Here is a 459,732-nt window from a genome sequence, read left to right as displayed (position 1 = left end):
TCGCCCGCGCGGTCACCACGACCGGCAACACCGCGACGCAGGGCCTGTTGATGGGCACAGTCTCGTACCTGGCCCCCGAACTCGTCACCGACGGCCGCGCCGACGCACGCTCCGACGTCTACTCGTCCGGGATCCTCCTGTACGAGTTGCTGACCGGCAGCAAGCCCCACACCGGCGATACGCCCATCCAGGTCGCGTACGCGCACGTCCACGCCGATGTACCGCCGCCATCGCAACTCGTACCGGGCATCCCGCCGTACGTCGATGCGCTGGTGCAGCGGGCCACTGCGCGCGATCGCGATCTCCGGCCGGCCGACGCGCGGGTCTTCAGCCGTCAGGTCCACCGGGTCCGCAGCGCGATCGAGGAAGGGCTGCCGGACGATCCCGAGCTGACCGGCGACCTGACTGTGCCGATTCAGCAGATGCGGCAGGACAACGAGTACGACGATGGGTACTCGCGTGGGAACGCGTACGTCGAGCAGGTGGAGCAGCCGCCGCGGAACGACACCATCGTCGTACCGTACGAGCCTGCTCAGTCCTTGCTGCGACCGGCTGGGGCGACGCGGCAGGCCTCGGGTTCTGGTGGATCCGGTGGGCCTTCCGGCACGGTTGCTCGGCGGCCGGAGCGGCGGGGGCGGGGGTTCATCGCGCTTATCGGCGTACTGGCCCTGGCGATCGGGATCGGGACGGCGGCGTGGTTCTACGGCGTACACCGCTACACCTCGACGCCCGACCTGCTGAGGATCACGGCGGCCGATGCGAAGACGAAGGCGAGCGAGTCCGGGCTGACGACCAAGCTGGCCAACCAGGACTACTCGGAGGACGTGGCGAAGGGCGAGGTCATGGCGACCAACCCCGAGCCCGGCTCGCGCATTCGCAAGGAGGGCGAGATCGAACTCACCGTCTCCAAGGGACCTGAGCGCTACCGCGTACCGCAACTCAAGGGTCTCGACGAGGAGGCGGCCCGACGTGCGCTGGAGTCGATCAAGCTGAACGTCGGCCAGGTCAGCCAGGCCTACAGCGAGACCGTCCCGACCGGCCGGGTGATCATCTTCTCGCCCAGATTCGACTCGGTGATGAAACCCGGCGACTCGGTCAACCTCGCGATCAGCAAGGGCAAGAAGCCGATCGCGGTCCCGAACCTCACCGGCAAACCGGTCCGCGAGGCAACCCGGACCCTCAAGAAGGCCGGCTTCACCGTCACCCGCACCGACCAGTTCGACGAGCAGATCCCTGAGGGTCAGGTCATCTCGCAGACCCCCAACAGCGGCACCCTGTTCGCCAAGGACAAGGTCACCCTGGTCGTCTCGAAGGGCCCGGCGCTGCGAAAGGTCCCCAACGTCCGCAGCAAGAAACTGGCCGACGCCCAACAAATCCTCACCGAAGCCGGCTTCCTCGTAAAGGTCGAAAAAGCCCCCTTCAACCTCGGCCTCAACCTGGTAGCCGGCCAATCCCCCGCCGCCAACCAACTGGCCAAACCCGGCACCACAGTCACCGTCACAGTCTTGTAAGACCCCCACCAGACCAGGCGGCGTACTCAAGAACAGGTAGTAGTCCGCCCAACCCGCCATCGCGAGCACTCCCTGAGCGTCACCTCGCCCGGTCCCAGCGCACTACTGCCTGTTGCTATGCACGGTTCCTACAGGTTGATGACCAGAGGTTTGGAGGAGGGCGCGGAGGAAGCGACGATCGATGAACGTCAGTACTCAAGACCGTTGCGTTATGCAACGAGATAGCCTCGGGATGACTTGGATTGGAGTCCATCTTGAGCCTCGTTCACCGCGAGTTGAGCGTCAACGGTCTGACCATGCACGTCGCCGAGCAGGGTGAAGGGCCCTTGGTTCTGTTGCTGCACGGGTTCCCGGATAGTTGGTACGCCTGGCGGCACGTGATCCAGCCGCTGGCCGATGCCGGGTACCGGGTCGTCGCGCCCGATCAGCGCGGGTACGGCGGTACCGACGCGCCAACTGACGTCACCGACTACTCCATCCTTCACCTGGTCGGTGACGTCGTCGCTCTCGTCCACGCGCTCGGCGAGGAGAGTGCCGCGGTGGTCGGCCATGACTGGGGCGCCCCGGTCGCCTGGCACACCGCGCTGCTGCGACCGGATCTGGTGCGTGGCGTCGCGGGGTTGTCGGTACCTCCCACGCAGCGCGGCCCAGTACCGACTCTCGCCTCCGTGCGTGAACACTTCGGCCCGGATTTCTACCAGCTCTACTTCCAAGAGCCCGGTACCGCCGACGCCGAACTCAACGCCGACCTCCACACCAGCTTCCTCCGGGTGATGGGCGGCCTCGCCTCCCCGATCACCGGCAACGGCTTCCTCGCCAGCACCCGCGAGGTCGACGAACTGCCGTCGTGGCTGACCGAGGACGACATCGACCAGTACGCACAGCAGTACAAGCGGAACGGATTCACGGGACCGCTGAACTGGTACCGGAACATGGACCGCAACTGGGCCCTCACCACACCCTGGCAGGACGCGCAGATCACCCCGCCTGCCCTCTTCATCGCCGGCGGCGACGACGTGGTCCGTACCTTCTACCCGCCGGACTTCATCGAGCAACTCCCCCAGATCGTCCCCGACCTCCGCGGCGTGCTCGACCTACCAGGCTGCGGCCACTGGATCCCCGAGGAACGCCCCTCTGAAGTCACCCAAGCGCTCCTCACCTTCCTGGCCGACCTCTAGTCACCACCGTTCGTCGGGGTCAGCTCTCGGAGGACGCGGCGTTGGGCGTCGAAGTCGGTGAACTCCGCGTTGTGCAGGGATCGCAGTACCTGGTCGAGCTCTAGCCAGTACTGCTCCTTCTCGGGCCAGGTCAGAGGCAGTACGGCGACCCGCGCCCGGGCACAACGCAACTCGAGGCGGAACCGCAGTACCGCGTGCTCTCCGTCGTACGCCGGTACGTCGGACAGACTCGCCGCAGCCGTCAACTCCGCGAGCAGTGCAGCATGCGCCTCGCTCGCCAGTGTCTGGTCGGCGTCCCGATCGCGCGCAGCCGCGACGAGGTCCGCGAATTGCTGTAGAGCCAGCGCCACCAAGGCGATCACGCCGGTCTTGATCGCCTCGTTCATCACCGGATCCCCGACCGCCAACGCACCGAGCGGTGTTGCCGCGATCGCAATCCCGATCAGCAGCGTGAACCGAAGGATCACGCCGATCAGCCGGTCGAGCAGCGAGTGATCCACCCCGATCTGGACCTGCTGCAGTTGATCCCGCAGATCCTCGATCCCCTGCAACACCGCGGCGCGGTCATCGGGCCCGATCCCACCGACCTCGACCAGGCGGGGCAGCAGTTCGTCCACCGCCTCCGCCGAGACCCCGAGGAACTCAGCAACCTCGCCGAGCGGCAACTCGGCCAACTCAGCCGCCGTCACGAGCTGCGGTACGGCCTTCCGGAACTTGCGGCGTGACCGTTTCCCGCCGCTGTCCCGCACATGCTTCGCCGCCTGAAGCAGCATCAGATCAAGATCCGTCACCACATCCCGGAGCGCCGCCGCCGCGGTATTCGGCCGTCCAGCGGCCCTAGCCACCGCCCGCCGCTCCTCGCTACTGAGCAACCGGCTCAATCCAGGCGGCCCAGCCTGGGTAACCGCGCCCTGCCGCCGCTCCTGCACGTCGGAGTCCCCACCAGGCACCCCAGCGGGTGTGTCCACCCCCTCCCCACCCTGAGCCGAAGCAACCTTGAACCACTCCGGACGATTCGACCCAGCCTGAGAAAAGCTCATAACCCAAGCCTAGGCCGCGGCCGGACCTGGGTTGGTGGTGTAGGCGAAGGCCTGCGGCTGGATCGGTGGTTCAGCCGGCGCCGTGGCCCGCGGCCACCTGCTCTCTGCCGCTGGTCGGGCTCGGCGGAGTACCGTCGCCGAACGGCCTTCCGCCCAAGGCCTCCCGCCCATGCGCCGTGAGCCAGCCGGACAGATCCGGCCCCTTGGGAACGATCTGCGTCGGGTTGATCCCGGTATGCACCACGTAGTAGTGCTCCTTGATCTGCACGAAGTCGACCGTGTCCCCGAACCCCGGCGTCTGAAACAGATCCCGCGCGTACGCCCAGAGCACCGGCATCTCAGTCAGCTTGTTCCGATTGCACTTGAAGTGCCCGTGATACACCGCATCGAACCGAACCAACGTAGTGAACAGCCGAACATCAGCCTCAGTGATGGTGTCCCCCACCAGGTACCGCCGATCCCGCAACCTCTCGGCCAGCCAGTCGAGCGCGACAAACAGCCGATCGTACGCAGCCTCGTAAGCCTCCTGCGACCCCGCGAACCCGGCCCGGTACACCCCGTTGTTGACCTCGGTATAGATGCGCTTGGCAACTTCATCGATCTCGCCCCGCAACGCCTCCGGGTAGAGATCCGGAGCCCCCTCCCGCTGGTACGCCGTCCACTCCGTCGACAGATCAAGCGTCATCTGCGCAAAGTCATTGGTCACCACAGCCCCGCTAGGCACATCAACGATCGCCGGCACCGTGATCCCTTTCGGGTACCTCGGATCGCGCTTGAAGTACGCATCCTGCAACCGAGGAATCCCCAGCACCGGATCAACCCCACCCGGATCAAGATCAAACGTCCAACTCCGCTGATCATGCGTCGGCCCACAGAACCCGATCGACAGCACGTCCTCCAACCCCAGCAGCCGCCGCACGATGATCGCCCGATTGGCCCAAGGACAAGCGCGAGCCGCCACCAACCGATACCGCCCCGGCTCTACCGCAAACCCCTCCCGCCCATCCGCCGTAATCCGAGTCCCGATGTATGCACTGTCCCGCTCGAACTCCCCTTTAACCGTCACCCCCCAAGCATCCCCCACCCGCGAGTCCCCCATGCCACCTCGCCGCTCGCTCCTACGTCACTCACCACTCACCGGCTCCCACCCACCCTGGTTTGCGCTCCTCCGTCGCGCGAATCGACAGTAGGCACTCGCCACGCCCAGGTGATCAACTCGCGAGCAACCCTGGCCGCGTACTCCCGGCGGACGAGTCGACGGCCGAGACCTCCCAGTGCCACCAGGCGCGCGATGCCATGGATGCGAAGACGCACAACCTGCCTAGACCGACGCAGCCGACGCCCCTGACCCACGTCCGCCGCACCATCAGATCTGGCCTCCCACTCGGCTGAACGTCCTCAACGTTCTGCTCCTCTGCCGAGTGGGCCTCAGTCCCACCCTGCGTTAGGGCGATCCCGCTACAGGCGGGGGCCTACGCGCTTTGGTCGATGAAGTCGATTTGGCCTACGCAGGTCCACCTCGACTCTGGCTGAGGTCGGTTCCAGGCGAGCCGAGGCGAGCGGGTTCGCGAATGGCGGGTCGGTTACGGGCGGGCGGGTGCCTGCTCTCGCTTTCGCGCGACGCAGGAGCGCAAACCCCGGGTGGGCGGGAGCGCCGAGGCGGGAGAGACGGCGGAGCGAGCGGGCGAGGCAGCGTGGGGGTCTTTTCCGCGGGTGCGCCGTGTCAGCGCCGTGTCAGGGGTGGTGGACAGCATGGTCGTCATGAGCACATCGGCAAGCGCGACGGTAGGAGCAGTGTGATGACGGCACAAGAAGGCCCGGCGATCCAGGTACGGGGGCTGGAGAAGTCGTTCAAGGAGTTGCAGGTGTTGCGGGGTGTGGACTTCGAGGTGGCGCCGGGGAGCATTTTTGCGCTGCTCGGGTCGAACGGGGCCGGCAAGACCACGATCGTACGGATCCTGTCCACGCTGCTGCGGTCGGACGCCGGTACCGCCGTCGTCAACGGGTTCGATGTGGCGGCCGAGCCGCTGCGGGTCCGGGAGTCGATCAGTCTGACCGGGCAGTTCGCCGCGGTCGACGAGATCCTCACCGGGCGGGAGAACCTGGTGATGGTGGCCAAGTTGCGGCACCTGAAGAACCCCGGCCAGGTGGCTGACGAGCTGTTGAGCCGGTTCAACCTCACCGACGCGGGCTCGCGGAAGGTATCGACGTACTCCGGAGGTATGCGCCGGCGACTGGACATCTCGATGAGCCTGATCGGCCGGCCGAAGGTGATCTTCCTCGACGAGCCGACGACCGGGCTCGACCCCGAGGCGCGGATCGACGTGTGGAAGGTGGTGAAGGAGCTGGCCGAAGGCGGTACGACGGTTCTGCTCACCACGCAGTACCTGGACGAGGCCGAGCAGCTCGCGGATCGGATCGCGGTACTTCACCAGGGCCGCATCATCGCCAACGGCACTCTCGCCGAGCTGAAGAAACTCCTTCCGCCGGCAAAGGTCGAGTACGTCGAGAAGCAGCCGACTCTGGAAGACATCTTCCTCGCCCTCGTTGGGAACGACAGTAAAGAGGTCCAGGCATGACCACGCATTTCTTCGGCGACACCGGCGTACTGCTGGGCCGGTCGCTGCGGCACATCTTCCGTAGCGCGGACACGATCATCACCACCGCGATCACGCCGATCGCGATGATGCTGCTCTTCGTGTATGTGCTGGGCGGGGCTATCAAGACCGGTACCGACCACTACGTCAACTATCTGCTGCCGGGCATCATGCTGATCGCGATCGCGTCGGGGATCGCTTACACGGCGGTGCGGTTGTTCACCGACATGAAGAGCGGGATCTTCGAACGGTTCCACTCGATGCCGATCGCGCGCTCGTCCGTCCTGTGGGCGCACGTGGTGACCTCGCTCGTCGCGAACGCGATCTCGGTGGTGATCATCGTGCTGGTCGGGTTGGTGATGGGATTCCGTACCTCCGCAGGGCCGCTGGCTTGGCTCGCGGTGGCCGGCATCCTGCTGCTCTTCACGCTGGCGCTCACCTGGATCGCGATCCTCGCCGGACTGTCGGCCAAGTCGGTCGACGGGGCCGCTGGGTTCTCGTACCCGCTGATCTTCCTGCCCTTCATCAGCTCGGCCTTCGTCCCCACCGACACGATGCCCGGCCCGGTTCGCGCCTTCGCCGAGAACCAGCCGGTCACCTCGATCGTCAACACGATTCAGCGGTTGTTCGCCGAGCAGCCGGTCGGCAATGACATCTGGGCCGCGCTCGCCTGGTGCCTTGGCATCCTCGTCGTCGGCTACCTGTTCGCGATCCGTACGTACCGCCGCCAAATCGCCTAGCTTGGACTCCTGGGAGGATTCTGCCCACGACTGGGGAGGCGATTGCGCCGATCCGGGGGCAGGATCCTCCCCGTTCCTGATCCGGCCAAGAGCCTTAACCGGCGGGGAGGATCCGGAATCGATCGGGGGCAGTCGGGTCGCGGTCGGCGACCTGGATCGGGGGTGCGGGCCATTGCCAGACACTGATGCCCGGTACGCGGCTGAACTGGATCTTTCCGCGAGTGCCGTCGACGGCGACGCTCGACCAAGCCGCTGCCTTGCCGTGGGAGCGCAGTAGGTCGGCGAGGACGGTGATCGTGTCGTACCCCTCGAAGGCGACGAAGGATGGGGCGTCCGGCAGCTGCTCACGGACTCGTTCGCCGAGTGCGGTCAGCCGCTCGGGGAGGTAACGCAGGAAGGGGATTCCGGCGCCGTCATCCCCAAGCAACTCCGCCCATTCGGAGAACTCCGGTTGGCCGGCCGGCGCACCGAGCAAGACGCCGGTTAGGCGCGGGTCCTGGCGGACGGCCTTGACGATCGGTACGGCTGGCATCGGGTGGCCAACCAGGAGAAGGAGAGCCGTTGCGTGGCTGTCGGCGAGTTCGTCGCATAGCGCTTCAGGGGTGAGCGCGCCCGCGTCGAGGTCGGTGACTGCGATGTACTCCCGCAGGATGGTGGTACCGGTTGCCCAGTACACGCTCGGCTGGGAAGCGACCGCGATGTGCGTATGGCCCGCGCCCAGCAGGTAGTCGGCGTAGAGGCGCCAGCCCCGGGACTGCGGTGGGGCCAGGCGGGCGACCCAGTCTGTTGGTTCTTCTGTGAGATCGTCGAGGACAGCCGATGAGCAGAGGAAAGGAACGCCCAGGGCATCGGCTCGAGCGGCGACCGCGCGGGCGACGACGCTGTGGTACTCCCCCGCCAAGGCGACAACACCAAGCGCCGCCAACTCGTCCACGGCTGCAGAAGCTCGAGACGGGTCGGCGGCGGTGTCTCGGATCAGGAGTTCGAGCGGGCGGCCGGTGATCCCACCAGCCTCGTTGACGTCCCGGACCGCGAGTTCCATCCCGGCAAGGAGATTCAGGCCGGCCTCGCTCCAGCCAGGTGGAGTCAGTGGGGCGAGTACGCCGATCTGGATGGCAGGTGCGGGCATGCAGGGCTCCCAAAGCAAGAAGGCCCGGACCCCAGGGCTGCCAGGCATCGAGAAACCTAGCAGCCGTGGGGTCCTGTCCAGCTAGCCGACAACTACCCGGTCGATGTCCGGGGCCCAGCCGGTGGAGTTGGTGAAGGAGATGGTGTTGGTGGTGCCCGCCACCAGCGTGCGGGTTACCGTGACGGAGCCGACGGTGTTCCAGTCGGCGGTGGCTGGGAAGCTGACCGACTGGCCGTTGACCGTCGCGGTCCGGGCGACGGCGGAGGCGTAGTAGATCGTGATCGGCTTCGCGCCGCCGGATCCGCCGTTGACGTTCTGGATCGACAACGTGCCGGAGTTGTTACCGATGTACCCGACCTTCGAACCGCCCGAGCACGCGGAGCACGACGAAACGACCGCCCCACCAGCAAGGCTGCCCGCCTCGGCCTCATAGTTCACAGGCACACTGCCGCCAGTACCAACCGTGACGGACCCGAGTCCGACCCATCCGTCCGCGTTCTGGGTCGCGTTGGCGAAGCGTAGTTTCTTGGCGTTGGCCGAGGTCGCCTCGAGCGGGTTCTTCACCCGGAGTACCCACTGATAGTTGCCCTGGGCCACGTTTGCCAGGTTGACCGGCGTCTGGAAGTACTGCGGATAGCCGAAGTCGCGGTACGTCGGATCCGCACCGACATTCCAGTCCGGGAAGGCACGGATCTTCAGCGGCTGGATCGTGCGCAGATCCCAGGTCGTGTCCCAGCTCTGCACGACCGTGCCGGCGCTGTTCTTCAACCCCACCGTCACCTTCCACGGGTAGTAGAAGGGGGCAACACCGGTGTTGCTGATCTGTACGCCGAGGTTGGTCGTACCGCTCGCCGTGTTCTGGAAGTACGCCTTGTTCACCGTCAGGTTGTAGCCCATCAGCCGAACCGCAGCGCCCACATTGGCGTTGCCCGGCGAGTAGTTGGCCGACTGCTCGTTGATCTTCCAGGTGGTGTGCTCGAGCTCGAGACAGGCCTTCATGTTGTCGACGGCGCCGGAGCCACCCGGCCAGTTGTCGAAGGCAACGGACTGGATCTCCGGCCGCACCTCACCACCCATCGAGTCGTTGATCCACTTGTTCTCCGTACCGGTACCGAGGTTGCGCTGCAGTTGCGAGTACGACGCTCCGCCCAGCGACTGTGGAAGCGTGACACCCGCGAGCGGCGACCCCTCCCGGTAACAGAACGAGTCATCGTGATACCCGACGTCGCGACTGTTCGCCGCCCCGCCGGCCGCATCGGGATAGCGGAGCTCGAGCTTGGTGGTGTTGAACGCGTTGTCGTAGGCGGTGATGATCTGCGCACCGTTCGCGTCGGTCGGCATGTAGTTGGGCAACCCGTCGGCCGTGTCGGTGTCGTACGGCCAGGTGTGCCACTCGCCCCAGAGTCCGATCAGGCCGAGGTGGACGAATCCGAGCCGCGGATCGCCGTCGTACCGGGCCCCGAACGCCGCGATGAAGTTCTTCAGCGCGTTCACCAGGTACGGGCTGTCGTAGTCGGGTTCGGTGACGTTCCAGTACGTGTCGGTGCGGTAGTTGACCTGACCGTTGAAGCAGGACGGGATCGCGTTGGCCGGATGGCTGCCCGTGCCACCGGGATAGACCATGTAGAAGCGGATCGCGGCCTGGTTCCCCTGGGCGGCGGTCTCGGCCAGCATGTTGTCGAGGATGCTCCAGTTGTAGCTGCCGCAGTTCGCGGCGTTCGTCATCACCTCTGACAAGCCGAAGTAGCCCCACGTCAGCGCGTGCGGGTAGCCGGTGTTCTGGTTCGCGCCCGGCGAGTAGAACCGCGCGAACCCCTTGAGTGGATTGTCGAGCGGGCCGTCGGCGGCCTGCAGCGTGTGCGCCTGCAGGGCCGGATCAGGGCTGGCTGGTGGCGCTGGCCGGGACGGTGGTCCGGCGGGCGCCGCGCCGGCCGGGGTCACCGCCGCGACGCTCAGGCTGAGCGCGGCCGTGACGGCGGTGAGCGCGGCCAGCAGGCGGCGGCCGCGGATGCGAAGGGGCATGGCTTCTCCTCGGGGCGAATATGAAGAAGTGTTGACAAACTTCCGAATAACTACATCATTAGTCCAGAGCGAGCCGCCTGACAAGAGTTCGCCGGAGCCGATCGAGGGACAGCAATGGGCCAAGCCAGACAACGGGACGACCGGCGGGTCGCATGGTGGTTCGTCGCGCCGGTCCTGGTGGGATTCGCCGTCTTCTACGCCTATCCGGCGGTTCGCGGCGTCTGGTACTCACTTACCGACTACACGATGCTCGGCACCCCGTCGTTCGTCGGCACGGAGAACTACACCGACCTGCTGACCGATAGGCAGTTCTGGAGCTCGATGCTCGTCACGGCGTACTACGTCGTGCTCAACATCAGCTCGCAGACCGTGCTGGCTCTGGTCGTCGCCGCCCTGATGCACAGGTTGACCCGTTCGGTCGTACTCCGGGCAGCGCTGCTTCTGCCCTGGCTGGTGCCCAACGTGACGATCGGCCTGCTCTGGATGTGGTTGCTGGACACCAACCTCGGACTCGTCAACCATCTCCTGCACGCGGTCGGCCTCGGCCCGGTCGGCTTCTTCACCGACGCACACTGGGCGATGCCGGCGGTCGCCGGGATCAACACCTGGGCCTACACCGGCTACACCGCTCTCCTCCTGTACGCCGGGATGCTGCAGATCCCGCAACACCTATACGAGAGCGCGGCGATCGACGGGGCCGGCGAACTGCGCATCTTCGCCCGGATCACCATGCCGCTGCTGCGACCGGTACTCGCCCTGGTGCTGGTCGTGTCGCTGATCGGCTCGTTCCAGATCTTCGACACCGTCGCGGTCACCACCAAGGGCGGACCGGTGTCCGCGACCCGGGTCATCTACTTCTTCATCTACCAGCAGGCCTTCAGCTACTTCCACATGGGCTACGCGGCCGCGGCGGCGGTCTTCCTCGCGCTGGTGCTCGGAGTGTTCACCTTCGTCCAGCTCCGCCTGCTCCGGGCGTCGAGTTCGGACCTGGCATGAGAGGCCAAGCGATGCGATCTTCCAACCGCCGAACCCCGGGACGCGTCCTGGCCTGGGTCTTCCTGGCCGTCTTCCTGCTCGCGACGACCTTCCCGTTCTACTGGATGATCCGCACCGCGCTCACGCCGGCCGCCGACCTCTACAACGACAGCAGTTCGCTGCTCCCCCACCAACCGACGCTGATCAACTTCGCCCGCGTACTCGGCCTGACCACCGAGGCGGAGGCCAGGGCGGCGGGTGGCTCCGGCGCACACCTGGACTTCGGCCGGTACCTGCTGAACTCGGTGATCTACTGCGGGCTGATCGCGGGCGTGCAGACCCTGCTGTGCTCGATGGCCGGATACGCCTTCGCCCGGCTGCGGTTCCCCGGTCGCGACCTGGCCTTCACGCTGCTGGTCTCCGCCTTGATGGTGCCACCGATCTTCACCCTGCTGCCGAACTTCATCCTGGTCAAACAGCTCGGCTGGATCAACACGATGGCCGGTATGGTCGCGCCGACGATCCTGATGACGCCGTTCGCGGTCTTCTTCCTGCGGCAGTTCTTCCTCTCGCTGCCCCGGGAGGTCGAGGAGGCGGCGACCCTGGACGGCGTCGGGCCGTGGGGAATGTTCTGGCGGGTCGCGATGCCGATGAGCCGTGGGCCGCTGATCACGATCGGCCTCACCACCACCGTCTGGGCGTGGAAGGACTTCCTCTGGCCGTTGCTGGTCGGCCGGGGCGAGGAGCACCGCCTGGTGACCGTCGCCCTGGGCGTGTTCCTGCAGCAATCGCCCAACACCCAACCGGACTGGACCGGCCTGATGGCCGCTTCCACCTTGTCGGTCCTGCCGGTCCTGCTGCTGCTCGTCTTTCTGGGGAAGCGACTGGTGCAGTCACTCAGTTTCACCGGCGGCAAGTAGTTCCTTGCCGTCAGCAACCATTCATCGGAGGACGTCATGAACCGCAAGACCCTGGGCGCAGCGCTGCTCGCCCTGTCGCTGACCGCACTGACCGGCTGCACCTCGAGCGACGATTCCGGAGCCGGCGGCGCGGTGACGCTGGACTACTGGCTGTGGGACGACAACCAGAAGGCGTCGTACCAGGCGTGTGCCGACGCGTTCCACACCGCGAACCCGGACATCACCGTCAAGATCACCCAGACCGCCTGGGCACAGTACTGGCAGAACCTCACCACCCAGCTGGCCGCTGGTGACGCGCCGGACGTGTGGACCGACCAGGCGTCGTACTATCCGCAGTTCGTCACCAGCAACCAGATCCTCGACATCCAGCCGTTCGTCGATCGCGACAAGGTCGATCTGTCGCAGTACCAGGCCGGGCTGGCGGATCTCTACGCCAAGGACGGCAAGCGGTACGGCCTGCCGAAGGACTGGGACACGATGGCGCTGGTCTACAACACCACACAGCTCAAGGCGCAGGGCATCGCGCCGACGGACCTGGAGAACCTCACCTGGAATCCCTCCGACGGAGGCACCTTCGAGCAGCTGATCGCCAAGGCGACCGTCGACGAGAAGGGCCGCAACGGGCTGGATCCCGCGTTCGACAAGTCGAAGATCAAGACCTACGGCTTCCTGCCCGAGTGGGCCGACGGGTCGCAGGGGCAGAACGGCTGGGGGAACCTTGCCGTTAGCAACGGGTTCGAGTTCCTCGACAAGAATCCTTGGGGCACGCAGTACAAGTACGACGACCCGAAGCTCGCCGCGACCATCGACTGGTTCAAGTCGCTCATCGCCAAGGGCTACGCTCCCCCGCTGGACAAGGCGTCCACACTGTCGCGCGATGCCCTGCTCAGCGCCGGGAAGGGCGCCATCACCTTCGCCGGTTCCTGGATGATCAACAGCTACCTGGCCGCCGACGCCAAGGTGAAGTTCGCGTTCGCACCGCTGCCGACCGGACCGCAGGGACGCAAGACGGCGATCAACGGCCTGTCCGATGCCATCAACGCCGGTACTGAGCACCAGGAGCAGGCGTGGAAGTGGGTCAAGTTCCTCGGCTCGGCAGACTGCCAGAACATCGTCGGTGGTAATGGTGTGGTCTTCCCGGCGATCACCGCGGCTGGCGACAAGGCGCTGGCCGCGCACAAGGCCAAGGGCCAGAATGTCCAGGTCTTCGTCGACGAGGCCAAGGCGGCCGGCGGGACCTTCTTCCTGCCGGTCAGCGAGCACGGGAACGAGATCTCCCAGCTGGTGCAGGACGGGATCCAGTCGGCGGTACTCGGCCAGTCCGACTCGGCGACAACTTTGAAGAAGGCCAACGACCAGGTCAACGCCCTGTTCAAGTAGCTATTCCAGTAGCTCTTCAAGTAGAAGGAAGAGAATGACTCTGCTCCTCGAGGTGGCCGGACACACCCTCGCTCTGCGCCACGACGGACCAGGCGTTCCACGCACCGCCGATGGAGGCATCATCCTCCCGGCGGGGCGGGTCGCCCTCCTGCACGACCTCGGAGACGGCCTGTTCTACCGGCACGGACAGAACTCCTGGAGCCCCTGTGGGTGGCGCCGGTTGTCCGACCAGCCGCTGCGGATCGCCAATCCGGTACGCCGGGTGACCGCCGACGACGACGCGTGGGACGACCCCTGCCGCCACCACTCGTCGGCCGTCGCCGCTCTTCAGGGAGAGGACGGAAATGTCTTGCTGCTCGGCGCGCTGGGGCTGGGGGTGCCGCGGTTGACTGCTGATCGGGACACGCTGGCGGGGTGGTACGAGACAGGCGCCGCGCCTTGGTTCGTTGCCTATGGCTCCGAAGAGATCGTGTTCGCGGCCTACGCCCGGCACCTTGCCGAGCAGTTGGGGCAGGGGCGGGGGCGCGCGGGCAACGTGTGGTGTTCCTGGTACGCGTACTACGAGGACATCACCGAGGAGCAGCTCACCAAGGACATCGAGGCGCTGGACGGTCTGCCCTTCGATGTCGTACAGGTCGACGACGGCTGGGAGGAGACGGTCGGCGACTGGTACGCCAATGGCAAGTTCCCCTCCGGCATGAGTGCCTTGGCCTCGCGAATCGAGGATGCCGGAATGGCTCCGGGGTTGTGGGTGGCGCCGTTCATCGCGCTCCCCTCTTCCCGGCTCGCCATCGAGCGTCCTGAGCTGTTGTTGCGCGATGTGAGCGGTGCGCCGGTCGTTGCCGGGTACAACTGGGGTACCGGGTATTACGCCCTCGACGTCACCCTGCCGGCGACGCAGGAGCATCTCGTCGAGCTGACCCAACGACTCGTTCACGAGTGGGGGTTCCGGTATCTCAAGCTTGACTTCATCAACGCCGCGGCGGCGCCCGGAGTACGAGCGGGTGGTGCCGGGCGTGAGGAGGCTTATCGTGAAGCGCTGGCGTTGATCCGCCGGACCGCCGGAGACGATGTGTACCTGCTGGGGAGCGGTGCGCTGTTGTTGCCGTCGCTCGGACTTCTCGACGGGCTTCGCAGCGGGCCGGATGTCGCGCCGATGTGGCAGAACTACGCCAGCGACGATCCGTCGGACGCGATGGCCCGCAACGCTGTCGTCAACACGCTGCACCGCCTCTGGCAGGCGCCGTTGGCCGAGGTCGATCCCGATGTGGTCTATTTCCGCAGCCGGTTGAATCTGCTGACCGAACAGCAGCAGGAGTGGCTGCGCGACCTGGCCGATATCTGCCGCTTCCGGGCGGTGTCCGATCCGCCTTCGTGGCTGCGGCCTGACGAGTTGGAGGCGATGACCGAGTACTTGAGCGGTACGCCGCGGATCGAGCGGGTCGGGCGGTACCGGTACCGGCTCGACGGGCGCGATGTCGACTTCACGCCCGCGGTGGATCCGCAGAGCGGGTCTGCCTATCCGATCAGTTGATAATGTTGCCGAGATGGCAACACGAAGGAGCGACCAGCCGTGACAGATGGCGCCGTCGCCGGCGTGGACCTTCCGCGGCTGCGCGAACTCAACTCGCTGACGATCGTCCGGGCGCTCCGCGACCACCCGCCGTCGACGGTGACCGAGCTATCGCAGCGCACCGGGCTGTCCCGGCCGGCCGTCGACTTGATCGCTCAGAACCTGGTGGCCGATGGCTGGGCGACGGTGATCGAGGCGGGCACCAGCAGCGCGGTGGGGCGGCCGGCTCGGCGATACCAGTTCCGTAGTACCGCCGGTTATGTCCTCGGCGTCGATGTGGGCGTACACAAGGTGCTCACGCTGGTGGCCGATCTGAACGGCGAGGTCCTGCACAGCCACCGCGCTGCCGTCGCCCCCGACGCCGATCCGCAGGCACGGCTCGCGGCGCTCGACGAGGCGATCTTGGAATGCCTCACCGCGACGAAGAAGAAACCGGCCGACGTCTGGGCCGTCACGATCGGCGTCTCCGGCCCAGTCGACTCCTCCGGCCGTACCTCCCTCTTCACTCCCATCCCCGGCTGGGACCAGGTCGACCTTCCCGCACACCTGGCCGGCCGTTTCTCCTGCCCGATCATCGTCGAGAACGACTGCAAACTCGCAGCACTAGCCGAGCGCTGGAAGGGCGCCGCCAGCGATGCGAGCGACGTCATCTACGTCCTGGCCGGCATGCGCATCGGCGCCGGCCTCATCCTCGACGGCGTACTCCGCCGCGGCTACGGCGGAGCCGCCGGCGAGATCGGCGCCCTCAAGCAAGTCCGCTGGCTGGCAGCCCCGTCCCACCTGGAGAACTGCCCCGGCGTACCCGCCAGCGTCAGCCCCGACGACGCGGCCGCGTGGGTCTTCGACGCAGCCCGCAACGGAGACCGCGCCGCCAAAACGGCTGTCTCCCGCTACGTAAAAGACCTCGCCGTCGGAGCCGCCGCCCTCGTCCTGGCCCTCGACCCCCAGGTCGTCATCTACGGCGGCGGCTTCTCCCGCTCAGCAGACCTGGTCCTCGCTCCCCTAACCACAGAACTCCAACGCCTCTGCCTCCGAGTCCCCGAAGTCCGGGCCTCCACACTGGGCGCCGACTCGGTCGCGTTGGGCGCAGTCCGCCTAGCCCTAAACGAACTCGACAACCGCCTCTTCTCAACCACCCTCTCGTCCCCTGCAGCCCCCACCGTCAGATAAAACCCCACGCTGCCTCGCCTGTTCGCTCCTGCGTCGCTCACCACTCGGCGCTCCCACCCGCCCTGGGTGATCGCTCCTGCGTCGCGCGAAGGCGAGAGTAGGCACTCGCCTGGCGGAGGGTGACCATCTGGCGAGTTGCCATGCGCCGGGTGCTCCGTCGTCGCGTGCTCCGTCGTCGGGTGGATTTCCCCACGCTGCCTCGCTGCTCGCTCCTGCGTCGCTCGCTGCTTGGCGCTCCCACCCACCCCGGGTGGATCGCTCCTGCGTCGCGCGAAAGCCAGAGTAGGCACCCGCGTTGCCCGGGGTGACTGTCTGGCGAGCTGACGTGTGTCGGGTGCTCGTCGGGCCGACGTCGAGTGAGATCGCCCCGACCCGTGAACTCGGAGGTCTGCGAAGCTCGAGCTATGTCGGGTGGGGTGTTGCTGGGTGTGTTGCTGATCCTCGCGTCGTTCGGTACCGCGCTGTTGTCGGCCGTCGCGGGTTTCGGTGGTGGAGTGTTGCTTTTGCCGGTGTTCGTCGCAGTCTTTGGGCCCCGGGACGCGGTCGCCGTGCTCACCGTCGCGCAGTTGGCCAGCAACGGGAGTCGGGTCTGGTTCAATCGGCATGAGGTCGATCGGCGTCTGGTGATGATCTTCGCGGTGGGCGCAGTGCCTGCTGCCGTGGTTGGTGCGTTGCTTCTGACCAGCGCGCCGCTGCAGGCATTGACCCGCGTCATCGGGCTGTTCCTGCTTGCGATGGTCGTTTGGCGGCGGGTTCGTCCGGACGCGGCGCGGGCTGGCGATCGTGGGTTCGCAGCGTTGGGAGCCGCGTCCGGATTCGGGTCCGCGCTGGTTGGCAGTGTCGGGCCGATGGTGGCGCCGTTCTTCCTCGCGCGCGGTATGGTCCGCGGCGCCTACATCGGTACGGAGGCCGCCTCGGCGGTCGTCATGCATCTCACCAAGCTGGTCGTGTTCGGCGCGGCCGCTGTCCTCACCTGGCATACCGGGCTCATCGGTCTTGCGCTCGCGCCTGCGGCAGCCGGTGGCGCTTGGGTCGGCAAGAGAGTCCTCGACCGGCTACCCGTCAACGTCTTCGCCATCCTCGTCGAAGCAGGCCTCGTCATCTCCGGGCTCCTACTCCTCCTCGGGGGCGGGGGCGGCTGAGCTGCCCAGTCTGGCCGGGAGTGCTGACCCAGCTGGACAGGAGTGCTCCGGCGGCCCGTGGGGCAAGCCTTGACAAATTTAATGAGTCTGCTCATTATTGAGGCTATTCGATTTTGACCTGACTCAGAAGGAAAGTCGTCATGCGAGCGTTTGTCGTCAGCAAGTACAAGGGACCGCTGCAGGAGGCGGATGTCCCCGAGCCCGTGGTCGGAGAGCGCGACGTGCTCGTCCAGGTCCGGGCCGCCGGACTCAACCTGCTCGACGAGAAGATCCGGTCGGGCGCGTTCAAGTCGTTCCTGCGGTACGAATTGCCGCAGGTCATGGGCAACGATGTCGCCGGGACCGTGGTCGGCATCGGCACCGGCGTGCGTCGGTTCGCGGTCGGCGACCAGGTGTATGCCCGGCCGGACAAAGATCGCATCGGCACCTTCGCGGAGCGCATCGCAATGGCCGAGGCAGACCTGGCGCTCAAGCCGACGACGGTCACCTCCGAGGAGGCGGCCTCGCTGCCGCTGGTCACCCTGACCGCGTGGCAGGCGCTGGTCGAGAAGGGCAATGTCGGGCCGGGCCAGCAGGTCTTGATCCACGCCGGCGCCGGTGGCGTCGGAACCGTCGCGATCCAGCTCGCCAAGTACCTCGGGGCCACCGTCGCCACGACGGTCAGCGCAGGCAACCTGGATTTCGTCCGCGAGCTCGGCGCGGACATCGTCATCGACTACCGCAACCAGGACTTCGAAAAGCTCCTGGACGGGTACGACCTGGTGCTGGACAGCGTTGGCGGGACGAACCTCGAGAAGTCCCTGCGGGTGCTGCGCCCCGGCGGCAAGGCGATCGGCATCTCCGGACCGCCCGATCCCGCGTTCGCCGCTGAGGCAGGAATGAACCCGGTACTGCGCCTCGCGGTCGCAGCGCTCAGCCGCAAGATCCGCAGGCAGGCGAAGAAGCTCGGCGTGACGTACGAGTTCCTCTTCGTGCGCGCCAGCGGCGACCAGCTCCGTCAGATCACCGCCCTCGTCGACAGCGGGCGGCTGCGCCCCGTCGTCGGCCACGTCTTCGACTTCGACCAGACCGCGGAGGCCGTGCAATCGCTCGGCAAGGGCGGTATCCGCGGCAAGGCCGTCATCACCCGGGCCTGACAGCCCTTCTCACAATCCGCAAGACCATCAGAAACAGGAGAGCATCATGAACACCGACGAAACCTCGAACGAACCCGTCATCACCTCGTACGCGCAAGCCCCGGCCCGCACCGTCACCGCCGGCGGCGTCACCTACGCCTACCGGGAACTCGGACCGAAGGGCGGTATCCCCGTGGTCTTCTTCGTGCACCTCGCCGCCACCCTGGACAACTGGGATCCCCGGATCGTCGACCCGATCGCCGCCGAGCGCCATGTCATCACCTTCGACAACCGGGGCGTCGGGGCCTCGACCGGCACTGTTCCGGGCAGCGTCGAGGAAATGGCCGACGACGCCTACACCTTCATCAAGGCCCTCGGGTTCGACCAGATCGACATCTTCTCCTTCTCACTGGGCGGCATGATCGCCCAGGACCTCGTGGTCAAGCACCCCGAGCTCGTTCGCAAGCTCGTCCTGACCGGCACCGGCCCCAGAGGCGGCAAGGACATCGACAAGGTCGTCGGCGTCACCTACTGGGACATCCTGCGCGCGACGTTGACGCGGCAGGACCCGAAGGAGTTCCTGTTCTTCAACCGGAACGCCAGCGGCAAGCCGGCTGCTCGCGCGTTCGTGCAGCGCCTGCAGGAGCGCACTGTCGACCGCGACGCGGACATCAAGCTCCGCGCGTTCCGCACCCAGCTGAAGGCGATCCAGAAGTTCGGGCGTTCGGCCCCGGCCGATCTGTCGAAGCTCACCCAGCCCACGCTGATCGCGAACGGTGACAACGACCGGATGGTGCCCTCCATCCTGTCCGAGGACCTGCGCCGCCGGATCAAGGGCTCGGAGCTGATCATCTACCCGGACTCCGGGCACGGCGGCATCTTCCAGTTCCACCAGAAGTTCGCGCCGATCGCGGTCGAGTTCCTCGCCGCCTGACGGCCCTGAGCGGACCCGTCGAGACGCTCTGCCCAGAGCTCGGCGACACCGGTGCGGTCCCAGCCGCCGTGGAAGAATGACCGCCTGCAGATCCGAGCCCACTCAGCAACGAAGGGCGGCAGCCATGCCCCTCACCTCGAAGTCGCCCGGTCGGCGCGAGCGGAACAAGCAGGACAAGCTCGACCGCATCACGGCAGCCGCCAGCGAGCTCTTCGCCGAGCGTGGCGTCGACGAGGTCACCACCCAGGAAATCGCCGACAAGGCCGACATCGGGGCGGGCACGCTGTTCCTCTATGCCAAGTCCAAGGGCGAACTTCTCCTCCTCGTGCAGAACTCGACCTACGCCGAAGCACTCCAACGGGGTAGGTCAGCGTCCGAGGGCATCACGGACGCGCTCGACGCCGTGATGGCGATCGTCCGCCCGGTTGTGGAGTGCAACCGCAAACAGGTCGACAACGGGCGGACCTACCTGCGGGAGATCGTCTTCGGCGACCCCGCCGAACCGCACCACCGCGCAGCCCTCGACCTGACTGTGCAGACCGAGGAAGCGATCGCCGCCGTCCTGCGGCGAGACGGGCGCACCAGCCCGCAGAGCGCCGCGGCACTCGCGCACATCGTCTCCGCGATCAATTTCGTCAGCATGGCCGCAACCATCAACGCCGCCAAACCGGTCGACGAGGTTGTGCAGGAGATCCGGGACCAGGTACAGGTACTCCTGGCCGTCCAACGCTGAGATCACTCGGTAACCAATCCGAGTGGTGCGACCTGTGGCACGTAACACTTGGCTAGGTCCGAGTAGCGGCGGATGAAGCTTCGGGTGCGCTCGGGCTGTCCATGCAATCGACGACACGGCGACCGGTGTCCCGGCGGGCGATCGCGTTGTGGACCTGCAAGCGCCGGCGTGCGGTCCACCCAACAGACGGTGAGCGACGCAGGAGCGAGCGGCGAGGCAGCGTGGGATGCCACTCGACGACGGAGCACCCGGCTCGCAGCACTCCCACGCCAGACAGTCGCCCTGGGCAACACGGGTGCCTACTCCCGCTTTCGCGCGACGCAGGAGCGCACACCTGGGGTGGGTGGGAGCACCGAGTGGTGAGCGACGGAGCGAGGCAGCGTGGGGAGTGCCTTCGGCCAGGCGATTCCTTGGGATTGTCAGGTGTCTGAGAGGCTTTGCTAGTGAATCGGTCGCGTGTTGCTGTGTTGGCCTTGCTTGCGGTGGCGGCGGCCTGGGGGTCTACGTTCTTTTTGACCAAGGATCTGCTGACGCGGATGGACGTGGCTGATTACTTGGCGTTGCGGTTTGCGATCGCGGCGGTGGCGTTGATTGCGATTCATCCGCCGGCGATTTCGAAGCTCAGCCGGCTGGATCGTGGGCGAGGTGTTGCCCTGGGCATCATGTATGGGGTTGCGCAACTGGTACAGACGGAGGGGTTGCGGCATACGTCGGCCAGTGTGTCCGGGTTTGTGACCGGTATGTATGTGGTGTTCACCCCGTTGCTGGCGGCGGTGATTCTGCGGCACAAGATCGGGAAGTGGGCTTGGGTTGCGGTTGTGCTGGCGACGGTTGGGCTCGGGGTGCTGTCGCTGCGTGGGTTGAGCATGGGGACCGGGGAGCTGCTGACGCTCGCGTCGGCTGGGATTTACGCGCTGCACATCATTGGGCTCGGGGCCTGGTCTACGCCTTCGAATGCGTTCGGGTTGTCGGCGTTGCAGATGGTCACGATCACCGCTGTGTGCGGCGTTGGGGCGATCCCGGGTGGGTTCTCGTTGCCGGGCGGTACCGGCGACTGGATCGCGGTCGTCTACATGGCGCTGATCGCCGGTGCGGTCGCGTTGATCGTGCAGACCTGGGCGCAGGCGCACCTGACGCCGACCCGGGCGGCGATCGCGATGACAATGGAGCCGGTGTTCGCTTCTGCCTTCGCCGTACTCTTCGGAACGGAGAGTGTGACCGGGCGGATGCTCATCGGCGGCGCGCTGGTCATGTCGGCGATGTATCTGGTCGAGCTGGCGCCCCGGCGCAAGTTCGAGGCCGAGGTACAGCACTTGGGACAGTAGGAGGGAGGGCGAGATGCGCGACAACAGTGCGCGGCGGGTGCGTTGGTTCCCGTACGCCGTGATCGCACTCCTCCTCGCCGTCCTCGCAACCGGTACTGCGGTCAACCTCGACCGCAACCCGCAGCCGCAACTGGTTGCCGAGGGCATCACCGGTCGCGCCGGCCCGACAGGCATCGAGGAACCGACAGAACCGGCCGATCTGGCGAGGCCGGAGCTGATCCGCGACGCGCTGATCGACCTCGACGCTCTGACCCTGCCCGACGGCGCGACCCTGGCCGGCTGGAACGGGCCGTGGCGATTCGTCTGGCCGCGCGACGCCTCGTTCGTCGCCGCCGCGCGCTGCTCGATCGGCCAGTACGCCGAAGCCGACAAGATCCTGGGATTCCTCGACAAAATAAGGCCAAAAGCCGGTCGCTGGGCCGCAAGGTACTCCGCTCCGGACGGCACCGAACCCCAGGACGGCCGCGAGCCTCAACTCGACGGCTCGGGCTGGATCCTCTGGGCAACCTGGTTCTGCGGCGAAGCGCAAGCCAAGCCAAGGGCCGGTGGAGCAGAAAGCACCACAACCCTGAGCAAGTACTGGCCGATGGTCAAGGAGTCAGGCGACCAGATCGTCGCGGAAATCCAAAAGACAGGCCTGCCCGACCCGTCCCCCGACTACTGGGAGCGCCCCGAGGACCAGGTCACCCTCGGCACCATCGCCCCGCTCCTCACCGGCCTCCGCTCCGGACTCGCGATCGCCAGAACCCTCAACCACAGCGACGAAGTAGCGCACTGGCAAACCGCACTCGAGCGACTGACCGAAGCAACCGACAAGCACTTCGGCCCGACCTACCCCCGTACTCCCGCCAAGGCCGTCAGCTTCGTCGAGCCAGGCATCGAACCAGTAGCCCTGCAAGGCGGCGCCGACGCGATCGTCACGGTCCTCGGCCTGCCCTTCGCCCCCGCGCGCGACGTGGTGACGAAGGCGATCGAGCACACCCGCGACGTACTCACGCAGCCCAACGGCGGCGCCACCCCGGGCGAGGAGTGGCGCGCCGACGGAGTCTCGTGGACGCCACAGACCGCCCTGTTCGCACTGAGCGCAGCCGCCCGCGGCGACCGGAGTACGGCAGAAGAACTGCTCGCTTGGCTCGACACCCACCGCACCCCGACGGGCTCACTGCCGGAGAAGGTCAACCGCGACCTCAAGCCCGCCGGCGAAGCGCCACTCGCCTGGACCACCGCCCTGGTGGTCCTAACGGCCTCAGCACTAGATCATCCACTACCGACGCCTTAGCAGATCTCCATCACATCGGCAGTTGGAGCAGCGGGCCGCGCCGTAGACGTAGCAGTGGAGTAGAAGAACGCAGTCGACGCGATGTCGTCCTGCAGCGGCAGGTACCGCCCACCCGACCGCCACCCCAGCGCCTGTACGTCGACCCGCAGCCGCGTCCGGAATCGGATCGGGTCAGGCAGATGGAACCGGTACATCCCGAACCGCTGCTGACTCTGGTACTGCCCATCCGGCCGCAGAACCTGAGGCAACCCGAGGTACGGCGTACTGAACTCCGTGTACCCACCCCGGTCCGCTCCAAGATCGAAGTTCCACGCACCACCGAAGTAGTCCTCGGTCCCCGTCCCGCAGATCGTCGGGAACTCGTCGTCATCGTCGACGTAGAACTTGACCTCCCCCTCGCCCCACCATCCACTGCTGTTCACACCCCACGCGAGATACGTCCCCACGTAGTGCCCCGGACCTTCCACCCCATCAAGCAAGGTGTGGACAGCTGCAGAAGCCAATGGATTGCTCCGCCGCCACTGCGTGTGCAGGTACGCCGATCCCTCGGCAACCGCACCCAGCCAGTAATCCACCTGGAAGTAGACGACCACCGCAGTGTCGGCAGTGTTCTCGAGCGTCAACAAAGCCTGCGACCGGAACGGCATCTCCCAGTAGCAGTTGAAGCCGCCATTCGGGTTCACCGCGACCGGCAGCGAGTTGACCTGCGCGAACCGCCCCCACCCCGAACAGAAGAAGTCCCCCACCGGCGCCTCGATCGCCGGCGCCTCGTCGCCGTCCCAGTGCCCGCGCACGACCAGCCGACGCCAGTTGTCGCTGTGCGTCGTGAGCCAGATGTGCGTGATGCACCCCGGCCCGGCGATATCCGCGAGCGTCACCGTCTCCCCAGCCCCGATCTCGATCGACGGCGACACCTTCCAGCCCACCCCGAGCTCGCGGGCCGCGTGAGCCCCGGTTCCCTCGGTACGCCGGCCGCCCTGGCCCGGCTCGCCGGTCGGATTCTCCGCGCTGATGGAGCGGGTCTGGACGTCGACGACCGCGCTGATCCCGGACAGGTTCGGAAGAGTCATGCGCCCGAGCCTAGGGTCCGGGGCAGCCCGTCGACAGGCTTGGAAATCGATTTCTCACACTGTGGTCAAAACAGTGAGACAGCAGATCCGACCCGGGCGCAGTCTTTAGTGGTGCAGGCCGGCACCAGCCGGCCCGGACGAGGAGACGGCGTGACGTTCGACGAATGGGCCCAGGTGGGGCTGCCCAAGTTGCTCAGGTTCGCGACCGTCAGCAGGCGCGGATCTTGGCTTCGAGGCCGTGGTCGAAGGTGAGGCAGGACCAGGGGCGGCCCTGGTCCTGCTTGGCGCGGATGATCAAGGGGTAGGCGTCGGCGCCCCGGACGGTGGGGCTGCGGTCGGTTTTGAGGGTGCCGATCGCGCCGCCTCGGGCTTCGGCTGCGGCCTTCACGTCGGCGATGCTGACTGTGCTGGCGGACTGCTTCTGAGCCGCGGCCTTCGCGTCGTCCGCCACCGAGAGGGCGAACTTGATCTCCGGGGGCTGGGACCAGGTGGTCGAGGACACCGGGAAGATCACGCCGAACATCACCACCCCGACCAGGCCGATGATCAGGCGGCCCTTGCGGGCGTTGTCTGCCACCAGGACTGCCGCGCAGGCGAGCGCGACCAGGAGGGTGATCCCACGGATGATCCAGTGGCGGTCGAGGCGGCTGTCGACCGCGAGGGCGGCGGCCGCTGCTACCACCAGGCAGGCGATCGCGGAGATTCCACCCAGGACCTTCGGCGACACAGATTTCATGGCGCCGACGATAGAGCGGTGCCGTTCGTCGCAGCGAATCGGCCGTTCACCGAGCGGCACGCCGGGCGCCCTCAACCGATCCGGTTCGCGGTGGCAGGTTCGAAACAGTCCCCACCGCCCCGAGGGATTGGACGCCGTCATGAGTTCTGAGGACCCTGGATTCTGGAGTGTTTCGCGACGCCGGGCGCTGCAGCTGACTGGTGGAGCGGCCGTCGCCGGCACCTTGCCGATCGGCTCGGCAGCAGCCGCCGCCGAGCCACGAAGTACCGGTGGATCGGCAAGCCTGAGTCAGGGCACCAACTTCATGGTGTCGGTATCGCCGGACGGGCGATGGCTGGCGTTCGACCTGGTCACCGCGATCTGGGTGACGCCGGCCCAAGGTGGTCAGTCGCGACGGCTCACCGACGACCTGCAGGACGCGACCCGGCCCAGGTGGGCGCCTGATGGACGCAGCATCGTCTTCCAGTCCTATCGGGACGGCAACTTCCACCTGTGGACGATCCGGCCCGACGGGTCCGGACTCCGGCAGCTGACGACCGGACGCTTCGATCATCGGGAGCCGATGGTCGCACCCGACGGGAAGTCCGTACTGTTCTCATCGGACCGCGGCGGCAACGGAAGCTACGGCATCCACCGGCTCACGCTCGCCACCGGAGCGATCGTCGCGCTGACCGACGATCCCAGCGAAGAGGCCGAGCCGGTCTACTCACCCGATGGAACGAAGATCGCCTTCACCGTCGACGCGTCCGCCATCATCGAGCTCGACCTGACCACCGGACAACGCCGTACTGCGGTCGCAGCGCGCACCGGCAGCAGCGTCTACGGACCGTCGTACTCCCCAACCGGCCAACTCGCCTACGTACGGCTGACCGGCCCAGCCAGCGAACTCATGGTCGGCGACCAGCCCGTGACCAGCGGCAGGGATGTCTTCGCCCTACCGCCCTCGTGGGACGCCACCGGCGAACTCTACTACACAGCCGACGGCCTCGTAAGGAAGCTCAAAGCAGACGCCATCGTCGCCTTCACCGCCACCGTGCCGGTGACGTCACGCAGGCCGCGACCGAAGTCGCCTGACCTCGAGTCGACCAAGCGCCACCGCGTGCAGGGAATCGCCTGCCCGACGGTCTCCCCCAACGGCCACTGGCTCGCCTTCCGGGCGCTGAACGCCTTGTGGCTCGCCGAGACCAGCGGCCGCGGCCAACCACGCAAGCTCGTTGCCGACGGCTACTTCAACTCCGACCCGGACTTCTCGCCCGACGGCAAGACGTTGCTCTACGCAAGCGATCGTGACGGTACCGCCGATCTCTGGTCGCACGATCTCGCGAATGGCACCGACACCAAGCTCTCCTCGCTGTCCGGAGCCCAGACCGCGCCGCGCTACTCCCCCGACGGCAAGCAGATCGCCTACCAGGACCAGGACGGCATCGCCTGGGTCCTCGACCTCGACTCAGGTCAGGTCCGTCAGCTCACGCCGACGCTCTTCCAGCCCGGCCGGGTCAGCTGGTCCGCCGACGGCAGCACGATCGTGCTCGGCGCGGTCAAGCCGTTCTCGAAGCGTTTCCGCGAAGGCACCAGCCAGCTCCTGTACGTCGATGTCGCCACCACAGCCCTCGAGTACGTCGAACCGATGCCGTTCCGCTCACTCGCCACCCGGGGCGACGACGGGCCGGCCTTCTCCCCCAACGGCAAGTGGCTCGCCTTCGTCGTCGAGAGCCTCCTGTACGTCGTACCGGTGGATCGTCGCGGCCGCTTCACCGGCCAGCACCGGGCGATCACCTCGGAGGCGACCGATTCGCCTGTCTGGCAAGACGATCAGACGCTCCTTTACCTGCACAACGGACAACTACGCCGTACGGATCTGCGGGGCTCGCGGCCCCAGACGGTCAAGCTCGACCTGCAGTGGCAACGGGCCAAGGTCAACCAGCACGTCACGATCCACGCCGGCGCGCTCTGGGACGGCCGGGCCGAGGAGCTGCGGCAAGACGTCGATGTCGTCGTGGACGGGTCGCGGATCACAGCAGTGCGGCCGCATCATGGCAAGGCGGACATCGATGCGAGCGGGCTGACGGTGATGCCCGGGCTGATCGATGCGCATGTGCATTGGCATCTGCGCGGACGCGCTTGGGGGTCGCGGCAGGGGAACGTCTGGCTGGCCTACGGGGTGACGACGACTCGGTCGCCGGGCGATCCGGCGTACCAGATGCAGGAGACTCGGGAGGCGCTCTCGCACGGGTCGCTGATCGGGCCGCGGTACTTCGCGACGGGTGAGGCGATCGATGGGTCGCGGGTCTACTACAACTTCATGCGTCCGACGTTGTCGCTGCGGCAACTCGGCCTGGAGCTCGATCGGGTCGAAGGGCTCGCGTACGACCTGGTGAAGACGTATGTGCGGTTGCCGGTCGAGTACCAGCGGCGGGTGATCGCCGCCGTGCACCGGCTTGGGCTGCAGTTGTCGTCGCACTATCTGTACCCGGCTGAGCATCTCGGGATGGACGGGATGGAGCACACGGGCGCGACGAATCGGCTCGGCTACTCCCATACCGTCAGCCGGCTCGGCCGGGCGTACGGCGATGTCGTCACGCTCTTCACCAAGGCGGGGTTGTCGGTCACGCCGACGTTGTTCAACTCGACGATGGCGCATGTGGACGATCCGTCGCTGGTGAACGACGTGCGGACGAAGACGCTGTATCCGGCTTGGGAGTACGCCGCGTTGCAGGCGAAGGTGCAGACGGCGGCCGGGCCTGGTGGGGTGACGACCCGGGCGTTGCTCGCGGGCAATGTGGACGTGGTGTTGCGGATTCATCGGGGTGGTGGGCTGGTGATCTCCGGTACGGACTCGCCGCTGGACAATCCGGCGATCTCGCTGCACGCCAATCTGCGGTCGATGGTCGCGGGCGGCTTCACGCCGTACGAGGCACTGACGACCGCGACGCGGAATCCGGCCAAGTGGCTCGCGCTCGAGAACAAGCTCGGCGTCGTGCAGGTGGGGGCGCAGGCCGATCTGTCGTTCGTGCGGGGCAATCCGCTGGCGGACATCACGCATGCGGCCGCTGTCCAGCAGGTGATGGTGGGCGGGAAGCTGCACACAGTGGATCAACTGCTCGCGCCGTTTGCAGCTCAGCAGGCGGCGCCTGCATTGGTTGCTACGGGCAACGCTCCGCAGCCGCTGACGGCGGAGCAGGCGCACGCGCAGGACCCGGAGTACTGGTGGCATGAGCCGGAGTGGCTACATCGTTTGTGTTGTGAGGGGTGATAGCGGCCCGTGCCTGGGCGCCGCAGACGCCAAAGAACTCCGGGCACGGGCCGCTAGGCTCGGCTGTATGAGCGATCTGGGGATCTCGGCGGCGAGTGCGGCGGAGCTTTCGATGATGCGGCAGTGGGCTGCTGATGAGGGCTGGGATCCGGGGCGGTCGGACATGGTGGCGTTCGGGGCCGCGGATCCCGCTGGGTTCCTGGTCGGGCGGGTGGATGGTTCGCCGATCGCTTGCTGCTCTGGGGTTCGGTATGGGCGGGACTATGGGTTCCTCGGGTTCTACATCGCGCGACCGGAGGTGAGGGGGCAGGGGTACGGGATCGCTCTCTGGCAGGCGGTACTGGCCCACCTGACCGAGCGCACGATTGGGCTCGACGGCGTCGTCGACCAGCAAGACAACTATCGCAAGTCCGGCTTCAAACACGCCTTCAACCACATCCGCTACTCCGGCATGCCAACTGTTGGTACTGGTTCGGTGCCCACAGGAATTGAGGTAGTCGACGGGCGCGCGGTGCCGTTTGGGTTGTTGGCGGATTATGACCGGCGGTTCTTTCCGGCGGAGCGGGAGGCGTTTCTGTCGGTTTGGGTGAGTCTGCCTGGGCATCGGTCGGTGGCTGCGGTCAAAGACGGCGAGCTGGTCGGCTTCGGTGTCTTGCGGCCGACCGACTCGGGGACGCGGGTCGGGCCGTTCTACTCGTCGGCCGAGGGCGTGGCGGAGGCTGTGCTGGCCGGGCTGTTGCAGCCGGGTGAGGAGGTCGCGTTCGACGTACCGGATGTCAACGCGGCTGCGATCAAGCTGGCTGAGAGCCTCGGGCTGTCGCCGACCTTCGAGTGTGCGCGGATGTATGCCGGTGGACCGGCGCCGGTCGTCGATCAGGCAGGGATCTTCGCGACGACGACCCTCGAGCTCGGCTAGGCGGTAATCCGACATTTCTGCGCCTTGGTGGAACCGGTTGAACAACGGGGAGAGCGTGACGGCGAGCTGGTCGTTGCGGCTCGGCTCGGGCGGTACATGTCCGGTGATACGGCAACTCATCTCGATCTCGAGGTGAGCGGGGTCAAGCGCCTGACGTTGTCGACCACGGATGGCGGCAACGGCAAGAACAGCGATCACGCCGATTGGGGAACGGCCTCACTGGCCTGTGCTCCTTAGCCTTCCGAGGCTTTCAGGATGCGTTGACCGAGGGTGTGCAGTGCCTCGCGGAGCTCGGGCGGCTGGATCACCGAGAAGGTCGCTTCGAGCGACGCGAGGCGGTAGGCGTACCAGTCCGGCTCGTTGGTACTTCCGATCAGCCGGGTGTGCGTCTCGTCGATCGGTTCCAGCCGGCCGAGCTTGCGGGCCAGGACGATCTCGCCGATTGGCGCGTCGATCACCACCTCGATCGGATAGCGCCAGCCCTGGGCGAAGTGGTCCTCGATATCGGTCACGGGGTTCAGGTTCTCGGGCGGGTCGAAGGTGTCGTCCAGCAGCTCCGTCGTGGTGACGCGGTCGACGCGGAGTACACGCTGGGCGTCCTTGGTGTGTGACCAGCAGAGCAGGTACCAGAGTCCCTGGCGGACGGAGACCGCCCAAGGATCGACGTCCATCGTGATCGGGTCGCGGCCCTCTCCCCTGCTGTAGCCGATGCGCAGTCGGCGGGCCGCAGTACAGGCTTGGACCAGGGCTGCGGTTGTTTCGGGATTCGGGTACGTGCCCTCGGCAGCTTGTCGCGGGGTGATGATCCGGCGCATCGACTCGGCGGGCTCGGCGACCGGCTTCGGTAGTACGCGGATGATCTTGTTGAGAGCGCTGCCCGCCGGGTCCTCCGGGTCGGACGCGCGGTGATGGCCCTCGAGCGCGGCCATCATCAGCCCGAGCGCCTCGGCGGTGGAGAACATCAACGGCGGCAGGCGGAATCCGCGGCCGACGCGATACCCGCCGTACCGGCCTGGGGTGGACTCGATCGGGATGCCGGCCTCGCGCAGGATCCCGACGTACCGGCGGGCGGCGCGATCCGTCACGCCGAGGCGCTGGCCGAGGCGTTCGCCGCTGATTCCCGGGTTGTCCTGGATCAGCTCCAGCGCCATCAGCGCCTTCGCCGTCGGGCTCAGTTCGTCCACGATCACCAGTCAACCTCCCTTCCCGGAAGTAGAACGTCCGCATTGGATATTAACGTCCAGACCTATGACTGACTATGACCTCCCGCACGAGGCGCCGATCGCCGGGACCGAACTCGAGACGATGCTCGGCTCGCTGGAGCGGCAACGCGCGATCTTCGCCTGGAAGTGCGGCGGCCTGGACTCGGCCGGCCTACAGAAGTCGCATCCGCCGTCGACGATGACGCTAGGTGGGCTGCTGAAGCACCTCGCGCTCTGCGAGGACGAGTACTTCACCAACCGACTGCTAGGGGCGGAGCCCGTAGCGCCCTGGGATGCGGTGGATTGGGAGGCCGACCCCGAGTGGGAGTGGCATTCGGCCGCGGACGACACGGCGGAGCAGCTCTACGCGCTCTGGAACGCTGCCGCCGACCGGTCGCGAGTAGCCGTCGCCGGAGTACTGGCTGACGGCGGGCTGGACCACTTGGCGCAGTACAAGAACGGCCGTGGCGAAAGCCCTACGCTGCGGCGTTTACTGATCGACATGATCGAGGAGTACGCCCGCCATGCCGGTCACGCCGACCTGATCCGCGAGACGGTGGACGGGCTGACCGGTGAAGAGCCGCCGCGATGACGCTCGACTCCGTTGAGGGCAAGTTGACCTTCCGGCCCGCGAACGAGGCGTCGTGGGAGGACCTGCAACTCGTCCTGGGCGACAGCGACGCCGGGCAGTGTCACTGCCAGCGGTTCAAGACGCGCGGGTGGATGTGGGCGGTGACCACCGAACCCGAGCGGGCCGGGCTGATGCGGGAGCAGACGAACTGCGACAACCGTCGGGCCAAGCAGACGAGTGGGTTGGTCGCCTACCTGGAGGACGAGCCGGTCGGGTGGTGTGCGGTCGAGCCGCGGACGGCGTACCCGCGGCTGTTCGGGCGTACGCCGGTGCCGTGGAAGGGGCGCAACGAGGACAAGGAGGACGACTCGGTCTGGGTCATCACCTGCTTCGTCACGCGACTCGGGTATCGGCGGCGAGGGGTCAGCTACGGGATGGCTCGCGCGACGATCGACTACGCCCGCGAACGCGGAGCCCGGGCGCTGGAGGGGTATCCAATGATGCCGGCGGCAGGGAAGGACGTGCCGTGGGGTGAGCTACACGTCGGGCACTACAGCGTCTTCGAGGAGGCCGGCTTCAAGGAAGTCAGCCACCCGACGTTGCGGCGCTACGTGATGCGGATCGAGTTTTAGAAAGGCAGCTTGGGTTGCGGCGGGGCGTGAGTGGGGTCGACGCCGTCGAAGAGGCTGCTGACCGATTCGCCGTCGTGGATGCGCTTGATCGCCTCGGCGAACAGGCCGGACACCGAGCTGACCTGCAGCTCGGGGAAGCCGTCCGGGCGCGGCACGGTGTCGGTGCTGATCACTTCGGTAATCGACGGGTGCGAGCGCAACCGCTCGACGGCCTTGCCTGCGAACAGTCCGTGCGTGGTGGCGACGGCGGCCTGCGTACAGCCGAGGTCCTTCAGCCGGTCCAGCAGCTCGATGATCGAGCCGCCGGTGGCGATCTCGTCGTCCAGGATGATCGCTTTCTTGCCGGCCACGTCGCCCACGATCGCGTCGATGACGACCTTGTCGTCCGACAACCGCTGCTTGCTCCCGGCCGCGACCGGCAGGCCGAGCAGCCGGGCGAACTGGGTCGCGGTCTTCGCGTTGCCCAGGTCGGGGCTGACCACGACCGTGTTGGCGAGGTCGGTGCCCCGGAAATGATCTGCCAGTACGCCGATCGCGGTCAGGTGGTCCACCGGGACCGAGAAGAAACCGTGCACCTGAGGCGCGTGCAAGGTCATCGTCAGCACCCGGTCCACGCCGGCCGCGACGAGCAGGTCGGCGACGAGACGGGCGCCGATCGAGATCCGCGAGGCGTCCTTCTTGTCCGAGCGCGCATACGCGTAGTGCGGCATCACGGCGGTGATCTGAGCCGCCGAGGCACCCCTGGCGGCGTCGATCATCAGGAGCAGCTCCATCAGGTGCTCCTGGGTCGGCGGTACCAGCGGTTGAACGATGTAGACATCGCGCTGGCGGCAGTTCACCTGCAACTGGACCTGTAGGCAGTCGTTGCTGAACCGGTGGATCTCCACCGGCGACAGGTCCACACCGAGATCGGTGCAGATCTGCTGAGCAAGGCTGGAATGGGCACTGCCACTGAACACGACGATCTCTCGCACGGCGCTCCCCGGACTGACCGACCAGACAGCATTGAGCCTACCTGCCGACCAGCAACCATCAGCACCCGGTAGGTGGTACCGGAAGCTTGCGAACTCCTATCAGTGCAAGAGACTTGCGACCACCTCGGCTGCCCGGCGGCAGTCCGTGGCCGATGCATCCAGATGCGTGACCAGGCGGAGTTGGGTGGCGCCCACTCCGCCGACCAGGACGCCCTCCGCCTTCGCTCCCACGACGACCTCCGCGACCGTCTTGCTGGTGGCGGCGAGGTCGGCTACGACGATGTTGGTGTCTACCTGGTCGGGCTTGACTGAGCCGGGGGCCGCGTCGGCGAGGGTCTCGGCGATCTGGCGGGCGTTCGCGTGGTCTTCGGCCAGGCGCTCGACGTTGTTGCGGATGGCATAGAGGCCGGCACCGGCCAGTACGCCGGCTTGGCGCCAGCCTGCGCCCAGGCGTTTGCGCCAGACTCGTGCTTCCTCGATGAGCTCGGTCGAGCCGACCAGGACGGAGCCGACGGGGGCGCCGAGACCTTTGGAGAGGCAGACGCTGGCGGTGGCCGCTCGGGAGGCGTAGGACTCCATCGAGATGCCTGAGGCGACCGACGCGTTCCAGAGCCGGGCGCCGTCGAGGTGGAGGGGCATGCCGATCGAGTCGAGCTCGTCGGCCAGGGCGTCGTACGAGCGCTGGATGGCACCGCCGCCGAAGTTGTGGGTGTTCTCGACCGAGACGGCGGCCGTCTGGACGAAGTACGGGCCGAGGTCGGGGGCGATCAGGGCGCGGATCTTCTCCAGGTCGATCTGGCCGGCCGGTGCGCTCCAGGTGCGGGTCGTGACGCCGCTGATCGCCGCGTGGGCGCCCAGTTCGGCGCGGGCGATGTGGGCGCTCGACTCGCAGAGTATTTCGGAGCCGGGTGGGACGAGCGCGCGGACGCCGAGGATGTTGGCCAGCGACCCGGTCACCGTGAACAGCCCGGCCTCATGGCTGAGCAGGTCCGCGACCGTTTCCTCGAGTTCGGTGACCGTGGGGTCCTCGCCGTACACGTCGTCGCCGAGCGGAGCACTCGTCATCGCCGCCAGCATCCCCGCGGACGGCTTGGTGACGGTGTCTGACCGCAGATCGATCATCCGCGTGCGCCTCGCAGGCGCTCGGCGACCAGGAAGGCGAGCTCGAGCGACTGGTGGCGGTTGAGGCGCGGGTCGCAGGCGGTCTCGTAGCGGTTGACGAGGTCCTCCGCGACCAGCTCCTCGCCGCCGCCGAGGCACTCGGTGACGTCGTCGCCGGTGAGCTCGATGTGCATGCCACCCGGCCAGGTGCCGACCTGCTCGTGCGCGTCGAAGAAGCCCTGGACCTCGTCGATCACGTCGTCGAAGTTGCGGGTCTTGTAGCCGTTCGGCGTCTCGTAGGTGTTGCCGTGCATCGGGTCGCAGACCCACGCGATCGGCGAGCCGTGGTCACGGACCGCCTCCAGCAGCGGCGGCAACCCGTCGCGGATCTTGCCCGCGCCCATGCGGGTGATGAAGGTCAGCCGGCCCTCGATGCCCTTCGGGTTCAGCTTGTCGATCAAGGCGCGGATGTACTCCGGGGTGGTGGTCGGCCCGATCTTCACGCCGAGCGGGTTGCTCAGCGTCGACAGGAACTCCACATGCGCGCCGTCCAGCTGCCGGGTCCGCTCCCCCACCCACAGCAGGTGCCCGGACACGTCGTACGGCAGCTCGGTGCGCGAGTCGATCCGGGTCAGGGCGTGTTCGTACTCGAGGATGAGCGCCTCGTGCGACGCGTAGAAGTCGACCGTCTTGAACTCGTCGGCGGTCGCCCCGCAGGCCCGCATGAAGGCGAGCGCCCGCTCGATCTCACCGGCCAGCTGCTCGTAGCGCTGGCCGACCGGCGAGGATTTCACGAAGTCGGTGTTCCAGGCGTGTACCTGGTGCAGGTCGGCGTACCCACCGGTGGTGAACGCGCGGGTCAGGTTCAGCGTCGCGGCGGCCGCGTTGTAGACGCCACGGAGGCGCTCCGGGTCCGGGATCCGCGACTTCTCGGTGAACTCCAGCCCGTTGACCGCGTCACCCCGGTACGACGGCAGCGTCACGCCGTTGCGGGTCTCGTCGCCGGAGCTGCGCGGCTTGGCGTACTGCCCCGCGATCCGCCCGACCTTCACGACCGGCACGCTCGCGGCGTACTGCAGCACGACGGACATCTGCAGCAGCACCCGGAGCTTGGCCCGGATGTTCTCGGCGGTCACCCCGTCGAACGTCTCGGCGCAGTCACCGCCCTGCAGCAGGAACGCCTCACCGCGCGCGACGGCGCCGATCTTCGTGGTCAGGTCATCGCACTCACCGGCAAACACCAGCGGCGGCAACGTCCTGAGCTGCCTGATGACGTCTTCCAGCGCGCTCTGGTTCGGCCACTCGGGCTGCTGCAAGGGCTTCAGCGCCCGCAGCTCCTCGAGAGTCGGAACCCCAGGCACTTCCCCCGCACTCAACGTCGCAAATTGCATGCCCCCAGCCTATTCCAGGCACCCTGGCCGACGCCCGCCCGTCTCACCCCTCCACCCACCGCCCCTCCCCGCCCCTCGCCCCCTCCCCGCCCCTGACGCACTTGGGGAGGCAAATACCCCGCTCCGGGGGCAAGATCCGCCCCGGCATCGGCCGAAACCCTCCCCGTCCACAGGGTGCGAAGAGGGAGGCGGCGGCGGTGGAGGTCGAGGGCATCTTGTCTGTGTGGAGAACGATCAGGAGGGGCAAGCGCCGGCAGCGTTGATGGGTAGGGGTGACGAGTCGGTTCGGTTGTTCGTGGAGTTGCGGCAGCGGCAGAAGGGGGCCTTCAGCCGGGCTCAGGCGTTGGAGTACGGGATCACCGACAAGGTGCTCCAACGGAGGTGCCGGGTGCGGCAACTGCAGCGGGTGCATCATGGCGTGTACGTCGACTTCACCGGTCCGTTGCCGTGGGAAACCAGGATGTGGGCTGCCTGGCTCGCCTGCGGGCCGGATGCTGCCCTGACCGGCAAGACCGCGCTCCGGTACTACGGGTTGGAAGGCGACTGGGATGACGCCGACCCGATTCACCTGGTCGTACCCCACGCGCGTCGCCTCGATCGCCGAGCGGGGATAGTCGTAACCCGCTGGCGTGAGCTCGACTCGCGATTGCATCCAACCCGTAGGCCACCGACCGTACGAGTGGAGGTCGCCCTGCTGACGACCGCGAGCCGGGAACGAGCGGCCGCACGGCAAGCAGCAATGCTCCTGGACGCCTGTCGCCAGCGCCGGACGACCCCACAACGACTGCTGGCCGAGCTGGCGACGCTAGGCCAGCTGCGCGGTCGAGAGGTCATCCAGCAGATCTTGCTCGACGCGGCGGACGGTGTGCAGTCGTTCCTCGAACACTGCTATCTGCTCCGGGTCGAGCGCGCTCACGGCCTGCCGGTTGCCGACCGTCAGGTCCGGGCCGTCGCAACTGCCGGCTCAGCCGCTGCCAACGACTCCACCACGGCCGGACCCAGGACCGCTGCCCGCGACAAGCCGTCGAAGCGAGTTGTCTATCGCGACGTCGAGTATTCGCCGTACGACGTGATCGTCGAACTCGACGGCCGGCTTGGCCACTCCGACGCGCTGTCCCGCTGGCGTGACATGAGCAGGGACAACGCTGCTGCGACGAGCGGGAAGCTCACCTTGCGATTCGGGTACCAATTGGTCAGCCACCCCTGCGAAACCGCGGCTCAAGTGGTGACCGCCCTGCAGCACCGCGGCTGGACCGGCGCGCCTCATCCCTGCTCCCCCACCTGCGCACTTGGGGGGATCCTGTCCGGATCCGGGGAGGCAAATACCCCTATTCGGGGGCAATATCCTCCCCACCCCAGGCGTCAACCCTTCCCGGCTAGCTGAGCGAGCTGAGATCCGGCGGAACATCGACCGCGTGCTCCCGCAGGACGCTCAGCGGGATCGTGTCGAGGGAGCGGGCGTGGGTGGAGGCCAGTACTACGGGAGCCGCCGCGCCGGCGTGGTACGCCTGGAGCCAGCGGGCCGCCACCACGCACCAACGGTCACCGGGGCGCAACCCGGCGAAGTTGAACTCCGGCCGCGGGGTCGACAGGTCGTTGCCGACGCCGGCCTGATGAGTCAGGAACTCGGTCGTCATCACGGCGCAGACGGTGTGGCTGCCGAGGTCCTCGGGGCCGGTGCTGCAGCAGCCATCACGGAAGAACCCGGTGATCGGGTCGGTGCCGCACTCCTCGAGCGCCTCGCCCAGGACGTTGAGTTCGCTCTCCATCGAGGCCGGGTCAGGACGCCTTGGTGTCGCCGAGGCGGGGCTTGATGTGGTCGTCGACCGACTCGCCGGCCTTGATGAGCTCCTTGGCCTTCTCGGCGTACATGTCGACGTACTCCTGGCCGGACAGCTCCATCAGGGCGTACATGATCTCGTCGGTGACCGAGCGCAGCACGAAGCGGTCGCGCTCCATCCCCTCGTACCGGGAGAAGTCGAGCGGTTTGCCGATCGACACACCGGGACGGATCAGCCTGGGCAGCCGGCGGCCGGGCTCGCGGATCAGGAACTTCGGCCAGACCGAACCGGGCGGGTTGAGCTTCTCGGTGTCGATCATCGCCACCGGGATGACCGGTACGCCGGCCACGATCGCCATCCGGGCCACGCCGGTCTTGCCCTTGTACAGCCGGCCGTCGGGCGAGCGGGTGCCCTCCGGGTAGATGCCGAAGAGTTCACCCTTGGCGAGGATCTCCAGCCCGGTGTTGAGCGCCGCCAGCGAGGCGCGCCCGCCGGAGCGGTCGATCGGGATCTGGCCGATCGAGCGGAAGAAGGTCGCCATCAAGCGGCCCTTCAGCCCGGGCGCGGTGAAGTACTCCGACTTGGCCGGGAAGATGATCTGGCGCGGCACCGCGACCGGCAGGAACACCGAATCGGTGAACGCAAGGTGGTTGCTCACCAGCAGGGCCGGCCCGGTCGAGGGAATGTTCTCCAGCCCCTCGACCCTGGGACGGAAGAGGAGCTTCGCAATCGGTCCGACGAAAAACCGCCTGAGGAACAGGTACAGCAACGCCTTCACCTCCGTCACTCGGCCGAGAGCCTACGTTCCACCATCCTCTACAAGCAACGTGGCCGCCAGGAATAGGCGGGTTGCACTCTGTGTTGTCCCGTGGTTGCAGACTGGGTGCGATGTCGATCACGACACTCATGCCGGGGTGGGCGGGTGGCCCTGTGGCTGCGACCATTGGCATCTGTTGGATCCATCCGACCCGTCGAGGAGTACCCGTGGCAGTGCAAGCTCATGCGGAAGAGTTCCGCAGCCCAGGATCCGGTGCGAACGCCGCGACCGGGGTGCTGCTGAGCCACGGCTTCACCGGCTCGCCGCGGTCGCTGCGGCCGTTCGCCGAGCATCTGGCGGCCGAGGGCTACGGCGTTGCCGTACCGCGGCTGCCCGGGCACGGGACGACCTGGCAGGAGATGAACAACACCCGCTGGCAAGACTGGTACGCCGTCCTGGACAACGAGCTGGAGCGGCTGCGCAAGGAGCACGACCAGGTGTTCGTGGCCGGGCTGTCGATGGGCGGCTGCCTGGTACTACGGCTCGCCGAGCAGCACGGGGCGGACATCTCGGGTGTGATCCTCGTCAACCCGTCCGTGCAGACCGACGACAAGCGGCTCGTACTGCTCCCGGTGCTGCAGCGGCTCGTGCCATCGTTCCCCGGCATCTCGAACGACATCAAGAAGCCCGGCGTCGACGAGGGCGCCTACTCCCGGATGCCGCTACGCGCGCTCTACTCGCTGTCACAGCTGTGGACGATCACCCGGGCAGATCTGGCCAAAGTCACCCAGCCGGTGCTGCTTTTCCGCAGTACTGTCGATCATGTCGTGGAACCGAGCTCGGGCCGGGCGATCCTGGCTTCGATCTCGTCCCGCGACGTGACCGAAACCCTGCTCGAGGACAGCTACCACGTGGCCACTCTGGACAACGACGCTCCCCGCATCTTCGCCGACTCCACCACCTTCATCCACCGGGTAACCGCCGATGCGTGACAACGGCCTGACCGCGTCGACCTACACGTCGATGGGCGGCATAGACCCCCAAATAGCCGAACCAGTCCTCACCGCCCTAGCCGAGGCAGGCATCGCCGCATACGCCGGCAAGCCCGGCGAGACCGCAGCCGTCGGCACGACCACCGGCGAGTCCACGGTCGGCACGACCACCGGCGAGTCCACGGTCGGCACAACCGCCGCTGAATCCACCGACGGCGCAGGCGAGACCACGACCGGAACGCCCTCGCACACCGCAAGCGCAGGCGCAGGCGCAGGCGACGCCTCCTCCCCTACCCAGCCGAGCGGCGCCGAAGGCGCCGCGCAGGCGGACCCCGCAGGCGAGGGCTCCCCCGGCGCTTCCTCCTCCACCCAGCCGAGCGGCGCCGACGGCGCTGCGAAGGCGGACCTCGCCGAGGCGGCGGGCGGGCCGGCGACTTCTGCCACCACCGACAGCTCGGCCGAGCCTGCTTCGTCAGCCAAGCCGAGCGGCGCCGACGGCGCCGCGAAGGTGGACGCGGCGGATGTGCCGGTGCGGATTCCCGTCGGGTTCGACGAGATTTTTGTTGATGCGGCGGCTGAGGTCAAGGCTCGGGGGGTTATTGCCCGGAGTACTGAGGATGCTGAGTGGGCGTCTTTGGTGGAGCAGTTCAACTTGCCGTCGGCGGAGGGGCATGATGCGACGCCGGTGCCGCGGTGGCCGGTGAGTGAGGATGTCGAGGAGGGGTCGTACGAGCCGCTCATCGACGTACCGGCCGGGTTGATCGTCGGGGATACCGACGAGGATCCGCCGGAGGAGCCGCCGGCCAGGCGGGCCGAGGATCATCACGATCATTTCGTGCCGCCGGAGCCGCCGAAGGGGCCGAAGCTGGACTGGATCAGCAGGGCCGCCTGGCTCGGGCTGATCGGCGGGCCGGTGCTGTTGATCCTGGCCGCGTTGCTCGACTTCGGCACAGGGCGGATCACCACGCTGGCGGTGGTCGGATTCATCGGCGGATTCCTCACCCTGGTGATCCGGATGAAGGACCGGCTGCCACCAGAGGACACCCCGGACGATGGAGCGGTCGTCTAGCCGTTTAGGCTGCAGATCGTCGGACAATCCGACGAGATGAGCTGGGACCAAAAAGGGGAGGCACCCGTGCAGGTCACCGAGACGGTCGAGATCACCGGCCACCTGATGGATACCGGGCTGCTGTCCCGGGTCCTCGACGACATCCGCGGGTACGGCGGTGAGTACACGCTGGACAAGTTCGACCTCGGCTACGACAAGGACGACCCGTCCACCGTCCGGATGACCGTCGGCGCCGAGGACGAGGAAGCGCTCCAGCGGCTGCTGATGCGGATCCAGACCAAGGGCGCGAACCTGGTCAACCCCGGTACGCCGGAGATCTCCGAAGTACTCCAGGACGGCGTCTTCCCGGACGGCTTCTACTCGACCACCAACCTACCGACCAGCGTGCGCCTCAACGGCCACTGGGTCTCGGTCCGCAACCCGGAGATGGACTGCGGACTGCTGGTCGACGGTGAGGACGTCCGGACCATCCCGATGTCCGAGGTGAAGGCCGGGATGCGGATCATCTCCAGCGCCCAGGGCGTCAAGGTCACTCCGCCGATCGTCGCGCACGCCGAGGAGTCGTTCGGCTTCATGGAGTCGGACGTGTCCAGCGAGAAGCCGCAGGGCGTGCTGGTCAAGCAGGTGGCCGAGGGCATGCGCGAGGCGAAGGCGGCCGGGCTGAAGGTGCTCTGGGTCGGCGGCCCGGGCATCGTCCACACCGGTGCCGCGCCGGCCATGGTCGCGATCGTCGAGGCGGGTTTCGTCGACGTCATGTTCGCCGGCAACGCGCTCGCCACGCACGACATCGAGTCGTCCTTGTACGGTACGTCGCTCGGCGTCGACCTGGCCCGAGGTCGCGGGGTCGAGCACGGGCACGAGCACCACATCCGGGCGATCAACACGATCCGCAAGGCCGGCTCGATCGCCGCGGCCGTCGAGACCGGCGTACTGACCTCGGGCGTGATGCACGCGCTGGTCAAGAAGGGCAACAAGTTCGTCCTGGTCGGCTCGGTCCGCGACGACGGCCCGCTGCCGGACGTCTACACCGACGTACTGGCCGGCCAGCGGGCGATGCGCGCCGAACTCGAGGGCGTCGGCTACTGCCTGATGGCCGCGACCATGCTGCACTCGGTTGCCACCGGCAACATCTTGCCGGCGTCCGTCCCGCTCACCTGCGTGGACATCAACCCGGCCACCGTCACCAAGCTCGCCGACCGCGGCTCGGCGCAGGCCCGTGGCATCGTCACCGACGTCGGCCTGTTCATCGAGCACCTCGCCCGCGAGCTTTCGCCGGCGTACGCCGACGCCAAGTAGTCGTTCTGTCGGTGCTGAGTGCCATGGTGGATCCATGGCACTCAGAACGAAGGCTCACTGGTTCGGTGTAGTACTCAACTCCCCCGATCCCAAGGCGCTGGCCGACTTCTACCAGCGTCTGCTCGGGTGGACCCTGTTTCCCTCGGACGATGACTCCGACTTCGTCAGCCTGGCGCCGTCGGAGGAGGCCGGCTACAACCTGGCCTTCCAGCGCGAGGACCTGTACGAACGCCCGGTCTGGCCGGCTGAGCGGGGCAAGCCCCAGATGCAGCTCCACCTCGACCTCGAGGTGGACTCGCTCGACGAGGCGGTCGCGCATGCCGTCGCGTGTGGTGCGGAGTTGCCGGAGTTCCAGCCGCAGGACAACGTCCGTGTGATGCTCGACCCAGATGGTCACCCGTTCTGCCTCTATCTCGGCTGAGCAGGCAGGATGGGTGCCATGACGGAACTCGTGCACCTGGCGGTCGTCGACGGCGTCGCGACGATCACGCTGGACTCGCCACACAACAAGAACGCACTCTCCCAGCAGTTGACCAGCGAACTCCTGGCTCATCTGGAAGCCGCTGACGGGGACGACGCTGTCCGGGTGATCGTGATCCGGTCGGCGCTGGACGTGTTCTGCTCCGGGGCGGATCTGTCCGAGGCGACGTCGGTCGGGATGAAGGTCGGAGCGCAGCGGATGGTCGACGTCCAGCGCGCGATCGTCGCCAACTCGAAGCCGATCGTCACCCGCGTCGCCGGGCCGGTACGGGCCGGCGGAATCGGCATCGTCGCCGCCTCCGACATCAGCATCGCCGGCCACAGCGCGACCTTCGCTCTCACGGAGGTCCGCCTAGGCCTGGCCGCCGCGACCATCTCCCTGACGGTGATCCCCCGCCTGACGGACCGTGCCGCCTCCCTCACCTTCCTCACCGGCAACAGCTTCGACGGCGTCGAGGCAGCCAACCTCGGCCTGGTCACCCAGTCGGTCCCCGACGCGGAGGTCGACTACACCCTCGCCGAAACCCTCAAGTCCCTCCTGAAGGGCGCCCCCCAAGGCCTGCGCGAGTCCAAGAAGCTCCTCAACCGCGCCCTCCTCGCCGACATCGATGCCCGCGGCACCGACCTCGCCGAGCTCTCGGCTTCCCTCTTCGGCTCCCCCGCAGCCCAGGAAGCCATGCTGGCCTTCCTGAACCGCAAGAAGAGCTAGCCCACCCCGGAGGCAGTCGGCCCCTGGCGGCCGGACCTCCATGCATGCACAACCTCTGCACGTCGGCCCCACAGGCCGGGGTAAGCGTTTGCCTGGTGGGTTGAGTATGCGTGGGCGTCCACACGTTGCCGCCGGCAACGTGTGGCTGGTTGCCAGCCTTTCAGCCCAGCGGAGGTGTCAGTTCGACCAGCATCGGGAGGTGGTCGGAGCCGGCGGCGAGGTCGGCGCGAGTGACGCCTTCGATGCTGTCCAAGGGGATGACCCGGCCGGACAGTCCTGGGGAGAGGTGCGCGCCGTCGATGCGCTTGACCGGGTTGTCCGAGTGGAAGGTGTTGCCGGCGTTGACGCCCAGATCCGTCAGCCCCTCGGCGGCGAGGCGGTCCCAGACCGGGCCACCAGGTTCTTCGTTGAGGTCGCCGACCAGGAGGTACGGGAGGTTGAAGGACTTGCAACCGCGGAGTACCTGCTCCAGTTCGCGCTGGCGACCGCGGATGTGCAGGCCGAGGTGGCAGACCACCAGGGCCAGATCGACCCCGCCGAGCGTGGTCCGGCCGCCGACCGAGCCGCCGGGGAGCTGGGTCGCGATGAAGCGGAAGCGGCGGCGGACGAACGGCCGCCAAACCCTCCAGTGCAAGGGATCCGCGAGGTCGATGCCGTCGGCAACCAAGATCGCATTGCGTGCCGAGGCTGCGATGTAGCGGAGCCCGAAGCTCGCCGCCATCGCCTCGCGCTTGCGGCGGGTGCCCCACCAGGTGGGCGCTTCCTGGACGAGCATGACGTTCGGCGCGCAGGCCTGTACGACGCGCGCCAGTGCTTCCCGATCGTCGCCCCAGCGGTGCACGTTGTACGAGAGCACCCGCATCGACGAGCCGGCCGCGCCCTCATTGCTGGCGGCAACCGGCTCCGGGCTGGCCGCGCGTTCATTGCTCGCGGCAACCGGCTCGGGGCCGTCCGTCATGCCTCGGTGTCGCCGTTCAGCTCGGCGGGCGCCGGTTCTTTGATCGGCTCAGCCGTTCGCATGCCCGTACGCCGGCCAACCGACTTGCGCGCGGCCCGCTCGAGCCGGGTCGACCGGGCACCGCGCGCGGCGGCCGTCTTGGCCGTCACCGCGGTCGTCTTGACCCGCACCCGACGCAGCCAGGTCGCCTCTTCGCGAGCCAGATCGGCCGCACCGACCATGCCGGCCTCAGGGCCAAGCACCGCCCGTACGATCCGCGCCTCGGGCCGGAACCCACGCCCGGTCAGCGTCCGCTTGAACGCCTCACGCGCCGGAGCGAGCAGCAACTCCCCCGCATCCGACACACCACCACCGATCACGAACGTGCCGGGGTCGAGCGCCGCGGCCAGGTTGGCCAGGCCGATGCCGAGCCAGCGGCCGACATCCTCCAGCAACTCGACCGCGACCGGGTCGCCGTCCTTGGCGAGCGCCGTGACCATCGGACCGTTGATCTTGCGCGGGTCGCCGTCGGCCGCCCGCAGCAAGTTGTGTGCCACCGGCGAACCGGACAGCGCCAACTCACGAGCCTCACGGGTCAGCGCGTTGCCCGAGGCGTACTGCTCCCAGCAGCCACGGTTGCCGCACTCGCAGCGATGCCCGCCCGGTACGACCTGCATGTGCCCGAACTCGCCGGCGATACCGAACTTGCCGCGCTGCAGAGCACCGTCGTTGAGGATCGCGCCGCCGATACCGGTACCGAGCGTCACGCAGACCAGATGGCTCTCCCCCTGGCCGCCGCCGAACCGCCACTCCGACCAGGCGGCCGCGTTCGCGTCGTTCTCGACCACCACGGGCAGCCCGAGGCGGCGCTCGACGGCGTCGCGCAGCGGCTCGTGCCGCCAGGCCAGGTGCGGGGCGAACAGTACGGACGAACGCGTCCCGTCGACGAAGCCGGCCGCGCCGATCCCGACCGCGATCACGTCGTGCCGCGACTCCAGGTCGTGCACGATCTCGGCGATCGCGTCCTCGGTCTCGCGCGGGTCCTTGGTGGGCGTGTCCCGGCGCAACCGGTCCAGGATATTGCCTTCAGGATCAACCACTCCGGCGGCCACCTTGGTGCCACCGATGTCGATCCCGATCGTCAACGCCTGCGTCAGAGCCATCGCACAAGCCTCCTTGCGAATCCCCCGGAGTCCCTTGCAAGCCTACCTAGCGGTCTCACTCCGGCCCCGGAGCCGAGCCTGCTCAACGCGGCTTCTCCGGCGTAGGGGCTGGTTTGCGGGCCAGGTCGGCGGCGCCGATCAGGCCGGCGTCGTTGCCCAGTTCGGCGAGGCCGAAGGCGGGGTGGGGGCGGTTCGCCTTGGCCGGGAGGTTCTTCTCGAAGGCCGTCCGGGCCGAGGTGACGATCAGCTCCTTGGCCGCGCTCACGCCGCCGCCGATCACGATCGTGCTCGGGTCGAACAGCGTGGCGATACTCGCCAGCCCCTCGCCCAGCCAGCGCCCGAGATCATCCAGCAGTTCCACGGCACACGGATCGCCGGTAGCCGCCGCCTCGGTGATCATCGGACCGGTCAATGCCGCCGGGTCGGTGATGCCGCACACGCTCAGCATCTGCGCCGCCGTCAGCGAACCGGACTCGGCCTGCGCACGCCCTTCGCGGACCAGCGCCCGCCCCGACGCGTACTGCTCCCAGCATCCACGAGCTCCACACCCACACCGATGCCCGCCCGGTACGACGCGCATGTGCCCGAGCTCGGCCGCGACTCCGTGAGCGCCGCGCAGCAGCTCACCATCGATCACCACGCCGCCACCGATCCCGGTACCGACGGTCACGCAGACCATGTGCTCGACATCCTTCGCCGCACCGAACGCGAACTCGCCCCAGGCGGCCGCGTTGGCGTCGTTCTCGACCACCACCGCAACCTTGAGCGCGTCAGCCACCCGTGCACCGAGCGGTTCGTCCCGCCAGGCGAGGTTCGGCGCGAAGAGCACGGTCGAACGATCCGAGGAGACGAACCCGGCAGCGCCGATCCCGACCGCCTCGACCTGGTGGTCCTTGATCAGCTCGGCGGCCGCGTCGATGATCGCCGCCGCGGTCGCGTCGACCGAGTCGGCCGGGGTGTCGCGATGGGTCCGCGCGACGATCGCGCCGTGCTCGTCGACGACGCCCGCGGCGATCTTGGTGCCGCCGACGTCGATGCCGATGGTCAATCCCATGGTTCGGGGTCCTCACTCACGTCGATCCGGTCCACGCGGGACCGGGCGGGCCGTTCAGGTTCCTGCGCCTTGGCGGTCCGCGACTCTGCGTCCTCCCGGGCCTGCCGCGCGGCGTCCGCGGCAGCTTCCAGCAGCGACCGTACCGATCCGAGCACCCCGGCCGCCGCCGTCGACAGCTGCTCGATCGTCTCCGGGCTGGTGGTCCGCACCTTCGAAATCAGCTGGCAGAGCGGACACCACTGGCACTCCGCTGCCCCACGGGCAGCGCCATGCTCATGGCTCCCCGCCGCCCCGGCCCCCTCCGACGCTGGACGCTCCGAGGCCGGCCCCTCCGACGCCGCGCCGCGACCCGGCGCTACGGGATCCGCGGGCGCGAAGCCCGCTTCCGGCTCGGGGGCTCGGGATGGGCTGTCGTGCCGGGCGGCCTGTTGCAGTACGGCGAACAGCTTGGCTGCCTCTTCGGCGACCGAGCCGACGGGCTCCTTGCTCATCTGGTGCCCTCCGAGATCGCCGTCGGCTCGTTGTCGAACTGCTGGCTCATCTGCTCGCGAATCTCCTTAGCCAGCGCCTCGACGGACTCCAGCGATCCGACGGAGTCCAGCGACCCGTTCGCGGGTGGCCGATCGACAGCCCGCGGCAACGGCTCACGCGGTGCGAAGCGTACCTGCAGCCGCCCATCGTCCAGCCTCGCGCCCGCGACAACTCCACGGGCCAGCGCGGCCGGCAACGGCAGCACACGTCGGTACGAGCCGACAGTGATGATCAGCTCGTCCCCATGCCGCGCCAACTCCAGATCGCTGGCCGAGGCGAGCGGCAGCGGCATGGTCAGCGTGTACGTCCGCCCGTCGGTGTCGATGTGCCGATCCACCCACAGCGAGGTCTCGTCGGTCGCCCGGGTGAACGGGTCGTCCTTCCCGTACATCTCGACCGCGAACGCCGCGAGCTCCTCGACCCCGACCGGCTCGCACGCACGGTACGGCGACTCCCAGATCGGCAGCGGGCGAAACGAGTCGGCGACATCGTCGAGGATCCCGCGCTGAGCAGCGACCCATTGGCGTCGCCAGTTGTCGGCGCCGGCCGCCGGGAAGACCCGGTTCGCGATGACACCGTCGACGCGATAGCCGAACAGGGACAGGGTTGTGAGCGACCGCCGGGCCTCGGCGACGACAACGGCTTCTGGCGTCAGTACCAGCCGCACTGAAGCGTCGGGACCGGTCAGCAAGGTGCGGATGTCGGCCAGATCGCCCTGCAGGCGGCGGAGGGCGTCGAAGACGGTGTCGTCGGGCATCGGCAGCCCGGAAGCCTTGCCGAGCCAGGGCCGGAAGGCGCGGACGACCTTGCGCTCGGCGTTGAAGATGCGGCCCAGGTACCAGGTCAGGGCGTCCGGCAGCGCGAGCAGCCGGAGCGTCTCGGCGGTCGGCGCGCAGTCGACGACGATCACGTCCCAGCGGCCGGACCGGACGTGGTCGCGCACCTCGAGCAGCGCGAGCACCTCCTCGGCGCCCGGCAGCACGGTCAGCTCCTCGGCCTCGATCGGGTCGACCCCGATCACGTTCAGCACCGAGCGCAGGTACGCCTGGATGTCACCCCAGGACCGCTCGAACCGGCGCTGCGCGTCGATCTGCTGGACGAACAGCAGGTTGTCGATCTCGGTCGGCTCCCCGCCCACCTCACTGTCGAACGCATCCGACAACGAGTGCGCGGCGTCCGTCGACAGCACCAGCGTGCGTAACCCGCGCAACGCGGCGAGCGTGGCGGTCCCAGCGGCCGACGTCGTTTTCCCGACGCCGCCTTTACCCGTGTAAAGCAGTACCCGAGTCACTGGATCAGGACTCGACGCGCTTCTTGAGCCCCTTCAGGGCTGTGTCGATGATGACCTTCTCGGCCTTGCGCTTGAGCAGGCCGATCATCGGGATCGCCACGTCGACGGCGAGCCGGTACGTCACCTCGGTGCCCTGGTCGCCCAGGTCGCGCAGGACGTACGAGCCGTCCATGCCCTTCACCATCTTGGCCTGGACCAGCGTCCAGGTGACCTCGTTGCGGGACCAGACGTAGTCCAGCGTGTACTCGTCCGAGATCGCCCCGGCATCCACCTTGAACCGGACCTGTTTGGGCCGGCCGGCCTCGTCCGTGGACAGCACCTGCGTCTCCCGCATCGAGTCGGCCCACTCCGGGTACGCCTCGAAGTCCGCGATCACCGCCATGATCGCCTTCGGGGTCGCGTTCACGACGATGGTCGAGGTGGTCTGCTCTGCCATCGATTCACCTCTTCGCTGCCGGGACGGGTTCTGCCAGGACTGATCGGAGGTCGCTCGCGCGCCCCCGGGGTCCAGCGATGAGACTATCGCGGGTTCGGACTGCGCCCTGCCCTCACCCGCGGCGCGGCCTTGCTCGAGTTCGTCCTTGAGCCGCCAGATGTTCGCCCGGTACTGCGCGACGTACCGCTCCCGCAGCCTGCTCAGCCGGCGGTCGCCGACCGCCATGACCGGGTCGATCCGGAGGTACCAGTGGACGATCACTCCGTCTCGCACCGGCTCCAGCCACCACTCCGCCGTACCGATGCCCTCGCCGGTCACCGCCCAGCGCACACCCTCCAGGCCGCGCCGCTCGGACGGAGTCAGGATCAGGCCCGGCCACCACTGTTTCCACAGGGTGTCCGCGCCGAGCCGCTGGGCAACGTAGGCTGGTTCGGCGACGAGGAGATCGTCGCAACTTATGTCTAGCGCCGGCATGCCTGAATCCTGGTGTCCAGTGAGTCACAGATCTGACTACTTGTGGGTAGGTTGACGGTAGCGTGCGATTGAGTTGTCCATTCGTAACCGTCTGAGGAGACGCGAATGCGTGAGTTCACCACCCCTGCTGTCATCGAGCCGCCGGCCACCGGCAGCTTGAGCGATCCCGTCTGGGCGAACGCGTCGTCCCATCCTGACACCGCGGTGTTCAGTCGACGGGTCGAGGGTGGCGGCTGGCTGGACATCACCGCCGCCGAGTTCGCGCAGCAGGTGGGTGCGGTGGCGAAGGGCCTGATCGCGGCCGGGGTCAAGCACGGCGACCGGGTCGCGCTGCTCAGTGCCACGCGGTACGAGTGGACCCTGATCGACTACGCGATCTGGAGCATCGGCGCGGCGACCGTGCCGATCTACGAGACCTCGTCCGCGTCCCAGATCCAGTGGATCCTGACCGACTCCGAAGCGGTCGTGGCAGTCGTCGAGACCCCGGCGCACGGTGTCGTCGTCGAGTCCGCGCGGGCCGAGGCGCCGGCCTTGCAAGAGGTCTGGCAGATCGAGTCGGGCGCGGTCGACCAGCTCACGGCCCTCGGCCAGCAGGTCAGCGACGCGGAGCTGGACAAGCGGCGTACGGCGGTCGTCCCCGGTGATCTGGCGACGTTGATCTACACCTCCGGCACGACCGGGCGGCCGAAGGGCTGCAAGATCAGCCACGCCAACTTCATGGACGAGCTCGGCACCGCGACGAAGGTGCTGCCCGACCTGTTCAAGCTGGACGGCGCGTCCACCCTGCTGTTCCTGCCGCTGGCGCACGTGTTCGCCCGGATCATCCAGGTCGGCTGCGTGCTGATGCGGGTCAAGGTCGCGCACACCGCCGACGTGAAGAACCTGGTGCCGGACCTCGGCTCGTTCCAGCCGACCTTCATCCTCAGCGTGCCGCGGGTGTTCGAGAAGGTGTTCAACACCGCGTCGCAGACCGCGCACTCGGCCGGCCGGGGCAAGATCTTCGACGCCGCCGCCGAGACCGCGATCGCGTACTCGGAGGCCCAGGACAAGGGTGGCGCGGGCTTCGGGCTGAAGGCCAAGCACACGCTGTACGACAAGCTCGTCTACGGCAAGCTGCGGGCAGTGCTCGGCGGCCAGGTCGAGTACGCCGTGTCGGGTGGGGCGCCGTTGGGCAACCGGCTCGGACATTTCTTCCGTGGCATCGGCGTACCGGTCCTGGAGGGCTACGGGCTGACCGAGACGACCGCCGCGCTGGCCGTGAACCTGCCGGACGACATCCGGATCGGGACGGTCGGCAAGCCGCTGCCGGGCGTGACGGTCGGGGTGGCCGACGACGGTGAGCTGCTCTTCAAGGGCGGGCAGGTGATGCTCGGCTACTGGAAGAACGACGAGGCGACCGCTGCGGCGATCGACGCCGATGGGTGGTTCCACACCGGCGACCTGGGTGAGTTCGACGCCGACGGGTTCATCAAGATCACCGGGCGGAAGAAGGAGATCCTGGTGACGGCGGGCGGCAAGAACGTGGCCCCCGCGGTCCTGGAGGACCGGATCCGCCTGCACCCGCTGGTCAGCCAGTGCATGGTCGTCGGCGACGGCAAGCCGTTCATCGCCGCCCTCGTCACGATCGACCCGGAGACCATCCCGGCCTGGGCCGAGAAGCACGGCAAGCCCAACGACATGTCGGTCCTGGTGGACGACAAGGACCTGATTGCCGAGATCCAGACCGCGATCGACGACGCCAACAACGCCGTCTCCAAGGCCGAGGGCATCAAGAAGTTCAGCATCCTCACCGAGGACTGGACCCAGGAGAACGGCGAGCTCTCCCTGAAGCTCTCGCTCCGCCGCCACATCGTCATGAAAAAGCACGAAGCCGACGTCGAAGCCCTCTACACCAAGTAGGCAGCACCCTCGGTCCGACGCGACCTTGAACACCTAGAGGCGACCTTGAACACGTTATTTCATGTTCAAGGTCGCCATTTCATGTTCAAGGTCGCTGTTTGGGGGCGGCGGGTCGGTCAGTTGTCGGTGGTGAGGTCGTCGTAGGTGTTTTCGGCGGCTTCCTTGAGTTCCTTGACGGCCTCGCCGACGCCGGTGGCGGCGAGGATGCTGCCGAGGATCGTGTTGGCCCACTTGAAGGCGCTGAGGAACCGGCGGGGACCGCGGCCGACGGCGTTGAAGGGCCGGCCCAGCGAGCGGTCCCAGCCGGACAGCTTCACGCGGAGGTTGGCGCCGGTCAGGCCGCAGCGGAACATGCGTTCGTCGTAGGCCGCGTCGCCGACCACCTCGCGCAGCTCGGCGAAGGCGTCGCGATCGGCCAGCTCCTCGTACGCCGCCTGCAGCTCCTGACTCTGCTCGGGCGGCAACAATCCGTCCGGCCCGATCGCCAGCCGCAGGAACTCGTCCAGCTGCCTGACGAACTGCTGCAGTGCTTCCCGATCCTCTGCGGGCATGACTCCTCCTGGGCAAGTACTCGGCGGAGGGCCTACCTGCTACATCGGCAAGCCCAGGCCCGCGTTACCTGCTGAAGGACACTTCGCTGGCGTGTTCGACGGCTTCCAGCTCATCGCCGAGCGCCCAATCGGCCACCCGCGAGACGGTCTCGGCGGAGATCGCCGGCGCGGCGGCCGTGGCTGGGATGCCGGTGGTGCTGTGGGCATCGTGCGGCAGGACGACGCGCAGGCCGCGGGCGAGCGCAGTACGGGCGGTGGCGCTGACGCACATCTCCGACATCAGCCCACAGACCGCCACCGCCTGTACTTCGTGAGCCGCCAGAAGCTCAGCAAGCGGAGTACCGGCAAAGGAGTCGTCCTGCAGCTTGCGGACGACCGGCTCACCGGCCTCGACCCCGAAGTGGAGTTCCCAGCCCGGCGTTCCCGGCGCATCCGCGGTCGCCTGGACCCCGTCGTTCTGCACGTGGACGATCAGCACGCCGGCCGCCCGCGCCTTCGCCAGCAACTCGCCCACCCGCTCGAGCAGTCGGGCTGACTCGGGTACCACTGCGAGGCTGCCTAGCTGGACGTCGATGATGAGCAGCGCCTGGACTGGTTGCATGGCGCGATCCTAGGCACGACTCGTGCCCCGCGGTGGCGCACCCTCCAACGCCACCGCAGGGTTGCGGTGGCCCCCTGATGCCACCGCGAGTCGCGCCTCCCCCCTCCAAGGCACTGCGCCGGTCGCGTTTCTGATCACCGGCTTGATCTACAAGAGGACCCAGATGCGCGCTTGATACGTTCGATTCCCGGATATTTTCGGCGGCTTTGGTATCTCTGGGTCGCCGGCCGCCTCCTCTCCGGCAGAACAGACCGACCGTGGACGGAGTCCGTCCCAACCGCGAGAATGACTGAGCGGTTGGCGGGGCCGCCGACAGAACCGGAGTCAACTCGATGGATCTGCTGCGAGATGTCAGCACTGCCGAGCTCGTCAAGCGAGCACAGGCGACTGACCAAGCGGCCTGGAACGCCCTGACGGCGCGGTACACCAACCTCTTGTGGTCGGTGGCCCGCAGTATGCGCCTCGGCAGCGACGACGCCGCCGACGCCGTCCAGACGACCTGGCTGCGGCTGGTCGAGCGCCTGGACACCGTGCGCGATCCGGAACACCTGGGCAGCTGGCTGGCGACGACCGTACGCCGGGAGTGCCTCGCGATCCTCCGCCGGCGGGTGCCGACGCCGACCGATTCCGACTGGGACAGCCTGCCGGACGACGACGCCGCTCCACTCGACGCCGGTCTGTTGAAGACGGAGCAGGACTCGGCCCTGTGGCGAGCGTTCCGGTTGCTGAAGCCGCGCTGCCAGGCTCTGCTGCGGGTGCTGATGGCGGATCCGCCACCTCCGTACGCCGAGGTCGCCGCCTCCCTCGACATGCCGGTCGGCAGCATTGGGCCGTCCCGCCAGCGCTGCCTGGCCAACCTTCGAAAGCTGGCCATGCCATGAACATGTTCGACGATGACGACGAACTGATGGCCCAGCTCAGCCGGCTGGCCGGCGAGCTGGACGCCGTACCGGAGCATGTCGCGGCCGCTGCCCGGGCGGCGATCAGCACTCGGGATCTGGACAGCGAGCTGGCCGAATTGGTGGCCGACTCCTCGGCGACCGAGCCGGAGCTGGAGTTCGAGCTGGTCCGGCGAGGAGCTGCGGACGCCGGGCAGGATCGGCTGCTCTCCTTCGACAGCGGCGAGCTTCAGGTCGAGCTGGAGGTCGTACAGGATGGCGACGAGCTGACGCTGATCGGTCAGGTGATCGGTACTGCGCCGGTGGACTGCTCACTCGAGTACGGCGACAGCCGCCGGGTCGCGCTGCCTACCGACGAGCTGGGGCGCTTCCTGGTGGATGGGCTGTCCGGCGGGCCGATGCGGGTGCGCTGCCGGTCGGCGACGGGCGCTTCGGTCGCGACCGCCTGGGTGATGGTTTGACGCTGTCAACACCCGAGGGCGACGAACGACAGCGCGGTGGCGAGCATGACCGGGTCGTCGGCGATGCTCGCGCGGACGGCACGCAACGCAGTACCGAAGGAAGCTCCGCCACGCAGGTGCTCGTGGAAGTCGACCATCAGGCCGGCGGTGGCGGCGTCGTTGACCGGTACGACGCTCGCGAGCAGGCTGGCCGTGCCGAGTGGGACCAGTGCGGAGACGACGCCGAGGAGCTCGTCGGAGCCGACGGCTGCCGCGACGCCGGACTCGCAGCTGGACAGGACGAGTCGCTGTGGGGCTCGGCGCAGGCGGCCCAGATCGTAGATGGTCAGTGGGCCGTCGTGCAGGGTGAAGTTGGAGAAGAGCGGGTTGTCGGTGCGGAAGATGCCGTGGGCGGCGATGTGCGCGGTCCAGGCGCCGTCGAGTGCGGTCAGGGCGGCCTCGGCGGTCGCGCTGTCGTCCAGCAGGGTGATCGCGTCCGGGTAGCCCTTGTTGATCAGTTCGAGTTCGCCGGCGCTGCCGTCCAGGCCCGGACCGACGACCAGCGCCACCCGGCGGCGCGACGGAGCCTTCGTCCGGCCGGCTTTCAGCCACAACGCGGCCGACGGCGCCACGGTCGCCGCAACCGCCCCCAACGCCGGCAACATCGCCCAGGGCGCCGACTGCAACCGAGCAGTGGGAACGACGACGACGGGTCCACCGCCCAGGGCGGCTTGGCCCGGGGCGGCTCTGTGCAGGTCGGCGGCGGCTGGGCCGAGGAGTACTTGTTGGAGTCGGCGGCCGGCGGTTTCGAGGGCTTCCAGGGCTCTGGCCGGCGGGCGGCCCCGAGCCAGCCGGCGCAGCATGAACCTGGCCAGCTCGATCTCCCGGACGGCTGCGGCCACCGGCCCGACCCGATGCATCCGGACCCGGCGCCCGACCACGGTGATCGCGAACAGCTCCCCATCGACCTCAGTGAGCTCAACCAGCCGATGCTCCCCCAACCCACCCAACAACTCCTCCAGATCGCCAGCTTTCCCAGATGTGGTCAGGGTGGCGTCGGGGTGGGCGGCGAGGCGTCTGGTGCGGGAGCGGATGGCGGATTCGAGGCGGGTGCGGTCGGTGAGGAGGCGGTCGGTGGCGGGGCCTGGGTCGGCCTCGTTGAGGCGGGAGCTGATGTTGCGGAGGGCAGCGAGTTCTTCGGCGAGTTCGCGATCGTCCGGGCCGTGGACCGGCGGTACGGCGAGGGCGCCTGCTCGCCAGAGTTCGCTCCAACGCAACAACATGCGGGCGTCACCCCGGCGTACGGCATGACGTTGGGCCAGGGCCGCCAGCTCGGTCCCGTACGCCGCCGCATGCGCGCGCAACTCAGGAGCCGCCAGCGACCGCTGGTGATCTCCAGCAGCCTGCAACCCACGCCGACAGGCAATCAGCGTCGCGGCGGTGGCTCCCCGGCCCTCCGCTCGCAAAGCGTCGGCGAGCCAGCCCGCGGCATGACCGTACGCCGGCCCGCGCCGACGGAATCGAGCAGCAGTGGCAAGGTGCCGATCCGCATCGTCACGACGACCGACCTCAGCGGCCAACCGACCAGCCAACAGATGCGCCGACGCCGCCTCAGCAGAGTGCAGCTCATCCAGCCGGTCAGCCACCCGACCCGCCTGAGTGCTCAACCGCGCACCACGCTGCCCAGCGTCGTACCGCGACTGCAGCACGACGAACGACGCCCGAGCCTGCCAACTCTTCCGCCCTTGCCGACGGAAGAGTTCAGCCGCTGCCGCAGCCCGCTCCCCAGCCAGCTCGGGCTGTCCAGCCGCCTGCGCAGCCTGCGCCGCAGCGAAGAGCAGATCGGCCGTCGCAGTCCCGTTGCCAGTCTCATGGGCCAGCGCCTCCTCCGCACTCGCGAGAGCTTCGGACGCCAGCCCGGCGGCGAGCAGTACCGCCGATCGGTCGATGGCCAAGCTCGGCCAGGAGGTCTGCAGGGCCGCATACCTAGCCGCCGCTTCGTCGAGAAATCCGAGCGCCTCCGGCAGGTCACCCCGCTGATAAGCCAGATCCGCCCGGTTATGGACCGCCATCGCCGACTCCAGGTCCTGCCCCTCGGCGGTCAGCAGTTGCTCGGCGATCACCAGGTCGTGGTCGGCCCGCGTCGCCTGCCCGAGAGCGGCGTAGACGAGGAAGCGATGGGTGCGCGAGCGCGCCTCCCACAGCCGGTCGCCCCCTGTGCGCAGTACCTTGATCGCCCGGCGAAGGTCGGCGAGCGCCTCGTCGTACCGGCCGAGTACCCGCAACAGATAGCCCCTGCGCGTGAGGACGCGACCACTGTGAATCCCATTGCTGAGCGCAACGGCATGGTCCAGAGCCGTGAGTCCTTCCGCCGCGCGACCGGCCAGCCCCAGGGTGAGCCCGAGGGTCGCCTCGACATCCGCCATCCGCTCCGAATCGCCGGACCTCCCAGCCAGTCGAACAGCGCGGCGAAGCTCCGCGATCGCCTCGGTCGCCCGCCCCGAGTCGCGCAGCACGATGCCCTTCACCTGGTGCGCGATCGACGCGGTCCGCGGATCCAGTGCCTGCTCGAGCAACTTGTCCGCCGCAGCGAAAGCCTCGGCCGGCCGGGCCACCGCGAGCGGAAGCAGTCCGTCAGGAACCTCCTGACGGCCTGGTCTGGGGTCGCCACTGGCAACTGACACGGGTTGAGTCTAGGTTGCAGCGCACTGAAACTGCAGGGTCGAAATCTGGAGGGGTAATGCAGGAAGACAAGCCGGGAGACGGATCGGCGGCCGCCGATCCGAAGGATGGTCCCGAGACGCCGTGGGCCGAGCAGCGCCGGGCCATTCAGGAAAGCTATGGCGCCGGACCGGGTAAGGCGCGGTGGCGGGTCGGGATCGGAACCGGTGCGAACGACACCGAGTTTCTTTACGAGGAAGGCGTCCTGCTCGTCCGGCAGGAGTACTTCGACGAGGTACGCGACATCCTCGTGCAGCTCGGGCTGTTCCCCTCTGAAGACGACCAGGCGGCCGAGCGACGGGCAGCCGACGCCGAGGGCCGGGCCGAGCGTCAGTGGGTCGAGCCCGTGCTGGCGGGCCTGCGGCTCGTCCGGCTGTCGTCCGAACGCGACTACGACACGATCGACGTACTGGAAGCCGTCACCAAGGGCGGACGGCCGAGCGTCGACGGACGAGCCGCCGTGCAGATCAGCGGCGCCGGCCGGGACAGCGCCGCGCTGAACCACGTCGTACCGCTGTGTGGCAACGGTGCCGGATGTCCGGCGACGGAGCCCGAACCGGTACCTGCCGTCAGCTCGCCGTACCCCGGCTACACCCCGGATCGCGGGGCCGGCGACGGGGTGAAGATCGTCGTGGTCGACACCGGGTTCGACGCAGCTTCGCCGGCGCGCAGCCAGTGGCTGGAGGGAGTGTCGGGCGATCCCGACTATGCCCAGATCGGCGACACCTTGAACAAGTACGCGGGTCATGGGACCTTCATCGCCGGACTCATCCGCTGCGTCGCGCCACGGGCCGAGGTGTACGTCCGGGGCGTACTGAACTTCGGCGGCTCGGCGCTCGAGTCCGACCTCGTCCAGGCGCTCGACGCCGTACTGAACGAGGACTTCCCCGACATCATCAGCATGTCGGCCGGTACTCACGCCTACGACGCGACCGGTCTGCTCAGCTTCCGGGTCTTCGACGAGCTGCGGCTCAGCCACCACAAGGGCGTCGCGCTGATCGTTGCAGCGGGCAACGATGCGAGCCGGAAGCCGTTCTGGCCGGCGGCGTCGCCGTTCAGCGTGTCGGTCGGCGCGCTCGCCACCAGCTGGCAAGGACGGGCGCCGTTCAGCAACTTCGGTGGCTGGGTGGACGTGTACGCGCCGGGGCAGGATCTCGTCAACGCGTTCCCGGTCGGGAGCTACGAGTATCACGAGCCGCCGAACGTGGTCCCGGGGCAGCCGCCGCGGGTGGAGCGGTTCTACGGGATGGCTCGCTGGAGCGGTACGTCGTTCAGTACGCCGATCGTCGCCGGCCTGGTCGCGGCCCGGATGACCCGCACCGGCGAGAACGGACGTGATGCGGCTGCGGCCCTCATCAAGGAGGGGCAGCTCAACGCCCAGCCTGGGGTCGGCGCTGTGGTCCTCCCCGACTAGGCGGGGTTCAGGAAACGGGTGATCGAGCTGATCCGGTCGCCGCTGACGGTCAGGACGACTTGTCCGGTGTCGCGGCGATCGGATCCGTTCACGAAGTAGCACCGGTACGCCGGGAGCCGGTTGGCGTCCGCGGGCTCCAACTCCAGGGTCGCGTTGCGCCCGCCGGCGCTGGCCTCGAGGAATGCGGCGATCGCCGGCGGGCCGTAGTACTGGTGTGGTGCCGGAGGCATGGCCAGCCAGGCGTCGTCGGTGAGCAGGGTCTTGATGGTGGTGATGTCGTCGGCGGCGAACGCTTCGGCGAATCTTCGGGCGACTTTGCGTTCGGTTTCGGTGTCGCGGGGCGGAGGCGGGGTGTGCAGCGAGGCGCGGGCACGTTGCAGAGCGCCCTTGACGGCTGTGGGCGTCGTGTCCAGCAGGTCGGCCGCTTCCTTGCTCGAGAAGTCCAGCACGTCGACCAGGATCAAGGCGGCCGCCTGACGTGGAGGCATCCGCTGGAGCGCGGTGATGAAGGCAAGCTCGATGTTCTCGCGCTTGACGAGCTGATCGTCGAGCAGGGCATCGGGGTACGGCTGGAGCCAGGTGACGTCGCTGTGGCTGGTCGGCTCCGGCGGATCGAACGGCGGCAGCGGTTCCGGCGGCGGGCGGCGCTTGCTGTCGCGGATCGCGTTGAGGCAGCGGTTGGTGGCGATCTTGTACAGCCAGGTGCGCAACGACGAACGTTCGTCGAAATCGGGCAGCCCGCGCCAGGCGGCCAGCAGCGTCTCCTGCAGTAGGTCGTCGGCGTCGGTGAACGAGCCGAGCATCCGGTAGCAATGCAGATGCAGCTCACGCCGGTACGGCGCGGTCAGCTCCTCGAAGCTCTGCATCCCCACATCGTGCCAGCCGGACCGTTCCGATCGCGGTCGCCGTGGTGTCTATCCAGGTATGACAACACCAATGGACATCGTGCTCGCCTACTACAACGCCTGGACCGGACAGGACTTCGACCAGGCGATGACCTACCTCGCCGATGACCTGGTCTGCCACGCGCCGGCCGGGCGGATCGAAGGCGCCGAGGCGTTCCGCGCCTTCATGGAGCCGTTCTCGCAGATCCTGGTGAAGGCGGAGCTGCTCGCGTCGTACGGCGACGAGACGACCGTGCTGCTGATGTACGGCACCAGCACCCGCCCGGTCGCCGATGCTCCCGGCGCCGAGCTCCACACCGTCCGCGACGGCAAGATCACCGAGATCCGCATCATCTTCGACCGGCTCCCGTTCGAACAGGCCCGCGCTGCGCAGGGCAAACCCGCCTGACAACCACTGCAGGCCCGGAACCCGGGGTGGGAGGTCCGGGCCTGCAGTGCGCGCCGGTCCGGACCGGGGGTGGGAGGTCCGGGCCTGCAGTGGCGCCTATGGCGCGGGTGGGCCGTCGAAGGGGGCGCTCCAGGTCTGGTTGGGCTGGTGGGTGCCACAGGAGTAGGTGGCGACCACTGCGTTGGGGTCGGCGAGGTTGCCGCCGGCGATGTCGATGCAGACGCCGGTGGACTGCCGCAGCTGTCCGGAGCGGTTGTAGGTCCACTTCTGCTTGGTGTCACTGCTGTTGCAGGTGGCCAGCCGGAGGCCGGCGGAGTCACCTGAGATGCACAGCGACGTGTTCGCCAGGGAGGAGATGAGCCCGGTGGTCTGGCGCTGCCATTGCTGGTTGCTGTTGCCGGTACAGGCGTACAAGGCGACCTTGTTGCCGACAGCAGCACCGGTGTAGGCGTCCAGGCACAGGGCGGTCGCCTGGAACCCGCTCTGCGGCGCCTGGATCTGGCCGACCGGGGTCGCGGCTCCGCAGCTTCCCGGGTCGATCGTGTAGATCGCGGTGTCATGGCTGGCGATCGTCGTGGTGATAGCTGACTGGACCGACTGGTTGGTGTGGGTCCACAGGTCCCGGGCGGTTCGAGTGCAGCCGGTGTTCCCGAAGCCGACCCGTGCCAGGTCCAGCGTGTAACTGGTCGAGGCCGAGTTCTTGTTCAGTACTGCGACCGCGCGGCGCCCGCCAGCCAGCGGTTTGACGACGACGTCGATCCCGGCGGTGGCGGAGGCGTTGCTGCGGGAGGCTAGGTAGCCACCCACACCGAGCGAGTCCTGGTCGACGGCGATGATGTCGCTGTTCTTGAGGATGTTCAACTGCGGCGCGTACGTCGTGGGGTCGGCGGCCAGCTTGCGGATGTCGGAGCTGATCATCAGCGGGGAGCCCATCGCCGACCAGAGTGCGAACTGGCTGCGCTGTTCGGCCAGGGTGAGCTGCTTGTTGTCACCGATGAGCAGCATGTCCGCGTCGTTGTGGTTGCCCGGGCTGTTGTAGCGGGCGAGCGCGATGTTGTCGGTCAGGTTCTGGTAGACGCCGCCCTCGTAGTAGTCACCGCCGTGTGGCCAGTTCCAGGCGGAGGCGTTGTCGCCGTGCCAGACGGCGATGTCCGGACTGACCCGCCACATCTGGCCGAGCGTGCGGACCCAGTCCATCGTGTTGTACTTCTCGGCGCTGGCCGGGCTGTAGCCGGCGGGTGCGGACTCGTTGAACAGGATCTTCCGGCTGGTGTTGGCCGTTGCCGTCTTCAACGAGTTGGCCATCGTCGTGAAGATCTGCTGGCGGTTGCTGCTGGTGGTACCGCAGTTATCCAGCTTGAGGGAGTCGATCCCCCAGTACGCCAGCGAATTGGCATCAGCTTGCTCGTGTCCCATTACCCCGCCTGGTACGCCCTGGCAGGTGTTGACGCCCGAGGTGCTGTACAGGCCGGTCTCCATGCCCTGGCTGTGCACGTAGTTGGAGTAGTCGGTCAACTCCCAGTCGAAGCCGGGCTGACTGCTACCGCCCCAGGTAGCAGCTCCATGCAGGTAGCCCGCGCTCGTGCGCTGCATCCAGCAGTCGTCGACCGTGAGGTTGGTGTAGCCGGCGGCAACGAGCCCGGTGTCCTTCATGGCCTTCGCCTGGTCCTGCATGAACTGCTGGAACGAGTAGCCGTTCCTGGTGCCGTCGAGCCGGGCCTGGGCGGCACAGGTGAACCGTGCCCAGTTGTTGAACCCCATCATCGGTTTCACGCCGATGGCGGTGCTGGTGTTCGCGGCGATCGGGTCAGCGACGGCTGCGGGTGCAGAGCCGACGACCAGCCCGGTGGTGGCCAGTGCGGCTGCTGATGCGAGGGTGATCAGCTTTCTCATGGGTGGGCTCCGTTCAGGGGATGAGTCACGAGCCGATGGCCGGGTCGCTGGTGGAGGCCGCGCCGGTCTCGATATGGCCGGCGAAACGGCGGAGGTACGCCGTGTCGGTGCTGCTGGTGACGCTGATGTCGTACCAGCGGTTGCCGGCGGCAACACCCCAGTTGGGCACCACGCGGGACGCGCCGGGCTGGACCGTGTACGAGTACGGCTGGGTCGGCGCGTAGCGGTCCACGCCGGTGAAGGTCACGGCTTTGGTCCCGCCGTTGACGAAGGTCAGGTCGACGTAACCGGTCGTCGCGTTGTGCCGGGCGGTGACCTCCGGTCCCAGTTCCGCGATGGTGCCGGCTCGCTCCTGGACGAAGCCGTTGGGACCGTACACACCGAACTGGTAGCGGGAGGACGGCAGCTGCCAGGTATCGCTGATGGATTGGCCGGCGCCGACCGTGTAGGGCCAGGGTCCATCGCTGCGGGTTGCCGAGGTGACGAGGAATCCCGCTCCGGCCGTGCCCCGGTTGGTGAAGGTGAACTGCATCCGGCCGCTCACGACCTTGGTGTCGACTGCCAGGTCGTACGGAATCGCCCGCGCCTTGCGCACACCCGACTCCTGCTTGGGCAGGGCGCCAGTCTTGGGCGGGACCGGGTGGTAGTCGGGTGGCGAGGTGTGGGACGCCGGTGGCTTGTAAGCCGTTGTGCTCGGCAACGAAGGCTTGCCGCTGTTGGCTCCGGTGAAGTCGAAGGCCGAGGTGAGGTCGCCGCAGACGGTCCGGCGCCAGTCGGAGACGTTGGGGCTGTGGACGCCGAAGCGCTTCTCGATGAACTGGATGATCGACGTGTGGTCGAAGGTCTGCGAGCAGGTCCAGCCGCCGGTGCTCCAAGGCGAGATGGCCAGCATCGGCACCCGGGGACCGAGGCCGTACTGCAGGTTGGTTGTGTAGCCCGATCCGCCTCCGCCGGTGTAGATCTCGCCGGTGGTGCTCACGGTCGACAGTCCCTGCGCTGCGGAGGCCGGCGGGTACGGCGGTACGACGTGGTCGAAGAAGCCGTCGTTCTCGTCGTACGTGAGTAGCAGGACGGTCTTGCTCCACACGGCCGGGTCGGCGGTGAGTGCGTCGAGTACGCCAGACACGTACCAAGCGCCGTAGTTTGCGGGCCAGCTCGGGTGCTCGGTGAAGGCTTCGGGGGCGGCGATCCAGGAGACCTTCGGCAGGTTGCCCGCTAGTACGTCGGCCTTGAGCTTGTCGAAGTACCCCTCGCCGTTCTTCGCGTTGGTGCCGGTGCGAGCCTTGTCGTACAAGGGGTTGCCGGGCTGGGCGTTGCGGTACTTGTTGAAGTACAGCAACGAGTTGTCGCCGTAGTTGCCGATGTATGGGTCGCTGTCCCAGCCCCAGCTGCCGGCGGCGTTCAGGCCGGAGCCGATGTCCTGGTAGACCTTCCAGGAGACGCCTGCTTGCTGAAGGACCTCGGGGAAGGTGTTCCAGCCGTAGCCGGCTTCCTCGTTCCCGACCACCGGTCCCCCGTTGGTGCCGTCGTTGCCGACCCAGCCGGTGTACATGTAGTAGCGGTTCGGGTCGGTCGCGCCCATGAAGGAGCAGTGGTACGCGTCGCAGATGGTGAACGCGTCGGCGAGGGCGTAGTGGAACGGGATGTCGTTGCGGGTCAAATGCGCCATCGACGTGGTGCCCTTGGCAGAGATCCACCGGTCCCACCGGCCGCCGTTCCAGGCGTTGTGCGTGTCGTTCCAGCCGTGCGGCAGGTCCTCGATGAAGGTCAGACCGAGGTTGCTCAGCGCCGGGCGGAACGGCAGTGTCACCTTGCCGCTGCCGTCCGCCTGGTTCCAGACGCTCTTCCCGCTGGGCAGCGGGATCGGCCGGGGGTCGCCGAACCCACGGACGCCGCGCAGCGTTCCGAAGTAGTGGTCGAAGGACCGGTTCTCCTGCATCAGGATCACCACGTGCTCGACGTCCGCGATCGTGCCGGAGTTGATCGCCGCCGGGATCGCGGCGGCCTTCTCGATGATCGCCGGCAGCGCGGCGGCCGCTGCGGTGGCACTCGCGAACTGCAGGAACCTACGGCGGTTGAGATCGGTCATGGACAGCTCCTCGTGTGCGGGGCGGACACAGCGATAACTGCTTACATATGCGCATAACTGCGCACTTAATCGGCTTCGAATGCATCATCGAACCGGTTTCAGGCACTGTCAAGCATCAGTAGCAGTCCTCATCAAAGTGATCACAAGATGAACACTTTGACCTGCATGCTGGATGTCAACGAGGTGAACGATCACCTCGAACGACCGAGGGAGTGCCCCGATGTTCCGAGGATTCGCCACGATCAGCTTCTATGCCGACGACCTGGCCGCGGCGCGCGACTGGTACGCCGAACTGCTCGGGCAGGAGGCGTACTTCCAGTTCCCGCCGGCCCCCGCGCCGCCCGCGTACTTCGAGTTCCGCATCGGCGACGACGAAGACGAACTCGGCTTCATCGACCGCAAGTACGCCCCACCCGGCGCCTCCAACACCCCCGGCGGCGCCGTCATGCACTGGCACGTCGACGACTTGGCAGGCACCTTCGAGCGGCTTCTGTCGATGGGCGCCAAGGAGTACACGCCCATCACTTCGCACGGCGACAGCAACTTCACCACCGCCGCGGTCATCGACCCCTTCGGCAACGTCCTGGGCATCATGCACAACCCGCACTACCTGGAAATCCTCCAGGCCCGCGCCCGCTGACTCCCCCACGCGACCCGCTCCAGTCGCTCCCGCTCCTTACGCCGGACGCTCCCACCCACCCTGGGGCGCGGGCTCCTTCGTCGCCCGCTTGATGACAGCGCTCGTCTCGCCCGGTGCCGTCCGGGACGAGGTGCTCTGGTGGGGTGCTCTGGTGGGGTGCTCTGGTCGAGGGTGCTGGTGGGGTGTGCTGGGGTGAGGTGCTCTGCTGGCGTGCCCGCCGACCTGGCTCGTGGCCAGACGAGTCCCCCGAGCAAGCCCACGAGTAGGTCGCCCACACACGCTGCACCCACCCCAACGCGGCCCGCCACCCCTCCGGCGAGTCACGTCAGCGGTCGCACACGGGCGACGCAGGAGCCCGCAGACAGGGCGGGTGGGAGCCGGGCGTGGAGTGAGCGACGCAGGAGCGAGCGGGGCGGGCGGCGTGGGGCGTAGTTGGATTCGGACGGGTGGGAGCCGGGCGTGGAGTGAGCGACGCAGGAGCGAGCGGGGCGGGCGGCGTGGGCGTAGTTGGATTCGGACGGGTGGGCTATCGAATGGGATCGGATTGGTCTTTGTTGGGGGTATGGCGGCGGCCGTAGCCTCAGGGGCATGGGCTTTTGGGGATCTGAGCGGCGGACGGTTGCGGGGCTTGGGTGGGTTGGGGCGCCCGGGGGTGGGCGGGAGTTGCTGGTGGTTGGGGCGAGTTTGGGGACGGGTGTTGAGGCGCTTTGGGGGGATTGCGTCGAGCGGCTTGGGGAGCGGTTCGATGTGCTGGGGTGGGAGGTTCCGGGGCATGGGAGTGGGGAGCCTGCGGCGGCGGCGTTCAGTGTTGAGGAGTTGGCGGGACGGGTTGTTGCCGGGGTTGAGGAGATTTGGGGGGCGGGGGCGTTTCGGTATGCCGGGGATTCGTTGGGTGGGGCTGTTGGGTTGGTGTTGCTCGCTGACCATGCGGATCGGGTGAGTGGAGCGACGTTGGCTTGTACCAGCGCGCGGTTCTCGGCGCCGAGGATGTGGCACGAGCGGGCCGCGCTGGTACGGGCCGAGGGGACGGAAGCGGTGGTGAAGGGGTCGCGGGAGCGGTGGTTCTCGCCTGGGTTCGCCGATCGGGAGCCGGCGGCGGTTGAGGTGTTGATCGCGTCGTTGCGGGCGGTTGACGACGAGAGTTATGCGTTGGCTTGTGAGGCGTTGGCCGAGTTCGACATCAGGGAGCGGCTGGGGCAGATCGTTCGGCCGTTCGCGCTGATCGCCGGGCGGGATGACGTCGCCACGCCGATCGCAGATGCGCAGAGGATCGTCAACGGAGCGCCGGGTGCGCAGTTGACGATCCTCGACGATGTGGCTCACTTGGCCCCGATAGAAGCACCCGACCGAGTTGCGAAGATCCTGAGCAACCCGTAGTTAGGCAGAGATGTCGGAGGGGTGTTTGGTGAGGGGGTGGATCTCCAGGTTCAGGTAGGGGAAGAGCGGTAGGTTCCAGAGGAGTTGGTGGAGTTCTTCGATGGTGTCGACCTCGAAGATGCTGAGGTTGGCGTACTGGCCGGCGATTCGCCAGATGTGCGGCCACTTGCCGGCTCGTTGTAGCTCCTGGCTGTAGGCCTTCTCCCGCGCGAGAGTCGCGTCGCGAACCGTCGGGTCCAGGTCGGGCGGCAGGTTCACTCGCATGGTCACCGCGAACAGCATGGGTCTCCTCACCGACAAGTCATGACGGGGCCAGGACGAAGTCGTACTCGACGTCTACGCCGTCGCCCGAAGGCTTGGGGTCGAGCATTAGTTCGGGCTTGACCGCGGACGCGATGTCGTCCTCGTTGTGCGGGTCACCAGGGAAATAGAGCTGGGTGGTGACCAACTGGTGGCCATCCGCCGAGACCTTGAGGTGCAGGTGAGCCGGACGCCAGGCGTGCCAGTCGGCGGCTCGGATCAGCGCGCCGGTGGCTCCGTCGGTGGGGATTTGGTATGGCGCCGGCTGGATCGTATGGATCCGGAAGCGGCCCTGGTCGTCGGCGGTGATGACGCCCCGAAGATTCCACTCGGGAAGGCCGGGAGCGAACTGGGCGTAGAAGCCGGCGTCGTCGCAGTGCCAGATGTCGACGCGGGCGCCTGCCAGCGGAGTACCGTCGGCGGACCGGACCTGGCCATGGAACACCAACGGCGTCCCCGGTTCGTCGGAGCGCATCGGCAGGGTCGCCTCGGCAGGTAGTTCAGGCGCGCCGGGAGCGTAGAACGGACCCTCGATCGTGCCCTTGCTGCCTTCGCGATCGGCCGAAGCGACTTCCTCGACGACGTTCTCGAGGAAGACGTCCAGGAACAGCGGCCACTCGCCATCCGCCCCGACCTGGATCAGCCAGGCCTTCAGGGCGTCGTACTCCGCATAGCTGACCTGGTTGGCGCGGATCGTCGCGTGGACCGCCGCCAGGACCTCCCGGGCCAGCAGGCTGACCCGTTCGGGCGGTGTGTCGGCGACGGCGGTCTTGTCGGCGCGGAACCGTTCGGTCGCGGATGCGCCGGTGGCGGCAGCGGTGGCCGACTCCTCGGTCGTGGTCATGATGGTTCCCTTCTCGCCCGACGAACCAAGGTCAGGCACGGTCGGTCCGGTAGTGCGCGAGCTTGCTCGCGTCGATGTCGATGCCGAGCCCGGGCGCTTCCCGGACCCGGAGCAGGCCGTCGCGGATCTCCAACGGCTCGGTCAGCAGGTCGTCGGCCATGTCGAGGAAGTTGGACAACTCGCCGGCCTGGCGTGACGTCGCCTCGAAGGCAGCGCCGAAGGCGAGACTGCACAGCGTTCCGATCTGCCCGTCGATCTGGTTGCCCAGGACAACTTCCACGCCGAGCCCCTCGCACTGCGCGAGCACCCGATGCGACCCGGTGAAGCCAGTACGCGCGGTCTTGATGCTGATCCCGGTGGCCGAGCCGCCCAGCAGTTCCCGCGTCACGTCGCCAGGCGTCGGCACACTCTCATCGGCGTACATCGGGATCCCGCTCTGCTTCACCAGCCAACGCCGGCCGAGTACGTCGTCAGCCGGGCACAGTTCCTCGGCAAACAGCAGGTCGAGGTCGGCCATCGCCCGCAGCGCCCGGGCGGCCTCGGCAGCGGTCCAGCCGCGATTCCCGTCGATGTAAAGCTCAGCGTCGGGCATCGCCTCGCGCAACGCCCGGCACGCCGACACGTCGAGGTGCAGAGGCCGTCGCCCCACCTTCACCTTGAAAGTAGAGATCCCGTACTGCTCCCGCACCCGCCCCGCCTCGGCAACCATCTCGGCCGGCTCGGCGAACCCGACCATGTGGGCCACCCGCATCCGATCCCTGAATCCGCCGAGCAACTCGGTGACCGACACCCCGAGCGACTGCCCGACAACGTCCCATAACGCCATGTCGATAGCCGCCTTGGCCGTCGGATTGCCGACCGTACGACCCAGCCGGACCCGCACCTGCTCACGCTCCAACGGCGACAGCCCGACGACCAGCTCGGCGAACACCCCGCAGACGACCGCGATGATCGACGCCTGCGTCTCGCCATAGGTGAACGGCCGCGGTGGCGCCTCGGCAACACCGACCAGCCCGTCATCGGTGTGCACCCGGACCAGCACATGCGCCGCCTCGGTCACCTCCCCCGACGCGAACCGCAGCGGCTTGCGATAAGGGATCGAGAACGGGATCGCTTCGACCTTCGTGATCTTCAAGGCTGCCCTCCCATCGTCATCGCCCGATCAGCGGACTACGGACGACGTTCCGTCCGGAGGCCCGGTCGGCGGAGTCGAAGAAGTCCTCCCGGTAGATGTCGCGCGGGAACAGCCGGGCCTTCATCAACGCCTTCATCGAGTCGGCGACGAATTCGGGGCTGCCGCACAGGTACGCCACATGCCCGGCCGCCCGCGGATAGTCCTCCGCGACGAGGGCCGGCACCCGCCCGCTGCGCCCCTCATACGATGATCGCGACAGCGCCGGACGATAGTCGAACCACTCATGTGCTGAAGCGAACGCTTGCAACCACTCGTGCTCGTACAGGTCATCGACAGTCGGCACACCGTGGTACAGGACTACTTGCCGCGAGCAACCTGTCGTCGCAAGATGCTGCAGGATCGCCTTCATCGGCGCGAGTCCGGTCCCGCCGGCCAACAACAGCACCGGTTCGTCCCGGGCCGGTCGCAGGAAGAACTGCCCGTACGGTCCGGAGACCGACACCGTGTCGCCGACAGCCAGGTCCTTGAAGATCCAGCCGTCCGTCGCCAACCCGTCCGCCGATCGCTTGACATGCAACTCGATCGTATCGCCGGGCAGACCGGCCAGCGAGTACGGCCGCGTCTCACCGTCACGCGTCCGCAGCAGCACGTACTGCCCCGGGTTGAACGGGATCGGTTCCGTCAACGCCACCCGCAGCCGTCGTACGCCGGCGCTCACCTCGGCCAGCTCGACAACCCGGCCGGCGTAGTCGCGTACCGGATGGATCTCGACGCCCTCATCGACATCAACCTCACCCTCGATGGTCACATCGCTACGCGGCTTGGCCACGCAGAGCAGAGCAGCTCCCTCGTCGCGCTCGCTCTCCAGCAGCGCGTACGGCGAAGCGTCGCCGAGATCCAGCTCGCCCTCCAACACCTGCGCCTTACACGTGCCGCAAGTCCCGTGAGTGCAGGCATGCGGCAACCACACGCCTTCGCGCAGACAGGCGTCGAGAACGGTCTGGTCCGCACGACACTTGATCTCAGCGCCGATCGGCTCGATCGTCACGGTGTAGGTCTCGTCGCTCATACCAAGACCTCAGACCGTGAAGTGCAACAGTGCCTTGTGCCCGATCCCGAGATCGGTCAAGGACGCATCCGGTACGGCGCTCAGCGGCTCGTCGAACAACCGCCAATCAAGAGATGCCGTGGCGTCGAAGTCCGGATCCGACCCGGCCCACGGCGCGACCATCCCGGCGACGAACTCGCCGAACGGCATCGCCCGCGGCACCCGGAAGCAGGCGGCCGAACAGAACAGCGGATTGCCGTCCCAGTGGACGTACACGAGCTGATCGTCACCGAACAGTTCCTGCCGATCAGCCGACGGGAAGTCGTAGTCGTACAACGCTTTCACCGGCATCGCTCACGCCTCCTTCGTCGCGCTCGAGTGCCACTCGGCCCACGATCGAGCGTCCGGCGACCCGCGGTACTCACCGGCGTCACCGTCCTGGATCCCGTACCACTCGAGCACCTCGGGGACGCTCGGCCCGCCGCAGTTGCCCTGGTAGATCTGGTGCACCGGCAACCACGCCTGGACGTACTTCTCCGGTTCTCGCTCAAAGATCCACTGACACCCGTCCGAGCAGGTATGGAACGTCTCGTCGCGGAACTCGCTGCGCCGGAACGAGATCGCAGCCGGGTCAGCGGTCTCGGTGAACGCCATCGGGATCTGACAGACCTGGCACAACTGCGGCAGCCCCTGGAAGAACACCCGGCCGCCGGCCGCCTCAATTCGAGCGTGCTTGTCCCAGACCGGCTTGTACTGCTGCGGATACGTCTCCGGGTACTGCTCGGCCAGCCACTTCGAGTGCTCGTCGGTCGGCGTCTGGGTAGTGAAAGACGCGGCGAAGCTGAAGTTGTGCAGGATCTTGTAAACCTGGTGGGACAGGTGATCCTTCTCGGCGATCGCCTGCTCCACATGCCGCGGCGGGCGGATGCCGTAGAACTCCAGATCCGGGAACAGCCCACCGAGCATCTGGTCCTCGAAGTACAGCTCGAACGCTTCCTTCCAGCTCATCACCGGCTTCGGGAGCATGTAATCCATCATCGCGGCGACCAGCGCCGACATCCGGTACGCCCGCCAGAACCACTTGTCGATCCAGTCCTGGATGATCGGCACGTTGTCCTCGTCCTGCTCCAGCAGGAACTTGATCGCCTCCAGCCCGAGCGTCATGTGCCGGCTCTCGTCGGACTGCGCCGAGAACCCGAACGACATCGTCGGCATGTCCCCGTTGAAGCTCGCGCCGCTCATGAACGGCACGAACAGCAGATTCGTCAGCAGGTACTCGAAGCTGAACGAGATCGAGATCAGGAACTCGAACGGCCCGGCCGTCATCGCGTCGTCGAACAGCGACTTCGGCACCGACAGGTACCAGACCCGGTCGTGCATCTTCGACCAGCTGTGGAAGCCGCCGTAGTACTTGTTGTAGTTGCTGATCGTGTGGATCTGCGTCTGGCAGTGCCGCAGCTCGTCGACGCTCTGGCACAACGCGGCGAACCGCGGGGCCGGTCCCTCGAGATAGCGCGCTAGGTAGGCGAAGTGCCGGTGCGCGGCGTACTCCAGTGGCGTGACACCTTGGATGAAGAGCTTGATCGAGTTCAGGTACGACGCGTCCGACAACCCGAGATGCCCCTGGCTCTGCGCGAAGCTGTCGAGTACGGCGTACAGGCGCTTGTCCTTCTCCGCCTGGTACTTGTAGTACGCGTCGACAGTCAGCCGGAACGGGTCCTGCCAGCCGTCCCAGTCGTGGACCTTGATGCCCTCGTACGACGTGTGCGGGAACAGTTGCTCCTTGCTGACGTAGCTCGGCTCCCAGTCGAGGTCACGGGTGAGCAGCGCGTACCGCTCCTTGAGCGGGAGCTTCTTCGGGCGGGTGATGGCTTCGGTCATGGTCAGTGCTCCCAACTCACGATGATCTGGTCGTCGTCCCACTCGGTGAAGTTGCCGGCGTACGAGACGATCGCCAGCTGGAACTCGCCGGTGTCCCACTCGTGGCCGAGCTGGGCCTCGACGGTCTCGCGGTTGATCACGATCCGGCCCGCCGACTGGAGTTTGAGCAGCCCGGGCAGGTGCCGGATGGTCAGCTCGGGGTTGTCCGCCTTGATCGCGTCGACGAGCGGCCGGTTCTCCTCGGCGTCCTGGATGTCGATGCCGACCTGGCGCAGCGTGGTGGTCATGCCTGTACTCCGTCCAGCTTCGTGGCGAGTGCTGCGACGGCTTCCTGCGCTCTTGGTTGCCAGGTGGTCGCGATGCGGGCCAGGTGTTCCGCGTTGGCGGGGCCATGGTCGGGGTCCGCGTGCCAGGCGGTGATGAGGGCGTCGAGCCACTTGCGCTGGTCGGCGTACCAGGTGCTGAGGTGTTGGGCGAAGAGCGAGTAGGCACCGGCGCCGGTGAGCAGGGCCTGCTCGTCGAGACCTGTGTAGAGCAACGGATAGATCAGCTGGTCGATGTGGTCGATCGCGAGCAGACCTTCGGCCCAGTCGTCGACGATCATGGTCTCCTCGACGAGCTTGCGCAGCGGCTGAAGGTGTTCGCCGGTGAGCCAGTCCTGCTTGGCTGTGGTCAGTACTCCCCCAGCGCCGGCGCCTAGGGCGATACCGACGCGGGAGAGCATCTGGGCGTTGCCGATGCGGTCGAACGCGGCGAAGGTGCAGCACTGCTCGAGCGAAGTACCGTAGGCGAAGCGTGCGCCGGCGACCGTCACCAGTTGAGCGCCGGACTCGTAGTGCCTCAGGGGGATCACGACTGTGGCGAGGACGTCTCGCCAGGCCGCTGGCATGCGGCCGAGTAGGTCGCGGCCTTCCAGGTAGTTCAGGGTTTTGCCGAACTCGTCGTGCAGTGCGGCGCGGTTGGTCACGTACGGGGTGTAGTAGAAGTTGCGCGGATCGGCGTAGGAGTAGGGGTCGGTGAGCTGGAGTGCGGTGTAGCGCGGGTCGTACAGCTCGCGGTCCTGGATCCAGGTCGGCCGGTAGTGGAAGTTCTCCCGCGGTTCGACGTCGAGCGTCGCCTCCTGGTACCGGGTGGCCGGCTGGTCGCCGAGCCGGTCGATGACGTTCTGGTAGCTGTTCCGCTTGGGTTCGATGACGTTGTAGCGCAACTCGTACTGCACGATCACTCCTGACGCTCGGCGTGCGGATGCGGCTCGATCAGGTTGAGGACGAGCCCCTGCAGTTCGTCCTCACTGCTCAACCGCCGGGGCTGCTGGTCGGACTCACCCGAGAGATCGAGGCTGACCAGCGCGGAATGCCCGGACATCACCGTCCGAACCCGCGCGGCCCGCTCGTGGTAGGTCATCGTGAAGGTCAGCTCCCCCGGCCCGACCTGATCGACCAGCTCGATCACGTCACCACGCGGGCGCAGGATCGCGTTGGCCTCACTGACCAACTGCTCGGCCAGCGACCGGACGATCACCTGTACGTCGGTCGCCACCGGAATCGGCATCGGCACGCTGTCCTCGACCCCGGCGACCGGCGCGGCCTCCCCATCGAGAAGTGCCTGAACACTGAGCATGAACGGCGTCATGCCAACGAGTCTCAACTCCCCAGCAGGACAAGGGAAATACCTAAAAAGTCGCCACTAAGACGCCAAGACTCTCAATCCCCCGAGGCCAACGCACAACTCTGCGCCTGCCAGGCTGTATGGCCGTGGCAGACGCAGAGTTGGTCGTGCAGGGTTCGGGTCAGCTGATTGACTGGACTATGACGTCTCCCTTTCCGATCAGGACGTTGGAGTCTGTGCGGACCTCGACGCCACCCAGCAGGACTCGTCCCGGTCCGGGTACACCGGTGGGGGTCACCGCGGCCTGGACTGTCCATTGCGCGCCCGTGGCTCGCAATGCGTTGACGTCCGGGATGGCAACGGAGCCGTAGGCGGGGCTGCTGAACACGTCACGGTAGTTGTACGTCGTGGATCCCGCCGGTACCGAGAACGGGTCGACGAGCGCGACCCAGGTTCCTGCCGCCGGGTTGTTCACCGTGATCGTTTCCTCTGCCGTACTGCCCGCACTCTGCGCTGCCAGAACACAGGTTCCGGACGTGCAGTTGTAGACGAACAGGTCGAGGTCCGCGCCGTGGTCGCTCGCATTCCCGATCGTGGCGCGCAGCGAGGTCGTTCCGGCCGGTACCTGCATGAGGAACTGCTGCTGCGGTCCACCCTCCGTGGCCGTCGGTGTGGCGAGCTTCGCGCTACCCAGCGCGGTTCCCACCGCACGCCCGACGAACGGCCCGAACGAGTTCGTCAGCGTGTACGAGCGGTTCATCGGCTGTCCCAGCGTGCCCGAAGCGATCACATCCGGGTTCGGGGACACCGACGCGCCGAGCACCGCCGCCGTCAGGACGAACGGAGTCTGGGTGCGGTCCGACGTACGCCGTGCCTCGACCACGACCTCCCACACACCCGCCAGCGGATTGGCCACCGTGCGGCTGGCCGGATCGCCCTGGCAAGTCCCACCCGGTACCGGCGGGTTGTAGCAATAGAGGCTGTTGACGTCGCCCTCGCTGGGCGTGCCGTACGGGTGGAACCGCAGGAAACGCGCCTGCCCGGTGCCCTGCGAGCCGTTCGGACCCGTCAGGTCGACCTTGAAGGCCGGCGACCCGGCCGGGACCTGGAAGAAGTAGGTCAGGAACTGGTCCCGGTTGACCTTGCCGGTGATCGTCTTGGCGGCCGCCGCCTGCGTCAGGCTGTACGGCACGACGAAGGTGTTCAGGGTCTGGAACTCGATCCCCGGTGAGCTGAGATCGTCGAAGTTCAGGATCGCCGAATGCGCTCCGGCGCTGGTGGGCTTGACGAGGACCGGCAACGTGACGTCCGTGTTGAGCGGCAGCGTGACGTTGTCCGCCGCCTCGAACATGCCGCCCTCGCCCTTCCACGACAGCTTGTAGTTCACCGATCCGGCCGGGCCGGACGTGCGCCGCAAGGTGTACGTCCGGGTGTACTGGACGCCCTGCGTGACGCCTTCGCGGTCGTTGATGCCGGTGCCCACACCAGGCGTGGCGAGGAAACCCGACAGCGCCGTGCTGACCGGAACCGCAGCGGTGATGGTGTCGGTCCGCGGACTCTTCCTCAGGTCGTCCCAGGCAGCGCTGACCCTGGCCAGACCGTTGCCCTGCTCGTAGGCCCCGTACTCCGGCATGAACCGTGCCGTCGACAGCAGCGCCTTGCGCAGCTGGGCCGGCGTGACGGTGATCCCCCTGGCCTTCGCGGCGCTCAGCAGCAACGCACCGGCGCCCGCCATCTGCGGTGAGGCCATCGAGGTCCCGTTGAACATGCCCAGCCCCGGCGGCAGCGCGTACGTTCCGGCCACCGGCTGACCGTTCTGCCAGGTCGGTACGGCCGAGACCGCGGCGCCCGGCGCGACGATCTGGGGCTTGAAGCCGCCGTCCTCCGACGGACCACGCGAGGAGAACGGGTGCAGGTTGTCGTACTGGCCGGCCCGCGAGCCGTAGTTCGACATCCAGGTGTCCTTGTTGATGTACGAACCCACGCTGACGACCTGGGTCGCCACGGACGGGTCGCCGACCGTGTTCATCCCGGGGCCGCTGTTACCGGCCGAGATGAACATCTGGACGCCGTAGTCGTTGATCAGCCGGTTGTACAACACCGCGCGGGCGTTGTTGCCGTCGTTGAGCGCCGGCAGCCCGCCGATCGACATGTTGATCACGTCGACGTGCGCCACGGTGACCGCGTAGATCATCCCTTCGAGCAGCGCGTGGTTGGTGCAGCCGGCAGTGAACAGGCAGACCCGGACGGAGACCAGCTTCGCGCCCGGCGCGGCGCCGTCGGCGGCCCCGCCGAAGATGTTGTTGCCCGCGGCGATGCCGGCCACGTTCGAACCGTGCGCACCGGAGACGATGCCGATGTTCACCGCGTTGTCGGCCGGGTCGGTCTGGACGACGAACGGCACCGACTCCTTGATCGGAGTCGCCGGGTTGTCGGTGCCGAACACGCCCGTGTCGTAGTTGACCTTGTAGTCGGTCATGGCCTGGTTGTCGGCGAAGGTGCCGTTCTGGTTCGTGTCCACCCAGACGGTGCCGGTGTCCTTGTTCCACGCGACCGGGAAGAGCCCGGACGACCCCGCCGGGTTGCCGTCCCGGTTGACGTCGTTCCCCAGCTCGCCGCCGAGCCGCGGGTCGCGCTCGTTGAACGTGGCGGTCCGGACGGTCTGGCCGGGCAGCCCGACGGTCGCCCCGTCGACCGACTGGGTCATCGACAGCCAGGTCGGGTCGTTGTCGGCGTTGACGCCGCCGACGAAGGTCGGGTCGGTGTAGGTGACCCAGTCGACGATCTTGCGCTCGCCGGTCGAGGTCGTGTTCAGCGCCGGGTGACTCAGGTCGACGCCACTGTCGAGAATGCCGATCGTGGTACCGCGGCCGTCCCAGGTCGGGTTGGTGTTGACGAACTGTGCCGCGCCCGTGTCCTGGGTCGGCAGGTACGGGTTGGCCCGCTCGGTCGACGCGTTCGGCGCCTGCTGCGGGATGGGATCCTCAGCGCCAAGCGGTCGCGGATCGTCGAGCGGGATCAGATCGTCGACGTCAGCCGTGGTCACGCCCGCGACGTTCGCGACGTCCTGCGCCTTGTCGATGCTGATCTTGACCCGCAGGTAGCCCACCGAGTCGGTGCGCTCCTCAACGGTGCCGCCGAGCTTTTCGAGGCTCTTGGCAACCTGGTTGCTCTTCCCCCGGTCCGCCGCCACCAGCAGCGTGACCGTTTTCTGGCCTTTCGTCCGTGCCTTCTGCAACAGCACTTTGTCGCCGTAGCCAAGATCCTTCGGCCGCTTCGCCGCGACCGCCGCGGGCGTTGCCCCCAGCATCGAGGCGATCACCACCCCGGCGGCCAGCACGGCGCCGTACTTCCTGGTTCGAGACAGCATTGTCCGATTCCCCTCCCCTAGGCACATTCCGATGCACGATCGCATCGGCAGCCGGGGTTCCGCCAGAGAGGAAGGAATCTTTCCAATGATTGCGTGGGGCGGTTAGTGGGTGGGAGGGAGGCGGCGGCCGCCGCCGATCAGGGCTTCGGCCCGGGAGCGGACTTTGGCGATCAGTGGGGACGGCTCGTCGGCTCGGGTTGCGAGGGCCAGTTCTACCTCGTTGGTGGTGCCGGCCAGGGGTAGGTAGGCGGCGCCGGTGATTTGGAGATGCTGGACTGACGCCGGTACCAGGGCAACTCCCAGGCCGGCGGCGACGAAGGAGACCAGGGTGGAGGTTTCGGCGACCTCGTGCATCGTGGCCGGTACGAACCCCGCGTGCTGGCAGGTGTCCAGGACGGCGTCGTAGACGACCGAGCGATTGTGCGACGGGTAGGTGATGAACGGGTCGTCGGCGAGATCCGACAGGCGGACCTTGTCGCTGGCGGCGAGTGGGTGCTGGGTGGGTAGGACGGCGATCAATGGCTCCCGGCGAAGTACGCGGACCTCGATCTGTGGGCTGCGGACCGGCGGGCGGAGGAAGGCCAGGTCCAGCGTGCCGTCCAGCAAAGCGGCGACCTGTCGTGGCGTGAGCATTTCGCCGTGGATGTCCAGTTCGATCCCCGGCAGATCCGCCCGGACAGCGCGTACGAACGAAGGCAACAAGTCGTAGGTCGCCGACCCGGTGAACCCGATCGCGATCCGTCCCAACGTCCCGCTGGCGACCTCATTGGCCTCGACGACCGCGTTGTCCACAGCCGCCAGGATCTCCCGCGCCCGTTCGAGAAACCGCCGCCCGGCCTCGGTCAACTCGACCTTCCGGGTCGTCCGATGCAGCAGCTGCACCCCGACCTCGGCCTCGAGCAACTTGATCTGCTGCGACAACGGCGGCTGGGCCATGTTCAGCCGCGCCGCCGCCCGCCCGAAATGAGCCTCCTCGGCGACGGCCACGAAGTACTGCACCCGACGCAGTTCCATCTGCGGACAGTACCGCGCTACTTGCCCTCGATGGCGTCCAGATCGCGTACGGCGTACCGGTGGTGTTCCCACTCCTCCTGGAGAATCGTGTGCAGACACGACAACGTGGTCTCCGGATACTCAGGCGCCCACGGATTCGCCCGGACCGTCGCCAACTCCTCGACGGTGACGCCCGCGATGAACGCCCGCACCATCCCCACCCGCTCGGCCCGGACCATCAGCACCTCGTCATACGACGGCGTGCCCGTCGCGAACACCGACATGTCGTTCCCATCGGTCTCGTACTCCGCGTTCGGCTGCCCGATCGGATGAAACGGCTGCTCCACGCCCAGAATCGCCCGCCGCAACCAGACATCGGTCGCCATCACCAAATGCCGCAACGTCTGCGCGAACGACCACTCCCCGTCGACCGAGACATCGACCGTCCCCGCCGGCATCGCCGCAGCCCGCCCAAGCGTCCCCTCCCAGGCCCGCTCGAGCGCCGCCCACGCGGCCCGCAATCCATCCGGATCCGAGGCCCGCCGCTCCGCCCGCCCAGGAAACCGCCGATTCAGCTCAGCATCCACAAACGGAACGACGTCGACCCCGTTGACCAGCAGGCTGTCGTCACCCTCGAGCAACCACGGCGCATCGATATCCGCCCCGCCAACCTGCACCGACCGCATCACCACCCCCGACAAATCAGCCCGGACAAACCGGGCTCCCCGAAGGTCCGCATCAACAAACTCAGTCCCCTGAGAGCCGGCCGGCTGCGTCAAGTCATCCATGGCGTGAGTCTGGCATCGCCCACGGACCATTTCGGCGAACGCTCTCGGCACTCAACGGACTGCCTGCCAGGCGAGCCGCGTACAAAGCCGCTCCCAGCACCGGCGAGGCGATCGGATCCCGCAGCTCCACCGGTGCGTCGGCCAGCTGATTCTTGAAGGCGGCCCTGACCTGCTCGCTCGCGAAGACACCCCCGGACCACGACACCGGCACGACCTCACCGGCGGGGAACTCAAGCTGGGCAGCCGTCGACAACACCAGACCAGCCAAGGCTTGGCCAGCCTCACTGAGGATCGAAGCACAGGCCCCGTCCCCATCGGTCGCCGCGGCGCTCACGACCGGCGCCAAGGACGCGATCCGCGCCCGGTCGCCCTGCCAGCGATTGAGCACGACATCGACGAGATCGAGATCCGCGGCGAGCTGCAGATGCTCTGCCAGGCGCTTGCGCAACGGGCCTTCACTCAGCCGCCCGTCGGACATCTTCGCGAACGTGTTCAGCCCGCGGACCGCGATCCAGTACGCCGACCCTTCGTCGTCGAACAGCTCCCCCCAACCGCCGACCCGCAACCCACGGCCGCCGTACTCCCCGTACGCCATCGACCCGGTGCCACCGATGACGTTGACCCCATCGACCCCACCCAGCGACCCGGCCCATCCCGCGACCATGTCGTTGTCACAGGCGTACCGCTGATGCCCAAGTACCTTCGCCGGGATGCCGTTCAACGTCTCCACGTCCCCGCTGACCTCGCCATAACCAGGCAGCGCGACAAACGCATACGCGATCTGCTCAGGCCGAACACCAGCCGAAGCACACACCGCTCCGACACCTGACCGCAGAACATCCTCAACCAGGTCGATGCTCCCGCCCAGGTAGTAACAGCTGGGCGCCAAGGCCGTCGCCAGCACTTCCCCCGCCGCGCTCACCAACGCGAACGCGGTCTTGGTACCACCGCCGTCGACCCCCAGATAAACAGCTGAAGGAGATTCAGACACGATCGCTCCATCGCCCACAGACGCGACCCCGCCTCGGACCCAAAGCCCTGGCGCCTGACCACCGGACTCAGACCGGCTAGGTGCGTCACAACCATACATCGGCCGGCCTCAGCAACGGCGCTGTCGTTGAGCGCCGTTGCTGAGGGGTGTTTCAGTCGGTTGTGTTGAACCAGGCGCGCAGTCTCGGGGTACGCCGGATCACCAACTGGTCGAGCAGCAGGGCGAGTACCAGCGTGATCCCGAACATCGGCAGGAACAGCGCCAGCGCGACCACGAGGACCGCGAGCACCGGCGTCGCCTTCAACGGCAACCGGCCCCTCGGCGCACCGACGGCGCCGGCCGCCTTCGGGCGACGGCGCCACCACATCAGCGGGCCGGAGACGCACATGAAGATCACGCCCAGACAGAACGCCGTGGTGAGAACCATGTTCGCGGTCCCCAGTCGCCGGCCCTCATGCAGCGCGATCCCTTGGGCGACCGTCCTGGCCAGCAAGGGATAGTCCTGGTAGCCGTACGTCGAAACCACCTGCCCACCGAACTGGTCGACGTGCAGCGTCCGCTCCTTGGCCGGATTCCGGAAGGCATACCCGATCACGGAGTACACGCCCTCCTCGCCGGAAGGCAATGCGATCGTCAGCGGCCGCGCCAGCCCGTTCTGGGCGCCGACAACCACTGCGGTGTCGATGGTGGCCACTGAACGACGGTCCTGGTTCGGATCCGACTTCGGCACCTTCGACTCCCCCAGCGCCCAGGGCACCGCATGACTGTGCGGCAACGACTCGTCCAACGTCGACGTCGGGTTCGACAGCGCACCAGGGTCCTCGCCCCACATCGAACTGCCCTGGCTGGTCGCGAACTGCTGCACCTTCGCGCCCCAGAAACCCGTCCACGGCAGGCCCGACACGATCAGGAACAGCAGGCCGACGCCCAGCACCGACCCCGTCAACGCATGCCGCGACCGGAGTACGGCGCCCGCTGCTTCCGCCGTACGCCGTCGCGCCCGGGCGACCCGCCCTCGGACGAACAGGTAATAGCCGGTGATCGCCATCACCAACGCCCAGCAAGCACCGATCTCGATCACCGCGTCGCCCCAACGACCGGCCATCAATTCGCCGTGCAGCAGGATCGCGCCACCCGACAGCGTCGAGTCCGGATCCAGCGACCCCAGTACCTCCCCCTGGTACGGATCCACGAACACGTCCCGGGTGGCGCCTTCCGCGGTCTCCACCGAGAAGACGGTCGACCGATCGGGGCCGGACGGCTCGGTCATCGACAGCACGCTCGCGTCCGGAAACGCCTTCTTCACCTCAGCGAGCTGAGCGTCGTACTGCTGAGCCCGTAGTCCGGCCGGCTGTTGCACCTTCATCAGATCGGCGTGCAGAGCCGGCTCGATCTGGAACCTGAACAGGTAGATCAAGCCGGTCACGGCCAGCACCAGTACTACCGGAATGACCAGAAAACTCGCATAGAAGTGCCATCGCCAGAAGGCCCGGAACAGCCCGGCTCCCCTGCTGCCTTGTTTTCCCGGTGGCCTTTGCACGCCACCGACCTTTGTTGCCACATCACCACTACGTTCCATCTGCATCTCCAGGAATCCACGATCCGACGGGCGGTCCGGCCGGATCCGATCGCATGACGGCCGCGCCGGGCAGGCATGGCCGAACCCGCCGCGGCCACAGAGGCTCAGCGACGGGTGGGTCGAGCTGTCAACCGACAGCGACCCCAGCGGGAGGACCCCTGGAAACGATGGCGTGGACCAGACGGAGTCGTCGCATGGTCCGGACCCGGAACGCCAGGCTCGGCCTGACACGAGGCAGCCCGAGCGGCGCCGACACCCGGTGCACCAGGGTGAGCGACGCGCGGACCCGCTGCGCGGCGTACCGGACAACACGGAACACCGCGCGTTCGCCGTACGCCAGCCAAAGCCCACTCAGCAGCGCCACTACGAGATGGGCCGCGAACATCCCGAGCATCGACCCGAGAATCATCCCGCCACCGTGCGCCATTCCCTGCGCATGCGCCATCTCGTGAACCATCGCCGGCTGCGCAGGAACAGAACCGGCCGAGCCGATCATCTCCGCGATGGTGAAGCCGACGTGCAGGACAGCTTGCGCGGCAACCGCGATCGCGGTAACCGAAACGACATCCCGCTCGTACGCCGCCAGCCACCACCCGCAAGCCCAGACCCCGACGAACGCCCCGGCAACCGCCCACCACGGCAGCGATGCATCCGACATCAGCACATGACCAAGCGCAGTCAACAACACGCAGACGACAGCAAACAACGCCGCCCGCCCCGCCCGAGACCACCCCTGTTCAACCATGCTCCGGACATCGTGACATCCCGCCACCCCCACCCACCTGTGGCAAGTCCCACAACCAAACCAGGAACTCCCGCCACAACCGCCGGCCCTCGACCATTGACAGCGTTGTCTGGTGCGGCCACGATACCTTTCAGCAGTGTTTTGAAACGTTTCCAGCCCTCGGTCCGCCCGAGCCGCCCCGAAGCAATCGAGGAGATCATCGCCGTGAATCGTGCTGCCCGAACTCTGCAACTACTGCTGGCCGGAGTGGTGCTGGTAGCCGCGGCGCCGGCCGCTAGCGCTGGTCAGGCACCCACCGGTCCAGCACCCACCGGTCCGGCGGCGACCGCCCGGGCCCGGGTCGCCGCCGACGAGCTGATGAGTTCCTACGAATCGGACAAGGCATGGTTCCCGTCGAGCTGGTGGAACTCCGCGGTCGCCTTGCAGACCATCGGCGACTACATGGAGCGCACCGGCGACCGGCGCTACCTGCCCCAGCTGGACAACACCTTCGAGAAGGACAAGGGCGTGTTCCCGGCGGGTTACCTGTCCGGCGATCCACTGCTCGGCAACTTCACCAGTCGCGCCATCGACGACTCCGAGTGGTGGGGGCTGACCTGGATCCAGGCGTACGACCTGACGAAGAACCGCAAGTACCTCGAGATGGCGGTCACGATCGCGGAGTACGTCGAGGGCTACTGGGATCCGAGCACGTGTGGCGGCGGCGTCTGGTGGAACGCGGAACGCACCTACAAGAATGCCGTCACCAACGGGCTGTGGATCCGCCTCACCGCCGAGCTCCACAACCGCCTGCCGCGCGACAAGCATTGGCTCGGTCGCGCGAAGGAGGGCTGGAACTGGTTCACCGGTAGCGGCATGATCAACTCCGCCGGCCTGGTCAACGACGGTTTGACCGACGACTGCCACAGCAACGGAGACACGGTCTGGAGCTACAACCAGGGCCTGGCCATCGGCGCCGGCCTCGAGCTGTGGCGAGCGACCCATGACCCGAAGCTGTCGACCACGGTACGACGGTTGGCCGACGCAGCGATCGCTCCGGGCGGACTGGTGTCCGATGGCGTCCTGACGGAGTACTGCGATGCGCCCGGCCGTACGTGCGACGACAACGGCAAGCAGTTCAAGGGCATCTTCATGCGCTACTGGATGGACCTCGCCGACACCACGCACGATCACCGCTACACCGACTTCGTTGCTCAGCAGGCCGCAACGGTCTGGGGCCACGATCGGGACGCGTCCGACCGGTTGGGTGAGCGATGGTCAGGCGCCGAGCCGAATGTCTTCGACTGGCGTACCCAGGCCAGTGCCCTCAGCGCGCTGATCGCCGCCGTGCCGTCCACACCACCGGTACGGTCGTTGTCGGCCACGATCGCCCCGGCGCTGCCGGTGGTGATGCCGTCGACCGGCGCCGCCACCCACGTGAAGCTGACAGTCGACGTCCAGGCCACGGGACACGAGCCACTTCATGTCGCCGTACGAGCGGCTGCCCCGTCGGGATGGGCGGTCACTCCCCCACGCTCGACCGTGGTACTTCGCCCACACGGCAACGCCGTACCAGTGCACTCGTCGGTCCAGCTCGATGTGACGATCCCAGCCGGTACGCCGGATGGCCGCTACTCGGTGACCGCGACGGCGACGTCCGGACCGCAACTGTCGTTCAGCACCCGAGCCGACATCCTGATCGCGAACACCGCCGACTTCGACACCGGCACGGCGGCCGAGACTCCCTGGCTGTGGGACGCGGACGGCTCACAGAGCAACGGCGTCCAGAACCGGTTCGCCGACGGGCACTCGTACTTCGTCTACCGCTTCCCGTTCCCATCGGACACCACCACCGCCTCCGCGACCCTGACGATCGACAACGAGTTCGTCGTCCAGGTCAGCGGCGACGGGCAGCAGTGGACCACGGTGGCGACCGAGACGCAGCAGTTCCACGACGGTGAGAACAAACTGGCGAGGACGTTCGACCTCACGCCGTACCTCGGACCGGACAAGGCAGCCTACGTCCGGATCGCCGACTCCTTCCCCGACGACGGCTGGGGCGGCCGCGTCTACCACGTGAGCGCCGTCCACGACTGAGCGCTGACTCGGATCCGGCGGTTCCTTCTTTCAGTTCCGCGGCGACCGATCGGCAGAGCTGCTGGTGGGTCGCCGCCCGGGCCAGCAGGAAGGAGAGCAGGTAGCGGATGTCGGCGTCGTCGGTCAGGCGATAGAGGTGCGCAAGCTGCAGCCGGCGGTCGCGTTCGGCGTCGGCATTGGTCTGGAAATCGGCAGCGAGGTTCCCACTGATGTTGCCGGAGGCAACTTGCCATGGGTCATCCGTGGGCCGGGCACCCTGCACTCGCCTGAGTTCCAGCCTGCGGTCGCTGTGTGTGCTCACAGCCGAGAGGGGTACCAGGCCGGTATGGAGCCCCTCTGCGTCGGGCTGGTGGCCGATCCACCCGCGCCGACCCAGATCGCCCGGCGGCTGACCGACCTGAGCCCGCTCGATGGCAGCGGCCACTGGGACATCACCGTCGTGAGTGAGCCGTTCACCACCGGGTCTGAGGACGTCGGGGCCGCGGTGAGCCGGCTGCAGGACCGGGCCCGCGAACACGATTGGGACCTCGTCGTCGGGCTGACCGAACTTCCGCTCCACGATCACGAGGGCCGGCATCTGCTGGTCGAGACCGACGCAGAGCAACGGACCGCAGTACTGTCACTGCCCGCGCTGGGCGGACTCCGGATGCATGCCCGCACCCGTCGGGCGGTGCGCTCCCTGGTCAGCAGCATGTCAGACCCCCAACCGATGGATGTGCACAGCGTGGCCCTCCCACACTTGCGCGGCCCTGGCGCCTGCTCGTGGGCATGGTGCTCGCCAACCGTCCGTGGCTGCTGGTACCGGGCCTGAAGTCCGCACTCGTGGCCGCGCTGGCAACCGGAGCCGTCGCCACGGTCAACTCCACGGTCTGGCTGCTCGCAGGCACGGGAAAGATCACGCCTCTACAACGGCTCGACCCTGCTGACCCTGACCGTCGGCGTCCTCATCTGTTACGCCGCCCTGTACGTCGTGAACCTGGCCTGGGCGTTCTTCGTCCTCGACCCCGACGTGATGGGCGGCTACCTCCAGAACCCGATCAGCCACGCGGACCTGTTCGTCCTGACCTGGTTCGTCGCATCCGCCGCAACCCTCGGCGGCGGCCTCGGCTCCGGCCTGGAATCGGACGAGGCGATCCGCGCCGCCGCCTACTCCAAACGCGAGCAGGACCGACGCGACCGCCTCACCCACAGCCCCAACTCCAAGCCATCCACCTCATGAAGGCCATACCCGCTCGTCGTTTGCCTGGTCCCAGCAGTCAGGCGAGCCGAGCGGTGTGCTGTCCAGAGCCTCCATCAGGTCGCCGGGCGTGTCGTAGATGTCCTTCGCGCCGGCCTCCCGCAGTTCATCGTCACCGAACCCACCTGAGCGGACGACGATCACGGGCATCCCGGCCCGGGTGGCCGCTTTGACGTCCCACACCGAGTCACCGATGACCACGCTCGCGGCGTCGGACGACACGCCGAGCTTCCTCAGCGCCACTTGGAGCAGATCCGGCGCGGGTTTGGACTCCTCGACGTCTGCGCTGGTCGTCCAGCCGTCGACGATGCCGCGGGCATCCAGTTTGTCCAGGAAGACGTCGACATGTCGTTCTTGGGCAGAGCTGGCTAGTACCAGACGGTGACCGCGTTCCTTGATGGCCAGCAGGAGATCGCGGGCCCCAGGCAACAATGCCATCTCGTCAAGCAGCGCGTCGACCTCCTTGCCCTGCTCCTCCCGGACCCGGTCGCCGACCCTGCGTTCCAGGTCTTCGCCTCCGATCGCCGTGACCACTTGATCCCCACCCATACCGATCAGCCGGTGCAGCCGCCACACCGGGTAGGTCTCGCCCACCGAGCGCAGGGCCCGGTACCACGCGAGCGCGTGGTGATAATTCGAATCAACCAGAGTGCCGTCGATGTCGAGAACCGCAATAACAGAATCCGTCACACCCACCGAGTACCCGCCCTTCCCAACACCAACCGCCGTACCAGACGTCACGTCGGCCGGTACTCGCTGGATGGGGTCGAGTCGGCCTTGACCGCGTGCCACAGCATCAGCACCACCACCGCCGCCAGGCTGCCGTACGTCTTGGCGTAGTTGCCGAAGGTGGCGACATAGACCGAGAAGCCGATCGACGCGACCAGCCAGATCGCGGTGGCGACGGCCGCACCGATGGAGACCCAGCGAAGGCGCGGCGCATCGCGGTCCGGCGCCAATCGATAGACGACCGCCAGAGCCACCGTGATCAAGACGATCGCCAGCAACAACCGTACGACCTCCAGCAGGATCCGCAACGGCGTCGCCATGTCCTCCCCGATCGCTGCCCCCGCCGCGAACAGGGCGATCGCTAGCAACACGAAGATGATCGCCCCCACCGTCATCCCCAGCGCCAGCAGCTTCCGGCGGACGAACCCGCGCGACTCATCTTCGTCGTAGGCGAGGTTCACCGCCGTCAGCAGGTTGCCGACACCGCCCGAAGCACTCCACAGTGCGGCGGCCACGGCGATCGCTAGGCCGATCCCCAGTCCCTGCCGCGGCGCCGACGTGAGGGCGTCGAGCTGTTGGAGCACCAGATCACGCCCGGACGCGGGCATCGCCGCGGCCAGATCCTCGGCCTGGTTGCGGATCTGCGCCGGATCCGCAACCAGGCCGTAGGCCAGCACAGCAGCCACGACAGCGGGGAACAGGGAGAGGAAGCCGAAGAACGCGACGCCGGCCGCCAGCAACGGAACCTGGTCGGCCTTGGCCTCGCCCCAGGCCCGCCGGATGACCTGCCACCAACCGGCCGCAGGAGTCTCGGTCGGCCGGACGGCATCCATTCCCGGTACTACCCGCTGCCGCGACTTCATCAGCTCGAGGAGCCGGCCTGGCGGACGTTGCCGGCCGAGTCCTTCGCATCGTCGGCAACCTGCCGCGTGGCCGAACGCCCGTCGTCGGCCACCTCGGTGGCAGCCTGCGATGCCGTCTCCTTCACGCTCTGGACCGCCTCCTGCATCGGCTCTTGCAGATCGTCCTTGATCTCCTGGGCGACCTGGGCGGCTTGCTCCTTGACCGGACCGGCAACGTCGGCTGCCTTGTCCTTCGCTTCCTGGGCGAGTTCACGTTCCTGCGTCGAAGCCGGCAGCGCGGCGGCCACGATCCAGCCCGCCGCGAAGGCGACCAGGCCCGCGGCCAGCGGCGTACCGCGAGTGCGCGAACGAGCCATCTCCGGTGCCGAACCGACCGCTTCGCCGACCTTGCTGCCGGCATCCTGTACCGACGAAGCAGCCGAGCCAGCGGTGTCGCCGACCGAGCCGGTGACCGAATCCACGGTGCCCATCACGTGATCCTTCAGCCGGTGTACTCCGCCGCGGGCCCTCTCGACCCGCCGGCCGACCACTCGGCTCGGACTGACCTTCTCGGTCAGGGCATCGACGTCGCGGCCCACCCGGTGCCGGGTCTGCTCGATGTCGCGTCTCAGCTCTTCCGTGGTTTCAGCCATTGCGCATCCTCCTTGAGTGATTCGACCGTCTGGTCGGGTTTCGGGCTGACCTGCTGCAGTTCCCGGCGCCCGCGCATCGCCAGCACCGCGGCGACGACCGCCCAGAGCGCGGCGACGATGAGCGCGGCCCAGACGAGATCCATCGCCTCGTCCAGGGCCCACATGATGGTGAAGGAGACGAACAGCGCGACCATCCAGCCGGCGAACGCCGCGCCGCCGAGCATGCCCGCGCCCTTGCCTGCCTTCTTCGCCTCCGCTTGCAGCTCGGCCTTGGCCAGGGCCAGCTCCTGACGAGTCAGATCGCCGAGGTCGGAGGTCAGCTGGGAGACCAGCTCGCCAACCGACTCGTCCACCGAGACCGGCCTCGCGCCGCCGTTGGGCGACGATCCGCTGACCGTCATTTCACTGCACCGACCCAGGACCGAACCTCGGCGCACCCGGATCCGGATCCGGCGCAACCGGAGTCGGCATGGGCGGTACGTCCGTCGTCGGCGGCGGTACCGGCGGAGGAGGCGTGGTCCGGCCCACCGGCGGCGCGCTCACGGGCGCCGACGGCGGCGTCGAGTAGCCGTTGCCGGTGTCCGGGTGTCCTTGAGCGCCGGACCCACTCGGTCGTGACGCCTGAGGATCGCCGGCCGACAACGCACGGGTCATCCGACCGGCCACCACTCCTGCCACGGCGGCCATCAGCAGGAAGGTGCCCGGCTTGCGCCGCGCGTACCGGCGTACCTCGTCGAGCAACTCGCCAGGCTCATGCTGCTGCAGAAAATCGGCCGCCTGGTTGGCGAACCCGGCGCCGTGCGTGGCCAGCTGAGCACCCAGCCCGGACTGCCCGTGTTCTGCCATCCCCCGCAGCTCATCACCAACTGCCCGGAGACTGCCGGCCGCACGCTCCTTCTGCTGACCGGCCTGGCTGACCAACTCGTCGCGGGTCTGTCCGGCCAGCCTGCGAGTCTGCTCGCGGGCGTCCGAAGCCACATCGGACGCCTTCTCCTTGACCGACGCCGCCACCTCACGGGCAGCGTCTACCGAGGTCTCCTTCAAGTGTCCGGCTTCGGCGCGGGCCGCGTCGGTGACGCTGTCCGCGGGCGGACTGCCACCCGCCAACTGCTGATTGGTCGTAGGCGTCATGACTGACTCCTCCAGGGATTGATCGGTACTGCGAAAGATTCGGCTGGTCCACCTGACGCAAGAAGGCCGCGGTGAACAAAGGGCCGGGCGGCACACTTCCGTACCACCACCGGATACGAAACGCCGGTGCCCAAGGCAAAACACCGACATCACGAGTGAATCCGACGCGGGCCGGGTACCGCAGGCCCAGGTTCGGCCAAGAGCCTCGAAACGCCACCAGCACGGGGACGAAGATGACTCAACCGATGCCCGGTACGACCCTCGACGGCGGGTATCTCCGCTCGCTGTTCTCGAGCACAGTCGCTGGAACGGTCGGCCTGGAGGAAGAACTCCTACTGGTCAGCCGGGAACACCACCTACCGGTCGCGGCCGCCGACGCCGTCGTGACCGAGGTCGGTGATTCCCGGGTGAAACCGGAGCTGATGGCCTGCCAGCTCGAGATCGCCACCTCAGCCCACAAGGAGCCCGCCGGTGCGATCGACGAGTTGGGCGCCTGCCGGGCACTGATCGCGGCAGCCTGTACCTCCGACCTCGCCCCGATCGCCGCACCCGTTCATCCTCTGGTCGACGGCCCCAGCTCACTCTTGCGGTCGAACCGGGCAAGACAGCTCAGTGGCCGGTACCGCGAAGTCATCAGCCGGCAACTGGTGTCGTCATTACAGGTACACCTGGCCTTCGGCGACCCTGACTGCACATTGGCCGTCTACAACGCCTTGCGAAACCTCCTCCCCGAGTTGGCCGCGCTCGCCGGCGCTTCTCCGTTTGCTGCCGGACTGGACACCGGCCTGTGCTCGGTACGTCCGGTGATCGCCTCCCAACTCCCCCGCCAGGGCGTACCTCCGATCATCACGTCCTGGGAGCAGCACGCCGAGGACCTCATGTGGGCCGCCCGCGGAAGCTCGATGGCCGACCCATCCGAGTGGTGGTGGGAGCTGCGGCCCCACTTGCGCTACGGCACGCTGGAGCTCCGGGTCCTCGACGTACAAGCGACCCTCGCCCATGCCGCTGCGATCGTCAGCTTCGTGCACGCCCTGGGCGCCAGGCTCGCTGAGCTGTACCACCTCGGCGAACTCCAGCCGCCGGCACCGACCTGGCGGATCGAGGAGAACCGCTGGTCCGCCCTCCGCGACGGCGTCCGCGGCGAACTCCTCGACCTGCGCACCGGCGAAGCCCGGCCCACCAGCCGCTGCCTCCACAACCTCATCGACTCCGCCGAACCGCACGCCCCCGGCGGCCTGGCCAACACCCGAGCGCTGCTCCAGAACCCGCCCGTAGAGCACCTCCGCCTACTCGGCCCCAAGCGGCTCGTCCCTTGGCTGACCGAGGTATTCACCGAATGAACCACTCATCTGCCGGACATAGAACGCTAATGGTTGCGGAGGACTCTGATCGAGACCCGCGGCTGCCCGACCATCAACCGGCCGTCGGACCCGCGCGCTAGCCGACCCCCGGGCATGTCCAATCTCAGTGGTACCTCACCGCCCCCGCGCAGCGCCCTGACTCTGCGCCTCGTGCTCGCGGCCTTCGGGCTGATCGTCTGTGCCGGCGCCGCGGTGATCTTCGCCTACGCAGGGCTGCCGCCGGCCCTGATCGTGGTCGCGGTCCTGCTGGCCGTCGTCGCCGCGATCGACCTCATCGTCGTCATCACCCGCAAAGCTCGCGGAGAGCCCGGCTGAAGTCTGGACCGCGTCGGACGATGATCAGACGCTCGTACGGCGGTTGGCCGGCTTGGGGCGGCTTGCCCGGTGCTGCTGCGCATCGGGGCATCCTCCCGAGACGCACTCTCGGGCGTCGGACAGACCGGACCACGACGGATAGGTCCGCCGCCGAGTCTTCGGCTCTGCCACGCTCCGACGACAGGCACCAGCCCAGATCAACGTTTGGGGAGCACCCGGAGGAGTAGGACGGAGAAGCTTGCCAGCGGGATGGAGGTCAGGAGTGCCCACCAGAATTGGGTGACCACGAAGTACAGGCTGACCAGGGTCCACGCGATCGCCATCGTGCGCAGAACAGATCGGTACTGCGTCCGCGCGTCCGAAGGAGGATCAGCGGAGTAGCCGCCCAGCCGGTTGAAGCGGACGACCATCAGCACGCGAGCGATCCAGCCCGCAACGAAGGGCGCGACCAACGCGACCGCCGGCCACGCGCCCGCGACGGCTGCCACGATCAACGCAGTGAGGAAGACACCGAGGGTGATCAGCGCCAGGGTCAGCTGTCCACGGTAGGAACGCCGGGTGGCGTCGCTCCGGGCATGGGCAGGCAATGGGCTCACCTCGGGTTCAACTGCGCTGGGCGGGGGCCGTCCTCAGCGGTCGTGGCTCTGGCGCGGGCCAGATGCCCATGGCTGCCAGGGCTTCGCAGACGTTCGGGTTCGTCGCGGTGACTTCGAGATGACGGCTTGCTGCCCAGCAGCGTCTCTGGGCCATGTCCATCAGAAGCCCGAGGACGGTGGGGTTGAGCGGGTCGAGCTCGGCGTCGATGGTCAAAACTATTCCCTTCGCACGCCGCTCGCAGGCATCCACCAGCATCTCCCGCGCGGTCGAGGCGGTCGCATCGGTCAGCACTCCCCCGACGACGATCCGCACGAAGTCCGCGTCGCACTCCCACCGCACCGAGTTCCCCTGCTCGTCGGCTCTGTCGTACGCATCCATCACCATCATGGCTTCACTCCCAGTCGGAAAAGCACAAACCGACTCGCGCACTGCCTGACGAGTGGCTCACCCGGTACCCACCTGGGACGGTGAGTCAAACCTGCGGGTACGCCCGGCGGTGACAGCGAGGACGGGCAGGGCAACGGCAGCCGCCGTGAGAACGACTGTCAGCCAGCCGGACAGGTAGTCGAGACCGCCCCCACGGCCGGCCACGGCAACCGTGATCGCCACCATGGTCGCCGTACCAAGCTGAGCTGCCGTGTTGAGAAGACCGGCCGCGCTTGCCTGCTGTGCGACTGGGACCGCAGTGCCAAGACCGTAAGCGGCGACCGCTCCCACACCGTTCCCCAGGCCGGCCGCTGCAAGCCCCGCCAGCAGTGCGGTCGTCGTAGACCACAGACCCATCGCAGCCGCGCCGACGCCGATCAGCAGAAGACCCGTCACCAGCATCCTGCGTGGCCCGAGGCGTGGCATCAGCCGGCCGGCCACGCCGGCGCCGAGGACAACGGACACGCTGAACGGCAAGATCATCAACCCCGCGGCCGCCGGACTGAATCCCTTCTCCTCCTGCAGGTACAGCGTGCCGACGACAACGAACGAACTCGTGGTCGCCGTGACACCGAACGATCCGATCAGCCCAGCGACGAACGGCCGCCGCCATAGTTTCACCGGTACCAACGGCGATCCTGTACTACGTTCGCGCGCCACCAACCAGCCCACTGCCAGAGCCCCGGCCAGAGCCAGTACCGCCGTAACAAGCCAGTCGCGGGCAGCCGTGTTCGCAGCGGCGACCACTGCACCGACCGCGATGACCTGGAGCACCACCGACCGCAGATCGAGCGCCACCCGCTGCTGATTCGCCCGATCCCGTTCGACCAGCCGCAGCAATACCGCGATCAGCACCGCGGCGATCACCAGGTTGCCCCAGAAGATCGCCCGCCAACTCACCGCCGACGTCGTCAAACCACCCACCAGCAGACCTGCCGCACCCGCCAGACCACCACAGGCGTTCCATGCGCCGAGGGCCCGATCATGAGCAGCCTCGGTACTGGCTGCGCGCGTCAGCAGAACCAGGGCGTTCGGCACCGTCATGGCCGCGGCTGCTCCCTGGATCGCCCGGCCCGTGATCAACAACGCCATCACGGGAGCAGCGGCAGCGACCATCGAACCGATCGCGAAAAGGACCAACCCGGCGATCAGCACCCGGCGGGGCCCGAAACGATCGCCGAGCCTGGCGGACAAGAGCAGCAGGCTACTGAAGCCCACCGCGTAGACGGGCACCAGCAGACCTGCTCCGCCTGCGGATCCACCGAGATCGCCCAGCATGCGCGGCAGCGCGGAGACGACGACGGTCACGCCCATCACATCGACGACCTGGACCGTACAGAGAGCGACCAGCCGGCCTCGTGAGTTGTCCATCACCCCACGCTAAGGTAATGCTTTTAGATACAAAAAGCGTTAGCGTGTCGCTCATGAAGATCGAGCTGACCTGGGCCTGGCTGGAGGGCCACCCCTCACTCGACTTCGCCAACACGGTGATCAGGCGCGGCTGGACGGAGTACGAACTGATCAACTCGACAGCCGACCTGGACTCATGGCTGGACGCCGCTGCACTGCCCGCGCCTCGCCCGGCGACGGTCACCGAGGGCGATCTCCAGGCCTTCCTGCCGCTCCGCAACGCGTCCCTGCGTCTGTTGCGGGCCGCCGCCGGCCACGGCAGCTGGCGAGCCGCTGACGTCCGGTACCTCAACGAGGCCCTTCTCAGCCACCCCGACGTGACACTCCTCGGCCCCACGATGGGATCAGTGCGCTCCCAGCCCGTGGGCGCCCCCACACCTTTTACCCTGCTACTCGCGAAGCTCGCGGCCGAGGTCCGCGACGTACTCGCCGGGCCGCGCCCCGACCTGGCCCTGTGCGATGCGCCCAGCTGCGGTCAGCTCTTCCTCCAGCGCCGCCCGAACCAAGCCTGGTGCGGACCACCCTGCGGCAACCGCGCTCGCGTCGCCCGCCACCACACCACGAACGACCACCAGCCTCAGGATTGAGACCGGGTACCGGCGCAACATGGCTTCGGTATGGACAGCGACGGCGGAGATTCCCCGGTACGACGTTCTGGCCGGTGACGCGACGGCTGATGTCGTGGTGATCGGCGGCGGCTGGATCGGCCTGACGACAGCGCTGTTGCTGGCACGCGACGGCGCGCAGGTCGTCGTGGTCGAGGCGCAACGGCTCGCCTCACGTACGAGCGGCAACACGACCGGCAAGGTCACCTCGCAGCACGGCGCCTGCTATGCCGGGCTCGTCGATCGCCACGGAGTGGACAAAGCCCGTCAGTACGCCGCGGCGAACCAGCTCGCCGTGGAACAGGTCGCGGCGCTGGTCGATGCCGAGGGCATCGACTGCGAGTTGATCAGGACGCCGGCCTTCGCGTACTCCACGGAGCCGGACTCCACACTGGAGCGCGAGGCAGCGGTCGCCGCGTCTCTGGGCCTGCCCGCCCAGCTCGTCGACGGCAGCGAGGTCGGGCTGCCCGCCGTCGCTGCGGTCCGGTTCGACGACCAGGTACAGCTGCATCCTGTCCGCTACCTCGCTGGTCTCGCGAAGGCGGTCGAGCGGGTCGGCGGGAGAATCTTCGAGCACACCCGCGCCGTCAGGATCGACGAGAAAGACGGCGCCGTACAGGTCCGGACCGAAGTGGGCGGCGTGATCACGGCATACCAGGCGGTGCTGGCCACCCTCCTCCCCAGCGGGACCACCGGCGCGTACTTTGCCCGGACCCGGCCAAGGCAATCCCACGGCATCGCCGTACGGCTACCGGTCGAAGCTCCCGTCGGGATGGCGATCTCCGTCGACTCCCCCACGAGGTCGACCCGCCCCTGGCCAGGCGGTGGACCGGCCGGCCTGATCGTCGTCGGCGGCGACCACGAGGTGGGATCGACAGCGGACACAGCCTCGATCTACCGATCGCTGACCGACTGGGTCGGCGCAACCTGGAACGCCGCGATCGAACCGGAGTACCGATGGTCCGCCCATGACTACCGAACTCCCGACCTGCTGCCGTACGTCGGCAAGTCACCTGGCAGCCACAACATCTTCGTTGCCACCGGCATGAACAAGTGGGGCCTCAGCAACGGAACCGTTGCCGCCGGCATCATCAACGACCTGATCGCCGGCCGGGACCATCCAGCCGCCGGCCTCTACGACGCCCGCCGGATCGGGGACGCCCGCGCCGTCGCCGGACTGCTCGCAGACAATCTCAAGGTCGGCCGGGACTTCACGACCGGACATGCCGCCCGGCTCCTGAAACACGACAGCAAGGCCGACCCTGTCTGCACCCATCTCGGCTGTCCGCTGACCTGGAACACCGCCGACACGACCTGGGACTGCAGCTGCCACGGTTCCCGCTTCGATGCTGATGGCAACATTCTCGACGGCCCCGCGACCAGACCACTGAAACTGACCGACTGAACGAGCCGACGACCGGCTCCTCCCTGGAAGGACAGGCCATGCCCGAGCAGATCCCCCTCGCCGGCGTCGTCCTGGACGCGCCCGACCCACCCGCCCTGGCGAGCTTCTACGAGCGGCTGCTCGGCTGGAAGATCGTCCAGGGCGATCACAACTGGGTCTCGATGGAGGGACCTGACGGCAGCAGCAAACTCTCCATCCAGCGCGAGCCGAACTACCAGCCGCCGTCGTGGCCGAGCAAGACCGATCGGCAGCAAATGCAGATCCACCTCGACTTCAAGGTCACGGATCTGGAGGCGGCCCAGCAGCTGGCCGTCGAGGCCGGCGCGACTGCGATGGACTGGCAGCCCCAGGAGGAAGGCGTCCGGATCTTCGCCGACCCGGTCGGTCACATCTTCTGTCTCTTCCTTCCCGGCTGGTAACCACAGCCCAGGACTCGAAGCTTACAGCCGGAGGAGATTCCGATGACCCAGCATGAAGCGTCCACGACGGTGGACGTCGCGCCGAACATCTTGTTCGACTACCTCTCCGACCTCCAGCAACTCCCCCATTACCTGCCACGGCTGACCGGCGTACACCCGACAGCCCCGACCCCCGCGGACGCTCAGGGTATGGAGGCACGTCAGCCGAACCAGCCCGTGCACCACGAGGTCGAGGTGACCGCCGACGAACCGGCCGGTCACACCGTGCGCAGCGAGGCCTGGATCGACGTCGTCGAGGAGAACCGCACGCTGAACTGGGGAACGCCCGGCGGAGGCCGGTACCACGGTCAGCTCCAGGTCGAATTCGTTGCCGACGGCACCTCGCTGCTGTCCGTCCGGCTGGACACCGAGCACGACGACCCGGCGATCGACGACGAACTCCAGCACGCCCTCGACGCCATCAAAACCTCCCTCGAACACCCGACCATTCCGTGAGGAGACGACGACGATGACCATGAAGCTGAACAAAGCGGCGTTCGATCACGCGAAGGAGCTGATCGGCAAGGCGCAGACGGTCAAGGACGAGCGCGACGACTGGAGCGAGCACGCACCGACCGCCGACGAGGAGAACGACTACCTCGACAAGCACGGCTGGGACGAGTTCGGCCTGTGGTACCTCGGCATCGACACCGAGCAGAACGACGAGACCAAGGGCCGCTACAAGTTCCCCTACGGCGACTTCCGTCGGGTCCACCGCTGCGGCGTGATCAGCGCGGAATCGCGCGCCGCACAGTACGACCACGACGAGATCGCCAAGGCCGTCGCCAAACTCCACGAACTCCTCGACGGCGACCACGCCTGACCCGACCCGCCCGCCTGACCGTCTTGTGAGGAAACGCGATGGCCCGCCAGCCCTACGTCCGTGAAGAAGAAGACGCCGGCGAACGCCTCGACCGGCACTGGAACGAACTCCTGCAGGAACTCCGCCTTGCGCAGACCGGCACGCAGATCCTGTAGGGCATGCGGGACAAGCTGGTCCCGATCAGCCACCACCTGATCGGGGCCGGCCTGCTCTTCCTGCTCACCGCCATCGCCGGGGGTGTGGTGCGAAGTACAACGACGAACCCTGACGCTAGTCACCGGTCTGCGAGTTCGGTGCGTGGACCGGTTTCGACTGCGACGACGAACGCTGGCGCAGGTAGACGGAACCGCCGATGATCGCCGCGACCGCGAGGAACTCGCTCTGCCAATTCTGGAACGACTCGAACCAGAACTGCGAGGTACGGACGTACTGCCACGTCGTGACCGCCTGGCCGCCGTGCAGTTGCTGGTCCTCGCTGTAGGCGCCCGCGCCGGTCACCGCATGCAGCCAGATCGACAACGCGAAACACAGCCCGAACGCGATCGCCAGCGAATTCTCGTACAGCCTGAGCACCAGCTCGGATCCGCGCCGGACCGGCCACGGCGCCTCCGGATCGCTGCGATGATCGCGAGGGTCCTCGTCCTGCGGCGCAGGCTCGCCGATCGGACGCGATTCGGCGGAGCCCTTCTGGACCAGGAAGGTGGTCAGGAGCACGTACATGCCCATCTGGAGGAACTCGGACTCCCAGTTCTCGAAGACGGTCTCGCCGAACGACGACGAGGCGGCATACTCACGCAGCGTCTGCGCAGGCTGACCGTGATCGGTCAGTTCCTCGTTCTCGTGCGCATGCCCGGTCAGCAGCACCCCGATCAGGAACAGCGCGAACAAGCCGAGATTCACCAGCAACAAGGCCCTGAAACGCACCCACCGCCGCACTCCATGCTCCCTCATACCCGTCCAGTACCCACAACCAGGGCCCTTAGCAACCGATCAGGAGGCCCCGTCGGCCGGGTCGTCGCTGGGCCGAGCTGCGAGCGGGCCGGTTCGAACTGGGTACTACGGGTGCATGACTGAGTTCGGCGCAGTACACGAGGCCGCAACGGCGGAAGGGCATGAGCGTCCAGCAGGTGTCGACGATGCGACCGTAGAAGCCGTCGGCAAGCTCACCGAGGCGCTTGAGACGGTGATCCAGGCGCGCGGCCACCTGTACGCCTTTCACCAAACCACCGGCTCGGCAGACCTCCAACTGGACAAGGTGGTCGAACTCCTGCGCACGGCCGGCCACCGCACGCTGGCCGATCGGATCAGCACGGAGCTGATCGGCCGCAACGTGATCTCCGGCCGCTGGACCTTCCAACTCGTCGAGGAGTACGACGACAACTACTACGACCTGTTCACTCAGCTCGAGAAGACGGCCCGAGACCAGCTCACCGGCGGCCGGCGACACCTCGCCGAGGCCGAGATGAAGCAACGCCGGGTCACCCCGGGGCAGCAGGGCCATGAGATCGACCCCGGCGAGATGTAGCGCCAGTCAGCTCGGTGGGTACTGCTCGGCTTTGAGTAGCCGGGCGAGGTGGGCCGTGTTCGCGGCGAGGGCCTTGGTGGCGGAGCCGGTGGTGTCGGGCTTCGGCCCGGCGTCCTTGTAATCGACGCTGCCCATCGCCTCGCCTACCCAGTACGTCGAGCCGTTCGCGGCGACGCTGAACCCGACATCGTTCAGCCCCTGCAGCAGTTCGGCGGTGACGTGGTGAGCGCCGTCCTCGTTGCCGACCACCGCGACCGCGGCGACCTTGCCGAAGACGAGCGGCCGGCCTTGCTCGTCCTTCTCGCTCAGCTCGGCGTCGAGGCGCTCCAGTACCAGCTTCGCGACGCTCGACGGCTGTCCCATCCAGATCGGCGTCGCGATCACCAGAATGTCCGCGGCCAGCACCTTCTCCCGGATCGCCGGCCACTCGTCCCCATCACCCTCGTCGATCGACACACCGAACTTCACCGTGTGATCGACGATCCGGACCACTTCGCCGTCGGTGTCGTGGTCGGCCAGGGCTGTCAGCACCTCCCGGCCGAGCAGCTCCGAGCTGGACGGCGCCGGGGACTTCTTGAGCGAGCAGCCGAGTACGAGCGCTTGCAGAGTGGTCATGTGAAGGTGTCTCCCGTTCAGAGATCGTTGAGGGCTGGGCCGAGTTCCTTGCTGAAGAAGTCCAGGAAGCCGTCGACATCGGGGCCGGCGTTGATGAGCGCGAGTCGGTCGTACCCCGCGTCGGCGAACTTTTTCGCGACCTCCAGATGACGGCTCACATCGGGACCGCAACCGAACTGCCCGGCCATGTGATCGGCCGTCACCAGCTCGGTCGCGGCGTCGAAGTTCACCGGATTCGGCAACTCCGCCTGGACCTTCCAGCCGGTCACCCCGAACCGGAACAACCGGCGCGCCGACTCCGCGGCCTCCTCGATCGACGGTGCCCACGCCAGCGGTACTTCGGCGTACCGCGGCCCATCCCCACCTGCTTGCCGGTACGCCGCGATGAGGTCAGCCCGGGGCTCTGTCGTGAAGAGCGCATCGCCAAGCTCCCCGGCGATGCGGGCCGCGGCCGGTCCGCCGGCCGCGACGGCGATCCGCGGGAGTGGATCCGGCAGGTCGAAGACGCGTGCGTCCTCCAGCTGAAGATGCTTGCCCTCGTACGAGTGATAGCCGCCGCTCCACAGCAGCCGGATGATCTCGATCGACTCCCGCAACATCTCGTGGCGCCGGGCAACGGCCGGCCAGCCCCGCCCGACCACATGCTCGTTGAGCCGCTCCCCCGCCCCGAGCCCGAGCGTGAACCGCCCGTCGGCCAGCAACGCGGTGGTCGCCGCCGCCTGCGCCACGATCGCCGGGTGATAGCGGATGAACGGACACGTCACTCCGGTCGCCAACTCGATCCGCGACGTCCGGGCCGCGATCGCCGCCAGCATCGAGAAGGCGAACCCCGAGTGCTCGTGCTCCGACACCCATGGATGGAAATGATCACTGACCTCGACGAAGTCGAACCCCGCCTCCTCCGCCCGCACCGCCTGCTCCACGATCTCGGTCGGCGAGTAGGCCTCCGCGATCAACTTGAACCCGATCCGCATCCAAACCTCCTGAACCTGTTGAGAATCGATGCCGCCGGCCGCCGATCAGGCGGCGGACGGGAGCGGGGCCAGCCTGTCCCTGAGGCGATCGAGGATCTGGCGGAGCAGCCGGGACACCTGCATCTGGCTGACACCGATCTCGGCGCCGATGTCGGTCTGCGGCAGGCCGTCGACGAATCGCAACTGCAGGATCTCCCGGTCCCGATCGCTCAGGTCCGCCAAGACCGGCCGGAGCACCTCGATCGCCTCCAGCTGATCCAGCGCCCGGTCGTCCTCGTCAGCCACCACGTCGGCCAGGGTGAGACCCGCCTCCGCTTCCGGCCGATCCAGCGACAACACCGTGAAACACCCATGAGCAGCCATCGCGCGCTCGATCTCCTCGACCTCCACGCCCAGCCGCTCGGCGATCTCGGCCGAATTCGGCTCGCGACCCAGCTCCTGCTCCAGATCCGGCAGCTTCGCCGCGATCATCCCCTGCAACTCCTGCAGCCGGCGCGGGATCCGCACCGTCCACGCGCAGTCACGGAAGTACCGCTTCACCTCGCCCCGAATTGTCGGGATCGCATAACCGATGAACGGCGTATCCGCCGCCCGCCGATAACCGTGCGCCGCCTTCACCAACCCCAGATAGGCGACCTGCTCCAGATCCTCCACATCAGGTCCCCTGTTCCGGAACCGCTGCGCAATCCCACGGGCAATCTCGATGTTCAACTCGACGATCGACTCGAGCAGCTCCTGCCGCACGGTTTCGTCGGTACTACGCTCCCGCCGCTCGAACAACTCCTGCGTCGCCGACTCGCGCGCTACGCGATCCCGGGCGGAGTGGCACTGCGTGGGCACTGAACTGACAACAGAAACCATCATCGACCTCGCGACATGTCACGTCACGGCGTGGCCTTCCTCCAGACCACGGTCAGCAGCACACCCTCCGTACCCAATCCGTTACGCCTCATGCACCAACCAGCTGAATGCTTTCTTTTGGCCTGCGACTGGACACTGTGCGTCCCGAGAGGGATCGTGCAATGGGAGACCTAAATGGCTGACTTGGTGGAACGCGTCGGTGTCGGGACGGCTACTACTACGCTCCCGCGCAGGAGAAGCCTGGGCAGTGTGGTCGGCAAGTGGGTTTCCACCACCGATCACAAGCTGATCGGGCATCTGTACCTGATGACCTCGTTCGCGTTCTTCCTGATCGGTGGCGTGATGGCGCTGCTGATCCGGGCCGAATTGGCCAACCCGGGTCTGCAGATCGTCGACGAAGAGGTCTACAACCAGCTCTTCACCATGCACGGCACGATCATGCTGCTGCTGTTCGCCACCCCGCTGTTCGTCGGCTTCGCGAACGAGATCATGCCGGTCCAGATCGGCGCTCCCGACGTCGCGTTCCCGCGACTCAACATGTTCAGCTACTGGTTGTTCCTGTTCGGCGGCCTGATCACCCTGTCCGGGTTCCTGACGCCTGGTGGCGCGGCGGACTTCGGCTGGACCGGCTACGCGCCGCTGTCCGGCGGTGCACGCTCGCCGGGCGTCGGCGCGGACCTGTGGATCATGGGCCTGTGGATGGCCGGACTCGGAACCATCCTCGGTGCGGTCAACTTCGTCACCACGATCATCACCATGCGGGCGCCGGGCATGACGATGTTCCGGCTACCGATCTTCACCTGGAACATCCTGGTGACCTCGATCCTGGTCCTGATCGCCTTCCCGATCCTGGCCGCCACCCTGCTGATGCTGGAGGCGGATCGAGCCCTGGGGGCCCACGTCTTCGACGCAGCCAATGGCGGGCCACTGCTGTGGCAACACCTGTTCTGGTTCTTCGGCCATCCCGAGGTCTACATCATCGCGCTGCCGTTCTTCGGCATCATCACCGAGATCCTGCCCGTCTTCAGCCGCAAACCGATCTTCGGGTACGTCGGCCTGGTGGCCGCCACGCTCTCCATCGGCGCCCTGTCGATCGCCGTCTGGGCCCACCACATGTTCGTCACCGGCGGCGTGAACCTGCCGTTCTTCTCCTTCATGACGTTCCTGATCGCCGTACCGACCGGGGTGAAGTTCTTCAACTGGATCGGCACCATGTGGGGCGGCTCGATCTCGTTCGACACCCCGATGCTGTGGTCGGTCGGCTTCCTGGTGACCTTCTTGTTCGGCGGCCTGACCGGGGTGCTCCTGGCCTCCCCCGGCGTCGACTATCAGTTGTCCGACTCGTACTTCGTGGTCGCACACTTCCACTACGTCGTCTTCGGCACCGTCGTGTTCGCCATGTTCGCCGGCTTCTACTACTGGTGGCCCAAGTTCACCGGCCGGATGCTCGACGAGACACTCGGCAAGCTGCACTTCTGGCTGCTGTTCATCGGCTTCCACACGACCTTCCTCGTCCAGCACTGGCTGGGCGTCGAGGGCATGCCGCGCCGCTACGCGACGTACAAGGCAGACGACGGCTTCACCACCCTGAACCAGGTATCGACGGTCGGCGCGGCGCTGCTGGGCATCTCGATGCTGCCGTTCTTCTACAACATCTACAAGTCGCGCAAGTCGCCGCTCGTAGGCGTCGACGACCCTTGGGGCTGGGGCCGCTCGCTGGAGTGGGCGACCAGTTCCCCGCCGCCGCGACACAACTTCGAGAAGCTACCGCGCATCAGGTCCGAGAGCCCCGCCTTCGACCTGCACCATCCCGCCGTCGCACTGATGGAGTATCCAGACAGCGGCGCCGGACGGGACAACCTGCTGGACGCCGGCGAGGACCAGGGCCGGGTCGAGAACCTCGAAAGCAACACCGGGACCGATCAGGACACCTGAGGGTGGCGGCACCATGGCCTACAGCTTCGTCTGGCGCGCAGTCTGCGTTGCGCTCGGCTGTCTCGGGATCGTGCTGGGCCTGATCGTCTTCCCGCCCGACCTGCTGATCCCGTACACGCTTTTGACGATCGTCATTGGCCTGACAGCGGCTGTCGGTCATACGCCGAGCGGCACCGACGCCCAGGACGAGCGGCGAGCCAGCAAGCAGGCGGGCGTTCGCGCCATGCGGCCCTTCATGGGGCTGTTGGCACTTGCGGGCCTTGGGTTCGCCCTCGGCGTCGTAGTACTGCCGTTGGCTCTGGCCGTGGTCGTCACCTCACCGCCGGTCGTTCGCTGGTACGGCGAATCGGCCAGCCCGCCGCAACCCGGTGAGTCGGCGACCAGCACGGCCCAGCTCTGCCAGCAATGGCATGACAGCTTCGAGGACCTGCAGACGGCGATGACGCCGGCCGCTCGACTTCGCATCGTGACAGCTCGCCAAAGATGTCTCGACGAGCTGGAACGCCGTGACCCCGACGGACTGAACGCCTGGCTCAGCTCCGCTGCCAGCGCCGCCGGCGACCCCAGCCGCTTCGTCCGGCTGGATCAATCAGACGCCCCGCCCGCCGACGGCTGACCACTGCTCAGTGCGCGGGCGACGATGTCGGCCGCGGCGCTGACGTCAGGGAGCGGACCATCACAGCGCAATGCGTTGGCCTCGTGGAGCAGGACAGCCACGTAGGTGTCCGCGGCCTGCCGGCGCATCCTGTGATCAAGCGCGAACGGGCTGGCCGCGTCGAGCACCCGCTCGGTCAGATCCATCAGCCCGGCATGCAGACCGTACAGATGGCCCCGTACTTCGACATGGGTGTTCGCCTCGCGGAACAGGATCGTCCGCAGTACCGGCGACTTCTGCCGACCGTGCTCGAACTCGCCGGCGAGGCGCACGAGCGACCCTGACACATCGCCGGCAACGGCCAGGCCACCGACGGCGCACAACGGGTGCGACGGTAGTCGCTCGGCGAACAGCGCCCGGAGGAGATCCAGCTTCTTCGGGAAGTAGTAGAACAACAGCCCTTTCGCCACCCCGGCCCGATCGGCCAGACGTTTCGTCGGCGTGGCGTCGAAACCGTCCTCGGCGAACAGGTCCTCGGCAGCGTCGAGGATCCTGGTCCGGGCCGCGTCGGCCTCACCGGGTGCACCTGAGTCCACCCGGTGAGACCGACGCCAGGCCGGCCGATCTCCCACCATCGCAGATCCTCTCGGGGCCGGACTGGGAAACGTACCGTCAGGATGTGGTGGCCGGCCCGCGGTGCGATCTCGTGATCTGCAGGTCCGCCACTCCGATCAGGAAGACGACGGCACCGACGATCCAGGCCGTCCAGGCCATCGGGTGGGTACCGCTGAAGCTCATCACCCAGGGCGAGATGAAGAACAGCACCCCGAGCAGGGCGGTCGCGCCCTCAGCCGGCAACAGGTCCGCCCGGACGAGCTCCACGGCCGCGAGCCCCGCGGTCAGGATGCCGAGCACGATCATCGTCGTGGTGGCCTTGCTTGTCGTCGCCGTCCAGATCGGTGACAAGAAGGCGTAGATCCCTGCGAGCAATGCAATGAAGTCCTGCGGGTGGGTCCATCTTTTCATCCGGACCGACCACCTTTCCACCTGTGGGTCCGTCGCTCCGTAGGCGGGCCGATCACCGCCAGTGTGTTCCTGACTGACCGCCCGGTCAAGAGCCCCCAAAGAGGCGGTGGGAGCTTCGCTGTGGAGTGAGCGGGGCGGCTGGCGTGGGGAGTTTTTAGCGGCCTCCGGTGAACGTGATTCCGTTGGTGATTTGTTTTTGGGCGAAGAAGAAGATCGCCAGACACGGCAGGGTGATGAGGACTGAGGTTGCCATCAGCAACGGGGTGTCGGTGCCGTTCTTGGACTGGAAGCCGGCCAGCGCCAGCGGGAGGGTTTTCCACTGGTCGGAGTTGATGTAGATGGCGGGGCCGAGGAAGTTGTTCCAGTAGCCCATGAAGAGCAGGATCGAGACGGCGACGACCGCCGGGCGGGCCAACGGCAGGTACACGAGCAGGAACATTTTGAACCAGCCGCAGCCGTCGACCACAGCCGCGTCGGCCAGCTCGGACGGCATCCGGGAGAAGAACTGGCGGAAGAGGAAGATGTAGAAGGGCGAGCCGAAGAAGGCCGGCAGGATCAGTGGGTAGAGGGTGTCGATCATGCCGAGGTTGTTGAAGAGCATGAACTGCGGCACCATCGTCACCTCCCCCGGCAACAGCATCGTCGCCAGTACGACCCCGAAGATCACCCCGGAGAAGCGCACCCGCAACCGGGCAAACGCAAACCCGGCCAGCGAGCAGGAGAAGACCGTGCCGACGATCGGGATCAGCGTCGTGAGCACCGAGTTGAGCGCATACCGCCAGAACGGGAACGACGTGATGGCTCGCGTGTAGTTGTCCCACAGGAATTCGCGCGGCCAGATGCTCGCACCGGACGAGCCCACCCCAGCCAACGACCTCAGCGACGTAGCGATCATCCACAGGAACGGGTACACGAAAGCAAGCGAGCCGAGCGCGAGGACGGCGTACAGCCCAACAGTCAGAGGTAGGTTGCGGCGCCAGAAGGGACGGTCGGCCCGGCGGACGGAGCGGGAGACGTCGACAGGGGCGCGGGTTGAGACGAGGGTCGCCATGGGTCAGTTCCTCCTGGCGGGACGGCCGGCTCGCAGTCGACGGCGGCCGCCGAGTTCGGTTTCGTAGTACACGGCGAAGGCGCTTCCGCGCAGGGTGACGGCGGTCAGCGCCAGGATGATGACGAAAAGGATCCAGGCCAGCGCGGACGCGTACCCCATCCGGAAGTTCTGGAAGGCGTTGTCGTACAGGTAGTACACGAAGAACAGCAACGAATCCTTCGGCCCGCCGTTCGCGACGAACCCCTGGGTGAAGATCTGCAGCGCCCCGATGATCCCGGTCAGCGCGTTGAAGAGAATGATCGGCGACAACTGCGGCAGCGTCACATGCCAGAACAGCCGCAGCGGCCCGGCCCCGTCCAAAGCCGCCGCCTCATACAGATTCAGCGGTACGTCCTTCAAGCCGGCCAGATAGATCACCATCGCGCCTCCGACGGTCCACAGACTCATCAGGATCACGGTCGGCAGCGCCCAAGACGCATCGAAGAACCATCCCGGCCCCTGCACCCCCAGCTTGCCGAGCAGATCGTTGGCCAGCCCGTACTGCGGATTGAAAACCCAAAGAAACAAGACGATCTGAGCAACCCCGGACACCAGCGACGGCAGATACCAAACCGTCCGGAAGAACCGGATCCCGGGCAGATCCACATTCATCAGCAAGGCGACCAGAAACGCCAGGAACGTCTGCAACGGCACCGAGATCACCGCGTACAGCAGCGTCACCTTGATCGCCTGCCCGACCCGCGGATCCTGGAAAGCCTCCGTGTAGTTGGCCAGACCGACGTACCGCGGCGGCGTGATCAGGTCCCACGACGTCAGGCTGACGTAGACCGAAGAGAGCATCGGCCCGACCGTGAAGACCAGGAAGCCGATCAGCCAGGGCGAGATGAACAGCCAGAACGCGATCGTCTTGTCCGCCCGCGGCCACTTCCGCTTCGCCCCGTACGCCGCCAGCCCGATGACGGCGTACAGGACGATCAGCAGTACCAGGAACGGGACCAGCGGCACGAGCACCGCGGGGACACCCCAGGACTCCGCGAGCGTGCGGATCCAGCCGATGGTCGGGTTCATGGCCGCCTCACTTCTTCAGCGCGGCGGTGCACTTGTCGTTGAGGCCGGGCAGGATCTTCGCGACGTCGTCCTTGCCGCTGCCCAGCGGGGTGTAGCTGGTGATGCCCTTGTCGGCGTCACCCGAGATCTGCGCCTCGCGCGGCACCGACGGGCTCACCAGACCCGTCTTGAGCGCGGTGGTGAAGGCGGCCAGGTTGCGATCGGCCGGCAGGATCTTCTCCAGCGTCCCGACGGACTCCGCGATGATCGGTACGCCGAGCGCCGTGTTGCCCTGGATCAGCTGGTTCTGCGCATCGGAGTTGGTGCTGGCGAACTCGATAAACTTCTTCGCCGTCTCCGCCTTCTTGCCGGCCGCGTTCTTGGCGATCGCCAGCCCGCCGACCTCCATCGGGAATCCCTTGCCGGGAACCGGTACCAGCGTCCAGTTCGGTTTCGAGATCTTGGCGAAGTCGGCGACCGTCCACGGCCCGAAGTCGCTGAAGGTGCCGAGCCGCCCGGCCGCGAACCACTGCGCCTGGTCCTGGCCCTCGATGTCCAGCGAGCTCGGCGCGGACTTGTCCTTCTGCATGTCCACGATGTACTGCGCGGTCTTCAGCCCCTGCGCGTCGCCGAAGGTACAGGCGGTCGCGTCGGCGTTGTAGAACCCACCGCCCGCCGCGGTCAGCCAGCCCTTGAACCACAGGTTGCTGGTCCCGAACACCCGCGCCTTGCCCTCACCATGGGAGAGCTTCGCGGCAACGGTCTTGAACTCTTCCATCGACAGCGGAGTCGTTGCGCTCGGCAACGGCAGCCCGGCCGCCTTGAAGGCGTCGACGTTGATCGCCATCACCTTCGGCTTGGCGGTGAACGGCGTCGCGTAGTACTTGCCGTCGAACTTGAGCGCCTCGCTGATGTTGGGCTGGATGAACTTGCCCGGGTCGACCTGCTGCTCGGCGAAGCTGGGCGCGAACCCGGCCAGGCTGGTGTTGCTGATCTCCATCACGGTCGCCTGGGTGCCGGCCGCGATCGAGGTCTGGATCTTCTGCTCGTAGTCGGCCTGGATCCAGTTCGTGGTGACCTTCGTACCGGGGTTGGCCTTCTCGAACGCCGCCGCGATCGCCTTCAGCGAAGCGGCCTCGGAGTTCGTACCCCAGAACGAGAAGGTGATGTCGCCGTTTTCGTTGGCTCCGCCGGCGTTGTTGGCGGCGGGCGCGCTGCCGGAAGCGCAGCCGGCGGCTAGGAGGAGGGCGGCGAGACCGGCCCCGACCGGGAGCAGGTGGCGGTTGAACAGCTTCATGGGAGGTCCTTCGGATGAGGGGAGGTGACCCGGACCGTCTGGCCGGGCTCGAGGATCCAGGGACCGGCGGAGCCGACCGTCACCGTCAGCGGCCCCGGTCCGCTGTGCACGGTGATCTCGGTCGTGTGCCGTCCTTCTTGGGTGATACGTAGGTCCCAGCCGCCGACCTTCACGTGGTCGGCGGTGAGCCAGCCGACCTCGGCCGGCAGGTGGGAGTCGATGGCCAGGCGTGCCGCAGCAGCGTCCGGGACGAGGCCGAGCAGCCCGGCCACAAGATGCTCGACGACCGTGAAAGAGATCTCCGGATAGTCGTCCCGGCTGTCGATCAGGTGCCGCAACCAGCGCCAGGCCGACTCGTCCCGGCCAGACCGGAAGAACACCTCCGGCAGATAGCTGAACGCCTCGATATTCGGCGGCGGATCGGACTCCAACTGCTGCTCGATGAAGTCCAGAAACCGCTCGGCCCGTACGCCGGACCCGCCCAGCCCCGTCATGGGTACGAACCAACTCGTCTCCAGCCCCCAGCCGAAGTCGAGACTGCCGTCGCCGAGCCGGCCGCGGGCGTAGCTGCCACTGGACTCGTCCCACCAGGTGATGAACTCGTCCTGGACCTTCTCGGCGGCGACGCGATGACCGCCGCCGCCGAAATGCCGGGCCAGCTCGAGCAGAGCGGCGTACTGGAGTGCGAGACCGTCGGCCGCGACCGTCAGGGGCCGCTCGGGGTGCTCGTTGTAGGTGGCGGTGCCTTCGAAGATGTCGCCGGTGCCCGGTGCTTCCGGGAGCCCGTCGCCATCATGGTCGTGCACCCGGACGAAGTCGCTGACCGAGCGTTCGTAGTACGCCGCCAGGTCGGGATCGTCGAGCCAGTCACGGTCGCCGGTCCAGCCGTACTGGCGCAGCGCCCGGTAGGTCAGGTCGAACACCGCGGGGATCTCCCGGACGAAGTGCTCGTCGCCGTGATAGTCGAGCCCGGCGATGCTCCCGTCGAAATGGAAGGCCCAGAGCGGGTACCACTTCCGGCCGGCCGTCGCCGACCGGGCGAAATGCCGGAACATGGCGAAGTTCTCCGCGGCCAGCCCGAGCAGATGCGCGCCGGCCGCCTGATGGCAGACGTCGCGCGAGTAGAACATCGGCCGGGACGGATAACCCGCCCAGTACGACGGCAGGTTGCCCGCCGCGGCGTCCGTCTGGACCCACTCCAGGGCGCGCTTCCGGGCCCAGGTGAACGCGTCCTCGACGTAGCCGAGATCCGACGTCACGGTCAGGTCGGACATCCTTGGCCTACTTCCGGCAACAGGGGATATTAGCGCTAAAACTAGGCAGCCGGATTGCATTCGTCTATACCTTCGGCGGCATCGATTTTACCGCTATAGTCGACGGCATGGCCGCCACCGACTTCGAGGTCCGCTCCCCCGCCGGAGACATCTGCCGGATCGGCACGGTGTCCGCCGGCACCGTCACCGCCCTGCCGTCGGCCGAGCCCGGCGTGCTCGGGTACGAGATCATTGCCACCGATCTGGCGGCTGAGCCGGTCCGGCTCCGGTGGACCTGGCCGGTCGATTCCGCGGCCACCCTGTGGCAGGCGATCCAGGGCACGGCCCGGACGCTGCCGACCGACTGGGGTTCGCATCGCGACATCCGCTCGGTGCGGTCCGCGCCGGTCGCGTCGTTCGTGAACCTGGATGATTCGAGTCCTTGCACGGTCTCGCTGTCGTCCGAGGTGCGCGGTTGCGACTTCGCGGTCGGGGTGAACGAGGAGAGCGCTGAGCAGCTGTTCCAGCTGGCGATCGACGATGTCGAGGCGGTCGACGGCGTGCACCGGTTCAGCTTGCGGATCGATCTGCGCGGCCTTCATTTCGCTGAGGCGTTGCGTGGTGTCACCGATGCGTGGACGGCTGAGCTCGGCGACCGGGTGACGCCGGTGCCGGAGTTGGCCCATGAGGCGATGTACTCGACTTGGTACAGCGATCATCAGCACGTGTCCGCGGCGTCCGTGGAGGACCATGCGCGTGAGGGAGCGCAGTACGGGTGTCGTGCGGTGATCGTCGATGACGGGTGGCAGACCGAGGACACCGCGCGCGGCTACGCGCATTGCGGTGACTGGGAGCCGACGAGCAGCACGTTCCCCGACATGGCTGCACATGTCGCGAAGGTGCACGAGACCGGGCTGGACTACGTGCTGTGGATCGCGCCGCCGCTGATCGGCGAGCACTCCAAGGCTTGGGAACGGTTCAAGGAGTACACCGTCGGATACGTCGACGGACTGAGCGCGTGGATCCTCGATCCGCGGTACCCACAGGTGCGCGAGCACATCGTCGAGGCCTGCATCCGGCCGGTCCGGGACTGGGGTGTGGACGGGCTGAAGCTCGACTTCATCGACTCCTGGGCGTGGGACGACGCTCCCCCGGCGCCTGGCGGCGACTGCGTGACGATCGATGAGGGTGTCGAGTTGGTCTTCGACGCGATCGCGGCCGAGCTGCGCCGGTTGCGGCCGAGCTTGTTGATCGAGTTCCGGCAGAGTTATGTGAGCCCGCGGCTGTGGCAGTTCGGGACCTTCCTGCGGGCAGGAGACTGCGCTTTGGACGCGGTGGAGAACCGGGTTCGTACGATCGACTGCCGACTGTTGGCCGGTGGGCGGGCGGTGCACTCGGACATGCTCATGTGGCATCCCGACGCCTCGGTCGAGGCGGTGGCTCAGCAGTTCATCGGGGTGTTGTTCAGTACGCCGCAGGTCTCGGTTTCGTTGGCTGATTTGTCGCCAGAGCATGAGCGGGTGGTGCGGTACTGGCTCGGGTTCATGAAGGAGCATACGGAGGCGTTGCTGCACGGCGTACTGACTCCGTCTCGGCCGGATGCTCGCTACACGCAGGTGACTGCTTTGGGTGGGTCGGAGACGGTGGTCGCCGTTTTCGCCAACCCTGTGGTGCGTTTGAGCACCGCGCCTGGGGTGACACTGCTGGTGAACGGCAGCAGCGAACCACGCCTGTACGTCGAAGGTGCGGGCGCCGGACCCGTCCAGCTCGTAGTGTCTGACTGCTCGGGCGTCGAGTTGTCGCGGCAGACAGTCACGCCGCCTGCGGGGCTGTGGCCGATCGACGTACCGGCTGGCGGGGTGGCCCGGCTCGAGCTGATCTGATGACTGACGTGGGGGGCTCGATGGCAGGCGAGAAGAAGCGGCCGGCACGCCGGACGACGGTGGCCGACGTGGCCAAGCTGGCCGGCGTCTCGGCGATGACGGTGTCGAACGTGCTCAACGCGCCGCATCGGGTGAGCGAACCGACCGTACGGACCGTGCAGGCCGCGATCGACGAGCTCGGCTACACCCCGAACCACGCGGCGCGCGCGCTGTCGTCGGGTCGCAGCCAGGTGATCGGGTTGCCGCTGTACCTCGAGGACGAGACCTTCAGCGATCAGAACCCTGGTCTTGGCGGGTTCCTGCATGGGCTGCTTGGCGGGCTGGTGAAGTCGGCGGCTGTCGCCGGGTACGGCGTACATGTGACGACGCCGACCGAGGGGGCGACCGAGATAGCACTCTACGAGAGGCTGATCGCGGCCCGGCAGGTCGACGCGATCGTCGTACTGGAGACGATGCCGCATGATCCGCGGCTGGAGTTCCTCAGCTCGCGGGGATTCCCGTTCGTCGCTTTCGGGCGTACCGGGCATGACCAGCGACAGTGCTGGGTGGACGTCGACAACGAGAAGTCGATGGCGGGGATCGCTCGCCATGTCCGCGGTACCGGTCGCACGCGGGCGGCTTACCTGGCGACCGACAGCAGCCTGCCGTGGGTCCACCAACGCCAAGCCGGCTTCCTGCAGGAATTCGCTTCGCCGCATTCTCTGCAGTCGTTCGCGTCTTTGGATGCGGTGGCGAGCTTTGTGGAGAGCGCTCTCGGTCGCCCTGACAGCCCCGACGTCTACGTCGCCGACAACGACGCCTTCGCCGTGGTCGCGATGCGAGCCCTGCAGCAGCGCGGCGTAAAGGTCGGCGAGGACGTAGCCGTCACCGGCTTCAACGACTTCCCCTTCGCCAGCATGCTCGACACTCCCCTGACCACCGCCCGCATCCCTCTCCGCGACATAGCCGCCTGCCTCTTCACCCGAGCCCTCCACGAAATCAACGGCGCCCCAGACCAACCCGGCCGCCTCGTCACCGCACCTTTGATCGTGCGGTCGAGCGCCTAGCTCAGCGCTCTCCTGGCCAGCAGCAAGGTGACGCCGGTGCCGACGAGGCCGGCCAGGCAGATGGTGAGGTTCGGTTTCAGCAGTGTGCCGATCGCGCCGGCCAGGGCGATGCTGACGCCTTGGATCGCCATCAGGCCGCTCGTCTGCACGGTGAACAACCTCCCGCGGTACTCCGCTCCGGTCGCGCGCAGGATGAGCGGATCGATGCCCTGGTTGAAGGCGTAGCCGCTACCCGAGATCGCCAGCAGGACGGCGGCTATGGGCACGGACGGCTCGGCGATGAAGGCGATCGCCGGGGTTTGGCTGAGCAGGATGAGCGGGATCACGAGTCGGCGCCTCGTCTGCGGGCTGAGCCGGGCTGCGGCGAGCTCGCCGAGAATGCCTCCGACGGAGTACCCCGCGAAAAGCGCTCCCGCAGCACTGGCGGCCGCACCAGTCTGCACGGTGTACGCCACGGCCAGCCCATCAGGCATAGACGAAAACGCCGGTACCACCCACGAGAGCAGGATCAACCTTCGCAGCGGGAGGTTGCCCCACAGATATCTCAACCCGGTCAGCGAGTCCTGCACGGTGCTCCCGGTACGCCCGACGGCCGGCGTGTACGGCGTGCCGAACCCGATCAACGCGGCCGATCCCACGAACGTCACCACATCAAGCGCCAGCAACCAAGTCGGCCCCACCGCCGCAACTGCCACCGCCCCGACCGCGAACCCAGCCAGCACCGTCACCTGAGCAATTGCCCGAAGCAACGACCGCCCCACCGGGAACAACTCCGCATCAAGCAACTGCGCCAAGCTCGCCGCCCGAGCCCCCGCAAACACCGGCGCCACGACCCCCGTCAGCAGCAGCAACCCCAGCAACGCCCCCACCGGTAGCCCCGGAACCAACATCGCCGCAATGCAAGCCGCACTCACCAGATCACAACAAACCAGCACCCGCCGCGCCGGAAACCGATCCGAAACCGACGACAGCACCACCCCACCCAACGCATACGGCAGAAACGAGCAAACCAACACCAACGCCGACAACAAACTCGACCCGGTCCGCTCAAACACCAAAATCGACAACGCAACCTGCGCAGCCACCGTCCCCACCATCGACACGGCATGCGCCAAGAACACACTCCGCATCCCGGAAACCCTCAGAACCGCCCGATACCCCACACCCACAGCAGCACCTGTACTCACCCCACCGACCCTGACCCCCACCTCATCTCCAACAAACTCTTTCGGCACCACCCGAAACACCGCTGTGCTCTTGCCTGTTGGCGGAGTATGTTTTCGGGTGTGACCGAAAGATGACGGTGTTGCGGTTTGGTCAGGCCGATACGTTGCGGTGTCGGTTTGGGACTTCGCCGTTGTGGGAGACGACGTCGGCGGTGCGGGTGCTGAATCTGCATCGGTATCGGCCGTTGTACTCGCCTTGGGTGGAGGGGAAGGCGGAGCTGGCGAGTGGGCTCGAGTTGGGGTTGTTGCGGGCGGTGCAGCCTCGGTTCGGGTTTACGCCGGACTTCTTGACGCCGCCGCCGCGCGCCTCGCGGGCCAAGTTCTCGACGGAGATCGCTCGGGTTCGGAGTACTCCGCTGGAGCGGGTGCGGCAGGAGTTGGTCTGGTCTCGGGACGGGCGGAACAATCCGGGAGCCCCAGAGATCGACCGGATGTTGAAGGATCTCGCGGGGACGCGGGAGCGGATGGCGGATCAGATCGAGAACGCCTGGGAGATCCTGGTCAAGCCGGACTGGCCGATGATCAGTCGCGTTCTCGACGACGACATCGCGCATCGTGGGGAGCAACTGACGTCAGGCGGGCTGGCGAAGCTTTTCGATGATCTGCACCCGACGCTCACCTGGCAGGACGGGCAGCTGATCGCCTCCCGGTACAGCTCCCCCGACCACGAATTGACCGGCGAAGGTCTGCTGCTGATCCCCGGCGCCTTCGCCTGGCCGTTCCTCGTCATCGTCGCAACGGAGGGCTACCAACCCACGCTCGTCTATCCGGCCCGCGGCTCAGCCCGGCTCTGGTCCGACGCCCCGGCACCGCCCGACCCGCTCGCAACCTTGCTCGGTCGCACCCGCGCCACCTTGCTGGTCGCCCTCGATCCCCCAGCGACAACCACCGCGCTAGCCCAGCAGTACGGGCTGGCGCTGGCGACCGTCGCCGAGCACCTGTCCGCCCTGCATGGAGCCGGGCTCGCAACACGACGGCGTACCGGACACCAGGTGCACTATCGGCGTACCGAGGTCGGGCAAGCCGTGGTCGATGCGTCGATCGGGTGAGTGAGAATGCTCGGATGAGCAAGGTTCCCAAAGCGCCTGACCCCAGCAACCGGCATACCCGGCGCTGGCCGGCCTCCCTGGCGGTGATCGTGGCGCTGGGTCTGCAGTTGGCTGTACCGCCGCAGATCATGGAGGCGCCGCGCTGGATCATGCCCGCCATCGGGGCCGCACTGCTGATCCCGTTGATCTGGACCAACCCGTTTCACCTGCGCCGGGACGAGCTTTGGCTGCGGTGGATCGAGCTCGTTCTGGTGGCGGTACTGGTGGCGATCAACGCCATCTATCTGATCAGCCTGATCGTGCTGCTTGCCTCCGGAGAGCAGGCCGACGGCAGGGTGCTGGTCAAGGCCGCGCTGCTGATCTGGGTGACGAACGTGGTCGCCTTCGCGCTCTGGTACTGGGAGATCGACCGGGGCGGTCCGTTCGCGCGGATGCCCGAGCATGAGCACGAGGAAGAACGCGCTGATCTGCTCTTTCCGCAGATGACCGTCGATCTCCCCGGCTGGGAACGCTGGCTCCCGGGTTTCACCGACTATCTGTTCGTCGCGTTCACCGCGTCCACCGCGTTCAGCCCGACCGACACGATGCCGCTCACCGCCCGGGTCAAGACCCTGATGGGGATCCAGTCCGGGATGGCGTTGCTCACCATCGCGGTCATCGCCGCCCGCGCTGTCAACGTGCTCTGACGGCAACCCACTCCGGCGTGCTCTGACGGCCCCCGTCCACGCCTCGGCAAAGCTCTCGACGGTCATGTAATGAGTGTGAGAGTGTTACGCCCATGTACAGGATCCCGACCGGGTGAAGGCCGGGGAGAGCTGGTGGGAGGTGGGTCGAGGTGGCACACGACGCGGCGCGGACCAAGTCCGTCGGGCTGGGGTTCGCCCTGTTCTCGGCGATCACTTTCGGCGGATCGGGGCCGTTCGCGAAGGCGCTGATCGAGGCCGGGATGTCGCCTGAACAGGCGGCCTGGATCCGGATCCTCGGCGCGACCGTCATCCTCGTCCCGCTGGTGCTGATCTTCCGCGGCAGCGCCGGCATACTGGCTGCCCGCCGCTCCTGGCCGCAGCTCGTTCTGTACGGCCTGACCGGGATCGCCGGTTGCCAGACCCTGTTCTTCGTCGCCGCCAGCAGGCTTCCGGTCGGGATCGCGCTGTTGCTGGAATTCTCCGGCCCGCTGCTCGTGGTCGGCTGGCTCAAGTTCGGCCGCAAGGTCGCCGTACCGCGGTCAGCCGTACTGGGCGTCGCGATCGCGCTGGTCGGCCTGGCCACCGTCGTCGAGATCTGGTCCGGCCTGAACCTCGACCTGATCGGACTGCTGGCCGGCCTCGGCGCGGCCGCCTGCCAGGCGACGTACTTCATCCTGATCGACAAGCTCACCGGCGTCGCCGACCCGCTCGTGATGACAGCGGCCGGCAGCGTCGTCGGCGCCATCGCGCTGACCGCCGTGGCCGTGCCGTGGACGATGCCGTGGCACACCCTCACCGACACGATCGCGATCGGCCACCGGTCGGCGCCCGGCTGGATCTTCGCCGCCTGGCTGATCGTGGTCAGTACCGTGGTGGCCTACCTGGCCGGCGCGGCCGCGGTCCAGCGGCTGTCGGCGGCGATCGGCGGCGCGGTCGCGTACGTCGAGGTGGTGGCGGCCAGCATCTTCGCCTGGATCCTGCTGAACGAGACGCTCACCACCAACCAGATCATCGGTGGGGTGATCGTGCTGCTCGGCGCCTTCGTCGCGCAGTCGTCCGTGGGCAAGGTCGCACCGCCGGAGGTACCGCCGACGGTGGATGATGAACTCTATGGACTCCATCGCGGTGACATCGTCGGGGCAACTTCGGGGCAAGACCACTGACGGGATCACCGCGTATCTCGGCATCCCGTACGCCGCCGACCCGGCCGGCCCGAAAGCCTTCCAGGCACCCGAGCCACCGCCGAGCTGGGATGGTGTCCGCGATGCGACCGCAATGGGACCGACCTCTCCGCAACCGCCGTACGAACCCCCGTACGACGTACTGCTGACGAACCCGATCAGCCCCGGACCCGGGTTCCTCAACCTCAACGTCTGGACGCCGGGCGGGTCCGGGTTGCCCGTGGTCGTGTGGTTGCACGGTGGAGCGTTCCGGAACGGGTCGAATGCGATTCCGGCGTACGACGGGACCGCGTTCGCGCGCGACGGGGTGATCCTGGTCGGGGTCAACTACCGGCTCGGCGTACAGGGCTTCGGGGTGCTGAAGGATGCGCCGAGCAACCGTGGGCTGCTCGACCAGGTCGCGGCCCTGCGCTGGGTGCAGGAGAACATCGCGGCCTTCGGCGGCGACCCCGGACGCGTGACGATCGCCGGGCAGTCGGCGGGCGGGATGAGCGTCGCGACGCTGATGTCGATGCCGTCGGCGCAGGGGCTGTTCCAGCGGGCGATCGTACAGAGTGGTTCGGCGAGTGCCACGGCTCTCGCTGACGATGGCGCTGTGATCACCGCGGAGGTGGCCAAGCGCCTCGGAGTCGAGTCGACCGCGGCCGGCTTCGCGTCGGTGGCGATCGAGGAGTTGCTCGCCGCGCAGCGGGTGGTGGCGGCGGAGTTGCGGCAGAACCCGGATCCGGCGCGCTGGGGTGCGACCGTGGTCAGCGCGGGTGGCGGGATCATGCCGTTCTTCCCGGTGATCGACGGTGAGTCGGTGCATGCGCAGCCGCTCGGCGCGATTGCGGCCGGATCAGCCGCCGGAGTCGACCTGCTGATCGGTACGACGACCGAGGAGATGCGGCTCTTCTCGATTCCGTCCGGGGTAGCGGCGGCGATCACCGCCGAAGCGCTGCCGGTGCTGCTCGCCCGATCGGGGATCGATCCGGCCATCGCGGCGGCCTACGCGGCGAACCGGCCTGATGAGTCGCCGGGTGAGATCTTCAGCGCCGTCGTCAGCGACGGGGTCTTCAGTCTGCCGACGCTGCAGCTCGCGCTCGCCCAGCGCGCGCACGCGACGACATACCTCTACGAGTTCGACTGGCAGTCGGCGCTCGACGGGCTGCACGCCTGCCACGCGCTCGAGTTGCCGTTCGTGTTCGACACGTTGGCGACGGCGACCTCTCCCCTGTACGGTGCCGAGCCGCCGCAGGAGGTCGCCGACTCGATGCACGCGGCTTGGGTCGCGTTCGCTACCACCGGCCGGCCGGGCTGGTCGGCGTACGAGACGACCACCCGGCCGGTGATGACGTTCGGGCTCCCCACCCGGCTGGTAGAGGACCCGCGAGCTGCTGAGCTGGCCCTTTGGATGTCAGGCAACCAGCTGGAGGACTAGGTCGCGGGGCAATCCGTGGGTCTCGTGGAGGTACTCGAAGTCGGAGTCGTCGAGGGTCTTCTGGAAGCGTTCGTGGCTGAGGATCCGGCGGCCGCGGTCGAGCAGGTTGGTGAACCGGATCTCCTCGTCGATCAGGATCCGCCGGACCAGGGTGAGCACCTCGCCCTGGTGGAAGTGCTCGCTGGTGTGCTCGAACAGCTCCATCGGCAGGTCGGACAGCGTCCGGGTGTCGTCGGAGCGCCAGAGCAGGGTGAGCACGCGGCGGATCAGCCTGCGCAGCACGTAGCCGCGGCCGGTGTTCGACGGGTGCACGCCGTCGCCGACGATCACCATGCTCGAGCGCAGGTGGTCGATGACGATCCGCTCGTCGTGCTCGTCGAGCTTCCACAGCTCCGGGATGATCCGGGTCCACGGCTCGAACAGCGACGTCTCGTAGACCGACCTCTTGCCCTCGAGCAGCATCGTCAGGCGTTCGAGACCCAGGCCGGTGTCGATGTTGCGCTGCTGGAGGGTTTCGAGGGAGTTGTCGTCGAGGCGGCGGTACCGCATCATCACGTGGTTCCACACCTCGACCCAGCGGTCGTCGGTGGTCGGCGTGCCCTCGGGCTCACCGTCGCCGGTCCAGACGAAGATCTCCGAGTCGGGGCCGCAGGGTCCGGTCGGGCCGTTCGACCACCAGTTGTCGTCGGTGGTCAGCTCGATCGGCAGGCCGAGGTCCTCCCAGGTGCTGAGTGACTCCTGGTCGAGCGGGACCTGGTCGTCGCCGCCGAACACGGTCACGTACAGGCGGTCCTTGGGGATGTTGAAGCCCTCGGTCAGCAGCTCGTAGCCCCAGCGCAGGGTCTGCTCGGTGCCGTAGTCGCCGAGCGACCAGGAGCCGAGCATCTCGAACACGGTCAGGTGAGTCGGATCACCCACCTCGTCGAGGTCGGTCGTGCGCAGACATCGCTGCACGCCGACCAGTCGTCGGCCGAGTGGATGCGGATCGCCTTCCAGGTACGGCGTGAGCGGATGCATCCCCGAGGTCGTGAACAGCACGGGGTCGCCGGGGCGCGGAATCAGCGAGGATCCCGTGGTCGGGATGTGGCCGTGCCGGCGGAAGAAGTCGATGAAGGTCTGGTCGATGGTCATCGCGGTTTTGTCCTTGTCTGTTGGGCGCTGACCAGAAAAGGAAGCCGGGACAACAAAAAACCGGCGGACCGTTTCCGGTCGCCGGTTGGGGTGAAGAAGATGTCAGGCAGCGGCAGCCGGAGAGCACGAAGCTCGTACGGCTACTGCGACGAAGGACATCTGATGCATGTCACCAACAGTACATGACAGCACCACTGCTGCCCAGCGACCTCCGCCTCCGGCGGAGGTCGCTGGGTGAGTTGAGGAGGGTCAGCGAAGGTCGAGTAGTTCGCGGAGGAGGCTGCCGGAGCGGGTCCAGCTCCAGTCGGCTCGCACCCAGGCGCGGCCCGCCTCACCCATCGCCCTGGCTCGGGCGGGGTCGGCGAGGAGTTCGGTGATGCGCACTGCCGTGGAGACCGGGTTGTAGGGGTCTACTAGGTAGCCGGTTTCGCCGTGGCGGACCGTGTCGGGGGCGCCGCCGGAGTCGCCTACGATCACTGGTTTGCCGGTGGCGGAGGCTTCCAGGGTGACTATGCCGAGGGCTTCGGGTTCGAGGCCGAAACGCCTTGTTCTGCAGGGCATTGCGAAGATGTCGGCGGCATCGACGTACGGTGGGATGTCCTCCCACGGGACCGCGCCGGTGAAGCGGACAGCGTGGGCGACACCGCTCTGTCGGGCCAGGTCTTCGAGGCGATCTCGGTCCGGGCCGCCACCGACCAACAGCAGGACGGCCTCCGGTACGGCGGTGAGGACCCGCGGCCAGGCCTGGATCAGCGTGTCCTGCCCCTTCCGCGCGACCAAGCGCGAGACGCACGCAACGACCGGCACGTCCTCCAGCCCGAGCCCCTTGCGGACCTGCTCTCCCCCGCAATCCGGGAAGAACCTCGACGTATCGATCCCGGGCGTCAGCCGCCGCATCCGGGCCGCTGCCTCAGAAGACAGCGCCGGCGCGATCTGCTCCTCGCACCAGGCCGACACCGACGTCATCGTGTCGGCAGCGTCCCCGATCCGCCGGAGCGCCTGGCGCGTTCCCGGCGTACCGGCCCACCACGTCTCGTGCCCGTGCGTCAGCGCCACGATCCGCCGCGCCCCCGCCCGTCGCAGACTCGGCCCCATCAACGCGAGCGGCGCCGCGGCCCCGAACACGACCCGATCCGCCCCGTACTCCCGCATCACCCGCACCGCGCTCCGCGTCACCCGCGGCGTCGGCAGCAACATCGACGTCCGATCCCGCACCACCGGAAACGGCAGGCCGGCGTCGTACTCCGCAGCACCCGCCATCCGCGAGGTCAGCACCACCAGATCCGGCAACTCCGAACACAGCGACCGCACGAACGTCTCGATCCCGCCCTGCCGAGGCGGGAAGTCGTTGGTGACAACCAGAACCGTCACTTCTCGACCAGCGGCGGAACCGTCTCGCCGTGCTCGGCAGCCCACGCCCGCCCCATCGCGATCCGCTCCGGCGGCGTCGGGTGATTGGCGAACAGCCAGTACCGCCACCGACTCGGCTCCAGCCCGCTGATGTTCTTCACCGAGAGCTCGTGCTGCATCTCGACGAAGTCGGTCGGATCCTTCGTCAGCTGCAGCGAGTGGTAGTCCGCCCGGGCCTCGATCCGGCGGCTGACCAGATTCTGCACAGGCGACGCGAGCGTCGTACCGGCGACGATCAGCGCGAGCAGCAGCGCAGTACCGCGTGGATCGGAGACGCGGGCCCCGAGCAACAACCTCAGCAACACGATGGCGAAGGCCGATCCCAGCGCGCCGACCAACGTGCCGTGCAGGACATCGTCCTCGGCAGCGTGACCGAGCTCGTGCGCCACCACCAGCCGCACCTGCGCCGACGTCGCGTCCTTCAGCAGCGTGTCGTAGACGACCAGCCGCCGCGTCGAGCCGAAGCCGGACACATACGCGTTCAGCGTGGTCGTCCGCTTGGACGCGTCCGCGACGAGCACATCCTTCACCGGTACACCGTCCTGCTTCGCCAACTGCATGAACTCGTCCCGCTGAGCCCCGGCGGGCATCGAGGTGAAGTCGTTGAACCGCGGCTCGACGATCACCGGATAGGCAAACGACACCCCGAGCACCAGCACCGCGCAAGCGATCGCCGCCGGCGCCCACCACCAGGTCTTCCAGCGCTTGGCCAAGGCAATCAACCCGAGGCTGATGGCAACCAACGCCAGGGACAGCAGCAACCAGTTGACCAGCCGGTCGCGCAGCCACAGATCCCACGCCTCGGTGGACAGCCCGTACTTCCGGGTGACCCGCTCGGCCATCGCGTCCGTCGGCAGCGTGATGACACTGGCGATCAGGCCCAGCGCGAGCACGACGACGGGGACGGCCAGGTACCAGCGGCGGATCCGCGTCACGGCGTACAGGCGGCGGCCGAGCGGGCTGAAGCCGATCGTCAGCGGGACCAGCAGCGAGAGCACCCAGGAGGTCGTTGACCAGGGCAACAACTCGTGCCGGAACTGGTTCTGCTGGTCGATCTCGGCCGTCGTGAAGTCGAGCGCGGCGTCGGGTTTCGGCAGATCGATCAGGTGCCAGGGCGTCGTCGTGATGATCACGACGACGAGGGCGGCGGCGAGCACCAGGGCGGCTCCGGCGGGAGCCAGTTTGGCGGCCCGCTCAGACACCGGCGAGTCTCTTCAGGTACTTCTGCCAGTCAGCCGTGAACTCCGGCTCGGTGGTCCCGAGCACGGTCTTGAAGGCGTCGGCCAGTCCGGTCCGGCTCTTCGACGTGTGCACGGCTCGATAGAACTCCACCAACTTGCCCTGCCCTTCCCGCTCACTGATCAGCCGGCAGGCCAGCCAGGCCGACTCGTAGGCCTGGGGCAGCTCGGCCGACGAGGCGGCGAAGGCTTCCGGGGTGGGCAGCGTCTTCGGCGTCTTGCCGGCCCGGACCGCCTTGAACAGCTCCTTCGCCGCCGATTCGTCCTGGACGGACACGGCGGTGAAGGCGACGTAGTCGGCGAAACCCTCGGCCAGCCACAACGGTACCGGCGAGGCGGTAGCGGTCGAGGCGACGTGGGTGGTCTCGTGGGTGAGCACGATCCGGCGGCCCTGCCGGCCGAGTTCGTCGAAGAGCTTCGGATTGGCGACGATCCGGGTCGGCGCGCCGGTCGCCGGGGTGTCCAGCTCGGCCATCGTGACCGCGGCGATCTGGGTGTAGGTGCCCGGCTGGGCGCCGAGCACGTACTCCATGTCGGACTGTTTGGCGGGCAGGTAGATGACCGCCTTCTGCTTCCAGTTCTTGCCCCAGACCTTCGTCACCGACGTGACCGCACGATCCGTCACGGCCGCGTAGTCGTCCGCGTCGGCCTGCGAGTCCAGGCTGATCACCAGACTGCGATCGCCCTTGGCGACCTCGATCTCGCCGAGCGCCCAGATCGGCCGGCGCTGGCCGGCCACGAAGCGCTCGCTGAAGGACGCCGCGTACGTCGTACCGTCGCGGGTGACGAAGGTGACCGGCAGGGTCTCGCGGGCCGGTTTGGTGTCGAAGCCGCTCAGTTGCCAGGACACCTCGACCTGGGCCAGCCAGGACTCGGTCCCACCGAGCTCCTTCTGCCGGTCCGGGGGCAGCGCGCCGATGTCGTCGCTGACGTAGCGCAGCTGGAACGTGGCCAACGGCAACTTGCCGAGGTTGCTGTAGATCGTCCGGGCCTGCGCGTCGAAGCTCTTGGCCAACGGGTCGATGGTGCCGAGGAAGGCCGACTTGCGCTTCTCGTCGATCGAGTCGGCCATCCTCTGCAGGACGGCCTGGCCCGCGGCGGCCCGGCGTACTCCCTCGGCCGCCTCGTCCGGCGTGGACTTGTCGGCGCCCGGGGTCTGCACGCTGCGGCCGGGCGCGTCCGGGTCGGCGGGCGCGTCGGCGATCTTGCGGAGCCCGGCGAACCCGGCCACCCCGACCAGGCAGACGGCGACACCGAGCGCGACCTTCTTGACGATCGGACCGTGCGCGGACGTCCAGGTGCTCACCGTCTGGATCGCCGTCGGGCGCCCGGGCCCGTCGCCGACCGCATGCTGGGCCGGGATCTGGATGGTGGTCTGCTCGGACGGCGAGACCCGGTGCTCGGCGAAGTCGTCGTGCTCGCCGAAGCCGCCGGTGGGGTCGGCAGGGGGCAACGTGCTGCCGCGCTCGTCGACCACCTCGGCCCCTTGCTGCTCGCCTGCCCCAGTCAGAGGAGTCATTTCAGAGCCCTCCGGGGACAGTCAAGCATGGGCGAGGTGGCGGTGAACAAACGAGGGCGGCTCCGGGGGCTACTGTCCCCGGAGCCGTAGTGCATGTCGTGACTGGGCTCAGCCCGGGCGGACCGCGCCGACGTAGCCGCTCATGTAGTCGAGGTCGTCGGTCTTGACCGGCTTGCCCGGGTTCGGCGCGTGCACCATCCGGCCGTTGCCGATGTACATCCCCACGTGGTGGATCGACGGGCTGCCGTAGAAGACCAGGTCGCCGGGCTTGAGGTCACTGCGGCTGATGTGGCGGCCTTCGCTGTACTGCGCCTTGGACGAGTGCGAGAGCGAGACGCCGGCCTTGCCCCAGGCATACATCGTCAGGCCGGAGCAGTCGAAGGAGCTCGGGCCGTCAGCGCCCCAGACGTAGCTGTCACCCTGCTGGGCCAGCGCCGCCTGGACGGCGACACCCGCGCGGCCGTTGACCGGCACCGGCACGTCGCTGTCGGGGTCGTCGGAGGTCCGGTCGCCGTCGCGGGTCGGGCGCGCGTCGCGGGCCTTCTCGGCTTCCTTGTCGGCTTCCTGCTTAAGGCGGTCGCGCTCGGCGTCGCTGAGCTTGCCCAGCACCTTCTCGGCGGCGTCCAGGTTGGCCTGCACCTGCTTCTTCAGACCGTCCTGCTGCGACTGCACGGCCTGCAGCGCGGCGAGCTCGCTCTGCTCACTGGCCTGCAGGTCGGTGAGCTTGCCCTGGGCAGCCTGGAACCGGCGGAGCGCCGAGTTCTGCTGGCCGGCGAACGCCTGCGCGGTGGAGGCCTGGCTGAGGAACTGGTCGGGGTTCGTCGACAGCAGCAACTGCGCCGTCGTCGTCATCCCGGAGGTCTGGTACCCGGCGACCGCGAGGGAGCCGATCTGCCTCTTGACCGCGTCGACCTGCACCTGCTGCTTGGCGATCCCGGCCTGCAGTGCCTTGACCCGGATCTGCGCGGCGGTGATCTGGCCGCGAAGGTCGTTGGCCGCCTCGCCGATGTCAGCTGCCTTGGTCTGCAGCGCCGCTACCTGGGCCTTCGCCTGCTCCAGGGTCGGTTTCGGATCTGCGTCCGCCCCCGTCTGGATGAAGATCACTCCCGCTACGACGGCGGTGGAGGTGATGGCGGCGAGGGCAATTCCCTTGAAGCGCTTCGTGCGGCCGATGGACACAGCCCGGTCGGTCCCTTCCTCTGCTCGACGCCGTCCCCGTCAACCCGCCAGGTCACAACGACCGGCCGGTCACCCTCGGCTACATCTTCGCTGCCCGTTCGGCCTGGTCGACCGACACTGTGAGGCAACGAGAGGTAACAGTAGTAACCGATTCGTGACCGGTGCAATCCGCCCCTCTGGTTTGATCCAAACTTAACGTCCGGAAAGCCTTTGCTTTGCGATCACTAGACTGTGCCCGACACGGACAGATCAGCGGCGGGGGTGGGATGAGCGAGATCGGCCGGCGGATCAAAGCACTGCGCCAGCGCTCAGGATTGACCCAGGAAGAACTCGCCGACAGGTCATCACTGTCGGAACGGTCCTTACGCGATCTGGAGTTGGGCCGGGTCAAGAAGCCACGGGCCAAGTCGATCCGGCTGATCGCGAGCGCACTCGAGCTGTCCGCCGACGAGACCCGGCAACTACTGGGCCTGATCGTCGACGAAACTCCGGAACCGCCCGCCATGCCCCCTCCGGTCCGCCAGCTCGACCAGCTTCCGTTGGACGACAAGCACTTCACCGGCCGGTTCGCCGAACTCCGCGATCTGGATCTGCTGATCTCCGAGCGACCATCGACCCGGATCGTGACGATCTCGGCCATCGGTGGCAGCGGCAAGACCGCACTCGCCATCCACTGGGCCCATGGGGCTGCCGGTCATTTCCCCGACGGCCGCTTGTACGTCGATCTGCGCGGCTTCACGCCTGACCAGGAGCCGCTCGACCCGGCCGAGGCGCTGGGGCGGATCCTCACCGCATTGGAGATCAAACCGGCCGACCAGCCGCCGACGCTGGAAGAACGCGCAACCTTGTACCGGTCTGTGGTGGCCGGTCGCCGGTTGCTCGTCATTCTCGACAACGCGGCGACGGCTGACCAGGTCCGGCCCCTACTTCCCGGCTCCCCCAGTTGCGCGACGATCGTCACCAGCCGAGAACGCCTTCCCGGTTTGATGGTGCGGGAAGGCGCTCATCCCCTGCTCCTCGATGCGATGACGGAGTCCGAGGCGGGCGAGCTTCTCCGTACGGTCCTCGGCAACACCCGGGTGGACGAGGACCGTACGGCCGCGGCCGAGATCATCTCGCTCTGTGGCCGCCTTCCGTTGGCCCTGCGGGTTGCCGGAGCCAGTATCTCGCTCGGTGACTACCGAACCCTCCGGCAGGCAGCCGACGAACTGGGCTCCGCTGACCGGTTGGAACGCCTCTCGTTGCCCGGTGACCCGACGTCGTCGGTGCTGCCGGCCTTCGAACTCTCCTTCGCCCGGCTGCCCGGTCATCTCAAGGAGTTCTTCGGCCGGTTGGGCCTGCTGCCCGGCAGCGTCTTCCGCACCAATGCCGCGGCGTCGCTGACGGCGATCTCCGCCGAACTCGCCGATCAACGACTCCAGCGCTTGGTCGCGCTCAATCTGGTGCAAAGCCGCGCTGACGGCCGTTTCGCGCTGCACGACCTCGTCAAGCTGTTTGCCCAGCGCTGCGCAGCCGTGGACGAAGCTGTCCTGAGGCGGGTGCTCGACTACTACCTGCAGTCCGCGGACGAGGCCAACCGGCAACTGCGGCCGACCCGGGTCCGGTCCCCCATCGATCCGGCACTCGACGGCGTGATCGTCGAGGAGTTCGCCACTGCGGACGCCGCCCTGCGGTGGAGTACCGATGAGCTGCCCGCCATCGCCGATGCCGTCGAGGTGGCCGCCGCCGCGAACCTTTCGGCGCCCGCGATCCAGCTGCCGACCAGCATGATCGACTTCTTCCATCTCCGGAAACACTGGCCGGTCTGGTTGGCCACTCACGAGACAGCGCTGGAGGTCGCGCGCCGGATCGGTGACCGGGAGCATGAGGGCATCCTGCTGTCCGGGATGGGAATCGCCTATCTCGAACTCGGCCGGATCGACGAGGCAACGAAGTACCAGGAAACCGCTGCCCTCATCGCCCGTGAAGGCGATCACCGCTTTCCGCTTGCCCGGGCGCTGACAGCGCTGGGCATTCTTGCGATGCACCGGGCCGACTATGCAGCGGCCGTAGAGCACTTCGCAGAGTGCGAGCGACTCGCAGCAGAAGACCAGGACCCGTACGGCGCGATGCTCGCCGTCTTCAACACGGCCTATGCCCACCTGTGGGCAGAGAACTTCGACGACGCCCGGGCTCTCTTCGAGAAGGCCCTGCCGATGGGTGAGGCGCTCGGCGCGGCCGACGTCATCGGTGGGTCCATCAATGCACTGGCCCTGATCCTGCAGGCCGACGGACAGCTCGAGCCCGCCCTCGACCGGTTCCGCCAAAGTGCCGCCGTTGCCGAGCAGAACGACAATCTCATCGGACTCGCCGAGGCTCGCGGAAACATCGCGCAGACACTTGTCGCGCTGAACCGGCCGGCCGAAGCGAGAGCGGTCTTCCTGGCTGCTCTCGAAGCTGCCGAGCAACTCGGCGACAAGCGCCTGCAGGCTGACCTGCAAGCAGACCTGGATGCGCTGCTCGCTGCCGGCACCGTCCCCTGACAGCCGATCTCAGCCGATCTCAGCCGATCTCAGCCGATCTCAGCCGATCTCAGCCGAAGCGGCGTACCAGCAGGCAGCCTGCCTGGAAGCGCGACGTGGCACCGAGTGCGGCGATCAACGCGCTGATCTCAGATCGGACGGTGCGCACCGAGACGCCCAGCTGTCGTGCGATGGCGGTGTCCTTGGCACCGGTGGCCATCAGCTCGCCGATTGCGAGCTGGCGGTGACTCAAGGCCGGTGGGCGGTCCAGCACACCGAGCTCATAGACCTGGCACACCCCTGCCGGAATGTGGTCATCTCTCTGCCCAGCCAAGACCAACTGCTCCATCGACATCACTTCTCCCCAGTAGTTGATCTGACGCTATCCAGCGTCACCGACCGATGACAGGCGGTTGACCGGCAGTTTCCAGGCAGTCAGGCGGTATCCGCGGATGCCTGCGGACCCGACTGGCCGTCGACCGGCAACTCGATGCTGCTGACGGCGTGCACCAGTCGTAGGGGTGGGACCAGGCCGGATTGGGCCAGGGCGTCCAGGGCGGCGAGTTCTTCGTCGTCGATGCGTAGTGAGGTCTGCTCGGGTGGCATGCCGAGCACCACGCTGACCACGCAGTCCTGGCAGCCAGGACCTCTCATCGCACACGCGTCGCAGTCGATCAGCACAACGTCCTCCAAGGTGGGGAAGCACCCGGACTTGCATCCGGCTGAGAAGGACGCTAAAGACACCCACCGACAGTTTTCCGCGAAGCACTCAGAGGAAGCGGCCACCGGGCAGGTACGGGACCGGTACGGGCAGGCCTCGTACGGGGGGACTTAGCCGCGGGCGATCCGGTTGATGAGGGTGGTCGCGGACAGTGCCCGGGCGCCCATCGTGACGGTGCTCTCGGCAAGTTCGCGGTCGGTCGAGACGACCACGACCGGCCGGCCCGGCGGTTCGGCGCGGACCAGTTGGCGGATCACCTCGTCGGCGATCACCCCGGCCGGACTGAACCGCACCCGGACGCCGCGCGGTGGATTCAGCTGCACCGGTCCGGACAGCTCGGCGCCGTCGAAGACCACCGTGACCTCGATCCGCCGCTGCGCGACCAGGGCGCCCAGCGCGGTGACGAGACGCTGGCGCTGGGAGTGCAGCGGGGTGCTCGGCCAGGCGGTCTTGGTGACGTTGTAGCCGTCGATGATCAGGTGCACCTGCGGCAGCGCGAGCAGCTCGTCGAAGAGCGCTGGGTCGTCGTCGGGCGCAGTACGGCCGACGGGCGCGGTCGTGGGCTCGATGCCGGCCACGGTGTCAGCCGGGCGGAGGTTTCCCCCGGGCGGCAGGGTCAGTTCGCGACGGAGTCCTCCCGCTGCTTCGACCAAGGTGTCCAGCAGCAGGCGGGTTCTGGTCGAGGCCAGTTCCTTTTCCTGTCCCGCAGTACGGCGGGCCGCGTGCTCGACCGCTTCGAGTTCGGTGACCCGGGCCCGGAGTTTGCGCACCTCTCGCTCCACCTCGGCGCGGGCCGCCTCGACCCGTTGGTCAGCGGTCGTCGCCTCGGTCGTGCGCAGTTCGAGATCGGTTTGCAGGCCGGCGATCCGCTGGCGCGCATCGTTGAGCTTGCGGCGCAGGGTGACGTTCTCGGCCTTCAACTCGGTGACCTGCTCGCGCAGGCGTTCGCGCACCTGGCGGGTCTCGGTCCGGGCCTGGTCGAGCTGGTCGTGCAGGCGCGTGACGGCGTCCTCGTCGACACCGGGCTTCTCCGGCGGCAACTGGGCCGCCTCGGCGACCCGCTGCTCCCAGTCGTCCGGCCTGAGCAGATAGGCGAGCGCCGCGACCTCGGTCGGCTCAGCGGCCGGTACTGCGAGTCCGTCGGCGACCGCATCGCCCAGTTCGGGATGGTTGCGGCGTACCTCGAAAGCGACCAGTTTGCGGAAGTGGTCGTCGGTCTCGAGGATCGGGCCGAGTACGGACGCCGAGAGCTTCGCGCGCTTGCCGGGCGCGAAACTGGCGAACCGCCGCAGCGGAGCCGGGATGTCTGTCGCGGGCATCTGCCCCAACGCCTGGGCGGCCAGGGTCAGAACCCGTTGCCGCACGGGTTCTGACAAGGTGGTGGCAGCGGAGCTCGCGGCGGTGCCTGCCTCAGCCACCGGTCCGCAGTCCGGTCGGAACGGCCCCCTGGCACAGCCAGTGATGCAGACCACAACGACCGGGCACGCGGCCCGGAATCGCGGTGATCGCTTGTGTACGCATGACTAGAGCGTAGTCGGTTCGCCCCCGTCAGCCACGCTGTTTGTCGCTGACGGTGCACCGAAGTGGCGTGTCCCGGGACGGAATGTCGGTGGCGGCTTCTAGCGTCTTCGGCATGAGCAGTCAAAGCTCGCCGATCCGCGGCGTCCAGCCGAGCTTCGACGACCTCGGTACGCCGTTGCGCGACGTCACCTTCTGCGTCGTCGACCTGGAGACGACCGGTGGGGCGCCGGGCGAGTCGGGCATCACCGAGATCGGCGCGGTCAAGGTCCGGGCCGGCGAGCTGGTCGCGGAGTTCCAGACCCTGGTCAATCCGGCCGAGCCGATTCCGCCGTTCATCGCCGTACTGACCGGGATCACCGACCGGATGGTCGCGTCGTCCCCGCGGATCGAGTCGGTACTGCCTGCCTTCCTGGAGTTCGCGCGGGGCTGCGTGCTGGTCGCACACAACGCGCCCTTCGACGTCGGCTTCCTCAAACACGACACCCAGGTGCACGGCTACGACTGGCCCGACTTCGCCGTCGTCGACACCGCGCAACTTGCCCGGCGAGTGCTGACGCCGGACGAGACGCCGAACTGCAAGCTAGGCACGCTCGCGAAGTTGTTCAGGACAACGGTCACCCCGAACCACCGTGCGTTGTCCGATGCGCGCGCGACCGTCGACGTACTGCACGGGTTGTTCGAGCGGGTCGGGTCGCTCGGTGTGCAGACGCTGGAGGATCTGCAGACGTTCTCCTCACGGGTGGCGCCGCAAGTACGGGCGAAGCGGCATCTGGCCGAGTCGTTGCCGCATGCACCTGGCGTGTACCTGTTCACGGACGACCGTGGCGAGGTCCTGTATGTCGGCAAGTCGAAGGATCTGCGCAACCGGGTCCGGTCGTACTTCACGGCGTCGGAGCAACGGACCCGGATCGGCGAGATGATCGGGATCGCTTCCGGCGTACGCGGGATCGAGTGCGGTACTGCGCTCGAGGCCGAGGTGCGCGAGTTGCGGCTGATCGCGGAGCACAAACCGCGGTACAACCGGCGCTCCAAGTTTCCCGAGCGGCAGCACTGGCTGAAGGTGACGGTCGAGCCGTTCCCGCGGCTGTCGCTGGTGAAGCAGGTGCGGGATGACGACGCGGGGTATCTCGGGCCGTTCAGCTCGCGGAAGACGGCCGAGCGGGCGATGGCGGCGCTGCATGAGGCGTTTCCCATTCGCCAGTGCACGGACCGGATGTCGCGGTCGCCCGCCGGTTCGCCTTGTGTGCTGGCCGAAATGGGCCGGTGTGTCGCGCCTTGCGACGGGCGGATCTCGGTCGAGTCGTATGCGCCGTTCGTGACCGGGTTGAGGGCGGCGCTGACGGATGATCCGGCGCCGGTGGTTGCTGCGCTCGATCGGCGGATCGATGTGTTGTCGGCAGATGAACGGTTTGAGGATGCTGCCGTGCAGCGGGATCGGTTGAGTGCTTTCGTCCGGAGCAGCGCGAAGATGCAGCGGATGGCCTCCGTCACCAGCTGTGCGGAGATCTGCGCGGCCCGGCGTACCGAGGACGGCGGCTGGGAGCTGCATGTGATCCGGCGCGGCCGGTTGGCGGCGGCCGGGATCAGCCCGCGGGGCACGGATCCCCGCAAGTACCTCGACATGCTCCGAGCCTCAGCCGAAACCGTCCTGCCGGGCATCGGGCCCGTCGCGTCAGCCTCGCCGGAAGAGATCGAGCTGGTACTGCGCTGGCTCGACTCCCCCGGCATCCGGCTGGTCGAGATGGACGGCACCTGGACCTGCCCGATCAGCGGCGCCGGGCGCCACGTGGCCCGTCTGGACAACTCTCACTCCGAGGCTCATCACCACCCGAGCGAGCGCCGCCGCCGGATGCGCCCGCTCAGCCCCACCGCCCGCTGACCCCACCCCCTGCAGAGCTGTCCACGCATCGATTGGGCGGATGGTCGATCGGTGCGTCATGGCAAAGTTGGGGGGTGACTGATCCGTTCCAGTTCTTCACGCCCTCGCACCGGCACGGTGGTCCCGGCTATCGGGCGCCCGACGACGCGATCGAGAGTTGGCAGAAGCTGGCCGAGGAGGTGCGGCGGGAACTGGAGCGGATGGGGTTCGCGGCTTCCGTAGTACCGGGTGGTGATCCGCAGGGGCTGCCGCCGGGCGCGCACGTCTGGGTGAACACGGTCGAACCGTTCGGGGTGACGATCGACTGGGATCCGCCGGTCACCGGCAGCCCGGAGTACGTCGAGAAAGTGCTGACCCAGGACGTGACGAGCGGGCTGTTCTCGTACGTGGTGAACGCCTCGGAGATCATCGTCCGGGCGCTGTGCGAGGTGCTCCGGGAGGCGGGGTTCCAGGTGCTGATCGACCACGCCGGCGGACGGACGTACAACTACCGGGTGCTGGCGGCTCCGCGGTTCCCCAAGTTCTGAACCGGCCCGGGAGGGCCGGGCACTATGCTTCAGCGCGGTAGGGGGCTGGTTTCGAGGAGAGGACGACATGGTCACCGCGATCGTGTTCATCAAGGCCGACGTCGCACGCATCCCGGAGGTCGCCGAGCAGGTGGCCGCGATCGAGGGCGTCAGCGAGGTGTACTCCGTGACCGGCGGGCTCGACCTGATCGCGATGATCCGGGTCGCCCACCACGACGACCTCGCCTCCGTCATCCCCGACCACGTCAACCGGGTGCCCGGCGTACTGAGCACGGAGACGCACATCGCGTTCCGGGCGTACTCGACCCACGACCTCGAGGCCGCCTTCAGCCTCGGCGAGGAATCCGGTTTCTGAGGTTCCCTGCTTTTTCGAGGGCAGAATTCCACGGTCTGACTGACACGCGCTGAAGTTACGGTGAACGCATGAGCAACCCTCCCGCCGGCTGGTATCCGGACCCCACCGGACAGCCCAACACCATCCGCTGGTGGAACGGGACGCAATGGACCAACCGCACCGACCAAGAAGCCCCCGCCCCCGACGCGGCTTCAACGGACGCCCCGGCCGCATCCACCCCGTCGGCAACCACCAACGCCTCACCTTCACCAGCCACCCCTGACCCCACAACCTCCCCGTCAGGCAGCACCACCTCCACCTCCGGCGGCACCGCTTCCCCGTCAGGCAGCACCCCCTCAACGCCCGGCGCCACCCCCGCCACGTCCAGCAGCATCGCCTCGACGTCGGATGGCACCGCCTCCGCCTCCGGAGCCGCCGCCCCCACATCGGGTGGCACGGCTCCGGCCTCCGGCGGCACCACCTCCGCGTCGAGCAGCACCGCATCGACGTCCGGCGCCGCCGCCTCCACGTCCGGTGGCCCCGCCGCCACGTCGGGTGGTACAGCCCCGGTCTCTGGCGACACGAGTTCCGGATCCGGTGTCGCGCCCTCGACGTCCGGCGCGACCGGCTTCTGGCCTGCCACTACCGAGGCCGCTTCCGGTGGTACAGATGCGGTTGCTTCGGATGCTGCTGTGAGTGGCTCGGCTGCGGCGCTGACTCCGGCGGAGAAGGCGAAGTCGACGTGGATGGCCCCCGTCGAGCTCCCGGACGCCGCGAACCACTGGACCCAGCGCCCGGTACCGGACAACGCGGAACCCATCACCCAGGAACAGTTCGAGGCCGACCCCACCCCCCAAACCGGCTGGACCCTCAAGCTGGCCCCCAACACCTCCACCCCGGAGCCGGCACCAACTCCCGACCCCGAACCCCAGTCCTGGTCCGCCACCAACTGGACCGAGCCCCCCACCGTCGCCCCGACGCCCAAGGACCCGGTACCAACCCCAGACACAGACACCACCCAGGAATTCACCACCAACACCTGGGCCGCGCAGTCCACCGACACCGAAGCAACCCAGGCCAACGCGTGGCCCCAACAAGGCGACGCCCAGACGACCCCGGTCATCCCCTGGAACCAACGGGGCAACTCAGAAACCACGCAGGCCGATCCCGAGGACCGCGGCCCCCAAGGTGAAGGTGCATGGGGCCAGGCACCTCAAAGCACAACCGACGGCTGGTCCCAGGCCGTACAGGCCCCCAACGACCAGACGCCAGCCGACGGCTGGTCGCAGCCTGCTCAGCCGGCCGACGAGCAAACTGCCGCCAACCCATGGGCTGCCGGCGACGACCTGGCCGCCTCCAACCAAACCTCCACCGGCCAACAGCCCGCCAACCACCAAACCACCCCCCAGCAGAACGGCACCGGCGGCTGGAACCAATCCGGCAGCCAGCACTCCAACGCTGCCGACTGGAACCAGGCCAACGGTCAGCAGGCCAACGCTGGCGGCTGGAACCAATCCGATGGTCAGCAGGCCAATGCTGGCGGGTGGAGCCAAGCCGGCAACCAGCAGACCGGTGCTGGTCCTTGGAGCCAGGCTGATGGCCAGCAGGCTGGTGCCGATGGCTGGGGCGCATCCAGCTCACCTCAGGCAGACGCTGAAGGCGCGGCCGACAGCAACACAAGCGACGCAGGCGCATCCGGCACACAACAAGCAGCAGCCGGCGGCTGGAACTCCCCCAGCACCCTGAACTCGGCCACCGAGGGCTGGGGCACTGGCCCACAGCAAACCGGCGCGGGCTCAGGCGTCCAGCAGACTGGTACGGAGGGCTGGGGCTCCGGTGGACAGCAGACCGGTGCAGGCGGCTGGGGTTCCGACGCCCAGCAGGCCGGTGACAACGGGTGGGGTTCCGTTGACCCGCTGGCCGGCGGTACCGAGAGTCCGGCTGCATCAGGCACCCAGCCAGCAAGCACCAACGGCTGGGGTTCCTCCGGAGCGCAAGAGGCTCAGGCTGACGGCTCTGCCTCCTCCAGCGCGCAGCAGGCAGGTACGAACGGCTGGGGTTCCCCCAGCACGCAGATGGCCGGTGCAGACGGCTCGGGTTCTTCGGGAGCGCGGCAGACAGGCGCTGCGGGTTGGGGATCTTCCGCAGCACAGGAGAACGGCGCTGCAGGTTGGGGCGAGTCCGGTACGCAGCAAGGCGACGCCGGCAGTTGGGGCCAGTCCGGTGCACAGCAAGGCGGTTCCGGTGGCTGGGGCGAGGCTGGGGCGCAGCAGGGTGGGTGGGGTGGATCTGTGGCGCCAGCAGGTGATGGTTGGGGAACTGGCGGTGTGCAGGAAGCTGAGGCGGGGCAGTGGGGTAGTTCTGCGGCGCAGCAGGTTAGTACTGACCAGTGGGGTAACTCGGTGGCTACCGAGCAGCAGGGTGGTGGTCCGTGGGGAGCTGCAGGGCAGCAGGGGGAAGCCTCGCCTTGGCAGGGGGATGATGGGCCTCCGGAGGAGGGGAAACGTAAGGGCAAAGGCAGCGGTGGAGGTGGCGGGGGTAGGACGCCGTTGATTGTGGGCGGGGCTATCTCGGTGGTGCTGCTTGTGGTGGCGGCGATCTTCCTGATCACCAACCAGGGCGACAAGAACGGCGCCGACCCGACCCCGCCGCCCACCGGCAGCGCGCCGACGAACGCCGGCGGCACCCCGGGGCAGTCGAAGAACCCCAAGCTTCACGAGGGCAACCGGATCACCTCCGACGCGATCTCGTTCCCGCGCCAGGGCAACGGCTGGTCCGATCGCAAGCGGCTGATCCCGCAGTTGCTGAACTCCAGCGGCCAGTACGTCACGCTGCAGGCGGACTTCGACGGCAGCAACGACTGGTACGCGGACATGTTCGTCGGCAAGCTCGGCAACAAGACGCCGTTCAGCGGCGACCCGAAGGCGACGGCGGCGGTACTGCTCGGACAGGTACATACCTGGAACTACGGCGACATCCCGGTCACGTACAAGGCCGTCGGAAACGGCGCGATCAAGCGTTCGGACAAGGCGGGCTGGTACTACCAGCAGACCGTCACGGCGAAGTCACCCAAGGTCAAGTCGGTACTCCTGCTGACGGTCGCGGTCTTCGACCTCGGCGACGGCACCGCGGTCGCCTACATCAGTGACATCCCCACCAACCGGCCGGATCTGAGGACCGCCGAGAGCCAGGTCTACAAGGGAATCAACGTTGGCTGAAAACGAACCACCCCGCCCCCCTGCCCGCCACAGCGCCCCGCCGCCCCCACCCCCTGCCGACGACCGCACCCTGCCGTCGGCAGCCCGCCCGGCTGACCGCACCACCCCACCGTCGGCGGATCTCACCAGCCCTCGCCCGTCCCAGGGCACCGCGCCATCGCCGGGCGACCCGGCCATCCCCCCACACGACCCGTCCCCCACGGACTACTGGTTCGCCGGCGCAGAACCTTCACCCACCGCCCCAGACCACTCGCCCTCCGCCGACGGCCACGACCGCCTTCGACACCCCGATCACCGTGCCGGTACTGACCAAGCCCCGTTGTCGTCCGGTGGTTCGGGCCCGTTGTCGTCGGCTGGTCCAGATGTGTTGTCGGCCGGTGGTCCAGACGGACTGGAGGCGGCGGACCCGCTACTAGGCCAGTCCCGCGCACCTGCCCCACCACCCCCACAACCACGCCGCGCACCGGCGCCAACCCAGCCACACCCACAGGCCCGTACGGCGGCAGCGCCACCCACCACCCCGACCCCGAGCACCCCCCATCACCAACCAGCTCCGCCGCAGACGCAACACCCATACCCGGAACAGCAGACCGCTTCGCCGCAGGCGCCATACCCGCGCCAACAGACGGCTCCGCCGCAAGCACAGCACCAACCCCAGGGCCAGCAGACCTCTCCGATGCAAGCGCAGCAGCCGCTCCCTGGACAACAGACCGCTTCGCCGCACGCACAGCAGCCGCTCCCTGGACAACAGACCGCTTCGCCGCACGCACAGCGGCCGCTCCCTGGACAACAGACCGCTTCGCCGCAGGCGCAGCACCCGCTCCCCGGGCAACAGGCGGCTCCGCCGCAGGCGCAGCGTGTGGTTCCGGGGCAGCGGACGGCTCCGCAGGACTCGTTCCCGGGAGACCAGGCCGCTTACGGCGGACGCTCGGTTGGTGAGGCTTACGGCGGTTATCCGGCTGGGCCGGTAGGTCAGGGTGCCGCTGGAGCTCCGGCAGGTATGGGTCCAGGAACACCGCCCGCCGGTGGCCAGCCGCGATCAGGTGCGCCTCAGCCAGGTACGGGTCAGGCAGGTGCCGGGCAAGGAGGTTCGCCTCGGCCGGGTACAGGCCAGGTCGGTCAGCCTCAGGTCGGTATGGGACAAGCTGGTTCGCCGCAGTCGGGTGGGACCGGTCAAGGGCAGCAGCAGAGGCAATGGTTTGGGGAGCCGGGAGCTTCGGCTTCGCAGGTTCGGCCGGCTTCTGAGTCGGGGCGGCCTCCGGCGGCGTACGGACCGGCCGGTCAGCCGGGGCAGGGTGGGTATGTCGCGCACGGTCAGCCAGGGCAGCAGGGTGGGCCGGTAGGTCCGCAGGGGCCGTACGGGCCGCGGGGATCAGTGGGTCCGCAGGAGCCGTACGGTCCGCAGGGTCCGTACCGGCCGCAGGGACCTGTGGGACCGGCGGCGGACGGGCCGGGTGGTTGGCAGGCGCAGGCTATGGGGGCTGGGCAGGAGGCACCGTTCGGTGGGCCCCCAGCGGGCGGGCCGCCGGCGGGTGGTTCGGCTGTGGGGCCGCGGTTGCCGGGGGCCAGTGGTTCGCCGGTGGGTGGGGATGAGGGGTACGGGATTGTTGATGGTCAGCGTGGTGGAGGTGGTGGACGGAACGGGCGGTTGATCGGGGTTGTGGGACTGGTTGTGGGAGCCCTCGTGGTGACCGGGGTGAGTGTCAACTGGATTTGGGACAAGGCTGATGCGGTCTCGCCGGTTTCCTTGCCTTCGGCCAAGAAGGAGCCGCTGGTTACCGTCAGTCCGTCGGCGATTCCCACGACGCCGCCTCCGCCAGAGGGGCGGGTGCTCGGGTCCAACATCGTTGCCTTCAACAAGGACACCATGCCGTTGATGGGGTCTGCGTGGGAGGACAACGGGAGTGGCGAGACCGTCGGGCTGCTCGGTGGGGCGGCGACCTGGCTCACCGTGCACGACAAGTACGACGGCAAGAACGCGAGATGGGGCAACTACGTCGCCTTCGGTGGGCTCAACCCGAAGATCAAGTTCACGAGTACGCCGGCAGGTCTGAAGGAAGCGACCGTCCAGGCGGCCAGTGCGGCGATCGTCAAGCTGTACGACCCGAACGTGAAGCTGATCGGCAAGGCGACCCACACGCCGATCACGGTCGACGGGCATCCCGGTCATGAGCTGACCATCAAGGTGGAGGTGAAGGTGCCGAAGCTGAAGGAGACCTACTCCAACATCATGGCCGCGGTGATCGACCGCGGCGACGGTACCGCCGACTTCGTGATCGCGGACATCGCCGGCAGCACGCCGACCTGGATCCCGATCTGGCGCGCCAAGGTGCAGGAGATCAAGATCGGCGGCTGAAGACCGAAGGAGCCCGCCGACCCAAGAAGAACGGGTCGGCGGGCTCCTTCAAGAAGACAGATCAGGAACGGACAGAAGCGCAGGCGTCGATCCAGCGATCGAGCACGTTCTTCGCCTCGCCGGAGTCGATCGCCTCGGCCGCGCGGTCCATCCCCGAGCGGATCCGCGCCACCAACGGACCGGTACTTCCCTCATGCGCCGCCAACGCCGCCCCGGCGTTCAGCAGTACGACGTCCCGCACCGGCCCCGTCTCGCCATCGAACAAGGCCCGCGCGACCTTCGCGTTGTACGTCGCATCAGCACCCCGCAACGCCTCGATCGGCGCCGGCGCGATCCCGAGTTCACGTGGATCCAACGTCTCCGGTCCCTCAACGACTCCACGCCCGACCGCCCACACCTGCGACGTCGTCCGCGTGGTCAGCTCATCGAGCCCGTCATCGCCATGGAACACCAACGCGTCGATCCCCCGCCGCGCCAGCACGCCGGCCATCAGCCCGGCAACCCGCCCGTCCCCCACACCGACGGCCTGCGCCGACGGATTACCCGGGTTGGCCAACGGCCCAAGGATGTTGAAGGTCGTCGGCACCCCGAGCTCACGACGCGGTACCGACGCATGCCGCAGCGCCGGGTGGAAGGCCGGAGCGAAGCAGAACGTGATCCCCGCCCGCTCCCCCACGGCCTCAACCTGCGCAGCGGTCAGATCGAGCGGGATCCCCAGCTCCTCGAGCACATCCGCCGACCCACAAGCCGACGACGCCGCCCGGTTGCCATGCTTCAGGATCTTCGCCCCGGCACCGGCCGCGACGATCGCCGACATCGTGGAGATGTTCACAGTGTGGGCTTGATCACCGCCGGTACCGACGACATCGAGCGTTCGCCCCGGTACGTCGATGCGCGTAGCGAACTCGCGCATCGTGGCGACCATGCCCTCAACCTCGCTCACCGTCTCGCCCTTGGAGCGCAACGCGATCACGAACCCGGCCAGCTGGGCCGGTGTAGCCGAGCCGGACAGGATCTGCTCCATCGCCCATGCGGTCGCGGAAGCGTCGAGGTCCTCGTGCCGCAGCAACGGGTTGAGCACCTGCGGCCAGGTCAGCGCACGCCCGCCAGGCGTAGTACCGGCGGGGGAATCCTGCGGGGCGGACACGGCGCCGGGATCAGGTGGTCGCGGGCAGCTTGGCGACCCGCTCCCGGAGGAGCCCGGCGGTCGCCTCGGCCAGCCGGACCGGGTCGATCGGGTGCGAGACGGCAGCCTCCGCACGCGACCAGGTCGCCAGCCACGCGTCCTGTGGGCGGCCGATCAGCACCAGGATCGGCGGGCACTGGAAGATCTCGTCCTTGAGCTGGCGGGCGATCCCCATCCCACCGGCGGGAACCGACTCGCCGTCGAGGATGGCCAGGTCGATGCCGCCCTTGTCCATCAGCTTGATCACGGCCGGCTCGGTCGCGCACTCGAAGTACTCGAGCTCGGGCAGATCAGCGGCGGGCCGCTTGCCCAGGGACAGCCGGACGGACTCCCGGGCGCTGCGGTCGTCGCTGTAGACCAGCACCTTCAGCGGACGCTCTGAACTCATCGATTCATCCCAAGCTGTCGTCTGTTACCAACGGACCCATATCGAACACGGGGAATGCTACCGGGGAGCCTGGTCGGCTCTGCGGGCCTGTTCCTCCAACCGGTCCAACCGGCGGTCCTCACGCTTGGCCTCACGCTGGGACTGGCGTACCCACTGGACGAACAACACCCCGAAGAAGACCAGCCCGACGATGTCGCCGGAGCCCCACAGCAGACCGCCGGCGATGTACTGGTCGCGCAGCGGCGACGGCGGCCAGGAGCGGCCGAAGCTCGTGTACCAGTCCTCCGCGATCAGTTTGTTCGCGGACATGATCGTGATCCCCAGGAACGCGTGGAACGGCAGCGTCAGGAACGTCAGCAGCAGCCGGAACGGGTAGATCACCCGGCCGGGGACCGGATCGAGGCCCAGCAGCGGCCAGAAGAACAACGAACCGACAACGATGAAGTGGACGTGCAGGAGGTCGTGCAGGCCGGTCGACCGCAGCGTCGCGTCGTACCAGCCGCTGAAGTAGAGCGCCCAGGGGCTCAGGACGAACAGGACGAAGCCCACGAGGGGGAAGCAGAGCACCTTGGCGACGTGGGAATGCAATACGGAGAGCAACCATCCGCGGGGCCGCTGCGGAAGGGTGCGCAGGGCAAGCGTCACCGGCGCGCCGAGCGCCATCGCCAGCGGGGTGAGCATCGACAGGATCATGTGCTGAGCCATGTGCACGCTGATCAGCACCGTGTCGTACGTGCCCAGCGCCGACTGGGTGGCGATCACGGCGCTGCCGAGACCGAGGCCGACGAAGGAGAACGTCCGGCCCTTCGACCACTTGTCGCCGCGGGCCTTGAGCCGGTGGACGCCGTACAGATAGAGGGCGCCGACGACCACGATCACGCTGAGTAGCACCGGCTCGAAGGTCCAGGCGGTCAGCAGCCGGAGCGCGGTGAACGGCTCGATCTGGTCGCCTGGTCCGGCATGGAGGGGAAGCACCTGTCAACAGTAGAAACAACAAGTGGGCGACATGCATGGGGGTGGGCGTGCCGTCGGATACCTCGACCGACATAATGACGCCGTGGCCACTGCAACCGCGCTCCCAGCGTCTCGTGAACACGGACACCACGACCGTCCCAGCATGGTCAGTGTCGGCACGATCGTCTGGCTCTCGAGCGAACTGATGTTCTTCGCCGCCCTGTTCGCGGCGTACTTCACGATCCGGTCGGTGACGACCGCTGCCGCGGCACAGGGGGTGGCATCGCTGTGGGACACCTCCACCGCGATGCTGAACGTCCCGTTCGCGGCCGTGAACACGACGATCCTGGTGCTGTCGTCGGTGACCTGCCAGCTGGGCGTGTTCGCCGCCGAGCACGGCAAGGTCGGCCGGACCGGCTCGGTCGCCAACGTGCGCTCCTGGGGCATGCGCGAGTGGTTCATCCTCACCTACCTGATGGGCGCGGTGTTCATCGCCGGCCAGGTGACGGAGTACGCGAAGCTGGTCCACGAGGGCGTGACGATCTCGTCGTCGCCGTACGGATCGGTCTTCTACCTGACCACCGGGTTCCACGGCCTGCACGTGACCGGCGGTCTCATCGCTTTCGTGTTCGTCCTCGCCAGGACGTACATGGCTCGTAAGTTCACCCACGAACAGGCCGTCTCGGCGATCGTCGTGTCCTACTACTGGCACTTCGTCGACGTGGTCTGGATCGCCCTGTTCGCGACCATCTACCTGCTCAAATGAGTGAGAAGAGACTTTCCTTGTCACCGGCGCGCTTCCTCTCCGCGCGACGACGGCACCGGTCAGCCGGCCTCGTCGTGCTCCTGTTCGGCCTCCTGGCGGTGGGCTCCGCGTACGCCGCGTTCGCCCCTGACAACGCGGTGGCGGACAACTCGGCCCAGTCCCAGCAGATCGAAGAGGGCAAGAAGCTCTTCGCGGTCGGCTGTGCGAGCTGCCACGGTCTGAACGCCGAAGGCGGTGGCAACGGTGAGGGCAAGTTCGCCGGACCCTCGCTGATCGGTGTCGGCGCGGCCGCGGTCGACTTCCAGGTCGGTACCGGCCGGATGCCCGCGATGCAGCCCGGCGCGCAGATCCCGCGCAAGACCCCGGCGTACACCCCGGCCGAGATCGAGGCGCTCGCGGCGTACGTCGCCAGCCTCGCCCCCGGCCCGGCGGTACCGGCCGAGGAGTCGTACGACATCAGCAAGGTCACCGACGAGCAGGTCACCCGCGGTGGCGAGCTGTTCCGGACCAACTGCACGGCGTGCCACAACTTCGCCGGCAAGGGCGGCGCGCTGCCGAACGGCCGCTACGCCCCGTCGCTGATGAACGTCGACCCCAAGCACATCTACGAGGCCATGCTGACCGGCCCGCAGCAGATGCCGGTCTTCTCCGACCAGGTCCTGCAGCCGGACGACAAGCGTGACGTGATCGCGTACCTGAAGGCGCTGCAGGAGCAGAAGGACCCGGGTGGCTTCGGTCTCGGCCGGCTCGGCCCGGTCTCCGAGGGTCTGTGGGGCTGGCTGGTCGGTATCGGCCTGCTGGTCGGCGTGGCGGTCTGGATCGGCGCCAAGGGCGTCAAGGCCAAGGGAGTGAAGGCCGAATGAACGAGCGAAGCGAGATCATCATCAAGCAGAGCAGTGTTCGCTCATTTGCGCCCGGAGCGAAGCGAGGACGCAATGAGTGACGAAAAGGCCAACCTCCCCGCGGTGAGCGGGGAGGGGCACGACAGCCAGGTCGTCCTGGCAGAGCCGATCCCGGACCCGGGTATCGAGCCGCACGAACTGCGCATCACCGACGTCGACCCGAAGGCGGCCGACCGGGTCGAGCGTCAGGTCTCGACGATGTTCGGCCTGGCCGGACTGCTCTTCCTGGGTTCCTGCGTCGCGTACTTCGCGATCCCGCGCGACTCGACGCTGCAGTTCGGGCCGCTGTCGGGCAACGCGAACAACCTCACCCTCGGCCTCTGCCTCGGCGTGGGACTGTTCCTGATCGGCGCCGGCGCGATCCAGTGGGCCAAGAAGCTGATGGTCGACACCGAGATCGCCGAGGACCGGCACGACGCGCACTCCACGCCGCAGCAGAAGGCCGAGATCATGGAGGCCTTCCAGGTCGGCACCGCCGAGTCGGGCTTCACCCGGCGCAAGCTGATCCGCCGGTCGCTGCTCGCCTCGATGGGCCTGCTCGGGCTGCCGGCCATCGTGTTCCTGCGCGACCTGGGCCCGCTGCCCGGCCGTAACCTCTACACGACCATCTGGGCCAAGGGCATCCGGGTCGTCAATGACGTCACGCTCCGCCCGATCAAGCCGTCCGACCTGATCGTCGGCCAGCTGGTCAACGCGGCGCCGGCCAACCTCGCTCCGATCGAGGAGGAGAGCGCGGTCGAGTACCAGAACGAGAAGGCCAAGGCCGCCGTGATCGTGGTCCGGATCAAGCCGGAGGAGATCCGGACGCCGGCCGGCCGGGAGAACTGGGGCATCGACGGCATCCTGTGCTACTCCAAGATCTGCACCCACGTGGGCTGCCCGATCTCCCTGTACGAGCAGACCACGCACCACGTGCTCTGCCCGTGCCACCAGTCGACGTTCGACCTGGCCGACGGCGCCAAGGTCGTCTTCGGCCCCGCCGCCCGCCCGCTGCCGCAGCTACCATTGGCCGTGGATTCAGAGGGCTATCTCGTCGCGCAGAGCGGCTTCAACGAGCCGGTCGGCGCGAGCTTCTGGGAACGAGGGTGACAACCGTGTCTGACAAAGACTTTCCGCCTCCGGTCAAGTGGGTCGACGACCGGCTGGGCATCGGGAAGATCGGCAAGAAGAACCTGCGCAAGGTCTTCCCCGACCACTGGTCCTTCATGCTCGGCGAGATCGCGCTCTACAGCTTCATCATCCTGCTGCTGACCGGTGTCTTCCTGACCTTCTGGTTCAAGCCGTCGATGGCCGACGTCACGTACCAGGGTTCGTACAGCCTGCTCAAGGGCCTGCACATGTCGGAGGCCTACGCCTCCACCCTGGACATCTCGTTCGACATCCGCGGCGGTCTGCTGATGCGGCAGATCCACCACTGGGCGGCGGTTCTGTTCGTCGCCTCGATGATGGTCCACCTGCTCCGCATCTTCTTCACCGGCGCGTTCCGCAAGCCGCGTGAGCTGAACTGGGTGATCGGCTTCGGGATGCTGTTCCTAGGCATCATCGAGGGCTTCATCGGGTACGGCCTGCCGGACGATCTGCTGTCCGGTACCGGTCTGCGGATCACCCAGGGCATGATCCAGGCGTCGCCGATCATCGGCTCGTACCTGACCTTCTTCATCTTCGGTGGCGAGTTCCCCGGCGACGAGTTCGTCTCCCGGTTCTTCACCGTGCACGTGCTGCTGATCCCGGGCCTGATCCTCGCCCTCGTGACGGCCCACCTGTTCCTGGTCGTCTACCACAAGCACACGCAGTACCCAGGTCCTGGCCGGACCGAGAAGAACGTCGTCGGCTACCCGCTGATGCCGGTCTACATGGCCAAGGCCGGCGGCTTCTTCTTCGTCGTCTTCGGCATCACCGCCCTGATGGGCGCGCTGCTGCAGATCAACCCGGTCTGGCTGTACGGTCCGTACAACCCGGCCGAGGTGACCGCAGGCTCCCAGCCCGACTGGTACATGGGCTGGCTGGAGGGCTCCGTGCGGCTGATGCCGGGATTCGAGTCCCATTTCTGGGGCATCACGCTCAGCTGGAACCTGCTGATACCGGCGCTGATCATCCCGCCGGCGTTCGTCACCCTGGTCGCCCTGTATCCGTTCATCGAAGGCTGGATCACCGGCGACAAGCGCGAACACCACCTGCTGGACCGGCCGCGCAACATGCCGACCCGGACCGGGATCGGCGCCGCGTTCATCACGTTCTACGGCCTGCTCTGGATCGGCGGTGGCAACGACCTGATCGCCACCCACTTCGGGGTCTCGCTCAACAACGTGACCTGGTTCCTGCGGTTCGCGGTCTTCCTCGGCCCGGTGCTCGCGTTCTGGGCCACCCGGCGGATCGCGATCTCGCTCCAGCGCGCCGACAACGACCGGCTGCTGCACGGCCTCGAGTCCGGCATCATCGTCCGGACACCCGAGGGCTCGTACTACGAGAAGCACACCCCGATCTCGAACTACGAGGCGTACGAGCTCACCGCCCGCGAGCGGCTGCTCCCGCTGGACATCGGCCCGGAGACGGACGACAACGGCGTACGGGCTCCGAAGCGGGCGCTCAACAAGGTCCGGGCCCGGTTGTCGAAGTTCTACTTCGCCGACGCGGTCCAGAAGCCGACGGCCGCCGAGATCGAGGAAGCCCACGCGCACGGTCACCACGACGAGCACGAGGCGGTAGAGGGCGCGACCGGCACGGTGGAGCTCGACGAGGGCACTGCCCACGAGGTCACGCGCCACTGATCACCAGCTCCATCCAGAAAGCCCCGGCTTCGGCCGGGGCTTTTCTGTGTCTCCGGGTGTCAGGGCGGTTCGTGATCGTGGGCGGCATGAAGAGATCACAGAGCAGGTTCTTGCGGCGGATAGCGACGGCTGGGCCGGCGGCTGGACTCCTGGCCGGGTTGGCGGCTCCAGGGGCGGCAGCGGCCCGTACAAGCCCGTCTGCGGCATCATCCGCACTAGCCTGCCGGCACGGACCGTCCGGAGCTCCAGGCCGTGGTGGACGCCGGGTTCAGCGGGATTCAGCTACGGGTGCATGACCAGGACGGTGACTGGGTCGGCAGTGCCGGCGTACGGAGGTTGGGCGACGACGCCAAGCCGCCGACCGACGGGCAGTTCTGGGTGGGCAGCTCGTGCCTGAGCCACTGCTGGCGCAGATGCGCACCACGTACGGAACGCTCGGCTATGGCTTCGGCCTCTTCGTCCACGATCTCGGCCCCTCGTGCGGTGGGACCGTCTACCAGCACAACGGCAGCCCGCCTGGCGGCTACGGAGCTCTCTCATGTACAGCAACGCCGACGGCACTCGCACGATGACCGCCTCGGTGACCACAGGCGACGCGCCCATCGACGTAGCCACCGCATTCGGCAAGGCTCTCCCAAGCTCCTGACCGCCGTCTTCTGCGACAACGCCTAGCCAAGCTCAGGCAGACGCCGACAGCTCCGAGCTCCGCGAGGCAAGACCGCTCAGACGTCGTCGAGTATCGCGGAGCTCGGCCTGCCGGGCATCAAGCCGCCCGGCCAGAGACTCGAGCTCAGCTGTTAGCCGAGGGCACAGCTCCAGAGTCGTTCCGTGCTCGCCAGTACGAGCGCACTCGAGGTACTGCCGGATGGTCGCCGTCCCCAGCCCAGCGGCGATCATCGCCTTGATCTGAGCCACCCGGATGACGTCGGCCTCCGCGTAGTTGCGGTAGCCGTTGGTGTCGCGCTCCGGCACCAGCAGCTCCTGGTCCTCGTAATGCCTGAGCGCCCGTGCGCTCACTCCGGTCACCTCAGCCAGCTCACCGATCAGCACCTGCCGCCTCCCCCTCGTCGACTTGACCTTCACGCTGACGTGAAGCCATACCGTCCTGCGTCATGACACCAGGTACAACTCACCGACGCGCCTCCATCATCCACGGCTACGGCGCAACCCCCGAAGACCACTGGTTCCCCTGGCTCGCCGAACAACTGGAGGCCCACGGAATCCCCACCACAGTCCCCCGCCTCCCAAACCCACTCCACCCCGACCCCACCCAATGGTCAGCAGCCGTCCGTACTGCCGTAGGCACCCCCGACCAGAACTCACTCATAGTCGCCCACAGCCTCGGCTGCCTAACGGTCCTCCGCCACCTAGCCTCACTCCGCACCCCTTGGCGGCTAGGCACCCTGATCCTGGTATCCGGCTTCGTAGACCCGCTACCCGCCATCCCAGACCTAGGCCCCTACATAGCCGACGGCTCTCCCCTGGACGACATCAGCGCGAAGATCAACCACCTGACAATCCTCCGCTCAGACGCCGACCCCTACGTCCCTCCACCCCACACCGACCACCTGGCCGCCCTTCTCAACACAACCCCCACAGTCATCCCCGCTGCCGGCCACTTCCTCACCACAGACGGCTTCACCACCCTCCCCCAAGCCCTCCGCCCCCTCCACATCCAACCCCCAGCCACGCAGCAACGGGCGCTGGCACGGAGGTAATTGGAAGCCGGCGCGGGTGCAACGCCGGAGCGGACACTGGCGTCGGCGCGGAGGTGAATGGGAGCCGGCCCCGGTGCAACGCCGGAGCGGACGCTGGCGTCGGCGCGGGGGTGATTGGGAGCCGGCCCCGGTGCGACACCGGAGCGGACGCTGGCGTTGGCGCGGGGGTGATTGGGAGCCGACCCGGGTGCGACACCGGAGCGGGGTGCTGCACGGGCCGCTGGCGCTGGGCGCTGGCTCGAGGCGTTGGCACGAGCGCTGGCGCGGTGCGTGCGGCGCTGGCGTGGGGAATGCCGTGCGTCGGGCGGGTCGGGTGCGTCGGTCCCGGGTCGTAGGAGCAGCTTGGGGGATCTGCGGGTGCCGGCCAGGTGGGTGTCTTCGCGCGACGGACGAGCGGCTTTCACGGGCGGGTGGGAGCTGGCGGCCGTAGGGAGCGAGCGTAGGCGCTGGCGTGGGGAATGCCGTCGCACGCAAAACAGCAGCCGACCGGAAGTACCGGTCGGCTGCTGTCGAAAGACTTCAGGCTAGGGCTGAGCCTGCTTTGTACTGGGCGTAGGTTTCGTTCCAGTCGGTCCAGCCGTTGCCCTTTTCCATGTGGCGGGTGGTGCCGGTGACTACGACCGGGTCGCCGCGGAGGGTTTGGCCGAAGTACCACTGGGCGTCTTTGAGGCTCATGCCGACGCAGCCGTGGCTGACGTTCTCGCTGCCCTGGGCGCCGCCGGACCAGGGGGCGCCGTGGATGAACTCGCCGGAGCTGGTCACCCGCTGGGCCCACTGGACGTTGCTGATGTTGTAGTAGTTCGGGTCGCCGGGCTTGATGCCGATGGTGGCGGCGTCCATCCGCTTGGTCTTGAACTTCTCCATGATGACCTTGACGCCGCTGCGGGTGGTGAAGCCGTCCTTGCCCGCGGTGATCGGGATGGTCCGGGCCAGCTTGCCGTTGATCGCGACCGTCATCGTGTGCTTCTTGACGTTGACGGTGGTGACGACCGACTTGCCGATGGTGAAGCTGATCTTGCGGTTCGCGTTGCCCCAGATGCTGCCGCCGGCGTTGACGCCCTGGGTCTTGATGTCGACCGTGACCTTGGTGCCGGCCGGCCAGTACGTCTTCGGGCGGTAGTTGACCTGCTTGCTGTTCTGCCACGACCAGGAGCCCTCGACCGGGACCGAGGTGGTCACCTTCAGGCGCTTCTCGACCGCGGCCTTGTCCTTGACCGGGTTGTTCCAGAAGATCTGGATCGGCATCGCGACGCCGACGGTCTCTCCGTCGAGCGGGGCGACCGAGGCCTTCAGCTTGCCGCCGGCCGGGGTCAGCGTCTTGAAGGTCGAGCTGATCGGGATGGAGGCGCCGTCGGTGCCCTTGGCCGAGCCGGACAGCGTGTACTTCGCGCCCGGCTTGAGCCCGGGCTCGGCGGTCCACACGGTCTTGTCAGCGTTCAGGCTGCCGTCGATCTCGTTGCCGTCGGAGTCCTTCAGCGTGATGCCGGACAGTTCACCGCCGGTACTCGTCACGCTGACCGCCTGGTCGGGCTTGACCGCGGAGGCACCCTTCGCCGGGACGATCTGGACGTTCGCCGCGGCCGGATCGCTCGACGGCGTGCTGCTCGAGCCTGGCGTCGACGGGCCACCGGTGGGGTTCGTGCTGCCCTGTGTGTTCCCCGCGGACGGCGCCGGATCGCCCGCCTTCGTGTCGCTGCAGGCGGTGCCGACCAGCAGCATCGCGCAGATCCCCGCCACGGCAAGACCGTGCTTACGGACCGTACTACTCAACACCCTGAGCTCCCCTGAGATAACGTTCAGCCGCCACGCGAAGCCTAACTCGCCGAACGGTCATAACCACGCACTGCATACGTCACCAGTACGGCGGAGCCCCCACGGCCCGCTGTACTGGTGACGTCCGGCAAGCCGGAAAAGTTTACGACTTGAGCAGTTAGTGAGCGTGATCACCGCGGTAGTACTCGAAGACCCAGCCACTCAGGGTGACGATGCCGATGCCGGCGCCGACGATGAACAGCCACCAGCCGAAGACCAGCCCGAGCACGATCACCGAGACCGTGCCGGCGCACCACAGCGGCCACCAGGAGTACGGCGGGAAGAAGCCCAGCTCACCGGCTCCCTCGACGATCTCGGCTTCCTTGCGGTCCTCCGGCCGGGCGTCCATCCGGCGGCCGGTGATGGTCAGGTAGAACGCGACCAGCAGGGACAGGAAGAACGTCATCACCAGCGCGGTGGTGCCGGTGGGGTCCTCGGACATGATCCAGTAGATCGGCGTCACGATCAGGACGAACACCGTCAGGATGCCGAAGACCCAGGCCTCCGCCTTCATGCCTTACCCTCTCCGTCCGCGCCGTCGCCGGCCGCGATGTTGCGTTCCAGGTTCTCGACCCGGCCCTGGTCCTCGCCGGCGTCCAGCAGGTTGTCCCGCCCGGCACCGCTGTCCGGGTACTCCGCCATGGCGATCTCCGGGTGGTGGAGGTCGAAAGCGGGGCTCTCGGACCGGATCCGGGGCAGGCTGACGAAGTTGTGCCGCGGCGGCGGGGAACTGGTCGCCCACTCCAGCGAGCGGCCCCAGCCCCACGGGTCGTCGACACCGACCAGCGGCGACTTGCGCGACTTGTAGACGTTGTAGAAGAACGGCAGCATCGACAGGCCGAGAATGAAGGCGCCGACGCTGGAGACCTCGTTCAGCGTGGTGAAGCCCTCGTTCGCCCCGTACGACGCGTAGCGCCGCGGCATGCCCTCGACACCCAGCCAGTGCTGCACCAGGAAGGTCGTGTGGAAGCCGATGAACAGCAGCCAGAAGTGCAGCTTGCCGAGCTTCTCGTCGAGCATCCGGCCGGTCATCTTGGGCCACCAGAAGTAGAAGCCCGCGAACATCGCGAACACCACCGTGCCGAAGACGACGTAGTGGAAGTGCGCGACCACGAAGTACGAGTCGGACAGCTGGTAGTCCAGCGCCGGCGACGCCAGGATGACGCCGGTCAGGCCGCCGAACAGGAAGGTGGTGAGGAAGCCGACCGACCACAGCATCGGGGTGTCGAAGGACACCGAGCCGCCCCACATGGTGCCGATCCAGTTGAAGAACTTCACCCCGGTGGGCACCGCGATCAAAAATGTCATGAACGAGAAGAACGGTAGGTTCACCGCCCCGGTGACGAACATGTGGTGTGCCCACACCGCCACCGAGAGGACCGCGATCCACAGCGTCGCGCCGACCAGGCCGATGTAGCCGAAGACGGGCTTGCGGCTGAAGACCGGCAGGATCTCGGTGATGATGCCGAAGAACGGCAGCGCGATGATGTAGACCTCGGGATGCCCGAAGAACCAGAACAGATGTTGCCACAGCAGTGGCCCGCCATTGGCCGCGTCGAAGACGTGAGCCCCCAAGGCCCGATCCGCCTCCAGCATCAGCAGCGCGCCGGCCAGGATCGGGAAGGCGATCAGAACCAGGATCGACGTCACCAGGATGTTCCAGGTGAAGATCGGCATCCGGAACATCGTCATACCGGGGGCGCGCATCGTGATGATCGTGGTGACGAAGTTGACCGCACCCAGGATGGTGCCCAGACCGGCCATCCACAGACCCATGATCCACAGGTCACCACCGACACCCGGCGAGCGGACCGCGTTCGACAGCGGCGCGTAGGCGAACCAGCCGAAGTCGGCCGCACCGCCCGGCGTGAAGAAGCCGCTGATCGTGATCAGGCCGCCGAACAGGAACAGCCAGAAGCTGAACATGTTCAGCCGCGGGAACGCGACATCGGGAGCGCCGATCTGGACCGGCATGATCACGTTCGCGAAGCCGACGAACAGCGGGGTGGCGAACAGCAGCAGCATGATCGTGCCGTGCATGGTGAAGAGCTGGTTGTAGACCTCTTCGTTGACGATCTGCAGACCCGGCTTGGCCAGCTCGGCCCGGATCAGCAGCGCCATCACGCCACCGATCAGGAAGAACGCGAACGACGTGATCAGGTACAGATGCCCGATCAGCTTGTGGTCGGTGGTGGTCAGCCACTTGACCGCGATCTGGCCCTTGCTGCGCCGCCTGGGCAGCGCGGTCGCCGCACCGATGGCGCCTGTGCGCTCGGCGAAGTCGGTCACTTCTCGCCCTCCTGCTCACCGTGGCCGGGAATGGTCGTCGCGTCCTGACCGCCGGTCGCCGCCCCGGTCTGGCCCTTCGCGGCCAGCTCCTTGAGGTGCGCCTGGTACTCGTCCGCGGTGACCACCTTGACGGTGAAGATCATCCGGCTGTGGTAGAGGCCGCACAGCTCCGCGCACTTGCCCGCGAAGGTGCCGGTCTTGGTCGGGGTCAGCTCGAGCTTGTTGGTACGGCCCGGGATGACGTCGAGCTTGAAGTAGAAGGCCGGCACCCAGAACGAGTGGATGACGTCCGGCGAGGTCAGGTCGAAGTGCACCGACTCGTTCACCGGCAGCCACAGCGTCGCGGGGTTGTCCAGCGTGCCGGTCTCCCAGACGCCTTCCTGCCCGTCGACGGTGTCCTTGTAGTTGAAGGTCCACTGCCACTGCTGGCCGACCACGTTGATCGTGTGGGACGGGTTGTCCGACATGTGCGTGATCTTGTTGCCGTGCTCCACGGTGTAGAAGAACAGCACACCGATGATCGCGAACGGCGCCAGCGTGTAGAGCACCTCGAGCGGCAGGTTGTAGCGCGTCTGCCGCGGGGCGTCCTCGTTGCGCCGGCGGAACCGGACCGAGGCGTACAGGATCAGGCCCCAGGTGAGGACACCGATGATCAGGGCGGCGATCCAGGCGCCGATCCAGAGGCTCTTCATCGCCTCGGTGCGGTCGGACGCGCCCGGGGGCAGACCGAGCCGTTTCCACTGCTCGGTGGTCTCCGACGAGCAGCCGGTCAGCACCAACGTGCCGACCGCTACTGACGTCGCCACCAGCAAGCGTCGCTTCGCCGGACGTACCGCGGCGCGGGCCCTCTTCAGACCTGCTGCGCGCACCACTCCGGGCGTGCCGTTCGAACCCACGGGGCGCCTTTCCCTTCCCAGGTGAGACTGACGACAGAACACTACTGGACACCTCTGACGGTTCTGCGCATAGGTAGGGCTTAGCGTTTCCCGTGTGAGCAACCGTGCATACCTAGATGCCGCTACGGCGGAACCACTGCATCCCGCAGCGCGGGAAGTGTTGCTCTCGGCATTGGAATCCGGATGGGCCGATCCGGCCCGGCTGCACCACGAAGGACGGACCGCCAGACTGCTGCTCGACAACGCCCGCGCGGTGCTGGCCGAAGGCCTCGGAGTACGGGTGGACGAGCTGTTCTTCACCACCTCGGGGACGGCCGCGATCCACGCCGGCTTGCTCGCTGTGACGGCTGCCCGGGGGCGGGTCGGGGACGTTGTCGTGCACTCCGCGGTGGAGCACTCCGCCGTACTCCACGCGGCGGCAGCAGCCGGTACGCCGTACGAGGTCCCCGTCGACAGCCTCGGACGAGTCGACCTGGACGCCTTCAAAGCACAGGTCAGCCAACCCGGTGTAGCCGTCGCTGCACTCCAGTCGGCCAACCACGAGGTCGCCACTCGCCAGCCGATCGCAGAACTCGCCGAGGCGTGTGCGGCCGCGCAGGTGCCGTTGTTCGTCGATGCAGCCGCCTCGATCGCGCATGACGTCGTACCGGCCGGGTGGTCCGCGTTGACCGCCAGTGCGCACAAGTGGGGCGGGCCGGCGGGCGTGGGGCTGCTCGCAGTACGGAAGGGGACGCGGCTCGCGCCGAGCTGGCCGGTGGATGAGCGAGAGGACGGCCTCTCCCCCGGCCACCCGAACGTCCCTGCAGCTCTAGCGGCCGCAGCGGCGCTGCAGGCGCGCCTGCTGGAGGCCGATGAGCTCAACAAGCAGCACCGGGCGTGGATCGACGAGCTGCGCCACCGGGTCGCGGCAGACATCACCGATGTCGAGGTGGTCGGCGACCCGGACGATCGCCTGCCACACGTACTCACCTTCTCCTGCCTGTACGTCGACGGCGAAGCGCTGGTCACCGCTCTGGACGCAGAGGGCTTCTCCGTGTCCAGCGGCTCAGCCTGTACTGCGAGCACGCTGCGCCCGTCGCATGTGCTCGCGGCGATGGGCGTGCTGACTCACGGCAACATCCGGGTCTCCCTGGGCCGTACCTCCACCCACGACGACGTCGACCGCTTCGCCGGCGTCCTGCCCGGCATCGTGCAGCGGATCCGGGCCGAGGTGGGCATGTGACGCTGGACTGCCGCGGCATGCTCTGCCCACTCCCCGTGATCAAGCTCGCCCAGGCGTTCCCCAGCCTGCAGATCGGCGACACCATCACCCTCCTCGCCGACGACCCCGCCGCCGCGATCGACATCCCGGCCTGGTGCCGGATGCGCGCCCAGGAACTCGTCTCAGCGACCGGCGACGAGTACGTCGTACGCCGCCTCAGCTGACCTCAGCCGGGGAACTTGTTCAGCCCGATCTGCCGGGTCACGTCCGGGCAGGTATCGCTCTCGATCCGCCGGTCACCCGACCCCATCACGCCGACTGCCGCGTGCCACGTCCAGTGGGCTGGAAATCCCTTCAGCGACGCTGCCGGGAACACCAGCGTGATGGTCGAGCCCGCGATCCGGACGTCGTTCAGAGAGACGGGCGGCTGGTCGAAGAGCCAGTAGAACTGTCTGGCCTTCCCGGTCTTGTCGGGGCTCAGAAAGTAGATCGCCGACCGGTCGGCGGTGCCGGTGGCGCCGAGGCTCAGATAGCCGTTCGCCGGCAATGCCTTCGCGAGCTGGAAAACGATCGCCAGCCGATGCCCGTCCCCGGTGATCCGGACCGCGGTGAGGTCGACACCCTTCACCTCGCCCTTCGGGTCGGCACACTCCGCCGTACCGGAGGCGGCGGCGATGGCCGGACCACCAGTGGCCGGTGCCGCCTGTGACATCACCGGACGCGACGGAGTGGCGGTCGTGCGCTGACTCTGATCCGGTACGTCGATCGCCGGATCGCAGCCGACCAGGGTCAGTAGGAGGGCTGCCGCCAGCAGTCGCGTCCCGAAACCAGTCATGGCGCAGGGTAGGGCCCGCCGAAAACCGTTGGCCATCCTTTTGCATCTACCGGCAAGCTTCCCGGCATGACTGACTTCTCGTACAAGCCAACGCTGACCGGCGAGCTGGTTGTCCTGAGGCCGGTGACCGAGGATGACTATCCGGCGATGCAGGTCGCCATGGACGATCCCGACGTGGTGCGGTTCACGGGGAGCCGTGGGGAGATCGGGGAAGAGGCGGCGCGGAAGTGGTACCGGACCAGGGGTGAGCAGACCGACCGGCTGGATCTGGCGATCGTCGACAAGGCCAGCGGTGAGGTCGTCGGCGAGGCGGTGCTCAACGAGTGGAGTCCGGAGGATGAGAGTTGCAACTTCCGGATCCTCATCGGTCCGGCGGGGCAGGGGCGCGGGCTGGGTACCGAGGCAACGCGGCTGATTGTCGGGTACGGGATCGAGAAGCTTGGGCTGCATCGGATCGAGTTGGGGGTCTACGCCTTCAATCCGAGGGCCCAGCGGGCGTACGAGAAGGCCGGTTTCGTGACCGAAGGTGTGCGCCGGGATGCGCTCAAGTGGGATGGTGAGTGGGTGGACGAGATTGTGATGGCGGTACTGGCGACGGACTGGAAGCCGGCGTGATCGACGGAGAACGCATCGCCGTACTGACCGGCGCCGGGATCTCCACCGCCTCCGGAATCCCGGACTTCCGTGGTCCGCAGGGTCTGTGGACGAAGAACCCGGCGGCGCAGGCCATGTTCGACATCGACGAGTACGTCGCCTCGGCCGAAGTCCGTGCCGAGGCGTGGAAGTTCCGCCGGGCAGCCGCAGCCTGGGACGCCGAGCCCAACGCCGGCCACCGCGCCCTGGTCGATCTGGAGCGCCAGGGCCGCCTCACCGGCCTGATCACCCAGAACGTCGACGGCCTGCACCAGAAGGCCGGATCCGCACTCGTCCACGAACTCCACGGCACCGTCTGGTACGTCGACTGCCTGACCTGCGCCCGTCGCATCCCCATGGCCGACGTCCTCCCCCGCCTCGAGGCAGGCGACCCCGACCCGTCCTGCGAGGTCTGCGGCGGCATCCTCAAGTCGGCCACCATCTCGTTCGGCCAATCCCTGGACCAAACGGTCCTCGACGCCGCCGCGACAGCCACCCGAACCGCCGACCTCTTCCTGGCGATCGGCACCTCGCTCCAGGTCTACCCAGCCGCCGGCTTCTGCGATCTGGCCCTCCGAGCAGGTATCCCGCTGATCATCCTCAACGCCGAGCCCACGCCGTACGACGAGGAAGCCACCGCCGTCCTGACCACCCCGATCGAGGAAACCCTTCCCGGCCTCGTCACCTGACCGCGACCTTCCAGGCCTTCCGTCGGGCTGGGGAGCGGGTTAGCGTCCCCGGCAGGTCGCAATGGGCGTGGGAGGGGACCGACATGCGTGGTTTCAGGCGATGGACTGCAGGCGTGACCGTGGCGGCGGTGATCGCGCTGGGACTGGGCACGGCGTCGGCCGCGACGGCACAACAGGCGACACCACAAGCGCAGCGGGTGATCACGGTCGCCGGTTCGCTGCAGAGTGAGCTCGGCTGTCCGGGCGACTGGGATCCGGGCTGTGCAGCGACCAGCCTGGGAGCCGCCGCGCCGTACACGAAGGTGTTCGACGTGCCGGCCGGTAGCTACGAGTTCAAGGTGACCGTCAACGGCGCCTGGGACGAGAACTACGGCGCCGGCGGTGTGCTCAACGGGGCCAACATCCCGCTGCGCCTGGAAGGGCCGGCCAAGGTCCAGTTCAGCTACGACGACACCAGCCACCGCGTCTCGATGAAACCGGTCGACCTGGCCGGGACCGGGGTGACCGCGGCCGACAAGGCGCTCGCATCGCCGAGCCTGCGGCAGGATCTGACCAAGGAACGCTTCTACTTCCTGATGGCCGACCGGTTCGCCAACGGCAACAAGGCCAACGACTCCGGCGGCCTCACCGGCGACCGGCTGACCACCGGGCTGGACCCGACGGACAAGGGCTTCTACCACGGTGGCGACCTGGCCGGCGTGATGCAGAAGCTCGACTACATCAAGTCCCTCGGTACGACGTCCATCTGGCTGACCCCGTCGTTCAAGAACCGGCCGGTCCAGGGCGAGGGCGCGAACGTGAGCGCCGGCTACCACGGCTACTGGATCACCGACTTCACCCAGATCGACCCGCACCTGGGCACCAACGCCGACATGCAGCAACTGATCACGCTGGCACACAAGAAGGGGATGAAGGTCTTCTTCGACATCATCACCAACCACACCGCGGACGTGATCGCCTACCAGTCCGGCCAGTACGGCTACATCCCCAAGTCGACCTCGCCGTACAAGGATGCAGGAGGCAACGTCTTCGACGACAAGCTGTACGCCGGCGGCGACACCTTCCCGCCGCTCGACGCGCAGACGTCCTTCCCGAACGTACCGATCTTCAAGACCCCGGCGGACGCGACGGTCAAGCAGCCGGCCTGGCTGAACGACCCCACGCTCTACCACAACCGCGGCGACTCGACCTTCGCCGGCGAATCCGCGGAGTACGGTGACTTCGTCGGGCTGGACGACCTGTTCACCGAGCAGCCGAAGGTCCGCGACGGGATGATCGACGTCTACAAGACCTGGGCCGAGCTCGGTATCGACGGCTTCCGGATCGACACCGTCAAGCACGTGAACCTGGAGTTCTGGCAGAAGTTCTCGCCGAAGATCCTCGAAGCGGCCAAGGCGAAGGGCACCAAGAACTTCTTCATGTTCGGCGAGGTCTACGACGCCGACCCGAAGTTCATGTCCACGTACACGACGGCCGGCGCGTTGCAGGCGACCCTCGACTTCGGGTTCCAGCAGAACGCGGTCGCCTACGCCAAGGGTGACCCGAGCACCAAGCTCCGCGACCTCTACGCCAACGACGACTACTACACCGACGCCGACTCGAACGCCTACCAACTGCCGACCTTCCTCGGCAACCACGACATGGGCCGGGTCGGCACCTTCATCAAGCAGTCCGGCGCCAACGGCCAAGAACTGCTGCAGCGCGACGAGCTGGCGCACTCGCTGATGTACCTGACCCGCGGCCAGCCGGTGATCTACTACGGCGACGAGCAGGGCTTCACCGGGCCGGGTGGCGACAAGGACGCGCGGCAGGACATGTTCGCGACCAAGACCGCCGACTACACCGACGACGAGGTCGTGGACGGCACCGGTACCTCGACGATCGGCAGCAAGGACAGCTTCAACACCGACTCCCCGATGTACAAGCACATCGCGGGGCTGGCCGAGCTGCGGGCGAAGTACCCGACACTGGCCGACGGCACCCAGGTACACCGCTACTCCTCCAACACTGGCGGGCTCTACGCCTTCAGCCGGTTCGGAAAGGACAACACGGAGTACCTGGTCATCGCCAACAACGCCACGACGACCAAGACGGCGACCATTCCGACGTACATGGAGAACGGCCGGTTCAGGTGGATCTACGGTGGCGGCAAGCAGCTCAGGGCGGATGAAGAGGGGCGAGTGGTCGCCACTGTGCCGCCGCTGTCCGTCTACGTCTACAAGGCCACAGAGCAGCTCCCCCGTCGGCAGGCCGCTCCCCCGGTCTATCTGAGCTCCCCGGAGCCGGGTGCAGCCGTCAGCGGTCGCGCAGAGATCGGAGCAGCCGTCCCCGCCAACACCCCGGTCACAGTGACCTTCGGCTACCGCCCAGTCGGTACTACGGCTTGGCAGCGCCTAGGGACCGACGACAACGCGCCCTACCGGGTGTTCCAGGACGTCAGCAAGCTCCCCAAGGGCACCCTGCTCGAATACCGGGCAGTCCTGAAGGATGCGTCTGGCAACTACTCGGTATCAGGCTCGTACGGCATCGTCGGGGACGCCCCGGCCCCGACCCCAGGCGGTGGAGGCCAGGACCCGGTCTCCCAGCCGGCCAACGTCAGCGTGCCGGGCGATCACAACAGCGAGATGGGCTGTCCCGCGGACTGGTCACCCGACTGCGACCAGGCGCAACTCACCCTGGACCCGAAGGACCAGGTCTGGAAGGGCACCTACACGCTCCCTGCTGGGGAACACGCGTACAAGGCGGCGATCAACAAGACCTGGGACGAGAACTACGGAGCCGGCGGCAACGCCAACGGCGCCAACATCTCCTACACCGCCCCGGCGACCCCGATGACCTTCTACTACGAGCACGGCCGGCACTTCGCCACCTCGTCCGCCGAGGGGCCGATCGTCACGGTGCCGGGGTCGTTCCAGTCGGAGCTGGGCTGTCCGGCCGACTGGTCCCCCGACTGCATGCGTCCCTGGCTGACCGACCAGGATGGCGACGGCACCTTCACCTGGTCGACGAGCAAGATCGGAGCAGGCAGCTATGAGGCCAAGGTCGCACACGGCCTTTCGTGGGACGAGAGCTACGGCGCCGGGGGCAGCCCGACCGGGGGCAACATCCCGATCACCGTTCCGGGCGACGGGTTGGTCGTCACGTTCTCGTACGTCCTCGCGACCCACGTGCTCACGGTGACGACCTCCAAGCCTGGCGCGCAGCCGGATCTCAAGCAGGCCAAGGCGTACTGGCTCGGCAAGGACCTGCTCGCGGTACCGGCGGTCGCGCATCCGGAGTGGTCGCGCTGGCGGCTGCACTGGTCGCCGACCGGGTCGCTGGCGGTGGACGCCGACGACATCGGCGGCACCTCGGCCGGGCTGCGCGTCGACCCGAACGGCATCCCGCCGAAGGTGCTGGAGAAATTCCCAGCACTCAGGGGCTATGTGGCACTGAGGCTGGATCACGGCGACGCGAAGAAGATCCTGACCGGGCAGCTCGGGCTGGCGCAGTACGACGATGCCGGGCGGCTGCTCGACGCGACAGGGGTGCAGATTCCCGGCGTACTGGATGATCTGTACGGTGCCGCGGCGGATCGCTCGTACGGCGTGACGTGGAACGGCGGGACGCCCAAGTTCTCCTTGTGGGCGCCGACCGCGCAGAGTGTCACTTTGCTGCTGGGCGCGGAGCGGATCGCGATGCAGCGCAACACCGACGGTTCGTGGACCGCGGACGGGAAGCGGAGCTGGGAGAACGCGCTCTACCGGTTCGAGGTGAAGGTGTACGCGCCGAGCACCGGCAAGGTGGAGACGAACGTCGTCACCGATCCGTACTCGGTCGCGCTCGCCACCGATTCGGCCTACTCGGTCGCGGTGAATCTCGAAAGCCAGGCAGGCAAGCCGGCGCTTTGGAGTGGCACGCCGTCGCCGAAGTTGGCCCGGGCGGTCGACTCGACCATCTACGAGCTGCATGTGCGGGACTTCTCGATCAATGACGCGTCGGTGCCGGCGGCTCATCGCGGGACCTACCTGGCGTTCGCGGACGAAGGGAACGGCACCAAGCATCTGCGGTCGCTCGCGCAGGCCGGGTTGAACACCGTGCACCTGCTGCCGACGTTCGACATCGCGTCGATCCCGGAGACCGGGCAGCAGACGCCCGCGTGTGATCTCAAGTCGTACCCGGCGGACTCGGATCAGCAGCAGGCGTGCGTCACTGCGATCGCCGCGAAGGACGGCTTCAACTGGGGCTACGACCCGTACCACTGGCTGGCGCCGGAGGGGTCGTACGCCACGGCGAAGGACGGGCTGGCGCGCGTTGCCGAGTTCCGGACGATGGTCGGTGGGCTGCACAAGTCCGGCCTGCGGGTTGTACTGGATCAGGTCTACAACCACACGCCGGCCGCCGGTCAGGCGCCGACGTCGGTGCTGGACAAGGTCGTACCGGGCTACTACCAGCGGCTGAACAAGACCGGTGGCGTGGAGACGTCGACCTGCTGCAGCAACATCGCCACCGAGCACGCGATGGCCGAAAAGATCATGGTCGACAGCACCGTGTCGTGGGCGCGGAACTACCACGTCGACGGTTTCCGCTTCGACCTGATGGGCCATCACAGCAAGGCGAATCTGCTCAAGGTGCGGGCCGCCCTGGACAAGCTGACACTGGCCAAGGACGGCGTCGACGGCAAGAAGATCTACCTGTACGGCGAGGGCTGGAACTTCGGCGAGGTCGCGAACAACGCGCTCTTCGTGCAGGCGTCCCAGGGCAATCTCGGTGGTACCGGGATCGGCACCTTCTCCGACCGGATGCGCGACGCGGTCCGCGGCGGCGGCCCGTTCGACGACGACCCGCGGGTGCAGGGCTTCGGCTCCGGCGCGGCCAGCGACCCGAACGGCGCGCCGATCAACGGTACGCCGGCCGAGCAGGCCAAGCGGCTCGCGCACGACACCGACCTGGTCCAGCTCGGGCTGGCGGGCAACCTGCGCTCGTTCACCTTCCGCTCGGCGGACAGTGGGGCGGAGGTACGGGGTGACGGTGTCGACTACAACGGATCACCCGCCGGGTACGCCGATCAGCCGGTCGAGGTGATCAGCTATGTCGATGCCCATGACAACGAAACGTTGTGGGACTCGCTCACCTACAAGCTGCCCGCGGCGCTGCCGATGGCCGACCGGGTCCGGATGAACACGTTGTCGCTGGCAACGACCGCGCTGGCCCAGACCCCGTCGTTCTGGCACGCGGGTGCTGACCTGCTGCGCAGTAAGTCGCTGGACCGCAACTCGTACGATTCGGGCGACTGGTTCAACACCCTCGACTGGACGGGCGCCGACAACGGCTTCGGCCACGGCCTGCCCCCGAAACCGGACAACGAAGCCAAGTGGCCGTTCATGAAGCCGCTGCTCGCCAACCCGGCGTTGAAGCCCTCCCAGGCCGACGTGACGACGGCAAGCGCCGCCGCGGCTGACCTCCTGAAGCTCCGCTTCTCCACTCCGCTCTTCCGGCTGGGCTCAGCGGACCTCATCAACCAGAAACTCTCCTACCCCCTCAGCGGCACCCCAGCGGCCAAGCCCGGCGTAGTCGTCCTCCGCATCGACGACACCGTCGGCCCCAACGTCGACCCGAACCTCAAGGGCCTCGTAGTCGTCTTCAACACCACCAGCTCACCAGTAACCCAGCAGATCCCCGGCCTGGCGGGCGCCAACCTCTCCCTCTCCCCCGTCCAAGCCGCCGGCTCCGACTCCACCGTCAAACAAACCACCTGGACCACCTCGACCGGCACAGCAACAGTCCCGGCCCGCACGGTCGCAGTACTAGTCCAGCCCTGACAGAAAGACTTCGGTCACCCTACGAGCGGGCGGCCAGGCGTTCGCGCCACCAGGCGGCGAAGGGGTTGCCTGGTGGGGCGCCGTGCAGTTGGTCGAGCATGGTCTCCAGCTCAGTCGGGTTGCCGTCGTCGATGTGCATGGAGAGGTAGCGCCAGGGGCGGCCGCGGGGGATTTCGGTGGGGAGGCCGGTGCCGAGGGTGCCTTCGTCGATGGCGCGGAGGACCTGGGCGCGATCTTGGAAGGACAGCAGGCGGTCCAGCAGGCCGCCGGTCAATACCTCTGTGACGGCTGCGGCGCAGCGGTCCGGGCCTTCGGAGATCGGGTACGACCACAGCTCGCTGGCTGAGCCCGTCACGAAGGCGGGCGGGGCTGGTACACGGTCGGCGATCACGCCCCAGGTGACCGAGGGCGACTTCGAGCCGGCGTGGAAGGCGAAGCCCGCGGACGGGATCACGGCCCACTCGAGGTGGAAGCCGACCTTGGCCGGGTCGCCGGTGAACGGGGCGAAGGTGGCCAGTACGGCGTTGCCCGGATCGCCGGCCGGCGGCATCAGCAGATACCGCCGGCCGGACTTCCGGAAGCCGGCCGCGCCGAACACCGGCGCGACCGCCTTCACCAGCTCGTCGAGAGGTTTCACCCGACCATCATCACCGAACCAGGATCACCACGGGCCCGATCGGGATGACGATCGGAATGCCGCCGGGAGGCAGCGGGACCTTCCACTTGTCGTCTGTCTCCGGCGCCGGCTCGGGTGCGGGCGGCGGCGCCGGTACCGACTGCCGCCACTTCTTCCACATGTCGTTGTCGGCCGAGAAGGACTGCAGGTTTCCGATCTCCTGATGCCCCTGCACGTGCTTGGTGGTCTTCTCGTCGGAGTCGTCGCCATAGGTGACCGCGCCGTCGACGATGCCCCAGTACTTCGTCTTCGGGAACCCGGCGACGTCCTGGTACGGCCCGCCGATCGGCCAGCCTGTCCGCGCGAAGACCGGGTGGCCGTCCTGCGAGTAGTCCCGGAGGTGATCGGCGTACCACTGGGCTTCCTTCTGCGCCCGGTAGTTGATGTCCTGGCCGAGCGCCTTCACCTCCCAGACGTAGATCGTGTCCGCGCAGTACCCGTTCTCACAGTTCAGGGCGATCAGCACGATGTCGGCCTCACCGTCGGCGGTGCACCCCGGGATCTGCGTCCACGTCGTCTTGTTCGCGCAGTCCTTGTTGCCCTGCGGCACGAAGACCTTGTACCGCAGCTTGATGTCCTTGAAGCCGAGCGCCCGGGCCTGCCGGACGATCCGTTCACCCGCGGCGGACTGCACGGCGTTGTGCTTGGTGGTGTAGTCCTTCGGGTGCAGCAGGTTGGTTCCGTTGAACTCCGGGCTCGACGGACAGACGCAGGTTCCGTCCGCGGCCTGGTACTCCGTACAGAGCGGGTCGTCGCACAGCCGCAGGCCGGTCGGGTCGGCCGAGCTGACCGGGCTGTTGTTGGCATAGGCATAGCCGTTGAGCCCTTGCGGAACAGCCGGGTCGAGGATCTTGTCGACCGAGATGAAGCGGCCCGTGTCCGGGTCGTAGGCCCGGGCGCCGATCTGGGTCAGGCCGGTGGACCGGTCCTGAGTCCCACCCACGAATCCCTTCTCACCAGGCAGGTCGACGGTCGTCCCACGGGGGCCACCGAAGGGCAGGCTCCGCTGCTGGATGACCGACTGGGCCTGGGAGTCGATCGCGATCTGCTGGGTGTTGTGGTGATCGTTGGCAAGCCACGAGAGCGTGGTCGGGGTCCGGACTGCGATCCCCGATCCGCCGTGGTCGTAGTACCGGGTCGCCGTCAGGGCGCCGGTGGCGAGGTCCAGTCGCAGCTCCTGATTGCCCAGGGAGAGCGTGGTGCTGTCCGGATCCCGCCGGAGCAGGCGGCTGCCCTTGGCGTCGTACTGGAACTCGGTCGCCTTGCCGGCCTGGGTCACCTTGGTGAGGAGACCGTCCGGACTCCAGGTGAGGGTCTGGCCGCCCTTGGCCGTCGTGTTGCCGCTCCGGTCGTAGGCGTAGCTCTCGGTCCGCGAGCCGGTGGTGACAGAACTGACCGCATGTGGCTGCGAGCTGCCCGGTGCCGGATAGGTGGAGGTGCTGACGACATCGCTGGGCCCCGAGTGCCGGGTCTCGGTCTTGCGGTTGCCGGTGCTGTCGTAGGTGTAGGAGTTCCAGTAGGGCGCCGCGCCGGCGAGCTTGTCCTTCGCGGGAGGGTTCGCACAGTCGGCCTGCGGGGTCCACGCCTCGGTGAGGCGCTGGAGATAGTCGAAGTCGAAGCACTGGAGATCCGCCGGACGGTCCAGCGGGGTATCCGCGATCGAGGTGATCCGGCCGGCCGGGTCGTAGGTGTAGTGCACGTCGGACTGCATCGGCTGCGGCAGTTCCGCATCGACGATGGTGCGATTGAGCTTGCGCGTGCTGTCGTCGTAGTAGCTCGAGAGCCAGACCCGCTTGTCCCCCTCGCCGAGTTGCACCCGCTGCTGTTCGCCGTACCGGGTGTAGTCCGTCTGCAGTGCGTACTCGACGGTCTGACCCTGGGGCCCTCCGTACGTCCGCAAGGCCCGTCCGGCGTCGTCGTACGTGTGGAAGACCGACTCCTTGAACAGCCCGCCGACCTCTGGGTAGGTCTCGCTGGCAAGACTCCCGTCGACGTTGTACGTGCTACTCGCCTCATAGGTCTTCCCCAGCGGCCCCTCGGTCTCCGGCAGGGTCAGCGAGGTCTTGAGCGGAAGGTAGAGCGCGTTGTACCCGAGAACCGACTCGCGATAGGCCGCTCCGCCGGGACCGAAACTGGTCACCGTGGCGAGCTGCCCCAAGACCCGCGAACCGTTCTCCAAGGCGTCGTAGGTCCAGGCCGCGACCTTCGTCCCGCTGGTGGAGCCGACGTAGTCGGCCGTCTTCCGGCCGAGCGCGTCATAGGTGTGAACCATCGTCTGCTGGCGGGCATCGGTGGTCGAGACCACCTGACCCAGGTCGTCGTAACTGGTGGTGGTGACCCCCTTGTCCGGGTCACTACGCCAGATCTCCTGATCACGCAGGTTGTAGCGGTACTCCCAGCGGTTGCCCGCCGAGTCGGTCACAGTGGCCAGTCGCCCGCTCGGCGTGTAGCTGTAGCTCGTCTTGTCGAAGTCCCCGGACGGCGTGGACCCGTGGTACTGCCGGAGCTCGGTCGTCCGATCGTGAGCATCCGTAAAGGTCCTGGTCGCAGTGGTGCCGTCCGGCGGGTCGACGGACGTCCAGTCGCCGCCGTACCGGGTGCTGGTTCGCCACAGCTCGTGGCCGTCGCCACCACCGCGGTAGATCTGCTCCACTGCCCGTCCACCACCGTCGTACTGGGTGGTCGTCAGCCCTGGTACTTCGTTGTCGTTGGCAACCCAGAGGTCGGTGTCGATCGGCTTGTCGTTGTAGTAGGGCTGGGTGGCCTTCGCCTGCCGGCCCTGTGAGTCGTACCGGGTATCCGTCAGCAGCCGGCCCCCACCGGCCGCCGGTGACTGGGTCTGCCGCTGACGCAGCAGGCCGTCGTACAAGGTGTTGGTGCTGACGTAGTTGCCGCGTGGGCCGAGGGTCGACGTGGTGACCACCGACGGCCCGTCGTTGCGGACCGTGTAGGTGTAGCGGGAGTTCCCGGTCTGCGGTGGCTTGGCGCCACGGCTCCGGTTCGGCAGCCAGGTCTCGACCAGCCGGCCGAGGGCGTCGTACGCCGACTCGGTCCGGCGCTGATTGGCGTCGACCATCAGGACCGGCAGTCCCTTGCCCGGTTCCAGCGTCGTCGTGGTGGTGTGACCGAGGGCATTGGTCGCGGTCGTGCTGACGACCGGTCCGCCCGTCGCGGGCGCGTAGCCGGCCGTCGAGACGTTCCCGAGGGAGTCCTTGTTCTTGGTCAGCCGGCCATGCGCGTCGTACTCGGCCGTGGCGATCGTCTTGTACTCCGGCGCGTTCGCCGGCCCGCCGACCCGCTGCTCCAGCCGGGTGACCGAACCGGTGGTCGGCGCGGTCGCCGGTGCCTGCCCGTCGAACGAGGTCCGTACGTCGGAGAGCACGTCTGCCGGGTAGTTCGGCGTACTGGCGCAGTTCACCGCCACCTTCTCCACCCGCGAGGGCAGGTTGAGCAGCCATTTCGCGTCGTTGCGGAGATAGGTCGTCCGGGTGCAGGTGTCATCCGTACTGACGGCGAGGTCACCGGCGTCGTCGACCTTGATCGCCTGACCACGATCGTCGTACTCGGTGGCGGTCTTGGTGACCCGCCAGCCCCGGCCCGCGTCGAGCGCGGCGAACTCACGGTTGGTTCCCGGCCTGACGATGTAGGCGTTGTAGGCGCCACGAGTGGCCGTCGGCCCCTGCCACACCTGGTCGGTGATCGACTTGCCGAGCACTGTGGCCGAGTCGCCGTCGTAGGTCGCCGACTCGTAGGAGATCCCGCTCAGCCAGTCCTCGTCGGGGTGGACTCCCCCTTCGGAGTCTGTCACCGAGACCGTCTTGGTGCCGCCGTCCTTGTTCAGCCGGTCGCCGTTCATGCCGCGGTAGAAGCGTTGCTCCGAACGGGTGATCGGGCCGGCCTCGTCGTGGTCGCTGCCGCCGCGGATCACCACCCGGCCGAAGCCCCGGAACTCGTTCCAGGTCTTCTTGTCGGCCGGGGTGAACTCGGACTGGTCGTAGTGCCAGGCGGCGCCGTCCAGGTACTCGTAGTGGATCTCTTGCTGGGTGCTCGAGCTGAGCCGGTCGGACTGGATCACCGACTCGACGACGTACTTGTTGAAGTAGTCGGTGCGCTCGGCGAAGTCCTTCTTCGTCCAGCGGACCGGGAAGCAGCGTTTGGTGTTCGACTCCGGGCTCGTCGGCGGCGCGAGACAGTCCGGTGGCGCGTAGTTGACCGAGATGAGGCCGCCGGACTCCGAGACGATGCCGGTGACCCGGTACCGGATGATCGGCGAGAGGTTGTCGGCCTGATAGACGCGGTTGGCCATCTTCGCGCCCTCGAACGTGACCGCCGGCAACGTGATCGAGCCACCCCCGGCCAGCCCGGTGTGGGTGATCGACTTGAGCCACAGCGCGGCCTTGTCGCCGTCACCCGGCGCCGGGAACTGCTGGTCGAGATCCCAGCGGTCGACGTCGGCGTACGTGTCGCCGGACCGTACCTGGGTGGTGATCGCGCTCAGCCGCTTGGTGGTCCAGAAGGTCGGCGAGTAGTGGTCCTTGCAGGTCGCCTCCACACACCGCTCGTCGAGTGGGACGTCCGGGAAGTTGTCCTTCTTCTCGTAGACACAGGTGCTGCCGGGGACACAGCGCTCGGCGGTCGCGAACATCACCCGGCCGGTCGGCTGCAGGTCGAGCCCGGTATGCAGGCCGTACTCCGCCTTGGTCAGCCAGCCGCCACGGATGTAGGAGACGGCCGTGTCCTTGACGTTCTGGCCGTACGAGTTCTCCTCGGTCTCGTAGTCGTACTGGATGACGTTGCCGTACCGGTCGATGACCTGGTCCAGGTTCCAGCGCCACGCCTGCGTGCAGGCCGAGGTGGCGAAGGTGCTGCCGTGACACGGCTCACCGGTGTCGTCGCCGTACACAGGGACGGTCCAGGTCGACTTTGCAGCCGGCCGGGATCCGAACAGGTACTGCGTGCCGTCGACCGTGGTGATCCGCCAGTACTCACCGTCCTTGGCCCCGTTGGCCGCACCGGTCAGCTTCTCGATCCGCGAGCCGTTGTCGTTGCGCTGGCGCCAGCCGTCGGCGCCGATGATGAGCTGACCGCCACCACCTGGGTACGACGCGCTGGCGTTGTCCGACCGCCAGCACAGGTCGCCGGCGTTCTGGCCCTTGTTGCTGCCTTCCTTGTCCTCGGAGCAGCCGCCATAGGTCCGCTCGATCGAGCCGACGTCGAGGTCCCAGCCGTCACCGACCCAGGACGGCTGGTTGTTGGTCGCGCTGGTCCGGCCGTCCACCGCCGACGAGGAGTAGGACAGCGCCAGCGAAGGCTGCAGGCCACCGGGAGACGGCGGTACGTCGATCGGGTACGACCAGGTGAACGTCCCCGACTGCGCCGCGACGCTCCAGGTCGAGGACGGCGCCAGTTGCGTCGCGTGCTGCGTACCGGACCCGTCAGCGGCCGCTCCGGACTGCGGCTGGTCGCCACTCAGTGCGCGGGTGCTCGCCTCGTCCTTGTCCCGTGGCTGCATCTGCTGGCCGGTGACGTTGACGGACGGCACGTTCGGCAGTGGGACGCTCGGACCGCCGCCGGCCGCTGCCGCGGTGACGGTGGTCGGCGGCGACCCGACCAGTACCGAGATGAACAGAGTTGCCGCCAGGAGACCGGCCAGCCGGCGGCGCGTTCGTGTTTCCTTCACAGTCGTGACACCCCTCCCCAGTGCGGGTGGGCATACCCGCATGGGAGATGGTGGTGCCTGTCACTGGTCCGGAACCAGGTGTTCCATCAGCATGGAACAGGTCGACGGCTCAGGGCACCTTCACCAGCAGCGCCTTGGGGTCGACCTTCGCGGTGAGGATGCTGCCGTTGGAGATCTGGTCGCCGTCGAGCTCGCGGCGAACGGTGGTCGAGGCCTTCACCTGGATCGTCTCGCCGGTGAAGCGTTCGATGTGGCGGCCTTCCTGGATGCGCTTGACGACCAGGCTCAGGGCCAGCCGGGGCCAGTGACTGACGCGGCGCGGCGCCAGGACGACGAGATCGATCTTGCCGTCGTCGGGCTCGGCGTCGGGCAGCAGCGGGATGTTGGCCTGCAGGGTGCCGACGTTGCCGATCACGACGGTCCGGGCCCGGCGGCGTACCGGCGGCCGGTCGTCGATGGTGATCTCCACCCGGATGAACGGGTGGTTGAGGTTCTTCACGGTCGAGACCACGTACGCCGCCCAGCCGACGTGCTTCTTCAGACCGTCGGGGGCGTCGGCGATGATCGCGGCGTCCAGCCCGAGGCCGGCCATCACGACGAAGCGGTCCTCGTCGAGTCGGTCGCCCTTGACCGTGACGCTGTCGATGCGCTGTTCGCTGCCGTCCAGAAGCTGGCCGAGAGCCTCGTCGAGGTCGAGGGAGATGCCGAGATTGCGGGCGAGCAGGTTGCCGGTACCTGCGGGAAGTACCGCGACCGGGATGTCCGTCCCGGCCAGCTCCGCACAGACGACCCGGACGGTCCCGTCGCCGCCGGCCACCACGACCAGGTCGACGCCCTCGTCGATCGCCTTCCGCGCCATCGACGAGCCGGGGTCGTCCTCGGTCGTCTCCAGCCACATCGGGTCGGTGACTCCGCGCTCCGCGAGCGCCGTCCCGACCTTGCTCTGGAACCCGTCCGGGACCTTGATCGGGTTGAGGATCACGGCAGCTGTGGATATCACTGTGCTTTTTGTCCGTTCAACGGGTTAGCTTGCTCGGGTGAGCAGCCTTCCACGGAGTACCCCAGAAGCCCAGGGTCTATCCGCCACCGCGCTGGACGCCTTCGTCAGCGCGCTCGACACGTCCGCGCAGGAGATCCAAACGCTGATCCTGCTGAGGCACGGCCAGGTCGTGCTCGAGGAGGCCTGGGCGCCGTACCGGATCGAGGACCCACACCTGCTGTTCTCGATCTCGAAGAGCTTCACCTCGATGGGTATCGGCCTGCTCGTCGCCGACGGCAAGCTCTCGATCGACGACAAGGTGGTGTCGTTCTTCGGCGCCGGCGAGCTACCCGATGAGATCAGCGACAACCTGGCCGCGATGGAGATCCGGCACCTGCTCACGATGTCGACCGGTCATGCCCAGGACACCATCGAGGCGCTCGGCCGGGACGAGCGGATGATCCGCACCTTCCTCGGCCTGGAAGTCGCCCACGCACCGGGCGCCCCGTTCGTCTACAACACCGGCGCGACCTACATGCTGTCCGCGATCGTGGGGAAGGTCGCGGGTGAGACGCTGCTGGACTACCTGCGGCCGAGGCTGTTCGAGCCGCTCGGCATCGACGAGGCGACCTGGCCGACGTCGAAGGAGGGCGTCACGCTGGGCGGCTGGGGGCTGAGCATCAACACCGAGTCGCTGGCGCGGTTCAGCCAGTTCCTACTGCAGCGCGGCGAGTGGGACGGCAAGCAGATTCTCCCGGCCGCCTGGATCGACGAGGCGACGAAGAAGCAGGTCGACAACTCCATCGAGACCAACCCGGACTGGCGGCAGGGCTACGGCTACCAGTTCTGGCGCGCCCGCAACAACGCGTACCGCGGCGACGGCGCCTTCGGTCAGTACTGCCTGGTCTTCCCCGAGCACGACACGACGCTCGTCATCACCGGCGCCTCGCCGGACATGCAGGCCGTCATGGACATCGTCTGGGAGCACCTGCTGCCTGCTCTGCAGGGCGAGGCAGGCGACGGTACTGCGCGACCGCCGCGGCTGGAGCTGCTGCCGCCGACCGGTCCTACTCCGAGCGGCAACGGGCGGACGTACGAGTTCGACGCCAACCCGATGGGGATCGCCGCGGTCCGGCTCGACACGGATGGCACCGGCACCTTCACCCTCGTGCCCGGCTCGCTGGCGGACGAGGCGCAGGTGACGGCGGGCAGGACGCAGGAGCTGAGCTTCGCTCCCGGGCCGTGGCGGGAGGATGTCGACAAGCTGCAGGACACCCCGCAACGGCTGGTCACCAGTGCCTACGGCGACGGCGACACCTTCGTCGCGATCGTCCGCTACCTCGAGACGCCATATGTCGTCACGATGCGCTGCCGGGTCGACGGCGACGCATTGCAGATCGATCTGCGCTTCAACGTCTCGTTCTGGCCGCCGGAGCTGACGCTGCGCTCGCGCTGAGGACGTGACGCGGCTCATAGTCACAACCCCGCCGCCCGCCGTGTCCCTGGGTCGTAGACAGTGAGATGGCGTCTGAGACGGAGGATGACATGAAGGTCTTGGTGGCAGGCGCGACCGGCGGACTCGGACGTTCGCTGGTGCCGAAGCTGATCGCGGCGGGGCACGAGGTGACCGGGATGATCCGGTCCGAGTCGGGCGCGGCCGGCGTCCGGGCGCAGGGTGCTCAGGTGGTACTGGCGGATGGGCTGGATGCTGCCGCAGTGAAGGCAGCGGTCGGGTCCGTGCAGCCTGAGGTGGTCGTGCACCAGATGACGGCGCTGAAGTCCGGGATCGACTTCAGGAAGTTCGACGAGAGCTTCGCGCTGACGAACCGGCTGCGGACCGAGGGCACGGACAACCTGCTCGCGGCCTCGCACGCGGCCGGCGTACGGCGGTTCATCGTCCAGAGCTACGCCGGCTGGAACCTGCAGCGCAGTGGCTCACCGACCAAGACCGAGAGCGACCCGCTGGACGCCGATCCGGTCGCCGCGACCAGTCAGACGATGGCCGGCATCCGCCACCTCGAAGCGGCCGTCACCGGCGATCAGGCCCTCGAGGGTCTCGTACTCCGGTACGCGAACTTCTACGGCCCGACCGGTGCGATCGGCAAGGGTGGCGAGCTGGTCGAGCTGATTCGGGCCCGCAAGCTGCCGCTGATCGGCGACGGCTCGGGCATCTGGTCCTTCATCCACTACGACGACGCGGCCGACGCAACCGTCCGCGCAGTCACGATGGGCGACCCTGGCATCTACCAGATCGCCGACGACGACCCGGCCTCCGCGGCGGTCTGGCTGCCTGAGCTCGCCCGCATCCTCGGAGCGAAGCCGCCCCGGCACATCCCGGCGTGGCTGGCCAAGCTGGCGGCCGGTGAGGTGGCGGTCTCGGCCTTCACCCAGATCCGTGGGGCGGACAACAGCAAGGCGAAGGACACCTTCGGCTGGCAGCCCGGCTACGCGAGCTGGCGAGAGGGCTTCCGGCACGGCCTGTGACGCCGGCCCCGCCACCCGTTCGGGCAAGGGTGCGTTTCCGAACATGCAGCGTCTGCTGGATTTGCCCCCTTGACCGGTGCCGGCTGCTTACGGTTCCAGCAGACCGAAGTCACCGCTCAAGGGGGATACACCCATGCGTTACAAGTCGTTGCTCGCAGCAACCGCGCTGCTGGCTTCCGGACTCGCGTTCGGCACGCCCGCCGAGGCCGCGCCGGCGTCCACGCAGAAGCTGCCCGAGTGCAAGCCGGCGGTGCCCGCCAAGCTGGTCATGCGCAGGCGCACCACCGTCTACACGGTCGGCCTCGGCGCCAGCTGCCCGTCGACCCTGTACAACGCCGACTGGAAGGGCATCAAACCCGGCGACCCGGAGCAGACGAAACTGGAGTACCTGAACGGCGACCACTTCGCCCAGCTCGAACTGTCTGCCTTCGTGTCGCCGATCGGCGCCGTCACCTGGACCCCGACCAGCACCTACGGCACGGACAGCGAAGGCGACGACGTCGCCGTCCTCAAGTCGGTACCGTCGGTCACGAAGTACGCGTCGTCGGCAACGGTTTCCGGCAAGCGCGTCGGCGGCACCACCACGGTGGTCGCCACGGTCGGCTACTACAACCCGAAGGTCAACGCGTTCGTCCGCTGGCCGTCGAAGACCGTCACCCTGCAGTACAAGGTGCCCGGCAGCACGAAGTGGCTGTACCTGCGCAAGGTCACCACCAACAAGGTCGGCCAGGCCGCCTTCACCTGGACCCCGAAGGCGACCCGGTACTACCGCGCCGTCGTCCCGACGAACACCACCATCTGGGACTTCACCACGGCCGCCATCAGCAAGTGAATCCGGAGGCCGCGTCCCCACCTGGGGGACGCGGCCTTCCGCTGCGAAACTGGCGTCATGATCACTCCCGCCGAACAGTCCGTCCTCGATCGCGTCGACGAGCATCTCCTCGTCAGGATCACTCAGAACCTGCTGCGGGCCGCTGGGCAGAATCCACCTGGCGAGGAGGCGGCGACGGTCGCTGCGCTGAGCGCGGCCGCGATCGAGCTCGACCTCGACGTCGTCGCCACCCGGGTCGAGCCTGGGCGCGACAACGTCAGCGTCACGCTTGCCGGTGGCAACGGCCCCGGCCTGCTGCTACTCGGCCACACCGACGTCGTACCGGTCGGCGACGGCTGGACCAAGGACCCCTTCGGCGGCGAGCTGATCGACGGCCGCATCTACGGTCGCGGAGCCTCCGACATGAAAGGCGGCCTCGCAGCGGCGCTCGCCGCCCTCGCGGCCCTCCGCGGCGTCGCCCTCACCGGCCCGGTCGAACTGGCCGCCCTGATGGACGAGGAAGAAACCGGCAAAGGCATCCGCGCGTACGTCGAGACCGCAACCAACTCCTGGGCGGGGTGCATCACAGCGGAACCAACCGATCTGCAGACCATCATCGGTGCTCGGGGTGACTCGTACCTTCGGGTGGAGATCCACGGGAAGGCCTGCCATGCGGGCAATCCGGCCGACGGCGCGAACGCGATCTACGGCGCGGCCGCTGTCGTCGCCGAGATCGAGCGGCTGCACGCGGAGCTGGCTGAGTCGCCGCATCCGTTGCTCGGCGCAGCGACCTGGAGCGTCGGGCAGATCCAGGGTGGTACCGGCGGTTCGATCGTCCCGGCCGAGTGCGTACTCGTCGCCGACCGACGGCTCCTCCCCGGCGAATCGCCCGAGGGTGTACTCGACGATCTCAAGGCGCGGGTAGCTGGGCTCGGGCTCGAGGATCGCGGCCTGTCGGTGGAGCTCGAGATGCCGATGGAGATGCCCGCGTTCCTCACGCCCGCCGATGCAGACCTGGTCACCATCACCGACGCCGCTCTCGCCGACGCCGGCGGACCGCAGCTGCCACTCGGCGGCTGGACAGCTGCTTGCGACGGAGGATTCGTTGCGCGCGACCTCGGCGTACCGGTTGTCGTGCTCGGCCCCGGTTCAGTAACCAACCAAGCCCACCGAGCCGACGAGTCCGTCGGCGTCGATGAGCTGGTGGTTGCTGCTCGGGCGTACGTACTGACCGCTCTGCGCCTACTCGGCTAGGAACTCGGTGGCTACTGCTGTGCGGGCTCAGCTATCTGAACCAGGGCAAACTCACAGGCTGAAGTGGGAACCGGCGTCCGCCGAAACAGGTCCAACTGGCCAACGGGACACGGGAGGGGCGCCATGATGAGAGCGACTGCGTTGTCGCTGCACGAGTTGTCCTACCTCTGCGGCGGGCCGCGGCGGGCTGTGCTGACGGCTGTGCTCGCGCTGTGTCAGTCGGAGCAGTTGGAGCTCGGTGCGGACGGGCGGGCGTATCGGGTGGACGAGACGCCTTCCACAGCGGGCTGGCCGGTTGAGGCTGATGTGGTCGAGCTGGCGGTGCTTGAAGTGGTGACGGTGGGTGGGATCGACTTGAAGGCCATCGTGGAAACGGTTGCCGGGTCGCGGGCGATCCGGCAGACGCGGGGCATGTTGGCCGCGAGAGGGTTGGCGCCCAAGTGGTGGCCGGGGCTCACCGGGGCGGGTCGGCGGGCACGTCGTGAGGTGCTGGCCAACCCGCCCGAGGGGCTTCGCCGGATTGCGGTGCTCGGCCCCAAGGCGATCGAGGACGCGCAGCTCCGGCGTACCCTCAGCGAGCCGTCGTACCGGACAGAACGGCAGGGAGTTCACCCGACGCCAGTACGCCGAGGCGCCGCGTCGAACGCGTGACCGCGACGTACAGGTCGGACAATCCCCTGCTCGAGTCGGCGATGATCGCGGCCGGGTCGGCGATCAGTACTCCGTCGAACTCCAACCCCTTCGACTGCGCCACATCGAGCACGACCGTCGTCGCGTCGAGCACGGAAGGGTCCGGCCCATAAGCGATCCCAGGCACCTTGCCCGCGAGCAGCCCGGTCAACGCAGCGTGCCGTGACGACGGCACGATCACCGCAAGCCGGCCCTCGCCGACCGCCTCCTGCTCAGCCAACACAGCCTCGACAAGAGCGCCGTCGAATGCGGCCGCCGGCACAGCCCGACTCCAAGGCGCGGCTCCGGTCTCACGGACCGAGGTAGGCGGAGTAAGCGAAGGATTGATCGCCGCCAGCACCTCCGCGGCAACCGCCATGATCTGCGCCGGCGTCCGGTAGTTGACCGTCAACTCCTCGGTCCGCCACCGCTTCGGCGCATACCGATCCAGTACCTCCGCCCAAGACCCGGTACCAGCCTCAGAACCCGTCTGCGCGACATCTCCAACCAACGTCATCGACCGCCGTGGACACCGGCGCATCAACGTCCGCCACTCCATCGCGGACAACTCCTGCGCCTCGTCCACGATCACATGCGCGAACTGCCAGCTCCGATCTCCGTAAGCCCGCTCGACGATCGTCGCCAGCGGATCGCGGACCCGGTTGCGATTGGCAGCCTGCCCGATGAACTGCTCGACCTCCCACGGCATCAACGTGATCCGGTCCGACCCCGCCTCCAACTCCTCCTTCACCACCGTTTTCATGTACTCGAGGTTCTCCCGTACCGCCGCAGTCTCAGCCGCAGCAACCGCGGCCCGTGCCTGTATCGCGGACTCCGGCTCCCCCAGCAACTCAGCAACCTCGTCCAGCAACGGCACATCCGACTGCGCCCAGTCAGCATCGCGCGGCCGAAGCAACAGCGAACGCTCCGAGTCGGACAGGTGGGGTGCCGCCGAAGCCAACCGCTCCGGAGACGACAGCAACAGCGCGACCACCGGCTCCGGTGTCAGCTCCGGCCACAACTGACTGATCACCGACCGGACCAGATCGTCCTCACGGACCTCCTTGCGCAGATCGGCGACATCCTCCTCCCCCATGTACCGCCCGCCGACCTGATTCACGACCTGCTGCGTCAGCTCGTCGATCACCCCACGCGCGAAATGCCGGCGCGCCTGGTTGTGCCGATCGTCGCGACGACGCGCCCGCTCCCCGAGCTTCCGCACGACAGCCGGCTTGAGCTGCAGCCGATACCCACCGATCTTGATCGCGATCGGCTCCTCCGGCACCAACTCGAGGTCCCGCACGGCCCTGGCGACAACGTCGACCATCGCGAGATCGCCCTTGAGCCGAGTAGCGGCGACCGGCTCGGCCGCAGTACCGACGACCCCAGGGAACAACTCGCCAGCAGTCGACAGCATCACGTCGGTCTCACCGAGCGACGGCAGCACCTGATCGATGAAGCGCAGGAAGGTGGAGTTCGGCCCGACGACCAGCACGCCCTTCTCGGAGAGCTGCTCGCGATACGTATAGAGCAGGTACGCCGCCCGATGCAGCGCAACCACCGTCTTGCCCGTCCCCGGACCACCCTGCACAACCAGTACTCCGGGCAGCCCCGACCGTACGATCTCGTCCTGCTCGCTCTGAATCGTTGCGACGATCTCCTTCATCCGCCCGGTCCGGTTCGACGCCACCGACGCGAGCAGCGCGGCCTCGCCAGTCAGCGAACTCCGATCCGACAGCGCATCGAGGTCCAGCAGATCGTCGTCGACTCCCACCACGGTCCGGTGATGCAACTGGATGTGCCGCCGCCGGGTCGCGCCCAGCGGATTGGCCGCGGTCGCGCGATAGAACACCAGCGCGGCCGGTGCGCGCCAGTCGATCAGCAATGGTTCGTAGTCGTCGTCGAACAATCCGATCCGGCCGACGTGGAAACGGCTCTCGTCGGCGTTGTCGACCCGGCCGAAACACAATCCACGCTCGACCGAGGACAACTGGGTGTGCCGCCGGGAATAGAGCGAGGTGAGCGATTCACGTTCACCCAAGGCCTGATCGGTACCGGTCGTCTGCTCGCCGAGCACCCGGCGCAGATCGGCCGCCGCACGCTCCCGGAGTACGTCCAAACGGTCGTAGAGCAGCGTCACCTGCTCTTGTTCCTCAGCGATCTCGTGCTGCCGTGTTCCACCCGTCATGCGCTCTCCCCGGTCCCCTGCTGCCTTTTCAGGCATTCCTGAATTCGCCCTTTGACACACCGCGTCCGAATGCGTTAAGCTGTTAGCAGTTGCTCCCCCGAGGGAGCTTTTTTTATGTCCAGACACAAAGACAAAAGGCTACTCGGGTAATCCCTTCCTGGCAATGGGCGCTTGACCCTGACACCGTGTCAGACCGTAGAGCTGACGCCATGAACAGACTCCGTACCGCGACCGAGGCCGCCGCCGCGATCCGCGCCGGCCAGGCCTCCTCCCGCGAACTCACCGAAGACCTGCTGGCCCGCATCGCCGCCGACACCACCGTCAACGCGATCATCGAGACCCGTCCCGAGTACGCGCTGGCAGCAGCCACCGCCGCCGACAAGGCAGCAGCTCGCGGTCCGCTGCACGGCGTACCGATGACCGTGAAGGACGCGATCGAAGTCGCCGGCCTGCACACGACCTGGGGCAACCCGGCATTCGCCGACTACGTCCCCACCTCGTCGGCACCTCTGGTCGAGCGGCTGACCAGGGCCGGCGCGATCATCGTCGGCAAGAGCAACGTCCACACCATGCTCGGCGACTTCGGCCAGACCCAGAACGAGCTCTACGGCCGTACCAACAACCCCCACGACCCCACCCGTACGCCGGGAGGCTCCAGCGGAGGTGGAGCCGCCGCACTGGCCGCCGGCCTCACGTACCTGGAATACGGCTCCGACCTGGTCGGCTCCATCCGCCTCCCCGCGGCGTATTGCGGTGTCTACGGCCTCAAGCCCACCGCGGGCGTAGTACCGCTGAACGGCTTCCAGCCTCCAGGCCCTCCCGCCCCCGCCACCGAGTTCCCCAACCCCTCTAGCCTCGGCCCACTCGCAAACTCAGCCGCCGACCTGCGCACCGCCCTCGAAGTCACCGGCGGCCCGACCGGCAAAGCAATGTCCTGGCACCTCGAACCGCCCCGCCACCGAAAGCTGGCCGACTACCGCGTAGGCGTAGTCCTCGACCACCCCGACGCCCCCGTCATCGACGAGGTCGGCAAGGCGCTCTCCGACCAGCTCGACACACTCGCGAGCCAAGGCGTCAAGATCGTCGAGGGCTGGCCGGAAGCCGTCGACCCAACGGCCCAGGCCGAGGCGTTCGGCTTCCAGATCGGGCTGTTCTTCGCGATGTACGGCGAGGACGCCGACTTCGCCCCGCTCGCTCAGGTCATCCAAGAAGAACAACGGCGGATGGCCACCCGAGCCGCCTGGCAGAGGTACTTCGAGGACATTGACGTCTTCCTCTGCCCGACCAGCTTCACAACCGCCTTCCCACACGACGACCGTCCCTTCGAGGAGCGGACGATCGACGGCCGCCCGTACGACGCCCAGGTCTTCTGGATCTCGCACGCCTCGCTGACCGGCCTGCCCGCGGTCAGCATGCCGATTCCCACTTCCGGCCTGCCCGTCGGGGCTCAGGTGATCAGCGCGTTCCATGAGGACGACACGGCGATCACCTTTGCCGAACTCGCGGCTGATTAACTCGGACCATGTTCGCGATCGGGGATTTCGCCAGGCACGGCCGGGTGTCGGTCCGGATGCTGCGGCACTACGACGCCATCGGACTGCTCCGGCCGGCTCACGTCGACGAGGCCACCGGCTACCGCAACTACGACGCCGCGCAGCTCGCCGACCTCAACCGGATCGTCGCACTGAAGGATCTGGGCTTCACGCTCGAGCAGGTTCGAACGATGCTCGCCGACGAGATCAGCCTGGTGGAAGTACGGGCCATGTTGTCGTTGCGCCGGGCCGAGCTCGAGTCCGCCGTGGCCGAGAGCGCAGCGCGACTGACCCAGGTCGAGTCGCGCCTGCGCAGTATCGAGCAAGGCGACGACGTGCCGGCCGTGGTTCTGAAAGACCTCCCCGCGGCCAGATTCGTGGAGCTCACCAGTACCGCCGCCAGCTTCACGCCCGACGACATCGGGCCCGTCGTCAATCCGCTCTGCGCCGAGCTCGGGCGACGGTTGCCCGAGGCAACCGGAGTCCGGCCCGCCGGGCGGTTGACCTGCTATTACGAGGCGTCCGGCGACGAGGTGATCGTGCACGCCGCAGTACCGGCCGCAGTCGACTCCGATGCCGAACTCAACGGCCTGACTGTCGTCGACCTACCCGCCACCCGCGCCGCGACACTCGTCCATCGCGGACGCATCGACGAAGTACTGCCGTCCTGGCAGGCCTTGGCCCGCTGGATCGATGACAATGGTCACCGCTCCGGCAGCCCGTCCCGCGAGCTCTACCTGGACTGCCCCGACAACCCCGCGGCCTGGGTGACCGAGCTACAGGAGCCTCTACTTCTCAGCGAGTGAGGCCAGCCCGGCCACGATCACCTGTACGCCGAACTCGAACCGCTCATCGCCCCCGGCACCCGACGTGAGCGCCCCGGCCAGCGCGACCATCATCGGAAACTTCTCCGGCGGCAGCCCGTCGAAGAACCGGCGCAGTCCCCCGACGAACTCAGCCACGTCCGCCTCGCTCCACTCGTCGGCACGCTGGACGCTCTCCTCGAAGGCCGTCGCGGTGACGAACAGCGGGATCAGGTCGACCGCGAAGGCCGCGACCTGATCCGGCAGCTTGCCCGCCTTGAGGATGCCGAGCATGTTCTCACTGCTCTGCAACGCGCGCTCACCGAGCGGCACCTGACCGATCGCCGCCCGCGCGACCCCCGGATAGGCGCGCATCATCTTCAGCATCTGGCGCATCGAGTCCTTCAGCTGCTCCTGCCAGCGCTCCGGATCGGGCTCTTCGAGCTCGAGCCCCTCCGCCGCCCGCTCGAGCATCAGCTGGTCGAGCTCCTTCTTGTTCGCCACATGCGCGTACAGCGAGGCCGGCCCGGTGTTCAGCACCTGGGCGACCTTGCGCATCGAGACCGCCTCGTAGCCCTGGTCGAGCAGCACGCTCATCGCCGCGTCGACGATCCGGTCCCGGCTGAGCGGCTCGCGGACCGGCCGGGCCGGCTTCTCGGGGCTGATGGGTTGCCACGGCGACTGGTTCATGGAGACCACTGTAGCGAACACCGTACTTGACACGAACACTGTACGCGCGTAGAACAGTGTTCGTGAGCGAACACCGTTCGACAATCGACTTCTGGAAGGGGCGCCACCGATGAGCACCCAAACCCTGACCGAACCGGCCGCGCCGGCCACCTCCCCGGCGTACAAGTGGCGCTGGATCGTGCTCGGGACCGTGCTGGTCGCCGAGATCATGGACCTGGTCGACGCCACCATCGTGAACATCGCAGCCCCGTCGATCCGGGCCGAGCTCGGCGGCTCCGAGGCGGCGATGCAGTGGATGCTGGCCGGCTACACGCTCGCCTTCGCGATCGGGCTGGTCACCTTCGGCCGGCTCGGCGACCTGGTCGGCCGGCGCCGGCTGTTCCTGATCGGCGCGGCCGGTTTCACCCTCACCTCGGCGCTCTGCGGGCTCGCCACCTCACCGGAGATGCTGATCGGCAGCCGGATCGCGCAGGGACTGCTGGGCGCGGTGATGATCCCGCAGGGCTTCGCGATCCTGAAGTCGGTCTTCCCACCGGCCGAGATCGGCAAGGCGTTCAGCCTGTTCGGTCCGGTGATGGGACTGTCGGCGGTGGCCGGCCCGATCATCGCCGGAGTACTGATCGACGCGAACTGGTTCGACGCCGGATGGCGGATGATCTTCTTCATCAACGTCCCGATCGGCGCCCTGGCCCTGTTCGGCGCGCTGCGCTACATGCCCGAGCTGAAGACCCCCGGCGCCTCTCGGCTGGATCTGCTCGGCGTGCTTCTGGTCAGCCTTGCTTCCGGACTGCTGGTCTACCCGCTGGTGCAGGGCCGCGAGCTCGGCTGGCCGGCCTGGTCGATCGCGATGCTGGTCTCGTCGGTGGCGGTGTTCGCGCTGTTCGGCTGGCGTGAGCGCCGGTCCGGCAGCCCGGTCATCGACCCGTCGCTCTTCCGCAATCGTGGGTACGTCGCCGGCCTCGGTGTGATCTCCACGTTCTTCCTCGCGATGTCCGGCTTCATGCTGGTCTTCAACCTGTTCACCCAGCTCGGGCTGCACTACAGCCCGCTGAAGGCCGGCCTCGCGATGGTGCCGTTCTCGCTCGGGATCGCGATCGGCGCGCCGCTGTCCGGCGGGCTGCTCGCTCCCCGGCTGGGCCGGACCGCGCTGCAGCTGGGCATCGTGGTGATGACGCTGGCGATGCTCGGGGTCTGGTACACCCTGCACACCCAGGGCGACGCGACGACGATCTGGAACCTGGTACCGGCCACGCTGGCGACGGGGATCGGCGCGGGCATGGTGTTCGCCCCGCTGTTCGACATCATCCTGGCCTCGATCGACGACCAGGCGGCCGGGTCGGCTTCCGGCGTACTGACTGCCATGCAGCAGTACGGCGGGGCAATCGGTGTCGCGGTGATCGGCACGATCTTCTTCCAGCTGCTGCCGGCTCACCAGTTCCTCGGTGCCACCAAGTCGGCCACCCTGGTCGCCGTCGGCCTGTTCGTGGTCAGCCTGCTGGTCACCTTCGCGCTCCCCCGGCGGGCGCGCGAAGGTGCCGAAGCTCACTGACCTGGGATCATCCACGTGAAAACCGTTGCCTGCAGCAACGCGATCACGCCGACCACGAAGGCCAGGATGAGCGACCACCAGAACGTCATCCTGAGCAGTTGGCCTTCTTTGCCGCTCTGACCGATCGCGGTGGCTCCGATCGCCAGGTTCTGCGGGGAGATCATCTTGGCCATGACGCCGCCGGCGGTGTTGGTGGCGCCGGCCAGGATGGGGCTGATGTGGAGTTGCTGGGCCGAGATGACCTGCATCGGGCCGAACAAGCTGTTGGCTGATGCGTCCGAGCCGGTGAGGAAGACGCCTAGCCAGCCGATGTACGCCGAGAACAGCGGGAACAGGACGCCAGTGGTGGCCAGGGCGAGACCGAGGGTTTGGGTGGCGCCGGAGTAGTTCATGACGAATGCGATGCCGAGAATCATGAAGATCGTCAGCAGGGCCCAGCGCATTTGGTGGAGGGTCTTGCGGTAGGTGGCGACCAGCAGTCCCGGTTTGGCGCCCATGGCGAATCCCGCGATCAGGGCCGCGATGAGGGCGATCGTGCCTGGGGAGAACAGCCAGTCGATGGTGATCGTAGCGGCGTACGGGGCGTCTTTGGCGGTGATCGGCGCGTGCTGGATGACCTCGTTGTGCAGGCCAGGCCAGGGGACCTTCCAGTCGGCGCGGTGCAGCAAGGCGCTCAGGTCGAGCCAGGTCGGCAGGTTCTTGATGATGGAGCCGATCCGCGACGCGAAGATCGCGACGATCAAGATGACGTACGGCATCCAGGCGGACAGTGCGCCGGTCCTGAGTCCCACCTTTTGTTCGGCCGGGGTGGTCTCGTCGTCGAAGCGCCAGATGGTCGGTGGTTGCCAGAAGCGGGTGAGCAACCAGAGCGAACCCATCGCGGCCAGTGCGGCGATCACGTCGACGAGGCTGGGGCTGATGAAGTTCGACGTCACGTACTGCATCACGGCGAAGGTCAGGCCGGTGGTCAGTACGGCGGGCCAGACCTCGATCATCCGCTTCCAGCCGGCCATCACGATCACCAGGAACGCCGGCACGATCCACGCGATCAGCGGAAGCTGCCGGCCGACCATCGAGGAGTACAGGTCGGTGGCTTGATCCTGCTTCATGCCGAGGATCGGAGCGGTCAGCCGGCCCAGCACGATCAGTGGGTTACCCAGTCCGCCGAAGGCCACCGGTGCGGTGTTGGCCAGCAGCGCCAGTACCACCGCACGGATCGGCGGGAAGCCGAGCGCCGCCATCATCGCCGCGGTGATCGCGATCGGCGAACCGCCGCCGGCGATGCCCTCGAGCAGCGCACCGAACCCGAACGCGATCAGCAGCGCCTGCAGCCTTCGGTCCTCGCTGAAGCCCGCCAGCACCGACTTGATCTGCTCGAACCGCCCGGTCGCCACGGTGACGTTGTGGAAGTACACGGCATGGAACGCGATCCACGCCACCGACCAGACCCCAAACACGATGCCCATCGCGGCCGAGTCGAAGGCCAGCTTGGCCGGCATCCCGTAGCCGATCAGCACCACGCTCAGCGCTGTCAGCAAGGACAGCGCGGCCGAGAGCGGCGCCGAAAGTCGCGCGATTCCGAGCGCGACGAGCAGTACGACGACTGGTAAGGCGGCCATCAGTGCGGAGAGCCACAGCGGGCCGGCCGGTTGATAGTCCTGGATCCAACCCATGTCATTCTCCCCAGGTAGGTATGGCGCAAGTCACACCAAGCGAGGGGACGCTAACACCCTGTATCTCCGGCCGGGAAGAGTTTTGGGCAAGCGCTTACACACGTCACACTCCGGATGGAACTCGGCTCATCGGAGGTCCGCCACAGGGCCGGAAATCACTGTTCCCGGGCATGCCGAAGCCCCGCGCACCGAGGTACCGGTGAGCGGGGCTTCGGGGTTAGCTCAGTTGAACGAGTCGCCGCAGGCGCAGGAGCCGGTCGCGTTCGGGTTGTCGATCGTGAAGCCCTGCTTCTCGATCGTGTCCACGAAGTCGATCGACGCACCCTTGAGGTACGGCGAGCTCATCCGGTCGGTGACGACGCTGACGCCACCGAAGTCGGTCACCACGTCGCCGTCGAGCTGACGCTCGTCGAAGAACAGCTGGTACCGCAGCCCGGAACAACCACCCGGCTGCACCGCGACACGGAGGGCCAGGTCGTCGCGACCTTCCTGGTCCAGCAGCGCCTTCACCTTGGCGGCGGCGCCATCGGTCAGCAGGATGCCGCTGGCCGTCGTGGTGCCCTCCGCAGTCTGCACTGCCTCGGTCTGCGCTTCAGTCATTCCTGACTCCAGTCATCTCATGAGCGCCCGGCCGCTTTGGGCAGGCGGCCACGCGCGGAAAGTCCGCTGTCATTCGGGCCAACATCGGCTGATCCCGAACCATTCCCATGGTCGCACACCATTTTCAGGACTCAACTCCACGCCTCCCCCCTGAGACCAGCCCGGCTCCCGGCCTACCGCCCATCTCTGGCGACCTCGAACACCCAATGGCGACCTTGAACACCCAATGGCGACCTTGAACACGTTATTTCATGTCCGAGGTAGCCATTGGGTGTCTGAGGTCACCAGTTCTGGCCGGTGTCAGCGGGCCCAGGTGCGGGCGACGCGCTCGGCGACGGTGGCCAGGGAGCCGTGGGGGTCGGCGAAGGCTTGCTGCTCGCCGACGGCGTCGACCAGCGAGTACGCCGATTCGACGCCCATCGTGCGCATCTCGCGGGCACCGATCTGGACCTTGCCGGCCAGTACGACGCACGGCCGCATCGCGTCGTTGGCGACCTTCGCCACCCCCGAGATCACCTTGCCGTCGCGCGACTGGAAGTCGAACGCGCCTTCGCCCGTCAGCACCAGATCGACCTGCTTGGCCTTCGTCTCCAGCCCGGTCAGCCCGGCGACCAGGTCGATACCGGAGACCCGCTCGGCACCGAGCAACAGCAACGCGTACCCGAGTCCCCCAGCGGCCCCTGCACCCTTCTGATCAGCGGTTTTACGCCCCGCCAGCTCCGCGAACTGCGTCAGGTAACCGTCGACCGCGGGCTTCCGCTCGTCGGCGATGCCCTTCTGCGCACCGAAGATGTTGGTCGCGCCGCGCAGCCCCAGCATCGGGTTCTCGACATCGCTCGCCGCGACGAACTCGACCCCGGCCAGCCGACTCCGTGCCGGCTCCAGATCCACCGCGGTCAGCTTCTCGAGCCCTTTGGCGCCCGCCTCGAGACTGCCTCCCTCGGAAGTCGCCCCAAGTGCCGCCAGCAGCCCGGCCCCCGCGTCGTTCGTCCCCGACCCACCGAGCCCGAGAATGATCCGCTTGGCACCCGCATCCACAGCCGCCCCGATCAACTGCCCCACCCCGTACGTCGACCCGTCCTCCGGCCGCCGATCCGCCGGCTCGACGAGATGTAACCCACACGCCTGCGCCGTCTCGATGTACGCCGTCTCCCCCGCAACCAGCACCGTCGCCGGCACCTCTTCCCCCAGCGGCCCACGCACAGTCACCGACAGCAACGTCCCATCGACCACAGCCGCCAGCACGTCGATGAACCCAGGCCCTCCATCAGCCATCGGCGCCACCAACACCACTGCCTCCGGATCCCGCCGCCGCCACCCCTCCTCGATCGCAGCCGCAGCCTCCACAGCCGTCAACGTCCCAGCAAACTTGTCCGGAGCAATCAGCACGCGCATGCCCACATCCTCCCCTACCCCTGCCTCGCCCCACCGCCGCCCAACCAACCTCCGGACAAACGGTGCACTGCGGATGGCCGAGGGCGGACCAGGGCGCGGTAGCCTCCGCGGCGTGTACTGGCCGACGACAGCAACAGAAGCAATCGCGGTGCAGGAGGAGCTCCGCGGGCTAGTCGACAGCGCTGGGCCCGGCCCTGCACCAGCTGACATCCGGTATGTCGCGGGGCTGGACGTTGCCTACGCGGGCGACGACCTGGCAGCCGCCGTCGTCGTGCTGGACGCCCACAGCCTGGTCGAGGTCGATCGGTCGATCGTGCTCGGGCATACGGCGTTTCCGTACGTCCCGGGGCTTTTCGCCTTCCGGGAGATCCCGGCGTTGCTGGATGCACTCGGCAAGCTCACCGTCACGCCGGACCTGCTGGTGTGCGACGGGCAGGGGCTCGCGCATCCCCGGCGGTTCGGGCTTGCTTGTCATCTCGGGGTGCTGACCGGGCTGCCGACGATCGGGGTGGCCAAGAACGCGTTTGTCGGCACCTTCTCGCCGCCTGCTGCCGAGCGGGGGTCCACATCCGACCTGGTGCTCGAGGATGAGGTGGTGGGGGCGGTGGTTCGGACGCAGGAGGCGGTCAAGCCGGTGTTCGTGTCGGTTGGGCATCGGGTCGACCTGGCGACAGCTGTCGCGCACACCCTTCGGCTGACGCCTTCCTATCGGCTGCCTGAGACCACGCGGGCTGCCGATCATGCGTGCAGGGCAGCTCTCAAGAGTTGAGGGTGGCGGCTACTGCGTTGGCGGCGCGGCGGCCGGAGACCAGGGCGCCTTGGATCGAGGCTGTGTCTCGGTGGTCGCCTGCTACGAACAGGTTGTCGCCTAGCGCCACAGGTTGGCGGGCGACTAGTGGAGCGGGTTGTTCGGGGAGTGCCTCGGGGATGTCGTGGCGGATGAGTAGGTCCCAGGCGCCGGCCGAGCGGCCATAGAGGCGGGTCAGCTGGATGCGCACCTCGGCCTCCGTCGCCGCTGTGGGCCAGAGGGTGGTGGCCTGGACCAGGTGGCGTCCAGGGGGTGCGTACGACGGCGCCGCGTTGGAGATGACCGCAGTGTTGAGCACAGGTCCGTTGCGGCGGCCGTCGACGACCAGCAGTTTGTCTGCCCTGCGCGGCTCGTCGGTGGCGAACCAGTAGGTGCTCAGGCCCTTCATACGGGGAGGGTGCAGGTCGGTGAGGCCTGCGGTCGGGTTGGCGGCGACCACTACGGCGCGGGCGCTCAGTTCGCCCTCGGCGGTCTTCACCGAGTGGCCGGTCACCGCTTCGGCCCGTACGCCGGTACGCACGGGCTCGGCCAGGCGGGCGGCCAGTTGCTGGGGTAACGCCGACATTCCGGCGGCCGGCAGGCCCGGAGTACCGAGCAGGAAGGCGCGGAGAAGGAGTCGCACGAAGGCAGCCGACGTCCACCCGTCGTCCGAAGCCAGTACGCCGGCCAGGAACGGCTCGAGAATCTCGTGGCGCAGTCGGCCGTCGACCCCGGCGCCATCCAGCGACTCGGCCAGCGTGGTGTCGCGGCCGCCGAGCAGACTCGGCACAGGCCCCAATGCGGGGGCAGCCCAAGCGGCGAGACGGGCGAGTTCGAGCGGGCGAACGTAGCCGCTGAGGAGCGACCGCCCGATGAGTCCTGGTTCGCGCCGGGGGTCGGCGACTGTCGTAGTACCGGCGTCTCCCCCGACCGCGACCCCCGCTGCGAAGGACTGCAGGTCGAGGGCAGGCAGATCGACGTACCGGCGTACGGCCGGATAGCTGGGGTTGAGCAGCTGGAAGCCACGGTCGCAGCGGAAGCCGTCGACCAGATCGGTCCGGACGCGGCCACCCACCTCGTCGGCCGCTTCGAGAACCGTGACGGTGAGGCCGTGCTGCTGCAGGCCGATCGCGCAGTTGAGCCCGGCCAGCCCTGCCCCGACCACGATCACGTCAGCCATCCACCGATGCTTGCACAACCGTTCGCGCTTGTGCTTCCGTGCACAAGATTTCGCATGCTGGGCAGTGACGTGGACCATGAATTCGAAGGCCGGGTGCGTGGCACGATGGGTGCCGTGACAACCATCGCAGAGGGCGCGAAGTCTCTCCCGTTGCTGTTCCTGGGCCGCGACACCGACCCACATTCGGAGCGCGGGGTGGAGTGCCCCGGCGCGCTGCCGCCGGCGTCCGACCCCGACCTCGTCGAGCGCGCGCTGAAGGCCAAGGCAGCGCTCGGTGACCAGGTCTTCGTGCTCGGCCACCACTACCAGCGCGACGAGGTGATCCAGTTCGCCGACGTCACGGGTGACTCGTTCAAGCTCGCGCGCGACGCGGCGAACCGGCCGGACGCGCCGTACATCGTGTTCTGCGGTGTGCACTTCATGGCTGAGTCCGCGGACATCCTCACCAACGAGAACCAGACGGTAATCCTGCCCGACCTCGCGGCCGGCTGCTCGATGGCCGACATGGCCCGGATCCAGCAGGTCGAGGCGGCCTGGGACGCCCTCGCCGACGCCGGCATCGCCGATGTCACCGTGCCGGTCACTTACATGAACTCCAGCGCCGACATCAAGGCGTTCTGCGGTCGCAACGGCGGAGCGGTCTGTACTTCGAGCAACGCCGACGTCGCCCTGGACTGGGCCTTCCAGCAAGGCGAGAAGGTGCTCTTCCTGCCGGATCAGCACCTCGGCCGCAACACGGCCGTACAGAAGATGGGCATCAGCCTCGACGAGTGCGTCGTCTACGACCCGCACAAGCCGGGCGGCGGCCTGACCAAGGAGCAGCTCGCCAAGGCGAAGATGATCCTGTGGCGTGGGCACTGCTCGGTCCACGGCCGCTTCACCGCCGCGTCCGTGGACGACGTCCGCAGCCGCGTCCCCGGCGTCAACGTGATCGTGCACCCCGAGTGCCAGCACGAGGTGGTCCTCAAGGCCGACCTGGTCGGCTCGACGGAGTACATCATCGACACCATCGCAAAGGCCGAGCCCGGTACTTCCTGGGCCGTAGGCACCGAGCTCAACCTGGTCCAGCGCCTCGCCAAGCAGCACCCCGACAAGAACATCGTCTTCCTCGACAAGACGGTCTGCTACTGCGCCACGATGAACCGCATCGACCTCCCCCACTTCGTCTGGGCCCTCGAAAACCTCGTCGCCGGCCACGTAGTCAACCCCATCAAGGTCGACCCCGACACCGAGAAATACGCCAAGATCGCCCTGGACCGAATGCTCGCCCTCCCCGGCAAAACCGCCAGAGACTGATGCCTTGAGCAACTCGGCCTTCCACCTGCTCCAAACCGGTACGGACCCGGCAGCTGCCGAAGCCACGGTCACGCGGCTGCTGGACCTCAACGGCACGGACCAGGTGAGGGTCGAGTTGCAGATCGACACCGACAGCCACACGGCACCGAGGTACTTCGAGCTCGCCCGGATCGCTCAGGTCCAGATGGAGTACGTCATACCACCGGAGCACGCCGAGCTGATCGAGTCGCTCCTGGTGGTCGACGATCAGCCGCGCACCGGCGTACCGGGCGACGAGGGCGTCGACCTGTGGGTACTGCCGACCGACACCCAGGCACTGGACCAGATCGGTGAGCTTGCGCCGATGCCGGTATCGGTCCACCTGTACTACCGGTCTGCCCAAGACTTCACCTGGGACGTCGTTTCGCGCGTGAGCGATGCGGAACGCGCAGCAGTGCATTGGACCGACTGCTGGTGGCGACCAGTGCCCGAAGCGGACCTTGCGGGCGACTCGAAGCATGCCGGCGTGATGCTCTCGGTCAACTCGTCCGGACAGTGGGAGCTCGTCCCTGCTCCGGCCGGATACCGGTTGTACGTCGAGACTCGCGAGGGCACAGACGAGCTGGCCCGCTGGCTCGGGGAACAGGTCGAGCTGCAGGTCCTGCCGGACTAGCTCACTGCGGGACGCGGGTTGTGCTGTACCAGGTGGCGAGGACGTCGGGGAGGCGTTCGGGGGCCCAGCGGTTTACTGGGTCGATTCGGCCGGTGAGGGAGGCTAAGCCCTTGGCCAGGCCGCCTACTACGTCTCCTTGGAGTGGGACGATGACGCCGTCTTCGGGAGAGACGATGACTGAGGGGCCGGCGCGGTCGATGCAGACGACCGGGCAGCCGCTGGCCAGAGCCTCGGCTACGGCCCAGCCGGCTGCTTCGCGCATCGCGGGCGCGAGCATGGCGTCGGCACGCAGGAACGCGGCCAGGACTTCTTCGCGTGGGAGTTGGCCGACGAACTCGACCCGGTCCCGTACGCCGAGCTCCTCCGCGAGCCGTTCGGCGCGGCGCCAGTCGGGGCCGTCGCCGATCACTCGAAGCTCCCACTGAGCGGCTTCCGGGCGGGCGAGGACGCTGATCGCGATCAGCAGGCCCTTCCACGGGATCATCCGGCCGACGAACACCGCCGTCTTCACGCCAGGAGCGCCGTACGGCTCACGCGGACCGCAAGCGGCGGCGAAGCGGCTGATCGCGACGTTGGGCTGGACGGTGACGGAGCGCGCGTACTTGCCGAAGTACTCGGCGACATCCTTGTTCTGGGCAACGACCAGGTCGGCGCTCTGAGCGTGCTTGCGACCGACCAGTCGCCGCATCAAACCGGTGTAGCCGCGGCGTACCAGCTCGTTGACCAGACCCTTCGAGCCCAGCCAGTGCGCCATCGACAACGGCACCGTGGTCGAGCCGCCGACCGGGCCCCAGATCACCTTGGCCGTCGACTCCTGGACGACGCCCGCAGGCATCCAGTCCGTCGCGAATGTCAGGTGGTGGATGACGTCGAAGGAGTGCTTGGCGTGCAACCGAGCAGCGGTCCGGCCGGCCAGCTTCTGCCAGAGCGGGTAGTACCAGTAGACGTCCGCGTGCCGGCGACGGAGCCTGAGCAGCCAATTCGGCAGCTCGAGCGGTACCACCGTCAGCGACGGAATCGGCCGGACGGCCAGCTCCTCGGTGATCTCGGGCGCGAACTTGCCCCGGGTGATCAGCCAGACGTCGTGATCACGCGCCGCCGCCTTCGCCCAGGCCCAGCCCGCGCCCGGCTCGGATCCACCCTTCGGTCGGCACGCATAAGCGCTGAGCAGGATCTTCGGCCGGGTCGACATCAGAGCGTCCCCTCCAGGAGCCTCCGTAGATCCGTGCTGGACGTGGAGGCCGTGTACGGGAAGTAGTGCACGCTGGCACCGACCTCGCCGAGCAGCTTCTCCAGGCGCGTCCCCTTCTCGGTGCCCTTCCAGTCGTCACCTTTGAAGAGCACGTCGTACCGCAACTGCTTCCACATCTCGAACTTGTCGCTGGACCAGTCGCTGACCACCTCGTCGACCAGGCCGATCGCCCGGACGACCTCCATCCGCTCGTCGTGCGGAACGACCGGCGGACGGCCCTTGATCCTGGTCACCACGTCGTCCTCGACCACGCCCGCGATCAGGTAGTCACAGTGCTCGCTGGCCCGGCGCAGGATGTTGAGGTGACCGATGTGGAACATGTCGTAGACCCCGGGGGCATACCCGACGACACCCATCAGCCTCTCGCCCCCGTGGGTTGCAACGCGGCCATTTCCCTGTACCACTTGGCGATCGCGGCCACCAGGAAGAGCAGGTTCGCGACCAGCAACAGGCCGTACAGGGTGGTGAACACCTTCGGCCAGCCGAACGCGAGGAAGACCAGGCACAGCACGCCGTAGTCGGTCGGTGCTATCAGCAACGACTTCGGGACGGAGTCGCCGCGCACGTTGGCGGTGCTCGCGCCATGCCGGCGGCGGAGCTGGTCGATCAGGATCAGCCCGAAGAACAGCACCGCCGAGACGCACAGGTACGCGAGCGGGATGAGCAGTAGCAGCTCGTTGCTGAAGGCATCGAATCGGTAGAAGGAGATCAGTACCGCGCTGTGCAGCAAGGCGATCTTGACGCAGTCGATCATGTGGTCGAGCCACTCGCCCAACGGCGACCCACCGCCCCGCAGCCGGGCCAGCTGGCCGTCCGCGGAGTCGAACGCATACCCGAGCACCAGCATCACGGTCACCGCCAGCGCGAGCGGAAGGCTCGGCTCGACGGTGGCGATGAGAACGATGCCGACGAGCGAGCAGAACCCGCTGGTCAGGCTGATCTGGTTCGGCGTCCGCCCGGCCAGGAACGCTCCGGCCGCCAGGTACCGCCCGATCCGCCGATTGATGAAGCGCGAGTACGCCGGAGTGCCGGCGGACGGCTTCTGCGCGCGCGACAGTTCGCCGACGACGTCTCCGATGGAGCGCCGGCTCATGCGACCGAGCTGCGCGACTGCCGCTGGTCGATCGCGGCGCGCAGGATCTGGCTTCGGGAACCGCGTCCGGACGCCAGCACGCTGACCCGGCCGGCCGGAACCCCGTCCAACTCGTCGGGACCGAGCACGCCGTCCATACCGTCCGCAGCGAAAACGATGGCGTCCGCGTGCTCATGAGCCGCCTCGGCACCGTCCACCACGACGATCTCGTCCACGCAGCGTAACTGCTCCAGGATCTGCGCTCGCTCGACGATCGGCACGAACGGCCTGGCACCCCAGGCGTCCGCGGCCCAGTCGTCGGTGAGCACGCCCACGACGAGGTGGTCGCACTGCTCCTTCGCCCGCTCCAGCACGTCCAGATGGCCGACGTGGAACAGGTCGAAGACCCCGATCAGATAGCCGATGCGTTGCGGCACCTTGCGCTCCCCCACTGAGCCCCCGCGGGCCCTGCCCCATCGCCCCCCGGGCGAGTTGAAAGTCGAACTCCTGGTGAACATCCCGACAACCGGACCCCACCAGTGACCGACGTGACCCCCCACGTCTGGGCTGACCTTACACCGAGTAATCGCCACTCGCCTAGCTATCCGTCGTACCGCGTGCCGGGCTGCGCGGGCCGGTCCGGGGGTCGGCCGCGTGCCGCGCGATCGCATCGGTGTAGATCCTCTCCGTGGCCGTCAGGTCGCGCTCCGGAGTGAAGCGGTCGAGATAGACCTGACGAGCTCGTTGGCCGAAGGCTATCGAAGTCGCCGGCTCGGTGAGCAACCCCAGGGCCTTTCGGAGCTCCTCCGTGTCGCCCGGAGCGACCAGCGCGCCGGTCTCACCATCGTCGACGAGCTCCGCCAGCGCCCCGATTCTGGACGCCACCACCGGTACTCCGTTGGCGAAGGCTTCGATCACCACGAGGCCGAACGTCTCATACGACCGCGCCGGTACGACGACGGCGCGCGCGGACCGCAGGATCTCCATGCACTCGGCCCACGGCAGCGCGCCGAGCACCTCGACCGACGAGTCGCGCGCAGCCCGCTCGTCAGCCGAAGCCCGGAGCGGACCGTCGCCGATGACCTTCAACTCCCCCAGTGACGCATCCCAGGCCTTCAGCAGATCGGCGAAGCCCTTCTCCTCGGTCAGCCGGCCGAGGAAGACGACACCCTCCCCCGCCCCTTCCCGTACTACGCCGTCGTGCGGGACCGCGTGGGGCTTCACCACGATCCGGTCGGCGTCGAACCCGCCGGCGACGTACCGGGACCGGACGAACTCCGACGGCGCGATCAGGGTGGTGACGTACCGCTGCCAGGTGTGGAGCGTGTTGTGGACGGCGATCCCGGCGACGAGCGGCAGGCTCTGCACCTTGGAGTCGCGGTAGCAGCCGTGGACCGCGCCACGCCACGGCAGCTTGCCCACACAGGACTCGCAGGGGCCGCCGTCGCGCTGCAGCACCCCGTTGGCGCACATCAGCCGGAAGTTGTGCAGCGTGGCCACGATCGGCAGGTCCTGACGGGCCGCTGCCCGCAGTACCGACGGGCTGAAGAGCGGGAAAGTGTTGTGCACATGCACGATGTCCGGACGCGCCGATTGCAATCGGAATGTTAAATCGCGTTCGGCGGCGAATGACCATACGGAGCGGACCGGTAACAGTGCGCGATCTTTTCGGCTCATTTGCGCAATGTCGTCGCTGTGCTGTGCGTAAAGCTCAACTTCATGTCCTGAACTACGCAAAAGATCAGCCGTTTGATCGACCACGGTGTTCTCGCCACTGGGTTGACCCGAACGGTAACGGTTGTGCAACATGGCGACCCGCATGACACCACCTTAAGTCTCGCGGTGGTGACAACTGGTACTTGACAGGCCGCACCTGGGGACGAACTACCGCGCGCCGAGACACCCGGAGGGTGCTTTGAGCTTCATTGGTTCGAGAAGGGTGTTGTACGTCGCCCTTATCGCCGTGGCGTTGGCTGTCGTTACAGTCGCCTACCCGGTCATCTCTCATCACAAGAACGCGGCATCGGCCGAGAAGTCACGCGAAACGGCCCAGAACGGTCCGTCCGGTTCGGCAGTCCTCCCCTCGAAACACCCGACTGCTCAGCCGAGCAAGGCCCCTGGAACCGTCTCGAGCAAGCCCCCGACGGTGGCACCTCCGAAGAAGGTTGCGCCAAGCAACAAGAAGCCTGCGACCAGCAAGCCGACGGCCGAGCCCAGCACGGAGACTCCGCCGTCCAAGACCGAACCCGCGATCGGCGAGACCGACGCCGGCCCAGCCGTCGCCGGTCCCTGCAGCGGCGTACTGATCAAGCCCGGTCAGAACGCCCAGGCGGTGGTCAACTCGCAGCCCGCGGGATCCACTGTCTGCTTCGCCTCCGGTCTGCACCGGATCAGCCAGACGATCCGTCCCAAGGCGAACATGACGATCGCCAGCTCCGCCCGCGCGGTCCTGACCGGCTCGGTGCCCCTCACCAGTTGGGCCAAGTCAGGCACTCGCTGGGTCAACCACGGTGCGCTTCCCTCGGCGTACGGGAAGGCCGGGCAGTGCGAGGACAACAAGGCGAACATCTGCTCCTTGCGTGAGCAGGTCTTCCTGGGCGGTACTCACCTGACCCGGGTCGCGTCGCTGGCGGGAGTCAAGGCCGGCACGTTCTACGCCGACTACGCCGCCAACGCGATCTACCTCGGCAGCAACCCCGCCGGGCACGCGGTGGAGATGGCCAAGACCGCCACCGCGATCGAGTCGAACCAGCCCGGCGTCACCGTCCGCGGGCTGACCATCGAGCACTTCGCCAGCCCGGCCCAGGCCGGCGCGCTGGTCTCCGGCCCGAACTGGACCGTGAAGGCCAACGAGGTCCGCTGGAACAAGTCGGTCGGCCTGATGCTGGTGAAGGCGAACAACACCAAGGTCGAGCGCAACCTGGTGCACCACAACGGACAGCTCGGCCTCGGCCAGTACAACTCGCTGAAGGCGAACGTCACCCGCAACGTGATCACCTACAACAACACCGACGGCTTCTGGATCGCCGACTGGGAATCCGGCGGGATGAAGTCGACCCGCTCGTCCGGCACGGTAAGCGCCAACCTGATCCGCTCCAACAAGGGCGTCGGGTTCTGGGCGGACGTCGCCGACGACGGCCGGGTGATCAGCTCGAACAAGATCACCGGCAACGCCGCCGACGGGATCCGGTTCGAGATCAGCCGCAACGGCGTGATCGAGAACAACACGATCACCGGCAACGGCTTCGGCACCGGGCGCGGCTCCGGTACGTCGCTGTGGGACGGCGGCGGTATCAACGTCAACACCTCGTCGAACGTGACGGTCCGGAACAACACCGTCTCCGGCAACGTGAACGGCGTCTCGATCCAGTCCCGGACCCGCGGCGACGGCCCCTGGGGCCGGTACCTGCTGCGCAACGTGCACGTCACCGGCAACACGATCGGGATGACCGGCGGCACCCAGGCGACCGGGATGGTGCAGAACTCCGGCGCCGAGGTCCCGGCCGGGCAGCTGACCTTCAGCGCGAACACGTACCTGCTGGACAAGCTGGCCGCACAGCGGTTCAGCAAGTTCGGCACCAAGCTCACCGCCATCGGCTGGCGTAGTGCCGGCCTCGACACCGCAGGGAGCTTTTCGACGAGCTGAGCCCGCACGACACTCCCGAGCCCGATGCCCCGGGCAAGCATCACGGAGCGCAGTTTTCGATGACAGAGCGCAATTGATGCACCCAGCAACAGTGTGGAAACACGCCTGGGGCAACTGACTCGGAAGAATGCCGATTTCCCTGCGTGCGGGGAGGCCTGGTCGGCATGGGGGGCACGCGCAACCATTTGCGTATTGCCACGACTACCGCTAGTAGTAGTCTTCTGGGGAAGGCCGCACCAGGGGGGTGCAGAAATAGGTACCCAACCCCCGGAGGGTCGTCAGTGAAGAAGTCAGTGACCATCATCTGCGTCGCGGCAGCCGGTGCGGTCGCCTTGACGGGGATCGTGGCCGGGACGCGCACCAACATGGCGTCCGCTTTCGGCCAGGACAAGTCCGGCGTGCTGCCGGGCGACCGGCCGCACAAACCGTGGCCGCCCCGACATACCCCGAGCCCGACCGCCAGCGTGCCCACCACGCCCACCCCGACTCCCACCACCACTTCGGCCACGCCGACACCGACGGCCACCCCGACCAGCACGAAGCCCACCGCCACGCCGACCCAGACACCGACCGCGCCGCCGACCACCACGCTGCCGCCTGGCGCGTTCCCGGCCGGCCCGTCGCTGGCCCCGGCGTGCAAGGGCACCACGATCGGTACCGACCAGAACGCGGCCGACGTGATCGACAAGGCCCCGACCGGTACGACGTTCTGCTTCTCGGCCGGTCTGCACCGGATCAACCGCACGCTGCAGCCGAAGGCGAACTCGACGCTGGCCAGCGACCAGGGCGCCGTACTGACCGGGTCGATCCCGCTGACCAACTGGGCCGCCGACAACGGCGACTGGGTGACGCGAGGCGTGCTGCCCGCGGCGTACGGGATGTCCGGGCAGTGTGAGGACAACGTCGCCAACATCTGCTACCTGCGCGAGCAGCTCTTCCTGAACGGCAAGCACCTGACCCGGGTGAAGACCCGCGACAAGGTTGCGCCCGGCACCTTCTACGCCGACTACGCGGGCAACGCCGTCTACCTGGGCGACAACCCGTCGGGTCAGTCGGTGGAGATGTCCAAGACGCCGACCGCGATCCAGTCGGGCGCGACCAACGTCGCCGTCGTCGGACTGACCGTCGAGCACTTCGCCTCGACGCCGCAGTCGGGCGCCGTCGTACTGGCCAGCGGCTGGCGGGTGTACGCCAACGACATCCGCTGGAACCACGCGGTCGGCGCGATGCTCGTCAACGCGGACGGCGCGGTGCTGGACAAGAACCTGATCCGGTCCAACGGACAGCTCGGCGTCGGGCAGTACAGCACCACCAACGGCCGGATCGTCGGCAACGAGGTGAGCGGCAACAACACCGACGGGTTCTGGATCGCCGACTGGGAGTCCGGTGGCATCAAGACCACCTGGTCGACCAACGGTGCCGTCAGCGGCAACCTGATCAAGGAGAACCGCGGCGTCGGGCTGTGGAGCGACGCGTACGACGACGGCCGGGTGTTCAGCGGCAACCAGATCATCGACAACGCGGCGGACGGGATCCGCTACGAGATCGGCCGCAACGGGGTGATCGAGGACAACGTGATCACCGGCAACGGGCTCGGCACCGGGCGCGGTTCGGGCCGGTCGCTGTGGGACGGTGGCGGGATCAACGTGAACACGTCGACGAACGTGGTGGTCCGCAACAACACCGTCAGCGGCAACGTGAACGGCATCTCGATCCAGTCCCGGACCCGCGGCAACGGCCCGTGGGGGCTGAACGTGCTGCGCGACGTGACCGTCACCGGCAACAAGGTGACGATGCGCGGCGGTACCACCTCGACCGGAATGGTGCAGAACTCGGGCGCCGCGATCCCCACCGGCGAGGTGCTGCTGAAGGGCAACACCTACATCCTGGACAGCCTGACGGCCGACCGCTTCCAGAAGTTCGGCCAATGGTTCAGCGCCGCGGAGTGGAAGGCGGCGGGTCTGGACACCGACAGCCAGTTCACCACTGGCTGACCCTGAGCGTCCGGCTGCTTCTCCCAGGGGTTGCCGGGCTACAGGTGGCGGCCGCCGCGAGCAGCATCTCGCGGCGGCCGCTCCCCTTTTACCTGGTCAGACTTCCCACCTGATCGATCAGCAACTCCCGAAACACCGTGTTGTCCCGGAGATCCGCGCCGAAGATCGACTCGACCCCCAGCAATGCGTCGACGACAGAAGCCGGGGTGGCGCCGAGAGCGATGCCGCCGGCCTCGGCGGGAGCGCCCGCAGGGCGGGCGAGCGAGGTGCCGCCTCCGCGTGATCGGTGTCCTGGGGTGATGCCGGCATCGGCCAGGGTTGCTTGAAGTTTGCCTGCTTGCGGGTCGTCGAGCTTCAGGACGTTGCCCTTGGCATCTACTCCCCCGGCGACGTAGACCATCCACGCGGCGACCGCGAGGCCGGCCAGCCGGGGCTCGGCGTTGGCGGCGAGGCGATCGCGGATGGTGCCGAGCAGCCGGACGGGCAGTTTGACCGAACCGTCCATCGCGACCTGCGCCGTACGGTGCTTCAGCGCGGGATTCGCGAAGCGCTCCAACACACTCTGCCCGTACGCCTTGAGATCGAGCCCCTCCGGCGGCGTCAGCGTCGGGATCACATCTTTTGTCATCAGCTCAGTGGCGAGCCCTGCCAACTGCTCGTCGCGCACCGCCTCGGCGATCGTCTCGTACCCGCGCAGCGCACCCAGATACGCGAGCATCGAGTGCGTCGCGTTGAGCATCCGCAGCTTCGCCTGCTCCCAGGGCGCGACATCGCCCGTGAGGATCGCGCCTGCCTTCTCCCACCCCGGCCGCGGCCCCGCGAAGTCGTCCTCGATCACCCACTGCAGGAACGGCTCCGCGACAACCACAGCCTCATCCCGCACTCCGAGCAGCCCCGCAGCCTCTTCCCGATCGGCATCGGTCGTCGCCGGCACAATCCGATCCACCATGCTCGCCGGAAACCGAGCAACCTCCAGCTGCTCCGCCAGCACCTTGGCATCCAGCCGGATGCGACCGGCGCCGCCCGACGCGACGCCCGCGGAGCTGGGTGGCGAGCTGCCCGCCAAGGCGGCGGCGTAGTCCTCCATCAGCCGGCGGAGGAAGGGGCCGTTGGCTACCAAGTTGTCGCAGGACAGCACGGTCAGCGGTCCGGCTCCGGTCTCGGCACGCCGCACCAACCCAGCCGCCAGCTGACCCACCACAGTCCTCGGTGGCCGCCCGGCCAGATCCGCCTGGATCTCCGGGTCCGTCAGATCAAGCCCGCCTTGGACCGCCGCTCGATACCCCTTCTCGGTGACCGTCAACGTCACCGCCGCGACGGCCGGATCCCCGATCCGGGCAACCACCGCCTCCGGATCCTCCGGCGCCGTCAGCACCTCGCGGATGCTCCCGATCACCCGGATCCCAGGATCGCCCGACCCACGCGTCAGTACGGAGTACAGGCCGTCCTGTGGGGCGAGCTGCTCGCGCACGGCCGCCGACCGCTGGCTGATGCCGCTGATCCCCCAACCGGTCTCGCCCGTGAGGATCGCCGCCTCCTCGGTGAAGACCGCCTGGTGCGCCCGATGGAACGCGCCCAGTCCCAGATGGACGATGCCAACCTTGCTCGGCTCCACAATGGGCCGCAGGGCGGCCGGCAGAGTTGTCAGGCTGAGTCGGGCAGTCATGCAGATACCTCCGCTGTTCCGTTGGCTGCGTGCGCCCGGGTCTCCTCGAGGGTGGCGACATGGCCGGTACCACCGAGTCCACTCACCGATAGCGAGGAGGCTGCGACACCGAGCCGAACTGCCTCCTCCAACGCATCGCCGAGCGCGAGCCGCGCAGTCACCGTGCCCGCGAACGAGTCCCCCGCACCGGTCTGGTCGACGACCACTGGCGCCGGGATGACCGGCACCTCCACAATGCGGCCGCCATCATCCAGCAGCACACCATCGGCGCCGCGAGTCAGCGCGACTGCGTCCACCCCGAGCGCTCTGATCGCAGCGCAAGCCGCGACCGGGTCAGTCGCATCGGTGACGAGCTGTGCCTCGTGCGGCCAGCCAGGGGTGACCAGGCGCGTGTACTGCGCGAGCGCCCGCAGGTGATCACCCGCTCCCGCGGCACTCACCAAGCGCGGTCGCCAGTTGGGGTCGTAGACGAAGCATCGTGAGGTGGAGGCCGCAACCCGCACCGCCTTCGCCGACAGCGGGGAGATGGCGCACGCGATCCCGCTCGCCAGCACCGCGCCGGTCTTCGCGACCAGGTCGAGCGGTACGTCACCCGGCCCCAATCCGGAACCGGCGCTCCCCCGGCGTACATAGGTGAACTCCCGCGCCCCCGACGGGTCGGCGTGCTGCAGGTAGAGCCCGTGTTGTCCCGGCACTCGAAGTACCTGCGAGGTATCGATGCCCAGAGCAACCACTCGCTCGAGCAGCCGATCGCCCAGCTCGTCGTCCGGCACCCGGGCGAGCAGCGCCGTATGCGCTCCCGCCGCGGCAGCGGCGGCGGCCGAGTTGAGCGCGTCCCCGGAGAAGTTGAGGGTCAGCGCGGTCCCGGCGTCGAGCGGCTCGGTGGAGCTCAACTCGACCAGGATCTCGCCGATCACCAGTACGTCCGGGATCACCATGCGTGCACCGTTCCATCCTCCAGGCGGTTCACCGGCAAGTAGGCCAGGCGATACGGGTAGCCGGCCGCGGCCTCTTCGTCGAGATCCACGCCGAGCCCCGGCTGCTCACTGGGTTGCAGGTAGCCGGCCGCGAAGCTGTAGCTGTGCGGGAACACCGCGTCGGTCTCCGCCGAGTGCGGCATGTACTCCTGCAGACCGAAGTTCGGAATCGAGATGTCGAGCTGCAGCGCGGCCGCGAGGCAGACCGGTGAGAGATCGGTCGCGCCGTGCGAACCGCTGCGAACGTGATGCAGCGCGGCCAGGTCGAAGATCCGCCGCAGATGCGTGATGCCGCCCGCGTGGACGACGGTCGTCCGGATGAAGTCGATCAACTGCTCCTGAATCAGCTGCTGGCAGTCCCAGATGCTGTTGAACACCTCACCCACGGCGATCGGGGTCGTCGTGTGCTGCCGAATGAGCCGGAACCCCTCCTGCAGCTCCGCCCGCACCGGATCCTCGATCCAGTAGGGCGCGTACGGCTCGAGGCTCTTGCCCAACCGTGCCGCCTCGATCGGAGTGAGCCGATGGTGCACGTCATGCAGCAACCGGAGCGTCGGGCCGAACTCCGCCCGAACCGCGCGGAACACCGACGGCAGATGATCCAGGTACTTCTCGGTCGACCACACGCTCTCGGCGGGCAACTCCAGCGAGGCGTTCGCAGGCTCGTACGTCGCACCGGCCGTGCCGACCCCGTACGTCGAGGCGAGGCCGGGGATGCCGGTCTGGATCCGGACGGCCTTGTAGCCGAGGTCGACGTAGCGGCTGACCTCCTTCAGCAAGTCCTCCGTCGTCTCCGCGCTGGCGTGGCCGTACACCGTGACGCCGTCGCGGCTGCGGCCGCCGAGCAGTTGGTAGACCGGGAGGCCGGCCACCTTGCCCTTGATGTCCCACAACGCGGTGTCGACCGCGGCGATGGCCGACATCGTGATCGGGCCGCGGCGCCAGTACGCACCCTGGTACAGGTACTGCCAGGTGTCCTCGATCCGGGCCGGGTCGCGCCCGATCAGCAGCGGGATCACGTGGTCGTTCAGGTACGACGCGACGGCGAGCTCACGGCCGTTGAGCGTGCCGTCGCCGATCCCGTAGACGCCTTCGTCGGTCTCGATCTTCAGCGTGACGAAGTTGCGTCCTGGACTAGTGACGACGACCCGGGCTGCGGTGATCCTCATTCGGGCTCCTCCTTCACCCGGGCGACCAGCTGGGTCGGGTTGACGAAGCGCAGCGCGACGACGAGCAGCACCAGCATCATCGAGGTGTAGATGATCGCCATCGCGTCCACCGACTGCTGCGCGCGAATCCCGGCCGCGGACATCGAGTAGTAGAGCGCGACGACCAGCGTCTGCGAGTCAGGTCCGGCGGTGAGGAAGGTCAGCTCGAACATCCCGACCGTGCGGACGAGCACGAGAATCGCCGAGGCGAGCAGGCCGGGCACGAGCAGCGGCGTGAGGATCTTCAGGAAGATCGCGCGGGTGCCGGCACCGAGCATCCGGGCCGCGCTCTCGATCCGGGGATCGACCTGCTCGATGAACGGCGTCATCGTGAGGATCACGAACGGCACCGAGGGCACCAGGTTCGCCAGCACGACACCGGACAGGTGCCCGGCGAAGCCGAACTTGTAGAGGACCGTCGCGAGCGGGATGCCGTAGGTGATCGGCGGCATCAGGATCGGCAGCAGGAAGGTCAGGTAGACCAGCCGCTTGCCCGGGAAGTTCTGCCGGGCCAGCACGTAGGCCGCGGGTGCACCGATGAGGACCGAGAGGACGACCACGAGCGCCGAGGCGATCAGCGTGACGGTGATGACGTGGAAGAGACCGAACTCGCGCCAGGCATCGCCGTACCAGTCGGTGGTGAAGCCGCTCGGCATCCAGGTGTCGAACCACCGCCGTCCGAACGAACTGACCAGCACGGACCCGACGACACCGGCCAGATTGACGAAGAAGAAGGCGACGACAGCCCAGATCACCCAGGCGGTAGGAGTCCCTCTGACCACACGGCGCCGCACTGTGCTCATCCCTTGCCTCCGGTCGATCCGGTGTAGAGGCGGGCTCGCCAGACCAGCACGACCGCCACCACGACGAGCTCGACCGCGCCCATGATCATCGCGATCGCGGAGGCGTAGGAGTAGTCGTACTGCTCGTAGGCCGCCTGGTACGCGGCGAGCGAGATCACCCGGGTGGAACCGGCCGGATTGCCGACCAGGACCGCCGACGGGAAGACCGAGAACGCGAGCACGAAGGTCAGCAGGAAAGTCGTGGCCAGGCCCGGAGCGAGCAACGGCAGCGTGATCCGGCGGAAGCGTTGAGACCGGGAGGCGCCCAGCGTCGCAGCCGCACGCTCGAGCGTCGGGTCGATGCCGCTCAGGTAGGACAGCACGAGCAGGAACGCGAACGGGAACCCGGTGATGATGAGGCTGAAGAACACACCCCAGTAGTTGTTCGTCAGCCGCACCGGACCGTCGGTGAGCTGGAGGCCCATCAGCAGCCGGTTGAACCAGCCGGTCGGGCCGAGGAAGTTCAGCAGGCCCTGGGCGGTCAGCACCGTGCCGAGGGTGATCGGCACGACGAGCAGCGTCGTCATCAGCCGCTTGCCCCGGAACCGGCCACGCATCCGGAACGCGATCGGCACCGCGGCCAGCACGTTCAGCAACGCGGCGGGCAACGCGATCTTCAGCGTGGTGGCGATCGTGTCGCGCTGGTAGGCGTCGCTGAAGAACTTGCTGTAGTTGGCCAGCACGCCGCCGCCGTTCATCGGCTGGAACGACAGGCTCAGGCCGTAGAGGAACGGGTAGATGAAGAGCACCAGCACGAAGACCGTTGCCGGCAGCAACAGCCAGAGCTTGCGGTCGACGCCGCGTTCGGCCAGCCGATGCCGCCAGTTCAGCGTCGGCCCGGATCCCGTGGTGCTGCTCGTGGTCGAGCTTGTGCCTGAGCTCATGCCGGTGCTCGTGGTGGTGCTCATACCGCCAGGCCTGCCGTCGCCAGCTCGACCGCCGGGCGGTCGGCCGAGTCTCCGGACGGGTACACCAGGAGCCGTCCGGGCGTGATCGTGATGGCGACGTGCTCGCCCGCCTCGACCTTGCGATCGGTGCGCGCATGCAGGCGGACACCACCCGGTAAGGCGACCTCCACGGCCAGCTCGCGGCCTTGGTACTCGACGACCTCGATCCGGCCCTTCAGCCCGGCGACATCCGCACTGCCCAACCGGACGTCCTCCGGCCGGACCGCCGCGACGACCTCGTCCCCGGCCTTCACCTCACCCTGGGCAACACCGTTCACCGTGGTCTCGCCGAGTGGCACGGTCACGGCATCGCCCTCGACCCGGGTGACCGGCACCGGCAGGAGATTCCGGTAGCCCATGAAGTCGGCGACGTGCCAGGTGGCCGGCTTGGTGTGGACCTCCTCCGGCGTACCGATCTGCTGCACCCGGCCGAGTCGCATCACGACCAGGCGGTCGGCCATGCTGAGCGCCTCTTCCTGGTCGTGCGTGACATAGACAGTCGTCAGGCCCAGCGACTGGTGCAGCCGGCGGATCTCGGTGCGCATCTCCAGCCGGAGCTTGGCATCGAGGTTGCTGAGCGGCTCGTCCATCAGCACCAGCGACGGCTCGAGCACCGTCGCGCGCGCGATCGCCACCCGCTGCTGCTGACCACCGGACAGCTGGCCGGGCAGCTTGCTCGCGTGCTCGGCCAGCCGGACCATCTCGATCGCCGCCTCGGTCCGGCGGCGGACCTCGTCCTTCGGCAGCCGGCGCATCCGCAGGCCGAAGGCGATGTTGTCGCGGACCGTCAGGTGCGGGAAGAGCGCGTAGTTCTGGAAGACCATGCCGAAGCCGCGCTTCTCCGGCGGCAGCGTGTCGATCCGCTGGTCGTCCTGCCAGATGCTGCCGGCGGTCAACGGCAGCAGGCCGGCCAGGCAGTTCAACGCGGTCGACTTGCCGCACCCGGACGGCCCGAGCAGGGCGATGAACTCGCCCCGCTCGATGGTCAGGTCCAGGTCGGCGAGCGCGTCCGCGGTACCGAATCTGCGGCCGACGCCGTCGAGCCTGAGCCGGTCGAATCCGGTCACGAGCTCTTCACCTTGCTGCCACCGACTTCGCGGTCCCATTTGTCGAAGGCGGCGACCAGGCTCTTCGCGTCCAGCGGCACCTCGGTCGGGTTGTCCGCGATCAGCTTGTCGTACTCCGCGCGGCCGTAGTCCCTGATCGCGTCCTGGCTCTCCTGCGGAGCCTGCGAAAGCTCGACGCCCTTGATCGCGGGGCCCGGGTAGAAGTAGCCCTTGTCGTACGCCTTGGCCTGCTGCTCCGGGGTGAGAATGAACTGCAGCAGCTGCAGGATCGCGGCCTGCTTGTCGGTCGAGACACCCTTCGGCACGACGGCGTAGTGCGCGTCCGTGACCCAGTGGAAGCCCTTGAGCGTGGTGATCGCGGCTTCCTTCGGCACCGTCCCGAGCACCCGCGGGTTGATGTCCCAGCCGGTGGTGCTGACGATGATGTTCGACGAGCCGTTGGCCAGCGCCTTCATCGTGTCGGCGGTGCCCGACGGGTAGTAGTCGACGTACTGGTTGAGCTCCTTGAGGTAGGCCCAGGTCTTGTCCCAGCCGTTGACCGGATCCTTCGGGTCCTTGTCACCCAGGATGTAGGGCAGCCCCATCAGGAAGGTGCGGCCCGGTCCGGAGTTCGCGGGCCGCGCGTACATCACTTTGCCCTTGTTGGCCTTGGCATAGGCGAGCAGCTCGTCCGCGTTCGCCGGCGGCTTCGCCACCTTGGCCGGCAGGTACTCGAGCAGCGGGCCGGACGGGTAGTAGGTGACGGTGACGCCGCTGTTGCCCGCCAGCTCCTGCATCTTCTGCGCGGGTGGCAGGTAGTCCTTCATCCCAGGCAGGCGATCCGCGTACTTCGGGAGCAGGTCGTTCCACAGGCCTTGCTGGGTGCCGGCCGACAGGCCGTCGGTGCCGGTCAGGACCAGGTCGATGTCGACCCGGTTCGCGTTCTGCTGGGCCTTGATCTTGCCGGACAGCTCGGGGGCGGGCGCCTTGGAGTAGGTGACCTTCGAGATCACGTCGGAGTGCTGTTTGACGAACTCGTCGATCATGCCCTGGGTGAGTTGCAGATCGCCGGCCACGTCGAGGATGTTGAGGCTGACTGCCTTGGCGGGTTTGTCCGGCACGTCGCCGGTGGTGTCGGCGGCAGGCTTGCCGGCGGTCGGGGCTCCACAGGCTGCCAGCAGGGCGAGGGCGCTGGCGGCGGCGATTGTCCGGTAGGGGCGCATCGGAATCTCCTCTGGATCAGGGTCGTGCGGGGTCGGAGGTCCGGTCGGCCGCGAGGCCGGTGGAGTCCCGCACCATCAGCTCGCCGTGCAACGTGCCACGGGTGCCGATGATGGTGTCCGGATCGGGGTCGTCGATCATCGCCAGCAGCAGCTCGACGGCGATCTCACCCGCCCGCTGTTTGGGCAGCCGCACCGTGGTCAGCGCCGGCCGGGACATCCTGGACATGGCGATGTCGTCGATGCCGACCACGCTCAGGTCGTCGGGCACCGTGATCCCCCGTGCATGCAACCGGGCCAGCAGCCCGATCGCGACCAGGTCGTTGTAGGCCACGACCGCGGTCGCACCACTGGCGACCGCCTGGTCGGCCGCGGCCATACCTCCCTCGTAGGTCGGGGCGAAGTGGCCGACGTCGACCAGCTGCACCCCGTGGTCGTGCGCCGCGGCGAACAGACCGATGCTGCGGTGGGCGCTGGACCAGGACGTCTTCGGTCCGCCGACCCAGGCGATCCTGCGGTGCCCGAGCGCGACCAGATGCGCGACCGCCTGCCGCATCCCGCCCTCGTTGTCGAAGGTGACGGCCGGGACGCCTTCGACCAGCCGGTTGACCAGCACGACGTTCGTATCGGCCGCGATTTCGGCGAGCTCTTCCTCGTCGGCTCGTGGCGAGCACAGGATCAGCCCGTCGACCTGCTTGGCCAGTGCCTGCACCAGGCCGACCTCGGCCGCCGCGTCCTCGTCGGTGTCGGCCAGGAAGACCGCCACGTCGTGCATCCGGGCGCGAGCCTGGACGCCCTTCACCACGCTCGGGAAGAACGGGTTGGCCAGGTCGGGGACGACCAGGCCGATATTGCCGGTCCGGCCGGTGATCAGGCCTCGGGCGGCCTTGTTGGGCGCGTAGCCCAACTGCTCGGCCGCGGCCTGCACCCGGGCCCGGGTGGTCGCGTTCACCACACCGGGCATGGAAAGCGCGCGGGAGACCGTCGAGGCGGACACACCCGCAAGCCGGGCGACGTCGCGAATGGTCGCTGCCATCTCCCACCTCCGGGTTGTCGGGCCTGGTCGTGGAGCGAGTCTGCAACCGTTTGCAATCCTGTGTCAAGACGTCATCGGCGAGCTGTGGACGACTCGCCGGATTTCCTTAATTTGCTGGACTTGTGTGACGCTGACGGGGCTGCAATCCTTTTCAGCAGCCGTTGCAGCCCGACCCCACGGAGGACCCATGCCGAAGGCTCTGCAGCCTCATCCGGACCGCGCTCTGCCGGCCGGCGAGGCGCGTGACATGGCGCGCCGGATCCACGCGTCCACGAAGGACCTGCCACTGCTCTGCTTCCACGGGCACGTCGACGCCGGCCTCTTCGCGACCGACGAGGCGTTCGGCAATCCGGCCGATCTGCTGGTGGTGCCGGATCACTACGTCACCCGGATGCTGGTCTCCCAAGGCGTCTCCCCCGACCGGCTCGGACTGCCGCGCCGCGACGGCGTGAAGACCGCGGAGCCACGCGACATCTGGCGTGAGTTCTGCGCGCACTGGCACCTGTTCCTCGGCACTCCGAGCCGGTACTGGCTGGAACACGAGTTCGCCGAGGTGCTCGGATTGAAGGTCGCACCGTCGGCCGAGACCGCCGATGAGCTGTACGACGAGATCTCGGCCCGGCTGGCCGAGCCGGAGTTCCGGCCGCGAGCCTTGCTCGATCGCTTCAGGATCGAGGTCATCGCCACCACCGACGCGGCGACCGACGATCTGGCCCACCACGCCGAGCTCGCCGCCGAGCTCCCAGGTCGGGTGATCCCCACCTTCCGCCCAGACGCAGTCGTCCACCTCGACCGTCCCGGCTGGAGTGAGCTCGTGCGCGACCTCGGCGTACGGTCCGGGATCGACACTGCGTCATATGCCGGATATCTGGACGCACTGCGGCAACGGCGACAGGCGTTCCTCGCGGCTGGAGCGCTGGCGACGGACCACGGCCACTTGAGTGCGGCTGCGACACCACTCGACGAAACAGTGGCCGCACGGATCTACGAGTCGGCGTTGCGGGGTGAGGTTGCGGCGGAGGATGCGGCCGCGTTCGCCGGGCACATGTTGTTCCAGATGGCGGCGATGTCGGCTGACGACGGGCTGGTGATGCAACTCCACCCCGGCGTACTGCGCGATCATCACTCGGGGATCCATCAGACGCACGGGCCGGACCAAGGGCATGACATCCCGGTGGCCACCGAGTTCACCAGGTCGCTGCGGCCGCTGCTGGAGCGGTTCGGGCATGCCGAAGGGTTCCGGCTGGTGCTGTTCACCGTCGACGAGACGGCCTACTCGCGGGAGCTCGCGCCGATCGCCGGTGTCTACCCATCGGTGCGGCTGGGAGCACCTTGGTGGTTCCTCGACAGCCCCGACGGCATGCGGCGCTTCCGTGAACTGGTGACCGAGACGGCCGGCTTCTACAACACCTCCGGCTTCGTCGACGACACCCGCGCCTTCCTCTCCATCCCCGCCCGCCACGACCTGGCTCGCCGGATCGACGCCGGCTACCTGGCCGACCTCGTCGTCCAGCACCGCCTGGAGGAAGACGACGCCTTCCAGCTGGCCCAAGACCTCGCCTACAACCTCGCCCGGACCACCTACCTGCGCTGACTCGCCGGACGATCTGCAATCGATGGTTGCATATCTCGCCCCGGCTGATTACTCTCGTGCAACCGATTGTTGCAGAAGAGGAGATCAGCATGTCCGACTATTCGACGTCCTTCACCGTTGAGCAATCCGCGGAGGAGGTCTACGCCGCCGTCCTGAACGTCAGCGCCTGGTGGACCGGTGAGATCGAGGGGCGGGCGGACGAGGTCGGCGGCGAGTTCGCCTACCGGCACCTTCCCCAGCACTACAGCCTGCAGCGCGTGAGCGAGCTCGAGCCAGGTCGGCGGGTGGTGTGGCAGGTCGTAGACAGCAGGCTGGCGTTCGTCTCGGAGCCAAGCGAGTGGACCGGAAGCCAGATCGTGTTCGACATCGCTGCAGCCGGCAGCGATCCCGAGCACGTGGGCGATGCGGGGAGCGATGCCGAGCACGTGCGCGCCGCGGGTACGGAGCTGCGGTTCACCCACGTCGGGCTGGTCCCCGACGTCGAGTGCTTCGGCGCGTGCTCGACGGCATGGCGGCACTACGTCAACGGGAGTCTGCGCAGCTTGATCACCACGGGTGAGGGACTGCCCGATCCGTGGTGAACCTATAGTTGGGCAACTTCTGGGGTCGGCTGTGTGGGGGAATTGATGGGACGCGGGTTCACGTCGGCGAGCGGTGTCGTGCTGGCCGTCTTTTTGTTAGCCGGCTGTACGGACGACAAGGCGGCGTCACCCGACCCGGCTGAGCCGACGGTCGCGCTGCCGACGGGGGCCCCGGCGGCTGCGAGCATCAAGCTCGGGCCGACTGGGCCGGCAACCGCCACCAAGTGCGTCGGAGTGGCGATTCCGGCAACCACAGATCCGCAGCAGGTGATCGATGCGAATCCGGACGCCAAGACGTTCTGCTTCGGCAAGGGGCTGCATCGGATCACACGGACGATTCGGCCTGCGGACGGATCGACGTTGGCCAGCAGCGAAGGCGCGGTACTGACCGGGTCGGTGCAGCTGAGCCAATGGCAGCCCGAGGGCGGACGTTGGGTGGCGCGGAACGTGTTGCCCGCCCAGTACAAGTTGAAGGGGAAGTGCGAGGACGAGAAGACCAACCCGTGCCAGCTCGGCGAGCAGGTCTTCGTCGGTCGCGTGCATCTGACGCGGGTGATGAGTCTCGACGAGCTCAAAACCGGCACCTTCTACGGCGACTACCAGGCCAATGTGCTTTACCTGGCTGACGATCCGGCCGGGAAAGACGTGGAGATGTCGCGGACTCGGACGGCGATCGAGGCGTCCGCTCAGGACGTGACGGTTCGCGGGCTGACGATCGAGCACTTCGCGAGTCTGCCGCAAGGTGGTGCTCTGGAGGTTGGTACCGGCTGGAAGGTGCTCGCCAACGAGGTGCGCTGGAACCATGCGGTCGGGGTGATGGTGATCGAGGGCGACCGGGCGACGGTCAGCGGCAACACCGTGGCCGACAACGGGCAGCTGGGGATCGGGCAGTACCACTCGGCCGACGTGACGCTGACCGGGAACCTGGTCACCCGCAACAACACCGACGGCTTCTGGATCGCCGACTGGGAGTCCGGTGGGATCAAGTCGACGCGGTCGTCCGGTGAGGTGTCGGGCAATGACATCGTGGCGAACCGCGGGATCGGGATGTGGAGCGACATCGCGGAGTACGACCGGAAGATCGTCGGGAACCGGATCCGGGACAACGCTGCCGATGGGATCCGGTACGAGATCAGTTATCAGGCGGAGATCTCGGGGAATGTTGTCGAAGGCAACGGGTTCGGGACCGGGCGGGGATCCGGGCCGAGCCTGTGGGACGGCGGTGGGATCAACGTGAACACGTCCGCCGGGGTGACAGTGGTGGGCAATCTGATCAAGGACAACCGCAACGGGATCGCGATCCAGTCGCGGACGCGGGGTGACGGTCCGCGCGGGCAGTACGTGCTGAAGGACGTGCTGATCGAGGCGAACCAGGTCGTCATGGACGAGCAGACGGCCAGCACCGGCGTCGTCGAGAACAAGGAGTCACCGGCCGCGGACGGGGCGATCAGGTTCAGCCGGAACACCTACCGGATCGGCGATCGGCAGTCCGAGCGGTTCGCCTACCGCGGTGCGACGATGACCTGGGAGCAATGGCAGTCCGCCGGCTTCGACAAGGACAGCACCTCCAGCTGACGACTCGACGCTCAGACCCAGCGCGGTTTGGGAGGTTTGGGTGGGGGTGGATGGGCTTTGGCTCTCATTCGGTCGGCGTCGCAGACTGCGGCTGCCACCAGCAGGTGGAGGGTCATGGAGCTCAGGTCGGAGAGGCCGCTCTCGTTGAGGGATGCCACCGAGACGTAGCCGAGCAGTAGGGCGCCGCTGGCCTTGACGTAGGGCGTGGGGGCTCGGAGGACCGAGATCCAGGCGATGATGAAGGCGATTCCGACGATGGTGACCGCCAGCAGGCCGGTCTCCCAGTAGAGGCTCAGCCAGCTGTTGTCGATCGCCATCACGTCGATGTCGCCCTCACCGCGGCGCAGCAGGACGCGCTTGTTGCCGAGGCCGTGGCCGATGATGGCGGTCTGCAGCGAGACCTCTTCGTCGATCACGTAGTGCCAGCTCGTGGTCCGGCCGCTCAACGAGCTGATCTGCTTGGTCCCCTGCCCGCGCAGCAACCAGTTGTGCAGGGTCGGGATCACCAGGAACGCCAGCCCCATCAGGGCCGGTACGGAGATCGAGGCGATCCGCGCGAACCAGCTCTTCCGGGTCAGGAACAGTGCCAGCACCAGACCGACGGCAATCGCCGCGGCGGCTGTCCGGGTCCGGCTGGCAGCGACCAGTACGAGGCCGAGGCCGATCATGACGCTGGCCGGCACGAACGCCAGCTTGCGCGCGAAGAACGCGACGATCGCCAGCCCCAGCAGGAGCGCGCCGACCTCCCCGACCCGCGGCGGCAGCATCGGGATCAGCACGCCCTGCAGCCGGTACCCGCTACCGAAAGACGTCAACGGCCGCCACGCCACCGTCGGTCGCCAGATCACACTGAGCACAACCGTGAGCGCCAGCAGCAGATGCGCGACCAGATGCGCACGGATCAACCGCTCCGGCACCCGGATCAGCGGCCGCCACAGCATCAGCAGCAGAACCAGACCGATCAGCAGCCGCGCCAGCCGCAGCAGCGGCCCGCCCGGATCGGCCAGCAGGAACGCGGTCGCCGTTGCGAAGAGCGCATAGACGACGTACATCGTCGTCGCCGGGCTCGAGCGAGTCCGGAATCCCGGCTTCGTCGCGGCCAGGCAGGTCAGGAAGATCGCCCCGAGCAGCACGCCCTTCATCAGGCTGTTGGTCGACCCGGTCGACCCTTGCGGCGCCGCAGCACGAGAGGACCACGGCTGCACGCCGAGCACCAGCAGGCACCACATGGCGATCCAGAGCCAGCTCGCCTTGGTGCTGTCCGACTCTTCGATCGTCCCCGGCACGGGCGGTGCCGTCAGCGTCATCCCAGCCCCATCAGCGCAGCGGCAGAGCGGAGGTCTCGGCCGGGGTGAAGTTCGCCGGGATCCCCAGCGTCTCGTCGTGCTTCGAAGCGCCGATCAGTACGACGCCCAGCACCGACGCCCCCGCGAACTTCAGGGCCGCGGTGAGCCGGGTCAGTTCGGTCTCCTTGTCCTGACCGACCTGGACCACCACGACCGACGCGTCGACGGCGGCGGCCAGCGGGGTGATCCCGTGCCGGCCGACCGAGGCCTGCCCGTGGACGACGACCGAGTACCCCGGGGGCAGGTCCGCCACGATGCCTGGCACCAGCGACGGCGCGACGGCGAGCGCTGTCGCGTCGTGACTCAGCCCCGGCGGCAGGACGTAGAGGTCGGCCACCGTGCCAGGCCGGAACATCTTGCGGGCCCGTACTGCGCGAGTCGGTGCCGGCTCCGTGACGAGATCGCTCAAGCCCTCGTGGTCGGTCACGTGCGAGAGCACCGGAGCACTGCGCAGATCGGCGAGCACCAGCAACGTCTCGCGACCGTCGCGCGCACTCGCCTCGGCCATCGCCAGCGCGATCCCGGCCGTGTTGCTGTTCGGCGAGGCGGACACGACCAGCAGAGCACCGGCGCCACTCGCCCCGATGCCCTTGGGGTTCAGCTCACGCCGGGCCAGCGCGCCACTCGCCTCGGTCCCGAGCGCCATCGTCTCCGCGGGTGGCAACTGCGGCGTCGCCCGGAGCCAGAACCGGAAACGGAAACCGAGCCGGTACTTCCGGAAGCCGATCGCCGTGGTGATGACCGGCGCACCGGCGGCGCGGGCCGCCTGGTCGCGGGTCAGGATGAAGGGGCTGAGGTGCGTGCTGAGCAGCGCCAGACCGAACCCGAGCACCAGGCCGAGGATCGCGCCGACGGTGATGTCGCGCGCTACCAGGGGTGACGACGACGCGGTGTCCACCGTGGCCGGCGTGACGAGCGTGCTGCTCGCGCCGACGCCGGTCAGCGCCTTGTTCATCGCGGCCGCTTCGTCGGCTGCCTGCCTGGCTTCGGTGGCCAGACCGACGCGTTGGTCACGCAGCGAACTCGCGCCCGACGTGTCGCCACGCCCCTGCGCCTCGTTGATCTGGGTGACGAGGGCCTTCGACTGGGCGTTCGCGGTCTTCGCCCGGTCGGTGGCCTGGCTGGCCAGCGTGACCAGCAGGTTCTTGGCCTCGCGGCTACGCTGCGCGAGGTAGATCTGCGCGATCGCGTTGGCGCGGCGTACCGCCTCTTCGGCGGTCGGGCCGTCGATGGTGATCAGGTAGGCGTTGTCGGTGACCGCCTTCACCCGGGTCACGCTGGCCAGCGACTGGATCGAGTCGTCCGTGGTCGGCATCTGCAGGAACTTGGCGACCTCGCGCAGGATCGCCGGGCTGGCCATCACCCGGGCCTGGGTCTCGGCCGGCAGGTCGAGCCCGAGCGGGCCGGTCTTGTCCGTGCCGGTGGGCAGATTGCCGACCAGTGCGGGCGGGACGGCCGGGCCGATCACGACCTGGCTGGAGGCGGTCCAGCGCACGGTCTGCGACAGCGAGAAGAAGGCGGCGCCGCCGATTCCCAGCAGAACACATCCGATGATCAGCCACTTGTGCCTCAGCAGTGACTGCGCGGTGTCCCGCCAGACGACAGTGCCCGGTTCCATTCCGGTCCCCCAACTTCCCAAACCTTGGTCACGCGAGGTGACCGGCTCCTTGCCGGGGCCAGGATATAGGCATCGGCACACTGGAGCGGCAATCGTCCGTAACGTTCACGCACAGTGACGAAAGCTGGCAACTCGCCGACGATAACCGTTTGGTGACTGGTCAAAGCTCACTTTCTGTGGCCTACTCTGTTCTCGGGGGAATTCTGGGGATCACGAAAAACGGGAATCACTTGTAAGGCGCCGGGGTAGGCGCCTGTCCGAGGGGGACACCGCAGGATGAAGAAGAGATGGCTTTTCGCGCGCCTGGGCGCGGTCGGAGCGCTGCTGGCGGGGGCCGGCATCATGGTGCTCGCACCGTCGGCCCAGAGCATCGAGGCCTCGCTCTCCGCGCAGGACAGCCCGGTCTGGCAGACCAACGCCAGCGTTCAGGGAATCGCCGTGGCCGCGGGCAAGGCGTACGCCGGTGGGCGTTTCACCAGCGTCCGGCCGCCCGGCTCGCCGCTGGGCAGCAACGAGGTCGGCCAGGCCTACCTGGCGGCCTTCGACTCGGCCACCGGGAACCTGGTCGCGTCGTTCAACCCGGTCCTCGACGGCCAGGTGTACGCCGTGGCCGCCTCGGCCGACGGCTCCCGGATCTTCGTCGGCGGTGACTTCACCACCGTCAACGGCCAGACCCGCAACCGGATCGCCGCCTTCGACACCGCCACCGGCGCGCTGGTCGCGAACTGGAAGCCCTCGGTCTCGTACCGGGTCAAGTCGATCTCCGTCTACGGCAGCACCGTGTACTTCGGCGGCTCGTTCGGGCTCGTCAACGGCGTCGACCGGCTTCGCCTGGCCGCGGTCACCGCGGACAACGGCACGCTGTTGCCCTGGGCCCCGGCCACCAACGGCGACGTGTACGCCGTGGACGTGGCCGACGACGGCTCCAAGGCGTACGCCGGCGGCCAGTTCAGCACCGTCAACGGCACCAACCAGAACACCGTCACCAGCCTCGACCCGGTGACCGGCGCCGTGCTGCCCTTCCCCGGCTCGACCGCGGTCCCGCCGCCGAACGGCTCCTGCACCACCCGGGTCAAGACCATCGACACCAGCGGCGACACCGTGTACTTCGGCAACGGCGGTGACGGCGGCGGCTGCTTCGACGGCACCTGGGCGGTCGACATCGCGACCAACACGCTGAAGTGGAAGAGCCAGTGCCTGGGCGCGACCGAGGCACTCAAGATGGTGAACGGCTGGCTGTACAAGGGCTCGCACTCGCACGACTGCGCCAACCAGGGCGCCGGCGGCTTCCCGCAGGGCTTCGGCTACCGCTTCCTGCTCAGCCAGAACCCGGTCGACGGCAAGCTCGGCCCGTGGTTCCCGAACACCGACGCCGACCCCGACAGCACCACCAACGTCGGTCCGCTGGCGTTCGCGACCGGCGGCTCGGACCTGTGGGTCGGTGGCGACTTCCTGCACACCAACGGGGTCGCCCAGCAGGGCCTGACCCGCTTCACCAACGCGGCCCCGGGCGCCGCTCCGGCCAAGCCGGCCAAGCTGCTCCCGTACTCCGTCCAGCCGGGCGTCGTCCAGATCAACTTCCCGACGGTCAACGACAACGACGACAGCACGCTGACCTACCGGCTGCTGAAGGGCTTCAGCAACACCACGATCGCGACCTGGTCCGCCCAGTCGAAGCCGTGGGACCGGCCCTGGCTGCACTACACCGACACGAACGTCACGCCGGGTGAGGTGACCAACTACCGGGTCGAGGTCACCGACGGCAGCACCACGATCCGCGGCAACTACTCCGACCCGATCACGGTGGCGAGCACCGCGAGCACGGCGTACGACCAGATCGTGAACGCCGACGGGCCGCAGGCCTACTGGCGGCTCGGTGAGGCGGCCGGCACGACCACCTCGGTGGACGCGTCCGGGCAGAGCAACAACGGCACGTTCAACGGGATCACGCTGGGCACCGCCGGCAAGGTGAGCGGCAACACGGCGGCGACGATCAACTCGAGCAACGGCCGGATGGTCGGCGAGAAGGCGTACTCGTTCCCGCAGCAGTTCACCGTCGAGGCCTGGTTCAAGCAGAGCTTCACCCGTGGCGGCCGGATCATCGGGTTCGGCAACTCCAAGACCGGCAACAGCAGCTCGAACGACCGGATGCTCTACCTGCGGTCCAACGGCCAGGTCACCTTCGGTGTCAACGACGGCAGCCAGCGGACCATCAACAGCACGTCGAACAAGAACAACAGCGCCTGGCACCACGCGGTCGGCACCTACGACAACGGCACGATGAAGCTGTACGTCGACGGCGTGTTGGCCGGCAGCCAGACGATCGGGCAGGCGTCCCTGTACTACGGTTGGTGGCGGGTCGGCTACGACACCACCAACAGCTGGTCGGGTGGCGGCGCGACGCAGACAGGCATGGTCATCGACGAGGCGGCGGTCTACCCGTACGCACTCACCGCGGGCCAGGTCACCGCTCACTACAACGCCGGCTGATCCAGCCGCGCCGACGCGCACGCTGAGCGGACGGTCAAACGTTCATAGCACAAAGTCATAACGCCGGTGGGAGCCTGACTTCCAGTCGGGTTCCCACCGGCGCTAGGTTACGGACGCTAATGGACTTTCCCCCCGCCCAGTCCTAAGGAAGTTGATGAAGAAGTTAGTTCTGGCAGTTGTGACGGTTGCCGCCGTGCTGGCCGCGGCCCTGATCCCGTCCGGACCACCGGTCCAGGCGGCGAACGGCGGCTTCGGCTCGGCCGTGTCGGCGATCAAGCAGACGTCATGGCAGACCAACTCCAGCGTGAACGCACTCGCGACCGCCGGCAACGTCGTGTACGCCGGTGGCCTGTTCACCCGGATCCGGCAGCCCGGCAAGGCGGCTGGCCAGGGTGAGGCGGTCCGTACCTATGTGGCCGCGTTCAACCGCACCACCGGCGCGCCGCTGGCGTTCGCGCCGAAGCTGAACGGCGCCGTCTGGGCGATCGCGACCAGCCCGGACAACAAGTGGGTCGTGCTCGGCGGCGACTTCACCACCGTGAACGGGATCAAGCGCAACCACATCGCGATGTTCAGCGTCGCCACCGGCCGGCTGGTCTCGGCCTGGGCCCCGTCGGTCTCGACCCGGGTCAAGGCGATCGCGATCTTCGGCAACAGCGTCTTCTTCGGCGGCTCGTTCGGACTCGTCAACAACATCGTCCGCAACCGGCTGGCCGCGGTCCGGCTGATCCAGGGCGACATGCTGCCGTGGAACCCGAACGCCGACGACGACGTGTACGCGATCGATCTGTCCGACAACGGCACCCGGGTGTTCGTCGGCGGACCGTTCACCAAGATCAACGGCAAGGACCACTACTCGCTGGCGATGGTGGACAACGGCCGCGGCAACGCGTTCGCCTTCCCCGCCGCCGCGGCGATCCCGAAGCCGAGGCCCGGCTGCACCACCCGGGTCAAGGACATCGACACGCTCGGTACCAAGGTCTTCGTCTCCAACGGCGGCGACGGCGGCGGCTGCTACGACGGCGTACTGGCCGCGGACGCCGCCACCGGCAAGCTGCTCTGGCAGAACACCTGCCTGGGCGCGACCGAGGCGATCAAGGCGATCGGCAACTGGGTCTACAAGGGCTCGCACGCGCACAACTGCAGCTCCAGCGGCGCCTTCCCGGACGGGACCGGCACCCACTACCTGCTGGTGGAGAGCGGCATCGACGGCCGGATCGGACCGTGGTTCCCGAACACCGACGCCAACCCGAACAGCACCACCCAGGTCGGCCCGCTGGCGTTCGCGTCCGGTGGCAACGACCTGTGGGTCGGCGGCGACTTCCTGCACGTCAACGGCAAGGTCCAGCAGGGCCTGACCCGGTTCACCAACGCCGCGGGGGGCGCGGCGCCGGCGGCACCGAAGATCCCGACCGTGTCGACCGCAGTGACCAACCAGGTGTCTGTCAGCTTCAAGGACAGCTACGACCTGGACAACCTGACTCTGACCTACAACGTGTTCCGCGGCTCGACCAACATCAGCTCGCAGAAACTCACCACGTACTACTGGCAGACGCGCAAGACGATCACGGTCGTCGACAAGGGCGTCAAGCGTGGCCAGTCGGTCAGCTACCACGTCGAGATCCACGACGGCAGAAACATCATGAAGGGCCCGGCGATCGCCGTGAAGGTGAAGTGAGCCCGGGCATGTGACTCTCGGCCGCACCAGGCGGCCCGGGAGTACATCCTTGAGGGGGGATGTCTTGAAGAAGGTGGGGATACTCGCGCTGGGCGGTCTGCTGGTGGCAGCTTTGCTGTCACCAGCGGCGCCGGCCCAGAGCATCGGCGCTTCGCTGTCGGCTCTCACGAGTCCGGCGTGGCAGACCAACGCCAGCGTGCAAGGACTCGCGGTGGCGAACGGCAAGGCGTACGTCGGGGGACGTTTCACCACGGTCCGGCCACCGGGGGCGGCAGCCGGCACGAGTGAGACCGCGCGGACCTACCTGGCCGCGTTCAACCAGAGCACCGGCGCGCTGGACACCGGGTTCAACCACACCCTGAACGGGATGGTGTGGGCGATCGCGGCCACGGCGGACGGCTCCCGGGTCTTCGTCGGCGGCGACTTCACCACTGTCGACGGCCAGACCCGCAACCGGGTCGCCGCGTTCGACACCGCAACCGGCGCCCTCGTCTCCAACTGGAAGCCGTCGGTCTCGTACCGGGTCAAGGCGCTCGCAGTCTCCGGCAGCACCGTCTACCTGGGCGGCTCGTTCGGGCTCGTCAACAACATCGCCCGGCCGCGCCTGGCGGCGGTCACCACGAGCACCGCGTCGCTGCTCCCCTGGGCTCCCCAGGCGGACAACGACGTCTACGCGATCGACGCGGCCGACGACGGCAGCAAGGTCTACGCCGGCGGTACGTTCTCGACCATCAACGGTACTTCGAGTTGGGCCGTGGCGAGTCTTGACCCGACTGACGGGTCGCTACTCCCCTTCGCGGCCGCGAGCGCCGTACCGGCTCCGAACTCGGGCTGCACCTCGCGGGTCAAGGACATCGAGACCAGCGGCGACCGGGTGTACTTCGCCAACGCCGGTGACGGTGGCGGCTGCTTCGACGGGACCTGGGCGGCCGACGTTGCCTCGGGCAACCTGGTCTGGAAGAGCAACTGCCTCGGCGCGACCGAGACGGTGACGGTCGTGAGCGGCTGGCTCTACAAGGGCTCGCACGCCCACGACTGCAGCTACCAGGGCGGCAACGGCTTCCCGCAGGGCGCGGGACGCTACCTGCTCACGCAGAACCTCGACACCGGCGAGCTCGGCCCGTGGTTCCCGAACACCAACACTGGTGGCCCGACCGTGGTCGGCCCGCTGGTGTCCGCGACCGGTGGCTCCGACCTCTGGGTGGGTGGCGACTTCACCACGGTGAACGGCGCCGGCCAGCAGAGCCTGGCCCGCTTCACCAACACGGGGCCGGGTGCCGCACCGGCCAAGCCGGCCAAGGTGACTCCGGTCAGCTACAAGGCCGGCCAGGTCAAGGTGAACTTCCAGACCGTCGTCGACAACGACGACATCACCCTGACCTACCGAGTACTGCGCAGCTTCAGCAACACCGTCGTTGCGACCTACACGGCCGACTCGCGGTTCTGGAACCGACCGTGGCTGTCCTTCACCGACACCGGGCTGACACCGGGCTCCTCGCAGGTCTACCGGATCGAGGTGACCGACGGGAACAGCACCCTGCGCGGTGACTACTCGGCAGCGGTGACAGTGGCCAGCGTGGACGCGCCGTACGACCAGCAGGTGCTGGCGGACGGCCCGACGGCGTACTGGCGACTCGGTGAGGCCAACGGGACGGCCAACGCGACCGACTCGTCCGGCCAGGGCAACACCGGCCCGTACTCCGGGGTGACGCTCGGCGTTCCCGGCGTACTGACCAGTGGTGGCAACACGGCCGGTGACTTCGACGGTACGGGCAAGCTGATCGGGCAGACCGTGGTCAGCCAGCCGCAGAACTTCAGCGTAGAGGCCTGGTACAAGACCACCTCGGGCAGCGGCGGCAAGATCGTTGGCTTCGGCAACAGCTCCAACGGGACGAGCAGCCAGTACGACCGGCACATCTACCTGCAGAACGACGGCACCGTCACCTTCGGGCTGTGGGACGGCTCGGCGCGGACGATCAGCTCCGCACCGGGGACGAACGACGGCCAGTGGCACCACGTGGTCGGCACGTTCTCGCCGGGCTCGCAGAAGCTCTACCTGGACGGCGTCCTGCAGGGCACCCAGAACGTGGCCGCCGCGGAGGCCTACACGGGGTACTGGCGGATCGGCGCCGACAACCTGGGCGGCTGGCCGAACGGCCCGTCCAGCGCCGGCATCAACGGCACTCTCGACGAGGTGGCCGTCTACCCGATCGCGCTGGATGCGGACCAGGTCGTAACGCATTACGACGCACGCTAGATAAAGGGAGTGCCGGAGGGGGTCCGGCACTCCCAAGGGGGGAACACAAATGCGATTGAGAAGAATCACTGCTGCACTCGGTGCGGCAGGCCTCGCGCTGGCCATCGTGCCGACGCTCCCGGCGCCCGGTACCGGCGCCTCACTGACAGCGGTGGCGGGCTCCGCCTGGCAGACCGACGCGAGCGTGCTCGGGCTGGCGGTGGCCAAGGGCAAGGCCTTCGTCGGCGGCCGCTTCACCCGGGTCCGCCCGCCTGGCGCCGCACCCGGCACCAGCCAGACCGTCCGGACCTACCTGGCGGCCTTCAACCAGAGCACCGGCGCACTCGACACCACGTTCAACCACACGCTGAACAACTTCGTCTGGTCGATCGTGGCGTCGCCCGACGGCTCGAAGATCTACATCGGCGGCGACTTCACCCGCGTCGACGGCCAGGTCCGCAACCGGATCGCCGCCTTCGACGCGACCACGGGTGCATTGCTGCCGAACATCAAGCCGAACGTCTCGTACCGGGTCAAGACGCTCGCTGTCGGCGGTACCAGCCTGTACTTCGGTGGCTCGTTCGGGCTGGTCAACAACGTCGCCCGCAACCGGGCCGCGGCGATCAGCATGGTCGACGGCAGTCTGTTGCCGTGGAACCCGAACGCCGACGCGGATGTCTACGCGATCGACGCGGCCGACGACAACTCCAAGGTCTACCTCGGCGGCACCTTCGCCAAGGTCGGCGGTGTTGCCCACTGGGCCGTTGCCAGCGTCAACAACTCGACCGGTGCACTGCTGCCGTTCGCGGCCTCGTCCGCGGTACCGGTGCCGAAGCCGGGCTGCACGACGCGGGTCAAGGACATCGAGACCAGCGGCGGAGTCGTGTACTTCTCCAACGCCGGTGATGGTGGCGGCTGCTTCGACGGGACCTGGGCGGCGAACGTCGCCACCGGCAACCTGGTCTGGAAGAACACCTGCCTCGGCGCCACCGAGACCATCACCATGGTCAACGGCTGGCTGTTCAAGGGCTCGCACGCACACAGCTGCCCGGGTGCCTTCCCGGACGGCTCCGGAGCGCACTTCCTGCTCCTGCAGAACCCGGCCAACGGCAACCTCGGTCCCTGGTTCCCGAACACCAACGCAGGCCCACCGACCGAGGTCGGCCCGCTCGTGTCGGCTACCGGTGGCTCGGACCTGTGGGTCGGTGGTGACTTCACCACGGTCAACGGCGCCGGCCAGCAGGGCCTGACGCGCTTCACCAACCTGGGTGCGGGCGCAGTGCCACTGGGCCCGGTCCTGCCGACACTGTCCAGTACCACCGCCGGCCGGGTGCAGGCGACCGTCCAGACGTCACTCGACAAGGACGACATCACCCTGACCTACCGGTTGCTCCGTGGCAACACCAACACGGTCGTCGCGACCACCACGGCGAACTCCACCTTCTGGAGCCGCCCGAACGTCACGCTGACCGACACTGCTGCTCCCTCGGGTACCTCGCAGCAGTACCGGATCGAGGTCTCAGACGGCAACAACACCGTCCGAGGCGGCTTCGCCTCCGTCACTGTCCGCTAGAGCGGGTCGCTGACGGATCAAGACAGCGCTCGCCGCTGCGGCCAGGAACACAACGGCCGCAGCGGCGAGGGCGAAGCCATAGCCGGCAGTCACTGCCGCATCGGCCCCAGCGCCGCCTGCAACAAGCCGATCCGCACGAGCGGCCGACAGCGTCACAAGCACTGTCATGCCGATGGCAGGGCCCATCTCCAGAGCACTGGTGGTCACTGCTCCGGCTAGACCGGCTTGGCCTGCCGGTACGTCGCTGGTCGCGATCACTGTCGCTCCGGCGAAGACCAGACCGACGCCGAGCGGGAACAGCACCAGCCCGGCCAGCACGGCACCGACGTACGGGGTATGTGCTCCGATAGTGCTCAAGGTGCCCAGCCCGGCAGCGCACACCACCAGGCCGGCCACTGTCGTCGTCCGGGCACCGAAGCGGAGCACCAGCCGGCCGACGGCGATACCGGTGACCACTAGGCCGAGGCCATACGGGAGGAAGGCCGCTGAGACCTCTAGCGGCGCGTAGTCGAGCATCTGCTGGAAGTACAGCGACAGCATGAAGAAGATCGTGGTCGTCCCGGCCGAGCCGAGGAACACAGCCACCAGCGCGACCACTCGCCGCGGCGAGGCCAGGAACGACAGCGGTAGCAGCGGAACGGCTACTCGCCGCTCGACCTGGACGAAGACGGCTAGCAGCACCACACCGCCGCCCAGCATCCCCAGCACCAACGGTGAGGTCCAACCGCGCTCGGGCGCTTCGACCAGGCCATAGCCGAGGACTGTGATGCCAGCGGTCACCAGCACCGCGCCGAGCACGTCTAGCCGCTCGCTGACTGCGGTGTCCCCCACAGGCAGCAACCGCGGCGCCAGGACGACCGCCAGCGCACAGACGAGCACAGGCAGGACGAAGGCCCATCGCCAGGAGGCGATCGTGGCGACCACTCCCGACAGCAGCATCCCCGCCATCCCGCCGGATGCAGCCAGACCACCCCACACGGCCATCGCCCGCGCATGACGGGCCGGCTCGGGGTAGAGCAGGCTGACCAATGCCATCGCGGCCGGCACCGCCAATGCCGCGCCCACCCCTTGCAGGAAGCGCGCGGTCAGCAGCACCTCTGCTCCCGGCGCCAGTCCGGCCGTGACGGAGCTGAGCGCGAACAACGCCGTCCCCGCTATGAAGACGCGGCGGGCGCCATACAGGTCGGAGAGCCGGCCGCCCAGCAGCAACAAGCCGCTGAACGACATCCCGTACGCCGCGTTGAGCAGCACCAGCTCCGCCTGACCGAGGTGGAACTCGGCCTGGACCTCCGGCAGCAGCACATTCATCACGGTCATGCCGAGAATCAGCACGACCTGGACGGACGCGAGCACCGCGAATGCCCCGGCGACAGACCTCTTCATCTCTCGAACCTCACACACGGTGACCAGCCGGGCAAAACCTGGCCACTACTTAGTCAGATCCGGCACCCGCGCCGCGTCGAACCCGTGCAGCCAGGCAACCTTGTCCTGCAGCTCCTCAACCGACAGGCCCGACAGCATTTCGTTGCGAGCCACCCTCGCCGCACCGGCGGGGTGGTACAGCTGCGTACCAAGCTCCCGCGCCACCAGCGTCGTCCGAGCGGTGCGATCACGCCGCGCCTCCACGAACCGCTCCAGCCTGTACTGCGCCTCGCCGGCCGGGCAGTCGAGTAGCTCGCCGAGCAGTACAGCGTCCTCCAGCGCCATGCACGCGCCCTGGGCGGCGTACTGGAGCATTGGGTGCGCAGCATCGCCGAGGAGGACTACCCGGCCATCGGACCATTCGGAGATAGGGTCTCGGTCGCAGAGCACCCAGACCCGCCAGTCGGCTCCCAGCTCGAGCAGCCGTTGGGCGGTCTCCCCCAGGTCGGGGAACTGCCCGAGTACATGCGCCCGCTCCGCCGGCTGACCAGCCACCGCCACCGACGCGCTGTCGTCCCGAGTCGCTGCCAGGTTCAGGAGCGTCCCACCAGCGATCGGGTAGTGCACGAAGTGCCACTTCGGACCGGCCCACAAAGTGACCGCGTGCCAGCGGAGGTCTTCGGGGACCAGCTCCATCGGGATGACGGACCGGTAGATGGTGTGCCCGGACACCCGCGGCTCACCGTCGCCGACCAACTGACGGCGGATCGTCGACCGGATGCCGTCGGCACCGACCAGCAAGTCGCCCCTGATGCTGTTGCCGTCCGCTAGCAACAGGGTGACGCCGTCCGCGTCTTGCTGATAGCCCGCCACCGCGCTCTTGCTCCGCAGCTCGATCAGCGGCGACCGTTGCGCCGCAGCGAGCAGTGGGGCATACAGGTCAGCCCGCGCGACAACGGCGTACGGGTTGGCGAAGCGCGCCCGGTACTCCTCGTCCAGCCGTAGGCTCTGCACGCGTTGCCCGGTGGTGCCGTCCATGAACCGCAACTCGTCGATGTAGACCGCACGCTCGCGGACCTCGTCGCCGATCCCGAGCCGGTCCATCGCACGGAACCCGTTCGGCCCGATCTGGATACCGGCGCCCAGCTCCGCGAAGGCCGCCTGCCGCTCGAGGACGACGATCCGGTGGCCGCGCTCGGCGAGTGACACCGCCGTCGCGAGTCCGCCGATGCCACCCCCGGCGATCAGGATCGTGCTCATCGGGACACCAGCGCAGTACTCGCGAGCAGCCGGCTGAAGGCGTCGTGCAGCAACAGCACGCCTTCCTCGGTCAGTACCGACTCGGCATGGAACTGCATCGACGCGAACCGCGGTCCGCGCAGCGCGTGCACCTCGTTCGTCACCGGGTTCCGGCTGATCTCGACGTCGCCGATCCGGTCCGTCGCGGACCGTGCGGCGAAGGTGTTGTAGAAGCCGACCCGGGTCGGCCGCCCGAACAGGTCGATCTCCTTCTGCACGCCCTGGTTGGGCTGCGGGCAGCGCTCGATCTCCAGCCCGAGAATGCCGCTGAGCACCTGGTGGCTCAGGCAGACCGCCAGGAACGGACGCTCCTCGGCGATCAGCCGCTTGATCGTGCTCTGCAGGTGGGCAATCTTCGGGTGCTGCAACTCCCCCGGGTCGCCCGGTCCGGGACCGGCCACGACCAGGTCGTGATCCTCGATCCGGTAGGGCTCGTCGTACCGGCGTACGGTGACGATCAGGCCGAGCGAGCTCAGCTGGTGCGCGATCATCGAGGTGAAGGTGTCCTCGGCGTCGATCACCAGGACAGAACGACCGGCGAGATCGTCAGGAGTTGCCGATGGCAACGACCGGTCGTTGAACCAAAAGCCCGAGATGCCGGTGTTGCGGCCCGCCAGAGCGCTCCGTACCTCCGGGTGATCCGCAAACCGCGAACCTGTACCACCGGCCAGCGCGGCGAGCAGCCCGGCCGCCTTGGCCCTGGTCTCAGCGACCTCGGACAGCGGGTCCGAGTGCCGGACCAGCGTGGCACCGACACCGATCGAGAGCTTGCCGGCGCTGGAGATCTCAGCGGTCCGGATCAGGATCGACGAGTCCATCGTCCGCCCGCCGGCCTCGTCCGAGCCGATCAGCGCGACCACGCCGCTGTAGTAACCGCGGCCGTTGAGTTCGTGCCGGCTGATCACCTTGCACGCGCTCTCCAGCGGACTGCCGGTGACAGTCGGCGCGAACAGCGTCTCGCGCAAGATCTCGCGGACGTCCCGGCTGGTCCGGCCCTCGATCAGGTACTCCGTGTGGGCCAGCCGGGCCATCTCCTTGAGGAACGGGCCGACCACCGTGCCGGCGCCGTCGCAGACCCGCGCCATCATCTTGAGTTCCTCGTCGACGACCATGTAGAGCTCGTCGGTCTCCTTGCCATCGGCAAGGAAACCGAGTACGCCGTCCAGGGTCGGACCGGAGGCCGGATAGCGGTAGGTGCCGCTGATCGGGTTCATCACGGCGGTACCGCCGGAGACGCTGACGTGCCGTTCCGGGGTGGCGCCGACGAAAGTCCGGTCGCAGGTGTGCACGACGAAGGTCCAGTAGGCACCCACCTCCGAGCTCAGCAGCCGGCGGAAGAAGGACAGCGCATGGGCGATGCCGAACCCGGTGATCTCAGCCGTGAACGACCGCTTGATCACGAAGTTCGCGCCCTCGCCGGTGCCGATCTCGTCCTCGACGACCCGGCGCACGATCTCGGCGTACGTCTCGTCCTCGACGTCGAACCGCCCGTTGACCAGCGGCGTCGGCAGATTCGGCAACCGGCGCATCAGCTCGTCCAGCGGTACGACGGCCTGCTCGGCGACCTGCAGCACCAGCAGCGGCGCGCCGTCGTCGGTGCACTGGAAACCACGCTCGGAGAGCTGGCGGTACGGCACCAGGACCAGCGTCTCGTGCTGCCCCACGGGCGCGCCGGCCGCCAGCGGGATGTCGGCCAACGTTTCGACCGCGCCGGCCTCCCCAACGATCAGGTCGACCTGGTCGCGACCGGCCGTCTCCGGGCGGTAGAGCAGGGCGAACGGCGGTACACCGTTGCCATCAGCAAGCACTTGGTCGAGCAGGGCGGTCATACCAGTACCTCCTCGGCGACCAGGGAGCCGAGCAACACGTCGGTCGGCGCGACGACCGCACACCGCTCGGCGGCGTACGTGAGGGCCGTCCGGTGGTACGACGAGTTGAAGTCGGCGACGGCGTCGGCGGCGAGGAACGCCTCGATGTCGTTGGTGAAGGCGTCGCACAGGCTCATCAGCACTCCGACGTGCGCGTAAACCCCGCAGACGATCAGCTGGTCGCGGCCGGCCGCCCGCATCCGCTCGAGCAGATCGCTCTTGTGGAAGGCGCTGTACCGCCACTTCGTGAACACCCAGTCGCCCTCGGCCGGTGCCAGCTCGGGCACCAGCGCGCGGTCCTCCGGGGACGGCGTCATGCCGGGGCCCCAGAAGTCCTTCAGCAGCCCGCGCTCGGCCACGGTCATCCCGCCCGGCTGGGCGGTGTAGGCAACCGGCATACCGATCTCGGCCGCCGCCTTGCGAAGCCGCGCGGCATTGTGCACCAGGGTTTTCACCGGTGCCGCATCGCCGAACGGCCGGAGAAAGTAGCGCTGCATGTCATGGACGAGCAGCACCGCACGCGCCGGGTCGGCCTGCCAGCCGGCCACGTTGACCGGCAGCTCGCTCGCCACCGGCATCTCATAGGTCTCGATCAGGGGAATTCCAGCCATCATGTCCTCCTTACACGCCTAGGGTTGCGCCGCCGTCGACCGTGAGGTCGTGCATCGTGATGTGTCCGGCCTGGTCCGACAGCAGGAACCGCACTGCTGCCGCGATGTCGGCCGGTTGGGCGATCTTGCGCAGCGGGATGCCGAGCTTGTACGCCGACGGAGTGCCAGCGATCGAGCTCTCCGGGCCGGCGCCGTCCTTCCAGAGGCTGGTCAGCATCGCGGTGTCCGTCGAGCCCGGCGCCACCACGTTGCAGCGGATCCCGTACTCCGCGGCCTCCAGCCCGAGACACTTGGTGAACATCGCCGCAGCGGCCTTCGACGCGGCGTACGCGGCCATCTCAGTCCGGGGTGTACCGGCCGCGTTGGACGCGATCGTGACGACTGCCCCGGACCGACGGGCGGCCATCCGCTCGATCACGGCCCGAGAGACGTAGAAGGTGCCGGTCGCGTTGACCGCGAACGTGCTGGCCCAGTCTTCGTCGGTCAACTCGCGGGTGGTGCCGAGCCGTAGTACGCCGGCGCCGTTGACCAGGTAGTCGATCGGGCCCAGCCGTCGCTCGACCTCATCGACCACAGCGGCGACGTCCTGGCTGGAGGTGATGTCGAGCCCGAACGCCTCCGCCCGCAGACCGTCCGCGACGAGCAGCTCGACCTGCTCCTTCAGCACCTGCTCGGCCCGGTCGGCCGCGGCGACGATGACACCTTCGCGAGCAAGCGACTCGATCACTGCTGCGCCGATACCGCCGGCAGCGCCGGTTACGAGAGCTACCTTGCCCTTCATGACTGCCACTCCGCAGCTACGGTGATTGCCTGGTTCGGGTTGAGCCGTGGGTCGCAGAAGCTCGTGTACACATCGCCCACCTCGCCGAGGCGGCTCAGGTCGTCGGCGCACTCGGTCACACCGGTCGGGGTCGTCTCCAGGTGAAGCCCACCGGCCACACCCCCCGCAGCCGGTACTACGAGCTGGAAGTCGCGTACCTCCTGGACGACTCGCTCGACCAAGCGGGTCTTCAAACCACTGGGCGTGCTCATCGTGTTGCCGTGCATCGGGTCACACATCCAGATCACCGGGTGCCCGGCGGCGCGTACTGCGGCGACCAGCGGCGGCAGCAGCTCGGTCACCGCGTTCGCACCCATCCGGCTGATCAGCGTCAGCCGGCCGGGCTCCCGGTCCGGGTCCAGTTGCTCGCAGATGGCCAGCAGGTCTTCAGCGGTCGTACTCGGTCCGACCTTGCAGGCAACGGGATTCGCCACCATCGCGAGCATGGTGAGGTGAGCGCCGTCCACCTGCCGGGTACGGTCACCGATCCAGGGCCAGTGCGTCGAGGTGAGCAGCGCGCGGCCGTTGGCGTCGCGACGGATCATCGGCAGCTCGTAGTCGAGCAGCAGGGCCTCGTGGCTGGTCCAGATCGGCGCGTGCGCGACGGGATCGCCGGCCGCACCGCGGTCCCGCAGTGCACCGGACACCGCGGCCGCGAGGTGGTATCCAGCGAGCAGCCGCTCCGGCTGGGCCCGGCGCGACACCAGGTCCGCCTCGGGCCCGTTCACCATGTGGCCGCGGAAGACCGGCATCTCCTGGCCGTCGACGTGCTCGGTCGGCTTCGACCGCGGCTTGCCGAACTGGCCGGCGATCCGGCCGACCCGCAGCACCCGGCGGCCTGCATTCAAAGACATCACGGAAGCCAGTACGTCGAGCAGGGCCGCCTTCGGAGCAACCGCCTCCGGGGTGCACTCGGCCGGGTCCTCGGCGCAGTCCCCCGCCTGCAGGACGCGCAACTCCCCCGTCGCCACCCGGGCGAGCAACGCCTTCAGGGTGTCGATCTCCGCCCCGTCGACGAGCGGCCGGGCCTCCGCCAGCTCACTCGTCACCGCCGCCAGTTGGGCGACGTCGTGCCACTCCGGCTGCTGAACCGCCGGCAGCGATCGCAGGAACTCGCGATCCACCCCGGCCTCGGCCAGCGGGTCCGCTGCGATGTTGCTGAATCCGGCTGTCGCACCGCTCATTGGATCCTCCCCAGAACGCATCAAGATCGTTGTCTGCCAAGGACAAACATCGCCTGGGACGGCGGTGCGAAGTAGGGAACCGGCCGCACTTCGTCAGGTCACTTTTACTTGGTCACTTCGTGAAGCAAGCGTTGCAATACACAGCGAAAGACCCCTGCTCCACCGTTGCGGAACAGGGGTCTCGGCGATGCCGGAGGAGGCGGGTCAGGACACTCGCAGCAGCGCCGTTTCGTCAAGCCCTTCACGCATCTGACCGGAATCAGCCAGTGCCCGGACGGTATGTGCGATCGATGCCAGAGTGGCGTGCCGATGCCAGCCCTGGAAGCTGCGGCCCTCGAAGTCCTGGATGCCGACGTCCTTGGCGATCGCCTCGAAGTCGTGGTCCACCCGCAGTACCAGTTTGGACAACCGGAGCAGCTCGGCCGTCGACCGGCCGACCACATCGGTCAGCCAGAACCTGTCCGGCTTGGGGCCGGGCTTGTCCCACTCGGCCAGCAGCACCATCGGCACCCGGCCCTGTGGGGTCGGCAGCGCCACCCGGACGGCCGCCGTGCAAGTGCGCCGTAGCCTGAGTTGCGCGTCGAGCCAGCAGACCTGCCGACGCAGAATGCCGGCCGAATCCGCCAGCCGGCCGGCGCTGACCAGCTCACCGGCCGGGCTCTGGAGGCGGACATCCGTGCCCACCAACTGCAGCCCTGGACCGACCTGCATCATCACCGGTACTCCGGCCGCGCCGAACTCCCGCACGCAGTCGACCGGGTCGAGTGTCCCCACACTCAGCACGGCCGGCAGCGGAACGGCATCGCGGCGGCCGTCGACCAGGTCCAGCACGGACCGGCACGCCGCCTCCCCGGGGAACGTCTCGGCCTGCTGCTCCGGAACCCCTGCCCGGCGGCGCCGATCCGTGTCAGTGACCCAGGCGTCCGGCAACTGCAGGCGCCAGTTCATCGGGCTGCTCACCGTCTCCGACGCCACCCAGGCGCCGAACGCCTGCTGGCTGTTAACGGTCTGACCGAGCATCCGGACGAACGCCTGGCCGACCCCGACGGAGTGGTTGCCTGCCTTCGGCACGATCATCTGCCGGACCACCCAGGCCTGCGGCTCCAGGCTCTGCTGCAGATGACATCGGAGCGCCTGGCGGACCGGCATCCAGTCCCAGGGCGAATTGCTGATGAAGTGCTGCATGCGCTGCTGCTCGGCGTCACCGCCGTACTGCTCGGCCAGCGAGCGCATCGTCTTGCGCCCCTGCACCGTCAACAGGCCATGCACGTAGCGAACCGCGGTGGCGCGCTGAGCACGCCGGCGCAGCGACGCGAACAACGGACCGTAGAACTCGCCGACCGGGTCTTCGAGCAAACCGATCGACGAGGCGGGTTGAACGACCGAACACGTTTGCACTGATCCCGTCCCCTCAACACCGACAGAGCCTCACCTGCCGTCGGATACGAAAGCATAACAAACCAAAGGGTCGGTTTCGGTCCGTCAGTGAAACTGGAAACTAACTTGCCTGAGACAGCAAGCGGTGCCTTCGCGACAGCGCGGAGTCACCCGGCGACGGGCAGCTCGGTGGCCAGATGCGGGAGCACACCGGGCACGGCGATGCCAGGCAGCAGGTACCGCCAGAAGGTGCTCAGCCGCTCGCCGAGATCCTCCCGCCGGCTGTACACCTGCGAGACCAGCTGGATGCCGGTGAACGAGGCCACCACCAGTTCGGCGACGGCGGCCGGCTGGACGTGCCCGAGCAGCTCGCCGTCCGCCTTCGCCGCGGTCAGCAGGGCCGCGCAGATCTCGATCCAGCGCGCGTACGGGCTCGCCTGACTGGCGCCCAGGAGGTTCAAAGTACGCTCCTCCACGGTCAATCGGATGCCCGCGCGGAGCAGTACGTCGGTCTGCAGCCGGTTCGCGATCACCTGGGTCAGACACACCAGGTCCTGCAGCTTCGAGCCCGTCTCGGGCAGCTCCAGGTCGGCCGTCTGGGCATCGATCACGCCCCGGGCGAGCGCCTCCTTGGAGGCGAAGTGGAAGTACAGCGCGCCCTTGGTCATGGCGCTGCGGCTGAGGATCTCACTGATGCTGGCCGCGTCGTAGCCGACCTCGTCGAAGACCGATGCGGCCGCCAGCAGCAGTACCTGCCGGGTCCTGATCGCGCGTTCCTGCTGGGCCACTGAATCAATCCTCCCTCGGTCTGACGGGTTCGCCCCAGGGTAGAACCAGGGCGAACCCTCTGGAAACCAGACCGTTCGGTCTGTATCTTTCCAGCAGACCAGGACCTGACCCTGACCAGGGTCAGCTCGGGAGTTCGATCGACTGGGAGTGCCGGAAAACGTTGCGCGGATCCCAGCGGGCCTTCACCTGCTGCAGCCGGGAGTAGTTTCCCTTGTAGTACAGCGTCGACCACGGCACACCCGAGGTGTTCTGCTGCGCGTTCCGCAGGTCGCCGTCCGGGTAGTTGACGTAGCACCCGTCGGTGAGGGAGTTCGAGACCGGCACGCCGCCGGTGTCGGCGTACACCTCGCGGTAGAGGTCGCGGACCCAGCCGATGTGCTGGGCGTCCTCGCTCTTGTCCGACCAGAACGCCTGGTAGAGCAGCTTGAACGTCGAGCTGCGCTGGGCGCTCGCGGTCGCGTTCTCGGCCACGCTGTTGATCTTGCCGCCGAAGGACAGCATCGTCACCATCGCGTTCGGGTTGGCGTAGTCCGTCCGCGTCAGGTGCTTGTAGAGCGCCGCGATGTGGGCGGCGGGGAAGTTCTTCTTCATGTACGTCGACTTGTGCGCGCCCCGCAGGGTGGGGTTCGTCAGTACCGGGTTGCTGGTGCCGAGCAGCCGGATCGACGCGAGCCAGGGCAGCCGGCGCGGAGCCGTCAGCTGGATGGGCACCACCGACGTACCGGCGGTGATGGCCGCTACGTAGTCGCGCAGCCGGCTCTCGGGGTTCGGGGCGTTCGCGTCCAGCGCAGTCAGCATCACCAGGTTGCCGTTGGAACGGTGGTACAGGGTGAAGAAGCTGCTCAGTCCGGCGTTCGGTGAACCGGGGGCGCCGTTGGCCTCGTGCCAGGCGCCGTAGTTGCTGACCAGCCGGGTGAAGGTCGGCTTGTCGATGGAGGCCCAGGGAAAGGCCACCACGTTGACGAGCGCCTCGGTCGGCGGCTTCACCAGTTGCGTCGACGGATCGGAGCCGGTCGCTCCGGGCGAGCGGAACCAGTAGCGGGTGATGACGCCGAAGTTGCCCCCGCCACCACCGGTGTGGGCCCACCACAGGTCGCGGTTCGGGTCGTTGGGCTCGCGGGTGGCCACCACGGCCTTCGCGGTACCGGACCGGTCGACCACGACGACCTCGACGGCGTACAGGTGATCGACGGTCAGGCCGCTGGTCCGCGAGAGCAGGCCGTAGCCGCCGCCGCTGACGTGCCCGCCGATGCCGACCGAGTAGCACATGCCGCCGGGGATGGTGACGCCCCAGCCCTTGAAGAGGCTGTCGTACACGTCCATCAGCAGCGCGCCGCCCTCGACGGCGAACGCCTGCACCTGCGCGTCGTAGTACACCGCCTTCATCCGGGACAGGTCGATGACGACCTGGATGTCCGGGTTGTAGACGAAGTCCTCGAAGCAGTGGCCGCCACCGCGGACCGAGAGACGCTTGCCGGTGCGTACGGCCTCCTGCACCGCCTGGACGACCTGCTCGGTGGTACCGACCAGGCGGACGGCCTCCGGCGCCGCGACCCACCTGCTGTTGTTCCCGGTGATCAGTTGCGAGTACCTGGGATCGCCAGGACGCACTGTCACCGCCTCGATCGGCGGCACTGCCTCGGCGGCACCGGTCGAGGCGCTGGCGGTCGCCGTACCGCCGAGTCCTGCGGCCGTCACCACGCCACCCAGGGCGGCGGTGGCACTGCCCGCCAGCATCCGTCGGCGGCTGAAGTCCTGGCCTTTTGTCTCAGACATGTTCGCTGCGGACCTTTCTGTCGCTCGGAGCACCCAGGCTCACCGAGTCGGCCGCTGCTGGGAATCGCGCGTTCTCGTGATGCCGCGGCGGTACCTCGCGGCCGCATCCTGGGGATCGACAAGTTTCGAATTTCCGACGAGGGGGCCGGCACACAGTGAGTTTCGAGGGTCAGCAGACGAGCTTCGAGGACCCGGCGGCCGAACCGGCCAGGGGCGCGGTCTACGTGCCGCCGGGCCAGGGTCCGAGCCGGTGGGTGTTCAAGGACCGCTATACGCTCAAGTCCGGACTGCACAACACCGGCCCGGCGTTCGGCCTGGTCGAGGCGATCGTGCCGCCCGGCGGCGGTCCGCCCGCGCACATCCACTACAACGAGGACGAGGCGTTCTACGTGATCGGTGGCCAGCTGGAGCTGTTCACCGGCGAGGACACCGTCGTCGCCGACCCCGGGTCGTTCATCTACGTGCCCAAGGGTGTGACGCACTCCTTCCACAACGCGAGCGACGCCGACTGCAAGATGCTGCTGATGTTCCTGCCGGCCGGCAAGGAGCGCTTCTTCCTGGAGATGGGGATCTCGGCCGACGACGGCGCACCGCCGCCCCCGCCGGAGCAGTACCTGCTGGACCAGGAGAACGCGATCAGGCTGGCCCCCAAGTACGGAGAGAAGTACGTCTGATGCTCATCGATGTGCACCACCACGCGATTCCCCCGGCGTACGCCGCCGCGATCAGCGGGCTCGACCCGATCCCGGGCGTCGACTACCCCACCTGGAGCCCGGAGCAGAGCCTCGAGGTGATGGACCACAACGGCATCGCCGCTGCGCTGTTGTCGATCACGTCGCCCGGCGTCACCTTCCTTTCGGCCGACCAGGCACGCCGGCTGGCCCGGCAGGTGAACGAGTACTTCGCCTCGCTGGTCGCCGAGCACCCGACCCGGTTCGGCGCGTTCGCGATCCTCCCGCTGCCCGATGTGGCCGCAGCCAAGGAGGAGCTGGCCTACGCGATCGACGAACTCGGTCTGGACGGCGTCGGCCTGCTGACCAGCTACGGCAGCAACTACCTCGGGACGCCCGAGTTCGAGCCGTTGCTGGCGGAGATCGCGGAGCGCGGCGTGGTCGTCCACGTGCACCCGACCACTCCTCCGGCCAAGGACGTCGTCAACTTCGGGCTGCCGCCGTCGCTGTACGACTTCACCTTCGAGACCACCCGTACCGCGGTGAGCCTGCTGTTCAGCGGCGTACTCGACCGGCTGCCGGACCTGCAGCTGATCCTCTCGCACGCGGGCGGAACCCTGCCGTTCCTGGCGAAGCGGCTGACCTACGGACCGACGATCGGCTCGTACCTGGAAGGCAAGCCGCCGGCCGATCTGATCGGCTCGCTGCGCCGCCTGCACTACGACATCGCCATGTCGGCCACGGACTTCGCCCTGCCCGCGCTGACCGAGCTGGCCGGCTCGTCGAACATTCTGTTCGGCAGCGACTACCCCTTCATGCCGGCCTGGCACACGACGGAGAACGTCGAGGGATACCAGGCCTACCAGGGCTGGACACCGCAGGAACGTGAGGACATCGGCCGGCACAACGCACTGAAGCTCTTCCCCAAGCTGGCCGCCCGAATCTGACTTAGTCGGGTGACCTGACTTAGTTCTGCGGGAGTGACCAACTGGCTCCGACTTCGTTGCCGCGCCCTGCTGCCCCCGCCGAGAGTGACGGTGTGGGGCAATCAGGGACCGGCTGTGAGGGGCGGATTCACGTGGCAGGGACAGGAACCAGGCAAGCAGTGCAGGAGCCGGACGGGCCGAGCCGATGGGCCCGGCTGACCTCGGCCGAACTACGGGTGGCGCGGCTGGTCGCGCAGGGATTGACCAACCGGGCGGTCGCAAGCCGCCTGGCCATCTCCCCGCACACCGTCGACACCCATCTGCGGCATGTCTTCGGCAAGCTGGACGTCCGTGGCCGGGTCGAACTGACCCGGCATGCGATGTCCTACGACGGCGGCCAACTGACCGCCTGACAGCAGGATTCCCCGGCCGCCGTCAGTCGGCCGGGGAATCAAGCGGTTGTGGGTCAGACGGCCGGACCGAACCACCGAGTGATGGCCCGGTCCAGGCTGATCGGATCGTCGTCGCGACCCCGGGCACTCCAGGCCACATAGCCGTCGGGCCGTACCAGCAAGGCGTCGGTGCCGGCCGATGAGTCGCTGGTCGCACTCACCACCGCCAACCTGTCCGGCCGACCGGCCGCCACGGCCTGCAGATCGGTCCGCCCGGCGAGGTCCAGCAGGAACGCCTTACCCTCGTGCTGGAGTCGAGCCACGCTGGTGATTCCCGCACCGGTCTTCAACCGCAGGTCCGGTGCCAGCTCACCGACCAGCGGCGAATCCGGACAGCCGACGTCGTACGAGACATCCATCCCGCTGATCATCCGGCTCAGGTACTCGTTCACCTGGTCCAGTCCCATCAGCTCGCGGAACAGGCTGCGCAACCAGTCGACCCGCGGGTCGGGCTGCATCAGCGCGACCTGGGCCCGCACGTTCCACAGCACCCGCGCACCGATCGGATGACGCTCGGAGTGGTACGTGTCCAGCAGGCCGGGTGGCGCCCAGCCGTGCACCGCCGCGGCCAGTTTCCAGCCCAGGTTGAGCGCGTCCTGCAGCCCGAGGTTGACGCCCTGACCGCCCGCCGGGAAGTGCACGTGCGCCGCATCACCGGCGACGAACACATTGCCCTTGCGGTACTGCTCGGCCTGCAACGCGGCATCGCCGAACCTGGCCAGCCACCCGGCGTCCGTCATCGGCACATGCCGGCCCGCGATGTAGTCGACCGTCTGGCTGAACTCCTCCAGCGTCAGCGGATCGTCCCGCTTCTCGTGCGGCCCACGGAAGTCGTACGTGAAGATCCGGCTCGGCCCATGCAGCGAGGCCGCGACCATCGTCCAGCCGCGGGCGTTGCGCTGCCAGCCCTGGGGAGCGTTGTACGGATCCAGCAGCCGCACCTCCCCCAGCATCGCGGCGACAGTCGCCTCCGTACCGGTGAACGGGATCCCGGCACTCTTGCGTACCGCGCTGCGCGGACCGTCGCACCCGACCACGTAGCGCGCGGTGAACTGGCGCTCGGCCGTGTGTACCGACACGTGGTCACCGTGATCGGTGAGGTTGACGACCTCCTCGCCACGGAAGACCTCGGCCCCGCGACCGACGGCCTGCTCGGCGAAGACTCGCTCGGCGTACGCCTGCGGGCTGCCCACGATCGCGGGCCCCTCGTCGACGACCTCGGCCAGATCCAGGTCGAACATGCCGGCGAAGTGGAACGGCACCGGGCCGCCGGCCGACTGGTTCACCGCGACCAGGTCCAGCAGCCCGCGCCGCTCGAGAACCTGAGCGGTGCGGGCGTGCAACGTACCGGCCTTGGACCGGCCGGTGGGCGCGGCCAGGGCTTCGAGCAGGCCGACGCGGACGCCCTGCAGCGCCAGCTCGGCGGTGAGCAGGGAGCCGACCGGGCCGGCTCCCACCACGACTACGTCGAAGTCATAGTCCATGTCAGTCCTTGGTGCCGGCCGCGACGGGCTCGAGCTCGTCCTCGGCAACGACCGCCGGCTTGGCGAACGCGAAGCTGGCCAGGATGCCGAGCACGATGCCGGCGGCCGCGATGTAGACCGCTGTCTGCAGCCCGTGGCCGAGCTTGTCCTGGAACGCGTCGCCGGTCAGGCCGCGGGTGCCGTGGTTGGCGACGGCGACCAGGACGGCGAGGCCTACGGCGGTACCGACCTGCATCGCGGTCGACGTCATCGCCGAGGCGACACCCTGCTCGTTGCCCGCGACGCCGGACGCGGCCGCGATCCACATGCCCGTCCAGGTGATGCCCTGACCGATGCCGTAGAGCGCGATACCGGGAAGCACCTGGAGGAAGGAGCCACCGGAGTTCATCCCGGCGGCGAGCACGGCGGTACCGACGATGCCGATCGACAGGCCGAGGATCAGGATCGTCTTCAGGCCGACCTTGCCGGCCATCCGCCCGCTGATCTGGGTGCCGACCGCGATCAGCGCGGCCGGTACCAGGAAGACCAGGCCGGTCTGCAGCGCGTTGTAACCGTGGATGGTCTGGAAGAAGACGGTCAGGAAGTACGGAACGGTGCTGTACGTCGCGCCGAAGACCAGCGCGATCGCCATCGCGGTGCTGAGGCTGCGGTTGGTGAACAGGCGCAGCGGCATCAGCGGATCGGCGCTGCGACCCTCGATCACGGCGAACGCCGCGAGCAGGACGACAGCGGCGACGATGCAGCCGATGATCTCGGGCGAGGCCCAGCCGGAGACCGGACCCTGCACCAGCACGAAGACGACCAGGGTGATGCCGACGGTCGCGGTAACGGCGCCGGGCAGGTCGAAGGTGCGGCCGTGCTCGCGGGCACCGTCGCGCGGGATCAGCGCGAGGGCCAGCAGGGCGGCGCCACCGGCGAGCGGGACGTTCACGAAGAACACCGCGGCCCAGCCGAAGGCACTGGTCAGCACGCCACCGAGGATCGAGCCGACACACAGACCACTCGCACCGCAGGCGCTCCAGACGGCGAGTGCGCGGTTGCGCTCCTTGCCCTCCTGGAACAGCGTGTTCACCAGGGCCAGGGTGGCCGGGAACAGCAGCGCGCCGCCCAGACCCTGGACCGCGCGGACCCCGATCATCACGCCGTCGTTCGGGGACAGGCCACCGATCAGCGACGAGATCGAGTAGATGCTCAGCGCCAGCACGAACATCCGGCGCCGGCCGAGCAGGTCGGCGGCCCGGCCACCGAGCACGAGCAGACCACCGAAGGCCACGGCGTACGCGCTGATCACCCACTGCAGGTTCTGCGAGGTGAAGCCGAGCGCGCTCCCGATCTCCGGCAGGGCCACGTAGACGATGTTGAAGTCGATCGTGATGATCAGCTGCGCGAACCCGAGCAGCAGCAGGATCTGACCGAGCCGCCGTGGCGGCGCTGCGGTGATGGACATGAGACTCCCTCAAGAGGAAAACCGTGAAATGGATGACCGTACGTGGATAGTCGTACAGTTACCTCGCTGCGGGTGTCAAACGAGCTACCAAGAGTTAGTCATTACGGTTGTCCGCGTACACTTTTGGCTGTGCTCGAACCACATCACCCCGCCCGTGAACAGATCCGCCTCGAGGACGTCCTGGCCGCCCTCGGCAACCCACTGCGGATGACCGTGCTCCAGGTCCTCGCGAACGGCGGGGAGTATCCGTGCGGCGCGATCGTCGAGGGAGTGTCGAAGTCGACGCTCACCCACCACTGGCGGGTGCTGCGCGAGAGCGGCGTGATCAACCAGCGCGCCTCCGGGCGCGAGCTGCTGCTGTCGCTGCGCCGCGACGACCTCGACGCCCGCTTCCCCGGCCTGCTCACCACGATCCTGGCGGCGCACCAGCAGCCCGCGGACGTGGTCGAAGCCGGCCCTGCTGCCCGGGCCTAGGCGGTGACGCCGCCGTCGGCGACCAGGTCGTGACCGACCACGAACGCAGCCTCGTCAGAGGCTAGCCACAGCACGGCCGCCACGATCTCGTCGGTACTGCCGACGCGGCCGATCGGTACGACACCCGCGAGCCGCGCGGCACGACCGTCCACGTCCTCACCGGGACGGAACGACATCGGGGTGTCGGTCGCGCCGGGGCTGACGGCGTTGATCCGGATGCCGTCCTTGATGTGGTCCAGCGCGGCAACACGGGTCAGCGTGCTCGCGGCCGCCTTCGAGGCGGCATAGGCAGCCATCCCGGGACGGCGGCCGTGGGCGCCGATGTTCGAGCTGGTGTTGACGATCGCACCGCCACCGTTGTCCCGCATGTGCTGGATCTCGTACTTCAGCGAGAGCAGCAGCCCGGTCAGGTTGATGTCGACGGCTCGCTGCCAGACCTCGAGGTCGATGTCGCCGACCGGTCCCGGCTTGGGGAACACGCCGGCGTTGTTGTGCGCGACGTGCAGGCCGCCGTGCCGCTCGACGACGGTCCGGACCAGGTTGGCGACGTCATCGGCCTTGCTGACGTCGGCCTCGACAGCGCTCGCCTTGCCGCCCGCGGCCTCGATCAGCGCGACCGTCTCCTGGATCCCTTCCTTGCCGCGGGCGGCCGCGACCACGGTGGCGCCTTCGCGCGCGAACGCGAGGGCGCTGGCCCGGCCGATACCGCTGCCGGCACCGGTGACCAGGACGACCTTGCCCCCGAAACGATCAGACATGTACTGCTCCTTCTGCTTGTCAGCTTCCGCCGCCACGGTTACCCGCGCCGCCGACGGAAGACAACGAGCGCGGCGGTACTTAGTCAGGTACGGGTCGCTGATGAGACAACGAGTACCCCAGGTGGATAGCAGACCGGCCGGTATGTATCTTGCTAGGCACCGGCCCCCGCCAGGCCGGTTCCGAGGGGAGTCGGAGGCCTCGCGCCTCCGCTCGATGGAGGGGTCCAACGAGGATGTCCACACCGATCGCGATCGCCGCCGATCGGAGCCCGCTGACGGCTTCGATCCCGGTTCTCACCAGCACCGTGCCGAGCCAGTACGTCCATCGCGCCGCCATCGCCGAGGTGCTGCTCACCTCCTGGCACGCCGACGGACCGGACAGCTTCAGCGTCACGGCCCAGTGGCCGCGCTGCCATTCCTTCTACAGTCCGGTCGCCGGGCATCGTTGCCAGGATCCGATGCTCGGCGTCGAAACCGTCCGGCAGGCCGGGCTGCTGCTCGCGCACGCCGAGTTCGGAGTGCCGCTCGGCCACCAGTTCCTGGTCTCCGAGTTGTCCTTCGAGACGACGCCGGAGGCGCTGCGGATCTCCACCACACCGACCGATCTGGAGTTGCAGGTCAGCTGTCACGACATCGTCCGCCGCGGCGACCGTCTCACCGGTATGCGCTACGAGGTGAAGTTCCTCCGCGACGGCGTCCTGGCCGGCACCGGCCACGCCAAGTACACCTGTACTTCGCCGTCGGTCTACCGCCGGCTCCGGGCCGAGCGGCCCCTCGGTCCGCTCCCCGAGCTCGAGCCGGAGTGCCCCGTCGCCGTCGGCAGGACAGACTCGAGGGACGTCGTACTGACGCCGTTCGACGGCGGCTCCCGCCAACTGAGGGTGGATCTGTCCCACCCGGCTCTGTTCGATCACCCACTCGACCACGTACCGGGGATGCTTTTGCTCGAAGCGGCTCGCCAGGCTGCACTCGCTGCGTCTTTCCCCGAGTCGGTGCTCCCCGTCGCGCTCGAGATCGAGTTCCTGCGTTATGCCGAGCTGGACCAGGCTTGTGTGATCACCACCGCACGCGGCCAGACCGGCAACGACGGCCGGACGCCGGTCAAGGTGACCGCGACCCAGGAGGGCGAGGCGGTCTTCACCTCGACCGTGACCGTCGAGCCGGTCCGCTGACAGATGACGACGGTCACCATCACCGGCGCGACCGGGTTCGTCGGCCGGCAGGTCGTACGGGCTCTCACCCGGTCTGACGTCAGCCTTCGTCTCGCTACTCATCGCAAGCCGATAGCGGCCGCCCCGCCGGGCAGTGTCGTGCTACCGGCCGATCTCGCCGTTCCGGGATCGCTGAGCAGACTGTGCGACGGCGCTGACGTCCTGATCCACTGCGCCTCGATGATCGGCGGCACGACAGCCGCGAGCAACGCGGTGAACGTGGACGGCACTCGCTCCCTGCTCCGCGTCGCCGCGAAGGCCAAGGTCGGCCGGGTGATCTATCTGAGCACCGCCAGCGTGTATGGCCGTGGTGTCTACCGCAACGCCACGCCCGACGAGCTGACCCCGGCGCCGTTGTCGATCGCCAGCCGCACCAGGCTCGCCGCCGAGCAGGAGGTCCTGGCGGCGGGCGGTGTCGTCGTACGGCCCTATCTCGTCTACGGCGACGGCGACCGCTGGGTCATTCCCGGGCTGGCGAAGCTGCTCGGCACCCTGCGGGCAGACGTCGATGGCTGGCCGGCACGGGTATCGATGGTCGATGTCGAAGACCTCGCGCAAGGTCTCGCCGGTCTGGCTCTCGCCCCAGCCCTCGGCTCGGCGATCTATCACGGGAACCACCCGCTGCCCGTGCCGGTGGCCGAGCTCATGCAGGCCATTTCCTGCTTGCTACCAAGGACTTCTGGTGTCCCGGCGAGTCTCACGTACGACGAGGCGGCGGCGCGGCTGACTGCTGCCGGTGGCTCGACTCATGCGCTCGACATGATCGCCACCGATCACTGGTTCGAGAGCGCCAGCCTCTGGCGCGACACAGCGTGCGATCCCGGCCCCGGCTTCACCACCCGGTTCCCCGACCGCCTTGACTGGTACCGCCAGGACTAGCGCGGGTTTGCGGCGCGGTGGGCGGCGATGGCTCGGTGGGCTTCGTTCCACCACAGCAGGAGCGTGCAGAAGGAGGCGACCGCAAGGCCCCAGGCAGCGCCCTTGGGTCCTTCCAGGAAGGCTCCCCCGACGCCGATGGTGATCAGGATGAGCGATGAGATCAGCCTGACTCGCAGGCCGCGGGTAGCGGCGGTCAGCGCACGCAGGATGGCGAAGGCGCCCGCATTGGACGCTCCTAGTGCCTGCAGCAAGATCACCGGCACTAGGACTGTCCTGGCTTGAGTCCAGACGCCAGGACCGAGCAGGTGCTCCCCTACGGTTTCAGGGAGCAGCAGGAAGACCGCTCCCCAAGCCAGAGCGCCAGCGCCGACTCCTAGTGAGATCGCCAGGCCTACCAGCCAAAGGCGTCGGTAGGAGTGCTTCAAGGCACGTGCTGCCTCCGGTACCGCGATCATGCGGATCCCTTGGTTCAGCACGTTCACCGGGCCGAGCAGTACCTGCGCACCACGGATACCGGCCGTGGCGACGAGCCCTGCGGCCAAAGTGATCCCCAGCATGTACACCTGGATCGTCCCGCTCACGGCGAGCATCTCGCCAACGTACTTCGGCGTGAGATCGCGATGGGTGAGCAGCCACTCCTTGATCAACTGCCGACGCGGGCTCACCCCAGCCTGGAACCGGCCGGCTATCGCGGCGATCACCGCACCCAGGCCCCAGCCGAGCGTCAGCGAGAAAGCCGTGTCCGTGTTGGTCAGGTAGAGCCCGCCGAAGATCGCGCCCATCGCGAGCAGCCAGATCAGGTCGTTGAGAAAGGCCTTCTGCCCCTCCCCCACGACGAAGAAGGCCCAGCGCCAGGCGTCCTGCAGCAGCAGGCCCGGCAGTGTGATCGCAAACGCCAGCAGCACGCCCTTGGACGGCACGCCGGGGAACAGAGCGATCGCGAGGCCGACGATCATGCCCATCAGACCGGCGAACAGTGCCGTGGCGGTCGCCGCCCGGACTGCGCGCTGCCAGGCCGGGTTGCGATCGCCGGAGTACCGGACGGACAACGGCTCGGTGGCGACCGCCCGGGAGACGTTGAGGGCGATCGTGTACCCGCCGAAGGCGAGCGCGTAGATACCGAAGTCGGACACTGTCCCACTGCGTGCGACCAGGACCCCGACCGCCAGATTGCTCAGGCTGGACAGCGCTTGGTCGCCGAGCCCCCAGCCCGCCCGGCCGGCAGGACCGGCCAGCTTCGACAATTTCAAGATGCGACGGGCCTCGGCGGCTTCCGCAGGATGCCCACCCCGAACTTCGGGATGCCCAGCACGTACCGCCGCCAGAGCCGGCGCGGCTCCTTGTAGATCCGGTAGCTCCACTCGAGCCCGGACCGCTGCATCCACCGCGGCGCGCGGTCGACCCGGCCGGTGTGGAAGTCGAAGGCCGCCCCGACGCCGATCAGGATCGCGGCGTCCAGCCGGTCGCGGTGGTCGGCCATCCAGCGCTCCTGCTTCGGCGCGCCGAGACCGACCCAGATGATGTCCGGGTTTGCCTCGTTCAGCCGGGTGACGATCTCGTCGTCCTCCTCGGCGGTCAGTGCCCGGTACGGCGGTGAGTAGGCGCCGGCCACCTTCAGCCCCGGATGCCTTGCGGTGAAGGTGTCCCGCAGCTTCTCCGGGACGCCGTCGGCACCTCCGTAGAAGTACTGCGACCAGCCGCGGAGCTCAGCCTCGGCCATCACCCGCTCGATCAGGTCCGGCCCGCAGACCCGGTCCATCCGCTCGAAGCCGGCCTTCTTGCCGGCCCAGACCAGCGGCATCCCGTCGGGCAGCGTCATCCCAGACGTGTTGTAGACGTGCGTGAGCTTGGCGTCCGCGCGAGCCTGCAGCAGGGCGTTCATGTCCGAGACGCAGACCAGGTGCCGTTCGCCGTCGTCGATCCAGCGCGCGAAGGTGCCGACGGTGTGCTCCATGTCGGTGACGCTGACATGGATGCCCAGTACGTCGACGCGGTCCTGTGTCGTCTCAGCGGTCATCGGTCAGTCCTCGCGGGTCAGGGCGGCGAGATCGGCGTCCACCATGATGCGGACGAGCTCCGGCACGTGCACCTGGGCCTTCCAGCCCAGCTCGGCCTGCGCCTTCGACGCGTCGCCGATCAGTGAGTCGACCTCGGTCGGCCGCTCGTAGCGCTGGTCGTAGTCGACGAAGTCGTTCCAGTCCATGCCCGCGTGCTCGAAGGCCAGTTGGACGAAGTCGCGGACCGAGTACGACGTACCGGTGGCGACCACGTAGTCGCCCGGCTTGTCGTGCTGCAGCATCCGCCACATGCCCTCGACGTACTCCGGGGCGTAGCCCCAGTCGCGGCAGGCGTCCAGGTTGCCCAGGTACAGGCGCTTCTCCTGGCCGAGCTTGATCCGGGCGACCGCGCGGGTGATCTTGCGGGTCACGAACGTCTCGCCGCGGCGCGGGCTCTCGTGGTTGAACAGGATCCCGTTGACGGCGAACATGTCGTACGCCTCGCGGTAGTTGCGGGTCATCCAGTACCCGTACAGCTTGGCCGCGCCGTACGGCGAGCGCGGGTAGAACGGGGTCTCCTCGTTCTGCGGCGGCGGCGTCGCGCCGAACATCTCCGAGCTGCTCGCCTGGTAGAAGCGGCAGTTCAGCCCGATCATCCGGATCGCCTCGAGCAGCCGGGTGGTGCCCATCCCGGTGGTGTCACCGGTGTACTCCGGTTCGTCGAAACTGACCCGGACATGGCTCTGAGCGGCCAGGTGGTACACCTCGTCGGGCTGGATCGACGCCAGCAGCGTCACCAGCCGGGAGCCGTCGGTCAGGTCGCCGTAGTGCAGGAACAGCCGCTTGTCCTGCTCATGCGGATCCGTGTACAGGTGGTCGATCCGGTGCGTGTTGAACGTGCTCGCCCGCCGGATCAGGCCGTGCACCTCGTACCCCTTGCCGAGCAGCAGTTCCGCCAGGTACGAACCGTCCTGACCAGTGATGCCGGTGATCAGAGCCTTCTTCGCAGTACCCCCTACTGCGTGCTCCGGCTGGTGGCCCCCAGTGGTGGTCATGCGTCGTTCCTCCCGTTGGCGAGGTACCAGGCGTAGACACTGGCCACGCCCTCCTCGAGGTCGATACCGGGCTTCCAGCCCAGGGCGCTCAGCTTGCTCACGTCGAGCAGCTTGCGCGGTGTGCCGTCCGGTTTCGACGGATCGGTGCCGATGGCACCTTCGTAGCCGACCGCCTTCGCGATGATGCGGGCCAGTTCGCGGATCGTCACGTCGGTACCGACGCCGACGTTGATCGGGCCGGGCTCGTCGTACTGCTCGAGCAGGTGCAGGCTCGCGTCGGCCAGGTCGTCGACGTGCAGGAACTCGCGCCGTGGGGTTCCCGTCCCCCACAGCACGACCTCTTCGGCACCGGCCTGCTTCGCGTCGTGGAACCGGCGGATCAGCGCCGGCATCACGTGTGAGCTGGTCAGGTCGAAGTTGTCGTTCGGCCCGTACAGGTTGGTCGGCATCGCCGAGATCCAGCGCAGGCCGTGCTGGCGGCGGACCGCCTGGACCTGCATGATGCCGGCGATCTTGGCGATCGCGTACGCGTCGTTGGTCGGCTCGAGCTCACCGGTGAGCAGGCTCGACTCCTTGATCGGCTGCTCGGCGAACTTCGGGTAGATGCAGGACGACCCGAGGAACAGCAACCGCGGCACCTGTACGTCGAGCGCCGCGTCCATCAGGTTGACCTGGATGCGCAGGTTGTCGCTGAGGAACTCGGTCGGGTGGTCCCGGTTGGCCAGGATCCCGCCGACCTTCGCGGCCGCGTCGATCACCACTTGCGGGCGGTGCTTGGCGAAGTACGCGAAGGTCTGGTCCCGATCGCGGAGGTCAAGCTCTTTGGAGGTCGCGCCGATCAGATCGGTGAAACCCTCCGACTCCAGCTTGCGCCAGATGGCCGAGCCGACCAGGCCGCGGTGTCCCGCGACATAGACCTTTGCGTTCCGGTCGAGCCGGCCTTCCACGCCATCCTTCATCGAAAGCTCTGTCCCCATCAGTAGGCACCAGACCCGCGGATCACCGCGCGGGCCGTCTTCCACAAGATCAGCAGGTCGAGCGTCATCGACCAGTTGTCCACGTAGCGCAGGTCGAGCACGACCGACTCTTCCCAGGACAGGTCGCTGCGGCCGCTGACCTGCCACAAACCCGTCAGGCCCGGCTTCACCAGCATCCGGCGGGTGTCGTCGGCGGCGTACAGGGCGACTTCCTGCGGCAGTGGCGGACGCGGGCCGACCAGCGACATCTCGCCGCGCAGCACGTTGATCAGCTGCGGCAGCTCGTCCAGCGAGAACCGGCGCAGGATCCGGCCGAGGCTGGTCACGCGCGGGTCGTCGCGCATCTTGAACAACATCCCGTTGCCGTCGCTGAGCGCGTGCAGGTCCCCCAGCCGCTGCTCGGCATCGACGAACATGCTGCGGAACTTGAGCATCGAGAACTCTTCGCCCGAGCGGCCGACCCGGCGCTGCTTGAACAGCACCGGTCCCTTGCTGCTCAACCGGACCGCGACGGCGAGGCCGAGCAGCAGCGGCGACAGCACGATCACCAGGATCAGCGCGAGCATCCGGTCGAAGACGCCCTTCAGCAGGTGCGGTCCACCGCTGACCGACGGGCGCTCCAGGTGGAGGAGCGAGAGCCCGGCGACCGGACGGACCGAGATGCGCGGACCGGCGACCTCGATGATGCCGGGCGACACGATCAGCTCGACGCCCTTCTGCTCCAGTGCCCAGGACAGCCGGCGCAGCGACTGACCGGCGAGCTCCGGGTCCGAGGCGACCGCCACGACGTCCACGGCGTGCCGGTCGACGGCGGCCATGATGTCGGCCTCGTCCAGCTCGTCGGGACCGAGCAGCAGCGCGTCGTGCTCGCGGTGCGGCCTGCCGTCGCCACGCGGGCGACAGGTCGCGACCACCCGGAAACCGTCCGAGGGACGCTTCTCGAGGTGTTCGCTCAGGGTCGAGGCCTGGCCGTTGCGGCCGACGACCAGCACCCGGCGCATGCAGCGGCCGCGGTACCGGTGCCGGCTGAGGTCACGGCGCAGGCCGTACCTGAGCAGCAGCGCCAGCAGCACGGTCGCCGGGATCGCCAGCACGACGAAGCCGCGGGCGATCTCGCTCTTGGTCGCGTACGAGACGATCGCGACGACGGCCGTGAGTCCGGCGCCCGAGCGCAGGATCGAGCGGAACTCGTCCGGCCCGGCGCCGAAGAAGCGCGGTTCGTAGCCCTTCGACATCGCCACCGCGGCGACCCATGCCAACGGCAACAAACTGCCGAAGACCAGGTACGCGCCGCCGACCTGGTAGCCGAACCTGGTCAGCAAGGCGATCGAGACGCCGATGACGGCCGCGAGCAGGTCTCCCCCGAGAGCTGCCCAGCGGTAGACCGCCACCCATTGCGGCTCGGTCAGCCGGGCCGACCGCGGCACGATCGCCGGCACCGAGTCGGGCACCACCCAGACCGGGCGGCGCCGATCGAAGTACTCCGACGGCGCGACAGTGGTCTGCAGCGTCGCTGATGGCAGGCCTGTCGACGACAGGCCTGCAGTAACGGTCGCGTCTGTTTCAGACGCGGCTTCCCCCATGACGGCATGATCCGTCACCCTTAGTCACCCCCCGGTGAACCGGCCGCGATTTGAGTCACACTCTGTCACAATCTCCAGTGGACCCAGTCGCGTTACGCCGTGAAGTACACCGTCCCGTCGACGGCAGTTCACCGAGGGTACTACGCGCAAAGCGGGTCCGACAGTAGTAACTACGGAGTGTTGGGAAGCGTTACGCACGGGAGTTCGGGGCTTCTTCACACACAGCACCGCGGGACCGTCGACGACGGTCCCGCGGTACTCGAAAGGGGTGGTGAACAGAGAGTTCAGCCCGCGATCAGGCCGTCTCCGCTGATCAGTTCGCGCATCTCGGCCAGCGTGCTGTCACCCGGCGGCAGGATCGCGTCGGAGTCGTGCAGCTCGGTGTCCGGCACCTTGTCGCCGGCCCGGACGAACGCCAGCAGCGCGGCGAAGGCGGTCTTGAAGCCCTCTTCGTCGTTCGCCGAGACGGCCTTCTCCAGGTCGGTGTCGACCAGGTTGAGCTGGTCGAGCTTCTCGTCGGCCAGCTGGTACTGACCTTCGCCCATGATCCGGACGATCATCACGCGTCTCCATCCTGCGGTCGGACCGGCTGCTGCACAGGCTGCTGAGCCGGCTGCTGGGGCTGGGCCGCGCCGGGCGCGTCCTGGGCGATCTGCTTGGGCGCCTCGACCGGAGCGATCTGCGCCTTCAGCGCGGCGAGCTCGGACTCGACGTCCGATCCCGTCGACATCCGCTCGAGCTCGAGCGTGATGCTGTCCTTGCTGCTGCCGGAGGCGTCGTCGAGCGCGCCGGAGGCGAGCAGCTCGTCGATCGCGCCGGCCCGGGCCTGCATCTGCAGGGTCTTGTCCTCGGCCCGCTGAACCGCCAGGCCGACGTCGCTCATCTCCTCGGAGATGCCGGAGAAGGCCTCGTTGATCCGGGTCTGCGCCTCGGCGGCCGTGTAGGTGGCCTTGATCGTCTCCTTCTTGGTGCGGAAGGACTCGACCTTGGCCTGCAGCCGCTGCGAGGCGAGGGTCAGCTTCTCCTCCTCACCCTGGAGCTGGGCGTGCTGGGTGGTCAGGTCGTCGATCTGGCCCTGCAGCCCGGACTTGCGGGTCAGCGCCTCGCGGGCGAGGTCCTCGCGGCCCATCGAGAGCGCCTTCTGGGCCTGGTCCTGCAGCTTCTGCGACTGCGACTGCAGCTGCGAGGCCTGCAACTCGACCCGCTTGCGGCTGGTGGCGACGTCGGCCACACCCCGGCGTACCTTCTGCAGTAGCTCGAGCTGCTTCTGGTACGAGTAGTCAAGGGTTTCGCGAGGATCCTCAGCCTTGTCCAAAGCCGAATTGGCCTTGGCCTTGAAGATCGTCGACACCCGCCTGAAGATGCTCATCGATATCCGTACCCCTTCTGTGCCGGTGGTGACCCGGCGTGCGTGTCAACCACCCTATGTCCCTGCGGGTCACCACACCATCGGGACCGGCCCGGATAAAGTGGTGCAAAGGTCCGGGGACCACCCCGAGACCGGCGTCGCCAGTTCCCGAATGAGGTTCAGTCCCCGTGTTCCGTCGTACCAAGTCTGAGACATCGTCCCAAACGCAGGCCACGGCCCCCCAGCCGAAGGTCGGGGGCAAGGGGCGTCCGACCCCGACCCGGCGCGAGGCCGAGGCGTCCCGCAAGGCGGCGCTGAAGAAGCCGCGCAACCGCAAGGAGGCGGCGGCGTACCGGCGGGAGAAGGTACGGACCGAGCGCGCCAAGATGCAGGACGCGATGAAGACCGGCGACGACCGGTACCTGCCGGCCGCCGACAAGGGCCCGGTCCGCCGGTACGCCCGCGACTACGTCGACGCCCGCTGGTCGGTGATGGAGTTCGCGCTCCCGGTGCTCCTGGTGATCTCCCTGGTCGGGGTCGTTTTCTCTCAGGCCTTCCCCTGGTTGCCGGGCCTGGTGAACATCCTCTTCTTGCTGATGATCGTCGCGATCGCGGGCGACTGGTTCCTGGTGACCGGCGGGCTGAAGCGCGCGGTCAAGGCGAAGTTCCCGAACGAGTCGGCCAAGGGCATCGGCTTCTACGCCGTCCGCCGGACGATGCAGATGCGCCGCTGGCGCCTGCCCAAGCCGATGGTCGCCCGCGGCGAGAAGCCCGCGTAACTTTCCGGCCCCCAGCGGTATCGAAGTAATCAGAAGCATTACTTCGCACTGTGGACCAAGGGGCTGCACATGTCCGGTCGACCGATCGCAGCGGCTGTCGCCGCGTTGCTGGCACTGACGATCACCCCCGGGGCCGCGCGGGCCTCGGGTACGGAGGCATCGGGGCAGGCAACGGCCACCGCCGCGTGCGCGATAGGGCTCGGGTCGGTGACCGCCGGTGGCGATCACACGGCCAGCGGGATCATCGCCGGCTCGCCACCGACGGTGCAGGAGGGCCGTACCTTCACCGACATCTACCCCGACGGCCAGGTCCGGCTGAGTTCGATGATCGCGATCGATCCGGACGTCACCGGTACCGGCGGGGTGTACTCGGGCTTCGTGGTGATGGGCTCGACCATGTACAACACCGGATTCGTCCTCACGGAGGACGGCGAGGTCGACCGGTCGAGGCCGACGGTTTCCCGGGTCGGTGGCGGCTGGGGTGACACGACCTTCTTCGAGACCAGCACGTACTGGGTCCAGCCCCGTCCGTTCACCTCCACCCACTACGCCCTGCGCGCCGATGGGACTCTGACGCGCTGGGAGAACCACTACGACAGCACCAACCCCGCCAGGCTCTGGATCAACAAGCGGTCCGCAACCGGATTCGCGGCGGTGAAGACGATGGCGCTGATCAGCCAGACCCCGACGTACGAAACCTTCCTGGCCAACACCCGGGGCGGTGCCCTCTACACGATCCGGCTCCCCCGGACCTCGCCGCTGAAGCCGATCGTCAAGAAGGTGCGCAGCTCGACCTGGCAGGGCTTCGAGGCCCTGATCGCCGAGAAGTGCGGCCAGTACGGCACGCTGCTGCTCGGCATCGACAAGGACACCCACTCCGGCTACCTGTACGCCGTCGGCCACGCCAACGGCAGCGCCACCGTGATCCAGGGGCTCGGCAAGGTACCGGACACCTTCACCGACCCGGTCTACTTCCGCCATGCTCTCCGGCCCGGTGACGCCCCGATCCTGTTCGGGGAGTGATCAGGCGTCGAAGGGGGTGACCTCGATCGGGCGGGCGCAGGCTTTGCTCGCCCGGGTCGCCCACTCCTGGGCGGTCGCCAGGTCGGGCACCTCGATCACCCAGAAGCCCGCCATGTACTCCTTGCTCTCCACGAACGGCCCGTCGGTGATCAGTACCTCGCCCTGATGGGCGCGGACCACCGACGCGGTCGTCCGGGGCTCCAGGCCGCCGCCGAAGACCCAGATGCCGCGGGCCACCATCTCCTCGTTCAGCTTGCCGACGTCGCCGCGCTCGTGCTCGTCGGACTCGCCGTCCACGTGCTGCACTCCCAGCAGGTACTGCGTCATGTCGCTCACCTCTCTCATCCGTCGTACGGGTCACCCCCTACACGATGTGGACCCGCCCGGATCGACACCGCGTCCAAGAGTTTCTCGCAGTAGGGTCAGGACATGGACTTTCGGTATCTCGGAAACAGTGGGTTGAAGGTCAGCGAGATCTCGTACGGGAACTGGCTCACGCACGGGTCGCAGGTGGAGAACGAGCAGGCCACGGCCTGCGTGAAGGCGGCCCTGGAGGCCGGGATCACCACCTTCGACACCGCGGACGTCTATGCGAACACCAAGGCGGAGACCGTCCTGGGTGATGCGCTCGAGGGCGTGCGGCGCGAGTCCCTGGAGATCCTCACCAAGGTGTACTGGCCGACCGGGCCGGGCGGACCGAACGACGTCGGGCTGTCCCGCAAGCACATCCACGAGTCGATCAACGCGTCGCTGAAGCGGCTGAAGACCGACTACGTCGACGTCTACCAGGCCCACCGGTACGACACGGAGACGCCGCTCGAGGAGACGATGGAGGCGTTCGCCGACGTCGTCCGGGCGGGCAAGGCGCTCTACATCGGGGTCTCGGAGTGGACCGCGGAGCAACTCCAGGAGGGCCACCGGCTGGCCCGCGAGCTGCACATCTCGCTGGTCTCCAACCAGCCGCAGTACAGCATGCTCTGGCGCACGATCGAGGCCGAGGTGGTACCGGCCTCGGAGGAGCTCGGCATCGGCCAGGTGGTCTTCTCGCCGATCGCGCAGGGCGTGCTGACCGGGAAGTACAAGCCGGGCGCCGAGCTGCCGGCCGGGTCGCGGGCGACCGACGACAAGGGCGGCTCGAACATGATCAGCCGGTTCATGAACGACGACGTACTGACCCGGGTGCAGGAGCTGCAGCCGATCGCGGCCGAGGCCGGGCTGTCGCTGTCCCAGCTCGCGATCGCCTGGGTGCTGCAGAATCCGAACGTCTCCTCGGCGATCACCGGCGCCTCCCGGCCCGAGCAGGTCACCGAGAACGTGAAGGCGGCCGGCGTGAAGCTCGAGGACTCGCTGCTGAAGCGGATCGACGAGACCCTCGGCGGCATCGTCGAGCGGGATCCGGCGAAGACCGCGCAGAACTCCCCGCAGACCCGGCCGGGCCGATGAGCTGGACGTGGCGGTTCGAGACCGCTACCGGTGAGACCGCGGACCCGGGCGACCTGACGGGTGCGGAGTTCTCCGCCCAGGGCGACGCCGAGAGCTGGCTGGGCGAGATCTGGCGCGAGCTGGCCGAGAAGGGCGTCGGGCAGGTCTATCTGCTCGAGGACGGCCGTGAGGTCTACGGTCCGATGAGCCTTGCGGCCCAGGAGTAACTGGCTGTAGTGATCGTGGCCCGGAGCCTGAGCGATAGGCTCCGGGCCATGATTGCTAAGCGACTGGTCCTCACCCTGCTGACCGGCCTCTTACTCGCGGGCACGGCCACCACCACAGCCCAGGCCGAGGACGGGTACCGCTTCTGGGGTTACTACCAGTACACAGGCGGACAGTGGGCCTTCGCCCAGAAGGGCTCCGAGGCCGTAGTACCGGCGGACGGCGCAGTCGAGGGCTGGCGGTTCGCCGTGGGCGGTGCCAAGCCGCGGGTGCCCCGGGCTGCCGGGGACTTCAGTGCCATCTGTGGAGCGACTCCTGCCGAGACCGGCAAGAAGCGGGTCGCCCTGGTGATCGACTCCGGTACTCCGGCCGACTCTGCCTCCGGCGCCACTCCTCCCCCGGCGACCGGCACCTGTGTCGTCACCGACCCGAAGGCGACCGGGGCGAAGATCCTGGCCGCGGTGAAGCCGGTCCGGATCGAGAAGGGCCTCACCTGCGCGATCGACGGCTATCCGGCGACCGGCTGCGGCGACCAGGTCAAGAACATCTCCGTGCCCGCCACGGACGAGCCGGTGAAGCTGGAGATCGGCGCCGCGGTCGGAGCCGCCCCTGTGCCGTCCGCCTCTCCGTCGCCTTCGGCTGACAGCCAGCCGGCCAAGAGCCACAAGGTCGGGTGGGCCGGCGGAGTGCTGATTCTGCTCATCGCGGTCGGCGGGTACCTGACCAGCCGGCGCCGCACGAAGTTCCTGAAGCAATAGGTGCGCGCTGTCAATCGTCCCGACCTCCCCAGAGCATTGCACCCGGGGGCCTGGTGGCTATGGGCGCTGGGGCTGGCCGTGGCCGCCAGCAGGACTCGCAACCCCGTCCTGCTGATCCTCATCCTGGTGATAGCCGGCTTCGTGGTGGCTGCACGTCGTAGCGATGCTCCCTGGGCCAACAGCTACGTGGCGTTCCTCAAGCTCGGCCTGGTCGTCATCGGCATCCGGGTGGTACTGCAGGCGCTGCTGTCGACCCGCTCGCAAGGCAACACGCTCCTGTTCACCCTGCCGCAGATCCCTTTGCCTGATTGGGCCAACGGCGTGAAGCTCGGCGGTGAGGTCACCGCCGAGGCAGTACTGACCGCCCTGTACGACGGTGGCCAGCTCGCGGTGATGCTGTGCTGCATCGGCGCCGCCAACGCACTGGCCAGCCCGCGCAGGCTGCTCAAGTCACTACCTGGTGCCCTGTACGAGATGGGCGTCGCCTGCGTCGTCGCGCTGACCTTCGCGCCGCAACTGGTCACGGATGCTCGCCGGATCCGGGCCGCTCGACGTCTGCGCGGCCGCACCCGCGGTTCCTTCCGCACTACCGCCATGCCCGTCCTCGAAGGCGCTCTGGACAGGTCGGTCGAGCTGGCCGCCGCAATGGACTCTCGTGGCTACGGGCGAACTGCGCATGTCCCCCGACGACAGCGGCGGATCACTGGTGGCGCAGTGCTGCTTGGGCTGCTCGGGATCGCTCTGGGGGTCTACGCGCTGCTGACTGATGCAATGGCCTTCCCTGTCGCCGCTGGAGCATTGGCTCTCGGGTTGCTGCTCGCGGTCGGGGCAATGGCTGTCGGGCGGCAGCGGGTGACTCGTACTCGCTACCGGCCGGATCCGTGGGCCCTGCCCGAGTGGCTGGTTTGCTTGTCGGGTGCCTTGGCTGCTGCGGTGATGATCGTCGCCGCTGCTCGGGGAGTGCCTGGGTTGGTGCTGGCTGGTCCCTTGGTGGCTCCACCGGTGCCCTTGCTGCCGGTGATCGGCCTGCTGTTCGGCCTTGCTCCGGCGGTGGCTGCTCCGCCGTTGACCCGACGACGTGAGCTGGTGCCGGCATGATCGAGTTCGACCGCGTGACGGTCACCTACGACGGCGCCACCGAGCCGGCTGTCCGGGACGTGAGTTTCACCATTCCGGAGGGCGAACTGGCGCTGGTGATCGGCCGGACCGGTTCCGGCAAGTCCACGCTGTTGCGGACCATCAACGGGCTGGTCCCCCACTTCACCGGCGGGACGCTGGCGGGGCGGGTGCTGGTGAACGGCCGGGACACTCGCGACTACCGGCCACGCGATCTGGCTGATGTCGTCGGCATCGTCGGGCAGGACCCGATGGCCGGGTTCGTGACCGATACGGTCGAGGACGAGTTGGCTTACAGCATGGAATCGCTCGGGATCGCGCCGGACGTGATGCGGCGGCGGGTCGAGGAGACTCTTGATTTGCTGGGGCTTGCCGGCGTACGGGATCGGGCGCTGACCTCGCTTTCGGGCGGGCAGCGGCAGCGGACGGCTATCGGGGCTGCGCTGACCTCTCATCCGGCCGTACTCGTCCTGGATGAGCCGACGTCGGCGCTGGACCCGCAGGCGGCTGAAGAGGTGTTGGCTGCACTGCAGCGGCTGGTGCATGACCTGGGCGTCACTGTCGTGATGGCGGAGCACCGGCTCGAGCGAGTCATTCAGTACGCCGACCGGGTGATCGAGGTTCCTGGGGGCGCGGGGGCGGTCTCTACTGGGCTCCCGGCTGACCAGATGATCACTGCTCCGGTAGCGCCGCCAGTGGTTGAGCTTGGGCGGCTCGCTGGTTGGTCACCGCTGCCGTTGTCGGTGCGCGACGCTCGTCGTGCTGCGGTGGCGCTGCGCTCGCGGCTGACCAATCTGGCTCCGCTGAGGCCGGTGGCTGTCGAGGGACGTGAGTTGGCTTCGTGCAAGGACCTTGTGGTCGCCTATGGCGGTACTCCGGCGCTGCGCGGGGTGTCGTTGAGCATCAAGGCCGGCGAGGTCGTTGCGCTGATGGGCCGGAACGGCGCGGGCAAGTCCACGTTGCTCAACGCGCTCGTTGGGCTCGTGCAGCCGCGCTCTGGCAGCGCTACGGCGGCTGGGGCCGATCCGCGGCATACCAAGCCATCGCGGTTGGTGAAGGCTGTGGGGTTGGTGCCGCAGGAGCCGGCTGACCTCCTGTACGCCGCGACTGTGGCTGACGAATGTGCTGGGGCCGACAGCGACTTCCGGGTGGCAGCTGGGAGTTGCAGGGCGGTGCTGGATCGGCTTGCACCAGGTATTGATGACCAGCTGCATCCGCGGGATCTGTCGGAGGGACAGCGGCTCTGCCTGGCGCTGGCGGTCGTACTGTGCGGTGCTCCTCCCCTGTTGTTGCTGGACGAGCCCACTCGCGGGTTGGACTACGGCGCCAAGCACCGGCTGGTCGAGATCCTGCGGGAGCTGGCACTGGCCGGGCATGCAGTGGTGCTGTCCACGCACGACGTGGAGATGGTGGCCGAGGTCGCTACGCGGGTGCTGGTGCTGGCTGAGGGCGAGTTGGTGAGTGATGGCGAGACTGCGACGGTCATCGCGGGCTCGCCGGCGTTTGCTCCGCAGGTGGCGAAGATCCTGGCGCCACTGCCGTTCCTGACCGTCGGCGAGGTGGCTACTGCGCTGGAACGGGCATCGTGAGACTCGTCCGGCTCAAGCCGCGCAGTACGGCGACGTTGGTGCTTGCTTCGGTGGTAGGGATCCTTGCGTTTGGGTGGCCGCTGCTCTGGTCTACGTCGCAGGGCGGGGAGTCGGCCATCGGGCATACGACTGATGCGCCTTGGCTCTTCGTGCTGTTGCTGCCGCTGTTGGTGGCCGTCGTACTGGCTGAGCTGTCCGAGGACGGGATCGATGCGAAGGTGATCTCGCTGCTCGGCATGCTCGCGGCGGTGGGGGCTGCGTTGCGGGCGCTCGGGCCTGGGACTGCTGGGCTCGAGCCTGGGTTCTTCTTGCTGATCCTGGCGGGGCGGGCGTTCGGGGCCGGGTTCGGGTTCGTGCTGGGGGCTGTGTCGTTGCTGGCCGGGGCGCTGGTCAGTGGTGGGGTGGGGCCGTGGATGCCGTTCCAGATGTTCGCCTGCGCGTGGGTCGGCTGCATTGCGGGACTGCTGCCGCGGTTGGGCGGCCGGCTGGAGTTGCTGCTGCTGGCGGCGTACTCGTTGGTCGCCGGGGTTCTCTATGGCCTGGTGATGAACCTCTGGTTCTGGCCGTACGCCACCTTCGGCAGCGACTTCTCCTTCATCCCCGGCGACTCCCTGGCCGACAACCTGCACCGCTACGGCCTCTTCGTCGTAGCCACCTCCCTGGGCTGGGACATCCCGCGAGGCATCCTGTGCGCCGTCCTGGTCCTCGTCCTCGGCCGTCCCATCCTCAACGCCTTCCGCCGCACCGCCCGCAAGGCCGCCTTCGACGTCCCCGTCGTCTTCGAGAGGACCCCCAATGGCTGAACTGATCACCGGTCCCGACGGCGCGGTAGTAGACGGCGTACTACGTCTCGGCGCCAACGGAGTCGTCGCTGCGGCTGGCTACGAGGTGACGACGACCAGAACCCCCAGCGGCCTCCGGTACGACGTACAGACCCCCACAGGCGAGCAACTGTCATGGACAGCACCTGCCACGAACCTGGCGCCCTCGGCGCAGCCGCACCCGGGCTCGACGCAGCCGGCACCGGAAGCGGGCGCGGGGCAACCGCACGCCGGCTCGGCGCAGCCGGCACCGGGAGCGAGTGCGGGAGCGGGTGCCGGTGCGGGTGCGGGTGCGGGGCAACCGCACGCCGGCTCGGGGCAACCGCACGCCGGCGCGGGGCAACCGCACGCCGGCTCGGCGCAGGCGGCGCCGGGAGCGAGTGCGGGAGCGGGTGCGGGTGCGGGTGCGGGTGCGGGTGCGGGTGCGGGGCAACCGCACGCCGGCTCGGCGCAGCCGGCACCGGAAGCGGGCGCGGGAGCGGGGCAGCCGCACGCGGGCTTGGCGCAGCCGGCGTCGGGAGCGGGTGCGGGGCAGCGCACTCTGGTGCTTGGGGGCGCGCGGTCCGGCAAGTCGACTGCGGCGGAGCGCTTGCTCGCCGATCACGCGGACACGATCTATGTCGCGACGGGCGGCGACGGATCGGCTGATCCGGAGTGGGCTGAGCGGATTGCGTTGCATCGGTCGCGGCGGCCGGCGTCCTGGGGGCTCGTCGAGACGATCGACCTGGTGCCGTTGCTGGAGAGCGCCGGGCCGCCGTTGCTGATCGACTGCTTCACGCTCTGGCTGGCGCGGGTGATGGACGAGTGCGAGGTGTGGACCGACCGCAGCCGGGCTGTCGAGGTCGAGAAACGGATCGAGCAACTGGCCGACGCCTGGTCGACGACCACGAGGCTGGTGGTTGCCGTTAGCAACGAGGTCGGCTCCGGGGTGGTCCCAGCAGACGCCGGCACCCGGCTCTACCGGGACCTGATGGGCCGCGTGAACGCTACCCTCGCCAGGCGGTCAGAGGTGGTGTTGTGGTGCGTCGCAGGACGAACCCTCACGCTCTGAGCGCCAGCCGGGTCGGTGGCGGGTCGGCCGCTGGCGCGGTCGGATGGTTGGTGCGTCGGCTGGAGGGCCGCTAGATGGTTGATGGGTTGAGGCTGGCTTTCGGGACCTTGTCGGTGCTGCCGGTTCGGGCTCCGGGCAATGTCGACCGGCGGGTGGCTGGGCGGGCGATGGTGCTGGCTCCGGTGGTGGGGCTCGTGCTGGGTGGGATCGCGGGGCTGGTGGTTTACGGGGCCGATCGGGTGAAGCCTGATGCGCCGTTGCTGTCGGCGGTGCTGGGGGTTGTTGTGCTGACGGTGCTGTCGGGTGCGTTGCATCTGGACGGGTTGGCGGACAGTGCCGACGGGTTCGGGAGCCGGCGGGATCGTGAGACCAAGCTGCGGATCATGAAGCAGAGTGACATCGGCCCCTTCGGGGTGGTGTCGATCGCGGCGGTGCTGCTAATTGATGTCGCGGCTCTGCAAGCGTGCATCCAGAACGGCTTCGGCTGGCAGGCCCTGCTGATCGCCGGCGTCGCCAGCCGCCTCACCCTCCCCTGGTCCTGCCGCACCTCGGTCCCCTCCGCCCGCCCCGACGGCCTCGGCGCGATGGTCGCCGGCACAGTCCGCCCGTACGCCGCCGCCCTGCTCACCCTCGCCAGCATCACCGCCGCTGCCACCCTCGGCTGGCTAGCCTCCCGCTCCACGACCGGCTGGGTGTCATACACCAACGACGGCACCCCGGTCGGCGGCCTGTTCACCGGGTCCACCAACCACGTAGTCGTCGGCAACCCCTCCACCGAGGTGCTGAGCATCAGCGGCCGGTCCGCCGACGGGACCTGGGGGCACGGCGGGGGCTCAGCGCCAGGCAACGCCCAGCTCGCGCATTGGGTCGGCGCGTCCCCGCTCACCGTGACAGTCGTCGGGGCGGCCGTCGCCGTGCTCGCCGCCGTCTTGCTGAGCTTGGCCGCCACCCGACGTACCAGCAAATCTCTCGGCGGCATCACCGGCGACACCCTCGGCGCCACCGTCGAACTAGCCCTCCCCTTAACCCTCCTCCTGCTGGCCTTCACCACCTAACCGCCCCCAACCCGCAGTGGCGACCTTGAACACCATCTCGCGACCTTGAACACCGCACACCTTGTCCACTCCCACCACATGGTGTTCAAGGTCCTCACTTCTGCCCGCTGGAGGTCCGCGCGCAGAAGCGGCTCCCTTCTCATCGCCCGGCAGCACCGGGCGGTCGACAGGTCGCTCCCCATTTCGGTGGTTAACCCCTGAAACGGTGGGTTGCCACCCCAGAATCCCGTGGGGCAACCCACAAACTCAGGGGTTGACCACCGAAATGGGGACGGCGGGGTGCGAGTCGGATGGTGGGTGGGCGGGTGAGAGTGTGTGCGCTCGCATTGGGGGCGGGTGCGGGTCGTCGGGATGTGGGTGGGGGGACGTGCATTAGTGTCCTTTCGGGCATGGGGGTGGGCAGCACTACGCGTAACGGTGAGGACACGTGACGGTTACCCGGAGATTCCATTACGGCAGTTCGGGAACGAACTGCCCGCGATCCGTTATCTTTATGTAATGAACGCAACCCGCCCAGCGCCTGGCTCGCAGGCTTCGCTGCGCGAAGCCAACCGCGAGCGCGTCCTGGGGGTTGTCCGGCAGCACGGGCCGCTCACCCAGGTCGAGATCGCCGCGGCCTCCGGGTTGTCCGCCGCGACCGTGTCGAACATGGTCAAGGAGCTCGACGCCGCCGGCATGGTCGGGCTGTCCCGCAGCATCCGCAACGGACGCCGCGCGGTACTGGTTTCGCTGGCATCCGGCGGCGGCCTGCTGGCCGGCGTCGCCTTCGGTGAGCGGGATGTCCGGGTGGCGATCGCCTCGGAGAGCCGCGAGATCCTCGCCCAGCAGCTGATGCCGCTCCAGGCCGACCACGTCGCCGACGACGGTATGGAGCGCGCCGCCCGCCTGCTCGCCGACCTGTGCGAGACGGTCAACGCAAGCGTCGAGGACATCGGCGCGATCGGTTTCGGCCTGCCCGCGCCGGTCGACTCGGTCAGCGGCGAGGCGGGCTCCGACGCCGTCCTGCCCGGCTGGCGCGGCGTCAACGTGGCCGAGGCGATGGCCGGTCACCTGCGCGCCCCGGTCGCGCTCGACAACACCGCCAACCTGGCCGCCCTGGGTGAACTGCGCGAGGGCGCCCTGCGCGGCGTGAAACACGGTTGCTACATCAAGTTCTCCTACGGCGTCGGCGCGGGCATCGTGCTCGGCGGCGAGATCTTCCGCGGCTCGGCCGGTACTGCGGGCGAGATCGGCCACCTCACCATCGACGAGAACGGCCCGATCTGCCGCTGCGGCAACCGCGGCTGCCTCGACACCTTCGTCGGCTCCCGCGCACTGCTCGCCAGCCTGCAGGCCTCCCACGGAGCGCTCCGGCTCCGGGACATCGTCACCCGCGCTCTGGCCGGTGATCTCGGCTGCAGAAGGGTGATCGAGGACGCCGGCCGCCGGGTCGGGGTGGCGATCGCGGGCCTGGTGAACCTGTTCAACCCCGAGGTGATCGTGGTCGGCGGCAAGATGGCCGAGGCCGGTGACCTGATCATGCTGCCCCTTCGGGAGGCCCTCGACCGGTGCGCGATCCCGAGCGCCGCCGCCACCGTCGAGCTGCGGCCGGCCGAGCTCGGTGACGATGCGGATGTACTCGGTGCCATTCAGTTGGCATCCGTGCTGAGCCATTCCCGGACGGCCCGGGCGCTAGAGACAACCGTGTAACAACGATATGTCTATTTCTTGAATTCAAGCCTTGACGTCAACCTGGTTCTGGGCTTTGACTCTGCTCAGGCCTACTCGGGCCCTCACGTCAAGGAGTCGCTCTATGTCCGTCTCACCAACCCGTCTTGTCGGCCTCGGCATCGCCGTATCGGCCCTTGCCCTCTCACTGGTGGCCTGTGGGTCGGACGACAAGTCCCCCGCCGCAGGCGGCGGTGACAGCAAGGGCGGCAAGATCGCCCTGCTGCTCCCCGAGTCGAAGACGACTCGCTACGAGGCGCTCGACCGCCCGCTGTTCACCGAGGCCCTCAAGGCCGAGTGCGCGAGCTGTGAACTGATCTACAGCAACGCCGACCAGGACGCCGCAAAGCAGCAGACCCAGGCCGAGGCCGCGCTGACCCAGGGCGCCAAGGTCCTCGTGCTCGACCCGGTCGACGGCAAGGCCGCCGCCGGGGTCGTCGCCTCCGCGAAGGCGCAGAACGTCCCGGTCATCGCCTACGACCGGTTCATCGAGGGCGCGAACTACTACGTCTCGTTCGAGAACGAGGCCGTCGGCAAGCTGCAGGCGCAGACCCTGGTCGACGCGCTCAAGGCGGCCGGCAAGACGTCGGGCAACATCGCCGAGATCAACGGCTCGCCGACCGACCCGAACGCGGCCGACTTCAAGAAGGGCGCGCACAGCGTGCTCGACAGCTCCGGCTTCAAGATCGCCGCTGAGTTCGACACCCCGGACTGGAGTCCGGACAAGGCCCAGGCGTGGATGGAAGGCCAGCTCAGCGCCATCAAGTCCGGCCTGGTCGGCGTGTACGCCGCGAACGACGGTACCGCTGGTGGCGCTATCGCAGCCCTCAAGGGTGGTGGCGTGAAGCCGCTGCCGCCGGTCACCGGTCAGGACTCCGAGCTCGCCGCGATCCAGCGGATCGTCTCCGGCGACCAGCTGATGACCATCTACAAGGCCGTCAAGCCGCAGGCCACCGCCGCCGCCAAGGCAGCCGTCGCCCTCGCGAACGGTGGCAAGGCCGAGTCGACCGGCGACTTCAAGGGCGTCCCCGCGACGATTCTCGACCCGATCGCCGTCACCAAGGCCAACATCAACGACACTGTGGTGAAGGACGGCATCTACAAGGTCTCCGACATCTGCACCGCGTCGTTCGCCGCGGCCTGCACTGCCGCCGGCCTCAAGTAACTCCCGGCCTCAACCGATGCCGGCCCGCCCCCGGGCCGGCATCAAGCAGAGCCGAGGTCCGGGTGGGCACCCAGGTGCCCACCCGGACCGAAGCCGGAAAGCAAGCCCTCAGGAGGCTGATCGATGACTGTCACACCCACCCCTGTCACGGCCGCCGGCACGGTGCTGGCGCTACGGGGTGTCTCCAAGCGCTTCGGTGCCGTCCAGGCGCTCAAGAACATCGAGCTGGACGTGCGCGCTGGTGAAGTGCTCGCCCTGGTCGGCGACAACGGCGCCGGCAAGTCGACGCTGGTGAAGACCATCGCCGGCGTCTACACCGCCGACGACGGCACGATGGTGTTCGACGGGCGGGAGGTACGGGTGCACAGCCCGGCCGAGGCTCAGCAGCTCGGCATCGCCACCGTGTTCCAGGACCTGGCTCTGTGCGACAACCTCGACGTCGTCGCGAACCTGTACCTGGGTCGCGAACTGCGCAACGGCAAGGTGCTCGACGAGGTCGAGATGGAACGCTCCTCCTGGGAACTGCTCCGGCAGCTGTCCGCCAAGATCCCCAGCGTCCGGATCCCGGTCGCCAGCCTGTCCGGTGGTCAGCGCCAGACCGTCGCGATCGCCCGCAGCCTGCTCGGCCAGCCCAAGGTCGTGATGCTCGACGAGCCGACCGCCGCCCTCGGTGTGGCGCAGACGGCCGAGGTACTCAACCTGGTCGAGCGGCTCCGCGAGCGCGGCCTCGCCGTGATCCTGATCAGCCACAACATGGCCGACGTGATGGCCGTCGCGGACCGGGTCGCGGTACTGCGCCTGGGCCGCAACAACGGGGTCTTCGACGTGGCCGAGACGAAGTCCCAGGACATCATCGCCGCGATCACCGGCGCCACGGACAACGCAGTCTCCGAGCGCGCGGCGCGCCGGACCCAGCAGGAAGGCTCCGCATCATGAGCACCCCGGTCGACGGATCGCAGGCACCCGTGCAGGACGCTGTGCCCGAGACGCACGACGCGGCCGCGCTGCCCGCCGATCTCCAGGACGAGCGCCTGATCGCCAGCCACGGCATCAGCGGCGCGGTCTCCGCGTTCACCTCGCGGCTGCGCTCCGGCGACCTGGGCTCGGTCCCGGTCGTGGTCGGCCTGATCATCATCTGGGCGGTCTTCCAGATCGCCAACAGCTCCTTCCTGACCAGCCGCAATCTGGTCAACCTGACCCTGCAGACCACCTCGGTCGGAGTCATTGCCCTCGGCATCGTTCTGGTCCTGCTGCTCGGCGAGATCGACCTGTCGGTCGGCTCGGTCAGCGGTCTGGCCGCCGCGGTACTGGGCGTGACGTTCGTCAACAAGGGCTGGCCGCTGGTGCTGTCGCTGGTCGTCGCGGCTCTGCTCGGTCTGGCGATCGGGTTGTTCTACGGCGCGCTCTACACGAGATTCGGCGTACCGAGCTTCGTGATCACGCTGGCCGGTCTGCTCGGCTTCCTCGGTCTGCAACTGCTGGTGCTGGGCAAGGAAGGCACACTGAACATCCCGTTCGACTCGGGCATCGTGAAGTTCGCGACCCAGGACTTCCTGCCGCCGGCGGTCGCCTACGGTCTGGTCGTGGTGGTCGTCGCCCTGTACGTCTTCAGCCGGTTGCGGACCCGCAGCGCCCGCGCCAAGGCCGGGCTGTCGGCCGCGCCGACGTCGATGATCGCGATCAAGGCGGTCGCGCTGGCACTGGTCCTGTTCATTCCGGTGATCGTGCTGAACGGCGACCGGGGCGTCTCGTACATGTTCCTGCTCTTCGTCGCTCTGGTGGTGGCGACCGACTTCATGGTCCGGCAGACCCGTTGGGGCCGGTCCGTGCTGGCCGTCGGCGGAAACGTCGAGGCGGCCCGCCGCGCCGGTATCAACGTCCGGTTCATCTACCTGTCGGTCTTCGCGGCCTGCTCCACCTTCGCTGCCGTCGGTGGCATCCTCGGCGCGGCCCGGCTGATCGCGGTGAACCAGAGCAGCGGTGGCGCGGACACCAACCTGAACGCGATCGCCGCCGCCGTCATCGGTGGTACCAGCCTCTTCGGCGGCCGCGGTTCGGCGTACTCCGCACTGCTCGGCGCGCTGGTGATCATGTCGATCGCCAACGGCCTGGCGCTGCTCAGCCTCGACTCCAGCGTCCGCTTCATGGTGACCGCCGGCGTCCTGCTGATCGCCGTCACCATCGACTCCCTGAGCCGCCGCAGCCGTCAGGCGCACGGCAGGGCCTAGACCCGGTGGGCTGCTACCTGACCCCTGCCTCGGTAGCAGCCCGCCGTTCCAACGAACGGATCGCCACTCCCCGCCCGGGGTGGCGATCCGTTTCTCTTTGCCTGTACTAGCGGGAGTTCACCGCTCGGGTGGCGAGCAGCGCGCCTCGGCGTACTGCCCGTTCGAGGGTCCAGCGGCGGGCGGCGAAATCGGCTGATGGCAAGGAGATCGCGACCGAGGCCAGTACTGCGCCCGCGCTCGATCTGACCGGGGCGGCCAGACAGGTCAGCCCGTCCTGGAACTCGCCGATCTCCAACGCGACGCCGGACAGCCGGACCTGCTCCAGGTGACCTTCCAACTGGGTGCGATCCGTCAGGGTTCTTGCTGTGCACTGTCGCAGGCCAACGCGGTCGAGGTAGGCGCCGCGATCCTCCGAAGTCATCGCGGCGAGCATCACCTTGCCGAAAGCGGTCGCATGCGTCGCCTCATGGAAGCCGATGTCGAGCACCTGCACGCGCGGCCGACGCTCGGAGTCGACGACATGCGCGACCACCACATTCACCTCGCGGTAGACCGCGTAGTACGCCGCCGCATCAGCCTCCAGATGCAACCGCCGGACAGCAGCCGCAATCAACGGCGGCACCTCCAACTGCCGCTCCAGCAACCGCACCCTGTATCCCAGCCCGTACCGATGATCCTGAGCCAGGTGCACCAAATACCCGGACTCCGTCAACGTCGCCAACAAGTGATACGCCGACGGCACCGCCAACTCCAGATGAGCCGCGATCTCCTTCGCCGTAACCCCATCCTTGCTACCAGCAACAAACTCCATCGCCCGCAAAACCCTGGACACCGACTGGACAGTCCCCGGGATGCTCACAGTCACAGCCTGCCCCGAACGTCTCCGGCCAGGCGCTCCCGTCTCAACTTGAGACGAGAGCGCCTGGCGCCTCGCGGAGCTCAGGCGGCGGGCGCGGGCGGCGAGTTGCGGGTTAGCCGGTGGCCAGTTGGTCTACGTCTGCAGGGCGGGGGAGGTTGTAGCGGACGCTGAGGAGGCCTCGGCAGAGGCCGGAGTTGCCTTCGATGCTGATTCGGGTGGTTTGGCCATTCGGAGTTGGAGGGGGAGGTCCAGTTGGGTGATGGGGGTGCCGTCGTCGTGGAGGAGCAAGGGGGCGTCGGGGGTGGACGGGAGGTTGAGGTCGGTGCGGCGGCGGGTCAGGCGGTCGAGGTCTTGGCCGAGGCAGGCGTCGGCCAAGGTGGCGGTGGCCAGGTCGGGTACGGACCAGCCTTGTTTGATGAGGTGGGAGGCGACTTGTTCCTGGCAGGCGCGGTGGGCTTTGCGCTGGAATGTGATGCGGAGTTCCTCCAGCTCGTCGTCGGCCAGGCCCGGGAAGGAGCCGGCGAAACCACGTCCGCCCGCGACGCCCGCGTTGATCTCGTCGGAGGCGAAGTGGTCGAGCAACCTGATCACTACGTTGCGGACCCCAGGTACGGCCGCGACCGCGTCGTACGCGTCGGCGACCATCAGGTAGGCGAAGTTCGGCGCGCAGAAGTAGGTCGGCAACCGCAGCTCCACGAGCACATCGCCATCGTGTTCCTCGATCTTCGAGACGAAGCCGAGCTCGGTGATCGGCGCATCGAGTTCAGGATCCCGGACGGTTCCGTGGGCAGCTCTAATCATCACGCCGGTACCTCGATCCCGTACAGCTTGGCCGCATTGAGGCCGAGGATCTTCTTCTTCACCTCGACGGTCAGCTCGGGATACTCGGTCAGCTCAGCCGGATACTGGAAGTCCACGAACCGCTCGATCAGCCAGGCCGGCGTCCAGATCGCATAATCACTGGCGAACGTGATCCGATCCGGCCCGATCCAATACAACAGCTCCCCGAGGATCTGCGCGAAGTACTTCGGCCGGCTGTGGATGAACGGCATCGCCACCGCCAGCCCGCCGTACACGTTGGGCTCCTGCGTAGCGATCCAGCAGAAGTCCTCCAACCGCGGCAACCCGACATGCTCCACGATGAAGTTGAGCCCGGGAAATGCCGAGGCGACGTCATCCACATCGGCGACGTCGAAAGCGTCCCGGTTCAGCGGATAGATCGTCGGGCCCTTGTGGATATGGATGTTCCGGATCCCCAGTTCCGAGCACTTCTCGAGGTACCGGTACGACCAGGGATCGGTCAGCTTCCAGCCCTTCGAGTCGCCCTTCCACTCGGCCGTGTAGAGCTTCACCCCCTGCAGGTCCCACCGCTCGGCCAGCTCGGCCAGCTTGTCCAGCCCGGCCTCGCCGTCGCGTGGATCCCACGCGCCGTTCACGATGAACTTGTCCGGGTGCTTCTCCGCGATCGCGCCGTCCTGGTCGGTCGTGTTGAAGCCGTTCACGTAGAAGTCGGTCAGGTACGTCGGCTGGAAGATCGCGCGATCGACGTACCCGTCGGTGAACAGATCCTTGATGATCCGCTCCTCCGACTGCTTGTGGAACTCGTCCAGCGTCCACACCTTGTCGGCCGGCGACAGGTTGCGGTGGTAGTCGTAGAAGCAGTTGATGAAGCCCTCGCCGTACCGGTTGGCCTGGTTGGCCGGCGTCGCGTCCCACGCGTGCACGTGGGCGTCGACGACGAAGTAGTCGTTGCCGTCCTTGCTGTACATGGAATCGCTCCTTCAGCTCGTCAGGATGGCGCGGCCACCGGGCACCCGGCCACCGTCGAGGTCGTCGAGCGCGGTCAGCGCGTCGGCCAGCGAGTACTGCTTGGTGGCCAACCTGACCCGGCCCTGCGCGGCCAGCGTCATCAGGTCGTCCAGGTCGTTGTACGAGCCGACCAGGTTGCCGATCACGTTGATCTCGCGGGAGATGATGTCGATCGTCGGTACGTCGACCTTGCCGCCGTACCCGATCACGAAGTACGAGCCCGAGTTGCGCGTCATCGCCACCCCGTCGGCCTCGGTACCGTGCTCGCCGACGAAGTCGAGCACCACCTGCGCGCCCTCACCGCCGGTCTGGTCGAGGATCGCCGCCACCTGGTCGCCATCGCTGAGCACCGTGTCGTGCGCCCCGAGCTTCGACGCCTTCTCCAGTACTTCGGCCGACCGGTCGACCACCGTCACCCGGGCGGACGTCATCGCGACCAGGCACTGCAGCCCGATGTGCCCCAGTCCCCCGGCGCCGATCATCACGATCCGATCGCCCGGATGCACCAGCGGCACCGCCTTCCGGACCGCGCGGTACGCCGTCAGCCCTGCGTCAGCAAGGGCCGCGACGTCGGCCGGCGCGAGTCCGTCATCCAGCTTCACCACCGACCGGATCGAGGTCCGCAGGTACTCCGCCATCCCGCCGTCGCGGTTGATCCCGGGGAACTCGGAGTTGCGGCAATGCACGTCGTCGCCGGCCCGGCACGCGCGGCAGAGTCCGCACGTCACCAGCGGGTGGAGGATCACCTTGTCACCCACGCCCACGCCGGTCACCGCCTGGCCGACCTCGACGATCGTGCCGGCGTTCTCATGGCCGATCACGTAGGGCAGCTCGACCCCGGACTTCTCCGCCCACTGCCCTTCGATGATGTGCAGATCGGTCCGGCAGACGCCCGCAGCGTCGACCTTCACGATCACGTCGAGCGGTCCTTGCACAGTTGGATCGGGGATGTCGTCGAGGGTCGGGGGTTTGCCGTATTCATGGACTCTGACAGCCTTCACCGGGGCCACTTCCCTGTTCGTCGGGGATCGGTTCGTCCGATGCTGTCGATCCGCGGCGACCAGCGAAAGAGGCGTTATCGCCTTCCGATAGCACCCTGATCCCCCAGCCCGAAGCGTCTGGCCAGCAGCGCCGCCTCGGTTGCTGTGCTGGGGAGGTCGACGGCTTAACCGGTTTGGGGAGGATTGTGTCGGCGACTGGGGTGGGGAATATGCCGGCTCGGGGGTACAACCCTCCCCAGTTCGGGCGAGTCGCGGTTTGGTGGGCTCCGGCCAGGCGGGTGTTGGTTGCTGGCGGCAACGGCCGGACCTGGGTGCATACCAATCCCGGTGGGCAAGCGATTACCCCCGGTGTGTCGGGGGCAGTTGACGGGGGTTATGCGTGCGCGGCGACCATCCACGGGCCCTTTCATGGGCAGAATGTCCGCTATGACGACACGCAGGACGCCGATCAAGGCGGAAGCCACCTCGGAGGACCAGTCCGTCACCACGCTGGAACTGTTCTTCGATCTGGTCTTCGTGTTCGCACTGACCCAGATCACCGCCCTGATGGCGCACGACCTGACCTGGGGTGGCGTGATCCGCGGGGTCCTGCTGATCGGTCTGCTCTGGTGGAGCTGGATCGGGTTCTCCTGGGTGTGCAACCTGGTCAAAGCCGACGAGGGCTCGGTCCGCGGCGTGATGCTGGCCGCGATGGGAGCGATGTTCGTGATCGCGCTGGCCATCCCGGAGGCCTTCCACGACCTGCCCGGCGGGTTGTCCGGCCCAGTGGTGATCGCGGTCGCGTACTTCGTCTTCCGCGCGATGCACCTGTGGCTGTTCTGGCTGATCGCGGACGGCGACCGCGTCCTGCGCCGGACGCTCCTCCGCTTCGCCCCGGCGATGGTGGCCGCTACCGCGCTGCTGCTGGTCGCGTCCCAGTTCCACGGCACGACGCAGACCCTGATCTGGGCTGCCGCCCTGGCCGCGGACTACGGCGGTACCTACCTGGTAGACGCTCGTGGCTGGCGACTGCGTTCGGCAGCTCACTTCGCTGAGCGGCACGGGCTGATCGTGATCATCGCGCTGGGCGAGTCGATCGTCGCGATCGGTGTCGGCGTCACCGACCTGCCGATCTCCTGGCCGATCCTGGTCGCCTCGGTCCTCGGCCTCGCCATCGCGGCGGCGCTGTGGTGGATCTACTTCGACGCGACTGTCCACTACGGCGAGCAGGCTCTGGCGAGTGAGCCAGTCGAGACCAGGCCGAGGCTCGCCCGGGACGCCTACACCTTCCTGCACTTCCCAATGGTGGCCGGCATCGTCCTGCTCGCGCTGGGCCTGAAGAAGGTGCTCGAGTACGTCGGCGACACCGAACACCACCATCTCGACGACCCGCTGAAGGGCATCGGCCTGTACGCGCTGTTCTTCGGCGTCGTGCTCTACCTCCTCGGCTACGTCGGCTTCAAATGGCGCACCACCCGTCGCCTGGGCATCAGCCGGCTGATCACCGCCGCGCTCTGCGTCGTCGCCCTGCCGCTGATCGCCCACGTCCCGGCGCTCGGCCAACTCTCCGTACTGGCTGTGCTTCTCATCGGCCTGGTCGCCTTCGAGTCCGTCCGCTTCGCCCAGGAACGCGAAGCCCTCCGGCACGGCGAGCACGCCTGACCCCGGCCTCCGTCGCGGTCAGCCCTGGTTGGCCGGATCCCTGGGATCGGTGTCCAGGATCCGCTGGATCTGCTGCTGCAGCGTCAACTGGCCGCTCGCCCTGGCCTTCTCCATCAAGCGCAGCCTCGTCCGCCGGCTCCCCTCGACGTCGCCGAGCGCCATCGCCAGATCGGCCTCGATCAACTCGACCAGCTCCAGCAGATTGCTCCCGGGCCGGCGCCGGTCCCACTCGATGGCCTGGTCGAGCAGGTCCCGGGCGAGCGCCGTGTCACCGGTCCGGCTGGCCACCATCGCCATCATCGTCTTCACCCGGAGGACCGTGATGTCGTTGCCGACCGCCTGATAGATGTCGGCCGCACGGGTGAGCGTCGCCATCGCATCGTCGTACCGGCCCAGCTCGATCTCGTTCTCGCCCAGCAGGAACAGCCCGTCACCCTCACTGATCGTCCCGGGTGGAGCCATCGCGTGCAGCTCGCGGGCCCACCCGGCCCCTGCCTCGAAGTCCAGCCGCTCGGCCGCGATGATCGACAGCTGCTGCAGGACGAAGACACGGAGGTCCCCCGGCCCGTCCGGTTGCTCGGTCAGCTCGAGGGCCTTGGTCATCACCTCCTGCGCCCGGTCGAGGTCCGCGCTCTGGTTGGCACCGATGCTGATGTGCAACATCGACCGCACCTGAAGCTCGGTGGACCCGAGTTGCTCGGACTGCGCCAGCAGTTCCTCACCGGCCGCCAGGCGTTCGGCCGGGGACACCTCCAAGGCCGGGATCAGGCCGAACGCCAACCGGACATAGAGTTCCAGCGGCCCGGACTCCTTGAGCACTTCCCTGGCAGCGGAAAGCACCTCGGCCCGGAGCTCGTCGAGCGCCTCGATCACGCTGTAGCCGTTCAGCCGCAGAGCCAACTCGGCCGCCTCGACCGGCCGGCCGGCCTGGATCGCCGTGAACACGGCTGCCCGGATCAACGGCCAGCTGCCGTTCATCCATCCGCCTGGGTCGGCGATGGCATCGGCTTCCGCGGCCGGCAGCCGCGGCCGGTCCGGCACCACCAAGCGTGCCGCGACGGTCAGCCCGTGCGGGAGGTGGTTGTCCGCCAGGCCGGCCAGGCGCAGTACGGCCTGGAGGTACCTCCCGAGCGGTTCGTCGCGGTCGCCGGACAACGCCAGTTGTTCGGCAGCGTAGGCGCGAACGAGCGCGTGCATCTTGTACCGCTGCAAGCTCACGAGCTCGACCAGGCCAAGCTCCACCAGGCGGTCGAAGGCGGTGCTGCCGGCGGCCTCGTCGGTGTCCATCAAGGGTGCGGCCACCCAGGACGGGAACTCGGTGATGCCGACCAGGGAGAGGCGTCCAAGGAGCTGCCGGGCCTGCGGATCGGCGAGGGTCAACGTGCGACCGAGGCTCGTCCGGACCGCGAGGTCGCCGGCCACCATGGAGTCGAGGCGCTGGTCGTCGTCGGCCAGCGCGTGGGCGATCGACTGGAGCGCGTCGTCGCCCGACAAAGCCAACCGCGAGCCGACGATGCGCAGTGCCAGCGGCAGACCGACGCACTGCTCGGCCACCGAGTCGAGGGTCGACCGGTCGCGTAGCGTCCGCCCGATCAGCCGGGTCAACAAGGCATGGCTCGTCGGTCCGTCCAGCGGTGTGACTTGCCGGTGCATCGCGTCGGTCAGCTCCGGTAGCGGCTTGCGTGAGGTGACCAGCACGGCACAGCGCGGACCGGTGGGCAGCAGCTCGGCGACGATTCCGGCATCCAGCGCGTCGTCCATCACCATCAGAACAGCAAGGTTCTCGGTCCGTTCGCGAAGCAGGCTCGCCCGGTCAGCGGCCGACGCGGGGATCTCACCTGGCCGGACACCGAGCGAGCGCAGGATCCGCCCGAGCAGTGCCTGAGCGGGCACTGCCTTTCCCCGCACGTCTTGCAGTCGCGCAAAGAGCTGCCCGTCCGGGAACGACTCCGCCACCAGATGGCCGATCCGCGTCCCGGCAGCCGACTTCCCAACACCTGCGCCACCCCAGAGGCAGTAGACGGCAGGTTGATCACGATCGCCCCGGGTCAGCACCCGAACCGCGTCGGCCAGCAAGTCGTCGCGCCCGACCAGCAACGAGATGTCGACCGGTAGTTCTCTGGGGACGGCGCTCTCGGCTCGCAGCGTCGCCGAGAGCTGGAGGCTCGGGTCGTCGCGCAGGATCGCCAGGTGCAGTCGCCGCAACGCCGGTGCGGGGTCGAGTCCGAACTCCTCCGCCAGCCGCTCGGCGCCGTCCGCATATGCCTGCAACGCCTCGGGTTTGCGGCCGGCGCGGTAGAGGGCGGTCATCCAGGCGAGCATCAGGCGCTCGCGTTCGGGGTGCCGGCGGACGAGGCCGGCCAACTCGGCTTCGACCTCGGCGTGGCGACCGGCTTGCAGATCGGCTTCCACCCGGTCCTCGACAGCGGCCGCACGTTCCTCGACCAGCCCCGCACTCAACCGCTCCCGAGTCGCCGGCGGCATCAAATCAGCCAGCGCCTCACCACGCCACACCTCAAGAGCCCGCCGCAGCCCGTCGGCCCGCCGCACCGGATCAGATTCCCCACGCGCCGATACCAACTGACGACGGAAACGCTCGACATCAATCGACTCAGGATCAACCTGCACGGCATACCCAGCCGCGCTACTGATGATCGCCAGACCCGGCAACGCCTTGCGCAGCCGCGACAGATAGACCTGCAACGAACCACGCGCATCAGCCGGCGGATCATCCGGCCAGAGCAGATCGACCAACTCCGCGAGCGACACCGACTCATTTGCCCGCAGCAACAAAATGGCGAGCAACGACCGCTCCTGCCGGCGCAATGGTGCTGTCTGGCCGGCCACCTCGATTGCCCCTAGCAAACGGAAGTCCATGGGGGAACAGTAGAACGCCCTGCCGATGAATTTCGTCGGCAGGGCGTTCACTGTGGATAACTAGGCGGTGGCCGCCGTCAGGTCTACCTTCGGTTCGGCGAAGTGGCACGCGGCGGCATGGCCCGGGCCGGACTTCGGCTTGCCGATCAGCAGCGGCTCCTGGGTGGCGCAGATGTCCTCGGCCTTCCAGCAGCGGGTCCGGAACCGGCAACCGCTCGGCGGGTCGATCGGCGACGGCACGTCACCAACCAGCCGGATCCGCTCCTTCGGCGGGGTACCGCGGATGGTGCCCAGGTCGGGAGCGGCCGACAGCAGCGCCTGGGTGTAGGGGTGCTGCGGTGCGTTGTAGATCTGGTCCCGCGGGCCCTGCTCGACGATCTTGCCCAGGTACATCACCGCGACCTCGTCGCAGAAGTGCCGAACCACGCCGAGGTCGTGCGCGATGAAGACGAAGGCGATGCCCAGGTCACGGCGCAGGTCCTCCATCAGGTTCATCACCTGGGCCTGGATCGACACGTCCAGCGCAGAGACCGGCTCGTCGGCGATGATCACCTCGGGCTCCACCGCGAGCGCGCGGGCGATCCCGATCCGCTGGCGCTGACCGCCGGAGAACTCGTTCGGGTACCGGTTGTGGTGCTCGGGGTTCAGCCCGACCCGCTCCAGCAGCTCCTGGACCCGGGCGAGCTCCTGGCCCTTGGGAACCAGGTTGTGCACGCGCAGCGGCGTGGTCAGGATGTTGCTGACCGTCTGCCGCGGGTTCAGCGAGCTGTACGGGTCCTGGAAGACGATCTGCAACTGCCGCCGGAACGGACGCAGCTGCTTCTCCTTCATCCGGGCGATGTCCGTGCCCTTGAACAGGATCTGGCCGGACGTCGGGGTCAGCAGCCGGGTGATCATCCGGCCCGTCGTCGACTTGCCACAGCCGGACTCGCCGACCAGACCGAGGCTCTTGCCCGGCTTGAGGTCGAAGCTCACTCCGTCGACGGCCTGGACGACCTTCTTGGTCCGGCCGAGCCCCGCGGCCTCCTTGATCGGGAAGTGCATCTTGAGGTCGCGGATCTGCAGCAGTGGGCTGGTGTTGGCGTCCACCGGACGCGTCGTGTCGCTCATCTCTCTCCTCAGCCCAGTCTCGGCGCGACCTCGGCCTCGTAGATCGAGGCCTTGTCGTGCAGGTGGCAACGGGACGTGTGCGCGCCGGCACCGTCGACCGGAAGCAGCTCGGGCAGGTCGGTGGTGCAGCGTTCGTTCTTCACCCGGTCCTTGTAGGGACAGCGCGGGTTGAACGAACAGCCGTCCGGCAGCGCCAGCAGCGACGGCGGCAGACCCTTGATCGGGCGCAGCTTCTCGTTCGCGGCCGAGACCGTCGGGATCGACTCCAGCAGACCCCAGGTGTAGGGCATCCGCGGCCGGGCCAGGACGTCCTCGGCGGTGCCGTACTCGACGCAGCGGCCGGCGTACATCACCAGGACGTCGTCGGCCATCTCGGCCACCACCCCTAGGTCGTGCGTGATCAGCACGATCGCCGAGCCGAACTCCTTCTGCAGGGTGTTCAGCAGGTCCAGGATCTGTGCCTGCACGGTGACGTCGAGCGCGGTGGTCGGCTCGTCGGCGATCACCAGCTTCGGGTCGTTGACCAGTCCCATCGCGATCATCGCGCGCTGCCGCATACCACCGGAGAACTCGTGCGGGTACTGCTTGAACCGGCGGATCGGGTTCGGGATGCCGACCAGGTCGAGCATCTCCAGGGCGCGCTTCTTGGCGACGTCCTTGGACACCTTGTGGTGCACCCGGTACGCCTCGCTGATCTGCGCGCCGATCGTGTAGAGCGGGTGCAGCGACGACTGCGGGTCCTGGAAGACCATCGCCACCGCGTCGCCGCGGACCTTCATCAGCTCCGACTCCGGCAGCCCGACGAGTTCGTCGCCGCCCAGCCGGATCGAGCCGGTGATCTGGGTCCGCTTCGGGTCGTGCAGACCCATCACGGCCATGCTCGACACCGACTTGCCGGACCCGGACTCGCCCACGATCGCGAGCGTCCGGCCCAGCGGTACGGCGTAGCTCAGCCCGTTGACGGCGCTGACCACACCGTCGGCGGTCGGGAACCGCACGGTCAGGTCCCGCACCTCGAGGTACGGCGTCTCGCCGCTCGGCGTCAGCCCGGAGCGACGCTCCCGGGTCGCGACCGAAGGACCACGGGGAACATCCTGGGTCGTCACGCCAGCCTCACTCTCGGGTCGATCACGCTGTAGGTCACGTCGACCAGGAAGTTCATCGCGACCAGGATGACCGAGGAGATCAGCACCGTGCCCATGATGACCGGCAGGTCGTAGTTCTTCAGGCTCTCCAGCACCAGGTTGCCCAGCCCGGGCAGGTCGAAGATCCGCTCGGTGAAGATGGCGCCGGCCAGGCTGGTGGCGATGTCCAGACCGAAGATCGTGACGACCGGGATCAGGCCCGATCGCAGCGCGTGCTTGTAGGTCACCACCCGGTCGGACAGGCCCTTGGCCCGCGCCGTCCGGATGTAGTCCTCGCTGAGGGTCTCCACCATCGACCCGCGCGAGTACCGGGCGTACTGCGTACAGCTGTAGATCCCGAGGATGAGCCAGGGCGTCAGCAACCCGGTGAACCACTTGACCGGGTTCTCCGTCAACGGCGTGTAGCCGCCTCTGGGCAGGATCGGGTAGAGCACGGTCAGGTAGAGCGACAGCATCAGCGCGACGATGTAGTACGGGATCGAGCTGAGCACCAGGGTGCTGCTCATCAGCACCCGGTCACCGGTCGTCCCGCGCCGTTTCGCGGCCATCGAGCCGATCGTCACGCCCACGGTCAGCACGATCACGGCGTACCCGAGAACCAGCGAGACCGTCACCGGGAGCCGGGTCTTCAGCATGTCCGTGACCGGCCGGTTGCTCTTGAAGGAGAAACCCAGGCAGGGCGCGTTGCAGTCCTGCACGACGCCGGACGTCGTGAAGGTCCGGCCCGCGAAGATCCCCGCCGTGTACTCGGCGAACTGCTGCACCTTGGGTTTGTCCAGGTGCAGGTTTTCCTTGATGTCGTTGTAGCGCTCCTGGGTGCAGTTGCGCTCACCACAGATCGCCGCGGCCGGGTCGGTCGGGGCGACGAAGAACAACGCGAAGGTCGCGACCAGCGTGACCAGCACGACACTGAGCGCGCTCACCAGCCGACGCGCCACGAAGTAGAGCACGAGGTTTCTCCTCACCGGTCGGGGTGATGGCCGGACGATTGTCCGGCCACCACCCCTTCATTCAGATCAGCCGACTGCCTGGGGCAGCACCGATCAGGGCTGCTTCAGGAACAACGAGGTGAACTCGGGCATGCCCTGCGTCGGGTCGTTGACCGCGTGACCGATGTTCTTGCCGACCGGGAAGGCGCTGGCCGAGTAGTACAGCGGAACCGACGGCAGGTAGTCCTGCATGATCATCTTGTCGACCTTGGTCCACTCCTTCAGCTGCTCTTCCGGGCTGAGGGCGGCGACGCGGTCGATCTCGGCGTCCAGCTTCGGGTCCTGCAGCTGGCCCTGGCTGTTGCCCAGGGCAATCGCGTCGGACTTGTAGAGCACCGGGAACCAGCTGGTGCCGGTCGGCCAGTCGGAGCACCAGTTGGCCGGAGCCTTGCCGATGTTGACGGGCGCGTCCTGCTTGCCGATCAGGGTCCGGATCTTCGCCGACGGCACACCGATCGTACGAACCTTGAAGCCGGCCTTCTGGAAGACCTGGGTCCGCAGCGCGTTCACCTGGGTGGTGATCGGGTTGTCGTTGGAGTAGTACCAGCTGAGCTCGAAGTTCTCCTTGCCCAGTTCCTTCAGCTTGTCCTTGACCTTCTGCGCGATGGCCGGGTCGGACGCACCCTTGCCGGTGCCGTTCAGGCCCGGGAGCTCGTACTTCTCATAGCCCGGGACGGCCGGCGGCAGGTAGGTCGAGGCCGGGATCGCGGTGTCCGGGGTCAGGCCGGCGACCTTGCGCCAGTCGGCGTACGGGTACGCCTCGGCGATCAGCTTGCGGACCTCGAACGGGATCTTGCGGGTGTCCATCGAGTACGTAATCACACACGGCTGCGGGCCCTTGACGATCTGGGTCGGGTCCTTGACCTCGTTCAGCAGGGAGGCGTCCAGGTTGCTGTAGTTCAGCGCGTTGGCGTCTGTACCGGAGCTGGCCAGCACCTGGCGCTGGACCTTGACCAGGTCTTGGGAGAACTTGAAGTCGAAGCCGTCGACGTACTGGTGCCGGACCGGGTCGGTGGCCGGATCCCAGAAGGTGTTCTTGACCAGCTTCAGCTCCGAGCCCGGGGTCAGCGAGGCGACCTTGTACGGGCCGGTCGACTTCGGCTTGAGCTCGTACTCCTTCTTGGTGTCGGCCTTCTCCGGGATCGGGGTGAACATCGGGAACGCCGCGAAGAACGGCAGGTCGTCGAACTTCTTGGCCAGGTGGATGACCAGGGTGGAGTCGTCCGGCGTCTCGACCCCGGCGTAGTTCTTGCCGTTGGCGTCGTACGGGCCCTTGTACTTCTCGCCGTCCTTGAAGAACTGGATCTGGTAGGCCGGTCCGGCATCGTAGAGCTCGTGCGCGAACGACCGCTTGATCGCGTACGCGAAGTCGACCGCCTTGACCGGCGTGCCGTCGTCGTACTTGATGCCCTTCTTCAGCTTGAACGTCCAGGTCAGGCCGTCGGCCGACTTGGTCCCCAGGTCCTCGGCGAGGTCCGGTACCAGGATCGGCTTCTGGGTCTTCTCGTCCAGCTTGTACTGCGTCAGCGCCCGGAAGTACAGCTTCTCGATCTGGGTGCCGTCGACGTAGTAGGTGTTCGTCGGGTCGAAGCTGTCCGGGGTGACGTCGGACAGGACCGAGATCGTCCCGCCCTTCTTGGCCCCGTCGATCTCCGGCGCCGGGCCCTTCGCGGTCGCGTCGGTCGCCTTGACCTGCGCACCGGCGATGGTGGCGTTGCTACCCGGCTTGTTGCTCGCCGACGGGCTGCCGCAGGCCGCGACGGCCAGCATGACCGTCGCCGAAACCGCGGTGATCCGTTTCCACTGCATTGTCGTGATTCTCCTTTTCTGCCGCTGGGGCAAACGCCGGGCTACCGACGAGTCTTGGGGTCGAAGGCGTCGCGCACCGCGTCACCGAGCAGGGCCAGCGCGAGCACCAGGATGGTGATGCCCAGCACCGGCAGCCACAGGTAGAGCGGGTCCGCCTTGAACCAGTTGGTGGCATTGGCGATCGTCTGGCCCCACGACGGTTTCGGCTCGATCAGCCCGACGCCGAGAAAGGACAGACCCGCCTCGGCCGTGACGTAGGCCGGCAGCGCGAGCGAGGCCGAGATGACGATCGGGGCGACCAGGTTCGGCAGCAACTCCTTGAACAGGACCTGCCAGGTCGGTACGCCGATCGCCTTCGCGGCCAGCACGAACTCTCGCTCGCGCAGCGACAGCACCTCACCGCGGATGATCCGGGCCAGCCCGGCCCAGCCGAAGAACGAGAGCACGAAGATCAGCACGTAGAACCGGGTCGACGACTGCTCGGCCGGCGTGAGATTGAACGACCCACCGCGCAGCGACTCCACGATCGGCACCATCGCGATCGCGAACAGCAGGTAGGGCAGGCTCAGCACGAAGTCGATCACCCAGGAGATGATCCGGTCGACCCAGCCGCCGATGAAGCCGGCCAGCAGGCCGGCCACGACGCCGACGATGGTGCCGATCACGGTCGCGACGAACGCGACGATCAGCGACGGCTGCGCGCCGTAGACCCAGCGGGCGAAGTTGTCCCGGCCGGTCTTCGGCTCGACGCCGAACCAGTGCTGGGAGTTCGCCAGGATCGTCGGATAGCCGAACTCGTCCACCAGGTCGGTGTTGAAGGTGCTGATGTCGGCACCCTCGAGCTTGGTCAGCAGCGGCGCCAGGGCGGCGATCAGGATGAAGAAGACCACCAGCGCGGCGCAGACGATCGCCACCTTGTCCTTGCGCAGCCGGTCCACCGCGATCCGGGTCGGGGACTTGCCGTGCGCCACCGACGCCGGGCGAACCGGCTCGGCCGACGACGGGTTGTCCTCGACACCTACGGTCGAGTCGGGTGACCCAATACTCATGCGTGCTCCGTCAGCTGGTCAGCCAGAAATCCGGGGGGACAGGATCGGCGGCGGTCTGTAGATCGTGCCGAGCCTTTGCTCCGGGGGGCCATGCAGTCAAATTCGCTTGACAAGGCCGGATCGTCCGGAGCCGCGCGCTAGCCTGCCCGACACTTCGACGCCAAAACCAGCGGGTTCCGCGACCAGTGCACAAATCGTTACCAGAGGCGGTACCCGACCGGAACATTTGCCACCAATAGTTACGCTCCGCGCACGGCCCTGCGCGAAAAGCGTCGGCACAGCACGGTCACTGGCCGTTCTGTGCCAGATTACTACGCAGCGTATCTGCCCTATTGCGGAGCGAAATGTCTTGGAATTGTCATCTCCCGGCCCCGGGAAAGCCCTCGTCAATACATTCCTGCAATTCGCGATGAACCGCGTCTTCCAGGCCGAGCAACGGCTGGCGGGAGGTGGCGATGACCGCGCATCTGCCGTCCGCGGGCATCAGTGGTCGCAGCTGGCCCGCGTCGAGGACGTCGTCGAACATCAGTAGTACAGAGCGTCCGGCCAGCGTGCTTCGCAGGAGTGACGACCGCTCCTCGACTGAGTCGGGGAAGGTCTGTGGATCCACGCCCAGCGAGCGCAGCAATCGGGCCAGTACGGTCCGCGCCGGGACCGGATCGCCGTTGACGTCCTGCAGTCGGACGAAGAGCTGTCCACCTGGATAGTGGTCAGCAAGCCGATGACCGAGCCGGACCGCAGCGGCCGACTTGCCGGTCCCTGCACCGCCATAGAGACAAACGACGGCCGGTACGCCGCTCCCGCGTCCTGCGCTCGTCAGTACCTCGGCCAGCTCACCCAGTAGCTCATCCCGGCCGACAAGCAGTCCGACGTCGGCAGGTAGCTCTCGCGGACCGGTCTCGGCCGCGGCAAGATTCAATGATTCGTCCTGCCGCAGCATTGCCACCTGCAGGTCTCGGACCTCGGCACCGGGCTCGACCCCGAGCTCCTCGTCCAGGTGACGCACCAGTTCGGCATAGACGGCCAGAGCGTCAGCCTGTCGGCCGGAGCGATACAGCGCCAGCATCCGGGCAGTTGCCAGACCTTCCCGCGTCGGCTGCGCCGCAGTGAGCTCGGCAAGCTCAGGGAGCATCTCCTGGTGCTGCCCCAGCGCCAGCTCGGTTCGCAACCGCAGCTCCTGCGCCGCCCACCGCGACTCGTCGAGCCCGCCGCACAGTCGTCGACGTACATCCTCCGAGGCGACGTCGGCCAAGGCCGGTCCACGCCAGAGCGCCAACGCCTCGACCAGTACTTCCCGGCGGCGCTCAAGATCCGGTAGTACCTGTGCCTGCTCCACCAGCGCAGCGAACTTCTCGACATCAGTCCGGCCAGCGGTCCCCTGCAGCGCGTATCCGTGGCCCTCGCCCAGCAGTTGGGCATCTGTAAGTACCGCCCGCAGCCGGGACACATAGACCTGCAACGCCCGCTTCGGATTCCCCGGCTGCTCCTCCGGCCACAGCAAGCCGATCAGCCGGTCAGTCGGAACGACCTTCCCCGGCTCCAGCAACAAGACAGCAAGCAGCAACCGCTCCTGCCTCCGCTTGAGCTCCACCCTCCGCCCCGCAGCCCAAACCTCCACCGGCCCCAGCAAGCGGTAATCCACGTGCGCAGGGTAACGCGGTGGTAGGCGGTGGGTAACAGGTGTGGCACAGGCTGCGCGTATGCGCCAATGGACGAGTCACCCGGTAGTACTTGCAACCGCTTTGCTTGGGGTGGTGTCCAGCCTGCTTACGCCTGTGGCGCAGGTAGGGCGTGGGTGGTGTGTGAGTGCGTACGGAGTAGAGGCTCACTGTCGTGGGGCTGCGGCGCCGCGGGTGCGGGACGAACCCCGGGTCAGGAAAGCAGCGGCCGGGGTTCGTCGTCGGAGGCGGGTGGGTCAGCTCTCGCGGACGTGCACGGTGACGAACGGGGGCTTGACGACCTCGAAGGGCTCCTGCCGGCCGCGGATGTCGACGGCGACCTGGTCGCCTTCCTTGACGGCGGCGTCGAGCAGTGCGAGGGCGATGCCCTTCTTCAGGGTCGGGGAGAACGTGCCGGACGTCACCTCACCCAGTGCGGTGCCTGCGGGGTCGACGACTGTCATGTGAGGGCGCGGGATGCCGCGGCCGACGGCACGCAGGCCGCGGAGGATCTTGGCCGGGCCGGCCTCCTTCTCCGCGCGCAGCGCCTGGTCGCCCCAGAAGTGCTCCTTCTTCCAGCCGACGGCCCAGCCCGAGCGTGCCTGGACCGGAGTGATCTCGGGCGAGATGTCCTGGCCGTGCAGCGGGTAGCCCATCTCGGTCCGGAGCGTGTCGCGAGCGCCCAGCCCGGCCGGTACGAGGTTGTACTGCTCGCCTGCCTTCAGTAGCGCGTCGAAGACGGCCAGGGCTGCCTCATTGGGCACTACCAGCTCGTAGCCGCGCTCGCCGGTGTAGCCGGTGCGACAGACCACTACCGGCGTACCGGAGAAGTCTGCGACAGCGAAGGACATGTAGTCGTGGCCGGTCGGCAGGCCGATCGCCTTGATCACCTCGTCGCTGTCGGTGCCCTGGACGGCCAGGATTGCGTAGTCGTCGTGGGTGTTGGTCACCACGACTCCGTCCGGCGCCCGCTCGGCGAGCCGGCGGACGACCTCGGCGGTGTTGGCCGCGTTCGGGATCAGGAACACGTCGTCGTCGGCGTGCAGGTACGCGATCAGGTCGTCGACCACGCCGCCGTCCTCGGCACAGCACAGCGTGTACTGCGCCTGGCCGGGGGCGATCTTGCCCAGGTCGTTGGTCAGGCAGGAGTTCACGTACGCTGCGGCGCCCGGGCCCTTGACCGTCGCCTTGCCGAGGTGGCTCACGTCGAAGACCCCGACGGAGGTCCGGACGGCCGTGTGCTCGGCGACGACCCCGCTGTACTCCAGCGGCATCTCCCAGCCGCCGAACTCGGCGAACTTGGCGCCGAGGGCGACGTGCCGCTCGTGCAACGGGGACTTCTTCAACGCCTGAGACTCGGTCATGAACCGGAACTTACCGGACGCGGCGACCCCATGATGCGGCCGACATCACTGCCTGAGAGTCGGATCACGGTCGTCCGACGCGTAGCATGCGGAGGCAGCATTCACGTACCGTCACGACCGGCACCTGCCACCCGGTCAAGGAGGACTGAGGATTTCGTGAGCACCATCACCCTGAGCAAGTCCGATCCGGCCGGCGTCAAGACCGACGTCCTGGTGATCGGCGTGGTCAAGCTCGACGGCGGCGTCACCCTGCCCGCCGGCACCGAGTCGCTGAACGCCGCGTACGGCGGGAAGCTGGTGGAGGTGCTGGCCGGCCTCGGCGCCACCGGCAAGGCCGGTGAGGTCACCAAGGTCCCCGGCCCGAAGCCGGGCAAGTCGGCCATCGTGATCGCCGTCGGCCTCGGTGCCGCGCCGGACGGAGCGCTGAAGACCGAGGACCTGCGGGTCGCCGCCGGGATCGGCGTGCGGGCCGCCAAGGCCGGCCAGTCGATCGCTTTCTCGCTGCCGACGCCGGACGCCGAGTGCGTCCGGGCGATCGCCGAGGGCGCCCTGATCGGCCGCTACACCTTCAACGCCTACAAGTCCGAGGCGAACACCGACGCCCCCGGCAACGTGATCGTGCTGACCGACCTGGCCCGCAACCGGGACGCCAAGGCGGCGCTGGAGCGGGCCGAGGTGACGGCCGACGCGGTCCACCAGGTCCGCGACTGGGTGAACACTCCCCCGTCCGACCTGCACCCGGCCGAGTTCGCCGCGCACGCGGTCAAGCTCGGCAAGGAGTACGGCGTCAAGGTCGAGGTACTGGACGAGAAGGCGCTCGCCAAGGGCGGGTACGGCGGCATCCTCGGCGTCGGCCAGGGCTCCACCAACCCGCCGCGGCTGGTCAAGCTGACCTACACGCCGAAGAAGCCGGTCACCCACCTGGCCTTCGTCGGCAAGGGCATCACCTTCGACTCGGGCGGCCTCTCGCTGAAGACCGCCAGCGGCATGATCAGCATGAAGTCCGACATGGCCGGCGCCGCTGCCGTGATCGCCGCCACCGTCGCGATCGCCCGGCTCGAACTGCCGGTCCAGGTGACCACGTACGCCGCGATGGCCGAGAACATGCCCTCCGGCTCGGCGGCCCGCCCGTCCGACGTCCTGACCATGTACGGCGGCAAGACGGTCGAGGTGCTCAACACCGACGCCGAGGGCCGGCTCGTACTCGGTGACGCCCTGGTTCGCGCCTCCGAGGATCAGCCCGACCTCATCGTCGACGTGGCGACCCTGACCGGCGCGTGTGTCGTTGCCCTGGGCACCAAGGTGGCCGGTGCGTTCGCCAACACCGACGTCGCCCGCGACCGGGTGGTCGACGCCGCGGTCGCCGCCGGCGAGGCGATGTGGCCGCTGCCGATCCCGGCCGAGATGCTCGACAAGCTGCGCTCGCACTCGAAGATCGCCGACCTGGCGAACATCACCGGCGAGCCCTGGGGCGGCGCGCTGGCGGCGGCCGCCTTCCTCGGCGATTTCGTTGCTGAGGGCATCGACTGGGTGCACCTCGACGTGGCCGGCCCGGCCTTCAACGACGGCGGGCCGTCGGGCTACACGACCAGCGGTGGTACCGGGTACTCGGTCCGTACGCTGGTCGAGCTCGCCGCCGCTGCGAGCTAGTACCGGGTCTCCAGCATTGTGCAGCCCTCGTCGGTCCGGTACGGCCCATGCGGCATACCGGGCCGGCGAGCTGCGTAATCCCCTGCTCTGAAGGTCTTGCCGAGGGTGAGGTCGGTCAGCGAGCCTTCGAGTAGGTAGACCTCCTCGAAGTACTCGTGCCTGATCACCTCGTCGCCCGTCGTGGTGCCCGGCGCCCAGCGGGCGATCCTGGTCAGCGTGCCGTCTGCTGCTTCGGTCAGGACGCGCTGGGTGATTCCCGGTCCGTCTTCCATCCAGGGACCCTCGGCCGCCGGAAAGAACTCATGCTCGGCCTTCATTCCCAGGCCGCCGCGAGTTGCTCGACCGAGTAGACGATCCGGCTGGTCAGGCCGCGCGGGTCGGTCAGCTCGACCCGCCACGCGTCGGCGAACTGGTCGACTCCCGCGATCATCGGGATCGTGCCGCTGAGCACCACAGTGCCGGGCACCAAGCGGTCCTTGAGTTCCTCCACCCAGTACGACGGCGGCAGCAGCTGCGCGAGCGTGCCGTCCTGGATCAGCTGCTCGGTGTCACCGTGGCGCACCCAGGCCTTCAGGGTGAACTCATCCAGCTCGCCCTCGATGGCTTCGAGTGGCCAGGCCACGTCGCCGAGCACGTCAGGTGCTGACTGCTTGCTCCAGGCGACCCCGTGCACCTCGAGCGCCCGGTCGGTGTGATCGCACGCGACCGTCAGCAGCAGGTCGTCCGGCCCGTCCCCCACGATCAGCGCCCACTCCGCCTCCCCCGAGGTCTTGCCGTGCGCCACCTGTACTACATCCGGCCGGCTCACCAGGCTGGCCGACAGCGGGTAGAGGGTCGGAATCCGCTTCGGGGCCGGCACACCCAGCTCCGCCAGCTCGTCGACGTGGTGCTGGACCTGCTGGGTGTCGCGGCCGGCGTACCCGGCATTGAGCGCATAGCGGACGTCGATCTGCCGCTCGGAGCCGTCCGGGAGCGTGAATCGCAGGGTCTGGGGCACGGGAACCTCCACTGAATTCGAGTCAGGGCTTGCGTGAACACGTTGTATACAGCAAGTATGGAGCAACGACGCGAGGAGGTCCACCCCGATGTCCACCCCCACCGCCCCCGCCGGCCATGTTGCCGGTGATCGCCGGAGCCTTTACAAGGCCTTCGCGGCGAGCCTGTCCGGCACGTCCCTGGAGTGGTACGACTTCGCGGTCTACAGCTCCGCCGCGGCGCTCGTCTTCGGCGACCTGTTCTTCCCGGGCAGCGAGCCGCTCACCGGAACACTGCAGGCGTTCGGCACATACGCCGTCGGCTATATCGCCCGTCCACTCGGCGGCATCATCTTCGGCCGCCTGGGTGACGTGATCGGCCGCAAGAAGGTGCTGGTCGCCACCCTGCTGCTGATCGGCATCGCCACCTTCTTCATCGGGCTGCTGCCGACCCATGCGCAGGCCGGCGCGCTTGCTCCGACCCTGCTGGTGTTCCTGCGGTTCATCCAGGGCGTAGGTGTCGGTGGTGAGTGGGGTGGAGCGGTCCTGCTGAGCAGTGAGTTCAGCCAGGCCGGGCAGCGAGGCTTCTGGGCCTCTGCCGCTCAGGTGGGTCCGCCGCTCGGCACACTGATGGCGAACGGCGTACTGGCTGTACTGGCCGGGTTGCTGTCGGAGGACCAGTTCTTGAGCTGGGGTTGGCGGGTTGCCTTCCTGTTGTCCGCAGTACTGGTTGCCTTCGGGCTGCTGATCCGGACGAAGCTGGAGGAGACTCCGGTGTTCAAGGAGCTGGAGGCCCGTGGGGATCGGCCGACTGCTCCGGTGACGGAGGTACTGCGTACGCAGACGCGCGGGCTGGTCGCGGCGATCCTGTCGCGGGTCGGGCCGGATGTGCTCTATGCGATGTTCGCTGTCTTCGTGCTGACCTATGCGACCAAGAACCTGGACATGAGTCGTGGCGAGGCGGTGACTGCGGTGCTGGTCGGGTCGGCGTTCCAGGTGGGGCTGATTCCCTTGTCTGGTTGGCTTTCCGATCGGTATGGGCGGCGGCTGATCTATGGGATCGGTGCGGTCGGCGGTGCGATCTGGAGTGTGGTGTTCTTCGCGATGGCGTCTTCGCTGGCCACTGTGCTGCCGGGTGTGGTGATCGGGCTGGTGTTCCACTCGCTGATGTACGGACCGCAGGCGGCGTTCGTGTCGGAGCAGTTCACGGCGCGGCTGCGGTACACGGGTAGCTCACTCGCCTACACGTTCGCCGGGATCATCGGGGGCGCGCTGGCGCCGCTGGCCTTCACCTACTTCCTGGCGAAGACCGGTACCGGCTATGTGATCGCGCTGTACATCGTGGTGGCCTGTGTCGTGACCCTGGTCGGCTTGCGGCTCGGCCGGGCGGTGCAGGACGAAGAGGCACCGACCAACGCTGTCAGCCTTGCATGAGGATGGAACCGGTGGTGTCGAGGTGGCGGAGGATTGCTTTTTCCGCCTCGATCGCGTCACCGGAGGCGAGGCCGTCCACGATCGCCTGGTGCTCAGTCAGTACGTCCTGGCGCCTCGTAGCGCTCCGCTGCAAAGCCACTACCCCCAGGAGCACGTGGCGAGCGCGCAAGCTGTCGTACAGCCGGCCGAGCACGGTATTGCCGGCCGCTTCCACCAGTAGCGCGTGGAACTGGCTGTCGAGCTCGATGAACTCCTTGGCGTCACCGGCCTCGACAATGGCCCGCTGCTGCCCGAGCACTGCGGACATGGCGTCCACCGGTGCGCCATCGGGTGAGGCCAGGCAGGTGGTTGCCGCCCAGGACTCGATGACGCCGCGAGCCTGCATCATCTCGGCGATCTCCCGGCCCGGCACCGGCGCCACGAAGGCTCCCCGGTGCGGGACGAGTTGGACCAGGTCCTCCGCGGCCAGCATGAGCAGGGCCTCTCGGACCGGAGTACGGGAGATTCCGACCTCGGTCGCGACGGCTTGCTCGTTGATGAACGTCCCGGAGACTGCGGGATCGCTCAACACGGTCCCCCGCAGGTACTGGTAGGCACGGTCCCGGCCGGAGTCCCCACTCAATTGCATACTCAATGTATACAGCCTTTGGAGGGTTCATGACATCCCTGCGCGTTGCGGCCGCCCAGATCAGCACCGGCCCGGACCCAGTGGCCAATCTAGCCACCGCCACCGAAGCGGTACGCCGTGCCGCTGCCGCCGGCGCCTCACTGGTCTCGTTGCCCGAGGCGACGCTGGCCGCCTTCGGCACCGACCTACGAGCCGTCGCCGAACCCCTCGACGGACCATTTGCGACCGGGCTGCGCAAGCTCGCGGCCGACCTCGGCGTGGTCGTGATCGCCGGGCTGTTCGAGCCTGCCGACGACGGGCGGGTCCACAACACCCTGCTGGCGGCCGGCCCGGGCGTCGAGGCGTCGTACCGCAAGATCCACCTCTACGACGCCTTCGGCTCCCGCGAGTCCGACCTGGTTGCCCCCGGCAAGGACCTGGTGACCTTCGAGCTGAACGACGTCCGAGTCGGCCTGGCCACCTGCTACGACCTGCGGTTCGCCGGGCAGTTCACCGACCTCGGACGGGCGGGGGCGGAGCTGATCGTCGTACCGGCATCCTGGGGCGCCGGGCCGGGCAAGGAAGAGCAGTGGGACCTACTGATCCGCGCCCGGGCGTCGGACGCGCAGGCCTGGCTCCTTGCTTGCGATCAGGCTTGGACGCCTCCGGGCGGCACGGACCCGCTCGGTATCGGCCGTAGCGCTCTGATCGACCCACTGGGCCACACCCGAGCCCACCTCGCCGCCGATCCCGGCCTGCTGCTGGGCGAGATCGACACCGCCCTGCCCGCTACAGTCCGCGCCCGCGTCCCGATCCTGTGATCACTCGGCCACTGTGTCGCCGTGGCGGTGGGCGACCCGCCACTGCCGGCCTCGCGGCGGTACACCTGGGTGGCGCGGAGCGTGTAGGTGCGTGGTTTGCCGTCGACCGACGCCGAGGTGTGCTCGAGGCCCGAGGTGTAGGCCATGTCGCCCACCACGTCGTAGGCCTGTAGCTCGAACGCGTAGGACGTGCAGTCGGAGAAGCTCTTGCCCAGGGCGCTGAAGAGCTCGTCGATCTCCTGCTGGCCATTGGCGTTGCGCCACGCGCCCAGGACGCTGACCGGCTCGTTGCGGGACCAGAGCGCTCGTCTGGGGGCGGCATCGCCGTTGTGCAGCGCCAGCTCCGCGTCGTACAGCGCGGTCTTGACCCACGTCAGGAACTCGTCGCGGTCGGTCATACCTTCAGAATGCACCCGACCGCGCTCGTGTCCACAGAGGTCAGGCGAGGCCGTTCTTCTTCATCCGGGCGTTGTACTCGCGCATGCGGGGTGGGTAGCCGACCACGGCGGCGTCGTAGGAGGGGACGCCCAGCTTGTTGGCGAACTGGTGGGCCCATTGGACCGACGGAACCCGGCGGCGGGTCCACTCGCCGTCGATGGCGACCAGCAGCAGCGTGTAGTCCGTCACCGCCGTGCGCGGCTCGACGAAACCCTCGACACCCTGCCGTGTCTGGGCGAACTCCCGCAGGTGCGCCTGGTCGGGGTTGTCCGACTTGCGCATCGTGCCCGGCTTCTGCCGGCGACCGAACCACTTCATGGGAGCTAGTGTCCACCATTCCTGCAAATCCGGCCCGGGAGCGACGCGGACCGCTGACGGTGACAAGATGACGCCCGGGCCGGAACTCCGCGATCCGGGGCCGCCCGCCGACCTTGACGCCCCACGGAGGAACTCGTGACGAACACGGCAGACAGCAGCACGACGTACGACCTGGTGATCCTCGGCGGAGGTAGTGGTGGCTATGCCGCCGCGCTGCGCGCCGCAGTACTGGGGATGTCGGTCGCATTGGTGGAGAAGGACAAGCTCGGCGGCACCTGCCTGCACCGCGGCTGCATCCCGACCAAGGCTCTGCTGCACGCCGCCGAGGTCGCCGACTCCGCCCGCGAGGGTGAGCAGTTCGGGGTCCGGACCACACTCGAGGGCGTCGACATGGGCGGCGTGAACAAGTACAAGGACGGCGTCGTCGACCGGCTCTTCAAGGGCCTGCAGGGGCAGATCAAGTCCCGCGGCATCACCGTGATCGAGGGCGAGGGACGGCTGACCTCGCCGCGGACGGTCGCCGTCAACGGCACCACGTACACCGGTAAGAACGTCATCATCGCCTCCGGCTCGTACTCCCGCTCGCTGCCCGGGCTGGAGCTCGACGGCAACCGGGTGATCGCGAGCGAGCACGCGCTGACGCTGGACCGGGTGCCCGAGTCCGCGGTGATCCTCGGCGGCGGCGTGATCGGCGTCGAGTTCGCCAGCGCGTGGACCTCGTTCGGCACCAAGGTGACGATCGTCGAGGCGCTGCCCCGGCTGGTACCGGCCGAGGACGCCGACTGCAGCAAGACGCTCGAGCGGGCGTTCCGCAAGCGCAAGATCAACTTCAAGACGGCTACGCCGTTCGAGTCCGTCGACACCCACGACAACGGCGTCCGGGTCACCGTCGCCGGTGGTGAGGTGATCGAGGCCGAGGTGCTGCTGGTCGCGGTCGGCCGCGGGCCGAACACGGCCGGGATCGGGTACGAAGAGGTCGGGATCGCGCTCGACCGCGGCTTCGTCACCGTCGACGAGAACCTGCAGACCAGCGTGCCGGGCGTCTACGCGGTCGGCGACATCGTGCCCGGCCTGCAGCTCGCGCACCGCGGCTTCCAGCAGGGCATCTTCGTCGTCGAGCACCTCGCCGGGCTGAACCCGGCCCCGATCGACGAGCTCGGCATCCCCCGGGTCACCTACTCCGAGCCCGAGGTCGCCTCCGTCGGCCTGACCGAGGAGCAGGCCAAGGCGAAGTACGGCGAGGTCGAGATCCTCAACTACAACCTCGGCGGCAACGGCAAGAGCCAGATCCTGAAGACCCAGGGCTTCGTGAAGCTGGTCCGGGCCAAGGACGGCGCGGTGGTCGGCGTGCACATGGTCGGCTCCCGGGTCGGCGAGCTGATCGGCGAGGCGCAGCTGATCTACAACTGGGAGGCCTTCCCCGCCGACGTCGCGCCGCTGGTGCACGCCCACCCGACCCAGAACGAGGCCCTCGGCGAGGCGCACATGGCGCTCGCCGGTAAGCCCTTGCACTTCCACGAATAGTTTCTGACCGCTCCTACCGGCGGTTCCTGCTGACCCAGATCCCGCCGGTTCGAGCGGCACCGTAGGCTGAACTCGAACCGAATAGACGAAGGAGCAACGACCGTCATGCCGACCTCTGTATCCCTGCCGGCCCTCGGGGAGAGCGTCACCGAAGGAACCGTCACCCGCTGGCTCAAGCAGGTCGGTGACACGGTTGCCGTCGACGAGCCCCTGCTGGAGGTCTCGACCGACAAGGTCGACACCGAGATCCCCTCCCCCGTGGCCGGCACTCTCCTGGAGATCAAGGCCGCCGAGGACGAAACCGTAGAGGTAGGCGCCGAACTCGCAGTAATCGGCGACGCCGGCGAATCCACCGGCTCCTCCAACGGCCAAGCTGCCCCTGCCGAGGCTGCACCGGCTGAGGAGGCCCCGGCCGCACCTGCCGCCGAGGCTCCCGCCGCCGAAGCGCCGGCACAGGAGGCACCTGCTGCCGAGGCCGCGCCGGCTCCGGAAGTACAGGAAGCTCCGGCCGAGCCCGCTCCCGCCGCTTCTGCCGGGTCCAGCTCCGGTACTTCGGTAACGCTGCCCGCGTTGGGTGAGAGTGTTACCGAGGGAACCGTCACCCGGTGGCTGAAGCAGGTCGGCGACGATGTGGCAGTGGACGAGCCGTTGCTCGAGGTCTCCACCGACAAGGTCGACACCGAGATCCCGTCGCCGGTCGCCGGCAAGCTGCTGGAGATCAAGGTCGCCGAAGACGAAACCGTCGAGGTAGGCGCCGAACTGGCCATCGTCGGCTCCGGCGACGCAGCCCCCGCCGCCTCGTCCCCCGCTCCGGCCGCCCCGGCCGCGGAGCAGGCAGCCCCCGCCCCGGCGACCCCGGCTCCGGCCGCGCAGGCCCCGGCTGCCCAGGCACCCGCTGCAGCTCCGGCCCCGCAGGCAGCCCCTGCGCCGCAGTCCGCGCCGGCTCCGGCCGCTCAGGCTCCCGCGCCGCAGGCAGCTCCGCCCGCACAGCCCGCGGCTCAGGCGCCCACCACCCAGGCACCTGCCCCGCAGGCCGCTCAGGCTCCGGCCGCGCAGGCACCCGCCCCGCAGGCGGCCCAGGCTCCCGCGCCGCAGTCGGCTCCGGCCGGTCCGGCGGCGTCGTCGAATGGGTCTTCGTCGGAGGGGCCGAACTATGTGACCCCTCTGGTTCGCAAGCTGGCGACTGAGCACTCGGTCGACCTGGGCGCCGTCCAGGGCACCGGCGTCGGTGGCCGCATCCGCAAGCAGGACGTGCTCGCCGCCGCCGAGGCCCAGAAGGCCGCCGCCGCAGCAGCTCCGGCTGCGGCCGCACCTGCCGCCTCCGCCCCCGCGGCGAAGACGGCAGCGCCGATCAGCCCGCTGCGTGGTACGACCGAGAAGATGAGCCGGATCCGCAAGGCCATCGCCAGCCACATGGTCAACTCGCTGCACGTCTCGGCGCAGCTGACCACCGTGGTCGAGGTCGACGTCACCGAGATCTCCAAGCTCCGGAACGCGAAGAAGGCCGAGTTCGAGGCCCGCGAGGGCGTCAAGCTGTCCTTCCTGCCGTTCTTCGCGCTCGCCGCGGTGGACGCGCTGAAGCAGTACCCGAAGCTGAACGCCTCGATCAACGACGAGGCCGGTGAGGTCACCTACCACGCCGCCGAGCACCTGGGCATCGCCGTGGACGCCGAGAAGGGCCTGATGGTCCCGGTCGTGCACAACGCCGGTGACCTGAACATCGCCGGCCTGGCCAAGAAGATCGCCGACCTGGCCGCGCGGGTCCGCACCAACAAGGTGCTGCCGGACGAGATGGCGGGCGGTACGTTCACGATCACCAACACCGGTAGCCGGGGCGCGCTGTTCGACACCCCGATCCTGAACCAGCCGCAGGTCGGCATGCTCGGGACCGGCTCGGTCGTCAAGCGCCCGGTCGTCATCACCCACCCCGAGCTCGGCGAGACGATCGCGATCCGCCAGATGGTCTACCTGGCGCTGACCTACGACCACCGCCTGGTCGACGGCGCCGACGCGGCCCGCTACCTGACCGCGGTCAAGCAGCGTCTCGAGGAAGCCCAGTTCGACGTCTGATCCGGCAACGGACGGAAGTAGCAGAGGCCGCCGCCCCGGCCTGACCGAATCGACGATGGTCAGGCCGGCCGCGGCCTCACCGAGAAGCCGGAGCTGTGTCTCGTGAAATATGTGCTCGCCGGTTCGTCCGGCTTCCTCGGTAAGGCATTGGCGCGGGACCTGCTGGCCGACGGCCACCAGGTCACCCGGCTGGTACGGCGTGAGCCGTCGCAGCCGAGCGAGGTCCGCTGGGATCCCGCGCGTGGACAGTTGGATCCCTCCGCGCTGGAGAACGCCGACGTCCTGATCAACCTGGCCGGCGCGAACATCGGCCGGCCGTGGACCCCGAAGTACCGGAAGGCGATCCGGGAGAGCCGGGTCAGTACGACGGCCACGCTGGCGCAGGCCGCTGCCCGGTTGGAGCGGCCGCCGGTGTTCATGACCCAGAGCGGTATCGGTGGCTACGGCAAGGATTGTGGCGACCAGATCCTCACCGAGGAGTCCGAACTCGGTGACGGCTTCCTGGCCGACGTGGTGCGGGTCTGGGAAGGCGCGGCCGATCCGGCGCGCGAGGCCGGCTGCCGGGTGATCGCGTTGCGCACGGGCGTCGTACTCGAACGCTCGGCTCCCGCGTTTCAGCTGCTCTCGTTGCCGTTCCGGGTGGGCGTCGGTGGACGACTCGGTTCCGGCAAGCAGTACTTCCCGGTCGTCTCGCTGACCGACTGGCTCGGCGCCGTTCGGCACTGCGCCGAGAACGACCAGGTGTCCGGGCCGGTGAACGTCACGCTGCCGGAGCCCACCACCAACCAGGAGTTCACCAAGGCCCTGGGTGCGGCGCTGCATCGGCCGACGCTGGTACCGGTCCCGTCGTTCGTCCTCACCACGGTGCTCGGCGAGTTCGCCTGGGAACTGATCGGCAGCAAGCGCGCACTCCCCAGCGCGCTGCTCTCCTCCTCCTTCACCTTCGAACACCCGACGGCGGAAACCGCGCTCGAGTCCGCCCTCGCCTGACGCGCTCTCGGGCGGGCGATTCCGGGTGATCATGCTGCGGCGATCGCGGAGATGCGCCAGGACTCGGCGGCTGCCGTGAGGGTGACGCGGCGAGTGGTCGGTTTGCCTGGTGGGAAGGTTGTTCGCTGGCCTGCCGGAGTGACGGCTACGCCTGTGACGAAGCGGTCGACGACTCGGAGCACGACTGTTGTCTTGCCTGAGGTCTCGACGGTCACGGACTGGATCTGCAGGCGGAGTCCTTCGATGCGGAGTTGCTGCTTGCGGTAGGAGGAGAGCAGGTCGCGATCGGCTGACCAGGGTGAGCTGCCGGGGACGTAGACGGAGTTCAGCACGGTGGGGTCGAGGGTGGCGAACGCGCGGGAGCGACGTACATCTAAAGCCTGCAAGGTCTGCAGCCAGCTAGCTTCCGCTGTCCGGGTGGGTTGAGCTGGTGGCGTGCTCGATGGAGTTGCTTGGTGATTTGTCGCGGTTGAGCGGGTGGGGTGGCCGAGGACGCCGGCGGCTGCCAGGCCGATGACGAGGGTTGTCACCGCGCCGGCTCCGCACGCCGCGAGGATTCCGTAGGCGGCGCGTTTGGTGCGTAGGAACCTGAGTGCGGACTGACGGGCACTCCCATGCCTTTGAGTTGCGGGCTGAGGTCGTCGCAGGCTGATGGCGGGAGGTGTCGCGGGCGAAGGTGGGATAGGGGTTGTGGGCTCGCGGTCCTGGGTGAAGTTGAGGGAGATGGGGAGTGGGGTGGCTCGGTGGAGGGTTTGCTGGGCCAGGACGTCCGCGGTGGTGGTGAAGAGCGATGCGGGGAAGGATTTGGCGGTGCCGCCCGCCTGGTGAGCGATGGCGCCCAGGGCTGTGAGGTCGGCCGCGGGGCTGCTGGGCGGAGCTAGGGCACGGAGGCCGGCGTCGGTGATGACGGGTCGGCCGTCGGCGTCGAACATGATGTCGTCGAGGTGCAGGTGACCGTGGGTGAGACCGCATCGGTGCAAGGCGGACAGACCCTGTGCCAGTGGGCTGATGAGGGTTACCAGTTCGCCTGGTGAAAGGGCGTCACGACGCTCCAGCAGCGACGTGAGCGTGCCGGCAGCGACGTACTGACTGAAGAGGAGCCACTCGCGGTCGGACTCTCTGACCTCGAGCAGGCGGGCGATGTGTGGGTGGTCGATGGTGCGGGCGAGGTCGAGGTCGCCGATGAATGCCTTCGGCGTCACGACGGCCGCTTTCGGGATGCGTTTGAGCACAGCGTGCCGCCCGGTGGCCAGGTCCCGGAGCAGCCAGACGGTACCGGCCGAGCCAGACCCGAGCCCACGGCGCAAGCTGTAGCCGGAGATGTCTTCGGATTCCATACCCAAGAGAGTGCCCGGATCGGCGCCGGCGGCCCGGAAGTTATCCACAGTCACCGCCGGGACCGGGGGCCTGTGGATGGCGGCGAACGGCCGCGGAACGGGCGGCATACACTCGAAGGCGTGAGGGCTATCGAGTATGTGGAGGCCGGATTCGGCGCCGACGCGGTTGACTACGAGACGGCCTGGGCCGAGCAGCGGCGGCTGCACGCGCAGGTTGCCGAGGGCACCGGGTCCGACACGGTCATCCTGCTCGAGCACCCGCCGGTCTACACGGCCGGCAAGCGCACGGAGCCACACGAGCGACCGGTTGACGGCACGCCGGTGGTCGACGTCGACCGCGGCGGCAAGATCACCTGGCACGGACCTGGCCAGCTGGTCGGGTACCCGATCGTGAAGCTCGCCTCACATGTGTACGTCGTGGACTACGTGCGCCGGCTGGAAGAGGCGCTGATCGCGGTCTGTGCTGAGCTCGGCGTACGGACCGGGCGGGTCAAGGGCCGCAGCGGTGTCTGGGTGCCGGCCGACGAGCGCGGGCGGGAGCGGAAGATCGCGGCGATCGGCATCCGGGTGGCGCAGAGCGTCACGATGCACGGGTTCGCGCTGAACTGCGACAACGACCTGACCTGGTTCGACCGGATCGTGCCGTGCGGGATCGCCGATGCCGACGTCACCACGTTGTCGCAGGAGCTCGGCCGGGACGTGTCCATCGCCGAGGTGCTCGAGCCCGTCCGGCGGCACCTGGACGTGCTGCTGTCCTGGCAGGAGTACGAGCGCACACCGGACCTCGATCACGCCGACGATCCGGCTCCGACCGGGATCACGTACGGCCTCACCGTCTGACCCGCACCGCCTCTGCGCCCGACCCTTGAGGGCGGAGCGTAAAGATTGAGCGAAGTGTCTGCGCTGTGCGGAGCGTAAACGTCGCTACGGTGGGGATGTGTCCAAATTTCTCGGCTTCCTCCTTGGCATCGCGGTAGCGCTCGTCGGGCCGGCCATGTTCGGCGTCCTCGCGGCGGACGGCGGTATCAAGCTGAACGCGAAGGAGATGGCGCTTGCCTACGGCATCGGTGCGCTGATCTTCTGGGCCGTGGTGTCGTACTTCTCCGGAGCCGCGGCGCTCGGGGCGGCGCTGACCTTCGGCGCGATGATCTACACCGTGCACTGGATCCCCAACCGGATGACGAACTTCCTCAACGACGTTCCCGGTGTGACCAGCGGCATGATCGACGGGGTCAAGCAGTACACGGGAAACGGTGTGGTGCCGATTCTCGCGGTGATCTCGCTGGTGTTCGGGATCCAGTCGATCGTGCGGTCGGTGCAGCGGCGCCGGCGCGAGCGGGTGGAGGCGGAGCGGCGCCAGCGTGAGCAGGAGGCCGCGGTCCAGGCGCAGCAGATGCCGCAGCCGCCGCAGCCGGTGGGCGGGTATCCGGTTGCCGGGGGCGACTACCAGCCGGACGACCGGTTCGGGAACAACTTCGGCAACAGCAACTACGACGACCTGTTCGAGGAGGAGCCGGCGCCGTTCACGCCGCGCAACCAGGCGGACGAGCAGACGGCCCAGTTCCCCCGCTCGGAGCCGCCGACCGAGTACGACGACACACGACTCGTCCCCACGGACGCCGACGAGACCGTAATGGTCCCCACCGGCAACCAACCCGTTGCCGACAGCTACGACGAGGACCCTGAACCGGACGCTGAAGAGGCCCCGGACGAGGCACCCACCCAGCAGGTGCTGGCCGAAGCTGCTATGCAACAGGTAGCCGCGGAGGAGGCTGCCACGCAGCACGTGGCGGCAGAAGAGCCTGCGGAGGCTGCCACGCAGCACGTGCCGATGGAAGCGCCTGCGGCGACGGCGCAGCCGGTAGCGTCGGAGGCTGCCACGCAGCAGGTGCCGGTGGAAGAGCGCCCGGCAGCGCCTGCTGCGGCTGCTGCACCGCGGGTGTCTGCGGAAGAGCCTGCGGCGGCGCCGGTGGCATCGGAGGCTGCTACGCAGCAGGTGGCCGTGGACGAGCCCGCAGCTACGCCAGCGGACGCTGCCACGCAGCAGGTGCCGGTGGAAGAGTGGTCGGCTGCGCCGGCGGAGGCTGCCACGCAGCAGGTACCCGTGGAAGAGCCTGCGGCGGCCGACGAGCCGGTGGCGTCGGAGGGGGCGCGGGGTGAGGAGACTGTGGCTCAGCCGGTGCCGGTGCCTGAGCCGGAGGCTGGGAGGCCTGTTGCGCCTCGGGTTGCGGGTGGGGCTGTTGCTGCGGCACCTCAGGTTGGTGGATCGCAAGGTGGAGGCTCGCAGGACGACGGTGGCGAGGCTACGCAGCCGATGCCTGTTGCGCGGCCGGAAGCGCCCAAGGCTTCGTTGCGTAAGGAAGAGATGGGTCAGCAGTACCGGGAGCGGATGGATCCGCCGGATGTCGATGACACCGGTGAGTTCTTCATCGGAGCTTTCGAGAACCCGCCGGAGCAGACCACACAGCGCATGGAGCTCCCCGGGCAGTTCCGGAGCTAACAGAACAAAACGAAAAAGAGCCTCCGCCAACGGCGGAGGCTCTTTCGTTTGTCAGGCCACGTGCATCCGTTGATGCTGACCCCACCGAGCATGCTCGGCGAACGCTTCGTCATAAGCGTGGATCGCCATCTGGCACACATCCCCCGCCATCTGAGCCCGCGGCGAATCGGTGCTCCAGGCAAGCATCAGCCGCCGGTGGATCGGATCCCCCACCAACGGCCGCGTCGTCACATCAGAAGACAACATCCGGTACGACGTCGGCGAGATCAACGCCACACCCTGCCCACTCGTCACAAACCCCATCAGCACCGATGTGTCCACCGAGTGATGCTCGATCCGCGGCTGGAACCCAGCCTGCTCACAAGCCCCCCGGAACAAGACATGGAACCCGCTGTCATCCGGCGGCTCCCCGATCCACTCCTCATCGGCCAGACTCGCCAGCTCGATCTCCCCACGATGCCGCGTCGCCACGGCCAGCGGATGATCAGCAGCCAGTACTACGTAAGCCGATTCCGACTCGACAATCGTGCAAGCCTCAACTCCGCTGGGCAACCGCAGCTCGAATCCCGGGAACTCCCGCAGCAACGCGAAGTCGAGCCGCCCACTCTCCAACTGCTGCAACAGCACGCTGGTGGCCCACTCGACCTCGATGCTCACCTGCTCGATCTCACCGTGATCGCGCAGCCGGCTCGCGATCCCCGACATCGGCGCCGTCGGGAACCCACCGAGCCGGACCGCGCTCGACTCCACCGCAGTCATCGCCGACACCGTCGCGGACAGGTGATCAACATCGACGAGGATCGCCCGCGCCCGATCCACGGCGTACCGGCCCAGAGCAGTCGGTGTGACGCCGGTGCGGGAGCGCTCGAACAGCTCGCCGCCGAAGGCCGACTCGATCCGTTTCAGCTGCGCCGTCAGACTCGGCTGGCTCACCTTCAGCCAGCGGGCGGCCCGGCCGACGGACCCCGCTTCTGCCACCAGGACCACCACCCGCAGGTGGCGCAGCTCGACGTTCATGCGTTGTGACCGTAGTCCACCCAGCGCGCCGGTACACAGGTACCGCGTGTTGCGGTTTCGTCACAGCCCACTAAATTCCTGTAACGCCGGCCGGACTATCACGATAGGTCATGACGCCTTGAGCGAGATCGCCTCTCGGTAACCGAGTTTCCGCCCGGTCTGCAGCAGCGTCCGCTCGTACAGCCGCGCCCCGAGCCGGATGATCAGCACGGTCGTCACCACCAGGATCGCGATCGCGGCCAGCGGCTGCCACAGCGGCACGTGCTCGGTCAGCATCCGCCCCGGCATCGACATCGACGACGCGATCGGGATGAACGAGGCAACGGTCTTGGCCTCGGCGCCGGCGAAAGCCGAGAAGAAGAACGGGATCATCAAGCTCATCTGCCCCGGCAACGTCGTCGAGCCGAGATCCTCCTGCCGGGTGGCCAGCGACCCGGCCACCGCCCAGAGCCCGGCCAGGGCGACGAATCCCAGGACGAAGAACACCACGAACCAGCCCGCGACCGGCGCGATCACCTTGAGGATGTCGGCCTGGTCGGTCACGATCAGCCCGATCAGCGACGCGACCGCGATCACCACGATCTGCCCCAGCGCGAGCACCGTGTTGCCGATCACCTTGCCCCACAGCAGCGCCCGGATCGGGATCGCGGCGGCCAGGATCTCGACCACCCGGCTCTCCTTCTCCTGTACGACGCTCTGCGCGATCATCATCCCGAAGCTCAGCGCGGTGATGTAGAAGATCAGCGCCAGCCCGATGTTGACGAAGCCGGCCACGACCTCGGGCAACGGCCCAGGATCGAGCAGCCGCTCCTGCACCTGGGTTCCCGCCCGCAGTTGCTCGGGCGTCATGCCGACTCGCTGAGCGTTCGCCTCCATCCCGAGGTTGACGGCCGCTTCCCGCAGGTTGTCCTGCAGCTCGCTGTCGACGCGCTGCTTCCCTAGTACCTCGAACCCGTCCTTGCCCGGCAGCAACGCCGCCTTCACGTCACCGTCCTTCACGAGTTGCTCGGCCGACGCGACGTCCGCAGTACGGGTGGCTTCGTAGCTGTCGCCGCCCTTGATGGCGTCCGCGACGGCGACGATCTTGGCGCCGGAATCGTCGAGGACGGCGATCTTGTCCTTGCCGCCCATCCCCGAGAGCAGCGCCGGCACGATGGTCGCGGCCAGTACGACGATCAGCATGAACGCCGTCGAGCCGAGGAAGGTCTTGTCGCGGAGCTTGGTACTGATCTCGCGCTGGGCCACCAGCTGCCACGGGTGCCGCAGGGTGTCGTTGTTCATCGGGTCGCCTCCCGGAAGACGTCGCTGAGGGCCTGCCGTTCGGGCCCGAACTCCAGTACCGGCCCACGGCTCATCGCCTGCTGCAGAACTTGTTGCACAAGGCCCCCATCGTCGTCCGAGCCGACGTCGAACAGCGCCGCCGCACCGGCCACGTCCCGCACCTTGATCCCCGGTACGTCGCGCAGCCACCCCGCATCCCCCCCGACGACCAGCCGGTACGTCGTAGTCGGCCCGGCAGCCAGTTCGGAAACGGGGCCGGCGGCAACCACCTTGCCGCGGGACAGCACCACCAGGTCGTCGCACAACCGCTCGACCAGCTCCAGCTGATGACTGGAGAACAGCACCGGTACCTCCGGGGTGACCTCTTCGCGCAGCAGGTCCACCATCGCGTCGACGGCCAGCGGGTCGAGGCCGCTGAACGGCTCGTCCATCACCAGGGCGATCGGCTCGTGGATCAATGCGGCAGCGATCTGCACCCGCTGCTGGTTGCCCAGGGAGAGCGTCTCCAGGGTGTCCCCCGCACGCTCGCTCAGCCCGAGCCGGAACAGCAGTTTGTCGGCCCGCTCGCCGGCTCGCGACCCGAGTCCGTGCAGCCGGCCGAAGAAGATCAGCTGCTCACGGATCTTCATCTTCGGGTACAACCCACGCTCCTCGGGCATGTACCCGAAGTCGCGCCGCACCTCGGCCGACAACGGCTGCCCATTCCAGGTCACCGCGCCACCAGTGGGCGCCAGCACCCCCAGGATGATCCGCATCGTCGTCGTCTTGCCGGCCCCGTTCGCCCCGACGAACCCGGTCATCCGACCCGGTAGTACGTCGAAGCTCACGTCATCCAGCGCGAGGTGCTCACCGAACCGCCGGGTCAACCCAGCCACGCTCAGCATCCCGTTCACCGTTCCTCTACTACTCCGGCCCCCTGAACCGGGCATCCACCCGATCCACTCCCATCACCAGGAGTAGCCACCACGCTATCCAGCCGCCGCCCGCAGTACGTCGCCCCGCAGTGTGATCACCGGCGTCATCCGCAGGGGGGACCGCCCATCCCGCAGGTCTGACTCTCAGTGTTCGTCGCCCGGTACTACGAGGCCGCATTCGTAGGCGAAGACGACTGCTTGGACGCGGTCGCGGAGGCCTAGTTTGAGGAGGACTCGGGAGACGTGGGTTTTGACCGTGGCCTCGCCGACGAAGAGGGAGGTGGCTATCTCGGTGTTGGTGAGGCCGCGGGCGATCAGGCCGAGGACTTCGCGTTCGCGCTCGGTGAGGTCGGCGACGAGGTCGGGGCGGTAGACGCGTTCGCCGCCGCCGGTGAAGCGCTTGATGACGCGGCGGGTGACCTCGGGGGCCAGGAGGGCGTGGCCGGAGTGGACTACCTGGATGGCTTCGACCAGGTCCTCGGGGGCGGTGTTCTTCAGGAGGAAGCCGCTGGCGCCTGCGCCGAGCGACTCGAAGAGGTAGTCGTCGCGGTCGAAGGTGGTCAGGATGATCACCTTGCCGGCGTCGGCGGAGACGATCCGCTGTGTCGCGGCGATGCCGTCGAGGCCGGGCATCTGGACGTCCATCAGGACGACGTCGGGGCGCAGTTCCAGCGCGAGCTCGACCGCCTTCTCGCCGTCGGAGGCCTCCCCCACCACCTGGATGTCGGGCTCGACGGAGAGGATCATCCGGAAGCCTGCCCGGACGAGGTCCTGGTCGTCGACGAGCAGGACGCGCATCGGCGTACCGGCCTCACTCATGCTTTGGGTTCTCCTTCAGGGATGGTGGGCTGCAGCGGGATCCGGGCGCGGACGCGGAAGCCGCCCACCGGACGGGGGCCGATCTCACTCTCGCCGCCGAGCAGGCTGACCCTCTCACGGATGCCGACGTGGCCGAGCCGGCTGCCGACCGGCGCGTGCTTGGGGCGGCCGTCGTCGATCACCTCGACCTCGACCGCGGTGTCGGCGAGATAGCGCAGCGTGACGTGCGCGCTCCGGGCGGTCGAGTGCCGCCGGACGTTCGTCAGCGCCTCTTGCGCGATCCGGTAGACCGACACCGAGACGGTCTCCGGCAGCTTCACCGGCTGGCCGATCTGGTGGAAGCCGACCGACAACCCCTCCCCGTTCGCCGTCGAGACCAGCGCGGGTAGCCGGTCCGCACCGGCCTGCGGAGCCTTCCCGGCCGATACCGCGAGGTCGCCGCCGAGATCGTCGTCGAGGTCCGGATCGGCGGCGCGCAGCATGCCCAGCAACTGGCGCATCTCGTTGACCGCGGTCCGGCTGGAGTTCTCGATCACACTCAGCGCGTTCTTCGCCGCCTCCGGGTCGGAGTCCATCACCCGGCGCGCGCCACCGGCCTGGACGCCGATGCTGCTGATGTGGTGCGCGACCACATCGTGCAGCTCCCGCGAGATCCGTAGCCGCTCGTCGATCACCGCCCGGCGCGCGTTCGCCTGCTGCTGGGCGGCCAGCTCGACGGCCTGCTGCTCGAGCTCGTGCCGCTGCCGGGCGACGCCCCAGGCGGTCCGGCCCCAGAAGTACGCGCCGAAGAAGTAGAGGACGTTCAGCGCGAAGTTCATCAGCACGAAGGACACGTACGGCGAGAGCACGCCGCCACCCGGCCCCTTGATCGAGTCGTCGTTCAGTGCTCGCACGAAGCCCCAGGCCAGCCAGCCGAACATGCCCGCGAAGACGACGATCATCGTCACCTTCATCCGGCGCCGGTCCCGGGCCCAGGCGACGGCCGCGTAGATCGCCATGAACTGGGTCGCCTGGGTGACCAGGTTGCCCGCGAAGGCGAAGGTGTTCCACTCGCCGTTGACGAAGAACAGCACCGAGACGACGACCAGCACGGACAGCGGGTACCGCCGTCGCAGGCACAGTGGCAGCGCCACCGCCGCGCTCAGCAGGTATGCGCCAACCCCACCGAAACCCATGTTGACCGGGAACCCCGAAGTACTCCGGGCCAGGTCGGTGCCGATGACACCGGCCACGGCCATCCCGAGCCCGAGGAACACGTCCTGCCGGAGCTGACTCCGGGTCGGCCCGGGCCGCTGCCACTCGGTGGTGTTCGTCACAGGCTGCTCCTGGGCCTCCGCCGTGGCGGAGCGCAGTACGGGCTGCGAGGTGGACATGGTTGCCCAGCCTACGGGTGGGGGCGCCGGGCGTGTCGGAGCGCCGCGTACTCTGGTGGGCGTGACGATCGCCCCAGAAGGACGGAAGCTGCTCAGGCTCGAAGTGCGCAACGCGGAGACCCCGATCGAGCGCAAACCCGAGTGGATCAAGACGCGCGCCAAGATGGGCCCGGAGTACCAGAAGCTGCAGAAACTGGTGAAATCCGAAGAGCTCCACACGGTCTGCCAGGAAGCCGGCTGTCCCAACATCTTCGAGTGTTGGGAAGACCGTGAAGCGACCTTCCTGATCGGTGGCGACCAGTGCACCCGGCGCTGCGACTTCTGCCAGATCGACACCGGCAAGCCGCAGGACCTGGACCGCGACGAGCCGCGCCGGGTCGCCGAGTCCGTCGTCAAGATGGGCCTGCGCTATGCGACCGTGACCGGCGTCGCGCGGGACGACCTGGAGGACGGCGGCGCCTGGCTGTACGCCGAGACGATCCGCCAGATCCACGCGCTCAACCCCGGGACCGGCGTCGAGATGCTCGCGCCGGACTTCAACGCCGTACCGGAGCAGTTGGCCGAGGTGTTCTCGTCCCGCCCGGAGGTGTTCGCGCACAACGTCGAGACGGTGCCGCGGATCTTCCGCCGGATCCGGCCGGGCTTCCGCTACGAGCGGTCGCTCGACGTGATCACCCAGGCCCGCGACTACGGCCTCGTCACCAAGTCCAACCTGATCCTCGGCATGGGCGAGACCCGCGAGGAGGTCAGCCAGGCGCTGACCGACCTGCACGACGCCGGCTGCGAGATCATCACCATCACGCAGTACCTGCGTCCCTCGGTGCGGCACCACCCGGTCGAGCGCTGGGTCCGGCCGGAGGAGTTCGTCGAGATGCAGGAGGAGGCCGAGGAGATCGGCTTCGCCGGAGTCATGTCGGGTCCGCTGGTGCGTTCGTCGTACCGGGCCGGTCGGCTGTACCGTCAGGCTGTGGAGTCGCGGATGACCTCCGCCACCCAGGATGCTTAGGACAGACCGCACAAGAACACACGGACAAAGGTAGAGATGGCCAAGAACGACGCACCCGAAGAGAAGACCGGCCGGCTCAAGCAGATCAGGTCGGCGTACCAGCTGACCAAGAAGTCCGACCCACGGATCGGGCTGATCCTGGCCGGGATCTTCCTGGCCGTCGTCGCGGTGTTCGTCGTGGTCGGCATCCTGGTCGGCCCGCTGCTGGTCTGGATCCCGCTGGGCGTCGCGCTCGGCTTCCTGGCCGCCACGATCATCTTCGGCCGCCGGGTCGAGAAGGCGGCGTACAGCCAGATCGAGGGCCAGGCCGGTGCGGCCGCCTCGGCGCTGCAGACGCTGCGCCGCGGCTGGAACGTGACGCCGGCCGTGGCGGTCACCAAGAACGCCGACATCGTGCACCGGGTGGTCGGCCGGCCGGGCATCGTGCTGGTCGGCGAGGGCCAGCCGAGCCGGGTGAAGAACCTGCTCGCCGCCGAGGGCAAGAAGCACCAGCGGGTCGCCGGTGGCGCACCGGTGATCCAGGTGGTGGCCGGCAAGGGCGAGGGCGAGATCGACATCCGCAAGCTGACCAAGCATGTGATGAAGCTCCCGCAGGCGCTGCAGCCGTCCGAGATCACCGATCTGCTCCAGCGGCTGAAGGCGCTCGACGCCGTCCGGCCGCAGGTTCCGATGCCGAAGGGCCCGCTGCCGACCAGCATGAAGGGCGCCCGCCAGGCCATGAAGGGCCGCTGACCGCACCCGTCGATCGACACGCTCCTCGTTGGTCAGTTCCCGCCGGAGGGCGTAACGGAACACCTCCGATCGCCGTTTGCATGGCGTGAGGACTTTCTTGTGCCTCGTGTCGCGCCCTGAAGCCGGTGATCGGCCTTAGGGTGCGACCAGGGCCGGGATGAGAAACCAGGGGTAGGGACAGATGACCGATCTATTCACCGCGGTGCACGAGCCGGCGGTGGAGACGTGGCCGTCCCTGGCGGCCCCGCGCTCCAACCCGGTACGCCGGGCCGGCGCGCACGCCGCCCTGCGCTTCATCGCGCGGGACTTGCCCGCCACCATCACGCTCGACAACCGCAGCTACGGCCTGGGCGGCCCGGCCATGCAGGTGCACCGCACCGGCCCGTTCCTCGACCGGCTCGGCCACGACGCGGGCTCCGGCTTCGGCGAGGCGTACCTGGCGGGCGACTGGGATCCGGAGCCGGGCACCGACCTGGCCGACCTGCTGCTGCCGTTCGCGCAGCGGTTCAGTTCCGAGCAGGACCGGCATCTGCTGCCGAAGTGGGCACAGTCGCTGCGCTGGCTGGTGACGCGGTCGCAGCCGGGTGACCAGGAGAACGACCGGGCCGGCGCGCGGGAGAACATCAGCCGCCACTACGACCTGAGCAACGCGATGTTCAGCGAGTTCCTCGATCCGTCGCTGACCTACTCCGCGGCACTGTTCGATCAGCAACCCGAGTCGGACCTGGCGACGGCGTCGTACGACGAACTCTCCAACGCCCAGCTGCGCAAGCTCGACGCGATCCTCGACGCGGCCGGCGTGGTCTCCGGATCCCGGGTGCTCGACATCGGCTGCGGCTGGGCGAGCCTGGCGATCCGCGCTGCCCAGCGCGGCGCCTGGGTGACAGCAATCACAATCGCCTCGCAGCAGGCACTGCTCGCCCAGCGCCGGATCGCCGACGCGGGCGTGAGCGACCGCGTCCAGGTCGCGCTGCGTGACTACCGCGACCAGATCGGTGTCTTCGACGCGGTCCTCAGCGTCGAGATGATCGAGGCGGTCGGCGAGAAGTACTGGCCGGTGTACTTCGACGCGATCGAGCGGCGACTCGCACCGGGCGGCAAGGCGGTCATCCAGGCGATCGTGATGCCGCACGACCGGATGCTCGCCACCCGCAACACCTTCACCTGGGTGCAGAAGTACATCTTCCCAGGCGGCCTGATTCCGTCCGTCGACGTGATCGAGCAGGTCACGGCCCAGCACACCGGCCTGCAGACCGAGGTGCTGCGGCACATGGGCATGGACTACGCCCGCACCCTCCGCATCTGGCGCAACCGCTTCATCGAGCACTGGCCCGCCATCGCCGACCTGGGCTTCGACGCGACCTTCCGCCGCATGTGGGAGTTCTACCTCGCGTACTCGGAAGCCGGGTTCCGCGCCGGCTACCTCGACGATGTACAGATCCTGCTGACCAAGCGCTTCGGCTAACGCCGTACGACGACGGTGCCGGCGGCCAGGTCGTGGAGGCCTCGGTGGTCTTTGTCGAAGACGACCGCCGGGATGAACAGGCAGAGCAGCAGAGTGCGGAGGGCACCGCCCAGGAGGCCTACCTGGGCGGCGTAGCCCTCGCCGCCCGGCTTGGTGCGGATGACTCGCAGGCCGAGCAGGCGGTGGCCGATGGTGGAGCCGGCCAGGCCGACCAGGATCGCTGACATGGCGAAGAAGATCACCAGCTGGGCGGTGTTGAAGTCGTTGCCGCCGGCCCAGATGGGTTTGCCGACCACCGCGGAGGCGATCAGGGCCGCCACCAGCCAGTCGGCGAGCAGGGCGGCGAGGCGGCGGCCCCAGCCCGCGACGGAGCCCTGGCCGGACTCCGGCAGGCCGAGCCGATTGCCCGGATATCGGAAATCACCGGTGGGTCCTGCCCCGGATTGCGCAGATGATGCCATGATGACGAGGCTAGTGCGTCGACACGGCGTACCGGAGAGGCGGTCCGGGATCTCACTCCCCTACCCGCCCACACCAGTGGGTCAGCGCGGACACGCTGGGCGTAACATCCGCGAAACACTGGGGTCACGGCCGAGTAATCGGCAGGGCCTACGTTCAGATGAATCTCTGAGCCACCCCGAGGAGTATGTATGTTTTCCAGCGCTGAGGAGCTGCTCGCCTACGTCAAGGACGAGGGCGTCGTGTTCATCGATGTCCGGTTCTGTGACCTGCCGGGCATCATGCAGCACTTCACCGTCCCGGTCGGGTCCTTCGGTCCGGAGGTCTTCGAAGACGGCCTCCAGTTCGACGGTTCGTCGATCCGGGGCTTCCAGCAGATCCACGAGTCGGACATGTCCCTGCTGCCCGACCCGACCACGGCGTATCTCGACCCGTTCCGTGCGGACAAGACGCTCATCATCAACTTCTTCGTCCACGACCCGCTGACGGGTGAGGCCTACAGCCGCGACCCGCGCAACATCGCCCGCAAGGCGCAGGAGTACCTGAAGTCGACCGGCATCGCCGACACCGCCTTCTTCGCGCCCGAGGCCGAGTTCTACGTCTTCGACGACGTGCGGTTCGAGACCAAGCAGAACGAGAGCTACTACCACATCGACTCGGTCGCCGGCGCCTGGAACACCGGCCGGGTCGAGGAGGGTGGCAACCGCGGCTACAAGGTCCGGTACAAGGGTGGGTACTTCCCCGCGCCGCCGGTCGACCACTTCGCCGACCTGCGCAACGACATCACCAAGCACCTCGAGACCAGCGGGCTGACCGTCGAGCGCGCCCACCACGAGGTCGGCACGGCCGGTCAGGCGGAGATCAACTACCGCTTCGACACGCTGCTCACCGCGGCCGACGACCTGATGAAGTTCAAGTACATCGTCAAGAACACCGCCTGGGAGGCCGGCAAGACCGCGACCTTCATGCCGAAGCCGATCTTCGGCGACAACGGCTCGGGCATGCACTGCCACCAGTCGCTGTGGAGCAACGGCGACCCGCTGTTCTACGACGAGTCCGGCTACGGCGGCCTGTCCGACATCGCCCGCTGGTACATCGGCGGCATCCTCAAGCACGCGCCGTCGCTGCTCGCCTTCACCAACCCGACGGTGAACTCGTATCACCGCCTGGTGCCGGGCTTCGAGGCGCCGGTCAACCTGGTCTACTCGCAGCGCAACCGCTCGGCCTGCATCCGGATCCCGATCACCGGCTCCAACCCGAAGGCCAAGCGGATCGAGTTCCGCTGCCCCGACCCGTCGTCCAACCCGTACCTGGCCTTCTCGGCCCAGCTGCTGGCCGGCATCGACGGCATCCGCAACAAGATCGAGCCCGCGGACCCGATCGACAAGGACCTGTACGAGCTGCCACCGGAGGAGCACTCCTCGGTCGCGCAGGTCCCCACCTCGCTGCCGGCCGTGATCGACTCGCTAGAGGCCGACCACGAGTTCCTGCTCGAGGGTGACGTCTTCACCGGCGACCTGATCGAGACCTGGATCGACTTCAAGCGCGAGAACGAGATCGCCCCGATCGCCCTCCGCCCCCACCCGCACGAGTTCGAGCTCTACTACGACGTGTGATCGACGCAGGTCCCTGACCTGCAGATAGTCCGCTGAACGGCGGCTGACCTGAGCAAACGTCCTCTCGACGTTGCTCATCGTCAGCCGCCGTTTTGCGTCGCCGTTGACCTCCGGCGGACGACTTGTCCCGCCTGGCTAGCCACTGGCGGATGCGGCCGCCCGGCTCGTTCGTGTTCCATATGCATGCGGAACTCAGCGAGAGGAAGTACGGCGATGGGATTGGCATGGCAACAAGGGCCGTTGGCGACCGGCGCGATCGGGCGGTTCCTCGTACCGGGTGACCTGCCCGAGCGGCTGCTGTTCGCTGAGCCGTTGCGCCGGCGGATGCGGGTACGACTCGGTGACAGCTGGATCGCGGACAGTGAGGACGTCGTCCTGCTGCACGAGCCGGCGCGGTATCCGGTGGCGTACTTCCCGTTGGCGGATGTGGTTGCCGACGTACTGGAGGCCGAGGCGCGCACGACGCAGCACAAGGACCTGGGCGCGACGGCCTGGTTCACCGTGCGGGCCGGTGAGACGTCGAAGCGACGGTCGGCCTGGCAGCACACCGAGTTGCCGGACTACGCGAGTGACCTGAAGGGACGCGTCGCGTTCGCGTGGCGGGCGATGGACGCGTTCTTCGAGGAGGACGAGCGGATCGTCGGGCACGCGGCGGACGCGTACCACCGGATCGACATCCGGCAGACGAGCCGGCATCTGGTCGTCCGCGACGGCGAGCGGGTGGTGGCGGACTCGTCCCGGCCGCTGGTGTTGTTCGAATCCGGGTTCGCTCCGCGCTGGTACGTACCGCGCGAGGACGTGGAGCACGACGCGCTGACGCCGGTCGAGGGCCAGACGTTCTGTCCCTACAAGGGCCTGTGCAGCTACTACGACATCGGTGCGGCGGGGCACGCGGCCTGGTCGTACCAGGAGGCCTGGACCGAGGTACGCCGGATCTCCGGGATGGTCTCCTTCGAAGCGGACAAGGTCGAGGTCGAGCTGGACGGCAAGCGACTCGAGCCGGAGCCCGGTCAGGGAGTCATCTCGCACGGTGTCGACCGCGACCTGTCCGTCGAGGAGCTGTCCGGATGAGCACACCGACGGTGCTGTCGGTGAACGTCGGCCTGCCGAAAAACCTCGAGTGGAACGGAAAGACTGTCTACACGGGCGTCTGGAAGGCCCCTGTCGACGGGCCGGTGATGGTGCGGCGGCTGAACCTCGACGGGGACGGGCAGGGCGACAAGGCCGGGCACGGTGGTGAGCAGCGGGCCGTGCTGGTCTACCAGCTCGACTCGTACCGGTACTGGGCGAAGCACTTCAAGCGGGACGACTTCGTCTACGGCCAGTTCGGCGAGAACCTGACCGTGGACGGCTTGGCCGACGACGAGGTGTGCATCGGCGACCGGTACCAGATCGGCGATGCAGTGCTGGAGGTGACGCAACCGCGGGTCACCTGCTACCGCGTGGGTCTGCGGATGGGCGAGCCCGAACTACCGGCGCTGCTCGTCAGCCACCACCGGCCGGGGTTCTACTGCCGCGTCATCATCGAGGGCGAAGTGGCGGCAGGTGACCCGATCGTCAAGACCTCTACCGGGCCAGGCGCATTGAGTGTGGCCGATACGGATGCGCTGCTCTACCTGCCGGACAAGGACCAGGCGAAGCTTCGGGCAGCGCTGGACATCCCGGCACTCAGCCCAGGGTGGCGGGGGTCGTTCCAGGACCTGCTGGCCGATGCAGCGATCAAGCCTGCGTGGGACGGCTTCCGGCAGCTGGAGGTCACTGACGTGGTGGCCGAGGGCGGCAACGTGTTCTCGGTCTACCTGGCCTCCGCCGACGGCGGACAGCTGCCTGCGGCGCAAGCAGGTCAGTACTTGACCTTCCGGCTGCCGGATGCGGGTCAGCCTGTCCCGGTACGGAGCTACTCGCTGTCGTCCTCGCCGAGTACCGGCAGCTACCGGATCAGCGTGAAGCACGAGCCACACGGGGTCGGCAGCGGCTTCCTGACGAGCCGCGTCATGAAGGGCGCCGTACTGGAGGTGGCTGCGCCGCGTGGTGACTTCGTACTGGACGACGGCACCGGCCCGGTGGTCTTGCTCTCCGCGGGCATCGGCGTTACCCCAGTGCTGTCGATGCTCTCCGCGTTGGTGGCGGAGCGGAGCACTCGCGAGGTTTGGTGGGTCAGTACGGCCCGGAGACCCGCGGAGCATCCGCTGGCTACCGAAGTGCATGATTTGTTAGCGCAGCTGCCCAGGACTCATGAGCACATCTACTACAGCTCAACAGGCGGCCGGCTCACCCAGGAGAGGTTGGCCGAGCTGGCACTCCCGACGGACGCGATGGCGTACATCTGCGGACCAGCATCGTTCATGGCGGACATGCGCAAAGCCCTCATTGCGTTAGGCATCACCCGCGTCCGGACCGAGCTGTTCGGTGCGCTGCCGTCCACGAATCCGGGCATCGTCGACCAGGCCCGCGCCCCGCATCTGCCGGACGGTGTACCGGGCACTGGGCCGCTGGTGACGTTCGCCCGCAGCGGTATCGCCACACCGATGCGCGACGGCAGCGTTCTCGAACTCGCCGAAGCCTGCGACGTACCGACGCGCTGGAGCTGCCGCACCGGCGTTTGCCAAACCTGCCTCACCCCGCTGCTCTCCGGCGAGATCACCTACTTCCGCACTCCAGTACAGCCGCCACCGACCGGCCAGACCTATATCTGCTGTGCCCGACCAACTATCGATCTAGTCCTGGACATGTGATGGATTACAAACTCGAAGTCGTCACCCTCCCCGTCAGCGATGTCGACGCCTCGCTGGCCTTCTACAGCTCACTCGGCTTCGCGGTAGACGTCGACTACCACCCCCGCGACGGCTTCCGCGTCGTCCAGGTCACGCCGCCCGGCTCGGCCTGCTCGATCCAGTTCGGTGACGGTCTGACCGACGCTGCGCCCGGCTCTGCCCGCGCCAACTACCTGGTCGTGTCAGACCTGCCGGCCGCCCGGCAGGAATTGCTTGCCCGAGGCATCGAAGTCGGTGAGCTCCGCCACAAGTCGCCGGTGGACACCTGGGCCGGCGGCTTCGAACCGGGCCGGGACCCCGAGGGCCGCTCGTACACGAGCATGGCTGACCTCGTCGACCCGGACGGCAACAGTTGGATCCTGCAGGAGATCCGGAGCGAATGACGACTCTCGACCCCAGCGGGATGTCGACGGCAGGTCCCGCGACCAGCCCGCTCCGCGCCTTCCTCCACACCGAGGCCGCCGGAGCCGCCGCGCTGGCTGCCGCCATCGGACTCGCGCTGGTCTGGGCCAACGTGACAGCTACCGGGTACGAAGACTTCTGGACCACCGAACTGCCGATCCGGATCGGCACGGTCGCTGCCGACCTGGACCTGCGGACCTGGGTGAACAGCGGACTGATGACGTTGTTCTTCCTCGTCGTCGGTCTGGAGGCGCGCCGCGAGTTCGACCTCGGCGAGCTGCGCGAGCGTCGCCGGCTCATCCTGCCGGTCGCGGCCGGGATCGCGGGTATGGCCGCCCCGGTGCTGATCTACCTGGCGTTCAACCACTCCGGCGCCGGGCTGCACGGGTGGGCGATCGCGATGTCGACCGACACCGCGCTGGCACTCGGCGTCCTCGCGATCGCCGGCGACCAAGTACCCGACCGCATCCGTACCTTCCTGCTGACAGTCTTCGTCGTCGACGACTTGGTGGCCCTGATCGTGATCGCGGTCGCCTACACCAGCCAGGTGCAAGTGGTTGCGCTGCTCGCCGCGGTCGTCGTGTACGCCGGTGTGCTCGCCAGCACGCGCTTGCCCTACGCCTCCCGCCGACCCGTCTTCACCATTCTGGCTGTCCTGCTCTGGTGCACCCTGCTTGCCAGTGGCATCGATCCGGTGGTCGCCGGACTCGTGGTCGGACTGGCCACCTCGGCGTACGTGCCGCGACGGGACGCGCTCGAGCAAGCGACCACTTCGGTCCGGCTGTTCCGCGAACAGCCGACTCCGGAGCTGGCCCGCGCAGCCACCCGCGAGCTGGCCGGATCCCTGTCGGCCAACGCGCGACTGCAGCACACGTACCACCGGATGACGAGCTTCGTGATCGTGCCGTTGTTCGCGCTGGCCAACGCCGGGATCGCGATCGACTCGAGCGTGCTCACGTTCTCGCGGGTCGGCGTCGGCATCTTCCTGGCGTACGTCGTCGGCAAGCCGGTCGCGGTCGCCACCACCTCCTGGCTGCTGACCCGGACCAGCCACGGGTCGCTGCGGCCGTCGGTCGGCTGGGCCGGTGTGGTCGGCGCCGGCACGATCGCGGGGATGCCGTTCACGGTCTCGTTGCTGATCGCCGATCTGGCCTTCACGGGCGAGACGCTGAAGCAGGCCAAGGCCGGCGTCCTGGCCGCTGCCTTCGTCGCGGGAGCGATCACGCTGATCTTCTACCGATTGATCGCTCTGCTACCGGCCCGGACCCGGGCCCGCGCCCTGCTCGGGACGGGCCAACGGCCGAGTGATCTCGCGTACCCGGTGGACCCGTCCCGCGACCACATCCGTGGCCCGGCGGACGCTGTCGTGACGGTGGTCGAGTACGGCGACTTCGAATGCCCGTGGACCCAGATGGCGGCACCGACCGCTCGGGAGCTGATCGCTGCCAACCAGCAGATCCGCTACGTCTGGCGGCATCTGCCACTGCACGACGTGCACCCGCACGCACAACTGGCGGCCCAGGCAGCCGAGGCCGCCGGCCGGCAGGGAAAGTTCTGGCCCATGCACGACCTGCTCCTCGCCAACCAGGACCGGCTCGACCTCGACGCCCTGCTGGACTACGCGCAGCAGCTCGGACTCGACCTGGACAGCTTCCGGTCCGACCTGACCGGTCCGGATTTCGCGACCCGAATCGCCCAGGACGTCGACTCGGCCGACCGCAGCGGTGTGGCGGGCACCCCGACGTTCTTCATCAACAACCATCGCCACGACGGCCCCCAGGATCTGCCCACCCTCAGCGGAGCCATCCGGCAGACGTTGCTCACCGTCGATTGAAGCCACCGCGCCAACGCCGGATTCACCCGCACCTGCGAGAGGAACAGTTCGTGGATCATCAGGATGCTCTTGTGCTCGACCCGACCGGCGCCCGGCGACCTGAGGAGGAGCTGACGCTGCACGCGGCGGACGGGCCCGTGCTCGTCGACATCTTGGGTGAGCGCGCCTGGGCGGTTGCCGACCAAGGTTTACTGACCGCACTTCTGACTGACGACCGGGTGTCCAAGGATCCACGGCAGCACTGGCCCCGCTTCATCGACGGCGAGATCGTCGGCAAGTGGCCGTTGTACCTGCAAGTGGCCGTGAACAACATGTTCACCGCGTACGGCGATGACCATCGGCGTCTGCGCCGCCTCGTCGCGCCGGCGTTCTCGGCCCGGAGGACCGCGCGACTCATGCCCTCAATCGTGCGCAACACCGAGTTGCTGCTGGATGTGATCGCCGATCGCGAAGAGGAGACCATCGATCTGCGGGAAGCCTTCGCGGCCCACCTTCCGGTCCGGGCGATCAGCGATCTGCTGGGGATTCCGGCCAGGATGCGGCTCGGGTTCCGGACGACCATCGACAGCATCTGGAACACGACGTCCAGCCCAGAAGACGCTGTCCGTAGTACGCACGACGTCTACCGGATGCTGCACGAGCTGGTGAGCCTGAAGCGCGCGCAGCCGGCGGACGATCTGACCAGCGTGCTGATCGCGGCTCGTGACGACGAAGGCGACGGATCGGCCTTGACCGAAGAGGAGTTGATCGACACCCTCTTGCTGGTCGTCGCGGCCGGCTACGAGACGACGATCAATCTGCTGGATTCGGCGATCTGCGCGCTGCTCACCCGTCCTGAGCAGCTGGACCGGGTGCTGACGGGTCAGGCGGACTGGTCCGACGTGGTGGAGGAGACGCTGCGCTACGCGGCACCGGTCAGCCACCTCCCGATGCGCTACGCCGTCGAGGACATCGCGCTGCCGAAGGGTGCGGTGATCCGTAAGGGTGACGCGATCCTGGCGTCGTACGGGGCCGCTAGCAACAACCCCAGGACACACGGCGACTCGGCGGGGGCGTTCGACCTCACTCGCGCCGACAAGCGGCACGTCGCTTTCGGGCACGGCGTGCACTTCTGTCTCGGCGCACCGCTGGCGCGTGCCGAAGCGTCCGTTGCGCTGTCCCGGTTGTTCGAACGATTCCCACGGATGCGATTGGCGGTTCCCGAGGCGGACCTTCTTCCGTTGCCCAGCATCATGGGCAACGGTCATCAGACGCTACCGGTCGTCCTGGCCGAGGGGAGATCGTGACCAGATCTCGGCGACGTGTGTTGGTCGTCGCTGTCACTGCGCTGGCGAGCAGCAGTTGCACGGCCGCTTCGCAGCACGACGCGAAGGACCTGCTGGTGACGAACTGGTCGTCGAGCGACATCTCGGCTTTCCATCTCCGGGCCGACGGCTCACTGGACGGGAAGCCGCGGCTGACCAGAGTGGCCAAGAAGACGGCGAACCCGCAGGGCTCGATCCGGTCGCGGGACAACCGCCGGCTCTATGTCGCCGACTGGGGATCGGGCACGGTCACGTCGTACAAGATCAGCTCGAAAGGACAGCTCAAGGACCCGGTGACGGTGACGGCGAGCCGGGCCGTCCACCCGTCGAGTCTGGCGTTGAGTCCTGACGGCCGGAACCTGTACGTCGCCGACGACGGAAATGGGAAGCGGGGCTCGGTCGCCCATCTCAAACTCGACGACGACGGGCGGCCGGAGCCGGTCTCCGCCGTCGACTCCGGAGGAGACGGTACGACGTCCGTGACGGTCACGCCCGACGGCGGCACCTTGCTGGCCAGCAATCCGGGCACCGGGACGATCTCCAGTTTCGCGCTGAGCGACGACGGATCGCCCACCTTCGTGACCACGACGGCGAGCGGCCGCGGAACCTTTTCACGGCTGTCGGCGGCGACGGACAACTGGTTGTGGCAACCAACGCCGGCGAAGACACGCTGACACTATTCCGGCTGAGGCCAGGCAGCCGGCTCGAACGCATCGCCGACACCGCCGCGGGAGCGCACGAACCGCGCGGCATCGTTGTGGACGGCAAGGGCCGACGCGCCTACGTCGCCAACTTCAACGGCGGCAAAGGCGCCGGTGCGGTCACGACCTTCGCGATAGAACCGTCCGGACTCAAACTACTGACAGCCGCTGCTGCGACAGGCTCATCCGGATCCGAAGGCATCGCCCTCTCCTCAGACGCCAAGGCCTTGTACGTCGCGAACTTCAACACCGACGGCAACGGCAGCATCACCAGCTTCCCGGTCACCTCCGACGGCCTGCTCGGACCACCCCGCGAACCGATCGAAACCGGCGGCCGGCAACCCGACCTCACCAGCATCACCCTCGCGCGGTGACCCGCCTCGTCGGCGGATGATTCGGTGCCGGCGGGGAGGTAGCTTGATCGAGTGGGAACCGTGGAGCGTGGTCCGAGACTGACCGGGCGGGACGCCGAATGCGGCGTGCTGGATGAGCTGGTGCTGGCTGTCCGCGCTGGTGAGAGCAGACCGCTGGTCCTGTACGGCGAGGCCGGGATCGGCAAGTCCGCCTTGCTGGATCACGCCGCGGAGCAGGTGAGTCTGCTGGGCGAAGGTGGCGGCGAGTTCGCGGTCGTCCGGATCGCGGGGATCGAGTCCGAGCTGGACCTCGCCTACGCCGGACTGCATCAGCTGTGTGTGCCGGTGCTGGATCGGATCGACAGCCTTCCGCCGCCGCAGCGTGAGGCGCTGCGGACCGTGTTCGGGATCAGCGCCGGGCCACCGCCTGATCGGTTCCTGGTGGCCCTGGCGGTGCTCGGTCTGCTGTCCGAAGCCGCCGCCGATCGGCCGTTGCTCTGTCTCGTCGACGACTTCCAGTGGCTGGATCGCGCCTCCGCACAGGTAGTGGCCTTCGTGGCTCGCCGGTTGGGGGCCGAGTCGGTCGGCCTGCTGGTCGCGACCCGGGAGACCGGAGAACCGGCCGGGCTGCCGTCGTTGGAGGTACGGCCGCTGGCCGACGCGGCCGCGCGCGAGTTGCTCGACGCGGTACTGACTCCGGGGATCGACGCGCAGGTCAGGGACCAGCTCGTTGCCGAGGCGCACGGGAATCCGCTCGCGTTGCTGGAACTGCCGCGAGACGCGCAGCTGGCCGGCGGGTTCAAGATGCCCGGCGGGCTGTCCGGCAGCGTGCAGGACAGTTTCGCCGAGCGGTTGAAGGCGATCCCGGAACAGACCCGGCGCCTGCTGCTGGTGGCGGCGGCCGAGCCTTCCGGCGACGAGGCGCTGGTCCGGCGGGCCGCCGGTCATCTCGGGGTCGGGATCGAGAACTGCGCGGCCGCGATCGAGGCCGGCCTGGCCGAATTCGTACCGCGGATCCGGTTCCGGCACCCGCTCGTCCGGATCGCGGCGTACCGGACGGCCACCCCGCAGCTGCGGCGGCAGGCGCATCAGGCGCTGGCGCTGGAGACCGATCCCGACCTTGATCCCGATCGGCGCGCGTGGCATCGGTCGGAGGCCGCGCCCGGAGCGGACGAGGAGATCGCGACCGAACTGGAGCGTTCGGCGAGCAGGGCTCAAGCGCGTGGTGGGCTGGCCGCGGCCGCGGCGTTCCTGCATCGTTCGGCCCGGATGACGATCGACCCAGCGCTGCGGGCCGATCGGGCGCTGGCCGCGGCCCAGGCCGAGATCCAGACCGGGCGGTTCGATGCCGCTGGCGAGCTCCTGACGATTGCCGAGGCCGGACCACTGTGTCAGGCCAGGCGGGCGCGAGCGGCGCTGGTCCGGGCACGACTCGCGTTCGTGACCGAGCGCGGCAGTGAAGCCCCCAGGTTGTTGGTGGCCGCCGCTCGCCAACTCGAAGCGGTGGACGTGGAACTGTCGCGGTCCACCTACTTGGAGGCGTTGTCGGCGGCGGTCTTCGCGGGCAGGCTTGCCGCGCCCGGAGGCACGGTGTGGGAGGTCGCCCGCGCGGCGGGAGCGGCTCCCCGGCCGAACGGTCCAGGACCCGCGGACCTGCTCCTGGACGGCACCGCGCTGGCGTATCGCGACGGCTATCCGGCCGGCTTGCCGACGTTGCGCAAGGCGATGGAGGAGTTCGGCTCCGGGATGTCGGCCGAGCAGGAGTTCCAACTGTTGTGGATGGCCGGTACGACGGCCATCCGGCTGTGGGACGTCGAGCACTGGGCGGTGTTCTCCGGCCGGCATGTCCGGATGGCGCGCGAACTCGGCGCGCTCGGCGAACTCGCGCTGGCGCTGACCTCGCAGTCCTATCTCCAGTTGCTGAGTGGCGACCTGGCCGGCGCGGCGACCTCGAACGACGAGCTCCAGGCGCTGCGTGCCGCAACCGGCGGCAGCTTCGCGTCGTACGGGGCACTGGCACTGGACGCCTTCCGCGGCGAACTGCCGGCCGGCACCCTCGAGCCGATCCGGCACGACGCGACCCGGCGCGGTGAGGGGATCGGGATCGCCTTCGCGGACTGGGCCGAGGCCGTCGCCTGCAACGGACTCGGCCGCTACGCCGAGGCTGCGCGGGGAGCCGCTCACGGCTGCGAGGACCCGTCGATGGTGTGGTCGCCGGTCGAGCTCGTCGAGGCCGCGATCCGCAGCGGTCAGCCGGGGGCGGCCGCCGACGGCTACCGACGCCTCACCACGATGACGGCGGTGGCGGGCACCGACTGGGGTCTGGGCATCCAGGCCCGCTGCCAGGCGCTGCTGAGCACGGACCCAGAGCCCCTGTACCTCGAGGCGATCACGCTGCTCGGCCGGACCCCGCTGCGCGTCGAGGTGGCCCGCGCACAGCTCCTGTACGGCGAATGGCTACGTCGCGAGCGCCGTCGTACAGATGCCCGCGAGCAGCTCCGCCGAGCCCTTGCCTCGTTCGAGGAATTCGGCATGACCGCCTTCGCGAGCCGGACCGGGCGAGAACTCGAGGCCTCCGGTGGCACCGCCCGCAAACGCGCCGTCCCGACCGCCCGCGAACCACTCACCGCCCAGGAGACCCAGATCGCCAGACTGGCCCGCGACGGCCTCTCCAACCCCGAGATCGCCGCCCGCCTCTTCATCAGCGCGCGCACCGTCCAGTACCACCTGCGCAAGGTCTATCCCAAGCTCGGCATCACCTCCCGCAGTCAGCTGGACCACGTCCTGCCGCGCTGATCAGGTGATGGAGCCCGTTCGGCTTTGAGACGGAGAATATTGGGTAGGTTAGTTGGAATAGATTCATCCTTAGCGACACGCCCTACCGCGAGGAGATCATCCGGATCGGCGACCGATTGCTTCCATTGCTGTCGAATTGATGCTCGGCCTAAGCCCCACCTGTGATCTCCTAGCCGGGTGTCTCTGAAGGTACTGCGAACGCTGGGCGGCGGCCCGTACGCCGAAGTCGGCCGGCCGACTGTTTCCGCGACCAGTGCCGACGGCAAGCGGACCGCCGTCGCCGGGGAGTTGGGTTCGCTCTACTGGCCGGGCGATGCGACCCTCACCGGCACTCGTGGTCATCGCCTCGGTGTCTACCGCGCCGGCGCCTGCGAATGGTTGCTGCACCCCAACTGGCCGGTCCGATCTTTGGCGTTCCACCCCGAACTCCCGTTGCTCGCGATCGGCGTGGGCAGCTACGACGGCGGCTACAACTTCGAAGGCTACCTGCTGCTGCTCGACCTCGGCACCGGCAAGGTGATCAGCACACTCCGCCGCAACAGCCGCGAGATCCGCCGGGTCGAGTGGGCCGGCAACCACACCTTGCGGGTGCTGGTCGCGCCGGTCGACGACGACGAACTCGACGAGAAGGCCCACACGCATGCCTATCCGATGGAGATCGACGGCGACGACTGGATGGCGTGGCCGGACATCACGCTGCCGCATGCGGCCGATTCGATGGTCGAATGCCAAGTACCGGCTGACGGCGAGGCACTGGCCGGCTTCGAGTGGAGCGGCCGGACCAGGGTCTGGGCGGTCGAGTGTCTGGAGGACGGGCGGGTGCTGGCAGCGCACGACAGTCGAGAGGTCGAGTGCTGGGGCGCTGACGGCGAACTGGTGTGGGAGATCGGCGAGGGCTCCAGCGGGCGGCAGATCGCGGTGTCCGCCGACGGGCTGACCGCCTGGGTGAACTCCGAATGGCCGGACGACTTCGGCACCTCCAGGGACCTGGTGCTGCTCGCCACCGGTCAGATCATCGAGGAGGTCGAGTTCGACGGCGCGACGACGATGACGAGTTCGCTCGGCTGGATCGCGCTACGCGGTACCGAACCGAAGCCCGGCCGGCTGACCTTGGTCGACGCGTTCGGAGATGTTGCCGAGGGCCCCGAACTGACCGGGTTCGACTCGGCCAACCATCCGTTCGCGATCCGCCGCGCCACCGAACTCCTTTTCCTGCAAGGCGATGAGGACAAACCCTGGCGGAACAAGTGGGTCGTCACCGTCGACCCGTACGCCTCGGCCGTCCGGCGCATGTTCCCACTCGACTGGCAAGGATCACGGCACCTGTTCGGCGGCCCGGGGCTGATGCTCGACGACGACCTCGTCCACGCCGGCACCGTCCACGACAGCAGCGGACTCCAGCCCGGTGGCGCCTTCGTCGTACGCCGGGCGCTCGCCGACGGTTCGGCGTACTGGGTGTTCACCGCCGATTCGCCGGCCACCGCGATCGACGAGCTCAACGGCGTCGTGTACGTCGGTTTCGCCAACGGCGAGCTGGTCGCTCTCGACGCGGCCCTCGGCAACGTCCGTTGGCGAACCCGCTTCACCCTCGACGGCCAACCCGCGGTACCACTGAGCCTCGCCACGGCGGCGCCGAATCGACTGGTTGTCGGCACGACCGATGGCCGGATCGCGGATTGCCGGGTCGGGCGCTGACTGATCGGCCGATGTGCTCGACTGGGCAGGCGATTGGTGGGTAGGTTCCCTGAGGGTTTGAACCCGGAGTACGGTGGATATCACCGAAAGTAGGGGAACCGCCACTCCCTGTCGCCGGAGGGGTGGGACTCGCACCGCCAGATGCTGTAAGGAGTCCCGATGGTCGACTACCTCCCACGCTCCGCGTGGGGTGCCCGAGCGCCCAAACCAGGGCCCGGCAACCTGCTCGCCTCGCGGGTGCGGGGCGTCGCGATCCACTGGCCAGGGACCGGAACTACGACGCCCATCCACAGTCAGGCCTCGGTCGCGTCCGCGTTGCGCGGCTGGCAGGCGTTCCATATGGACGATCGCGGCTGGTCCGACATCGCGTACCAGGTCGCCGTCGACCAATCCGGCCGGGCCTGGACGTTGCGCGGCCTGCGTGAACAGTCCGGCGCCAACGGCGATGTCGCCGTCAACCAGCAGTACGGCGCGATCCTGCTGGTGATCGTCACCGGCGAGCAACCGTCGGCCGCGATGAAGGCGACCACCCGTGCCGTCGTCGCCGACTTCCGCCGGCTGTACCCCCGCGGGACGACGATCGTGCCGCACTCCGCGATCCGCCCCGACCCGACCGACTGCCCAGGACCGGCCGCACGTGCGGCCATCACCCGCGGGGACTTCAACCCCAGCGGCTCACCGGAGGACGAGATGACTCCCGCCCAGATGCAGGAACTGAAGAACTTCATCGAGGCCCGCACCCAGGCCTACGCGCTCTGGGTGCAGAAGCAACTGTCCCGCCAGGTCGAGGCGGTGGGCAAGAAGTACGCCCTCGACCTCAAGAACTACGAACGGCAGATGGACGGCCCCGACGCCGCCCGGGCCGCCGCCGCCGTCTGGGCCACCCAGCCCAAACCCACCGAAAACCCCACCGACCCGACCGACCCCACCGATCCCAAAGACCCAACTGATCCCACGGATCCGACAGACCCCACGGACCCGACAGACCCTGCCGACCCGACGGATCCCGCCGACCCGACGGATCCCGCCGACCCGACGGATCCGAGCGACCCCACGGATCCGGGCGACCCGAGCGACCCCGCCGAGCCCGGCGACCCGAAGGACCCGGCCGGCCTCACACTCGACCCCTTCCCACCCCTGCCGCCCACCCCGCAGAACTGAGCGACGAGCCCACCACTGGTGGGCTCGGACACCAAGGGGCGACCTTGAACACGTTATTTCGTGTTCAAGGTCGCCCTTTGGTGTTCAAGGTCGCCGCTTGGTGTCGCCGTCCTGTACCGGGAGCGGTTCCGGATCTCCGGCTTACTTAGGCTGACTCTTGAATTAAGTAGGGAAGTTGGCTTTCCTTAGGGAGCGCAGCGGTTGAATGCGCATTCCCGCCCCCAAAACTGCATCAGGAGAGTCGATGACTCCAGGAGACGCCCCACTCCGCCTTCCCCCGCGAACCCGCCGGTTCGCCGCGATCGCCGCGGCTCTGGTGGCCGCGGTAGTCGCAACCGGTCTGACCGTTGCGAACTCCAACGACGCCAGCGCCGCGATCTCGCCGACCGGCTGGAACACGGTCGTCAGCAAGAACAGCAGCAAGTGCGTGGACGCCCGGGCAGCCGCCACCGCCAACGGCACGGCGGTACAGCAGCAGGCCTGCAACAGCAGCACCGCCCAGCAGTGGCAGTTCCAGCCGACGACCAACGGGTACGTCCGGGTCAACGCGCTCAACAACGCGGCCCAGGCACTCGACGTCACCAACGTCTCCACCGCTGACAGCGCGCCGATCCAGCTGTGGTCGTACAGCAACGGGCTCAACCAGCAGTGGCTGCCCGTCGAGGAGGCCGACGGCGCGTACCACCTCGTCAACCGCAACAGCGGCAAGTGCCTCGACGTACCGGGGGCTTCGACCGCTGACGGACTCCAGCTGCAGCAGTACACCTGCAACGGGACCGCTGCCCAATCGTTCAGGATCAACCCCGTGGACGGCACTCCCCCGACCGACCCGCCCGCGGGTCAGCCCGACTTCGGCCCGAACGTGTCGATCTTCGACCCGTCGATGTCGCAGAGCAGCATCCAGAACAAGCTCAACTCGGTCTTCAGCCAGCAGGAGAAGAACCAGTTCGGCGAGCAGCGGGTCGCGCTGCTGTTCAAGCCCGGGACCTACAACGTGAGCGCGAACGTCGGCTTCTACACCCAGGTCGCCGGTCTCGGCCTGACGCCGGACAGCGTCAACATCAACGGCGCGGTGCACGTCGAGGCCGACTGGTTCCCGCCGCAGAACGCGACCCAGAACTTCTGGCGCGGCGCCGAGGGCCTGACCATCACCCCGCCCGGTGGACTCGACCGGTGGGCTGTCTCGCAGGCGGCGTCGTACCGGCGTAACCACCTCAAGGGCAACCTCGCGCTGGACGACGGCGGCTGGGCCAGCGGTGGATTCATGGCCGACACGCTGGTCGACGGGCAGGTCCGCTCCGGCAGCCAGCAGCAGTGGATCTCCCGGAACACCAACTGGGGCAGCTGGACCGGGCAGAACTGGAACATGGTCTTCGTCGGCGCGCAGAACGCACCGGCCGGCACCTTCCCGGACCCGCCGTACACCAAGGTCGCGCAGACCCCGGTGGTCCGCGAGAAGCCGTACCTGTACGTCGATGCCGCGGGCAACTACCAGGTCTTCGTCCCGGCGCTGAAGTCGAACTCGGCCGGCCCCGGCTGGGTCGGCGGCAACCCCGCTGGTCAGTCGCTGCCGATCAGCCAGTTCTACATCGCCAAGCAGGGTGACTCGGCGGCGACCATCAACGCGCAGCTCGCGGCCGGCAAGGATCTGCTGTTCACCCCGGGTGTCTACCGGCTCAGTGACACGCTGCGGATCAACCGGGCCAACACCGTCGTACTCGGCCTCGGCCTGGCGACGCTGATGCCGACCAGCGGGACCTCCTCGATCACCGTCGCCGACGTCGACGGGGTGAAGATCGCCGGCCTGCTGATCGACGCGGCGCCGACCAACTCACCGCTCCTGATGGAGCTCGGCCCGACCGGCTCGTCGGCGAACCACTCGGCGAACCCGACCTCGCTGCACGACGTGTACTTCCGGATCGGCGGCGCGGCCGTCGGCAAGGCGACCGAGACGCTGCGGATCAACAGCAACAACGTGATCATCGACCACACCTGGCTGTGGCGTGGTGACCACACGTACGGCGTCGGCTGGAACTCGAACACCGCGGCCACCGGGTTGGTTGTCAACGGCAACGACGTGACGGCGTACGGGTTGTTCGTCGAGCACTACCAGAAGTACCAGACGATCTGGAACGGAAACGGCGGCCGGACGTACTTCTACCAGAACGAGATGCCGTACGACCCGCCGAACCAGGCCGCCTGGATGAACGGCTCGACCCGCGGCTACGCGGCGTACAAGGTGGCCGACTCGGTCACCACCCACGAGGCGTGGGGGCTGGGCAGCTACTGCGTCTTCAACGACGATCCGAGCGTGGTGGCCGAGCGCGCCTTCGAAGTACCGAACAAGCCCGGCGTGAAGTTCCACTCCATGGTGACCGTCTCGCTCGGCGGCAAGGGCACCATCGCCCACGTCATCAACAACACCGGCGGCCCGTCCAACTCCGCCAACAACAAAGCGCAGGTGACCAGCTTCCCCTGATGCGCTGACCTGATCGGGGGTCCGGCCGTGATCTGCCCCGCGGCCGGCCCCTTCCACTCAACGCCCTGCAGCTGTCAGGGGCGGCAGGGCGTTGAGTGTCGGTCCCAGCTCAGGCTCACGCCCCAAGCCCTCGCCGAACTATGAACTCGACCGCATCATTCATGCCGGCCGGCGTGACCTGGGTTTGCGGGTGCAGTCCAAATCCCCACCTCTAGGGCGTGAGGCAGATTGTCCACAGTCCGGTTGACGGCACCGACCGGACCGCCACGCACGCATAGCCCCTGTCAACCGCCCCGACACACCGGGGCAACCGGTTGCCCACCGGGCTTGGTGTGCACCGACGCCCAGCCGTTGCTGCCAGCAACCATTACCTGGCGGGCCGGAGCCGCCGCAACCTTCGTTCTCTGCCCGGCACCGCGCCACGCCCGACTGGGGAGGGTCGTACCCCCGAATCGGCGCATTTCGCACCCCAGTCGCCGACATAATCCTCCCCAAACCGGATAACCCTCGGCATCAACCTCCCCAAGCACAACACCACCCGAAGCGACTCCCAGTCCCGACCCAGTCCTATCTGCAGGTGACCGGTCGCGGCCGGACGAAGGGCAAGACGGCCGAGCAGATCCGGGACGCCTTCCAGTTGGAGTTCGCCGACGTGCTGTGCCAGTTGCTGCTCCTCGCGCGGCACTTCCAGGTCGACGTGCCGCGCGAGATCGCACGCAAGTGGCTGTCCCACGAGTAGGCGGTCAGCCTCGGCGGGGACGGGCGTTCTTGACCAGCATCACGGTGGTTGCGATCTGGGCGACGAGCATCAGGATCCACACCGGCCAGACGATCAGGAGGGGGACTTCGATCGGCGCATACGCGTTCAGCAGGAATGCCAGCAGGCCGAATCCGAACGGCCAGATGAAGGTGCCCAGCCACTTCTCGTTGCGGGTCCAGCGGTCGGAGGTCCAGAGCAGGATGACCCCGATCACCCAACCGAACAGGAACACGAAGGCACCGAACGCAAGCAGCAGCAACGCGGCCACGTCGCGACTGCGGTACCGCGGCTGCCGGTCGACCAGCACCAGGCCGTCGGTCGCCGCCGCCACGATCTCCTCCGGCGTCCCGAGTCGGGCCAGCATCTCGCGGATCTCGCTCTCGCTCACCGCGCCCTCGGCCCGGGCCTCGGTGAGATGCGCGGTGACCTCGGCGACCAACTCGGTACGCCGGCCTTCCGGCAGCGGCTCGGCCTCCTTGGCCAGGCGGCGCAGGTAGTCGTCAACCAAGCGGTCCGCATCGTTCTGTACGTTCATCCCTGTCTCCCTCGCCCCAGTACGGTGTCGACCGAGTTCCGGAACCGCTCCCAGTCCGCGACGAACGCGGCCAGCGCCTGCCGCCCTTCACCAGTGCTCTTGTAGTACCGCCGCGGCGGCCCGGACCCCGACTCGCGCCAGGTAGTCTCCACCAGCCCCTCCCGCCGCAACCTCGCCAGCAGCGGGTAGATGGTCCCTTCCGTGGTCACCAGCCCGTCGACCTCGCCAAGCTCCTTCACCAGCTCGAACCCGTAGCGCTCCTCCCCCTGCAGCAACGCGAGCACGCAGAACTCGAGCGTCCCCCGGCGCAGCTGGGTGAAGACTTTCTCCGCTACCATGCGATACAAGGTACCTGCGTACGCCAGTAACCGCAAAGCGCGCCCAGCGCTCAGTTCTGTTTCGGCGGGATCGCGAAGAGCAGCATCAAGATGATCGCCGGGACCACGACGACCCAGGTGCTACTCAGGCCGAGCAGCACGGGAGCCAGGCAGATCAGCAACAGGTCGAAGCCGCGCATCGGCGTCGAGAAGAGCCCCGGCGGGATGGCCCCCATTGGCGAAGCAACCAGCGGCCCGCTGTACGAAGGCGGCCGAGCCGACGCCTGGCGAACGGCGCCGGTGAGCATGCCCGCTGCGACGGCGAACGCCACCGAGGGGCTCCCGAGAGCCGGCTCAGCGAGGGTGGCCCAGATGACGGCTAAGCCGCCCGGTACCACCGACATGATGACCCGCAACTCGCGCAGCTCAAGCCCGAGTGCCCGTACCAACCCAGCGGACCGGCAAACCGATCGCAGCCCGTCCATCAACGGCCGCACCGCCCCGAAGCCGGCCAGCCCCGCAGCGATCGGCACCAGTACGTCGTACCCGGTACCAGCGACCGCATAAGGCACCACCAGCAGGGCAAAGGCGATCACCAGCCGCCGAGGCCACCGCAGCACCCGGAGGAGCTCGCGGTGGATCATCGCCATCGCATTGGAACCGCGCCCGCGCCGAGACCGCAAGCGACCCTTCAGCCGCCAGTGCCGCCCAGCAACCACATCAGCCAGCAAACTGACATCCAGCGTGATCGCAGCGCCCGCAAGCCCAGCCAGCAGGTCTCCCCCGGCGACCGTTGTCCGCGCGCTGAGCCTGCCGAGCGTCCGGCCAGTGACGACGACCAGCACCACAGCGACCACCAACGCCAGCGCACCGATCACCAACAGCCGAGCGTCCACCCCAGACGAAGAGATTTCGTTCGAGGGCAAGATGCGGTTCTCGAAAGTACCGGTTGGCTGTCGGCGCAGTGCCAGGAGCAGCGCGGGGACGGCTGCGGCAACCAGCAGTCCGTCAGCGATCCAGATGGCCCAGCGAGAGCGCCTAGCCGTCTGTTGCGCCCAGACCGTGGCACAGGTCGTGAAGAGCAGCAGGACCGTCGTCAACACGGCAGCCTCGCCCACAGTCGACCAGGCAGCACCGAAGAGCGCCCAGCCGATCACTGCAGCCCCGGCCCCGACGACAGCGGCCACCACGACCACCAGCCGGTATGACGGTCGCAGGAGCGACGCTCGGTCCACCGGTGTCGCCAGCAGCCAAAAGGCGGTGGCCCGAGATGCTGAGACCGGCCCGATGCTCAGTAGTGCCCGCAGCATCGAGGAGACCAGCAGTGGCACCAGGATGTACGGGACTGTGTCGAGGAGCCAGGAGCAGGAGCCGGAGGTACAGGCTGCTGACTTGTCGTTGAGGTTGACCAGGACGTTGCCGCCGGTCGCGCCGAGCATGGCGACGGCGAAGACGATCACGTAGATGTCCTCGAGCTGCTGCCAGACCGTACGGTCCGCCTTGCCCCGACGAACCTTCCGCATCCATGACCGCAACGACCGCGACGACGGGATCGCCCCGAAGTCGGCCGGGTCGAAGACGACCGGGCCGTCCGCCGTGCTCATGCGAGCGGGGTGAGCGTGACGGTCTCGTCGGCGACGGCGTCCACCAGCGCCGCGTCGTGACTAGCGAACAGGATCGACGTACCGCGCTTCTTCTCCGCGAGCAGCATCGCGCCCAGCCAGGCGACACCTTCCGAGTCCAGCCGCGCCTCGGGCTCGTCGAGCACCAGCAGCTTCCGCGGCCGGACCAGCGCCGTCGCCAGCGCGAGCCGCCGCCGCTGACCCGACGACAGCGAGCCAGGCAACTGGTCAGCAGCGCCGAGCAGGCCGACATCGTCGAGCACGGTGTCGACCAAATCCTCCGGCGTCCCGTTGCCGTGCGCCCGAGCCAGCAGGTCCAGGTGCTCGGCGGCGGTCAGGTCCGGGAAGAAGTCGAGGTCGTCGAGCAGCGACGCGACGTCACGACGGACCGTCTCGGCCCGCTCGTCGATCGGCGACCCGTCCAGCAGGATCTGGCCGGCGGCCGGTTCGGCGGAGCCGACGATGCACTTGAGTACGGTCGTCTTGCCCGCGCCGTTGGGGCCGACCAGGGCGATCGCCCGGCCGGCCCGCAGGGTGAAGGTGAGGTCCTCGATCACCGGGCGTTCGGCGTACAGGTGCCGAAGGCCCTTGACGGCCAACCGGGGTGCGGCCTTCGTCACCGCTTCCGGACCAGGGTCAGGCCGTCGCCGATGCCGAGGATGACCACGTCGACCCGCTCGTCCGCGGCGATGTGCGCGTTGAACTCCTTGCGGTCGACCGGGTCGTCCGCGGCCGCGTGCTCGCCGACCACCCGGCCACCGGCCAGCGTGTTGTCGAACAGCAGGATCCCGTTCGGCCGGATCTTCGGCACGAGCTGCTCGAAGTAGTCGGTGTAGCCGGGCTTCTCGGCGTCCACGAAGGCCAGGTCGAACTCACCCTCGAGCTTCGCCGCCGATTCGTGCGCGTCGCCGATCCGCAGGTCGATCTTGTCCGCGACGCCGGCCCGCTCCCAGTACCGCCGCCCGATCGAGGTCCACTCGTCGCTCACGTCGAGGCAGATCAGCTCGCCGTCGGCGGGCAGCCCGCGAGAGATCGCCAGCGCCGAGAACCCGGTGAAGGTGCCGATCTCGACCGCGCGCCGGGCGCCCACCAGCCGGGTCAGGGTGGTCAGCAGCCCCGCCTGATCGGGGGTGGTGAGCATCTCCGAGACGCCGCCCAGCGCGTTGGTCTCGGCGACCAGGTCGCTCGCCACCTCGTCCAGCGGCATCCCGTGCGCGACCATGTACTCGTGCAGTTCGTCGGTGACCAGAACCTGACTACCCATCGAAACCCGCCATCCTGAATGTCGTCGTGATCTCGCCTACAGCGCTCGGCTGTAGTCTCTATCGGGTTGCCCAGCCGCCCGACACCACCCCTCCGAGGAGACCTCCGTATGCGTATCGCCGTCGCCGGATCGATCGCGACCGACATCCTGATGACGTTCCCCGGACGCTTCAAGGACCAGTTCCTCGAAGAGCAGATGCACAAGGTATCGCTCTCGTTCCTGGTCGATGAGCTGGTCGTGCACCGCGGTGGTGTGGCCGCCAACATCTGCTACGGGATGGCCCAGCTCGGCCAGTCCTCGCTGCTGGTCGGCTCGGTCGGCGCGGACTTCACCGAGTACGGCGAAGCGCTGGTCGCGGCCGGCGTGGACATCTCGCACGTCCGGATCTGCGAGAACGTGCACACCGCCCGCTTCACCTGTACTACGGACCTCGACGCCAACCAGATCGCTTCCTTCTACACGGGCGCGATGGCCGAGTCCCGGGAGATCGACCTGGCCGCGATCCATGTCGCGACGGGTGGCATCGACCTGGTACTGGTCGGCGCCGACGATCCGGACGGCATGCTGCGGCACACCAAGCTGGCCAAGGCGAACGGGATCGACGTCGCCGCCGACCCCTCGCAGCAGCTGGCCCGGATGGACGGCGAGCAGATCCGCGAGCTGATCGACGGCGCGACGTACCTGTTCAGCAACGAGTACGAGTCGGGCCTGATGGTCCAGAAGACCGGCTGGAGCCACGACGAGATCCTGTCCCGGGTGGGTGTCCGGGTCACCACGCACGGCGGCGACGGCGTCGTCATCGAGAACTCCGGCGGCATCCTGGCCAAGGTCCCGGCCGTGCCCGCGCCCGGCTTGGTCGACCCGACCGGTGGCGGCGACGCCTTCCGCGCGGGCTACCTGACCGGTCGCACGGCCGGCCTCGACCACGAGGCCGCTGCGCAGGTCGGCTGCACGCTGGCCACGACGGTGCTCGAGACGGTCGGCACCCAGGAGTACAGCCTGGACCGCCCCGCCTTCCTCCAGCGTCTCGCCTCGGCCTACGGCGACGAGGCCTCCGCCACCGCCGCCAGCACTCTCAAGCTGAACTAGCGACTCGGCGAGCTGAGCTACTCCCCCGAGCCAGCTCAGCTCGCGAGCCTGGCCAGCCCACCGGTCTGCGCCAGCAGGGCGAAGCGGTCGGGGCAGCCCCAGTGCTCGACGATGAGGCCGTTCTCGATCCGGGCGACCTCGAAGAGCGGGATGTCGATCTGCGCATTGCTGGGCGGCCCGAAGAAGCCGCCGGTGGCGGTGCCGCGCGCCCGACCGCGGAGCCATACCTTGTCGCCGGCGGTGATCGAGTCCTCGATCGTGTAGACGATGTCCGGCATCATCGCGTGCACGTCCCGGATCGCCTGCCGGACGTTCTCGCGCGCCGCCTCGCCGCCGCCGGCCAGACCGAACTGATGCTCGACCAGGTCCGGTGAGCACACCTCGTCGACGATCTCCGGATTCCCCGCCGCGAACCCCTCGTGCAGGATCCGCTCCAGCACGCCGAACGCTGACCTTGCCATCATTCCCCCTTGGTTGCACTTCTAGTGCACTCGTTGCAGTGATACTGCAGTGAACACATTGATAGTGTGCCCACATGGCCGGATCCGTCAAGACCTATCGCCAGGAACAAGCCGAGGCGACGCGCGTCCGGATCGCCCAGGCCGCCCGGCAGCTGTTCGCGACCAACGGGTACGGCGCGACGAGCATCGACGCGATCGCCAAGGAGGCCGGCGTCGCCACCCGGACCGTCTACTCGGCCTTCGGCACCAAGCGCGAGATCCTCTCGCTGATCTGCGATCTCTGGCTGCAACGGGCCGGCGCCCAGGAGCTGGCCGGCGAGGTACTCCAGGAGACCGACCCCGCCGCCAAACTCGGCAAAGCCGCGCACTGGTTGACGAATCTGTACTCCGCCGGCTTCGACGTCGTGCTGATCTTCGAGGCCGCGACCGACGAGAGCGCCGAGACCCGCGCCCTGCTGCGCTCCAAGCTGGCCGGCCGCAACCAGGTGATGGACGCGATCATCGCGTCGATGGAGAAGGACCTGGCGATCCCGCTCGAACAGGCCCAGGCGATCTACCGCGCGCTGGCCGCGCCGGGCGTCTACCAGGAGCTCGTCGACGAGTCCGACTGGACCGAGGCCGAGTTCCAGCAGTGGGTCACCGACTCGCTTCAGCGCCAACTGCTTGCGTGATCCGCGCGACGCGCTAAAGTGAACTGTACGTTCAGTTCACTTTGGAGATTTGATCATGACCGAAGCAGTCGCAGCGGCGTCCGGTGAGTTCACGATCGGCGGCGACCTGACCGTTCGCCGGCTCGGATACGGCACCATGCAACTCCCCGGCCCCGGGGTCTGGGGCGAGTCGCGCGATCCCGACGAGGCCGTCCGGGTACTGCGCCGCGCCGTCGAGCTCGGCGTCAACTTCATCGACACCGCCGACGCGTACGGCCCGTTCACCGCGGACCTGCTGCTCAAGAAGGCACTGCACCCGTACGCCGATGACCTGGTCATCGCCACCAAGGCCGGCTTCACCCGCCAAGGCCCCGGCGCCTGGTCTCCCGTCGGCCGGCCGGCGTACCTGCGCCAGGCCGTCGAGCTGAGCCTGCGCCACCTCGGGCTCGAGCGGATCGACCTGCTCCAGCTGCACCGGATCGACCCCGAGGTCCCGGTAGCGGACCAGGTCGGCGAGCTCGCCGCTCTGCAGTCCGAGGGCAAGATCCGGCACATCGGCCTGTCCCAGGTCAGCGTCGACGAGCTCGAGGAAGCCGCCAAGACGGCGACCATCGTGTCCGTCCAGAATCTGTACAACCTGAGCCAGCGCGACGACGAGCCGGTGCTGGAGTACGCCGAGAAGAACAACCTCGCGTTCATCCCGTGGTTCCCGCTCGCCACCGGTGAGCTGGCCAAGCCGGGCGGCCCGCTCGACGCGATCGCCAAGCAGCACCAGGCGAGCCCGTCGCAGCTCGCGCTGGCCTGGCTGCTCAAGCGCTCCCCCGTCGTGCTGCCGATCCCGGGCACCTCTTCGGTCGCCCACCTCGAGGACAACGTCGCCGCGGCGAAGCTAGAGCTGACGGAGGACGAGTTCGCCCAGCTGACGGACGCGATCAAGTGAGCGTCTGGTTCATCACCGGCGCGTCGCGCGGGTTCGGCGCCGAGCTGGTCCGGGAGGCGGTTGCGCGGGGCAATCAAGTGGTTGCCACCGCGCGGCGGCCTGACGACATCCCTGACCAGCAAGGGGTTCTGCGGCTCGCGCTGGACGTGACGGACGAGGCACAGGCCCGGGCCGCGGTCGACGCCGCCGTCCAGGAGTTCGGGCGGATCGATGTCGTCGTCAACAACGCCGGGCGTGGGCTGCTGGGTGCTGTCGAGGAGGCTAGTGACGAGGCCGCGCGGGCGGTCTTCGACACCAACGTGTTCGGGGTGCTCAACGTGCAGCGCGCAGTACTGCCGGTACTGCGCCGCCAGCGGTCCGGGCACGTGATGCAGATCAGCTCGGTCGGCGGCTTCACCACTGGACCGGGCTGGGGCATCTACGGTGCCACCAAGTTCGCCCTCGAAGGCCTGTCCGAGGCGCTGTACGCCGAACTGAAACCGCTCGGCATCAGCGTCACCATCGTCGAGCCCGGCTTCTTCCGGACGGACTTCCTCGACGGATCGAGCCTGCATCGCGCGGACGACGAGATCGCGGACTATGCCGAGACGGCCGGCGCCATGCGGGAGATCGCGACCGAGCGGAACCACGCTCAGCCGGGCGACCCGGTCAAGGCAGCGGCAGCAATCGTCGCCCTGACCGAGGCGGCCGACCCGCCGCTGCGGATCCAGCTCGGTGCCGACTCGGTCGGGCGGGTCGAGGCCAAGCTCGACCACGTCCGGTCGGAGCTGGAGCAGTGGCGCAAGGTCTCGGTCAGTACGGATCACGACGATGCCTGAACAGTCGTCGCACCCGCGGAGCCTGCGGGCGATGGATTCGGTGCTCAGGGCAACGACCGAGCTGCTCGCGGAAGGTGGCTTGCCGGCGGCGACGGTCGATGCGATCAGCGCCCGCTCCGGGGTGAGCAAGGCCACGATCTACAAGCATTGGCCATGCCGGACGGCGATCGCTGCAGAGGCCTTCGGCAAGCAGATGGCGGCGGCGATTCCCCTTCCTGACAACGGGAATACCGCCGAGGAGCTGGCCGAGCAGGTTCGCCGGGTGAGTGCGTTCTATGCCGGACCGCAGGGGACGATCTTCGCTCAGTTGCTCGCTGCTTCGGTTGCCGATCCGGCTGCCTCGCCGTACTTCCGGGAGTACTTCCTGGACAAGCGGCGGGAGGCCGTGGCCGAGCTGTGGCAGCGGGCGCTCGACCGTGGCGAGGTCAAGCCGGAGATCAGCGCGGCGACCGCGACCGACGTACTGTTCGGCCCGCTGATCTTCCGCCTGATGACCGGCCATGCCGAGCTGTCGCAGGAGGAGGCCGACAAGATCTCGTCGGCCGCCCTCGGCGGGTTGCTCGCGGACTAGCTCCCTCGGCTCCAGTGCTCACGCGGGCGCTGGAGCCGAGGGCTGCTAGAGCCGGGGGTCGACCGGCTCTGACTCGAGGGCGAGAACGGCGAAGACGCATTCGTGGATGCGCCACAGCGGCTCGCCCCGGGCGGCCCGTTCGAGCGCCTCCAGGCCGACGGCGTACTCGCGGAGGGCGAGCGATCGCTTGTGTCCGAGCTTGCGGTCACGCAGCCGGCTGAAGTTCTCCGGCTCGGTGTAGTCCGGGCCGTAGATGATCCGCAGATACTCCTGCCCACGGACCTTCAACCCCGGCTGCGCCAGACCCTTCGCAGTCCGGACGAGGTTGGCCGCGGGCTTCACCACCATGCCCTCGCCACCAGCGCCGGTCAGCTCCTCCCACCACGAGATCCCGGCGTCCCACGACTCGAGGTCGACGAACAGCCGTCGGGTCGGTGTGACGAGAGAGGGGCCTGCGGCAACCATTCGGTCGGCGAGGGCGAGATGCCAGGCATGCGGCTTCTGCTCGTACGTCGCTCCTTCGGACGCCAGCAACTGGAAGGGAGCCAAGCGGACGCCGTCCAGCCCCTCGGTCGGCCAGCAGTAGCGTCGGTACGCCTCGGTGAAGCGGTCCGCGTTCGCAGTACGGCGTCTGGTTCGTTCGAGCAGCTCCCCCACGTCAAGCCCTGCTGCAGCAGCCGATTCGAGCGCGGCCGTTGCGGCGGGCAACGAAGAACGGGCGGCCGCGCCGACAGCGGCGTACTGGTTGCGGAGGAGGTCGCCGGCCTTCGCGCTCCACGGCAGCAGCTCGGCATCGAGCAGCAGCCAGGAGGTGTCCAGCTCGTCGAACAGGCCGGCTGCTTCGGCGACCTCGCGGAGCCGGAGTAGCAGGTCGTCCGTCAGGGTCGGGTCGAAGAACGAGCGGCCGGTTCGGGTGTGCACGGCGCCACGTCCGGCGAGGCCGAAGCGTTTCTCGGCGACGTCGTCGTCGCGGGTCAGCAGTACGACGGCACGCGAGCCCATGTGCTTCTCCTCGCACACCAACTCGGTGACGCCCTGGCCTTTGTACGCCTCGAAGGCCTGCGTCGGGTGCTCGAGCAAGCCAGGCACCGGTGAGGTCGCGACCGGGCTCATCGTCGGCGGCAGGTAGAGCAGGAAGCGCGGGTCGATCGCGAACCGGCTCATCACCTCCAGCGCGGCGCCGGCCTGTTCGGCGCGGACGCTGATCCGGCCGTGGGTCGCCGTCTCGATTACTCGGCGGCCGACGACGTCGGTGATGTCGAGGACGTCCGGCTCACGCTCGGGCGCGGACGGTACGTGCAGTGGTTTGGCGGGTTTGTAGTACTGCTCGGCCGCCTCGACCTGGACGAGTTCGCGCTCCGGATAGCGCAGGGCGGTCAGCGAGCCACCGAACACGCAGCCGGTGTCGAGGCAGATGGTGTTGTTGATCCACTCCGGCTCCGGGGTCGGCGTGTGGCCATAGACGACCATCGCCCGGCCGCGGTACTCGTTGGCCCAGGGGTAGCGGATCGGCAGGCCGAATTCGTCGGTCTCACCGGTCGTTTCGCCGTACAGGCAGAAGGAGCGGACGCGACCTGAAGTTCTGCCGTGCATCCGCTCGATCAGGCCGGCGTGCGAGACGACCAGGTTGCCGCTGTCGAAGACGTAGTGCGAGATGAGACCGTCCATGAAGGTGGCGACCTCGGTGCGGAACTCCTCGGGCTCCTCCGCCAACTGCTCCAGCGACTCGGCGAGGCCGTGGTTGATACGGACCTTCTTGCCCTGCATCGAGCGGAGCAGCTTGGCTTCGTGGTTGCCGGTCACGCAGTACGCGTGGCCGGCGTGCACCATGCCCATGACGAGACGCAGTACGCCGGGGGTGTCCGGGCCGCGGTCGACGAGGTCGCCGACGAAGATCGCGCGTCTGGTCGGGTGGCTCGCGTCGACTGGGCGGCCGCCGGGGTCGCGGGTGATCGTGTAGCCGAGGGTGGTGAGCAGTTGCTCGAGCTCGGCGCGGCAGCCGTGGATGTCGCCGACGATGTCGAACGGGCCGGTCTGGTCGGCGAGATCGTTGAACAGCCGGGTCCGTTCGATGCTGACGGCATCGATCTCCTCGACGCTCGACAGCGTGTGGACGGTCCGGAATCCCTCGCGTTTAAGGCTTTTCAGCCCACGCCGAAGCTGCGACCGCTGCCGCGCCACGACCTGCTTGCCGAACTGCCGGTCGGGCCTCAGCTCGTTGCGCGCGATACACACCTGCTCAGGCGGATCGAGAACGATCGCCACCGGCAACACGTCGTACTCCCGGGCGAGCGCGATCAGCTCCTTGCGCGCCTCCGGCTGCACGTTCGTCGCGTCGATCACCGTCAGCCGTCCCGCGGCGAGCCGCTTCGCCGCGATGAAATTCAGCACCTCGAAGGCGTCCTTGGTCGCCGCCTGGTCGTTCTCGTCATCCGACACGAGTCCGCGACAGACATCGCTGGAGATCACTTCGGTCCCGAGGAAGTGCTTGCGGGCGAACGTCGACTTCCCCGACCCGCTGGCCCCGACCAACACCACCAGACTCAACGCCGGCACCCCGATGCTCACCATCACACCTCCTCCTTCCTTCTGAAAACCGCCAGCTGAGTAGGCGCCCCGACCTCGTCGTCCACCGGCCCCACCGCCCGAAACTCGACGGCATACCCGTAGGCCTTGCAGATCCCGTCAGCCCACTCGGCAAACTCTCCGCGGGACCACTCGAACCGATGATCCGGATGCCTGAACGCCCCCGCACTCAACATCTCGAACCGCACGTTGTACTCCGCGTTGGGCGTGGTCACCACCACAGCCCCCGGCTTCGCCACCCCGAACACAGCCCGCCCCAACGCCGGCAACCGAGGCGGATCCACATGCTCGACCACTTCCATCAACACCACCGCATCCAGCCCGGCGAGCCGCTCATCCGCGTACGTCACCGACGACTGAAACAACCGCAACCGCTCCCGCTGCCGATCCGACATCTCAGCCACACGCAACCGCTTCTCAGCCTGCGCAAGCGCCCTCGACGAAACATCGGTAGCCACGACGAGGTCATACCGCCCGTCCTTGAGCAGCTCCCCGACCAGCACACCCTCACCACACCCAAGATCACCCACGCGCTGCCCACCGACCTCCCGCAGCACTTCGAGCACCACCGCCCGCCGCTGCGCGGCGAGCGACGGGCGGGTGGAGGCAGAGCCGCCGCCAGGCGGCCCGCTTTGCGCGGCGGCTGGGCCCTCTCCCACCACACCGACTGACCCGGCGGAGCCGGGGAGGTTGTCGCCGAACTCGGTGGTGGGGTCGTCGGCCAGTAGGTCGCCGTCGGCTTCGGTTAGGCGTTCTAGGGCGGTGTCGGTGAGGTTTCGGCTGTGTGCCAGGTAGCGGCGGGAGATCAGCTCCTTCTCGGGGTGGGTGGCTAGCCAGCCTTCGCCGGCTCGGAGGAGTTTTTCGATCTCGTCCGGGCCTACCCAGTAGTGCTTGGCGTCGTCCAGGACTGGCATCAGGACGTAGAGGTGGTTCAGGGCGTCGGCCAGCCGGACCTCGCCGGTTAGGCGGAGGTCTATGTAGCGGGAGTCGCCCCAAGCGGGGATTGTCGGGTCCAGGGGGATGGGGCGGGCGTCGACCGTCCAGCCGAGCGGGGCGAAGAAGCGGTCGGCTAGAGGGGCGCCGCCTCGGCAGGGGAGGGCGGGGAGGTGGATTTCCAGCGGGATCGCCGACGCCGCCAAAGAAGGGCGGGCGTCGCAGCGGCCGTTCATGGCGGTGCGGAAGAGTTTGCCGAGGGCGACCGCGAGCAGGCTCGACGCGGCGTACGGGCGGTCGTTGACGTACTGGCCGAGGGTGAAACCCTCCGACGACCTGCCGCGACCGGACCGCACCAGGGCGATCGGGTCGACCTCCAGCAGCACCGCCGCGGTACAGCGCTCCGCTGTCGCCTCCGGGTAAAGCACATGCGCCGTCCCACCGGCGACCTCCAACGACTGAGGTCGCGCCGGATTCTTGTGCAACAGGAATCCGAGATCGGTCGCGGGCACTTCAGGCACCGGGGAACGCAGCGCGATGGTCAGGAACACTTCCGTATTCGATCACGCCGAACGGCCATCAATCGCCTGATTTGTTGAGGAATCAGGATCGAAGAATGAGACACGCGGGTCGACCACTGGCGTGTCCGGGCGGTTGGTTCTACCTTGAATTCCAGTAGATGAGTCGCTACAGACCGTCCTTCCCCGCTGACAGTCCGTACCGGTCCCCGGTTTGTGGCGAATTGCCCTGAACCACGCCGACACCGGGGAAAGGACCATGGCAACTCCCTCAAGCCATTCCAGTTTCAGACCTAGCACCAGTCAGCGGGCAGCCCGGACCGAAGAGGTCCGGCGGTGAAACCCCAGACGTTCGAACTCGTCAGGTACGCCGACATCAGCGGTGTCTCCGGCACCGGAACGGTCGCCGAAGGCTGCGTCTTCACCGACGGATCGGTGGCGCTGCGCTGGCACGGCCAGAACCCGTCGACCGCGGTCTGGCCGGACCTCGACTCCATCCTCGCCGTCCACGGCCACTGCGGCGCGACCGTCGTCCGCTGGCTCGACGTCTCCGAGATGGAACCGGTCCCCGGCACCGACCTGCTGCCCGGGGAGGTCGCGCACATCCTGGCGACCGGCCGGCACACCCATCACCACCAGGCGGTGGCCTCAGCCTGACCCGTACGCCGGTACGCCGCGCCGCCCCGAACTCAGGTGGCCGACGAGATACCGGTGAGCGCGAAGAACTCCTGGCGTGAACTGGGGCTGTCGCGGAGCATCCCGTGCAGCGCCGAGGTGACCGTCTTGGAGCCGATCGCGCGCACGCCACGCAACGACATGCACTGGTGCTCGGCCTCGATCACCACGCCCACCCCCTTGGGCGCGAGCTGATCCTGCAGCCAGTCGGCGACCTGCTTGGTCAACCGCTCCTGCACCTGCAGATCACGCGCGAACAACTCCACCACCCGCGCCAGCTTCGACAGCCCGAGGATCCGCTGCCCCGGCAGGTACCCGACGTGCGCCACTCCCTGGAACGGCAGCATGTGGTGCTCGCACAGCGACTGCACCGGAATGTTCCGCGCCAGCACCAGCTCGTCGTACCCCTCGTCGTTCGGGAACGTCGTCAGCTCGAACTCCCGCGGCGTCAGCATCTCGGCGTACGCGCTCGCCACCCGCCGCGGCGTCTCGGCCAGATGCGCACTGTGCGGATCCCGCCCGAGCGCCACCAGCAGATCCGCGACCGCACGCTCGGCCGCCTCCAGGTCGATCTCCGGCCGGCCACCGACGACGTGCAACGGCACGGGTCGCAGGACGTCGTCGGCCTCGTCGAGCCCGGCGGGATCGAGCTCTGTACGAATCGTGGTCATCTGACGCCTCCTGCAGTGAGATCGATCGACCTTAAAAGCCACCGTACTATTTCGTCAACGGAACTTGGCGATAGAATCATTCCGTGGACCAGCCGACGGACGCGAGCATCCAGGCGGTCGCCGCGCTCGACGAACCGACCCGACGACGGCTCTACGACCACGTCATCGCCGAGCCGCGGCCGGTTAGTCGCGAGGACGCCGCCGCAGCACTCGGAGTACCGCGGACGACGGCCGCTTTCCATCTCGACAAGCTCGTCGAAGAGGGTCTGCTCACCGTCGTCTTCGAGCGCCGTACGGGCCGTACCGGACCAGGCGCCGGCCGGCCGGCCAAGCTCTACCGCCGCTCGGATCGCGAGATCGGAGTCTCCTTCCCGGAGCGCCAGTACGACGTGGCCGGACGACTCCTGGCAGCCGCGATGGAGGACGCCGAGACCTCGGGCGGCTCCCCCCGGCAAGCGCTGGAGCGACGAGCCCGCGAGTACGGCGAATCCGCCGGCCGCGCTGCCCGTACACACCCCGGTACGCCGCTCGCCGAAGTACTGCAAGCGCACGGATTCGAGCCTCGTCGCAACGGCGCGGCGATCGATCTCGCCAACTGCCCGTTCAAGGCGCTGGCTGCGGAGCACACCGACCTCGTCTGCAACATGACGCTGCACCTGCTCGGCGGCTTGCTCGACGGCCTGGGCGGTACCGGGCTGCAGGCGGTCCTCGAGCCTCAACCCGCCCACTGCTGCGTGCGTCTGACCTCGGCATCGAAGTCGTAGGCTGCCCCCGTGGCGAAAAGCAAGAGCGGTCAGGGCACGCCCGCGACGGTCGCGCTGACGAAGGCCGGGATGCCGTTCACGACGCATGCGTACGAGCACGATCCGGCGGCCAAGTCGTACGGACTGGAAGCCGCGGAGGCGCTCGGGCTGCAACCGGAGCAGGTGTTCAAGACGCTGCTGGTCGAGGTCGACGGCAAGCTGTCGGTCGGTGTCGTACCGGTCGACAAGCAACTCGATCTGAAGGCGGTCGCGGCGGCGCTCAACGGCAAGAAGGCGGCGATGGCCGACCCGGCGGCGGCCGAGCGGATCACCGGGTACGTCGTCGGCGGGATCAGCCCGATCGGCCAGAAGCGACCGCTGCCGACAGTCGTCGACGCGAGCGCGACCGACCACGAGACCGTTTACGTCTCCGGCGGGAGAAGAGGCCTCGACCTGGGCCTCTCCCCCGCCGACCTGATCAAGCTCACCTCGGCCCGGACGGCTCCGATCGCCCGCTAGGTCCCGCTCGACAGGAGGTACTCTCGCCTCCTCCGGCCGCTGACGCTCAGCGAGCACCGCCGACAGCCCAGCTACGGCTCTACCTCCTGTCGAGCGGGACGACTACCTCAGGTTGTGGAAGAAGGCTGTGAGGTCGTCGGCCAGCAGTTCCGGCTCCTCCCAGGCGGCGAAGTGGCCACCGCGAGGCATCGCCGTGTACCTGGTCACGTTGTACGTCCGAGCCGCCCAGCTGCGCGGCGGGCGGACCAGATCCTCGGGGAAGACGGCGATCGCGGTCGGCACGGTCACCGAGGTCACCCGGTCGCGCAGTCCGCGGTGGAACTCGTAGTACGGGCGGAACGAGGTCGAGATCGTGTTCGTGAACCAGTACAGCGACGCCTGGGTCAACACGAAGTCGTCGCTGAACCGCGTGCTCAGATCGTCGTCGCAGTCGGTCCAGGCCCGGTACTTCTCCAGCAGCCAGGCGAGCAGTCCCGCCGGCGAGTCGGAAAGGCCCGCGCTCAGCGTGAGCGGACGGGTCATCTGCTCGTGCTCGTAGCCGCCCTCCTCGGCGTACCACTCGGCCTCGGAAGCGAGGTAGGCCTGCTCCTCCGGCGTCACCTCGTCCGGGTCGTAGCCGGACGGATTCGCGACGGCGAGTACATGGATGCCGACGACGGATTCGGGATACGTCTGGCCGAGCAAGGCGCTGATGCCTGCGCCGAGATCGCCGCCATGCGCCGCGTACCGGTCGAAGCCGAGCACGTCGTGCATCAATCGATGCCACAGTTCGTGCGTTGAAGTTGCCGGTGGCAACGAAGGTCGTTGCGGCGAGAACGCGAACCCGGGCAGTGACGGCACGATCACGGTGAAGGAGTCCACCGCCGCACCCCCGTACTGCGAGGGCGTGGCAAGCCGATGCGCCAACTCGGTCAGCTCGAGCACCGAGCTGGGCCAGCCATGCGTCAACACGATCGGCAGCGCACCCGGGTGCTCACCGTCGTACCGGAGGTAGTGCACCGGCACGCCGTCCAGGTCGGCGAAGTACGAAGGCAACGCATTGAGCGCGGCCTCTTGCTTGCGCCAGTCGAAACCGGTTGCCCAGTAGTCGACCAGCCTGCGGAGCTCGGCACCGTCGGTCCCGGCCTCCCACCCGGTCCCCGGCCAACTCGTCCCCCACCGCGTGCGCCGCAGTCGCGTCCGCAGATCGTCCAACTCGTCCTCAGGAACAGCAAGTACATCCACGCGAACGATCCCTCCCCAAAATCGCCCCGACTACTTGCCACCCTTCCTCATGTTGCGTTCAACTACCAGTGGTTAGCCCCAGATCGAGCTGAGTTCGTGCAGGGTGAGCGACTCGAGCTTCAGCGTGCCGTCGACGAAGAGCTCGAGACCATCGCAGTGGAGGTTGTAACTCTGGTACACCTCGCCGTCGTTGCCGAAGACCTCCAACTGGCCACGATCGACGAGCAACCTGAGCCTGACCTTGCCCTGCTGGGGCTTCAGTGCGGCACCGTCAAGCGCTTGAGCCTCGGCGTCGTAAACGACTTGGCGGTCGGTCTTCAGGCGGAAGCCGAACCGCTGCACGTTCTGTCCGTCGATCGTCGCCTCCAGCTCGTACGTGTCGGCCTTCACGTCCTCGAGGAGTTGCTTCGCGCTCGCGCTGTCGAGGGTGCGGTCCTGCCACGTCCGGGTCGAAGTCCGGAGGGTCGCGATCTCGGGGATCGGGGTGCTCACGACCCGCGGTCCGTCGGGCGTCCGCTTCAGCCGCTGGTCGACCGGGAAGGTCGCGTTGCCGGTCCAGATCGTGCCTTGATTCTCCCCCTGCCACGCCATCGAGACCACGCGGTCCTTGACGGGCAGGTTGGCGAAGGTCAGCGCCGCGTAGTACCCGCCGCCGGCGTGCGTATCGGTCTGGTTGAGCTTCTGCTGCGTCCGCGACAGCGGGTGGAAGGTCGTGCCGTCGAAGTCGCCGACGACGTACTCGCCGCTGCCGGCGCTCAACACCCACTTGTAGCCGCCTTCGAACGGCATCCGGACCATGTCCGGGCACTCGAACAGCCAGTCGGCCTGATAGCGGGAGCCGAAGGTCCAGTCGAGCAGGTTCTCCGACGTGTAGAAGTCGGCACCGTTGCCACCCTCGTCGGACCAGACGACCATGCCCCAATGCATGGCGACCGGATCCCAGAACACCTTCGGATCGCGGCTGGTCCGGGCGTTCGGCTTCACCACCTTCTTGCCGTCGGCAAAGGTCTTGAAGGTGTTGCCGCCGTCCAGGCTGTAGAAGATCTGTACTCCGTTGGTTCCGGAGAACACGACGATCGGATCGTCGTCGCCACTCTTCAGACCGGCGACGTTGCCGGTGTCGACGACTCCGCCGCCGGACCAGAGATCGCCCGGATGGACGCCGGGGTCGAGGGCGATCGGCTTCTGCTGCCAGTGGACGAGGTCGGTGCTGGTCGCGTGGCCCCAGTGCATGGTGTCCCAGACGAGGCTGTTCGGGGCGTGCTGGTAATAGAGGTGGTAGACGCCGCGGTAGTACAGCGGCGCGTTCACGTCGTTCATCCAGCCGCCGCGCGAACTGAAATGGAACTGCCCGCGGTTGTCCTCCTGATAATCCGTCGCCGGGTAAGGGAAGCTCATCCGACCCGCTCCTCCACAACGTTCGGCGGCGCGCCTTCGTCACCGGGTTGCAGCGCGCCCGTCCTCAGCGAGACTAGTGCAGCAGGATGATTTTGCCGCGGGCGTGGCGGGTTTCGCTTAGCTCGTGGGCGGCTGCAGCATCTTCCAGCGGGAATGCAGCGGCGATCGGCACCCGCAACTTGCCCTCGGCGGCGAGGGTGACGGCGATTTCGAGGCCGTGGATGGCCAGCGAGTCGGCGGCGCCGATCGACGCTCCAGTTTCTTCGGCCGGGGCGCTGTGGGACATGTGTACGCCGTGAGCCGCTGCGTCGAAGTCGGCGATCGTCACCACTCGTCCCGGGGCGCCGACGATGGCGATGAGGTCCAGCAAGGAACCGCCGGCGCAGTCGAATGCCGCGTCCACTCCGTCCGGCGCCAGCTCCTTGACTCGCTCTACCAGCCCCTCGCCATAGGTCGTCGGCTCGGCGCCGAGGGATCGCAGGAAGGCGTGGTTGCGTTCGCTCGCAGTACCGATCACCCGCGCGCCCCGAGCCACCGCCAGCTGGATCGCAACGGTGCCGACCGCTCCCGCTGCGCCCTGCACCAGCACGGTCTGCCCGTCCTTCACCCCCAGCCGATCGAGCACTCGGGTGGCCGTCTCGACACTACCCGCGGCACCGCCTGCCTCCTCCCAACTCCAGGTGGACGGCTTCAACGCCCAGCCGGTCAACACCGCGAAGTCGGCGTTGGCTGCGCGCCCGGTCGTGGACGTCATGCCGAACACCTCGTCGCCAACCCGTACTCCGGTAACGCCGGCTCCAACCTGATCCACCACCCCGGCAGCGTCGAACCCGGTCCGGTAAGGCAACGTCACCGGCACCAACTCGCGCAGCCGACCCGAGCGGACGTAGGTCTCACCCGGTGAGATCCCGGATGCCCGCACCGCGATCCGGATCTCCCCCGGACCGGCCTGCGGCTCCTCCACCTCGGCGACGCGCAGGACGCTGGGCGGACCATATTCGCTGAACTCGATTGCTCTCATGCGGCCGAACGTAACGGAGCACCCCGTCCGGTTGGCTAAAGTGAGAGCGGTGACGGCACAAGTGGGAACGAAGCTCCGCTCGGACGCCCGCGACAACCGTGATCGCATCCTGGTGGTGGCCCGGGTGGCCTTCGCCGCCGACGGTCTCGACGTGCCGATCCGGGAGATCGCCCGGCGGGCCGAGGTCGGGGTCGCGACCGTGTACCGGCACTTCGGGACCAAGGAAGAGTTGCTGACCGAGGCGTTCGCGCAGCAGGTGCAGATGTGCTCGGCGGTCGCCGAGGAAGGGCTGGCGGCCGAGGATCCGTGGCAGGGGTTCAGCCACGTGATCGAGAAGGTCTTCGAGATGCATGCGCTCGATCGTGGATTCGCCCGGGCCTTCACCTCGCAGCTTCCGCACACGGAGGGGTTCGCGGCCGAGCGCGATCGCTCGCTGAAGCTGCTGCTCGAGCTGATCCGGCGGGCGAAGAAGGCCGGCAGTCTGCGCAAGGACCTCGTTCTGGAGGATGTCGCCCTCGCGCTGATGGCGAACGAGGGCATCCGGGCGGAGTCCCCGCAGCTGAGGGTGGCGGCGTCGCGGCGGTTGGCCGCGCTGATCCTGCAGTCGTTCCAGGCGAACCCGGTCGCGACGCCACTTCCCCCAGCCGTACGGCTGCCGCTCAGCCGATAGAGCTGGCGGCAGCCGTTGGAGCCGTGACGCTCGAGGCAGGTTCAGCCGGTGATGCTCGGGGCGCCGTTCTCCACGTGGCCGCTCAGCCGGCGACGGAAGGTGGTGTCTTCGGCGGTGGTGATCTCCAGGTCGTACCAGCCCCGGTCGGTCGGCCAGGTGAGCGCCCGGGTCTGCTTGCCGCGGACGTCCTGGTTGATCGTCCGGCTGCCGTAGCCGCGGGCCTTGAGCTTCACGGTGAGCGGCTTGGTGCCGGTGTTCTCCAACTCGACGTGCAGCTCGCCGCGGTACACGCCGATCCGTACGTCGAGGCCGGCGGCGACGCCGTCCGAAGTACCGGCCAGCTCGGCCCAGAACCGGTTCGGGCCCTGGACGGCGAGTTCGTACGGTCCGCTGACCGCGATGTCCTGCTCGAACTCTCCCGCGACGTCGACATGCGCCGGTGCGGGCAGCTCACCGCCATACGGGTAGATCGCGAAATGGACCGCCTCGTCCCCATCATTGCCTAGCGCAAGCTTCAGCTTGCCGCCAGCAACAAACCCCGAAACCGTCGGCTGGTAAGGCAATGCGCGAGCTGGCCGCCGACCAGGCTCCTGCAGCGGAAGCGCCTGGCTCACCGGCGGCGTCGGCTTCCAACGAGAGATCGGCGCCGGTACCGGACCAGGCGCGTCCGTCGTCGGCTGCTTGTGCGACCGCTTGAAGTCGAACGCCGAGGTGAGGTCACCACACGCGGTCCGTCGCCACGAGCTGATGTTCGGCTCCTTGACGCCGGTCCACTTCTCCAGGAACTGGATCACCGACGTGTGGTCGGACACCTGCGAGTTCACGTGGCCGCCGACCGACCAAGGCGAGATGACCGTCATCGGGACGCGCGGTCCGAGGCCGATCGGGCGGCCGGCGTACCAGTCGTCGCCCTCGCCCGACGCGGGCCGCGGCGCGACCGGCGGCGGGACGTGGTCGAAGTACCCGTCGTTCTCGTCGAAGTTGATCAGCAGCACGGTCTTGGACCAGGTCTCCGGGTCCGAGGCGATCGCGTCGAGCAGGTCGTAGACGAGGTTCGCGCTGCCGACCGGCGTGGACGATCCGGGGTGCTCGGAGTCGACCGCCGACGGGACGAGCCAGCTGACGGCGGGCAGCGTGCCGGCCAAGATGTCGGCGCGCACGCGCGGCACGAGCGACTCGGGCTCGGTGCGGTGCATCGCCTTGAAGAAGAGCTTCTGGTCGGCGGCCGGCTGCTTCGCGACCGCGTCGGCGAGCAGCTTCAGCGCGACGGCCTGCTCGGCCGGGGTCTTCTCGAAGAGCTTGTCGTAGAACTCCTCGGTGGTGCGGTAGCCCGGCACGTCGGCGAGGATCCGGTGGCCGAGTTCCTTGAACGTCTTGAAGTACTCGACCGCGTTGTCGGTGAAGTTGTCCCACTCCTGGTAGATCTGCCAGGACACGCCGGCCGCTTCCAGCCGCTCCGGGTACGCCGTCCAGTCGTAGCCCTTGTGGTCGTAGGAGTACGCCGCGTTGGTGACCGCGCGTTGCGTCGTACCGGGCTCGAATCCGGTCGTACCGGACCACAGGTAGTTGCGGTTCGGGTTGGTGGAACCGTTCACCGAGCAGTGGTAGGCATCGAGGATGGTGAAGGTCTCGGCCAGCTCGTACTGCAGCGGGATGTCGCGGCGGTCGTAGTGCGTCATGGTCGCGGCGGTCTTGGCCTGCACCCAGTCGTCGTTCCAGCCGTTGCCCCAGGCCTGGGTCGCGTCGGTGTAGCCGTGCGCGAGCGCGCCCAGGTACTGGATGTCGTCCGGGTTCCGGCCGGCGTCGGCGGCCGCCTTGCGGATCGAGAACGGCAGCACCTCGCCGCCACCGGTCACCGGCTGGTGGAACACCGTCTTGCCGTTGCGCAGCCGCAGGGGCAGGGGGTCGCCGTACCCGCGGACACCGCGCAGCATGCCGAAGTAGTGGTCGAAGGAGCGGTTCTCCTGCATCAGCACGATCACGTGCTCGATGGCGTCGAGGCCACCGGGGCGGATGGGCTGCGCCATCGCCGCGTGCAGCGACGGCGGGAGCAGCGAGAGCGCTACCCCACCGGCCGCGGAGCCGAGAACAGTGCGGCGGGAAATCTCAGTCATGCCCCGGACAGTAGGTCAGGACCTGGCTGTCCGGGGATGCCCCGGAGTGTTCCTTCTTCAGAAGTTCACGCGCCCGTACGACGCTTGATCGCGGCGTCGCGCAGCCCCTCCAGCACCGTCTCGGTGGTCTCCCAGCTCAGGCAGGCGTCGGTGATCGACTGTCCGTACACGAGCGGCTTCGTCGGGTCCAGATCCTGACGTCCCTCGACCAGGAACGACTCCAGCATCACGCCGACGATCGCCTGGTTCCCGTCGGCGACCTGCTGACCGATCTCGGCCGCGACGATCGGCTGCCGGTGGTGGTCCTTGCGGCTGTTGCCGTGGCTGGCGTCGACGACGACGCGCTCGGGCAGGCCGCCCTTGCGCAGCAACTCGGTGGCGCCGGCGATCGAGTCGGCGTCGTAGTTGGGGCCGGCGTCGGAGCCGCGGAGTACGAGGTGGCAGTCCGGGTTGCCGCGGGTGTGCAGGATCGCGGGCGCGCCGTCGTGGTCGATACCGGTGAAGACATGCGGGACGGCGGCGGCCTTGATCGCGTCGACGGCGGTCGCGATGCTGCCGTCGGGGCGGTTCTTCATGCCGATCGGCATCGACAGGCCGGACGAGAGTTGCCGGTGCACCTGGCTCTCGACGGTCCGGGCGCCGATCGCGCCCCAGCCGACGGTGTCCGCGATGTACTGCGGGGTGATCGGGTCGAGGAACTCGCAACCGACCGGCAGGCCCTTGGCCAGTACTTCGAGCAGCAACGCGCGAGCAGTCCGCAGGCCGGTGTTCACGTCGCCGGAGCCGTCGAGGCCGGGGTCGTTGATCAGGCCCTTCCAGCCGAGCGTCGAGCGGGGCTTCTCGAAGTACACGCGCATCACCACGAGCAGGCCGTCGGAGAGCCGCTCGGCGATCGGGGCGAGGCGTTCGGCGTACTCGAGGGCCGCCTTCGCGTCGTGCACGGAACAGGGGCCGACCACAACGAGCAAGCGGTCGTCGGTGCCGTTCAGGACATCGGTGACCGCTTGGCGGCCGGCGACGACGGTCTCGGCCAGTTGTTGCGTGAGCGGCAACTCTTCGTGCAGGGCGAGCGGGGTGATCAACGGGACGGTCTTCTCGATCCGCCGGTCGACGACAGCGCCCTCGGAGATCGGTCTGGCCTGTGGCTTGGTGTTCATGGTGGGGAACCTTTCCGCCGGTACTCCGCGGTGATCCCGAGGTCAGCGCCGGCTGAGAATGAGAAAAGGCAAGGACGAGTGTCCTTGCCTCGAGAGCCGGCTGGTGGTTCTTGGTCGGGCGTCAGCGATCGGCTGAGCTGCCCGGCACCACAGCCGGCCACTCAAAAAATCGCCAATAGCAACGCTTCACGTCGCCGACGATATCACCCAGCGCAATCGGGTGGCACCGGGGCCGGTCGTCATGGTTGCCTCAGGCCATGACCACCTCCGCCACGATCCGCCTCTCCCGGGTCGACGAACTGCCGCTGCTCCAGTCGATCGAGAAGGCGGCCGGGGTGCTGTTCCGCGAGATCGGGATGGCTGATGTCGCCGACCATCCGCCGCCGTCGCTCGCGGCCTTCGAGGCGTACCAGCGGGCGGGGCTGGCATGGACTGCCGCCGGCGAGGACGACGTGGCGGTGGGCTTCGTGCTGGTGAAGCTGGTCGATGGGTGTGCGCATATCGAGCAGGTGAGCGTTCATCCGGCCCACGGGCGACAAGGCATCGGGCGGTCGCTCATCGACGAGGTCTGGCGGTGGGCTGCTGCGCGGGGTTTACCTGCGTTGACGCTCAGCACCTTCCGGGACGTCGCCTTCAACGGGCCGTACTACGCGCGGCTGGGGTTCACGGAGTTGGTGGAGCTCACGCCGGGGCTGGTGGAGATCCGGCGGGCCGAGACGGCGATGGGGCTGGACCCGGCGGAGCGGGTGTTCATGTGACGCGAGTAACCGGAAGCGGGCGTGCGTCGTTGAGGGTCGCAACAGGTTGAGGCTTTCACTGAGGACTCTCAAAGGGGTGCGCGCACGGTGGCAGGTCCGCTCGGGGGTTCAGGGGTGTGTCGGTGAGGCCGCGGACTTTCGAGCTGGTCCGCTATCGCGATCTCAGCGGGGTGTCCGGGACGGGCGTGGTCGCCGAGGGGTGCGTGTTCACGGACGGGTCGGTCGCGCTCCGCTGGCGCGGTACGAACCCGGCGACGGCGGTCTGGCCCGACATCGAGTCGGTACTGGCCGTCCACGGCCATCAGGGCGCTACGGAGGTCCGCTGGCTCGAGAGTGAGCCCGAGGTTGAGCTGGAGCATTTGTTCGGAGGGCAGCACAACGTGCGGCCGCCGAGTTCACTGTCCGATCCTTCCGCGCTTCCGCCAAGCCGCGCCAGAGGCTGGGCGGGGGCCCGACATCTGAGGTAGAAGGTTCCCGTGACCCAGATCTACCTGGTCCGGCACGGTCAGCCCGACTATGCGCCGGTGGATAGCTGTGGCTGGCCCGGAATGGCCACTGACGCCGCTCCGCTCACCCCGGAGGGCGCCAAGCAGGCCGAGGCCGTTGCGGACCTCCTGAGTGGCATCGGTGCCACATACCTGGTCAGCTCTCCGTTCACCCGGGCGCTGCACAGCGCCGCGATCATCGGGCACCGGCTGGCTCTTGGCGTACGGGTCGACTACGACCTGCGCGACTGGCTGCCGGACAGTACCGGCTCCTGGCGCGGGGTGGCCGACGTGCGGGCGGCCGAGGCCGAGCTGGATGAGTACGACGGCGAGTGGCCGGAGGGGATCCGCCGGGCGTGGGAGCCGCTGTCGGTAGTGCGGGCCCGGGCTCGGGAGGCGCTGGCCCGGCACACGGCGAGCACGGACGGGCCGGTGCTGGCGATCACGCACGCCATGGTCATCCGGGCGCTGACCGGTGAGCGCGGGGTTGAGCATGGCAGGCACGTGTACTTCAGCTACGAGGCCTAGGGGCGCACCGCCGCCACCAGGGCGCTGACGGCCTCGGCGAGGGTGCTGACCCAGCCGTCGGGCTTCCCCAGCGTCTGCCAGCCGGGTCCGCCGACCACGAGCTGGTACGACGGCCTGGTGCGCGCCAGGGACCGCAGGGCATCCCGGTCGGCTGTCGCGGGCGCACTCGACCAGATGAAGACGGCGGCCGGGCGGATCCGGCGTACGGCGTCCGAGAGCGAGTTGACCGGGGTTGCTGCGCCCAGGGTCCGCACCTTGATGCCGCGCTCGGCCAGTGCGGCCGCCACGGCCAGCAGCGGCAGTGCATGGTCCTCCCGCTCGAGACAAGCGAGTACTACGGCCCGCTCACTCTCGACGGGCTTGAGGCGCTCGACTGCGCGGCGGGTGTGGTACCGGAGGCCGCTGGCGACCGCGTCCGACGCCAGGTGCTCCACCTCGACGCAGGCGCCCGTCCGCTCCCACTGGTCGCCGACCTCGACCAGTAGCGGCATCAGCCGGCTGGTCCAGGCTTCGACCGCGCCGGACTTGTCCAGGCTGCGCGCGACCTCATGGGTGAGCCGGTCGCCGTCCAGGGCGTTCGCCAGCTCGAACAGGTCGGTCAATTTGTCCGGTCCGTCAGTACGGGACCGGGCTGATCGGCGTACCGGCAGGGGTTTCGGCACTGCGTGTGACCGTCCGCGGGCGCCTTCGGCAACGGAAGTGGCGGATGTCACAGTGGGTGATTGCGCGGGGTAGATCCGGTCACGAACCGAGGCCGCTGCCTCGGCCGTCGGAACCCCCTGGTCGATCAGCCGGAGCATCGCCCGGAGCCGGGCCAGATCCTCCGGGCTGTACCGCCGGTGACCGCCCGCTGACCTGGCACTTGGGCTCAATCCGTACCGGCGCTCCCAGCTCCTCAGCGTCGGCGCGGCGATCCCGAGCCGGCGCGCGGCAGCCCCGACGGTGAGGGTCTCGGAGCTGGTCGGCACGGCGTTCATGATGCCCGCTCGACCCCCCGAAACCCCGGAATTCGACGCTCGCGGATAACAACTCGACGGACTTTCATCAGAACAAGGGTTGAACTGCGCATGAGTTGAGCATAGTTTTCACCGAGCGCCCGTCCGCGCTCACGGTGAGTCATAGGAGGTTGCCATGTCGAGAGGGATGCCTCGCCTACCCCGCCCGCTCATGGATCTGTGGGACTGGCAGTCGCAGTCTGCGTGCCGCGACGTCAACCCGGAGCTGTTCTTCTCCCCCGAATCGGAGCGTGGCGTTCGCAAACGCGCTCGCGAGATGGTGGCCAAGTCGCTCTGCGGTACCTGCCCGGTCCAGCCCGAATGCCGTCAGCACGCCCTCTCCGTCGGAGAGCCGTACGGCGTCTGGGGTGGAACCACGGAATCCGAACGGGACAACGTAGTACTCGCCGAACACAGGAAGTCCGCCTGACGGCCGCCGGGTGAACCACCCCGACCCACCCGGGTCCGGCCCTGCCGCCGGACCCGGCCCCCGATCCCCCAGCAGCCTCATCTGCTGAAGATCGGCCCACACCTCGCACCAGGCCCCTGCCCCCTGGCAACGATTGCAGCCATGCCCCCAGACGGGCTCGCAACGCCAGCTCCGCTGCGCTACGAAGGCTGCGTCGCGCCTCGATGCACTTGTGCCGCGGTGGGTGCTGGGTGCGGATTACTGCGGAGGCTGCCGCCAGGACGCGGGTGAGTTCGCGCGCATGTGCGACCGAGTTCGCAACGCTCTCGCAGCGTTGGGCAACGCCTGCGGCTCTTCGCAACGCTCGCGACCCTTGGCAACGCCCACGGCTCTTCGCAATGCCAACTGCATCGCCGACCTGGTGCATCACCGCCTGGTCGGCGAACGCTTGGGCTTGTGCATCACCGCCTTGTCGGGCCCCAGCAGACAGCTCGCGACGCCTGCTGGGCTGCGCTTGCCGTGTAGCACCCCGCCAGAGCCTGCCGCGCTACCCCCACCCACGATGCAGCCGGCGCAGCGAAGCGAAGCAGTTGCCGCGAGCCCCCGGGTAACGAAGCAGGCAGGCGTCCTGCTCCTCCCCAGCCCGGGACCGCCGCGCCAGCGTCCCGCCCGCGATGCAGCCTGCGCAGCGAAGCGAAGCAGGCGCCGCGAGCCGACCGCACCACCCAGCCACCGGAGCGCCGTGCCAGCGTCAGCGTCCCGCCGGCGATGCAGCCTGCGTAGCGAAGCGGAGTGGGCGTCGCGAGCCCGGGGCGGCAGGCGGAGTGCGGGCTGGGTGGGTGGGTTAAGGGAGTTTGGGGGCGGCTCGGATGTGGGCTCGTTCGCCTTGTTTGCCTATCAGGCTCAGGTATTCGACTGGGCCGGCACTGGTGGAGCCGAACCAGTGCGGGGTGCGGGTGTCGAACTCGGCGGCTTCGCCTGCTTGCAGGAGCATGTCGTGTTCGCCTAGGACGACCCGCAGGGTGCCGTTGAGGACGTAGACCCAGTCGTAGCCTTCGTGGGTACGGAGTTCGGGCTCGGCATTGTCATCCCCGGCCGGGCGAATGAACTTGTACGCCTGGATGCCGCCCGCCCGACGCGTGAGCGGCAGGATCGTTGCCCCGTCGCCGGACGCGATCGGGCGGAGGTTGATGCGCGGATCGCCGGTCGGAGGCGCGTCGACCAGCTCGTCGAGTGTGGCGCCGTACGCGCTCGCCAACGGCAGTAGCTGCTCGAGCGTCGGCCGGCGCAGGCCCGCCTCGAGGCGGGACAGGGTGCTGACGGAGATACCGGTGAGCTCGGAGAGGTCGGCGAGCGTGATGTCGCGCCGGAGCCGGAGCTGCTTCAGGCGGGGGCCGACTGCGTTGAGGGTGCGGTCGATCGGGTTGTCGCTCATTCCGCCAGTTTGCCATTCGGCAACAAGGTTTGCCATCCGCCCGACGTCGAGCCAATCTCGGAAAGGCAGGCGACGACGCGAAGGAGCAGCCGATGACGTTCGGCAAGGACTACTGGAATCAGCACTGGCAACCCACCACCACCGCCATGGAGCGCAACCCACCCAACCCATACCTGGTCGACGCAACCGCCAACCTCACCCCCGGAACCGCGCTCGACGCAGGCTGCGGTGCAGGCGCCGAGGCGATCTGGCTCGCATCCCAGGGATGGCAGGTGACCGCGGCCGACATCTCCCGCACCGCCTTAGACAAGGCGATCCATCACGCGGCCGGACTCCCGATCACCTGGCTAGAAGCAGACCTCACGGTATGGACCCCTGACACCCAGTACGACCTGGTCACCACCCACTACGCCCACCCCACAATCCCCCAACTCGCCTTCTACCACCGCCTCTCCACCTGGGTAGCCCCCGGCGGCACCCTCCTCCTAGTCGGCCACCTCCACACTCCACACTCCGACCCCGAGCACGAGCACGGAGGTCACGGCCACAGTGGTCGTGGACATCAGCCGCCCGCCGAGGCGTCGGTCGGGCTCGCGGACATCACGGCTGGGCTCGACGACGCCAAGTGGGAGATCGTCGCCGCCGGAGAACACACCCGTACGATCCCGGGCCGCTCGGCCGACCTCCGCGACGTCGTAGTACAGGCAACTCTCAAACCAAGGACGTCATGAACGCCAACCAGGCGCTACCGATCCACGCCCCCGCCACCACCATCCAGGACCCACGAAAGCGCCGCGCGATCCTCATCGCCGTCTGTATCGCGTTGATGGCGGTGATCGCCTCGGTCTCCGGGTTGAATGTCGCCCAACCCCAGCTAGCCCTGACCTTCGACGCCTCGCAGAGCACCGTGCTCTGGATGATCAACCTCTACACGATCACCCTCGCCGCACTACTCCTCCCACTCGGCGCACTAGGCGACCGGCTGGGCCGCAAGCCGATGCTGCTCGCCGGCCTGATCGTGTTCGGCATCGCCAGCATCGCGGCCGGCCTCGCGCAGTCGACCGAGGTCATGCTCGCCGCCCGCCTCCTCAGCGGTATCGGCGCCGCGATGATCATGCCCGTCACCCTCGCCGTCATCACCTCGACGTTCCCGGACGAGGACCGCTCCAAAGCAATCGGCGTCTGGACCGGAGTGGCCGGCGGCGGAGGCCTCCTAGGCATGTACCTGTCCGCAGTACTGGTCGACGTAGCAACCTGGCGCTGGCTCTTCGTCCTCCCGGCAGCCCTCGTCGCCACAGCCATCGCCCTGACCCTCCACTCCATCCCGAACTCAACCGAGCCGGCCTCACACCGGTACGACGCGGTCGGCTCGCTCACCTCCGTCGTCGCCGTGGTCGGCCTGGCGAGCGGCTCCGTCTCGCTGCTCACCGTGTTCGGCGTACAGGCTGGGATCTTCGTCGTTCTGTTCCCGTACTTCCAGGCGGTACTCGGCTGGTCGGGCCTCCGCTCCACGCCTGGCCCCTCGACCGAAGCCATCACCAGCGCCCTCCCCCGCGAACGCCAAGGAGTCGCCTCCGCCCTCAACGACGTCACCAGAGAGTTCGGTACTGCGCTCGGCGTCGCCCTACTAGGAGCAGTACTCTCCGCCGGCTACCGCAACGCGATCGACTCCCGCCTAGACGGCCTCCCCGCGAGCACCGCCGCCCCCGCCCGCGACGGCATCGCCAACGCGATCGCCGCAGCCAACGACGCCGGCCCTCGAGCTGAGGCGCTGATCCGGGCCGCCCAAGACTCCTTCGTCACCGGCTGGCAACACGCGATGTGGGTCGGCGCAGGCATCATGACCGTGCTGTTCGCCTACGTCGTCGCCCGCGGCCCCCGCACCGAACGCTAAGGCTTGCCTGCCTCAGGGTCCTCGTCTTCTGAGGTGTTGTCCTGCGGCTCCGGCTCGGGGGGTTTGATGGTGGTTCTGGGGTCGCGGTAGCGGTCCAGGGAGCGGAGGAAGTCTGGGTCGTCGTCGGGGGCTACCGGGCGGGTGGTGGGTTTTGTCTTGGGGACGGCTGCTCGGTCGCGGCGGACGGCTTCGGTGCGGGACATCAGGAGCCAGACGATCGGGCCGACGAAGGGCACGAAGACGATCAGGACTATCCAGACCAGTTTGGGCAGGTACGGGACGTCTTCATCGCGTGTCTGGATGCAGGAGAAGAGCGCGTAGACGCTCAGCACCAGGCTGATCAGGAACGGCAGAAATCGGACCACGCTCCAACAGTACGGGCACGGGAGGATCGGTGCGGGCAGTTGACGCCGATCCTCCGGTTACGGGATGCGGTCAGTTGGTGGCGCCGGTGAGACCGCGGGCGCGGAGGACGGAGTTCTCCAGGGGGCGGAAGACGAGCAGTTCGATGCCTACGCCGACGATGAAGATAAGAAGGATGCCGGCGAAGACCATGGAGATGTCCGAGAGGGACATGCCGTTGTGGAGGAACTGGCCCAGGCCCTCGCCGAGGTCTGGTGACGTGGCGATCAGTTCGGCGGCCATCAGGGAGCGCCAGGAGAACGCCCAGCCCTGCTTCAGGCCGCCCAAGAAGCCAGGCAGCGCGGCGGGGAGCAGGATGTAGCGGATGCCGCCCCAGCGACCAGCGCCTAGAGCCTTGCCCACGCGCGGCAGGATCGGTGGTACCTGGTCCAGGCCGGACACCAAGCCGTTGGCGATGGACGGGACAGCGCCGAGCAGCACGACCCAGTAGATCGCCCGGTCGTTCAACCCGAACCAAAGCACAGCAGCCGGCACCCACGCCACTGACGGGAGGCTCTGCAGCCCGGAGACCAGCGGCCCGATCCCCCGCCGTACGACGCTGAAGTTCGCGATCGCCAGCCCGAGCGGTACCGCGATCAGCAGTGAGAACGCGAACCCGATCACCGCCCGGTGCACCGACACCCAGAACAGCTCGACGATGTCGCCCGACGTCACCAGCTGCCAGACCTGCGACCACACATCCGCCGGCGCCGGCAGCTTGTACTCCGGCCAGAAGGCGGCCGCCCACAACACCTGCCAGATGACCACGAACAGCACGATCGCCGCGACCGGCGGCCACAACTTCGACAGCGTCCGGCGCAGCAGGCTCCCGTCCGGCGCGTTGACCGGCGTATCGAGTGCGTCGAGCCCGGCCTCGACCGAACCCGGTTCCAACCGGTCCTGGACGTCAGGCTGCGGCATGACTGCTGATCACCTTCCGCAGAGCACCGTTGATCTCGTCGACGGCCGAGGTCTCCCCCGCACCCGACAAGCCGTCGACATCCCACTCGCGCACGACCCGCCCGGGCCGCGACGACAGCAGTACTACGCGCTGCCCGAGCCGCACCGCCTCGCGTACGTCATGGGTGACGAACAAGATCGCAGTACCGGTCGCCCGCCAGATCCGCAACAGCTCACCCTGCAGTACGTCGCGGGTGATCGCGTCCAGCGCCGAGAACGGCTCATCCATCAACAGCAACGACGGCTTACCAGAAGCCGAACCGGCCGAAGTGTTGTCCGAGGTCGAAGCCAACGCCCGAGCCAGCGCCACCCGCTGCCGCATACCACCGGACAGCTCGTGCGGCCGCTTGTCGCCCAGCCCACCGAGCCGTACCAACTCCAGCAACTCAGCAGCCTTGGCCCGTCGCGCAGACTTCGACACGCCCGCCATCCGCAGCGGCAACTCCACATTGCCCGCCGCGGTCAGCCACGGCATCAGCGCCGCCTCCTGGAACACCACCGCCGGCCGCGACGAACTCAGCTCGATCCGCCCGGTGGTCGGCTTGTCGAGCCCCGCAACGAGGTTGAGCAGCGTCGTCTTGCCGCAGCCGGACGCGCCGAGCAGGCAGACGAACTCACCGGCCGCGACCTCCAGGTCGACGCCCTCGAGCGCGACCACCGACTTGTGGCCGTGCCCGAACGCCTTGCCGACCTGGTGGAACCGTACCGGCCGTACTGCGCCGCTGGTGGCCGTCCTGCTGGCTTCGACTGTCGCAGTCATCGTCTGCCTCCTCGTTGCGGAACTGTGGGCACTTCGGGGCGACCGTTACTTCTTGTCGAGACCGGCGGCGTCGACGGTGGGCTTGCCGGCCTTGGTGAGTACGTCGTTCAGCGGCCCGAGGTCGGCGAACCCGGAGACGTTCGGCGCCGTCTTGGCGATACCGGCCGTGACCTGGTCCTTCGCGAGCTGCGGGAACTGCGCGGCGATCGGGTCGGCGGTGGCGGTGATGTTGCCGAACGCCCGGTCGATCACGGCCGGCTTCAGCGCCTTGCCGGTCAGGTCGAGCAGCTGCTTGTTGACCTCGGTCTTGGCCGCGGTCTTGTCCGAGTTGATGAAGTCGATGGAAGCGACCAGGCCGCCGAGCAGCTGCCTGACCGTCTCCGGGTGCTCCTGCAGGAACTGGGTACGCACGATCAGCACCGTGGTCGGGAACTTGCCGTCCGGCCACAGCGACGCCTCGTCGAGCAGCACCTTCGCGCCGGCGTCGAGGACGAGTCGCGACGACCAGGGCTCCGGCAGCCAGGCGGCGTCGACATCGCCCTTCTTGAAGGCGTCCAGGGTCGCCGCGTTCTCCAGGTTGGTGACCTTGACCTTGTCGGTCAGGCCCTTCTCGGACAGCCACTTCTTCAGCGACACGTCCTGGGTGTTGCCCAGCTGCGGCGTGACGATGGTCTTGCCGACCAGGTCCTCGGGCTTGCTGATCGTCGGCTTCACGACCAGCTGCGCGCCGCCGGACGTCGTACCGGCGATCAGCCGGACGGCTGCGCCGTCGGACTTCGCGTAGGCGTTGATGGCCGGGCCGGAACCGATGAAGGACGCGTCCAGCGAACCGCCGAGCAGCGCGCCGACCGCCTCAGGGCCGGCGTTGAACTTGGTCGGGACGAGCTTGGTGGCACCGAGCTCCTTGGTGAACAGCCCCTTGCCGAGGCCGACCAGGGCGGCGGCGTGCGTGACGTTCGGGAAGTAGCCGAGCCGCAGCTCGGTCGCCGCGCCCTTGTCGGACGCGGCGGCCGGGGCCGTCTTGCCCTCGTCGGCGCGCGAGCAGCCGGCGACGGCGGCGAGCAGGGACAGTACGGCGGCCGAGGCGGCCAGAACACGGGCAGGACGGAAGCTCGTGATGCTCACAGGAGAAACCTTCGGGTGCGGGCGACCGGCGGGGTCGCGGGCGGGATGTTCAGAGCGGGGCTGGACAGAAAGCAGCCGGCCTGACCGGATGCGGTCAGGCGTGCCCAGGAAGAGCACTGAAGGGAGCGCCGAAGGTCAACAGGTTGCGGAGGCGACGCGGAGCAGGTCGACGTGCCGACGGCGCGTGAGCGCGTCGGCTGGCCGGTTGGCGGTGACCTGCATGCACACCATGAAACCGGACAAAGTCCATCAACGGGCTCTGGTTTCGCGATGTGAGACGACAAATCACGATCTGAGACATTTCAAGCGATTGACACCTGGACCGATCACCTCCCGGTTCCGCTCCGAAGTACTCCCGAAGCGTTCTGAACTTGTTCAGAACTTATGCAGCGGGAAAGGCTTTCATATGAGCGGCGACCGTCCTACCGCCGCGGTGCTGGGCTCGGGAGTCTCCGGCCTGACCGCGGCCCACCTGTTGAGCAGGACCCATGACGTGACCGTCTTCGAGGCCGACGACCGGCCCGGCGGCCACGCGCACACGCATGACCTCACCGATTCCGCCGGCCACGGCCTGCGCGTCGACACCGGCTTCATCGTGCACAACGAGCGCACCTACCCGAACCTGCTTCGCCTGTTCGCCGAGCTCGGCATCCAGACCCAGCCGACCGAGATGAGCATGAGCGTGCACTGCGACGGCTGCGGTCTCGAGTACGCCGGTGGCCGCGGCGCCCGTGCCCTGTTCAGCCAGCCCCGCCGCGCGGCCGATCCGCGCTTCCTGCGGATGCTCACCGAGGTACCGCGCTTCCATCGCGAGGCGAAGGCGGTCATCGAGGCCGGTGACGACGGGCTGACCTGGGGTGAGTTCCTTCACACCCACCGCTTCTCGCCGTACTTCCGGAAACACTTCGCCGTGCCGCTGGTGTCCTGCGTCTGGTCGTCCGGCTCGGCCGACGCCGAGCGCTACCCCGCGCACTACCTGTTCCGTTTCCTCGATCACCACGGCATGCTCACGGTCAGCGGCTCCCCCAAGTGGCGCACGGTCACCGGCGGCTCCCGCACCTACGTCGACGCCGTCGTCAGCAGGCTCCAAGCAGTCCGTACGTCGACCCCGGTCCGCGCCGTACTACGCCACGACGACGCCGTCGAGGTGATCACCGACCGGTCCGAGGAGTTCGACCACGTCGTCGTCGCGACGCATGCCGACACAGCACTCGAACTGCTCGGCGACGCGACGCCCGAGGAAAAGACCCTGCTCGGTGCCTTCGACTACTCCGTCAACCCGACCTGGCTGCACACCGACACCGCAGTACTGCCGCAGGCGGCCAGTGCACGCTCCTCCTGGAACTACCGCATGCGCAGCTGTGACACGGCCGAGCCGCAGGTACTGGTCAGCTACTGGATGAACCGCCTGCAGAACCTGCATAGCCCCGACGAGCACCTGGTCACCCTGAACCCGCAGGGCTGGGTAGACCCCACCAAGGTGATCGCCCAGATGACCTACGCCCACCCCATCTTCACCCCGCAGTCAGTAGCCGCAGCACCGGTACTACGCGCCGCCGGCGGCCCCCGACTCGCTTTCGCCGGAGCACACCTCGGCTGGGGCTTCCACGAAGACGGCTGCCGATCAGGAGCCGAAGCAGCCCAACGCCTTGGCGCCACATGGTGAGCCACCCGCAGGTGCCCGCCATCGTCTCCGGGCACGTCAGTCATTCGCGCCGAGTGCCACTGCGACATCGGTTCCGCTACCGGACATACCAGTGGCTGGTAGACGTCGACCATCTCCCCCGCCGCCGGTTCTCCGCCAAGGACCACCTAGGCCTTGGCCCGTCCTTGCGGGACAACGTCGCCACCTTCACTGCCGCCCAAGGCGTCCAGCTGCGGCCGGACGACCGCGTGCTGATGCTGGCCAACGCTCGCAGCCCGTTCGGCTTCGTCTTCGACCCACTGACCGTCTTCTGGTGCCTGACGAACACCGGCGACCTGCGCTGCGTAGTACTGGAGATCCACAACACCTACGGCGAGCGCCACGCCCAACTGGCACGCCCTGACGCCGCAGGCCGTTTCACCCTCCCCAAGCAGTTCTACGTCTCCCCCTTCTTTACAGTCGACGGCCGGTACGACGTAACGCTCCGTCTGGACGCCGAGCACATCTCTGTAGCGATCGACCTCGTCCAGCACAACCGCCGCGTCTTCACCGCCGCCTTCACCGGCCGACCCCGGCCTGCCAACCGCCGGGCCGTGCTGGGAGCGGCATTGCTCACACCATTCGTCACCTATCAGATCTGGGCGCTGATCCGAATGCATGGTGTCGCGCTCTGGCTCCGCCGCCTGCCGGTGATCCACCGCGACCCCCACATCCCACCGGAGGGAGTCCGATGAGTTCCCTGCCCCTGGTCGACGCCGAACGCTGGCCGGCCGTCGCCCGTACCCCGCACAGCCCCGTCCGAGCCGCCGCTGCCCGCCTGATCCTGCGCCGAGCAGTCCGTGACCTTCCACTGATCGTTCTGCTCCCCAACGGCAGTCGACTCGGCGCCGGTGGTGCGGGTGCTCCCGTGATGGAGATCGTGTCCGACGCCTTCTTCCACCGGATCGGCGCGGATCTCAAGATCGGTTTCGGCGAGGCGTACCTGGCCGGCGACTGGCGCCCCGCCGCCGGCACCGACCTTGCCGACCTACTGACGGTCTTCGCCAAGCAACTCACCAATCTCGTACCACCAACCCTGCAGCGCTTCCGCAAGCTGATCGAGCAGCGGATGCCGTCGTCCGAGCTCAACGACCGGTCCGGCGCGCGCAACAACATCGCCCGCCACTACGACCTCTCCAACGACCTCTTCGCAACGTTCCTCGACGAGACGATGAGCTACTCGTCGGCCTGGTTCGAGACCCACGAGGAGGACCTGGAGACAGCGCAACGCCGCAAGATCGACGGCATCCTCGACTACGCCGACGTCCGCGAAGGAAGCCGGGTACTGGAGATCGGTACCGGCTGGGGTCAACTCGCCATCCAGGCCGCCGAACGCGGCGCGACTGTCACCTCGGTGACCCTGTCCGCCGAGCAACGAGACCTGGCCCGCAAGCGAATCGCCGAGGCCGGTGTCAACGCAGAGGTCGAGCTACGCGACTACCGAGACGTGCACGGCCAGTACGACGCGATCGTCAGCGTCGAGATGATCGAAGCCGTTGGTGCGCAGTACTGGCCGACGTACTTCGCGACGATCGACCGGCTGCTCGCCCCCGGCGGACGGTTCGCGCTGCAGTCGATCACCATGCCGCACGACCGGCTGCTCGCCACCAGGCACGCCCAGGGCTGGATCCATCGGTACATCTTCCCCGGCGGCCTGATCCCCTCGCTGACCGCGATCGAGCAGATCGCGGGGACGGCCGGCGGGCTCGAGATCGCACATCGCCGCGACCTCGGGCCCGCTTACGCCCAGACCCTCCGGCTCTGGCGCGACCGGTTCACCGCGCATGCCGCCGAGGTCGCCAACCTGGGCTTCGACGCCGTCTTCCGGCGGATGTGGGAGTTCTACCTCGCATACTCCGAGGCCGGTTTCCGGGCCGGGTACCTGGGAGTTTCCCAACTCGCATTGGTGAGGAAGTAGCCATGGATCTCACTGGCCGCAGGGTCTGGGTAGTCGGTGCCTCGTCGGGCATCGGCGCGGCGCTGGCCCGCGAGCTGTGCCTCAGGGGAGCACAGGTCGCGGTGTCCGCGCGCCGGGCGGACGCGCTGAAGGAGGTCGCCGGCGAGTGGATGACCGCGGTGCCGTGCGACATCACCGACGCCGACGAGGTCCGGCAGGCGGCTGGGGTGGTCGCGGCCGAGCTGGGCGGGATCGACATCGCCGTCCTCAGCGCCGGGTACTGGAAACAGATGGGCACCGACTTCGACGTCGAGTCGTTCAACCAGCACCTGGCGGTGAATCTCGGCGGGATGGCGAACTGCCTCGGCGAGCTGATCCCGCGGATGAAGGCGCAACGAGCCGGAATGATCGTCGGTATCTCCTCGGTCGCCGGGTATCGCGGCCTGCCCGGCTCGGAGGCGTACGGCGCGACGAAGGCCGCGCAGATCAATCTCCTCGAAGCCCTGCGAGTCCGCCTCCGCCCGGACGGCATCGACGTGCTCACTGTCTGTCCCGGCTTCGTCGAGACCGAGATGACCTCGGACAACAGCTTCCCGATGCCTTTCATCGTCTCCGCGGAAGAGGCCGGGCGGGCGATCGCGGACGGGATCGAGCGCCAGTCCACCCGGATCGTCTTCCCGTGGCAGATGTCACTCCTGATGCGTATTTCCCGCCTGGTGCCCGATCGGTTGTGGGCACTGGCTCTCACGCCTCGGTCCTGAACTGTCCAGATCAGGACATGGCTGTTGCTCGGGGGTCGGACGGGTGCATACGGTCCTCCGGGACCTTCCCGCCTTGTGAGGAGCTTGCCTGATGAGCTGGACCCCTGGTGGACCGTTGACCGCGGCCAAGCTCACCACCGAGTACGCCGACCGCCCGCTCGGTACCGACGTCAGCCGGCCCCGATTGGGGTGGATCGCGAGCGCGCCGGGGTACGGCGCGACGCAGTCGGCGTACCAGGTGCTGGTCGCGTCGACACCTGAGCTGCTGACGCCGGAGACGGCTGATGTCTGGGACTCCGGGCGGGTCGCCTCCGCGAAGAGCTTCGGTGTCCTGTACGACGGTCCCGCGCTCGAGCCGCGGACTCGTTATCACTGGGCTGTCCGGTTGTGGGACGGGCTGGAGCGGGGCGGGCGCTGGAGTGCGGGTAGCTGGTTCGAGACCGGGCTGCTCGACGAGGGTTTCGGGGATGCGCGGTGGATCGGCGCGCGGGACTCCGAAGTGCGGGATGAAGATGTGCCCGCGCCGTTGCTGCGGCGGAGCTTCTCGCTTGAGCCCGTCAGAAGCGCTCGGCTTTATGCCAGCGGGCTTGCCTACCAGGAGCTGCGGATCAACGGGCAGCGTGTGGGTGACTCGGTGCTCGATCCTGGGTTCACCGACTACGACGAGACGGTGCTGTCGGTCGCGTACGACGTGACCGGGCTGCTGCGGGCCGGCGACAACGTGCTCGGCGCTGAGCTCGGGCGTGGTTTCTTCGGGCTGTCCACGCCGAACGTCTGGCGCTGGCATCAGACGCCATGGACCGCCGAGCCGCGGCTGCTCGCGCGGCTGGTGATCGAGCACACCGACGGCAGCGTGACCGAGATCGTCACGGACGACGCGTGGCGGGTGGCCGATGGGCCGACTCGGTCGGACTCGTTGTTCTCTGGCGAGACGTACGACGCTCGGCTGCATCCGGCGGGCTGGGACGACGCCGGGTTCGACGACTCCGGGTGGAGCGCGGCTCTCGTCGTGGCGGCGCCGCGTGGTGAGGTACGGGCTCAGGAGTATGAGCCGATCCGGGTGATCGAGGACGTCGCGCCGGTCTCCTTCACCCGGCCGCGACCTGGTGTGTGGATCGCCGACTTCGGGCGGACGACGGCCGGGTGGACCAAGCTGCGAGTGACCGCTCCGGCCGGTACGACGATCAGCCTCACGCACGGTGAGTGGTTGCTTGCCGATGGCACCGTTTTCGCCGAGAACCAGCATGTGCACGAGGACCGGTTCCAGCGCGACGAGTACATCGCCTCGGGCGACGGGGTCGAGGAGTGGGAGCCGCGCTTCTCCTACAAGGGTTTCCGGTATGTGCAGCTCGAAGGCTTCCCGGGTGTGCCGGCGCGCGACTCGGTGACGATGCGGGTGGTGCATTCCGACGTGCCGGCGGTCAGCCGGTTCAGTTCGAGCGAGCGGCTCTACGAGCAGCTCGAGCAGGCGATGCGGCGGACCGTGCTCAACAACCTGCATGGCATCCCGACCGACACCCCGAAGATGGAGAAGAACGGCTGGACCGGCGACGCCCAGGTCGGCGCGCCGACGATGGCCGGCACGCTCGGGATGGCGCGCTTCTTCACCAAGTGGCTCGGCGACCTGCGCGACAGCCAAGACGCTACCGGCCGGCTGCCTGTCATCGTGCCGACGGGCGATTGGGGCTACACGGAGCTGGCTCCGGCGACCGAGTGGTCGACGGTCTATCCGTTCATCCTGCGCGAGATGCATCGCTGGTACGGCGACGACCGGCTGCTCGCCGACCACTGGGACGCCGTACTCCGCTATGTCGACTACGAACTCGATAGGGTCTCCGACGGGCTGTCGCTGAGCGTCCTCGGCGACTGGCTCCCGCCCGGCTACCAGGACGGCCCGCCACCCGAGGACCGGCGGCTGACCGGTACCGCGTATTTGTATCGCGCCGTCATCGCCGTCGCCGAGATCGCCGAGTTGCTGGGCAAGCCGGCCGAGGCCGATCGATTGCGGAAGGCTGCCTCGGAGCTCGTTGATGGGCTGAACCTGGCGTTCCTCGATCGGTCGGCCGGGATCTACCGGACCTCGTCGGATCCGGATTATCGGCAGACGTCGAATGCGGTGCCGCTCGCTTTCGGGATGGTGCCCGCTGAGGTGATTCCGTCGGTGGTGGCGAATCTGGTCGCGGACATCGAGGCGCGTGGGTTCCATCTCAACACGGGGTGTCTCGGGGTCGGCGTACTGCTCCCGGTGCTGACTGCTTTCGGCCATGGCGACGTGGCGGCGAAGCTTGCGTTGCAGCGGTCGTATCCCAGCTGGGGGTACTGGATCGACAACGGCGCCGACACGATGTGGGAGATGTGGGAGACGGACACCCGGTCGCGCAATCACTACTTCCAGGGCACGGTGGTGCAGTGGTTGCTGGAGAACGTGGCGGGGCTTCGGAATCTGGGTGGTGGGTGGGAGCGGATTCTCGTGCGGCCGGACGGTCGGGCGGGGGTTGATTCGGCTTCGTTGCGGACGGATACGGTGCGCGGCCGGGTGTCTGTGAGTTGGAAGCGGGTTGGGAGGGTGTTCCAACTCGAAGTACAGGTTCCTGTTGGGGCTACTGCCGAGGTGCACGTGCCGGCTGACGCTGTGGCTGATGTGACGGTGGTACCGGCGCCTTATGCGCCGGAGCCGGTCGCTGCCGACGGGTACTGCGTGTTCACGGTGCCGTCAGGTCACTGGAACTTCACGTCGCGGACTTCGTGAACATCAGGTCGTGACAGCTCCGGCCCTCGGCGTGCGCGCGTGACTCGAACTTGGTGATCGGCCGCCAGTCGGGGCGCGGCGCCCAGCCGTCGTACTCGTTGACCAGTTGCGGCTCCGCCGAGCAGATCGCCAGCATGTCGTCGGCGTAGTCCTGCCAGTCCGTTGCCAGATGCAACCTTCCTCCCGGCTGCAGCCGGGAGGCGAGCAACTTCACGAACGGCGGCGTGATCAGACGGCGCTTGTGATGGCGCTTCTTCGGCCACGGATCCGGGAAGAACACCCGTACCCCCGCCAGCGACCCGGCCGGCAGGTGGTCGGTCAGGAACTCGAGCGCGTCCCCGTGCAGCAGCCGGACGTTGTCGAGCTCGTACTTCTCCACCCACAACATCAACTGCCCGAGCCCTGCCGGATACACCTCGGCCGCGATGTGGTTGACGTGCGGAGCCTGCCGAGCCAGCTGCGAGGTCCCCTCGCCCATCCCCGACCCGATCTCGAGCACGGTAGGCGCTTCCCGCCCGAACCAGTCACCCAGGTCGACCAGCCCGGCGGGAATGTCTTCGAGTTTCCGCCCCAGCTGCGCCCAGTTGGTCTCCCAGACCCGCTGCTGCCCCACCGTCATCCGGACACTCCGCCGGACGGTACTGAACACCCCCGCCTGCCGCACCTGCTCCACCGTCTCCACCCGCCAATCGTAGGCGAGCCGGCCGATTGGTCAGAATTCGATCTGTAGCGTGCGACCGGTTTCCAGGTAGGTCTTCAGGTTGGCGAGGATGGGGCCCCAGCCGTTCCGCCAGCCTTCTACGGTGTCCTCAGAGATCTGGTCGTGCACCACTTGGAGCTTGACCACCGAGTCTCCGGCCGGGGTGATGGTGAAGGTGACTCGCCCGGGGACCTGCTCTTCGCCGACCTCGTTCTTGAAGGTGTAGGCGAGGGTTTTCGGCTCGTCGTAGACGAGTACTTCACCGGAGTCGGTCAGGCTGTCGTCGGCGCTGTCGTAGAACTGGACCGGCGAGCCGACCGTCCAGTCGGACTCGATCCGGCGGCCGAACCAGTACAGCTGGGTGAATGCACCAGACGTGAGCGCCTGCCAGAGTTTCTCCGGCGTGGTCTCGATGTAGGTGACGTGGATCATCGCGGGACTGCTCATGGTTTCTCCTCCAACGCTGCCTTCAGCGCACTGAGCGCGCGCAGCTTGTCGCGTTCGTAGTTGCCGATCCATCGCTCGGCGATCTCGTTGATCGGCACCGGATTCAGGTAGTGGTACTTGTTCCGCCCCCGCTTGACAGTGATCACCAGCTCCGCGTCCTCGAGGATCCGCAGGTGCTTCGTCACTCCTTGCCGGGTCAGCTCGGGCAGCAACTCGCACAACTCCCCGAGCGTCTGGCCGTTCCGCTCGCGCAACGCGTCCAGCAGCCCCCGCCGCTGCCCGTCCGCCAAGGCCTTGAACACCAGTTCCACCCCCACAAAATAGGCAACCAAAAGGTTGCCTGTCAAGCAAAGCCTTTCTCGGCGCGAGGTTCGAGCTGGTTCAGTCGCCCCAGAAGAGGCGGTCGACGACGTTGCGGGCCTGGCGGGTCCGGCGGAGGTAGTCGTCGGAGAAGCGGCTGGTCTCGCCGGCGTTGTAGCCGCAGATCTGGGCTACGGCGGCCAGGTCGCGGGGATCTCTGGGGAGGGAGTCGCTGGGGCGGGCGCGGACCAGCATGATCGCGTTGCGGATCCGGGTGGCCATTTCCCAGGCGCGGCTGAGGATGTCGGCGTCGGGCGGCTGGACCAAGCCGACGTCGACGGCTGCCCGCAGAGCACCGAGGGTGCGGGTCGTGCGCAGACCCTCGACCTGGTGGGCGTAACGCATCTGCAGGAGTTGCACCGTCCACTCGATGTCGGCCAGGCCGCCGCGACCGAGCTTGGTGTGGGTCGCGGGATCGGCACCACGAGGTAGGCGCTCGGCGTCCACGCGCGCCTTGATCCGGCGGATCTCCATCACGTCACGCTCGGAGATTCCGCCGTCGGGGTAGCGCAGCGGGTCGATGAGTTCACGGAACGCTCTGCACAGTTGGGGATCCCCACACAGCGGATCAGCCCGCAGCAACGCCTGCGCCTCCCAGACGGCCGACCAGCGGGCGTAGTACGACGCATAGGAAGCAAGCGTCCGTACCAACGGCCCCTGCCGGCCCTCCGGCCGCAGGTCGGCGTCGATCGCCACCGCCGGATCGGCACCAGGTAGCGCCAGCAATCGCCGCAGCTCAGTCGCCGCCTGGGTGGCGAAGTCCGTCGCCGCCTTCTCGGAGGCGCCCGGCAACGGGTCGTGCACGAACATCACGTCCGCGTCGGAGCCATAGCTCAGCTCATGCCCACCGAAGCGCCCCATCGCGACGATCGACATCCGCGTCGGTTCCGGCTCCCCCTTCGCCACCGTCCGCCGAGCGACCTCGAGCGCGGCCGTCAGCGTCGCCATCGACACCGTCGTCAACGCCTCCCCGACCGCCTCGACCTCGAGCAACCCGGACAGATCCGCCGCCGCGACCCGGAACAGCTCCCGCCGCCGAGCCCCACGAATCGCCGCCACCGCAGCCTCGGGCTCATCCTGCCGCCGCCCGGCCGCGGTCATCTCGGTCAACAACGACTCCGAGGAGCGCGGGGACAACTCCCGCTCGTCCGCCAGCATCGCCGTCGCCTCGGGCGCCCGCTGCAACAGATCCACCGCGTACCGCCCGCTGGCGAGCAAGTGGGCCAACCGCTCGGCGGACGCGCCCTCGTCCCGCAACTGGCGCAAGTACCAAGGTGTCGAGCCCAACGCATCCGAGATCGTCCGGAACGCCAGCAACCCGGCATCGGGATCGGGCGACTCGGCGAACCATCCGAGCATCGCCGGCAGCAAGGCACGCTGGATCGACGACCGCCGCGACACCCCCTCCGACAACGCCTCGATGTGCCGCAACGCCGACCCCGGATCGGCGTACCCGAGCGCGGTCAGCCGCTGCTTGGCAGCCTCTGGGGTCAGCCGCACCTCGCCACCAGGAATCCGCGCAACGGCGGCGAGCAACGGCCGGTAGAAGAGCTTCTCGTGCAACCGCCGTACTTCGAGCCCGTGCTTCTTCCAGGCCGCCGTCAGATCGTCGATCGGGTTCTTGGTGAATCCCAGCGACCGCCCCAAGCGACGCAGGTCGTCGTCATCGTCCGGGACCTGATGTGTACGCCGCAGCCGATACAGCTGGATCCGGTGTTCCATCGACCGCAGGAACCGATACGCATCGGCCAGTACTGCGCCGTCGGTACGCCCCACATAGCCCGAGGCGGTCAACTGCTCGAGCGCGACCAACGTAGTACCGCTGCGGACAGGTTCGTCGCTGCGTCCATGCACCAACTGCAGCAGCTGGACGGCGAACTCCACGTCCCGCAGCCCGCCAGGACCGAGCTTCAACTGGCGATCCGCATCGGCCGCTGGGATGTGGTCGACCACGCGGCGGCGCATCGCCTGGACGTCACCGACGAAGCCTTCGCGATCAGCCGCCGACCAGACCAGCTCGCGGGTCTTCGCGGCGTACTCCTCCCCGAGCTCGGCATCCCCCGCGACCGGCCGCGCCTTCAGCAGCGCTTGGAACTCCCACGTCTTGGCCCAACGCTGGTAGTACGCGAGGTGGCTGTCGACCGTCCGCACCAGCGGTCCGGCCTTGCCCTCCGGGCGCAGCGCGGCGTCCACCGGCCACAGCGTGCCCTCGGCGGTATGAGCCGAGCAGATCCGCATCGTCGCCGACGCCAAAGCAGTAGCCGTCTTGAGAGCCGGCGCTTCGGGCTCGCCCTCCAGCGGCTCGGCGACGAACAGGACGTCGACGTCGCTCACGTAGTTCAGCTCGCGGCCGCCACACTTGCCCATGGCAACGATCGCGAGCCGGCAGTCGGCCGCCTTGGGGTGCGCGGTGAAGTAGTCGTTGCGCGCGATCCGCAGGGCCGTCTCCAACGCGCCGCCCGCGAGATCGGCCAGTACTGCGGCGGTCTCGTCGACGAGCAGCCCTTCGGCGAGATCCCTCGACGCCAGCCGGAGCAACAACCGCCTGTACTCCACCCGCAGCGCATCGACCGGGTTGGCGGCATCGACGGCGGTCGCCAGGCATGCGGCGACATCATCCGGCGTCGGGCGGGACGCGGCCAGCGCTGGGTCTGCCAGGTCGTACCAGTGCCGTGGATGCACGCTCAAGTGCCGGCCGAGCGCCTCACTCGCACCCAGCACGAAGACCAGCCGCCGGCGGAAGTCGGGATCCATATCGAGACAGCGCGTGAAGGCGGCGAGATCGAAGCCGTTGGCATGCAGCGACTCGGCGATCCCGAGCAGCCCGGCCAGCGCGAGATCCGGGTCGGCCGACTCCCCCAGCGACGCGATCAGCTGATCGCTCGCCATCGGGCTGTGCTCGTCCGGCCCGCTCAGCGCGTCTAGCGCGTCCAGCTGATCCAGCATCCGCCCGGCCCGCGTCGAATCCGCAAACCCAGCCCGCGCCAACCGTCCAGCACCCGAAACCCTCCGCACCTCCGCCACGCCCGCCAGCCTAGTGCGGACCCCACCGCTCCACCGCAGCCGTCGTGTTGCGCCACCGGCAGCTGCTGCCGATGTGCGGCGCCTGAGGCCGGGGCGAGGGGCCAGGTGCCGGGGCCGGGGCCGGGCCCGGGGGTCGCGGCCGGGACCAGGGGCCGGGGGTCGGGGCCGGGGCCGGGGGTCGGGGCCGGGGTAGATCTCGGGTGGGTTGCGGTGGGATTGCGGTCAACACACGGAGTTGCCTGGCATATTCGGGCTGTAGTCGGCATGATGGCTCGTTATGGTCATGATGACGGGGTCGCTCGCTGTCCGGGGCACGGTGGTCTGGTTGACGCCCCAGCAGGGTGGGCGAGTGTCCGGGCCGCCCGAGCCGGACTACGACTACGACTACACAGCAACCGCTTACCTCCCACCGAGGTCAGCCGAAGACGGCCAAGCAGGCCTCTCCCTGCGCCGCTTCGCCCCCGGCGCCTGGCGCACCCCCGCCGAAGGCATCCTCGTACCCCCCAAGGGCCACCGAGCCCAACAAGTAGTCCCCGGCAACATCGTGATGATCACCGAAGGCACCCGCCCGGTAGGCCTCCTCACGGTAGAAGAAGTCCACGCCCTCGCCCCCGACGGCTCAGCAGTAGTCGAGCGGGCTCCGGAAATAGACATCACGGGCCTGACTGCCATCAAAACCGCCGACACCGACGCGCCGTACCGCCACTCCACGGCAACTGCCCGCTGGAGCTCGCACGAACGCGCCGGTGCCAGCTAGAAACTGCCTACTCGGCGGGGATCTGGTTCAGTACCGCGAATTTGTCGGCGGCGCCTCCGTTGGAGGTGACGACCAGTTTGCGGGTGATGGTGTGGGCGCCGCCCGCGGGGATGTCTAGTTTGAACTTGGACATGGTGAAGTTGCTTTGGGAGTAGCCGGTGAAGGGGCCGCTGGCGGTGGTGTAGATGAGGGCGTAGGTCTGGTTGTCGGGGCCCGTGCCTGCTTGGGCTATCCAGCGGTTTGCGTTTGGGGTCTGGCTGAAGGGGCCGCCGCTGGTGATGACTGGGAAGCCTGAGACTGCGGAGCGGGAGCCGGCGCCGTCGTGGTCCAGGGCGTCGCCGGCCCAGACGGAGAGGGCCGCCGGGGAGTCGTTGGTGAAGGTGGTGGCGGCGGTGACGTACTGGTCGTCGGGGGTTGCGGTGTAGGTGGTGACGATCTTCAGGCCGGGGTGTTCGGTGGAGGTGCCGGTCACCCGGACTACCGCCTTGGAACCGGTGTTCTCGACGATTTGTACGTCGTTCGAGCGGGTCTGGAGTTGCTGCCAGGAGTTGGCGCCCAGGGGTTCCGCGGTGCTGACGTAGGGCAGGTTGATCCAGTCGAGCTGGTCGGGCTGCCCGGTGATGGCCATGTCGAGGACCTTGCCCGTGGTGGACAAGTTCAGTTGCGGGTCGTTGTAGACCTTGGCGATCGCCAGCGCCAGATGCTTGTTCTCGATCACGATGTCGCCGGGGCCGCCCTCGACCAAGCCGTTGGGCAGTCGCTTGCCGATACTCGCGTCGACGGTCACCGGTGAGACTTCGAGGTTGACCTCGACCGCTCCCCCGGCAACAACCGAAACCTCGCGAGCGGCGGTCCCGTAGCCGAGCTGGGCGACCTGGATCGTGTACGTGCCGGCCCCCTGTGACAGGCCGATGCGATAGTTGCCAGCAGCATCAGTAGTGCTGGTACCGACAGACGACCCGTTCTGGACGACACTGACCGTCGTGTTGGCTGCCGGCGCGCCGGTGATCTTGTTGGTCACCTTGCCCGTGACGACCGGCCAGCGCGCAGCCGTGGTACCGCCAGGTGTGAAGGCGTAGAGGTTGCCGTCGAACGCCCCGACCACGACTGTGTTGCCGCTGACCGCAGGACCGGCCGACACCCAGGTACCGAGGTTCTGCTGCCACAACGGCTGACCGGTGCCAGCGTCGAGCGCATAGAAGCCACCGCTGTTCGCACCGACGAACAAGGTCGAGCCGGACAGCGCAGGCGAGGTGAAGGAGCCACCCCGGTACGTCGAACCCGGCAGCAGCTGATCCCAGATGACAGCACCGGTCGTCGCGTTCAACGCCGTGACCGCCCCACTCGGGAAGGACATGTAAACCGTGTTCCCCTTCAACGCGGCGGCCGACGGAGTAGCCCCGCTGCTGACCAGCGACGGATGCGAGCTCGTGTAGCTCCACAACACCGCCCCGGTCGCGCCGTCACGTGCCACGATCCCGTTGTTGGACCCGATGAACACCTTGCCGCCACCGGCCGACGGAATGCCGTCCTGCCAGCCGCCCAACGTATCCGTGCCGGTCCACAACTTCTTGCCGGTGGCAAGGTCATAGGCGATCACCAGACTGCCGTCCTCGTTGCCGACATAGACGCGACCATCGGCCACCGCCGGCGTCCCGTCGCTCATCGTCGCGCCGGCCATCGGCGAGGCCCAGATCCGCTGCCCGGTCTTGGCATCCAGCGCCAGCACGATGCCGCTGGCCGCCTCGCCGAAGCGCGTCTGGTACGGGAACAGAACCTTGCCGTCAGCAACCGTCACGCCGTAGTACCCATAGGTGCGCTGGTTGTTGCCCTCCGGCGCCGGCCCCGGATCGTTGCGCCACTTCAGCTCGCCGGTCTTGGCGTCCAGAGCGAAGAGCGAGCCACGCAAGGTCGGCACATAAACCAGTCCATCAGAGACAGCGATGCTGCCGTGCACGGACGACGGCACCTGGTAGGTCCACAGCACCTGACCGGTCGCCTGCGACACCGCGTGGACAGCGCTGTTGCCCTCACCGTTCTCGTCCCGCGTCCCGGCGTACACGACGCCGTCGACGATCGCGGGCGAGCCGGTCAGGAAGGTCCCCTTGGTCCGGTACGACCACGCCAGCCGCTGGCCGGCCTCGATCGAGTCCGCCGCGACACCGGCATGCGCCGCGTCACCGTGATGCTGCGACCAGTCGGCGCCGGCCACCGGAGCGATCGCCTTGTCAGCCGTGAAGGTGAAGTTCGAGGTCGCGGTCCACCGAGCACCGTCCTCATCCTCCACCTCGACCTCGACCGAATGCGGCCCGATCGGCTTCTTCAGTCCGGCCGGCAACGCGGCGTACCAGGTGAACTCACCCGTCGAGCGCAGATCCGACCAGTGCCCGCGGTCGACCCGGTACCGCGCGCTGACTGGCGCGTCGGTGGTGTCGTAGGCGTTCACCTGGATGCCCGGGAACTTGTCCAGCGGTACGGCGGTACCGGGTGCCGGGCTGACGATGGTGAGGTCCTTCTCCGCGCCGTAGATCCGGAACGGGTTGTCGAAGGACTTGTTGTCCATGTTGACGAACCGGAAGCCGCGCGGCGAGTTGTCGATCGTGTACGAGCTCGACACCGTCTGGATGTGCTTCGCCGTCTTGGCAAAGGAGCTGTTCGGCTCGACGTCGTTCGAGTGCTCGTGGCCGACCAGGATCAGCTCGGCGCCGTACTGCTCCAGCACCTTGCCGTACTCGTCGTAGACCGACGGCGATCCGAACGGCACATTCATCGGCTGGTGCGTCAGGACGACGAGGTGCTTGCCCTTCTTCACGTTCTGCGCGAGGTCGGCCTTGACCCATTCGAGCTGCTCGGCGAAAGGCGCGGCGCCATTGTTCTCCAGGACCAGGAAATGCCGGTCGCTGTAGTCGAAGGAGTACCACTCCGGGCCGACGTGTTTGCGGTAGTTGTCGATCCGTTCCGCGTATGTCGCGCCGGCGGCGTACTCGTGATTGCCGACGGCGGGCCAGACCGGCACCTTCGAGTTCGCCGTACTCGCCTTGTAGTAGTCGAATTCCGCGTCGGTCGCGTTGTTGGTCAGGTCACCGCTGACCTGGATGAACGCGAGGTCCTGACGGGTCGTGTTGATCTCGGTGATCTGCTCGGGCAGCTGCGCATTCACGTGCGGGTCGGCGACATTGCCGAAGGTGAATCCGCCGGACGCCGATTTCTTGTCCTTGCGCAGCCCGAAGTTGACCTCCTTCGCCGAACCGGCGGCCAGCGCGCCGAGATTGCGGTAGAACGTCGGCTGCATCGTGGCGTCGGTACCGACCGCGTAGCCCGCCGGTTGGGTGATGAACACCAGGTCGGTGGTGCGCCGCTCGACGTCGGACTCGAACGAGTAGTGCCCGGCGGCGTCGGTGAGCACGGCTTTCTGACCGTCGGACACGCTGACGCCGGCCAGCGGCTTCTCGCGGTTGTCGATCCGGCCGTCGTTGTCCTCGTCCTCGAAGACGGTGCCGGAGATGGTGGCGCTGGGCCCGTCGACCGCGCCGGCGATGACACCGGTGAGCGGTACGCCGACGACGAGGACGGCCAGTCCGGCGGTGGCTCCGTACAGGAGCTTGTGCCATTGCCCCAGGCGGGGCTTGGCGGAGGGAGTCATGAGAGGAAGAACCTTTCTACGAACCAGAAGAGGCCGAAGGCGGCGACGACCCCGGTCGCCGTACGTTGCGCCGGTACCGCGTACCTGCTCTTGCGGACCAGCAGGAGCAGCGGGAAGACCGCGACCAGCAGCAGCGCCTGGCCGGTCTCGATCCCGACGTTGAAGCTGAGAAGCGAGACCAGCAGGTCCGCGCTGATCTCATCGGTGATCCGCAACGACCCGGCGAAGCCGAGCCCGTGCAGAAGACCGAATCCGAAGACCACCGGCAGCCGGTGGCGGGTCGCGCCGAGCAGGTTCTCCAGCGCGACGAAGGCGATCGACAAGGCGATCAGCGGCTCGACCACGATCGCCGGGACGTCGAGTCCGCCCAGCAGCGTGGAGATCAGCGTGACGCTGTGCGCGAGGGTGAAGGTCGAGGTGACCTGCAGCAGGCTCTTGAAGCTCTGCGCGCCGATGATCAGGGCGATCACGAACAGCACGTGGTCCAGGCCGAGCAGGATGTGCTTCACACCCATCCGCCCGAACTGCAGGCTCGACGTCATCATCGAGTTGTCGCCGACGGTGAAGTCGTGGTGGCTGCGGTCGAAGACGGTCCGCCCGGAGCGGTCGGCGAAGTGGTACTCGACCAGGTTGGTGTGATCGTCGGCGACCGCGTCCGAGTCCTGGAACACCTTGTACAGAAGGTGGAACGAGCCCGTCGAGCCGGGGCAGGAGAAGGTCAGCGCGAGATCGGCGTACGGCTTGCCAGCTCTCGCAGCGACCGACGTACCGGTGAGCTCCGGTTCGCAGGCGGCTCCGTCGAGGGAGACGACGACCCGCTCATCGAGGTACTCCGCGAGCTTGGGCCGGGCCGCCTCCAGAGCCTCCTCGCGTTGCGCGTCGTCCTCGACCGGTACGCCCAGATCGACGGCTCGCGCCAGTACGGCGTACTCGAGGCTGAGCAGGTACTGGACCCGGGAGCCATCTTGAGTGACGGTCGAGTAGCCCGTCGACGCGATCACATGTGCGTCGGCGGTGCCGGCCCCCGCACCGAAGGAGGCCAGCACCAACCCGCACAGAACCAGCCATCGCCGCATGGAACGCAATCACACGCGCCCCGGACGACCAATAGATGACGCCTCAGGAAACTGGAGTCAGAGAACTGGCAGCAGCTTGTTCAGTTCGAACGGGGTGACCTGGCGGCGGTAGTCCTGCCATTCGACCCGCTTGTTGCGGAGGAAGAAGTCGAAGACGTGCTCGCCGAGGGTCTCGGCGACGAGTTCGCTGTCCTCCATCACCGAGATCGCTTCGGCGAGGCTGCTCGGCAGCGGCTTGATGCCCAGCGCCTTGCGTTCGCGGCTGGTCAGGGACCAGACGTCCTCCTCGACCTCGCGCGGTAGCTCGTAGCCTTCCTCGATGCCCTTGAGGCCGGCGGCGAGCATCAGCGCGAACGCGAGGTACGGGTTCGCCGCCGAGTCCAGCGACCGGAACTCGACCCGCGAGGACTGGCCCTTGTGCGGCTTGTACATCGGCACCCGGACCAGCGCGGAGCGGTTGTTGTGACCCCAGGAGATGAACGAGGGTGCCTCGTCGCCGACGGCGAGCCGCTTGTACGAGTTCACCCACTGGTTCGTCACCGCGGTGATCTCGGCCGCGTGGTGCAGCAGCCCGGCGATGAACGCGCGCCCGGTCTTGGACAGCTGGTACTGCGCGCCGCCCTCGAAGAACGCGTTCCGGTCACCCTCGAACAGCGACATGTGGGTGTGCATGCCCGAGCCGGGGTGCTCGCTCAGCGGCTTCGGCATGAAGGACGCGTAGATGCCCTGCGACAGCGCGACCTCCTTCACCACCACCCGGAACGTCATGATGTTGTCGGCGGTCGACAGGGCGTCGGCGTACCGCAGGTCGATCTCCTGCTGGCCCGGGCCGCCCTCGTGGTGGCTGAACTCGACCGAGATGCCCATCGACTCGAGCATCGTGATCGCCTCGCGGCGGAAGTCGTTGCCGATGCCCTGCGGGGTGTGGTCGAAGTAGCCCGACGAGTCGACCGGTTCGGGGTACGTGCCGGGCGCGCCGGTCAGCGACTTGAACAGGTAGAACTCGATCTCGGGGTGCGTGTAGAAGGTGAAGCCGAGGTCGGCCGCCTTCGACAGGGTCCGCTTCAGCACGTGCCGCGGGTCGGCGAAGGACGCCGAGCCGTCGGGCATGTTGATGTCGCAGAACATCCGCGCGGTGCCCATCGTCTCGCCCCGCCAGGGCAGGATCTGGAACGTCGACGGGTCCGGCTTGGCCAGCATGTCCGCCTCGGTCACCCGGGCGAAGCCCTCGATCGCGGAACCGTCGAACCCGATCCCCTCGGCGAACGCGCCCTCCAGCTCGGCCGGCGCCACCGCCACCGACTTCAGGAACCCGAGCACATCGGTGAACCAGAGCCGCACGAACCGTACGTCGCGCTCCTCGAGCGCGCGCAGCACGAACTCCTGCTGCTTGTCCATCGGCGAGTCCACCTCTCGTGTCTCTCAAACGCCTGAATCCCAGGGCCTCACACAGTCTGCCTCGGGCGTGTTAAGCAGACGTTACGTGTTGGAGGAGAGATCGCGCGCATCCGCCCCCGCAGTAGATTGGTGGCGTGCCGACCACCCCGATTCTGATCTTCGACGGCGACTGCGCCTTCTGTACGACGAGCGCGCGCTGGCTGCAGCGCAGGCTCGGCGGCGCGGTGCCGGTCGAGCCGTGGCAGTTCCTCGACCTGGCGGAGTACGGGACGACCACCGAGCGGGCGCAGTACGAGGTTTTGTGGGTGGACCAGGCCGGCACGGTCCACGGCGGCGCGCAGGCGTTCGCGCGCTGGCTGATCCACAGCGGCGGTGGGTGGCGACCGCTCGGAGTGATGATCACGCTCCCACCCGTGCGCTGGGTAGCGGCCGGCGTCTACCGGCTGATCGCGAACAACCGGGAGAAGATGCCCGGCGGCACGCCCGCGTGCGCCCTTCCTCCCCACGAAACGCCGTGAGGCTCTAGTCTCCTCTGGTGCAGACGATCTTCCATGCGGCGCTGGTGATAGCTGCGATCCTCTGTGCGGCCGACTTGCTGCTCAGCACGGGCCGGTTCATCCGGTCGGTCCAGCGTCGCCGTCCCGCCGAGCTGGATGTGCTGGGACGGCGCTGGCTGCCGATCCCGGAGCTCGGGTTCGGGATGTTCGCTTTCTGCTGCCCCGGGCTCGTCACGCTCGGCCTGACGCACGCCGACGCCGGTCTGCCGACCAAGCAGATCCTGTTCGCCGCGCTGATCTTCGGGTATGCCGGTGCAGTACTGTCCCGCGTCGTCCGTACGCCGGGACCTGGCGGCCGCCGCTTCCGGCTACGCGCCAGCCTGCTGCTCGGCCTGCCGGCTCTCTTCGGCCTGGTGTTCGGCCTCTCCGGCGTGGCTGTCTGACCTGACCCTGGATCGGCGCTCCTGGAACCAGGGCACGACCCGCTCCAGCGGAGCGAACGCCAGCCAGCAGACCACGGTCGGCAGGAAGTGGATCAGCAGGATCGCGGTGTTCGCGACGTGGAAGCCGAGGAAGAACAGCGCGCCCATCAGTTGCCACCGGCCCTTGAGCCAGAGGATGACCGGCGAGCAGAACTCCCCGATGATGCCGACCCACTGCATCACGTGCAGCATCCACGGATGGTGCAGCAGCCACTCCCCGACCGGATGCGGGCGACGCACGATCGCCCAGGTCAGGATCGCGCTGCCCGGCCAGGCCAGCGTCCAGCCGGCGCCGCGCAGCTTGGCGATCGCGGAGAGGAAGTACGTCGCGATGACCGCGATCTGGACGCAGCGGATCGCCCAGCCGGCTGCCTCCGACCGGGTCTGGTCGGCGTACGGCGAGACGTCGCGGCGCCACTTGGTGTTCCAGCCTTTGACGGCTGGGGCGACGGTCGGCATCACCCAGAGCGCGACGACGAGCGCGAGGTGGTCGTGGTCGACCTTGCCGTCGCTCATCCCGATCAGCACCCACCAGGTGAAGGCCGGCGCGACGATCCAGCCGGCCAGACTCGGGAGCCGGTTGGTCGCGCCGATCAGGCAGAACACGATCAGTACGAAGTACAGGGTGGTGGTGTTCGCGACGGACGGCTTCGGGAGGTCGAGGAGCCGGGCCAGCAGCAGCGGCTGGTAGAGGCCGGGATGCTCGCCCTTGAGGCGGGTGTCGCGGACGAAGGCATGCATGTCGAGGATGACGAACAGGTAGAGGATCGTCCGCAACCACGCGATCCGCGCGAGAGCGATGGTCGGCGTGAACCAGTTGGCTACCTTGTTCACTTCCGCACCTGCCAGGTCGCCAGGACCTCGGGGACCGGGTCGCCCTCGACCCGGCCCTTGACCAGCGTGGTCGTGTCGCGGATCAGTTCGAGCTTCACGTACTTGGGCTTGTCCGGGTGCTTGCGGGCCCAGCCGTCCGCGACGGACTGCAGCAACGATGGGTCCTTCACGATCTCGCCGGTACGCGCCTCGATCTCGGCCCTTGCGACGCCGGCGCCCTCGATGTTGAGCGGTACGTCGACCGTCGTACCGGCGTCGGTCTGCGCGCTGATCCGGGTGTAGGTGATCGACGCGTCGTCGGCGACCGATCCGGCGTACTGCGACATCGGCCCGAACGGCCAGGCGTCGTCACTCGCCCGCACCGACCCGTTGATCAGCAAGCCGATCCCGACCAGCGCGACGACGACCCTGACGGCCTTGCCCACCGTCCCCAGCCGGACATCCCCAGTACGTTCCTTCGTCACCACGCCCGCCATTACACACCAAGGCGGTGTTCGGGTCGTCGTTCCTTCGACTGACTCAGTCCGCGTCGCCGGCCTGTGGTGGCAGCGTTGGATAGTCGGTCACCGGGTAGGCGCCGACGACGAACCCGTACGTCGTATCGCCGGACCGCGGCAGCTTGTCGAACTCCTGGATCAACTCGTGCACCCGTCCCCAGAACTCCCCGATCCGCTCGTCGGGAACCCGGGCGTGCCGGATGAAGGAGCGCAGCTGGCCGGCCTCGAACGCGGTGACCGACTCCTTCGCCGCGACCTCGAAGTCGTTGAAGTCCAGCGCCCCGGTCCGGCCCATCTCGTAGAAGAACACCCGGGCGGCGCGGCCGTAGAACCGTTCCTCGATCGCCCGCACCCGGCGGGTCCGGACGACCTTCAGCAGCCCGGCGTCGGCGAGCACGTTGACGTGGTGCGCGACCGTGCTCTTCGGGCGCTTCACCGCGGCGGCCAGCTCGGTCACCGTCGCGGCGCGCTCGTGCAGCAACTGGATGATCGACGTCCGGAGCGGGTCGCTGATCGCCTTGACCTGCTCGGCCGTCGTGAGCTCGAGGGTGTCCTCGAGCTCGTAGTCCGGTACCTGGGGATTGCTTGTCATGGTCGGATCAGACTAACATCGCAGAACGTTCGACATTCTTGGATCATTCATCTCCTGAGAGGTTCGCGATGGCTGAGGTAGTGCTGTTCCACCACGCCCAGGGACTGACCGACGGGGTCCGGGCCTTCGCCGAGACACTGCGCGAGGCCGGCCACACCGTGCACCTTCCCGACTCCTACGAAGGCAAGGTCTTCGGCACCCTCGACGAGGGGCTCGACTACGCGCGGCAGACCGGGTTCGGGGTGGTGAAGGATCGCGCGGTCGCCGCCGGCGAGAAACTCGGCGAAGGCGAACTGGGCAACGGACTGGTCTTTGCGGGCTTCTCCCTCGGGGTGATGGCTGCCCAGCAACTGGCCCAGACGAGCACCGCGGCTCGGGGTGCACTCTTGCTGCACGGCTGCATCCCGGTCTCTGAGTTCGGCGAGAGCTGGCCTGCGGGTGTTCCCGTTCAGGTGCACGCGATGGAGGAGGACCCCTTCTTCATCGAAGAGGACGGAGACCTCACCTCGGCGAACGCCCTGGTCGCTTCTACGTCCGATGCCGAACTCTTCCTTTACCCCGGCAAGGGACACCTCTTCACCGACAGCTCGCTGCCGGACTACGACGAGACCGCGGCGACCCTCCTGAAGAGCCGGGTGCTGGACTTTCTGAAGGACTAACATCGGCGGATGCCGACGATTCAGCAGGTGGCTGAGGCGTTCTCCAGCCATCGGTTCCGGGAGATCTATGAGTTCCTGCACCCGCAGGTCGAGTGGACCCTGGTAGGTGCCGCGCGACTCGAGGGGACCGAGCAGGTCCAGGCCGCCTGCGAGCAGTCGCTCGGCCAGCTGGAGCGGACCACCACCCAGTTCCTCCGCTTCAAAACAGTCGTCGGCCCGGACGCCGTCGCCATCGATACCGTCGCCAAGTACGTCGACGCCAGATGGAACTCGTCCTTCGTCCGCTCCTGCGACATCTACGAATTCACCCAGGGCTACCTGACCACCATCACCACCTACACCGCGGCGATCGAACCCGAGGACCTTCCGTAAAGTCCGGCCAACTTCTTCGGGCAGGTCGGTGGCCGGGGCACGGGTAACCAGTAGGGTGCTGCAGTGCCTCAGCTTCGGGTTGCTCTCGCTCAGCTCAACGTGACGGTCGGTGATGTCGACGGCAATGCCGAGAAAGTCGTCACCTGGACCCGGAACGCCGTTGAGCGGGGCGCCCATGTGGTGGCCTTCCCGGAGCTCGCGCTGACCGGTTATCCGGTCGAGGATCTGGCTCTGCGCGCATCGTTCGTCGATGCCTCGCAGGCCAAGATCAAGAGCCTCGCTCAGCGGCTCGCCGAGGAAGGTCTCGGCGAGATCGTGGTCGTCGTCGGCTACCTCGACCGCGCTTCCGGTACTGCGATGGGCGTCGACCGGCTCGGCCGCCCGAAGGGTTCGCCGACGAACTCGGCCGCGGTGCTGCATCGCGGCGAGGTGGTCACGTCGGCGGTCAAGCACCACCTGCCCAACTACGGCGTCTTCGACGAGTTCCGGCACTTCGTCCCGGGCGACAGCCTGCAGGTGATCCGGATCCACGGCGTCGATGTCGCGCTGGTGATCTGCGAGGACCTCTGGCAGGACGGCGGCCCGGTCGCCGCGACCCGGGCCGCGGGCGCGGGCCTGCTGCTCGTCATCAACAGTTCGCCGTACGAGGCCAACAAGGACGACGTCCGTGGTGAGCTCGTCACCCGGCGAGCCCGCGAGGCCGGTTGTTCGCTCGCGTACGTGAACCTCGTCGGCGGGCAGGACGAGCTGGTGTTCGACGGTGACTCGCTGATCGCCGATGCCGAGGGCAAGGTGTTCGCGCGGGCGCCGCAGTTCGAGCAGGGCAGCATGGTCGTCGACCTCGACCTGCCGGCACCGACCGGGACGCCGGGTGGCGAGCATGAGGGCATCCGGATCGAGCACACGGTGCTGCACGAGGAGCCGCTGGCGCAGTACGAACCGATCGCGTCGGCGCTGGCACCGCGACTGTCGGACGAGGCGGAGATGTACGGCGCTGTCGTGCTCGGCCTGCGCGACTACGTGCAGAAGAACGGCTTCAAGTCGGTACTGCTCGGGCTGTCCGGCGGCATCGACTCGTCGCTGGTCGCCGCGATCGCTTGCGACGCGATCGGCGCCAAGAACGTCTTCGGCATCTCCAACCCGAGCGTCTACTCCAGCGAAGGCTCCAAGGACGATGCCGCCGAGCTGGCCGCGCGGACCGGGCTGAACTACCGGGTGGTGCCGATCCAGCCGATGGTGCAGCCGTTCCTGGACACGCTCGGGCTGACCGGGCTGGCCGAGGAGAACCTGCAGGCGCGTGTTCGCGCGGTGATCTGGATGGGCCTGTCGAACGCCGACGGCCACCTAGTACTTGCCTGCGGCAACAAATCCGAACTGTCCGTCGGCTACTCGACGATCTACGGCGACGCGGTCGGTGGCTACGCGCCGCTGAAGGACGTGCCGAAGACGGTCGTCTGGCGGCTGGCGAAGTGGCGCAACGCGGATGCCAAGGAGCGCGGGCAGCAGCCGCCGATCCCGGAGAACGCGATCGCCAAGCCACCGTCGGCCGAGCTCCGGCCGGGCCAGAAGGACACCGACTCGCTGCCGCCGTACGACCTGCTGGACGACATGCTCGACGACTACGTCGAACAGGACCGGGGTACGGCGGAACTGGTGGCGGCGGGCTTCGACACCGAGCTGGTCAGCAAGGTTATTCAGCTGGTCGACAAAGCGGAGTACAAGCGGCGGCAGTATCCTCCGGGTCCGAAGATCACCCATAAAGCCTTCGGCCGGGATCGGCGACTACCGATCACCAACGCTTGGCGTGAGGACGCGAGGAAGGCGACAGAGACCTGAGTGGTTCGTGGCGAAACCGCCCTTTCAACGACAGCCCGTTCTTTCCGCCCGAGGATCCCGAGCAGGCTGATTCCTTCAGCGTGCCCGAACGCCGGAAGCCTGACGCGTCAGGTGTGAGCGATCCCTCAGCATCGGCCGGTAGCGCTCACCCTGCGCAACGGTGGGACGATGAGCCTATGGTTGACAACTTCATGTCGGCCGGTACCAACGGCGACGCCGACGACGAGCTGCCGGCGCCGTACGGGACCGGACCGAAGAACCGGACAACCGAGGATCAGCACCGCTCGGACTATGGCTACGCCGGAGGCTCCGGCGACGGCGGCTGGCGCGAGCGTTCGACCGCGCTGGACGGGCTCGACCCTGCGCCGTCGCTGCCGAACGCCCCGAGGTCGTACGAGCGTGGGCCGGTGCCGCAGCAGCCGTATGTGCCGAAGCCGCCGTTCCTGCCGGAGCGCGACTACCCGGCCGGCGGCTATCCGCAGCAGGCGGAGTCGCCGTCGTACGGTGGCGCGCCGGGCTGGGGCGAGCGGGACACGTACCAGGAGCCTGGTGGGTTCGAGCCGGGGTCGCCCTTCGCACCCCGACCGCCGTACCAGGACCGGCCGCCCCAGGATCGCGCTGCTGCTGAACGCGCTGCAGCTGAGCGGGCTGCGCAAGAACGGGCAACGGCCGAGCGAGTGGCACAAGAACGAGCCACAGCCGAGCGGGTGGCACAGGAACGAGCTGCGGCTGAGCGCGCTGCACAAGAGCGGGCGGCGGCAGAGCGAGTGACTCAGGAGCGAGCAGTACAAGAGCGGGCAGTACAGGAACGTGCGGCGCAGGAACGTGCAGCCGCGCAGGAACGAGCCGGCCAAGAGCGGGCGGCGCAGGAGCGGCAGGCGTTGGAGCGGCAGCAGCAGGAGCGGTACCCGGACCGTGGGTACCCCGAGCAGAGCCCGTTCCGGCAGCAGCCGCCCGGTGCCCAGCAAGGACAGCCGCCGTTCGGACCCGGCCGCAACGGCACCAGTGCTCCCCCGCCGTCCCGCCCTGGACAAGCAGCCCCCGGCATCGGCGCTGCGACCGGCCCCCTCGGCACACCGTCGGGTCCTCTCGGTACTCCGCCCGGCCCGGCCCTTGGTGGGCCGGCTGGACCCGCGCCGTCGCGTCCCGGAGTACCGGGCAATGGCTCGCCGCTCGGCCCGGGTAGCAACGGCCTAACACCCCACTCCTCCAACGGCTCGGCCGCGAGCAACGGATGGACCCAAGCCGGTCCCGAGTCGCGCGGGCCGGCGGCCAACGGTGGAAGCGCCAACTGGACGCAGGCTGGTCCAGAGTCGCGGGGACCGAGTGCCAACGGCCTGCCGGCGAACCCGGCCGGACCGGGCGCCAACGGTCTGCGGTCTCCCGGCAACGCCAGCTCGAACGGTACGACCGGAGCACTGGGCACTCCCCCACACAACGGTCCTGCTGCAGGTCGCAACGCGGCCGCTGGCCAAGACCCGGGCAACCGGGCCGGGCAAGGATCTACTGGCTGGACAGGCGCTGCACCGGCACCCACGTCGGGACCGCCGGCCAATGCGTCTACTTCTGCCAATGGCTATCCGTCTGATCCATCCGCCGAGTACGAGAGCAATGCGCCCTTGAGTGCTGCACCGACCTCCACCGATGCTCTGCCGGTGATCAAGGCGGAGACCCCTCCGCGACCCGCGGGAGCGCGGCGACGGGCCGACGTACAGCAGGATGCGCCTAGCCAGGTACCGGAGGCACCTGTGAGCTCACACCGTGCTCGTCGCGCAGGTGCATCGCCTGCGACAGCTGAGCCGGCTGCAGAGACCAGTACGCCGAAGGACGCGGCCAAGCCGGCCGCTGTGAGCAACAGCCTCGGTGGCAACGCCGGTAGCGCTGCACTCGGGTCGGCTGGCGGCAGTACACCGGCAGACGCGAGCAAGCGGCCGCGGCGCTACCGGATCCATCACCTACGGGACATGAAGAACCGCGGCGAGAAGTGGGCGATGCTGACCGCCTACGACCAGTACACCGCCGAGATCTTCGACCAGGCCGGCATCCCCGTGCTGCTGGTCGGTGACTCCGCCGCGAACAACGTCTTCGGCTACGAGTCGACCCTGCGCGTGACTGTCGACGAGTTGATCCCGTTGTCGCGCGCGGTCGCGGGTGCCGTCGAGCGGGCGCTGGTCGTCGCCGACCTGCCGTTCGGTTCGTACCAGGCATCGCCCGAGCAGGCCTTCCACACTGCTGTCCGGTTCATGAAGGAAGCGGGCGTGCACGCGGTGAAGCTGGAGGGCGGGCGCAACATGGTGCCGGCCGTGGAGAAGCTCACCCAGTCCGGCATCCCCGTGATGGCGCACATCGGCTTCACACCGCAGAGCGAGCACACGATCGGCGGCTACCGCGTCCAAGGCCGCGGCGACCAAGCAGCCGGCCTCATCGACGACGCCGTCGCCCTGGCCGAGGCCGGTGCGTTCTCCGTTGTCCTGGAGATGGTCCCCGGCGATGTCTCCGCGGAGATCACCAAGCGCATCCCGATCCCGACCATCGGCATCGGCGCCGGCCGCGACACCGACGCCCAGGTCCTCGTCTGGCAGGACATGGCCGGCATGCGCGCCGGCCAGATGCCCCGCTTCGTCAAGCAGTACGCCGACCTCCGAGGCATCCTCACCAACGCCGCCACCGCCTTCGCCGCCGACGTCACCGGCGGCACCTTCCCCAGCGACGAGCACACCTTCTAGATCCAGGGCAGCGCCGAACGCTCTGACCAGTACTCGTAGGGCTCTTGGACGAACTCGTCCAGGGGCCCTTGTACTACGGGCGCGAGGTTGCTCTCGAGTTGTTCGGGGGTTGTCGCGCCGCTGAGGACGATGTCGGCCCAGGGCTGGGCCGCCGCGGCGCCGATGGCCAGGGCGTCGGGGGCTACGCCGTGCTTCTCGGCGAAGACGTTGAAAGGGGTTTCGCCGGCCTTCGCCGTGAGGCGGCCGTTGGCGACCGCTTCCTTCACCACCACGAACCAGCCCGCGTCATGCGCCTCCGCCAACGCGGGACCGGCTGATCGCTCGAGCACGTTCCAAGTGGACTGGACCGCAGTGAACGGGGTGTTCGAGGACAGTGCCTTGCGCAACGTCTCGGCTTGGCGTGGGCCGCTGGTCGAGAGGCCTACGCGTACGCCGGTGTCCGCGAGCTCGCGGAGGCGGTCGAGGAGCTTCGGGTCGTCCAGCGCGGGACTGTCGGACGTGAGGCTGTGCACGAGGTAGAAGTCGGGCGGGCTGCCGAGTGCGCGCAGCGTCTCGGGCCACTGCCGCTCGAAGGTGCCGAGCGAGTGGTCCTTCACCTCATGGGTGTCCGCATCATGCTTCCAATCGGCGACGTAGGTGTAGCCCCACTTCGATCCGATGGTGAGCTGGCTGCGTCGCTCGGGTGTGAGCCACTCCCCCAGGAACGACTCGGCCAAACCATACGAGCGCGCGGCGTCGAAGTACCGGACGCCGGCCTTCCACGCCTGCTCCAGCAACTCGTGCGTGAGCCGCCGTAGATCGTCGACCTCACGTCCGCGCGGAAGGTCCTGGTCGTGCCCGAGATTGATGTACCCCGGCCGCCCGAGAGCAGCGAGTCCGAGGCCGATGCGTGCAGTCATGTTTCGATGCTCTCACCACGACTCAACAGCCGTTGCCCGATGCCCGCATTCGGGACGGCGCAGCGAGACGCGCCGCGCGACGCGTCGTGGTACCGGCTGTGTCGTCTAGCGTTTTGAGGTGTGACCGAATCCCGCCTGCCACCGCCCGGCACCGTCGTCCGGCGTACGACGGCCCGCGTCCTGCCTGTCCGCCCGGACGGCAAGGTGTTGCTGCTGCACGGCTGGGATCCGCTGAAACCGCAGACGCCGTACTGGTTCACGATCGGCGGCGGCGTCGAGGCTGGCGAGACGGTCGAGCAGGCCGGCATCCGCGAACTGCGCGAGGAGGTCGGCATCGTCTGGCCGGCCGAGCAGCTCGGTGCGCCGGTGGCGACGAACACGATCGAGTTCGAGTGGGGCGGCTGCCCGATCATCCAGCACCAGACGTTCTTCGCGGTCGGCGTCGACGCGGTCGAGGTGAGCTTCGCGAACCAGGAGCAGCTCGAGCTGGAGACGATCAGCGCGCACGGCTGGTGGCACGCCGACGAACTCGAAGCGACCGGCCAGGCCGCGCATGAGACGATCCCCGACCTGCTCCGGCGAGCGGTGGAGGCGATCCGGTACCGCGAGGCATCCTGAGCCACGCCCGGCCGGCGCGGGCGCTCAGCGGGCGCGAGCGGCCTTCAGGACCTTCTTCGGGAGCTTCTTGTCCACGATGTAGTGCCGCAGGTCGAGGCGCTCGGCGCAGCCTGCGTCACTGAGCCGCTTGAGGACCACCGGGCACTTCTTGCACCTCGGCTTGTCCTTGCAGCACTTCTTCTTCGCGGTCATGGACGGCACGCGGTAAGCGTAGGTGAGGCTTTCCTAACCGTCTACCTGAGAACTCAGCAATCGTGTCGCACGTCACGCCAGTTGTTCGGTGAGCAGCGCCCGCGCCTCGACCAGTGACGGTCCGTACCAGGTCAGATGCCGCCCGCTCACGGGATAGGCGGGCCGTTCGAATGCCTCCGGTCCGTCCTCGGACGAGAACGCATAAGGCTCATCGGGAAGCACCACCAGGTCGTACTCCGGTACGCCCGCCAAGTCGATCTTCGGATAACGCTCCGGTGATTCCGCGAGCACATTGTCGACCCCGAGTCTTTGCAAGAGATCACCCGCGAACGTGTCCCGGCCCAACGCCATCCACGGCCGCCGCCAGATCGGAATGAGGGCTCGCCGGCGCGGTCCGGCGTACGGCGTGCGCCACACTTCGCGCGCTCGCGTGAGCCACTCCGGCACTTCACCGATGACCGCGCCGAGCATTCGCTCGAGCGAGTTCAGCGATTGCCCGACGGTCGTCGGCGCGGTCACCCAGACGGTGAGTCCGGCAGTTCGCAACGCGTCGAGATCGGCCGCCCGATTCTCTTCTTCATTCGCGATGACGACGTCCGGCGCGAGCTCGCGAATGAGCTCGAGATCAGGATTCTTGGTACCGCGAACGCGGGTCACGTCGAGGTCCGCGGGATGCGTGCACCAGTCCGTCGCACCGACCAGAAGTGTTGCGTGCGTGGTCGCGATCGCCTCCGTCAAAGACGGCACGATGCTGACCACCCGACGCACTCGCGACGGTACGTCGACCACCGTTCCGAGGTCGTCCCGCATGTGTTCGCACCCCTCTTCACAGGCCGGTCGAGCAGACGTTGCCGATGACAACACTGCGCCGAAAGCACGACGAATCGGCACTTCGGTGGCAACTCTACGCGCGTGTCGCCAACATTTCTTTGCCGCTGTTCGGCAGCCTACTGCCACCGTGAAAACCCAACTCTGCAAGGGTTTCCGGACATTTCGCCGTTGACGGTGCCCGGGACGCCTTAACGTGCAGACCTTTCGGGTGCTTTACGAATGGCACAAGTGTTGTCATCATCAGGACGACGAGGAATCCACCGTGGTTTTCCTCAGCGCACCAAGGAGGCAGAGTGCCAGCCACAAAGGCAGCCGCAGGGAAGGCGACAGCCAAAAAGGCTTCTCCCGCCAAGAAGACCGTCGCCAAGAAGGCCAGTGCAGCGAAGACGACGACCGCACGCAAGGTCACCGCTGCGAAGAAGACGACGGCGAAGAAGGTGACAGCGGCGAAGAAGGCACCGGCCAAGAAGGTCGCCGCGAAGAAGACGCCGGCGAAGAAGACGGTCGCCAAGAAGACCGTGGCCAAGAAGGCGCCGGCGAAGAAGGTGACCGCCAAGAAGACGGTTGCGAAGAAGGCCCCGGCCAAGAAGGTGACCGCGAAGAAGACGGTCGCCAAGAAGGCCCCGGCGAAGAAGACGGTCGCGAAGAAGACCGTTGCGAAGAAGGCCCCGGCCAAGAAGACCGTGGCCAAGAAGGCGCCGGCGAAGAGGACCGTCGCGAAGAAGGCTCCCGCGAAGAAGGTCGCCGCCAAGAAGGCACCGGCCCGCAAGGTCGCGGCCAAGAAGGCCCCGGTCCGCAAGGTCGCCGCGAAGAAGGCCCCGGCCCGCAAGGTCGCCGCCAAGAAGGCGCCCGCGCGCACCGCTGTCGCCAAGCGGGCGACGACGGCGCGGAAGGCACCGGCGCGCAAGGCCGCCGCGAAGAAGGCCTGATCGCTGTAACGCAGTAGCAGCCGAAGGGCACCACCGATCTGTTCGGTGGTGCCCTTCGGTCACGTCAGCAGGGTGTCGATCAGTCGTCGTTCCAGTTGGGGTCGTTGTCCCAGGCCTCGTTGCGTTCCTGGACCTTCTCCAGCGCCCGGGCGGCTTCCTCCGGTGAGCTGTACGGCCCGAGCCGGTCGCCGGACTTCTCGCCCTGGTACGGCTCGACCTTGCCGGTCTTGGTGTTGTAGTACCACTCGTTGCTGTGATCGTCGCTCATAACGGGCTGACCACCTCCTGAGGTGTTTTAACGGCTCATTAGAATGATCTCACCATGTCGCTTCTCACTCCTGGCATCATCTCGCCTCGCCGTCCGGTACCCGCGTCCATTCCCCGTCCCGAGTACGTCGACAAGCCGGCCCCGACGCCGTACGACGGTTCTTATGTGACGTCACCCGAACTGGTCGAGAAGATGCGCGTGGCGAGCAAACTCGCGGCGCAGGCGCTCGAAGCAGTCGGTGCGGCCGCGAAGCCGGGGGTGAGCACAGACGAGCTCGACCGGGTCGGCCACGAGTATCTGGTGGAGCGCGGCGCGTATCCGTCGACGCTCGGCTATCGCAACTACCCGAAGTCGCTGTGTACGTCGGTCAACGAGGTGATCTGCCACGGCATCCCCGACGACCGTCCGCTCGAGGACGGTGACATCGTCAACGTCGACATCACCGCGTTCCTCGACGGGGTGCACGGCGACACCAACGCGACGTTCCTGGTCGGCGACGTCGACGAGGAGAGCCGGCTGCTGGTCGAGCGCACCCGCGAGGCGCTGAACCGTGGCATCAAGGCGGTCAAGCCCGGTCGCCAGGTCAGCATCATCGGGCGCGTGATCGAGTCGTACGCGAAGCGCTTCGGCTACGGCGTCGTCCGCGACTTCACCGGCCACGGCATCGCCACCGCTTTCCACTCCGGCCTGATCATTCCGCACTACGACGACGAGCGTTTCGACGACGTGATCGAACCCGGCATGACGTTCACCATCGAGCCGATGCTCACCCTGGGCTCCTACGACTACGACCTGTGGGACGACGGCTGGACCGCCACCACCAAGGACAAGTCCCGCACCGCCCAGTTCGAGCACACCCTGCTGGTCACCGACACCGGCGCCGAAGTCCTCACCCTGCCGTGACGCTGACGACGTACACCCGCGACCACCTCGCGGGAATCGTCGCCCTCTGCGAAGGCGAAGACTGGCCGAGCTTCGGCGCAGATCTCGACCGCGCCCACGCAGTCCTGACGGCTCCCGGCGTGACAACCGTCGTCGCCCTCGACGGCGACCTCGTCATCGGCTTCGCCTACGCCCTGAGCGACGGCCACCTCGCCGCCTACCTGTCGATGATGGCCGTCCACAACCAGTACCGCCGCAAGGGCGTCGGCCGCGACCTCGTCGAGTACGCGTTCCCTCTGACCGGCGCCCAACGAATGGACCTCGTCACCGACGACGCCGGCGCCTTCTACAAGTCCTTCGAACACCGCACCTTCGGGGGCTTCCGCATCTACCCCGGCTGAAAACCCAGTACTCCGTACAGCTTCAGCGCCGCTGTGTTGTCAGGCAGGACGTTCAGGGCGAAGCGCCCAGGTGATTGCGCCATGCACTCGGTGAGAAGGGCGCTGGCGAGGCCCTTGCGGCGCCAGGTGGGTGCGGTGAACGCCTCGATGATGAAGGGGCAGTCAGGGGTGTCCGGCCAAGGGGCGCGGTCGACGATGAGCACCGCGCCGATCATCTCGCCGCCGTTGAAGGCGAGGCGGCTGGTTGCGAGGTTCAGGGGGCCGTAGGTGCCTTCGAAGGTTAGGCGGATGTCTTCGATGCCGGCTGCTTCGTTGTCGACTACGGGCGGGTTGTACGCCTCGTAGTACAGGCGGCCGAGTGCTTCGGCGTCGGTTGGGGACGGCTCTCGGAGTACGACGCCTGGTGGGGGCGGGGTGACTGCGACAGGGGCCGCCTCGCGGATGTAGAGCATCTACAGGGCGAGGGCTGTGGTGATGACCTTGCGGCCGTAGGGGACGGCGGATTTCGCGTCAGCCACGGTGAAGGTTTCGGGTTTGCCGGAGCGGTGGTCGAGGCAGCGGTGGAGGAGTGGGGACCACTCGGGGAAGGCGATCAGGGCGTGTTCGCCGGCGGCGGTTTTGGAGATGATGTTGCCGGTGGCAAGGAGTGCGTGGAGGCGGGGGACGCCGAGCATCACCCAGGGGAGGATCCAGGCGTCTACGACCTCGTCGTCGGGGTGGTCGGCGAAGGCGGTCTCGAGGGCGTCGAAGCGGCCGGCCCAGTACGTTGTGAGGTTGTCGCGGGTGAATGCTTCGAGTGCTTCCTGGTCGTCGTGCACGGTCAGATCGGGCGTCTTACGGACGGCGATCGAGTGCCGGGCCAGCTCGGGCCAGAGGACCGGCGAGACCGGACCGGTGGCGTCCGGCGCGACACTGAGCTCGGCGGCCGTCAGGTAGGTGACATCAAAGCCAGGTGACGACGGCAACTGCTCGTGCACGGCGCGTGCCGCCGCGACCTCCACCTCGGTCAACGGCGACGCCACAACCACCACGCCGTCGATGTCGCTGAGCCCCCGCCGGTAGTCGCCGAGTGGGATCGAGCCGGTCAGGTACAAGCCGGTCACCTGCCCCGGCAGCGCCTGGTCGATCAGCTCCAGGTATCGCGTCGTCGTAGCGCTGACCTCAGCCGGCAGCACCGGACCTCCACCGTCGGCGGGCAGCGTCAGGTAGGTGGTTTCCGGTGCGGGTTGGGTCATCGGTTACTGGCTCCCTTGATGAAGGCGGCCAGGTCCTTGGACTGCTGTCGCCGCGTCGGTTCGTGCACGTACATCATGTGACCCGCCGGGTAGTCGCAAAGTTCGATGTTGTCGTGAAGTTCTGCCGGAATCTGCAACCGGCCGAGCGTGTACCGGGTCGCGAAGTACGGCGTCGCGCAGTCGTAGTAACCCGATGCGACGTGCACCTTGAGGTGCGGATTCGCCCGCATCGCCTCGGCCAGCTTGTCGGCGACGTTGACGTGGTTGTTCTCGAACTCCTTGTACGACCAGTCCTTGGCCGCGGTAGTGCTGAGGAACTCGTACGGCAGGTCGTTGTGGTAGTCGAGCTCCGCATGCAGGTAGTGGTTCAGCGCCGCCGTGTACGGCCCGATGATCGCCCGGAACGACGGATCATCGGTCGACGTCTCACCGGCGGAGTCCGGATCCCAGCCGGTGAACCGCGCGTCCAGCCGCCCCATCACCTGGCGCCGCTCACGCAGCACCGCGGCGAAGAACCGCGTGTGCTCGACGCGCAGGTTCACCCGGTCGAGGTAGTCCTCCGACAGCCCGCTCAGCGCAGCCAGCCGGCCCAGCACCTCCGCGCGGAAGTCCTCCGGAATACGGTTGCCCTGAGCAAGCGCATTCGGGTAGCGCCCGGCCGCGAACCGTTCCGCGTCGGCGAGCACCTCTTCCAGCGACTGGTCCGGGATCAGCCCGTGGTAGTGCGCGGCCGCGGCGTACGACGGCAGGAACATCGTGTACGGCAGGTCGTTGGCCGGCCCGAACTCGAGCGTGCTGAACTCCAGTACCGCCGAGATCAGCATGACCCCGTTCAGGTACATCCCGTGCCGGTCCTGCAGATGCGCGGCCAGCCCGGCGGCACGCGTCGTACCGTACGACTCCCCCGCCAGGAACTTCGGCGACATCCAGCGTCCGTTGCGCGACGTCCACAGCCGGATCACCTCGCCGACGGACTCCAGGTCGGCCGTGAAGCCGTGATAGTCCCCCGGCTTCTCCCCCTCGACAGCACGCGAGTAGCCGGTCGACACCGGGTCGATGAACACCAGGTCGCTGTCCTTCAGCAAGGTCTCCGCGTTGTCCACCAGCCCGTACGGCGGTGGCGCGAGCTCGCCCGCGTCGCCGGACACCACCCGGCGCGGCCCGAGCAGCCCGAGATGCAGCCAGATGCTCGACGACCCCGGCCCGCCGTTGAACGCGAAGGTCACCGGCCGGCTCCCCGGATCGGCGTCGTCCAGCGTGTACGCCGTCAGGAACACCTCGGCCTTGGGCACGTGCCCGTCGGACTTGCCGTCGGTCACCACCTCCTGGCGCAGCACGACCCGCCCGGTGGTCGCCGTGTACTGCAGCTTCCGCCGCCCGGCCGTGAGTGTGTGCCGCGTACTGACCAAGTCGTCAACCGGCCCGGTCTTCACGCTTGCCGCGGTCTCCGGAGCCTGCTCAGGGGTAGCCATGCGCGAAAACCTATCAGCGTGAGCTAATGTTTGACACCAGTGTCAAACATGGCCCGAAGGAGGACGGATGGAGAGCACCCGCGCGGTCGAGCTGGTGGAGGCGTTCTGGCGCGAGGTCTGGAACGCCGCGGACCCCGGCGCGGTCGACCGGTTCGTCACCGACGACTTCGTGATCACCAACGCCGGCCGGGACATCGTCGGCCGGGAGGCGTTCAAGACCTGGATCGCCGCGTTCCTGGCGGAGCTGCCGGATCTGCGACTCACCGTGATCGAGACCTTCGCGAACGCCGACGGCAGCCGGGTCGCGTCACGCTGGCGGATCACCGGAACGAACAACGGCTATCACCACACGGCGGCCATCGGCGATCAGATCAGCTTCACCGGTACTGCGGTGTGGCAAGTGAGCGAGGACGGCAAGCTGCTGCACAACTGGGTGGAGCGGTCCGCGCCGGTCGCCGCCTGATGGCCGGCGTCCGGCAGTTCGACGAGACGGCCGTTGTCGAGCAGGCGCTGGGCGTCTTCTGGGAGAAGGGCTACCGGGCGACCTCGATGCTCGACCTGGCCGCGGCGACCGGCGTACAACGTGGGTCGCTGTACCACGCGTACGGCGGCAAGGAGCAACTCTTCACGAAGATCTTCAGCCAGTTCGCGGAGGACTTCCTAGCAGGCGCTGAGCGGGCACTAGAGCCTGATGATCCACGGCAGGCACTCACCGACCTCTTCGACTACTGCATCGCCTCTATCACCACCGGTACGCCGTCACGCGGCTGCCTGTCGACTCGCACCGCCGTCGAAGCAGCCGAACCGCAGGTCGACGCCGCTGTCCAGGCCATGCTCGACAGCCTGGAAGAACGCGTCGCCAACATGCTCACCCGCACCACCAGCTCCAGCGCCCACGCCGGCGCGAGGGCGAGCGCTCGCGCGCGCAGCGCGCTGTCCGTGCCGCCGCGGGACGCGGCGCGGCTCGTCGTCGCGATGACGCGAGGACTCGCCGTCCTGGAACGCGTCTACGGCGATCCCGCCCGGCTGCGAGAAACCGCCGCCACCCTCGTCACCGCGTTGCTGAGGTGACAGTTGTGGCGACCTTGAACACCTACTGGCGACCTTGAACAAGTTATTTCATGTTCAAGGTCGCCATTGGGTGTACGAGGTGACGAGTTCTGGCCGGTGGAGCTAGCTGATGGTGAAGGTGTCGATGTCGAACAGCGCGCCTGAGCCGCCGCTGAAGGTCAGGAACAGGGGGCCGCTGCCGGAGCCGGTCAACGTGGTCGAGATCGTCTGGAAGTTGTCCCAGCCGCCTGTGACCGGCACTGCGACCGTGCCCAGGATCGGTCCGGTCGCCGAGCCCGAGCGGATCCGGATCGTGCCACCGGCGCCACCCGACGAGATCCGCGCGGAGAAGCTGGTCTTGCCGCTCGTGTTGACCTGCGAATAGCCGGCCCAGTCACCGTTGTCGATGTACCCGAGCGTCTGACCACCACTCGCTCCCCCATGCCCGGCGACCTGTACGCCGGACTGCGACGTGAACGCCTCCCCCTCGATCGACGTCACCGGCGGAGTCGCACCGACACCTGCGGCGTACTGGATGCCGCCGAGCAGGTGCTTGCGGAACGCCTGATCGGAGTACGACTCGATGGTGTGCCCGAAGCCCGTGTAGAACGACCGGCCCGAGCCCTGCGCGTGGTACCAGGCGATCGGGTGATCGCCCATGTTGCCGCCGCTGTAGGTGGACTCGTCGAGGTTGATCAGCACGTGCACATTCGGCCTGGGGTTGGTGCGGTAGTTGTACAGCTCATCTGTGCGGACCCAGGTGGTGCCGAGATGCGACGTCGACAGATGCGTCCGGTCCTCGACTCTCGCGGTCACCTGCTGGATCGCCGGGTGGCTGTGGAACCAGGCGCCGACCAGCGTCCCGTAGTACGGCCAGTCGTACTCCGTGTCCGCGGCCGCGTGCACCCCGACGTACCCACCGCCACCGTTGATGTAAGTCTCGAACGCCGTCTGCTGCGCAGCATTCAAAATGTCGCCGGTCGTGCTCAAGAAGACGACGGCCTTGTACGCCGCCAACTGCGACGCGGTGAAGACCGCACTGTCCTCGGTCGCGGTCACGGTGAACCCGTTGGCGGCCCCAAGATCCCGGATCGCCTGGATGCCGGCCGGGATGGAGTCGTGCCGGAAACCAGCGGTCTTGCTGAACACCAGCACCTGGTAGGGAGCTGCGGCGAAGGCCGTCAGCGGTTGCCAGCCGAGAGCTCCGCCGACGACCAGCAGTGCACCGCCGACGAGGCCTTCACGACGCGTAAAAGTAGTCATTGTTGTGTCCTGTTCACGAGATGGTGAAGGTGTCGACGTCGAAGAGCGACCCGGATCCGCCGATGAAGCTCAAGAACAACGGCCCGCTGACATTGCCGGTCAAAGCGGTGGAGACCGTCTGGAAGTTCTCCCAGCCACCCGTCGCCGGTACTGCGACAGACCCGAGCAACGTCCCCGTCTGCGAACCCGACCGGACCTGCAGCGTCCCGCCCGGCCCACCCGACGAGATCCGCGCACTGAAGCTGGTCTTACCGGCCGTGCTCACCTGCGAGTACCCCGCCCAGTCACCGTTGTCGATGTACCCGAGCGTCTGACCGCCATTGGCCCCGTTGTGCGCCGCAACCTGTACGCCGGACTGCGACGTGAACGCCTCGCCCTCCGCCGTGGTCCCGGTGGACCCCGAGGTCGCGAAGGTGAACGCGTCGAGATCGAACAGGTTGCCCTGCCCCGTCACGCCCTTGAAGACGAAGAACAGCGTCGTCGTCCCGGCCGGCTTGTTGGTCAGGTTGGCCGACACGTTGGTGAACGTCTCCCAGCCACCCGTCGGCGCCACCGTCATCGTGCCCATCAACGTCCCGGTCGCCGATCCGGCCCTGACCTCGATCGTCCCGCCGACACCACCCGACGACACCCGCGCGCTCACCGACGTCGCGTTGCTGACGGCGTACGGCGTGAACGAGATCCAGTCGCCGTTGTCGACGAACCCGACGGTCTTGCCGCCTTCCGCCGGCGGGTGGTCGGCCAGCTGGATGCCCTGCTGCGCACCGAAGTGCTCGGCCTGCCGGTGTCGCGGCTGCAGCTTCCGCACGCTGTGCGTGGTGAGCCCGCCGTTGTCCGTGTACTCCGCGTCGAAGACGCCGTAAACGTTGGCCGCTGGGTCATGCTCACCATCGATCGGTACTGCGATCGACCCACTGCACCCGTTCTTGGAGGTGATCTGGTGCTGGTGCACGTCATGACCGAGGAGGTACGTGACCTTCACCCGACTGCAGTCGATCGTCCCGTCCTCCGGATCCGACACGTTCACCTGGAACGGCACGGTGTCGCCGAAGGAGAACAGCTGTCCGTCGGCCGGCGTCTGCAACGCCACCGACGGAGCCGTGTTGCCCACACTGATCGCGACATTCGCCGACCCCGTCAGTCCGGCCGGATCGGTCACGGTCAACGTCGCCGTGAAGTTGCCGGCCGTGTTGTAGGTGTACGACGGGTTGGCCTGCGTCGACGTGCCGCCGTCGCCGAAGGTCCATCGATACGTCAGCGCGCCGCCTTCGGGGTCCGAGCTGCCCGCCGACGAGAACGCGACGGTGAGTGGCCGGCCGCCGGAGGTCGGCGTACCGGCTGCCTTGGCGATCGGGTTGCGGTTGGTACTGCCCTTGTAGTCGATCCGCCACAGGGCCTGGTTGTTGGAGCCCGTGCCGTAGTCGAGGACATAGAGCGCGCCCTCCGGACCGAACGCCATGTCCATCACCTGGGTGCCGGTCCACGGGAACGCGCCGATGTCGCCGACGCCTCCGCTAGAGGTCACCTCGATCGCTTTGATCCACTGCCGGCCGAGCTCGCCGGCGAAGTACCGGCCGTCGAGCGACTGTGGGAACTTCGTCGCCGAGTTGAGGTTCGGGTCGAAGCGGTAGACCGGTCCGCCCATCGGCGACTCGGAGCCGCCGTTGCCGAACTCGGGCGGGGTGCCCGCGTCACCGCCGTACCGGATCCAGGCCGGCTTGGCCGGGAGCAGCTTGGTCTGACCGGTGTTGCGGAAGGAGTTGTTGGTGACGCCGCCGGCACAGTCGAACTTCGCGCCGGACGGGCCGCTCGGGAACTGGAAGTCGTTGTACGTCTCGACGCTCGTGTTGGTGCCGGTGCAGTACGGCCAGCCGTAGTTGCCCGGTGCGGTGATCCGGTCGAACTCGACCTGGCCGTTCGGGCCGCGGTTCGGGTTCGTTGAGCCGGCGTCGGGTCCGTAGTCGCCGAGGTAGACGATGCCGGTCGGCTTGTCGACACTCATCCGGAACGGGTTGCGGAAGCCCATCGCGTAGATCTCCGGCCGGGTCTGCGCGGTGCCCGGCGCGAACAGGTTGCCGCTCGGGATCGTGTAGCTGCCGTCCGGCTGGGGCTTGATCCGGAGCAGCTTGCCGCGCAGGTCGTTGGTGTTGCCCGCGGTACGTTGCGCGTCGAACTGTGGGTTGCGCGTGGTGCGCTCGTCGATCGGCGTGTAGCTGTCCGACTGGAACGGATTGCTGTCGTCGCCGGTGGTCAAATAAAGGTTGCCAGCGGCATCGAAGTCCAGATCGCCGCCGACGTGACAGCACTGGCCGCGATCGTTCGGTACGGCCAGCACGACCTTCTCACTGGCCAGGTCGAGCGTCTTGTCGGTCTTCAGGATGAACCTGGACAGGTGCAGTTCGCCCTTGAACCGGTCCCAGTCGGCCTGGGTGCCGTCGGTCGGCGCGTCACCGTCAGGGGTGGACAGCCTCGGTGAGTAGTAGAGGTAGACGTAGCGGTTGGTGGCGAAGTTCGGGTCGACGGCGACGCCTTGCAGGCCTTCCTCGTCGTGGGTGTAGACGTTGAGCCGGCCGGCCACGGTCGTCGTACCGGCCGCGTCGGTGATCCGGACTGTTCCGTCCCGCGCGGTGTGGACGACGGATCGGTCGGGCAGGATCGCCAGCGACATCGCCTCGCCCAGCTCACCCGAGCCGGTCGCCAAAGACACTTGCTGGTAGTCGCCGGGCGGGATCGTGGAGCCCGCCTGGGCTTGCGGTGCGCTCAGTCCGAGTGCTGCGGTCAGTGCGGCGGTGATCAACAACGAGAGCCGCCGGACGCCTTTCTTCTTCATATCGGTGGTACTCCTCAGTTGTTGATCAAGTCGAATTGTTCCCACGGGCCGATCGCGTCTCTGTTGGCGATCAGTGGGGCGGCACCGGCGTTGTCGGCGCAGACGAGCTTGTTGTTGACCGCTGCCCGGAAGCTGACCGTGCCGTCGCCGTTGCGGATCAGCTGGAAGGTCTCCCAGGAGCCGACCGCCTGGTTCTTGGCCAGCAGCGGCGCGGCGCCCGCGTTGTCCGCTGCCACCAGGAGGTTGTTGGCCTTGGCCCGCAGCGACACGTTGCCGCCGCCGAGGTCGGTCATCTCGTACTGCTGAGCCGTACCGTTCGTCGTACTGTCGGCGATCAGCGGCGTACCGGTGCCGGCGGTGACGTACTTGCCGTTGGCACGCGCTTTGAGGCTGATCGTCCCGGTGCCCGAGGTTGCCTTGGGCAACCCGATGGTCGCCTTGTCCCAGCGGCGGGCGGTCGTGGCCGGCGTACCGGTGAGAGCTTGGAACGGCTGTACGGCGGTCCCGGTCTTCTCGACCAGGTAGGACTTGCCGGACTGCGCCGGGATCGTGAAGGAGGCGTTGGTCTGCGGGCCGACCACCGTGGCCCGCGTCTGACCGTCCAGCACCGTCACGCTCTGGCCGGGCCAGGGGCTCCGGACGACGAGTTGCTGGTTCGCGCCGGACGAGATGGCGACGGTGGTGGGGCTGCCGTTCGCGATCTGGACGTGGACCCGCGATTTGTGGCCGATGGCAACGGTTCCTTCGCCGGACCAATCCGAGGGCCAGGACGGGCCGATGCGCAGTACGCCGTCGTAGTCCTGGGCCAGCGCCTCGGGCACGGTTGCCGCGAGTACGCCGGACTGCTCGATGTACGGCTCTTGCGCCGGCTGGGCGGTGAAGCTGGCCATCCCGGACGGGTACACCTGGAACTGCCTGATCGCCGCCAGCAACGCCGTCTTCATCTCGGTCGGCAGCCCGAGCCTTGCCGCATGCAGTGAGTCGTAGCTCCACGAGTTGCTGTTGACGTAGCTGCGGGACGCGTAGGTACGCCGCGCAAGCGCGGTCAACGACCCGCTGTCGCCGATCAGGTTGAACGGCCAGACCGCCTCGAGGCCGATGTTCTCGCTGTTACGTCGCTGCGCTGCCGGCTGGGTGGAGGGACCGATCATGGTGTTGCCACCTGCATCGTTCGCCGGGGTCAGCAACTGGGTCTGCGTCGCCGTGTCGGTCCGCGGCAACGTCTGGATCTTCGGGATCGCCGCATTGAGTTGGCTGACCAGAGCCGCGTCGACGTTCAGGAGTTGCGCAGCCTTCACCGCGATCGGGAAGAAGGCCTGCATCGCCGCGATGTCGGTGGTCGGATCGGTGACGTCCCACTGAGTCTCGTGGGCGTTCGACCTGGTGTGCAGCTTGCCGTCCGAGCCGGTGGTGGCATGCGAGAGCAGGAACTGCGCCGCGCCCTTGATCAACGGGTAGTGCGACTGCAGGAAGGCCTGGTCGTCGGTCATCCGGTAGTGCTCCCAGACCCACAGCCCGACCTCCGCCCCCGTCGTGACGTTGAGCGAGTTCCATTGCGGAGTGATGGTCGAATCGCAGGACGAGTTGTCCGTCCCACCGTTGTAGGTGCCGTTGCCGTTGAACCGCATCGTCTCCGGTACGCACAGGCCCGTTCGGCCGGGCATGTGCGCGCTGGTCCAGGACGCGATCGCGTCGACGTTGTCCTGGTAGAGGCGGAACATCGGATCGTTCAGATTCGGCACCCCGGCCGAGACGTTGGCCGCGACCTGCATGCGGAGATTCCAGAACCAGTAACCGGACGGATACCAGTCGCGCTTGTCCTGCGAGAAGGTGAACAGGTCCGCGACCCCGGCCTGTGACCCCGGCAGCACGCCCCGGCTCTGGGCCGCGCTCGCGTACAGGAAGATCGTCCGCAGGTTCTCGACGTATTCACCGGTCCCGTCGGCCGAACTGATCTTGATCAGGCCGGCCTGGCTCCAGTAGTTGTGCCACCACTGCAGATGCGCGTCCCGTACTTCGTTCGCGGGCCTGGTGGCGGCCCCGTTGAGTACTGCGTTGGTGGTCGCGATCGAGTCGCCACCGGTCCAGGTCGGCGCGGCGACGACGACCCGGAACGAGCCATCGGTGTTGGGCTGGAAGGCGACCTGGGCGGTGAGGTTGTTCGGGGTCGAGCCGACGACGTTGCGACCGCCGGCCGTCACACCGGCCAGCGAGCCGAAGGTCCGGCCCGAGGCACCGGCGCCGTTGTTGTCGACCCAGGTTTCGGCGAGTGCTGCCACCGCTCCCGATGCGCGGGCGGTCGGGTTGCGGCCGGTCCAGAGTTTGACCTGGGCGGTCTGGGTCGCGTTGGGGTCGGCGCCGGTGACGTCGACGACCAGTTGCTGGGTGTCCGCCCGGATGAAGGCGGTCAACGTCATGCCGCCACCACTTTGGCGGAGCATCCCGTCGTACAGGTCGACCCGGCCGGTGAAGTCGGCGGCGCTGGTCATCCGGGACAGGCCCGGGATGACGACCTGGCCGAGCGACTTGCGGTCGGGGAAGGTGTCGGTGCGGTTGAGTTGGGCGGTGAACCCGTTGGCGGACCAGACGGCTGCTCCCAGGGCGCCGTTGCCGAGCGGGAGTGATTCGGTCGGCGCGGGGTTGGCGCGGCCGAGGATGATGTCGGAGCGACGGACCAGGTTCGGCCGGTCGACGACGAAGGAGCCGTTCTGCCAGGCCGTCGTACCGGCCGCTGGTAGTGCGGTTGCCGGGCCGCTGGTGACCACCGATCCTGCGACGAGTGCTGTCACCAGCAGCAGTCTGGGCAGGAGCTTTGGACGGAGCTTCGGCAGGTTTTTTGGCAGGCGGGATCGCAGGAGGTCGTTCATCGGATCTCTCCTGGAGATGGAGCGGACCGGTGACCTGGGGGCGGAGAGGATCACCGGTAGACATCGGATCTTTCTGTGCTCACGCTGCGCTGTCAAGGGGCTACTGGTTCCGGAACATCGGGACCGCTAATGTCTGCGCATGGCTTTGATCCTGCATTTGGCCTTCGTCGCGGAGTGGGAGGCCGCCCAGCGGGCGGGTAGCTACCGGATCTCCACCCGGGGCAAGTCGCTCGACGACGGCGTGACCTTCATCCACTGCTCCCGCCCGGACCAGGTCGCCGCGGTCGCGAACTCCTTCTACGCCGACGTGACCGAGCCGCTGTGCCTGCTCGTCATCGACACCTCGCTGCTGGTGTCGGCCTTGTGCGACGAGGATCTGGAGGCGATCGGCATCTCGTTCCCGCATCTGTACGGTCCGCTGAACCTGGATGCCGTCGTCGACGTCCGCCCCTACGATCGGGCCGCCGACGGCCGATACCCGGAAGTGAGCGCGCAGGCCCTATCCTGAGGGTGAACGGGCCGGTCGGGCGATCGCGTCGTTCACCGGAGACGGTGGGCGCCGAGGAAAGTCCGGACTCCACAGGGCAACGTGGTGGGTAACGCCCACCCGGGGCAACCCGCGGGACAGTGCCACAGAGAACAGACCGCCAGCGGCCTGGATGGACCCCGTGGTTCATCGAGGTGCGGGTGAGGGTGAAACGGTGGTGTAAGAGACCACCAGCTCCGCAGGCGACTGCGGAGGCTAGGTAAACCCCACGTGGAGCAAGGCCAAGAAGGACGACGGGCAACCGCCGTCCGCGCGAGCGTTCGAGGGCTGCCCGTCCGAGCTCGCGGGTAGGCTGCTAGAGGTGCCCGGCAACGGTCACCGTAGATGGATGGTCGCCGATTACAGGATCCGGCTTACAGACCGGCCCGTTCACTAGTGTCCCGATAGCGTCAAGCCACATCGCTTACGGGACACTAACCTGATCCTCGTGCTCAACCTTCGCCTGCCGTCACCGGTCGTGGAACTTCACGACGACCGGCTGGCTGCCGCAGGGGTGCGGGTGCTGCTGAAGCGCGACGACCTCATCCACCCCGAGGTGCCCGGCAACAAGTGGCGCAAACTCAAGTACAACCTGCCTCCGTCGGGCACCACGTTGCTGACCTTCGGCGGCGCCTACTCCAACCACCTCCGCGCGGTCGCCGCGGCGGGCCACCACTACGGCTTCGACACCATCGGCGTGGTCAGAGGCGAAGAACACCTGCCTCTCAACCCGTCCCTCGCCTACGCCACCGCCCACGGAATGCGCCTCACCTACCTGGACCGGACGTCGTACCGCTCGAAGGACGCCGCTCTTGCTGGTCTGCACCAGCAATTCGGCGACTTCTACCTGCTGCCCGAGGGTGGCGCCAACCTGCATGCCGTCCGCGGTTGCGCCGAGCTCCTCGGCGAGATCACCGACCCCTTCGACGCACTCTTCTGCGCAGTGGGCACCGGCACCACCCTCGCCGGCCTGGCCGTCGGCCAGCAGCTCACGATCGGCGTACCGGTCCTGAAGGCAGCTCTGGAAGACGACATCGTCGCGCTCCAGCAAGCAGCCTTCGGCGAACGCGTCGGCCGCTGGCGACTCGAGCCCGGCTACCACTTCGGCGGCTACGCCAAGCGGAAGCCGGCGCTGGACTCCTTCATCGACGACTTCAGCGCCAGACACGGCCTGCTGCTGGACTGGGTCTACGAGGCCAAGATGATGTACGCCCTCTTCGACCAAGTCCGCCAGGGCGCCTTCAGCACCGGTACGACGATCGTCGCGCTGATCAACTAGGTCCCCTGCCGCCCCAGAGCGGTCAGGTCGATGACGTTGGTCGTGAACCCCATCGAGTCGCAGCCACGTCCGTACGTCGAATAGGTGTGGTGCACGCCGTCGCCCACCCGCAGGAAGCAGCTCAACCCGTGCAGGTCGAACGGCTGCTCCCCCTGGACGAGCCCACCGGTCGGCAGCTCGTCCCACTCGGCCTTGCTGCGGTAGTTGTAGGACAGCGGGACGACCGACTCGTCCAGCGTCACGTGGTAGTCGTAGTTGAACCTGCTCCCGGCCGACGAGTACCACGGGAACGACCAGCCCTGCTGCTCCTTGTACGCGGCGATCTTCTCGTACGGAGCGCGGGACACCGCCACGAAGGTGGTCGTCAGCTCGTGGAGACCCTTCAGCCGCCCGATGTCGTGGGCGAACCACGTGCAGTTCGGGCAGCCCGCATCCCAGTCCGGCTGGAACATGAAGTGGTAGACGGCCAACTGCCGCCGGCCCTCGAACAGGTCGAGCAGCCGTACTTCACCGGCCGGGCCTCCGAAGACGTAGTCCTCGGAGACCTCGACCATTGGCAGTTGGCGGCGCTTCGCGTTCAGCTCGTCGCGTCGCTTGGTGAAGTCCTTCTCCTCGTCCAGGAGGCGCTCTCGCGCCACCAGCCACTCTTCCCGCGACACGATCTCCGGCAGTTCCATCTCGACAACTCCTCGTCATGAGCCGACCTGGCACCGGTACGTCGGAACCACCGCCGAGCACTCGACATCCCAGCTCCACCTTGTGCTCCGCCTGAGCGTTTGGCTGCCTCCAGAACGCTCAGGTCGAGCACAAAGTCGAGGGTCAACCGGGCTCGGGCTCGGGCTCGGCGAGGCGGCGGGTGAGGAGGGTGGCTAGGGCGGGGAGGGTGGCTAGGCAGGCTAGGACTAGTTGGAGCGAGGTTGCCTTGGCCGCTGCGGCCAGCGCCGGGGCGAGCACGCCGCCTGCGCTGACGGCCAGGCCGAGGGTGACGCCGCTTGCTGTGCCGACTCGGGTTGGGAGGTAGTCCTGGCCGAGCGTGATGTGCAGGGAGAAGGGGATGTAGAGGGCTATGGCGGTCAGGGCGACGAAGAGGAACAGTGCTGCCGCTGGGATGAGGGCTACTCCGGCCAGGGCGACAGCGGCGACGGCGTAGGACCAGCGCATGGTGACGAGCCGGCCGTAGCGGGTGGCCAAGCGGCCGCCGAGCAGGGTGCCGATGACGCCGCCGCCGAACAGTACGAAGAGAGTCGTCGCGCTGGCGCCCGCGCTGAGGTGGAGTCGCTGGCCGATGTACAGGCTGAGGAAGGTGCTCAGGCCGACATATGTGATCGAGCGCAGGACGATGATCGCCGTCAGCGTGCGGAAGGCCGGCCAGTCGTCGACGCCGAGCAGTTCGCGCGGTCGCAGTCGAGCCGCGCCACCCGATCGGAGCAACGGCACGGTGATGGCGGCGCCCGCGACGGCGGGGAGGATGAGGAGTGGGCTTGCCGCCAGACCGGAGTACGCGAGCAGCGGACCGGCCGCAGGGGCGACCGCGAAGCCGAGGTTGCCGCCGAGCGAGAACCAGCTCATCCCGACATGACTGCCGCCGGTGACCGACCGCGCCGTACGGGCCGCTTGTGGGTGGTACGCGGCGACGCCGACGCCGGTGAGGCCGATCGCCGCGAGCGCGAAGGGGTACGAGGAGGAGACGCCGATCAGCGCGACGCCGAGGCCGGACGTGAACATGCTCGCGGGGATCAGCCACGGCATCGACCAGCGATCGGTCAGCAGACCGAAGACCGGCTGGACCACCGAGGAGAGCAGCGTCGCGGCCAGCACGAACCCGGAGACGGCGAGGTAGTCGTAGCCGCGCTCGGCGACCAGGAACGGCACCAGCACGGGCACGATCCCCTGGTACAGGTCGACGCTGCCGTGGCCGGCGGACAACAGGGCGGTCTTTCGTTTCACACGTTTCAGCCTGGTCGCTCACCGGGCTGACCGGCTTCCGATAATCTGACAGATGATGTCGATTCCCCGCCACGCCCCGATCGCGCCGACCGCGCTCCGCAGGCTCGCCTCCGGCGCGGGGATCGACGCGCATCGGCACGACGACCACCAGATCGCGTACGCCGCCCGCGGCGTGCTCGCCGTGACCACCGATCGCGGCCATTGGATCGCCCCGGCGACCCGCGCGATCTGGGTGCCGGCCGGGACCGTCCACGAGCATCGCGCCTACGGCCCGACCGACCTCCACCTGGTCGGTCTCACCGACAACCCGATCGGCCTGGACACACCCGCCGTACTGGCCGTCGGCCCACTGCTTCGCGAGCTGATCATCGCCTACACGGCCGACCCCTCCGACGCCAGCGACGCACGTGGACGTCTCCGCAGCGTGCTACTCGATCAGCTCGAGCGATCACCTCAGCAGCCAATCCGGTTGCCTGTAGCAACGGATTCCCGGCTCGCCGCCGTCTGCGACCTCCTGTACGCCGACCCCGCCGACGGCCGCGGCCTGGCCCAACTCGGCCGGCAAGTAGGAGCCTCCGACCGCACCCTGTCCCGTCTGTTCCGCCAGGAGTTCGCGATGACGTTCCCCCAATGGCGCACGCAACTCCGCCTCCACCACGCGCTGATCCAGCTGGCCGAAGGCGAACCGGTCACCACCGTCGCCTACCGCTGCGGCTGGTCCAGCCCGAGCGCCTTCATCGACGTCTTCCGCCGCACCTTCGGCCAGACGCCTGGCAAGCAGTTCTAGAGATCAGCCTCGTACGTCTGGCTCAGCAGGCCCTCGCCGAAGAGGTCATGCGGCTCCTCGCCGGTCAGCTTGAAGCCGCGCGCCAGGTAGATGTTGCGAGCGGCAACCAACGGATCGTTGGTCCACAGCACCATGCGTTTGTGGCCGGACTCGCGAGCGAAGGCCATACAGGTGTCGACAAGCCGGGCACCGAGTCCGTGACCGCGCGCCGACGGATGGAGTAGCAGCAGCCGGAGCTTGGCGGTTGCCTCGTCCGGACCACGCACGCAGAAGACGCTGCCCATCCGCTCACCGTCCTGCTCCGCGATCCAGGCCGCCTCACGATCCGGGTCGAAGTTCTTGCCGAAGTCGGCGACGATCTGCGCCACCAGCGCCTCGTACTCCATCCCCCAGCCGTACTCCGCGGCATACAGCTCGCCGTGCGCCTGCACCACCCAGCCGAGGTCCCCCGGCCGGTCTGCCCGTCTGATCTCCATCTGCCCACCTCGCTCTACTGACACGACTGTTTCAGTAGGAGATACTAGCCCGGTGACCACGACGAAACCAGCCCCTTCGGCCCGGGAGACCGAGCTGCTCGAGCTCGCCTACGCGTACTCGCTGACCCACGGGCTGGCCGATCTCTCGCTCCGCCCGCTTGCAACAGCGATCGGTTCGAGCCCACGGGTGCTGCTGTTCCTGTTCGGCAGCAAGGACGGTCTGATCCGCGCCCTGCTCACCCGGGCGCGCAGCGACGAGCTCGTGCTCCTGCAACAGCTCACCAGCCAGTACGCCGAACCGCCCGGCCTCGACGTGGTCGCCCGCGAGCTGTGGACCTGGCTGGCAGCCGAGGAACGCCGCCCGCTGATGAAACTCTGGGTAGAGGCGTACGGCCGCTCGCTGGTCGCCCCCGACGGCCCATGGTCCGACTTCGCCCGCTCGACCGTCGACGACTGGCTCGACCTGTTCAAGTCCGTCCAGCCCGGCAAAGACAGCAAAGCCGCGCAGGCTCGGCGTACCGGAGTACTGGCCGTCCTGCGCGGCGGATTGCTGGACCTACTCGCTACTGGCGACACCACTCGGGTGACGGCAGCGGTGCTCGCTCAACTAGGGGGCTAGCTCGAAAGCGACCGTCCGCTTGGCGATGTCGGCCTCGGTGAGCTTGACGCGGACCGGCTGGCCGAGTGGGAGCGCCGCCGTACCGGTGACGCGGCCCTCGATCGCCAGCGTGGACAGGGCGACGATGCCCCGGGTCGGCTCGCGGTCGTCGACGTCGGTGATGACGCCGTCGAAGGTGGAACCGACCTGGTCCGCGACGAGGCCGGCCTCGACCATGCCGACGATCGACCGCTCGTAGGCATGCGCCTTGCGGTCGCACTCCTCCATGATCTTGGGGATCTCGTCCATCGACTCCCGCACCCAGGCCGGTACTTCGGCATCCGCGCACAGCGCGACGCAGATCTCGCTGGTCCAACGGTCGGCCAGCCGGCGCAGCGGCGCGGTGACGTGCGCGTACTCCGACTTCATCGCGGCGTGCTCCGGTTGCGCCGGAACCCCACCGGAGAAGGACGTGTAGCCGGCGCCACGGAAAAGTACCGTGCAGGCGGCCAGCATCGCCGCGTGCGCGGGCACCTTGGGATCGAGGCCGTGGATGAACTCGGCGTACGACGTGCCGACCGGCCACGGGATGCTGAGCGCCTTGGCCGTGTTCTCCAGCTTGCGCCGAAGGTCGTCGTGCGACTCGGGCAGCGTGCGGAGGATGCCGATCTCGCCGTACATCATCAGGTGCGCGGCCGCCATCCCGGTGAGCAAGGAGATCTGCGCGTTCCAGCCCTCGACCGGCAGCGGCGCGCGGAACTCCAGCGTCCATTGGCCGTCGGAGGTGACGACCTCCTGGTCCGGGATGGGCAGGTTGACGCCGCCGCGCTCGAGTTCGCGCTGCTCGCGGAGCTTGCCGACCTCGCGGAGCAACTGCAGGCTCTCCGAAGCGGTGCCGGCGTCGAGGTCCTTCTGGACACCCGCGTAGTTGAGCTTGGCACGCGACCTCACCAGCGCGCGCTTGCAACTCACGTCTGTGCCTTCGCCGGATGCGTCCACCGTGATGGTCCACAGGATCGCCGGGCGGACCTGGTCGGGGAGCAATGACGCCGCGCCCTCGGACAGCTCCGGCGGGTGCAGCGGTGTGCGCTTGTCCGGCGCGTAGAGCGTCTCGCCGCGTTTGCGTGCTTCGACGTCGATCGGGTCACCCGGCTGGACGAACGCGGCGACGTCGGCGATCGCGTAGTGCACCGTGTAGCCGTCGCCGGCCCGCTCGATGTGGACGGCCTGGTCGAGGTCCATCGAGTCCGGCGGATCGATGGTGACGAACTCGATCTCGGTCCGGTCCAGCTCCGGCAGCCGCGGGTTGGCCGCGGCGGTCAGCGCCGCCTCGACCACCGCCGGCGGAAACTCCGCCGGCACCTCGAGCTCCCGCCGGATCGCCTGCAACGAGGTCCGGAAGACCTCCGGAACCTCTTCGGCGAAATGCACTCTCTGCAACGGCACGCGACCACTCCGTCCATCCGCCGGGCACCCCGTCGTGCCGCGGTACTGGGGTCAGACTAGTGCGGGTTGGACGTTGAAGGACTTAAGTGAGGCGAGGCCGTCGGCGTACCAGTGGATCTCGGTCAGGGTGGCGGGGGCGAGCTCCATCCGGAAGAGGGAGTTCATCGGGGCCTGGAGGACCGAGCGGACCATCAGTTTGATCGGGGTCACGTGGGTGACCACGAGTACCGTCTTCCCCGGGTACGCCGCGAGCAGGCCGTCGCGGGCGGACCTGGCGCGCCGGGCGCAGGCGTCGAACGACTCGCCACCGGGCGGGGCGACGGTGGTCGATCCCATCCAGTCGTTGAGCGCGTCCGGCCACTTCTGCTGGACCTCGGCGAAGGTATGCCCGTCCCAGTCACCGAACGAGCACTCGACCCAGCCCTTCTCGACCTTCACGTCCAGCCCGAGCACCTCGGCCACCGCAGCCGCCGTCTGCTTCGTCCGTACCATCGGGGAACTGACGATCGCGTCGATGCCGCCGCGCCTGGCCAGGTACTGGGCAGCTGCTGCCGCCTGCTGCTGGCCGATCTCGCTCAGCGCCGGGTCGTCCCCGCCGGAACCGGAGAACCGCTTGTCGACGGTGTGTGGCGTCTGACCGTGCCGCAGGAAGATCAGCTGGGTCGGCGGCTCGGTCTGCGCGCCCCAACCCTGCATGGCCTTCTGCTGGTCCGAAGGCTCAGTCGGCTCGGCAGCCTTCGCGGCCGGGGCTTCAGTGGGGCGCAGCGGTACCGGCTTGCCGTCGAGCGCCATGTTGGCCAGCGCGTCGGCCGCGGCGTTCTGGGCGCGCGGCACCCAGGTCCACTCGGTCCCGAACGGCGCAAGCCCCTGTGCCTTGACCGCGAGCGGCTTCATGTCCGGGTGCTTGATCTTCCAGCGCCCGGCCATCTGCTCGATCACCAGCTTGGAGTCCATCCGGACCTCGATCGAGGCGTCCGGCGCGTACTCCCGGGCCAGCTCCAGCCCGGCGATCAGCCCGCTGTACTCCGCGACGTTGTTGGTCGCGATCCCGATGGTGACGCCGGCTTGGGCGATCACCTCACCGGTCTCCGGGTCACGCACCAGCGCGCCGTACGAGGCCGGGCCCGGGTTGCCCCGGGAACCGCCGTCGGCCTCGACGATGACGTGCGACGGGCCACTGCTCACAGGGTGCTCTCCGAGGTCCGTACCAGGATCCGGCCGCACTCCTCGTGGTGCAGGACGAGATCGGCCGCGGCGGCCTTGATCGCGCTCAGGTCCGACGGCGCCAGCTCCATCCGGCAGCCCATGCAGCGCTTGCCGACCAGCGGCGCGGCGCCGATACCGCCGTTGCGCTCACGCAGCTTCTGGTAGTTGGCGACCAGGGCGTCCGGCAGCTCGGCGGACACCTTGGCCCGCTCGTCGCCGAACTTCGCGCGCTGCTCGTCGAGCTCCTTCAGCGCGGCGTCGCGGGTGGCCTCCAGCTCGGCCTGCCGGCCGGCGAACGCGTCCGCGCGGGCCTGCAGGTCGGCCTGGACGACCTCGGCCGCCTCCAGCTTCTCCATCACCTCGAGCTCGGCGTCCTCCAGGTCGGAGATCCGGCGGTCGAGCGAGCCGATCTCGTGCTGCAGGTTCTCCAGGTCGCGCGGCGAGGTGACCTGGCCGGACTCCATCCGCTGCTGGTTGCGCGCCTTGCGCTGGCGGACCTGGTCGACATCGCTGTCGGCCTTCTTCTGCTCGCGCTTGAGGTCGCCGACCTCGGTGTCGGCGCTGACGAGTTCACGGTCGACACCCGACTTCTCCGTCGCCAGCTCGGCCAGCGCGGCGTGCTCGGGCAAGGACTTGCGCTTGTGCGCGACCTGATCCAGCTGCAGGTCGAGATCCTGCAGATCCAGCAACCGGCGTTGCACGGCGGGCTCGGCGTTCAGGGTCGGCTCCTTAGATCGCGTTCAGTTGTCAGCTGTGCACCGCTCAGAGCCGTAAGGTCCACGCGTCGGTGCAGAGCGTCGAGATGTGAGTGTCCACGGTACTGCCCTGCTCTGCCAACCCCGCGATCAGGAGTCGTTCCGCGTCTTTCAACCACGGCCACTCGCTGGCCCAGTGCGCGACGTCGACCAGCGCCGGCCCCTCGTCGTACGCCCGAGCCTCGGTCGCCGGATGGTGCCGGAGATCGGCCGTCACGTAGGCGTCCACCCCCGCCGCACGTACCCGTTCGAACTCGGAATCCCCCGCTCCACCGACCACAGCGACCTTCTCGATCAGCCGGTCAGGGTCACCTGACACCCGTGCGCCGTGCTCCGTCCGCGGCAACCGCTCCGCGACAAGCTCCGCGAACCGCTTGAGCGGCAGGGCCTCCGCCAGTACTCCGACCCGCCCGCCACCCCGCGTGCTCGGCAGGGCTGCCATCTCGTACAGGTCGAAGGCAGGCTCCTCGAACGAATGAGCCGACCGCAGAGCCTCGACCACCGCCCGCCGCCGATACCGCGGCAACACCATCTCAACCCGGTCCGAGGCCACCCGCTCGATCTCCCCAACCCTGCCGATGGTCGGATTGGCCCCCTCCAACGGCCGGAAGGTCTCCTCCCCCGCGGAACTCCAAGCCGCCCGCTCGTAATCCCCAACCTGCCCCGCGCCAGCCGCGGCCAGCGCATCAATCATCTGCTGGGTGTCCCCGACCGGCACATAGACGACGATCTTGTCCATCGGATCGCTCGGCATCGCCTTCAACGGCCTGGTGTCCTCGAGCCCGAGCGCCCCAGCCAACGCGTCACTGACGCCCGGATCAGCGTTGTCCGCATTGGTATGACACACCTGCAGCGCCGTGCCACTCCGGATCAGATCATGAACAACCCGCCCCTTAGGCGTAGTCGCCGCAACGCTACTCACCCCTTTGAGCAACAACGGATGATGCGTCACCAGCAGATCAAACCCACCAGCAATCGCCTCGTCGACGACGGCGCGCATCGGATCCACCGCAAACAACACCCGCCGCACCACCTGCCCCGGATCCCCGGTCACCAACCCAACCGCATCCCAACTCTCCGCCCAGGCCGGGTCGTACAACCGATCCAACACCTTGAGCACATCCGCCAGCGTCGTATCCACGCTCACATCCTGCCGCATGCACCGAACCGATGAGCCCCGGCCGCACTAGGGTGCGCGGATGACCGTTGTGGGGCGGCACGAAGAAGACCACTACATGCCGGAGAGCGGCATCCTCGTACTCCGGGAGCCGTGGGCAACGTCCTGGGAAGACCCGCTCTCGACGAGCAACGCGCATCCGGTCGGATCGATCGTCCGTACCGGGCAGGGCTGGGTCTATGCGTCGGGAGGCGACGGACCTTGCGTGGTGCGGTTGAGGTCGCACACGTCTCCACCGGCGGACGACGATGAGGATTGGACGGATCTCGTCGAGGCGCCGTATCGGAGCACCTCCGGAGCGGTCGGACTGACGACCATTACCGGTGGAGCCGACGAGGAACACCTGCCCCTGGGCGAGCCCGGGCTGTATCGGCTTCGCGTCGCCCATCGTCCGTTGCCGCAGACTGTTGAGGACGAGGAGTACCTCCAGCCGCGGGACCTGTGGCAGCTGGATTTCTGGCCGGTCGACGGCGCCGCTGAACCGCCACGCTGGCTGCGGCGACAGAATCCAACGGTCTGGCCGGCGGATCCGGGCTGGGGCAGGCTGCTCGGCTATCCGGCGGTCGACATCGTCAACGTGGTCGAGTGGAACAGCTCCGGTCCCGGGTTGACCGTTGATGACCTTCAGCAATGGGGCATCGACCACAACCGTGGCGACAACTGGCTGGATCAGCCGCTTGGACGGCAGTCCGCGTCACCTGGCTATCCCACCCTCGCGGAGATCGCCAACCAGGTCGGCTTGCCGGCACCGTCGGTACGACGCGAAATGCTGTCACTGGCCGTCGCACTCGGGTTCCTGACCTTCGACGGCCAGGGGTACGGACGTGCAGTGCAACCACCGATGGCCTTCGACGTACTCGACCTCTCCCCCAACGTGGTGAAGTTCCTCAAGGGCTCGTCACAGGTCAAGCAGTTCACCGGCTACGCCGCCGACCTGGTGTCGATCGCCTTGTGGGGCGGCGCCGAGCAGACCATCGCCTCCCTGGCCGACCGCACACTCGCTTCGGAGGAGAACGTACGAGCCACCCTCCGGTACGCCGAGACCCGCCGCCTGCTCCAGCTCGATCACCGACCGGAGAACCGCTTCACCCTGACAGCACTCTGAGCCCCGGGAACGTTTCTGGATGGCCAGGGACTCTTACGGGTGTGATGACATCGGTCGTGGGCCATGACGCAGACTGACGACGACTTCGCCGCGTACGCCGCGGCGCGTTACCCCGTGCTCCTGCGCACCGCCGTGCTGCTCGGCGCGAAGGTCGATGCGGCTGAGGACGCGGTGCAGAGTGCGCTGGTGCGGTGCTACCGGTCGTGGCGAGCGGTACGGCGGGCCGACAACACCGACGCCTACGTCTACAAAGTGCTGGCGAACACCATCGCGAAGAGCGGCCGGCGGCGCTGGCATGGCGAGATCCCGACCGAGGATGTGACCGAACGGGTCGGACACCGCGGCGACTACGCAGGGACCATCGCGACAGCCGTCACTCTGCGCCGGGCGCTGGCGGCACTCCCGGTCGACCAACGCGCCGTCCTTGTACTCCGGTTCTACGCCGATCTCTCTGAGCGGCAGACAGCCGAAGTACTAGGTATCGCCGTCGGCACCGTCAAGAGCCGTACCTCACGCGCCCTCGCCGCGTTGGAAGGCAGCGCTGTCCTGAAAGGCCTGGAGGACCACAATGCTTGAGAAGGAAGCCCGCACGCTGCTAGAGGCCGCCGTCTCCGACGTGACCACCCCCTCCCCTCCCATCGAAGCCCTCCTAACCCAAGGCCGCGCTTCACGCACCCGCCACCGAGCCCTCACCGCGGTCGGCGCCGTCTTCATCGTCCTCGCCCTAATCGGCATCGGGACAACCGTCAGCACCCTGAACAACAGCGCCCCCGTCACCTCCCAACCCCTACCCGCAAGCGCTACCCCCGAAGAGGTGATCCGAGCCTTCGTAGCCGCCGAGAACGCCCGAGACAAGACCACTGCCCTCTCCTACACGACCCCCCGCCACGCCGAAAGCATCCTCAGATCGGTCGGCGGCCCCTTCAAAGGCACCGGCCCCTTCGGCCTACGAAGAGCCAAACCCATCACCGACCTACGCCTGGAACCACCAGACAGCGAATACCCCCGCTCCGGCGGCGGCTCAATGGCCGACGGCTGGCAACAAGCCGTCTTCATCCGAGCCACCTACCAACGCCCCGGCAACCCCACCCGCACCCAATGGGGCTACCTACTAGTCCGCAACACCACCACCGACCGCTGGAAAATAGCCGACGAAGGCCCAGCCTGACCCGCGGCCCCCTCCGCCGCCGTGACAACCACACCGACGGAGGTCTGCAGGCCGCTGCGGATCGGCTGCTACCACCGCAAGATCTGCCAGCACTTTCGGTGCCCTCGCCGGTCCAACGACTGACCCTCGCCCCGGCACCGCGTGAGCTACAGCGGTAGCCGGGACTCTCCGTTGCTCTTGTCTGTTGCTCTTTGTCTTTCTAGATGAGCCAGGCAGTCGTGTCAGTCGGGAGCTTGTCGCCGTCCAGGGGGGCGCTGGAGAGGACTACTGCGCCGTCGGGGAGTTCGATGGGGGCGGCGCCGAAGTTTGTTACTGATTGCCAGCCGCCGGGGCGGGTGAAGTGGAGGGACCATTCGACGCCGTCGATCCATTCGAGGCCGGCGGAGGTTTGCAGGCCTCGGCGGACGGCGAGGGCCTTGCGGTAGAGGCTGAGGGTGGAGGTTGGGTCGGATTCCTGGGCTTCTACGGAGTACCCGCCGAACCAGGTCGGCTGGAGTAGGTGTGAGCCGCCGGAGCCGAAGCCGAAGGAGAGGCCGCCGATTGTCCAAGGGAGTGGGACTCGGCACCCGTCTCGGCCTTTTTCGGCGCCTTTGGAGCGGAAGTAGGCGGGGTCTTGGAGGCTGGCGGCAGGGAGTTCGCCGACTTCCTGTAGACCCAGTTCCTCACCTTGGTACAGGTACGCCGAGCCGGGCAGCGCGAGCATGAGGAGCACGGCGGCTCGCGCCCGTCGCAGGCCCTGCTCCACGTCGACGGTCGGCTCGGTGCCGTTGCTCAGCAGCCAGGCCTTGCCGTCCTGCCACAAGCCTTCCGGATCACGAGGCAGGCCGTACCGCGTCGCGTGCCGGACCACGTCGTGGTTGGAGAAGACCCACGTCGACGACGAGCCGTTCTCCTCGGCCAGCGCGAGGTTCTCCTCGATCACCTGGCGGAACTTCCCGAAGTCCCAGTCCGCCTGCAGGAGATCGAAGTTGAACGCCTGCCCGAGCCCGTCGGCACTCGCATACCGGGCCCGCCGCGCGGCCGGTACGAACGCCTCGGCGACCGCCGACCGTGGCGGGTCGTAGGAGTTCAGCACGTTGCGCCACTCGCGATAGATCTCGTGCACGCCCTCGCGATCCCACAACGGGTGCGCACCAAGAGACTCCGACTGCCGAGGCAGAACGGACTTCGACGGCAGCGGCTCGGTCAGGTCCTTGACCAGCGCGTGCGCGACATCCACCCGGAAGCCGTCCACCCCACGGTCCGACCAGAACCGCAGCGTGGTCAGGAAGTCGTCGCGGACCTCGGAGTTGTCCCAGTTGAGGTCGGGCTGCTCGGCCGCGAACAGATGCAGGTACCACTGCCCGTCCGGCGTCTGCGCCCAGGCCGACCCGCCGAACACCGAGTCCCAGTCCGACGGCGGCTCGGACCCCTCCACACCCGAGCCGTCGCGGAAGATGTACCGATCCCGCGCCGCCGACCCCGGGCCGGCCGCGAGCGCCTCCTGGAACCAGGTATGCAGGTTCGACGTGTGGTTCGGAACGATGTCGACGATCAGCTTGATCCCCGCGCCGTGCAGCGCCGCGACCAGGTCGTCGAAGTCGCTCAGCGTGCCGAGCCGCGGGTCTACGTCGCGGTAGTCGTCCACGTCGTACCCGCCGTCGGCGAGCGCGGACGGGTAGAACGGGCTCAGCCAGACCGCGTCGATGCCGAGCGAGGTCAGGTACGGGACGCGGCTGATGATGCCGGGCAGATCGCCCACGCCGTCGCCGTTGGAGTCGGCGAAACTCCGCGGGTAGATCTGGTACACGACCGCTTGCCGCCACCAGTCGGCATCGGTCGGATCACCAGATTGGATCACCTGGGTCTCGGTGCTGGTCAAGAGCGCCTCACTCTGGTTTATATAGACTCTAAATTTAGATTCTGCAGTATTGTGCGCGGGTACTCGCGAGGAGGTCAAGAGGGAATATGGCGAACACCGCCGCGGCCACACCGCCGCTGCTGCGCAGGGTCAACGCCGGCAAGCTACTCGGCGTGCTGTCCACGGCGGGCGTGATGACAGGTACCGGCCTGATCGAGGCGACCGGACTGACCCGCGCGACCGTGCACGCGGTCTGCAACGACCTGATCGCGATGGGCTGGGTGGTCGAGCTCGACCCAGGCCACGACGCTCCCGGTACGCCGGTAGGCCGGCCCTCCCGCCGCTTCGAGTTCAACAGCCAGGCCGGCTACGTGCTCGGGATCGACGTCGGCGCGGCCAAGACCACCGTGCTGCTCTCCGACCTGCGCGGCGAGACCGTCGCCAAGACCGGTCGGTCGTTCCAGACGGTGAAGACTCCCGCCGAGCAGACCCAGGTCGTCAACGAAGCGGTCCTGGAGGTGCTCCGCGAGGCCGGCGTGACCGACGCCGAGGTGCTCGCTGCCGGCGTCGGGGTCGCCGCTCCGGTCGATCGCGAGGGCAACATCCTGAGCGACGACGAGTTCTGGCGACGCTTCGACGCCGGGCTGACGACGCGGCTCACCGAGCTGCACGGCTGGCCGGTGCTGCTGGAGAACGACGCGAACCTGGCCGCCCTCGGCGAGCACTGGCGAGGTGAGGCCCGTGACGTCCATGATCTGGTCGTGCTCCTCGCGGGCGAGCGGTTCGGTTCCGGGCTGATGGACTCCGGGCGGTTGCTGCACGGCAGCCGCGGCGGGGCGGGCGAGATGGTCTATCTCAAACTCGTCGAGGGCGTCGGAGATACAGCCGGTATCGCCCGGACAGCTCGCGAGCAGGGCGCGAAGGCGCTGGCCGATCCAGCAGTGGAGACGAGCCTGCGCAAGCTGACCGGGGACGGAGCTGTCACTGCGGAGCTGGTGTTCGCCGCCGCGGCCGATGGCGACAAGGTTGCTGTCGGCATCCTTCAGCAGATCGCCGGGCGGACCGCCAGAGTCCTCGCCACGCTGGGCATTCTCTTCAATCCCGAGCTGATCGTGATCGGTGGTGCTGTCGCGACGGCCGCCAAGGCGTTGCTACCGGAGATCGAGAAGCAACTCGCGACCTTCACCACCACTCCCCCGCGGGTGGCGGTCTCGTCACTCGGCGACACGATCGTGTCGGTCGGCGCAGTCCGCCACGCCCTCAACTACGTCGAGCAACACGCCCTCGACCTCCAACTCAACTGCCGAGGCTAGCCGCACATCTGGTGTCCTTGAACACCAAGCGGTGACCTCGGACATGAAATAACGTGTTCAAGGTCGCCGGGTGGTGTTCAAGGTCGCCGGGTGTTCAAGGTCGCCGGTTCTGCCCGGTTGCTAGCCGAGGGTCCACCGGGGGGCGGGGGGCGGGGGCAGCGGGGTCCATTCCGGGCGGATCATGCTGTGCATCTTGGAGTCTCGCCAGCCGGTGCGGATCAGGACTGTGCGGCGGAGGATGCCCTCGTAGGTCATGCCGATGCGCTTCAACACCGCGGCTGAGGCGGAGTTGCGGGGGTCGCAAGTCGCTTCTATGCGTTCCAGTTGGCGGTCCTCGAAGCCGAAGTGCAGCAGGATGCGGGCGATCTCGCTCGCGACGCCTTGGCCCCAGTGGTCGGGGTGGACGGAGTAGCTGATCTCGCCGCGCCTCCAGGCGGCGTGCCGGATGTTCAGCTCGCCGATGCCGAGCACACCGGTCACGGGATGAGTGGCGACCCAGGCGAACCGGGTCCGCGGCTCCACCCGGGCGGACGCGATCGCGGCCGCGACGAAGGCCTCGGTCTCCGCCTCCGTGTTCGGGCCCCACGGCTGATACCTGCACGACTCCTCCAGCGAGGCCCACTCGTGGATCCGTGGCCAGTCACCTTGCTGGAGGGGTCGCAGCGTGATCTTCGACAAGTCGAGAGCGTTCACCCGAGCCACGCTAAACCTGGAAACGATTGCGTGGCCGGACCTCGGGCCGACTACTTCATCAAGGTCTTATGGAATCCGGGTCAGCAGCTGAGCCGCCGCCTCCAGGACCACGAGATTGCGCCCGTAGGTGACAGCCGTCGGGACGGCCGCCGGCACGAGCGCGCGGTCCTCGGGGATGCCTGTGCACAGTACGAAGACATCGCCCTCGTGGCTCTCCAGCAGCTCTTGGAGCGCGGCGCGCATCCACGGCGTACGGACGGCGTCCTGTACTGCGACCACCAGCGGCCGCCCGATCGCCGCGTTCTGGGCCTCCGAGAGCGCAGCGGGATCCTCGCCCCGCAGTACGACACCTGCCGAGCCGGGCGCGACCTTCGCGAAGACCTCGGGAAGGCCGCTGAAGTACGGGTTCCAGGCTGGGTGCAGCCCCTGCGTCAGATCCACCACGTACGGCGATCCGCCGAGCCCCGGGAAGTCCTGCCGGGTGACCGTGCGCGCAGCCACCTCGCGGGTCGGCGCTCCGTCCAGCCCGGGCAGCCGGGGACGTGCCGCGAGCGTCGCCGCCAGCGCGCGGACCCGACCAGCAGCGTCCGCGAGCCGGGCAGCGTCGAGCGTGCCCTCGTCAACCGCCTGGACCAGCCGAGCGATCAGCGCCGCAGGGTCCGCCTCGCCGATCGCGATCATCGCCAGATCGGCGCCGGCCCGGATCGAGGCGACGGTGGCGTCCTCGATCGACTGGGTCGCGGTGATCGCCTGCATCTCGAGCGCGTCGGTGGTGATCACACCGGTGAAGCCGAGTTCTTCGCGCAGCAGCCCGTGCAGGATCCGCCGCGAGAGGGTGGCCGGCTGGTCGTCGTACGCCGAGAAGATGATGTGCGCGCTCATGATGACGTCCGCGCCGGCCGCGATAGTCGCCCGGAACGGCGCGAGCTCGACCGCGCTCACCTGCTCGATCGAGCGGTCCACCCGGGGCAGCGCGAGGTGTGAGTCGACGGTGACGTCGCCGTGGCCGGGGAAGTGCTTCGGGCAGGCGGCTATGCCGGCGTCGTGCACGCCCTGGACGAAGGCCACGCCGTGCCGGGAGACGACGTCGGCCGTCGTACCGAACGAGCGGGTCGAGATGATCGGGTTGGCCGGGTTGCTGTTCACGTCGACCGAGGGCGCGAGCATCAGGTCGATGCCGAGGGTGGCGAGGGTGGCAGCGGCGTCGCGGGCCGAGGCGCGGGTCAGGTCCACGTCGTCCAGCTCGCCGAGGGAACGCGGCGAGGACAGCGGCCAGGGGTTGGCGGGAGCGAGGTGGCTGAACTCGCCGCCCTCGTGGTCGATCGCGATCACCAGGTCCGGCCGTTCGGCCCGGAGCGAGTCGGTGAGCGCCACGACCTGCTCCGCGCTCTCGACGTTGCGGGTGAACAGGATGACGGCGCCGAGTCCGGCGGCGACGGAGCGGCGGAGGTCGTCGGGGGCGGTGGTTCCGTTGAAGCCGACGACGAGGGCGCCGGCGGCGTCGCGGTCCAGTTGGTCACTCATGCGCCCTACCCTCTCGTGCCGGGGCCGCGGACCGCTACCTGAAGTGGTCACGGACAGCGAAGGATTGCCCTCGTTGTTGACGATTGAAGCGCCTATAAGGCCATCGTTGTCAGACTATGTCCTGGCATGAATCAAGCGCTGGCCTGCGGGATCATGGATGATTAGCACCGACAACCTCTCGCCGGATTGGCCGGTTACAGATAACGTTGTCTCCCGATCCAGCCCGCGATCCGCACCGGTACTGACAGGGGGAACATGACCGACCAGCCAGTGACGGTGCTCGGCATCGACATCGGGGGCACGAAGATGGCTGCCGCGATCGTGTCGGCCGACGGGGAGATCCTCACCAAGGACCGGATCGCGACGCCGCCCGGAGACGCCGACGAGGTGTTCGCCGCGCTCGGCGAGCTGATCGCCCGGGTCAAGGGCGACACCGAGCCGGCCGCGGTCGGGATCGGTTCGGCCGGTCCGCTGGACCAGGAGCACGGCCTCGTCTCCCCGGTGAACATCGCCGGCTGGCGGAACTTCCCGCTCGTCGACCGGGTCCGCGCGCTGGTCGGCGACGTACCGGTCACGCTGGGCGTGGACGGGCACTGCTTCGCGCTCGGGGAGTTCTGGACCGGCGCCGGGCGCGATGTCGGCAGCCTGCTCGGGATCGTCGTCTCGACCGGCGTCGGCGCCGGCATCGTGGTCGACGGGCGGCCGCTGCTCGGCCAGTCCGGCAACGCGGCCCACCTCGGGCACGTCGTGATCGACCTCGACGGCGAGGCCTGCGCGTGCGGATCGTATGGTTGCGTCGAGACGTACGCGAGCGGTCCGCGGATGGTTGCCAGAGCCAAGCGTCGCGGCTGGCGGACCACCGAGGACGTGGACGCGGCGGTACTGTCCGCGGACGCCGCCGCCGGGGACCGGATCGCCCTGGCGGTGTTCGACGACGGGGCGCAGGCGCTCGCGGCGGGCATCGTTGCCACCGCTGTGACCGTTGACCTTACGACCGTCGTGATCGGCGGCGGGGTGGCCAAGGCGGGACCGGTGTTGTTCGACCCGGTACAGCGCTGGGTGAAGCGCCTCGCGCAGCTCCCCTTCGTCACCGACCTGACCGTCCAGCCGGCCCAGCTCGACAACGCCGGCCTGATCGGCGCCGCCCGGCTCGGCTGGGATCTGTTGCCCGCGGCCACGCCCTCGGAGAGCGCGCTGCGGTAGTTCACCGGCAGTTGGCGCCACGGTAACCGTCCGATCGACGGTTGGTGACCCCTCACACACAGATGTGGCGTGCGGAAAGGGGTCTCCCGAGCAAATTTGCGCATTTTTTACGCAATTGCCCAAAACCTTGTAACGGCGACCCCTGCTGTTCCGATGCAACGGATGGACGGGGTGGGGGCACGCCGTTCGAGGGCAATCAGGGGGGACCTGCATGCCAGGGATTGACCGTTTGCGTAGGCGGCGAGGAGGCGACTCCTCGCCGCTCTCGCAGGCACCGAGATACCGATCCACGCACGTCCACCAGCGTTGTCCGGGGCAACGCTCGACCGTAGGGAATAGGTCCTGATGGACGCTGCCGTGCTCGTCGTCTTCGCACTCTTCTTCACCGCGCTCGTGGTCGCCACGACGGTCAGCCAAGGCGTGCTGCGTACCTCCGTACGCCGCCCGCGGCTGTTCCAGACCGTCGTCGTGCTCGCCGCCGCGGCCACCGTCCCGGTCGACCTGTACGCCGTCGTGTACGGCACGGTCGGACCGGGTGGCGTGGCGCTCGGCGACGTGGCCGGCCGCCTGCTGCTGCTGAACGTCGCCGCCGCGTGCGGCGTCGCCGCCCTGCACGAGTCCCTCCGGGGACGCGCCATCTCCGCCGCCTCGGAACCGGACGACCTGTCCGAGTCCGAGCAGCCGGTGCGGATGGGCGTGCTGGGCTGGACCGGCCCACTGATCGCGCTCGTCGCGGTCACCGCCGTCGTCGTACTCGGATCCCGGGGGAACGGACCTGAGCTCGGCAACGTCGGACCCGTCTGGGCCGTTTATTCCCTGCTCATCTGCGTGATCAGCGCGTACGCGCTGCTGCGCCGGCGAGCAGCAGAGGTAGGTGCGGTCGATCCTCAGGAGGGATGAGGATCGAGCGCGGGTTCTGCACCGCGGACGGTAGGCCGGAGGTTGCGGGAGGGTAGCCGCCGGGCACACAAACCCCCGTACACGGTGCAGAACCGACTTCACTGGAACGAAAGAACCCCCACGCAGAGGAGTGCGTGGGGGTTTTGACGTACTGGTCAGCTGCCCTTGAGCCACTCGGGCTCGGGGAGCCGGGAGCGGTCCAGCTTGCCGCTGGCGTCCAGCGGCAGGTCCTCGACCGGGATCAGGTCGGCCGGGACCAGGTAGATCGGCAGTTCCTTGGTGAGCTCCAGCAGAAGGTTCGCCAGTACTGCTGGGTCGCTGTCCTCCAGTACGACGTACCCGATCAAGCAGGTGTCGCCGGCCGGGTCGGCGCAAGCGACCACCACTGCGTCGATCACGCCGGGCAGGTCGGCCAGTACGTGCTCGGTCTCCCCCGGCTCGACCCGGTGGCCGCGGATCTTCACCTGGTCGTCAGCGCGACCCAGGTAGTCCAGCGAACCGTCAGCACGCCAGCGGCCGAGGTCACGGCTCCGGTACAACCGTCCGCCCGGATGCGCCGGATCGCTCACGAACGCGGTCTCCGTCTCGTCCGGACGCCCGAGGTAGCCCTGGGCAACGGCCACGCCGCCGAGGTGGATCTCACCGATCGCACCGACCGGCACCGGCCGGAGCGCCTCGTCGAGCAGGCGCACCACCACGCCGTCGATCGGTCGCCCGATGGACGGCCGGTCCTCGTCCGGGTCGACCTGGTGGATCGTGGTCACCACGGACGCCTCGGTCGGGCCGTACTCGTTGTAGAGCGTGCACTCCGGATGCGCCTCGAGGAAGTCGCGGATCTTGTGCGTCACGACCATCGCCTCGCTACCCGCGACGATCTCGCGCAGCGCCGGCAACTCGGGCACCTTGCGCATCGTGGCGAGCAGCGCGGTCAGCGGCGTGAACGCCATGAACAGCCGCTCGACCCCGTGATCTTTCAGCGCGGCGATGACGGCGTCCGGGTCGTACCGGTCGTCCTCGCCGATCAGCACCAGTGCGGCGCCCGAAGCCAGTGCGGTGAACATCTCCTGCACGTGGACGTCGAAGCCGAAGGACGTCCACTGCAAGGTGCGCAGCGATCGCCTGGTACGGAGGTAGTGCCGGATGAGATTGACCGGGCCGCGATGCGGTACTGCGACGCCCTTCGGGTTGCCGGTCGAGCCCGACGTGTAGATGCAGTAGGCGATGTCGTCGGCAGCGGCCCGTACCGGCGGGGCCTGCTTCGACCGGGTGTCGCCGTCGACCGCCGCCACCGGCACCAGCCGCAGCCCGAGCCGGTCGGCAAGGGCCGCGTCATCGCCGACCAGGGCGACCGCGCCCGCGTCCGCGGTCATGAAGGCCCAGCGCGACTCCGGTACGCCCGGATCCAGCGGCAGGTAGGCGGCGCCCGACTTCAGGACGGCCAGTACTGCGACGACGAGCTCCGCTCCCCTGGCGACCCGTACCGCGACGAGTTGGCCGGGTTTCACGCCGAGGTCGACGAGCTGCCAGGCGACGGCGTTCGAGCGGCGATCGAGCTCGGCGTACGAGATCTCGCGGTCGCCCTGGATCAGCGCGATCGCGTCCGGCGTCCTGGCCACCTGCTGCTCGAAGAGGGTATGCAGGCCGCTGAGCTCACCGGCGACGACGGCGTCCCGGCGGACCCGGCCGACCGGGCCGGTCTGCGGGGCCTCGCCCTCGAACTCGGCCAGGATCACCTTGTCGTCGTCGATCGGCAGCATCAGGTCGGGCAGCGGGAGTCGCGGGTCCTCGATCGCGCGGCGCAGGACGGCTTCGAGGTACGCGAGCAGGCGCTTGACGGTCTGGTGGTCGAACAAGCCGGCGCGGTAGTCCGCAGTACAGGTGATGCCGCCGCCGTGGTAGGCGAGGCGGAAGCGGATGTCGAGGCTCTGGGCGAGCTCTTCCTCGCCGGCCTCGAACTCGACCAGCACCTGGAAGAGCGGGTCCTGCTCGAGCGTCCCGAGGTCGGCCGTCGAGTGGTCGACAGCCGTCGTGGTGATCTCGCGGACGCGCTGAGCGAGGTCGCCGAGGTCGGGCTCGCCGGTGAGGTCGAGGCGGAGCGGGAGGGCCGGCTGGCGGGTGGTGTCGCCGGGGCGGCGGAGGGCCGCGGTGCCGATGACGAGGTCGTCCTGGTCGGCGAACCGGCCGAGCACGGTGCCGACGGCGGCGAGCATCGTCATCAGCGGGCTGACCCGACGGTCGCGGCTGAACGCGAAGACCGCGTCGCCGATCTCCGAGTTTAGTTCGTGGGTGACGGTGCCGATCACGTCGTCACTGGCTGGGCGGGGGCGATCGGTGGGGAGGACGAGCGGCTGGGCGCCATCGAGGGCGGTCTGCCAGTACTCCAGATCCCTTGCCCGCTTGGCTTTCTCGGCCTCGGCCTTGTCCTGCTTACTCGGTACTTCGGGAGTCTCGGCGCTCTGCTTTGCCTGGAGCTGCTGCGCTGTCTCGAGCTTCTGCGCCGTCTCGTTGAGCAGCGCGAGTTGCTCGTGCATGAGCTTGGTGACGCCGTCGACGAGCTGGCCGGCGACGCGGAGTTGCTGCGACATGAGGGCGGCCATGCCCGAGCCAGGCAGCTCGGCTTCGCTGGTTGCGGCGGCTGCGGCGTCGACCTTCGCCGCGAGTTCGGCCAGGCCTGAGCCGAGCACGGCGAGCGCAGTACGGGGGTCTGCGTTCTCTGCGGGCTGCTGGCCGGCCGGCGCGTCGGTGGGACGGAGCAGGTCGAGTGGGTCGACCTCGTCGCCGTCCGGTTGGTTGCGGGAGGCAACGGCCGTGGCGAGCTTGTGAGGGGTGTTGAGGTCGTCGAAGAGTTCGCTGACCGCGATCTCGACGTCGAACCGCTGGCCGACCTCCTCGACCACCCGCAGCATCGACAACGAGTCCGCGCCCAGCTCGGCGAACGTATGGTCCACCGTCAGGTCGTACGGATCCAGCCCCAACTGCTCCCCGGTCAGATCGAGCACAACCTCCAGCGAGTCCCGGTACAGATCAGCGGCAGAAGCCACCGGTGGGCTTTCAGGAACCTGAGCCCCACCGACCGGAACGTCCGCGTCTGCCAGCGACTCCTCGGGGCCGGCCTTGGCATCCACCGAGCCGCCACCATGCCCAGCCACCGCCATCGCCGGGACCATCTGCACGTACGAAGTGGCAACCAGCTCAGCTCCGTCCTGCTCGACGACCGGCAGCGGCTCAGTAACCTCGATCGGCTGCGTGCTGAGCCGATCCGGGTCGTCCTCGGCCGGAATCGCGAACGGCGACAGATCGACTTCCTCGATCGTCGGCACGACCACACCGTTGGAGTCCGGCGGATCCAGCGGGATGCGCTTCAGCGCCGCCCCACTCCGCTCGATCGAACGCTCATCCTCGACCACCGCCGGCTGCGCCAACGCCACCGGCCGCGCCGAGGCGTCCACCGGGTGATGCACCCGACGGAACGGGTACGTCGGCAGCGGCACCCGGCCGCTCTCCGGGTACACCTTCGCCCAAGCGATCTCGGTGCCCTGCTCGTACAGCTCGGCCAGCCCGTTCATCGTCGCCAGCACCGCGTCCTGCCCGAGTCGCTGCGTCGGGATCCAGGTGCTGTTCGGCGCGATCCGCCGGCCGGCCGGGCTCAACACTGCATCCGGCCCGAGCTCGAGGAAGCGCCGGCAACCCGCTGCGGTCAACGCCTCGACGGCATCACCGAACAGCACCGGCTGCCGGAGCTGCCCGACCAGGTAGTCGCCGTCGAGCGCAGTACCGCTCTCCAGCAGCTCGCCGGACCAGCTCGACACCATCGGCATCCGCAACGGCTTGAGCTTGATCTGGGCGACGACCTTCGCGAAGTCGGCCAGGATCGGATCGACCAGCGAGCTGTGGAACGCGCGATCGACATCGAGCCGCTGCCACTTGAGCTCCAGCCGGTCGAGTTGCTCGGCCAGCTGCCCGACGATCACCTCGGACCCGGTCAGTACGAAGTTCTGCGGACCGTTGCCCGCGGCAATCTCCACGCCCGGCGTCTGTGCCAGCTCGCGGACCCGATCGGCGTCGGCCCGGACGGCGACCATCGCGCCGGGAACAGTTCCGCGCTGCATCAGTACGCCGCGCTGCGCGGTCAACTTCACGCCATCGGCCAGGGACAACGCACCGGCCACGCACAGCGCGGCGTACTCGCCGACGCTGTGGCCGACCACCAACGCGGGCTGGACTCCGAAGGACTGCCACAAGCGGGCGAGCGCCAGTTCGAACGCGAAGAGGGCGGGCTGAGCGGTCTCGGTCGGCCAGACGCCGTCGTCGGTGCCGGCCGGGGTCAGGAGCAGCTCGAGGAGCCTGCCGCCGACCTCCTCTTCGTAGACCTTGTCGCACTCGTCGAGCACTGCGCGGAAGACGGGGAAACGCACTGCCAGGCCAGCCGCCATTCCGCGGCGGGCAGCGCCTTGGCCGGTGAACGCGAAGCCGAGTGGGCCGGGGCCGCCGCGTGGGACCTCGGCGGTGGCGGCCGTTGCCAGGGCTTCGGCTAGCTCGGATTCGGAGGAGCCTGCCACGGCGATGCGGTGGCGATGTGCTGGGCGGCCGATTGACGCAGTACCGGCGAGGTCGATGAGTCGTTGCCCGGTGCCCTCTTCGAGCTCCGTGCGGAACAGGACGGCCAGGTCGGCGAGTGCGGCCGGGTCAGGGGCCGAGATCGGGAGTACGACCGGGCCGTCTTCGCCGCGGCGGATCTGGCGCGGGGCCTCTTCGAGGATGACGTGCGCACTGGTGCCCTTGGCGTCGAGTGCGCTGACGCCTGCGCGGAGCGGCGTACCGGCCTCCCAGTCGCTGACCTCGGTGCCGATGACGAAGGGGCTGTCGGCAACCTCTAGTGCTGGGTTCGGCCTGCTGTAGTTGATGGTTGGGACGAGGGTGCGGTGCTGCAGCATCAGCACGGTCTTGATCAGGCCGGCCATACCCGCGGCGCTGTCGAGGTGGCCGATGTTGGGCTTCACCGAGCCGATCGTGACGAAGCCGACCTGGTCGGTGTGCTTGCGGAGCGCCGTGGTGAGGGCGTGGAACTCGACGGTGTCGTCTTCCGCAGTACCGGTGGCGTTGGCCTCGACGTAGCTGATGGACGCGGCCGGTACGCCGGACTTCTCCAGTGCGCGCTCGACCAGCTCGACCTGGCCGGCTTGGCCGCCGTCGTTGGTGACAGCGGAGCCCTTGATCACGGCGTACACGGTGTCGCCGTCGGCAACCGCCTGGTCGAGCCGCTTGAGCAACACGGCCGCGACGCCGTTGCCGCCAACGGTCCCGTCAGCCTTTTCGTCGAACGCGCGGACGTGGCCGGACGGCGACAGGATCGAGCGGGCGCTGGCGTGGTAACCCGTTGCCTGCGGCACGTGAACCGCGGCGGCGCCGGCGAGCGCGAGATCCGCGTCCCCACTGCGCAACGCCTGGCAGGCAAGGTGAACCGCCACCAACGAAGAAGACCAAGCAGCCTGTACGCCGATCGCCGGGCCGGTCAGCCCGAGCCGGTAAGCCACCCGGGTCGCGAGGTAGTCCGGCGGCTGATTCTGCTGGGTGTAAAGGTTCATCCCCGAGCCGGCGAAGATCCCGATCCGGCCTGATGCGCCGGCGTACCCGCCATGCTCCAACGCCTGCTGACACACCTCGAGGAACAACCGCTGCGCCGGATCCGTCAGCTCGGCTTCCCGATCGCTCAGCCCGAAGAACGCCGCGTCGAACAACTCGACATCATCCAGCGCCCCACTGACCGCAACCAGCTCTTCCTCCCCGAACGCGTCACTCCCCCCGGCTTCCTTCAGCTCCTCATCGCTGAACCGCCGAACACTCTCCACCCCACCCAGCAAGTTCTCCCAGAACTCATCCACCGACGAGGCCCCCGGGAACCGCCCCGCCAACCCCACCACAGCCACCGGCTCAACCACACCGGCTTTAACCGCAGCCTTCCCATCCTTCCGAGCCCGCTCCCCACCCTTCACCGGAGCAGCCAAGACATCGACAACTACCTCGGCGACCTCCCCAGCTGTCGCCCCCGACTGCTCGCCCTGCGCGCCAACCGCCTCAGCTCCGGACATCTCCGCGGCGGCTTCCACAACCTCAACCGACTCGCGGTCCTCAGCTACCTCATCGGCGCCCGCAACTCCTGCCTCACCATCACCAGACTCAGCAGCAGCCCGCAGCCCTGCCGCCTCCACGTCGCGATCCGAACCAGCCGACGCCTCCGCACGAACTGCCTCGGCAGCCTCCGCGCGGGCACCGTTCCGATCCACCGCTCCAGGCAGCATCCGCACGTAGGCACTCGCCAACAACTCCTCAGCCGCCCCGGCACCACCTGCCTGTACCTCCGCCAGCCCGCTGCGGTCAGCCTGCGACTGAGGCGACTCAGCAGCCCCGCTGTCCTCGGTCCGTACCTCGGCGCCCTCAGCCGACTCGACACCTTCCGCCTGTGCCCTGGTCAGCTCAGCACCTTCACCACCGACCTGCCCCTCCGCAGCCTCGACCGCCCCACCGTCACCCACCCGCAACTCGGCGCCCTCGGCCTCGGACAGCTCGACGCCACCCGCCCCCGCCGCTGCGGGCTCAGCAGACACACTGTCACCGGCCCGCACCTCGGCAACCTCAGCCAACGCACCGTCCGCCGACACCTCTGCCATCCCAGCCGACTCGGCATGGTCAGCCCCCGCCTCGGCGGCCCCAGCCGACTCGCTGCCCTCAGCCTGCGATCCAGTCAGCTCAGCAGGTTCGCCGGCCTCCGCCTTGCCAACCTCACCCGACTCACCGCCGTCCGCCTGAGCCGCTATCGGCGCAGCCGACTCGACACGGTCAGTCCGCGGCTCGGCAGGACCAGCTGCGTCGCCACCGCCGGTCTCAGGCTTGATGGGCGCGGCTGGTTGAGCTTTGTCGGCTCGGGGGTTGGTGGAGTTGGCAGCTTGTTGTCCGGGGTTGTCGGACTCAGCCGGCCGCCGCTTAGCGTCGGCGGAGTTCTTGGAGACCCGAATGATGGGTAGCTGGGTGGTTTCCTCGTCGAGTTCCGCCATCGCCGACCGCGAGCCAGCAGCAGGCACACCCTCCGCACCCGGCCCGGCGCCCACACCATCAGCCAAGGCAACAGAGGCCGGTACATCGCCGTCCACGTCGCCGGTGTCGCCGATCTCGGTGCCAGCGGCCTCGGCTGCGGTGCCCGTGTCGCCGGTCTCGGTGCCAGCGGCCTCGGTGGTGGCGGCGGCCGTGTCATCAGCGGAGGTAACGGACGCCGGCACGTCGGCATCCGCGTCGCCGGTATCGCCGTCGCCGGTCTCGGCATCGCCGGTCTCGGCATCGCCGGTCTCGGCATCGCCGGTCTCGGCATCGCCGGTCTCGGCATCGCCGGTCTCGGCATCGCCGGTCTCGATGCCAGCGGTCTCGGAGGTGTCGGTGTCAGTGCCGGAGGTGCCGGAGGCGGAGGTCTCGGCGGTGGCGGTGCCAGAGATGTCGGCGTCGGCGGCCTGGGCGGAGGTTCCGGTGGCGGTGCCAGAGGTGTCGGTGCCGACGGTCTCGGTGTCGGCAGTGGCGGTGGCGACGGCCGCGTCGCCAGCCGGCGTAACGGAGGCCGGCGCGTCGGCGGTCTCGGGGTCGGAGGTCTCGGCGGTGGCCGTGTCGGAGGTGTTGGTGTCGGCGCCGCTCGGGGTGGTCAGTGCGGGTGTGTCTCCGCTTGACGGTGTGGGCGAGCCGGCTGGGGTTGAGCGGGCGGTGCTGACGACGGATGCGTCGGAGCCGTCCGCGAGGGCGTCGACGGACTCCGCGAGAGCAGCAGCCTTCGTATCCGGGTCAGCAACTGGCTCTGTGGGCGCACCGGTTGAGGCGTCGGCATCGGTCGGGCCGACAGGCTGCTCCGCGTCGGTGGGATCGGCGAGCAGCTCAGTACCCGTTGAGTCGGCGCGGGTGTTATCGACGGGTGCGTCGGCGGCAGTTGCCTTCGCCCTCGAGTCGGCTGCGGTTCCGCCGAGCAGGTCAGCGCCGCCGGGTTTGGCGGTCGAGTCAGCGCGGGAGATGCCCGCAGGTGCGTCAGCGGCTGCATCTGTTGTCGACCCGGCCGCGGTTTCCCCGCGGAGGTCGGCGCGCGTAGGCGGCACGCTGTCAGCGGCGCCAACAAGTGCGTCGGTACCTGCGTTGCTGGTCTGTAGGTCGGCGGCGGTGGTGCGTGCATCGGCACCTGCCGTGCTGGTCGGTGCGTCGGTGCCGGTGTCGCTGGAGAGTGCGCCGGTACCTGCCGTGCCGGTCTCTACGCCGTCGGCGGCGGTGGGTGCGTCGGCACCTGCGGTGCTCGCCCGTAGGTCGGTACCTGCGGTGTTCGCCCGTACGTCGGCGGTGGTGGGTGCGTCGGTACCGGCGGCGCTTCGTGCGTCGGCGGCGGTGCTGGCGGGCGACTCCGGAGCGGTGGGCTCAGCCAGTGGGTCGGTGGCGGTGGATTCAGCCAGCGACTCCGTGGCGTTGGGCACCGCGGGCGGTTCCGTGGTGGTCGGCTCAGCGGGCGGTTCCGTGGTGGTGGGCTCAGCGGGCGGTTCTGTGGCGGGGGGGCCGGGGGCTGAGTTGGCGTGGGTGCCTGGGGTGAGGGTCTCGGTATCAGTAGCTTCTGCTGCCGAGTCGGCGCGAGGGCCGTCGGAGAGGGGGTCGGAGGGGCCGGTGAGGGAGTCCGATGTGCGAGTCGGCTGGAGGGCGTCTGTTGCATCGGTTGGCGGGTCGATGTCGGCGGTGGTGGCCGATGGATCTGCTTCTAGTGGGTCCGCTGCCGCAGTACCGGTTGGCTGGTCGAGGGTGCCGGTGAGCGGGTCGGCGGTGCCGGTCAGTTGGTCGGCAGTGCCGGTCAGTGGGTCGGCGGTGCCGGGCAGTGAGGCGGCGGTGCCGGGCTGCTGGTCGAGAGGGCTGGTCTGCTCGTCGGCTGCCGAGGTGGTGGTGGGGTCGTCTGGTTCGGGGGCGGGGTGGCGGTTGGCGCCTAGGGTGGGGCGTTGGGGCGGGGTGGGGATGGAGTCTTGGAGGTTGCGGCGCCAGGCGAGGCGGACGATGGGGAGTTCGGTGGTTTGTTCGCTGGCGTCTTCGTCGTCGTAGCGGGAAGAGGCGGGGACGGAGCCTGGGCGGATGGGGTCGCCGTAGGGGGACGCGACGGGAGGCGTCGCGTAGGGGCCGGGGGCGGTTTCCAGGGTGTTGTCCAGCCAGCGTTGCTTCAGCAGGGGGCGGAGGATTTTGCCGCCGGGGGTGGTTGGGAAGTGGCGGCGCGGGACGCCTACGACGCGGGCGTCCAGGCCTAGGCGGCCGCGGATGATCGAGCGGATCGCCTCGTCGACGCCTTCGGCTGACTCTGAGGAGAGGGCGTAGAAGATCAGGAGGCGTTCGGTGCCTAGGGCAGCGTCCGCGACACCGCAGGCGGCGACCAGGCCGGCGACGGCGCCGGGGGCGGTTACAGCGATCGCTTCGAGCTCATGGGCGTAGTACGTCTGCCCATTGAGGATGATCCGTTCGCTGTCGCGACCGGTGATGACCACCTGGCCGCCGGAGATGAACCCCTGGTCCCCCGTCGCCAGCCACTTGCGGGCCGGCCAGTTGCCTTGAGGGAAAGCAGCCCGGTCCGCATCGGGATTGCCGAGATACCCCGGCGTCACCCGGGCGGACGCGATCTGCAGCTGCCCGATCCGTCCCTCCGGCAGTACCGCGCCGTTGGGCCCGACGATCCGCACGGTCGCCCCAGGAGCGGGCGCACCCACAGACACCAGACTCAGTACGCCGGGCGCATCCGTGCGCCCCTTCCCCGGCCGAGCGACGGCTACCTTCCCAGCGCTGGTCCGCTGGTCGACCCACTCCACAACGCCGGTCTGCGAGATCCGCACCCGATGCACGTTCGGCGTGAGCCCCGGCCGCCCGAAGGTGATCCCGGTGACCGTCTCGGTCATCCCCCACGCCGCGACGAACGTCTCCGGCACGACGCCGAACCGATTCGTCAGCCGCAGGAACTCGCTCACCACCGGCACAGTGATCTGCTCGCCACCACTGACCAGGCTGCGCAACGCCGACAGATCCCAGTGCCGATCAGGCTCGCCGGCGATCGCCGCAGCCGCCAGCCGATACCCGAAGTTCGGCGACCAAGAGTGGTTCACCCGGTGCTGGTCCATCAAATCCAGCCAGCGCAGCGGATCCGCGAGCACCCAGTCGGTCGCCACGTGGATGTTGGTGCAGCCGGTGAAGACAGGCAGCAGGTGGTACAGCAGGAACGCGCCGCTGTGATCGAGCGGCAGCCAGTTCAGCGTCGTCTGCCCCGGTCGCACCGGCAGCATCGCCGGCGTACCGGCGGCGAACTCGACCAGCCCGCGATGCGTGAGCTGGATGATCTTCGGCGTACCGGTGCTGGACCCCGACGTCATCATCAGTACCGCGACGTCGTCCGCCGCGGGCCGGTGGAACTCGGAGGTCGGCTCATGCCCGGCCAGCGCATCGGGATCGAGCACCGGCAAGCCGAGGTCGTTCGGCAGGTCCGACGGCCGCCCGATCAGTACGGTCCAGCCGAGCAGATCAGTGACCTTGCGGAGCCGCTCGCGGCCCTCCTCCGTGGTGTCACCCTCCGGCGACGGCGACATCAGCAGCGGCCGGATGCCACCCAACGTGCACGCCCAGAACGCCGCGAAGAACCCCACCGGCTCAGTGCAATGCACCACAGCCGGATCACCGGCCCGTACACCGTTGGCGCGCAAGCCGGCCAGTATCCGCGCAGCCAGCTCGAGCAGCGTCGGGAAGTCGAGCCGCGTCTCGCGACCATCCGGGCCGATCTCGACCACGCCGGCCGTGCCGAAGTCGCGGGCGGCCCGCAGCAGGGCGCTGGGCAGATCGCGCGGGTAGCCCGCCGGGATCATCAGCGCCGGCCCCGTACTGATCGCCGGCCGGTCCATACCGCTCCTCATCGCACCAGCCCCACAGCCACACCGGGGAGCACAGAGGCGCCAGTCAGTTGGCGACCCACGGACACGTGCCTCCCCAACTGGACGGAGCCGGGCTCAGGGCATGCCCGTCTCGCTGGTATCGACAGAAAAGCCCCGTTGCCGACATCGCCCGAGGCGGTGACCGAGTGGTCCCGGTGCGTCATCGCGTGAGCCGACGAACGGGAACCTTACCAGCCGAAATGTGACCTGGCCGAAGCAGTTCCGGCAGCTGACTGTTAAGAAAGTCAGCAGGGGTGAGAGGTGGGCGCTGAGGGGATCGAACCCCCGACATCTTCCTTGTAAGGGAAGCGCTCTACCGCTGAGCTAAGCGCCCTCTACGAGCCTTCGAAAAGGCCGAGCGGGAAGTCTATCCGAGATCGGGGCGAAGACTTGCCAAGGCCTCCGCATACTCCGCCGGATCACGGGCCTCGCCGATCTCGTTGACCACGGACCACCGCACCAGGCCGGTCTGGTCGACCACGAAGGTCCCGCGCAGTGCGCAGCCCCGGTCGGCGTCGAACACCCCGTACTCCGCGGCGATCGCGCCGTGCGGCCAGAAGTCGCTGAGCAGCCCGAACTCCAGCCGTTCCGCCTCGGCGTACGCGCGCAGCGTGAACATCGGGTCGCACGAGATCCCCACGAACTCCGCGCCGGCCAGCAGTTCGGGCCGGTCGCGGAGCGCGCCGAGCTCGCTCGTGCACACCCTGCTGAAGGCATACGGATAGAACACCAGGACGACGTCGCGCCGGCCCCGGTACTCCGAGAGCCGGAACTGCTCGCCGTGCTGGTTCCGGGCGGTGAAGTCCGGTGCCTGGTCGCCGACCCGAGGGACGACGCCAGTCACCGAGAAATCACTTCCTGACCTTGGGCGACTTCGGCAGCACCAACTTCGTCGCCGACCAGTCCGGGGTCGCGCTCAGGCTGCTGGTCGTCTGCATCCCCGCCGTCGGCGCCGCCTCGGCGATGTCCGCCGCGTCGACGTAGCCCTCCCGGCCCACCTTGGGGGTCATCAGCCAGACGGCTCCGCCGGCCTTCAGGTCGGTCAGCGTCTCGAACAGGGCGTCGACCAGGTCCCCGTCTTCGTCACGGAACCAGAGCAGGACGACATCGACTGCGTCGTCCGGTTCGTCGCCGGTGAATTCCTCGCCGGTCAGTTCCACGATGGCGTCGCGGAAGGCGTCGTCACAGTCGTCGTCGTAGCCGAGCTCCAGCACGACCGTGCCGCTCTCGAAGCCGAGCCGGCTCGCCATGTTCGGCTCGCCGCTCTTGCCGTCCGCGTGGTCCGCGGTCGCGCTCACGTGTCCTCCTCCGTCGTCCCCGGTGGCCGGGGGTAGGCGTCAGTAGCAGTAGTCCATCGTGGCCTACCGCGTCGCGCAAGTATGCACGAGGGTTCCGTGACGTGTCCGGTATCCGCATGTCGGACACGGTGCGTGTCCGGTGGGAACCCACCCTTCCAGGCGAGATTGGCCGGGGTTGTGGATGCGAAGTAGAACGCATTCCGGTCAGGTGACAGGATTACCAGTGCTCCGATCACTCAGCACTGGAGTAGGACCGACTAGACAGACAGGCAGGACACCCGTGGCTTCCGGACACGAACCACCAGCCATCATCACCGAGGGGATGCCCACCCAGCTCCCCGACATCGACCCCGACGAGACCCGCGAGTGGGTCGAGTCGCTCGACGCCGTGCTGGACGAACGCGGCAAGGCGCGAGCGCGCTACCTGATGCTCAAGCTGATCGAGCGGGCCCGGGAGCGACAGGTGGGGGTGCCCGCGCTGCGGAGCACGGACTACATCAACTCGATCCCGCCCGAGAAGGAGCCGTGGTTCCCCGGCGACGAGCACATCGAGCGGCGGATCCGGGCCTTCATCCGGTGGAACGCCGCCGTGATGGTGAGCAAGGCCAACCGCAAGGGCCTGGAGGTCGGCGGCCACATCGCCACCTACCAGTCGGCGGCCAGCCTGTACGAGGTCGGCTTCAACCACTTCTTCCGGGGCAAGGACCACCCGGGCGGTGGCGACCAGGTCTTCATCCAGGGCCACGCCTCCCCCGGTATGTACGCCCGCGCCTTCCTCGAGGGCCGGCTGACCGCCGACCAGCTGGACGGGTTCCGCCAGGAGGTCTCCCGCGGCCCGCACCAGGGCCTGTCGTCGTATCCGCACCCCCGGTTGATGCCCGACTTCTGGGAGTACCCGACGGTCTCGATGGGTCTGGCGGCGCTGGACTCGATCTACCAGGCGCGCTTCAACCGGTACCTGCACAACCGCGGCATCAAGGACACCAGCGACCAGCACGTCTGGACGTTCCTCGGTGACGGCGAGATGGGCGAGCCGGAGTCGCTCGGCGCGATCGGCCTGGCCGCCCGCGAGGAGCTCGACAACCTGACCTTCGTGGTCAACTGCAACCTGCAGCAGCTGGACGGCCCGGTCCGCGGCAACGGCAAGGTGATCCAGGAGCTCGAGGCGTACTTCCGTGGCGCCGGCTGGAACGTCATCAAGGTGGTCTGGGGCCGGGAGTGGGACGCGCTGCTCGCGCAGGACCACGACGGCGCCCTGGTGAACAAGATGAACACCACCCCGGACGGCCAGTTCCAGACCTACTCGGTCGAGTCCGGCGAGTACATCCGGAACAACTTCTTCGGCGGCGACCAGCGGCTGCAGGCGATGGTCCGGAACCTGTCCGACGAGGACCTGCGCAAGCTGCCCCGCGGCGGGCACGACTACCGCAAGGTCTACGCGGCCTTCAAGAGCGCCAAGGAGCACGTCGGCCAGCCGACCGTCATCCTGGCCCAGACCGTCAAGGGCTGGACGATCGAGGCGCTGGAGGGCCGCAACGCGACCCACCAGATGAAGAAGCTCACCTCCGACGACCTGAAGACCTTCCGCGACCGGCTCTACCTGCCGATCGAGGACAAGGACCTCGAGGACGCCTACAACCCGCCGTACTTCCACCCGGGCAAGGACTCCCCGGAGTACCAGTACATGATGGAGCGGCGCTCCCAGCTCGGCGGCTTCCTGCCCGAGCGGCGGGTCCGGCCGAAGACGCTGAAGCTGCCTGGTGACGACGTCTACAAGCCGCTTGCCAAGGGCAACGAGAAGTCGCCGGTGGCGACCACGATGGCGCTCGTCCGGTTGTTCCGCGACCTGATGAAGGACCCGGAGATCGGGCACCGGATCGTCCCGATCGCCCCCGACGAGTACCGGACCTTCGGAATGGACTCGATGTTCCCGACGGCGAAGATCTACTCGCCGCACGGGCAGACGTACGAGGCGGTCGACCGCGCCCTGCTGCTCGCCTACAAGGAGTCCGAGAAGGGTCAGCTGCTGCACGAGGGCATCAGCGAGGCCGGGGCGATGGGCTCGATGATCGCCGCCGGTACGGCGTACGCGACGCACGGCGAGCCGATGATCCCGTTCTACATCTTCTACTCGATGTTCGGGTTCCAGCGCACCGGCGACCAGCTCTGGGCGCTCGGCGACCAGCTCGGCCGCGGCTTCCTGATCGGCGCCACCGCGGGCCGGACGACGCTGACGGGTGAAGGTCTGCAGCACGCGGACGGCCACTCGCCGCTGCTCGCGTCGTCGAACCCGGCGGCCGTGCACTACGACCCGGCGTTCGCCTACGAGGTCGCGCACATCGTCAAGGACGGCCTGCGCCGGATGTACGGCTACGGGCTGGACAAGGACAAGCCGTACGGCGAGGACGTCTTCTACTACCTGACCGTCTACAACGAGCCGGTCGCGCAGCCGGCCGAGCCGAAGGATCTCGACGTCGCGGGCCTGCTCAAGGGCATGTACCGCTTCGAGGAGTACCAGACGGCCTCGGGCGACGACGTACCGCGGGTCCAGCTGCTCGGCTCGGGTGTCGCGCTGCCGTGGGTCCGCAAGGCCCAGCAGATCCTCGCCGAGGAGTACTCGGTGGCCGCCGACATCTGGTCGGTGACGTCGTGGAACGAGCTGCGCCGCGACGCGATCGCCGCGGAGGAGCACAACCTGCTGCACCCGGACGAGGACGAGCGCGTCCCGTTCATCACCGAGCAGCTGAAGGACACCAAGGGCCCGGTCGTCGCGGTCAGCGACTTCATGCGCGCGGTCCAGGACCAGATCTCCCGCTGGGTGCCGAACGACTACACGTCGCTGGGCACCGACGGCTGGGGCCTGGCCGACACCCGCGCCGCCGCCCGCCGCCACTTCCACGTCGACGCCGAGTCCATCGTCGTCGCCACCCTGGAGATCCTGGCCAAGCGCGGCGACGTCAAGCGCGAGGTCGCGGCGGAGGCGGCCCGCAAGTACCGCATCGAGGACCCGACCGCGGTAGCCGGAGTGAAGCAAGAGGGCGCCGGCGCCTGACGGAGTACCTGACGTAGGGCCGTCCACCGATCCGGTGGGCGGCCCTTCGCGGTGTACGAGAAAGTACGTAGTACCGCCCGGATGCAGTTGGGTATTGCGACCGACGCGGCCGGCAGCGCCGCGCTCATACCTTCGGTGACATGACTGGCGCAGGCATTGCTCTTCTCGCGGGGACGGTATCGACCCTCCTGTTCGCGTCGAGCACGCTGCCGATGGTGCTGAAGGCGGCTCGGACGAAGGATCTCTCGTCGTACAGCCTGGCGAATCTCGTGCTCGCCAACATCGGCAACGCCGTCCACTGCATCTACGTGGTGCACCTGCCGGTGGGGCCGATCTGGGCCCTGCACGGCTTCTACGTCGTGACGACCGGACTGATGCTGCTGTGGTGCCTTCGCTACAGGTCACGGCCGCGCGGCGCGCTGCAGAACGAGCGGAGACTCGCATGATCACCGAGAGCATCGAGACCGTCATCATCGGAGCCGGCCAGGCCGGGCTGTCGACCGGGTACCACCTGCGGAAGCGGGGCCGGCCGTTCGTCATCCTCGACGGCAACGCCCGGGTGGGTGACAACTGGCGGGCGCAGTGGGACTCACTGCGCCTCTTCACCCCGAGGAAGTACGACGGACTGCCAGGACTGCCCTTCCCCGGCAGCAAGTGGTCCTACCCGACCAAAGACGAGGTCGCCGACTACCTGGAGTCGTACGCCGCCCACTTCGAGCTGCCGGTCCGCACCAGGACGACGGTGGACCGGCTCGAGCCGCTGGACGACGGCGGCTACGCCCTGACCACGGGCGACCGGCGGATCCTTGCCGCCAACGTGGTGGTTGCCACCGGCACCTTCGGGCGAACGCCGTACCTGCCCGACTTCGCCGTCGACCTCGACCCGGCGATCCGGCAACTCCACTCCAGCGAGTACCGCCGACCGGAGCAACTCAAGGACGGCCCGGTCCTGGTCGTCGGCGGCTCGCACTCGGGTACCGACATCGCGTACGAGGTGGTCAGCACCCATCCGACCGTGCTGGCCGGCCGTGATCCGGGCCAGATCCCGGTCCGGCTGGAGAAGAAGGGGGCCCGGATCTTCTTCCCGGTCTTCCTCTTCCTCGGCAAGCACCTGATCACTCGCCGGACGCCGATGGGGCGCAAGGAGCTGCACGAGATCCGGTACCACGGCGGCCCGATGCTCAGGGTCAAGCGGGAGGACTTGCTCGAGCGTGGCGTCGAGCGGGTGCACAACCGGGTCACCGGGGTCCAGGACGGCCGGCCGGTACTCGACGACGGCCGGGTGATGGACGTCGCGAACGTCGTCTGGTGCACCGGATTCCGGCAGGTGTTCGACTGGATCAAGGCGCCGGTGATCGGCGCGGACGGCTGGCCCGAGGAGATGCGTGGCGTCGCCGAGAACGCGCCCGGCCTGTTCTTCTGCGGCCTGTGCTTCCAGTACGCCTTCACCTCGATGACCCTGCCCGGCGTCGGCCGGGACGCCGAGTACGTCGCCAAGCGCATCGTCGCCCGCTCCTCGGCGGCCCGAACCGTCGCCGCCGCCTGAGGTGCCCCGCGCGTATCCTCGCCTCAAAGGGGACTCTCCGCGAGGGGGATGGGCGATGGGCATCGTCGACGACCTCGAGCAGGCACGCCGGGCCTTCGAACGGCGGGACTGGGCAGCGGCCTACGACCAACTGTCGCTGGTCACCGGCCTCGGCCCGGACGACCTGCTGAAGCTCGCCACCGCCGCCTACCTGGCGGGCGACGACGACGCGTGCATCCGGGCGCTCCAGCGCGGCTATCAGGCCGAGGTCGACAGCGGACACACCCTGGGAGCGGTTCGCTTCGCCTTCTGGCTCGGCCTGGTGATCAGTACCCGCGGCGAGGCGGCAGTCGCGGCCGGCTGGGTCGGGCGGGCCCAGCGGCTGCTGGGCGACCAGCCGGACGACGTGGTGGAACGGGGGTACCTCCTGATCCACGACTTCTTCCGGCACCTCGACCAGCAGGACTTCGCGAACGCGTTGCGGATCGGCACCGAGATAGCCGAGCTCGGGCGCCGGTTCGGCGAACCCGATCTGGTGGCCCAGGGTCTGGTCTGCCAGGCTCGCCTGCTGATGTACTCCGGCCAGGTCCCGGAGGGGCTCGCGCTGCTGGACGAGGCGATGGTCGGGGTCGCTGCCGGCGAGCTGTCGCCGATCTTCGCGGGCAACGTCTACTGCGCGATGATCGAGGCCTGCCAGGAGGTGGCCGACTTCGGCCGGGCCTCCGCGTGGACGAGTGCGCTGACCCGCTGGTGTGACACGCAGCCCGACCTGGTGCCGTTCACCGGCCAGTGCGCCGTCCACCGGGGCCAGATCCTGCGGCTGCGCGGAGCCTTCAGCGAGGCTCTGGAGGAGTTCGAGCTAGCACGCCGCCGCTATGCCGCCAGCAACTCGCAGGGCGCGGCCGGGCTCGCATTGAGCGAGTGCGGGGACGTACTGCGGATCCGTGGCGAGTTCGCGACCGCCGAGTCCTGCTACGAGCAGGCGTCGGTACACGGGTATGAGCCTCAACCCGGTCTCGCCCTGCTGTGGCTCGCCCGCGGGCGCACGCCGGCAGCCCTCGCCGCCATCCGCCGGTTGCTCGCCGAAACGCCTGACCCTGTACACCGGTCCCGGCTGCTGCCCGCGGCGGCCGAGATCTTCGTTGCCGGCGACTGCGGCGACGAGGCCGAAGCGGCGGCCGGTGAGCTCACCAAGATCGCCGAAGCCTTCGGTTGCACCGGCTTGCGAGCAACGGCGGCGTACTGCGCCGGCCTGGTCGCGCTGGCCGCCGATGACGCCGACCGGGCCCTCCCCTGCGCCAGGCTCGCCACGCAGCTCTGGACCAGCCTGCAAGCGCCGTACGAAGTCGCCCGCGCCAGGGTGTTGGTCGGGCGTGCCTTCCGGATCCTCGGCGACGAGGATTCGGCCACCGCCGAGTTGGCCGCTGCCGGTCAGACCTTCACCGAACTAGGTGCGGTGACTGACGGCCTGCTGGGGCGGCGGACAGCAGGCGGCCTGACGGTCCGTGAGCTGGAGGTACTGCGCCTGGTTGCTGCCGGCAACAGCAACACAGAGATCGCGCAGCACCTCGTGCTCAGCGACAAGACGGTGGCCCGGCACTTGTCCAACATCTTCACCAAACTCGACGTACCGTCCCGCACCGCGGCGGTGGCCTACGCCCACGCCCATGACCTGCTCTAGACGGCCGGCACGAGCTCCAGCTCGGTCGTGGCCGCTTCGAGTTCTCTGACCAGCGGGAGAACCCGGCTGCCGAAGTACTCGATCTCTTCCTGGAAGTGGAGGAAGCCGGCCAGGATGAGGTCGACGCCGCGGCGGCGGTAGGCGTCGATGCGTTCGGCGATCTGCTCGGGGGTGCCGATCAACTGGGTGCGGAATCCGTCGTTGTACTGGACCAGGTCCTCGAAGGACGAGTCCGCCCACATGCCCTTGCCGTCCGGGGACGATGCGCCCGCTTGGGTGACGGCGGCTCTGAACCCTTCCACCGCGGGCTTGTTGGCCTTGGCGACGATCTCACGGAGGACCTCGCGTGCCTCCTTCTCGGTGTCGCGGGCGATGACGAAACCGTTCAGGCCGAATTTCACTTCACGACCGGCCGCTCGCGCGGTACGCCGGACATCCAGCAGCTGCTCGGTGACGCCGGCGAGGTCCTTGCCGTTGGAGAAGTACCAGTCGGAGTACTTGCCCGCGTTGTCGCGCGCCGCCGTCGAGTTGCCGCCCTGGAAGAGCTCGGGGACGACTCCCGGCTTGGGCTTCAACGTGAAGTCGCGGATCCGGTAGAAGTCGCCGGCGAACTCCACGTTGTCCTCGGTCCAGATCTTGCGCAGTACCTGCAAGAACTCCGCCGACCGCCGGTACCGCTCGTCGTGCTCCAGCCACGGCTCCCCCAGCGCGGTGAACTCACCCTTGAACCACCCGCTGACCACGTTGACCGCGAACCGCCCGTTCGACAGGTGGTCCGCCGTCGCCCCGAGCTTCGCCAGTACGCCGGGTTGCCACAACCCCGGATGCACCGCCGCGATCACCTTGAGCTTCTCCGTCGCCAGCAGCAACGCCAAACTGAAGGTGGTCGACTCGTGCTGGTACTCCGCGCCGTAGCTGGCCATGTAGCGGACCTGACTCAGCGCGTACTCGAACCCCACCCGCTCAGCCGTCTGCGCCAGTTCCTTGTTGTACTCGTAGTCCCAGCCCGTCCGCTGCTCGATGTCACTGGTGACCAGCCCGCCGCTGACATTCGGCACCCAGTAGGCGAACTTGGTCCGGTCCGACACCCGCTCCGTCGTCATCAGGAGTACCAGGTCGGCTCGGGCAGCTCGCCGGTGAGCAAATGCCGGCCGACCTCACGCCGCTTGTACGCGACCGGATCGTGCAACGTGTGCGTCCGGACGTTGCGCCAGAACCGGTCGAGCCCTTCCCTGTTGGCGGTCGACCGCGCGCCCGTGACCTCGAAGATCCGGTTCGTCACCTCGAGCGCCACCTCAGTCGCTCGAGCCTTCACCGCCGCCACCCGTACCTCGTGCTCGCCGCGCTGCTCGGCGGTGACCTCCCACGCGTTCTCGTGGATCCGCTGCCCTTCGAGCGCGACGGCATCGGCGAGGGCCTCGACGGCCCAGAGCTTCGACTGCAGATCGCCGTACAAGTCAATGACATAAGGCTCTTCGGCCGCCGTCGAGTAGCCGCCGTGCAGCCAGGACCGGCTCTTCTCCTGGGTGTAGGTGAGCGCTGTCTCCAATGCGCCGCGGGCGATTCCCAGGTAGAAGTTGACGAAGACGAGCTGGATGGTCGGGACGTTCAACGTGTTGTAGACGCGCGGCTCGAACGTCTTGCCGACGAAGCCCGCAGCCTGGTCCCAGCCGACCCGGACGTGGTTGAGGCTCACGCTGCCGCTCTCGGTCAGCCGCTGGCCGAGGTTGTCCCAGTCGTCGTGGAAGGTGAGCCCTTCGATGTCCGACGGCACGATCGCGAAGACATGTGTGCCGCTGTCGAGCAGCGTGCCTTCGAGCACGGTGACGTCGGAGACCTTGCTGCCGGTCGAGAAGCTCTTACGGCCGTTGAAGACGATCGTGCTGCCCTCGTCGGCGACCACGACATCGGAGTCGCGCGGGTTGACCGCGCCGCCGAAGAACCACTTGTTCTTGGTGGCTTCGGCCTCGACGTGCGCGATCTGTTCCTTCGTACCGACCAGCCGCGCGGCCCAGAACCAGAGCAGGTGATAGCCGAGTAGTTGCCCGATCGACCCATCTGCCGTGGCGACCGTCCGGATCACCTGGTACGCCGTCGGCCAGGTCTGCCCGCCACCGCCGTGCTCGGCCGGCCCGAGCAACGTGACGAGACCGGACTCCTTGAGCAGCCGCACTTCGTCGTACGGCGTGGCGCCGGCCCGGTCGCGTTCGACCGCGTCGACGGCGAGGATCGCGGCCACCTCGGCGGCTCGCTGGATCCATTGCTCGGGCGTTTTCGGGGTGACTGTGGACAACGCGTGCGTCTCGGTACTCATGGGGGTCCTCGTTCCGGGTGTGGGGGCTGGTGGTTTTTACCTCAATGTCTATGAAGTTACTGGACAATCACGCTCCGTCGGCGATGTCTCAGCCGGTGGACACTCCCCGATTGGTGGTTGGCAAAGCCAACCGACTACGGTCGAGGGGGACCTTTGCCAACCACGAGGAGTAGTCGAGCGTGTCGGGAACGCAGCAGGCGGAGACCGAGGAGAAGCAGTTCTTCGGGCATCCGCGCGGGTTGATGACGCTGTTCACCACCGAGTTGTGGGAGCGGTTCAGCTACTACGGGATGCGCGCGATTCTGTTGCTCTACCTGACCGACAAGGCGCACGGGCTCGGCCTGGGCGAGTCGCTCGGGCAGGCGGTCGTCTCGATCTACGGGGCGTCGGTCTACCTGCTGTCGGTGCTCGGCGGCTGGTTCGCGGACCGGGTGTTCGGGGCGCGCCGGACGGTGCTGTACGGCGGTACCGTGATCGTCACCGGCCACATCTGCCTGGCAATCCCGGTCGAGGGGCTGGCGTACGTCGGTATCGCATTGGTTGCCCTCGGCACCGGACTGCTGAAGCCGAACGTGTCGACGATGGTCGGCAACCTGTACGCGAAGGACGACACCCGGCGCGACTCGGCGTTCTCGATCTTCTACATGGGGATCAACATCGGCTCGTTCAGCGCGCCGTTCGTGGTCGGCTTCCTGCGCCGCAACCTCGGCTTCCACGCGGCCTTCGCGGCGGCGGCGGTCGGGATGACGCTGGCCCTGGTCGCGTACGTGCTCGGCCGGCGGACGTTGCACGGGCGCGGCGACACCCCGCCCAACCCGCTGACCGCCGAGGACCGGCCGACGATGATCAAGATCACCGTCGCGGTGCTGGCCCTGCTCGGGATCGTTTTCGCCTTGTCCGCCTGGAGTTCCGGCGGAGTCGGCCCGAAGCCGGTGGTCGACGCGATCTCGTACCTGTGCTTCCTGGCCCCGATCGCGTACTTCACGATGTTGCTGCGCAGCCCCTTGGTCGAGCCCGACGAGCGCCGCCGCGTACGGGCGTACATCCCGCTCTTCATCGCGGCGATGCTGTTCTTCATGGTCTTCGAGCAGGCCGCGACCACGCTGACCACCTTCGCGGCCGACCGGACCAAGCTGTCGGTGCTGGGGATCTCGATCACCCCCGAGTTCTTCCAGTCGGTGAACCCGTTCAGCATCATCGTGCTCGCGCCGGTGTTCGCCCTGATCTGGATCAAGCTCGGCGATCGCGGCCCGAGCATCGGCCAGAAGTTCGCCACCGGTCTGCTGTTCGCCGGCCTCTCCTTCGCCGTGATGTCGCTGGCCTCCTCGGTAGCCGGCGACAAGCTGGCCTCGCCGCTCTGGCTGGTCGTCGTCTACGTGATCCAGACCCTCGGCGAACTCTTCCTCTCCCCCGTCGGCCTGGCCGCCACCACCTTGCTGGCCCCCAAGGCCTTCACCAGCCAGATGATGGCCCTGTGGTTCCTGGCTCCGGCCGCCGGCCAAGCCATCACCGCCCAACTGGTCCAGGCAACCGAAGGCGCCTCGGACACCGCGTACTTCGGCGGCCTGGCCATCGTCACCATCGCCTTCGCGATCATCCTGTACTTCCTGGCCCCCTGGATCCGCCGTCACGCAGACGCCCGCAGCTGACCCCCTCTGCGGAGGGAGCCGAATCCCTTTGCGGAGTGAGGACCTGAGCCGCCCGGCCCGGGAAGCTCGATGGCATGACAGAGAATCCGGTACCACGCTGGGCCTATCGACTGGCGCATCTGATCCCTCTGATGGTCCTGCCGTCCGGGCTGTGGCGACTCGGTCTCGTTGCCGGATCGTCGATGGGGATGCTGGACGACTACGGTCGGCCGGCTCGCGTGGAGAGTGTTTGGCAAGGGGGATACATCGTCTGCCTGACGCTGTTCTCGGAGGCTGTCGCGCTGACCGCGTTCGGGATGGTCAAGCGGTGGGGTGAGGTGGTGCCGCGCTGGATCCCGTTGTTGGGCGGACGCCGCGTTGCGCCGTACGCCGCGATCATCCCTGCGACGCTCGGCGCCCTGTCGTTGATCGCGATCTGGACCTATGGCTTCCGGGATGTGTTCAGTGGGGAGTTCATCCCGTTCTCGAGTGATGCGGCGGCGGCGTTGATGATTGGTTGTTATGCGCCGTTGCAGCTCTGGGGGCCTGCGTTGCTGGTGCTGACTTGGGCCTACTACCGGCGGCGTGTCAGCGGGAGCGGGGGCGGGGTTTGAGGCGGGTGGCGGGGAGGGGTGGGGCGGGGAGGGCGTCGCCGTCGTAGCCGGGGACGGTGGGGAACCGGTCGGTGCCGTGGGCGTCGATCGAGGCCATCCAGTCGTTGCGGGCAGCAACGATCTCCTCGTGGGAGCGGCCGATGAAGTTCCACCACATGACGAGTTGCTCCTCGAAAGGCTCGCCGCCCAGCAGGAGGAAGCGGGCGTCGCCGGTCAGCTCGATGGCTTCGCGGCCGGCTCCCAGATACAGCATCTCGCCAAATCCGGCAGTCAGCTCGCCGACGGTTAGCGAGCCGGCGACCACCAGGACGGCGTACTCGAAGGCCGGGGTGAGTGGGAGGGTGGCCGTCTTGTCGAGCTGGATGTCGGCGCCGACGAGCGGGGTGTACGCCGGGGCCGGTGAGGTGATGCCTGCGACCGTACCGATCATGACGGTGCCGTGGGCGCCGTCGAGGTCGAGCTCGGGGAGGTCGGCGTACGCGTTGAAGTGTGGGGTGACGGTGGTGCGGTGGGAGTCGGGGAGGGCGACCCAGAGTTGGGCGCCGTGGAGCATCGGTGGGCCGTTGGGCAGGGAGACCTCGGAGTGGGCGATGCCGTTGCCGGCGGTCATGATGTTGAGTTCGCCCGGCCGGACCATCGCGTGCGAACCGACGCTGTCGCGGTGCTCGATCTCGCCCTCGAACAACCAGCTGACCGTCTGCAGGCTGGTGTGCGGATGCGGCGGCACGAGCATGCCGCGCTCCCCCGGTACGTCGTACGAGTCGACGCGCGCCGTCAGGTCGTCGGGGCCGTAGTGGTCGACGAAGCACCAGGCGCCGACCATCCGGCGGTTCTTGTTCGGCAGGAGTCGGCGGACCTTCGTCGTCCGCCCCAGCACGACCTCCCGGGCCTCGAGCCGCTCGACCACCGGCCCCTCGGCGCCCTCGCCACCACAGACACCTTCCGCCGGCCGGTCCTCCAAGTTGCTCATACCCCGAGTATCCCGCGTACCGAAGAACAGGAGGTAGTAGGACGTCACCTAGTGCACCTGAGCGTGACCACACCCTCTGCGTACAGCGTCCCACGGTGCACTACCTGTCCTTCGGTCCGCCCGTACCCAACAACAGGACGTCCGGAACGGGGGCCGGACGCGGCGGCGCGAGCGGGGTGGGGGTCGGGCGACCGACTCTGTTGGACCGGTTAGGAGGCGACCCACTCCTGGAGGGTGGCCGAGTCCCAGGTGTTGATGACGCGGTCGGCGGGGACTTCGCATTCTTCGGCGCGCTCGCAGCCGTAGATCTGCCAGTCGAGCTGCCCGGGCGCGTGCGCGTCGGTGTCGATGGAGAAGACGCAGCCGGTCTCCACCGCCATCGACAGCAGGCGCCGGGGTGGGTCGAGGCGTTCGGGGCGGGAGTTGATCTCGACGGCGGTACCGAACTGCTTGCAGGCTTCGAACACCACCTCGGCGTCGAACTGCGACTCCGGCCGGGTGCCGCGCTCGCCGGTGATCAGGCGGCCGGTGCAGTGGCCCAGTACGTCGACGTGCGGGTTGGCGATCGCCCGTACCATCCGCTCGGTCATCGCGTCGGCGGCCATCCGGAGCTTGGAGTGCACGCTCGCGACGACGAGGTCGAGTCGCGCGAGGATCTCGTTGTCACAGTCGAGCGAGCCGTCGTCGAGGATGTCGACCTCGATCCCGTTGAGGATCGTGAACCCGTCGAGCTCGTCGGCGAGCTTCTTGTTCAGCTCGGCGACCACGTCGAGCTGCTGCAACCGGCGCTCGCGCGACAGTCCGTTGGCCACGGTCAGCCGCGGCGAGTGATCAGTCAGAGCCATGTACTTGTGCCCGAGCCCGGCCGCCGTACGGGCCATCTCCTCGATCGGGCTGCCGCCGTCCGACCAGTCCGAGTGCAGATGCAGATCGGCCTTCAACTCGGCGCGCAACGTAGTACCGGCGCCCGCCGCGGTCAGCTCCCCTGCCGCCTTCGCCAACTTCACCAGGTACGACGGTGTCTCGCCGTCCATCGCCTCGACGATCACGGCCTCGGTCTTCGGCCCGATCCCCGCCAGCTCGGTCAACGTCCCCGCCCGCCGCCGCGCCCGCACCTCGGCCGCCGGCAACCCCTCGATCGTGTCCGCGGCCTTCCGGTACGCCTTCACCCGATGCGTAGGCTGCCGCTCCCGCTCCAGGAAGTACCCGATCTTCCGCAGCGCCTCCACCGCAGCCTCAACACCCGCCCGATCACTCATCCCCCCATCATGCCGCCTCCCGGGGACAAGAACGGCTAATCCTCGGGCCAGTTGGTGAGGAGGGTGTGGAGGGCGGTTAGGGCTACCTGCCAGGAGGACTGGGAGGGGCGGGGGGTGTGGCGGAAAGAGCCGGTTAGTTCGAGGGTTATGTAGCCGTGGAGGGTGGCGCCTAGGAGGCGGATGGCGTCGATTTCGGCCGTGGGGGTGAGGTTGTAGGCGTGGAGGATGGAGAGGGTTAGGGCGGCGTGGCGGCGGGCGGGGGCTGCGGCGGGGCCGTCGGCGTCCAGGTCTTGTTGCATGGCGGCGTAGCGGCCGGGGTGTTGGGTGGCGTAGTCGCGGTAGGTGTTGGCGAAGGCGGAGAGGGCCTCTTGGCCGGAGCGGCCGGCCATGTTGGCTGCTACTTGGTCGGCCAGCTCGGTGAGGGCCAGGGCGGCTACCCGGGCTCGTAGGTCCTTCGCGTTCTTGATGTGGGAGTAGAGGCTGGCGTCTTTCAAGCCGAAGTGGCGGGCCAACGCGGACACGGTGACGTTGGCGAAGCCGATCTCGTCGGCCAGCTCGGCGGCCGCCTGGGTCAGGCGGTCGGCGGTCATTCCCACGCGTGGCATGTGGCTCCTCGGATATCGGTTTGCCTAGAGGGTCTAGGATACTACCTATGAGCACTTGGATCACCACATCGATCGACAGCCGGCTCGTCCGAGGAGCGGTCGAGCTGGAGAACACCCAGTACGGCGTACTGCCGCATCGCCTCCCCGCCTGGGCGCGGGCCCAGACCACGGACGGCCAGATCGCGATGGTCGAGGCCCAGCCTTCCGGCGTACGGCTCGCCTTCCGGACGAGCGCGACCGCGATCGAGCTGGACGTACTCCCGACCAAGGTCCAGTACGCCGGTGCGCCCGCGACCCCCGACGGCGTCTACGACCTGCTCGTCGACGGCAACCTCACGGGCCAGGCGAACGCGACCGGCGGGAACGTCTTCACCGTCGACATGACCACCGGGTCGACCGAGTTCACTCCCGGTCAGCCGACCACGGTCAGCTTCACCGAGCTGCCAGCCGGCGACAAGAATGTCGAGATCTGGCTGCCGCACCGCGAGCGCACCGAATTGGTTGCCATGCGCACCAATGCCGCGCTCGAACAGGCGACCAGCGACAAGCGGATCTGGTTGCATCACGGCAGCTCGATCAGTCACGGGTCCAACGCGGACAGCCCGACCCAGACCTGGGTGGCGCTGGCCGCGGCCCGGGGCGGCGTCGAGCTGACCAGCCTCGGCTTCGGCGGCGGCGCGTTGCTCGATCCCTTCACCGCCCGGACGATGCGCGACCTGCCGGCCGATCTGATCAGCGTGAAGATCGGGATCAATGTGGTCAACGCCGACCTGATGCGGCAGCGCGCGTTCGGGCCGGCGGTGCACGGATTCCTCGACACCATCCGGGACGGCCATCCGACCACGCCGCTGCTGGTGATCTCATCCATCTACTGCCCGATCCACGAGGACACCCCCGGGCCCGGCGCACCGGACTTCGTCGATGGCAAGGTCCAGTTCAAAGCGACCGGCGATCCGAACGAGCCCGGCAGGCTGACCCTCAACTGGATCCGCGCGGAGTTGGCCGACCTCACGGCGGCGCGGGCGAAGGACGATCCCAACCTGAGCTACCTCGACGGGCGCGAGCTGTACGGCGAGAAGGACTTCGCAGTACGCCCGCTCCCCGACCAGTTGCACCCCGACAACGCGACGCACCACGCAATGGCCGAACGCTTCGCCGACCTCGCCTTCGGCGAGCAGGGCGCGTTCGCCAGCTGAGTCGGCCGAGCCTGCAGGGGTGGAGGAGGCTCAGCGGCCGACGGTGATCTGCGCCCGTCGAGGGAGCAACAACGGCGTGGCGAGGATCAGCACGCCGGCGACTGCCACCGCGATGCGGGGCGTGGTGACAGCCGCCAGCACTCCCCACAAGGCGGTCATCAACGCGATGACCGCCTTGCTGGAGATCGACCAGGCGGACAGCGTCCGGGCCACGCGATCGTCAGGCGTCTCGGTCAATCGGTAGGCGGCGAACAGCGGCATGAAGATGCCCATGCAGGTGATCAGGCCGAGCTCCACCGCAATCACCGTCACCAATCCGACCACTCCTGGCTGGACGAACACCAACCCGACCAGCCAGACGGCTCGCAGCCATCCCGTCACCATCAGGACCCGCTGCGAACCGAAGCGCGCGGCCAGCGGCGCCGACAACCGCGAGCCGATCAGCCCGCCGATGCAGGGCAGACCGAAGGCCAGCGCGTACTGCCACGGCGCGAACCCGAGCTCCCCCAGCATCAGCACGGCCAGCAGCGGCGCCGTCGCCATGATCAGTCCGCTCGTCAGTACGCCGTTGAAGAACAGCAGCCGCAACGTCGAGTGCTCGAGGATGTACCGCCATCCATCCAGCAGGTCGCCCAGCCGGAGCCGCTCACCACGACGTACCGGCGGGCTCTCGTGCAACCGGATCGCCCGGACGCTCAGCGCCGAGATCAAGTAGCTGACCGCGTCGACCACCACCGTGATGACCGGCCCGAAGAACCCGATCGACGCCCCACCCAGCGGCGGCCCGATCATCGTGGCTGTCCATGTCGTCGACTCGAACCGGCCGGTCGCGACGACCAACTTCGCCCGCGGCACGACCGCCTTCATCACCGCGCCGGTCGCGGCAGTGAACGCGTTGTCGGCCGCACCCACCACGACCGAGACGACCACCAACTGGACGAAGCTGAGCCACCCAAGCCAGTACGCGAGGGGGATGGTCGCCAGGGCGACGAAGCGCAGCAAGTCCATCCCGATCATCACCGGGATCTTCCGGCGGAACTCCACCCACGGCCCAAGCGGCACCGCGACCACAGCCCCGACGGCCAGCCCCGCGGCCGCCAGCAACGACACCTGGCCGGGTCCTGAGTGCAGTACCAGGATCGCGATCAGCGGGAACGCGTCGAAGGCGAACCAGGTGCCGACCGTGCTCACGGCGTACGAGGTCCACAACCAGCCGAACTGCCGCCCCAACCCGCGCTCAGTCACCGCAGGATCAAACCGCGCTTCCAGGCCCGGTCTCAAACAACCGCCGAACCGGCGAGCCACAACCGCTGGTTGTCGAGCACCCCGGACGCTGTAGAACAGACGGCGTGGATCTCGACGCCGTACGCACCTTCGTCGCGGCAGCCGTCGCCGGCAAGTTCCAGGACGCCGCGGACGACCTCGGGATCACCCAGCAGGCCGTCTCCAAACGCATCGCCGCCTTGGAGAAGCACCTAGGCGTCAAGCTCTTCACCCGTACTGCGCGTGGCGCCCGGCTCACCCTCGACGGCCAGACGTTCCTCCCTCACGCCCAAGCGCTGCTCACCGCCGAGCAGCAGGCCTTCGCATCGGTGAAACCCGGCAACCGCCCTCTCCGCGTCGACGTGATCGGCGGCTTCCTCGCCCCCGCCGTCCTGGTCCGCGACTTCCACCGCGACCACCCCACCGTCGCCCTGGACATCGTCAACCTCCCCAACGGCGCCACCGCCATCGAGGCCGTTCGCGAAGGCACGATCGACGCCACCTTCCGCGCCCTCCACCAGCCAGTCGGTGCCGACCTCAGTAGCGCTCGCGTCTTCGACGAACCACTCCAACTCCTCACCGGACCGGCCCATCCCCAAGCAGCCGCCCAGACCCTGAGCCCCAAAGATCTGAGGGGTCAACGCATCTGGATGCCCGGCAACATCGCCGGCAGCGAGTGGGCCGCGTACTACGACAATCTGGCCGCCGAATTCGACTTCACGATCGACACCTCCGGCCCCAACTTCGGCCTCGACGCCATGCTCGACGCGATGGCCGAAACCCCCGACCGAGCCACCTTCGTCGGCGCCCAGACCCGCTTCCGCTGGCCCGCCGCCTACGACCTGCGCCGTATCGACCTCCACAACCCCACCCCCGTCTACCCCCACTCCCTCATCTGGCGCACCACCAACCCCCACCCCGCCCTCCCAACCCTCCGCACCCACCTCCTGCGCCAACACCACCCCACTGGCCAGGCCCCGGTTCGCGTCCCGCTCGACAGGACATAGCTGACGCCCCTAGTGCATCTTGAGCGTGAGCAGAGCATCCGTGTACAGCGTCTCGGGGTGCACTACCTGTCGATCGGAACGCCATCGCCCCCGGCAGAGCGAGTCCGGCACCGGTGGGGGCGGCGGCCGGCTCGGCATCGGCGAGCTCCTCGGCTGGGTATCGGCGAGCTCGGGCGGCTGGGTATCGGGGAGCTCGGGCGGGTGGGGTGCCGGTGGCGGGTGGCTCTGTATGGTCGGGACGTGGCGGGCAAGCGGAGGATCAGTGCGCATGAGGCGCGGGCGCTTCGGTTGCAAGGGGCGACTGGGGCGCTGGCGACGGCTGCGATTGCGGCGATGGATGAGAAGTTGCCGTGGTTCAGCAAGCTGTCGGCGCAGGATCGGTCTTGGATCGGGCTGGTGGCGCAGTCCGGTATCACCGCATTCGTCGACTGGTTCCGGGATCCCGAGGCGCACTCGTCGATGCCGACGCGGATGTTCGGGTCGGCGCCGCGGGAGTTCACCCGGGTCATCTCGCTGCACCAGACCGTCGACCTGCTCCGCACCACGATCGAGATGATCGAGCAGACGATCGGCGACCTCCTCCCCGCCGACGACGTGCCGGCCGTCCGCGAGTCGATGCAGCGGTATGCCCGTGAGGTCGCCTTCGCGGCCGCCACCATCTACGCCCAGGCAGCCGAGATGCGCGGCGCCTGGGATGCCCGGCTCGAAGCGCTCGTCGTCGACTCGGTCATCCGCGGCGAGGCCGACGAGTCCGTACGATCCCGCGCCTCCGCCCTCGGCTGGACCGGCACCAGCACCACCGGCGGCACCTCGTCGGAGGTCGCCGTGGTCGTCGGACGAGCCCTCGAGGCCGAGTCCGGCAGCGCCAACGTGGCGGACGCGGTCCGGCACGCCGCCCGTGAGGCCGGGGCCGACGCACTGTGCGCGATGCAGGGCGACCGGCTGGTGGTGGTACTCGGTGGTACGAGCAAACCTGTCGAGATCGTACAAAAACTGGCAGGCTGGTTTGGACCCGGACCGATCGTCGTCGGGCCCGTCGTCAAGGACCTCATGTCCGCCGTCACCAGTGCCCGCGCGGCGGTCGCCGGGCTCCGCGCCGCACCCGCCTGGCCGGGCGCCCCGAGACCCGTCCAGGCCGACGAACTGCTGCCCGAGAGGTCGCTGTCCGGCGACGGTCATGCCCGCCGCCAACTCGCCTCGGACGTCTACGGCCCGCTCACAATGGGCGACGGAGTACTACTCGACACCGTTTCGACCTACCTGGACTCCGGTGGTTCGATCGAGGCGACGGCCCGGGCGATGTTCATCCACGCCAATACCGTCCGGTACAGGTTGAAGCGTGTGGGCGAACTCACGGGCTACTCGCCGTCGAATCCCCGAGACGCTTTCACGTTACGTGTCGCACTGACCCTCGGGCGCCTGCTCAACCCTGAGCCCGGATCGTCGTTTTTGTAGGAACCCTACAAAGTCCTGCGGGTAGAATTCGTGGCGCATTGTGCTCCGCGAACCGGCTGCCTCAGGGAGAGTTGATCTCGTGCTCGTCATCGCTGCGCCCGGACAGGGCGCCCAGACCCCAGGATTCCTCGAGCCGTGGCTGGCCGACCCCGTCTTCGAGAACCGGCTGAACTGGCTGTCGGCCGTCGCCGGTCTCGACCTCGCCCACTACGGCACCAAGGCCGACGCCGACACGATCCGGGACACCGCGATCGCGCAGCCGCTGCTGGTCGCCGCCAGCATGCTGTCCGCGCTGGCGCTGTTCCCGCACCCCGGCGACTCCTTCGAGAAGATCGGTGCCCTGGCCGGCCACAGCGTCGGTGAGATCGCCGCCGCCGTCGGTGCCGGCGTCATCACCGGTGAGCAGGCGATGGTCCTGGTCCGCGAGCGCGGCAAGGCGATGGCCGCCGCCTCGGCGCTGACCCCGACCTCGATGACCGCTGTGCTCGGCGGTGACCGCGAGGAGATTCTCGCCAAGCTGGAGAAGTACGGACTGACCGCCGCGAACGACAACGGCCCCGGCCAGATCGTCGCCGCCGGTACGGTCGAGGAGCTGGCCGCGTTGCAGGCCGACCCGCCGGAGAAGACCCGGCTGATCCCGCTGTCCGTCGCGGGCGCCTTCCACACCAAGCACATGGAGCCGGCCGTCCAGACGCTGGCCGGCTACGCCCGCTCCATCACCACGCACGACCCGCGCACCCGGCTGATCTCGAACCGCGACGGCCAGATCGTGCACGACGGCCGCGACGTCCTGCGCCGGCTGGTGCAGCAGGTCAACGCGCCGGTCCGCTGGGACCTGTGCATGCAGACGATGGCCGACCTGCAGGTCACCGGCATCCTGGAGATGACCCCGGCCGGCACGCTGACCGGGATCGCCCGGCGCGCGCTCAAGGGTGTCGAGGTGTTCGCGCTGAAGACGCCGGACCAGCTCGACGACGCCCGCGCGTTCGTGGACAAGCACGGCAGCCCGTCGGAGATCAACGCGTCGCCGACCTGGCGGCTGCTGGTCGCACCGATGAAGGGCACCTTTACCCGCGAGGGGCAGGTCACCCGCGAGGCGGGCGACACCGTCGAGGCCGGTGAGGTGGTCGCGCTGGTGAAGAGCCTGCGCGACGAGGTCGAGGTCCGCGCGCCGCACGGCGGCAGCGTGGTCGAGTGGCTGGTCGAAGAAGGCGACCCCGTCGCCCCTGGACAGCCGCTCGTGCGGCTGCACCCGAGTGGAGTGAACTGACATGGGCGGACAGATCGCAGAGTCGACCGGAGCGGCGCACGCCGCAGTACTGGGCCTCGGCTCGTACCGGCCGCGCAGAGTGGTGCCGAACTCGGAGATCCTGGAGCAGATCGACTCCAGCGACGAATGGATCCAGACCCGCTCCGGGATCAAGGAGCGCCGCTGGGCCTCCGAGGACGAGACCATCCTGATGATGTCGACGAACGCCGCCAAGGAGGCGCTCGCCGACGCCGGCATCGACCCCGCGCAGATCGGCTGCGTGGTCGTCGCCACCGTCACGCACCTGTACCAGACCCCCGCGATCGCCACCCAGATCGCCGTCGCGGTCGGCGCCCCGACGGCTGCCGCGTTCGACGTCTCGGCCGCCTGCGCCGGGTTCTGCTACGGCATCGCGATGGCCAGCGACCTGGTTCGCGGCGGCAGCGCGAAGTACGTGCTGGTGATCGGGGTCGAGCGGCTCAGCGACATCACCGACCGGACCGACCGGGGTACGGCGTTCATCTTCGCCGACGGCGCCGGCGCGGCCGTGGTCGGACCGTCCGACGAGCCGGGCATCGGCCCGGTCGTCTGGGGTTCGGACGGCACCCAGCACCTGGTGATCAGCCAGAAGGAGTCCTGGGTCGAGGCGCACGGCAGCTACCAGTGGCCGAACCTGACGATGGACGGCAACCCGGTCTTCCGCTGGGCGTCGTTCGAGATGGCCAAGACGGCGCAGCAGGCGCTCGACGTCGCGGGCGTGAAGGCCGAGGACCTCGACCTGTTCATCCCGCACCAGGCGAACATGCGGATCACCGACGCGATGCGCCGGACCCTCAAGCTGCCCGAGGAGGTCAAGGTCGCCCGCGACATCGAGCGGCAGGGCAACACGTCCGCAGCCTCGATCCCGCTCGCGATCGCCACCATGCGCGAGATCGGGGACGCCACGAGCGGCGACCTCGCGCTCATCATCGGCTTCGGCGCGGGGCTCACGTACGCAGCCCAGGTGATCCGGCTCCCGTAGTACGGGGGCGCGGTAGCCCATAGTTGTCCGGGGCGGCTCAGGTGGCCGGCCCGGCTAGTTCCAGACACAGCAAGTATCCGAAAGGGAAACACACAGATGGCCAGCACCGAAGAGATCCGCTCCGACCTCGCCGAGATCGTCAACGAGATCGCCGGCATCCCGGTCGAGGACGTCCAGCTGGACAAGTCCTTCACCGACGACCTCGACGTCGACTCGCTCTCCATGGTCGAGGTGGTCGTCGCCGCCGAAGAGAAGTTCAGCGTCAAGATCCCCGACGACGAGGTCAAGAACCTGAAGACCGTCGGTGACGCCGTCGCGTTCATCGAGCGCGCGCAGAACGGCTGATCGAGTCCCTTCTGGATTCGATCGTGCTGGCAGCCGTCGCGGGCTCACCGGATCTCAGCATCCGGTGAGCCGCTCCGGCAGCCCCAGCCGGTACGCCGTACCGGTCTCCCCCACCCGTTGATACGCCGAAGGATGAGGTAACCATGTCGAAGACCCGAGTCGTCATCACCGGGCTCGGAGCGACGACCCCGGTCGGGGGCGACGTCGCCAGCACCTGGGAGGCGCTGCTGGCCGGCAAGTCCGGTGCCAAGCTGCTCACCGCCGACTGGGTCGAGGAGCTGCCGGTGAAGATCGCCGCTCCCGCCGCCGTCGAACCCACCGAGATCATCGAACGGGTCAAGGCCCGCCGGCTGGACCGCAACGCGCAGTTCGCCGTCGTCGCCGCCCGCGAGGCCTGGGCCGACTCCGGCCTGGCCGACGTCGAGCTGGACAAGACCCGCCTCGGCGTGGCGATCGCCACCGGCATCGGCGGCCTGCTCACCACGCTGACCAACTACGACCTGCTGCAGAAGGGTCCACGCCGGGTCTCCCCGCTGGCGATCCCGATGCTGATGCCGAACTCGGCCGCCGCGAACGTCGGCCTCGAGCTGGGCGCACTGGCGGGCGTACAGACTCCGGTCTCTGCTTGCGCGTCGAGCAACGAGGCCATCTCGCTGGCCGCGGACCAGATCCGGCTCGGCCGCGCCGACATCGTCGTCGCCGGTGGCGCCGAGGGTTCGATCGCCGGGTTGCCGCTGGCCGCGTTCGGCCAGATGATGGCGCTGAGCAAGCGCAACGACGACCCCGAGCGCGCGTCCCGTCCGTGGGACGTCGACCGCGACGGCTTCCTGCTCGGTGAAGGCGCCGGGGTTCTGGTGCTGGAGTCGTACGAGCACGCGGTCGCCCGCGGTGCGAAGATCTACGCCGAATTCGCCGGCGCCGGAATCACCGCCGACGGTCACGACATCGTGCAGCCCGACCCGACCGGTTCGGGTGCCGAGCGCGCGATGAAGCAGGCGCTGCGCGAGGGCGACCTGGCCACCGGCGACATCGTGCACATCAACGCGCACGCGACCTCGACCCCGGCCGGTGACGTCGCCGAGGCGATCGCGATCCGCAAGGCGCTCGGCAAGGTCGCCGACACCGCCGTGGCGACCGCGCCGAAGTCGATGATCGGCCACCTGCTCGGCGCGGCCGGAGCGGTCGAGTCGATCGCCACCGTGCTCGCCCTGCACCACCGGCTGGTACCGCCGACGATCAACCTGGACAAGGTCGACGACGGTGTCGAGCTCGACATCGCGACCGAGCCGCGCAAGCTCGCCGACGGGGACATCGCGGCACTGAACAACTCCTTCGGCTTCGGCGGCCACAACGTCGCCCTGGCCTTCAAATCAGTCTGATGCAGTAAGTCGGTCTGATCTATCAATGGGCTGGGGTTCGTGCCTCAGCCCATTGAACAGTCCGCACCCTTCTGACCCCGGGAGATGCCCATGACCACCGCCCCTGTGAAGCCGGTCAAGCTGCCGCGCGAAGAGGATCCCCGCAATCCGGTGGCCCGGCTGACCGCGCTGTTCGACCCGGGCACGCTCGAACTGATCACCCCCGACAACCTGTCCGGCATGCTCGCGGCCCGGGGCACGATCGCCGGGGCCAAGGTGATCGCGTTCTGCTCCGACGCCACCGTGATGGGCGGCGCGATGGGCGACGAGGGCTGCGAGGTCGTCGTACAGGCGTATCACGTGGCTCGCGAGGAGGAGCTGCCGATCATCGGGTTGTGGCACTCCGGTGGTGCGCGGCTGGCCGAGGGCGTGCTGTCGCTGCACGCGGTCGGCAAGATCTTCTACGAGATGACGCAGGCTTCGGGCAAGATCCCGCAGATCTCCGTCGTGCTCGGCCCGGCCGCCGGCGGCGCGGCGTACGGGCCGGCGTTGACCGACATCGTGATCCTCGGGCCGGAGGGGCGGATCTTCGTCACCGGGCCGGACGTGGTCCGCTCGGTCACCGGCGAGGACGTCGACATGTTGCGGCTCGGCGGTCCGGAGCCGCACGGGCGACGGTCGGGCGTCGTGCACATCACCACCGACTCCGAGGCGGCCGCGATCGAGAAGGCCCGCCGGTTGGCGGATCTGCTCGCGAATCCTGGCGCGGTCTCGGATGAGGTTGCCGACACCGACCTGTCGGGCTTCCTGCCGGAGTCGGCCAAGCGGGCGTACGACGTGCATCCGCTGGTCGGCGGGGTGCTCGACGAGGAGTCCGGCGTCGAGCTGCATCAGCGCTGGGCGCCGAACATCGTCACGACGCTGGGTCGGCTCGGCGGTCGTACGGTCGGGGTGATCGCGAACAACCCGCTGCGGCTCGGTGGGTGTCTCGATGCGTTGTCGGCGGAGAAGGCTGCCCGGTTCGTGCGGATGTGCGACGCGTTCGGGGTGCCGATGGTGGTGCTGGTCGACGTACCTGGGTACCTGCCGGGAGTTGGGCAGGAGTGGGACGGCGTCGTACGCCGGGGCGCCAAGCTGCTGCATGCGTTCGCGGAGTCCGTCGTACCGCGCGTCACGCTGGTGACTCGCAAAACCTACGGTGGCGCGTACATCGCGATGAACGCGCGCTCGCTGGGTGCGACCCGGGTGTTCGCCTGGCCGCGGGCCGAGGTGGCCGTGATGGGTGCGGTTGCCGCGATCCGGATCCTGCATCGCCGCAGGCTGGCCGAGGTCGAGCCGGATCTGCGGCCGCAGGTCGAGGCTGAGCTGGCCGCCGAGCACGAGAAGATCGCCGGCGGCATCGAGCGAGCCCGCCAGATCGGCGTCGTCGACGAGATCGTCGAGCCGACCAGCACCCGCTCGGCTCTCGCCGCCGCGATCGCCACCGCCGAATCCACCGGCCGGGTCCGCGGCAGGCACGGCAACATCCCGCTCTGACCACAAGACGAAGGGCGCGGACCGTGAGGTCCGCGCCCTTTCACGTGGTGCGGCCGCTGTGTGTGACAACCGGGGGTGTCCCGACACCCGGTGGCCCAGCGGCCACTTCTGTCTCCCGATCAACGGGAAGCTTGTTCATAGCATCGTGCAAATCGGGCTGCTTGTCCTGTGTCTGCGGGCTTTCTTCTGAACTTCTCAGGTTCTGCTCAGACCACCTGGTGCAGCCAGCGCACGGGCGCGCCGTCACCGGCGTACCGGAACGGTTCGAGCTCGTCGTCCCAGGGCCGGCCGAGCAGCCGCTCGACCTCCTCGGTCAGATCGGCCTCGCCGGTGGAGGCTTTCAGCATCGCTGCCTTCAGCCGTTCCTCGGGCACCATGATGTCGCCGTGCACGCCGGTGGTCGCGTGGAAGACGCCGAGCGTCGGGGTAAACGAGTACCGCTCGCCCTCGACCCCGTTGCTGGGCTCTTCGGTGACCTCGAAGCGCAGCTTCTGCCATCCGCGCAGCGCCGATGCCAGCTTCGCCGCCGTGCCGGCCTCGGCCTGCCACGACAGCTCCGCCCGGTACGTTCCCTGCGCCGCGGGCTGCGGCGTCCAGTCGAGTTTCACGGGCACGCCAAGGATGCCGCCCGCTGCCCACTCAACATGAGGGCACAACGCTGACGGCACGGTGTGGACGTATAGAACGCCACGAGTCGTCGCCACCGGGACCTCCTGTGCTCGAGCTGCGCCTTCCCCAGCGTTCTCGAACAACCACCGTCGATCCCGGACGGCGAGGTCCATACTGCACCACCCACCCCGCCAACACCAGCAACCTCGCCGTGTCAACTACATCACCGTCGTGTCGCGATCCGGAACCGCCCGGTCCGCAACTCCGCTGCCCCCACGCCTGGAGAAGAATTCCGGGGACGCTGTCGATTCCGCCGCGCACCGTTCGACCGAAGGATGCAAAGCGACCCACCGAAGCAGCCAGGGAGAACATCATGACCGCCACCTACACCTTCGACATCTTCTCCAGCCTCGACGGCTTCGCCTCGTACGACGACGCCGACTGGGGTCCGTACTGGGTTAAGGACGGCGCACAGTTCCTGGACCGCCGACTCGCCTTGTACGCCGACGAGCAGCGGCTGGTCTTCGGGGCCAACACCTTCCGGCTGATGGAGCAGATGCTGGGCCTGAGCAAGGTACCGGCCGAGGCGCTCGACCCGGTGAACGCGGCGATGCGGAGTACGCCGACCACGGTGCTGTCCTCGACCCTCGACGGACCGTTCGACTGGCCGGACGCGACCGTTGTGAAAGGCAACGCTGTCGATGTGGTTGCCCGGCTCAAGGCGGAGTCCGACGTACCGCTGCGCTCGCACGGCAGCCTCTCACTGAACCGGGCGCTGATGGCCGCCGGTCTGGTCGACCGGGTGCAGATCACCGTGTTCCCGGTGATCGCCGGTCAGACCGGAGTGGAGCCGATCTTCCAGGGCGCGGCCGACTTCGACCTCGAGTTGATCGAGAGCCACACCTTCCACGGCCGCACCCAAGAACTGATCTACCAGCCCACGCTGCACGGCTGACGTCAGACCGAGGAGCGGATCACCAGCTGCGTGGGCAGGATCAGCGGGCTCGGTTGGTCGCCGGACATCAGGGCGAGCAGCATGCGGGCCATCTCGCGGCCCAGGGCGTGGATCGGCTGATTGACGGTCGTGAGTGGTGGGTCGGTGTGGCGGGCGCTGGTGATGTCGTTGAAGCCGACGATGGAGACGTCGCCGGGGACGTCGCGGCCGGCGCGAGCCAGGACGCGGAGGGCGCCGATGGCCATCTGGTCGGAGGCGATGAAGACGGCGTCCAGGTCGGGAGCTTCATCCAGCAACCTGGTCATCGCGGTGGCTCCGCCGTCCTCCCGGAACTCGCCGTTCTCGATCAAGGTGTTGTCCAGGCCGGCGACGGCCAGGGCGTCTTGGAAGCCTTGGAGCCTGGCCATGCCTGCACCTTCGTCGAGGCGGCCGGTGATGGTGGCGATTCGGCGGCGGCCGGCCTTGACCAGATGCTCGGTGGCGAGTCGGGCGCCGCCACGGTTGTCGGCGTCTACGTAGTACGGGGGTTCGAAGTTGAGGGGGCGGCCGCCGAAGACGACTGGTACGGAGGCGTTGGCGGCGAGGGTGGCGAGTGGGTCGTCGCCGTGGAGGGACATCAGCATGACGCCGTCGGCCTGTCTGGTGCGGAGCAACTGCTCCAGCCGCGCTTGGCCGCGGGACGAGGTGGCCAGGGACAGCATCAGCTCCAGCTCGGTCTCCTCCAGGACGGAGTTGACGCCGACGACCACCTCGGCGAAGAACGGGTCGGCGAACATCGCCGGGTCGTCGCCGGAGATCGCCAGCACGACCGAACCCGCCTGCTGGGTCGCCAGCGCGCGAGCCGTGGCGTTGGGCACGTAGCCGAGGTCGTCGACGGCCCGGCGTACCGCCTCGCGTTTGGCGCGGCTGACGTGCGGCGCGTTGTTGATCACCCGGGACGCCGCCGATCGCGACACCCCGGCGCGCTCCGCGACCTCGTCGAGAGTCGGCTGCCGCCTCGGCGTCTCCGTCGTCACCTGGTCGTTCTCCTTCGACTTGCCTGATCACCGCGTGGAGCTGGTACTGCCAGCCGATTCCGCACGACTGATTTGACTCTACGGTTTCTTGAAGGGCTCCCAGTGCCATGGACGCCGAGGCCACGGTGACGCCGCTGAGCCAGCGTCGGCAGAAACTGGGAGCGCTTCCAGCCGACCATAGGACATCCGGCCTCCGTTGTGAAGGGCCGCTTTCCCGTCTGTTTCAGTCTTGACACGCCCAGAAGCCGTCGGCACCATGCACAGGGACGCCGCTGACCTTTTGGCCAAAATCTGAAAGCGCTCCCAGCGCGATTCCCCCGGAGGCAGCTGCATGACCACACTCCGAAGGCGCTCAGTGACCACCCTGACCGCCTTCCTTCTTCTTCCAGCGACCCTCGCCGTCCAGGCTGCGGCCGCCGACGGCCCGCAGTACGAGCGGATCCTGAACGGGAACTTCGACAGCGGCGCCAAGACCCCGTGGTGGACCAGCGGGAACACCCCGTCGACCATCACCGACGGGCGGCTCTGCGCGCAGATCCCCGGCAGCACGGTGAACGTGTGGGACTCGATGATCGGCCAGGACGACGTCCCGGTGGAGAACGGCCAGCCCTACACGCTGCGATTCGAGGCGTCGGCCAGCCTCGCGACCACGTTCCGCGCCGTCGTGCAGACCTCGTCCCAGCCGATGGTGACGGTGATGAACAAGACGGTCGACGTCACCACCGGAACGCAGACGTTCACCTTCACCGGCACGTCGCCGACCACGTCGGATCACACCCAGGTCAGTTTCCAGGCCGGCGGCGGCAGTACGCCGTACACGCTCTGTCTGGACGACATCTCGCTGGTCGGTGGTGTCGTACCACCTGGTGGGGTACGGGACTTCGGCTCGCCTGTCCGGGTCAACCAGCTCGGCTACCTGCAGAACGGACCGAAGCGAGCCACCTACGTCACCGACGAGACCAACCCACTCTCCTGGCGATTGCTCGACGACGCCGACGGCATCGTTGCCCAGGGCAAGACCAAGTCGCACGGCGCCGACGCGATGTCCGGCACCAACGTGCAGCTGATCGATTTCGGCCAGTACCGCGGCACCGGCGACGGCTATCGCCTGGCCGTCGGCGACCAACTCAGCGAACCGTTTGCCATCGGCAACGGTATCTACAAGCCGCTGGCCCAGGACGCGCTCGAGTACTTCTACAACAACCGCAGCGGCATCCCGATCGAGGCCCAGTACGTCGGCGCGGAACGCGCTCGTGACGCCGGGCATCTGGGCGTCGCGCCGAACAAGGGCGACACATCGGTCCCCTGCTTCCCGGGGACTTGCGCGTACAGCCTCGACGTACGGGGTGGTTGGTATGACGCGGGCGACCACGGCAAGTACGTCGTCAATGGGGCGCTGGCCGCGTGGCAGTTGCTCGATCAGTACGAGCAGTCCGGTGACGAAACGCTGCGGATTCCTGAAGCAGGCAACAAGATTCCCGACGTGCTGGACGAGGCGAAGTGGGAGATCGACTTCCTGCTCCGGATGCAGGCGCCGTCGGGAATGGTGCATCACAAGATCCACGACGAGAAGTGGACCGGGCTGCCACTCAAGCCGGCCGCCGATCCGCAGCAGCGTTACCTCTATCCCCCGTCGACGGCTGCCACGCTGAACGTCGCCGCGGTCGGTGCTCGGTGCGCGCGGGTCTACGCGAAGTGGGACAAGGCGCTGGCAGGTCGATGCCTCGCGGCGGCGGACAAGGCGTGGAAGGCGGCGCTGGCGAATCCGGCGGTCTATGCGCCGGATGGTGGTGAGGGCGGTGGCGCTTACGACGACATCAAGGTCACCGATGAGTTCTCGTGGGCGGCGGCTGAGCTGTTCGCGACTACTGGCAAGCAGGCGTACAAGAAGGCGATCACGACTCAGCTGAAGGCCTCGGACGGCTTCTCGTGGCAGGAGACGGGTGGGCTGGCCGACCTCGCGCTTGCCCGGGTGCCGTGGCGGCTTTCGCCGGTCGAGTACCTGAGGTTGGTGGTCCGGATCGCGGGGGTGGCGGACAAGTACCTGGCTGATCTGCGGTCGCAGGGGTACGCGAACCCGTATCTGCCGGCGGACGGCAAGTACATGTGGGGGTCGAACAGCGCGGTCGCCAGCAACGCGATGGTGATGGCGACGGCGTACTCACTGACCTGGCTTCCGAAGTACCGGGATGGGGCGTTGGAATCGCTCGACTACCTGCTCGGGCGGAACGCGATCAACCAGTCGTACGTGACGGGGTACGGCGAGCGCGACAGCCACAATCAGCATCACCGGTTCTGGGCGAAGTCGCTCGATCCGACGCTGCCGTCGCCGGCTCCTGGATCGCTGGCGGGTGGGCCGAACTCGGGGCTGCAGGATCCGGTGGCTCAGCGCGGCTTGCAGGGGTGTGCTCCGGCGACCTGCTATCTCGACAACATCGGTTCGTACTCGACCAACGAGGTCGCGGTGAACTGGAACTCGGCGCTGGCGTGGATCACGGCCTTCGCCGACAGCCAGCAGTACGGCTGATCAGCGGCAACTGATTACGGGAAGCGGGTGGCCAGGGCGATGCAGGCGCCGGCGGCCAGCAACGTGAAGAGCATCGCGATGCCGGCGAAGCGGGACGTGACTTCCTTGTCCACCTTGTCGTAGCCGACGGAGGAGCCGATGTCCTTGTAGACGTCTTCGAGTTCGCCGGCGGATTCGGCCGTGTAGGCCTCTCCGCCGGTGATCTCGGCGACGCTGCGGAGTTCGGCGCGGTCCGGGGGGACGCGCTGGCGGATGCCGTCCATCTCGATGAAGCCTGAGTCCGTACCGAAGGTGATCGTGTAGACCGGCGTGTGCTTCGCCTTCGCCGCCTGGGCGCCTTCCTGGGCGGTCCGGCCGACAGTGCGCTTGCCGTCGGACAGCAGCACGATCCGCGCCGGAGCCGGATCGTTCGGGTGCTCGGGATCAGCTGGTACCTGGGTAAGCGCCTGCAGCGAGGTGAAGATCCCCTCGCCGGTAGCCGTCGACTCGGCCAGCTCCAGCCCGTCGATCGACCGCTGCACAGTGGCCCGGTCGGTGGTCGGCGGCACGATGATCGACGCGGTCCCCGCGAAGTTCACCACCGCCACGTTGAACTTGGCCGGCAACTGGCTGACGAAGTTCTTCGCCGACCGCTTCGCCGCCTCGAGCCGGTTCGGGTCGACGTCGGTCGCCATCATCGACAGCGACACGTCGATCGCGACGACGATGGTGGCCCGCTCGCGCGGCACCTTCACCTCGTCCTTGGGCTGCGCGAACGCGATGATGCACGACGCCGTGGCGAACAGCGCCAGTACGACGGCCAGGTGCCGGCGCCACTGCGGCCGGCGCGGCGCGACCCGGTCGAGCAGCGCGATGTTGGTGAACCGCAGCGCGTACTGCGCTCGCCGGTGCTGCAGGTAGACGTACCCGGCGACGACGACCGGGATGAAGAGCAGGAACCACAGTCTGGCCGGAGACAGGAACTCCATCAGCGAGCCACTCCCTTCGGCGGTTGGTGCAGGCGGGGCGCCATTCGCCGGTAGGCGAGGACGAACCGCACGGTGTCGGCGACCCAGTCTCGGTCGGTCCGCAGGACCAGATGTCCGGCTCCTACCCTACGCAGGGCCGTCCTGGTTCGTTCCCGCTGCGCCAGCGCGGCCGCGGCGAACTCCTCGCGCACCCGGCGCTTGCGGGTGTCGATCTCCCGGATCGCTCCGGTCTCCGGGTCGCCGATCATGACGACGCCGATGTTCGGCAGTTCCAGCTCGCGCGGGTCGACGATCTCGACCGCGAGCACCTGGTGCTGGGCGGTCAGCTTGCGCATCGACCGCTCCCAGGACGGCTCCATCCGGCTGTCGATCTCGCCGTCCTCGGGAGTGAGGAAGTCCGACACGATCACCCGCAGGCCGCGCTTGCGCTGGGTCCGGGCCATCGAGTCCAGCGCGCCGGCCAGGTCGCTGCGCGCCTGGTGCTCGCCGTGATCGGTCTCCGCGAGCAACGCCCGCAGGAGACCGTAGAGGGCGAGCCGCCCGGACCGGGCCGGCCAGCGGCGCAGGCTCGAGTCGCGGAGCATCAGGCCGCCGAAGCGGTCGCCGAGGCGGTGGGTCAGGAAGCCGACGGTAGCGACCGCTGCCACGGCCAGCTCACGCTTCTCCAGTTGCGACGTACCGAAGTCCATCGAGGCCGACAGGTCGACCATCGCCCAGGTCTCCAGCTCCCGGTCCGCGATCAGGTCGCGGACGTGCGGGACGGTGGTACGGGCGGTGACGGCCCAGTCCATCCGGCGGACGTCGTCGCCGACCTGGTACTCCCGGGCCTCGGCCAGCTCGGTACCAGGACCGGGCAGCAGCCCGAGGTGTTCGCCGTGCAGGAACCCCTCGAGCCGCCGGACCACGGTGAGCTCGAGCCGGCGCAGCGCGCGCTCGGGTGCGAGCTGCGAGATCGTCATCGCAACCCGTGGGTCTGGTCGGTTGGCCACCTGGTTAGACGAACTCGGGGCGGCCGCTGCCGTCGCTGCCGTCGCGCCAGACCGGTTGCGGCGGCGGCACGGTGGCCAGGATCCGCTCGACCACGGCACGCGGGTCGATGTTGTCGGCGACCGCGTCGAAGGTCAGCCCGAGCCGGTGGCCCATCACGTCGAGCGCGATCGTCTGGATGTCGCTGGGCAGCAGGTAGTCGCGGCCGTGGATCAGCGCCAGCGCCCGGCCGGCCGAGACCAGGCCGAGGGTCGCCCGCGGGCTGACGCCGAGCTCGATGATCGGCTCCAGGTCGGGCAGGTGGAAGTCGGCCGGCGTCCGGGTCGCCATCACCAGGCGGACGGCGTACTCCGCGACCAGGTTGTGGACGAAGACCTGCTCGGCCGAGCGTTGCAGCTCCATGATCGTCTCGGGCTTGAGCACCTGACGGGCCTGGGGCGGGTCGACACTCATCCGGCGGAGGATCTCGAACTCCTCGTGCCCGCGCGGGTGCGGTACGTCGATCTTGACCAGGAACCGGTCCCGCTGCGCCTCGGGCAGCGGGTAGACGCCCTCGGACTCGATCGGGTTCTGGGTGGCGATCACGATGAACGGCTTCGGCATCGGGAAGGTCTGGCCGCCGATCGACACCTGACGCTCGGCCATCAGCTCGAGCATCGCCGACTGCACCTTGGCCGGCGCGCGGTTGACCTCGTCGGCCAGGACGAAGTTCACGAAGGTCGGGCCGAGCTCGATGTCGAACGCCTCGCGGGTCTGCCGGTAGATCCGGGTGCCGACGATGTCGGACGGCACCAGGTCGGGGGTGAACTGGATCCGGGCGAACGAACCACCGACGACCGAGGCGAAGGTGCGCACCGCCAGCGTCTTGGCGACGCCGGGCACACCCTCGAGCAGGCAGTGACCCTTGGCGAGCAGCGACACCATCAGCGTCTCGACCATGTGCTCCTGGCCGACGATCACGCGTTTGATCTCGCTGATCGCCTCGCTGACCAGGTGTGACTGCTGGGCCACCGACCCGGTCGGCACAGTGGTTTCGGTCATGCCTGTCCTTCCGGGGTCCGCGGTGGACCATGTCTGCGCACGGGAACTGCCGCCCATTCCATCAGATTGCCGACCCGGGGCACGCGCGCGCCCCGCCCGGCTCCCCTCCTATCCTGCCCAGCCGCTCAAATCCGAACACCCCGCTACTCCGGCCCGCGGCGCCCCAGGAGCACCCGGTACGCCGTACGCGGCGGGCGCGGGCGACATGGCTACCGGGGATGTGGTGGGATTGGAGGTGATGACCGCGACCGACTCCCAGACCGACACGGCGGCACCGGCGGAGCCCGACACTCCCGCCGAGGCACCCGCCGAGGCTCCGGCGCGGGCCGTGCCGGACGCGTTGCCGCTGCTGCCGGAGGACCCGCCGCGCGTCGGTGACTTCTGGCTCCGGGGCCGACTGGGCGCGAACGCGGCCGGCTACCTCTACATCGCCGCCGACGAGACCGGCCGCGGCGCGGTCGTCGCGATGATGACCGAGGGCTCCTCCGACGACGCAGCCGCCCGCGATCGCTTCATCACCGCCGTCGATGAGTTGCCTGACGGCGTCGTGCTCGCTCACAACGACGCGGACGACGAGGACGTGGCGCTCTGGGCCGCCCTCGGACCGGTCCGCGAGGACGACGGCTCGAGCGCGGCCGGGGACGAGCAGCTGATCGCCGAGCGCCGTGGCGAGGACATCCTGTCAGCGGTACTGATGGACCGGATCCCGCCGATCGGTCGCGTCCGTGGCCCCGATTTCCGCCACTACTGGGAGAACCGCCGCCGCCCGGGCCTGTTCCGGCTCTGGCCTCTCCCCTGGCCGTCCGCATTGCGGCCGGCCTCCTGGCTCGCGGTGGCGCTCTCGCTGCTGACGATGGCGGTACTGATGGCAGTGGCGATCCTGGTCGCCTGGCTGATGTTCCGGCACTCCCCCGAGCTGGAGCCCGACCCGCTCATTCCGCCGCCGACCAACACGTTCACGGTCACCGTCACGCCGACCACCCCGCCGCCCAATACGAACGGTACCGAGAGCCCGACTACCCCCGGCGCAACCCCGACGGACACCGTCACGGTTCCCCCGCCGGGATCACCCAACCCCACGGGCTCTCCCGGCACCCCGGAGCCTGGCGACCGGTTCTAGCCGGCGGTAATGGGCTTGACGGTCTTCAGCAGGCTCAGCAACCCCATCAGGCTCACGACCGCCCAGCTGCCTTCCAGCAGCAGGAAGCCCCAGGAACTCTCGACGGCCGCGATCACGGCCAGTACTGCCGAACCGATCAGGTTCAGCAGCTGGTAGGACAGGGTCTTCTGCTCGAGCCGCCCCGCCTGTGCGGCCGCGAAGGCCACCAGCACGGTCAGCGCACCAACGATCTCGATCACATCGACGACATGCATGGACACGGCCCCTCCAAGGGAACCAGCGTCGTCTTGTCGTGAACCGGGTACGGCGCTTTCTCGTCCGGAGGCCCACTGGATCAGCGGGCCTCCGTCCAGAGTACCTACAGAGCGTGCCGGATCGCAGTTGCCTTCGTCACCAACTGGGTGGCCGCGGCCGCCGGGATCTTCTTCGCGACCTGGGCGGCCTTCACCTCGACGACGAACGCGATCAGCAGCACCTTCGCCACCGGCTTGTTGTCGGCCTTGATCGCGAGACGGGTCTTCTCGAGCTTCAGCACCAGCGACGTCTCGAGCGCCTTCTGCAGGTGCAGCCCCTTCACCTCGGCGATCAGATCGGTCAGCAGCTTGTCCGGGCTCGGCGGTGCGACGGTCTCCGCGAACTCGACCGACCCGGCGTCACAGTTCGCGCCGAGCGGGCGGGCCTGCAGCCGCTGGTCGTCCACGGTTGTGCAGCTGGCGATCGGCACCCTTCCACCGAGCGGGCTGGTGGCCGCAGGCAACCGGCCTTCCGGGTAGCCGTTCGACAGGGCGCCGAGTTGCGGGTCGGCGGCCGTGACGAGGTCGGAGGCGATTGTGCTGCAGGTGGCGTCGCGTAGTACGGAGAAACCGCCGGAGACGCCGTGGAACGCGCCGCCGACTCCGGCGCAGGCAGTACCGGTGATCGGCAGCACGAGCGCGCTGCGGCTTATGGCGACCGTGGCGGACGGTACGGCGGCGATGTGCGCGCCCGTCGTGGCCGTGTCGTCGGCCATCGTCACGTGGGTGAGGTCGACGTGCGTCGCGGTGGTGAAGTTCAGTCCGCCACCGGTGGTCGCGGTGTTGCCGTTGATCGTGCTGTTCAGCAAGCTCGCCGCGATCGCCGAGATTCGCGCTCCACCACCTGTGCCGGCGGCCGGTACGACGGAGTTGTCGTTGATCGTCGCCTTGTCGAACTTCACCGACTCCGCGGCCAGGTCGAGACCGGCTCCGTTGGCCGCGTGATTCCCGTAGTACTTGCCGCCGTCGAAGGTGGCCTGGTAGGCGAAGCCGACCTTGACGCCGCCACCGTTCCCGGTCGCCGTGTTGGCGGAGATGATCGGCTGGAAGCCGCTGACCGAACCGGCGCTGAACGCATAGACACCGCCACCGTCGGTACCGGCCGTGTTGTTGTTGATCTCCGTCGAATCGAGCGACATCGCCGAGGTCGGTACTACGTCCGGTCCGACCGTCAGGAACGCCAGGCCGCCACCGCGCTGCGCTGACGTGTTGCCGATGAAGCTGCCCTTGTAGGCGCTGAAGTCACCGACGCTGATCGCCGCGCCACCACCGTCGGCGGCCGAGATGTTGTTGTCGATCGGCGTCCGGTCGACGTACGTCGAAGCGGTATTGCCACCGTCCTCGACCAGCACGGGCGTGACTGATAGGCCCCCGCCGGACACCGTGCTCTTGTTGCCCGTGATGCCGGACAGCATCAGGTTGATCCCTGACGCCGGGGTGCCGCTGCGCTGCGACATCGAGATAGAGATGCCTCCGAGCGCGTCGACCGCGGTCAGCCCGTTGTTGGCGACGCTGGCGGAGTACAGGTTCAGTCGGCCGCAGTTGACGCAGCGGATGCCGACCCGGCCGTTGTTCTCGACCTGGCTGAAGTTGAGCTCGGTCTTGTTGGCCGGGAAGCCCTGGCCGGTGTTGCTGATCCCCGCCCGGGTGTTGTTCGAGATGGTCGAGTTGTCGACCAGCAGCGGGTAGCCGTCGACGAGCGAGATGCCCGAGCCGACGTTGTTCGAGATCGTCGTACCGTCCAAGTGCGCCGAGCAGTTGTCACAGCTCACGATGCTGCCGGTGTTGTCGTGCAGGTTGCTGCTGTTCAGCGTCAGCCGGTACGGCGTGATCCCGTGGTCGAAGCTCGACCAGACGACCGTGCCACTTGGCGAGAGCACGTTGCGGATCTCGACATTCGACAACAGCAACTCACTGTCCGAGCGGACGGCCGCACCCTCCAGCGCGACCGCGCCGGGGTTCGGGCCACCGTCGATGATCAGGTCCTGCAACTCGAGCCGGCCCGCGTGATCGGTGCTGTCGATGATGCCGATCGCGTTGCAGGACTGGTCGATCGTCGAGTTGTTGCCCTGGACAATGAGTTCGTGGCCGTCGGCATGTGTCAGCGGTCCGGCGCAGTTCGTCAGCGGGTAGGTCAGCCCGGCGCCCAGCGAGATCGTGTCGTCGACACCGTTCGTGCCGGCCGTCGTGAACGCCTCCCGCAGCGACGTGAGACCGTCACCCGGATTGACGACGTCGGTCGTCGTGGTCACCGTGATGGTGGCAGCCGAGGCGACCGGCGCCGCGATCGCGACCAGGCCGGAGCCGAGCAGCCCGGTCAGCACGGCGGCGCGCAGACAGGACGAAATGATTCTGGACATGTGCTATCCCCCCCACAGGAATCGAACGACCAGAATCACCTAGTGGGAGGCCCGGGACAAGAGGTTGCTAGGCCAGAAGTCTGAGGAGTTCCTTGTCACGCCAGAGTTCACCGGGAACCGATTGCCGGACCAGCGCCGCATCGGCCCGGATCTCGGCCTGGCTGGCCGCACCGATCAACACCGAAGCGACCGCGGAATGCCTGCCAGGGAAGGCCAACGCGGCCTGCGGCAGTGATACGCCGTACCGTTCGCAGACCGCCGAGATGCGGCGCGCGAGGATGATCGCGGGGTCAGTCGTTTGTTTGGATTGATCGACCTGCAGCACCTGCTTGCTCAGTACACCGGACACGATCGCCAGCACTCCCCTGGCCTGACAGCGGTCGAGCAACGGCTCCGCCGACCGGTCCAGCAAGGAGTACTGCCCAGCGAGCAGAACGGCGTCGAGCTCGGTGTCGCGGACGAACCGATCGAGTAGCTGCCAGTCGTCGGCAGCTACTCCGACGGCGCCGATCACCCGCTCGGAGCGCAGTTCGTCGAGGACCGGATAGGCCTCCTCGATCGCCTGCTGCCAGTGCTCTCCCGGGTCGTGCAGCAAGACCAGATCGATGCTCAGCCCGAGCCGCTCGCGACTCTCGACCAGCGACCGGCGGATGCCCTCGGCGGAGAAGTCGGCGGTGCCGTCGATCGTCCGGCCGGCCTTGGTGGACAGGAGGTACTCATCACGGGGGCGGCGGGCGAGCGCAGTACCGAAGCGCCGTTCGGAGCGGCCGCTGCCGTAGCTCGGGGCGGAGTCGAAGTACCGGATGCCGGCCTGGTACGCCGCGTCGACGGTGGCCGTCGCGACCGCGTCCCCGGCCGGGTCCGGCAGATCACCGATCGGCGATCCGCCGAGCCCGAACCGGGGCAGCCGGAACTTCGTCGCGGTCTTGGGGCTGAGAACGTGGCTCGGAGCGGTCATCTGACTGGCCCTCCCTGGTCGGCACCACTACCAGGATGCTTGCTCTGCGACCGCTTCGCATCTCGAAACCGTTGATCAGCGCCCCGAGGCGTAGAGCGCGCGCACCTCCGCATCGTCGAGGGCCCGGTCGAAGAAGTGCACCTGGTCGACCGTGCCGTCCAGGTAGTCGACCGAGTTGCCGCCGAACTTCGCGCGACCGATCACCGCATGTCCGGTCGAGGTGGAGTCGAGGCTGCAAGCACTCTTGGTCGCGGCCAGCTCGCCGTCGACGTACAGCCTGAGTTCACCCTTCGCGGCATCCCGTACGCCGGTGAGGTGGTACCACTGATTCGGGTTGGGCTTGGTCGGCGCGAGGGCGCGCTGACCGGGGAAGCTCATCGCGAATCGCTGGTCGGCACCGGAGTACTGCAGGAAGAAGGCGCTGTCGCGATCGCCGTCCTGGCTGACGACCGTCTGGAACGACCCATCCGCCTTGTTCAGCTTCACCCACGCCGCCGCGGTGTAGTTGCCGGAGGTGTCGAGCAGCTGCGCGCCGGTGTCGATGAACTGGTTGGATCCGTTCAGCGCAACGCCTTCCGCGTTCTTGCCTGGGGCGAAGACCGCGCCGTTCTGCAGGGTCGCGTCATTGGTGCCGACGGCATCTTCCGTGGTTCCGTCGAGCGGGTAGAAGTGGATGCCGTCGGCACCTGGTGTGCCCGGCGGCAGCTGCGGACCGCTCGTACCGGTGCCGTCGGCCCCCTTGATGATGGCCTGGTTGACAGCCTTCACCTGGGCGAAGTCCATCTTGGGGATCTGCCGGTCGTATGTGAAGAACCCGTTCAGCTCCCCCTCCACATCGGTGATCTGGGTGTAGACCGAGCCACTGATGCCACAAGAGTTGGCGGAGCGCAGTACGTCGCGCTGGTTCTCGACGTACCGGCGGGTGAGCGTCGCCTTGTCGGGCGTCATCTCGTACGCGAACCCGTCGCCGAACCACATGTGGTCGGTCGTCTTGAGGCCGAATCCGCCGTGCTCGCCGTCGACCGCCACCCGATCACCAGCCGGGGAGGACGTCGCGGGGCCGAGGTACGCGTGGTGGTCGATGACGTCGCCGCGGCCGGAGTCGCCGAGCGAGTCGCAACAGTTCATCCCGCTGTGCGCGTTGACGAGCCGGGACGGGTC

At 68.0% G+C, this 459,732-nt stretch carries 406 protein-coding genes, 1 tRNA gene, 1 other RNA gene, 1 pseudogene and 1 riboswitch (2 of these 410 running past the window's edge); of the genes and pseudogenes, 194 read left to right on the top strand and 215 right to left on the bottom strand.

The annotated features are described in order from the left end of the window. Together pknB and AB0M15_RS13990 are read left to right on the top strand one after the other, a co-directional pair. Positions 1-1,511: the 3' portion of a Stk1 family PASTA domain-containing Ser/Thr kinase gene (gene pknB, locus AB0M15_RS13995; RefSeq protein ID WP_363817590.1), read on the top strand. Its footprint begins 496 nt before the window's first position; 1,511 of the gene's 2,007 nt are visible here — the last part of the coding sequence; the start codon falls outside the window, past its left edge; the stop codon is at positions 1,509-1,511. Between the two features lie 254 nt (positions 1,512-1,765). Continuing rightward, positions 1,766-2,689 (top strand): alpha/beta hydrolase, encoded by a 924-nt coding sequence (locus AB0M15_RS13990; protein ID WP_363817587.1) that lies wholly within the window; start codon positions 1,766-1,768, stop codon positions 2,687-2,689. Here the strand turns inward: AB0M15_RS13990 and AB0M15_RS13985 are convergent. Together AB0M15_RS13985 and AB0M15_RS13980 are read right to left on the bottom strand one after the other, a co-directional pair. After that, positions 2,686-3,729, bottom strand: a complete 1,044-nt coding sequence (locus tag AB0M15_RS13985; RefSeq protein ID WP_363817584.1) for a hypothetical protein — start codon at positions 3,727-3,729, stop codon at positions 2,686-2,688. The genes AB0M15_RS13990 and AB0M15_RS13985 overlap by 4 nt on opposite strands. 70 nt (positions 3,730-3,799) lie before the next feature. Beyond that, entirely contained in the window at positions 3,800-4,828 is a 1,029-nt protein-coding gene (locus AB0M15_RS13980) for a glutathione S-transferase C-terminal domain-containing protein (protein WP_363817581.1), read from the bottom strand. Positions 4,829-5,528: 700 nt separating this feature from the next. On the opposite strand from AB0M15_RS13980, the gene AB0M15_RS13975 reads away from it, so the two are divergent. Further along, entirely contained in the window at positions 5,529-6,308 is a 780-nt protein-coding gene (locus AB0M15_RS13975) for an ATP-binding cassette domain-containing protein (protein WP_363817578.1), read from the top strand. Next, entirely contained in the window at positions 6,305-7,066 is a 762-nt protein-coding gene (locus tag AB0M15_RS13970) for an ABC transporter permease (RefSeq protein WP_363817575.1), read from the top strand. The genes AB0M15_RS13975 and AB0M15_RS13970 overlap by 4 nt, the downstream gene beginning before the upstream one ends. Before the next feature lie 94 nt (positions 7,067-7,160). Here the strand turns inward: AB0M15_RS13970 and AB0M15_RS13965 are convergent, their stop codons facing one another. Then, positions 7,161-8,195, bottom strand: a complete 1,035-nt coding sequence (locus AB0M15_RS13965; protein ID WP_363817572.1) for an ABC transporter substrate-binding protein — start codon at positions 8,193-8,195, stop codon at positions 7,161-7,163. Between the two features lie 81 nt (positions 8,196-8,276). After that, positions 8,277-10,217 (bottom strand): DUF4832 domain-containing protein, encoded by a 1,941-nt coding sequence (locus AB0M15_RS13960; RefSeq protein WP_363817569.1) that lies wholly within the window; start codon positions 10,215-10,217, stop codon positions 8,277-8,279. A gap of 114 nt (positions 10,218-10,331) precedes the next feature. Here AB0M15_RS13960 and AB0M15_RS13955 point away from each other — a divergent pair, with 114 nt between their 5' ends. The 11 genes from AB0M15_RS13955 (at position 10,332) to AB0M15_RS13905 (ending at position 22,763) form a co-directional block, all read left to right on the top strand. Further along, complete coding sequence (locus AB0M15_RS13955; protein ID WP_363817566.1) at positions 10,332-11,213, top strand: sugar ABC transporter permease; 882 nt, start codon at positions 10,332-10,334, stop codon at positions 11,211-11,213. A gap of 11 nt (positions 11,214-11,224) precedes the next feature. Then, positions 11,225-12,112: a carbohydrate ABC transporter permease gene (locus tag AB0M15_RS13950; protein ID WP_363817563.1), complete on the top strand. Its 888-nt coding sequence runs from the start codon at positions 11,225-11,227 to the stop codon at positions 12,110-12,112. A gap of 36 nt (positions 12,113-12,148) precedes the next feature. Further along, positions 12,149-13,492 carry a sugar ABC transporter substrate-binding protein gene (locus AB0M15_RS13945; RefSeq protein ID WP_363817560.1) on the top strand — a complete coding sequence of 448 codons (1,344 nt, stop codon included), beginning with the start codon at positions 12,149-12,151 and terminating at the stop codon, positions 13,490-13,492. 34 nt (positions 13,493-13,526) lie between these two features. Beyond that, complete coding sequence (locus AB0M15_RS13940) at positions 13,527-15,026, top strand: glycoside hydrolase family 36 protein (RefSeq protein WP_363817558.1); 1,500 nt, start codon at positions 13,527-13,529, stop codon at positions 15,024-15,026. Between the two features lie 39 nt (positions 15,027-15,065). Next, positions 15,066-16,235, top strand: coding sequence for an ROK family protein (locus tag AB0M15_RS13935; protein WP_363817555.1), 1,170 nt, complete (start codon positions 15,066-15,068; stop codon positions 16,233-16,235). Between the two features lie 404 nt (positions 16,236-16,639). Beyond that, positions 16,640-17,377 (top strand): sulfite exporter TauE/SafE family protein, encoded by a 738-nt coding sequence (locus tag AB0M15_RS13930; protein WP_363817552.1) that lies wholly within the window; start codon positions 16,640-16,642, stop codon positions 17,375-17,377. Positions 17,378-17,517: 140 nt separating this feature from the next. Beyond that, the gene (locus AB0M15_RS13925) at positions 17,518-18,513 is read left to right on the top strand and encodes an NADP-dependent oxidoreductase (RefSeq protein WP_363817549.1); all 996 of its coding nucleotides are present in this window, start codon (positions 17,518-17,520) and stop codon (positions 18,511-18,513) included. 46 nt (positions 18,514-18,559) lie between these two features. Next, the gene (locus tag AB0M15_RS13920; RefSeq protein WP_363817546.1) at positions 18,560-19,426 is read left to right on the top strand and encodes an alpha/beta hydrolase; all 867 of its coding nucleotides are present in this window, start codon (positions 18,560-18,562) and stop codon (positions 19,424-19,426) included. A gap of 124 nt (positions 19,427-19,550) precedes the next feature. Then, positions 19,551-20,159 carry a TetR/AcrR family transcriptional regulator gene (locus tag AB0M15_RS13915; RefSeq protein WP_363817543.1) on the top strand — a complete coding sequence of 203 codons (609 nt, stop codon included), beginning with the start codon at positions 19,551-19,553 and terminating at the stop codon, positions 20,157-20,159. Positions 20,160-20,602: 443 nt separating this feature from the next. Beyond that, complete coding sequence (locus tag AB0M15_RS13910) at positions 20,603-21,484, top strand: DMT family transporter (RefSeq protein WP_363817540.1); 882 nt, start codon at positions 20,603-20,605, stop codon at positions 21,482-21,484. A gap of 13 nt (positions 21,485-21,497) precedes the next feature. After that, positions 21,498-22,763 carry a glucoamylase gene (locus AB0M15_RS13905; RefSeq protein ID WP_363817538.1) on the top strand — a complete coding sequence of 422 codons (1,266 nt, stop codon included), beginning with the start codon at positions 21,498-21,500 and terminating at the stop codon, positions 22,761-22,763. Here AB0M15_RS13905 and AB0M15_RS13900 read toward each other — a convergent pair. Further along, positions 22,760-23,833: a glycoside hydrolase family 172 protein gene (locus AB0M15_RS13900; RefSeq protein WP_363817535.1), complete on the bottom strand. Its 1,074-nt coding sequence runs from the start codon at positions 23,831-23,833 to the stop codon at positions 22,760-22,762. The two genes, AB0M15_RS13905 and AB0M15_RS13900, sit on opposite strands and share 4 nt — an antisense overlap. Positions 23,834-24,041: 208 nt before the next feature. Next, the gene (locus AB0M15_RS13895; RefSeq protein WP_363817532.1) at positions 24,042-24,569 is read right to left on the bottom strand and encodes a hypothetical protein; all 528 of its coding nucleotides are present in this window, start codon (positions 24,567-24,569) and stop codon (positions 24,042-24,044) included. A gap of 139 nt (positions 24,570-24,708) precedes the next feature. Here AB0M15_RS13895 and AB0M15_RS13890 point away from each other — a divergent pair, with 139 nt between their 5' ends. From AB0M15_RS13890 to AB0M15_RS13880, 3 genes are all read left to right on the top strand, one after another. Further along, complete coding sequence (locus tag AB0M15_RS13890; RefSeq protein ID WP_363817528.1) at positions 24,709-27,822, top strand: amidohydrolase family protein; 3,114 nt, start codon at positions 24,709-24,711, stop codon at positions 27,820-27,822. Positions 27,823-27,889: 67 nt separating this feature from the next. Continuing rightward, positions 27,890-28,738 carry a GNAT family N-acetyltransferase gene (locus AB0M15_RS13885; protein WP_363817525.1) on the top strand — a complete coding sequence of 283 codons (849 nt, stop codon included), beginning with the start codon at positions 27,890-27,892 and terminating at the stop codon, positions 28,736-28,738. Positions 28,739-28,765: 27 nt separating this feature from the next. Then, positions 28,766-28,975, top strand: coding sequence for an NPCBM/NEW2 domain-containing protein (locus AB0M15_RS13880; protein WP_363818436.1), 210 nt, complete (start codon positions 28,766-28,768; stop codon positions 28,973-28,975). On the opposite strand, the gene AB0M15_RS13875 is transcribed toward AB0M15_RS13880, so the two are convergent. Then, entirely contained in the window at positions 28,972-29,928 is a 957-nt protein-coding gene (locus AB0M15_RS13875) for a WYL domain-containing protein (RefSeq protein WP_363817522.1), read from the bottom strand. The two genes, AB0M15_RS13880 and AB0M15_RS13875, sit on opposite strands and share 4 nt — an antisense overlap. A 58-nt stretch (positions 29,929-29,986) precedes the next feature. Here AB0M15_RS13875 and AB0M15_RS13870 point away from each other — a divergent pair, with 58 nt between their 5' ends. Together AB0M15_RS13870 and AB0M15_RS13865 are read left to right on the top strand one after the other, a co-directional pair. Then, positions 29,987-30,532: a DUF664 domain-containing protein gene (locus AB0M15_RS13870; protein ID WP_363817519.1), complete on the top strand. Its 546-nt coding sequence runs from the start codon at positions 29,987-29,989 to the stop codon at positions 30,530-30,532. Further along, a complete protein-coding gene (locus AB0M15_RS13865) occupies positions 30,529-31,143 on the top strand; it encodes a GNAT family N-acetyltransferase (RefSeq protein WP_363817516.1) in 615 nt (204 codons plus the stop codon). Before AB0M15_RS13870 ends, AB0M15_RS13865 begins: the two co-directional genes overlap by 4 nt. On the opposite strand, the gene AB0M15_RS13860 is transcribed toward AB0M15_RS13865, so the two are convergent. The 3 genes from AB0M15_RS13860 to AB0M15_RS13850 all read right to left on the bottom strand — a co-directional run bounded on the left by AB0M15_RS13860 (position 31,140) and on the right by AB0M15_RS13850 (position 34,609). Beyond that, complete coding sequence (locus AB0M15_RS13860) at positions 31,140-32,117, bottom strand: ribose-phosphate pyrophosphokinase (RefSeq protein ID WP_363817513.1); 978 nt, start codon at positions 32,115-32,117, stop codon at positions 31,140-31,142. The two genes, AB0M15_RS13865 and AB0M15_RS13860, sit on opposite strands and share 4 nt — an antisense overlap. Positions 32,118-32,216: 99 nt before the next feature. Next, entirely contained in the window at positions 32,217-33,239 is a 1,023-nt protein-coding gene (locus AB0M15_RS13855) for a GntG family PLP-dependent aldolase (protein ID WP_363817510.1), read from the bottom strand. Beyond that, the gene (locus tag AB0M15_RS13850; protein WP_363817506.1) at positions 33,236-34,609 is read right to left on the bottom strand and encodes a class II 3-deoxy-7-phosphoheptulonate synthase; all 1,374 of its coding nucleotides are present in this window, start codon (positions 34,607-34,609) and stop codon (positions 33,236-33,238) included. Before AB0M15_RS13850 ends, AB0M15_RS13855 begins: the two co-directional genes overlap by 4 nt. 223 nt (positions 34,610-34,832) lie before the next feature. On the opposite strand from AB0M15_RS13850, the gene AB0M15_RS13845 reads away from it, so the two are divergent. Further along, positions 34,833-35,993, top strand: coding sequence for a type IV toxin-antitoxin system AbiEi family antitoxin domain-containing protein (locus tag AB0M15_RS13845; protein ID WP_363817503.1), 1,161 nt, complete (start codon positions 34,833-34,835; stop codon positions 35,991-35,993). Here the strand turns inward: AB0M15_RS13845 and AB0M15_RS13840 are convergent. Next, on the bottom strand, positions 35,986-36,378 hold the full coding sequence (locus tag AB0M15_RS13840) for a DUF2237 domain-containing protein (protein WP_363817500.1): 393 nt from the start codon (positions 36,376-36,378) through the stop codon (positions 35,986-35,988). The genes AB0M15_RS13845 and AB0M15_RS13840 overlap by 8 nt on opposite strands. A 10-nt stretch (positions 36,379-36,388) precedes the next feature. Further along, positions 36,389-37,177 (bottom strand): lysophospholipid acyltransferase family protein, encoded by a 789-nt coding sequence (locus AB0M15_RS13835; protein ID WP_363817497.1) that lies wholly within the window; start codon positions 37,175-37,177, stop codon positions 36,389-36,391. 197 nt (positions 37,178-37,374) lie between these two features. Here AB0M15_RS13835 and AB0M15_RS13830 point away from each other — a divergent pair, with 197 nt between their 5' ends. Genes AB0M15_RS13830 through AB0M15_RS13810 form a run of 5 tightly spaced genes read left to right on the top strand, consistent with a single transcriptional unit; the run spans position 37,375 to position 41,693 of the window. Next, a complete protein-coding gene (locus tag AB0M15_RS13830; RefSeq protein WP_363817494.1) occupies positions 37,375-38,139 on the top strand; it encodes an alpha/beta fold hydrolase in 765 nt (254 codons plus the stop codon). Next, the gene (locus tag AB0M15_RS13825) at positions 38,132-39,208 is read left to right on the top strand and encodes a hypothetical protein (RefSeq protein ID WP_363817491.1); all 1,077 of its coding nucleotides are present in this window, start codon (positions 38,132-38,134) and stop codon (positions 39,206-39,208) included. Before AB0M15_RS13830 ends, AB0M15_RS13825 begins: the two co-directional genes overlap by 8 nt. 36 nt (positions 39,209-39,244) lie before the next feature. Next, positions 39,245-40,504, top strand: a complete 1,260-nt coding sequence (locus tag AB0M15_RS13820) for a TIGR00300 family protein (RefSeq protein ID WP_363817488.1) — start codon at positions 39,245-39,247, stop codon at positions 40,502-40,504. A 34-nt stretch (positions 40,505-40,538) separates the two neighbouring features. Beyond that, positions 40,539-40,925: a VOC family protein gene (locus AB0M15_RS13815; protein ID WP_363817485.1), complete on the top strand. Its 387-nt coding sequence runs from the start codon at positions 40,539-40,541 to the stop codon at positions 40,923-40,925. An 18-nt stretch (positions 40,926-40,943) separates the two neighbouring features. Next, positions 40,944-41,693, top strand: coding sequence for an enoyl-CoA hydratase-related protein (locus tag AB0M15_RS13810; RefSeq protein WP_363817482.1), 750 nt, complete (start codon positions 40,944-40,946; stop codon positions 41,691-41,693). Positions 41,694-41,853: 160 nt separating this feature from the next. Here AB0M15_RS13810 and AB0M15_RS13805 read toward each other — a convergent pair whose 3' ends face one another. The 6 genes from AB0M15_RS13805 to AB0M15_RS13780 all read right to left on the bottom strand — a co-directional run bounded on the left by AB0M15_RS13805 (position 41,854) and on the right by AB0M15_RS13780 (position 47,579). After that, positions 41,854-42,651 (bottom strand): endonuclease/exonuclease/phosphatase family protein, encoded by a 798-nt coding sequence (locus AB0M15_RS13805; protein WP_363817479.1) that lies wholly within the window; start codon positions 42,649-42,651, stop codon positions 41,854-41,856. Next, entirely contained in the window at positions 42,648-43,793 is a 1,146-nt protein-coding gene (locus tag AB0M15_RS13800) for an ROK family glucokinase (RefSeq protein WP_343968710.1), read from the bottom strand. The genes AB0M15_RS13805 and AB0M15_RS13800 overlap by 4 nt, the downstream gene beginning before the upstream one ends. A gap of 82 nt (positions 43,794-43,875) precedes the next feature. Continuing rightward, positions 43,876-44,847: an ROK family glucokinase gene (locus AB0M15_RS13795; protein WP_363817475.1), complete on the bottom strand. Its 972-nt coding sequence runs from the start codon at positions 44,845-44,847 to the stop codon at positions 43,876-43,878. Next, positions 44,838-45,338 carry a hypothetical protein gene (locus AB0M15_RS13790; protein ID WP_363817472.1) on the bottom strand — a complete coding sequence of 167 codons (501 nt, stop codon included), beginning with the start codon at positions 45,336-45,338 and terminating at the stop codon, positions 44,838-44,840. Before AB0M15_RS13790 ends, AB0M15_RS13795 begins: the two co-directional genes overlap by 10 nt. Beyond that, positions 45,335-46,669, bottom strand: a complete 1,335-nt coding sequence (locus AB0M15_RS13785; RefSeq protein WP_363817469.1) for an ArsA family ATPase — start codon at positions 46,667-46,669, stop codon at positions 45,335-45,337. Before AB0M15_RS13785 ends, AB0M15_RS13790 begins: the two co-directional genes overlap by 4 nt. Before the next feature lie 4 nt (positions 46,670-46,673). Further along, complete coding sequence (locus AB0M15_RS13780) at positions 46,674-47,579, bottom strand: SRPBCC family protein (protein WP_363817466.1); 906 nt, start codon at positions 47,577-47,579, stop codon at positions 46,674-46,676. A gap of 105 nt (positions 47,580-47,684) precedes the next feature. Here AB0M15_RS13780 and AB0M15_RS13775 point away from each other — a divergent pair, with 105 nt between their 5' ends. Beyond that, positions 47,685-49,478 (top strand): AMP-dependent synthetase/ligase, encoded by a 1,794-nt coding sequence (locus AB0M15_RS13775; protein ID WP_363817463.1) that lies wholly within the window; start codon positions 47,685-47,687, stop codon positions 49,476-49,478. Between the two features lie 116 nt (positions 49,479-49,594). On the opposite strand, the gene AB0M15_RS13770 is transcribed toward AB0M15_RS13775, so the two are convergent. Together AB0M15_RS13770 and AB0M15_RS13765 are read right to left on the bottom strand one after the other, a co-directional pair. After that, positions 49,595-50,029 carry a hypothetical protein gene (locus tag AB0M15_RS13770; RefSeq protein WP_363817460.1) on the bottom strand — a complete coding sequence of 145 codons (435 nt, stop codon included), beginning with the start codon at positions 50,027-50,029 and terminating at the stop codon, positions 49,595-49,597. Between the two features lie 64 nt (positions 50,030-50,093). Further along, positions 50,094-50,630: an isochorismatase family protein gene (locus AB0M15_RS13765; RefSeq protein WP_363817457.1), complete on the bottom strand. Its 537-nt coding sequence runs from the start codon at positions 50,628-50,630 to the stop codon at positions 50,094-50,096. A 332-nt stretch (positions 50,631-50,962) separates the two neighbouring features. Between AB0M15_RS13765 and AB0M15_RS13760 the strand changes: the two genes are divergently transcribed. Further along, entirely contained in the window at positions 50,963-51,511 is a 549-nt protein-coding gene (locus AB0M15_RS13760) for a sigma-70 family RNA polymerase sigma factor (protein WP_363817454.1), read from the top strand. Continuing rightward, positions 51,508-51,990 carry a hypothetical protein gene (locus AB0M15_RS13755; RefSeq protein WP_363817451.1) on the top strand — a complete coding sequence of 161 codons (483 nt, stop codon included), beginning with the start codon at positions 51,508-51,510 and terminating at the stop codon, positions 51,988-51,990. The genes AB0M15_RS13760 and AB0M15_RS13755 overlap by 4 nt, the downstream gene beginning before the upstream one ends. Before the next feature lie 5 nt (positions 51,991-51,995). Here the strand turns inward: AB0M15_RS13755 and AB0M15_RS13750 are convergent, their stop codons facing one another. Continuing rightward, positions 51,996-54,653, bottom strand: a complete 2,658-nt coding sequence (locus AB0M15_RS13750) for a CHAT domain-containing tetratricopeptide repeat protein (RefSeq protein ID WP_363817448.1) — start codon at positions 54,651-54,653, stop codon at positions 51,996-51,998. Between the two features lie 56 nt (positions 54,654-54,709). On the opposite strand from AB0M15_RS13750, the gene AB0M15_RS13745 reads away from it, so the two are divergent. After that, positions 54,710-56,104, top strand: a complete 1,395-nt coding sequence (locus AB0M15_RS13745) for a S8/S53 family peptidase (RefSeq protein ID WP_363817446.1) — start codon at positions 54,710-54,712, stop codon at positions 56,102-56,104. Here AB0M15_RS13745 and AB0M15_RS13740 read toward each other — a convergent pair. After that, positions 56,101-56,970 carry an RNA polymerase subunit sigma-70 gene (locus AB0M15_RS13740; RefSeq protein ID WP_363817443.1) on the bottom strand — a complete coding sequence of 290 codons (870 nt, stop codon included), beginning with the start codon at positions 56,968-56,970 and terminating at the stop codon, positions 56,101-56,103. The two genes, AB0M15_RS13745 and AB0M15_RS13740, sit on opposite strands and share 4 nt — an antisense overlap. Before the next feature lie 58 nt (positions 56,971-57,028). Here AB0M15_RS13740 and AB0M15_RS13735 point away from each other — a divergent pair, with 58 nt between their 5' ends. Next, entirely contained in the window at positions 57,029-57,397 is a 369-nt protein-coding gene (locus tag AB0M15_RS13735) for a nuclear transport factor 2 family protein (RefSeq protein WP_363817440.1), read from the top strand. 96 nt (positions 57,398-57,493) lie between these two features. On the opposite strand, the gene AB0M15_RS13730 is transcribed toward AB0M15_RS13735, so the two are convergent. Then, a complete protein-coding gene (locus AB0M15_RS13730) occupies positions 57,494-59,290 on the bottom strand; it encodes a ricin-type beta-trefoil lectin domain protein (protein WP_363817437.1) in 1,797 nt (598 codons plus the stop codon). Positions 59,291-59,315: 25 nt separating this feature from the next. Beyond that, entirely contained in the window at positions 59,316-61,379 is a 2,064-nt protein-coding gene (locus AB0M15_RS13725) for a phosphocholine-specific phospholipase C (RefSeq protein ID WP_363817434.1), read from the bottom strand. A gap of 220 nt (positions 61,380-61,599) precedes the next feature. Here AB0M15_RS13725 and AB0M15_RS13720 point away from each other — a divergent pair, with 220 nt between their 5' ends. After that, positions 61,600-62,019 (top strand): VOC family protein, encoded by a 420-nt coding sequence (locus AB0M15_RS13720; protein WP_363817431.1) that lies wholly within the window; start codon positions 61,600-61,602, stop codon positions 62,017-62,019. Positions 62,020-62,607: 588 nt separating this feature from the next. Continuing rightward, a complete protein-coding gene (locus AB0M15_RS13715; RefSeq protein WP_363817428.1) occupies positions 62,608-63,396 on the top strand; it encodes an alpha/beta hydrolase in 789 nt (262 codons plus the stop codon). Here the strand turns inward: AB0M15_RS13715 and catC are convergent, their stop codons facing one another. From catC to AB0M15_RS13640, 15 genes are all read right to left on the bottom strand, one after another. Then, complete coding sequence (gene catC / locus AB0M15_RS13710) at positions 63,397-63,678, bottom strand: muconolactone Delta-isomerase (RefSeq protein ID WP_363817425.1); 282 nt, start codon at positions 63,676-63,678, stop codon at positions 63,397-63,399. A 19-nt stretch (positions 63,679-63,697) separates the two neighbouring features. Beyond that, positions 63,698-64,540, bottom strand: coding sequence for a catechol 1,2-dioxygenase (catA, locus tag AB0M15_RS13705; protein ID WP_363817422.1), 843 nt, complete (start codon positions 64,538-64,540; stop codon positions 63,698-63,700). Between the two features lie 31 nt (positions 64,541-64,571). After that, positions 64,572-65,675, bottom strand: a complete 1,104-nt coding sequence (locus AB0M15_RS13700) for an enolase C-terminal domain-like protein (protein ID WP_363817419.1) — start codon at positions 65,673-65,675, stop codon at positions 64,572-64,574. Positions 65,676-65,691: 16 nt separating this feature from the next. Then, a complete protein-coding gene (locus AB0M15_RS13695) occupies positions 65,692-66,744 on the bottom strand; it encodes a 2Fe-2S iron-sulfur cluster-binding protein (protein WP_363817416.1) in 1,053 nt (350 codons plus the stop codon). Positions 66,745-66,753: 9 nt separating this feature from the next. Continuing rightward, a complete protein-coding gene (locus AB0M15_RS13690; RefSeq protein WP_363817413.1) occupies positions 66,754-67,074 on the bottom strand; it encodes a phenol hydroxylase subunit P4 in 321 nt (106 codons plus the stop codon). Between the two features lie 3 nt (positions 67,075-67,077). Beyond that, positions 67,078-68,604, bottom strand: coding sequence for a phenol 2-monooxygenase (locus tag AB0M15_RS13685; RefSeq protein WP_363817410.1), 1,527 nt, complete (start codon positions 68,602-68,604; stop codon positions 67,078-67,080). Between the two features lie 2 nt (positions 68,605-68,606). Beyond that, entirely contained in the window at positions 68,607-68,891 is a 285-nt protein-coding gene (locus AB0M15_RS13680) for an MmoB/DmpM family protein (protein WP_363817407.1), read from the bottom strand. Continuing rightward, entirely contained in the window at positions 68,888-69,823 is a 936-nt protein-coding gene (locus AB0M15_RS13675) for a hypothetical protein (protein ID WP_363817405.1), read from the bottom strand. The genes AB0M15_RS13680 and AB0M15_RS13675 overlap by 4 nt, the downstream gene beginning before the upstream one ends. A gap of 2 nt (positions 69,824-69,825) precedes the next feature. After that, complete coding sequence (locus AB0M15_RS13670; RefSeq protein WP_363817402.1) at positions 69,826-70,236, bottom strand: hypothetical protein; 411 nt, start codon at positions 70,234-70,236, stop codon at positions 69,826-69,828. A 157-nt stretch (positions 70,237-70,393) separates the two neighbouring features. Beyond that, complete coding sequence (locus AB0M15_RS13665) at positions 70,394-73,582, bottom strand: S8 family serine peptidase (RefSeq protein ID WP_363817399.1); 3,189 nt, start codon at positions 73,580-73,582, stop codon at positions 70,394-70,396. A 102-nt stretch (positions 73,583-73,684) separates the two neighbouring features. Then, on the bottom strand, positions 73,685-74,596 hold the full coding sequence (locus tag AB0M15_RS13660) for a LysR family transcriptional regulator (RefSeq protein ID WP_363817396.1): 912 nt from the start codon (positions 74,594-74,596) through the stop codon (positions 73,685-73,687). 17 nt (positions 74,597-74,613) lie between these two features. Next, a complete protein-coding gene (locus AB0M15_RS13655; RefSeq protein WP_363817393.1) occupies positions 74,614-75,363 on the bottom strand; it encodes a DinB family protein in 750 nt (249 codons plus the stop codon). Continuing rightward, positions 75,356-76,354 carry a BadF/BadG/BcrA/BcrD ATPase family protein gene (locus AB0M15_RS13650; protein WP_363817390.1) on the bottom strand — a complete coding sequence of 333 codons (999 nt, stop codon included), beginning with the start codon at positions 76,352-76,354 and terminating at the stop codon, positions 75,356-75,358. Before AB0M15_RS13650 ends, AB0M15_RS13655 begins: the two co-directional genes overlap by 8 nt. Before the next feature lie 151 nt (positions 76,355-76,505). Next, complete coding sequence (locus tag AB0M15_RS13645) at positions 76,506-77,933, bottom strand: PepSY domain-containing protein (RefSeq protein WP_363817387.1); 1,428 nt, start codon at positions 77,931-77,933, stop codon at positions 76,506-76,508. A 127-nt stretch (positions 77,934-78,060) separates the two neighbouring features. Continuing rightward, on the bottom strand, positions 78,061-78,678 hold the full coding sequence (locus AB0M15_RS13640; protein ID WP_363817384.1) for a hypothetical protein: 618 nt from the start codon (positions 78,676-78,678) through the stop codon (positions 78,061-78,063). A 204-nt stretch (positions 78,679-78,882) separates the two neighbouring features. Between AB0M15_RS13640 and AB0M15_RS13635 the strand changes: the two genes are divergently transcribed. Then, entirely contained in the window at positions 78,883-80,754 is a 1,872-nt protein-coding gene (locus tag AB0M15_RS13635) for a glycoside hydrolase family 76 protein (RefSeq protein WP_363817381.1), read from the top strand. On the opposite strand, the gene AB0M15_RS13630 is transcribed toward AB0M15_RS13635, so the two are convergent. Further along, positions 80,645-81,331 (bottom strand): manganese catalase family protein, encoded by a 687-nt coding sequence (locus AB0M15_RS13630; RefSeq protein WP_363817378.1) that lies wholly within the window; start codon positions 81,329-81,331, stop codon positions 80,645-80,647. The genes AB0M15_RS13635 and AB0M15_RS13630 overlap by 110 nt on opposite strands. A gap of 393 nt (positions 81,332-81,724) precedes the next feature. Here AB0M15_RS13630 and AB0M15_RS13625 point away from each other — a divergent pair, with 393 nt between their 5' ends. Next, complete coding sequence (locus AB0M15_RS13625) at positions 81,725-81,973, top strand: hypothetical protein (protein ID WP_363817375.1); 249 nt, start codon at positions 81,725-81,727, stop codon at positions 81,971-81,973. Here AB0M15_RS13625 and AB0M15_RS13620 read toward each other — a convergent pair. From AB0M15_RS13620 to AB0M15_RS13600, 5 genes are read right to left on the bottom strand one after another with little or no spacing between them, the layout of a single operon-like run. Further along, the gene (locus tag AB0M15_RS13620) at positions 81,968-82,681 is read right to left on the bottom strand and encodes an HAD family hydrolase (RefSeq protein ID WP_363817372.1); all 714 of its coding nucleotides are present in this window, start codon (positions 82,679-82,681) and stop codon (positions 81,968-81,970) included. The two genes, AB0M15_RS13625 and AB0M15_RS13620, sit on opposite strands and share 6 nt — an antisense overlap. A 47-nt stretch (positions 82,682-82,728) precedes the next feature. Continuing rightward, positions 82,729-83,583, bottom strand: coding sequence for a YihY/virulence factor BrkB family protein (locus AB0M15_RS13615; protein ID WP_363817369.1), 855 nt, complete (start codon positions 83,581-83,583; stop codon positions 82,729-82,731). After that, a complete protein-coding gene (locus tag AB0M15_RS13610; RefSeq protein ID WP_363817366.1) occupies positions 83,583-84,215 on the bottom strand; it encodes a DUF3618 domain-containing protein in 633 nt (210 codons plus the stop codon). Before AB0M15_RS13610 ends, AB0M15_RS13615 begins: the two co-directional genes overlap by 1 nt. Beyond that, positions 84,191-84,616 (bottom strand): phage holin family protein, encoded by a 426-nt coding sequence (locus AB0M15_RS13605; protein ID WP_363817363.1) that lies wholly within the window; start codon positions 84,614-84,616, stop codon positions 84,191-84,193. The genes AB0M15_RS13610 and AB0M15_RS13605 overlap by 25 nt, the downstream gene beginning before the upstream one ends. Before the next feature lies 1 nt (position 84,617). Next, on the bottom strand, positions 84,618-85,346 hold the full coding sequence (locus AB0M15_RS13600) for a hypothetical protein (protein ID WP_363817361.1): 729 nt from the start codon (positions 85,344-85,346) through the stop codon (positions 84,618-84,620). Between the two features lie 233 nt (positions 85,347-85,579). Between AB0M15_RS13600 and AB0M15_RS13595 the strand changes: the two genes are divergently transcribed. Continuing rightward, on the top strand, positions 85,580-86,686 hold the full coding sequence (locus AB0M15_RS13595; protein ID WP_363817358.1) for a YbdK family carboxylate-amine ligase: 1,107 nt from the start codon (positions 85,580-85,582) through the stop codon (positions 86,684-86,686). A 114-nt stretch (positions 86,687-86,800) separates the two neighbouring features. After that, entirely contained in the window at positions 86,801-87,022 is a 222-nt protein-coding gene (locus AB0M15_RS13590; protein WP_363817355.1) for a DUF6343 family protein, read from the top strand. A gap of 197 nt (positions 87,023-87,219) precedes the next feature. Here the strand turns inward: AB0M15_RS13590 and AB0M15_RS13585 are convergent, their stop codons facing one another. From AB0M15_RS13585 to AB0M15_RS13575, 3 genes are read right to left on the bottom strand one after another with little or no spacing between them, the layout of a single operon-like run. Further along, positions 87,220-87,609 (bottom strand): hypothetical protein, encoded by a 390-nt coding sequence (locus AB0M15_RS13585; RefSeq protein ID WP_363817352.1) that lies wholly within the window; start codon positions 87,607-87,609, stop codon positions 87,220-87,222. Between the two features lie 16 nt (positions 87,610-87,625). Continuing rightward, entirely contained in the window at positions 87,626-88,006 is a 381-nt protein-coding gene (locus AB0M15_RS13580; protein ID WP_363817349.1) for a hypothetical protein, read from the bottom strand. A gap of 57 nt (positions 88,007-88,063) precedes the next feature. Then, positions 88,064-89,416, bottom strand: coding sequence for an MFS transporter (locus tag AB0M15_RS13575; RefSeq protein WP_363817346.1), 1,353 nt, complete (start codon positions 89,414-89,416; stop codon positions 88,064-88,066). Positions 89,417-89,469: 53 nt separating this feature from the next. Here AB0M15_RS13575 and AB0M15_RS13570 point away from each other — a divergent pair, with 53 nt between their 5' ends. Genes AB0M15_RS13570 through AB0M15_RS13545 form a run of 6 tightly spaced genes read left to right on the top strand, consistent with a single transcriptional unit; the run spans position 89,470 to position 92,901 of the window. Beyond that, positions 89,470-90,042, top strand: a complete 573-nt coding sequence (locus AB0M15_RS13570; protein ID WP_363817343.1) for an ABATE domain-containing protein — start codon at positions 89,470-89,472, stop codon at positions 90,040-90,042. A gap of 19 nt (positions 90,043-90,061) precedes the next feature. Further along, the gene (locus tag AB0M15_RS13565) at positions 90,062-91,465 is read left to right on the top strand and encodes an FAD-dependent oxidoreductase (protein WP_363817340.1); all 1,404 of its coding nucleotides are present in this window, start codon (positions 90,062-90,064) and stop codon (positions 91,463-91,465) included. 38 nt (positions 91,466-91,503) lie between these two features. Beyond that, positions 91,504-91,884, top strand: a complete 381-nt coding sequence (locus AB0M15_RS13560) for a VOC family protein (RefSeq protein ID WP_363817337.1) — start codon at positions 91,504-91,506, stop codon at positions 91,882-91,884. Positions 91,885-91,926: 42 nt separating this feature from the next. Continuing rightward, positions 91,927-92,379, top strand: a complete 453-nt coding sequence (locus AB0M15_RS13555; RefSeq protein WP_363817334.1) for an SRPBCC family protein — start codon at positions 91,927-91,929, stop codon at positions 92,377-92,379. 13 nt (positions 92,380-92,392) lie between these two features. Continuing rightward, positions 92,393-92,746, top strand: a complete 354-nt coding sequence (locus AB0M15_RS13550; RefSeq protein ID WP_363817331.1) for a hypothetical protein — start codon at positions 92,393-92,395, stop codon at positions 92,744-92,746. Between the two features lie 38 nt (positions 92,747-92,784). After that, positions 92,785-92,901: a DUF6328 family protein gene (locus AB0M15_RS13545; protein WP_363817328.1), complete on the top strand. Its 117-nt coding sequence runs from the start codon at positions 92,785-92,787 to the stop codon at positions 92,899-92,901. A 115-nt stretch (positions 92,902-93,016) separates the two neighbouring features. Here the strand turns inward: AB0M15_RS13545 and AB0M15_RS13540 are convergent, their stop codons facing one another. Beyond that, positions 93,017-93,670, bottom strand: a complete 654-nt coding sequence (locus tag AB0M15_RS13540; protein ID WP_363817325.1) for a DUF6766 family protein — start codon at positions 93,668-93,670, stop codon at positions 93,017-93,019. Positions 93,671-93,812: 142 nt separating this feature from the next. Here AB0M15_RS13540 and AB0M15_RS13535 point away from each other — a divergent pair, with 142 nt between their 5' ends. Continuing rightward, the gene (locus tag AB0M15_RS13535; protein ID WP_363817322.1) at positions 93,813-94,271 is read left to right on the top strand and encodes a hypothetical protein; all 459 of its coding nucleotides are present in this window, start codon (positions 93,813-93,815) and stop codon (positions 94,269-94,271) included. A gap of 6 nt (positions 94,272-94,277) precedes the next feature. Here AB0M15_RS13535 and AB0M15_RS13530 read toward each other — a convergent pair whose 3' ends face one another. The 3 genes from AB0M15_RS13530 to AB0M15_RS13520 are packed head-to-tail and all read right to left on the bottom strand — an operon-like array spanning position 94,278 to position 96,700. Continuing rightward, on the bottom strand, positions 94,278-94,886 hold the full coding sequence (locus AB0M15_RS13530; RefSeq protein ID WP_363817319.1) for an NAD(P)H-dependent oxidoreductase: 609 nt from the start codon (positions 94,884-94,886) through the stop codon (positions 94,278-94,280). 17 nt (positions 94,887-94,903) lie between these two features. After that, positions 94,904-95,860, bottom strand: a complete 957-nt coding sequence (locus tag AB0M15_RS13525) for a TIGR03557 family F420-dependent LLM class oxidoreductase (RefSeq protein WP_363817316.1) — start codon at positions 95,858-95,860, stop codon at positions 94,904-94,906. Between the two features lie 45 nt (positions 95,861-95,905). After that, positions 95,906-96,700, bottom strand: coding sequence for a SigB/SigF/SigG family RNA polymerase sigma factor (locus tag AB0M15_RS13520; RefSeq protein ID WP_363817313.1), 795 nt, complete (start codon positions 96,698-96,700; stop codon positions 95,906-95,908). Positions 96,701-96,895: 195 nt separating this feature from the next. On the opposite strand from AB0M15_RS13520, the gene ctaD (AB0M15_RS13515) reads away from it, so the two are divergent. After that, positions 96,896-98,656 (top strand): cytochrome c oxidase subunit I, encoded by a 1,761-nt coding sequence (gene ctaD, locus AB0M15_RS13515; RefSeq protein WP_363817311.1) that lies wholly within the window; start codon positions 96,896-96,898, stop codon positions 98,654-98,656. 13 nt (positions 98,657-98,669) lie between these two features. After that, positions 98,670-99,272: a hypothetical protein gene (locus tag AB0M15_RS13510; RefSeq protein WP_363817308.1), complete on the top strand. Its 603-nt coding sequence runs from the start codon at positions 98,670-98,672 to the stop codon at positions 99,270-99,272. Here the strand turns inward: AB0M15_RS13510 and AB0M15_RS13505 are convergent. The 6 genes from AB0M15_RS13505 to AB0M15_RS13480 all read right to left on the bottom strand — a co-directional run bounded on the left by AB0M15_RS13505 (position 99,242) and on the right by AB0M15_RS13480 (position 104,946). Next, positions 99,242-99,886, bottom strand: coding sequence for a helix-turn-helix domain-containing protein (locus tag AB0M15_RS13505; protein ID WP_363817305.1), 645 nt, complete (start codon positions 99,884-99,886; stop codon positions 99,242-99,244). The two genes, AB0M15_RS13510 and AB0M15_RS13505, sit on opposite strands and share 31 nt — an antisense overlap. Positions 99,887-99,923: 37 nt before the next feature. Next, positions 99,924-100,277: an SPW repeat protein gene (locus AB0M15_RS13500; protein ID WP_363817302.1), complete on the bottom strand. Its 354-nt coding sequence runs from the start codon at positions 100,275-100,277 to the stop codon at positions 99,924-99,926. Between the two features lie 154 nt (positions 100,278-100,431). After that, complete coding sequence (locus AB0M15_RS13495) at positions 100,432-101,328, bottom strand: carbohydrate ABC transporter permease (protein ID WP_363817299.1); 897 nt, start codon at positions 101,326-101,328, stop codon at positions 100,432-100,434. Between the two features lie 3 nt (positions 101,329-101,331). Continuing rightward, entirely contained in the window at positions 101,332-102,396 is a 1,065-nt protein-coding gene (locus AB0M15_RS13490) for a sugar ABC transporter permease (RefSeq protein ID WP_363817296.1), read from the bottom strand. Between the two features lie 7 nt (positions 102,397-102,403). Beyond that, positions 102,404-103,672 (bottom strand): extracellular solute-binding protein, encoded by a 1,269-nt coding sequence (locus tag AB0M15_RS13485; protein ID WP_363817293.1) that lies wholly within the window; start codon positions 103,670-103,672, stop codon positions 102,404-102,406. Continuing rightward, complete coding sequence (locus tag AB0M15_RS13480; protein WP_363817290.1) at positions 103,669-104,946, bottom strand: hypothetical protein; 1,278 nt, start codon at positions 104,944-104,946, stop codon at positions 103,669-103,671. Before AB0M15_RS13480 ends, AB0M15_RS13485 begins: the two co-directional genes overlap by 4 nt. A gap of 107 nt (positions 104,947-105,053) precedes the next feature. Here AB0M15_RS13480 and AB0M15_RS13475 point away from each other — a divergent pair, with 107 nt between their 5' ends. Together AB0M15_RS13475 and AB0M15_RS13470 are read left to right on the top strand one after the other, a co-directional pair. Next, positions 105,054-106,808, top strand: a complete 1,755-nt coding sequence (locus tag AB0M15_RS13475) for a glycoside hydrolase family 36 protein (protein WP_363817287.1) — start codon at positions 105,054-105,056, stop codon at positions 106,806-106,808. Then, positions 106,808-107,854 carry a LacI family DNA-binding transcriptional regulator gene (locus tag AB0M15_RS13470; RefSeq protein WP_363817284.1) on the top strand — a complete coding sequence of 349 codons (1,047 nt, stop codon included), beginning with the start codon at positions 106,808-106,810 and terminating at the stop codon, positions 107,852-107,854. Before AB0M15_RS13475 ends, AB0M15_RS13470 begins: the two co-directional genes overlap by 1 nt. Here the strand turns inward: AB0M15_RS13470 and AB0M15_RS13465 are convergent. Next, positions 107,851-109,017, bottom strand: a complete 1,167-nt coding sequence (locus tag AB0M15_RS13465) for an MFS transporter (protein ID WP_363818433.1) — start codon at positions 109,015-109,017, stop codon at positions 107,851-107,853. The two genes, AB0M15_RS13470 and AB0M15_RS13465, sit on opposite strands and share 4 nt — an antisense overlap. A 194-nt stretch (positions 109,018-109,211) precedes the next feature. Here AB0M15_RS13465 and AB0M15_RS13460 point away from each other — a divergent pair, with 194 nt between their 5' ends. The 4 genes from AB0M15_RS13460 (at position 109,212) to AB0M15_RS13445 (ending at position 113,416) form a co-directional block, all read left to right on the top strand. Beyond that, positions 109,212-110,129: a DUF5937 family protein gene (locus AB0M15_RS13460; protein ID WP_363817281.1), complete on the top strand. Its 918-nt coding sequence runs from the start codon at positions 109,212-109,214 to the stop codon at positions 110,127-110,129. Between the two features lie 14 nt (positions 110,130-110,143). Beyond that, positions 110,144-110,815 (top strand): hypothetical protein, encoded by a 672-nt coding sequence (locus AB0M15_RS13455; RefSeq protein ID WP_363817278.1) that lies wholly within the window; start codon positions 110,144-110,146, stop codon positions 110,813-110,815. Positions 110,816-110,964: 149 nt separating this feature from the next. Then, the gene (locus tag AB0M15_RS13450) at positions 110,965-111,978 is read left to right on the top strand and encodes an EamA family transporter (RefSeq protein WP_363817275.1); all 1,014 of its coding nucleotides are present in this window, start codon (positions 110,965-110,967) and stop codon (positions 111,976-111,978) included. Beyond that, positions 111,926-113,416, top strand: a complete 1,491-nt coding sequence (locus AB0M15_RS13445) for a carboxylesterase family protein (RefSeq protein ID WP_363817272.1) — start codon at positions 111,926-111,928, stop codon at positions 113,414-113,416. Before AB0M15_RS13450 ends, AB0M15_RS13445 begins: the two co-directional genes overlap by 53 nt. On the opposite strand, the gene AB0M15_RS13440 is transcribed toward AB0M15_RS13445, so the two are convergent. The 5 genes from AB0M15_RS13440 to AB0M15_RS13420 form a co-directional block, all read right to left on the bottom strand. Further along, on the bottom strand, positions 113,393-114,547 hold the full coding sequence (locus tag AB0M15_RS13440) for an alanine--tRNA ligase-related protein (RefSeq protein ID WP_363817269.1): 1,155 nt from the start codon (positions 114,545-114,547) through the stop codon (positions 113,393-113,395). The two genes, AB0M15_RS13445 and AB0M15_RS13440, sit on opposite strands and share 24 nt — an antisense overlap. Before the next feature lie 249 nt (positions 114,548-114,796). Further along, positions 114,797-115,918, bottom strand: a complete 1,122-nt coding sequence (locus AB0M15_RS13435) for a glycosyltransferase family 4 protein (protein ID WP_363817267.1) — start codon at positions 115,916-115,918, stop codon at positions 114,797-114,799. Further along, entirely contained in the window at positions 115,915-117,159 is a 1,245-nt protein-coding gene (locus AB0M15_RS13430) for a M48 family metallopeptidase (protein WP_363817264.1), read from the bottom strand. The genes AB0M15_RS13435 and AB0M15_RS13430 overlap by 4 nt, the downstream gene beginning before the upstream one ends. Further along, complete coding sequence (locus AB0M15_RS13425) at positions 117,152-118,714, bottom strand: hypothetical protein (protein WP_363817262.1); 1,563 nt, start codon at positions 118,712-118,714, stop codon at positions 117,152-117,154. Before AB0M15_RS13425 ends, AB0M15_RS13430 begins: the two co-directional genes overlap by 8 nt. 108 nt (positions 118,715-118,822) lie before the next feature. Then, on the bottom strand, positions 118,823-119,893 hold the full coding sequence (locus tag AB0M15_RS13420; RefSeq protein ID WP_363817260.1) for an NlpC/P60 family protein: 1,071 nt from the start codon (positions 119,891-119,893) through the stop codon (positions 118,823-118,825). Between the two features lie 266 nt (positions 119,894-120,159). Here AB0M15_RS13420 and AB0M15_RS13415 point away from each other — a divergent pair, with 266 nt between their 5' ends. Next, complete coding sequence (locus AB0M15_RS13415) at positions 120,160-122,415, top strand: tetratricopeptide repeat protein (protein ID WP_363817258.1); 2,256 nt, start codon at positions 120,160-120,162, stop codon at positions 122,413-122,415. Between the two features lie 49 nt (positions 122,416-122,464). Here AB0M15_RS13415 and AB0M15_RS13410 read toward each other — a convergent pair whose 3' ends face one another. From AB0M15_RS13410 to AB0M15_RS13400, 3 genes are all read right to left on the bottom strand, one after another. Further along, the gene (locus AB0M15_RS13410) at positions 122,465-122,749 is read right to left on the bottom strand and encodes a helix-turn-helix transcriptional regulator (RefSeq protein WP_363817255.1); all 285 of its coding nucleotides are present in this window, start codon (positions 122,747-122,749) and stop codon (positions 122,465-122,467) included. 80 nt (positions 122,750-122,829) lie between these two features. Next, positions 122,830-123,075, bottom strand: coding sequence for a hypothetical protein (locus AB0M15_RS13405; RefSeq protein ID WP_363817252.1), 246 nt, complete (start codon positions 123,073-123,075; stop codon positions 122,830-122,832). Between the two features lie 150 nt (positions 123,076-123,225). Continuing rightward, positions 123,226-124,479, bottom strand: a complete 1,254-nt coding sequence (locus AB0M15_RS13400; protein WP_363817250.1) for an NYN domain-containing protein — start codon at positions 124,477-124,479, stop codon at positions 123,226-123,228. 269 nt (positions 124,480-124,748) lie between these two features. Between AB0M15_RS13400 and AB0M15_RS13395 the strand changes: the two genes are divergently transcribed. The 5 genes from AB0M15_RS13395 (at position 124,749) to AB0M15_RS13375 (ending at position 132,950) form a co-directional block, all read left to right on the top strand. Beyond that, on the top strand, positions 124,749-126,515 hold the full coding sequence (locus AB0M15_RS13395; RefSeq protein ID WP_363817247.1) for a DEDD exonuclease domain-containing protein: 1,767 nt from the start codon (positions 124,749-124,751) through the stop codon (positions 126,513-126,515). A gap of 74 nt (positions 126,516-126,589) precedes the next feature. Continuing rightward, positions 126,590-127,042: a hypothetical protein gene (locus tag AB0M15_RS13390; RefSeq protein WP_363817245.1), complete on the top strand. Its 453-nt coding sequence runs from the start codon at positions 126,590-126,592 to the stop codon at positions 127,040-127,042. Positions 127,043-127,109: 67 nt separating this feature from the next. Beyond that, positions 127,110-127,397: an Lrp/AsnC ligand binding domain-containing protein gene (locus AB0M15_RS13385; RefSeq protein ID WP_343980764.1), complete on the top strand. Its 288-nt coding sequence runs from the start codon at positions 127,110-127,112 to the stop codon at positions 127,395-127,397. 68 nt (positions 127,398-127,465) lie between these two features. Beyond that, entirely contained in the window at positions 127,466-130,594 is a 3,129-nt protein-coding gene (locus AB0M15_RS13380) for a DUF2510 domain-containing protein (protein WP_363817242.1), read from the top strand. Between the two features lie 1,696 nt (positions 130,595-132,290). Continuing rightward, positions 132,291-132,950: a hypothetical protein gene (locus AB0M15_RS13375; RefSeq protein WP_363817239.1), complete on the top strand. Its 660-nt coding sequence runs from the start codon at positions 132,291-132,293 to the stop codon at positions 132,948-132,950. A 61-nt stretch (positions 132,951-133,011) separates the two neighbouring features. On the opposite strand, the gene trpD is transcribed toward AB0M15_RS13375, so the two are convergent. The 3 genes from trpD to AB0M15_RS13360 are packed head-to-tail and all read right to left on the bottom strand — an operon-like array spanning position 133,012 to position 135,499. Next, positions 133,012-134,097 carry an anthranilate phosphoribosyltransferase gene (gene trpD / locus AB0M15_RS13370; RefSeq protein ID WP_363817236.1) on the bottom strand — a complete coding sequence of 362 codons (1,086 nt, stop codon included), beginning with the start codon at positions 134,095-134,097 and terminating at the stop codon, positions 133,012-133,014. Between the two features lie 10 nt (positions 134,098-134,107). Beyond that, positions 134,108-134,524 (bottom strand): hypothetical protein, encoded by a 417-nt coding sequence (locus AB0M15_RS13365; RefSeq protein WP_363817234.1) that lies wholly within the window; start codon positions 134,522-134,524, stop codon positions 134,108-134,110. Between the two features lie 57 nt (positions 134,525-134,581). Next, the gene (locus tag AB0M15_RS13360) at positions 134,582-135,499 is read right to left on the bottom strand and encodes a cytochrome c oxidase assembly protein (protein ID WP_363817231.1); all 918 of its coding nucleotides are present in this window, start codon (positions 135,497-135,499) and stop codon (positions 134,582-134,584) included. An 82-nt stretch (positions 135,500-135,581) separates the two neighbouring features. Here AB0M15_RS13360 and AB0M15_RS13355 point away from each other — a divergent pair, with 82 nt between their 5' ends. The 4 genes from AB0M15_RS13355 (at position 135,582) to AB0M15_RS13340 (ending at position 139,914) form a co-directional block, all read left to right on the top strand. Beyond that, the gene (locus AB0M15_RS13355; RefSeq protein WP_363817228.1) at positions 135,582-136,244 is read left to right on the top strand and encodes a heme-copper oxidase subunit III; all 663 of its coding nucleotides are present in this window, start codon (positions 135,582-135,584) and stop codon (positions 136,242-136,244) included. Further along, positions 136,241-137,107 (top strand): c-type cytochrome, encoded by an 867-nt coding sequence (locus AB0M15_RS13350; protein ID WP_363817225.1) that lies wholly within the window; start codon positions 136,241-136,243, stop codon positions 137,105-137,107. Before AB0M15_RS13355 ends, AB0M15_RS13350 begins: the two co-directional genes overlap by 4 nt. Positions 137,108-137,179: 72 nt before the next feature. Continuing rightward, entirely contained in the window at positions 137,180-138,235 is a 1,056-nt protein-coding gene (locus tag AB0M15_RS13345; RefSeq protein WP_363817222.1) for a Rieske 2Fe-2S domain-containing protein, read from the top strand. Further along, positions 138,232-139,914, top strand: a complete 1,683-nt coding sequence (locus tag AB0M15_RS13340; protein ID WP_363817220.1) for a ubiquinol-cytochrome c reductase cytochrome b subunit — start codon at positions 138,232-138,234, stop codon at positions 139,912-139,914. Before AB0M15_RS13345 ends, AB0M15_RS13340 begins: the two co-directional genes overlap by 4 nt. Before the next feature lie 278 nt (positions 139,915-140,192). Here AB0M15_RS13340 and AB0M15_RS13335 read toward each other — a convergent pair whose 3' ends face one another. Together AB0M15_RS13335 and AB0M15_RS13330 are read right to left on the bottom strand one after the other, a co-directional pair. After that, complete coding sequence (locus AB0M15_RS13335) at positions 140,193-140,378, bottom strand: hypothetical protein (RefSeq protein ID WP_363817218.1); 186 nt, start codon at positions 140,376-140,378, stop codon at positions 140,193-140,195. A gap of 214 nt (positions 140,379-140,592) precedes the next feature. Then, positions 140,593-140,964: a MerR family transcriptional regulator gene (locus AB0M15_RS13330; RefSeq protein ID WP_363817217.1), complete on the bottom strand. Its 372-nt coding sequence runs from the start codon at positions 140,962-140,964 to the stop codon at positions 140,593-140,595. Positions 140,965-141,026: 62 nt separating this feature from the next. On the opposite strand from AB0M15_RS13330, the gene AB0M15_RS13325 reads away from it, so the two are divergent. Beyond that, a complete protein-coding gene (locus AB0M15_RS13325) occupies positions 141,027-141,632 on the top strand; it encodes an alpha/beta hydrolase (RefSeq protein WP_363817215.1) in 606 nt (201 codons plus the stop codon). A gap of 519 nt (positions 141,633-142,151) precedes the next feature. On the opposite strand, the gene AB0M15_RS13320 is transcribed toward AB0M15_RS13325, so the two are convergent. The 4 genes from AB0M15_RS13320 to coxB all read right to left on the bottom strand — a co-directional run bounded on the left by AB0M15_RS13320 (position 142,152) and on the right by coxB (position 146,539). After that, positions 142,152-143,405 carry an Ig-like domain-containing protein gene (locus AB0M15_RS13320; RefSeq protein WP_363817213.1) on the bottom strand — a complete coding sequence of 418 codons (1,254 nt, stop codon included), beginning with the start codon at positions 143,403-143,405 and terminating at the stop codon, positions 142,152-142,154. Between the two features lie 157 nt (positions 143,406-143,562). Then, positions 143,563-143,958: a cytochrome c oxidase subunit 4 gene (locus tag AB0M15_RS13315; RefSeq protein ID WP_343980806.1), complete on the bottom strand. Its 396-nt coding sequence runs from the start codon at positions 143,956-143,958 to the stop codon at positions 143,563-143,565. Continuing rightward, positions 143,955-145,703 carry a cytochrome c oxidase subunit I gene (ctaD, locus tag AB0M15_RS13310; RefSeq protein WP_363818430.1) on the bottom strand — a complete coding sequence of 583 codons (1,749 nt, stop codon included), beginning with the start codon at positions 145,701-145,703 and terminating at the stop codon, positions 143,955-143,957. The genes AB0M15_RS13315 and ctaD (AB0M15_RS13310) overlap by 4 nt, the downstream gene beginning before the upstream one ends. A 26-nt stretch (positions 145,704-145,729) precedes the next feature. Next, on the bottom strand, positions 145,730-146,539 hold the full coding sequence (gene coxB / locus AB0M15_RS13305) for a cytochrome c oxidase subunit II (protein WP_363817211.1): 810 nt from the start codon (positions 146,537-146,539) through the stop codon (positions 145,730-145,732). A gap of 184 nt (positions 146,540-146,723) precedes the next feature. Between coxB and AB0M15_RS13300 the strand changes: the two genes are divergently transcribed. Beyond that, positions 146,724-147,851, top strand: coding sequence for an aminotransferase class V-fold PLP-dependent enzyme (locus AB0M15_RS13300; protein ID WP_363817209.1), 1,128 nt, complete (start codon positions 146,724-146,726; stop codon positions 147,849-147,851). Next, complete coding sequence (locus AB0M15_RS13295; protein ID WP_363817207.1) at positions 147,848-148,054, top strand: sulfurtransferase TusA family protein; 207 nt, start codon at positions 147,848-147,850, stop codon at positions 148,052-148,054. Before AB0M15_RS13300 ends, AB0M15_RS13295 begins: the two co-directional genes overlap by 4 nt. 2 nt (positions 148,055-148,056) lie before the next feature. On the opposite strand, the gene AB0M15_RS13290 is transcribed toward AB0M15_RS13295, so the two are convergent. Further along, complete coding sequence (locus tag AB0M15_RS13290) at positions 148,057-148,665, bottom strand: hypothetical protein (RefSeq protein WP_363817205.1); 609 nt, start codon at positions 148,663-148,665, stop codon at positions 148,057-148,059. Positions 148,666-148,731: 66 nt separating this feature from the next. On the opposite strand from AB0M15_RS13290, the gene AB0M15_RS13285 reads away from it, so the two are divergent. The 3 genes from AB0M15_RS13285 to pulA all read left to right on the top strand — a co-directional run bounded on the left by AB0M15_RS13285 (position 148,732) and on the right by pulA (position 155,788). Beyond that, positions 148,732-149,280, top strand: a complete 549-nt coding sequence (locus AB0M15_RS13285) for a GNAT family protein (protein ID WP_363817203.1) — start codon at positions 148,732-148,734, stop codon at positions 149,278-149,280. Then, a complete protein-coding gene (locus tag AB0M15_RS13280; RefSeq protein ID WP_363817201.1) occupies positions 149,277-149,987 on the top strand; it encodes a Sir2 family NAD-dependent protein deacetylase in 711 nt (236 codons plus the stop codon). The genes AB0M15_RS13285 and AB0M15_RS13280 overlap by 4 nt, the downstream gene beginning before the upstream one ends. 113 nt (positions 149,988-150,100) lie before the next feature. After that, positions 150,101-155,788 (top strand): pullulanase-type alpha-1,6-glucosidase, encoded by a 5,688-nt coding sequence (gene pulA / locus AB0M15_RS13275; protein WP_363817199.1) that lies wholly within the window; start codon positions 150,101-150,103, stop codon positions 155,786-155,788. Between the two features lie 19 nt (positions 155,789-155,807). Here pulA and AB0M15_RS13270 read toward each other — a convergent pair whose 3' ends face one another. The 3 genes from AB0M15_RS13270 to AB0M15_RS13260 all read right to left on the bottom strand — a co-directional run bounded on the left by AB0M15_RS13270 (position 155,808) and on the right by AB0M15_RS13260 (position 163,144). After that, positions 155,808-156,425 carry a hypothetical protein gene (locus AB0M15_RS13270; RefSeq protein ID WP_363817197.1) on the bottom strand — a complete coding sequence of 206 codons (618 nt, stop codon included), beginning with the start codon at positions 156,423-156,425 and terminating at the stop codon, positions 155,808-155,810. A 10-nt stretch (positions 156,426-156,435) separates the two neighbouring features. Further along, the gene (locus tag AB0M15_RS13265) at positions 156,436-162,144 is read right to left on the bottom strand and encodes an RHS repeat-associated core domain-containing protein (RefSeq protein ID WP_363817195.1); all 5,709 of its coding nucleotides are present in this window, start codon (positions 162,142-162,144) and stop codon (positions 156,436-156,438) included. A gap of 109 nt (positions 162,145-162,253) precedes the next feature. After that, positions 162,254-163,144, bottom strand: coding sequence for a diacylglycerol kinase family protein (locus tag AB0M15_RS13260; protein ID WP_363817193.1), 891 nt, complete (start codon positions 163,142-163,144; stop codon positions 162,254-162,256). A gap of 37 nt (positions 163,145-163,181) precedes the next feature. Here AB0M15_RS13260 and AB0M15_RS13255 point away from each other — a divergent pair, with 37 nt between their 5' ends. From AB0M15_RS13255 to AB0M15_RS13235, 5 genes are all read left to right on the top strand, one after another. Continuing rightward, positions 163,182-164,579 carry a serine hydrolase gene (locus AB0M15_RS13255; protein ID WP_363817191.1) on the top strand — a complete coding sequence of 466 codons (1,398 nt, stop codon included), beginning with the start codon at positions 163,182-163,184 and terminating at the stop codon, positions 164,577-164,579. 89 nt (positions 164,580-164,668) lie between these two features. Then, positions 164,669-165,607: an NAD(P)-dependent oxidoreductase gene (locus AB0M15_RS13250; RefSeq protein ID WP_363817189.1), complete on the top strand. Its 939-nt coding sequence runs from the start codon at positions 164,669-164,671 to the stop codon at positions 165,605-165,607. Between the two features lie 133 nt (positions 165,608-165,740). Continuing rightward, positions 165,741-166,439 carry a hypothetical protein gene (locus AB0M15_RS13245; RefSeq protein ID WP_363817187.1) on the top strand — a complete coding sequence of 233 codons (699 nt, stop codon included), beginning with the start codon at positions 165,741-165,743 and terminating at the stop codon, positions 166,437-166,439. 57 nt (positions 166,440-166,496) lie between these two features. Beyond that, on the top strand, positions 166,497-167,672 hold the full coding sequence (locus tag AB0M15_RS13240; RefSeq protein WP_363817185.1) for a M20 family metallopeptidase: 1,176 nt from the start codon (positions 166,497-166,499) through the stop codon (positions 167,670-167,672). A 123-nt stretch (positions 167,673-167,795) separates the two neighbouring features. After that, the gene (locus AB0M15_RS13235; RefSeq protein ID WP_363817183.1) at positions 167,796-168,323 is read left to right on the top strand and encodes a TIGR04222 domain-containing membrane protein; all 528 of its coding nucleotides are present in this window, start codon (positions 167,796-167,798) and stop codon (positions 168,321-168,323) included. Here AB0M15_RS13235 and AB0M15_RS13230 read toward each other — a convergent pair. After that, the gene (locus tag AB0M15_RS13230; protein WP_363817181.1) at positions 168,244-170,529 is read right to left on the bottom strand and encodes a helicase; all 2,286 of its coding nucleotides are present in this window, start codon (positions 170,527-170,529) and stop codon (positions 168,244-168,246) included. The two genes, AB0M15_RS13235 and AB0M15_RS13230, sit on opposite strands and share 80 nt — an antisense overlap. 209 nt (positions 170,530-170,738) lie before the next feature. On the opposite strand from AB0M15_RS13230, the gene AB0M15_RS13225 reads away from it, so the two are divergent. Next, positions 170,739-172,043: an amidase family protein gene (locus AB0M15_RS13225; RefSeq protein ID WP_363817179.1), complete on the top strand. Its 1,305-nt coding sequence runs from the start codon at positions 170,739-170,741 to the stop codon at positions 172,041-172,043. Between the two features lie 8 nt (positions 172,044-172,051). Continuing rightward, positions 172,052-172,867, top strand: coding sequence for a MerR family transcriptional regulator (locus AB0M15_RS13220; RefSeq protein ID WP_363817177.1), 816 nt, complete (start codon positions 172,052-172,054; stop codon positions 172,865-172,867). Here the strand turns inward: AB0M15_RS13220 and AB0M15_RS13215 are convergent. After that, the gene (locus AB0M15_RS13215; protein WP_363817175.1) at positions 172,850-173,554 is read right to left on the bottom strand and encodes a TetR/AcrR family transcriptional regulator; all 705 of its coding nucleotides are present in this window, start codon (positions 173,552-173,554) and stop codon (positions 172,850-172,852) included. The two genes, AB0M15_RS13220 and AB0M15_RS13215, sit on opposite strands and share 18 nt — an antisense overlap. Positions 173,555-173,663: 109 nt before the next feature. On the opposite strand from AB0M15_RS13215, the gene AB0M15_RS13210 reads away from it, so the two are divergent. Beyond that, complete coding sequence (locus AB0M15_RS13210; RefSeq protein WP_363817173.1) at positions 173,664-175,103, top strand: DHA2 family efflux MFS transporter permease subunit; 1,440 nt, start codon at positions 173,664-173,666, stop codon at positions 175,101-175,103. On the opposite strand, the gene AB0M15_RS13205 is transcribed toward AB0M15_RS13210, so the two are convergent. The 3 genes from AB0M15_RS13205 to AB0M15_RS13195 form a co-directional block, all read right to left on the bottom strand. Then, entirely contained in the window at positions 175,097-176,776 is a 1,680-nt protein-coding gene (locus tag AB0M15_RS13205) for a lactate permease LctP family transporter (protein ID WP_363817171.1), read from the bottom strand. The two genes, AB0M15_RS13210 and AB0M15_RS13205, sit on opposite strands and share 7 nt — an antisense overlap. 222 nt (positions 176,777-176,998) lie before the next feature. After that, positions 176,999-177,376 (bottom strand): iron-sulfur cluster assembly accessory protein, encoded by a 378-nt coding sequence (locus AB0M15_RS13200; protein ID WP_363817169.1) that lies wholly within the window; start codon positions 177,374-177,376, stop codon positions 176,999-177,001. Between the two features lie 300 nt (positions 177,377-177,676). Further along, a complete protein-coding gene (locus tag AB0M15_RS13195; protein WP_363817167.1) occupies positions 177,677-178,771 on the bottom strand; it encodes a glycerate kinase in 1,095 nt (364 codons plus the stop codon). 112 nt (positions 178,772-178,883) lie between these two features. Here AB0M15_RS13195 and nfi point away from each other — a divergent pair, with 112 nt between their 5' ends. Then, positions 178,884-179,540, top strand: a complete 657-nt coding sequence (gene nfi, locus AB0M15_RS13190) for a deoxyribonuclease V (protein WP_363817165.1) — start codon at positions 178,884-178,886, stop codon at positions 179,538-179,540. Here nfi and AB0M15_RS13185 read toward each other — a convergent pair. Next, complete coding sequence (locus AB0M15_RS13185; protein ID WP_363817163.1) at positions 179,530-180,738, bottom strand: NAD(P)/FAD-dependent oxidoreductase; 1,209 nt, start codon at positions 180,736-180,738, stop codon at positions 179,530-179,532. The two genes, nfi and AB0M15_RS13185, sit on opposite strands and share 11 nt — an antisense overlap. A gap of 114 nt (positions 180,739-180,852) precedes the next feature. On the opposite strand from AB0M15_RS13185, the gene nadA reads away from it, so the two are divergent. Together nadA and AB0M15_RS13175 are read left to right on the top strand one after the other, a co-directional pair. Beyond that, a complete protein-coding gene (gene nadA / locus AB0M15_RS13180) occupies positions 180,853-182,034 on the top strand; it encodes a quinolinate synthase NadA (protein WP_363817161.1) in 1,182 nt (393 codons plus the stop codon). A gap of 4 nt (positions 182,035-182,038) precedes the next feature. Beyond that, on the top strand, positions 182,039-182,686 hold the full coding sequence (locus AB0M15_RS13175) for a hypothetical protein (RefSeq protein ID WP_363817159.1): 648 nt from the start codon (positions 182,039-182,041) through the stop codon (positions 182,684-182,686). Position 182,687: 1 nt separating this feature from the next. Here the strand turns inward: AB0M15_RS13175 and AB0M15_RS13170 are convergent, their stop codons facing one another. From AB0M15_RS13170 to AB0M15_RS13150, 5 genes are all read right to left on the bottom strand, one after another. Then, positions 182,688-183,878 (bottom strand): glycosyltransferase, encoded by a 1,191-nt coding sequence (locus AB0M15_RS13170; protein WP_363817157.1) that lies wholly within the window; start codon positions 183,876-183,878, stop codon positions 182,688-182,690. Beyond that, the gene (locus AB0M15_RS13165) at positions 183,878-184,294 is read right to left on the bottom strand and encodes an adenylyltransferase/cytidyltransferase family protein (RefSeq protein ID WP_360271568.1); all 417 of its coding nucleotides are present in this window, start codon (positions 184,292-184,294) and stop codon (positions 183,878-183,880) included. Before AB0M15_RS13165 ends, AB0M15_RS13170 begins: the two co-directional genes overlap by 1 nt. Then, positions 184,294-185,031, bottom strand: a complete 738-nt coding sequence (locus AB0M15_RS13160) for a CDP-alcohol phosphatidyltransferase family protein (protein WP_363817154.1) — start codon at positions 185,029-185,031, stop codon at positions 184,294-184,296. Before AB0M15_RS13160 ends, AB0M15_RS13165 begins: the two co-directional genes overlap by 1 nt. After that, positions 185,028-185,447, bottom strand: a complete 420-nt coding sequence (locus AB0M15_RS13155) for an adenylyltransferase/cytidyltransferase family protein (RefSeq protein WP_363817152.1) — start codon at positions 185,445-185,447, stop codon at positions 185,028-185,030. The genes AB0M15_RS13160 and AB0M15_RS13155 overlap by 4 nt, the downstream gene beginning before the upstream one ends. 160 nt (positions 185,448-185,607) lie before the next feature. Beyond that, complete coding sequence (locus AB0M15_RS13150; protein ID WP_363818427.1) at positions 185,608-186,819, bottom strand: glycosyltransferase; 1,212 nt, start codon at positions 186,817-186,819, stop codon at positions 185,608-185,610. Positions 186,820-186,979: 160 nt separating this feature from the next. On the opposite strand from AB0M15_RS13150, the gene AB0M15_RS13145 reads away from it, so the two are divergent. Next, entirely contained in the window at positions 186,980-188,656 is a 1,677-nt protein-coding gene (locus AB0M15_RS13145) for a right-handed parallel beta-helix repeat-containing protein (RefSeq protein ID WP_363817150.1), read from the top strand. Between the two features lie 281 nt (positions 188,657-188,937). After that, positions 188,938-190,650 carry a right-handed parallel beta-helix repeat-containing protein gene (locus tag AB0M15_RS13140; RefSeq protein ID WP_363817148.1) on the top strand — a complete coding sequence of 571 codons (1,713 nt, stop codon included), beginning with the start codon at positions 188,938-188,940 and terminating at the stop codon, positions 190,648-190,650. An 88-nt stretch (positions 190,651-190,738) separates the two neighbouring features. Here AB0M15_RS13140 and AB0M15_RS13135 read toward each other — a convergent pair whose 3' ends face one another. Genes AB0M15_RS13135 through AB0M15_RS13100 form a run of 8 tightly spaced genes read right to left on the bottom strand, consistent with a single transcriptional unit; the run spans position 190,739 to position 199,592 of the window. After that, positions 190,739-192,316 carry a mannitol dehydrogenase family protein gene (locus AB0M15_RS13135; RefSeq protein WP_363817146.1) on the bottom strand — a complete coding sequence of 526 codons (1,578 nt, stop codon included), beginning with the start codon at positions 192,314-192,316 and terminating at the stop codon, positions 190,739-190,741. After that, on the bottom strand, positions 192,313-193,254 hold the full coding sequence (locus AB0M15_RS13130) for a sugar kinase (protein WP_363817144.1): 942 nt from the start codon (positions 193,252-193,254) through the stop codon (positions 192,313-192,315). Before AB0M15_RS13130 ends, AB0M15_RS13135 begins: the two co-directional genes overlap by 4 nt. Further along, entirely contained in the window at positions 193,248-194,462 is a 1,215-nt protein-coding gene (manD, locus tag AB0M15_RS13125; protein ID WP_363817142.1) for a D-mannonate dehydratase ManD, read from the bottom strand. The genes AB0M15_RS13130 and manD overlap by 7 nt, the downstream gene beginning before the upstream one ends. After that, on the bottom strand, positions 194,459-195,304 hold the full coding sequence (locus tag AB0M15_RS13120) for an ABC transporter permease subunit (RefSeq protein WP_363817140.1): 846 nt from the start codon (positions 195,302-195,304) through the stop codon (positions 194,459-194,461). The genes manD and AB0M15_RS13120 overlap by 4 nt, the downstream gene beginning before the upstream one ends. Then, positions 195,301-196,251 carry a sugar ABC transporter permease gene (locus AB0M15_RS13115; RefSeq protein ID WP_363817138.1) on the bottom strand — a complete coding sequence of 317 codons (951 nt, stop codon included), beginning with the start codon at positions 196,249-196,251 and terminating at the stop codon, positions 195,301-195,303. Before AB0M15_RS13115 ends, AB0M15_RS13120 begins: the two co-directional genes overlap by 4 nt. Further along, positions 196,248-197,357, bottom strand: coding sequence for an ABC transporter ATP-binding protein (locus AB0M15_RS13110; RefSeq protein WP_363817136.1), 1,110 nt, complete (start codon positions 197,355-197,357; stop codon positions 196,248-196,250). The genes AB0M15_RS13115 and AB0M15_RS13110 overlap by 4 nt, the downstream gene beginning before the upstream one ends. After that, positions 197,354-198,559, bottom strand: coding sequence for an extracellular solute-binding protein (locus AB0M15_RS13105; RefSeq protein WP_363817134.1), 1,206 nt, complete (start codon positions 198,557-198,559; stop codon positions 197,354-197,356). Before AB0M15_RS13105 ends, AB0M15_RS13110 begins: the two co-directional genes overlap by 4 nt. 16 nt (positions 198,560-198,575) lie before the next feature. Further along, positions 198,576-199,592, bottom strand: a complete 1,017-nt coding sequence (locus AB0M15_RS13100) for a LacI family DNA-binding transcriptional regulator (RefSeq protein ID WP_363817132.1) — start codon at positions 199,590-199,592, stop codon at positions 198,576-198,578. A gap of 187 nt (positions 199,593-199,779) precedes the next feature. Here AB0M15_RS13100 and uxaC point away from each other — a divergent pair, with 187 nt between their 5' ends. From uxaC to AB0M15_RS13085, 3 genes are all read left to right on the top strand, one after another. Beyond that, complete coding sequence (gene uxaC / locus AB0M15_RS13095) at positions 199,780-201,186, top strand: glucuronate isomerase (RefSeq protein WP_363817130.1); 1,407 nt, start codon at positions 199,780-199,782, stop codon at positions 201,184-201,186. Positions 201,187-201,275: 89 nt separating this feature from the next. Continuing rightward, positions 201,276-201,767, top strand: coding sequence for an SRPBCC domain-containing protein (locus AB0M15_RS13090; protein WP_363817128.1), 492 nt, complete (start codon positions 201,276-201,278; stop codon positions 201,765-201,767). Between the two features lie 45 nt (positions 201,768-201,812). Further along, positions 201,813-203,342 (top strand): right-handed parallel beta-helix repeat-containing protein, encoded by a 1,530-nt coding sequence (locus AB0M15_RS13085; protein WP_363817126.1) that lies wholly within the window; start codon positions 201,813-201,815, stop codon positions 203,340-203,342. An 11-nt stretch (positions 203,343-203,353) separates the two neighbouring features. Here the strand turns inward: AB0M15_RS13085 and AB0M15_RS13080 are convergent, their stop codons facing one another. Then, complete coding sequence (locus AB0M15_RS13080; protein ID WP_363817124.1) at positions 203,354-204,649, bottom strand: O-antigen ligase family protein; 1,296 nt, start codon at positions 204,647-204,649, stop codon at positions 203,354-203,356. A gap of 10 nt (positions 204,650-204,659) precedes the next feature. After that, positions 204,660-206,306: a Wzz/FepE/Etk N-terminal domain-containing protein gene (locus AB0M15_RS13075; protein WP_363817122.1), complete on the bottom strand. Its 1,647-nt coding sequence runs from the start codon at positions 206,304-206,306 to the stop codon at positions 204,660-204,662. A gap of 276 nt (positions 206,307-206,582) precedes the next feature. On the opposite strand from AB0M15_RS13075, the gene AB0M15_RS13070 reads away from it, so the two are divergent. From AB0M15_RS13070 to AB0M15_RS13055, 4 genes are all read left to right on the top strand, one after another. Further along, positions 206,583-208,796, top strand: a complete 2,214-nt coding sequence (locus tag AB0M15_RS13070) for a LamG-like jellyroll fold domain-containing protein (protein WP_363817120.1) — start codon at positions 206,583-206,585, stop codon at positions 208,794-208,796. A 154-nt stretch (positions 208,797-208,950) separates the two neighbouring features. Beyond that, positions 208,951-210,474, top strand: a complete 1,524-nt coding sequence (locus AB0M15_RS13065) for a fibronectin type III domain-containing protein (protein WP_363817118.1) — start codon at positions 208,951-208,953, stop codon at positions 210,472-210,474. Between the two features lie 73 nt (positions 210,475-210,547). After that, positions 210,548-212,731, top strand: a complete 2,184-nt coding sequence (locus AB0M15_RS13060; protein ID WP_363818425.1) for a LamG domain-containing protein — start codon at positions 210,548-210,550, stop codon at positions 212,729-212,731. Positions 212,732-212,780: 49 nt separating this feature from the next. Continuing rightward, positions 212,781-214,283, top strand: coding sequence for a fibronectin type III domain-containing protein (locus AB0M15_RS13055; protein WP_363817116.1), 1,503 nt, complete (start codon positions 212,781-212,783; stop codon positions 214,281-214,283). Here the strand turns inward: AB0M15_RS13055 and AB0M15_RS13050 are convergent. The 9 genes from AB0M15_RS13050 to AB0M15_RS13010 all read right to left on the bottom strand — a co-directional run bounded on the left by AB0M15_RS13050 (position 214,230) and on the right by AB0M15_RS13010 (position 225,369). Next, complete coding sequence (locus tag AB0M15_RS13050) at positions 214,230-215,666, bottom strand: MFS transporter (protein WP_363817114.1); 1,437 nt, start codon at positions 215,664-215,666, stop codon at positions 214,230-214,232. The genes AB0M15_RS13055 and AB0M15_RS13050 overlap by 54 nt on opposite strands. A 45-nt stretch (positions 215,667-215,711) precedes the next feature. Then, complete coding sequence (locus AB0M15_RS13045) at positions 215,712-216,905, bottom strand: 3-hydroxybenzoate 6-monooxygenase (protein ID WP_363817112.1); 1,194 nt, start codon at positions 216,903-216,905, stop codon at positions 215,712-215,714. Then, positions 216,902-218,773, bottom strand: a complete 1,872-nt coding sequence (locus tag AB0M15_RS13040; RefSeq protein ID WP_363817110.1) for an anthranilate synthase family protein — start codon at positions 218,771-218,773, stop codon at positions 216,902-216,904. Before AB0M15_RS13040 ends, AB0M15_RS13045 begins: the two co-directional genes overlap by 4 nt. Further along, a complete protein-coding gene (locus tag AB0M15_RS13035; RefSeq protein WP_363817108.1) occupies positions 218,770-219,423 on the bottom strand; it encodes an isochorismatase family protein in 654 nt (217 codons plus the stop codon). Before AB0M15_RS13035 ends, AB0M15_RS13040 begins: the two co-directional genes overlap by 4 nt. A 10-nt stretch (positions 219,424-219,433) precedes the next feature. Continuing rightward, on the bottom strand, positions 219,434-220,204 hold the full coding sequence (locus AB0M15_RS13030; protein ID WP_363817106.1) for a 2,3-dihydro-2,3-dihydroxybenzoate dehydrogenase: 771 nt from the start codon (positions 220,202-220,204) through the stop codon (positions 219,434-219,436). Continuing rightward, on the bottom strand, positions 220,201-221,427 hold the full coding sequence (locus AB0M15_RS13025; protein ID WP_363817104.1) for a 3-deoxy-7-phosphoheptulonate synthase: 1,227 nt from the start codon (positions 221,425-221,427) through the stop codon (positions 220,201-220,203). The genes AB0M15_RS13030 and AB0M15_RS13025 overlap by 4 nt, the downstream gene beginning before the upstream one ends. A 204-nt stretch (positions 221,428-221,631) precedes the next feature. After that, a complete protein-coding gene (locus AB0M15_RS13020) occupies positions 221,632-222,825 on the bottom strand; it encodes a transposase (RefSeq protein ID WP_363817102.1) in 1,194 nt (397 codons plus the stop codon). 146 nt (positions 222,826-222,971) lie between these two features. Then, on the bottom strand, positions 222,972-223,592 hold the full coding sequence (locus AB0M15_RS13015) for a ScbR family autoregulator-binding transcription factor (RefSeq protein ID WP_363817100.1): 621 nt from the start codon (positions 223,590-223,592) through the stop codon (positions 222,972-222,974). A gap of 121 nt (positions 223,593-223,713) precedes the next feature. Continuing rightward, positions 223,714-225,369, bottom strand: a complete 1,656-nt coding sequence (locus AB0M15_RS13010; RefSeq protein ID WP_363817098.1) for a BBE domain-containing protein — start codon at positions 225,367-225,369, stop codon at positions 223,714-223,716. A gap of 155 nt (positions 225,370-225,524) precedes the next feature. Here AB0M15_RS13010 and AB0M15_RS13005 point away from each other — a divergent pair, with 155 nt between their 5' ends. The 3 genes from AB0M15_RS13005 (at position 225,525) to AB0M15_RS12995 (ending at position 227,379) form a co-directional block, all read left to right on the top strand. Further along, positions 225,525-226,043, top strand: a complete 519-nt coding sequence (locus AB0M15_RS13005) for a cupin domain-containing protein (RefSeq protein ID WP_363817096.1) — start codon at positions 225,525-225,527, stop codon at positions 226,041-226,043. Further along, a complete protein-coding gene (locus tag AB0M15_RS13000) occupies positions 226,043-226,987 on the top strand; it encodes an amidohydrolase family protein (RefSeq protein ID WP_363817094.1) in 945 nt (314 codons plus the stop codon). Before AB0M15_RS13005 ends, AB0M15_RS13000 begins: the two co-directional genes overlap by 1 nt. A 131-nt stretch (positions 226,988-227,118) precedes the next feature. Then, complete coding sequence (locus tag AB0M15_RS12995) at positions 227,119-227,379, top strand: helix-turn-helix transcriptional regulator (RefSeq protein ID WP_363817092.1); 261 nt, start codon at positions 227,119-227,121, stop codon at positions 227,377-227,379. A 53-nt stretch (positions 227,380-227,432) separates the two neighbouring features. On the opposite strand, the gene AB0M15_RS12990 is transcribed toward AB0M15_RS12995, so the two are convergent. Further along, the gene (locus AB0M15_RS12990) at positions 227,433-228,902 is read right to left on the bottom strand and encodes an FAD-dependent monooxygenase (protein WP_363817090.1); all 1,470 of its coding nucleotides are present in this window, start codon (positions 228,900-228,902) and stop codon (positions 227,433-227,435) included. A gap of 1 nt (position 228,903) precedes the next feature. Then, entirely contained in the window at positions 228,904-230,349 is a 1,446-nt protein-coding gene (locus AB0M15_RS12985) for an MFS transporter (protein ID WP_363817088.1), read from the bottom strand. 129 nt (positions 230,350-230,478) lie between these two features. On the opposite strand from AB0M15_RS12985, the gene AB0M15_RS12980 reads away from it, so the two are divergent. Next, positions 230,479-230,823 carry a helix-turn-helix domain-containing protein gene (locus tag AB0M15_RS12980; RefSeq protein ID WP_363817087.1) on the top strand — a complete coding sequence of 115 codons (345 nt, stop codon included), beginning with the start codon at positions 230,479-230,481 and terminating at the stop codon, positions 230,821-230,823. Here AB0M15_RS12980 and AB0M15_RS12975 read toward each other — a convergent pair. Then, positions 230,820-231,581, bottom strand: a complete 762-nt coding sequence (locus tag AB0M15_RS12975; protein WP_363817086.1) for a glucose 1-dehydrogenase — start codon at positions 231,579-231,581, stop codon at positions 230,820-230,822. The two genes, AB0M15_RS12980 and AB0M15_RS12975, sit on opposite strands and share 4 nt — an antisense overlap. A 233-nt stretch (positions 231,582-231,814) precedes the next feature. Between AB0M15_RS12975 and AB0M15_RS12970 the strand changes: the two genes are divergently transcribed. Together AB0M15_RS12970 and AB0M15_RS12965 are read left to right on the top strand one after the other, a co-directional pair. Further along, positions 231,815-232,753 (top strand): ScbA/BarX family gamma-butyrolactone biosynthesis protein, encoded by a 939-nt coding sequence (locus tag AB0M15_RS12970; protein WP_363817084.1) that lies wholly within the window; start codon positions 231,815-231,817, stop codon positions 232,751-232,753. Positions 232,754-232,756: 3 nt separating this feature from the next. Next, on the top strand, positions 232,757-233,671 hold the full coding sequence (locus AB0M15_RS12965) for an NAD-dependent epimerase/dehydratase family protein (protein ID WP_363817082.1): 915 nt from the start codon (positions 232,757-232,759) through the stop codon (positions 233,669-233,671). Here AB0M15_RS12965 and AB0M15_RS12960 read toward each other — a convergent pair. The 7 genes from AB0M15_RS12960 to AB0M15_RS12930 form a co-directional block, all read right to left on the bottom strand. Further along, positions 233,668-234,921 (bottom strand): hypothetical protein, encoded by a 1,254-nt coding sequence (locus AB0M15_RS12960; RefSeq protein WP_363817080.1) that lies wholly within the window; start codon positions 234,919-234,921, stop codon positions 233,668-233,670. The two genes, AB0M15_RS12965 and AB0M15_RS12960, sit on opposite strands and share 4 nt — an antisense overlap. After that, positions 234,918-235,688, bottom strand: a complete 771-nt coding sequence (locus tag AB0M15_RS12955; protein ID WP_363817078.1) for a WecB/TagA/CpsF family glycosyltransferase — start codon at positions 235,686-235,688, stop codon at positions 234,918-234,920. Before AB0M15_RS12955 ends, AB0M15_RS12960 begins: the two co-directional genes overlap by 4 nt. A 3-nt stretch (positions 235,689-235,691) precedes the next feature. Next, entirely contained in the window at positions 235,692-236,723 is a 1,032-nt protein-coding gene (gmd, locus tag AB0M15_RS12950; protein WP_363817077.1) for a GDP-mannose 4,6-dehydratase, read from the bottom strand. Next, the gene (locus AB0M15_RS12945; protein WP_363817075.1) at positions 236,720-237,700 is read right to left on the bottom strand and encodes a GDP-L-fucose synthase; all 981 of its coding nucleotides are present in this window, start codon (positions 237,698-237,700) and stop codon (positions 236,720-236,722) included. Before AB0M15_RS12945 ends, gmd begins: the two co-directional genes overlap by 4 nt. Then, positions 237,700-239,283 carry a sugar transferase gene (locus tag AB0M15_RS12940; protein WP_363817073.1) on the bottom strand — a complete coding sequence of 528 codons (1,584 nt, stop codon included), beginning with the start codon at positions 239,281-239,283 and terminating at the stop codon, positions 237,700-237,702. Before AB0M15_RS12940 ends, AB0M15_RS12945 begins: the two co-directional genes overlap by 1 nt. A gap of 284 nt (positions 239,284-239,567) precedes the next feature. Continuing rightward, positions 239,568-239,843, bottom strand: a complete 276-nt coding sequence (locus AB0M15_RS12935; RefSeq protein ID WP_363817071.1) for a hypothetical protein — start codon at positions 239,841-239,843, stop codon at positions 239,568-239,570. After that, positions 239,843-240,652: a PspA/IM30 family protein gene (locus tag AB0M15_RS12930; RefSeq protein WP_363817069.1), complete on the bottom strand. Its 810-nt coding sequence runs from the start codon at positions 240,650-240,652 to the stop codon at positions 239,843-239,845. Before AB0M15_RS12930 ends, AB0M15_RS12935 begins: the two co-directional genes overlap by 1 nt. A 167-nt stretch (positions 240,653-240,819) precedes the next feature. Here AB0M15_RS12930 and AB0M15_RS12925 point away from each other — a divergent pair, with 167 nt between their 5' ends. Together AB0M15_RS12925 and AB0M15_RS12920 are read left to right on the top strand one after the other, a co-directional pair. Next, a complete protein-coding gene (locus AB0M15_RS12925) occupies positions 240,820-241,410 on the top strand; it encodes a DUF3043 domain-containing protein (RefSeq protein WP_363817067.1) in 591 nt (196 codons plus the stop codon). A 69-nt stretch (positions 241,411-241,479) separates the two neighbouring features. Further along, complete coding sequence (locus tag AB0M15_RS12920) at positions 241,480-242,433, top strand: hypothetical protein (protein WP_363817065.1); 954 nt, start codon at positions 241,480-241,482, stop codon at positions 242,431-242,433. Here AB0M15_RS12920 and AB0M15_RS12915 read toward each other — a convergent pair whose 3' ends face one another. Next, positions 242,434-242,760 carry a YciI family protein gene (locus AB0M15_RS12915; protein ID WP_363817064.1) on the bottom strand — a complete coding sequence of 109 codons (327 nt, stop codon included), beginning with the start codon at positions 242,758-242,760 and terminating at the stop codon, positions 242,434-242,436. 102 nt (positions 242,761-242,862) lie between these two features. On the opposite strand from AB0M15_RS12915, the gene AB0M15_RS12910 reads away from it, so the two are divergent. The 12 genes from AB0M15_RS12910 (at position 242,863) to AB0M15_RS12855 (ending at position 255,570) form a co-directional block, all read left to right on the top strand. Further along, entirely contained in the window at positions 242,863-243,876 is a 1,014-nt protein-coding gene (locus tag AB0M15_RS12910) for an aldo/keto reductase family protein (RefSeq protein ID WP_363817063.1), read from the top strand. After that, the gene (locus AB0M15_RS12905) at positions 243,873-244,082 is read left to right on the top strand and encodes a hypothetical protein (RefSeq protein ID WP_363817062.1); all 210 of its coding nucleotides are present in this window, start codon (positions 243,873-243,875) and stop codon (positions 244,080-244,082) included. The genes AB0M15_RS12910 and AB0M15_RS12905 overlap by 4 nt, the downstream gene beginning before the upstream one ends. 48 nt (positions 244,083-244,130) lie before the next feature. Next, the gene (locus AB0M15_RS12900) at positions 244,131-244,838 is read left to right on the top strand and encodes an SCO2322 family protein (RefSeq protein ID WP_363817060.1); all 708 of its coding nucleotides are present in this window, start codon (positions 244,131-244,133) and stop codon (positions 244,836-244,838) included. After that, the gene (locus AB0M15_RS12895) at positions 244,839-245,936 is read left to right on the top strand and encodes an energy-coupling factor transporter transmembrane component T (RefSeq protein ID WP_363817058.1); all 1,098 of its coding nucleotides are present in this window, start codon (positions 244,839-244,841) and stop codon (positions 245,934-245,936) included. Continuing rightward, complete coding sequence (locus AB0M15_RS12890) at positions 245,933-247,543, top strand: ATP-binding cassette domain-containing protein (protein ID WP_363817056.1); 1,611 nt, start codon at positions 245,933-245,935, stop codon at positions 247,541-247,543. Before AB0M15_RS12895 ends, AB0M15_RS12890 begins: the two co-directional genes overlap by 4 nt. Then, entirely contained in the window at positions 247,540-248,346 is an 807-nt protein-coding gene (locus AB0M15_RS12885) for an ECF transporter S component (protein ID WP_363817054.1), read from the top strand. The genes AB0M15_RS12890 and AB0M15_RS12885 overlap by 4 nt, the downstream gene beginning before the upstream one ends. After that, a complete protein-coding gene (locus tag AB0M15_RS12880) occupies positions 248,339-249,415 on the top strand; it encodes a bifunctional adenosylcobinamide kinase/adenosylcobinamide-phosphate guanylyltransferase (protein WP_363817052.1) in 1,077 nt (358 codons plus the stop codon). Before AB0M15_RS12885 ends, AB0M15_RS12880 begins: the two co-directional genes overlap by 8 nt. Before the next feature lie 74 nt (positions 249,416-249,489). Then, positions 249,490-250,470, top strand: coding sequence for an adenosylcobinamide-GDP ribazoletransferase (locus AB0M15_RS12875; RefSeq protein ID WP_363817050.1), 981 nt, complete (start codon positions 249,490-249,492; stop codon positions 250,468-250,470). Positions 250,471-250,968: 498 nt separating this feature from the next. Further along, a complete protein-coding gene (locus tag AB0M15_RS12870; protein WP_363817048.1) occupies positions 250,969-252,159 on the top strand; it encodes an ROK family transcriptional regulator in 1,191 nt (396 codons plus the stop codon). Between the two features lie 103 nt (positions 252,160-252,262). Continuing rightward, positions 252,263-253,342 carry a sugar ABC transporter substrate-binding protein gene (locus tag AB0M15_RS12865; RefSeq protein ID WP_363817046.1) on the top strand — a complete coding sequence of 360 codons (1,080 nt, stop codon included), beginning with the start codon at positions 252,263-252,265 and terminating at the stop codon, positions 253,340-253,342. 123 nt (positions 253,343-253,465) lie between these two features. After that, a complete protein-coding gene (locus tag AB0M15_RS12860; protein WP_343981060.1) occupies positions 253,466-254,278 on the top strand; it encodes an ATP-binding cassette domain-containing protein in 813 nt (270 codons plus the stop codon). After that, on the top strand, positions 254,275-255,570 hold the full coding sequence (locus AB0M15_RS12855; protein ID WP_363817044.1) for a sugar ABC transporter permease: 1,296 nt from the start codon (positions 254,275-254,277) through the stop codon (positions 255,568-255,570). Before AB0M15_RS12860 ends, AB0M15_RS12855 begins: the two co-directional genes overlap by 4 nt. A gap of 106 nt (positions 255,571-255,676) precedes the next feature. On the opposite strand, the gene AB0M15_RS12850 is transcribed toward AB0M15_RS12855, so the two are convergent. The 4 genes from AB0M15_RS12850 to AB0M15_RS12835 form a co-directional block, all read right to left on the bottom strand. Continuing rightward, on the bottom strand, positions 255,677-256,402 hold the full coding sequence (locus AB0M15_RS12850; RefSeq protein WP_363817042.1) for an IclR family transcriptional regulator C-terminal domain-containing protein: 726 nt from the start codon (positions 256,400-256,402) through the stop codon (positions 255,677-255,679). 159 nt (positions 256,403-256,561) lie between these two features. Continuing rightward, a complete protein-coding gene (locus tag AB0M15_RS12845) occupies positions 256,562-257,230 on the bottom strand; it encodes an iron-sulfur cluster assembly protein (protein WP_363817040.1) in 669 nt (222 codons plus the stop codon). Continuing rightward, entirely contained in the window at positions 257,230-258,198 is a 969-nt protein-coding gene (locus AB0M15_RS12840) for an amidohydrolase family protein (RefSeq protein WP_363817038.1), read from the bottom strand. The genes AB0M15_RS12845 and AB0M15_RS12840 overlap by 1 nt, the downstream gene beginning before the upstream one ends. A gap of 12 nt (positions 258,199-258,210) precedes the next feature. Further along, a complete protein-coding gene (locus tag AB0M15_RS12835; protein WP_363817036.1) occupies positions 258,211-259,239 on the bottom strand; it encodes an NAD(P)-dependent alcohol dehydrogenase in 1,029 nt (342 codons plus the stop codon). Between the two features lie 426 nt (positions 259,240-259,665). Here AB0M15_RS12835 and AB0M15_RS12830 point away from each other — a divergent pair, with 426 nt between their 5' ends. Further along, positions 259,666-260,880 carry a low temperature requirement protein A gene (locus AB0M15_RS12830; protein WP_363817034.1) on the top strand — a complete coding sequence of 405 codons (1,215 nt, stop codon included), beginning with the start codon at positions 259,666-259,668 and terminating at the stop codon, positions 260,878-260,880. An 18-nt stretch (positions 260,881-260,898) separates the two neighbouring features. Here the strand turns inward: AB0M15_RS12830 and AB0M15_RS12825 are convergent, their stop codons facing one another. From AB0M15_RS12825 to gcvT, 8 genes are all read right to left on the bottom strand, one after another. After that, positions 260,899-263,757, bottom strand: coding sequence for a BTAD domain-containing putative transcriptional regulator (locus AB0M15_RS12825; RefSeq protein ID WP_363817032.1), 2,859 nt, complete (start codon positions 263,755-263,757; stop codon positions 260,899-260,901). Between the two features lie 60 nt (positions 263,758-263,817). Next, positions 263,818-264,867 carry a dipeptide ABC transporter ATP-binding protein gene (locus AB0M15_RS12820; RefSeq protein WP_363817030.1) on the bottom strand — a complete coding sequence of 350 codons (1,050 nt, stop codon included), beginning with the start codon at positions 264,865-264,867 and terminating at the stop codon, positions 263,818-263,820. Positions 264,868-264,875: 8 nt separating this feature from the next. Then, positions 264,876-265,973 (bottom strand): ABC transporter ATP-binding protein, encoded by a 1,098-nt coding sequence (locus AB0M15_RS12815; protein ID WP_363817028.1) that lies wholly within the window; start codon positions 265,971-265,973, stop codon positions 264,876-264,878. Continuing rightward, positions 265,970-266,962, bottom strand: a complete 993-nt coding sequence (locus tag AB0M15_RS12810) for an ABC transporter permease (RefSeq protein ID WP_363817026.1) — start codon at positions 266,960-266,962, stop codon at positions 265,970-265,972. The genes AB0M15_RS12815 and AB0M15_RS12810 overlap by 4 nt, the downstream gene beginning before the upstream one ends. A 93-nt stretch (positions 266,963-267,055) precedes the next feature. After that, entirely contained in the window at positions 267,056-268,810 is a 1,755-nt protein-coding gene (locus AB0M15_RS12805) for an ABC transporter substrate-binding protein (protein ID WP_363817024.1), read from the bottom strand. A 41-nt stretch (positions 268,811-268,851) separates the two neighbouring features. Then, entirely contained in the window at positions 268,852-269,859 is a 1,008-nt protein-coding gene (locus AB0M15_RS12800) for an ABC transporter permease (RefSeq protein WP_363817022.1), read from the bottom strand. A 358-nt stretch (positions 269,860-270,217) separates the two neighbouring features. Continuing rightward, positions 270,218-271,501, bottom strand: a complete 1,284-nt coding sequence (locus tag AB0M15_RS12795; RefSeq protein WP_363817020.1) for a BTAD domain-containing putative transcriptional regulator — start codon at positions 271,499-271,501, stop codon at positions 270,218-270,220. A 273-nt stretch (positions 271,502-271,774) separates the two neighbouring features. After that, complete coding sequence (gene gcvT, locus AB0M15_RS12790) at positions 271,775-272,881, bottom strand: glycine cleavage system aminomethyltransferase GcvT (protein ID WP_363817018.1); 1,107 nt, start codon at positions 272,879-272,881, stop codon at positions 271,775-271,777. A gap of 156 nt (positions 272,882-273,037) precedes the next feature. Here gcvT and AB0M15_RS12785 point away from each other — a divergent pair, with 156 nt between their 5' ends. Continuing rightward, the gene (locus AB0M15_RS12785) at positions 273,038-274,531 is read left to right on the top strand and encodes a leucyl aminopeptidase (RefSeq protein WP_363817016.1); all 1,494 of its coding nucleotides are present in this window, start codon (positions 273,038-273,040) and stop codon (positions 274,529-274,531) included. On the opposite strand, the gene AB0M15_RS12780 is transcribed toward AB0M15_RS12785, so the two are convergent. Both AB0M15_RS12780 and AB0M15_RS12775 read right to left on the bottom strand, forming a co-directional pair. Continuing rightward, positions 274,528-274,803: a cupin domain-containing protein gene (locus tag AB0M15_RS12780; protein ID WP_363817014.1), complete on the bottom strand. Its 276-nt coding sequence runs from the start codon at positions 274,801-274,803 to the stop codon at positions 274,528-274,530. The genes AB0M15_RS12785 and AB0M15_RS12780 overlap by 4 nt on opposite strands. 41 nt (positions 274,804-274,844) lie before the next feature. After that, the gene (locus AB0M15_RS12775) at positions 274,845-275,528 is read right to left on the bottom strand and encodes a DUF2848 domain-containing protein (protein WP_363817012.1); all 684 of its coding nucleotides are present in this window, start codon (positions 275,526-275,528) and stop codon (positions 274,845-274,847) included. Between the two features lie 88 nt (positions 275,529-275,616). Between AB0M15_RS12775 and AB0M15_RS12770 the strand changes: the two genes are divergently transcribed. Then, a complete protein-coding gene (locus AB0M15_RS12770; protein WP_363817010.1) occupies positions 275,617-276,939 on the top strand; it encodes an MFS transporter in 1,323 nt (440 codons plus the stop codon). Here the strand turns inward: AB0M15_RS12770 and AB0M15_RS12765 are convergent. Beyond that, entirely contained in the window at positions 276,926-277,567 is a 642-nt protein-coding gene (locus AB0M15_RS12765; protein WP_363817008.1) for a GntR family transcriptional regulator, read from the bottom strand. The two genes, AB0M15_RS12770 and AB0M15_RS12765, sit on opposite strands and share 14 nt — an antisense overlap. A gap of 29 nt (positions 277,568-277,596) precedes the next feature. Here AB0M15_RS12765 and AB0M15_RS12760 point away from each other — a divergent pair, with 29 nt between their 5' ends. Then, on the top strand, positions 277,597-278,367 hold the full coding sequence (locus AB0M15_RS12760; RefSeq protein WP_363817006.1) for a carbon-nitrogen hydrolase family protein: 771 nt from the start codon (positions 277,597-277,599) through the stop codon (positions 278,365-278,367). Between the two features lie 56 nt (positions 278,368-278,423). Here AB0M15_RS12760 and AB0M15_RS12755 read toward each other — a convergent pair. Both AB0M15_RS12755 and AB0M15_RS12750 read right to left on the bottom strand, forming a co-directional pair. Further along, a pseudogene (locus AB0M15_RS12755) lies at positions 278,424-278,765 on the bottom strand (nuclear transport factor 2 family protein); the annotation flags it as partial. Between the two features lie 40 nt (positions 278,766-278,805). Further along, complete coding sequence (locus AB0M15_RS12750; RefSeq protein WP_363817004.1) at positions 278,806-279,123, bottom strand: hypothetical protein; 318 nt, start codon at positions 279,121-279,123, stop codon at positions 278,806-278,808. A 135-nt stretch (positions 279,124-279,258) separates the two neighbouring features. Between AB0M15_RS12750 and lpdA the strand changes: the two genes are divergently transcribed. From lpdA to AB0M15_RS12735, 3 genes are all read left to right on the top strand, one after another. Next, positions 279,259-280,647 carry a dihydrolipoyl dehydrogenase gene (gene lpdA / locus AB0M15_RS12745; RefSeq protein ID WP_363817002.1) on the top strand — a complete coding sequence of 463 codons (1,389 nt, stop codon included), beginning with the start codon at positions 279,259-279,261 and terminating at the stop codon, positions 280,645-280,647. A 105-nt stretch (positions 280,648-280,752) separates the two neighbouring features. Further along, entirely contained in the window at positions 280,753-282,717 is a 1,965-nt protein-coding gene (gene sucB, locus AB0M15_RS12740; RefSeq protein WP_363817000.1) for a 2-oxoglutarate dehydrogenase, E2 component, dihydrolipoamide succinyltransferase, read from the top strand. Positions 282,718-282,819: 102 nt separating this feature from the next. Beyond that, complete coding sequence (locus AB0M15_RS12735; protein ID WP_363816998.1) at positions 282,820-283,707, top strand: TIGR01777 family oxidoreductase; 888 nt, start codon at positions 282,820-282,822, stop codon at positions 283,705-283,707. A gap of 29 nt (positions 283,708-283,736) precedes the next feature. Here AB0M15_RS12735 and AB0M15_RS12730 read toward each other — a convergent pair whose 3' ends face one another. Beyond that, positions 283,737-285,044 carry a protein kinase gene (locus AB0M15_RS12730; protein WP_363816997.1) on the bottom strand — a complete coding sequence of 436 codons (1,308 nt, stop codon included), beginning with the start codon at positions 285,042-285,044 and terminating at the stop codon, positions 283,737-283,739. A 120-nt stretch (positions 285,045-285,164) separates the two neighbouring features. On the opposite strand from AB0M15_RS12730, the gene lipB reads away from it, so the two are divergent. Beyond that, positions 285,165-285,884, top strand: a complete 720-nt coding sequence (gene lipB / locus AB0M15_RS12725) for a lipoyl(octanoyl) transferase LipB (RefSeq protein ID WP_363816993.1) — start codon at positions 285,165-285,167, stop codon at positions 285,882-285,884. Between the two features lie 97 nt (positions 285,885-285,981). Continuing rightward, the gene (locus AB0M15_RS12720; RefSeq protein WP_363816991.1) at positions 285,982-287,544 is read left to right on the top strand and encodes a hypothetical protein; all 1,563 of its coding nucleotides are present in this window, start codon (positions 285,982-285,984) and stop codon (positions 287,542-287,544) included. Between the two features lie 51 nt (positions 287,545-287,595). On the opposite strand, the gene AB0M15_RS12715 is transcribed toward AB0M15_RS12720, so the two are convergent. From AB0M15_RS12715 to AB0M15_RS12695, 5 genes are all read right to left on the bottom strand, one after another. After that, positions 287,596-288,561, bottom strand: coding sequence for a LysR family transcriptional regulator (locus AB0M15_RS12715; RefSeq protein WP_363816989.1), 966 nt, complete (start codon positions 288,559-288,561; stop codon positions 287,596-287,598). A gap of 108 nt (positions 288,562-288,669) precedes the next feature. Next, complete coding sequence (locus tag AB0M15_RS12710; RefSeq protein WP_363816987.1) at positions 288,670-289,842, bottom strand: ABC transporter permease; 1,173 nt, start codon at positions 289,840-289,842, stop codon at positions 288,670-288,672. Next, the gene (locus AB0M15_RS12705) at positions 289,839-290,771 is read right to left on the bottom strand and encodes an ATP-binding cassette domain-containing protein (protein WP_363816985.1); all 933 of its coding nucleotides are present in this window, start codon (positions 290,769-290,771) and stop codon (positions 289,839-289,841) included. The genes AB0M15_RS12710 and AB0M15_RS12705 overlap by 4 nt, the downstream gene beginning before the upstream one ends. Positions 290,772-290,900: 129 nt before the next feature. After that, positions 290,901-291,575 (bottom strand): response regulator transcription factor, encoded by a 675-nt coding sequence (locus AB0M15_RS12700; RefSeq protein WP_363816983.1) that lies wholly within the window; start codon positions 291,573-291,575, stop codon positions 290,901-290,903. Next, positions 291,572-292,948: a sensor histidine kinase gene (locus AB0M15_RS12695; RefSeq protein ID WP_363816982.1), complete on the bottom strand. Its 1,377-nt coding sequence runs from the start codon at positions 292,946-292,948 to the stop codon at positions 291,572-291,574. Before AB0M15_RS12695 ends, AB0M15_RS12700 begins: the two co-directional genes overlap by 4 nt. A 61-nt stretch (positions 292,949-293,009) precedes the next feature. On the opposite strand from AB0M15_RS12695, the gene lipA reads away from it, so the two are divergent. From lipA to AB0M15_RS12680, 3 genes are all read left to right on the top strand, one after another. Next, a complete protein-coding gene (gene lipA, locus AB0M15_RS12690; RefSeq protein WP_363816980.1) occupies positions 293,010-293,954 on the top strand; it encodes a lipoyl synthase in 945 nt (314 codons plus the stop codon). Between the two features lie 36 nt (positions 293,955-293,990). Further along, the gene (locus AB0M15_RS12685; RefSeq protein WP_363816978.1) at positions 293,991-294,686 is read left to right on the top strand and encodes a DUF4191 domain-containing protein; all 696 of its coding nucleotides are present in this window, start codon (positions 293,991-293,993) and stop codon (positions 294,684-294,686) included. 181 nt (positions 294,687-294,867) lie between these two features. Further along, entirely contained in the window at positions 294,868-296,151 is a 1,284-nt protein-coding gene (locus AB0M15_RS12680) for a cyclopropane-fatty-acyl-phospholipid synthase family protein (RefSeq protein ID WP_363816976.1), read from the top strand. Here AB0M15_RS12680 and AB0M15_RS12675 read toward each other — a convergent pair. Beyond that, positions 296,148-296,612 (bottom strand): RDD family protein, encoded by a 465-nt coding sequence (locus AB0M15_RS12675; RefSeq protein WP_363816974.1) that lies wholly within the window; start codon positions 296,610-296,612, stop codon positions 296,148-296,150. The genes AB0M15_RS12680 and AB0M15_RS12675 overlap by 4 nt on opposite strands. Positions 296,613-296,801: 189 nt before the next feature. On the opposite strand from AB0M15_RS12675, the gene glnA (AB0M15_RS12670) reads away from it, so the two are divergent. The 13 genes from glnA (AB0M15_RS12670) (at position 296,802) to AB0M15_RS12610 (ending at position 314,464) form a co-directional block, all read left to right on the top strand. Further along, on the top strand, positions 296,802-298,226 hold the full coding sequence (gene glnA / locus AB0M15_RS12670; RefSeq protein WP_363816972.1) for a type I glutamate--ammonia ligase: 1,425 nt from the start codon (positions 296,802-296,804) through the stop codon (positions 298,224-298,226). 213 nt (positions 298,227-298,439) lie between these two features. Then, positions 298,440-299,297, top strand: a complete 858-nt coding sequence (locus AB0M15_RS12665; RefSeq protein ID WP_363816970.1) for a DUF427 domain-containing protein — start codon at positions 298,440-298,442, stop codon at positions 299,295-299,297. Continuing rightward, positions 299,294-300,961: an MOSC and FAD-binding oxidoreductase domain-containing protein gene (locus tag AB0M15_RS12660; protein ID WP_363816968.1), complete on the top strand. Its 1,668-nt coding sequence runs from the start codon at positions 299,294-299,296 to the stop codon at positions 300,959-300,961. Before AB0M15_RS12665 ends, AB0M15_RS12660 begins: the two co-directional genes overlap by 4 nt. Continuing rightward, complete coding sequence (locus AB0M15_RS12655) at positions 300,961-301,383, top strand: VOC family protein (RefSeq protein WP_363816967.1); 423 nt, start codon at positions 300,961-300,963, stop codon at positions 301,381-301,383. Before AB0M15_RS12660 ends, AB0M15_RS12655 begins: the two co-directional genes overlap by 1 nt. Next, a complete protein-coding gene (locus AB0M15_RS12650) occupies positions 301,380-303,236 on the top strand; it encodes a Na+/H+ antiporter NhaA (RefSeq protein ID WP_363816965.1) in 1,857 nt (618 codons plus the stop codon). Before AB0M15_RS12655 ends, AB0M15_RS12650 begins: the two co-directional genes overlap by 4 nt. Positions 303,237-303,286: 50 nt before the next feature. Next, a complete protein-coding gene (locus AB0M15_RS12645) occupies positions 303,287-304,522 on the top strand; it encodes a cytochrome P450 (protein ID WP_363816963.1) in 1,236 nt (411 codons plus the stop codon). After that, the gene (locus AB0M15_RS12640) at positions 304,519-305,214 is read left to right on the top strand and encodes a beta-propeller fold lactonase family protein (protein ID WP_363816961.1); all 696 of its coding nucleotides are present in this window, start codon (positions 304,519-304,521) and stop codon (positions 305,212-305,214) included. The genes AB0M15_RS12645 and AB0M15_RS12640 overlap by 4 nt, the downstream gene beginning before the upstream one ends. Further along, positions 305,184-305,615 (top strand): beta-propeller fold lactonase family protein, encoded by a 432-nt coding sequence (locus AB0M15_RS12635; protein ID WP_363816959.1) that lies wholly within the window; start codon positions 305,184-305,186, stop codon positions 305,613-305,615. Before AB0M15_RS12640 ends, AB0M15_RS12635 begins: the two co-directional genes overlap by 31 nt. A gap of 51 nt (positions 305,616-305,666) precedes the next feature. After that, entirely contained in the window at positions 305,667-308,390 is a 2,724-nt protein-coding gene (locus AB0M15_RS12630) for an AAA family ATPase (protein WP_363816957.1), read from the top strand. A gap of 177 nt (positions 308,391-308,567) precedes the next feature. Next, positions 308,568-310,085, top strand: a complete 1,518-nt coding sequence (locus tag AB0M15_RS12625; protein WP_363816955.1) for a hypothetical protein — start codon at positions 308,568-308,570, stop codon at positions 310,083-310,085. 159 nt (positions 310,086-310,244) lie between these two features. Further along, positions 310,245-311,246, top strand: a complete 1,002-nt coding sequence (locus tag AB0M15_RS12620) for a peptidoglycan recognition family protein (RefSeq protein ID WP_363816953.1) — start codon at positions 310,245-310,247, stop codon at positions 311,244-311,246. A 244-nt stretch (positions 311,247-311,490) separates the two neighbouring features. Then, a complete protein-coding gene (locus AB0M15_RS12615; RefSeq protein WP_363816951.1) occupies positions 311,491-313,725 on the top strand; it encodes an RICIN domain-containing protein in 2,235 nt (744 codons plus the stop codon). Positions 313,726-314,302: 577 nt separating this feature from the next. Further along, positions 314,303-314,464, top strand: a complete 162-nt coding sequence (locus tag AB0M15_RS12610) for a hypothetical protein (RefSeq protein WP_363816949.1) — start codon at positions 314,303-314,305, stop codon at positions 314,462-314,464. Between the two features lie 4 nt (positions 314,465-314,468). Here AB0M15_RS12610 and AB0M15_RS12605 read toward each other — a convergent pair whose 3' ends face one another. From AB0M15_RS12605 to AB0M15_RS12585, 5 genes are read right to left on the bottom strand one after another with little or no spacing between them, the layout of a single operon-like run. Next, positions 314,469-315,020 (bottom strand): hypothetical protein, encoded by a 552-nt coding sequence (locus AB0M15_RS12605; protein ID WP_363816947.1) that lies wholly within the window; start codon positions 315,018-315,020, stop codon positions 314,469-314,471. Further along, positions 315,017-315,358, bottom strand: a complete 342-nt coding sequence (locus tag AB0M15_RS12600; RefSeq protein WP_363816945.1) for a PadR family transcriptional regulator — start codon at positions 315,356-315,358, stop codon at positions 315,017-315,019. The genes AB0M15_RS12605 and AB0M15_RS12600 overlap by 4 nt, the downstream gene beginning before the upstream one ends. 50 nt (positions 315,359-315,408) lie before the next feature. Next, positions 315,409-316,941, bottom strand: a complete 1,533-nt coding sequence (locus AB0M15_RS12595) for a DUF6297 family protein (RefSeq protein WP_363816943.1) — start codon at positions 316,939-316,941, stop codon at positions 315,409-315,411. Next, positions 316,938-317,579 (bottom strand): ABC transporter ATP-binding protein, encoded by a 642-nt coding sequence (locus tag AB0M15_RS12590; protein WP_363816941.1) that lies wholly within the window; start codon positions 317,577-317,579, stop codon positions 316,938-316,940. Before AB0M15_RS12590 ends, AB0M15_RS12595 begins: the two co-directional genes overlap by 4 nt. Next, positions 317,576-318,223, bottom strand: coding sequence for a class I SAM-dependent methyltransferase (locus AB0M15_RS12585; protein WP_363816939.1), 648 nt, complete (start codon positions 318,221-318,223; stop codon positions 317,576-317,578). The genes AB0M15_RS12590 and AB0M15_RS12585 overlap by 4 nt, the downstream gene beginning before the upstream one ends. A gap of 108 nt (positions 318,224-318,331) precedes the next feature. On the opposite strand from AB0M15_RS12585, the gene AB0M15_RS12580 reads away from it, so the two are divergent. Further along, a complete protein-coding gene (locus AB0M15_RS12580) occupies positions 318,332-319,312 on the top strand; it encodes a carbohydrate kinase family protein (RefSeq protein WP_363816937.1) in 981 nt (326 codons plus the stop codon). 35 nt (positions 319,313-319,347) lie between these two features. Here the strand turns inward: AB0M15_RS12580 and AB0M15_RS12575 are convergent, their stop codons facing one another. Beyond that, positions 319,348-319,773: an ester cyclase gene (locus AB0M15_RS12575; protein ID WP_363816935.1), complete on the bottom strand. Its 426-nt coding sequence runs from the start codon at positions 319,771-319,773 to the stop codon at positions 319,348-319,350. Between the two features lie 74 nt (positions 319,774-319,847). Here AB0M15_RS12575 and AB0M15_RS12570 point away from each other — a divergent pair, with 74 nt between their 5' ends. The 4 genes from AB0M15_RS12570 to AB0M15_RS12555 are packed head-to-tail and all read left to right on the top strand — an operon-like array spanning position 319,848 to position 322,752. Then, positions 319,848-320,444, top strand: a complete 597-nt coding sequence (locus tag AB0M15_RS12570; RefSeq protein ID WP_363816934.1) for a helix-turn-helix domain-containing protein — start codon at positions 319,848-319,850, stop codon at positions 320,442-320,444. 55 nt (positions 320,445-320,499) lie between these two features. Continuing rightward, positions 320,500-321,363 carry an aldo/keto reductase gene (locus tag AB0M15_RS12565; protein ID WP_363816932.1) on the top strand — a complete coding sequence of 288 codons (864 nt, stop codon included), beginning with the start codon at positions 320,500-320,502 and terminating at the stop codon, positions 321,361-321,363. After that, a complete protein-coding gene (locus AB0M15_RS12560; RefSeq protein ID WP_363816930.1) occupies positions 321,360-322,181 on the top strand; it encodes an oxidoreductase in 822 nt (273 codons plus the stop codon). Before AB0M15_RS12565 ends, AB0M15_RS12560 begins: the two co-directional genes overlap by 4 nt. Next, a complete protein-coding gene (locus AB0M15_RS12555) occupies positions 322,174-322,752 on the top strand; it encodes a TetR/AcrR family transcriptional regulator (RefSeq protein ID WP_363816928.1) in 579 nt (192 codons plus the stop codon). Before AB0M15_RS12560 ends, AB0M15_RS12555 begins: the two co-directional genes overlap by 8 nt. Before the next feature lie 45 nt (positions 322,753-322,797). Here the strand turns inward: AB0M15_RS12555 and AB0M15_RS12550 are convergent, their stop codons facing one another. Then, on the bottom strand, positions 322,798-325,323 hold the full coding sequence (locus AB0M15_RS12550; RefSeq protein ID WP_363816926.1) for a polynucleotide kinase-phosphatase: 2,526 nt from the start codon (positions 325,321-325,323) through the stop codon (positions 322,798-322,800). Next, positions 325,323-326,822 (bottom strand): 3' terminal RNA ribose 2'-O-methyltransferase Hen1, encoded by a 1,500-nt coding sequence (locus AB0M15_RS12545; RefSeq protein ID WP_363816924.1) that lies wholly within the window; start codon positions 326,820-326,822, stop codon positions 325,323-325,325. Before AB0M15_RS12545 ends, AB0M15_RS12550 begins: the two co-directional genes overlap by 1 nt. A 303-nt stretch (positions 326,823-327,125) precedes the next feature. Here AB0M15_RS12545 and AB0M15_RS12540 point away from each other — a divergent pair, with 303 nt between their 5' ends. After that, positions 327,126-327,446 carry a hypothetical protein gene (locus AB0M15_RS12540; protein WP_343981229.1) on the top strand — a complete coding sequence of 107 codons (321 nt, stop codon included), beginning with the start codon at positions 327,126-327,128 and terminating at the stop codon, positions 327,444-327,446. Positions 327,447-327,478: 32 nt separating this feature from the next. Here the strand turns inward: AB0M15_RS12540 and folE are convergent, their stop codons facing one another. Beyond that, positions 327,479-328,135: a GTP cyclohydrolase I FolE gene (gene folE / locus AB0M15_RS12535; RefSeq protein WP_363816922.1), complete on the bottom strand. Its 657-nt coding sequence runs from the start codon at positions 328,133-328,135 to the stop codon at positions 327,479-327,481. 83 nt (positions 328,136-328,218) lie between these two features. On the opposite strand from folE, the gene AB0M15_RS12530 reads away from it, so the two are divergent. Then, complete coding sequence (locus AB0M15_RS12530; protein ID WP_363816920.1) at positions 328,219-328,899, top strand: helix-turn-helix domain-containing protein; 681 nt, start codon at positions 328,219-328,221, stop codon at positions 328,897-328,899. 9 nt (positions 328,900-328,908) lie between these two features. Further along, on the top strand, positions 328,909-329,397 hold the full coding sequence (ybaK, locus tag AB0M15_RS12525) for a Cys-tRNA(Pro) deacylase (protein ID WP_363816918.1): 489 nt from the start codon (positions 328,909-328,911) through the stop codon (positions 329,395-329,397). Between the two features lie 102 nt (positions 329,398-329,499). Here ybaK and AB0M15_RS12520 read toward each other — a convergent pair whose 3' ends face one another. The 3 genes from AB0M15_RS12520 to AB0M15_RS12510 all read right to left on the bottom strand — a co-directional run bounded on the left by AB0M15_RS12520 (position 329,500) and on the right by AB0M15_RS12510 (position 333,040). After that, entirely contained in the window at positions 329,500-330,621 is a 1,122-nt protein-coding gene (locus AB0M15_RS12520) for an epoxide hydrolase family protein (RefSeq protein WP_363816916.1), read from the bottom strand. 72 nt (positions 330,622-330,693) lie between these two features. Next, positions 330,694-332,019, bottom strand: a complete 1,326-nt coding sequence (locus AB0M15_RS12515; RefSeq protein WP_363816914.1) for a glycoside hydrolase family 32 protein — start codon at positions 332,017-332,019, stop codon at positions 330,694-330,696. 73 nt (positions 332,020-332,092) lie between these two features. Continuing rightward, positions 332,093-333,040 carry an NADP-dependent oxidoreductase gene (locus tag AB0M15_RS12510; protein ID WP_363816912.1) on the bottom strand — a complete coding sequence of 316 codons (948 nt, stop codon included), beginning with the start codon at positions 333,038-333,040 and terminating at the stop codon, positions 332,093-332,095. Between the two features lie 49 nt (positions 333,041-333,089). On the opposite strand from AB0M15_RS12510, the gene AB0M15_RS12505 reads away from it, so the two are divergent. Then, entirely contained in the window at positions 333,090-333,710 is a 621-nt protein-coding gene (locus AB0M15_RS12505; protein ID WP_363816910.1) for a TetR family transcriptional regulator, read from the top strand. 41 nt (positions 333,711-333,751) lie between these two features. Here the strand turns inward: AB0M15_RS12505 and AB0M15_RS12500 are convergent, their stop codons facing one another. Both AB0M15_RS12500 and AB0M15_RS12495 read right to left on the bottom strand, forming a co-directional pair. Then, a complete protein-coding gene (locus tag AB0M15_RS12500; protein WP_363816908.1) occupies positions 333,752-335,824 on the bottom strand; it encodes a phosphocholine-specific phospholipase C in 2,073 nt (690 codons plus the stop codon). A gap of 65 nt (positions 335,825-335,889) precedes the next feature. Further along, positions 335,890-336,981: a 3-deoxy-7-phosphoheptulonate synthase gene (locus AB0M15_RS12495; protein WP_363816906.1), complete on the bottom strand. Its 1,092-nt coding sequence runs from the start codon at positions 336,979-336,981 to the stop codon at positions 335,890-335,892. A gap of 257 nt (positions 336,982-337,238) precedes the next feature. On the opposite strand from AB0M15_RS12495, the gene AB0M15_RS12490 reads away from it, so the two are divergent. From AB0M15_RS12490 to AB0M15_RS12480, 3 genes are all read left to right on the top strand, one after another. Beyond that, positions 337,239-337,739, top strand: coding sequence for a GNAT family N-acetyltransferase (locus AB0M15_RS12490; RefSeq protein WP_363816904.1), 501 nt, complete (start codon positions 337,239-337,241; stop codon positions 337,737-337,739). A 122-nt stretch (positions 337,740-337,861) separates the two neighbouring features. Continuing rightward, on the top strand, positions 337,862-338,206 hold the full coding sequence (locus AB0M15_RS12485) for a hypothetical protein (RefSeq protein WP_363816902.1): 345 nt from the start codon (positions 337,862-337,864) through the stop codon (positions 338,204-338,206). A gap of 9 nt (positions 338,207-338,215) precedes the next feature. Then, a complete protein-coding gene (locus AB0M15_RS12480; RefSeq protein WP_363816900.1) occupies positions 338,216-338,752 on the top strand; it encodes a histidine phosphatase family protein in 537 nt (178 codons plus the stop codon). On the opposite strand, the gene AB0M15_RS12475 is transcribed toward AB0M15_RS12480, so the two are convergent. Next, a complete protein-coding gene (locus AB0M15_RS12475; RefSeq protein ID WP_363816898.1) occupies positions 338,749-339,720 on the bottom strand; it encodes a MerR family transcriptional regulator in 972 nt (323 codons plus the stop codon). The two genes, AB0M15_RS12480 and AB0M15_RS12475, sit on opposite strands and share 4 nt — an antisense overlap. A 163-nt stretch (positions 339,721-339,883) precedes the next feature. On the opposite strand from AB0M15_RS12475, the gene AB0M15_RS12470 reads away from it, so the two are divergent. Then, a complete protein-coding gene (locus tag AB0M15_RS12470; RefSeq protein WP_083933465.1) occupies positions 339,884-340,177 on the top strand; it encodes a WhiB family transcriptional regulator in 294 nt (97 codons plus the stop codon). Positions 340,178-341,000: 823 nt separating this feature from the next. Here the strand turns inward: AB0M15_RS12470 and AB0M15_RS12465 are convergent. Then, complete coding sequence (locus AB0M15_RS12465; protein WP_363816896.1) at positions 341,001-341,591, bottom strand: XRE family transcriptional regulator; 591 nt, start codon at positions 341,589-341,591, stop codon at positions 341,001-341,003. A gap of 92 nt (positions 341,592-341,683) precedes the next feature. Between AB0M15_RS12465 and AB0M15_RS12460 the strand changes: the two genes are divergently transcribed. Both AB0M15_RS12460 and AB0M15_RS12455 read left to right on the top strand, forming a co-directional pair. After that, complete coding sequence (locus AB0M15_RS12460) at positions 341,684-342,322, top strand: class I SAM-dependent methyltransferase (protein WP_363816894.1); 639 nt, start codon at positions 341,684-341,686, stop codon at positions 342,320-342,322. After that, a complete protein-coding gene (locus tag AB0M15_RS12455; protein WP_363816892.1) occupies positions 342,319-343,485 on the top strand; it encodes an MFS transporter in 1,167 nt (388 codons plus the stop codon). The genes AB0M15_RS12460 and AB0M15_RS12455 overlap by 4 nt, the downstream gene beginning before the upstream one ends. On the opposite strand, the gene AB0M15_RS12450 is transcribed toward AB0M15_RS12455, so the two are convergent. From AB0M15_RS12450 to AB0M15_RS12430, 5 genes are all read right to left on the bottom strand, one after another. Continuing rightward, positions 343,482-343,850: a PLD nuclease N-terminal domain-containing protein gene (locus tag AB0M15_RS12450; RefSeq protein ID WP_363816890.1), complete on the bottom strand. Its 369-nt coding sequence runs from the start codon at positions 343,848-343,850 to the stop codon at positions 343,482-343,484. The two genes, AB0M15_RS12455 and AB0M15_RS12450, sit on opposite strands and share 4 nt — an antisense overlap. 70 nt (positions 343,851-343,920) lie before the next feature. Beyond that, positions 343,921-344,808 (bottom strand): ABC transporter permease, encoded by an 888-nt coding sequence (locus AB0M15_RS12445; RefSeq protein WP_363816887.1) that lies wholly within the window; start codon positions 344,806-344,808, stop codon positions 343,921-343,923. Continuing rightward, positions 344,795-345,607 carry an ABC transporter ATP-binding protein gene (locus AB0M15_RS12440; protein ID WP_363816885.1) on the bottom strand — a complete coding sequence of 271 codons (813 nt, stop codon included), beginning with the start codon at positions 345,605-345,607 and terminating at the stop codon, positions 344,795-344,797. Before AB0M15_RS12440 ends, AB0M15_RS12445 begins: the two co-directional genes overlap by 14 nt. A gap of 45 nt (positions 345,608-345,652) precedes the next feature. Further along, on the bottom strand, positions 345,653-346,732 hold the full coding sequence (locus AB0M15_RS12435) for an ABC transporter substrate-binding protein (RefSeq protein ID WP_363816883.1): 1,080 nt from the start codon (positions 346,730-346,732) through the stop codon (positions 345,653-345,655). 135 nt (positions 346,733-346,867) lie between these two features. Then, a complete protein-coding gene (locus tag AB0M15_RS12430) occupies positions 346,868-346,954 on the bottom strand; it encodes a putative leader peptide (RefSeq protein ID WP_363818422.1) in 87 nt (28 codons plus the stop codon). A gap of 184 nt (positions 346,955-347,138) precedes the next feature. Between AB0M15_RS12430 and AB0M15_RS12425 the strand changes: the two genes are divergently transcribed. The 5 genes from AB0M15_RS12425 to AB0M15_RS12405 all read left to right on the top strand — a co-directional run bounded on the left by AB0M15_RS12425 (position 347,139) and on the right by AB0M15_RS12405 (position 353,823). Next, positions 347,139-348,398 carry an FAD-dependent oxidoreductase gene (locus tag AB0M15_RS12425; RefSeq protein WP_363816881.1) on the top strand — a complete coding sequence of 420 codons (1,260 nt, stop codon included), beginning with the start codon at positions 347,139-347,141 and terminating at the stop codon, positions 348,396-348,398. A gap of 53 nt (positions 348,399-348,451) precedes the next feature. After that, positions 348,452-349,111 carry a DUF1365 domain-containing protein gene (locus tag AB0M15_RS12420; RefSeq protein WP_363816879.1) on the top strand — a complete coding sequence of 220 codons (660 nt, stop codon included), beginning with the start codon at positions 348,452-348,454 and terminating at the stop codon, positions 349,109-349,111. Further along, positions 349,108-350,334, top strand: coding sequence for a cyclopropane-fatty-acyl-phospholipid synthase family protein (locus AB0M15_RS12415; protein WP_363816878.1), 1,227 nt, complete (start codon positions 349,108-349,110; stop codon positions 350,332-350,334). The genes AB0M15_RS12420 and AB0M15_RS12415 overlap by 4 nt, the downstream gene beginning before the upstream one ends. Positions 350,335-350,336: 2 nt before the next feature. After that, entirely contained in the window at positions 350,337-351,074 is a 738-nt protein-coding gene (locus AB0M15_RS12410; protein WP_363816876.1) for an SDR family NAD(P)-dependent oxidoreductase, read from the top strand. 91 nt (positions 351,075-351,165) lie between these two features. Further along, positions 351,166-353,823, top strand: coding sequence for a family 78 glycoside hydrolase catalytic domain (locus AB0M15_RS12405; RefSeq protein WP_363816874.1), 2,658 nt, complete (start codon positions 351,166-351,168; stop codon positions 353,821-353,823). On the opposite strand, the gene trmB is transcribed toward AB0M15_RS12405, so the two are convergent. The 4 genes from trmB to AB0M15_RS12385 all read right to left on the bottom strand — a co-directional run bounded on the left by trmB (position 353,804) and on the right by AB0M15_RS12385 (position 358,345). Beyond that, positions 353,804-354,505, bottom strand: a complete 702-nt coding sequence (trmB, locus tag AB0M15_RS12400; RefSeq protein WP_363816872.1) for a tRNA (guanosine(46)-N7)-methyltransferase TrmB — start codon at positions 354,503-354,505, stop codon at positions 353,804-353,806. The two genes, AB0M15_RS12405 and trmB, sit on opposite strands and share 20 nt — an antisense overlap. Before the next feature lie 30 nt (positions 354,506-354,535). Next, positions 354,536-354,970: an SRPBCC family protein gene (locus AB0M15_RS12395; protein WP_363816870.1), complete on the bottom strand. Its 435-nt coding sequence runs from the start codon at positions 354,968-354,970 to the stop codon at positions 354,536-354,538. After that, positions 354,967-355,281: a helix-turn-helix domain-containing protein gene (locus AB0M15_RS12390; protein ID WP_363816868.1), complete on the bottom strand. Its 315-nt coding sequence runs from the start codon at positions 355,279-355,281 to the stop codon at positions 354,967-354,969. Before AB0M15_RS12390 ends, AB0M15_RS12395 begins: the two co-directional genes overlap by 4 nt. Before the next feature lie 70 nt (positions 355,282-355,351). Continuing rightward, positions 355,352-358,345, bottom strand: coding sequence for a bifunctional [glutamine synthetase] adenylyltransferase/[glutamine synthetase]-adenylyl-L-tyrosine phosphorylase (locus tag AB0M15_RS12385; RefSeq protein WP_363818419.1), 2,994 nt, complete (start codon positions 358,343-358,345; stop codon positions 355,352-355,354). Between the two features lie 286 nt (positions 358,346-358,631). On the opposite strand from AB0M15_RS12385, the gene AB0M15_RS12380 reads away from it, so the two are divergent. Next, positions 358,632-359,111, top strand: coding sequence for a hypothetical protein (locus AB0M15_RS12380; RefSeq protein WP_363816866.1), 480 nt, complete (start codon positions 358,632-358,634; stop codon positions 359,109-359,111). Between the two features lie 7 nt (positions 359,112-359,118). Here the strand turns inward: AB0M15_RS12380 and AB0M15_RS12375 are convergent, their stop codons facing one another. From AB0M15_RS12375 to glnA (AB0M15_RS12365), 3 genes are read right to left on the bottom strand one after another with little or no spacing between them, the layout of a single operon-like run. Beyond that, positions 359,119-362,754: a PQQ-binding-like beta-propeller repeat protein gene (locus AB0M15_RS12375; protein ID WP_363816864.1), complete on the bottom strand. Its 3,636-nt coding sequence runs from the start codon at positions 362,752-362,754 to the stop codon at positions 359,119-359,121. Beyond that, positions 362,751-363,830 carry a HupE/UreJ family protein gene (locus AB0M15_RS12370; protein ID WP_363816862.1) on the bottom strand — a complete coding sequence of 360 codons (1,080 nt, stop codon included), beginning with the start codon at positions 363,828-363,830 and terminating at the stop codon, positions 362,751-362,753. Before AB0M15_RS12370 ends, AB0M15_RS12375 begins: the two co-directional genes overlap by 4 nt. 57 nt (positions 363,831-363,887) lie before the next feature. Beyond that, positions 363,888-365,228: a type I glutamate--ammonia ligase gene (glnA, locus tag AB0M15_RS12365; protein WP_343981334.1), complete on the bottom strand. Its 1,341-nt coding sequence runs from the start codon at positions 365,226-365,228 to the stop codon at positions 363,888-363,890. A gap of 134 nt (positions 365,229-365,362) precedes the next feature. On the opposite strand from glnA (AB0M15_RS12365), the gene AB0M15_RS12360 reads away from it, so the two are divergent. Both AB0M15_RS12360 and AB0M15_RS12355 read left to right on the top strand, forming a co-directional pair. After that, complete coding sequence (locus tag AB0M15_RS12360) at positions 365,363-365,746, top strand: DUF393 domain-containing protein (RefSeq protein WP_363816859.1); 384 nt, start codon at positions 365,363-365,365, stop codon at positions 365,744-365,746. 17 nt (positions 365,747-365,763) lie between these two features. Next, positions 365,764-366,168: a hypothetical protein gene (locus AB0M15_RS12355; RefSeq protein ID WP_363816857.1), complete on the top strand. Its 405-nt coding sequence runs from the start codon at positions 365,764-365,766 to the stop codon at positions 366,166-366,168. Here the strand turns inward: AB0M15_RS12355 and AB0M15_RS12350 are convergent. From AB0M15_RS12350 to AB0M15_RS12340, 3 genes are read right to left on the bottom strand one after another with little or no spacing between them, the layout of a single operon-like run. Then, positions 366,094-367,041 (bottom strand): HTTM domain-containing protein, encoded by a 948-nt coding sequence (locus tag AB0M15_RS12350; protein ID WP_363816855.1) that lies wholly within the window; start codon positions 367,039-367,041, stop codon positions 366,094-366,096. The two genes, AB0M15_RS12355 and AB0M15_RS12350, sit on opposite strands and share 75 nt — an antisense overlap. Then, positions 367,038-367,517 carry a hypothetical protein gene (locus AB0M15_RS12345; RefSeq protein WP_363816853.1) on the bottom strand — a complete coding sequence of 160 codons (480 nt, stop codon included), beginning with the start codon at positions 367,515-367,517 and terminating at the stop codon, positions 367,038-367,040. The genes AB0M15_RS12350 and AB0M15_RS12345 overlap by 4 nt, the downstream gene beginning before the upstream one ends. A 43-nt stretch (positions 367,518-367,560) precedes the next feature. Further along, positions 367,561-368,130, bottom strand: coding sequence for a winged helix-turn-helix domain-containing protein (locus AB0M15_RS12340; RefSeq protein WP_363816851.1), 570 nt, complete (start codon positions 368,128-368,130; stop codon positions 367,561-367,563). Positions 368,131-368,198: 68 nt separating this feature from the next. On the opposite strand from AB0M15_RS12340, the gene AB0M15_RS12335 reads away from it, so the two are divergent. The 4 genes from AB0M15_RS12335 to panB all read left to right on the top strand — a co-directional run bounded on the left by AB0M15_RS12335 (position 368,199) and on the right by panB (position 373,723). Continuing rightward, positions 368,199-368,789 (top strand): dienelactone hydrolase family protein, encoded by a 591-nt coding sequence (locus tag AB0M15_RS12335; RefSeq protein WP_363816849.1) that lies wholly within the window; start codon positions 368,199-368,201, stop codon positions 368,787-368,789. A 9-nt stretch (positions 368,790-368,798) separates the two neighbouring features. Further along, the gene (locus AB0M15_RS12330; RefSeq protein WP_363816847.1) at positions 368,799-369,161 is read left to right on the top strand and encodes a nuclear transport factor 2 family protein; all 363 of its coding nucleotides are present in this window, start codon (positions 368,799-368,801) and stop codon (positions 369,159-369,161) included. Positions 369,162-369,224: 63 nt separating this feature from the next. Then, positions 369,225-370,997, top strand: a complete 1,773-nt coding sequence (locus AB0M15_RS12325; protein ID WP_363816845.1) for an NAD+ synthase — start codon at positions 369,225-369,227, stop codon at positions 370,995-370,997. 1,847 nt (positions 370,998-372,844) lie between these two features. After that, on the top strand, positions 372,845-373,723 hold the full coding sequence (gene panB, locus AB0M15_RS12320) for a 3-methyl-2-oxobutanoate hydroxymethyltransferase (protein ID WP_363818416.1): 879 nt from the start codon (positions 372,845-372,847) through the stop codon (positions 373,721-373,723). On the opposite strand, the gene AB0M15_RS12315 is transcribed toward panB, so the two are convergent. Continuing rightward, entirely contained in the window at positions 373,720-374,622 is a 903-nt protein-coding gene (locus AB0M15_RS12315; RefSeq protein WP_363816843.1) for an aldo/keto reductase, read from the bottom strand. The two genes, panB and AB0M15_RS12315, sit on opposite strands and share 4 nt — an antisense overlap. 120 nt (positions 374,623-374,742) lie before the next feature. Between AB0M15_RS12315 and AB0M15_RS12310 the strand changes: the two genes are divergently transcribed. Further along, positions 374,743-375,240 carry an NUDIX domain-containing protein gene (locus AB0M15_RS12310; protein ID WP_363816841.1) on the top strand — a complete coding sequence of 166 codons (498 nt, stop codon included), beginning with the start codon at positions 374,743-374,745 and terminating at the stop codon, positions 375,238-375,240. Positions 375,241-375,264: 24 nt separating this feature from the next. Here the strand turns inward: AB0M15_RS12310 and AB0M15_RS12305 are convergent, their stop codons facing one another. Both AB0M15_RS12305 and AB0M15_RS12300 read right to left on the bottom strand, forming a co-directional pair. Beyond that, positions 375,265-375,441, bottom strand: a complete 177-nt coding sequence (locus AB0M15_RS12305; protein ID WP_343981541.1) for a hypothetical protein — start codon at positions 375,439-375,441, stop codon at positions 375,265-375,267. A gap of 63 nt (positions 375,442-375,504) precedes the next feature. Continuing rightward, positions 375,505-376,242, bottom strand: a complete 738-nt coding sequence (locus tag AB0M15_RS12300; RefSeq protein ID WP_363816839.1) for a helical backbone metal receptor — start codon at positions 376,240-376,242, stop codon at positions 375,505-375,507. 314 nt (positions 376,243-376,556) lie between these two features. Here AB0M15_RS12300 and AB0M15_RS12295 point away from each other — a divergent pair, with 314 nt between their 5' ends. Further along, a complete protein-coding gene (locus tag AB0M15_RS12295) occupies positions 376,557-377,192 on the top strand; it encodes a histone H1-like repetitive region-containing protein (protein ID WP_363816837.1) in 636 nt (211 codons plus the stop codon). A gap of 79 nt (positions 377,193-377,271) precedes the next feature. Here the strand turns inward: AB0M15_RS12295 and AB0M15_RS12290 are convergent, their stop codons facing one another. Further along, positions 377,272-377,460, bottom strand: a complete 189-nt coding sequence (locus AB0M15_RS12290; RefSeq protein WP_343981372.1) for a hypothetical protein — start codon at positions 377,458-377,460, stop codon at positions 377,272-377,274. A gap of 54 nt (positions 377,461-377,514) precedes the next feature. Between AB0M15_RS12290 and map the strand changes: the two genes are divergently transcribed. Both map and AB0M15_RS12280 read left to right on the top strand, forming a co-directional pair. Beyond that, positions 377,515-378,363, top strand: coding sequence for a type I methionyl aminopeptidase (gene map / locus AB0M15_RS12285; protein WP_363816834.1), 849 nt, complete (start codon positions 377,515-377,517; stop codon positions 378,361-378,363). Further along, the gene (locus AB0M15_RS12280; RefSeq protein WP_363816832.1) at positions 378,360-378,743 is read left to right on the top strand and encodes a GNAT family N-acetyltransferase; all 384 of its coding nucleotides are present in this window, start codon (positions 378,360-378,362) and stop codon (positions 378,741-378,743) included. The genes map and AB0M15_RS12280 overlap by 4 nt, the downstream gene beginning before the upstream one ends. Here the strand turns inward: AB0M15_RS12280 and AB0M15_RS12275 are convergent. From AB0M15_RS12275 to AB0M15_RS12265, 3 genes are read right to left on the bottom strand one after another with little or no spacing between them, the layout of a single operon-like run. Then, positions 378,731-379,195 (bottom strand): GNAT family N-acetyltransferase, encoded by a 465-nt coding sequence (locus AB0M15_RS12275; protein WP_363816830.1) that lies wholly within the window; start codon positions 379,193-379,195, stop codon positions 378,731-378,733. The genes AB0M15_RS12280 and AB0M15_RS12275 overlap by 13 nt on opposite strands. Next, complete coding sequence (locus AB0M15_RS12270) at positions 379,196-379,978, bottom strand: nucleotidyltransferase domain-containing protein (protein WP_363816828.1); 783 nt, start codon at positions 379,976-379,978, stop codon at positions 379,196-379,198. Continuing rightward, positions 379,975-381,450: a peptidase S10 gene (locus AB0M15_RS12265; RefSeq protein ID WP_363816826.1), complete on the bottom strand. Its 1,476-nt coding sequence runs from the start codon at positions 381,448-381,450 to the stop codon at positions 379,975-379,977. Before AB0M15_RS12265 ends, AB0M15_RS12270 begins: the two co-directional genes overlap by 4 nt. A 67-nt stretch (positions 381,451-381,517) precedes the next feature. Here AB0M15_RS12265 and AB0M15_RS12260 point away from each other — a divergent pair, with 67 nt between their 5' ends. Together AB0M15_RS12260 and AB0M15_RS12255 are read left to right on the top strand one after the other, a co-directional pair. Further along, entirely contained in the window at positions 381,518-381,913 is a 396-nt protein-coding gene (locus AB0M15_RS12260; protein ID WP_363816824.1) for a nuclear transport factor 2 family protein, read from the top strand. After that, positions 381,913-382,521 (top strand): TetR/AcrR family transcriptional regulator, encoded by a 609-nt coding sequence (locus AB0M15_RS12255; RefSeq protein WP_363816822.1) that lies wholly within the window; start codon positions 381,913-381,915, stop codon positions 382,519-382,521. Before AB0M15_RS12260 ends, AB0M15_RS12255 begins: the two co-directional genes overlap by 1 nt. 102 nt (positions 382,522-382,623) lie before the next feature. Here AB0M15_RS12255 and AB0M15_RS12250 read toward each other — a convergent pair whose 3' ends face one another. From AB0M15_RS12250 to AB0M15_RS12240, 3 genes are read right to left on the bottom strand one after another with little or no spacing between them, the layout of a single operon-like run. Next, the gene (locus tag AB0M15_RS12250) at positions 382,624-383,763 is read right to left on the bottom strand and encodes a ThuA domain-containing protein (RefSeq protein WP_363816820.1); all 1,140 of its coding nucleotides are present in this window, start codon (positions 383,761-383,763) and stop codon (positions 382,624-382,626) included. A gap of 13 nt (positions 383,764-383,776) precedes the next feature. Further along, positions 383,777-386,593: a carbohydrate-binding protein gene (locus tag AB0M15_RS12245; protein ID WP_363816818.1), complete on the bottom strand. Its 2,817-nt coding sequence runs from the start codon at positions 386,591-386,593 to the stop codon at positions 383,777-383,779. Positions 386,594-386,607: 14 nt separating this feature from the next. Then, positions 386,608-389,382 (bottom strand): hypothetical protein, encoded by a 2,775-nt coding sequence (locus AB0M15_RS12240; RefSeq protein ID WP_363816816.1) that lies wholly within the window; start codon positions 389,380-389,382, stop codon positions 386,608-386,610. Positions 389,383-389,599: 217 nt separating this feature from the next. Between AB0M15_RS12240 and AB0M15_RS12235 the strand changes: the two genes are divergently transcribed. From AB0M15_RS12235 to AB0M15_RS12225, 3 genes are all read left to right on the top strand, one after another. Further along, on the top strand, positions 389,600-389,968 hold the full coding sequence (locus AB0M15_RS12235; RefSeq protein ID WP_363816814.1) for a DUF952 domain-containing protein: 369 nt from the start codon (positions 389,600-389,602) through the stop codon (positions 389,966-389,968). A gap of 7 nt (positions 389,969-389,975) precedes the next feature. Beyond that, an RNA gene (gene rnpB / locus AB0M15_RS12230) (RNase P RNA component class A) lies at positions 389,976-390,379 on the top strand. A gap of 55 nt (positions 390,380-390,434) precedes the next feature. Beyond that, positions 390,435-391,265 (top strand): pyridoxal-phosphate dependent enzyme, encoded by an 831-nt coding sequence (locus tag AB0M15_RS12225; RefSeq protein WP_363816812.1) that lies wholly within the window; start codon positions 390,435-390,437, stop codon positions 391,263-391,265. On the opposite strand, the gene AB0M15_RS12220 is transcribed toward AB0M15_RS12225, so the two are convergent. Together AB0M15_RS12220 and AB0M15_RS12215 are read right to left on the bottom strand one after the other, a co-directional pair. After that, entirely contained in the window at positions 391,262-391,942 is a 681-nt protein-coding gene (locus tag AB0M15_RS12220; protein WP_363816810.1) for a DUF899 domain-containing protein, read from the bottom strand. The genes AB0M15_RS12225 and AB0M15_RS12220 overlap by 4 nt on opposite strands. 142 nt (positions 391,943-392,084) lie before the next feature. Beyond that, complete coding sequence (locus AB0M15_RS12215) at positions 392,085-393,212, bottom strand: MFS transporter (RefSeq protein WP_363816808.1); 1,128 nt, start codon at positions 393,210-393,212, stop codon at positions 392,085-392,087. 52 nt (positions 393,213-393,264) lie between these two features. Between AB0M15_RS12215 and AB0M15_RS12210 the strand changes: the two genes are divergently transcribed. Continuing rightward, on the top strand, positions 393,265-393,999 hold the full coding sequence (locus tag AB0M15_RS12210) for a helix-turn-helix transcriptional regulator (RefSeq protein WP_363816806.1): 735 nt from the start codon (positions 393,265-393,267) through the stop codon (positions 393,997-393,999). Here AB0M15_RS12210 and AB0M15_RS12205 read toward each other — a convergent pair. Further along, positions 393,996-394,499: a GNAT family N-acetyltransferase gene (locus AB0M15_RS12205; protein ID WP_363816804.1), complete on the bottom strand. Its 504-nt coding sequence runs from the start codon at positions 394,497-394,499 to the stop codon at positions 393,996-393,998. The genes AB0M15_RS12210 and AB0M15_RS12205 overlap by 4 nt on opposite strands. A 28-nt stretch (positions 394,500-394,527) precedes the next feature. On the opposite strand from AB0M15_RS12205, the gene AB0M15_RS12200 reads away from it, so the two are divergent. After that, positions 394,528-395,094 carry a TetR/AcrR family transcriptional regulator gene (locus AB0M15_RS12200; RefSeq protein WP_363816802.1) on the top strand — a complete coding sequence of 189 codons (567 nt, stop codon included), beginning with the start codon at positions 394,528-394,530 and terminating at the stop codon, positions 395,092-395,094. Here the strand turns inward: AB0M15_RS12200 and AB0M15_RS12195 are convergent. The 4 genes from AB0M15_RS12195 to AB0M15_RS12180 all read right to left on the bottom strand — a co-directional run bounded on the left by AB0M15_RS12195 (position 395,083) and on the right by AB0M15_RS12180 (position 399,621). Further along, positions 395,083-396,519 carry an RNB domain-containing ribonuclease gene (locus AB0M15_RS12195; protein WP_363816800.1) on the bottom strand — a complete coding sequence of 479 codons (1,437 nt, stop codon included), beginning with the start codon at positions 396,517-396,519 and terminating at the stop codon, positions 395,083-395,085. The two genes, AB0M15_RS12200 and AB0M15_RS12195, sit on opposite strands and share 12 nt — an antisense overlap. Positions 396,520-396,570: 51 nt before the next feature. After that, positions 396,571-397,704: a bifunctional RNase H/acid phosphatase gene (locus AB0M15_RS12190; RefSeq protein WP_363816798.1), complete on the bottom strand. Its 1,134-nt coding sequence runs from the start codon at positions 397,702-397,704 to the stop codon at positions 396,571-396,573. Then, positions 397,701-398,426, bottom strand: coding sequence for a C4-type zinc ribbon domain-containing protein (locus tag AB0M15_RS12185; RefSeq protein ID WP_363816796.1), 726 nt, complete (start codon positions 398,424-398,426; stop codon positions 397,701-397,703). The genes AB0M15_RS12190 and AB0M15_RS12185 overlap by 4 nt, the downstream gene beginning before the upstream one ends. A 61-nt stretch (positions 398,427-398,487) precedes the next feature. Further along, positions 398,488-399,621 carry a Nif3-like dinuclear metal center hexameric protein gene (locus AB0M15_RS12180; RefSeq protein WP_363816793.1) on the bottom strand — a complete coding sequence of 378 codons (1,134 nt, stop codon included), beginning with the start codon at positions 399,619-399,621 and terminating at the stop codon, positions 398,488-398,490. Between the two features lie 58 nt (positions 399,622-399,679). Between AB0M15_RS12180 and AB0M15_RS12175 the strand changes: the two genes are divergently transcribed. The 3 genes from AB0M15_RS12175 to AB0M15_RS12165 all read left to right on the top strand — a co-directional run bounded on the left by AB0M15_RS12175 (position 399,680) and on the right by AB0M15_RS12165 (position 401,930). After that, the gene (locus AB0M15_RS12175) at positions 399,680-400,762 is read left to right on the top strand and encodes a hypothetical protein (RefSeq protein WP_363816791.1); all 1,083 of its coding nucleotides are present in this window, start codon (positions 399,680-399,682) and stop codon (positions 400,760-400,762) included. Between the two features lie 63 nt (positions 400,763-400,825). After that, positions 400,826-401,338 carry a SigE family RNA polymerase sigma factor gene (locus AB0M15_RS12170; protein ID WP_363816789.1) on the top strand — a complete coding sequence of 171 codons (513 nt, stop codon included), beginning with the start codon at positions 400,826-400,828 and terminating at the stop codon, positions 401,336-401,338. Continuing rightward, positions 401,331-401,930 (top strand): hypothetical protein, encoded by a 600-nt coding sequence (locus AB0M15_RS12165; protein WP_363816787.1) that lies wholly within the window; start codon positions 401,331-401,333, stop codon positions 401,928-401,930. The genes AB0M15_RS12170 and AB0M15_RS12165 overlap by 8 nt, the downstream gene beginning before the upstream one ends. A gap of 199 nt (positions 401,931-402,129) precedes the next feature. On the opposite strand, the gene AB0M15_RS12160 is transcribed toward AB0M15_RS12165, so the two are convergent. Continuing rightward, positions 402,130-403,791, bottom strand: coding sequence for a glycoside hydrolase family 13 protein (locus AB0M15_RS12160; protein ID WP_363816785.1), 1,662 nt, complete (start codon positions 403,789-403,791; stop codon positions 402,130-402,132). Positions 403,792-403,877: 86 nt separating this feature from the next. Here AB0M15_RS12160 and AB0M15_RS12155 point away from each other — a divergent pair, with 86 nt between their 5' ends. Further along, positions 403,878-405,083: an ROK family transcriptional regulator gene (locus tag AB0M15_RS12155; RefSeq protein WP_363816783.1), complete on the top strand. Its 1,206-nt coding sequence runs from the start codon at positions 403,878-403,880 to the stop codon at positions 405,081-405,083. A 120-nt stretch (positions 405,084-405,203) separates the two neighbouring features. On the opposite strand, the gene AB0M15_RS12150 is transcribed toward AB0M15_RS12155, so the two are convergent. Beyond that, a complete protein-coding gene (locus AB0M15_RS12150) occupies positions 405,204-405,776 on the bottom strand; it encodes a GNAT family N-acetyltransferase (RefSeq protein WP_363816781.1) in 573 nt (190 codons plus the stop codon). Between the two features lie 66 nt (positions 405,777-405,842). Then, entirely contained in the window at positions 405,843-407,300 is a 1,458-nt protein-coding gene (gene nagZ, locus AB0M15_RS12145) for a beta-N-acetylhexosaminidase (protein WP_363816779.1), read from the bottom strand. Between the two features lie 255 nt (positions 407,301-407,555). Here nagZ and AB0M15_RS12140 point away from each other — a divergent pair, with 255 nt between their 5' ends. Next, a complete protein-coding gene (locus tag AB0M15_RS12140) occupies positions 407,556-408,503 on the top strand; it encodes an ROK family protein (protein WP_363816777.1) in 948 nt (315 codons plus the stop codon). Between the two features lie 345 nt (positions 408,504-408,848). After that, positions 408,849-409,403: a hypothetical protein gene (locus AB0M15_RS12135; RefSeq protein ID WP_363816775.1), complete on the top strand. Its 555-nt coding sequence runs from the start codon at positions 408,849-408,851 to the stop codon at positions 409,401-409,403. A gap of 155 nt (positions 409,404-409,558) precedes the next feature. Here AB0M15_RS12135 and AB0M15_RS12130 read toward each other — a convergent pair whose 3' ends face one another. From AB0M15_RS12130 to AB0M15_RS12115, 4 genes are all read right to left on the bottom strand, one after another. Then, a complete protein-coding gene (locus tag AB0M15_RS12130; RefSeq protein ID WP_363816773.1) occupies positions 409,559-420,331 on the bottom strand; it encodes an amino acid adenylation domain-containing protein in 10,773 nt (3,590 codons plus the stop codon). A gap of 292 nt (positions 420,332-420,623) precedes the next feature. Then, positions 420,624-420,695, bottom strand: a tRNA-Val gene (locus tag AB0M15_RS12125). Positions 420,696-420,728: 33 nt separating this feature from the next. After that, positions 420,729-421,205 (bottom strand): peroxiredoxin, encoded by a 477-nt coding sequence (locus tag AB0M15_RS12120; RefSeq protein ID WP_363816771.1) that lies wholly within the window; start codon positions 421,203-421,205, stop codon positions 420,729-420,731. 7 nt (positions 421,206-421,212) lie between these two features. Further along, the gene (locus AB0M15_RS12115; RefSeq protein ID WP_363816769.1) at positions 421,213-421,659 is read right to left on the bottom strand and encodes a DUF3052 domain-containing protein; all 447 of its coding nucleotides are present in this window, start codon (positions 421,657-421,659) and stop codon (positions 421,213-421,215) included. Positions 421,660-421,981: 322 nt separating this feature from the next. Between AB0M15_RS12115 and aceE the strand changes: the two genes are divergently transcribed. The 4 genes from aceE to AB0M15_RS12095 all read left to right on the top strand — a co-directional run bounded on the left by aceE (position 421,982) and on the right by AB0M15_RS12095 (position 427,917). Then, positions 421,982-424,711 (top strand): pyruvate dehydrogenase (acetyl-transferring), homodimeric type, encoded by a 2,730-nt coding sequence (aceE, locus tag AB0M15_RS12110; protein ID WP_363818414.1) that lies wholly within the window; start codon positions 421,982-421,984, stop codon positions 424,709-424,711. A gap of 140 nt (positions 424,712-424,851) precedes the next feature. After that, the gene (locus AB0M15_RS12105) at positions 424,852-425,157 is read left to right on the top strand and encodes a hypothetical protein (RefSeq protein WP_363816767.1); all 306 of its coding nucleotides are present in this window, start codon (positions 424,852-424,854) and stop codon (positions 425,155-425,157) included. Continuing rightward, positions 425,154-426,257, top strand: coding sequence for an NAD(P)-binding domain-containing protein (locus AB0M15_RS12100; protein ID WP_363816765.1), 1,104 nt, complete (start codon positions 425,154-425,156; stop codon positions 426,255-426,257). Before AB0M15_RS12105 ends, AB0M15_RS12100 begins: the two co-directional genes overlap by 4 nt. A 55-nt stretch (positions 426,258-426,312) precedes the next feature. Beyond that, complete coding sequence (locus AB0M15_RS12095; protein ID WP_363816763.1) at positions 426,313-427,917, top strand: LuxR C-terminal-related transcriptional regulator; 1,605 nt, start codon at positions 426,313-426,315, stop codon at positions 427,915-427,917. Here AB0M15_RS12095 and sfnG read toward each other — a convergent pair. Both sfnG and AB0M15_RS12085 read right to left on the bottom strand, forming a co-directional pair. Further along, on the bottom strand, positions 427,914-429,020 hold the full coding sequence (sfnG, locus tag AB0M15_RS12090) for a dimethylsulfone monooxygenase SfnG (protein WP_363816761.1): 1,107 nt from the start codon (positions 429,018-429,020) through the stop codon (positions 427,914-427,916). The two genes, AB0M15_RS12095 and sfnG, sit on opposite strands and share 4 nt — an antisense overlap. Further along, complete coding sequence (locus AB0M15_RS12085) at positions 429,020-430,231, bottom strand: acyl-CoA dehydrogenase family protein (RefSeq protein WP_363816759.1); 1,212 nt, start codon at positions 430,229-430,231, stop codon at positions 429,020-429,022. The genes sfnG and AB0M15_RS12085 overlap by 1 nt, the downstream gene beginning before the upstream one ends. 179 nt (positions 430,232-430,410) lie before the next feature. Between AB0M15_RS12085 and AB0M15_RS12080 the strand changes: the two genes are divergently transcribed. Together AB0M15_RS12080 and AB0M15_RS12075 are read left to right on the top strand one after the other, a co-directional pair. Continuing rightward, positions 430,411-431,880, top strand: coding sequence for a peptide MFS transporter (locus AB0M15_RS12080; RefSeq protein ID WP_363816757.1), 1,470 nt, complete (start codon positions 430,411-430,413; stop codon positions 431,878-431,880). Positions 431,881-431,954: 74 nt separating this feature from the next. Beyond that, the gene (locus AB0M15_RS12075; RefSeq protein ID WP_363816755.1) at positions 431,955-432,473 is read left to right on the top strand and encodes a hypothetical protein; all 519 of its coding nucleotides are present in this window, start codon (positions 431,955-431,957) and stop codon (positions 432,471-432,473) included. Here AB0M15_RS12075 and AB0M15_RS12070 read toward each other — a convergent pair. The 3 genes from AB0M15_RS12070 to AB0M15_RS12060 all read right to left on the bottom strand — a co-directional run bounded on the left by AB0M15_RS12070 (position 432,448) and on the right by AB0M15_RS12060 (position 435,307). Then, on the bottom strand, positions 432,448-433,443 hold the full coding sequence (locus AB0M15_RS12070) for a pirin family protein (RefSeq protein ID WP_363816753.1): 996 nt from the start codon (positions 433,441-433,443) through the stop codon (positions 432,448-432,450). The genes AB0M15_RS12075 and AB0M15_RS12070 overlap by 26 nt on opposite strands. A 209-nt stretch (positions 433,444-433,652) precedes the next feature. Continuing rightward, positions 433,653-434,702 (bottom strand): PHP domain-containing protein, encoded by a 1,050-nt coding sequence (locus AB0M15_RS12065; protein ID WP_363816751.1) that lies wholly within the window; start codon positions 434,700-434,702, stop codon positions 433,653-433,655. Positions 434,703-434,737: 35 nt separating this feature from the next. Further along, positions 434,738-435,307 carry a WHG domain-containing protein gene (locus tag AB0M15_RS12060; protein ID WP_363816749.1) on the bottom strand — a complete coding sequence of 190 codons (570 nt, stop codon included), beginning with the start codon at positions 435,305-435,307 and terminating at the stop codon, positions 434,738-434,740. A gap of 47 nt (positions 435,308-435,354) precedes the next feature. On the opposite strand from AB0M15_RS12060, the gene AB0M15_RS12055 reads away from it, so the two are divergent. Next, positions 435,355-436,503 (top strand): GDSL-type esterase/lipase family protein, encoded by a 1,149-nt coding sequence (locus tag AB0M15_RS12055; protein WP_363816747.1) that lies wholly within the window; start codon positions 435,355-435,357, stop codon positions 436,501-436,503. A 30-nt stretch (positions 436,504-436,533) separates the two neighbouring features. Here the strand turns inward: AB0M15_RS12055 and AB0M15_RS12050 are convergent, their stop codons facing one another. Continuing rightward, positions 436,534-437,748: an MFS transporter gene (locus AB0M15_RS12050; protein WP_363816745.1), complete on the bottom strand. Its 1,215-nt coding sequence runs from the start codon at positions 437,746-437,748 to the stop codon at positions 436,534-436,536. Between the two features lie 104 nt (positions 437,749-437,852). Between AB0M15_RS12050 and AB0M15_RS12045 the strand changes: the two genes are divergently transcribed. The 7 genes from AB0M15_RS12045 (at position 437,853) to AB0M15_RS12015 (ending at position 445,737) form a co-directional block, all read left to right on the top strand. Then, positions 437,853-438,773, top strand: a complete 921-nt coding sequence (locus tag AB0M15_RS12045) for a LysR family transcriptional regulator (protein ID WP_363816743.1) — start codon at positions 437,853-437,855, stop codon at positions 438,771-438,773. 240 nt (positions 438,774-439,013) lie between these two features. Beyond that, on the top strand, positions 439,014-440,228 hold the full coding sequence (locus AB0M15_RS12040; protein WP_363816741.1) for a helix-turn-helix domain-containing protein: 1,215 nt from the start codon (positions 439,014-439,016) through the stop codon (positions 440,226-440,228). 79 nt (positions 440,229-440,307) lie between these two features. After that, positions 440,308-441,498 carry an acyltransferase domain-containing protein gene (locus tag AB0M15_RS12035; RefSeq protein ID WP_363816739.1) on the top strand — a complete coding sequence of 397 codons (1,191 nt, stop codon included), beginning with the start codon at positions 440,308-440,310 and terminating at the stop codon, positions 441,496-441,498. Between the two features lies 1 nt (position 441,499). Further along, on the top strand, positions 441,500-442,498 hold the full coding sequence (locus AB0M15_RS12030; protein WP_363816737.1) for a beta-ketoacyl-ACP synthase III: 999 nt from the start codon (positions 441,500-441,502) through the stop codon (positions 442,496-442,498). Between the two features lie 96 nt (positions 442,499-442,594). Continuing rightward, positions 442,595-442,843 carry an acyl carrier protein gene (locus AB0M15_RS12025; protein ID WP_270131318.1) on the top strand — a complete coding sequence of 83 codons (249 nt, stop codon included), beginning with the start codon at positions 442,595-442,597 and terminating at the stop codon, positions 442,841-442,843. Between the two features lie 143 nt (positions 442,844-442,986). Further along, complete coding sequence (locus AB0M15_RS12020; protein ID WP_363816735.1) at positions 442,987-444,222, top strand: beta-ketoacyl-ACP synthase II; 1,236 nt, start codon at positions 442,987-442,989, stop codon at positions 444,220-444,222. Positions 444,223-444,312: 90 nt separating this feature from the next. After that, complete coding sequence (locus AB0M15_RS12015; RefSeq protein ID WP_363816733.1) at positions 444,313-445,737, top strand: carboxyl transferase domain-containing protein; 1,425 nt, start codon at positions 444,313-444,315, stop codon at positions 445,735-445,737. A 206-nt stretch (positions 445,738-445,943) separates the two neighbouring features. Here the strand turns inward: AB0M15_RS12015 and AB0M15_RS12010 are convergent, their stop codons facing one another. Next, positions 445,944-446,441 (bottom strand): DUF3145 domain-containing protein, encoded by a 498-nt coding sequence (locus AB0M15_RS12010; protein ID WP_343977321.1) that lies wholly within the window; start codon positions 446,439-446,441, stop codon positions 445,944-445,946. A 278-nt stretch (positions 446,442-446,719) separates the two neighbouring features. Here AB0M15_RS12010 and AB0M15_RS12005 point away from each other — a divergent pair, with 278 nt between their 5' ends. Further along, positions 446,720-447,301, top strand: a complete 582-nt coding sequence (locus AB0M15_RS12005; RefSeq protein ID WP_363816731.1) for a dihydrofolate reductase family protein — start codon at positions 446,720-446,722, stop codon at positions 447,299-447,301. 2 nt (positions 447,302-447,303) lie between these two features. Here the strand turns inward: AB0M15_RS12005 and AB0M15_RS12000 are convergent, their stop codons facing one another. Continuing rightward, positions 447,304-448,317 (bottom strand): LacI family DNA-binding transcriptional regulator, encoded by a 1,014-nt coding sequence (locus tag AB0M15_RS12000; protein WP_363816729.1) that lies wholly within the window; start codon positions 448,315-448,317, stop codon positions 447,304-447,306. A 355-nt stretch (positions 448,318-448,672) separates the two neighbouring features. Here AB0M15_RS12000 and AB0M15_RS11995 point away from each other — a divergent pair, with 355 nt between their 5' ends. Continuing rightward, complete coding sequence (locus AB0M15_RS11995) at positions 448,673-450,844, top strand: glycoside hydrolase family 9 protein (RefSeq protein WP_363816727.1); 2,172 nt, start codon at positions 448,673-448,675, stop codon at positions 450,842-450,844. 14 nt (positions 450,845-450,858) lie between these two features. Here AB0M15_RS11995 and AB0M15_RS11990 read toward each other — a convergent pair whose 3' ends face one another. Genes AB0M15_RS11990 through AB0M15_RS11980 form a run of 3 tightly spaced genes read right to left on the bottom strand, consistent with a single transcriptional unit; the run spans position 450,859 to position 453,840 of the window. Next, positions 450,859-451,812, bottom strand: a complete 954-nt coding sequence (locus tag AB0M15_RS11990) for a VWA domain-containing protein (RefSeq protein ID WP_363816725.1) — start codon at positions 451,810-451,812, stop codon at positions 450,859-450,861. Continuing rightward, the gene (locus AB0M15_RS11985) at positions 451,812-452,771 is read right to left on the bottom strand and encodes a DUF58 domain-containing protein (RefSeq protein ID WP_363816723.1); all 960 of its coding nucleotides are present in this window, start codon (positions 452,769-452,771) and stop codon (positions 451,812-451,814) included. Before AB0M15_RS11985 ends, AB0M15_RS11990 begins: the two co-directional genes overlap by 1 nt. A 34-nt stretch (positions 452,772-452,805) precedes the next feature. Then, on the bottom strand, positions 452,806-453,840 hold the full coding sequence (locus AB0M15_RS11980) for a MoxR family ATPase (protein ID WP_363816721.1): 1,035 nt from the start codon (positions 453,838-453,840) through the stop codon (positions 452,806-452,808). Positions 453,841-454,078: 238 nt separating this feature from the next. Here AB0M15_RS11980 and AB0M15_RS11975 point away from each other — a divergent pair, with 238 nt between their 5' ends. Further along, entirely contained in the window at positions 454,079-454,960 is an 882-nt protein-coding gene (locus AB0M15_RS11975; RefSeq protein ID WP_363816719.1) for a hypothetical protein, read from the top strand. Here the strand turns inward: AB0M15_RS11975 and AB0M15_RS11970 are convergent. The 4 genes from AB0M15_RS11970 to AB0M15_RS11955 form a co-directional block, all read right to left on the bottom strand. Beyond that, positions 454,957-455,214: a hypothetical protein gene (locus AB0M15_RS11970; RefSeq protein ID WP_363816717.1), complete on the bottom strand. Its 258-nt coding sequence runs from the start codon at positions 455,212-455,214 to the stop codon at positions 454,957-454,959. The genes AB0M15_RS11975 and AB0M15_RS11970 overlap by 4 nt on opposite strands. Positions 455,215-455,236: 22 nt before the next feature. Then, positions 455,237-455,307: riboswitch (guanidine-III (ykkC-III) riboswitch) on the bottom strand. A gap of 11 nt (positions 455,308-455,318) precedes the next feature. Further along, positions 455,319-457,613 (bottom strand): right-handed parallel beta-helix repeat-containing protein, encoded by a 2,295-nt coding sequence (locus AB0M15_RS11965; RefSeq protein WP_363816716.1) that lies wholly within the window; start codon positions 457,611-457,613, stop codon positions 455,319-455,321. 67 nt (positions 457,614-457,680) lie between these two features. Further along, positions 457,681-458,571, bottom strand: coding sequence for an aldo/keto reductase (locus tag AB0M15_RS11960; RefSeq protein ID WP_363816714.1), 891 nt, complete (start codon positions 458,569-458,571; stop codon positions 457,681-457,683). Between the two features lie 75 nt (positions 458,572-458,646). Further along, positions 458,647-459,732, bottom strand: the end of a protein-coding gene (locus AB0M15_RS11955; RefSeq protein ID WP_363816712.1) for a LamG-like jellyroll fold domain-containing protein. The gene runs 1,407 nt beyond the window's last position; 1,086 of the gene's 2,493 nt are visible here — the last part of the coding sequence; its start codon lies off the right edge, out of view; its stop codon occupies positions 458,647-458,649.

It is taken from the genome of Kribbella sp. NPDC051718 (genome assembly GCF_040681515.1).
Lineage (GTDB): Bacteria > Actinomycetota > Actinomycetes > Propionibacteriales > Kribbellaceae > Kribbella.
Note: the sequence above shows the minus strand (reverse complement) of the source record. Positions and strands in the feature narration are given on the sequence as shown.

What these genes read in the sequence shown, in the direction of transcription:
- AB0M15_RS12510 (WP_363816912.1), bottom strand. Translation starts at nt 333,040, where the DNA reads ATGAGAGCAATCGAGTTCAGCGAATATGGTCCGCCCAGCGTCCTGCGC.
- AB0M15_RS13070 (WP_363817120.1), top strand. Translation starts at nt 206,583, where the DNA reads ATGAAGAAGAGATGGCTTTTCGCGCGCCTGGGCGCGGTCGGAGCGCTG.
- AB0M15_RS12070 (WP_363816753.1), bottom strand. Translation starts at nt 433,443, where the DNA reads ATGAGCAACTTGGAGGACCGGCCGGCGGAAGGTGTCTGTGGTGGCGAG.
- aceE (WP_363818414.1), top strand. Translation starts at nt 421,982, where the DNA reads ATGCCCACCCAGCTCCCCGACATCGACCCCGACGAGACCCGCGAGTGG.
- AB0M15_RS13345 (WP_363817222.1), top strand. Translation starts at nt 137,180, where the DNA reads ATGAGTGACGAAAAGGCCAACCTCCCCGCGGTGAGCGGGGAGGGGCAC.
- AB0M15_RS12085 (WP_363816759.1), bottom strand. Translation starts at nt 430,231, where the DNA reads ATGAGTACCGAGACGCACGCGTTGTCCACAGTCACCCCGAAAACGCCC.
- sucB (WP_363817000.1), top strand. Translation starts at nt 280,753, where the DNA reads ATGCCGACCTCTGTATCCCTGCCGGCCCTCGGGGAGAGCGTCACCGAA.
- AB0M15_RS13505 (WP_363817305.1), bottom strand. Translation starts at nt 99,886, where the DNA reads ATGGTGGGAGATCGGCCGGCCTGGCGTCGGTCTCACCGGGTGGACTCA.
- AB0M15_RS12445 (WP_363816887.1), bottom strand. Translation starts at nt 344,808, where the DNA reads ATGCCGCAGCCTGACGTCCAGGACCGGTTGGAACCGGGTTCGGTCGAG.
- AB0M15_RS12380 (WP_363816866.1), top strand. Translation starts at nt 358,632, where the DNA reads ATGGTCATGATGACGGGGTCGCTCGCTGTCCGGGGCACGGTGGTCTGG.
- AB0M15_RS13235 (WP_363817183.1), top strand. Translation starts at nt 167,796, where the DNA reads ATGATGAGAGCGACTGCGTTGTCGCTGCACGAGTTGTCCTACCTCTGC.
- AB0M15_RS13595 (WP_363817358.1), top strand. Translation starts at nt 85,580, where the DNA reads ATGACTCAACCGATGCCCGGTACGACCCTCGACGGCGGGTATCTCCGC.
- AB0M15_RS13490 (WP_363817296.1), bottom strand. Translation starts at nt 102,396, where the DNA reads ATGAACCCGACCATCGGCTGGATCCGCACGCTCGCGGAGTCCTGGGGT.
- AB0M15_RS13745 (WP_363817446.1), top strand. Translation starts at nt 54,710, where the DNA reads ATGCAGGAAGACAAGCCGGGAGACGGATCGGCGGCCGCCGATCCGAAG.
- AB0M15_RS13325 (WP_363817215.1), top strand. Translation starts at nt 141,027, where the DNA reads ATGACACCAGGTACAACTCACCGACGCGCCTCCATCATCCACGGCTAC.
- AB0M15_RS12985 (WP_363817088.1), bottom strand. Translation starts at nt 230,349, where the DNA reads ATGTCCATCACCGCAGCGCCGCCACGGCGGCTCGGTCAGATCCTGCTG.
- AB0M15_RS12930 (WP_363817069.1), bottom strand. Translation starts at nt 240,652, where the DNA reads ATGAGCATCTTCAGGCGGGTGTCGACGATCTTCAAGGCCAAGGCCAAT.
- AB0M15_RS11960 (WP_363816714.1), bottom strand. Translation starts at nt 458,571, where the DNA reads ATGACCGCTCCGAGCCACGTTCTCAGCCCCAAGACCGCGACGAAGTTC.
- AB0M15_RS12220 (WP_363816810.1), bottom strand. Translation starts at nt 391,942, where the DNA reads ATGGAACTGCCGGAGATCGTGTCGCGGGAAGAGTGGCTGGTGGCGCGA.
- AB0M15_RS13090 (WP_363817128.1), top strand. Translation starts at nt 201,276, where the DNA reads ATGTCCGACTATTCGACGTCCTTCACCGTTGAGCAATCCGCGGAGGAG.
- AB0M15_RS13525 (WP_363817316.1), bottom strand. Translation starts at nt 95,860, where the DNA reads ATGCGGATCGGGTTCAAGTTGATCGCGGAGGCCTACTCGCCGACCGAG.
- AB0M15_RS12170 (WP_363816789.1), top strand. Translation starts at nt 400,826, where the DNA reads ATGACGCAGACTGACGACGACTTCGCCGCGTACGCCGCGGCGCGTTAC.
- AB0M15_RS13810 (WP_363817482.1), top strand. Translation starts at nt 40,944, where the DNA reads ATGACGGAACTCGTGCACCTGGCGGTCGTCGACGGCGTCGCGACGATC.
- AB0M15_RS13610 (WP_363817366.1), bottom strand. Translation starts at nt 84,215, where the DNA reads ATGGCTGAAACCACGGAAGAGCTGAGACGCGACATCGAGCAGACCCGG.
- AB0M15_RS13195 (WP_363817167.1), bottom strand. Translation starts at nt 178,771, where the DNA reads ATGCGCGTGCTGATTGCTCCGGACAAGTTTGCTGGGACGTTGACGGCT.
- AB0M15_RS11965 (WP_363816716.1), bottom strand. Translation starts at nt 457,613, where the DNA reads ATGTCCAGAATCATTTCGTCCTGTCTGCGCGCCGCCGTGCTGACCGGG.
- sfnG (WP_363816761.1), bottom strand. Translation starts at nt 429,020, where the DNA reads ATGACGACGGAGCGGGTGTCGGACCGGACCAAGTTCGCCTACTGGGTG.
- AB0M15_RS13940 (WP_363817558.1), top strand. Translation starts at nt 13,527, where the DNA reads ATGACTCTGCTCCTCGAGGTGGCCGGACACACCCTCGCTCTGCGCCAC.
- AB0M15_RS12315 (WP_363816843.1), bottom strand. Translation starts at nt 374,622, where the DNA reads ATGACTGCACGCATCGGCCTCGGACTCGCTGCTCTCGGGCGGCCGGGG.
- AB0M15_RS13000 (WP_363817094.1), top strand. Translation starts at nt 226,043, where the DNA reads ATGCTCATCGATGTGCACCACCACGCGATTCCCCCGGCGTACGCCGCC.
- AB0M15_RS13010 (WP_363817098.1), bottom strand. Translation starts at nt 225,369, where the DNA reads ATGTCTGAGACAAAAGGCCAGGACTTCAGCCGCCGACGGATGCTGGCG.
- AB0M15_RS12650 (WP_363816965.1), top strand. Translation starts at nt 301,380, where the DNA reads ATGACGACTCTCGACCCCAGCGGGATGTCGACGGCAGGTCCCGCGACC.
- AB0M15_RS12015 (WP_363816733.1), top strand. Translation starts at nt 444,313, where the DNA reads ATGACCACCGCCCCTGTGAAGCCGGTCAAGCTGCCGCGCGAAGAGGAT.
- AB0M15_RS12750 (WP_363817004.1), bottom strand. Translation starts at nt 279,123, where the DNA reads ATGAAGTGGTTCGGTCGCCGGCAGAAGCCGGGCACGATGCGCAAGTCG.
- AB0M15_RS13735 (WP_363817440.1), top strand. Translation starts at nt 57,029, where the DNA reads ATGACAACACCAATGGACATCGTGCTCGCCTACTACAACGCCTGGACC.
- AB0M15_RS13775 (WP_363817463.1), top strand. Translation starts at nt 47,685, where the DNA reads ATGCGTGAGTTCACCACCCCTGCTGTCATCGAGCCGCCGGCCACCGGC.
- AB0M15_RS13570 (WP_363817343.1), top strand. Translation starts at nt 89,470, where the DNA reads ATGAAGATCGAGCTGACCTGGGCCTGGCTGGAGGGCCACCCCTCACTC.
- AB0M15_RS12100 (WP_363816765.1), top strand. Translation starts at nt 425,154, where the DNA reads ATGATCACCGAGAGCATCGAGACCGTCATCATCGGAGCCGGCCAGGCC.
- manD (WP_363817142.1), bottom strand. Translation starts at nt 194,462, where the DNA reads ATGAGGATCACCGCAGCCCGGGTCGTCGTCACTAGTCCAGGACGCAAC.
- AB0M15_RS13890 (WP_363817528.1), top strand. Translation starts at nt 24,709, where the DNA reads ATGAGTTCTGAGGACCCTGGATTCTGGAGTGTTTCGCGACGCCGGGCG.
- AB0M15_RS13985 (WP_363817584.1), bottom strand. Translation starts at nt 3,729, where the DNA reads ATGAGCTTTTCTCAGGCTGGGTCGAATCGTCCGGAGTGGTTCAAGGTT.
- AB0M15_RS12880 (WP_363817052.1), top strand. Translation starts at nt 248,339, where the DNA reads ATGGCTGAACTGATCACCGGTCCCGACGGCGCGGTAGTAGACGGCGTA.
- AB0M15_RS13665 (WP_363817399.1), bottom strand. Translation starts at nt 73,582, where the DNA reads ATGCTGTCTCGAACCAGGAAGTACGGCGCCGTGCTGGCCGCCGGGGTG.
- AB0M15_RS12095 (WP_363816763.1), top strand. Translation starts at nt 426,313, where the DNA reads ATGGGCATCGTCGACGACCTCGAGCAGGCACGCCGGGCCTTCGAACGG.
- AB0M15_RS12405 (WP_363816874.1), top strand. Translation starts at nt 351,166, where the DNA reads ATGAGCTGGACCCCTGGTGGACCGTTGACCGCGGCCAAGCTCACCACC.
- AB0M15_RS11975 (WP_363816719.1), top strand. Translation starts at nt 454,079, where the DNA reads ATGACCGCGACCGACTCCCAGACCGACACGGCGGCACCGGCGGAGCCC.
- AB0M15_RS12255 (WP_363816822.1), top strand. Translation starts at nt 381,913, where the DNA reads ATGGCCGGCGTCCGGCAGTTCGACGAGACGGCCGTTGTCGAGCAGGCG.
- AB0M15_RS13840 (WP_363817500.1), bottom strand. Translation starts at nt 36,378, where the DNA reads ATGGAGAGCGAACTCAACGTCCTGGGCGAGGCGCTCGAGGAGTGCGGC.
- AB0M15_RS12660 (WP_363816968.1), top strand. Translation starts at nt 299,294, where the DNA reads ATGAGCACACCGACGGTGCTGTCGGTGAACGTCGGCCTGCCGAAAAAC.
- AB0M15_RS12260 (WP_363816824.1), top strand. Translation starts at nt 381,518, where the DNA reads ATGGAGAGCACCCGCGCGGTCGAGCTGGTGGAGGCGTTCTGGCGCGAG.
- AB0M15_RS13795 (WP_363817475.1), bottom strand. Translation starts at nt 44,847, where the DNA reads ATGGGATTGACCATCGGCATCGACGTCGGCGGCACCAAGATCGCCGCG.
- AB0M15_RS12375 (WP_363816864.1), bottom strand. Translation starts at nt 362,754, where the DNA reads ATGACTCCCTCCGCCAAGCCCCGCCTGGGGCAATGGCACAAGCTCCTG.
- AB0M15_RS12410 (WP_363816876.1), top strand. Translation starts at nt 350,337, where the DNA reads ATGGATCTCACTGGCCGCAGGGTCTGGGTAGTCGGTGCCTCGTCGGGC.
- AB0M15_RS12490 (WP_363816904.1), top strand. Translation starts at nt 337,239, where the DNA reads ATGACCACCTCCGCCACGATCCGCCTCTCCCGGGTCGACGAACTGCCG.
- AB0M15_RS12830 (WP_363817034.1), top strand. Translation starts at nt 259,666, where the DNA reads ATGACGACACGCAGGACGCCGATCAAGGCGGAAGCCACCTCGGAGGAC.
- AB0M15_RS13075 (WP_363817122.1), bottom strand. Translation starts at nt 206,306, where the DNA reads ATGGAACCGGGCACTGTCGTCTGGCGGGACACCGCGCAGTCACTGCTG.
- AB0M15_RS13160 (WP_363817154.1), bottom strand. Translation starts at nt 185,031, where the DNA reads ATGAGCCGGCGCTCCATCGGAGACGTCGTCGGCGAACTGTCGCGCGCG.
- AB0M15_RS13560 (WP_363817337.1), top strand. Translation starts at nt 91,504, where the DNA reads ATGCCCGAGCAGATCCCCCTCGCCGGCGTCGTCCTGGACGCGCCCGAC.
- AB0M15_RS12975 (WP_363817086.1), bottom strand. Translation starts at nt 231,581, where the DNA reads ATGTCTGATCGTTTCGGGGGCAAGGTCGTCCTGGTCACCGGTGCCGGC.
- AB0M15_RS12855 (WP_363817044.1), top strand. Translation starts at nt 254,275, where the DNA reads ATGAGCACCCCGGTCGACGGATCGCAGGCACCCGTGCAGGACGCTGTG.
- AB0M15_RS13105 (WP_363817134.1), bottom strand. Translation starts at nt 198,559, where the DNA reads ATGCGCCCCTACCGGACAATCGCCGCCGCCAGCGCCCTCGCCCTGCTG.
- AB0M15_RS13725 (WP_363817434.1), bottom strand. Translation starts at nt 61,379, where the DNA reads ATGACCGATCTCAACCGCCGTAGGTTCCTGCAGTTCGCGAGTGCCACC.
- AB0M15_RS12840 (WP_363817038.1), bottom strand. Translation starts at nt 258,198, where the DNA reads ATGTACAGCAAGGACGGCAACGACTACTTCGTCGTCGACGCCCACGTG.
- gmd (WP_363817077.1), bottom strand. Translation starts at nt 236,723, where the DNA reads ATGACCACCACTGGGGGCCACCAGCCGGAGCACGCAGTAGGGGGTACT.
- AB0M15_RS13530 (WP_363817319.1), bottom strand. Translation starts at nt 94,886, where the DNA reads ATGACCACTCTGCAAGCGCTCGTACTCGGCTGCTCGCTCAAGAAGTCC.
- folE (WP_363816922.1), bottom strand. Translation starts at nt 328,135, where the DNA reads ATGACCACGATTCGTACAGAGCTCGATCCCGCCGGGCTCGACGAGGCC.
- AB0M15_RS12270 (WP_363816828.1), bottom strand. Translation starts at nt 379,978, where the DNA reads ATGACCCAACCCGCACCGGAAACCACCTACCTGACGCTGCCCGCCGAC.
- AB0M15_RS12415 (WP_363816878.1), top strand. Translation starts at nt 349,108, where the DNA reads ATGAGTTCCCTGCCCCTGGTCGACGCCGAACGCTGGCCGGCCGTCGCC.
- AB0M15_RS12025 (WP_270131318.1), top strand. Translation starts at nt 442,595, where the DNA reads ATGGCCAGCACCGAAGAGATCCGCTCCGACCTCGCCGAGATCGTCAAC.
- AB0M15_RS13730 (WP_363817437.1), bottom strand. Translation starts at nt 59,290, where the DNA reads ATGAGAAAGCTGATCACCCTCGCATCAGCAGCCGCACTGGCCACCACC.
- AB0M15_RS12695 (WP_363816982.1), bottom strand. Translation starts at nt 292,948, where the DNA reads ATGTCCACCTCGCAGCCCGTACTGCGCTCCGCCACGGCGGAGGCCCAG.
- AB0M15_RS12580 (WP_363816937.1), top strand. Translation starts at nt 318,332, where the DNA reads ATGCGTATCGCCGTCGCCGGATCGATCGCGACCGACATCCTGATGACG.
- AB0M15_RS13080 (WP_363817124.1), bottom strand. Translation starts at nt 204,649, where the DNA reads ATGACGCTGACGGCACCGCCCGTGCCGGGGACGATCGAAGAGTCGGAC.
- AB0M15_RS12685 (WP_363816978.1), top strand. Translation starts at nt 293,991, where the DNA reads ATGGCCAAGAACGACGCACCCGAAGAGAAGACCGGCCGGCTCAAGCAG.
- AB0M15_RS12370 (WP_363816862.1), bottom strand. Translation starts at nt 363,830, where the DNA reads ATGCGGCGATGGCTGGTTCTGTGCGGGTTGGTGCTGGCCTCCTTCGGT.
- AB0M15_RS13930 (WP_363817552.1), top strand. Translation starts at nt 16,640, where the DNA reads ATGTCGGGTGGGGTGTTGCTGGGTGTGTTGCTGATCCTCGCGTCGTTC.
- AB0M15_RS12940 (WP_363817073.1), bottom strand. Translation starts at nt 239,283, where the DNA reads ATGGGGGAAGCCGCGTCTGAAACAGACGCGACCGTTACTGCAGGCCTG.
- AB0M15_RS12345 (WP_363816853.1), bottom strand. Translation starts at nt 367,517, where the DNA reads ATGGCGGGCGTGGTGACGAAGGAACGTACTGGGGATGTCCGGCTGGGG.
- AB0M15_RS13055 (WP_363817116.1), top strand. Translation starts at nt 212,781, where the DNA reads ATGCGATTGAGAAGAATCACTGCTGCACTCGGTGCGGCAGGCCTCGCG.
- AB0M15_RS13885 (WP_363817525.1), top strand. Translation starts at nt 27,890, where the DNA reads ATGAGCGATCTGGGGATCTCGGCGGCGAGTGCGGCGGAGCTTTCGATG.
- AB0M15_RS13945 (WP_363817560.1), top strand. Translation starts at nt 12,149, where the DNA reads ATGAACCGCAAGACCCTGGGCGCAGCGCTGCTCGCCCTGTCGCTGACC.
- catC (WP_363817425.1), bottom strand. Translation starts at nt 63,678, where the DNA reads ATGCTGTTCGCGGTGACCATGCGAGTGAACCTGCCGCCCGACCTGGAC.
- AB0M15_RS12710 (WP_363816987.1), bottom strand. Translation starts at nt 289,842, where the DNA reads ATGAACAACGACACCCTGCGGCACCCGTGGCAGCTGGTGGCCCAGCGC.
- AB0M15_RS12030 (WP_363816737.1), top strand. Translation starts at nt 441,500, where the DNA reads ATGGGCGGACAGATCGCAGAGTCGACCGGAGCGGCGCACGCCGCAGTA.
- AB0M15_RS12715 (WP_363816989.1), bottom strand. Translation starts at nt 288,561, where the DNA reads ATGAACGTCGAGCTGCGCCACCTGCGGGTGGTGGTCCTGGTGGCAGAA.
- AB0M15_RS13100 (WP_363817132.1), bottom strand. Translation starts at nt 199,592, where the DNA reads ATGGCAGCGACCATTCGCGACGTCGCCCGGCTTGCGGGTGTGTCCGCC.
- AB0M15_RS13685 (WP_363817410.1), bottom strand. Translation starts at nt 68,604, where the DNA reads ATGACCGAAGCCATCACCCGCCCGAAGAAGCTCCCGCTCAAGGAGCGG.
- AB0M15_RS13040 (WP_363817110.1), bottom strand. Translation starts at nt 218,773, where the DNA reads ATGACCGCCCTGCTCGACCAAGTGCTTGCTGATGGCAACGGTGTACCG.
- AB0M15_RS13485 (WP_363817293.1), bottom strand. Translation starts at nt 103,672, where the DNA reads ATGAAGCTGTTCAACCGCCACCTGCTCCCGGTCGGGGCCGGTCTCGCC.
- AB0M15_RS13770 (WP_363817460.1), bottom strand. Translation starts at nt 50,029, where the DNA reads ATGCCCGCAGAGGATCGGGAAGCACTGCAGCAGTTCGTCAGGCAGCTG.
- AB0M15_RS13865 (WP_363817516.1), top strand. Translation starts at nt 30,529, where the DNA reads ATGACGCTCGACTCCGTTGAGGGCAAGTTGACCTTCCGGCCCGCGAAC.
- AB0M15_RS12820 (WP_363817030.1), bottom strand. Translation starts at nt 264,867, where the DNA reads ATGAGCGACACGACGCGTCCGGTGGACGCCAACACCAGCCCACTGCTG.
- AB0M15_RS12495 (WP_363816906.1), bottom strand. Translation starts at nt 336,981, where the DNA reads ATGAACACCAAGCCACAGGCCAGACCGATCTCCGAGGGCGCTGTCGTC.
- AB0M15_RS12300 (WP_363816839.1), bottom strand. Translation starts at nt 376,242, where the DNA reads ATGCGGGACGACCTCGGAACGGTGGTCGACGTACCGTCGCGAGTGCGT.
- AB0M15_RS13545 (WP_363817328.1), top strand. Translation starts at nt 92,785, where the DNA reads ATGGCCCGCCAGCCCTACGTCCGTGAAGAAGAAGACGCCGGCGAACGC.
- AB0M15_RS12235 (WP_363816814.1), top strand. Translation starts at nt 389,600, where the DNA reads ATGGCTTTGATCCTGCATTTGGCCTTCGTCGCGGAGTGGGAGGCCGCC.
- AB0M15_RS13510 (WP_363817308.1), top strand. Translation starts at nt 98,670, where the DNA reads ATGGCCTACAGCTTCGTCTGGCGCGCAGTCTGCGTTGCGCTCGGCTGT.
- AB0M15_RS12570 (WP_363816934.1), top strand. Translation starts at nt 319,848, where the DNA reads ATGGCCGGATCCGTCAAGACCTATCGCCAGGAACAAGCCGAGGCGACG.
- AB0M15_RS13755 (WP_363817451.1), top strand. Translation starts at nt 51,508, where the DNA reads ATGAACATGTTCGACGATGACGACGAACTGATGGCCCAGCTCAGCCGG.
- AB0M15_RS12965 (WP_363817082.1), top strand. Translation starts at nt 232,757, where the DNA reads ATGACGACGGTCACCATCACCGGCGCGACCGGGTTCGTCGGCCGGCAG.
- AB0M15_RS12075 (WP_363816755.1), top strand. Translation starts at nt 431,955, where the DNA reads ATGACAGAGAATCCGGTACCACGCTGGGCCTATCGACTGGCGCATCTG.
- gcvT (WP_363817018.1), bottom strand. Translation starts at nt 272,881, where the DNA reads ATGACCGAGTCTCAGGCGTTGAAGAAGTCCCCGTTGCACGAGCGGCAC.
- AB0M15_RS13600 (WP_363817361.1), bottom strand. Translation starts at nt 85,346, where the DNA reads ATGACGCCTACGACCAATCAGCAGTTGGCGGGTGGCAGTCCGCCCGCG.
- AB0M15_RS13350 (WP_363817225.1), top strand. Translation starts at nt 136,241, where the DNA reads ATGAGTGAGAAGAGACTTTCCTTGTCACCGGCGCGCTTCCTCTCCGCG.
- AB0M15_RS13900 (WP_363817535.1), bottom strand. Translation starts at nt 23,833, where the DNA reads ATGACTCTTCCGAACCTGTCCGGGATCAGCGCGGTCGTCGACGTCCAG.
- uxaC (WP_363817130.1), top strand. Translation starts at nt 199,780, where the DNA reads ATGCCGAAGGCTCTGCAGCCTCATCCGGACCGCGCTCTGCCGGCCGGC.
- AB0M15_RS13590 (WP_363817355.1), top strand. Translation starts at nt 86,801, where the DNA reads ATGTCCAATCTCAGTGGTACCTCACCGCCCCCGCGCAGCGCCCTGACT.
- nagZ (WP_363816779.1), bottom strand. Translation starts at nt 407,300, where the DNA reads ATGAGTGACCAACTGGACCGCGACGCCGCCGGCGCCCTCGTCGTCGGC.
- AB0M15_RS12595 (WP_363816943.1), bottom strand. Translation starts at nt 316,941, where the DNA reads ATGAGCACGGCGGACGGCCCGGTCGTCTTCGACCCGGCCGACTTCGGG.
- AB0M15_RS12460 (WP_363816894.1), top strand. Translation starts at nt 341,684, where the DNA reads ATGACGTTCGGCAAGGACTACTGGAATCAGCACTGGCAACCCACCACC.
- AB0M15_RS12565 (WP_363816932.1), top strand. Translation starts at nt 320,500, where the DNA reads ATGACCGAAGCAGTCGCAGCGGCGTCCGGTGAGTTCACGATCGGCGGC.
- AB0M15_RS13920 (WP_363817546.1), top strand. Translation starts at nt 18,560, where the DNA reads ATGAACACCGACGAAACCTCGAACGAACCCGTCATCACCTCGTACGCG.
- AB0M15_RS13950 (WP_363817563.1), top strand. Translation starts at nt 11,225, where the DNA reads ATGCGATCTTCCAACCGCCGAACCCCGGGACGCGTCCTGGCCTGGGTC.
- AB0M15_RS12900 (WP_363817060.1), top strand. Translation starts at nt 244,131, where the DNA reads ATGATTGCTAAGCGACTGGTCCTCACCCTGCTGACCGGCCTCTTACTC.
- AB0M15_RS13800 (WP_343968710.1), bottom strand. Translation starts at nt 43,793, where the DNA reads ATGGCTCTGACGCAGGCGTTGACGATCGGGATCGACATCGGTGGCACC.
- AB0M15_RS13630 (WP_363817378.1), bottom strand. Translation starts at nt 81,331, where the DNA reads ATGCCGGCCCTCGTGATCGTGGAGCGGAAGTTCGGTCAGCCCGACGAC.
- AB0M15_RS13495 (WP_363817299.1), bottom strand. Translation starts at nt 101,328, where the DNA reads ATGGCGACCCTCGTCTCAACCCGCGCCCCTGTCGACGTCTCCCGCTCC.
- AB0M15_RS12470 (WP_083933465.1), top strand. Translation starts at nt 339,884, where the DNA reads ATGTCGAGAGGGATGCCTCGCCTACCCCGCCCGCTCATGGATCTGTGG.
- AB0M15_RS13225 (WP_363817179.1), top strand. Translation starts at nt 170,739, where the DNA reads ATGAACAGACTCCGTACCGCGACCGAGGCCGCCGCCGCGATCCGCGCC.
- AB0M15_RS12140 (WP_363816777.1), top strand. Translation starts at nt 407,556, where the DNA reads ATGACCGACCAGCCAGTGACGGTGCTCGGCATCGACATCGGGGGCACG.
- AB0M15_RS13580 (WP_363817349.1), bottom strand. Translation starts at nt 88,006, where the DNA reads ATGATGGTGATGGATGCGTACGACAGAGCCGACGAGCAGGGGAACTCG.
- AB0M15_RS13065 (WP_363817118.1), top strand. Translation starts at nt 208,951, where the DNA reads ATGAAGAAGTTAGTTCTGGCAGTTGTGACGGTTGCCGCCGTGCTGGCC.
- AB0M15_RS13030 (WP_363817106.1), bottom strand. Translation starts at nt 220,204, where the DNA reads ATGAAGGGCAAGGTAGCTCTCGTAACCGGCGCTGCCGGCGGTATCGGC.
- AB0M15_RS11970 (WP_363816717.1), bottom strand. Translation starts at nt 455,214, where the DNA reads ATGCATGTCGTCGATGTGATCGAGATCGTTGGTGCGCTGACCGTGCTG.
- AB0M15_RS12970 (WP_363817084.1), top strand. Translation starts at nt 231,815, where the DNA reads ATGTCCACACCGATCGCGATCGCCGCCGATCGGAGCCCGCTGACGGCT.
- AB0M15_RS12915 (WP_363817064.1), bottom strand. Translation starts at nt 242,760, where the DNA reads ATGACGCAGTACCTGCTGGGAGTGCAGCACGTGGACGGCGAGTCCGAC.
- AB0M15_RS12440 (WP_363816885.1), bottom strand. Translation starts at nt 345,607, where the DNA reads ATGACTGCGACAGTCGAAGCCAGCAGGACGGCCACCAGCGGCGCAGTA.
- AB0M15_RS13960 (WP_363817569.1), bottom strand. Translation starts at nt 10,217, where the DNA reads ATGCCCCTTCGCATCCGCGGCCGCCGCCTGCTGGCCGCGCTCACCGCC.
- AB0M15_RS12130 (WP_363816773.1), bottom strand. Translation starts at nt 420,331, where the DNA reads ATGGACCGGCCGGCGATCAGTACGGGGCCGGCGCTGATGATCCCGGCG.
- AB0M15_RS12245 (WP_363816818.1), bottom strand. Translation starts at nt 386,593, where the DNA reads ATGAAGAAGAAAGGCGTCCGGCGGCTCTCGTTGTTGATCACCGCCGCA.
- AB0M15_RS12340 (WP_363816851.1), bottom strand. Translation starts at nt 368,130, where the DNA reads ATGACAAGCAATCCCCAGGTACCGGACTACGAGCTCGAGGACACCCTC.
- AB0M15_RS12935 (WP_363817071.1), bottom strand. Translation starts at nt 239,843, where the DNA reads ATGATCGTCCGGATCATGGGCGAAGGTCAGTACCAGCTGGCCGACGAG.
- AB0M15_RS12065 (WP_363816751.1), bottom strand. Translation starts at nt 434,702, where the DNA reads ATGAGTGATCGGGCGGGTGTTGAGGCTGCGGTGGAGGCGCTGCGGAAG.
- glnA (WP_363816972.1), top strand. Translation starts at nt 296,802, where the DNA reads ATGTTTTCCAGCGCTGAGGAGCTGCTCGCCTACGTCAAGGACGAGGGC.
- AB0M15_RS13290 (WP_363817205.1), bottom strand. Translation starts at nt 148,665, where the DNA reads ATGACTGGTTTCGGGACGCGACTGCTGGCGGCAGCCCTCCTACTGACC.
- AB0M15_RS12060 (WP_363816749.1), bottom strand. Translation starts at nt 435,307, where the DNA reads ATGCCACGCGTGGGAATGACCGCCGACCGCCTGACCCAGGCGGCCGCC.
- AB0M15_RS13380 (WP_363817242.1), top strand. Translation starts at nt 127,466, where the DNA reads ATGAGCAACCCTCCCGCCGGCTGGTATCCGGACCCCACCGGACAGCCC.
- AB0M15_RS13120 (WP_363817140.1), bottom strand. Translation starts at nt 195,304, where the DNA reads ATGAGCACAGTGCGGCGCCGTGTGGTCAGAGGGACTCCTACCGCCTGG.
- AB0M15_RS13660 (WP_363817396.1), bottom strand. Translation starts at nt 74,596, where the DNA reads ATGGAACTGCGTCGGGTGCAGTACTTCGTGGCCGTCGCCGAGGAGGCT.
- AB0M15_RS13535 (WP_363817322.1), top strand. Translation starts at nt 93,813, where the DNA reads ATGACTGAGTTCGGCGCAGTACACGAGGCCGCAACGGCGGAAGGGCAT.
- AB0M15_RS13475 (WP_363817287.1), top strand. Translation starts at nt 105,054, where the DNA reads ATGGCCGCCACCGACTTCGAGGTCCGCTCCCCCGCCGGAGACATCTGC.
- AB0M15_RS12860 (WP_343981060.1), top strand. Translation starts at nt 253,466, where the DNA reads ATGACTGTCACACCCACCCCTGTCACGGCCGCCGGCACGGTGCTGGCG.
- AB0M15_RS13825 (WP_363817491.1), top strand. Translation starts at nt 38,132, where the DNA reads ATGCGTGACAACGGCCTGACCGCGTCGACCTACACGTCGATGGGCGGC.
- AB0M15_RS12250 (WP_363816820.1), bottom strand. Translation starts at nt 383,763, where the DNA reads ATGACTACTTTTACGCGTCGTGAAGGCCTCGTCGGCGGTGCACTGCTG.
- AB0M15_RS12395 (WP_363816870.1), bottom strand. Translation starts at nt 354,970, where the DNA reads ATGAGCAGTCCCGCGATGATCCACGTCACCTACATCGAGACCACGCCG.
- AB0M15_RS13765 (WP_363817457.1), bottom strand. Translation starts at nt 50,630, where the DNA reads ATGCAACCAGTCCAGGCGCTGCTCATCATCGACGTCCAGCTAGGCAGC.
- AB0M15_RS12105 (WP_363816767.1), top strand. Translation starts at nt 424,852, where the DNA reads ATGACTGGCGCAGGCATTGCTCTTCTCGCGGGGACGGTATCGACCCTC.
- AB0M15_RS13870 (WP_363817519.1), top strand. Translation starts at nt 29,987, where the DNA reads ATGACTGACTATGACCTCCCGCACGAGGCGCCGATCGCCGGGACCGAA.
- AB0M15_RS13965 (WP_363817572.1), bottom strand. Translation starts at nt 8,195, where the DNA reads ATGCCCGCACCTGCCATCCAGATCGGCGTACTCGCCCCACTGACTCCA.
- AB0M15_RS12890 (WP_363817056.1), top strand. Translation starts at nt 245,933, where the DNA reads ATGATCGAGTTCGACCGCGTGACGGTCACCTACGACGGCGCCACCGAG.
- AB0M15_RS12515 (WP_363816914.1), bottom strand. Translation starts at nt 332,019, where the DNA reads ATGAGCTTCCCTTACCCGGCGACGGATTATCAGGAGGACAACCGCGGG.
- AB0M15_RS12680 (WP_363816976.1), top strand. Translation starts at nt 294,868, where the DNA reads ATGACCGATCTATTCACCGCGGTGCACGAGCCGGCGGTGGAGACGTGG.
- AB0M15_RS13480 (WP_363817290.1), bottom strand. Translation starts at nt 104,946, where the DNA reads ATGTCCGACCTGACCGTGACGTCGGATCTCGGCTACGTCGAGGACGCG.
- AB0M15_RS13035 (WP_363817108.1), bottom strand. Translation starts at nt 219,423, where the DNA reads ATGGCTGGAATTCCCCTGATCGAGACCTATGAGATGCCGGTGGCGAGC.
- AB0M15_RS13185 (WP_363817163.1), bottom strand. Translation starts at nt 180,738, where the DNA reads ATGGCTGACGTGATCGTGGTCGGGGCAGGGCTGGCCGGGCTCAACTGC.
- AB0M15_RS12910 (WP_363817063.1), top strand. Translation starts at nt 242,863, where the DNA reads ATGGACTTTCGGTATCTCGGAAACAGTGGGTTGAAGGTCAGCGAGATC.
- AB0M15_RS13150 (WP_363818427.1), bottom strand. Translation starts at nt 186,819, where the DNA reads ATGTTGCACAACCGTTACCGTTCGGGTCAACCCAGTGGCGAGAACACC.
- AB0M15_RS11985 (WP_363816723.1), bottom strand. Translation starts at nt 452,771, where the DNA reads ATGACGATCTCGCAGCTCGCACCCGAGCGCGCGCTGCGCCGGCTCGAG.
- AB0M15_RS13245 (WP_363817187.1), top strand. Translation starts at nt 165,741, where the DNA reads ATGCGTTACAAGTCGTTGCTCGCAGCAACCGCGCTGCTGGCTTCCGGA.
- AB0M15_RS13410 (WP_363817255.1), bottom strand. Translation starts at nt 122,749, where the DNA reads ATGTCGATGGAGCAGTTGGTCTTGGCTGGGCAGAGAGATGACCACATT.
- AB0M15_RS12655 (WP_363816967.1), top strand. Translation starts at nt 300,961, where the DNA reads ATGGATTACAAACTCGAAGTCGTCACCCTCCCCGTCAGCGATGTCGAC.
- AB0M15_RS12465 (WP_363816896.1), bottom strand. Translation starts at nt 341,591, where the DNA reads ATGAGCGACAACCCGATCGACCGCACCCTCAACGCAGTCGGCCCCCGC.
- AB0M15_RS13385 (WP_343980764.1), top strand. Translation starts at nt 127,110, where the DNA reads ATGGTCACCGCGATCGTGTTCATCAAGGCCGACGTCGCACGCATCCCG.
- AB0M15_RS12665 (WP_363816970.1), top strand. Translation starts at nt 298,440, where the DNA reads ATGGGATTGGCATGGCAACAAGGGCCGTTGGCGACCGGCGCGATCGGG.
- AB0M15_RS13640 (WP_363817384.1), bottom strand. Translation starts at nt 78,678, where the DNA reads ATGGTTGAACAGGGGTGGTCTCGGGCGGGGCGGGCGGCGTTGTTTGCT.
- AB0M15_RS12290 (WP_343981372.1), bottom strand. Translation starts at nt 377,460, where the DNA reads ATGAGCGACGATCACAGCAACGAGTGGTACTACAACACCAAGACCGGC.
- AB0M15_RS12575 (WP_363816935.1), bottom strand. Translation starts at nt 319,773, where the DNA reads ATGGCAAGGTCAGCGTTCGGCGTGCTGGAGCGGATCCTGCACGAGGGG.
- AB0M15_RS12870 (WP_363817048.1), top strand. Translation starts at nt 250,969, where the DNA reads ATGAACGCAACCCGCCCAGCGCCTGGCTCGCAGGCTTCGCTGCGCGAA.
- AB0M15_RS12605 (WP_363816947.1), bottom strand. Translation starts at nt 315,020, where the DNA reads ATGAACGTACAGAACGATGCGGACCGCTTGGTTGACGACTACCTGCGC.
- AB0M15_RS13815 (WP_363817485.1), top strand. Translation starts at nt 40,539, where the DNA reads ATGGCACTCAGAACGAAGGCTCACTGGTTCGGTGTAGTACTCAACTCC.
- AB0M15_RS12760 (WP_363817006.1), top strand. Translation starts at nt 277,597, where the DNA reads ATGACATCCCTGCGCGTTGCGGCCGCCCAGATCAGCACCGGCCCGGAC.
- AB0M15_RS13565 (WP_363817340.1), top strand. Translation starts at nt 90,062, where the DNA reads ATGGCTTCGGTATGGACAGCGACGGCGGAGATTCCCCGGTACGACGTT.
- AB0M15_RS13970 (WP_363817575.1), top strand. Translation starts at nt 6,305, where the DNA reads ATGACCACGCATTTCTTCGGCGACACCGGCGTACTGCTGGGCCGGTCG.
- AB0M15_RS12770 (WP_363817010.1), top strand. Translation starts at nt 275,617, where the DNA reads ATGTCCACCCCCACCGCCCCCGCCGGCCATGTTGCCGGTGATCGCCGG.
- AB0M15_RS13555 (WP_363817334.1), top strand. Translation starts at nt 91,927, where the DNA reads ATGACCCAGCATGAAGCGTCCACGACGGTGGACGTCGCGCCGAACATC.
- AB0M15_RS13250 (WP_363817189.1), top strand. Translation starts at nt 164,669, where the DNA reads ATGAAGGTCTTGGTGGCAGGCGCGACCGGCGGACTCGGACGTTCGCTG.
- AB0M15_RS13740 (WP_363817443.1), bottom strand. Translation starts at nt 56,970, where the DNA reads ATGCAGAGCTTCGAGGAGCTGACCGCGCCGTACCGGCGTGAGCTGCAT.
- AB0M15_RS13695 (WP_363817416.1), bottom strand. Translation starts at nt 66,744, where the DNA reads ATGAGCGACGAGACCTACACCGTGACGATCGAGCCGATCGGCGCTGAG.
- AB0M15_RS13790 (WP_363817472.1), bottom strand. Translation starts at nt 45,338, where the DNA reads ATGAGCAAGGAGCCCGTCGGCTCGGTCGCCGAAGAGGCAGCCAAGCTG.
- AB0M15_RS12135 (WP_363816775.1), top strand. Translation starts at nt 408,849, where the DNA reads ATGGACGCTGCCGTGCTCGTCGTCTTCGCACTCTTCTTCACCGCGCTC.
- AB0M15_RS12265 (WP_363816826.1), bottom strand. Translation starts at nt 381,450, where the DNA reads ATGGCTACCCCTGAGCAGGCTCCGGAGACCGCGGCAAGCGTGAAGACC.
- AB0M15_RS13205 (WP_363817171.1), bottom strand. Translation starts at nt 176,776, where the DNA reads ATGGGTTGGATCCAGGACTATCAACCGGCCGGCCCGCTGTGGCTCTCC.
- AB0M15_RS13045 (WP_363817112.1), bottom strand. Translation starts at nt 216,905, where the DNA reads ATGAGCACGATCCTGATCGCCGGGGGTGGCATCGGCGGACTCGCGACG.
- AB0M15_RS13955 (WP_363817566.1), top strand. Translation starts at nt 10,332, where the DNA reads ATGGGCCAAGCCAGACAACGGGACGACCGGCGGGTCGCATGGTGGTTC.
- AB0M15_RS12730 (WP_363816997.1), bottom strand. Translation starts at nt 285,044, where the DNA reads ATGGAATCCGAAGACATCTCCGGCTACAGCTTGCGCCGTGGGCTCGGG.
- AB0M15_RS12585 (WP_363816939.1), bottom strand. Translation starts at nt 318,223, where the DNA reads ATGGGTAGTCAGGTTCTGGTCACCGACGAACTGCACGAGTACATGGTC.
- AB0M15_RS13680 (WP_363817407.1), bottom strand. Translation starts at nt 68,891, where the DNA reads ATGACCACCACGCTGCGCCAGGTCGGCATCGACATCCAGGACGCCGAG.
- AB0M15_RS12055 (WP_363816747.1), top strand. Translation starts at nt 435,355, where the DNA reads ATGAGCACTTGGATCACCACATCGATCGACAGCCGGCTCGTCCGAGGA.
- AB0M15_RS12875 (WP_363817050.1), top strand. Translation starts at nt 249,490, where the DNA reads ATGGTTGATGGGTTGAGGCTGGCTTTCGGGACCTTGTCGGTGCTGCCG.
- AB0M15_RS13440 (WP_363817269.1), bottom strand. Translation starts at nt 114,547, where the DNA reads ATGACCATCGACCAGACCTTCATCGACTTCTTCCGCCGGCACGGCCAC.
- AB0M15_RS13240 (WP_363817185.1), top strand. Translation starts at nt 166,497, where the DNA reads ATGATCACTCCCGCCGAACAGTCCGTCCTCGATCGCGTCGACGAGCAT.
- AB0M15_RS12675 (WP_363816974.1), bottom strand. Translation starts at nt 296,612, where the DNA reads ATGGCATCATCTGCGCAATCCGGGGCAGGACCCACCGGTGATTTCCGA.
- AB0M15_RS13025 (WP_363817104.1), bottom strand. Translation starts at nt 221,427, where the DNA reads ATGAGCGGTGCGACAGCCGGATTCAGCAACATCGCAGCGGACCCGCTG.
- AB0M15_RS12700 (WP_363816983.1), bottom strand. Translation starts at nt 291,575, where the DNA reads ATGAGTGAGGCCGGTACGCCGATGCGCGTCCTGCTCGTCGACGACCAG.
- AB0M15_RS13425 (WP_363817262.1), bottom strand. Translation starts at nt 118,714, where the DNA reads ATGACTCCTCTGACTGGGGCAGGCGAGCAGCAAGGGGCCGAGGTGGTC.
- AB0M15_RS12330 (WP_363816847.1), top strand. Translation starts at nt 368,799, where the DNA reads ATGCCGACGATTCAGCAGGTGGCTGAGGCGTTCTCCAGCCATCGGTTC.
- AB0M15_RS12780 (WP_363817014.1), bottom strand. Translation starts at nt 274,803, where the DNA reads ATGGAAGACGGACCGGGAATCACCCAGCGCGTCCTGACCGAAGCAGCA.
- AB0M15_RS12175 (WP_363816791.1), top strand. Translation starts at nt 399,680, where the DNA reads ATGACCGTTGTGGGGCGGCACGAAGAAGACCACTACATGCCGGAGAGC.
- AB0M15_RS12455 (WP_363816892.1), top strand. Translation starts at nt 342,319, where the DNA reads ATGAACGCCAACCAGGCGCTACCGATCCACGCCCCCGCCACCACCATC.
- AB0M15_RS13550 (WP_363817331.1), top strand. Translation starts at nt 92,393, where the DNA reads ATGACCATGAAGCTGAACAAAGCGGCGTTCGATCACGCGAAGGAGCTG.
- AB0M15_RS12845 (WP_363817040.1), bottom strand. Translation starts at nt 257,230, where the DNA reads ATGATTAGAGCTGCCCACGGAACCGTCCGGGATCCTGAACTCGATGCG.
- map (WP_363816834.1), top strand. Translation starts at nt 377,515, where the DNA reads ATGTCGCTTCTCACTCCTGGCATCATCTCGCCTCGCCGTCCGGTACCC.
- AB0M15_RS13655 (WP_363817393.1), bottom strand. Translation starts at nt 75,363, where the DNA reads ATGGATGACTTGACGCAGCCGGCCGGCTCTCAGGGGACTGAGTTTGTT.
- AB0M15_RS12905 (WP_363817062.1), top strand. Translation starts at nt 243,873, where the DNA reads ATGAGCTGGACGTGGCGGTTCGAGACCGCTACCGGTGAGACCGCGGAC.
- AB0M15_RS12500 (WP_363816908.1), bottom strand. Translation starts at nt 335,824, where the DNA reads ATGACTGAGATTTCCCGCCGCACTGTTCTCGGCTCCGCGGCCGGTGGG.
- AB0M15_RS12865 (WP_363817046.1), top strand. Translation starts at nt 252,263, where the DNA reads ATGTCCGTCTCACCAACCCGTCTTGTCGGCCTCGGCATCGCCGTATCG.
- AB0M15_RS13615 (WP_363817369.1), bottom strand. Translation starts at nt 83,583, where the DNA reads ATGAAGTCGCGGCAGCGGGTAGTACCGGGAATGGATGCCGTCCGGCCG.
- AB0M15_RS12945 (WP_363817075.1), bottom strand. Translation starts at nt 237,700, where the DNA reads ATGGGGACAGAGCTTTCGATGAAGGATGGCGTGGAAGGCCGGCTCGAC.
- AB0M15_RS13605 (WP_363817363.1), bottom strand. Translation starts at nt 84,616, where the DNA reads ATGACGGTCAGCGGATCGTCGCCCAACGGCGGCGCGAGGCCGGTCTCG.
- AB0M15_RS13720 (WP_363817431.1), top strand. Translation starts at nt 61,600, where the DNA reads ATGTTCCGAGGATTCGCCACGATCAGCTTCTATGCCGACGACCTGGCC.
- AB0M15_RS13170 (WP_363817157.1), bottom strand. Translation starts at nt 183,878, where the DNA reads ATGTCGACCCGGCCGAAGATCCTGCTCAGCGCTTATGCGTGCCGACCG.
- catA (WP_363817422.1), bottom strand. Translation starts at nt 64,540, where the DNA reads ATGACCACGACCGAGGAGTCGGCCACCGCTGCCGCCACCGGCGCATCC.
- AB0M15_RS13415 (WP_363817258.1), top strand. Translation starts at nt 120,160, where the DNA reads ATGAGCGAGATCGGCCGGCGGATCAAAGCACTGCGCCAGCGCTCAGGA.
- AB0M15_RS13905 (WP_363817538.1), top strand. Translation starts at nt 21,498, where the DNA reads ATGCGCGACAACAGTGCGCGGCGGGTGCGTTGGTTCCCGTACGCCGTG.
- AB0M15_RS13215 (WP_363817175.1), bottom strand. Translation starts at nt 173,554, where the DNA reads ATGAACCAGTCGCCGTGGCAACCCATCAGCCCCGAGAAGCCGGCCCGG.
- AB0M15_RS12275 (WP_363816830.1), bottom strand. Translation starts at nt 379,195, where the DNA reads ATGCTCTACATCCGCGAGGCGGCCCCTGTCGCAGTCACCCCGCCCCCA.
- glnA (WP_343981334.1), bottom strand. Translation starts at nt 365,228, where the DNA reads ATGGACAAGCAGCAGGAGTTCGTGCTGCGCGCGCTCGAGGAGCGCGAC.
- AB0M15_RS13715 (WP_363817428.1), top strand. Translation starts at nt 62,608, where the DNA reads ATGGGCTTTTGGGGATCTGAGCGGCGGACGGTTGCGGGGCTTGGGTGG.
- AB0M15_RS13365 (WP_363817234.1), bottom strand. Translation starts at nt 134,524, where the DNA reads ATGAGTTCAGAGCGTCCGCTGAAGGTGCTGGTCTACAGCGACGACCGC.
- AB0M15_RS13395 (WP_363817247.1), top strand. Translation starts at nt 124,749, where the DNA reads ATGAGCAGTCAAAGCTCGCCGATCCGCGGCGTCCAGCCGAGCTTCGAC.
- AB0M15_RS12155 (WP_363816783.1), top strand. Translation starts at nt 403,878, where the DNA reads ATGGCGAACACCGCCGCGGCCACACCGCCGCTGCTGCGCAGGGTCAAC.
- AB0M15_RS13455 (WP_363817278.1), top strand. Translation starts at nt 110,144, where the DNA reads ATGAGCAAGGTTCCCAAAGCGCCTGACCCCAGCAACCGGCATACCCGG.
- AB0M15_RS12430 (WP_363818422.1), bottom strand. Translation starts at nt 346,954, where the DNA reads ATGCAGGTCACCGCCAACCGGCCAGCCGACGCGCTCACGCGCCGTCGG.
- AB0M15_RS12705 (WP_363816985.1), bottom strand. Translation starts at nt 290,771, where the DNA reads ATGCCCGGTTCAGGGGGCCGGAGTAGTAGAGGAACGGTGAACGGGATG.
- AB0M15_RS13085 (WP_363817126.1), top strand. Translation starts at nt 201,813, where the DNA reads ATGGGACGCGGGTTCACGTCGGCGAGCGGTGTCGTGCTGGCCGTCTTT.
- AB0M15_RS13980 (WP_363817581.1), bottom strand. Translation starts at nt 4,828, where the DNA reads ATGGGGGACTCGCGGGTGGGGGATGCTTGGGGGGTGACGGTTAAAGGG.
- AB0M15_RS12620 (WP_363816953.1), top strand. Translation starts at nt 310,245, where the DNA reads ATGGTCGACTACCTCCCACGCTCCGCGTGGGGTGCCCGAGCGCCCAAA.
- AB0M15_RS12765 (WP_363817008.1), bottom strand. Translation starts at nt 277,567, where the DNA reads ATGCAATTGAGTGGGGACTCCGGCCGGGACCGTGCCTACCAGTACCTG.
- AB0M15_RS13470 (WP_363817284.1), top strand. Translation starts at nt 106,808, where the DNA reads ATGACTGACGTGGGGGGCTCGATGGCAGGCGAGAAGAAGCGGCCGGCA.
- AB0M15_RS12165 (WP_363816787.1), top strand. Translation starts at nt 401,331, where the DNA reads ATGCTTGAGAAGGAAGCCCGCACGCTGCTAGAGGCCGCCGTCTCCGAC.
- AB0M15_RS13220 (WP_363817177.1), top strand. Translation starts at nt 172,052, where the DNA reads ATGTTCGCGATCGGGGATTTCGCCAGGCACGGCCGGGTGTCGGTCCGG.
- AB0M15_RS11980 (WP_363816721.1), bottom strand. Translation starts at nt 453,840, where the DNA reads ATGACCGAAACCACTGTGCCGACCGGGTCGGTGGCCCAGCAGTCACAC.
- AB0M15_RS13115 (WP_363817138.1), bottom strand. Translation starts at nt 196,251, where the DNA reads ATGAGCACCACCACGAGCACCGGCATGAGCTCAGGCACAAGCTCGACC.
- AB0M15_RS13315 (WP_343980806.1), bottom strand. Translation starts at nt 143,958, where the DNA reads ATGAAGGCGGAGGCCTGGGTCTTCGGCATCCTGACGGTGTTCGTCCTG.
- AB0M15_RS13975 (WP_363817578.1), top strand. Translation starts at nt 5,529, where the DNA reads ATGACGGCACAAGAAGGCCCGGCGATCCAGGTACGGGGGCTGGAGAAG.
- AB0M15_RS13200 (WP_363817169.1), bottom strand. Translation starts at nt 177,376, where the DNA reads ATGACTGAAGCGCAGACCGAGGCAGTGCAGACTGCGGAGGGCACCACG.
- AB0M15_RS12800 (WP_363817022.1), bottom strand. Translation starts at nt 269,859, where the DNA reads ATGAGTATTGGGTCACCCGACTCGACCGTAGGTGTCGAGGACAACCCG.
- AB0M15_RS12210 (WP_363816806.1), top strand. Translation starts at nt 393,265, where the DNA reads ATGATGTCGATTCCCCGCCACGCCCCGATCGCGCCGACCGCGCTCCGC.
- AB0M15_RS12615 (WP_363816951.1), top strand. Translation starts at nt 311,491, where the DNA reads ATGACTCCAGGAGACGCCCCACTCCGCCTTCCCCCGCGAACCCGCCGG.
- AB0M15_RS12920 (WP_363817065.1), top strand. Translation starts at nt 241,480, where the DNA reads ATGTCCGGTCGACCGATCGCAGCGGCTGTCGCCGCGTTGCTGGCACTG.
- AB0M15_RS13670 (WP_363817402.1), bottom strand. Translation starts at nt 70,236, where the DNA reads ATGACGCCGTTCATGCTCAGTGTTCAGGCACTTCTCGATGGGGAGGCC.
- AB0M15_RS13135 (WP_363817146.1), bottom strand. Translation starts at nt 192,316, where the DNA reads ATGACTGCCCGACTCAGCCTGACAACTCTGCCGGCCGCCCTGCGGCCC.
- AB0M15_RS13575 (WP_363817346.1), bottom strand. Translation starts at nt 89,416, where the DNA reads ATGGACAACTCACGAGGCCGGCTGGTCGCTCTCTGTACGGTCCAGGTC.
- AB0M15_RS13915 (WP_363817543.1), top strand. Translation starts at nt 19,551, where the DNA reads ATGCCCCTCACCTCGAAGTCGCCCGGTCGGCGCGAGCGGAACAAGCAG.
- AB0M15_RS13855 (WP_363817510.1), bottom strand. Translation starts at nt 33,239, where the DNA reads ATGATCGATCTGCGGTCAGACACCGTCACCAAGCCGTCCGCGGGGATG.
- AB0M15_RS13210 (WP_363817173.1), top strand. Translation starts at nt 173,664, where the DNA reads ATGAGCACCCAAACCCTGACCGAACCGGCCGCGCCGGCCACCTCCCCG.
- AB0M15_RS13805 (WP_363817479.1), bottom strand. Translation starts at nt 42,651, where the DNA reads ATGACGGACGGCCCCGAGCCGGTTGCCGCGAGCAATGAACGCGCGGCC.
- AB0M15_RS13130 (WP_363817144.1), bottom strand. Translation starts at nt 193,254, where the DNA reads ATGGTGATCCCGGACGTACTGGTGATCGGCGAGATCCTGGTCGAGTTG.
- AB0M15_RS12020 (WP_363816735.1), top strand. Translation starts at nt 442,987, where the DNA reads ATGTCGAAGACCCGAGTCGTCATCACCGGGCTCGGAGCGACGACCCCG.
- AB0M15_RS13820 (WP_363817488.1), top strand. Translation starts at nt 39,245, where the DNA reads ATGAGCTGGGACCAAAAAGGGGAGGCACCCGTGCAGGTCACCGAGACG.
- AB0M15_RS12005 (WP_363816731.1), top strand. Translation starts at nt 446,720, where the DNA reads ATGACCGCCACCTACACCTTCGACATCTTCTCCAGCCTCGACGGCTTC.
- AB0M15_RS11990 (WP_363816725.1), bottom strand. Translation starts at nt 451,812, where the DNA reads ATGGAGTTCCTGTCTCCGGCCAGACTGTGGTTCCTGCTCTTCATCCCG.
- AB0M15_RS12990 (WP_363817090.1), bottom strand. Translation starts at nt 228,902, where the DNA reads ATGGACTATGACTTCGACGTAGTCGTGGTGGGAGCCGGCCCGGTCGGC.
- AB0M15_RS12425 (WP_363816881.1), top strand. Translation starts at nt 347,139, where the DNA reads ATGAGCGGCGACCGTCCTACCGCCGCGGTGCTGGGCTCGGGAGTCTCC.
- AB0M15_RS13165 (WP_360271568.1), bottom strand. Translation starts at nt 184,294, where the DNA reads ATGGGTGTCGTCGGGTATGCCCCCGGGGTCTACGACATGTTCCACATC.
- AB0M15_RS13645 (WP_363817387.1), bottom strand. Translation starts at nt 77,933, where the DNA reads ATGGAACGTAGTGGTGATGTGGCAACAAAGGTCGGTGGCGTGCAAAGG.
- AB0M15_RS13850 (WP_363817506.1), bottom strand. Translation starts at nt 34,609, where the DNA reads ATGCAATTTGCGACGTTGAGTGCGGGGGAAGTGCCTGGGGTTCCGACT.
- AB0M15_RS13285 (WP_363817203.1), top strand. Translation starts at nt 148,732, where the DNA reads ATGACTGACTTCTCGTACAAGCCAACGCTGACCGGCGAGCTGGTTGTC.
- AB0M15_RS13925 (WP_363817549.1), top strand. Translation starts at nt 17,518, where the DNA reads ATGCGAGCGTTTGTCGTCAGCAAGTACAAGGGACCGCTGCAGGAGGCG.
- ctaD (WP_363817311.1), top strand. Translation starts at nt 96,896, where the DNA reads ATGGCTGACTTGGTGGAACGCGTCGGTGTCGGGACGGCTACTACTACG.
- AB0M15_RS12555 (WP_363816928.1), top strand. Translation starts at nt 322,174, where the DNA reads ATGCCTGAACAGTCGTCGCACCCGCGGAGCCTGCGGGCGATGGATTCG.
- AB0M15_RS13445 (WP_363817272.1), top strand. Translation starts at nt 111,926, where the DNA reads ATGGACTCCATCGCGGTGACATCGTCGGGGCAACTTCGGGGCAAGACC.
- AB0M15_RS12600 (WP_363816945.1), bottom strand. Translation starts at nt 315,358, where the DNA reads ATGGTAGCGGAGAAAGTCTTCACCCAGCTGCGCCGGGGGACGCTCGAG.
- AB0M15_RS13760 (WP_363817454.1), top strand. Translation starts at nt 50,963, where the DNA reads ATGGATCTGCTGCGAGATGTCAGCACTGCCGAGCTCGTCAAGCGAGCA.
- AB0M15_RS12335 (WP_363816849.1), top strand. Translation starts at nt 368,199, where the DNA reads ATGGCTGAGGTAGTGCTGTTCCACCACGCCCAGGGACTGACCGACGGG.
- AB0M15_RS12805 (WP_363817024.1), bottom strand. Translation starts at nt 268,810, where the DNA reads ATGCAGTGGAAACGGATCACCGCGGTTTCGGCGACGGTCATGCTGGCC.
- AB0M15_RS13895 (WP_363817532.1), bottom strand. Translation starts at nt 24,569, where the DNA reads ATGAAATCTGTGTCGCCGAAGGTCCTGGGTGGAATCTCCGCGATCGCC.
- AB0M15_RS12825 (WP_363817032.1), bottom strand. Translation starts at nt 263,757, where the DNA reads ATGGACTTCCGTTTGCTAGGGGCAATCGAGGTGGCCGGCCAGACAGCA.
- AB0M15_RS13690 (WP_363817413.1), bottom strand. Translation starts at nt 67,074, where the DNA reads ATGCCGGTGAAAGCGTTGTACGACTACGACTTCCCGTCGGCTGATCGG.
- AB0M15_RS12955 (WP_363817078.1), bottom strand. Translation starts at nt 235,688, where the DNA reads ATGACCGCTGAGACGACACAGGACCGCGTCGACGTACTGGGCATCCAT.
- AB0M15_RS12550 (WP_363816926.1), bottom strand. Translation starts at nt 325,323, where the DNA reads ATGGTGAGCATCGGGGTGCCGGCGTTGAGTCTGGTGGTGTTGGTCGGG.
- AB0M15_RS13780 (WP_363817466.1), bottom strand. Translation starts at nt 47,579, where the DNA reads ATGCCGGCGCTAGACATAAGTTGCGACGATCTCCTCGTCGCCGAACCA.
- AB0M15_RS13500 (WP_363817302.1), bottom strand. Translation starts at nt 100,277, where the DNA reads ATGAAAAGATGGACCCACCCGCAGGACTTCATTGCATTGCTCGCAGGG.
- AB0M15_RS13050 (WP_363817114.1), bottom strand. Translation starts at nt 215,666, where the DNA reads ATGAAGAGGTCTGTCGCCGGGGCATTCGCGGTGCTCGCGTCCGTCCAG.
- AB0M15_RS13230 (WP_363817181.1), bottom strand. Translation starts at nt 170,529, where the DNA reads ATGACGGGTGGAACACGGCAGCACGAGATCGCTGAGGAACAAGAGCAG.